The 461,373-nt window shown below is 71.2% G+C and carries 393 protein-coding genes, 8 tRNA genes, 3 rRNA genes, 13 pseudogenes and 1 riboswitch (2 of these 418 only partly in view); of the genes and pseudogenes, 283 read left to right on the forward strand and 134 right to left on the reverse strand.

Annotation, left to right across the window (positions count from 1 at the left end):
• Positions 1-430: the end of an acyl-CoA dehydrogenase family protein gene (locus tag RLT59_RS31445; RefSeq protein WP_311306538.1), read on the forward strand. Its footprint begins 782 nt before the window's first position; the window shows 430 of its 1,212 coding nt (coding positions 783-1,212); its start codon lies beyond the left edge, outside the window; the stop codon is at positions 428-430.
• 9 nt (positions 431-439) lie between these two features.
• On the opposite strand, the gene RLT59_RS31450 is transcribed toward RLT59_RS31445, so the two are convergent.
• Positions 440-883, reverse strand: coding sequence for a cell division protein SepF (locus RLT59_RS31450; protein ID WP_123528040.1), 444 nt, complete (start codon positions 881-883; stop codon positions 440-442).
• A 307-nt stretch (positions 884-1,190) separates the two neighbouring features.
• On the opposite strand from RLT59_RS31450, the gene RLT59_RS31455 reads away from it, so the two are divergent.
• Positions 1,191-2,459, forward strand: a complete 1,269-nt coding sequence (locus RLT59_RS31455) for a DUF5685 family protein (protein ID WP_311307920.1) — start codon at positions 1,191-1,193, stop codon at positions 2,457-2,459.
• A gap of 69 nt (positions 2,460-2,528) precedes the next feature.
• Here the strand turns inward: RLT59_RS31455 and RLT59_RS31460 are convergent, their stop codons facing one another.
• Positions 2,529-3,470 (reverse strand): ABC transporter substrate-binding protein, encoded by a 942-nt coding sequence (locus tag RLT59_RS31460; protein WP_311306539.1) that lies wholly within the window; start codon positions 3,468-3,470, stop codon positions 2,529-2,531.
• 557 nt (positions 3,471-4,027) lie between these two features.
• Here RLT59_RS31460 and RLT59_RS31465 point away from each other — a divergent pair.
• From RLT59_RS31465 to RLT59_RS31500, 8 genes are all read left to right on the forward strand, one after another.
• Positions 4,028-4,897, forward strand: a complete 870-nt coding sequence (locus RLT59_RS31465) for an amino acid ABC transporter permease (RefSeq protein ID WP_311306540.1) — start codon at positions 4,028-4,030, stop codon at positions 4,895-4,897.
• The gene (locus tag RLT59_RS31470) at positions 4,894-6,735 is read left to right on the forward strand and encodes an FAD/NAD(P)-binding protein (RefSeq protein WP_311306541.1); all 1,842 of its coding nucleotides are present in this window, start codon (positions 4,894-4,896) and stop codon (positions 6,733-6,735) included. Before RLT59_RS31465 ends, RLT59_RS31470 begins: the two co-directional genes overlap by 4 nt.
• A 117-nt stretch (positions 6,736-6,852) precedes the next feature.
• Positions 6,853-7,605, forward strand: a complete 753-nt coding sequence (locus RLT59_RS31475) for an amino acid ABC transporter ATP-binding protein (protein WP_311307921.1) — start codon at positions 6,853-6,855, stop codon at positions 7,603-7,605.
• Positions 7,606-7,676: 71 nt separating this feature from the next.
• The gene (locus tag RLT59_RS31480; protein WP_311306542.1) at positions 7,677-8,756 is read left to right on the forward strand and encodes an LLM class flavin-dependent oxidoreductase; all 1,080 of its coding nucleotides are present in this window, start codon (positions 7,677-7,679) and stop codon (positions 8,754-8,756) included.
• Complete coding sequence (locus RLT59_RS31485; RefSeq protein WP_311306543.1) at positions 8,753-10,054, forward strand: NtaA/DmoA family FMN-dependent monooxygenase; 1,302 nt, start codon at positions 8,753-8,755, stop codon at positions 10,052-10,054. The genes RLT59_RS31480 and RLT59_RS31485 overlap by 4 nt, the downstream gene beginning before the upstream one ends.
• Before the next feature lie 4 nt (positions 10,055-10,058).
• Positions 10,059-10,859 carry a DUF1684 domain-containing protein gene (locus RLT59_RS31490; protein ID WP_311306544.1) on the forward strand — a complete coding sequence of 267 codons (801 nt, stop codon included), beginning with the start codon at positions 10,059-10,061 and terminating at the stop codon, positions 10,857-10,859.
• A gap of 267 nt (positions 10,860-11,126) precedes the next feature.
• The gene (locus RLT59_RS31495; protein WP_311306545.1) at positions 11,127-12,026 is read left to right on the forward strand and encodes a S1 family peptidase; all 900 of its coding nucleotides are present in this window, start codon (positions 11,127-11,129) and stop codon (positions 12,024-12,026) included.
• A 239-nt stretch (positions 12,027-12,265) separates the two neighbouring features.
• Entirely contained in the window at positions 12,266-12,745 is a 480-nt protein-coding gene (locus tag RLT59_RS31500) for a hypothetical protein (protein ID WP_311306546.1), read from the forward strand.
• 25 nt (positions 12,746-12,770) lie between these two features.
• On the opposite strand, the gene RLT59_RS31505 is transcribed toward RLT59_RS31500, so the two are convergent.
• Positions 12,771-13,697 carry a DUF4231 domain-containing protein gene (locus tag RLT59_RS31505; protein ID WP_311306547.1) on the reverse strand — a complete coding sequence of 309 codons (927 nt, stop codon included), beginning with the start codon at positions 13,695-13,697 and terminating at the stop codon, positions 12,771-12,773.
• A 226-nt stretch (positions 13,698-13,923) separates the two neighbouring features.
• Between RLT59_RS31505 and fxsA (RLT59_RS31510) the strand changes: the two genes are divergently transcribed.
• The 4 genes from fxsA (RLT59_RS31510) (at position 13,924) to fxsT (ending at position 21,888) form a co-directional block, all read left to right on the forward strand.
• Positions 13,924-14,091: an FxSxx-COOH cyclophane-containing RiPP peptide gene (gene fxsA, locus RLT59_RS31510; RefSeq protein ID WP_311306548.1), complete on the forward strand. Its 168-nt coding sequence runs from the start codon at positions 13,924-13,926 to the stop codon at positions 14,089-14,091.
• 86 nt (positions 14,092-14,177) lie between these two features.
• Positions 14,178-16,475 carry a radical SAM/SPASM protein FxsBH, inactivated beta-hydroxylase extension form gene (gene fxsBH / locus RLT59_RS31515; protein WP_311306549.1) on the forward strand — a complete coding sequence of 766 codons (2,298 nt, stop codon included), beginning with the start codon at positions 14,178-14,180 and terminating at the stop codon, positions 16,473-16,475.
• A 135-nt stretch (positions 16,476-16,610) separates the two neighbouring features.
• Positions 16,611-17,969 carry an FxsC protein gene (gene fsxC, locus RLT59_RS31520; protein WP_311307922.1) on the forward strand — a complete coding sequence of 453 codons (1,359 nt, stop codon included), beginning with the start codon at positions 16,611-16,613 and terminating at the stop codon, positions 17,967-17,969.
• Entirely contained in the window at positions 17,953-21,888 is a 3,936-nt protein-coding gene (gene fxsT / locus RLT59_RS31525) for an FxSxx-COOH system tetratricopeptide repeat protein (protein ID WP_311306550.1), read from the forward strand. Before fsxC ends, fxsT begins: the two co-directional genes overlap by 17 nt.
• A gap of 51 nt (positions 21,889-21,939) precedes the next feature.
• Here the strand turns inward: fxsT and RLT59_RS31530 are convergent, their stop codons facing one another.
• Positions 21,940-22,815: an alpha/beta fold hydrolase gene (locus RLT59_RS31530; protein ID WP_311306551.1), complete on the reverse strand. Its 876-nt coding sequence runs from the start codon at positions 22,813-22,815 to the stop codon at positions 21,940-21,942.
• Positions 22,816-23,174: 359 nt separating this feature from the next.
• Between RLT59_RS31530 and RLT59_RS31535 the strand changes: the two genes are divergently transcribed.
• The gene (locus RLT59_RS31535) at positions 23,175-24,260 is read left to right on the forward strand and encodes a S1 family peptidase (RefSeq protein ID WP_311306552.1); all 1,086 of its coding nucleotides are present in this window, start codon (positions 23,175-23,177) and stop codon (positions 24,258-24,260) included.
• A 79-nt stretch (positions 24,261-24,339) separates the two neighbouring features.
• Here RLT59_RS31535 and RLT59_RS31540 read toward each other — a convergent pair whose 3' ends face one another.
• Entirely contained in the window at positions 24,340-25,809 is a 1,470-nt protein-coding gene (locus RLT59_RS31540) for a transposase (RefSeq protein WP_311307923.1), read from the reverse strand.
• 138 nt (positions 25,810-25,947) lie between these two features.
• Positions 25,948-26,448: a phospholipase gene (locus RLT59_RS31545; protein ID WP_311306553.1), complete on the reverse strand. Its 501-nt coding sequence runs from the start codon at positions 26,446-26,448 to the stop codon at positions 25,948-25,950.
• A 107-nt stretch (positions 26,449-26,555) separates the two neighbouring features.
• On the opposite strand from RLT59_RS31545, the pseudogene RLT59_RS31550 reads away from it, so the two are divergent.
• From RLT59_RS31550 to RLT59_RS31560, 3 genes and pseudogenes are all read left to right on the forward strand, one after another.
• Positions 26,556-26,690, forward strand: a pseudogene (locus RLT59_RS31550) (helix-turn-helix domain-containing protein); the annotation flags it as partial.
• Positions 26,691-26,873: 183 nt separating this feature from the next.
• A pseudogene (locus RLT59_RS31555) lies at positions 26,874-27,715 on the forward strand (oxaloacetate decarboxylase).
• Between the two features lie 112 nt (positions 27,716-27,827).
• A complete protein-coding gene (locus RLT59_RS31560) occupies positions 27,828-28,238 on the forward strand; it encodes a hypothetical protein (protein ID WP_311306554.1) in 411 nt (136 codons plus the stop codon).
• On the opposite strand, the gene RLT59_RS31565 is transcribed toward RLT59_RS31560, so the two are convergent.
• Positions 28,171-29,250 (reverse strand): ABC-2 transporter permease, encoded by a 1,080-nt coding sequence (locus RLT59_RS31565; protein WP_311306555.1) that lies wholly within the window; start codon positions 29,248-29,250, stop codon positions 28,171-28,173. The two genes, RLT59_RS31560 and RLT59_RS31565, sit on opposite strands and share 68 nt — an antisense overlap.
• Before the next feature lie 196 nt (positions 29,251-29,446).
• Between RLT59_RS31565 and dnaE the strand changes: the two genes are divergently transcribed.
• The 4 genes from dnaE (at position 29,447) to RLT59_RS31585 (ending at position 36,641) form a co-directional block, all read left to right on the forward strand.
• Entirely contained in the window at positions 29,447-32,929 is a 3,483-nt protein-coding gene (dnaE, locus tag RLT59_RS31570; protein WP_311306556.1) for a DNA polymerase III subunit alpha, read from the forward strand.
• A 5-nt stretch (positions 32,930-32,934) separates the two neighbouring features.
• On the forward strand, positions 32,935-33,918 hold the full coding sequence (locus tag RLT59_RS31575; RefSeq protein ID WP_311307924.1) for a DNA polymerase Y family protein: 984 nt from the start codon (positions 32,935-32,937) through the stop codon (positions 33,916-33,918).
• A gap of 218 nt (positions 33,919-34,136) precedes the next feature.
• Entirely contained in the window at positions 34,137-35,030 is an 894-nt protein-coding gene (locus tag RLT59_RS31580; protein ID WP_311306557.1) for an esterase/lipase family protein, read from the forward strand.
• A 132-nt stretch (positions 35,031-35,162) separates the two neighbouring features.
• Positions 35,163-36,641 carry a trifunctional class I SAM-dependent methyltransferase/NUDIX hydrolase/VOC family protein gene (locus RLT59_RS31585; protein ID WP_311306558.1) on the forward strand — a complete coding sequence of 493 codons (1,479 nt, stop codon included), beginning with the start codon at positions 35,163-35,165 and terminating at the stop codon, positions 36,639-36,641.
• A 60-nt stretch (positions 36,642-36,701) separates the two neighbouring features.
• On the opposite strand, the gene RLT59_RS31590 is transcribed toward RLT59_RS31585, so the two are convergent.
• Positions 36,702-37,235 carry a ribonuclease FAU-1 family protein gene (locus RLT59_RS31590; protein ID WP_311306559.1) on the reverse strand — a complete coding sequence of 178 codons (534 nt, stop codon included), beginning with the start codon at positions 37,233-37,235 and terminating at the stop codon, positions 36,702-36,704.
• The gene (locus RLT59_RS31595; RefSeq protein WP_311306560.1) at positions 37,216-38,136 is read right to left on the reverse strand and encodes a GNAT family N-acetyltransferase; all 921 of its coding nucleotides are present in this window, start codon (positions 38,134-38,136) and stop codon (positions 37,216-37,218) included. The genes RLT59_RS31590 and RLT59_RS31595 overlap by 20 nt, the downstream gene beginning before the upstream one ends.
• Before the next feature lie 99 nt (positions 38,137-38,235).
• Here RLT59_RS31595 and RLT59_RS31600 point away from each other — a divergent pair, with 99 nt between their 5' ends.
• Positions 38,236-38,610, forward strand: coding sequence for a GntR family transcriptional regulator (locus RLT59_RS31600; RefSeq protein ID WP_311306561.1), 375 nt, complete (start codon positions 38,236-38,238; stop codon positions 38,608-38,610).
• A 152-nt stretch (positions 38,611-38,762) separates the two neighbouring features.
• Here the strand turns inward: RLT59_RS31600 and RLT59_RS31605 are convergent, their stop codons facing one another.
• Positions 38,763-39,869, reverse strand: coding sequence for a DUF5925 domain-containing protein (locus RLT59_RS31605; protein WP_399126439.1), 1,107 nt, complete (start codon positions 39,867-39,869; stop codon positions 38,763-38,765).
• Positions 39,870-40,120: 251 nt separating this feature from the next.
• On the opposite strand from RLT59_RS31605, the gene RLT59_RS31610 reads away from it, so the two are divergent.
• The 3 genes from RLT59_RS31610 (at position 40,121) to RLT59_RS31620 (ending at position 42,248) form a co-directional block, all read left to right on the forward strand.
• A complete protein-coding gene (locus RLT59_RS31610; protein ID WP_311306563.1) occupies positions 40,121-40,930 on the forward strand; it encodes an SGNH/GDSL hydrolase family protein in 810 nt (269 codons plus the stop codon).
• Between the two features lie 270 nt (positions 40,931-41,200).
• On the forward strand, positions 41,201-41,464 hold the full coding sequence (locus tag RLT59_RS31615; RefSeq protein WP_073739333.1) for a hypothetical protein: 264 nt from the start codon (positions 41,201-41,203) through the stop codon (positions 41,462-41,464).
• Positions 41,465-41,639: 175 nt separating this feature from the next.
• The gene (locus RLT59_RS31620) at positions 41,640-42,248 is read left to right on the forward strand and encodes a TetR/AcrR family transcriptional regulator (RefSeq protein WP_311306564.1); all 609 of its coding nucleotides are present in this window, start codon (positions 41,640-41,642) and stop codon (positions 42,246-42,248) included.
• Between the two features lie 77 nt (positions 42,249-42,325).
• On the opposite strand, the gene RLT59_RS31625 is transcribed toward RLT59_RS31620, so the two are convergent.
• The 3 genes from RLT59_RS31625 to hmgA all read right to left on the reverse strand — a co-directional run bounded on the left by RLT59_RS31625 (position 42,326) and on the right by hmgA (position 45,865).
• Positions 42,326-43,549: a type ISP restriction/modification enzyme gene (locus RLT59_RS31625; RefSeq protein WP_311306565.1), complete on the reverse strand. Its 1,224-nt coding sequence runs from the start codon at positions 43,547-43,549 to the stop codon at positions 42,326-42,328.
• A gap of 105 nt (positions 43,550-43,654) precedes the next feature.
• Positions 43,655-44,440 carry a GntR family transcriptional regulator gene (locus tag RLT59_RS31630; RefSeq protein WP_311306566.1) on the reverse strand — a complete coding sequence of 262 codons (786 nt, stop codon included), beginning with the start codon at positions 44,438-44,440 and terminating at the stop codon, positions 43,655-43,657.
• Positions 44,441-44,536: 96 nt separating this feature from the next.
• Positions 44,537-45,865 (reverse strand): homogentisate 1,2-dioxygenase, encoded by a 1,329-nt coding sequence (hmgA, locus tag RLT59_RS31635; RefSeq protein ID WP_311306567.1) that lies wholly within the window; start codon positions 45,863-45,865, stop codon positions 44,537-44,539.
• A 122-nt stretch (positions 45,866-45,987) separates the two neighbouring features.
• Here hmgA and RLT59_RS31640 point away from each other — a divergent pair, with 122 nt between their 5' ends.
• The 8 genes from RLT59_RS31640 to RLT59_RS31675 all read left to right on the forward strand — a co-directional run bounded on the left by RLT59_RS31640 (position 45,988) and on the right by RLT59_RS31675 (position 56,069).
• The gene (locus RLT59_RS31640) at positions 45,988-48,102 is read left to right on the forward strand and encodes a right-handed parallel beta-helix repeat-containing protein (RefSeq protein ID WP_311306568.1); all 2,115 of its coding nucleotides are present in this window, start codon (positions 45,988-45,990) and stop codon (positions 48,100-48,102) included.
• 101 nt (positions 48,103-48,203) lie between these two features.
• The gene (locus RLT59_RS31645; RefSeq protein ID WP_311307925.1) at positions 48,204-49,007 is read left to right on the forward strand and encodes a hypothetical protein; all 804 of its coding nucleotides are present in this window, start codon (positions 48,204-48,206) and stop codon (positions 49,005-49,007) included.
• A gap of 59 nt (positions 49,008-49,066) precedes the next feature.
• Positions 49,067-50,350 (forward strand): hypothetical protein, encoded by a 1,284-nt coding sequence (locus tag RLT59_RS31650; protein WP_311307926.1) that lies wholly within the window; start codon positions 49,067-49,069, stop codon positions 50,348-50,350.
• Positions 50,351-50,464: 114 nt separating this feature from the next.
• Positions 50,465-51,154, forward strand: a complete 690-nt coding sequence (locus RLT59_RS31655; protein WP_311306569.1) for an SDR family NAD(P)-dependent oxidoreductase — start codon at positions 50,465-50,467, stop codon at positions 51,152-51,154.
• A gap of 166 nt (positions 51,155-51,320) precedes the next feature.
• Positions 51,321-51,941, forward strand: coding sequence for a TetR/AcrR family transcriptional regulator (locus RLT59_RS31660; protein ID WP_311306570.1), 621 nt, complete (start codon positions 51,321-51,323; stop codon positions 51,939-51,941).
• Positions 51,942-52,125: 184 nt separating this feature from the next.
• Positions 52,126-53,481: an ABC transporter ATP-binding protein gene (locus RLT59_RS31665; RefSeq protein ID WP_311306571.1), complete on the forward strand. Its 1,356-nt coding sequence runs from the start codon at positions 52,126-52,128 to the stop codon at positions 53,479-53,481.
• A 116-nt stretch (positions 53,482-53,597) separates the two neighbouring features.
• Positions 53,598-54,992 (forward strand): aldehyde dehydrogenase family protein, encoded by a 1,395-nt coding sequence (locus tag RLT59_RS31670; RefSeq protein ID WP_311306572.1) that lies wholly within the window; start codon positions 53,598-53,600, stop codon positions 54,990-54,992.
• Between the two features lie 60 nt (positions 54,993-55,052).
• The gene (locus RLT59_RS31675) at positions 55,053-56,069 is read left to right on the forward strand and encodes an alcohol dehydrogenase catalytic domain-containing protein (protein WP_311306573.1); all 1,017 of its coding nucleotides are present in this window, start codon (positions 55,053-55,055) and stop codon (positions 56,067-56,069) included.
• 7 nt (positions 56,070-56,076) lie between these two features.
• Here the strand turns inward: RLT59_RS31675 and RLT59_RS31680 are convergent, their stop codons facing one another.
• Genes RLT59_RS31680 through RLT59_RS31690 form a run of 3 tightly spaced genes read right to left on the reverse strand, consistent with a single transcriptional unit; the run spans position 56,077 to position 58,452 of the window.
• Entirely contained in the window at positions 56,077-57,018 is a 942-nt protein-coding gene (locus tag RLT59_RS31680; RefSeq protein ID WP_311306574.1) for a DMT family transporter, read from the reverse strand.
• A gap of 33 nt (positions 57,019-57,051) precedes the next feature.
• The gene (locus tag RLT59_RS31685) at positions 57,052-57,762 is read right to left on the reverse strand and encodes an ArsR/SmtB family transcription factor (RefSeq protein WP_311306575.1); all 711 of its coding nucleotides are present in this window, start codon (positions 57,760-57,762) and stop codon (positions 57,052-57,054) included.
• A 15-nt stretch (positions 57,763-57,777) separates the two neighbouring features.
• A complete protein-coding gene (locus RLT59_RS31690) occupies positions 57,778-58,452 on the reverse strand; it encodes a TetR/AcrR family transcriptional regulator (RefSeq protein WP_311306576.1) in 675 nt (224 codons plus the stop codon).
• A 64-nt stretch (positions 58,453-58,516) separates the two neighbouring features.
• Between RLT59_RS31690 and RLT59_RS31695 the strand changes: the two genes are divergently transcribed.
• The 3 genes from RLT59_RS31695 (at position 58,517) to RLT59_RS31705 (ending at position 60,784) form a co-directional block, all read left to right on the forward strand.
• Entirely contained in the window at positions 58,517-59,668 is a 1,152-nt protein-coding gene (locus RLT59_RS31695; RefSeq protein WP_311306577.1) for an acyl-CoA dehydrogenase family protein, read from the forward strand.
• A 117-nt stretch (positions 59,669-59,785) separates the two neighbouring features.
• Positions 59,786-60,076, forward strand: a complete 291-nt coding sequence (locus RLT59_RS31700) for a YiaA/YiaB family inner membrane protein (protein WP_311306578.1) — start codon at positions 59,786-59,788, stop codon at positions 60,074-60,076.
• 84 nt (positions 60,077-60,160) lie between these two features.
• Complete coding sequence (locus tag RLT59_RS31705; protein WP_311306579.1) at positions 60,161-60,784, forward strand: TetR/AcrR family transcriptional regulator; 624 nt, start codon at positions 60,161-60,163, stop codon at positions 60,782-60,784.
• A 22-nt stretch (positions 60,785-60,806) separates the two neighbouring features.
• Here RLT59_RS31705 and RLT59_RS31710 read toward each other — a convergent pair whose 3' ends face one another.
• A complete protein-coding gene (locus RLT59_RS31710) occupies positions 60,807-61,268 on the reverse strand; it encodes a MaoC family dehydratase (protein ID WP_311306580.1) in 462 nt (153 codons plus the stop codon).
• A 132-nt stretch (positions 61,269-61,400) separates the two neighbouring features.
• Between RLT59_RS31710 and soxR the strand changes: the two genes are divergently transcribed.
• Positions 61,401-61,883, forward strand: a complete 483-nt coding sequence (gene soxR / locus RLT59_RS31715; protein ID WP_311306581.1) for a redox-sensitive transcriptional activator SoxR — start codon at positions 61,401-61,403, stop codon at positions 61,881-61,883.
• 84 nt (positions 61,884-61,967) lie between these two features.
• Here soxR and RLT59_RS31720 read toward each other — a convergent pair whose 3' ends face one another.
• Entirely contained in the window at positions 61,968-62,582 is a 615-nt protein-coding gene (locus RLT59_RS31720) for a hypothetical protein (RefSeq protein ID WP_311306582.1), read from the reverse strand.
• A 231-nt stretch (positions 62,583-62,813) separates the two neighbouring features.
• Between RLT59_RS31720 and RLT59_RS31725 the strand changes: the two genes are divergently transcribed.
• Positions 62,814-65,654, forward strand: a complete 2,841-nt coding sequence (locus tag RLT59_RS31725; protein ID WP_311306583.1) for a penicillin acylase family protein — start codon at positions 62,814-62,816, stop codon at positions 65,652-65,654.
• A 102-nt stretch (positions 65,655-65,756) separates the two neighbouring features.
• On the opposite strand, the gene RLT59_RS31730 is transcribed toward RLT59_RS31725, so the two are convergent.
• Positions 65,757-67,043 carry an exo-beta-N-acetylmuramidase NamZ family protein gene (locus RLT59_RS31730; protein WP_311306584.1) on the reverse strand — a complete coding sequence of 429 codons (1,287 nt, stop codon included), beginning with the start codon at positions 67,041-67,043 and terminating at the stop codon, positions 65,757-65,759.
• Positions 67,044-67,227: 184 nt separating this feature from the next.
• On the opposite strand from RLT59_RS31730, the gene RLT59_RS31735 reads away from it, so the two are divergent.
• Genes RLT59_RS31735 through RLT59_RS31745 form a run of 3 tightly spaced genes read left to right on the forward strand, consistent with a single transcriptional unit; the run spans position 67,228 to position 70,282 of the window.
• Complete coding sequence (locus RLT59_RS31735) at positions 67,228-67,992, forward strand: SDR family oxidoreductase (RefSeq protein WP_311306585.1); 765 nt, start codon at positions 67,228-67,230, stop codon at positions 67,990-67,992.
• Positions 67,989-69,647 (forward strand): AMP-binding protein, encoded by a 1,659-nt coding sequence (locus RLT59_RS31740; protein ID WP_311306586.1) that lies wholly within the window; start codon positions 67,989-67,991, stop codon positions 69,645-69,647. The genes RLT59_RS31735 and RLT59_RS31740 overlap by 4 nt, the downstream gene beginning before the upstream one ends.
• A gap of 41 nt (positions 69,648-69,688) precedes the next feature.
• A complete protein-coding gene (locus RLT59_RS31745; RefSeq protein WP_311306587.1) occupies positions 69,689-70,282 on the forward strand; it encodes a TetR/AcrR family transcriptional regulator in 594 nt (197 codons plus the stop codon).
• Between the two features lie 8 nt (positions 70,283-70,290).
• Here the strand turns inward: RLT59_RS31745 and RLT59_RS31750 are convergent, their stop codons facing one another.
• Positions 70,291-70,548: a helix-turn-helix domain-containing protein gene (locus RLT59_RS31750; RefSeq protein WP_399126448.1), complete on the reverse strand. Its 258-nt coding sequence runs from the start codon at positions 70,546-70,548 to the stop codon at positions 70,291-70,293.
• Between the two features lie 74 nt (positions 70,549-70,622).
• On the opposite strand from RLT59_RS31750, the gene RLT59_RS31755 reads away from it, so the two are divergent.
• Positions 70,623-70,787, forward strand: a complete 165-nt coding sequence (locus tag RLT59_RS31755) for a hypothetical protein (RefSeq protein WP_311306588.1) — start codon at positions 70,623-70,625, stop codon at positions 70,785-70,787.
• A 24-nt stretch (positions 70,788-70,811) separates the two neighbouring features.
• A complete protein-coding gene (locus RLT59_RS31760; protein WP_311306589.1) occupies positions 70,812-75,434 on the forward strand; it encodes a HEAT repeat domain-containing protein in 4,623 nt (1,540 codons plus the stop codon).
• A 27-nt stretch (positions 75,435-75,461) separates the two neighbouring features.
• Here the strand turns inward: RLT59_RS31760 and RLT59_RS31765 are convergent, their stop codons facing one another.
• Both RLT59_RS31765 and RLT59_RS31770 read right to left on the reverse strand, forming a co-directional pair.
• Positions 75,462-76,676, reverse strand: coding sequence for an acyl-CoA dehydrogenase family protein (locus RLT59_RS31765; protein ID WP_311306590.1), 1,215 nt, complete (start codon positions 76,674-76,676; stop codon positions 75,462-75,464).
• A gap of 8 nt (positions 76,677-76,684) precedes the next feature.
• Complete coding sequence (locus RLT59_RS31770) at positions 76,685-77,713, reverse strand: phosphotransferase family protein (protein WP_311306591.1); 1,029 nt, start codon at positions 77,711-77,713, stop codon at positions 76,685-76,687.
• A 156-nt stretch (positions 77,714-77,869) separates the two neighbouring features.
• Here RLT59_RS31770 and RLT59_RS31775 point away from each other — a divergent pair, with 156 nt between their 5' ends.
• Positions 77,870-79,159 (forward strand): glucarate dehydratase family protein, encoded by a 1,290-nt coding sequence (locus tag RLT59_RS31775; protein WP_311306592.1) that lies wholly within the window; start codon positions 77,870-77,872, stop codon positions 79,157-79,159.
• A 75-nt stretch (positions 79,160-79,234) separates the two neighbouring features.
• Entirely contained in the window at positions 79,235-80,170 is a 936-nt protein-coding gene (locus RLT59_RS31780; RefSeq protein WP_311306593.1) for an NADP-dependent oxidoreductase, read from the forward strand.
• Between the two features lie 52 nt (positions 80,171-80,222).
• On the opposite strand, the gene RLT59_RS31785 is transcribed toward RLT59_RS31780, so the two are convergent.
• The 6 genes from RLT59_RS31785 to RLT59_RS31810 form a co-directional block, all read right to left on the reverse strand.
• On the reverse strand, positions 80,223-80,534 hold the full coding sequence (locus RLT59_RS31785) for a DUF202 domain-containing protein (protein ID WP_311306594.1): 312 nt from the start codon (positions 80,532-80,534) through the stop codon (positions 80,223-80,225).
• Positions 80,531-80,926, reverse strand: coding sequence for a YidH family protein (locus tag RLT59_RS31790; RefSeq protein WP_311306595.1), 396 nt, complete (start codon positions 80,924-80,926; stop codon positions 80,531-80,533). Before RLT59_RS31790 ends, RLT59_RS31785 begins: the two co-directional genes overlap by 4 nt.
• 43 nt (positions 80,927-80,969) lie before the next feature.
• Positions 80,970-81,482 (reverse strand): NUDIX hydrolase, encoded by a 513-nt coding sequence (locus tag RLT59_RS31795; RefSeq protein WP_311306596.1) that lies wholly within the window; start codon positions 81,480-81,482, stop codon positions 80,970-80,972.
• A 34-nt stretch (positions 81,483-81,516) separates the two neighbouring features.
• Positions 81,517-82,290, reverse strand: coding sequence for a glucose 1-dehydrogenase (locus tag RLT59_RS31800; protein WP_311306597.1), 774 nt, complete (start codon positions 82,288-82,290; stop codon positions 81,517-81,519).
• Positions 82,291-82,335: 45 nt separating this feature from the next.
• On the reverse strand, positions 82,336-82,965 hold the full coding sequence (locus tag RLT59_RS31805; protein WP_311306598.1) for a TetR/AcrR family transcriptional regulator: 630 nt from the start codon (positions 82,963-82,965) through the stop codon (positions 82,336-82,338).
• A 96-nt stretch (positions 82,966-83,061) separates the two neighbouring features.
• On the reverse strand, positions 83,062-83,955 hold the full coding sequence (locus tag RLT59_RS31810) for a DMT family transporter (protein ID WP_311306599.1): 894 nt from the start codon (positions 83,953-83,955) through the stop codon (positions 83,062-83,064).
• Between the two features lie 216 nt (positions 83,956-84,171).
• Between RLT59_RS31810 and RLT59_RS31815 the strand changes: the two genes are divergently transcribed.
• Together RLT59_RS31815 and RLT59_RS31820 are read left to right on the forward strand one after the other, a co-directional pair.
• Entirely contained in the window at positions 84,172-85,827 is a 1,656-nt protein-coding gene (locus RLT59_RS31815) for an FAD-binding dehydrogenase (RefSeq protein ID WP_311306600.1), read from the forward strand.
• 102 nt (positions 85,828-85,929) lie between these two features.
• Positions 85,930-87,174, forward strand: coding sequence for an FUSC family protein (locus RLT59_RS31820; RefSeq protein ID WP_311306601.1), 1,245 nt, complete (start codon positions 85,930-85,932; stop codon positions 87,172-87,174).
• Between the two features lie 6 nt (positions 87,175-87,180).
• On the opposite strand, the gene RLT59_RS31825 is transcribed toward RLT59_RS31820, so the two are convergent.
• Positions 87,181-87,624, reverse strand: a complete 444-nt coding sequence (locus RLT59_RS31825; RefSeq protein ID WP_311306602.1) for an ASCH domain-containing protein — start codon at positions 87,622-87,624, stop codon at positions 87,181-87,183.
• 111 nt (positions 87,625-87,735) lie between these two features.
• On the opposite strand from RLT59_RS31825, the gene RLT59_RS31830 reads away from it, so the two are divergent.
• Complete coding sequence (locus tag RLT59_RS31830) at positions 87,736-88,500, forward strand: molybdopterin-dependent oxidoreductase (protein WP_311306603.1); 765 nt, start codon at positions 87,736-87,738, stop codon at positions 88,498-88,500.
• Positions 88,442-89,146: a cytochrome b/b6 domain-containing protein gene (locus tag RLT59_RS31835; protein ID WP_311306604.1), complete on the forward strand. Its 705-nt coding sequence runs from the start codon at positions 88,442-88,444 to the stop codon at positions 89,144-89,146. Before RLT59_RS31830 ends, RLT59_RS31835 begins: the two co-directional genes overlap by 59 nt.
• On the opposite strand, the gene RLT59_RS31840 is transcribed toward RLT59_RS31835, so the two are convergent.
• Together RLT59_RS31840 and RLT59_RS31845 are read right to left on the reverse strand one after the other, a co-directional pair.
• Positions 89,108-90,505: a GntP family permease gene (locus tag RLT59_RS31840; protein WP_311306605.1), complete on the reverse strand. Its 1,398-nt coding sequence runs from the start codon at positions 90,503-90,505 to the stop codon at positions 89,108-89,110. The genes RLT59_RS31835 and RLT59_RS31840 overlap by 39 nt on opposite strands.
• An 11-nt stretch (positions 90,506-90,516) precedes the next feature.
• Positions 90,517-91,026, reverse strand: a complete 510-nt coding sequence (locus RLT59_RS31845) for a gluconokinase (protein WP_311306606.1) — start codon at positions 91,024-91,026, stop codon at positions 90,517-90,519.
• 143 nt (positions 91,027-91,169) lie between these two features.
• Between RLT59_RS31845 and RLT59_RS31850 the strand changes: the two genes are divergently transcribed.
• From RLT59_RS31850 to RLT59_RS31860, 3 genes are all read left to right on the forward strand, one after another.
• Complete coding sequence (locus RLT59_RS31850; RefSeq protein ID WP_311306607.1) at positions 91,170-91,871, forward strand: FadR/GntR family transcriptional regulator; 702 nt, start codon at positions 91,170-91,172, stop codon at positions 91,869-91,871.
• Between the two features lie 128 nt (positions 91,872-91,999).
• Positions 92,000-93,085: an S-(hydroxymethyl)mycothiol dehydrogenase gene (locus RLT59_RS31855; protein WP_311306608.1), complete on the forward strand. Its 1,086-nt coding sequence runs from the start codon at positions 92,000-92,002 to the stop codon at positions 93,083-93,085.
• Positions 93,085-93,714 (forward strand): MBL fold metallo-hydrolase, encoded by a 630-nt coding sequence (locus RLT59_RS31860; RefSeq protein WP_311306609.1) that lies wholly within the window; start codon positions 93,085-93,087, stop codon positions 93,712-93,714. Before RLT59_RS31855 ends, RLT59_RS31860 begins: the two co-directional genes overlap by 1 nt.
• Before the next feature lie 9 nt (positions 93,715-93,723).
• On the opposite strand, the gene RLT59_RS31865 is transcribed toward RLT59_RS31860, so the two are convergent.
• The 4 genes and pseudogenes from RLT59_RS31865 to RLT59_RS31880 form a co-directional block, all read right to left on the reverse strand.
• The gene (locus RLT59_RS31865) at positions 93,724-94,659 is read right to left on the reverse strand and encodes a pseudouridine synthase (protein ID WP_311306610.1); all 936 of its coding nucleotides are present in this window, start codon (positions 94,657-94,659) and stop codon (positions 93,724-93,726) included.
• A 103-nt stretch (positions 94,660-94,762) separates the two neighbouring features.
• Positions 94,763-95,995 carry a hypothetical protein gene (locus RLT59_RS31870; RefSeq protein WP_311306611.1) on the reverse strand — a complete coding sequence of 411 codons (1,233 nt, stop codon included), beginning with the start codon at positions 95,993-95,995 and terminating at the stop codon, positions 94,763-94,765.
• Positions 95,992-97,059: a hypothetical protein gene (locus RLT59_RS31875; protein ID WP_311306612.1), complete on the reverse strand. Its 1,068-nt coding sequence runs from the start codon at positions 97,057-97,059 to the stop codon at positions 95,992-95,994. The genes RLT59_RS31870 and RLT59_RS31875 overlap by 4 nt, the downstream gene beginning before the upstream one ends.
• Before the next feature lie 171 nt (positions 97,060-97,230).
• A pseudogene (locus RLT59_RS31880) lies at positions 97,231-97,560 on the reverse strand (beta-galactosidase); the annotation flags it as partial.
• Positions 97,561-97,814: 254 nt separating this feature from the next.
• Between RLT59_RS31880 and RLT59_RS31885 the strand changes: the two are divergent.
• Both RLT59_RS31885 and RLT59_RS31890 read left to right on the forward strand, forming a co-directional pair.
• On the forward strand, positions 97,815-98,549 hold the full coding sequence (locus tag RLT59_RS31885) for a dienelactone hydrolase family protein (protein WP_311306613.1): 735 nt from the start codon (positions 97,815-97,817) through the stop codon (positions 98,547-98,549).
• A gap of 124 nt (positions 98,550-98,673) precedes the next feature.
• Positions 98,674-102,642 carry an AAA domain-containing protein gene (locus tag RLT59_RS31890; RefSeq protein WP_311306614.1) on the forward strand — a complete coding sequence of 1,323 codons (3,969 nt, stop codon included), beginning with the start codon at positions 98,674-98,676 and terminating at the stop codon, positions 102,640-102,642.
• Positions 102,643-102,752: 110 nt separating this feature from the next.
• Here the strand turns inward: RLT59_RS31890 and RLT59_RS31895 are convergent.
• A tRNA-Leu gene (locus RLT59_RS31895) sits at positions 102,753-102,840 on the reverse strand.
• A 183-nt stretch (positions 102,841-103,023) separates the two neighbouring features.
• Here RLT59_RS31895 and RLT59_RS31900 point away from each other — a divergent pair.
• From RLT59_RS31900 to RLT59_RS31910, 3 genes are all read left to right on the forward strand, one after another.
• On the forward strand, positions 103,024-104,358 hold the full coding sequence (locus tag RLT59_RS31900) for a M20/M25/M40 family metallo-hydrolase (RefSeq protein WP_311306615.1): 1,335 nt from the start codon (positions 103,024-103,026) through the stop codon (positions 104,356-104,358).
• Between the two features lie 142 nt (positions 104,359-104,500).
• Positions 104,501-104,734 carry a chaplin gene (locus RLT59_RS31905; RefSeq protein ID WP_311306616.1) on the forward strand — a complete coding sequence of 78 codons (234 nt, stop codon included), beginning with the start codon at positions 104,501-104,503 and terminating at the stop codon, positions 104,732-104,734.
• Positions 104,735-104,872: 138 nt separating this feature from the next.
• Positions 104,873-105,679 carry a chaplin gene (locus tag RLT59_RS31910; protein ID WP_311306617.1) on the forward strand — a complete coding sequence of 269 codons (807 nt, stop codon included), beginning with the start codon at positions 104,873-104,875 and terminating at the stop codon, positions 105,677-105,679.
• Between the two features lie 75 nt (positions 105,680-105,754).
• Here RLT59_RS31910 and RLT59_RS31915 read toward each other — a convergent pair whose 3' ends face one another.
• Entirely contained in the window at positions 105,755-105,943 is a 189-nt protein-coding gene (locus RLT59_RS31915; protein ID WP_024493806.1) for a DUF5703 family protein, read from the reverse strand.
• A 47-nt stretch (positions 105,944-105,990) separates the two neighbouring features.
• On the opposite strand from RLT59_RS31915, the gene RLT59_RS31920 reads away from it, so the two are divergent.
• The gene (locus tag RLT59_RS31920) at positions 105,991-106,668 is read left to right on the forward strand and encodes a hypothetical protein (RefSeq protein ID WP_311306618.1); all 678 of its coding nucleotides are present in this window, start codon (positions 105,991-105,993) and stop codon (positions 106,666-106,668) included.
• A gap of 71 nt (positions 106,669-106,739) precedes the next feature.
• Here RLT59_RS31920 and RLT59_RS31925 read toward each other — a convergent pair whose 3' ends face one another.
• The gene (locus RLT59_RS31925) at positions 106,740-108,941 is read right to left on the reverse strand and encodes a helix-hairpin-helix domain-containing protein (RefSeq protein ID WP_311306619.1); all 2,202 of its coding nucleotides are present in this window, start codon (positions 108,939-108,941) and stop codon (positions 106,740-106,742) included.
• Entirely contained in the window at positions 108,938-109,921 is a 984-nt protein-coding gene (locus tag RLT59_RS31930; protein WP_311306620.1) for an aldo/keto reductase, read from the reverse strand. The genes RLT59_RS31925 and RLT59_RS31930 overlap by 4 nt, the downstream gene beginning before the upstream one ends.
• Positions 109,922-110,061: 140 nt before the next feature.
• Between RLT59_RS31930 and RLT59_RS31935 the strand changes: the two genes are divergently transcribed.
• On the forward strand, positions 110,062-111,111 hold the full coding sequence (locus RLT59_RS31935; RefSeq protein WP_311306621.1) for an LLM class F420-dependent oxidoreductase: 1,050 nt from the start codon (positions 110,062-110,064) through the stop codon (positions 111,109-111,111).
• A gap of 238 nt (positions 111,112-111,349) precedes the next feature.
• On the forward strand, positions 111,350-112,138 hold the full coding sequence (locus tag RLT59_RS31940; protein ID WP_311306622.1) for a ferritin-like domain-containing protein: 789 nt from the start codon (positions 111,350-111,352) through the stop codon (positions 112,136-112,138).
• A 15-nt stretch (positions 112,139-112,153) separates the two neighbouring features.
• On the opposite strand, the gene corA is transcribed toward RLT59_RS31940, so the two are convergent.
• Positions 112,154-113,149, reverse strand: coding sequence for a magnesium/cobalt transporter CorA (corA, locus tag RLT59_RS31945; RefSeq protein WP_311307927.1), 996 nt, complete (start codon positions 113,147-113,149; stop codon positions 112,154-112,156).
• A gap of 59 nt (positions 113,150-113,208) precedes the next feature.
• Between corA and RLT59_RS31950 the strand changes: the two genes are divergently transcribed.
• From RLT59_RS31950 to RLT59_RS31970, 5 genes are all read left to right on the forward strand, one after another.
• Entirely contained in the window at positions 113,209-113,919 is a 711-nt protein-coding gene (locus RLT59_RS31950) for a histidine phosphatase family protein (RefSeq protein ID WP_311306623.1), read from the forward strand.
• 108 nt (positions 113,920-114,027) lie between these two features.
• Positions 114,028-114,618 (forward strand): Rv2134c family protein, encoded by a 591-nt coding sequence (locus tag RLT59_RS31955; RefSeq protein WP_123528141.1) that lies wholly within the window; start codon positions 114,028-114,030, stop codon positions 114,616-114,618.
• A complete protein-coding gene (locus RLT59_RS31960; protein ID WP_311306624.1) occupies positions 114,582-115,421 on the forward strand; it encodes an Rv2133c family protein in 840 nt (279 codons plus the stop codon). Before RLT59_RS31955 ends, RLT59_RS31960 begins: the two co-directional genes overlap by 37 nt.
• A gap of 247 nt (positions 115,422-115,668) precedes the next feature.
• Entirely contained in the window at positions 115,669-116,898 is a 1,230-nt protein-coding gene (mshC, locus tag RLT59_RS31965; protein ID WP_311306625.1) for a cysteine--1-D-myo-inosityl 2-amino-2-deoxy-alpha-D-glucopyranoside ligase, read from the forward strand.
• A gap of 109 nt (positions 116,899-117,007) precedes the next feature.
• Entirely contained in the window at positions 117,008-120,049 is a 3,042-nt protein-coding gene (locus RLT59_RS31970) for an NPCBM/NEW2 domain-containing protein (protein WP_311306626.1), read from the forward strand.
• Positions 120,050-120,112: 63 nt separating this feature from the next.
• Here RLT59_RS31970 and RLT59_RS31975 read toward each other — a convergent pair whose 3' ends face one another.
• The gene (locus tag RLT59_RS31975) at positions 120,113-121,234 is read right to left on the reverse strand and encodes a PAC2 family protein (RefSeq protein ID WP_311306627.1); all 1,122 of its coding nucleotides are present in this window, start codon (positions 121,232-121,234) and stop codon (positions 120,113-120,115) included.
• Positions 121,235-121,492: 258 nt separating this feature from the next.
• Here RLT59_RS31975 and RLT59_RS31980 point away from each other — a divergent pair, with 258 nt between their 5' ends.
• From RLT59_RS31980 to RLT59_RS32000, 5 genes are all read left to right on the forward strand, one after another.
• Positions 121,493-122,830 (forward strand): L-fuconate dehydratase, encoded by a 1,338-nt coding sequence (locus RLT59_RS31980; protein WP_311306628.1) that lies wholly within the window; start codon positions 121,493-121,495, stop codon positions 122,828-122,830.
• Positions 122,827-123,606 (forward strand): SDR family NAD(P)-dependent oxidoreductase, encoded by a 780-nt coding sequence (locus RLT59_RS31985; RefSeq protein ID WP_311306629.1) that lies wholly within the window; start codon positions 122,827-122,829, stop codon positions 123,604-123,606. The genes RLT59_RS31980 and RLT59_RS31985 overlap by 4 nt, the downstream gene beginning before the upstream one ends.
• Before the next feature lie 103 nt (positions 123,607-123,709).
• Positions 123,710-124,750: a sugar ABC transporter substrate-binding protein gene (locus tag RLT59_RS31990; RefSeq protein WP_311306630.1), complete on the forward strand. Its 1,041-nt coding sequence runs from the start codon at positions 123,710-123,712 to the stop codon at positions 124,748-124,750.
• Between the two features lie 2 nt (positions 124,751-124,752).
• Positions 124,753-126,273, forward strand: a complete 1,521-nt coding sequence (locus RLT59_RS31995; RefSeq protein ID WP_311306631.1) for a sugar ABC transporter ATP-binding protein — start codon at positions 124,753-124,755, stop codon at positions 126,271-126,273.
• Positions 126,270-127,322 (forward strand): ABC transporter permease, encoded by a 1,053-nt coding sequence (locus tag RLT59_RS32000; protein ID WP_311306632.1) that lies wholly within the window; start codon positions 126,270-126,272, stop codon positions 127,320-127,322. The genes RLT59_RS31995 and RLT59_RS32000 overlap by 4 nt, the downstream gene beginning before the upstream one ends.
• 93 nt (positions 127,323-127,415) lie before the next feature.
• On the opposite strand, the gene RLT59_RS32005 is transcribed toward RLT59_RS32000, so the two are convergent.
• From RLT59_RS32005 to RLT59_RS32025, 5 genes are all read right to left on the reverse strand, one after another.
• The gene (locus tag RLT59_RS32005) at positions 127,416-128,087 is read right to left on the reverse strand and encodes a FadR/GntR family transcriptional regulator (protein ID WP_123468707.1); all 672 of its coding nucleotides are present in this window, start codon (positions 128,085-128,087) and stop codon (positions 127,416-127,418) included.
• 148 nt (positions 128,088-128,235) lie between these two features.
• Positions 128,236-129,849: a glycerol-3-phosphate dehydrogenase/oxidase gene (locus tag RLT59_RS32010; protein ID WP_311306633.1), complete on the reverse strand. Its 1,614-nt coding sequence runs from the start codon at positions 129,847-129,849 to the stop codon at positions 128,236-128,238.
• A 6-nt stretch (positions 129,850-129,855) separates the two neighbouring features.
• Positions 129,856-131,397: a glycerol kinase GlpK gene (gene glpK / locus RLT59_RS32015; protein WP_311306634.1), complete on the reverse strand. Its 1,542-nt coding sequence runs from the start codon at positions 131,395-131,397 to the stop codon at positions 129,856-129,858.
• Between the two features lie 56 nt (positions 131,398-131,453).
• Entirely contained in the window at positions 131,454-132,245 is a 792-nt protein-coding gene (locus RLT59_RS32020; RefSeq protein WP_311306635.1) for an MIP/aquaporin family protein, read from the reverse strand.
• 238 nt (positions 132,246-132,483) lie between these two features.
• Positions 132,484-133,248, reverse strand: coding sequence for an IclR family transcriptional regulator (locus RLT59_RS32025; protein ID WP_311306636.1), 765 nt, complete (start codon positions 133,246-133,248; stop codon positions 132,484-132,486).
• Between the two features lie 240 nt (positions 133,249-133,488).
• On the opposite strand from RLT59_RS32025, the gene metH reads away from it, so the two are divergent.
• From metH to RLT59_RS32040, 3 genes are all read left to right on the forward strand, one after another.
• Positions 133,489-137,001, forward strand: a complete 3,513-nt coding sequence (gene metH, locus RLT59_RS32030; RefSeq protein ID WP_311306637.1) for a methionine synthase — start codon at positions 133,489-133,491, stop codon at positions 136,999-137,001.
• Between the two features lie 120 nt (positions 137,002-137,121).
• Positions 137,122-137,823, forward strand: coding sequence for an HAD family hydrolase (locus RLT59_RS32035; protein WP_311306638.1), 702 nt, complete (start codon positions 137,122-137,124; stop codon positions 137,821-137,823).
• A 375-nt stretch (positions 137,824-138,198) separates the two neighbouring features.
• Positions 138,199-139,800 carry an ABC transporter substrate-binding protein gene (locus RLT59_RS32040; RefSeq protein WP_311306639.1) on the forward strand — a complete coding sequence of 534 codons (1,602 nt, stop codon included), beginning with the start codon at positions 138,199-138,201 and terminating at the stop codon, positions 139,798-139,800.
• 48 nt (positions 139,801-139,848) lie between these two features.
• On the opposite strand, the gene RLT59_RS32045 is transcribed toward RLT59_RS32040, so the two are convergent.
• Both RLT59_RS32045 and RLT59_RS32050 read right to left on the reverse strand, forming a co-directional pair.
• The gene (locus tag RLT59_RS32045; protein ID WP_311306640.1) at positions 139,849-140,520 is read right to left on the reverse strand and encodes a response regulator; all 672 of its coding nucleotides are present in this window, start codon (positions 140,518-140,520) and stop codon (positions 139,849-139,851) included.
• 9 nt (positions 140,521-140,529) lie between these two features.
• Positions 140,530-141,375: a RecB family exonuclease gene (locus RLT59_RS32050; protein WP_311307928.1), complete on the reverse strand. Its 846-nt coding sequence runs from the start codon at positions 141,373-141,375 to the stop codon at positions 140,530-140,532.
• A gap of 171 nt (positions 141,376-141,546) precedes the next feature.
• Between RLT59_RS32050 and RLT59_RS32055 the strand changes: the two genes are divergently transcribed.
• The 3 genes from RLT59_RS32055 to RLT59_RS32065 all read left to right on the forward strand — a co-directional run bounded on the left by RLT59_RS32055 (position 141,547) and on the right by RLT59_RS32065 (position 144,605).
• Positions 141,547-142,797, forward strand: a complete 1,251-nt coding sequence (locus RLT59_RS32055) for a site-2 protease family protein (RefSeq protein ID WP_311307929.1) — start codon at positions 141,547-141,549, stop codon at positions 142,795-142,797.
• Between the two features lie 60 nt (positions 142,798-142,857).
• A complete protein-coding gene (locus RLT59_RS32060) occupies positions 142,858-143,763 on the forward strand; it encodes a tRNA (adenine-N1)-methyltransferase (RefSeq protein WP_311306641.1) in 906 nt (301 codons plus the stop codon).
• Between the two features lie 242 nt (positions 143,764-144,005).
• Positions 144,006-144,605 (forward strand): hypothetical protein, encoded by a 600-nt coding sequence (locus tag RLT59_RS32065; protein WP_311306642.1) that lies wholly within the window; start codon positions 144,006-144,008, stop codon positions 144,603-144,605.
• 39 nt (positions 144,606-144,644) lie between these two features.
• Here RLT59_RS32065 and RLT59_RS32070 read toward each other — a convergent pair whose 3' ends face one another.
• Positions 144,645-144,956, reverse strand: a complete 312-nt coding sequence (locus tag RLT59_RS32070; RefSeq protein ID WP_024490916.1) for a ferredoxin — start codon at positions 144,954-144,956, stop codon at positions 144,645-144,647.
• Positions 144,957-145,197: 241 nt separating this feature from the next.
• On the opposite strand from RLT59_RS32070, the gene arc reads away from it, so the two are divergent.
• The 6 genes from arc (at position 145,198) to prcA (ending at position 151,367) form a co-directional block, all read left to right on the forward strand.
• A complete protein-coding gene (gene arc, locus RLT59_RS32075) occupies positions 145,198-146,964 on the forward strand; it encodes a proteasome ATPase (RefSeq protein WP_073737389.1) in 1,767 nt (588 codons plus the stop codon).
• A 238-nt stretch (positions 146,965-147,202) separates the two neighbouring features.
• The gene (gene dop / locus RLT59_RS32080; RefSeq protein WP_311306643.1) at positions 147,203-148,714 is read left to right on the forward strand and encodes a depupylase/deamidase Dop; all 1,512 of its coding nucleotides are present in this window, start codon (positions 147,203-147,205) and stop codon (positions 148,712-148,714) included.
• A 120-nt stretch (positions 148,715-148,834) separates the two neighbouring features.
• On the forward strand, positions 148,835-149,053 hold the full coding sequence (locus tag RLT59_RS32085; protein ID WP_311306644.1) for a ubiquitin-like protein Pup: 219 nt from the start codon (positions 148,835-148,837) through the stop codon (positions 149,051-149,053).
• Positions 149,054-149,140: 87 nt separating this feature from the next.
• Entirely contained in the window at positions 149,141-149,653 is a 513-nt protein-coding gene (locus tag RLT59_RS32090; protein WP_311306645.1) for an endonuclease domain-containing protein, read from the forward strand.
• Positions 149,605-150,450, forward strand: coding sequence for a proteasome subunit beta (gene prcB, locus RLT59_RS32095; protein WP_311306646.1), 846 nt, complete (start codon positions 149,605-149,607; stop codon positions 150,448-150,450). Before RLT59_RS32090 ends, prcB begins: the two co-directional genes overlap by 49 nt.
• A gap of 59 nt (positions 150,451-150,509) precedes the next feature.
• Positions 150,510-151,367 carry a proteasome subunit alpha gene (gene prcA / locus RLT59_RS32100; protein WP_311306647.1) on the forward strand — a complete coding sequence of 286 codons (858 nt, stop codon included), beginning with the start codon at positions 150,510-150,512 and terminating at the stop codon, positions 151,365-151,367.
• A gap of 57 nt (positions 151,368-151,424) precedes the next feature.
• On the opposite strand, the gene RLT59_RS32105 is transcribed toward prcA, so the two are convergent.
• Positions 151,425-152,462 (reverse strand): LacI family DNA-binding transcriptional regulator, encoded by a 1,038-nt coding sequence (locus tag RLT59_RS32105; protein ID WP_311306648.1) that lies wholly within the window; start codon positions 152,460-152,462, stop codon positions 151,425-151,427.
• Positions 152,463-152,594: 132 nt separating this feature from the next.
• Between RLT59_RS32105 and RLT59_RS32110 the strand changes: the two genes are divergently transcribed.
• The 12 genes from RLT59_RS32110 to RLT59_RS32165 all read left to right on the forward strand — a co-directional run bounded on the left by RLT59_RS32110 (position 152,595) and on the right by RLT59_RS32165 (position 164,704).
• Entirely contained in the window at positions 152,595-153,854 is a 1,260-nt protein-coding gene (locus RLT59_RS32110) for an MFS transporter (RefSeq protein ID WP_311306649.1), read from the forward strand.
• Positions 153,855-153,863: 9 nt separating this feature from the next.
• Positions 153,864-155,225 (forward strand): Pup--protein ligase, encoded by a 1,362-nt coding sequence (pafA, locus tag RLT59_RS32115; RefSeq protein WP_024493415.1) that lies wholly within the window; start codon positions 153,864-153,866, stop codon positions 155,223-155,225.
• A 127-nt stretch (positions 155,226-155,352) separates the two neighbouring features.
• Entirely contained in the window at positions 155,353-156,309 is a 957-nt protein-coding gene (locus RLT59_RS32120; RefSeq protein ID WP_311306650.1) for an FKBP-type peptidyl-prolyl cis-trans isomerase, read from the forward strand.
• Between the two features lie 44 nt (positions 156,310-156,353).
• A complete protein-coding gene (locus tag RLT59_RS32125) occupies positions 156,354-156,728 on the forward strand; it encodes an FKBP-type peptidyl-prolyl cis-trans isomerase (RefSeq protein WP_311306651.1) in 375 nt (124 codons plus the stop codon).
• Between the two features lie 115 nt (positions 156,729-156,843).
• A complete protein-coding gene (locus RLT59_RS32130; RefSeq protein WP_311306652.1) occupies positions 156,844-157,797 on the forward strand; it encodes a helix-turn-helix transcriptional regulator in 954 nt (317 codons plus the stop codon).
• Positions 157,798-157,812: 15 nt separating this feature from the next.
• On the forward strand, positions 157,813-158,769 hold the full coding sequence (locus RLT59_RS32135) for a helix-turn-helix transcriptional regulator (RefSeq protein ID WP_311306653.1): 957 nt from the start codon (positions 157,813-157,815) through the stop codon (positions 158,767-158,769).
• Between the two features lie 18 nt (positions 158,770-158,787).
• On the forward strand, positions 158,788-159,066 hold the full coding sequence (locus tag RLT59_RS32140; protein WP_311306654.1) for a hypothetical protein: 279 nt from the start codon (positions 158,788-158,790) through the stop codon (positions 159,064-159,066).
• Between the two features lie 83 nt (positions 159,067-159,149).
• Positions 159,150-159,347, forward strand: coding sequence for a hypothetical protein (locus tag RLT59_RS32145; RefSeq protein WP_311306655.1), 198 nt, complete (start codon positions 159,150-159,152; stop codon positions 159,345-159,347).
• 244 nt (positions 159,348-159,591) lie between these two features.
• On the forward strand, positions 159,592-159,885 hold the full coding sequence (gene tatA, locus RLT59_RS32150) for a Sec-independent protein translocase subunit TatA (RefSeq protein WP_311307930.1): 294 nt from the start codon (positions 159,592-159,594) through the stop codon (positions 159,883-159,885).
• Positions 159,886-159,932: 47 nt separating this feature from the next.
• Complete coding sequence (gene tatC, locus RLT59_RS32155; RefSeq protein ID WP_311306656.1) at positions 159,933-160,898, forward strand: twin-arginine translocase subunit TatC; 966 nt, start codon at positions 159,933-159,935, stop codon at positions 160,896-160,898.
• 18 nt (positions 160,899-160,916) lie between these two features.
• Complete coding sequence (locus RLT59_RS32160) at positions 160,917-161,825, forward strand: diacylglycerol kinase (RefSeq protein ID WP_311306657.1); 909 nt, start codon at positions 160,917-160,919, stop codon at positions 161,823-161,825.
• 44 nt (positions 161,826-161,869) lie between these two features.
• The gene (locus tag RLT59_RS32165) at positions 161,870-164,704 is read left to right on the forward strand and encodes a DEAD/DEAH box helicase (RefSeq protein WP_311307931.1); all 2,835 of its coding nucleotides are present in this window, start codon (positions 161,870-161,872) and stop codon (positions 164,702-164,704) included.
• A gap of 21 nt (positions 164,705-164,725) precedes the next feature.
• Here the strand turns inward: RLT59_RS32165 and RLT59_RS32170 are convergent, their stop codons facing one another.
• From RLT59_RS32170 to RLT59_RS32190, 5 genes and pseudogenes are all read right to left on the reverse strand, one after another.
• Positions 164,726-165,844 (reverse strand): FG-GAP and VCBS repeat-containing protein, encoded by a 1,119-nt coding sequence (locus RLT59_RS32170; RefSeq protein WP_311306658.1) that lies wholly within the window; start codon positions 165,842-165,844, stop codon positions 164,726-164,728.
• The gene (locus RLT59_RS32175; protein WP_311306659.1) at positions 165,799-166,188 is read right to left on the reverse strand and encodes a hypothetical protein; all 390 of its coding nucleotides are present in this window, start codon (positions 166,186-166,188) and stop codon (positions 165,799-165,801) included. The genes RLT59_RS32170 and RLT59_RS32175 overlap by 46 nt, the downstream gene beginning before the upstream one ends.
• 223 nt (positions 166,189-166,411) lie before the next feature.
• Positions 166,412-166,855 carry an SPW repeat protein gene (locus tag RLT59_RS32180; protein WP_185092542.1) on the reverse strand — a complete coding sequence of 148 codons (444 nt, stop codon included), beginning with the start codon at positions 166,853-166,855 and terminating at the stop codon, positions 166,412-166,414.
• A gap of 119 nt (positions 166,856-166,974) precedes the next feature.
• Positions 166,975-167,469 (reverse strand): annotated as a pseudogene (locus tag RLT59_RS32185) (fasciclin domain-containing protein); the annotation flags it as partial.
• Positions 167,470-167,587: 118 nt separating this feature from the next.
• Positions 167,588-169,126, reverse strand: a complete 1,539-nt coding sequence (locus RLT59_RS32190; protein ID WP_311307932.1) for a molybdopterin-dependent oxidoreductase — start codon at positions 169,124-169,126, stop codon at positions 167,588-167,590.
• A 262-nt stretch (positions 169,127-169,388) separates the two neighbouring features.
• Between RLT59_RS32190 and RLT59_RS32195 the strand changes: the two are divergent.
• The 5 genes and pseudogenes from RLT59_RS32195 (at position 169,389) to RLT59_RS32215 (ending at position 174,912) form a co-directional block, all read left to right on the forward strand.
• A pseudogene (locus RLT59_RS32195) lies at positions 169,389-170,662 on the forward strand (NAD(P)/FAD-dependent oxidoreductase).
• Entirely contained in the window at positions 170,656-171,381 is a 726-nt protein-coding gene (locus tag RLT59_RS32200) for a DUF1365 domain-containing protein (RefSeq protein WP_311307933.1), read from the forward strand. The pseudogene RLT59_RS32195 and the gene RLT59_RS32200 overlap by 7 nt, the downstream one beginning before the upstream one ends.
• 116 nt (positions 171,382-171,497) lie before the next feature.
• On the forward strand, positions 171,498-172,745 hold the full coding sequence (locus tag RLT59_RS32205) for a class I SAM-dependent methyltransferase (RefSeq protein ID WP_399127013.1): 1,248 nt from the start codon (positions 171,498-171,500) through the stop codon (positions 172,743-172,745).
• Complete coding sequence (locus RLT59_RS32210) at positions 172,745-174,112, forward strand: class I SAM-dependent methyltransferase (protein WP_311307935.1); 1,368 nt, start codon at positions 172,745-172,747, stop codon at positions 174,110-174,112. Before RLT59_RS32205 ends, RLT59_RS32210 begins: the two co-directional genes overlap by 1 nt.
• Entirely contained in the window at positions 174,109-174,912 is an 804-nt protein-coding gene (locus RLT59_RS32215; protein ID WP_311306660.1) for a DUF1295 domain-containing protein, read from the forward strand. Before RLT59_RS32210 ends, RLT59_RS32215 begins: the two co-directional genes overlap by 4 nt.
• Before the next feature lie 259 nt (positions 174,913-175,171).
• Here RLT59_RS32215 and RLT59_RS32220 read toward each other — a convergent pair whose 3' ends face one another.
• Complete coding sequence (locus RLT59_RS32220; protein WP_311306661.1) at positions 175,172-175,948, reverse strand: anti-sigma factor; 777 nt, start codon at positions 175,946-175,948, stop codon at positions 175,172-175,174.
• Positions 175,945-176,529, reverse strand: a complete 585-nt coding sequence (locus RLT59_RS32225; RefSeq protein ID WP_311306662.1) for a sigma-70 family RNA polymerase sigma factor — start codon at positions 176,527-176,529, stop codon at positions 175,945-175,947. Before RLT59_RS32225 ends, RLT59_RS32220 begins: the two co-directional genes overlap by 4 nt.
• A gap of 214 nt (positions 176,530-176,743) precedes the next feature.
• Between RLT59_RS32225 and RLT59_RS32230 the strand changes: the two genes are divergently transcribed.
• The 3 genes from RLT59_RS32230 (at position 176,744) to RLT59_RS32240 (ending at position 179,402) form a co-directional block, all read left to right on the forward strand.
• The gene (locus RLT59_RS32230; protein WP_311306663.1) at positions 176,744-177,406 is read left to right on the forward strand and encodes a PadR family transcriptional regulator; all 663 of its coding nucleotides are present in this window, start codon (positions 176,744-176,746) and stop codon (positions 177,404-177,406) included.
• A gap of 218 nt (positions 177,407-177,624) precedes the next feature.
• Positions 177,625-178,626 carry an efflux ABC transporter ATPase subunit, DrrA-related gene (locus RLT59_RS32235; protein WP_311306664.1) on the forward strand — a complete coding sequence of 334 codons (1,002 nt, stop codon included), beginning with the start codon at positions 177,625-177,627 and terminating at the stop codon, positions 178,624-178,626.
• The gene (locus RLT59_RS32240) at positions 178,623-179,402 is read left to right on the forward strand and encodes an ABC transporter permease (RefSeq protein WP_311306665.1); all 780 of its coding nucleotides are present in this window, start codon (positions 178,623-178,625) and stop codon (positions 179,400-179,402) included. The genes RLT59_RS32235 and RLT59_RS32240 overlap by 4 nt, the downstream gene beginning before the upstream one ends.
• Before the next feature lie 86 nt (positions 179,403-179,488).
• On the opposite strand, the gene RLT59_RS32245 is transcribed toward RLT59_RS32240, so the two are convergent.
• Entirely contained in the window at positions 179,489-180,328 is an 840-nt protein-coding gene (locus tag RLT59_RS32245) for a siderophore-interacting protein (RefSeq protein ID WP_311306666.1), read from the reverse strand.
• A gap of 65 nt (positions 180,329-180,393) precedes the next feature.
• Positions 180,394-181,302, reverse strand: coding sequence for a 5'-3' exonuclease (locus tag RLT59_RS32250; protein ID WP_311307936.1), 909 nt, complete (start codon positions 181,300-181,302; stop codon positions 180,394-180,396).
• Between the two features lie 259 nt (positions 181,303-181,561).
• On the opposite strand from RLT59_RS32250, the gene RLT59_RS32255 reads away from it, so the two are divergent.
• The 4 genes from RLT59_RS32255 (at position 181,562) to RLT59_RS32270 (ending at position 186,786) form a co-directional block, all read left to right on the forward strand.
• Positions 181,562-182,686, forward strand: coding sequence for a quaternary amine ABC transporter ATP-binding protein (locus RLT59_RS32255; protein ID WP_399126474.1), 1,125 nt, complete (start codon positions 181,562-181,564; stop codon positions 182,684-182,686).
• Positions 182,679-185,318, forward strand: a complete 2,640-nt coding sequence (locus RLT59_RS32260; RefSeq protein ID WP_311306668.1) for an ABC transporter permease/substrate binding protein — start codon at positions 182,679-182,681, stop codon at positions 185,316-185,318. The genes RLT59_RS32255 and RLT59_RS32260 overlap by 8 nt, the downstream gene beginning before the upstream one ends.
• A 167-nt stretch (positions 185,319-185,485) precedes the next feature.
• A complete protein-coding gene (locus tag RLT59_RS32265) occupies positions 185,486-186,037 on the forward strand; it encodes a helix-turn-helix domain-containing protein (RefSeq protein WP_311306669.1) in 552 nt (183 codons plus the stop codon).
• 41 nt (positions 186,038-186,078) lie between these two features.
• On the forward strand, positions 186,079-186,786 hold the full coding sequence (locus tag RLT59_RS32270; RefSeq protein WP_311306670.1) for a helical backbone metal receptor: 708 nt from the start codon (positions 186,079-186,081) through the stop codon (positions 186,784-186,786).
• Between the two features lie 79 nt (positions 186,787-186,865).
• Here the strand turns inward: RLT59_RS32270 and RLT59_RS32275 are convergent, their stop codons facing one another.
• The gene (locus RLT59_RS32275; RefSeq protein WP_311306671.1) at positions 186,866-187,579 is read right to left on the reverse strand and encodes a gamma-glutamyl-gamma-aminobutyrate hydrolase family protein; all 714 of its coding nucleotides are present in this window, start codon (positions 187,577-187,579) and stop codon (positions 186,866-186,868) included.
• A 130-nt stretch (positions 187,580-187,709) separates the two neighbouring features.
• On the opposite strand from RLT59_RS32275, the gene RLT59_RS32280 reads away from it, so the two are divergent.
• Genes RLT59_RS32280 through RLT59_RS32295 form a run of 4 tightly spaced genes read left to right on the forward strand, consistent with a single transcriptional unit; the run spans position 187,710 to position 192,216 of the window.
• Positions 187,710-189,077: a glutamine synthetase family protein gene (locus RLT59_RS32280; RefSeq protein WP_311306672.1), complete on the forward strand. Its 1,368-nt coding sequence runs from the start codon at positions 187,710-187,712 to the stop codon at positions 189,075-189,077.
• Between the two features lie 8 nt (positions 189,078-189,085).
• On the forward strand, positions 189,086-190,450 hold the full coding sequence (locus tag RLT59_RS32285; protein ID WP_311306673.1) for an aldehyde dehydrogenase family protein: 1,365 nt from the start codon (positions 189,086-189,088) through the stop codon (positions 190,448-190,450).
• A gap of 6 nt (positions 190,451-190,456) precedes the next feature.
• Entirely contained in the window at positions 190,457-191,245 is a 789-nt protein-coding gene (locus RLT59_RS32290) for a 3-oxoacyl-ACP reductase (RefSeq protein ID WP_311306674.1), read from the forward strand.
• A 35-nt stretch (positions 191,246-191,280) separates the two neighbouring features.
• On the forward strand, positions 191,281-192,216 hold the full coding sequence (locus RLT59_RS32295; protein ID WP_311306675.1) for a DUF2510 domain-containing protein: 936 nt from the start codon (positions 191,281-191,283) through the stop codon (positions 192,214-192,216).
• A 13-nt stretch (positions 192,217-192,229) separates the two neighbouring features.
• On the opposite strand, the gene RLT59_RS32300 is transcribed toward RLT59_RS32295, so the two are convergent.
• On the reverse strand, positions 192,230-193,432 hold the full coding sequence (locus RLT59_RS32300; RefSeq protein ID WP_311306676.1) for an amino acid deaminase/aldolase: 1,203 nt from the start codon (positions 193,430-193,432) through the stop codon (positions 192,230-192,232).
• Positions 193,433-193,963: 531 nt separating this feature from the next.
• Between RLT59_RS32300 and RLT59_RS32305 the strand changes: the two genes are divergently transcribed.
• The 4 genes from RLT59_RS32305 (at position 193,964) to RLT59_RS32320 (ending at position 197,597) form a co-directional block, all read left to right on the forward strand.
• A complete protein-coding gene (locus RLT59_RS32305; RefSeq protein WP_311307937.1) occupies positions 193,964-194,785 on the forward strand; it encodes a hypothetical protein in 822 nt (273 codons plus the stop codon).
• Between the two features lie 5 nt (positions 194,786-194,790).
• Positions 194,791-195,996 carry a type VII secretion-associated serine protease mycosin gene (gene mycP, locus RLT59_RS32310; RefSeq protein WP_311306677.1) on the forward strand — a complete coding sequence of 402 codons (1,206 nt, stop codon included), beginning with the start codon at positions 194,791-194,793 and terminating at the stop codon, positions 195,994-195,996.
• Positions 195,997-196,068: 72 nt separating this feature from the next.
• Positions 196,069-196,797, forward strand: a complete 729-nt coding sequence (locus RLT59_RS32315; protein ID WP_311306678.1) for an SseB family protein — start codon at positions 196,069-196,071, stop codon at positions 196,795-196,797.
• 83 nt (positions 196,798-196,880) lie between these two features.
• On the forward strand, positions 196,881-197,597 hold the full coding sequence (locus RLT59_RS32320) for an MIP family channel protein (protein ID WP_311306679.1): 717 nt from the start codon (positions 196,881-196,883) through the stop codon (positions 197,595-197,597).
• Positions 197,598-197,664: 67 nt separating this feature from the next.
• On the opposite strand, the pseudogene RLT59_RS32325 reads toward RLT59_RS32320, so the two are convergent.
• Together RLT59_RS32325 and RLT59_RS32330 are read right to left on the reverse strand one after the other, a co-directional pair.
• Positions 197,665-199,135: pseudogene (locus RLT59_RS32325) on the reverse strand (transposase).
• Positions 199,136-199,285: 150 nt separating this feature from the next.
• Positions 199,286-199,648, reverse strand: coding sequence for a DUF1844 domain-containing protein (locus tag RLT59_RS32330; RefSeq protein WP_073737426.1), 363 nt, complete (start codon positions 199,646-199,648; stop codon positions 199,286-199,288).
• A gap of 341 nt (positions 199,649-199,989) precedes the next feature.
• Here RLT59_RS32330 and infC point away from each other — a divergent pair, with 341 nt between their 5' ends.
• From infC to RLT59_RS32380, 10 genes are all read left to right on the forward strand, one after another.
• A complete protein-coding gene (gene infC, locus RLT59_RS32335) occupies positions 199,990-200,703 on the forward strand; it encodes a translation initiation factor IF-3 (RefSeq protein ID WP_311306680.1) in 714 nt (237 codons plus the stop codon).
• Between the two features lie 123 nt (positions 200,704-200,826).
• Positions 200,827-201,021: a 50S ribosomal protein L35 gene (gene rpmI, locus RLT59_RS32340; RefSeq protein ID WP_003970213.1), complete on the forward strand. Its 195-nt coding sequence runs from the start codon at positions 200,827-200,829 to the stop codon at positions 201,019-201,021.
• 108 nt (positions 201,022-201,129) lie between these two features.
• Positions 201,130-201,513, forward strand: coding sequence for a 50S ribosomal protein L20 (gene rplT, locus RLT59_RS32345; RefSeq protein ID WP_073737428.1), 384 nt, complete (start codon positions 201,130-201,132; stop codon positions 201,511-201,513).
• A gap of 131 nt (positions 201,514-201,644) precedes the next feature.
• A complete protein-coding gene (locus tag RLT59_RS32350) occupies positions 201,645-202,487 on the forward strand; it encodes a TrmH family RNA methyltransferase (RefSeq protein ID WP_311306681.1) in 843 nt (280 codons plus the stop codon).
• Between the two features lie 112 nt (positions 202,488-202,599).
• Positions 202,600-203,724: a sensor histidine kinase gene (locus RLT59_RS32355; RefSeq protein WP_311306682.1), complete on the forward strand. Its 1,125-nt coding sequence runs from the start codon at positions 202,600-202,602 to the stop codon at positions 203,722-203,724.
• A 123-nt stretch (positions 203,725-203,847) separates the two neighbouring features.
• A complete protein-coding gene (gene pheS, locus RLT59_RS32360) occupies positions 203,848-204,975 on the forward strand; it encodes a phenylalanine--tRNA ligase subunit alpha (RefSeq protein WP_073737431.1) in 1,128 nt (375 codons plus the stop codon).
• Positions 204,975-207,485 (forward strand): phenylalanine--tRNA ligase subunit beta, encoded by a 2,511-nt coding sequence (gene pheT / locus RLT59_RS32365; RefSeq protein ID WP_311306683.1) that lies wholly within the window; start codon positions 204,975-204,977, stop codon positions 207,483-207,485. Before pheS ends, pheT begins: the two co-directional genes overlap by 1 nt.
• 428 nt (positions 207,486-207,913) lie before the next feature.
• On the forward strand, positions 207,914-209,254 hold the full coding sequence (locus RLT59_RS32370) for an NsdA family TPR-like regulatory protein (RefSeq protein WP_311306684.1): 1,341 nt from the start codon (positions 207,914-207,916) through the stop codon (positions 209,252-209,254).
• A 51-nt stretch (positions 209,255-209,305) separates the two neighbouring features.
• Positions 209,306-209,833: an NUDIX domain-containing protein gene (locus tag RLT59_RS32375; protein WP_311306685.1), complete on the forward strand. Its 528-nt coding sequence runs from the start codon at positions 209,306-209,308 to the stop codon at positions 209,831-209,833.
• 792 nt (positions 209,834-210,625) lie between these two features.
• Entirely contained in the window at positions 210,626-213,373 is a 2,748-nt protein-coding gene (locus RLT59_RS32380; RefSeq protein ID WP_311306686.1) for a CDP-glycerol glycerophosphotransferase family protein, read from the forward strand.
• 78 nt (positions 213,374-213,451) lie between these two features.
• Here the strand turns inward: RLT59_RS32380 and RLT59_RS32385 are convergent, their stop codons facing one another.
• Entirely contained in the window at positions 213,452-214,309 is an 858-nt protein-coding gene (locus RLT59_RS32385) for a 3-hydroxybutyryl-CoA dehydrogenase (protein WP_073737446.1), read from the reverse strand.
• Between the two features lie 187 nt (positions 214,310-214,496).
• Between RLT59_RS32385 and RLT59_RS32390 the strand changes: the two genes are divergently transcribed.
• Positions 214,497-215,762: a glycoside hydrolase family 10-like protein gene (locus RLT59_RS32390; RefSeq protein ID WP_311306687.1), complete on the forward strand. Its 1,266-nt coding sequence runs from the start codon at positions 214,497-214,499 to the stop codon at positions 215,760-215,762.
• 1 nt (position 215,763) lies between these two features.
• Here RLT59_RS32390 and RLT59_RS32395 read toward each other — a convergent pair whose 3' ends face one another.
• The gene (locus RLT59_RS32395) at positions 215,764-215,979 is read right to left on the reverse strand and encodes a DUF1918 domain-containing protein (RefSeq protein WP_311306688.1); all 216 of its coding nucleotides are present in this window, start codon (positions 215,977-215,979) and stop codon (positions 215,764-215,766) included.
• 84 nt (positions 215,980-216,063) lie between these two features.
• Positions 216,064-217,053, reverse strand: a complete 990-nt coding sequence (locus RLT59_RS32400; RefSeq protein ID WP_311306689.1) for a DMT family transporter — start codon at positions 217,051-217,053, stop codon at positions 216,064-216,066.
• Between RLT59_RS32400 and RLT59_RS32405 the strand changes: the two genes are divergently transcribed.
• The 4 genes from RLT59_RS32405 (at position 217,052) to RLT59_RS32420 (ending at position 220,858) form a co-directional block, all read left to right on the forward strand.
• On the forward strand, positions 217,052-218,521 hold the full coding sequence (locus tag RLT59_RS32405; protein WP_311306690.1) for an aminotransferase-like domain-containing protein: 1,470 nt from the start codon (positions 217,052-217,054) through the stop codon (positions 218,519-218,521). The two genes, RLT59_RS32400 and RLT59_RS32405, sit on opposite strands and share 2 nt — an antisense overlap.
• Positions 218,518-218,949 carry a GNAT family N-acetyltransferase gene (locus RLT59_RS32410; protein ID WP_311306691.1) on the forward strand — a complete coding sequence of 144 codons (432 nt, stop codon included), beginning with the start codon at positions 218,518-218,520 and terminating at the stop codon, positions 218,947-218,949. Before RLT59_RS32405 ends, RLT59_RS32410 begins: the two co-directional genes overlap by 4 nt.
• 61 nt (positions 218,950-219,010) lie before the next feature.
• On the forward strand, positions 219,011-219,586 hold the full coding sequence (locus RLT59_RS32415; protein ID WP_311306692.1) for a histidine phosphatase family protein: 576 nt from the start codon (positions 219,011-219,013) through the stop codon (positions 219,584-219,586).
• A 120-nt stretch (positions 219,587-219,706) separates the two neighbouring features.
• Positions 219,707-220,858, forward strand: coding sequence for a serine hydrolase domain-containing protein (locus tag RLT59_RS32420; RefSeq protein WP_311306693.1), 1,152 nt, complete (start codon positions 219,707-219,709; stop codon positions 220,856-220,858).
• Between the two features lie 103 nt (positions 220,859-220,961).
• Here RLT59_RS32420 and RLT59_RS32425 read toward each other — a convergent pair whose 3' ends face one another.
• The 4 genes from RLT59_RS32425 to RLT59_RS32440 all read right to left on the reverse strand — a co-directional run bounded on the left by RLT59_RS32425 (position 220,962) and on the right by RLT59_RS32440 (position 223,855).
• On the reverse strand, positions 220,962-221,705 hold the full coding sequence (locus RLT59_RS32425; RefSeq protein ID WP_311306694.1) for a Clp protease N-terminal domain-containing protein: 744 nt from the start codon (positions 221,703-221,705) through the stop codon (positions 220,962-220,964).
• 157 nt (positions 221,706-221,862) lie between these two features.
• Positions 221,863-222,360, reverse strand: a complete 498-nt coding sequence (locus RLT59_RS32430) for a peptidylprolyl isomerase (RefSeq protein ID WP_311306695.1) — start codon at positions 222,358-222,360, stop codon at positions 221,863-221,865.
• A gap of 138 nt (positions 222,361-222,498) precedes the next feature.
• Positions 222,499-223,011 (reverse strand): DinB family protein, encoded by a 513-nt coding sequence (locus RLT59_RS32435; protein ID WP_311306696.1) that lies wholly within the window; start codon positions 223,009-223,011, stop codon positions 222,499-222,501.
• Positions 223,012-223,051: 40 nt separating this feature from the next.
• Entirely contained in the window at positions 223,052-223,855 is an 804-nt protein-coding gene (locus tag RLT59_RS32440; RefSeq protein WP_311306697.1) for a LysR family substrate-binding domain-containing protein, read from the reverse strand.
• Positions 223,856-223,913: 58 nt separating this feature from the next.
• On the opposite strand from RLT59_RS32440, the gene RLT59_RS32445 reads away from it, so the two are divergent.
• A complete protein-coding gene (locus RLT59_RS32445) occupies positions 223,914-224,315 on the forward strand; it encodes a DUF5997 family protein (protein WP_311306698.1) in 402 nt (133 codons plus the stop codon).
• A gap of 72 nt (positions 224,316-224,387) precedes the next feature.
• Here RLT59_RS32445 and gap read toward each other — a convergent pair whose 3' ends face one another.
• The 3 genes from gap to RLT59_RS32460 all read right to left on the reverse strand — a co-directional run bounded on the left by gap (position 224,388) and on the right by RLT59_RS32460 (position 227,399).
• Entirely contained in the window at positions 224,388-225,386 is a 999-nt protein-coding gene (gene gap, locus RLT59_RS32450) for a type I glyceraldehyde-3-phosphate dehydrogenase (RefSeq protein ID WP_311306699.1), read from the reverse strand.
• A 118-nt stretch (positions 225,387-225,504) separates the two neighbouring features.
• Positions 225,505-226,461: a GlxA family transcriptional regulator gene (locus RLT59_RS32455; protein WP_311306700.1), complete on the reverse strand. Its 957-nt coding sequence runs from the start codon at positions 226,459-226,461 to the stop codon at positions 225,505-225,507.
• Between the two features lie 47 nt (positions 226,462-226,508).
• Positions 226,509-227,399, reverse strand: coding sequence for an alpha/beta fold hydrolase (locus RLT59_RS32460; protein WP_311306701.1), 891 nt, complete (start codon positions 227,397-227,399; stop codon positions 226,509-226,511).
• Between the two features lie 133 nt (positions 227,400-227,532).
• Here RLT59_RS32460 and RLT59_RS32465 point away from each other — a divergent pair, with 133 nt between their 5' ends.
• The 3 genes from RLT59_RS32465 (at position 227,533) to RLT59_RS32475 (ending at position 230,110) form a co-directional block, all read left to right on the forward strand.
• Positions 227,533-227,934 carry a winged helix-turn-helix transcriptional regulator gene (locus tag RLT59_RS32465; RefSeq protein ID WP_311306702.1) on the forward strand — a complete coding sequence of 134 codons (402 nt, stop codon included), beginning with the start codon at positions 227,533-227,535 and terminating at the stop codon, positions 227,932-227,934.
• Between the two features lie 105 nt (positions 227,935-228,039).
• Complete coding sequence (locus RLT59_RS32470) at positions 228,040-229,122, forward strand: pyridoxal-phosphate dependent enzyme (protein ID WP_311306703.1); 1,083 nt, start codon at positions 228,040-228,042, stop codon at positions 229,120-229,122.
• 73 nt (positions 229,123-229,195) lie between these two features.
• Positions 229,196-230,110, forward strand: a complete 915-nt coding sequence (locus RLT59_RS32475; RefSeq protein WP_311306704.1) for a GNAT family N-acetyltransferase — start codon at positions 229,196-229,198, stop codon at positions 230,108-230,110.
• Between the two features lie 57 nt (positions 230,111-230,167).
• Here the strand turns inward: RLT59_RS32475 and RLT59_RS32480 are convergent.
• A pseudogene (locus RLT59_RS32480) lies at positions 230,168-231,028 on the reverse strand (SDR family NAD(P)-dependent oxidoreductase); the annotation flags it as partial.
• Positions 231,029-231,215: 187 nt separating this feature from the next.
• Between RLT59_RS32480 and RLT59_RS32485 the strand changes: the two are divergent.
• From RLT59_RS32485 to RLT59_RS32515, 7 genes are all read left to right on the forward strand, one after another.
• Positions 231,216-231,944, forward strand: a complete 729-nt coding sequence (locus RLT59_RS32485) for a helix-turn-helix transcriptional regulator (RefSeq protein WP_311307938.1) — start codon at positions 231,216-231,218, stop codon at positions 231,942-231,944.
• Positions 231,945-232,004: 60 nt separating this feature from the next.
• Positions 232,005-232,925 carry a hypothetical protein gene (locus tag RLT59_RS32490; RefSeq protein WP_311306705.1) on the forward strand — a complete coding sequence of 307 codons (921 nt, stop codon included), beginning with the start codon at positions 232,005-232,007 and terminating at the stop codon, positions 232,923-232,925.
• A 117-nt stretch (positions 232,926-233,042) separates the two neighbouring features.
• Positions 233,043-234,071 (forward strand): N-acetyl-gamma-glutamyl-phosphate reductase, encoded by a 1,029-nt coding sequence (gene argC / locus RLT59_RS32495; protein WP_311306706.1) that lies wholly within the window; start codon positions 233,043-233,045, stop codon positions 234,069-234,071.
• Complete coding sequence (argJ, locus tag RLT59_RS32500) at positions 234,068-235,222, forward strand: bifunctional glutamate N-acetyltransferase/amino-acid acetyltransferase ArgJ (RefSeq protein WP_311306707.1); 1,155 nt, start codon at positions 234,068-234,070, stop codon at positions 235,220-235,222. The genes argC and argJ overlap by 4 nt, the downstream gene beginning before the upstream one ends.
• Complete coding sequence (gene argB, locus RLT59_RS32505) at positions 235,219-236,121, forward strand: acetylglutamate kinase (RefSeq protein ID WP_311306708.1); 903 nt, start codon at positions 235,219-235,221, stop codon at positions 236,119-236,121. The genes argJ and argB overlap by 4 nt, the downstream gene beginning before the upstream one ends.
• Positions 236,118-237,308, forward strand: a complete 1,191-nt coding sequence (locus RLT59_RS32510; protein ID WP_311306709.1) for an acetylornithine transaminase — start codon at positions 236,118-236,120, stop codon at positions 237,306-237,308. Before argB ends, RLT59_RS32510 begins: the two co-directional genes overlap by 4 nt.
• Positions 237,309-237,333: 25 nt before the next feature.
• Entirely contained in the window at positions 237,334-237,870 is a 537-nt protein-coding gene (locus RLT59_RS32515; RefSeq protein WP_311306710.1) for an arginine repressor, read from the forward strand.
• A gap of 3 nt (positions 237,871-237,873) precedes the next feature.
• Here RLT59_RS32515 and RLT59_RS32520 read toward each other — a convergent pair whose 3' ends face one another.
• The 3 genes from RLT59_RS32520 to RLT59_RS32530 all read right to left on the reverse strand — a co-directional run bounded on the left by RLT59_RS32520 (position 237,874) and on the right by RLT59_RS32530 (position 240,518).
• Positions 237,874-238,575: a L,D-transpeptidase family protein gene (locus tag RLT59_RS32520; RefSeq protein WP_311306711.1), complete on the reverse strand. Its 702-nt coding sequence runs from the start codon at positions 238,573-238,575 to the stop codon at positions 237,874-237,876.
• A 64-nt stretch (positions 238,576-238,639) separates the two neighbouring features.
• The gene (locus RLT59_RS32525) at positions 238,640-239,233 is read right to left on the reverse strand and encodes a pyridoxamine 5'-phosphate oxidase family protein (RefSeq protein ID WP_311306712.1); all 594 of its coding nucleotides are present in this window, start codon (positions 239,231-239,233) and stop codon (positions 238,640-238,642) included.
• Between the two features lie 43 nt (positions 239,234-239,276).
• Positions 239,277-240,518: a hypothetical protein gene (locus RLT59_RS32530; protein WP_311306713.1), complete on the reverse strand. Its 1,242-nt coding sequence runs from the start codon at positions 240,516-240,518 to the stop codon at positions 239,277-239,279.
• Between the two features lie 360 nt (positions 240,519-240,878).
• Here RLT59_RS32530 and argH point away from each other — a divergent pair, with 360 nt between their 5' ends.
• The 3 genes from argH (at position 240,879) to RLT59_RS32545 (ending at position 244,280) form a co-directional block, all read left to right on the forward strand.
• Positions 240,879-242,312: an argininosuccinate lyase gene (argH, locus tag RLT59_RS32535; protein ID WP_311306714.1), complete on the forward strand. Its 1,434-nt coding sequence runs from the start codon at positions 240,879-240,881 to the stop codon at positions 242,310-242,312.
• A gap of 141 nt (positions 242,313-242,453) precedes the next feature.
• Complete coding sequence (locus RLT59_RS32540; protein ID WP_311306715.1) at positions 242,454-243,425, forward strand: aldo/keto reductase; 972 nt, start codon at positions 242,454-242,456, stop codon at positions 243,423-243,425.
• Positions 243,426-243,593: 168 nt separating this feature from the next.
• Complete coding sequence (locus RLT59_RS32545; protein ID WP_311306716.1) at positions 243,594-244,280, forward strand: sigma factor-like helix-turn-helix DNA-binding protein; 687 nt, start codon at positions 243,594-243,596, stop codon at positions 244,278-244,280.
• Positions 244,281-244,302: 22 nt separating this feature from the next.
• On the opposite strand, the gene helR is transcribed toward RLT59_RS32545, so the two are convergent.
• On the reverse strand, positions 244,303-246,450 hold the full coding sequence (helR, locus tag RLT59_RS32550) for an RNA polymerase recycling motor ATPase HelR (protein ID WP_311306717.1): 2,148 nt from the start codon (positions 246,448-246,450) through the stop codon (positions 244,303-244,305).
• Between the two features lie 435 nt (positions 246,451-246,885).
• Between helR and RLT59_RS32555 the strand changes: the two genes are divergently transcribed.
• Both RLT59_RS32555 and RLT59_RS32560 read left to right on the forward strand, forming a co-directional pair.
• Positions 246,886-247,437 carry a TetR/AcrR family transcriptional regulator gene (locus RLT59_RS32555; RefSeq protein WP_311306718.1) on the forward strand — a complete coding sequence of 184 codons (552 nt, stop codon included), beginning with the start codon at positions 246,886-246,888 and terminating at the stop codon, positions 247,435-247,437.
• Positions 247,434-248,978 (forward strand): MFS transporter, encoded by a 1,545-nt coding sequence (locus RLT59_RS32560; RefSeq protein ID WP_311306719.1) that lies wholly within the window; start codon positions 247,434-247,436, stop codon positions 248,976-248,978. The genes RLT59_RS32555 and RLT59_RS32560 overlap by 4 nt, the downstream gene beginning before the upstream one ends.
• 116 nt (positions 248,979-249,094) lie before the next feature.
• On the opposite strand, the gene RLT59_RS32565 is transcribed toward RLT59_RS32560, so the two are convergent.
• Positions 249,095-249,766 carry a lysophospholipid acyltransferase family protein gene (locus RLT59_RS32565; RefSeq protein ID WP_311306720.1) on the reverse strand — a complete coding sequence of 224 codons (672 nt, stop codon included), beginning with the start codon at positions 249,764-249,766 and terminating at the stop codon, positions 249,095-249,097.
• A 232-nt stretch (positions 249,767-249,998) separates the two neighbouring features.
• Between RLT59_RS32565 and RLT59_RS32570 the strand changes: the two genes are divergently transcribed.
• From RLT59_RS32570 to RLT59_RS32580, 3 genes are all read left to right on the forward strand, one after another.
• Entirely contained in the window at positions 249,999-251,171 is a 1,173-nt protein-coding gene (locus tag RLT59_RS32570) for a glycerophosphodiester phosphodiesterase (protein WP_311306721.1), read from the forward strand.
• 120 nt (positions 251,172-251,291) lie between these two features.
• Positions 251,292-251,858, forward strand: a complete 567-nt coding sequence (locus RLT59_RS32575; RefSeq protein WP_311306722.1) for a sigma-70 family RNA polymerase sigma factor — start codon at positions 251,292-251,294, stop codon at positions 251,856-251,858.
• A gap of 37 nt (positions 251,859-251,895) precedes the next feature.
• Complete coding sequence (locus RLT59_RS32580; protein ID WP_311307939.1) at positions 251,896-252,399, forward strand: GNAT family N-acetyltransferase; 504 nt, start codon at positions 251,896-251,898, stop codon at positions 252,397-252,399.
• A gap of 34 nt (positions 252,400-252,433) precedes the next feature.
• On the opposite strand, the gene RLT59_RS32585 is transcribed toward RLT59_RS32580, so the two are convergent.
• Positions 252,434-252,871: a hypothetical protein gene (locus RLT59_RS32585; RefSeq protein WP_024488852.1), complete on the reverse strand. Its 438-nt coding sequence runs from the start codon at positions 252,869-252,871 to the stop codon at positions 252,434-252,436.
• A gap of 2 nt (positions 252,872-252,873) precedes the next feature.
• Positions 252,874-253,233: a hypothetical protein gene (locus tag RLT59_RS32590; RefSeq protein ID WP_073737483.1), complete on the reverse strand. Its 360-nt coding sequence runs from the start codon at positions 253,231-253,233 to the stop codon at positions 252,874-252,876.
• 572 nt (positions 253,234-253,805) lie between these two features.
• Between RLT59_RS32590 and RLT59_RS32595 the strand changes: the two genes are divergently transcribed.
• The 8 genes from RLT59_RS32595 (at position 253,806) to RLT59_RS32630 (ending at position 264,693) form a co-directional block, all read left to right on the forward strand.
• A complete protein-coding gene (locus RLT59_RS32595; RefSeq protein WP_311306723.1) occupies positions 253,806-254,864 on the forward strand; it encodes a methionine ABC transporter ATP-binding protein in 1,059 nt (352 codons plus the stop codon).
• Entirely contained in the window at positions 254,861-255,532 is a 672-nt protein-coding gene (locus RLT59_RS32600; RefSeq protein WP_311306724.1) for a methionine ABC transporter permease, read from the forward strand. The genes RLT59_RS32595 and RLT59_RS32600 overlap by 4 nt, the downstream gene beginning before the upstream one ends.
• Before the next feature lie 71 nt (positions 255,533-255,603).
• The gene (locus tag RLT59_RS32605) at positions 255,604-256,470 is read left to right on the forward strand and encodes a MetQ/NlpA family ABC transporter substrate-binding protein (RefSeq protein WP_311306725.1); all 867 of its coding nucleotides are present in this window, start codon (positions 255,604-255,606) and stop codon (positions 256,468-256,470) included.
• A 101-nt stretch (positions 256,471-256,571) separates the two neighbouring features.
• Positions 256,572-257,249 carry a GNAT family N-acetyltransferase gene (locus RLT59_RS32610; RefSeq protein WP_024488847.1) on the forward strand — a complete coding sequence of 226 codons (678 nt, stop codon included), beginning with the start codon at positions 256,572-256,574 and terminating at the stop codon, positions 257,247-257,249.
• A gap of 105 nt (positions 257,250-257,354) precedes the next feature.
• The gene (gene cbiE / locus RLT59_RS32615; RefSeq protein ID WP_311306726.1) at positions 257,355-258,593 is read left to right on the forward strand and encodes a precorrin-6y C5,15-methyltransferase (decarboxylating) subunit CbiE; all 1,239 of its coding nucleotides are present in this window, start codon (positions 257,355-257,357) and stop codon (positions 258,591-258,593) included.
• Between the two features lie 333 nt (positions 258,594-258,926).
• Entirely contained in the window at positions 258,927-262,313 is a 3,387-nt protein-coding gene (gene cobT, locus RLT59_RS32620; RefSeq protein WP_311306727.1) for a nicotinate-nucleotide--dimethylbenzimidazole phosphoribosyltransferase, read from the forward strand.
• A gap of 240 nt (positions 262,314-262,553) precedes the next feature.
• A complete protein-coding gene (gene cobA, locus RLT59_RS32625) occupies positions 262,554-263,810 on the forward strand; it encodes a uroporphyrinogen-III C-methyltransferase (RefSeq protein ID WP_311306728.1) in 1,257 nt (418 codons plus the stop codon).
• Between the two features lie 64 nt (positions 263,811-263,874).
• Positions 263,875-264,693: a TrmH family RNA methyltransferase gene (locus tag RLT59_RS32630; RefSeq protein ID WP_311306729.1), complete on the forward strand. Its 819-nt coding sequence runs from the start codon at positions 263,875-263,877 to the stop codon at positions 264,691-264,693.
• Positions 264,694-264,710: 17 nt separating this feature from the next.
• Here RLT59_RS32630 and RLT59_RS32635 read toward each other — a convergent pair whose 3' ends face one another.
• Complete coding sequence (locus tag RLT59_RS32635) at positions 264,711-265,997, reverse strand: serine/threonine-protein kinase (protein ID WP_311306730.1); 1,287 nt, start codon at positions 265,995-265,997, stop codon at positions 264,711-264,713.
• A gap of 205 nt (positions 265,998-266,202) precedes the next feature.
• Between RLT59_RS32635 and RLT59_RS32640 the strand changes: the two genes are divergently transcribed.
• From RLT59_RS32640 to RLT59_RS32655, 4 genes are all read left to right on the forward strand, one after another.
• Positions 266,203-266,487 (forward strand): DUF8836 family protein, encoded by a 285-nt coding sequence (locus tag RLT59_RS32640; RefSeq protein WP_311306731.1) that lies wholly within the window; start codon positions 266,203-266,205, stop codon positions 266,485-266,487.
• 161 nt (positions 266,488-266,648) lie between these two features.
• On the forward strand, positions 266,649-266,858 hold the full coding sequence (locus RLT59_RS32645; RefSeq protein ID WP_073737491.1) for a hypothetical protein: 210 nt from the start codon (positions 266,649-266,651) through the stop codon (positions 266,856-266,858).
• Positions 266,859-267,138: 280 nt separating this feature from the next.
• Entirely contained in the window at positions 267,139-268,209 is a 1,071-nt protein-coding gene (locus RLT59_RS32650) for a phosphotransferase family protein (RefSeq protein WP_311306732.1), read from the forward strand.
• Between the two features lie 68 nt (positions 268,210-268,277).
• The gene (locus RLT59_RS32655; RefSeq protein WP_311306733.1) at positions 268,278-268,565 is read left to right on the forward strand and encodes a TFIIB-type zinc ribbon-containing protein; all 288 of its coding nucleotides are present in this window, start codon (positions 268,278-268,280) and stop codon (positions 268,563-268,565) included.
• Between the two features lie 109 nt (positions 268,566-268,674).
• Here the strand turns inward: RLT59_RS32655 and RLT59_RS32660 are convergent.
• From RLT59_RS32660 to RLT59_RS32680, 5 genes are all read right to left on the reverse strand, one after another.
• A tRNA-Val gene (locus RLT59_RS32660) sits at positions 268,675-268,746 on the reverse strand.
• A 23-nt stretch (positions 268,747-268,769) separates the two neighbouring features.
• Positions 268,770-268,841: transfer RNA gene (locus RLT59_RS32665), tRNA-Val, on the reverse strand.
• Positions 268,842-268,860: 19 nt separating this feature from the next.
• Positions 268,861-268,932 (reverse strand) — tRNA-Val (locus RLT59_RS32670).
• Between the two features lies 1 nt (position 268,933).
• A tRNA-Cys gene (locus RLT59_RS32675) sits at positions 268,934-269,007 on the reverse strand.
• A gap of 37 nt (positions 269,008-269,044) precedes the next feature.
• Positions 269,045-269,117, reverse strand: a tRNA-Gly gene (locus RLT59_RS32680).
• A 163-nt stretch (positions 269,118-269,280) separates the two neighbouring features.
• Here RLT59_RS32680 and RLT59_RS32685 point away from each other — a divergent pair.
• The 3 genes from RLT59_RS32685 to RLT59_RS32695 all read left to right on the forward strand — a co-directional run bounded on the left by RLT59_RS32685 (position 269,281) and on the right by RLT59_RS32695 (position 272,084).
• Positions 269,281-270,318: a chorismate-binding protein gene (locus RLT59_RS32685; protein ID WP_311307940.1), complete on the forward strand. Its 1,038-nt coding sequence runs from the start codon at positions 269,281-269,283 to the stop codon at positions 270,316-270,318.
• Positions 270,315-271,136 (forward strand): aminotransferase class IV, encoded by an 822-nt coding sequence (locus RLT59_RS32690; protein ID WP_311306734.1) that lies wholly within the window; start codon positions 270,315-270,317, stop codon positions 271,134-271,136. The genes RLT59_RS32685 and RLT59_RS32690 overlap by 4 nt, the downstream gene beginning before the upstream one ends.
• A 111-nt stretch (positions 271,137-271,247) precedes the next feature.
• On the forward strand, positions 271,248-272,084 hold the full coding sequence (locus RLT59_RS32695; RefSeq protein ID WP_311306735.1) for a GNAT family N-acetyltransferase: 837 nt from the start codon (positions 271,248-271,250) through the stop codon (positions 272,082-272,084).
• A gap of 33 nt (positions 272,085-272,117) precedes the next feature.
• Here the strand turns inward: RLT59_RS32695 and RLT59_RS32700 are convergent, their stop codons facing one another.
• A complete protein-coding gene (locus tag RLT59_RS32700; protein WP_311306736.1) occupies positions 272,118-272,633 on the reverse strand; it encodes a DsbA family protein in 516 nt (171 codons plus the stop codon).
• A 204-nt stretch (positions 272,634-272,837) separates the two neighbouring features.
• Here RLT59_RS32700 and RLT59_RS32705 point away from each other — a divergent pair, with 204 nt between their 5' ends.
• The 4 genes from RLT59_RS32705 to RLT59_RS32720 all read left to right on the forward strand — a co-directional run bounded on the left by RLT59_RS32705 (position 272,838) and on the right by RLT59_RS32720 (position 275,914).
• Positions 272,838-273,293 carry a hypothetical protein gene (locus RLT59_RS32705; RefSeq protein WP_311306737.1) on the forward strand — a complete coding sequence of 152 codons (456 nt, stop codon included), beginning with the start codon at positions 272,838-272,840 and terminating at the stop codon, positions 273,291-273,293.
• Between the two features lie 207 nt (positions 273,294-273,500).
• Positions 273,501-274,517 carry a LacI family DNA-binding transcriptional regulator gene (locus RLT59_RS32710; protein WP_311306738.1) on the forward strand — a complete coding sequence of 339 codons (1,017 nt, stop codon included), beginning with the start codon at positions 273,501-273,503 and terminating at the stop codon, positions 274,515-274,517.
• Between the two features lie 115 nt (positions 274,518-274,632).
• On the forward strand, positions 274,633-275,604 hold the full coding sequence (locus RLT59_RS32715; RefSeq protein WP_311306739.1) for an acetylxylan esterase: 972 nt from the start codon (positions 274,633-274,635) through the stop codon (positions 275,602-275,604).
• Between the two features lie 154 nt (positions 275,605-275,758).
• On the forward strand, positions 275,759-275,914 hold the full coding sequence (locus tag RLT59_RS32720; RefSeq protein WP_311306740.1) for a hypothetical protein: 156 nt from the start codon (positions 275,759-275,761) through the stop codon (positions 275,912-275,914).
• A gap of 4 nt (positions 275,915-275,918) precedes the next feature.
• Here the strand turns inward: RLT59_RS32720 and RLT59_RS32725 are convergent, their stop codons facing one another.
• Together RLT59_RS32725 and RLT59_RS32730 are read right to left on the reverse strand one after the other, a co-directional pair.
• Positions 275,919-276,494, reverse strand: a complete 576-nt coding sequence (locus RLT59_RS32725; protein ID WP_311306741.1) for a CGNR zinc finger domain-containing protein — start codon at positions 276,492-276,494, stop codon at positions 275,919-275,921.
• 211 nt (positions 276,495-276,705) lie between these two features.
• Positions 276,706-277,119 (reverse strand): SsgA family sporulation/cell division regulator, encoded by a 414-nt coding sequence (locus RLT59_RS32730; protein WP_003959770.1) that lies wholly within the window; start codon positions 277,117-277,119, stop codon positions 276,706-276,708.
• A gap of 190 nt (positions 277,120-277,309) precedes the next feature.
• On the opposite strand from RLT59_RS32730, the gene RLT59_RS32735 reads away from it, so the two are divergent.
• A complete protein-coding gene (locus tag RLT59_RS32735) occupies positions 277,310-277,801 on the forward strand; it encodes a TIGR02611 family protein (protein WP_311306742.1) in 492 nt (163 codons plus the stop codon).
• 55 nt (positions 277,802-277,856) lie between these two features.
• A tRNA-Val gene (locus RLT59_RS32740) sits at positions 277,857-277,928 on the forward strand.
• Positions 277,929-278,026: 98 nt separating this feature from the next.
• Here RLT59_RS32740 and RLT59_RS32745 read toward each other — a convergent pair.
• On the reverse strand, positions 278,027-278,707 hold the full coding sequence (locus RLT59_RS32745; protein ID WP_311306743.1) for a TetR/AcrR family transcriptional regulator: 681 nt from the start codon (positions 278,705-278,707) through the stop codon (positions 278,027-278,029).
• A 92-nt stretch (positions 278,708-278,799) separates the two neighbouring features.
• Here RLT59_RS32745 and RLT59_RS32750 point away from each other — a divergent pair.
• Positions 278,800-279,826: pseudogene (locus tag RLT59_RS32750) on the forward strand (hypothetical protein).
• 74 nt (positions 279,827-279,900) lie between these two features.
• On the opposite strand, the gene RLT59_RS32755 reads toward RLT59_RS32750, so the two are convergent.
• Positions 279,901-282,414, reverse strand: a complete 2,514-nt coding sequence (locus RLT59_RS32755) for an SCO7613 C-terminal domain-containing membrane protein (RefSeq protein ID WP_311306744.1) — start codon at positions 282,412-282,414, stop codon at positions 279,901-279,903.
• Between the two features lie 59 nt (positions 282,415-282,473).
• On the opposite strand from RLT59_RS32755, the gene RLT59_RS32760 reads away from it, so the two are divergent.
• Together RLT59_RS32760 and RLT59_RS32765 are read left to right on the forward strand one after the other, a co-directional pair.
• Positions 282,474-282,920, forward strand: a complete 447-nt coding sequence (locus tag RLT59_RS32760; protein ID WP_311306745.1) for an SRPBCC family protein — start codon at positions 282,474-282,476, stop codon at positions 282,918-282,920.
• Positions 282,921-282,959: 39 nt separating this feature from the next.
• Positions 282,960-283,031: transfer RNA gene (locus tag RLT59_RS32765), tRNA-Val, on the forward strand.
• A gap of 67 nt (positions 283,032-283,098) precedes the next feature.
• On the opposite strand, the gene RLT59_RS32770 is transcribed toward RLT59_RS32765, so the two are convergent.
• Positions 283,099-283,824, reverse strand: coding sequence for a 3'-5' exonuclease (locus tag RLT59_RS32770; RefSeq protein ID WP_311306746.1), 726 nt, complete (start codon positions 283,822-283,824; stop codon positions 283,099-283,101).
• Between the two features lie 192 nt (positions 283,825-284,016).
• Between RLT59_RS32770 and RLT59_RS32775 the strand changes: the two are divergent.
• The 3 genes and pseudogenes from RLT59_RS32775 to thrS all read left to right on the forward strand — a co-directional run bounded on the left by RLT59_RS32775 (position 284,017) and on the right by thrS (position 287,907).
• Positions 284,017-284,576: pseudogene (locus RLT59_RS32775) on the forward strand (DUF4365 domain-containing protein).
• Positions 284,576-285,826: pseudogene (locus tag RLT59_RS32780) on the forward strand (hypothetical protein). Before RLT59_RS32775 ends, RLT59_RS32780 begins: the two co-directional pseudogenes overlap by 1 nt.
• 104 nt (positions 285,827-285,930) lie before the next feature.
• Positions 285,931-287,907, forward strand: a complete 1,977-nt coding sequence (thrS, locus tag RLT59_RS32785) for a threonine--tRNA ligase (RefSeq protein ID WP_311306747.1) — start codon at positions 285,931-285,933, stop codon at positions 287,905-287,907.
• Positions 287,908-287,934: 27 nt separating this feature from the next.
• On the opposite strand, the pseudogene RLT59_RS32790 reads toward thrS, so the two are convergent.
• A pseudogene (locus RLT59_RS32790) lies at positions 287,935-288,611 on the reverse strand (potassium channel family protein).
• A gap of 66 nt (positions 288,612-288,677) precedes the next feature.
• On the opposite strand from RLT59_RS32790, the gene RLT59_RS32795 reads away from it, so the two are divergent.
• Entirely contained in the window at positions 288,678-289,235 is a 558-nt protein-coding gene (locus RLT59_RS32795; RefSeq protein ID WP_311306748.1) for an HIT family protein, read from the forward strand.
• A 63-nt stretch (positions 289,236-289,298) separates the two neighbouring features.
• Here the strand turns inward: RLT59_RS32795 and RLT59_RS32800 are convergent, their stop codons facing one another.
• Both RLT59_RS32800 and RLT59_RS32805 read right to left on the reverse strand, forming a co-directional pair.
• A complete protein-coding gene (locus tag RLT59_RS32800) occupies positions 289,299-290,969 on the reverse strand; it encodes an AbeC-like domain-containing protein (RefSeq protein ID WP_311306749.1) in 1,671 nt (556 codons plus the stop codon).
• Between the two features lie 146 nt (positions 290,970-291,115).
• A pseudogene (locus RLT59_RS32805) lies at positions 291,116-293,340 on the reverse strand (elongation factor G-like protein EF-G2).
• Positions 293,341-293,631: 291 nt separating this feature from the next.
• On the opposite strand from RLT59_RS32805, the gene pgsA reads away from it, so the two are divergent.
• The 15 genes from pgsA to RLT59_RS32880 all read left to right on the forward strand — a co-directional run bounded on the left by pgsA (position 293,632) and on the right by RLT59_RS32880 (position 308,906).
• A complete protein-coding gene (gene pgsA, locus RLT59_RS32810; protein WP_311306750.1) occupies positions 293,632-294,282 on the forward strand; it encodes a phosphatidylinositol phosphate synthase in 651 nt (216 codons plus the stop codon).
• The gene (locus RLT59_RS32815) at positions 294,282-295,211 is read left to right on the forward strand and encodes a phosphatidylinositol mannoside acyltransferase (protein ID WP_311306751.1); all 930 of its coding nucleotides are present in this window, start codon (positions 294,282-294,284) and stop codon (positions 295,209-295,211) included. Before pgsA ends, RLT59_RS32815 begins: the two co-directional genes overlap by 1 nt.
• A 4-nt stretch (positions 295,212-295,215) precedes the next feature.
• Positions 295,216-296,379 carry a glycosyltransferase family 4 protein gene (locus tag RLT59_RS32820; protein ID WP_311306752.1) on the forward strand — a complete coding sequence of 388 codons (1,164 nt, stop codon included), beginning with the start codon at positions 295,216-295,218 and terminating at the stop codon, positions 296,377-296,379.
• 71 nt (positions 296,380-296,450) lie between these two features.
• Positions 296,451-296,996, forward strand: a complete 546-nt coding sequence (locus tag RLT59_RS32825; protein WP_311306753.1) for a hypothetical protein — start codon at positions 296,451-296,453, stop codon at positions 296,994-296,996.
• 165 nt (positions 296,997-297,161) lie between these two features.
• Positions 297,162-298,082 carry a pyridoxal 5'-phosphate synthase lyase subunit PdxS gene (gene pdxS, locus RLT59_RS32830; RefSeq protein WP_311306754.1) on the forward strand — a complete coding sequence of 307 codons (921 nt, stop codon included), beginning with the start codon at positions 297,162-297,164 and terminating at the stop codon, positions 298,080-298,082.
• Positions 298,083-298,088: 6 nt separating this feature from the next.
• Positions 298,089-298,682, forward strand: a complete 594-nt coding sequence (gene pdxT, locus RLT59_RS32835; protein ID WP_311306755.1) for a pyridoxal 5'-phosphate synthase glutaminase subunit PdxT — start codon at positions 298,089-298,091, stop codon at positions 298,680-298,682.
• Positions 298,683-298,743: 61 nt separating this feature from the next.
• Positions 298,744-299,496 (forward strand): YebC/PmpR family DNA-binding transcriptional regulator, encoded by a 753-nt coding sequence (locus RLT59_RS32840; RefSeq protein ID WP_024492903.1) that lies wholly within the window; start codon positions 298,744-298,746, stop codon positions 299,494-299,496.
• Between the two features lie 117 nt (positions 299,497-299,613).
• A complete protein-coding gene (gene ruvC / locus RLT59_RS32845; RefSeq protein WP_311306756.1) occupies positions 299,614-300,186 on the forward strand; it encodes a crossover junction endodeoxyribonuclease RuvC in 573 nt (190 codons plus the stop codon).
• Positions 300,183-300,809, forward strand: a complete 627-nt coding sequence (gene ruvA, locus RLT59_RS32850; RefSeq protein WP_311306757.1) for a Holliday junction branch migration protein RuvA — start codon at positions 300,183-300,185, stop codon at positions 300,807-300,809. The genes ruvC and ruvA overlap by 4 nt, the downstream gene beginning before the upstream one ends.
• Before the next feature lie 82 nt (positions 300,810-300,891).
• Complete coding sequence (gene ruvB / locus RLT59_RS32855; RefSeq protein ID WP_311306758.1) at positions 300,892-301,965, forward strand: Holliday junction branch migration DNA helicase RuvB; 1,074 nt, start codon at positions 300,892-300,894, stop codon at positions 301,963-301,965.
• Between the two features lie 164 nt (positions 301,966-302,129).
• Positions 302,130-302,618, forward strand: a complete 489-nt coding sequence (gene yajC, locus RLT59_RS32860; protein ID WP_311306759.1) for a preprotein translocase subunit YajC — start codon at positions 302,130-302,132, stop codon at positions 302,616-302,618.
• 144 nt (positions 302,619-302,762) lie between these two features.
• Positions 302,763-304,499 (forward strand): protein translocase subunit SecD, encoded by a 1,737-nt coding sequence (gene secD, locus RLT59_RS32865; RefSeq protein ID WP_311306760.1) that lies wholly within the window; start codon positions 302,763-302,765, stop codon positions 304,497-304,499.
• A gap of 1 nt (position 304,500) precedes the next feature.
• On the forward strand, positions 304,501-305,625 hold the full coding sequence (secF, locus tag RLT59_RS32870) for a protein translocase subunit SecF (protein ID WP_311306761.1): 1,125 nt from the start codon (positions 304,501-304,503) through the stop codon (positions 305,623-305,625).
• A complete protein-coding gene (locus RLT59_RS32875) occupies positions 305,622-306,176 on the forward strand; it encodes an adenine phosphoribosyltransferase (protein WP_311306762.1) in 555 nt (184 codons plus the stop codon). Before secF ends, RLT59_RS32875 begins: the two co-directional genes overlap by 4 nt.
• Positions 306,177-306,347: 171 nt before the next feature.
• Entirely contained in the window at positions 306,348-308,906 is a 2,559-nt protein-coding gene (locus RLT59_RS32880) for a RelA/SpoT family protein (protein WP_311306763.1), read from the forward strand.
• 100 nt (positions 308,907-309,006) lie between these two features.
• Here the strand turns inward: RLT59_RS32880 and RLT59_RS32885 are convergent, their stop codons facing one another.
• From RLT59_RS32885 to RLT59_RS32895, 3 genes are all read right to left on the reverse strand, one after another.
• The gene (locus RLT59_RS32885) at positions 309,007-310,143 is read right to left on the reverse strand and encodes an IS30 family transposase (RefSeq protein ID WP_399127017.1); all 1,137 of its coding nucleotides are present in this window, start codon (positions 310,141-310,143) and stop codon (positions 309,007-309,009) included.
• Positions 310,144-310,311: 168 nt separating this feature from the next.
• Positions 310,312-311,541, reverse strand: a complete 1,230-nt coding sequence (locus RLT59_RS32890; RefSeq protein WP_311306765.1) for a DUF349 domain-containing protein — start codon at positions 311,539-311,541, stop codon at positions 310,312-310,314.
• Between the two features lie 196 nt (positions 311,542-311,737).
• Positions 311,738-312,538, reverse strand: coding sequence for a peptidylprolyl isomerase (locus RLT59_RS32895; RefSeq protein WP_311306766.1), 801 nt, complete (start codon positions 312,536-312,538; stop codon positions 311,738-311,740).
• A 148-nt stretch (positions 312,539-312,686) separates the two neighbouring features.
• On the opposite strand from RLT59_RS32895, the gene RLT59_RS32900 reads away from it, so the two are divergent.
• From RLT59_RS32900 to RLT59_RS32915, 4 genes are all read left to right on the forward strand, one after another.
• Positions 312,687-313,373: an MBL fold metallo-hydrolase gene (locus RLT59_RS32900; RefSeq protein WP_311306767.1), complete on the forward strand. Its 687-nt coding sequence runs from the start codon at positions 312,687-312,689 to the stop codon at positions 313,371-313,373.
• Positions 313,374-313,386: 13 nt separating this feature from the next.
• Entirely contained in the window at positions 313,387-314,649 is a 1,263-nt protein-coding gene (hisS, locus tag RLT59_RS32905) for a histidine--tRNA ligase (protein WP_311306768.1), read from the forward strand.
• A 317-nt stretch (positions 314,650-314,966) separates the two neighbouring features.
• Entirely contained in the window at positions 314,967-315,602 is a 636-nt protein-coding gene (locus RLT59_RS32910) for a vitamin K epoxide reductase family protein (RefSeq protein ID WP_311306769.1), read from the forward strand.
• A gap of 73 nt (positions 315,603-315,675) precedes the next feature.
• Positions 315,676-317,058, forward strand: coding sequence for a replication-associated recombination protein A (locus tag RLT59_RS32915; RefSeq protein ID WP_311306770.1), 1,383 nt, complete (start codon positions 315,676-315,678; stop codon positions 317,056-317,058).
• Between the two features lie 25 nt (positions 317,059-317,083).
• Here RLT59_RS32915 and RLT59_RS32920 read toward each other — a convergent pair whose 3' ends face one another.
• Positions 317,084-317,785, reverse strand: coding sequence for a DUF2470 domain-containing protein (locus RLT59_RS32920; RefSeq protein ID WP_311306771.1), 702 nt, complete (start codon positions 317,783-317,785; stop codon positions 317,084-317,086).
• A 188-nt stretch (positions 317,786-317,973) separates the two neighbouring features.
• Here RLT59_RS32920 and rpsD point away from each other — a divergent pair, with 188 nt between their 5' ends.
• The gene (rpsD, locus tag RLT59_RS32925; protein WP_311306772.1) at positions 317,974-318,588 is read left to right on the forward strand and encodes a 30S ribosomal protein S4; all 615 of its coding nucleotides are present in this window, start codon (positions 317,974-317,976) and stop codon (positions 318,586-318,588) included.
• 18 nt (positions 318,589-318,606) lie between these two features.
• On the opposite strand, the gene RLT59_RS32930 is transcribed toward rpsD, so the two are convergent.
• Positions 318,607-320,847 carry an ATP-binding protein gene (locus RLT59_RS32930; protein ID WP_311306773.1) on the reverse strand — a complete coding sequence of 747 codons (2,241 nt, stop codon included), beginning with the start codon at positions 320,845-320,847 and terminating at the stop codon, positions 318,607-318,609.
• Between the two features lie 247 nt (positions 320,848-321,094).
• Between RLT59_RS32930 and RLT59_RS32935 the strand changes: the two genes are divergently transcribed.
• The 13 genes from RLT59_RS32935 to nusB all read left to right on the forward strand — a co-directional run bounded on the left by RLT59_RS32935 (position 321,095) and on the right by nusB (position 334,429).
• The gene (locus tag RLT59_RS32935) at positions 321,095-321,535 is read left to right on the forward strand and encodes a DUF948 domain-containing protein (protein ID WP_073737538.1); all 441 of its coding nucleotides are present in this window, start codon (positions 321,095-321,097) and stop codon (positions 321,533-321,535) included.
• A gap of 7 nt (positions 321,536-321,542) precedes the next feature.
• A complete protein-coding gene (locus RLT59_RS32940) occupies positions 321,543-321,896 on the forward strand; it encodes a DUF6167 family protein (RefSeq protein ID WP_311306774.1) in 354 nt (117 codons plus the stop codon).
• On the forward strand, positions 321,896-324,565 hold the full coding sequence (gene alaS / locus RLT59_RS32945) for an alanine--tRNA ligase (protein WP_311306775.1): 2,670 nt from the start codon (positions 321,896-321,898) through the stop codon (positions 324,563-324,565). Before RLT59_RS32940 ends, alaS begins: the two co-directional genes overlap by 1 nt.
• An 8-nt stretch (positions 324,566-324,573) precedes the next feature.
• Positions 324,574-325,047 carry a Holliday junction resolvase RuvX gene (gene ruvX / locus RLT59_RS32950; protein WP_311307941.1) on the forward strand — a complete coding sequence of 158 codons (474 nt, stop codon included), beginning with the start codon at positions 324,574-324,576 and terminating at the stop codon, positions 325,045-325,047.
• Between the two features lie 95 nt (positions 325,048-325,142).
• Complete coding sequence (gene mltG, locus RLT59_RS32955; RefSeq protein ID WP_311306776.1) at positions 325,143-326,915, forward strand: endolytic transglycosylase MltG; 1,773 nt, start codon at positions 325,143-325,145, stop codon at positions 326,913-326,915.
• Positions 326,902-327,738, forward strand: coding sequence for a shikimate dehydrogenase (locus tag RLT59_RS32960; RefSeq protein ID WP_311306777.1), 837 nt, complete (start codon positions 326,902-326,904; stop codon positions 327,736-327,738). The genes mltG and RLT59_RS32960 overlap by 14 nt, the downstream gene beginning before the upstream one ends.
• A gap of 145 nt (positions 327,739-327,883) precedes the next feature.
• Positions 327,884-329,068, forward strand: coding sequence for a chorismate synthase (gene aroC, locus RLT59_RS32965; protein ID WP_311306778.1), 1,185 nt, complete (start codon positions 327,884-327,886; stop codon positions 329,066-329,068).
• On the forward strand, positions 329,065-330,699 hold the full coding sequence (gene aroB, locus RLT59_RS32970; RefSeq protein WP_311306779.1) for a 3-dehydroquinate synthase: 1,635 nt from the start codon (positions 329,065-329,067) through the stop codon (positions 330,697-330,699). The genes aroC and aroB overlap by 4 nt, the downstream gene beginning before the upstream one ends.
• On the forward strand, positions 330,696-331,136 hold the full coding sequence (gene aroQ, locus RLT59_RS32975) for a type II 3-dehydroquinate dehydratase (protein WP_024491791.1): 441 nt from the start codon (positions 330,696-330,698) through the stop codon (positions 331,134-331,136). The genes aroB and aroQ overlap by 4 nt, the downstream gene beginning before the upstream one ends.
• Positions 331,137-331,283: 147 nt before the next feature.
• Entirely contained in the window at positions 331,284-332,192 is a 909-nt protein-coding gene (locus RLT59_RS32980) for a Pro-rich N-terminal domain-containing protein (RefSeq protein ID WP_311306780.1), read from the forward strand.
• Positions 332,193-332,271: 79 nt separating this feature from the next.
• Positions 332,272-333,378 (forward strand): aminopeptidase P family protein, encoded by a 1,107-nt coding sequence (locus tag RLT59_RS32985; protein ID WP_311306781.1) that lies wholly within the window; start codon positions 332,272-332,274, stop codon positions 333,376-333,378.
• Positions 333,379-333,428: 50 nt separating this feature from the next.
• Complete coding sequence (efp, locus tag RLT59_RS32990; protein ID WP_024490947.1) at positions 333,429-333,995, forward strand: elongation factor P; 567 nt, start codon at positions 333,429-333,431, stop codon at positions 333,993-333,995.
• A 2-nt stretch (positions 333,996-333,997) separates the two neighbouring features.
• Positions 333,998-334,429, forward strand: coding sequence for a transcription antitermination factor NusB (nusB, locus tag RLT59_RS32995; protein ID WP_024490948.1), 432 nt, complete (start codon positions 333,998-334,000; stop codon positions 334,427-334,429).
• Between the two features lie 169 nt (positions 334,430-334,598).
• On the opposite strand, the gene bldD is transcribed toward nusB, so the two are convergent.
• On the reverse strand, positions 334,599-335,099 hold the full coding sequence (gene bldD / locus RLT59_RS33000; protein WP_014157378.1) for a transcriptional regulator BldD: 501 nt from the start codon (positions 335,097-335,099) through the stop codon (positions 334,599-334,601).
• 221 nt (positions 335,100-335,320) lie between these two features.
• Here bldD and pyrR point away from each other — a divergent pair, with 221 nt between their 5' ends.
• The 14 genes from pyrR to RLT59_RS33070 all read left to right on the forward strand — a co-directional run bounded on the left by pyrR (position 335,321) and on the right by RLT59_RS33070 (position 351,965).
• On the forward strand, positions 335,321-335,905 hold the full coding sequence (gene pyrR, locus RLT59_RS33005; RefSeq protein WP_073737550.1) for a bifunctional pyr operon transcriptional regulator/uracil phosphoribosyltransferase PyrR: 585 nt from the start codon (positions 335,321-335,323) through the stop codon (positions 335,903-335,905).
• 87 nt (positions 335,906-335,992) lie between these two features.
• Positions 335,993-336,988, forward strand: a complete 996-nt coding sequence (locus RLT59_RS33010) for an aspartate carbamoyltransferase catalytic subunit (protein ID WP_311306782.1) — start codon at positions 335,993-335,995, stop codon at positions 336,986-336,988.
• A 2-nt stretch (positions 336,989-336,990) separates the two neighbouring features.
• The gene (locus RLT59_RS33015; protein WP_311306783.1) at positions 336,991-338,277 is read left to right on the forward strand and encodes a dihydroorotase; all 1,287 of its coding nucleotides are present in this window, start codon (positions 336,991-336,993) and stop codon (positions 338,275-338,277) included.
• Positions 338,274-338,861, forward strand: coding sequence for a PH-like domain-containing protein (locus tag RLT59_RS33020; RefSeq protein ID WP_311306784.1), 588 nt, complete (start codon positions 338,274-338,276; stop codon positions 338,859-338,861). The genes RLT59_RS33015 and RLT59_RS33020 overlap by 4 nt, the downstream gene beginning before the upstream one ends.
• The gene (gene carA / locus RLT59_RS33025; protein WP_311306785.1) at positions 338,858-340,000 is read left to right on the forward strand and encodes a glutamine-hydrolyzing carbamoyl-phosphate synthase small subunit; all 1,143 of its coding nucleotides are present in this window, start codon (positions 338,858-338,860) and stop codon (positions 339,998-340,000) included. The genes RLT59_RS33020 and carA overlap by 4 nt, the downstream gene beginning before the upstream one ends.
• Positions 339,993-343,301 (forward strand): carbamoyl-phosphate synthase large subunit, encoded by a 3,309-nt coding sequence (gene carB, locus RLT59_RS33030; protein WP_311306786.1) that lies wholly within the window; start codon positions 339,993-339,995, stop codon positions 343,299-343,301. Before carA ends, carB begins: the two co-directional genes overlap by 8 nt.
• A 65-nt stretch (positions 343,302-343,366) precedes the next feature.
• Positions 343,367-344,476, forward strand: a complete 1,110-nt coding sequence (locus tag RLT59_RS33035) for a quinone-dependent dihydroorotate dehydrogenase (protein WP_311306787.1) — start codon at positions 343,367-343,369, stop codon at positions 344,474-344,476.
• Positions 344,473-345,312, forward strand: coding sequence for an orotidine-5'-phosphate decarboxylase (gene pyrF / locus RLT59_RS33040; protein ID WP_311306788.1), 840 nt, complete (start codon positions 344,473-344,475; stop codon positions 345,310-345,312). Before RLT59_RS33035 ends, pyrF begins: the two co-directional genes overlap by 4 nt.
• A gap of 244 nt (positions 345,313-345,556) precedes the next feature.
• Complete coding sequence (locus RLT59_RS33045; protein WP_024490957.1) at positions 345,557-345,880, forward strand: integration host factor; 324 nt, start codon at positions 345,557-345,559, stop codon at positions 345,878-345,880.
• Positions 345,881-345,918: 38 nt separating this feature from the next.
• The gene (gene gmk, locus RLT59_RS33050; RefSeq protein WP_073737558.1) at positions 345,919-346,536 is read left to right on the forward strand and encodes a guanylate kinase; all 618 of its coding nucleotides are present in this window, start codon (positions 345,919-345,921) and stop codon (positions 346,534-346,536) included.
• 90 nt (positions 346,537-346,626) lie between these two features.
• Positions 346,627-346,899: a DNA-directed RNA polymerase subunit omega gene (gene rpoZ / locus RLT59_RS33055; RefSeq protein WP_003970369.1), complete on the forward strand. Its 273-nt coding sequence runs from the start codon at positions 346,627-346,629 to the stop codon at positions 346,897-346,899.
• Between the two features lie 144 nt (positions 346,900-347,043).
• Complete coding sequence (coaBC, locus tag RLT59_RS33060) at positions 347,044-348,246, forward strand: bifunctional phosphopantothenoylcysteine decarboxylase/phosphopantothenate--cysteine ligase CoaBC (protein WP_311306789.1); 1,203 nt, start codon at positions 347,044-347,046, stop codon at positions 348,244-348,246.
• Positions 348,247-348,488: 242 nt separating this feature from the next.
• On the forward strand, positions 348,489-349,697 hold the full coding sequence (gene metK, locus RLT59_RS33065) for a methionine adenosyltransferase (protein WP_311306790.1): 1,209 nt from the start codon (positions 348,489-348,491) through the stop codon (positions 349,695-349,697).
• Between the two features lie 132 nt (positions 349,698-349,829).
• Complete coding sequence (locus RLT59_RS33070) at positions 349,830-351,965, forward strand: primosomal protein N' (RefSeq protein ID WP_311306791.1); 2,136 nt, start codon at positions 349,830-349,832, stop codon at positions 351,963-351,965.
• Positions 351,966-352,446: 481 nt separating this feature from the next.
• On the opposite strand, the gene RLT59_RS33075 is transcribed toward RLT59_RS33070, so the two are convergent.
• The gene (locus RLT59_RS33075) at positions 352,447-353,010 is read right to left on the reverse strand and encodes a hypothetical protein (RefSeq protein WP_311306792.1); all 564 of its coding nucleotides are present in this window, start codon (positions 353,008-353,010) and stop codon (positions 352,447-352,449) included.
• 241 nt (positions 353,011-353,251) lie between these two features.
• On the opposite strand from RLT59_RS33075, the gene fmt reads away from it, so the two are divergent.
• The 4 genes from fmt (at position 353,252) to RLT59_RS33095 (ending at position 357,667) form a co-directional block, all read left to right on the forward strand.
• Positions 353,252-354,184: a methionyl-tRNA formyltransferase gene (gene fmt, locus RLT59_RS33080; RefSeq protein WP_311306793.1), complete on the forward strand. Its 933-nt coding sequence runs from the start codon at positions 353,252-353,254 to the stop codon at positions 354,182-354,184.
• A gap of 73 nt (positions 354,185-354,257) precedes the next feature.
• Positions 354,258-355,691, forward strand: coding sequence for an RsmB/NOP family class I SAM-dependent RNA methyltransferase (locus tag RLT59_RS33085; RefSeq protein ID WP_311306794.1), 1,434 nt, complete (start codon positions 354,258-354,260; stop codon positions 355,689-355,691).
• A 111-nt stretch (positions 355,692-355,802) separates the two neighbouring features.
• Entirely contained in the window at positions 355,803-356,486 is a 684-nt protein-coding gene (gene rpe / locus RLT59_RS33090; protein ID WP_311306795.1) for a ribulose-phosphate 3-epimerase, read from the forward strand.
• 164 nt (positions 356,487-356,650) lie between these two features.
• A complete protein-coding gene (locus RLT59_RS33095) occupies positions 356,651-357,667 on the forward strand; it encodes a sugar-binding transcriptional regulator (protein WP_024488660.1) in 1,017 nt (338 codons plus the stop codon).
• A gap of 72 nt (positions 357,668-357,739) precedes the next feature.
• Here the strand turns inward: RLT59_RS33095 and RLT59_RS33100 are convergent, their stop codons facing one another.
• Complete coding sequence (locus tag RLT59_RS33100) at positions 357,740-358,756, reverse strand: terpene synthase family protein (RefSeq protein ID WP_311307942.1); 1,017 nt, start codon at positions 358,754-358,756, stop codon at positions 357,740-357,742.
• 307 nt (positions 358,757-359,063) lie between these two features.
• Between RLT59_RS33100 and RLT59_RS33105 the strand changes: the two genes are divergently transcribed.
• From RLT59_RS33105 to RLT59_RS33125, 5 genes are all read left to right on the forward strand, one after another.
• Positions 359,064-360,530, forward strand: coding sequence for a GuaB1 family IMP dehydrogenase-related protein (locus RLT59_RS33105; RefSeq protein ID WP_311306796.1), 1,467 nt, complete (start codon positions 359,064-359,066; stop codon positions 360,528-360,530).
• 218 nt (positions 360,531-360,748) lie between these two features.
• Positions 360,749-362,206 (forward strand): aldehyde dehydrogenase family protein, encoded by a 1,458-nt coding sequence (locus RLT59_RS33110; RefSeq protein WP_311306797.1) that lies wholly within the window; start codon positions 360,749-360,751, stop codon positions 362,204-362,206.
• 137 nt (positions 362,207-362,343) lie between these two features.
• A complete protein-coding gene (locus RLT59_RS33115; protein ID WP_311307943.1) occupies positions 362,344-362,799 on the forward strand; it encodes an Lrp/AsnC family transcriptional regulator in 456 nt (151 codons plus the stop codon).
• A 182-nt stretch (positions 362,800-362,981) separates the two neighbouring features.
• Positions 362,982-363,779: a carbon-nitrogen hydrolase family protein gene (locus RLT59_RS33120; RefSeq protein WP_311306798.1), complete on the forward strand. Its 798-nt coding sequence runs from the start codon at positions 362,982-362,984 to the stop codon at positions 363,777-363,779.
• Positions 363,780-363,834: 55 nt separating this feature from the next.
• Positions 363,835-365,535, forward strand: coding sequence for a flavin monoamine oxidase family protein (locus RLT59_RS33125; protein WP_311306799.1), 1,701 nt, complete (start codon positions 363,835-363,837; stop codon positions 365,533-365,535).
• A gap of 6 nt (positions 365,536-365,541) precedes the next feature.
• On the opposite strand, the gene RLT59_RS33130 is transcribed toward RLT59_RS33125, so the two are convergent.
• The 10 genes from RLT59_RS33130 to RLT59_RS33175 all read right to left on the reverse strand — a co-directional run bounded on the left by RLT59_RS33130 (position 365,542) and on the right by RLT59_RS33175 (position 377,360).
• On the reverse strand, positions 365,542-366,390 hold the full coding sequence (locus RLT59_RS33130; RefSeq protein WP_311306800.1) for a fumarylacetoacetate hydrolase family protein: 849 nt from the start codon (positions 366,388-366,390) through the stop codon (positions 365,542-365,544).
• 70 nt (positions 366,391-366,460) lie between these two features.
• Entirely contained in the window at positions 366,461-367,486 is a 1,026-nt protein-coding gene (locus tag RLT59_RS33135) for a hydroxyacid dehydrogenase (RefSeq protein ID WP_311306801.1), read from the reverse strand.
• Positions 367,470-368,549, reverse strand: coding sequence for a dihydrodipicolinate synthase family protein (locus RLT59_RS33140; protein ID WP_311306802.1), 1,080 nt, complete (start codon positions 368,547-368,549; stop codon positions 367,470-367,472). The genes RLT59_RS33135 and RLT59_RS33140 overlap by 17 nt, the downstream gene beginning before the upstream one ends.
• A gap of 8 nt (positions 368,550-368,557) precedes the next feature.
• On the reverse strand, positions 368,558-369,586 hold the full coding sequence (locus tag RLT59_RS33145) for an NAD-dependent epimerase/dehydratase family protein (RefSeq protein ID WP_311306803.1): 1,029 nt from the start codon (positions 369,584-369,586) through the stop codon (positions 368,558-368,560).
• 6 nt (positions 369,587-369,592) lie between these two features.
• On the reverse strand, positions 369,593-370,543 hold the full coding sequence (locus RLT59_RS33150) for a carbohydrate ABC transporter permease (protein WP_399126520.1): 951 nt from the start codon (positions 370,541-370,543) through the stop codon (positions 369,593-369,595).
• A 2-nt stretch (positions 370,544-370,545) separates the two neighbouring features.
• On the reverse strand, positions 370,546-371,451 hold the full coding sequence (locus RLT59_RS33155) for a carbohydrate ABC transporter permease (RefSeq protein WP_073739466.1): 906 nt from the start codon (positions 371,449-371,451) through the stop codon (positions 370,546-370,548).
• Between the two features lie 98 nt (positions 371,452-371,549).
• Positions 371,550-372,806 (reverse strand): ABC transporter substrate-binding protein, encoded by a 1,257-nt coding sequence (locus RLT59_RS33160; RefSeq protein WP_311306804.1) that lies wholly within the window; start codon positions 372,804-372,806, stop codon positions 371,550-371,552.
• A 41-nt stretch (positions 372,807-372,847) separates the two neighbouring features.
• Positions 372,848-374,104, reverse strand: coding sequence for a Gfo/Idh/MocA family protein (locus tag RLT59_RS33165; RefSeq protein ID WP_311306805.1), 1,257 nt, complete (start codon positions 374,102-374,104; stop codon positions 372,848-372,850).
• Between the two features lie 42 nt (positions 374,105-374,146).
• Positions 374,147-376,294 carry a putative phage tail protein gene (locus RLT59_RS33170; protein ID WP_311306806.1) on the reverse strand — a complete coding sequence of 716 codons (2,148 nt, stop codon included), beginning with the start codon at positions 376,292-376,294 and terminating at the stop codon, positions 374,147-374,149.
• Positions 376,295-376,502: 208 nt separating this feature from the next.
• The gene (locus tag RLT59_RS33175) at positions 376,503-377,360 is read right to left on the reverse strand and encodes an IclR family transcriptional regulator (protein ID WP_311306807.1); all 858 of its coding nucleotides are present in this window, start codon (positions 377,358-377,360) and stop codon (positions 376,503-376,505) included.
• A 288-nt stretch (positions 377,361-377,648) separates the two neighbouring features.
• Between RLT59_RS33175 and RLT59_RS33180 the strand changes: the two genes are divergently transcribed.
• From RLT59_RS33180 to RLT59_RS33205, 6 genes are all read left to right on the forward strand, one after another.
• On the forward strand, positions 377,649-379,019 hold the full coding sequence (locus RLT59_RS33180; RefSeq protein ID WP_311306808.1) for an aspartate aminotransferase family protein: 1,371 nt from the start codon (positions 377,649-377,651) through the stop codon (positions 379,017-379,019).
• The gene (locus tag RLT59_RS33185; RefSeq protein ID WP_311306809.1) at positions 379,019-380,206 is read left to right on the forward strand and encodes a mandelate racemase/muconate lactonizing enzyme family protein; all 1,188 of its coding nucleotides are present in this window, start codon (positions 379,019-379,021) and stop codon (positions 380,204-380,206) included. Before RLT59_RS33180 ends, RLT59_RS33185 begins: the two co-directional genes overlap by 1 nt.
• The gene (locus tag RLT59_RS33190; protein WP_073739454.1) at positions 380,203-381,048 is read left to right on the forward strand and encodes an amidohydrolase family protein; all 846 of its coding nucleotides are present in this window, start codon (positions 380,203-380,205) and stop codon (positions 381,046-381,048) included. Before RLT59_RS33185 ends, RLT59_RS33190 begins: the two co-directional genes overlap by 4 nt.
• A gap of 188 nt (positions 381,049-381,236) precedes the next feature.
• The gene (locus tag RLT59_RS33195; protein ID WP_311306810.1) at positions 381,237-382,076 is read left to right on the forward strand and encodes an SDR family NAD(P)-dependent oxidoreductase; all 840 of its coding nucleotides are present in this window, start codon (positions 381,237-381,239) and stop codon (positions 382,074-382,076) included.
• A 96-nt stretch (positions 382,077-382,172) separates the two neighbouring features.
• Positions 382,173-384,308: a putative phage tail protein gene (locus RLT59_RS33200; protein WP_311306811.1), complete on the forward strand. Its 2,136-nt coding sequence runs from the start codon at positions 382,173-382,175 to the stop codon at positions 384,306-384,308.
• Complete coding sequence (locus tag RLT59_RS33205; protein ID WP_311306812.1) at positions 384,305-385,237, forward strand: GNAT family N-acetyltransferase; 933 nt, start codon at positions 384,305-384,307, stop codon at positions 385,235-385,237. Before RLT59_RS33200 ends, RLT59_RS33205 begins: the two co-directional genes overlap by 4 nt.
• 52 nt (positions 385,238-385,289) lie before the next feature.
• Here the strand turns inward: RLT59_RS33205 and RLT59_RS33210 are convergent, their stop codons facing one another.
• Positions 385,290-386,684, reverse strand: coding sequence for a uracil-xanthine permease family protein (locus tag RLT59_RS33210; protein WP_311307945.1), 1,395 nt, complete (start codon positions 386,682-386,684; stop codon positions 385,290-385,292).
• Between the two features lie 168 nt (positions 386,685-386,852).
• Positions 386,853-388,082: an MFS transporter gene (locus RLT59_RS33215; protein ID WP_311306813.1), complete on the reverse strand. Its 1,230-nt coding sequence runs from the start codon at positions 388,080-388,082 to the stop codon at positions 386,853-386,855.
• A gap of 155 nt (positions 388,083-388,237) precedes the next feature.
• Between RLT59_RS33215 and RLT59_RS33220 the strand changes: the two genes are divergently transcribed.
• The 11 genes from RLT59_RS33220 (at position 388,238) to RLT59_RS33270 (ending at position 398,509) form a co-directional block, all read left to right on the forward strand.
• Entirely contained in the window at positions 388,238-389,455 is a 1,218-nt protein-coding gene (locus tag RLT59_RS33220) for an ROK family transcriptional regulator (protein WP_311306814.1), read from the forward strand.
• Between the two features lie 234 nt (positions 389,456-389,689).
• Positions 389,690-389,820: riboswitch (FMN riboswitch) on the forward strand.
• Between the two features lie 155 nt (positions 389,821-389,975).
• Positions 389,976-391,076 (forward strand): bifunctional diaminohydroxyphosphoribosylaminopyrimidine deaminase/5-amino-6-(5-phosphoribosylamino)uracil reductase RibD, encoded by a 1,101-nt coding sequence (gene ribD, locus RLT59_RS33225; RefSeq protein WP_311306815.1) that lies wholly within the window; start codon positions 389,976-389,978, stop codon positions 391,074-391,076.
• Positions 391,077-391,694 (forward strand): riboflavin synthase, encoded by a 618-nt coding sequence (locus RLT59_RS33230; RefSeq protein ID WP_311306816.1) that lies wholly within the window; start codon positions 391,077-391,079, stop codon positions 391,692-391,694.
• Positions 391,691-392,335 carry a nicotinamide mononucleotide transporter family protein gene (locus RLT59_RS33235; protein WP_311306817.1) on the forward strand — a complete coding sequence of 215 codons (645 nt, stop codon included), beginning with the start codon at positions 391,691-391,693 and terminating at the stop codon, positions 392,333-392,335. The genes RLT59_RS33230 and RLT59_RS33235 overlap by 4 nt, the downstream gene beginning before the upstream one ends.
• Positions 392,332-393,630, forward strand: a complete 1,299-nt coding sequence (locus RLT59_RS33240; RefSeq protein WP_311306818.1) for a bifunctional 3,4-dihydroxy-2-butanone-4-phosphate synthase/GTP cyclohydrolase II — start codon at positions 392,332-392,334, stop codon at positions 393,628-393,630. The genes RLT59_RS33235 and RLT59_RS33240 overlap by 4 nt, the downstream gene beginning before the upstream one ends.
• A gap of 53 nt (positions 393,631-393,683) precedes the next feature.
• On the forward strand, positions 393,684-394,169 hold the full coding sequence (gene ribH / locus RLT59_RS33245; protein WP_024493156.1) for a 6,7-dimethyl-8-ribityllumazine synthase: 486 nt from the start codon (positions 393,684-393,686) through the stop codon (positions 394,167-394,169).
• Positions 394,170-394,203: 34 nt separating this feature from the next.
• On the forward strand, positions 394,204-394,476 hold the full coding sequence (locus RLT59_RS33250) for a phosphoribosyl-ATP diphosphatase (RefSeq protein WP_073739434.1): 273 nt from the start codon (positions 394,204-394,206) through the stop codon (positions 394,474-394,476).
• A 62-nt stretch (positions 394,477-394,538) separates the two neighbouring features.
• Positions 394,539-395,387 carry an ATP phosphoribosyltransferase gene (hisG, locus tag RLT59_RS33255; protein WP_311306819.1) on the forward strand — a complete coding sequence of 283 codons (849 nt, stop codon included), beginning with the start codon at positions 394,539-394,541 and terminating at the stop codon, positions 395,385-395,387.
• Positions 395,388-395,410: 23 nt separating this feature from the next.
• A complete protein-coding gene (locus RLT59_RS33260; protein WP_311306820.1) occupies positions 395,411-395,860 on the forward strand; it encodes a PH domain-containing protein in 450 nt (149 codons plus the stop codon).
• A gap of 184 nt (positions 395,861-396,044) precedes the next feature.
• Positions 396,045-397,415: a hemolysin family protein gene (locus RLT59_RS33265; RefSeq protein ID WP_311306821.1), complete on the forward strand. Its 1,371-nt coding sequence runs from the start codon at positions 396,045-396,047 to the stop codon at positions 397,413-397,415.
• A complete protein-coding gene (locus tag RLT59_RS33270) occupies positions 397,412-398,509 on the forward strand; it encodes a hemolysin family protein (protein WP_311306822.1) in 1,098 nt (365 codons plus the stop codon). The genes RLT59_RS33265 and RLT59_RS33270 overlap by 4 nt, the downstream gene beginning before the upstream one ends.
• 49 nt (positions 398,510-398,558) lie before the next feature.
• Here the strand turns inward: RLT59_RS33270 and RLT59_RS33275 are convergent, their stop codons facing one another.
• Together RLT59_RS33275 and RLT59_RS33280 are read right to left on the reverse strand one after the other, a co-directional pair.
• Complete coding sequence (locus tag RLT59_RS33275; protein WP_311306823.1) at positions 398,559-400,463, reverse strand: AAA family ATPase; 1,905 nt, start codon at positions 400,461-400,463, stop codon at positions 398,559-398,561.
• Between the two features lie 376 nt (positions 400,464-400,839).
• Positions 400,840-401,451 (reverse strand): uridine kinase family protein, encoded by a 612-nt coding sequence (locus tag RLT59_RS33280; RefSeq protein WP_311306824.1) that lies wholly within the window; start codon positions 401,449-401,451, stop codon positions 400,840-400,842.
• Positions 401,452-401,660: 209 nt separating this feature from the next.
• Here RLT59_RS33280 and RLT59_RS33285 point away from each other — a divergent pair, with 209 nt between their 5' ends.
• Both RLT59_RS33285 and RLT59_RS33290 read left to right on the forward strand, forming a co-directional pair.
• A complete protein-coding gene (locus tag RLT59_RS33285; protein ID WP_311306825.1) occupies positions 401,661-403,031 on the forward strand; it encodes a C39 family peptidase in 1,371 nt (456 codons plus the stop codon).
• Positions 403,032-403,147: 116 nt separating this feature from the next.
• Entirely contained in the window at positions 403,148-403,300 is a 153-nt protein-coding gene (locus RLT59_RS33290) for an SCO1431 family membrane protein (protein ID WP_311306826.1), read from the forward strand.
• A 74-nt stretch (positions 403,301-403,374) separates the two neighbouring features.
• Here the strand turns inward: RLT59_RS33290 and RLT59_RS33295 are convergent, their stop codons facing one another.
• Positions 403,375-404,649, reverse strand: coding sequence for a glycoside hydrolase family 18 protein (locus tag RLT59_RS33295; RefSeq protein ID WP_311306827.1), 1,275 nt, complete (start codon positions 404,647-404,649; stop codon positions 403,375-403,377).
• 393 nt (positions 404,650-405,042) lie between these two features.
• On the opposite strand from RLT59_RS33295, the gene RLT59_RS33300 reads away from it, so the two are divergent.
• On the forward strand, positions 405,043-406,215 hold the full coding sequence (locus RLT59_RS33300; RefSeq protein ID WP_311306828.1) for an acyl-CoA dehydrogenase family protein: 1,173 nt from the start codon (positions 405,043-405,045) through the stop codon (positions 406,213-406,215).
• Positions 406,216-406,671: 456 nt separating this feature from the next.
• Here the strand turns inward: RLT59_RS33300 and RLT59_RS33305 are convergent, their stop codons facing one another.
• Positions 406,672-407,073, reverse strand: a complete 402-nt coding sequence (locus RLT59_RS33305; protein WP_311306829.1) for a hypothetical protein — start codon at positions 407,071-407,073, stop codon at positions 406,672-406,674.
• A gap of 203 nt (positions 407,074-407,276) precedes the next feature.
• On the opposite strand from RLT59_RS33305, the gene RLT59_RS33310 reads away from it, so the two are divergent.
• The 4 genes from RLT59_RS33310 to fxsA (RLT59_RS33325) all read left to right on the forward strand — a co-directional run bounded on the left by RLT59_RS33310 (position 407,277) and on the right by fxsA (RLT59_RS33325) (position 411,340).
• On the forward strand, positions 407,277-407,717 hold the full coding sequence (locus RLT59_RS33310; protein WP_024493538.1) for an Lrp/AsnC family transcriptional regulator: 441 nt from the start codon (positions 407,277-407,279) through the stop codon (positions 407,715-407,717).
• Between the two features lie 46 nt (positions 407,718-407,763).
• On the forward strand, positions 407,764-409,404 hold the full coding sequence (locus RLT59_RS33315; RefSeq protein WP_311306830.1) for an amidohydrolase: 1,641 nt from the start codon (positions 407,764-407,766) through the stop codon (positions 409,402-409,404).
• A gap of 527 nt (positions 409,405-409,931) precedes the next feature.
• Complete coding sequence (locus RLT59_RS33320) at positions 409,932-410,699, forward strand: polyprenol monophosphomannose synthase (RefSeq protein ID WP_311306831.1); 768 nt, start codon at positions 409,932-409,934, stop codon at positions 410,697-410,699.
• Between the two features lie 65 nt (positions 410,700-410,764).
• Entirely contained in the window at positions 410,765-411,340 is a 576-nt protein-coding gene (gene fxsA / locus RLT59_RS33325; RefSeq protein ID WP_311306832.1) for an FxsA family membrane protein, read from the forward strand.
• Positions 411,341-411,446: 106 nt separating this feature from the next.
• Here fxsA (RLT59_RS33325) and RLT59_RS33330 read toward each other — a convergent pair whose 3' ends face one another.
• From RLT59_RS33330 to RLT59_RS33345, 4 genes are all read right to left on the reverse strand, one after another.
• Positions 411,447-411,821, reverse strand: coding sequence for an RNA polymerase-binding protein RbpA (locus RLT59_RS33330; protein ID WP_003959706.1), 375 nt, complete (start codon positions 411,819-411,821; stop codon positions 411,447-411,449).
• 275 nt (positions 411,822-412,096) lie between these two features.
• The gene (locus RLT59_RS33335) at positions 412,097-413,467 is read right to left on the reverse strand and encodes an MFS transporter (RefSeq protein ID WP_311306833.1); all 1,371 of its coding nucleotides are present in this window, start codon (positions 413,465-413,467) and stop codon (positions 412,097-412,099) included.
• A 45-nt stretch (positions 413,468-413,512) separates the two neighbouring features.
• Complete coding sequence (locus RLT59_RS33340) at positions 413,513-414,277, reverse strand: glycerophosphodiester phosphodiesterase family protein (RefSeq protein ID WP_311306834.1); 765 nt, start codon at positions 414,275-414,277, stop codon at positions 413,513-413,515.
• The gene (locus RLT59_RS33345; RefSeq protein WP_311306835.1) at positions 414,274-414,939 is read right to left on the reverse strand and encodes a membrane protein YczE; all 666 of its coding nucleotides are present in this window, start codon (positions 414,937-414,939) and stop codon (positions 414,274-414,276) included. The genes RLT59_RS33340 and RLT59_RS33345 overlap by 4 nt, the downstream gene beginning before the upstream one ends.
• A gap of 101 nt (positions 414,940-415,040) precedes the next feature.
• Between RLT59_RS33345 and RLT59_RS33350 the strand changes: the two genes are divergently transcribed.
• Positions 415,041-416,540 (forward strand): SCO1417 family PLP biosynthesis transcription factor, encoded by a 1,500-nt coding sequence (locus RLT59_RS33350; protein ID WP_311306836.1) that lies wholly within the window; start codon positions 415,041-415,043, stop codon positions 416,538-416,540.
• A gap of 38 nt (positions 416,541-416,578) precedes the next feature.
• Here the strand turns inward: RLT59_RS33350 and RLT59_RS33355 are convergent, their stop codons facing one another.
• Positions 416,579-418,171 carry a hypothetical protein gene (locus RLT59_RS33355; protein ID WP_311306837.1) on the reverse strand — a complete coding sequence of 531 codons (1,593 nt, stop codon included), beginning with the start codon at positions 418,169-418,171 and terminating at the stop codon, positions 416,579-416,581.
• 38 nt (positions 418,172-418,209) lie between these two features.
• Positions 418,210-418,404, reverse strand: a complete 195-nt coding sequence (locus tag RLT59_RS33360; protein WP_018103962.1) for a hypothetical protein — start codon at positions 418,402-418,404, stop codon at positions 418,210-418,212.
• A 313-nt stretch (positions 418,405-418,717) separates the two neighbouring features.
• Between RLT59_RS33360 and RLT59_RS33365 the strand changes: the two genes are divergently transcribed.
• From RLT59_RS33365 to RLT59_RS33385, 5 genes are all read left to right on the forward strand, one after another.
• Positions 418,718-419,110, forward strand: a complete 393-nt coding sequence (locus RLT59_RS33365) for an ankyrin repeat domain-containing protein (RefSeq protein ID WP_024493529.1) — start codon at positions 418,718-418,720, stop codon at positions 419,108-419,110.
• A gap of 230 nt (positions 419,111-419,340) precedes the next feature.
• Positions 419,341-420,759 (forward strand): HEAT repeat domain-containing protein, encoded by a 1,419-nt coding sequence (locus tag RLT59_RS33370; protein WP_311306838.1) that lies wholly within the window; start codon positions 419,341-419,343, stop codon positions 420,757-420,759.
• 317 nt (positions 420,760-421,076) lie between these two features.
• Positions 421,077-422,603 carry a hypothetical protein gene (locus RLT59_RS33375; RefSeq protein WP_311306839.1) on the forward strand — a complete coding sequence of 509 codons (1,527 nt, stop codon included), beginning with the start codon at positions 421,077-421,079 and terminating at the stop codon, positions 422,601-422,603.
• Between the two features lie 161 nt (positions 422,604-422,764).
• Positions 422,765-423,685: a hypothetical protein gene (locus RLT59_RS33380; protein ID WP_311306840.1), complete on the forward strand. Its 921-nt coding sequence runs from the start codon at positions 422,765-422,767 to the stop codon at positions 423,683-423,685.
• Between the two features lie 98 nt (positions 423,686-423,783).
• Positions 423,784-428,616, forward strand: coding sequence for a hypothetical protein (locus tag RLT59_RS33385; RefSeq protein ID WP_311306841.1), 4,833 nt, complete (start codon positions 423,784-423,786; stop codon positions 428,614-428,616).
• Between the two features lie 61 nt (positions 428,617-428,677).
• Here the strand turns inward: RLT59_RS33385 and RLT59_RS33390 are convergent, their stop codons facing one another.
• Positions 428,678-429,106: a hypothetical protein gene (locus tag RLT59_RS33390; protein WP_311306842.1), complete on the reverse strand. Its 429-nt coding sequence runs from the start codon at positions 429,104-429,106 to the stop codon at positions 428,678-428,680.
• Between the two features lie 422 nt (positions 429,107-429,528).
• Between RLT59_RS33390 and RLT59_RS33395 the strand changes: the two genes are divergently transcribed.
• From RLT59_RS33395 to RLT59_RS33410, 4 genes are read left to right on the forward strand one after another with little or no spacing between them, the layout of a single operon-like run.
• Positions 429,529-432,417 (forward strand): sensor histidine kinase, encoded by a 2,889-nt coding sequence (locus RLT59_RS33395; RefSeq protein ID WP_311306843.1) that lies wholly within the window; start codon positions 429,529-429,531, stop codon positions 432,415-432,417.
• Positions 432,414-432,857, forward strand: a complete 444-nt coding sequence (locus tag RLT59_RS33400; RefSeq protein ID WP_024488818.1) for a roadblock/LC7 domain-containing protein — start codon at positions 432,414-432,416, stop codon at positions 432,855-432,857. The genes RLT59_RS33395 and RLT59_RS33400 overlap by 4 nt, the downstream gene beginning before the upstream one ends.
• Before the next feature lie 9 nt (positions 432,858-432,866).
• Positions 432,867-433,289 (forward strand): DUF742 domain-containing protein, encoded by a 423-nt coding sequence (locus RLT59_RS33405; protein WP_311306844.1) that lies wholly within the window; start codon positions 432,867-432,869, stop codon positions 433,287-433,289.
• Entirely contained in the window at positions 433,270-433,875 is a 606-nt protein-coding gene (locus tag RLT59_RS33410; protein ID WP_311306845.1) for a GTP-binding protein, read from the forward strand. Before RLT59_RS33405 ends, RLT59_RS33410 begins: the two co-directional genes overlap by 20 nt.
• A gap of 82 nt (positions 433,876-433,957) precedes the next feature.
• Here the strand turns inward: RLT59_RS33410 and RLT59_RS33415 are convergent, their stop codons facing one another.
• The 4 genes from RLT59_RS33415 to RLT59_RS33430 form a co-directional block, all read right to left on the reverse strand.
• Positions 433,958-435,148: a lipid-transfer protein gene (locus tag RLT59_RS33415; protein WP_311306846.1), complete on the reverse strand. Its 1,191-nt coding sequence runs from the start codon at positions 435,146-435,148 to the stop codon at positions 433,958-433,960.
• The gene (locus RLT59_RS33420) at positions 435,145-435,633 is read right to left on the reverse strand and encodes a Zn-ribbon domain-containing OB-fold protein (RefSeq protein WP_311306847.1); all 489 of its coding nucleotides are present in this window, start codon (positions 435,631-435,633) and stop codon (positions 435,145-435,147) included. Before RLT59_RS33420 ends, RLT59_RS33415 begins: the two co-directional genes overlap by 4 nt.
• Positions 435,634-435,682: 49 nt before the next feature.
• Entirely contained in the window at positions 435,683-436,030 is a 348-nt protein-coding gene (locus RLT59_RS33425; protein ID WP_024488813.1) for an Mpo1-like protein, read from the reverse strand.
• A gap of 117 nt (positions 436,031-436,147) precedes the next feature.
• The gene (locus RLT59_RS33430; protein ID WP_311306848.1) at positions 436,148-436,954 is read right to left on the reverse strand and encodes a M15 family metallopeptidase; all 807 of its coding nucleotides are present in this window, start codon (positions 436,952-436,954) and stop codon (positions 436,148-436,150) included.
• 57 nt (positions 436,955-437,011) lie between these two features.
• On the opposite strand from RLT59_RS33430, the gene RLT59_RS33435 reads away from it, so the two are divergent.
• Positions 437,012-437,563 carry an NUDIX domain-containing protein gene (locus tag RLT59_RS33435; protein ID WP_311306849.1) on the forward strand — a complete coding sequence of 184 codons (552 nt, stop codon included), beginning with the start codon at positions 437,012-437,014 and terminating at the stop codon, positions 437,561-437,563.
• A gap of 225 nt (positions 437,564-437,788) precedes the next feature.
• Here the strand turns inward: RLT59_RS33435 and RLT59_RS33450 are convergent.
• Positions 437,789-440,128: pseudogene (locus RLT59_RS33450) on the reverse strand (glycoside hydrolase family 31 protein).
• A gap of 252 nt (positions 440,129-440,380) precedes the next feature.
• Here RLT59_RS33450 and RLT59_RS33455 point away from each other — a divergent pair.
• Together RLT59_RS33455 and RLT59_RS33460 are read left to right on the forward strand one after the other, a co-directional pair.
• Entirely contained in the window at positions 440,381-442,357 is a 1,977-nt protein-coding gene (locus tag RLT59_RS33455; RefSeq protein ID WP_311306852.1) for an acetoacetate--CoA ligase, read from the forward strand.
• Between the two features lie 67 nt (positions 442,358-442,424).
• Complete coding sequence (locus tag RLT59_RS33460; protein ID WP_399126537.1) at positions 442,425-443,375, forward strand: DUF8829 domain-containing protein; 951 nt, start codon at positions 442,425-442,427, stop codon at positions 443,373-443,375.
• A 77-nt stretch (positions 443,376-443,452) separates the two neighbouring features.
• Here RLT59_RS33460 and ptsP read toward each other — a convergent pair whose 3' ends face one another.
• Both ptsP and RLT59_RS33470 read right to left on the reverse strand, forming a co-directional pair.
• A complete protein-coding gene (gene ptsP, locus RLT59_RS33465) occupies positions 443,453-445,123 on the reverse strand; it encodes a phosphoenolpyruvate--protein phosphotransferase (protein ID WP_311306853.1) in 1,671 nt (556 codons plus the stop codon).
• A 76-nt stretch (positions 445,124-445,199) separates the two neighbouring features.
• The gene (locus RLT59_RS33470; protein WP_311306854.1) at positions 445,200-445,649 is read right to left on the reverse strand and encodes a PTS sugar transporter subunit IIA; all 450 of its coding nucleotides are present in this window, start codon (positions 445,647-445,649) and stop codon (positions 445,200-445,202) included.
• A gap of 692 nt (positions 445,650-446,341) precedes the next feature.
• On the opposite strand from RLT59_RS33470, the gene RLT59_RS33475 reads away from it, so the two are divergent.
• The 13 genes from RLT59_RS33475 to RLT59_RS33535 form a co-directional block, all read left to right on the forward strand.
• Positions 446,342-447,867, forward strand: a 16S ribosomal RNA gene (locus tag RLT59_RS33475).
• A gap of 307 nt (positions 447,868-448,174) precedes the next feature.
• Positions 448,175-451,301: ribosomal RNA gene (locus RLT59_RS33480) — 23S ribosomal RNA — on the forward strand.
• A 79-nt stretch (positions 451,302-451,380) separates the two neighbouring features.
• Positions 451,381-451,497: ribosomal RNA gene (gene rrf, locus RLT59_RS33485) — 5S ribosomal RNA — on the forward strand.
• The 16S, 23S and 5S rRNA genes sit together here, the layout of an rRNA operon.
• A 149-nt stretch (positions 451,498-451,646) precedes the next feature.
• Entirely contained in the window at positions 451,647-452,255 is a 609-nt protein-coding gene (locus RLT59_RS33490; RefSeq protein WP_311306855.1) for a cardiolipin synthase ClsA, read from the forward strand.
• Positions 452,256-452,368: 113 nt separating this feature from the next.
• A complete protein-coding gene (locus tag RLT59_RS33495) occupies positions 452,369-454,864 on the forward strand; it encodes a sugar phosphate nucleotidyltransferase (protein ID WP_311306856.1) in 2,496 nt (831 codons plus the stop codon).
• Between the two features lie 148 nt (positions 454,865-455,012).
• Complete coding sequence (locus RLT59_RS33500; protein WP_311306857.1) at positions 455,013-455,936, forward strand: DUF881 domain-containing protein; 924 nt, start codon at positions 455,013-455,015, stop codon at positions 455,934-455,936.
• Positions 455,933-456,265 (forward strand): small basic family protein, encoded by a 333-nt coding sequence (locus RLT59_RS33505; protein WP_003970459.1) that lies wholly within the window; start codon positions 455,933-455,935, stop codon positions 456,263-456,265. Before RLT59_RS33500 ends, RLT59_RS33505 begins: the two co-directional genes overlap by 4 nt.
• Positions 456,266-456,270: 5 nt before the next feature.
• On the forward strand, positions 456,271-457,062 hold the full coding sequence (locus tag RLT59_RS33510) for a DUF881 domain-containing protein (RefSeq protein ID WP_311306858.1): 792 nt from the start codon (positions 456,271-456,273) through the stop codon (positions 457,060-457,062).
• Positions 457,063-457,123: 61 nt separating this feature from the next.
• Entirely contained in the window at positions 457,124-458,032 is a 909-nt protein-coding gene (locus tag RLT59_RS33515; RefSeq protein WP_311307947.1) for an FHA domain-containing protein, read from the forward strand.
• Positions 458,033-458,072: 40 nt separating this feature from the next.
• Positions 458,073-458,816: a transcriptional regulator FtsR gene (locus RLT59_RS33520; protein ID WP_311306859.1), complete on the forward strand. Its 744-nt coding sequence runs from the start codon at positions 458,073-458,075 to the stop codon at positions 458,814-458,816.
• A gap of 53 nt (positions 458,817-458,869) precedes the next feature.
• Positions 458,870-459,343 (forward strand): bifunctional nuclease family protein, encoded by a 474-nt coding sequence (locus RLT59_RS33525; protein ID WP_006123076.1) that lies wholly within the window; start codon positions 458,870-458,872, stop codon positions 459,341-459,343.
• 168 nt (positions 459,344-459,511) lie between these two features.
• Positions 459,512-460,129 (forward strand): MerR family transcriptional regulator, encoded by a 618-nt coding sequence (locus tag RLT59_RS33530; protein ID WP_399126541.1) that lies wholly within the window; start codon positions 459,512-459,514, stop codon positions 460,127-460,129.
• 92 nt (positions 460,130-460,221) lie between these two features.
• A protein-coding gene (locus RLT59_RS33535) for a DNA polymerase IV (RefSeq protein ID WP_311306860.1) crosses the window boundary here: on the forward strand, positions 460,222-461,373 show its 5' portion. It continues 333 nt past the right edge of the window; 1,152 of the gene's 1,485 nt are visible here — the first part of the coding sequence; its start codon is at positions 460,222-460,224; its stop codon lies off the right edge, out of view.

The raw sequence follows: 461,373 nt of genomic DNA on the forward strand, positions 1-461,373 counted from the left end.
CCGCTACGGCATCGTCTGGGGAGCCATGGGCGCGGCACGGGCCAGCTTCGAGGCGGCCGTCGACTACGCCCGGACCCGGGAGCAGTTCGGCAAGCCGATCGGCGGCTTCCAGCTCACCCAGGCCAAGCTCGCGGACATGGCCGTCGAGCTGCACAAGGGCATCCTGCTCGCCCACCACCTGGGCCACCGGATGGACGCGGGCAGGCTCCGCCCGGAGCAGGTCAGCTTCGGCAAGCTGAACAACGTGCGGGAGGCCATCGAGATCTGCCGCACCTCGCGCACGATCCTCGGCGCCAACGGGATCTCGCTGGAGTACCCGGTGATGCGGCACGCGACGAATCTGGAATCGGTGCTCACCTACGAGGGAACCGTGGAGATGCACCAGCTGGTGCTGGGCAAGGCGCTCACCGGTCTCGACGCGTTCCGGTGAGCACCCTGCTCAGCTCTGGTTGAAGAAGCCGTCGGCCGGCCGGCCGGCGGCTTCGCCGTTGACGACCTGGGTGTCGGCGGGGGTCAGCAGGAAGACCCGGGTGGCGACGCGGTCGATGGAGCCGCGCAGTCCGAAGATCAGCCCTGCGGCGAAATCCACCACGCGCTTGGCGTCGGCGGAGTCCATGGAAGTGAGGTTCATGATCACCGGGACGCCGTCCCGGAAGAGCTCACCGATGCTCCGGGCGTCCCGGAAGCTGTCCGGGGTCACGGTGGCGATCCGGCGGCCCGTCTCCTCGGCCGCCTCGGACGCCACCCGCACCCGCGGATCGGTCACCCAGGCCTGTCCGGTCCCGGTCCGTGCACCCTCGGAGTACTCGTCGTCGTCGTAGTACCGCTCGTCGTTGTCCTCTACGAGGCCCAGCCAGGCACTCGCCTTGCGCACCGATCCCATGGACGCCTCCTCTCACCGCGGTTCCTTGGCGTTCCGCATCTCTTTCGTATCCCTATGGTCGTCCATCATGCGGATCGTGCGCCAAGGGGATAGGCGGCGCGCAGGCCATTCGTGACGGTACTGGTGCAGAGGATGTGGCGATTCGTCAAGGTTCCTCCTGCTAAAGGACCCTGGAGAAAGAAAATATGATGCTCCGGGCCGTACGGGTGACATGGGGGACGTACGGGTGAACGGGGCGCTCGATACGATGCACGGCGCGCCCTTGCCCGAGCGCGGCGCACAGCTGAACGAGACCCGGGGGATCGTCGTGTTCGGAATAGTCAGGCCCTCCGTCCACCGGCTGTCGGACGGACTCAGGGCCGAGTGGATGGCTCATCTCTGCGGGCTCTGTCTGGCACTTCGGTCCGATCACGGACAGTTCGCCCGGATCGTCACGAACTATGACGGCCTGATCGTCTCGGTCCTGACGGAGGCTCAGTCCGAACGCACCGCCGCACAGCGCCGCACGGCGGGCCCCTGCCCGCTGCGCGCCATGCGGACCGCCCCGGTGGCGCGGGGCGAGGGGGCCAGGCTGGCGGCCGCGGTCTCGCTGGTGCTGGCGTCGGCCAAGGTGCGGGACCACGTCGCGGACCGGGACGGGCTGTTGAAGCGGCGCCCGGTGGCGGCGGCGGCGCGCAGGGTGGCAGCGGGCTGGGACCGCGCGGGCGCGCGGACCGGCGCACAGCTCGGCTTCGATACGGCGTTGCTCGTCGACGCGGTCGACCGGCAGACCGGCATCGAGCTGCTCGCGGGCCCCGGCACCCCGCTGCTGACGGTCACCGAGCCCACCGAGACGGCCACCGCGGCGGCCTTCGCGCACACCGCCGTCCTCGCCGGCAAGCCGCGGAACGCCGAGCCGCTGGCCGAGGCCGGCCGCCTCTTCGGACGCCTCGCGCATCTGCTGGACGCCGTGGAGGACCAGGAAGCTGACGCCGCGTCGGGTGCCTGGAACCCGCTCACGGCGACCGGTACCTCGCGCGCCGAGGCCCGCCGGCTGTGCGACGACGCGCTGCGCGGCGTACGGCTGGCGCTGCGCGACGCGGAGTTCACCGACGGCAAGCTGGTGCATGTGCTCCTGGCGCACGAACTGCGGCGCTCGGTGGACCGGGCCTTCGCCACGGACGTCTGCTCCCATCAGTCGGGAGGCCTGCTGACCGAGGGTCCCACCGGCCCGGCCGGAGCCAGCCACTCCCCGGCCGATCACCCGTCAGGAGCCGGTCACACGGCGTCGTTCGGGCCGCCGCCGGGCAATCCGTACGCGCCCTCGGGCCCCGGCGCCCCCTTCGGCCCGCCGCAGCCGCCGCCGGAGCCGCCCCGCGACCGGCGCGGGCTTGTCATGGGGTGCCTGGTGTGGGCCGGGCTTGCCTGCACCTGCCAGATGTGCTGCGGCACCTTCGACGATCCGTGGACCCGGCAGCGCCGCGAGGGGCTGTGCAACGACTGCGATTGCGGCGACTGCTGCGATGTCTGCGACTGCTGCAGCAACTGCGGCGACTGCTGTGACGGGTGCGACTGCGGCTGTGACTGCAGCTGCTGATGTGGCGTCATACGGGGTACTCGCGCACGCCCTCGTCCCACCTGATGGCTCGTCACCCGTGATCCCGCGTCACTTGATCTCGGGCGGCGAGATCCGCGAGGTCTCGATCGCCGACTCGTCGATGCCCCACTTCTTCAGGATCCGGTCGTAGGTGCCGTCCGCCTTGAGGGCGCTGACCGCGGCCTGGAACGCGGGCGCCAGCGGAGTGCCCTTCTTGAACGCGAAGCCGACGTCGAGACGCGCGAACTCATTGAGGAAGCGGACCCCCTCCTGCTGCTTCACCGCGTACCGCAGCCCGTTGATGGTCGACATCACGATGTCGGTCCGTCCCTGCTGGAGCGAGCTCCAGACCGCGGCCAGGTCCGAGTACGTCTTCACGTCGTACGGCTTCTTGCCGGCGTCGGCGCACCGGTGCTTGTTCTCCTCCAGCGTCACCTCGAACGTGGTGCCCGCCGCGGTGCCCACCGTCAGACCGCAGAGCTGGGTCAGATCGGTGACCTTGGCCAGCTTGCTGTCGTCGCGGACCGCGAAGCCCTGGCCGTCGTTGAGGTAGGTGACGAAGTCGATCGTCTTCCGGCGCTCGTCGGTGACCCCGAAGTTTCCGGTGCCCACGTCGTACTTCCCGCTGCCGAGCGCGGGCAGGATCGCCTCGAACGCGGCGACCTCCCGCTTCGGCTTCAGGCCGAGCACCCTGGCGACGGCGTCCGCGATGTCGATGTCGGTGCCGGCCAGGGTCTTGCCGTCGGCCAGATAGGTGGCTCCGGGCGGGGTGCCGACGCTGGAGGCGATGTTCAGGGTCCCGGCGGAGCGGACGGCGGCCGGCAGCAGTCCGGCCGCCGCCTTGTTCCGCTTCACCCCCGACACGACGTCGGCCGTGGGGATCGCGCTCTCGGCGGCGGGTCCGGCCGCACCGGCGGGGGCGGCCGCCGGATCGCCGGAGCCGCACGCGGTGAGAGCCAGCATGGCCGCGGTGATCAGCGCGAAGGCAGCGGTGTGCCGGGTACGGGGCATCAGGGAAGGTCTCCAGTTTTCGGCGGCCGAGGACGGGTGCGGGTGCGGGTACGGTGAGCCGGCAGGCTCTGCCGGTCACCGCACCCGGGCAGCGCGAGGCAGCCCGCGGCCGGGACGGAGGAAGACGTGCCGAGGCGTCGCAGGGCACGGTGTGGTGACGAGGGGAGGGTGGAGCGCTGTCGCGTGCACGAGGGCACACAGAGGGAAAGGGTTCAGGCGCCGCTCACGGCGCGAGAAGGGCAGGAACGCAGCGGGGTCAGCTCAACAGGAACAGGACCACACGCGACCGAAGTCGATGTGGGAGCGCTTGACCAGCCATTTCTGCGAATGCATGGCCCAAGTGGAACAGGCATCCGGTAGTCCGTCAACTGGCCCTGTGGGTACGGCTCACAGTGTGGACAGGCTTGACATCCCGTTGCGTTGAGCGCTTACCTCGGAGGCGGATCGCGCTGAGGGGCCCGGTCCATGCCGTTCCGCGAGCTGTCGCGTTCCCAGCTGTCGTATTCCGTGCCGAGGGCACGCCCCGTGTTCGATCACCGCATCCACGGAGCCCTCGCATGTCCGCACAGACAGACATCCTCCCGCCGGCCAGTCCGGCCCCACCGCTCAAGGACGACGACGCCGCCGACCGGCTGCGCATCGTCCCGGCCCGCCGGACCGGCCAGTGGACCGCCGCCGTCGCCGTACTCGTCCTGCTGGCCCTCGCGCTGAACTCGGTCATCCGCAACGACGCCTTCCAGTGGGACGTCGTGGGCGACTACTTCCTGACCACCGCCGTGCTGCGCGGTCTCTGGCTCACCCTCTGGCTCACCGCGCTCGTCATGGTGCTCGGCTTCGCGCTCGGGACCCTGCTCGCCGTCCTGAGGCTCTCCGCCAACCGCGTTCTCCAGGCCGTCGGCTGGGGGTACGTCTGGCTCTTCAGGTCCACCCCGATCCTGGTCCAGCTGCTGTTCTGGTTCAACATCGGCGCCCTCTACCCGGAGATCCTCGGCGTCCGCACGGTGAACCTCCTCGGCCCCGTCACCGTCGCCGTCATCGGACTGACGCTCCACGAGGCCGCCTACGCCGCGGAGGTCGTACGCGGCGGCATCCTCTCGGTGGAACGCGGACAGCTGGAGGCCGCCCAGTCGCTGGGCCTCGGCCCGTGGCGGCGGCTGCGCCGGATCGTGCTGCCCCAGGCGATGCGCTCCATCGTGCCGCCCGCCGGGAACATGCTGATCGGCACCCTCAAGGGCACCTCGATCGTCAGCATCATCGCCGTGCAGGACCTGCTGTACTCCGTCCAGCTCGTCTACCACCGCACCTACCAGGTCATCCCGCTGCTGCTGGTCGCCACCCTCTGGTACGTCGTGGTGACCTCGGTGCTCAGCATCGGCCAGCACTACGTCGAACGGCACTACGCCCGCGGCTCGGCGGACCCCCGGTGAACGGCCGCCCCTCGCTGGTCGTCATAGGCGCCGGACCGCGCGGCACCGGCCTGATCGAGCGCCTCGCCGCCAACGCCCCCGAGCTGTACGGACACCGGCCGCTGGACCTGCACCTCGTCGACCCGTACCCGCCGGGCGCCGGGCGGATCTGGCGCCACGACCAGTCGCCGCTGCTGTGGATGAACTCCATGGCGGAGGACGTCACCATGTTCACCGACGACACCGTCCGCCAGGACGGGCCCATAAGACCGGGGCCCGCGCTGGACGCCTGGGCGGCGGACGTGCGCGAGGGCCGGATCCAGCCACCCGACGAAGCGGCCGAGCCCGGACTCCGCGCCGAGATCGAGGCGCTGCGAGGACAGGACTTCCCGAGCCGGCGGCTCCAGGGCGCCTATCTGCGCTGGGTGTACGAGCAGTCCGTGGCGGCCCTCCCGCCCTCGGTCACCGTCCACGAACACCGGGGCCGGGCGCTGGACGTCACCGGCCCGCCCGGCGGACCCCAGCGCGTCCGGCTGGAGGGCCGCGCCGAACCACTGCTCGCGGACCTGGTGGTCCTCACCATCGGCCACCTGGACGCCGAACCGGACGCCGGACAGCGAGCCCTCTCCGCCTTCGCCGGCCGGCACGGTCTCGTCCATCTGCCGCCCGACTTCACCGCCGACAGCGATCTCACCGCCCTGCGCGCGGGCGAATCCGTCATCGTCCGGGGCTTCGGGCTCGCCTTCATCGACCTGATGGTGCTGCTCACGGAGGGGCGCGGCGGACGGTACGAGAACGGCGCCTACCTGCCCTCCGGCCGGGAGCCCGTCCTGTACGTCGGATCGCGGCGCGGCGTCCCGTACCGCTCCAAGATCGGCTACGGCTGGCAGGGCGAACGGCCACCGCTGCCCCGGTTCCTCGGGCCCGAGCGCACCGAGGAACTGCTCGGCCGGACCGAACCGCCCGACTTCCACCGCGACATCTGGCCACATGTCGACAAAGAGCTCGGGTACGCCCACTACCACCGGCTCTTCACCGCCCACCCCGAACGCACCACCGCGGACCGGACCGCCTTCGAGGAGAAGTACGCGGCCGCGGAGCCGGGCAGCGACGACCTGCGGGCCCTGATCGACGCGGCCGTCCCCGACCCGGCCGACCGGCTCGACATCCAGGCGCTCGACCGCCCGCTGGACGGCGTACGGCACTCCTCGTACGACGCCCTCCAGGAGGCGACCCGCGACCACATCGCGGCCGACCTCGACCGCCGGCACGACCCCGGGCACAGCGAGGACCTCGCCGTCTTCCTCGGACTGCTCTCCGCCTACGGCCAGCTGATCCGGTTCGGTGACATCGGGGAGTGGTGGCACGGCTTCTTCAGCTACCTCGCCTCCGGCCCGCCCGGTCCCCGGCTGCGGCAGCTGCTGGCGCTCTCCCGGGCCGGCGTCGTCCGCTTCCTCGGTGCCGGGATGACCGTCGAGACCGACGAACGGCGCGGCGTCTTCCGGGCCGGCAGCGCCACCGTGCCCGGCGAACGGATCGAGGCCCGCGCCCTCGTCGAGGCCCGGCTGCCCGACCCCTCACCGGAACGCACCCGCTCCACCCTGCTGCGGACCCTGCACCGGGACGGGGCCGCCGCCACCGCCACCGGACTGCTCGCCGTCGACCCCGACGACGGCCGGATCCTGGACCGCGAAGGCCGCCCGCACCCGCGCCGCTTCGCACTCGGCCCGCACACCGCCGCCCGCAGCAGCGGCGCGTTCACCCGGCCGCGCACCGGCGGCCCGGCCTTCCGGCAGAACGACGCCACCGCGCGCGCCGCCCTCACCCTCCTGCGCGAACTCACCGGCGGCGACGGCTGAACCGGTGACCGACAGGTCCGCGCACCTCCGCCACGAACCGAGGAACCCATGACGACGACCAGCCGCCCGCCGAAGACCGAACCGGCCGCCGACCGCGCCCGGGGCCCCGCCGAAGCCATGGTGGAGATCCGGGGCGTGCACAAGAGCTTCGGCCCCCTGCACGTCCTGCGCGGGATCGACCTGTCGGTGCGCCCCGGCGAGGTCACCATGATCCTCGGCCCCTCCGGCTCCGGGAAGTCCACCCTGCTGCGCACCGTCAACCACCTGGAGAAGGCGGACCGCGGCTCGATCACCGTGGACGGCGACCACGTCGGCTACCGCCGCAAGGGCGACAAGCTGTACGAACTGCCCGAGCGCGAGGTGCTGCGCCGCCGCACCCGGATCGGCTTCGTCTTCCAGAACTTCCACCTCTTCCCGCACCTCACCGTCCTGGAGAACATCACAGAGGCCCCGGTCGCCGCGCTCGGCCGCCCCAAGGAGCGGGCCGCCGCCACCGCGCACGAACTCCTGGACCGGGTCGGCCTCGCAGACAAGGCGCACACCTACCCCCGGCAGCTCTCCGGCGGCCAGCAGCAGCGCGTCGCCATCGCCCGCGCGCTCGCCCTGGAACCGAAGCTGCTGCTCTTCGACGAGCCCACCTCCGCGCTCGACCCGGAACTGGTCGGTGAGGTCCTCGACGTCATCAAGGACCTGGCGGACCGGGGTACCACGATGATCGTCGTCACCCACGAGATCGGGTTCGCGCGCGAGGCCGCGGACACCGTGGTCTTCATGGACGAGGGACGCATCGTCGAACAGGGCCCGCCCGCCGAGGTGCTCGACCGCCCCCGCCACGAGCGCACCCGCGCCTTCCTCTCCAAGGTCCTGTGACCCGGGACCCGGCCGGTGCCGTGTCAGCCGGCTCCGGAACCTGACCCGAACCGTGCCGAAAGGGCCCGTACATGCCTCCGATCCGCCCCCTCCACCTCGCCGCCGAGATCGGTGGTCCACCCCGTTACGAGCCGGAGCACTACACAGCCCTGGCCCGGCTCGCGGAGCAGGGCGCCCTCGACTTCGTCACCCTCGGCGACTCCTTCGCCCGGCCCGGCCCCGACGCCCTCGCCGTGCTGTCCCGGGTGGCGCCGGCCACCCGCCGGATCGGGCTCGTGCCGACGGTCACCACCACGCACACCGAGCCGTTCCACGTGTCGTCCGCCGTGGCCACCCTGGACTGGGTGAGCCGGGGCCGGGCGGGCTGGCAGGCGGACGTGTCGACGACCGGCGCGGAGGCCCGGCTGTTCGGCCGCCGCCCGGCCGCACCCGCCGCCGAACTCTGGCGCGAGGCCGGTGAGGTGGCGGACGTGGGCGCGCGGCTCTGGGACAGCTGGGAGGACGACGCCGAGATCAGGGACACCGCCACCGGGCGGTTCATCGACCGGGACAAGCTGCACTACGTCGACTTCGAGGGCGCCACGTTCGGCGTCCGCGGACCGGCCATCGTGCCCAGGCCTCCGCAGGGCCACCCGGTCGTCGTCATCGACGGCACGGCGGAACCGGCCAGGGAGACCGCGGCGCGCCACGCCGATGTCGTACTCGTCCGGGCCACCACGCCCGAGCGGACCGCCAGGATCCGCGACGACGTGCGCCGCCGCGCCGAGGCCCACGGCCGTCACCCCGACACCCTCCGGGTGCTCGCCGCGCTCACCGTGGACCTCGGGGACGCCGAATCCGCCCCGGAACCCGGACTGGCGAGCGGCCCGCCACTCGCCGCGCACGGCACGTACTACCGGGGCGGCCCGGTGGACCTCGCCGATCTGATCGGCCGGTGGCACCGCGCCGGGGCGGTGGACGGCTTCCACCTCACCCCGATCACGCCCGGCCGCGATCTCGAACGGATCGTCAACGGCACGGTGGCCCTGCTCCAGCACCGCAGCCTCTTCCGCACCTTCCACCCCGGCGGAACCCTCCGCGAGCACCTGGGCCTGGCCCGCCCCGCCAACCGGTACGCCGGGGACCGCGTCCTCCGAGGAGAACGGGCATGACGACCGCACCGAAACAGCTGCACCTCGCCGCACACTTCCCGGGGGTGAACAACACCACCGTCTGGGCGGACCCCCGCTCCGGCAGCCAGATCGACTTCTCCTCCTTCGAACATCTGGCGCGCACGGCGGAACGCGGACTGTTCGACTTCTTCTTCCTCGCCGAGGGGCTCCGGCTGCGCGAGCACAACGGGCTGATCCACGACCTGGACGTGGTCGGCCGCCCCGAGTCCCTGACCGTGCTGAACGCGCTGGCCGCCGTCACAGACCGGCTCGGCCTCGCCGCCACCGTCAACTCCACCTTCAACGAGCCCTTCGAGCTGGCCCGCAGGCTCGCCACCCTCGACCACCTCAGCGAGGGCCGGGCCGGATGGAACGTCGTCACCTCGTCGGACGCCTTCACAGGCGAGAACTTCCGCCGCGGCGGCTATCTGGACCGGGCCGAGAGATACACCCGCGCCGCCGAGTTCGTCGCCACCGCCCGCGAGCTGTGGGACTCCTGGACCCCGGACGGGACCCCGCGCCCCTTCGCCCACCACGGCGAGCACTTCTCCATCGAGGGCGAGTTCACCCTGCCGCGCCCCCCGCAGGGCCATCCCGTGGTCATCCAGGCCGGGGACTCCCCCGAGGGCCGCGAGTTCGCCGCCTCCGCCGCCGACGTCATCTTCACCCGGCACGGCACCCTGGAGGCGGGCCGCGCCTTCTACGCGGACGTCAAGGGACGGCTGGCGAAGTACGACCGGGGGCCCGACGAGCTGAAGATCATGCCCGGCGTCGGCTTCGTGCTCGGGGACACCGACGCCGAAGCGCGGGAGAAGGCCGCCGTGATCCGGCTCCAGCAGGTCTCCCCGCAGAACGCGATGCTCGCCCTGGAGCAGGTCTGGGGCCGTGACCTCTCCTCCTACGACCCGGACGGGCCGCTCCCCGAGATCGACCCCGTCCCTGATTCGGAGCTGGTCCAGGGCCGGGTGCGGCTCGGTGACCCGCTCGCCGTCGCGGCCCGCTGGCGCGCCCTGTCCCGGCAGAAGGGGCTCTCCATCCGGCAGACGGTCATCGAAGCGACCACCCGGCAGTCGTTCGTCGGCAGCCCGGGGACCGTCGCGGCGGAGCTGGCCGGATTCGTCGCCGCCGGAGCGGCCGACGGCTTCATCCTCGTCCCGCATCTGACCCCGGGCGGACTCGACGACTTCGTCGGCCGGGTGGTCCCGCTCCTCCAGGAACGCGGGGTCTTCCGCTCGGCGTACACCGGTTCCACACTCCGGTCGCACCTCGGGCTCGCGGAGCCCGTATGGAAAGGTTGAGCCCATGAGCACGGACGCACGACAGCAGGCAGCGCAGGACTGGGACCGCTGGCACGAGGAGCGCACCGGCACGGTCTCGGCACCGTACGGACCGCTCTCCCTCACCGGCACGCACTGGCTCTCCGACTACCCGGAAGGCCGAATTCCGGCCATTCCCGGGCAGTGGCGGGAGGACGGTGACGAGCTGGAGCTCACCGCAGGGCCGGAGGACGGGCTGACCGTCGACGGCAAGCCGTTCACCGGGCAGGTCCGGCTCGGCGCCGACCGGGGCCCGATCGACGGGTCACGGGTCGCGCACGGGGAGCGGCGGCTGTTCGTGCTGAGCCGCGAAGGGCTCTGGGCCGTGCGCGACTTCGACCCGGACTCGGCGGCGCGGCGGGCCTTCCGCGCGATCGAGGCCACGCCGTACGAGCCGCGCTGGTCGCTGCCCGGCACCTTCCGCCCGTACGACACCTCCCGCACGGTCCGGGTCGAGAACGCCGACGGGGTCGAGCGCGGGCTCGGCCTCGGCGGGGAGATCGCCTTCGAGCTGGACGGTGCCGAGCACACGCTCCAGGTCGCCGTGGAGCAGGACGGCTCGCTCTGGGCGGTCTTCGCCGACGCCACCAGCGGGCACAGCAGCTACCGTTTCCGGTTCCTGCGGCCCGCCGCCCCGGCCGCCGACGGCAGCGTGACGGTCGACCTGAACCGTGCGCTGCTGCCGCCTTGCGCCTTCGCGGACCACTTCATCTGCCCCTTCCCGCCGCCCGGCAACACCCTCCCGTTCGCCGTCGAGGCGGGGGAGCGCAACCGGATCGACGGCTGAACCGTCCCCTCCGTTCGTACCCGTTCCGGCCCCGGCACTCGTCATCCGCCGGGGCCGGACGCATGGGCGCGGCGGGTGGCCCGGGGCGAAGCTCAGGCCAAGAGGCCCTCTTGCGCCGGAAGTTGACGCCTTGAATACTCCCGAACAGCGCTTGTCAGGAGCACGGCAGGTTCGAAATGCGGACACCCCTGCCGTGCGGCTGACTGCGCCTCACGGGTCCGACCACCCCACGGGCGGACCCTCAACCCCCCTCGGGAGGAATGACACGTGAGGATCAAGCGCACCACCCCCCTCAGCGGTACCGCGAGACGCAGCAGGGCCGTCGCCATCGCCGCAGGACTCGTAGCGGTCGCCGCGCTCGCCGCCCCCAGCGCGCAGGCCAGCTCCACCGGAACGTACAGCGCGAACCAGCTCTCCGCCGCGAGCGACGCCGTTCTCGCCGCCGACGTGGCCGGCACCGCCTGGACCGTCGACCCCGCGAACAAGAACGTCGTGGTCACGGCGGACAGCACGGTCTCCGCCGCGCAGATCCAGCAGATCAAGGACTCCGCCGGCGCCAACGCGGGCGCCCTGAAGATCGAACGCACCTCCGGACAGATCCGCAAGCTGATCTCCGGTGGTGACGCCGTCTACGGGCCCGGCTTCCGCTGCTCCCTGGGCTTCAACGTCCGCAGCGGCAGCACGTACTACTTCCTGACGGCAGGCCACTGCACCGAAGGCAGCCCGCCGTTCTACAGCAACTCGTCGAACTCGACGAGCATCGGACCCACGGTCGGAACCAGCTTCCCGACCAACGACTACGGCCTGGTGCGGTACGACAACGCCTCGATCTCCCATGAGGGCACCGTGGGCAGCGTCGACATCACCGGTGCGGCCGATGCCACGGTCGGCATGTCCGTCACCCGCCGGGGCTCCACCACCGGCATCCACAGCGGCACCGTCTCCGCGCTCAACGCCACGGTCAACTACGGCAACGGCGACGTGGTGTACGGCATGATCCAGACCAATGTGTGCGCGGAGCCCGGCGACTCGGGCGGTCCGCTCTACTCCGGCTCCAAGGCGATCGGCCTCACCTCCGGCGGCAGCGGCAACTGCTCCTCGGGCGGTACGACGTTCTTCCAGCCGGTCACCGAAGCGCTCAGCGCGTACGGCGTCAGCGTCTACTGACGGCCGGGCGGCCGGTTCCGTACGCCGGGACAGGCCGCCGCCTCGAAAGGCCAACTCGAACACACGACGACACGCCCTGCCCCCGCCCGAATTCCGGGCGGGGGCTCCCGCTGACCCCGCGGCTTTTGAGAGGATGTGGCACAGGACGGTCGCGCAGGAACAACGGGGGCGGACGCTGTGCCTCCTGGAGGGACGCCCTCCGGGAACCCCCGGCTCAGACCCCAGGGGGATCCAGGTCCGTGAATCGCATCGGAGTGACCGGCCACCGCAGCATTCCGCAGGAGGCGCACGCCCATGTGCTGGCCGCGATGGGTGCGGCGCTCAGCGCGTTCGACGGCTCGGTGGAGGCGCTGTCCAGCCTGGCCGTGGGGGCGGACCAGCTCTTCGCGGACCTCGCGCTCGCCCATGGCGCGGAACTCACCGCGGTCATCCCCAGCGGCGACTACGAGGCCTGCTTCGCGGACGGCGCCGAACTGGCCCGCTACCGGCGGCTCAAGGCCCGTGCCGTGCGGGAGGTCCGGCTGGACTACCCGCACTCCACCGACGAGGCCTACTACGCGGCGGGCGCCTACATCGCGGACCACTGCGACCGGCTGCTCGCCGTCTGGGACGGGCTGCCCGCCCGAGGGCTCGGCGGCACGGGCGACATCGTCACCTACGCCCGACGGCTCGGCCGCCCGGTCACGGTGATCTGGCGCGACGGGGTCGTACGCGCCTGACCGCGCCCGGCGGCCGTCCGGACCGTCACATCTGGTGCCGGGCCAGCCAGTCGGTGTGCTGCGGGGAGACGATGCGTTCGGTCTCGAACACCGCCCTCGGCCACTGCCGCTCGTTCAGGGTGGTCTCCATCGCTATCTGCATCGACTCAAGGTCCTTCTCCACCAGGGAGTGGGCCGAGATCAGCGGGTGGTGGCGGCGCATCTCGGCCCAGGCCAGACAGGCGGCCGCGGCGGCGGACAGGACTCCGGTCAGTGCGAAGGACTGGCCCACGGAGAACGCCCTGAACAGGGCGAGGGCCAGGGCGAACGCCGTCAGCGTGGCGATGGTGGTCGACCAGATCACGGTGGCCCGGCGCGATACCTCCTGACGCCTGCGGTACCAGCTGCGCTGTTCGATCAGCCGGTCCCGTACATATGTCTCCTTGCGTACGGTAAATGCCTTGTCCCGTAACGCGTGCATGGAATCGGTGATGAGTCCGCCGGAATCCGCGGTCAGGTCACGGGGGTCCGCCCAGCCGACTTTGCGGAGCTCCTGCAGCCCTTCTTCGAGGCGATTGGCGAACACCGCCTCGGGGTGCTGGGTACCGGTGTCGAAAGGTGAGCCGTGCACGGAGTAACGCCAGCACATCGATTTGATGAACTCCGCCGCGGAGCGATTGAGTTGCCAATGCGACTTTGCTTTCCGCCGGGAGGTGAGGTACGTCGCGATCAGGACGCCCAGGTACGCCAACGCCGCCGCGCAGTCCGAGAGTCGGAGCGTGCCGGCGACCTCCGCGTGCCAGGGCAGTGCGGCCGGTACAGTGCCTCCCACCAGCAGTATCAGCTGCCATCGGGTGGTATTCACGGCCTCCCGCTGGCGCGCGACCGCGATGGCGTCCGTGTGGTGAAAGAGTTCGGGCAGATCAGCGTTCCTGAAGACTATGCTCTGCAGTGGTCCGGGAATCGCCGTCATGTTCACTCCCGTCTGCGGTTATGTTGTCACCCTGATGGCGGAATCTGTAGTTCCGCTCGATCCGGGCAGGTCCCGTGCGACCCACTGTCGCCAAGTAGCCTGCCTCGGTTGCCAACCGAGGCCATGAGAGTAAAGTCGTGCCGCCGGACACTGCAATGGTGCAGGTACCAACGCTGGTTTCCTGTCCGGAACCATTCCATTGGAACGAATCCCCTCAAGGACGGCCGTGAAGACCTCTGAATCCTCCCTCTCCTTCGCCGTCGCGAAGAAGAGCCGTGTGCCGCTCACCGCGATCGACGCGCGTGGCGGCGAAGCTGCCAGGAAGCTCGGCCGGGTGCAGGTCGCGACCGCCGGCCGCACCGTCCAGGCAGCCACCTTCAACTCCTCCCTCTGAAATCCCTCCGACGCACTGAAACGGAACACTCCACGGGCGCGGCCGGACTGCCGGGATCACCCTTCCGGGCTGGCTAGACTGGTGGAATGACAGGACCCCTGGTCCCTTTCCGTGAAGTAGTCCTCAAGGTTCACAGCAGGTGTGATCTCGCCTGTGACCATTGCTATGTCTACGAACATGCCGATCAGAGCTGGCGAACCCGTCCGAAGACAATCTCTGATGAAGTCATTTTCCGGACTGCTCAGCGCCTGGCTGAGCATGCCAAGACACACGCACTGCCCTCCGTGTCAGTAATCCTGCACGGAGGGGAGCCTCTGCTCGCCGGCCCCGCACGGCTGCGCCGCATCTGCGAAGAGCTGACGTCCGCCTTCGACGGCATCGCCGCGCTCGATCTCCGGATCCACACCAACGGTCTCCAGCTCAGCCCGCGCTATCTCGACCTCTTCAGCGAGTACGGCGTCAAGGTGGGCATCTCCCTGGACGGCGACCGCGCGGCCAACGACCGGCACCGCCGCTTCGCCGACGGACGCAGCAGCCACCCCCTGGTGCTCAAGGCCGTCGAGCTGCTCCGCGAGGAGCGCTACCGCCATCTCAACCTCGGTCTCCTGTGCACCATCGACATCGAGAACGACCCGCGCGCGGTCCTCGACGCCCTCACCGAGCTGGAACCGCCGCACATCGACTTCCTGCTTCCTCATGCGACCTGGGACGACCCGCCGCCGCGTCCGGACGGTTCGCCCACCGCCTACGCCGACTGGCTCCTCGCGGTCTTCGACCGCTGGCAGGAGCTCGGGCGGCCGGTGCCGGTGCGGATCTTCTCCTCCGTCCTGTCCACGCTGAACGGCGGGCCGAGCCTCACCGAGTCCCTGGGGCTGGCCCCCACGGATCTCGTCGTCGTCGAGACCGACGGAAGCCTGGAACAGGTCGACTCGCTCAAGAGCGCCTACGAAGGCGCGGCGGCCACCGGGTTCGACGTCTTCACGCACGCCTTCGACGAGGTCGCGGCGCACCCCGGGGTCCGGGCCAGGCAGCTGGGCCTGGAGGGCGTCAGCGAGACGTGCCGCCGTTGCCCCGTCGTACGTTCGTGCGGTGGCGGCCTGTACACCCACCGCTACAGCTCCGCCGGACCCGACGGGAGGGTGCCGGGCGAGGGGGCACCTGCGGAGGGGGCGCTCGCGGAGGGGGCGCCTGCGGAGGGGTTCGACAACCCGTCCGTGTACTGCCGGGATCTCGCCGCCCTGGTGCGCGGCATCGAGGCCCGTACGTCGGCGGACTCGGCGGCGCCCGCCGTGGCGGACCCCGCCGAACTGCTCGCGGCCCAGGAGGACCTGACCCGCACACTGCTCGCCCGGCTCCACGGGGACCTGGACGGCCGGGGCGGCGAGCGGTGGGCCGAGGCCTGGGAGCTGGCGGCCGCGCTGGACGGCTCCGAGCGGGGCGCGGGCGGCCTGGACCACGTGATCGCCCACCCGTACACCCGCACCTGGCTGCTCGACGCGCTGGACGCCCTGCACGAGGAGCGGCCTGGAGCGGTCCGGGACGCGGTGGACGGACTGCCGGCCCGGCTCGCGGCCGCCGTCGTACGCGCGGGGCTCGACACCTGGGTGCCGGTGCCCTTCCGGGACGGCGGCCTGGTCCTGCCCACCCTGGGCCGGCTGGCCCTCGGCGGCGCGGGGGAGCACGGCACGGCTCGGGTGCGCGCCGTCGAGGACGGTTTCCTGGTGGCCCGTGACGACGGATCGGGGGAGCGGCGGATCGCCTGGCCCGCCCCGGCGGTCCCCGGCTGGCTTCCGGTGCGCGGGTACGCCCTGCCCGGAGGCGGACCCGGCTTCCTGATCGACGGCCTCGACCCGTACCGGGACTGCTTCGCGGCGCCCGTCGCGGCCACGCTCGGCGGCCCCGCGGCGGACCGGCTGGCCGCCGCGCTCACCGAGGCCTGGGTGCTGATCGAGGAGCGGGCCCCCGAGTACGGGGCGCGCTCCGCCGGCACCGTGCTGACGCTCACACCGCTGACCGGCCTGGCACCGGGCGAGCCGTCCGTCGGGCGGCACGGGTACGGCGCGCTGGGCATCGGGGCGGACGACGGGGTGGAGGAGCTCGCGCTCGCGCTGCTGCGCGGAGTACGGCGGGCCGGATTCCGGGCACTTGTGGACGTCACGGATCTTTACGCGGCGGACGGCTCCTGGGAACATCGAATGCCCTGGCGGGAAGAATTGGTTCCGTTTTCCCGGCTGCTGGCCGGTACGTACGAACGGCTGGCGCTCGCGGCATTCGACCCCAGGTACCGGGACGGCGTAGCGCGGGCACTCGACACGCTGGAGGGAGCGGCCGAACTCACCATCGGCGGGAAACGACTGCTCGCTCTGATGCGAAAAGAATTCTGAATCTCGTATTCCGGTTAGAGGGCGGGGCATACATGACTGAAAAGTGGCGTTGAATGACCGAACGTCATGGGGGTGGAGCAAGGTCCGCTCCGGAATGATGAATTCGCTCGCATTCTTTTCACTCCTCGGGTGCGGGTGCTCACACAGGACGGGGGTCGTGTGCACGCGACGACGCAGCAGCGAGCGGCGGACCATCGGCCGTACTTCTTCTTGAGCTATGCCCACACACCGGGGTACGGCGGTGGAACGGACCCCGATATGTGGGTCGAACGGCTTTTCCAGGATCTCTGCGGCCATGTGATGGCCATGACCGATCTGCCGGCCGGCGCGCCGGCCGGGTTCATCGACCGGGAGATACGTTCCGGCGAGGGCTGGTCGGAACGGCTCGGTGAGGTGCTCGCCAGCTGCCGGGTGTTCGTCCCGCTGTTCTCTCCGCGCTACTTCGCCAGCGAGATGTGCGGCAAGGAGTGGTACGCCTTCGCCCAGCGCGCCATCCACTACCGGGCCCGCTCCAACCAGCCGGCTGAGGCGATCGTCCCGGCGCTCTGGGTCCCGGTACCGCCCAGCCAGCTTCCCGGCCCTGCCGAGCGATTACAGTTCAACCACCGTGATTTCGGAGACCGTTACGTCAGTGACGGGCTGTACGGGCTGATCAAGCTCAGGCTCTTCGCCGAGGAGTACGAGCGCGCGGTGTACGAGCTCGCCAAGCGCATCGTCAGCGTCGCCGACACGGTACGGATCGGCACCGGCCGGCCCGTCGACTACCGGCTGGCCCCCAGCGCCTTCGGCGCGCCCGGCGGTGGAACGGGCGGCCCCCGCCCGATGCGGGTCACCATCGCCGCCGCCACCCGCCACGACCTGCCCGAGGGGCGCGACGCCGACTACTACGGCGACAACCCGCAGGACTGGAACCCCTACCACCCGGACGCCGCCCGCCCGCTGGCCTATGTGGCGGAGGACCTGGTGCGCTCCCTCAACTACCAGGCCACCATCACCTCCTTCGACGAGGAACCCAGCCACCCCGGCGGCAAACAGCCCCCCACCACACCCGAGATCCTGCTCGTCGACCGCTGGGCGCTCCAGGACGAGGACCGGTGCCGACGGCTCGCCGCCTTCGACGCGGAGAACCGCCCCTGGGTGACGATGGTCGTGCCGTGGAACCGCGACGACCACCAGAGCAGGGCCGCGGAGGCCGAACTGACCGCGAAGCTGGAGCGGACCATGCCGACCAAGATGCGCCAGGGCCGGGCCTACTGCCGCGCCGCGGCCAAGGGCGTACCGAGCATGGAGGCCTTCGGTCAGATCCTGCCGCAGGTGGTCGAGGTGGCCGCCCAGCAGTACCTGAGACACGCGGCCGTCTACCTGCCCGCCACCGGCGGCGGAGGGCACAGCGAACGGACCCGGCTGATGGGACCCATGGCGCAGACCCAGTACATCCCCGAGACACATGACGCTGCGACGGACGCGGAGGACACGGATGACGGCCAGTCGTGACGGGCGCATCGTCACCTTCTACTCGTACAAGGGCGGCACCGGGCGCACCATGGCCCTGGCCAACACCGCCTGGATTCTCGCCGCCAACGGCAAACGGGTACTGGCCGTCGACTGGGACCTGGAGGCACCTGGCCTCCACCGGTTCTTCCACCCGTTCCTCGACCCCTCGACCCTCGGCGCCACCACCGGCGTCATCGACCTGATCACCGAGTACGCCTGGGCCGCCACCAGCCCGGTGCCGCGCGCCGACGACTGGCACCGGGACTACGCCCGGATCCAGCCGCACGCGGTCTCGCTCACTCCGGAGGCGCTCGGCTGGGAGTTCCCGCAGGGCGGAACGCTCGACTTCGTCTCCGCCGGACGGCAGAACCGCGAGTACTCCGCGACCGTCTCCACCTTCGACTGGGACAACTTCTACGACCGCCTCGGCGGCGGGCACTTCTTCGACGCCCTGCGGGACGACATGAAGGCCAACTACGACTACGTCCTCATCGACAGCCGCACCGGGCTCAGCGACATCGCGGACATCTGCACCGTCCACCTGCCCGACGCGCTCGTCGACTGCTTCACCCTCAGCGACCAGTCCATCGACGGCGCGGCCTCCGTCGCCCGGCAGATCTCCGAGCGGTACACCGGCCGCCCCATCTCCATCTTCCCCGTCCCGATGCGCATCGACGAGGGCGAGAAGGAGAAGGCGGACGCCGGACGGGCCCTGGCCCGGCTGAAGTTCGACCGGCTGCCGCGCGATCTCTCCGGGGACGAACTCACCGCCTACTGGGGCGCGGTGGAGATTCCGTACCGCCCCTTCTACGCGTACGAGGAGACCCTGGCGACCTTCGGGGACGAGGCGGGGCTCAGCAACTCCCTGCTCTCCGCCTTCGAACGGCTCACCTCGGTCATCACGGACCAGCAGGTCACCGCGATGCCCCCGGTCGGCGAGGAGGTACGGCTGCGCATCCGCGACGCCTTCACCCGGCGCCGTCCGGCCCTGCCCGCAGACCTCTTCCTCTGCTACGTGGCGGAGAACCGGATGTGGGCCGACTGGATCGAGTCCGCGCTCACCCGGGCCGGCTTCCGGGTCGTGCCGCGCGACGTGTCCGCCGAGCGGGGGCCCGACGAACCGTCGGCCGTCACCGCGGAGACCGCGGCCCGCACCGTGGTGCTGCTCTCCAGCGCCTACCTCAAGTCGAGCCGCGCGGTGGGCATCTGGGACCGGGCCGTCGCCGAGGACCCGGGCGGCGGGCGGCGTCATCTGGTGCCGCTCAGGGTCGGTGACGTACGGCTGTCCGCGCCCTACATCGACCGCAACCCCGTCGACCTCTTCCGGCTCGACGAGGTGCACGCCACCGCGGCCCTGTTACGGGCCCTGGACCGGCCCGTGCAGATCACCGACGGGGTCTCGCCCGGACCGCGCTTCCCCGGCACCGTCCCGCGGATCTGGAACGCGCCGCCGCGCAACCCCGGCTTCACCGGCCGCTCGCTGGTGCTGGAGCGGATGCGCGACCAGCTCGGCGGCGGGATGGCCGTCGTGCTGCCGCAGCCGCAGACCCTGTACGGTCTCGGCGGCGTCGGCAAGACCCAGGTCGCCCTGGAGTACGTCCACCGGTTCATGGCCGACTACGACCTGGTCTGGTGGATATCGTCGGAGCAGACCGACGACGTGGTCGCCGGTCTGGCCGAACTCGCCGTCCGGCTCGGTGCCCAGGGCGGCGACGACATGGCGGCCGCCTCCCAGGAGGCGGTCGACCTGCTGCGGCGCGGGGTGCCCTCTGACCGCTGGCTGCTGGTCTTCGACAACGCCGACGACCCCGAGCGGCTGCGGCGCTACTTCCCGCAGGGCGGCTCCGGGCACATCCTGGTCACCTCCCGCAACCAGGCCTGGTCGCAGCACGGTGACGCACTGCCCGTCGACGTCTTCCTGCGCGAGGAGTCCATCGAACACCTCCAGCGCCGGGCGCGGGGGCTGAGCGACGAGGACGCCGCCCAGGTGGCCACCGCCGTGGGCGATCTGCCGCTGGCCGTCGAACAGGCCGCGGCGTGGATCGCGGAGACCGCAACCCCGATCGACACCTATCTGGAACAGCTCGCCCAGCAGGCCCCGGAGGTCCTGGCGCTGAACCAGCCGGCCGGCTACCCCGAGCCGGTCGCCGCGACCTGGAACATCTCCATCCAGCGGCTCAAGGAGCGCTCGCCCGCCGCGGTGCGGCTGCTCCAGCTCTGCGCCTTCTTCGCCCCGGAGCCGATCTCGGGGAACCTGCTGTACAGCAAGGAGATGATCGAGGCGCTGAAGCCGTACGACGCCTCGCTCCAGGAGAAGCTGGTGCTGGGCCGGGTCATCCGGGAGATCGGCCGGTTCGCCCTCGCCAAGGTCGACCAGGTCTCCAACTCCATCCAGGTGCACCGGCTCGTCCAGGCCGTCATCCGGGCGCAGCTCACCGAGGAGGAGCAGCGGGACGCCCGGCACGCCGTCCACCGCATCCTGGCGGGCGCCCGCCCCGATGACGACGAGCCGATCGACAACCCGGCCAACTGGCCGCAGTTCTCGACCATATGGCCGCACCTCGGCCCGTCCGACGCGCGCAACTGCCAGGAGCCGGAGGCCCGCAGGCTGCTGATCGACCGGGTCCGCTACCTCTGGAAGCGCGGTGACTTCAGGACGGCCACCACGCTCTGCGAGGAGCTGCGCGACATCTGGCGCGAGACGCTGGGGGAGCGGGACATCCAGTACCTGTACCTCTGCTTCCACCTGTCCAACATCTACCGCTCGCGCGGCCGCTACGTGGAGGCCAGGGAGCTCGACGAGATCACCCTGGCGACCCAGCGGGAGGTGCTGGGCCCGGAGCATCCGCACACCTACATGAGCACCAGCAGCCTGGCGACCGACCTCGGGACGCTCGGGGAGTACACCCGGGCGATCGAACTGGCGACGGAGGCGACCGAGGGGTTCAACCAGATCTTCCACGACTCGCACCCCAGGGCCCTGGCCGCGGCCAACAACCTGGCGTTCACCCTGCGGTCCATCGGCCAGTACGCCAAGGCCCGCGAGATCGACCAGGACGTCTTCGACCGGCGCCGCGAGGTGCTCGGTGAGGAGCATCCGTACAGCCTCTCCTCCGCCATGAGTCTGGCCCGCGACCTGCGTGACGTGGGCCGGTACGAGGACTCGGTGGGCCTGCTGAGCCGTACGTACGACAGCTACAAGGCCACGCTCGGCCGGTCCTTCCCGGGCACCCTCAGCGCGGCGAAGGCGCTGGCCGTGTCGCTGCGGCGGGCCGGGCGGCTGGACGACGCCCGCCGGCTCACGGTGGCGACCAGGGCCCGGTACCGGGCCAAGTACACCTCAGCCAACCCGGAGTGGCTGGCCTGCGACCTCAATATGGCGGCCGACCTGTACGCGGCGGGCGAGGCGGACGAGGCCAGGGTCACCGCCCGGGAGGTCGTCGACCAGTACATGAAGGTGCCGGGCGAGAAGCATCCGTACACCCTGGCCGCCCTGAACAACCTGGGCGTCTACCTGCTGGGGTCCGGCGCCGCGGAGGAGTCGGAGCAGGTGCTGACCCGGGTGGTCGCCTCGATGCGCGAGGTGTACGGGCCGGAGCACCCCAACACGCTGTTCAGCGTGATGAACCTGGCCAACACCACCGCGGAGCGGGGCGATCTGGACCTGGTGCTGACGACCGAGCGGCGGCTGGCCGGGCAGTTCCGGCTGGCTCTGGGGGCGCATCACCCGGAGACGCTGGGCATGAAGTCGAACATGGCGGTGACGCTGGACGCCATGGGGCGCCCTGAAGAGGCGCTCCAGGTCAGGGCGGAGACGGTCGAGGAGCTGTCCCGGCAGCTCGGTGACGAACATCCGCTCACCCGGATCGCCCGGGACGAGCGCAGGTTCCAGCGCGAACTGGAACCGCTCGCGGTATGACGGAGTGGGAGCGTCCGGCCGTCGCCGGACGCTCCCGCCCCGCCGCTCGGCTCACCGCTCGGCCGTGTCCAGCAGCCAGGTGAGGATCCGGGGGAGCGCGTGCAGCGCGTCGAAATGCGCGGCCGCCGGTTCCACCACGACGGTGGCGCCCGGGATGCGGCTCGCCAGCCAGCGGGTGTGCCCGACCGGTGAGAAGACGTCCTTCTCGCCGTGCCACAGCAGGACCGGACCGGTGATGTCGGCCGGATCGAACCCCCAGGGGCGGCTGAACGCGAGCGCGTCGTCGATCCAGCCGTACGCCGAAGTGCGCAGCCCCTCGCGGTAGTTGCGCAGCAGCATGGTGCGGACACCGACGTCGTTGACCACCATCCGGTCGGAGTCGGTCAGCTCCCGGCGCAGATCGTCGATGAGCCGGACCGGGTCGCGTCTGATCACCGCGGACCGTGAGATGAAGGACTCCGCGAGACTGTCCGGATCGTCGGCCGCCGTGGTGTACGCCGCCACGTTGGAGGCGGCCATCCCCTCGAACCAGTCGAGGCCGGCGGCGTCCCAGGGGGCCAGGCCCACCAGGGCCGCGGTACGCGTGACCCGCTCGGGCATCAGCGCGGCGCAGGCCAGGGCGTGCGAGGCCCCGCCCGACCGCCCGACGACCGCGAACCGGTCGAGCCCGATGTGGTCCGCGATGGCCCGGACATCCTCCACCGCGTCGGCGACGCAGCGGCCCGGCTGCCGGTCGGAATCGCCGTATCCCGGCCGGTCGTAGGTGATCAGCTGGGTCTTGCGCTGGTACAGCACCATGCCGCGCGGAGCCGGACCGAGCCTGCTGCCGGGCATCCCGTGCAGCAGGAAGACCGGTCTGCCGCGGGGATCCCCCAGACGCTCCACCACCAGTTGCCGTCCGTCGGTTGCGCGCACGCGAATGCGCACTCCGCGCCTCCTTGTGTCCGTGCGGGCACGACGTGCCCGACTGCCCCGCTTTGATTCGATGATGGACCATCAAGGCGCGTATGGGGACTGCGCGTTGAACGAATACGGGGCGCGTGGAGGGGGCGCGCGGGCCGGGAGGCCGCCGGACGCGTCGAGAACCGGACGCGCGAGGGTGAGTACCGGACAGTAGGGGGGTGACCGCCGGTACGTGAACACGGTGAGACCGAAGGGGTGTTGTCGTGTGTGCGTCCTGAGGTCGGCCTTGTGTGCGACCGGCTCCGTCGGAATAGTGGGCGCCTCATCCTCCGTGTACGGGCGACCCCACATCACCCGTACGCGGCCCCCACAGGAGGTCGAAGTTGAAGCATCGACGCATATCCAGGAAGCGGGCAGTGCTGGCGGGTTCGGCGGTGGTCGCCCTGGTCGCAGCGGGAGCGACGTTCCAGAGCGCGAACGCCAGTGAAGGAACCCCCGAGGTCACCGCGCGGACGCTGACGGCCGACGCGGCAGGCAAGCTGGCGACCGGTCTGGGCAAGGATCTGGGCGCCGACGCGGCCGGCTCGTACTACGACGCCAAGTCGAAGAACCTCGTGATGAACGTGGTCGACCGGGCGGCCGCGGACCAGGTCGAGCAGGCGGGCGGCCGGGCCAGAGTCGTACCGAACTCGCTCGCGGAGCTGAAGTCGGCCCGGCAGACCCTGGCCGGCAAGGCGACGATCCCCGGCACCTCATGGGCCGTCGACCCGGTCAGCAACAAGGTCGTCGTCACGGCCGACCGTACGGTCAAGGGCGCGGCCCTGCAGAAGCTCAGCTCGGTGGTCGAGTCGCTGGGCGGCAAGGCCCAGCTCAAGAAGTCCGCCGGGGAGTTCAAGCCCCTCATCGCGGGCGGCGACGCGATCTGGGGCGACGGCGCCCGCTGCTCGCTCGGCTTCAACGTGGTCAAGGACGGCGAACCGTACTTCCTGACCGCCGGGCACTGCACCGAGGCGATCTCCAGCTGGTCGGACTCGCAGGGCGGCGGGGAGATCGGCACCAACGCGGCGTCGGAGTTCCCGGACAACGACTTCGGCCTGGTGAAGTACACCTCGGACACCGCGCACCCGAGCGAGGTCGACCTGTACAACGGCTCCACCCAGCCGATCACCAAGGCGGGCGAGGCGACCGTCGGGATGACGGTGTCGCGCAGCGGTTCCACCACCCAGGTGCACGACGGCGAGGTGACGGGGCTGGACGCCACCGTCAACTACGGCAACGGTGACATCGTCAACGGGCTGATCCAGACGACGGTCTGCGCCGAGCCCGGCGACAGCGGCGGCTCGCTCTTCGCCGGTGACACGGCGATCGGCCTGACCTCGGGCGGCAGCGGCGACTGCTCCTCGGGCGGCGAGACGTTCTTCCAGCCGGTGCCGGAGGCGCTGGCGGCCACCGGGGCGGAGATCGGCTGACCGTCCCGGCCGTCTCCGTGCGGTGACGAAGGGCCCCCGGCGCGTTTTGGGACGCTGTTGGTTAATTCGGGGGCTGGTCCTACTTCGCCCTGCCGAGCATGGGCTCGGCGGGGCGAAGTGCTGCGAAGTAGCTGGTGCGGGTGCGGGCCGGGGGTGTGTCGGTGAGGTGGGCATCGATGCGGGCGAGGTTGGTCGCGGCGCCGGTGAGCTGGTGCTGGAGGCTGGTTTTCGCGAGGCCACGGTAGCGGGATCTGCGCAGGCCGCAGCGCTGGACGCCCTGGGAGATGGTGCCCTCGACTCCTGCGCGGGTCTTGTAGCGGTCCTTCCAGGTGTCGGTGTCCTGTTCGGCGCGGGCCTGGCGGAGCGCTTGGTGTTCTTCGCGGGGCCGCAGGGTCAGGCGGCGGCTAGCGCTGGAGGTGGTGCACTGCTCGCGGACCGGGCAGGGACGGCACTGGCCGCCGTTGAAGCGGACGCGGATCACCGGGGTGCCCTCGGGCGAGCGGTCGGGGTTCCAACGGGTGGTGGTCTGACCGCTGGGGCAGGTGACCTGCTCGTGGTCCCAGTCGATCGAGATGTCGGGAACCGTCGCCACGGTGGTGGCCATGTTCGTGATCAGGTTCGGGATGTCCGGCTCGCAGGTCTCGGTGAGGTGGACCTTGTATCCGTCCCACATGGTGTCGCGTTTGACGCTGCCGCGTGCCTCGGTGTCATAGGGCGTGACCAGGCGCGTCGCGCCCGGCGGCCGGTCTTTTGGGCCCCACCGCCTCACCTCGCCCTCCACCTGCTGGAAGTGCTGGACCCAGACCTGGCGCAGGGTTTCCACCTGCTCCAGCGTGCGTAGTTCTCCGGGTGCCCCGGGTGAGAAGACGGCTTCGAGCAGTCGTGTCCCGTCCCGCCCGATCCGCAGGCCCATCTCGTCCCGTTTGGTGCGGGATCTGGGGAAACGTGAGTCCTCGGCCCGGGTGGCGTAGTGCTTGAACCAGTCCGGTTCCGCCATAGTCAGCAGCCAGCCGGGGGCGGCCTGGGCGATCTCGTTGAGCGCCGCCCTCAGGGTCTCGGCGACCTGTTCCAGCCAGCACAGCTGGCGGGCCGCGGATTGCACATGGGTGGAGTCGGTCCGTGCCCGGCCGGCGGTCTTCAGCAGCCCGCTTTCCCCGGCCGCGGCCAGGACGCCATCCAGCACCCGCCGCCCGGCCTCCGCTTCCACCAGGCGGTCCCGGAACTCCGACAGCACCGAGAAGTCGAAACCAGGATCGCCCAGTTCCAGCGCGAGCGCGTACTTGAAGTCGATCCGTGCCCTCACCGCCTCCGCCGCCTGCCGGTCGGTGAGCCCCTCCACGAACTGCAACACCAGCACGAGCGCCAACCTGCCCGGTGACCAAGCAGGCTTCCCCCGCGCAGGGAACAGATCCGCGAACTCCTCGTCACGAAACAGCGGCCCCAGCTCGTCCCGGACCCGGATCGCCAGACTCCCCTTCGGGAACGCGGCCCGCGCTACCCGCACCGTTTCCGCCGGAATCTCCCCCGACTCCCTCGGCTGCATCGACATCGACATCGACATCGACATCCACCCCACACAACAACGTCGGCCTTCAAGACCACAACCGAGTCTTCAAGGCCGACGTCACGCGAACCCCCGAATCAACCAACAGCGTCCGTTTTGGCGCCGGGGGCCCTTCGGTGCCGGTCAGGCGGCCTGAGCCAGTCTGCCGGTGCCCGCCTTCGCCGGGGCGATGCCGAGGATGTCCACCGCGTGGTAGTACGTCCAGGCCGTGGCGTTGCACGAGGTCAGCTTCGCGCCGGAGTAGGCGGCGCATACGCGCTTCAGGTCCTCGTAGAGGGCGGAGTCGATACGGGCCTTGTTGGCGGAGAACGTGCCGGCGGCCTTGTAGTTGCGGTAGCCGAAGTCGTGGCGGGCGCAGGCCGTCTGGAAGGGGAAACCGAACGGGTTGTCGGGCGAGGAGCTGCAGTAGTCCGTCGACCAGTCGAAGCCGTAGGCGGCCCATGTGCCCTGGTTGTTGCGGGCGGCGTTCCAGGAGTTGTAGCTGGAGGCGCTCGTCTGGGTCCAGGAGCTGAGGACCTGGGGCTTGTCCGAAGGGGCGGCCGAGGCGGATGCGGCGGGCAGCAGTGCGAGGGGGAGCGACAGGACGGCCGTGGCGAGCACTGTGGCGGCGAAGCGACGACGCATGAGTAACCTCTGTGTTTTTGGGGAGAGTTGTCGCGGTCATGTGTCTCGTGGGTCTCACGAGATCGCCCCAGGATGCCGTCGTGCCCTGACGGGCGGCTGACGGAGAGCATCCGGTACGGCTGCGATTGCTGCGCACCCTGGCCCGCGGGCCGCACACCACTGGTGAGCTGGCCCACGCCTGGGGGCTCTCGGCCCCGGAGGCCTCCCGCCACCTCGCTGTCCTGCGCCGCGCGGGCCTGCTCGCCCGAGCCGGTCCCACGCTTTCGGTTCATCACCATCGGGTGGCCCTTCAGGGCTCGGTGACAGGGCAGCGTGTCAGAAAGAAAAGAGTCGGTAAAGCCCGGTACATCTATGCGGGTACGCGCAAGGCGATCGACAACGGTCGGGAACGTCCTGCGTGTGCATGCCGTCGCCGTGCGCCGCTCCTGTCGGCCGAGTGCGAGGCCTTACGGATCCCCGTCACCGGCCGGTTCATGTACTCGGCGTCGGTGGCCGCCCGCCACTTCGACGGCTTCTTCGTGTCCGGGTTCGGCTTCGCCGCCTCCTACTACGGGCTGCCGGACATCGGCTTCATCGCGTGGCCGGACATGGTCGCGTTCGTCGAACGGCTCCGGCACGCCTTCCCGTCGCACCACCTGCTGGTCGATATCGACGACGGGTACGTCGACCCGGAAGTGGCGTGCCATGTGGTGCGGCAACTGGAGCGGAGCGGGGCGTCCGGAGTGATTCTGGAGGACCAGAAGCGCCCGCGCCGATGCGGCCACGCGGACGGCAAGACGGTGCTGCCCCTGGAGGAGTACCTGGAGAAGCTGAACCTCGTCCTGGAGAACCGGGGGACCTCGTGGTCGTGGCCCGCACGGACGCCACGGAGGAGGAGGACATCCTGCGCAGGGCCCAGGCGCTCGCGGAGACCGACGCCGATGTGGTGCTGGTCGACGGGGTGCGGGACGTCGAGTGGATCCGCCGGATCCGGAAGGTCATCAACGACAAGCCGCTGCTCTTCAACCAGATCGCGGGCGGCAAGTCGCCGAGGCTCTCGCTCTCCGAACTCACCGACCTGGAATGCCAGGTGGCCATCTACAGCACGCCGTGTCTGTTCGCCGCGCACACCGCCATCGACACCGCGCTCAGCGAGTTGAGGGAAGCCGACGGGCGGCTCCCGGAGTTCTCGCCGGGCTCATCGGTGGGTGTGCGGGCCTCCACCGAACTGCTGGAGAAGAACACCAGCCGGCACCACCCGGCCGCACCCCGGCTCGTCACCGCCTGAGACGGAGCCGGGAGCGGCGGGCCGGCCGGTGGGTGAGGCCGGACCGGCCGGCCCGCGTGGCAGGCGTCCAGCATGTCCAGCACGTCCAGTACATCCGGGGAGCGGGAACAGCATGACGGGATTCACCGTGCCCAGAGCACGAGCCACCCTGGCGGTCCTCGCGGGTGTGCTGTGCGCGGCGCAGTTCGCGGAAGGCACCGCGCGGGCCGACGCCCCCGGCGGAGGCATGGAGACGAGACACGGCCCCTCGTTGATCACCATCGACAACTCGAACGCCGACTCCTGGCTGGAGATCGACAGAACGCTCAACGTGCTCGGACCGCTGAGCAAGGGGACGGCGGGCAGTGACCACGACGGGGCGGCGGTGCCGTCGAACAGCACGTCACGGGCCCTTCGGACGCCCGGCTCCAGGCCGCCCCGGTGGAGCGGGGCGAGCAGGACGAACCGGACAGCCCTTAGGCAAGGCTCGATCCGCCGCTCGCCGGCCCCGTTTCCGGCCCCGTTCCCGTTCCCGTTCCCGTGAGCCGGGGGGCGTCCGCGGCCTCCGGCTTCTTCCGCATTGCCATCAGCAGGGTGATGACCGTGCCGGCCACCGCCCACGCGGACAGCACCAGCAGCGGTCCGGTCACCGCGTTGCCCCGGAAGTACGCGATCGAGCGCGCCACCCAGGTGCCGGCCCCCGGTGGCAGCGCGGGGCCGATCGCCCGCCAGAAGTCCGGGAGCATCGGGAGCGGGAAGGCGCCGCCCGCGCTCGGGTTGCCCGCGATCACCACGAGCAGCACGGCCAGGCCGATGCCGACGATGCCGGTGAGCGCCTCCAGAGCGAGCGTGATCATGCCGACCGCGAAGACGGTCAGCGCGCCCAGCCCGGACAGCCCCCAGAAGGAACCGGGCAGGGCTCCCAGGATCGGGCCGATGATGATCGCGCCGCCGATTCCGCCCGCGATCGAGTACAGCGCCATGACCCCGGTCCTGATCACCGCGCGCTGACGGTTGGCGGGCCGGGTGCCGGCGCTGATCGCCAGGATCGACGCGCAGAGGTAACCGCCGACGCACCAGCCCACCACCAGGTAGAAGGACGAGAGCCCGTCGAAGTCGTCTTCCGAGGCCGGGGCCACGTCCACCGAGCGGACCGTGCGACGCTGGGTGAGGTCGACCGTCGTGATGATCTTCGTCAGCGAGTCGGCCAGCACGGTGCCCCCGCCGGAGGCGACCAGCACGGTGTCGGTGGTGCCCCTGGGGCTGACGATCAGGGCGCCGTCGATGTCGCGGTCGAGGATCTGCCGGCGGGCGGTGGCCGCGTCGCTGACCGTGCGGGGATCCAGCGGGCCGCCTGGGAGGTCCTTCAGCTCGGTGAGGAGCCGGGCGGAGATCTGCTGGGGTGCGACGACCCCGAAGGGGACGTCCGTCGGCTTCGGCTTGTGCAGCGCTCCGACGTAGGACGCGATGAACAGCAGCTGCAGCGCCAGTACGCCGATGACGAGCAGCGCGGCCCGCGGAGTGATGGCGTTCTTCACCTCATCAGCGAAAGTCATGCCCCCACCTTCCTGTGTGCTCGTTGTCCACGCAGTCGGGGCCGGGCCGAATGGCTGACCTCGCGGTCTCCGGAGTTCCACCCGATATCGAATCGAATGAATGTGCGAACATTGAGTTAGGGTACTTCTCTCGATCGGGGTGAATCGGGATGACACGGACAACGCAAAGGGGGGCCATGAGTAGCAGGAGGTGTGTATGTCGTTTACGCACCTCCGTGCGGCGAGCGGTTACTCGCTGCGGTACGGAGCCAGCCACCCGCACGCACTCGCGGAGCGGGCTGCCGAGCGCGGTCTCGACGCCCTGGCGCTGACCGACCGGGACTCCCTGGCGGGCGCGGTGCGCTTCGCCAAGGCGTGCGCGGGAGCCGGGGTCCGGCCGCTGTTCGGTGTCGACCTGGCGGTGCCCGGCGTACCGGCGACCGGACCGGCGTCGGCGAAGAGGCAGCGGACCACCCCCTCCCGGGGCGGCGCGTTCGTCACGGAGGCGCCGCAGCGCGCGGTGTTCCTGGCCCGGACCGCACGCGGCTGGGCCGAGCTGTGCCGTCTGGTGTCGGCCGCGTCGGACCAGGGCGTCACCTGGGAGGACCTGTCCTGCCCGGACGACGAGCTGTTCGTCCTCCTCGGCGCGGACTCCGAGGTGGGGCAGGCGCTGGCGGCGGGGCGGCCGGACCGGGCCGCCGTACTGCTCGGCCCCTGGCGCGAACGGTTCGGCCGGTCGTTGCGCATCGAGGCGTCCTGGCACGGGCGGCCCGGCACCGGGCCGGGATCGCTGCGGCTGGCCTCGCGCATGGCGGGCTTCGCCGCCGAGCAGCAGGTGGTCCCCGTACTGAGCAACGCCGTGCGCTACGCCGACCCGGACCGGGGTGAGGTTGCCGACATCCTGGACTCCGCCCGCCTGCTGGTGCCGATCGACGCCCGCGACGCGTCCCGGCTCGACAGCGGGCAGCGGTGGCTGAAGGACGCCGGGGAGATGGAGCGGATCGCCGGGCGGATCGCGGAGGCCGCGGGCGGCCGGGGCGGGGACGCGCGGCGGCTGCTCGCCGCGACGGAGGAGACGGCCGAGGCGTGCGAGGTCGATCCCGGTGACGCGTTCGGGCTCGGCCGGCTGAACCTTCCGGAGCCCGGACTCGTGGGCGCGAGCGCCGAGTCGGCGGACCGGGTGCTCGCGGACCGGTGCGCGGCGGGCATGCTGAGCCGTGCCTACCACCGGGAAGGGGAGCGCTGGGACCGGCTGGAGAACGAGTTGCGGATCATCGCCGGGCACGGCTTCGCCGGGTACTTCCTGACCGTCGCGGAGGTCGCGGCGCAGGCCCGTCGGCTCGGCGTCCGGGTGGCCGCGCGCGGCTCCGGCGTGGGCTCGCTGGTCACGCATCTGCTGGGGATCAGCCCGGTCGACCCGGTGGCGCACGGCCTGGTGATGGAGCGCTTCCTGTCCGAGCACCGCTCGACCCTGCCCGATATCGACCTGGATGTCGAGTCCGCCCGCCGCCTGGAGGTCTACCAGGCGGTACGGGAACGGTTCGGGGGCGACCGGGTGGCGACGCTCGCCGTCTACAAGACGTACCGGGCGCGCGGGGCGATCGAGGTCGTGGCCCGCGCCCGAGGCATGGCCCCGGACCGGGCGGCCCGGCTGGGCAAGGCGTTCCCGCACATCCGGGTCAAGGACGTGCGGGCCGCGCTCGCCGAGCTGCCGGAGCTGCGCGAGGTCGCCGCGGAGGACCACGGCCGGCTCTGGGAGCTGGTGGAGGCGCTCGACGAGCTGCCGTTCGAGGCGGCGATGCACCCGTGCGGTCTGCTCGTCTCCGACGCGGCGCTGGTACGGCGCACCCCGCTGGCGCCGACCACCGTGGAGAACATCGCCATGTCCCAGTTCGACAAGGAGGACATCGAGGACACCGGGCACCCGAAGATCGACGTCATCGGCGTACGGATGCAGTCGGCGCTCGCGCACGCGGCCGCCGAGATCGAACGCGTCACCGGCGAACCCATCGACCTGGACGATCCCGCGCAGGTGCCGCCGGACGACTCCGCCACGTACGACCTGATCTCCTCCGGGGACACCCTGGGCACCTTCCAGCTGGAGAGTCCGGGCCAGCGGGAGCTGGTACGGAACCTGCGGCCGCGGTCGTTCGGGGACCTGGCGCTCGACATCAGCCTGTTCCGGCCCGGACCGGTCGCGGCGAACATGGTGGAGCCGCTGATCAGCGCCCGGGAGGGCCGGAACGTGACCCGCTACGCGCACCGCGACCTGGAGGCGATCCTGGCCGAGACCGAGGGGCAGGTGGTCTACCACGAGCAGGTCATCGCGATCATGGTGACGATGACCGGCTGCGACCGGGGCATGGCGGACGAGGCCCGCCGCGCCCTGTCCGTCCCCGAGCGGGCGGGCCGGGTCCGGGCCTGGTTCGCAGACCGGGCCCGAGGGCGCGGCTACTCGGTCCAGGCCGTACGGGACGTGTGGAAGACCCTGGAGAACTTCGGCAGTTTCGGCTTCGCCAAGGCGCACGCCGCGGCCTTCGCGCAGCCCGCCTACCAGTCGAGCTGGCTCAAGGCCCACCGGATGGCGGCCCTGCTCGCGGGGCTGCTCACGCACGACCCGGGGATGTACCACAAGCGGGTCCTGGCCGCCGACGCCCGGCGCCACGGGGTGCCGCTGCTGCTGCCCGACGTCAACCGGTCCCAGTCCGCACACATAATCGAACTGGTGTCTGGTAAGTGGGGGGTGCGGATCGGTCTCTCGCAGGTGCGGGGCATCACGGAGGCCGAGAGCGGACGCATCGCGGCCGGGCAGCCGTACACCTCGGTCGAGGACTTCTGGGAGCGTGCCCGGCCCAGCCGCCCGCTGGCCGAACGGCTGGCCCAGGTGGGCGCGTTGAGCGCGTTCGGGTCCCGCCGCGAGCTGCTGCTGACCCTCGCCGAACTGCACCGCTCGCGGCGCGGTACGGGTGGATCCGCCGCCGGTCAGCTCCCCATGGCGGACACGGGGAGCACGGAGGGTGCGAACGGCGGTGGAGCGGTTGCCGCTGCCGACGCCGCCACGGGCCTGCCCGCCATGAACGCGTCCGAACAGCTCGCCGCCGAACTCGACGTACTCGGCATGGACATCTCCCACCACCTCCTCGACGAGCACCGCTCCCTGCTCGCTGACATCGGCGCGACCCCCGCCGCCGATCTGGCGGGCCTCCGGCACGGCACCACCGTGCTCGTCGCCGGTGTCAAGGTCGCCACCCAGACCCCGCCGATCCGCTCCGGCAAGCGCGTCATCTTCGCCACCCTGGACGACCCCACCGGCCTGTCCGACCTGGCGTTCTTCGAGGACAGCCACGCACGCTGCGCCCACACGGTGTTCCACAGCGGTCTGCTGCTCGTACGCGGCACTCTCGCCCGCCGTCCGCCGCGCGCCTTCAGCATCACCGGCACCGCCGCCTGGAACCTGGCCGAGCTGATCGACCTGTACCGCGAGGGCGGCCCCGCCGCCGTCGCGGACCGCCTCACCCGTCCCGAGCCCGCCCCGCGCAGCGTCGGCCCGCGCCGTACCCTCACCCAGCCGAACGGCTACGCCCTGCACCCCTGGGCCGACCTCCAGCCGCCCGGCACCCCCGCCTCCGCCACCCTGCCCGCCCTCGACGCGCTCGACGGACGGTCCTTCCATCACGCGAGCCCCGGAAGCGCGGGGTGACCGGGATGATCCTCTACCTCCACTTCGGCGCCCCGCAGCCGGACCCCGTCTACCGCCGACTTCTCGACATGGTCGGTGAGTTCACCCCCGTCGCCCAGGCCCTGCCCCCGGACGCGGCCCTGGCCGACGTGACCGGGAGCACCCGCTACTTCGACCGCGACGCCGCCGGGCTCGCGGCCCTGATCCGGATGCGCGCGGCCGCGCTCCACGGCCTCGACATGACGGTCGGCATCGGCCCCAACCCGCTGCTCGCCCGGCTCGCCGCCCACCGGGGGGAGCCCGGCGCCATCCGTACGATCCCGGACGACCCCGAGGCCGTCACCCGGTTCCTCACAGGTCTCCCCGTCACCGCGCTGCCCGGCGTCGGCCCGGCCACCGCCCGCACCCTGGCCTCGTACGGACTGCGCACCGCCGACCGGATCGCCGCCACCCCGCTGCTCACCCTCCAGCGCATCCTCGGCGCGGCCTCCGGGCGCGAGCTGCGCGAACGCGCGGCCGGCATCGACTCCACCCGAGTCGCTCCCGGCGCCCCGCCACGCACGGTCGAGGCCGAACACCGTTTCGGCCGCGACGAGTCCGACGCCGCCCGCCAGCGGGCCGCCCTGACCCACCTGACCGAACAGCTCGGCGCCCGACTCCGCGACGAGCGGCAGACCTGCCGGTCGCTGACCCTGACCGTCCTGTACGCCGACCGCGCGGGGCACTCGACGATCACCCGCAGCCGCACCCTGTCAGAGGCCACCGCGCACAACCCCCGGCTCCGCGCGGTCGCCCACGCGCTGCACGGGTCCCTGGGGCTCCAGCGCGCCCGGGTCCGCTCGCTCGCCCTGCGCGCGGGCGAACTCGGTGACGCGGCGTCCGCCTCCCGGCAGTTGACCTTCGGCCCTGACGACGACCGGTCGCGCCGTATCGAGGCCGCGGCCGACCGTGCTCGCGCCCGCTTCGGGCCGGGCGCGGTACGGCCCGCCAGTACCGCGGGGATGCGATGAGCGGCTGAGCGGCGGTGCGCCGCTGCCGGGGGCTGTCCGGAAGTCGCGGTTACCGCCGGTCAGTTTTTACCGACGCGTAACTTCCCAGGAAACGCTACTCGTGCGTAAGTTGGCATGAGCACGCTTAATAAGACGTGCGCAACACCGTCAGAACTTGTGGTCCGGGCCGCAGGGTGCACAGACATCGCAACTCCCTTGAGCCGCAAGGAGAACACACGATGCTGCCCTGGACCCGTGCGCCGCGTACCCCACGAGCGCGCAGAACCCTCGCCGCACTGCTCCTCGCAGTCGCCGCGCTGGCCGCCCCCACGGCCACCGCGGCTGCCGCCGCCCCCACCGCCGCCACGGCCACCTCGCACGGCTGGAACGACTACTCCTGCAAACCCTCCGCAGCCCACCCCCGGCCCGTCGTCCTGGTCCACGGAACCTTCGGGAACTCGGTCGACAACTGGCTCGTCCTCGCCCCCTACCTGGTGAACCGGGGCTACTGCGTCTACTCGCTCGACTACGGGCAGCTCCCCGGTGTGCCGCTCTTCAACGGCCTGGGCCCGGTCGACGAATCGGCCGGGCAGCTCGCCACCTTCGTCGACAAGGTGCTCGCCTCCACCGGGGCACCCAAGGCGGACATCGTCGGCCACTCCCAGGGCGGCATGATGCCCAACTACTACCTGAAGTTCCTCGGCGGGGCGGCCAAGGTGAACGCCATGATCGGGCTCGCGCCCGACAACCACGGCACCACCCTCCTCGGACTGACGAAGCTGCTGCCGTACTTCCCCGGAGCCGCGTACCTGCTCAACGCCGGCACCCCGGGACTCGCGGACCAGGTGGCCGGCTCGCCCTTCGTCACCAAGCTCAACTCGCTGCCCGACACCGTGCCCGGCGTGCACTACACCGTCATCGCGACCAAGTACGACGAGGTCGTGACCCCGTACCGGACACAGTTCCTGGACGGGCCCGACGTGCACAACGTGCTGCTCCAGGACCTGTGCCCGGTCGACCTGTCCGAGCATGTGGCGATCGGGACCATCGACCGGGTCGCCTACCACGAGGTGGCCAACGCCCTGGACCCGGCGCACGCCACCCCGACCACCTGCGCCTCGGTCGTCGGCTAGGGCCTGTCTTCGAACTGCCGTCGCGCGGCAGACGGCAGTTCGAAGACAGGCCCTAGGCCCCCGGCCTCCCGTCCGGACGGCGGCGGTTTCCCGGAATCCGCCGCTGTCAGAGGCGGATGGCACGATCGGTGCATGACGACGATCGACTGGGACTCCGCCGCCGATTCCTTCGACGAGGAGCCGGACCACGGGCTGCTCGACCCCGTGGTCCGGCACGCCTGGGCGCGACGGCTGGAGAGCTGGCTGCCCCGGGAGCGTTCCGAGGTCCTCGACCTGGGATGCGGCACCGGAAGCCTGGCGCTGCTCGTCGCCGGGCAGGGGCACCGGGTCACCGCCGTGGACCGCTCGCCGCGCATGGTGGAGCAGGCGCGCGCCAAGCTGGCCGGCACGGGCACCGAGGTGTTCGTCGGGGACGCCGCCGCGCCGCCCGTCGGCAAACAGCGGTTCGACGTGATCCTGGCCCGGCACGTGGTGTGGCTGCTGCCCGACCCGGCGGCGGTCCTGCGGCACTGGTCCGGTCTGCTGCGGCCCGGCGGCAGGCTGGTGCTGATCGAAGGCGTGTGGAACGGGGTCGGGCTCTCCGCCGGGCAACTCACCTCACTGCTCGCCCCGTTCACCGAGCGCATCCACCACGAACGGCTCTCCGGCGACCGTGACCTCTGGGGCAAGGACGTCGACGACGAGCGCTACGCCCTGGTCGCCCGTGCCGAACCACCACGCCGGCACACCGAGGTGGTGGACGTCCACCTGATCCTGCGGCGCGGCTCCGACGTCCTGCTCGCCCGCCGGGCCGGTACGGGGTACGCGGACGGGCTGCTGCACGCCCCGTCCGGGCACCTGGAGGACGGTGAGGACGTCCGCGAGGGCATGATCCGCGAGGCGGCGGAGGAGACCGGGATCGCGCTGGCGCCGGAGGAGCTGCGGGTCGCCCTCGTCATGCACCACCGGGGGCCCGGCGGCGGTCCGCGGACCGGCTGGTTCTTCGAGGCGGAGTACGACCCGGCCCGGCCGCCGTACAACCGCGAGCCGGACAAGTGCTCGGAGCTGGCCTGGTTCCCGCTGGACGCCCTTCCGGACGACATGGTGGCGTACTGCCGGGCCGGGCTCGACGGCTACCGGGCGGGGGAGCGCTTCCTGGTCCACTGGCACGAGGACGGCGACACCGTCGCGTACGAACCGCGCGGGCCCCGCCGCGCGGTCCCGCTGCCGGCCGGCGGGGTCCGCACCGGCCGGGTCCACCACATCGAGCTGTGGGTGCCCGATCTTGCGGCGGCCGAGGCGGGATGGGGCTGGCTCCTCGGAGAGCTGGGCCATGAGCCGTACCAGCGCTGGGCGCACGGGCGCAGCTGGCGCCGGGGCGACAGCTACGTGGTCGTGGAGCAGTCGCCCGACCTGGTCCCCGGAGCGCACGAGCGGCGCCGTCCCGGCCTCAACCACCTGGCGTTCCACGTGGCGGACCGGGAGGGCCTCGACGCGCTGGTGGCCCGCGCTCCGGAACACGGCTGGCGGCTGCTCTTCCCGGACCGCCATCCGCACGCGGGCGGCGACGGGCACGTGGCCGCGTACCTGGAGGACGCGGCGGGGTACGAGGTCGAGCTGGTGGCCGGCTGAGGCGGACCGGGGTCGGCCGGGCGGTCGGTGCGGCCGGGTCGCGGGCCGGTGCGGGGGCGCTCAGTCCAGCAGGCCGGTGAGCCCCTCCGGTGCGCGGGCGAGGCGTTCCAGCTCGTCCAGCGCCGCGACGGCGGCCCGCGCCGCCGCCGGATCGCGTCCGGCCAGCCCGCTCTCCTCGAACTCGTCCTCGTCCAGGCGCAGTACGTCGCGGCGGTCCGCCGACACCCACAGATCGAGATCCAGGTCCTCGACGATCAGCTCACCGTCCCGTAGCACCGCCGGGCGGGTCACATCGCAGTACCAGCCCTTGAGTTGACCGCCGCCGGTGCGGACCTCCTTCACCGCGAACCAGGCGTCGCGCCAGTAGTGCTCGGTGAAGACGTCGCCCGGCTCGAAGCGTACGAAGCCGAAGTCACGGACCCCGGGGGCGGCCCAGGGCGCCCGCACCGTCACCCGGGTGCCGTCGTCGGCGACCAGGGCGGCGGGATATCTGATCTTGGTCTTTCCGGCCTTGACCAGCACGATCGTCAGTCCGGCGCCGAGTCCGGCATTCGGTCCGGCCTCCGGTCCGGCGTCAGCCGAGCTTGCGGACATGGCGTACCTCCGTGGCACAGATCTCGTAGCCGAACCAGCGGTTGACCGCCAGCATCGGACCGTTGGCGGCGTCATTGCCGGTGTAGGCGTCGGTGTACCCGGCGGCGCGCGCCCGGTGCAGCGAGTCGTTCTTGGCGAGCTTGGCCAGCCCGCGGCCTCGGTAGGCCCGCCGGGTGCCGGTCATCCCCGACCAGTAGCGGCCCGAACTGTCGCACCGCGCCGCGCTGAACGCCGCGACCTCACCGTCGACCACCGCCACCGAGGTGAGGCGGCGGTCGAGCCCGGGGCCGGCCCAGGTCCCGGTGAGCCACTCCTCGTAGTCCGACGGCTGGGCCGGGGTGTCGCTCGGCTCGTCCGCCGTCGTCTCGGCGTCCGCCTCGAAGAGCGGTCGCGGGTCGTCCTCGAAATCGGCGCCGGTCCGCAGCTCGACACCGGTCGGGAGTTCCTGACGGGGCGGCAGCGTGCCGCCGGCCAGATCCAGACGCATGAAGTGCGCCGGGCGGCTGGGTCCGTAGCCGTGCCGCTCCGCGAACGCCCGGTCGCGCGGGGTGTCCAGCACCCAGGCGTAGACCTCGCTCGCACCGGCCAGGGCCAGATACTCCTCGGCCGTGCGCAGCAGCAGGGAGCCCGCACCCCGGCCGGTCCGCTCCGGATGGACGTGCGGATTGCAGGAGGCCTGACCGGGCCTGGGGCTCTCATGGGCGAGACCGGCCTCGGCTGTCCCGATGATCTCGCCGTCCTCCTCCGCGACCAGCAGGCGGTACCGGCTGCCGGGATGGGCGTTCGCGAGGCTGAAGACGACCGCTTCCGGGGTGGTCACCAGGAACGGGAGCGCCGCGCGTCGCACCCGTACCCAGTCCTCGGCGTCGGAGGTGCGGAAGTCGCGGACGATGACAGTCATGCGCCGGACCGTACCCGCAGGCACCGCCGGAGCGCCCGTGATTTTCCCGGCGGCGGGGCGGGCACCGGCGGCTCCGCCCTGTGGGGGGAGAATCGGGCCGTGACTCTGAAGATCTCCGTTGACCCGGATTCCGGCGCCGCCCCGTACGAGCAGCTGCGCACCCAGATCTCCGAACTCGCCCGCTCCGGCGCACTGCCGGTGGGCTACCGGCTTCCGACCGTACGCGGCTTCGCCGAGGAACTGGGCCTCGCCGCCAACACGGTCGCCAAGGCGTACCGGGCGCTGGAGGCGGACGGGGTGATCGAGACGCGTGGGCGCAACGGCACGTTCATCGCCGCAGCGGGGGACGCGGCCGAGCGCAACGCGGCCTCCGCCGCCCAGGAGTACGCGGAGCAGGCCCGGCGCCTTGGCCTGTCCCGCGCGCGGGCGCTCGCGCTGGCGCAGGACGCGGTGCGGGCGGTGTACGAGGGGTGAGGCCGGTTGTGCGGGCGCCGGGACGACCGGCGGGCCGCTTCGTCCTCAAGCGCCGGACGGGCTGAGGAGATGTCCTCAATCGCGGACGGGCTGAGGAGATCTCCTCAAGCGCCGGGCGGGCTTGAATGCGAGCTCAGCGGGCTTGTGCCCGGTCAGAGGTACAGCCCCGCGTCCGCGCCCGAGTCCTGCTTCGGGACCGAGGCGGGGCCCGTGCCGCGATGCAGGGCGTACAGCTCCGCCAGGGTCGCGCCCTCGGGCGAACCGTCGCGGCCCAGGCCCTCGTCTGTGCCGAGCCAGGCCGCCGACTCCGCGCGGGTCAGCGGGCCCACCTCGATCCGGGCCAGGCAGCGGCCCGGCCGGACGACCGCCGGGTGCAGGCGTTCCAGGTCCTCGTTGGTGGTCACCCCGACGAGCACGTTGCGGCCCTGGCCCAGCAGTCCGTCCGTGAGGTTCAGCAGCCGGGACAGCGCCTGGCCTGCCGTGTGCTTGGCCTCGCCGCGGATCAGCTCGTCGCAGTCCTCCAGGAGCAGCAGCCGCCAGCGGCCCTTCGCCGTGCCGTCGTCCTCGCCGATCGCTATGTCCATCAGGTAGCCGACGTCGTTGAAGAGCCGTTCGGGATCGAGTACGCAGTCGACCTGGCACCAGTCCCGCCAGGACCGGGCCAGGGTGCGCAGGGCGGAGGTCTTGCCGGTGCCGGGCGGACCGTGCAGCAGGAGCAGCCGGCCGGCGATGTCATCCGGGGTGACCTTCATCAGGCCGTCCATGGCATCGGCCACCGGCGCGGTGTAGTTGGCGCGCACCTCGTCCCAGGCGCCGGCCGTGATCTGCCGGGTGGTGCGGCACGGGCCGCGGCGCGGCGACAGGTGCCAGAAGCCCATGGTCACGCTGTCGGGCTGCGGCTCCGGCTCGTCCTGGGCGCCGTTCGTGGCCTCGTCGAGCACCTTCTGCGCCAGCTCGGGGGAGGTCGCGGTGACCGTGACGTCGGCGCCCCGGTTCCAGCGTGAGACGAGCAGCGTCCAGCCCTCGCCCTCCGCGAGGAGGGCGCTGCGGTCGTCGTCACGGGCGGCGCGCAGCACCGTGGCGTCCGGGGGCAGCAGCGTGGCCCCGCTCCGGACCCGGTCGAGGGAGGTGCTGTGGGAGTACGACTGCTCGCCCGTCGCGAACCGGCCGAGAAACAGCGCGTCGACGATGTCGGACGGGGAGTCGCTGTCGTCGACGGTGAGCCGGATCGGCAGAGCTGACTCGGGGGTGGCAGACATGGCGCCCATGATCCGGCACCCGGGCACCCGGCGCACCCAGGTTTCCCCACTTCCCGCAGCGTGGGCCGGGGGCGCCGGACAATGCGGCCCGCCGCCCGCGCGATCCCGCGGTGCGCCGGGGTGACGCGCCCTCAGCGGACCGGCGCCAAAAGCTCATCCGATGGACTTGGCATGCACACTTCCGGAATGAGTCTCCCTGCTGCTACCACGTAGGTGGCAGAGATCCTGCTGGTCGGTCCAAGGGAGATTCCATGAAAATGTCCAGACTCGTGGCGTTCTCGTCCTCGCTCCTGTTCGGTGCCGTCATCGCCCTGACTGGGGCCGCCACCGCGAACGCCGCTCCGTCCGTCCAGGCCGTCGACTACGTCGCCCTCGGTGACTCCTATTCCTCGGGAGTCGGCTCCGGCAGCTATATCGGCTCCAGCGGGGACTGCAAGCGCAGCACCCTCGCCTACCCCTCGCTCTGGGCGGCCGCCCACTCGCCCGCCTCTTTCGCCTTCACCGCCTGTTCGGGGGCGCGCACCGGCGATGTGACGGCCGGCCAGCTGGGGCCGCTCAACTCCTCGACCGACCTCGTCTCGATCTCCATCGGCGGCAATGACGCGGGATTCTCCGACGTCATGACGACCTGTGTCCTCCAGTCGGAGGCCACCTGCCTCAACCGCATCGCCACCGCCCGCGGTTACGTGGACTCCACGCTCCCCGGGAAGCTCGACGCGGTCTACGACGCCATCCACGCCAAGGCCCCGTCCGCCCATGTCGTCGTCCTCGGCTACCCGCGCTTCTACAAGATCGGCGGCAGCTGTGTCGTCGGGCTCAGTGACAAGGTGCGCGCCGCCATCAACGGCGCGTCCGACTACCTGAACGCGGCCACCGCCAAGCGTGCCGCCGACCACGGCTTCACCTTCGGTGACGTCACGGGGAAGTTCACCGGGCACGAGATCTGCTCGGGAAGCGCCTGGCTGCACAGTCTCAACTGGCTCGACATCGGTGCGTCGTACCACCCCTTCGCCGCCGGGCAGTCCGGTGGCTATCTGCCGGTTCTCGACTCGGCCGCCTGACGCCGCGCCGAAACCCTTCCGCCCGGAGGGGGGTTCCGCGGGCCGGGGCCCTCTTCCGGGTGCGTTCCGGGCGCTGTCCGCAGATCGGTTCCGGGGTGCCCGGTCGTCGGTGCTCTGTCCAACTCGCCCTGGAATCGGTAATATTCGGTGAACCGTCGTCAACCTCCGTATGTGTGTGCTCAATCCTGTGCCCGGGATACACGAGTGTCGCCGCGGGGGGATAGGGTTAACCTGCCCGGGTCGGGTGCCCTCGTACGGGTGGGGAGTGACATGGAACAGATAACGGTGCGAAGCAGGCCGCGAGTGCCTGCTATTACCTGCGGGACAGGGGCGACGAGTTCGCGCCTCGACCGCCATCTCGCGGTGCTGGGCGGCCCTGTCGTCCCGCAGCGTGATTCCGCGGAGGCGACGCTGCTGATGCGCGAGCTGACCTCGCGCGACGCCGCGCACACGCGTCGGAGCAAGAGCGCGCGGGTCTCGCTCTTCGCGCCTCTGCGACGACTGCGACGCTCGCTCTTCGGCAGCCGCCGCTGATCCGACGGCCCCGGTCCAGGTATCGCGCCGCTGCCCGCTCTTCCGTCATCCCCGGAGTCGGCAGTGGCGCGTCGCCATGTCCGTGTGAGGCCCAGGGGTCGCTGTGCCGCCTGTCTGTCGGCGGCGGATTGGCCGTCGAGGTAATTCGGCGCCGAAATACTTCTACACTGGCGGCATGCCCGAGAAGCGAGCCGCGCGTCTGAGCCCCGACGAGCGAAGGGCGCAGTTGGTATCGATTGGCGTGGACATGCTCGCCGATTGTTCACTGGACGAGCTTTCCACCGATGACGTGGCGCGCCGCGCGGGTATATCCCGGGGGCTGCTCTTCCACTACTTCGACTCCAAACGCGACTTCTACCGTTGCGTGGTGCGGCGGGAGTGCGACGATTTCGCCGCGGCCACGGACCCGGACCCCTCGCTGGAGCCCGTCGCCTGGCTGCGGTCGTTCATCGCCGGATTCGCGGCGTACGTCACGGAGCACCGCAAGGTCTATCTCGCGCTGGTCCGAGGCGCGGCCGGCAGCCATCCTGCGGTGGAGGACATCGTCGAGTCCACCCGCGCCACCCTGGCCCGGCGGGTGGAGGAGGGGCAGCGGCGGCTCGGGATGCCGGATTCGCCGCGGCTGCTCGTCGCCGCACGGGCCTGGATGGCCTTCGCGGAGGAGGCCGTCACCAGCTGGCGGCTCGACGAACCGGACGCGCTCGCGGAGCTCGGCGCGTTCCTGGAGTCGAGCTTCATCTCGCTGCTGGGCGCACTGGACCGGCCGGCCGCACTGCCCGGCTGAACGGCTTGCCGCGTGACCCCGTGACCCCGTGACCCCGTGACCGCGTGACCGGCCGGGCGGTCGGGAGCGGCCCGCGCTCACAGCAGTGCGAACTGGCCGTCGGGCCCTTCCTCCTGGAGACCGAGTACGGAGGCGGGCCGCCGTGCCCCGGCCGGCACCGGCAGTACCCCCGCCGCCCACAGCTCCGCCGCGCCGATCCCCGCGCCGGGCGCCAGCGCGTCCTGCCGGGGCCGCAGCTCGGCCAGCAGGGCGAGCAGCGTGATCAGTTCCAGCAGCTCGGACGTCCACTCCTGCGGCCAGGCGGACGGCCGTACGGCCTCCAGTCCGTCCGTCTCCGCCCCGGTCACCGCCGCCCGCCGCCCGAACCAGAGCTCCAGCATCCGTACGCCGCCCACCCGGAACTCCCACGCCCCGGCGTCCACCGGCGAGATGCGGCCCGTACCGATCCGCAGCACCTGCTCCTCTGCGTCGTAGGACAGCTCCGGCGGGGCGGGCGGCACGGCGGCCCGCACATACGGGCGGCGTCCGCCGGGCAGCCGGGGCCGCTCCCCGCCACGGGCCCCGCGCAGCTGGAGCCGCAGCAGCTCCCGCCCCAGCTCCACCCCCGCCGTCCAGCGCGCGGTGTCCACGGGCAGCGGCACCACGCAGCCGGCCGGGGAGTGCCGGGCCGCCGCGAGGATCCACGCGAGCACGGACTCCGGGGAGACCTCGTCCCCGTGCCGGGCGCGCAGAAGGGCGAGCAGTCCGGGCGCCAGATTGGGTTCGAGGCCGCCGGGGCGCCGGTAGAGCGGCCGGATCCGGCCGGGGCGTCCCGCGGGGGAGTGCCCGTCGGGGAGCAGCGCCGTCACGGACAGTGCGGGCCCGGTGTCCTGCGGGATCCGGCCGTGCTCGACGACGAACAGCTGGCGCCCGTCGGCCACCCGCCACAGTTCGGGCCGGGCCGCGTCTATCAGCCGGTGGTCGGGGAGCAGCCACTGCTCGTCGTACGGGCCGTGCAGGATCCGTACCGGCTCCGGGCACGGGCCCGGCTCGCGGGCGAACCGGGCGGTGCCGGTGGTCTGTCCGGGCAGCGCGGCCACCGGAGTGTGCGGGGTACGGGAACGGGTGGAGCCGAAGAGCCGGTCGCGCTCGGCGTCCCGGGCCCGCGCGAGCCGTTCCCAGCGGGCCCTGAGCGAGGCCGCGTCCGGGGCCGTCACCCAGGCGCGTCCGGTCCTGAGCGGCCGTACGGACCAGGGCATGAGGTCGTCGAGGAGCGGGCCGTACGGGTCCTCGCCGGAGCCGGCCGCTGCCGGAGCTGCCACCGTGTCGTCCTCCCCGTCGCCACGCCTGCCGCCTTCCCCGGCATCGTAACGGCGCCGCCGGACCCGCGTCAGCGCGCCTCGGTGCGGGTACCGGGCGGCCGGGTGTCAGTGCGCCTCCACCGTGACCGAGAACGAGAACCGGTCGCCCCGGTAACGGATCTGCGCCACATCGACCACCCGGCCGCCCTCGTCGTACGTCACGCCCGTGTAGTACAGGATCGGGCTGAGCAGCGGGACCCGGAGCAGCTCTGCGGTGACCGGGTCGGCCAGTCTCGCCTCGACCGTGTCGGTGATCCGTGCGATCCGGACCCCGACCCGGTCGCGCAGCACCTTGGTCATCGGCCAGCGTTCCAGGTCCGCCGGGTCGAGTGCGGCCGCGACCTCCGGACGGAGCCAGTTCTGCGCCCAGTTCGTCGGCTCGCCGGACTCCTCCTCGGACCGCAGCCGCCGGTAGCCGACCACCTCCGGACAGCCTGGGAAGTGCTCCGCGACATCGCCCGGCACGGCGAGCGGGCCGTGGTCGAGCAGCGTCGTCAGCTCGCCCGACTGCTGGGCGACGATCGCGTCGATCGAGCCGAGCAGCCGGACCGGCGACACCCGGCGGGCGCGCGGCTCGATGAACGTGCCGCGCCGCCGGTGCCGGCTGATCAGCCCCTCCGTCTCCAGCTCCTTGAGCGCCTGCCGCATGGTGAGGACGCTGACGCCGTAGTGCGCGGCGAGCTGCTCCTCTGTCGGCAGCCGCAGCGTGGCGTCCGGCGTGCGGCCCAGTATCGAGGCCCGCAAGGACTGCGAGACCTGGTACCAGAGCGGCAGTTTGCGGTTCAGGACCAGTGAGTCGGGTGCGAAGGCGGCCCCCTGGGGCGCGGGGGGCTTCAGAGGGGTCTGCGACACCGGGTCACCTGTATTCGTCGTCACTGGCACGGGGGAGACACCGCCCCGTGGCACTGGTACGGGACACTGCCACGGGGACCGGCGCGAGGGGGCCCGCTACGGATGGAAGTTGCGGCTCAGACCCTGCCACACGTCGTCGTAGCCGTGCTGAAGATGGTCGGCGGTGGTGGCCTGGCCGGTCGCCGTGACCGGCCAGCGGGTCTCGAACATGAAGGCCAGACCGTCGTCGATCTTCTGTGGCTTCAGCTCCGCCGCGCTCGCCCGGTCGAAGGTCTCCCGGTCCGGGCCGTGCGCCGACATCATGTTGTGCAGCGAGCCGCCGCCGGGCACGAAGCCCCCCTTGCCGGCCGTCTTCGCGTCGTACGCGCCCTCGATCAGGCCCATGTACTCGCTCATCACGTTGCGGTGGAAGTACGGCGGCCGGAAGGTGTCCTCACCGACCAGCCAGCGCGGCGCGAACACCACGAAGTCGACCCCGGCCAGACCGGGGGTGTCCGAGGGGGAGGTCAGCACCGTGAAGATCGACGGGTCCGGATGGTCGTAGCTGACCGAGCCGATGACGTTGAACCGGTGCAGGTCGTAGACGTACGGGGTGTGGTTGCCGTGCCAGGCGACCACATCGAGCGGGGAGTGGTCGTACGTCGCGGACCAGAGGTTGCCGCAGAACTTGTTGACCACCTCGACCGGCCGCTCCACGATCTCGTACGCGGCGACCGGGGCGAGGAAGTCCCGTGCGTTGGCCAGGCCGTTGGCGCCGATCGGGCCGAGATCGGGGAGGGTGAAGGGCTGCCCGTAGTTCTCGCAGACGTAGCCCCGCGCGGTGGTGTCGAGCAGCTCGACCCGGAAGCGGACGCCGCGCGGGATCAGCGCGATGTGGCCCGGTTCTGCGCGCAGCAGGCCCAGTTCGGTGCGGATCAGGAGGCCGCCGTGCTCGGGGACGATCAGCAGCTCGCCGTCGCTGTCGCTGAACACCCGGTCCGTCATGGCTGTGTTGGCGTGGTAGAGGTGCACGGCCATGCCGCTGCGCTGCGCCGCGTCGCCGTTGCCCCCCAGCGTCCAGAGGCCGGCCAGGAAGTCGGTGCCGGGCGCGGGCTCCGGGAGCGGGTCCCAGCGCAGCCGGTTGGGGTCGGGGACGGTCTCGGTGAACGGGGCGGTGCGGACAGCCCCGTTGTCGATCCGGCGGAACGGCGGATGAGCCGCGGAGGGGCGGATCCGGTAGAGCCACGAGCGGCGGTTGTGGGCCCGCGGCTCGGTGAACGCCGAGCCGCTCAGCTGCTCCGCGTAGAGCCCGAGGGGCGCGCGCTGCGGCGAGTTGCGACCGTGCGGCAGCGCCCCCGGCGCCGCCTCCGAGCTGTGCTGATTGCCGAAACCGGCGGAGTGTTCCAGCCCTTCGGCCGTCTTCCTCGCCTGCTCGATGCCACTCATGTGCGCTCCCGGTGCCGAAGGAATCCTATGGGTAACCGTAGGAATCATAGGGAGGCGAGTCAACGGCATTCGTCGCGCACAGGGGGGTTCCAAAAGTTGAACAATGCTCTACTCTCCCGCACATGTCGTGGACACGTAGACTCCTGGCGATCCTGGCGGCGCTCGCCGCCGTCCTCCTCGCGGCCCCGGCCGCCCAGGCGCACGAGGAACGTCCGGTCACCCTGCCCGACGGAACGGGCAGCGTCCCGGTGCACCGCGCGGGCGAGCCCGACCTCCTGGTCTGCAAGAGCGACCGGGCCGACTTCGAGCACCGGATATCGGGCTTCCCCGACGCCCTGCGCTCCAGAAACCTCAAGCTCTTCGACCGGTGCCAGAAGTCCGGCTACCGCCACCTCCAGCAGGCCGTCGACGCGGTCACCGGCCCCGGGAAGAACATCGCGATCCTGCCGGGCCTCTACGAGGAGGAGCCCTCGCTCCCCGCGCCCACCGGGGAGTGCTCCCGGCTGAAGGCCCCCAACTCCCAGCTCGGCTACCAGATCCTGAGCTACGCCCAGCAGGCGAAGTGCCCGCACAACCAGAACCTGGTGGCGATCCTCGGCAAGAAGGACCTCCAGATCGAGGGCACCGGTGCCGAGCGCACGGACGTCGTCATCGACGCCAAGTACCGCAAGCTCAACGCGATCCGGGCGGACGGCTCCGACGGTGTCTACTTCAAGAACTTCACCGCCCAGCGCACCACCTTCAACTCGCTGTACATCCTGGCCCAGGACGGCTTCGTCATCGACGACGTGCTGACCCGCTGGAACGACGAGTACGGCTTCCTGACCTTCGCCAGCGACCACGGTCTCTACAAGAACTGCGAGTCGTACGGCAACGGCGACTCCGGCATCTACCCGGGCAGCGCGTCGGACATCAACGACGGTTACGGCTACCGGGTCCCGCGCTACTCGATCGAGATCACCGGCTGCCACAGCCATCACAACATGGTCGGCTACTCCGGCACCGCGGGCGACTCCGTCTACGTCCACGACAACGAGTTCGACCACAACATGGGCGGCGCCTCGATGGACAGCGCCTTCCCGGGCCACCCCGGGCTGCCGCAGAACCACGCTCGCTTCGAGCGCAACCTGATCCACGACAACAACGCCGACTACTACCCGTACGTCGCCGACGGCACCTGCGCCAAGCCGCCGGTCGAGCGCGGTTACGAGAACGGGGTGGTCTGCCCGCAGATCTCCATGCCACCGGGCACCGGCATCATCACCGCGGGCGGCAACTGGAACATCTACGAGAACAACTGGGTCTACGGGCAGCAGCGCGCCGCCTTCTTCCTGAGCGCCGTACCCGCCTTCATCCGGGGCGAGAGCGCGCTCGGCAAGCAGACCGACACCTCGCACCACAACCGGTACGCCAACAACCACCTCGGCACGGACAAGGCGGGCGACGCGCGGCCCAACCGCACCGACGTGTGGTGGGACGGCCAGGGCGACGGCAACTGCTGGCAGTCGGACGCGGGTCCCTCCACGCCCCGCTCACTGCCCGCCTGCGGCGACGAGCGCGGCGCGGTCACCGGCCGCACCGACCGGCTGATGGGCGAACCCGTCAAGCTCGCCCAGCTGCTGGTCTGCGCCGACTACAACGTGCAGGCGCGGCGGCTGCCGGCCGGCTGCGACTGGTACGGCGCGCGCGGGATCGAACGCATCGAGCTGCAGGCGGCCCTGGGCATCGCGCTGGTGCTCGTGCTGGTCGGCGGCGTCCTGTGGTGGCGCAGGCTCCGGTCGAGCCGGCTCGCCACGGCGGCCTCCGTCCTCGGGCTCATCGGCCTCGGTCTTGACGTGGCCGGGTCGACCATAGGGCTTGCCGCCGGCCATCTGCCTGCTGTCGCGCTGCTGCTGACCGGGCTGTGGTGGACGGGCATCGGCCTGGTGCTGCGGCGGGCAGGTAGGCCGGGGCTGGGCTGGACGACGGTGGTGCTGGGCGCGCTCACGCTGCTCGACGCGCTGGACAAGGGCGTGTTCATGATCCCGTGGATCCCGCTGAGCCCCGCCTGGGTGCGGGGACTCCTCGGCGTGGTCTGGGTGGTCTGGGCCGTGGTGGCCGCCGCCCGGCACGGCGAACGGTCGGAGCCGGACGGGGAGCCGACTTCGGCCGCCGCGCCGGACGCTGAACCGGTTTCGGCCCCCGCACCGGACGGTCAGCCCGTTTCGCGCCCCGCACCGGACGGAGAACCGTCGTGAACCGCACCCCGAACCGGCACTCGAACCGGCATCCGGACCGCACCCCGGACCGGCACCCCGACCGCACGCCGGACCGGCACCCGAACCGCGCGTCAGCCCCGGTGTGCAGGTCCGTCGCCGCCCTGATCGTCGCGGCCGCCCTCGTACTCGGCGCGGGTGCCTGCGGCGGGCGGGCCACCACCCATCACAAGCCGGGCACCAGCCACGAGCAGGCCACCGGTAGCGTCGGCCGGCTGCTGTCCTCGGACGACGGCTCCGGTCACCGGCTGCGCCAGGTCGACGCCGAGGGCGCGCCGGAGGTGACCGTCGCCGTGCGGCCCGACTCGGAGGACGGCTGGAACGTCCACCTCTCGGTGCGGAACTTCCGGTTCACCCCGGACAGCGTGGGCGGCGGCGCACTCCTGGGCCGGGGCCACGCCCGCCTCTTCCTCGACGGCCATCCGCTCGCCCGGGTCTACGGCACCTGGTTCCACCTGCCGGAGTCACTGCTCCGGGGCGCCGGGAGCGGCACCGAACTCACCGCCCGCCTCTACGCCGACGACCACACCGCCTGGGCCGTCGGCTCCAAGCCGGTCCAGGCCACCACCGCGCTCACCGCCACTCCGACGACCGCACCCGCCACCATCCCCGCCGCACCCGATCCCGGCATCACGCTGGAGATCTCCGTCAGAGACGGCAAGGTCAGCCCGGCGCCGGGGCGCGCCGAGATCAAGAAGGGCCGGACCGTCCGGCTGAAGGTCCGCAGCGACCACGACGACACCCTTCATGTGCACGGCTACGACAAGGAGGCGCGACTGCCCGCCGGCCGGACCGTCACCCTCACGTTCACCGCCGACCGCACCGGGCTCTTCGAGGTCGAGACACATGAGTCCGACCTGCTCCTGACCCAGCTCGTCGTACGGTGACGGCCGGTCCGGCCGGTGCGGCCGCTCCGACCGACGGCACCGGCCCGGCCACCGGCGCCGTGGACGTCCTCGCCCACGGCATCGGCGCCCAGCACGATCTGCCGCTCTCGCCGTTCTACGCGTTCGCGGGCGCCTTCGCCGCGCTGTTCGTCTCCTTCCTCGCGCTCGGCCTGCTCTGGTCCGCCTCCCGGTTCCGCGGCGAACTGGCGGGCCGCCCGCTGCCTGCCGCCGTCCAGCGCGTGGCCGACGCGCGTGCCACCCGCGTCGTGGCCCGCGCGCTCGGCCTGGCCGCCGCGCTCCTCGTCGTGCTGCACCTCCTCCTCGGCCCGGCCGACCCGGACCGCAACCCGGCCCCCGGCGCCGTCTACATACTCCTGTGGGTCGGGCTCGTCCCGGCCTCCCTCCTGTTCGGCCCCGTCTGGCGGCCGTTCAATCCGCTGCGCACCCTCCACCTCCTGGCCTGTCGCGCGCTGCGGCGCGATCCCGATGCCGGCCGGCCCCTCCCCGTACGCCTCGGGATGTGGCCGGCGGCGGCCGGGCTGCTCGCCTTCACCTGGCTCGAACTCGTCGCCCCAGACCCCGCGTCACCCACCGCGCTCCTCCTCTTCCTCGCCCTGTACAGCGCCGTCCACCTCGTGGGCGCCGCCCGCCACGGCGCCCACTGGTTCGACGACGCCGACGCATTCGAGGTCTACTCGGGGCTGCTGGCCAGGCTCTCCCCGCTCGGCCGCCGCCCCGCCGACCGCCGCCTCGTCCTGCGCTCCCCGTTCAACGGACTCGACGCCACACCCCAGCTCCCCGGGCTCGTCGCCACCGTCTGCGTCATGCTCGGCTCCACCGCCTACGACGGCTTCTCCGACGCACCCTCCTGGATCACCACCGTCCAGACCTCCCCCCTGGGCCGTACCACCGCGGCCACGCTCGGACTCCTGGGCGCCGTCGCCCTCGTGGCCTCCCTCTACGCGCTCTGCGCCGGTGCCACCCGGCTGCTCTCCGGCCGACTCCCGCACCCCCTCACGGCCTTCGCGCACTCGCTCGTCCCGATCGCGCTCGGCTATCTCGTCGCCCACTACTTCACACTCTTCGTCACCGAAGGTCCACGTACGGTCATGGTGGCACTCGGCACTGACAATCCCGCTCCGCCCGAGCCGCCCCTCGGTCCGGGGGGCGTCGCCGCCCTCCAGGTCCTCGCGATCGTCCTCGGCCACGTCCTGGGCGTCGTCGCGGCCCACGACCGTTCCGTACGGCTCTTCCCGCCCGGTCGCGCGATAGCCGGCCAACTCCCGCTGCTGATCCTGATGATCGCGTACACCGTCGGCGGACTGAGCCTGCTCATCGCCTGAGGCCGGTGCGCGGGAAGCGATCGCGCGACGTGTCCCGGCGTCCTGGCCGGACCGCTCCGCACCGCTCCGTAATTCATCGGTCGGCCGCGACATCCCGGAGGGAAGCTGGACCCCATGACGACAACCTTGATCACCGGGGCCAACAAGGGCCTCGGCCGCGAGACCGCCCGCCGCCTCATCGCCGCGGGGCACACCGTCTACGTAGGAGCGCGCAACCCCGAGCGCGGCAAGGCGGCCGCGACCGAGCTCGGTGCCCGGTTCGTGCGACTCGACGTCACCGACGACGCGTCGGTGGCCGCCGCGGCGGCCACCATCGAGGCCGACGGCGGCCTGGACGTCCTGGTCAACAACGCCGGAATCGAGGTGCGGTCACCGGGAGGCGACATCATCGGCGCCGCGGAGCTGACCGCCGACGTGATGCGTGAGGTGTTCGAGACCAACGTCTTCGGCCTGGTCCGGGTCACCCACGCCTTCCTGCCGCTGCTGGAGCGCTCCGCCGCCCCGGTCGTGGTCAACGTCAGCAGCAGACTGGCCTCGCCGGCCCAGGCCGGCAAGGGGTATCCGGGGGCCGCCTACCCAACCTCCAAGACCGCGGTCAACATGCTCACCGTGCAGTTCGCCATGGCGTTCCCGCAGACGCGGATCAACGCGGTGGAGCCCGGCTACACCTCGACCGACCTGAACCGGCACGAGGGAACGCAGACCGTCGAGCAGGGCGCCGAGATCATTGTCCGGATGGCTCAGCCGGGCCCGGACGGCCCGACCGGTGGCTACTTCGACGCGGAGGGCCCGCTGCCCTGGTGAGCGACGAGGCTCACGGCGGTGGCGGGCGACGGGGGCGGGCGACGGGGGCCGGGCCGAAGTACGGCCCGGCCCGCACCGGCCGTCCCGCCGGGCCCGCGCCTCCCGACCTCGGCCGCGGACCGGGTCCTCACGGTCCTTACGCCCGGTGAGGGAGGCCCACGGCATCATGGAGCCCGTGCCTCACGTGAACACGAACCTCCGCCGCGCCCCCGTACAGCAGCGCAGCGCCGAACGGCTCGCCCGGATACTCGACGCCTGCGCCGAACTCCTCGACGAGACCGGCTACGAACAGCTCTCGACCCGGGCCGTGGCCGTACGCGCCGAAGTCCCCATCGGCTCCGTCTACCGCTTCTTCTCCAACAAGCGGGCCCTCGCCGACGCCCTCGCCCTGCGCAACCTGGACAGCTACGCCGAGCGCATCACGTCCCGGCTGGCCGTCATCCCGGCCGACGACTGGCGCCGCGCCATCGACGCCGTGCTCGACGAGTACCTCGCGATGAAGCGTTCCGTACCCGGCTTCGCCCTGGTCGACTTCGGCGCCCCCGCGCCCGACGAGGACCCGGCCGACGACGCCAACCACCGGGTCGCGAGCCGGCTGGCCGACCTCCTCTGCGGGCACCTGGGCCGCACCTCGGACGAGGACCTGGTACGCACCGTCCTGGTCTGCGTGGAGGCCACCGACGCCCTGCTCAAACTCGCCTTCCGCATCGATCCCTCCGGCGACCGCGCGATCGTCACCGAGACCCGGGTCCTGATCCAGGCGTACCTGGCACGCGTACTGGACTGAGATGGCCCGGCCCGCTCCCGGGCATCCGGGCCTGAACCGGAACCCCACCCGGCACTCCGGCAGTCCACGCCCCGCAGGGCGCAACCTTTGCGCGAATCATTCCCTCGCCCCGCCCAGTGGGCTAATTTCAGGCCACTGCTGCCGCTCCCCACCGCTCCACCACCATCCTTCCGGGCGGAACCACATGACTCGCGCCATCACTCTGAACCACGTCAGCAAGGCGTACGGGCGGTCCTCGCGTGCCGTCGACCGTCTCTCGCTCTCCATCGACCCGGGCGAGTTCGTCGTCCTGCTGGGCCCCTCCGGCTGCGGCAAATCGACCGTGCTGCGCATGATCGCCGGTCTTGAGGACGTCTCCGAGGGCGAGGTGCTGCTCGACGGTGAACGGGCCAATCACCTCACGCCCCGCGAACGCGGAATGGCCATGGTCTTCCAGAACTTCGCGCTGTACCCGACCATGACCAACCGGGCCAACATCGGCTTTCCGCTGAAGCTGGAGAACCCGCGCCAGGACCACAACGAGCGCATCGAGAACACGGCCAGGATGCTCGGGATCGAGAGCGTCCTGGACCGGCTCCCCGGCCAGCTCTCCGGTGGGGAGCGCCAGCGGGTCGCGATGGGACGGGCCATTTCGCGCCGGCCCTCCGCCTTCCTGATGGACGAGCCGCTCTCCAACCTCGACGCGAAGCTCCGCAGTCATCTGCGCGCCGAGATATCCCTGCTCACCAAGGAACTCGGCGTCACCACCGTCTACGTGACCCACGACCAGGCGGAGGCGATGTCGCTGGGCCACCGGGTCGCCGTGATGCGCGGCGGGGTGCTCCAGCAGGTCAGCCCGCCGCGTGAGGTGTACGCGCTGCCGGAGAACGTGTTCGTCGCCGCGTTCATCGGCACCCCGAGGATCAACCTGCTCCAGGCCGTCGTGCACGCGCCGCTGGAGGGGCGAATGTCCATCGACCTCGGCCGCCAGCGGCTCCCGCTGCCCGAACCGCTCAGCCCCGACCACCAGTTGCTCCGCATCCAGCAGGGCCGCCGGATCATCGTCGGACTGCGTTCAGAAGCGGTCCGGATCGCCCCGTCGAGCCAGGCCCGCCCGGGGGAGGTCGCGCTCAGCGGCATCGTCGAGCATGTCGAGTACCAGGGGCACGAGGCGCTGGTCCACCTCAACACCGGCTCGCGGCCCGCCGTGGTGCCGGACCTTGAGTCGGCCCGCCCGGAGCACGGCGCCCCGCGCAGGCGCCGCGGCGCCGAGGGCGGAGCAGGGGTGCTGGGGCGGCTCAGGGAGCGCGCCGCCGGGCACCTCGGCGGCTCCGTCGCCGTCCTGGACGCACCCGGATCCGAGCCGCCGCCCGGGGTGCGCAGCCCCGACCGCCCCGCTGTCACGGCCGCCGACCTCGTGGTGCGCACCGGCCCGGACATGCGGCTGCGTACCGGAGGCCAGGTCCCGCTGCTGGTGGACCTGGCGCACCTGTACGTCTTCGATCACCAGGGGCGCCGGATCTGTCCGTTGCCGAGGGACGTGCCGGGGCTGGACATGTAACCGGGCGGAAGGACGGGCAGGGATGGGGTGACCTGTGTCTCTGGCGCCTGAAAACTAACGGCGCTAGTTTGGGGCGTGGACGACCCCGTCCGTCACCGTGCCCGGGAGGAACAGCCATGAAGGCCCACGACGGTATGTACATCGGCGGCGCCTGGCGGCCGGCTGCGGGAACGGACACGATCGCGGTCGTGAATCCGGCGGACGAGCAGGTCATCGCCCATGTCCCGGCCGGTACGGCGGCCGACGTCGATGACGCCGTACGGGCCGCGCGCGCCGCGTTCCCCGGCTGGGCCGCGACCCCGCCGGCCGAACGCGCCGCCCGGCTCGGCGCGCTGCGCGACGTCCTGGCGGCCCGCAAGGACGAGATCGCCGCGACGGTCACGGCGGAACTCGGCTCGCCGCTGCCGATGTCGCAGGCCGTGCACGCGGGGGTGCCGGTGCTGGTCGCCGGCTCGTACGCCGAACTGGCCGCGACGTACGCCTTCGAGGAGCGGCACGGCAACTCCACCGTGCTGCTGGAGCCGGTCGGTGTGGTCGGCGCGATCACCCCGTGGAACTACCCGCTGCACCAGATCGTCGCCAAGGTCGCCCCCGCGCTCGCCGCGGGCTGCACCGTTGTCCTCAAGCCCGCGGAGGACACCCCGCTCACCGCTCAGCTCTTCGCGGAGGCCACAGAGGAGGCCGGACTGCCGGCCGGGGTCTTCAACCTGGTCACCGGCCTCGGCCCGGTCGCCGGACAGGCGCTCGCCGGGCACCAGGACGTCGACCTGGTCTCCTTCACCGGCTCCACCGCCGTCGGGAAGCGGATCGGCGCGACGGCGGGCGGCGCGGTCAAGCGCGTCGCGCTGGAGCTGGGCGGGAAGTCCGCCAACGTCATCCTGCCCGGCGCCGATCTCGCCAAGGCGGTCAACGTCGGCGTCGCCAACGTGATGTCCAACTCCGGCCAGACGTGCAGCGCCTGGACCCGGATGCTGGTGGACGCGGACCGGTACGAGGAGGCCGTCGCCCTCGCCGCCTCGGCCGTCGCCAAGTACGTGCCCGGCGAGCGGGTCGGCCCGCTCGTCAACGCCAAGCAGCGGGCCCGGGTCCGCGGTTACATCGAGAAGGGTGTCGAGGAGGGCGCCCGGATCGTGGCCGGCGGCCCCGAGGCGCCGCTCCCGGCCGGGTACTACGTCAGCCCCACCGTGTTCGCCGACGTCACCCCCGAGATGACCATCGCCCAGGAGGAGATCTTCGGCCCGGTCGTCTCGATCCTGAAGTACGAGGACGAGGACGACGCGCTGCGGATCGCCAACGGCACCGTGTACGGGCTCGCCGGCGCCGTCTGGGCCGCCGGCGACGCGGAGGCCGTCGCGTTCGCCCGCCGGATGGACACCGGCCAGGTCGACATCAACGGCGGCCGGTTCAACCCGCTCGCCCCCTTCGGCGGCTACAAGCAGTCCGGCGTCGGCCGCGAGCTCGGCTCCCACGGCCTCGCGGAGTACCTGCAGACCAAGTCCCTCCAGTTCTGAACCGGTCCACCGTTTCCGCTGCCCGCAATCCGTCATCCCCCATCAGCAAGGAGCCAGTCCGTGGTCCGCGCCGCCGTACTGCCCGCCGTCGGAGCTCCGCTGGAGATCACCGGCATCGAACTCCCGGAGCCAGGAACCGGCCAGGTGCGCGTCCGGCTCGCCGCCGCCGGGGTCTGCCACTCCGACCTCTCGCTGTCCAACGGCACCATGCGGGTGCCGGTGCCCGCCGTCCTCGGCCACGAGGGAGCGGGCACCGTCGTCTCCGTGGGCGAGGGCGTCGGCCATGTCGCACCCGGCGACGGAGTGGTGCTCAACTGGGCGCCGTCCTGCGGAAACTGCCACCACTGCGGGATCGGCGAGGTCTGGCTCTGCGTCAACGCCCTGGCCGGCGCGGCGAACATCCACGCCCGCACCGCCGACGGCACCGAACTGCACCCCGGGCTGAACGTCGCCGCCTTCGCACAGGAGACCGTGGTCGCCGCGAACTGCGTGCTGCCCGCACCGGACGGCGTCCCGCTCACCGACGCCGCGCTGCTCGGCTGCGCGGTGCTCACCGGATACGGCGCGGTCCACCACAGCGCGCGGGTCCGCGCGGGGGAGTCCGTCGTGGTGTTCGGCATCGGCGGCGTCGGCCTCGCGGTGCTCCAGTCCGCCCGGATCGCGGGCGCCACCGACTACGTCATCGCCTCCGCCACCACGCCCCGTGAGATCCGCGGCCTCACCGGCGGCCAGGGCGCGGACGTCGCGATCGAGTGCGTCGGCCGGGCCGCCACCATCCGTACCGCCTGGGAGTCCACCCGCAGGGGCGGCCGCACCACGGTCGTCGGCATCGGCGGCAAGGACCAGGAGGTGACCTTCAACGCCCTGGAGATCTTCCACTGGGGCCGCTCCCTGACCGGCTGCGTGTACGGGAACAGCGACCCGGCCCGCGATCTGCCGGTGCTGGCCGGTCACATCGCGGCGGGCCGTTTCGACCTCTCCATGATGGTCACGGAGCGGATCGGCCTCGACGGCATCCCGGCCGCCTTCGACAACATGATCGTCGGCAAGGGCGGCCGGGCCCTGGTGGTGTTCTGAACGGGCCTCAGCTCCGGTTCGTGCTGACGGGCCGGGCGGGACGCGCCGGCGCCCGCCCGGCCCGCGGCCGCGTCCGGGACACCGCCACCCCGGCGAGGCAGAGCAGCCCGCCGCCGATGGTGAGCAGCGCGGGCACCTCGTCCAGCAGCAGCCAGGCCATCAGCACGACGAGCGCGGGCACCGCGTAGGTGGTGGCGCCCATCCGCCCGGCGGTGGTGCGGGCCAGCGCGTAGGCCCAGGTGGTGAAGGCCAGCGCGGTCGGGAACAGGCCGAGATAGACCATGTTCAGCGTCGCGGACAGGGGCGCGTCCGCGGCGTCCGAGATCAGCGCACCGGAGAACGGCAGGCACGCCACCGTGCCGACCAGGCAGCCGAACGTGGTGACCTGGAGCGCGGAGCCGTGCCCCAGCGCGGGCTTCTGGCCTACCACCCCGGCCGCGTACGTCACCGCCGCCAGCAGGCAGAGCAGCACACCCAGGACCGAGGAACTCCCCTTCCCCGACATGGAGAGCCCCACGACGACGGCGCCCGTGAAGGACACGCCCATGCCCAGGGCCAGCCGGCGCGGCAGGCCCTCGCCGAGCAGCCGCGAGCCGAGCAGCGCGATCAGCAGCGGCCCGATGTTCACGACCATGGCGGCCGTCCCCGCGTCCACCTGCTGCTCACCCCAGTTGAGCACCACCATGTACAGGCCGAACCACAGCAGTCCGGAGGCGATGATGCCCGGCCAGGCCGCCCTGGGCGGCAGGCCCTCGCGCCGTACGAGCAGGAGCGCGCCCAGCGCCAGTGAGCCGGTGAGCAGCCGTCCGAGGGCCAGTGCGCCGGGGGAGTAGGCCTCGCCCGCGCTGCGGATGGAGACGAAGGCGGAGGCCCACAGCACCACGGTGGTGCAGGCGGCGGCGGGGGCGCGCCAGTCGGAGCGTGGTGCGGGGGAGGGGATAGTCGTCATGGCTCTGACCGTAAGGGCGCGATCCTTCGGTGACTACCGAATAGTCGCCGGGTCGATGCCCAGCCGGGCGGCCAGGGCCTGTTCCCCGTCCGGGGTGGCCCGCACCGCGCGCCCCGACCCGATCCGTACGCACCAGCCGGACTCCAGCACATGGCGGCACAGGGCGGCGCCCGCGGCCCCCGCCAGATGCGGCCTGCGCTCGGTCCAGTCCAGGCAGCCGCGGACGAGCGGACGCCGCGACCGGGTCTCCAGGCCGATGCCCAGCGCGCCGAACCAGTCGAGCCCGGCGTCGGTGAGCGCGAAGCCGGTGTCCTGCCGCAGCAGTCCCCGTGCGGTCATGGCATCGGTGATCGCGAGTCCGATGCGGCCCGCGAGGTGGTCGTAGCAGGTGCGGCCGCGGGCCAGCGCGCTGTCCGCGCCCGACGCCCCCAGGGTGCGCGGCCGGGTGGCGGGGCCGGGCGCCTCTTGGCCCGCCAGCTCCTCGACCAGGTGCGCGACCTGTTCACCGGCGAGCCGGAGATAGCGGTGCCGGCCCTGCCGCTCCTCGGCCAGCAGCCCGCCCGCGACGAGCTTGCCCAGGTGCTCGCTGGCGGTCGACGGGGCCACCGAGGCGTGCCGGGCCAGTTCGCCCGCGGTCCAGGCCCGGCCGTCGAGCAGGGCCAGGCAGAAGACGGCGCGGGTCTCGTCCGCGAGGAGGGCGGCCAGGGCGGCGAGCCTGGGCGCGGCGGGGTCGGGGTATGCCATGTGTTCCAGGATGCGTCAGGAACGCTTCGGTACCGGCCGAACGGTTCCGGCGGCCGTGGGCGGCGCGTACTGCAGGGCGAGTCCGTCGATCAGCGCGCGCAGCCCGGTCTCGAAGGCCCCCTCGTCGACCTGCTGGCGGCGCTCGGCCAGCAGATGGGCCTGGCCGAGGTGGGGGTAGTCGGCGGGGTCGTACGCGGTCTCGTCGTCCACGAATCCCCGGGCGAAGGAGCCGAGCGCGGAGCCGGTGATGAAGTAGCGCATCAGCGCGCCGATGTACGTGGCCTGGGCGGGCGGCCAGCCCGCGCGGACCATGGCGCCGAACACCGCGTCGGCCACCCGCAGTCCGGCCGGGCGGCGGCCGGGGCCCTGGGCCAGCACCGGGACGATGTGCGGGTGCTCGGTGAGCGCCGCACGGTAGGAGACCGCCCAGTCGTGCAGGGCGGCCCGCCAGTCACGGCTGTCGGACTCGTCGAACATCGACAGGTCGACCTGTGCGGAGACGGCGTCGGCGACCGCGTCCAGGATCTCGTCCTTGTTGCGGAAGTGGTTGTAGAGCGACGGGCCGCTGACCCCGAGCTCGGCCGCCAGCCGGCGGGTCGAGACGGCGTCGAGCCCCTCGGCGTCCACCAGGGCACCCGCCGTCGCGACGATGCGGTCTCTGCTGAGGAGGGGCTTGCGCGGGCGGGCCATGCGGCACATAGTAGGCCCTGCGCATCTAAAACTAGCAGTGCTAATTAAGGTGGAGGGCCGACCGATGAACCTGGAGCTCAGCGAGGAGCAGGAGGCCGTCCGGCAGCTGGCCGAGGACTTCGTCGCCCGTGACATCGCGCCGCACGTCGTCGAATGGGACCGCGCCGAGAACGTCGACAAGTCGATCGTGAAGAAGCTGGGCTCCCTCGGCTTCCTGGGCCTGACCGTCCCGGAGGAGTACGGCGGCTCGGGCGGCGACCATCTCGCGTACTGCCTGGTGACGGAGGAGCTCGGCCGGGGCGACTCCTCGGTCCGGGGCATCGTCTCCGTCTCCCTCGGGCTGGTCGCGAAGACCATCGCCGCGTGGGGCGACGAGGAGCAGAAGCGGCAGTGGCTGCCGAGGCTGACCTCGGGCGACGCGGTGGGCTGCTTCGGCCTCACGGAGCCGGGCACCGGCTCGGATGCCGGGAACCTGGCGACCAGGGCCGTCCGGGACGGCGGGGACTACGTCATCAACGGCTCCAAGATGTTCATCACCAACGGCACCTGGGCCGATGTGGTGCTGCTCTTCGCCCGCACCAACGACACCCCCGGCCGCAAGGGCATATCCGCCTTCCTGGTCCCCGCCGACACCCCCGGCCTCACCCGCCGCACCATCCACGGCAAGCTCGGACTGCGCGGCCAGGCGACCGCGGAGGTGGTGCTGGAGGACGTCCGGGTCCCCGCCGCCACGCTCATCGGCCCCGAGGGCAAGGGCTTCTCGATCGCCATGTCCGCCCTGGCCAAGGGGCGGATGTCGGTGGCGGCCGGCTGCGTCGGTATCGCCCAGGCCGCCCTGGACGCGGCCGTCGGGTACGCCGGTGAACGCGAACAGTTCGGCAAGTCCATCGCGGGTTATCAGCTCGTCCAGGAGCTCATCAGCGATATCGCGGTGGACGTCGACGCCGCCCGCCTGCTCACCTGGCGGGTGGCCGACCTGATCGACCGGGGCGAGGAGTTCGCCACCGCCGCGTCCAAGGCCAAGCTCTTCGCCTCCGAGGCCGCCGTCCGTGCCGCCAACAACGCCCTCCAGGTGTTCGGCGGCTACGGCTACATCGATGAGTACCCGGTCGGCAAACTGCTGCGCGACGCCCGGGTGATGACGCTCTACGAGGGCACCAGCCAGATCCAGAAGCTGATCATCGGCCGGGCGCTGACGGGGGTCTCCGCGTTCTGAGACGGTCCGGCGCCGCGCGGCTCGCTCCGGCACCGCGCGGCTCGAACGGGCGTCTGAGTACCGGACTGAGTACCCGGACGGATGTGGTGTACGTCATGCCGCCGGGATGCTGGCGGCATGAGTGAGACGACATCGGTCAAGCAGCACAGCACCGCCGCCTTCTACGGTCAGGCCGTCGCGTCCTTCGGGGTGGCGATGGGCGCGGTGGCGCTCGGCATCTACTTCCTCGACGCGGACGCCTGGGTGCGCGGGTTCCTCGCCATCGGCGTCCTGTACCTCGTCACGTCCTGCTTCACCCTGGCCAAGGTCATCAGGGATCGGCAGGAGGCGGGCCAGCTGGTCAGCCGGGTCGACCAGGCCCGGCTGGAGAAGATCCTGGCCGAGCACGACCCCTTCCAGAAGCTCTGACGATCTCATCCGACGAACGACCCTAAGCGCTTGCTCAGGATCGGGGTATGGTGTTCGTCCTGCTGACCGAGAGGGGCCATGACGATGAGCACGGCGGAGGAGACCGACGGCGAGAGCGCGCCGTGGGCCGAAGTGACGCCCGAGGCCGCCAGGCGGCTTCTCGTCGCCGCCGTGGACGCCTTCGCCGAGCGCGGGTACCACGCGACCACCACCCGGGACATCGCGGGCCGCGCCGGAATGAGCCCCGCCGCGCTCTACATCCACTACAAGACGAAGGAAGAGCTGCTCCACCGGATCAGCCGGATCGGTCACGACCGCGCCCTGGCCGTCCTGGAGGCGGCGGCCGACGGTGAGGGCACGGCCGCCGAGCGGCTGGCCGCAGCGGTCCGCTCCTTCGTCCAGTGGCACGCCGAACGGCACACCACCGCACGCGTCGTGCAGTACGAGCTCGACGCCCTCGGTGCGGAGCACCGCGCCGAGATCGTCGAGCTGCGCCGCCGGAGCGACGCGGTGGTGCGCCGGATCATCGGGGAGGGCGTGGCGGCGGGGGAGTTCGACGTCCCCGATGTGCCGGGCACCACGCTCGCGGTGCTCTCGCTCTGCATCGACGTGGCGCGGTGGTTCAACGCCCAGGGCAGCCGGACGCCGGACGAGGTCGGTGACCTCTACGCCGGCCTCGTGCTGCGCATGGTCGCGGCGGGACGCTGACCCGGCCGCCCGAGGGCCGTCCTCAGAAGTAGTACCGCGACACCGACTCGGCCACGCAGGCCGGCTTGTCGCCGCCCTCGCGCTCCACCGTGACGACCGCGGTGACCTGCACGCCGCCGCCCGCCTCCTCGACGCTCTTCAGGACGGCGGTCGCCCGCAGCCGCGAGCCCACGGGCACCGTGGAGGGGAAACGGACCTTGTTGGTCCCGTAGTTGATGCCCATCTTCATCCCCTCGACCCGCATGACCTGCGGCACAAGGGCCGGCAGCAGCGAGAGCGTGAGGTAGCCGTGCGCGATCGTCGTGCCGAACGGCCCGGCCTTCGCCCGCTCCGGGTCCACGTGGATCCACTGGTGGTCGCCGGTGGCGTCCGCGAAGAGAGCGATCCGCTGCTGCTCGATCTCCAGCCAGTCGCTGTGCCCGAGCTGCTCGCCCACCCCGTCGCGCAGCTCCTGCGCGGACGTGAAGATCCTCGGCTCTGCCATGTCCCTGGTCCCTGCCTTCCCGCTCTCGGCCATCCGTGTCCGCGCCTGTCTAAGCGCTTGCTCAGCATGGTTCGCGGGTGCGTTCCTGTCAACGACGGACCGGCCGGGACGCGGCCACGTAGGGTTCGAGGGGTGCCCCAGATCCCACAGAGACTCCATGAACTCACGGTCGGCCAGCTCTCCGCGCGCAGCGGCGCCGCCGTTTCGGCCCTGCACTTCTACGAGGCCAAGGGCCTGATCAGCAGCCGCCGCACCAGCGGGAACCAGCGCCGCTACGACCGGGACGCGCTGCGCCGGGTCGCCTTCATCCGCGCGGCGCAGCGGGTCGGCATCCCGCTCGCCACCATCCGGGACGCGCTGGCCGAACTCCCGGAGGAGCGCACTCCCAACCGCGACGACTGGGCGCGGCTCTCCGAGGCGTGGCGCTCCGAGCTGGACGAGCGGATCGTGCAGCTGGCGCGGTTGCGCGACCACCTCACCGACTGCATCGGCTGCGGCTGCCTGTCGCTGGAGAACTGTGTGCTCTCCAACCCGGACGACGTCTTCGGTGAGCGGATGAGCGGCTCGCGCCTGATGCCGGGCAAGCCCGCGAAGGGCGCCGGGGAAGGGCACTGAGGCGCCTGCTCGTACGCATGTGTTGCCCGTCCGGCAGTCGCGCGTCCCCCGGACGCCGGGCGGGCCGCTCCGTTCCTCAGGTACTCAGGCCACCGACGCCAGGCCGCCGCGCAGCCGGGTCCGCCGGGCCTTCGCCAGCGCCGCCCGGGTGAGCACGGGCTGCGGCACCACGATTCCGCACCCGGTGCAGACCGGACCGGACCACGGTTCGCTGTCCAGGTCCTGCCGCCAGGCGATCCGGCCCTGCGCGCAGACCGGGCAGCCGTTGCCCGGCTCCGACTCCAGGGCGGAAATCAGCCGCGCCAGTACCTCCGCGAGCGGCGCCGCAGGATGGACGGCCGGGTCGTCGCACCGCGCGACGCCGTTCCCGCCCCAGGTGCGCCGGTGCCAGTCGTCGAACGCGCCGGGCCGGCGCAGTCCGTCGTGCTTCTCCCGCCGGCGGCGCTCGGCGAACCCCGCCTCGTAGTGCAGCCAGACCGCGCGGGCCGTCTCCAGTTCCTCCAGCGCGCGCGTCAGCCGCGCCGGATCGGGGGCCCGGTCCTCCGGCTCTATTCCGTGCCGGGCGCACAGATGATCCCAGGTCGCCCGGTGTCCGTAAGGGGCGAAGCGCTCCAGGCACTTGCGCAGCGAGTACCGCCGCAGTGCCAGATCGCTCCGCGGATCGCGGACCTGTCTCGCAAGACTCCGGAAACCGGCCATTGCGCTGCCACCTCCGTCGCTCGTACTCCGTCGCCCGAAAATCGGCGTCAACCCAATGGACGTACGACTGCCCGGATCGGCTCCATCCATGAGTGCGGTCGTCCATCCACTGAGATGACCGGTCGTCATGTGACCGCATGTGGTGATTCGGAAAAGGTGACTGATGCTCACCTTACCGACCGGTCATACCGCCGGTAACGTCCGGCGCATCGGCCTTTCCGAGGAGCACGCATGCCCCCACGCACCGGCACCACCGCCCGCACCGGCAAGTTCCGGGCCGCCACGATCGCGGCCGTACTCGCACTCGGTGCCTCTCTGCTGGCCACCGCGCCCCACGCGGGCGCCGCCGAGCCCGATCCCGTACCCGACTACTGCCAGGGACAGTGCGACGACATCCTGCCGCCCGGCGAGAACGGCAACGCCACCCTCGTCGACATCCTGGGCAACAAGGCGTTCGGCACCCATCCCGCGCACAGCGACGACCAGCTCGACCGCTACGACGGGCTGGTGGCCGGGCACACCGGCCTGACCGACCAGAAGCTCACCGACTTCTTCAACGACGCCTCCTTCGGCGTCCCGAAGGACCAGGTCGAGTCCGTCACCTCGCCCCGCGCCGACGTCACCATCACCCGCGACAAGGTGTCCGGCGTCCCGCACATCAAGGGCACCACCCGCTACGGCACCGAGTTCGGCGCCGGTTTCGCGGCCGGGCAGGACCGGCTCTGGCTGATGGACCTCTTCCGCCACATCGGGCGCGGGCAGCTGACCTCGTTCGCCGGCGGCGCACTGGCCAACCAGGGTCTGGAGCAGCAGTTCTGGCCGCAGGCCCCGTACACGGAGGACGATCTCAAGGCCCAGGTCGAGTACATACGGACCCACGAGGGCGCCCGCGGCGAGCAGGCCATGGCCGATGCCCAGGCCTACGTGGACGGCATCAACTCCTACCGCGAGAAGTCGAAGAAGGGCCGCTACTTCCCCGGCGAGTACGTCCTCACCGGCAAGATCGACGCCATCACCAACGTCGGTGAGATCCAGCCGTTCGAGCTGACCGACCTGATCTCGATCGCCTCCGTGGTCGGCGGCCAGTTCGGCGGCGGTGGCGGCGGCGAGGTCCAGGCGGCGCTCTCACTGCTCTCCGCCCAGCAGAAGTACGGAGTGGCCGAGGGCACCAAGGTCTGGGAGTCGTTCCGGCAGCGCAACGACCCCGAGGCGGTGCTCACCGTCCACGACGGCACCTCTTTCCCGTACGCGAACAAGCCCGACAAGGCCGTCGGCGCGGCGCTCCCGGACCCCGGCTCCGTCACCGCCGAACCCCTGATCCACGACCGCACCGGCTCCGCGGGCACCAACGCGAAGGCGCCGGTCAAGGCACCGGCCGAACTCAAGAAGGCGCAGGGCATCTACGACGACGGGGTCATCCCGGAGGGCTCGCTCCCCGGCTCCGGCTCCGGCGCCCAGAAACGCGGCATGTCCAACGCCCTGCTGGTCTCCGGCAAGAGCACCGCGAGCGGAAACCCGATCGCCGTGTTCGGCCCGCAGACCGGCTACTTCGCCCCGCAGCTGATGATGCTCCAGGAGATCCAGGGCCCCGGCATCAGCGCCCGAGGCGTCTCCTTCGCCGGCGTCGGCATGTACATCCAGATGGGCCGAGGCCAGGACTACGCCTGGAGCGCCACCTCGGCCGGCCAGGACATCACCGACACCTACACCGTCGAACTGTGCGAGCCCGACGGCTCCGCGCCCACCAAGAACTCCACGCACTACCTCTACCGCGGCGACTGCACCGCCATGGAGAAGCTGGAGCGCACCAACTCCTGGAGCCCCACCGTCGCGGACTCCACCGCGAAGGGCTCCTACCGGATGCAGGTGTGGCGCACCGGCTACGGAGTGGTCACCCACCGCGCCACCGTGGACGGCAAGCCGGTCGCGTACACCTCGCTGCGCACCACCTACCGGCACGAGGCCGACTCGATCATCGGCTTCCAGATGCTCAACGACCCGTCGTACGTGAAGGACGCCGCCTCCTTCCAGCAGGCGGCGAGCAACATCGACTACGCCTTCAACTGGTTCTACGCCGACTCGCGCACCGCCGCCTTCTACAACAGCGGCATGAACCCGGTGCGCGCCCCCGGCGTCGATCCGGCGCTGCCGATCAAGGCCGAGAAGGCGTACGAGTGGCAGGGGTACGACCGGGCGGCCAACACCGCCGACTACACCCCGTTCGCCGAGCACCCGCACTCCAGCGGCCAGGACTACTACGTGTCCTGGAACAACAAGCAGGCCGAGGGGTACGCCTCCGCGGGCTTCGGGCTCAGCGCGGTGCACCGGGCCGATCTGCTCGACGAGCGGGTGTCGAAGCTGGTGGAGGAGGGCGGCGTGACCCGCGCCTCTCTGACCCGGGCGATGGCGGACGCCGCACTCACCGATCTGCGCGGCGAGCAGCTGCTGCCCGAACTGCTGAAGGTGATCCGCTCCCAGCCGGTCACGGACCCGGATCTCAACGCCGTGGTCCAGCAGCTGGATTCCTGGCGGGCGGCGGGCGCCCAGCGCAAGGAGAGCAGCCCCGGTTCGCACGCGTACAGCTACGCCGACGCGGTACGGATCATGGACGCGTGGTGGCCGAAGCTGATCGACGCGGAGTTCAAGCCGGGGCTCGGTGACGACCTGTACGGGGCGCTGACCGCCAACCTCGCCACCGACGAGTCCCCGGCGGCCAGCCACGGACCGAGCGGTGCGCACAGCGGTTCGGCCTTCCAGTACGGCTGGTGGGGCTTCGCGGACAAGGATCTGCGCCAGGTGCTCGGGCAGCCGGTCAAGGGGCCGCTGGCCAGGACCTACTGCGGCAACGGCGATCTGAGCAGCTGCCGCGCGGCGCTGCTGTCCTCGCTGAAGCAGGCGGCGGCGGTCCCGGCGTCGGAGGTCTACCCGGCCGACGACAACTGCAAGGCCGGTGAGCAGTGGTGCACCGACTCGATCATCCACCGGGCACTGGGCGGGATCGCGCAGAAGGCGATCCACTGGCAGAACCGCCCGACGTACCAGCAGGTGGTGGAGTTCCCGGCACACCGCTGAGACCGACCCCGCCGGGCGGGCACATCAAGCCCGTCCGGCGTTTGAGGACGGAACCGGTTCGCCGGGCAGGCCCGCACACAACGGCCCGCCCGGCGACCGGGCTCACCGGTACTGCAGATACCGCTTCCGCACGGCCCGGAACGCGGCGAGATCCTTCGCCCACGCCCCCACGACCTCATCCGTGTCCGCACCCGCGTCGATCATCGTCCGGACCCGGGTGTTGCCGGTGAGCTTGTCGATCCAGTTGTCCTCCCGCCAGGCGAACCCGTTCCACGTCCGCTTCGCCGTCACCAGCAGCGCGATCCCGGTGCGTACCGGGTCGAAGACCTCCCGGTCCTGGACGTGCAGTTGGACGCCGCCCACCGTCTTGCCCTCGAACTTGGAGAACGTCGGCGCGAAGTACGCCTCGCGGAAGGCCACTCCGGGCAGGTCGAGCGCGTTGGCGGCGGCCGCCCAGGTGTGGTCGATGCCCTCCGCGCCCAGCAGTTCGAACGGGCGCGTCGTGCCGCGCCCCTCGGATAGGTTCGTGCCCTCGAACAGGCAGGTGCCCGAGTAGACGAGCGCCGTGTCCGGCGTGGGCATGTTGGGGCTCGGCGGCACCCACGGCAGACCGCTCGCATCGAAGAAGTCCGAGCGCGACCACCCCGACATCTTCACAATCTCCAAGTCGGCCGGACGGTCCGCGAGGAACTCCCCGTTGAACAGCAGGGCGAGTTCGGTGACCGTCATGCCGTGCGCCTGGGAGATCTCCCGGCGGCCCACGAAGGTGCCGAAGGCCGGATCGAGGACCGGTCCGAGGGCCGCCCGCCCGGACACCGGGTTCGGCCGGTCCAGGACGACGAACCTCTTGCCCGCGAGGGCCGCCGCCTCCATGCAGTCGTACAGCGTCCAGATGTACGTGTAGAAGCGGGCGCCCGCGTCCTGGATGTCGAAGACGATCGTGTCGACGCCGGACTCCGTGAACACGTCGGCCAGCGGCTGCCCGCTCTTGAGGTACGTGTCGTAGACCGGGTGCCCCGTCGCGGGGTCGTCGTACCGGCCCTCGGAGCCGCCCGCCTGCGCGGTGCCGCGGAAGCCGTGCTCCGGGCCGAAGACGGCCGTCAGGTCGACCCGCCCGTCAGCGTGCATCACATCGACGATGTGACGTACGTCGGAGGTGACCCCGGTCGGGTTGGTGACGATGCCGACCCGCTGCCCCTTCAGCAGCGCGTAGCCGTCCGCGGAGAGCCGGGCGAAGCCGGTACGGAGGCCGCCGTGCCCGCCTCCGTGTCCATCCCCGTGCCCGTGTCCCTTGCCGTGCGACGTACCGGCGGCTGCGGGGGCCGCCGTCGCCGCGAGGGCCCCCACGGCACCGCCTGCGGCCAGCAAACCACGCCTGGTCAGGCTCATTCGGCTACCTCCATGATCGCGACATCTGTCATGGTCACGCACGCTAGCGCGCACCCGGGCCGCAGGGAACGAGCCGGACGTGACCGATGTGGCGGGAGTGACGCATGAGAGGCGCCAGCCTCTTCCCTGACGACATACCGACTGGTTAGTCTGCCGGAGGAGTCGGCTGAGAGAGGCGGGACCGATGAGTACGGTGCAGGGCGCGGGCGTAGTGGTCACCGGGGCCGGAGGCGGCATCGGAGCCGCGCTGGCCCGCAGATTCGCAGCCGAGGGCGCACGGGTCGTGGTCAACGATCTCGACGTGAGCCGGATCGAGGCGCTGGCCGAGGAGATCGGCGGTACCGCCGTCGCCGGGGACGCCTCCCGGATAGTCGACGCCGCCCGGGACGCCCTGGACGGCACGGTGGACATCTACTGCGCCAACGCGGGACTCGCCTCGCCCGGTGACGTCTTCGCGGCAGAGGAGGTCTGGGCCGACGCCTGGGACGTCAACGTGATGGCCCACGTCCGCGCGGCCAGGGCACTGCTCCCGGACTGGCTGGAGCGCGGCAGCGGCAGGTTCGTCTCCACCGCCTCGGCCGCCGGACTGCTCACGATGATCGGCGCGGCGCCGTACAGCGTCACCAAGCACGGGGTGGTCGCCTTCGCGGAGTGGCTCGCCCTCACCTACGGCCACCGGGGCGTCAAGGTCCACGCGATCTGCCCGCAGGGCGTACGTACCGACATGCTGACCGCCGCCGGCTCTGCGGGGGAGCTCGTCCTCGCCCCCAGCGCCATCGAGCCCGAGGCCGTCGCGGACGCGCTCTTCGCGGCGATGGCCCAGGACCGCTTCCTCGTCCTGCCGCACCCCGAGGTCGCCACGTACTACCGGGCCAGGGCCAAGGACACCGACCAGTGGCTCGGCAGCATGAACCATCTCCAGCAGAAGTGGGAGGCGACCGGCGCATGACCGAGTCGATCTACGCGGCGAAGCCCTGGCTGCCGCTGCTCAGCGAGGCCCAGCGGGCGCCCGTCCACCCGGCCGCCACCCTGGTGCACGCCTTCCGGGACTCGGTGGCCCGCAGCCCGGACCACCCGGCGCTCGCCTACTTCGACGGGCGCCTCAGCTACCGCGAGACCGACGCCCTCTCCGACTCCGTGGCCGGTCACCTCGCCGCCCGGGGCCTGGAGCGCGGCGGCCGGGTCGCGATCATGCTGCAGAACTCGCCGCACTTCGTCATCGCCCTGCTCGGCGCCTGGAAGGCCGGGGCGACCGTCGTCCCGCTCAACCCGATGTACAAGTCCGGCGAGGTCGGCCATGTGCTGAAGGACGCCGAGGTCTCCGCGCTGATCTGCTCGGACCGGGCCTGGGAGTCGTATCTGCGGGACACGGCGGCCGCCGCCCCGGCCGTCCGGATCGCGCTCACGGCCTGCGAGCTGGACTTCCAGACGGGGAACGACGACCGGGTGCTGAACTTCGAGCGGCTGCCCGCCGCCGAGGACGCCGATGATCTGGTGACCGTCGCCCGGCAGCGCCTCGCGGCCCCGGCCGGCCGGGAGCTCACCGCCACCGACGTGGCGCTGATCAGCTACACCTCCGGAACCAGCGGCACCCCCAAGGGCGCCATGAACGCGCACGGCAACATCATGGTCAACGTCGAGCGCCAGCGCACCGGCCACCCCATCCCCGAGGGCTCCGCCTACTTCGCGCTCGCCCCGCTCTTCCACATCACCGGCATGGTCTGCCAGCTGGCCGTCTGCCTCGCCCACGCGGGCACCCTCGTCCTCGCGTACCGCTTCCACCCCGGCGTCGTCCTCGACGCCTTCGCAGAGCACCGCCCCGCCTACACCGTCGGCCCCTCGACCGCCTTCATGGCGCTCGCCGCGACCCCCGGCGTCACGCCCGAGCACTTCTCCTCGTTCCGGGTGATCTCCTCCGGCGGCGCACCGCTGCCGCCCGCGCTCGTGGAGAAGTTCCGGGCGGGCTTCGGCCCGTACATCCGCAACGGCTACGGCCTCACCGAGTGCACCGCGCCCTGCGCCTCCGTACCGCCCGAGCGGGAGGCCCCCGTGGACCCGGTCTCCGGCACCCTCTCGGTCGGCGTGCCGGGCCCGGACACGGTGGTGCGGATCATCGACGAGAACGGCGCGGAGGTGCCCTTCGGTGAACAGGGCGAGATCGCGGTGCGCGGACCGCAGGTCGTCTCCGGCTACTGGCGGCTGCCCGAGGCCACCGCGGCCGCCTTCCCGGACGGCGAGCTGCGCACCGGCGACATCGGCTTCATGGACCGCCAGGGCTGGCTCTATGTCGTCGACCGCAAGAAGGACATGATCAACGCCTCCGGCTTCAAGGTCTGGCCGCGCGAGGTGGAGGACGTCCTCTACACCCATCCGGCCGTCCGCGAGGCCGCCGTCGTGGGCGTCCCCGACGCCTACCGGGGCGAAACGGTCCGGGCCTATGTCAGTCTGCGGCCCGGCTCCTCTGTGGAACCGGACGAACTGGGCGCGTACTGCAAGGAACGGCTGGCCGCGTACAAGTACCCGCGCGAAGTCGAGATCCTGGCCGAACTCCCCAAGACGGCGAGTGGGAAGATCCTCAGGCGGGAACTGCGTTCACCCCGGTAGTACGCAGGTACGCACACACGCACGGAAGGAAGGCGGCGGCTATGGCCAAGGCGACGGACGGGAGCGGCACCCCCGTTCCCCAGCGGCTGCTCGCCGCCGCCACCCGGCTCTTCGCGGAACAGGGGTACGACCGCACCTCGGTCCAGGAGATCGTCGAGGCGGCCGGCGTCACCAAGGGCGCGCTCTACCACTACTTCGGCTCCAAGGAGGACCTCCTCCAGGAGGTCTACGCCCGGGTGCTGCGGCTCCAGCAGGAGCGCCTCGACGCCTTCGCGGACGCCGACGCCCCCGTGGAGCAGCGGCTGCGCGACGCCGCGGCCGACGTGGTCGTCACCACCATCGAGAACCTCGACGACGCCTCGATCTTCTTCCGCTCGATGCACCACCTGAGCCCCGAGAAGAACAAGCAGGTACGGCTGGAGCGGCGCCGCTACCACGAGCGCTTCCGGGACCTGGTGGAAGAGGGGCAGCGCAGCGGGGTGTTCTCCACCGCCACCCCGGCGGACCTGATCGTCGACTACCACTTCGGCTCGGTCCACCACCTGTCCACCTGGTACCGCCCCGACGGCCCGCTCACCCAGCAGGAGGTCGCCGACCACCTGGCCGATCTGCTGCTGCGCGCGCTGCGCCCCTGATCCGTCCGTCACCCCGGACCATCGGCACCGGTCAGCCGGTCCAGCAGCGCCACCGCCGCCGGGTTGCGCGGCCGGGGCGTCCGGCCCGCCTCGGTCAGCACCACCCGGCGGCCGGTGCGGGCGAACAGGTCTGCGCCCAGCTCCCGTTCGAGATTGCGCACGGACGTGCTCAGCGCGGACCGCACGATCAGTTCGGCGCGGGCGGCGGCGGTGAAGCTGCCGTGCGTGATGACCGCCATGAAGTGGCGGAGCCGGCGAATCTCCATCGATCTACGGTAGCGATCGCAGCCAGCGAATCCATCTGTTGGACCGAACCGGCGGACGGGGTCACGCTGGATACATGGCGCACATCCAGACAACGGCGCGGGTCCCCGCCCTGTGGGCCGTCGCTTACGGACCGCACCGGCCGCGCACCGTCCGGGCCCTCGCACGGTGCCTGCTGCGGGTGCGGGCCTTCGCCCGCGAACTGGCACTCGCAGACCACGTACCGTACGGCGGCTACTGAGCCGACATGTTCTAGCATCCGACGATGCGGACGCCGGCCGAAGAAGAGCTGCACATCCTGGGACGAGAGATCGGGCAGGAGGACCCCGGGCGACGTCACACGGCGCTGGTCCGGCTGGCCGGGCTCGTCGCCACGCCCCCCCCGTCCGACGGGGAGACGGACGTGCTCGCCGCACTGCTGCCGCAGTCCCTGACCGGACCGCCGGAGGCCGATCTCCTGCTGGCCCGGCTCTACGAGCGGCTCGGCCACCGGCTGAAGGGCCGCCCCCGGCCCCGGTGGCGCACGGCCGGGCACCTGCCGGTGACGGTACGCGTCGCCTGGCTGCGCGCCGATGTGCTCCACGATCCCCGCGTCCTCCGCGACGAGACCCCGGGCGAGCTCCTGTACCAGGCCGTGCGCGAGCTGGACATCAGCGGCACGCACCGACCGGGCCCGCTGGTGGACGAACTGGCGGACAGCGGCGATCCGGTGCTCCGCGCAGAGGCGCTGCGGCTGGCCCGCGAGGCACTGCGCACCGGAGCGCTGGCCCCGGCGGCGGTCCGGGAGAAGCTGATCGGGCTGCTGGCGGCGGCCGGCGCCCCGGTCGTCGCGGACACGCTGGGCGCCCTCGCGGAGCCATGGGCGGCGACGGCCCCGCTGCCGCCCGGCCTCCTCGCCCCGCTCCTGAACCCGGAACCGGCAGGGGAACGGCCCTCGGTGGCCGAAGCCGCCCTGGTGGCCGCCGCCCGCCACGGCCACCGCGACCTGCTGCTCCAGGTCGTCGAGGACCCCGCGCCGGCGCCCGGCCTGCGCCGGACCGCGATGGAGCTGCTCGGTGAACTGGCGGGCCGCGACGACATCGGCGCCCTGACGGCCACGGCCGCCCGCGATCCGCTGCTGCTCGGCGGCCCCGCCGTGACCTGCCTGCGCGGGCTCCACCGCCGGGGCCACTTCCCGGCCGACGCCCAGGTCCACACACTCCTCGGCCTCGCCCTGGCCGATCACTCGATCCCGGCCCGCGATGTGGCGACCGTCCTCTACACCTCCCGCAACGAAGCGCTCAAGGTACTGACCGACGCCCCGGCCGCGGATCCGGGCTGGCCGCGGCGGCTCGCCCTGCTCGTCGCACTGGCCGGCCAGGGGGCGGGCGACCTCCCGGCCGGGGACGCCGTCACCCGCGTACTGCCCTCGGCGCCCTCACCCGTGCCCTTCCTCGACGCGATCCGCGCCCTGCGCCACACGGACGCGGAAGAAGCCGTGATCGCCCTGCTTCCCGCCGCGCCGGCCGCCGCCCTGGACACCCTGGAGGCGATCGGCGGCGAACCGACGGTACGAGCCCTGCGCGAAGGACTGGGCATCGGCACCGGCAGCACGGCGCCCCACCTGCGCCCGGTACGAGGCCGCGCCCTCGGACTGCTCTGGCAGCTCAACCGGGATCCGGCCCTGCGCCGCGCCCTGCTCGCCCGGCTCGACCCCGTCGATCTGCCGCCGCGCGTCGCGGCCGGCCTCGGCGGACCGGACGCGGCCGAACTGGCGCTGCTGAGCTCCCATCTGGACCCGGACGCGCCGGAGGCGGCGCTGTGCCGGCTCGCCGCCCACGGCGACGCCACAACTCTCCCGGTCATCACGGACCTGCTGTCGCGCATCGTGGCGGGCCTGGCCGCTGCGAGGAGCCCGGACGCGGCGCCCCGGACCGGGGAGCACGGGCAGCCCGCCGGTGAGCCCGCGGTGCCGCAGGAGGTCCTGGACGCCATCAGCGCGCTCGGCCGTCGGCTCCACGAGCGGGGCGCGATCCGGCCCGTCTGCCTGCTCGACGCCACGGACGCGGAGGAGGCCGGGCACGCCCTGGTCGCGAGCACGGCACTGGACCTCCTCGACCGCCCCGCACGCACCGACGACGAGCAGGTGGTCCTGCTCGAACTGCTGCTCAGAGCCCCCTGGACGGGCACCCGCGCACGGGTCCACCGGCTGCTGCGCCACCGCGACCGGCACATACGCAAGCACGTCATCGCGCTGCTCGCCCACGACGCCACCGGGGAGGACGCCCAGGCACTCTCGGCGTCACTGACCGCCCTGACCAGGGCCCAGGACATCCAGACCGTCCGGCAGGCCCTGCTCGCCCTGGGCCAGGGCCGGGCCCACTGGGCGAGCGGCGCGATCTCCGCCTGCCTGGACCACCCGAACATGAACATCAGGAAGACCGCGGCCGACGCGCTGGTCGGGGCGGGCTCACCGGGGGCCGTCCCGAAGCTCCTGTCCATGCTCGGCCACCACGGCAACCCCGGTCTGCGCGAGTCCCTCGTCGAGGCCCTGCGCGCCGTCCTCGGCGACGCCTACCCGGCCACCCTGGTCGCCGCCGCCGAGCACAGCCAGGACGACGCCACCCGGCGGCGGCTGCTGGCGGGCCTGGACGGCGTGCTCACCGCACACTCGGTGCGCGCACTGGACGAGCAGGAGTCACCCGTGGCGGTCCCGCTGCTCACCTTGATCGCGTCCCGCCAGGTCGCTCTGGTCACCGGCTCCGTGGCGGAACTGGCGCCGGCCATGGCCGCGCACGGGATCACCGTGCGGCCCGCGACCCCCTGGGAGGTCTCCGGCGAGACGGACCGCGACGTCGAGGCCCTGGCGACCGGGCGCTGGGACCCCGTGACCGCACTGCGTCTCGTCGCGCGGGGCGAGCGGGTCGGCTTCGCCAACGAGGACCGGCTGCGGCCGAGGCTGTCCGACTGGCTCGCACTGGCGGCCTCCCAGTACACGGGCTCGGAGTACGAGGGGGCCCGGGACGAGGGGGCCCGGGACGAGCGGGGCCGGGACGAGCACTCCGCGTACCCGGCGGCCCGGGACAGGGCGCGGGGAGCCGAGGTGCTGCGGTTCGCGCTGGCACTGTGCTCCAGGCCTCGGAGCACCCCGGATCTCGCGGCACTCGCCCGGTCGTTCCCGCTCCTGCTGGACGCGCTGGCCGACGCCCGCGACGCCTACCGGAACCGGCTGATCGCCGTACTCGAAGAGGTGGCGCCGCTGCTGGCGGCCACCGCGAGACCGGCCGCCGTCACCGCGGTACGCGCCCTGGCCCCCGCACCGGCGGAGCCGGGCCGCTCCACGCTGACGCTGCTGCGCCGTCTCGGCGCGATACTCGTCCGCCCGGACCTCGACGGCGCCCTCGCGGAGGCCCGGCTCTGCGCGGACCCCTCGCGGGCCGCGACCGACGTGCTCCGGGAGGCCTTCGCCGTACCCGAGCAGAGGCCCGCCGCCGCACCCGGGTCACAGGCGGCGCGGGCCTGGCGGTCCGGGCTGGCCGACGCGGTCCGGGAGCCGGGCGCACTGGCGGAGTTCCGCCGCACGGACGACGGCAGCGTCTCCTCCCGGACCCGGCTGGCCGCCCTGACCGAGGCGTACGACGGCGCCGCCCCCGGTGTCCGTTCCGCCCTCGTCGACTGGATGACCCGGCTCCAGCCCCTGGACGCGCCGCCCTGGACCCTCGCGGAGACCGCCCGCGCACCGGAGCCGGCCCCGCGCCGGGTCCACGCAGACGACCTGGACCAGCCGCGCTCCGCCGCCCTGCGGGAGCGGCTGTTCACCATGCTCGGCTCGGCAGACGCGGGGCGCCGGCAGACCGCGGCACAGGAGCTGGCACGGTGGCCGGAACCGGAGGCCCGAGTGGCGGTGCTGCGCGCGTACCTGACCGGGCGGATCGCCCGGTCCGCCGCAGCCGGTGTCGGCGGCGCGCTCGGCGCCATCGGTGAGAGCGAACTCCGGGGCGACGCGATCCTGCGCGACCGGGTGGCGGAAGCGGCCGAGGGGCTCGATCCGCAGGAGCGGCAACAGCTCGTCCCGCTGCTGCTGGAGTGGTGGGAGCACACGCCGCCCGCCTCTGCGGCGGCCGTCACCGACGCGTTGCGCGCCCATCCCGCCGACGCGCTGGCCGAAGCGCTGGGCGACCGGCTCGACGCCGGGGCCTGGGGATTCCTGGACCTGCTCACCGGCCGCCCGCTCCTGCGCACCCCGGCGCTCACGCGGGTCCGCCACCGGCTGCGCGCCGATGGGCGTGACGAACTCGCGGACCGGATCGTCCTGGTGGACGGCCCGCTGCGGGGGCCGGACGCGGGACGGCAGGACGCGGCGGCGCTGGCCGCACTCCGCGACCGCGACGCGGCCCTCCCCGCCGCGACGCGGCGCCCCCGGCGTGAGCTGATGGACCTGGCCGTGACCGGCGCCCCGGAGCAGGTCTGCCGGGCGCTCACCGAGCTGGCCGAGGCGCACAACGGCCCAGAACCGGACCGGGACCCGCGCCTCCTCGGCCTGCTGGGTGAACTGCTGACGCACCCCAGGCCCCGGGTCCGGCTGCGGGCCCACCGCACCGCGCGCCTGATGCTCGACCGGACGGAGTACCTGCGCCACACCGTGCGGTTGCTGGACGACCCCCGGCCGGACGTGGTGCGCATGGCGCTGCGGACGCTCTGCCGGGCGGGCTGGGAGCCGGCGTTCCCCGCGGTCACCGGACTGCTCGGGCACCCGCACCCGACCGTGCGCGACGCGGCCGCCGAGGCGCTGGGCGGGCTGGGCGGGGCGGCGGTCCCGGCCCTCCGGCATGCCGCCGCCCGCGCCCGGCCCGACCGGCGCTCCCTGTACACGGACCTGCTGGACCGGATCGCGGCCGAAGAACGCTGACGCGGTACGCCGCCAACCGCTTCCCGGCTAGAGGTACTTCTTGATTTCCCGGCGGGCCAGCGACCGCTGGTGCACCTCGTCCGGGCCGTCCGCCAGCCGCAGCGTCCGCGCCGCCGTCCACAGTTCGGCCAGCGGGAAGTCCTGGCTGACGCCGCCCGCGCCGTACAGCTGGACCGCCTGGTCGAGGATGGAGACCACCGCACGCGGGGTGGCGATCTTGATGGACTGGATCTCGGTGTGCGCCCCCCGGTTGCCCACCGTGTCCATCAGCCAGGCCGTCTTCAGTACCAGCAGCCGCAACTGCTCCACCTGGACCCGGGCGTCCGCGATCCAGTTCTGCACCACACCCTGCTGGGCGAGCGGCTTGCCGAACGCGGTGCGGGAGACCGCGCGCCGGCACATCAGCTCGATGGCGCGCTCCGCCATACCGATCAGCCGCATGCAGTGGTGGATCCGGCCCGGCCCCAGCCGTGCCTGGGCGATGGCGAACCCGCCGCCCTCCTCGCCCACCAGGTTCGTCGCGGGCACCCGCACGTTGTCGAAGAGCACCTCCGCGTGGCCGCCGTGGTAGTGGTCCTCGTAGCCGTACACCTTCATGGCGCGCTTCACCGTCAGCCCCGGGGTGTCGCGCGGGACGAGGATCTGCGACTGCTGGCGGCGGATGTCGTCGCCGTCCGGATCGGTCTTGCCCATCACGATGAAGATCGCGCAGTCCGGGTTCATCGCCCCGGAGATGTACCACTTGCGCCCGTTGATGACGTAGTCCTCGCCGTCACGGGTGATCCGGGTCTCGATGTTGGTCGCGTCCGACGAGGCCACCTCCGGCTCCGTCATCGCGAACGCGGACCGGATCTCACCCGCCAGCAGCGGCTCCAGCCACTGCTTCTTCTGCGCGTCGGTGCCGAACTGGGCGAGCACCTCCATGTTCCCGGTGTCCGGCGCCGCGCAGTTCAGCGCGGTCGGCGCCAACTGCGGGGAGCGGCCCAGGATCTCGGCCAGCGGGGCGTACTGGAGGTTGGTCAGCCCGGCACCGTACTCGGCGTCCGGCAGGAAGAGGTTCCACAGCCCCTGCCTGCGCGCCTCCGCCTTGAGGTCCTCGACGACCTGCGGGGTGTCCCACGGCGACGCGAGCCGCTCCCGCTGCTCCTCCGCGATCCGCTCCGCCGGGTGGACGTGCTCCTCCATGAAGGTGAGCAGCTTGGCCCGCAGCTCTTCGGTACGGGCGTCGAATGCGAAGTCCATGGGGTTGATCAGCCTTCCTGGAGGGTGGTGAGGCCGTGCGCGATGAAGACGGGGACGAGGTCACCGATCCGGTCGAAGCCGCCGCCGACGGTCTGGCCCTGCGTGTAGCGGTAGTGGATGCCCTCCAGGATCACGGCGAGCTTGAACCAGGCGAACGCCGTGTACCAGGAGATGGCGGAGGTGTCCCGGCCGGAGCGGGCGGCGTAGCGCTCGATCAGTTCGGCGGGGGAGGGGTGGCCGGCCGCGCCGCTGGTGGTGGAGACCGGAGACTCCGGCAGTCCGAGGTCGGAGCTGTACATGACCAGCAGGCCGAGGTCGGTGAGCGGGTCACCGAGCGTGGACATCTCCCAGTCGAGCACGGCCTTGATCCGGTCGTCGGAGCCGATCAGGACGTTGTCCAGGCGGTAGTCGCCGTGCACCACCGTCGGTGCGGGGGAGGACGGCAGTGCGCGGCCGAGCGCCGCGTGCAGCTCGTCGATGCCCGCGAGTTCGCGGTTGCGGGAGGCGTCCAGCTGCTTGCCCCAGCGGCGCAGCTGCCGGTCCAGGAAGCCCTCGGGGCGCCCGAAGCCGGCGAGCCCGACCGCCTTCGGGTCCACGGCGTGCAGTTCGACCAGGGTGTCGACGAGCCCGAGCACGGCCGCCCGGGTGCGCTCCGCGCCGAGCGGGGCGAGCTGTTCCGCGGTGCGGTACGGGGTGCCCTCGACGTACTCCATGACGTAGAACGGCGAGCCGATGACGGAGTCGTCCTCGCAGAGCAGGACCGGTTCGGGGACCGGGACGGCCGTCGGGTGCAGTGCGCTGATCACCCGGTGCTCGCGCTTCATGTCGTGCGCGGTGGCCAGTACGTGACCCAGCGGCGGGCGCCGGACGACCCAGCGGCCGGTGCCGTCCGTGTCCGTGACGGTGTAGGTCAGGTTCGAACGGCCGCCCTCGATGAGCCGGGCGTCCAGCGGTCCGTTCACCAGGCCCGGCCGTTCGCGGTCGAGATGGCCGCGCAACCGGTCGAGGTCGAGGCCTGGCGGGTGGACTGGGCTCATCGTGCGCACCTCCGGGATGGATGAACGGTCGGTGCTCATGATGCCGACCAGTCGGTATGTCGTCCAGTGAACTCCCGGAACCGGAGGTGGCCGCTCCGGTTCCGATCAGCTGCCCAGCCTCTGGTATTCAGTCGTATCTCTGAATACAGTTCACGTATGGATACAGCGTTGTTGATCGAAGAAGTCCGGCTGACCCCGATCCTCATTGCCGACCCGCCGCTCCTCAACACCCAGGGCGTCCACCAGCCCTACACCCCGCGCCTCGTCGTGGAGGTCGTCACCCGCGGCGGAGTGACCGGCATCGGGGAGACGTACGGCGACGGCAAGTACCTCGAACCGGCCGAGCCGCTCGCCGCCGCCCTGCCGGGCCGCCCGGTCAGCGATGTGAACGGGCTCTTCGCCCTCGCCGACGAGGTGTGCGCGGATTCACGCGCCGCCGACGAGCGGGTCGACGCGGGCGGGCTGCGCGGCGTCCAGACCGCGGACAAGCTGCGGCTCTCGGTGGTCTCCGGCTTCGAGGTGGCCTGCCTGGACGCGCTGGGCAAGTCCCTCGGCCTGCCGGTGCACGCGCTGCTCGGCGGCAAGGTCCGCGACACCGTCGAGTACAGCGCGTACCTCTTCTACCGCTGGGCCGAGCACCCCGAGGGCGGCGAGCGGGACGACTGGGGCGCGGCCGTCGACCCGGCCGGAGTCGTCGCCCAGGCGCGCCGCTTCGCCCGCGACTACGGCTTCTCCTCCTTCAAGCTGAAGGGCGGCGTCTTCCCGCCGGAGCAGGAGATCGCCGCGGTCCGCGCGCTGGCCGAGGCGTTCCCCGGGCAGCCGCTGCGCCTCGACCCCAACGGCGCCTGGTCCGTCGAGACCTCGCTGTACGTCGCCGAGCAGCTCAAGGGCGTACTCGAATACCTGGAGGACCCGGCGGCCGGCACCGGGCTCATGGCCGCCGTCGCGGCCGGCACCGACGTACCGCTGGCCACCAACATGTGCGTCACCACCCTCGCGGAGGTCCCCGAGGCCTTCGCCAGGGACGCCGTGCAGGTCGTCCTCTCCGACCACCACTACTGGGGCGGGCTGCACCGCACCCGTGAACTGGCCGGGATCTGCAGCACCTTCGGCGTCGGACTCTCCATGCACTCCAACACCCACCTCGGGATAAGCCTCGCCGCCATGACGCACGTCGCGGCCACCGTCCCCAACCTCGACTACGCCTGCGACAGCCACTACCCCTGGCAGACCGAGGACGTCATCACGACCCGCCATGTCTTCGAGGACGGCCGGCTCACCGTCTCCGACGCGCCCGGCCTCGGCGTGAAGCTGGACCGGGAGCGGCTGACCGCGCTGCACCGCCGCTGGCTCGACGACGACGGCACGATGCGCGAGCGCGACGACGCCGCCGCGATGCGCAAGGCCGAGCCCGGCTGGCGGACGCCGTCGATCCCGCGCTGGTGAGCCCCGGCGCCCGGACGGTCCGATGTGCGCCGCGCCTGATTTGCGCTGTGCCTGACCTGCGCCGATGGTCGAAGGATGAAGGCGATCAGCTACAGCGGATACGGCGATGCCGACGTCCTGGAGTACGGCGAGCGGCCCGACCCCAAGGTCGGCCCTGACACCGTCCTGGTGAAGGTGCGGGCCGCCGCGGTCAACCCGGTGGACCGGCAGGCGCGGCAGGGGAATCTGGACGCGGCGCTGGACGCGGTCTTCCCGGTGATCCCCGGCTGGGACGTGTCCGGGGTCGTCGTGCAGCCCGGTGCGGCCGTGGACGAGTTCGCCGTCGGCGACGAGGTCATCGGGTACGTGCGGGAGGACTTCCTCAGCCGCGGCACCTTCGCGGAGTACGTCGCCGCCCCGGTGCGCACCCTCGCCCGCAAACCGCTGAGCCTGAGCTTCGAGGAGGCCGCCGGGCTGCCGCTGGCCGGTCTCACCGCCTACCAGGTGCTCCACCGGTCACTGCGGATCCGCGACGGCGACACCGTCCTGGTCCACGCGGCGGCGGGCGGTGTCGGCTCACTGGCCGTCCAGCTCGCCCGCCACGCGGGATGCCGGGTCATCGGGACCGCGAGCGCGCACAACCACGACCACCTGCGCCAGCTCGGCGCGGAACCCGTGGAGTACGGGGACGGGCTCGTGGACCGGCTGCGGGCACTGGCCCCGGACGGCATCGACGCCGCCTTCGACACGGTGGGCGGGGAGGCGCTGCGGGCCTCAGCTGAGACGCTCGCGCCGGACGGGCGGCTGGCGTCCATCGTGGACAGCGAGGTGTTCTCGTACGGCGGGAAGTACGCCTTCGTGCGGCCCGACGCCAAAAATCTCGCCCATCTGGCCGAACTGGCCGAGCGGGGCATTATCACGGTCCACGTCGACCGGGTCTTCCCGCTGGAGCGGACCGCGGAGGCGCACCGGCTCAACGCGGAGGGGCGCACCCGCGGAAAGATCGTCGTGACGGTGGACTGGGACAGCTGACGGGACCGGTGCGCCGCCCGGACCCGGACCCGCACCCGCCGCCGGACCGGGATCAGAAGAGCATGGCGGCCGCGAAGACGGCCAGCGCGACCGTGCACGCCGCCGCCGTCAGCGCGGCGCGCGCACCCAGCGGCCTCGGGCGCGCGGTTCCCATGCCCCGCACCCGGCGGTTGGCCACCCGCAGGAACCCGAGCCAGGCCAGCACGCTCAGCGACAGTGCGACGATCCCCGCCGGGCTCCCCCCGCCGTGCAGCGCCTGCTTGCCCGCCAGCAGCGCCACCACCGTGCAGGACAGCGTGGTGCGCCGCCAGGCCAGCCTGGTCCGCTCCGGCTGGAGCCCCGGATCGCGTCCGGCCGAGGTCACCGGCCCTCCCAGCCGAACAGGACCACCGCCACCATCGCCACGGCCACCACCGCGACCGCGAGACTCAGCAGCGTCGGGAACCGGGACACCGGCAGGTCCTCGCCGCGCCGCATCGCCCGCTCGCACCGCACCCAGTGGTTGACGGCCCGCAGCGCGCACAGCACCCCGGCCGCGAGCAGCGCCAGCGCCAGACCGGCGCGCACGCCCCAGGACAGCTCGGGCAGGAACTGGTCGACCGCGAAACCGCCGCCGATCAGCGCGAGAGCCGTCCGGATCCAGGCGAGGAAGGTCCGCTCGTTGGCGAGTGAGAAGCGGTAGTCGGGGGTGTCGCCCTCTTCGCGGATCCGCTGCGGCGCGAACCACAGCCGCAGGCTCTGTACGAATTCGTTCACGTCCGGACCTTGTCTGCCGCTTCGGTACGCGCCGAGGGGCGGTTCAGGGCGCCTCACGGAACGCCCGCAGCCGCCGGTAGGCATCGAGGCCGTCCGGCACCCACGGCCAGTCGCCGAGCCGCCGCTCCAGCTCCTCGTCGGTGAGGAAGGTGTGCCAGGCGACCTCTTCCGCCTGCGGCTGCACCGGCAGCTCGCACCGCACCCGGTACACGTACGACCACCAGCTGTGCCCGTCGCCCTCGTAGAGGAACTTGAAGAGCGGCTCGGGCCGGGGGAGCCCCGTGACCCCCAGCTCCTCCTCGGCCTCCCGAAGCGCCGCCTCCTCGTACGTCTCGCCCGCACCGACCACCCCGCCGACGAACATGTCGTAGTGGGACGGGAAGACCAGCTTGGTGGCGGTTCTGCGGTGCACGAAGATCCGGCCGTCGGCGTCCCGGGCCTCGATGAACGCGCAGCGGTGGCGCAGGCCGCGCGCGGTCGCCTCGCCGCGCGTGGCCTGCCCGACGACCTCGTCGTTCTCGTCGACGATGTCCAGGATCTCGTCAGAAGGTGTCATGCACCTCATCCAACAGCAGACCGCCCGGGGGTGATCACTGGCCCATGACGTACTTGACGGTCGGGCCGGTGGTCCAGCCGCCGTCCACGGCGAGTTCGGCGCCGGTGACGTAGGAGGCGGCGTCCGAGAGCAGGAAGACGACGGCCTCGGCGATCTCACCGGCCTCACCGACCCGGCCCATCGGGGTGTTGGGGTAGTTGCCGTCGCCCTGCTGGATGCCGACGGAGGCGGTCATCGGCGTGTAGACCATGCCGGGGTGCACCGAGTTCACCCGCACCTTCGCCGTGCCGAGCTCCACCGCGCCGACCTTCGTCAGCCCGCGCACACCCCACTTGGACGCGCCGTAGCTGGAGGTCAGGGCCAGGCCCATCAGCCCGGCGGCGGAGGAGATGTTGACGATCGAGCCGCCGCCGTTCTCCTTCATCAGCGGGATCACCGTCTTCATGCCGATGAAGACAGCCGTCAGGTTGATGTCGATGACCTTGCGGAAGTGCTCGACCGTCTCGCTCTCCAGCGGCTGCCCGGTGGAGACCCCGGCGTTGTTGACCAGGCCGTCGATCCGGCCGAACTCGGAGAGGACGAAGGCGGCGACGCGCTGCCAGTCCTCCTCCGAGGTCACGTCGTGGTGCAGGAAGCGGGCCTTCGGGCCGAGCTTCGCGGCGGTCGCCGCGCCCTCCTCGTCGAGCACATCGGTGATCACGACGTTCGCGCCGCCCGCCACGGCGAGGCGCGCGGCCTCCGCCCCGAGGCCGCGTGCGGCTCCGGTGATGACGACGGTCCGGTCGGTGAGGTTGTTCTTGTCGGTCATGACATGTCCTTCATGTGGTGCGGGTGGTTCATGTGGTGCGGTGGTTCACGCGCCGTGCGGCGCGGGGGCGTGCAGGAACGCGGTGGTGGTCCCGACGAGATCGGCCAGGAAGAGCCCCTGGCCGGTCAGCGGCTCCGTGCCGTCGAGCCCCTGGCGGGCGCGGTCGGCCAGCGCCGCGCCGATCAGGGTGAGCGAAAGATCGAGCCGCTCCAGCCGGACCGGCTCCGGCAGCGCGCCCAGCCGGTCCCCGATCCGGCCGATCAGTCGGCCGTAGGCGGTGCCGTCCAGGGCGGGGTGGAGGCGGCCGGTCCGCAGACCGGTCTCGTGGCTCAGCTGGGCCGAGATCCGCAGACAGCGCCGGCCCCGGTCGTCGGTGAGCAGGCTCGCCTCCGCCGTCACCAGCGCGGTGAGCAGCTCCCGTACCCCGCAGTCGGCGCCGAGCCCGTCGAGCAGCGGTGCCACCACCTGCTCGGTACGGGCCTGGCGGCCGGCCATCACGGCGTCGAGCAGCCCGGCACGGGAACCGAAGTGGTACTGGACCGCCGACGGATTGCTCTGGCCCGCCAGCCGGACGATGTCCCGCAGCTGGGCGCCGTCCGTGCCCTGAGCGGCGAAGATCTCCTCGGCCGCGCGGATCAGCTTGTCCCTGGTCTCTTGTCCTGACGTTCGCGCCATACCGACAACTGTAATGCTGGCCATTATTAATTGCCAGGACGGAGCGGCCGCACTCCTGTGAGAAAGAGGACACCGGACGCCGCGCGCGTACCGGCCTCAGCGCGGCTCAAGGGTCTTGGTGCGCCGCCCGCCCAGCGGCCCCTCCGGCATCGCCGGATGCAGCCCCAGCAGCACGATCCCGGTCACGATCGCCGCGAGCCCGGCCGCCTGCCAGGCCAGCGCGCCGGTATCGGTGCGCACCTGGTCACCGAGGAACCCGATGCCACAGGCGATCCCCGCCAGCGGCTGGGCTGCGGTCAGCGCGGGCAGCGACATCCGCAGCGGTCCGGTCTCGAACGCGCTCTGCACCAGGAGCAGCCCCGTCACCCCCAGGACCAGCACCGCGTACGGCTGCCAGCTCATCATCAGCGCCGCCCAGCCGTCGTCCCCGATCAGCTGGCCGCTCACCCGGGTGAGCGCGTCCTGAAGCCCGTACAGCAGTCCGGCCGCCACCGCGAGGAGGGCCGGGGCCGCCACGGAACGCGAGCGTGCCGCGTACATGGTGAGCGCCAGGGCGATGCCCGCCACCACACCGATCACCAGCCAGTGCCGCAGCGGGCTCGACACCGCCGAGCCGCCCTTCGGCTCGCCCGCCAGCAGGAACGCCGCGACCCCGCACGCGAGCAGCCAGAGCCCGGCCCAGCCCTGCCGGCCGAGGCGCTGGCCGGTGCGGTGGCGGGACAGGGTCATCGCGAAGAGCAGATTGGTGGCCAGCAGTGGCTCGACGACGGAGACCTCGCCCTTGCCCAGCGCCAGCGCGCCCAGCACCATGCCGCAGACCATCAGGCCGATACCGGCCAGCCAGCTGCGTACCCGCATCAGGTCGAGCAGCAGCCGGAACGACAGATAGTCGCTCTTCGGGGCGTGGCTGGCGGCGGCCTGCTGCAGCACGAAGCCGAAGCCCAGACAGCAGGCCGCGCTCACGGCGAGTACGAGAACCAGCACCGACACGCTTCTCTACCCCAAGTCAGGCCGGAAGAGAGTGAATTGTCTCGACGATAGCGCCTGGACGCCACCGGTGCGCCCGTAGCGCCGCCGACCGGGCGGTTGACGCCGGGGCGGCCTGTACCGAAGATCTGACGCACCAGTAACTTCGCGAGGAACCTCACGGGCAGGTGCGGCCTTCCGCCGGACCGTGTCCGGTTCGCCCCGACAAGGATGGAACCCATGGCGTACGACGCTGATGTGATCGTGATCGGGGCGGGACTCGCCGGGCTGGTCGCCGCCGCCGAGCTGGTCGACGCGGGCCGCTCGGTGATCCTGCTCGACCAGGAGCCCGAGCAGTCGCTCGGCGGTCAGGCGCACTGGGCCTTCGGCGGTCTCTTCCTCGTCGACTCACCCGAACAGCGTCGGATGCGGATCAAGGACAGCCGGGAACTGGCCCTCCAGGACTGGCTGGGCACGGCGGGCTTCGACCGCGAGGAGGACCACTGGCCGAGGAAGTGGGCCGAGGCGTACGTCGACTTCGCCGCCGGTGAGAAGCGTTCCTGGCTGCACCGGCAGGGCATGCGGTTCTTCCCGGTCGTCGGCTGGGCCGAGCGCGGCGGGTACGACGCGAACGGCCACGGCAACTCCGTCCCCCGCTTCCACATCACCTGGGGCACCGGGCCCGGTGTCGTCGCCCCGTTCGAGCGCCGGGTCCGCGAGGGCGTCGCCAGGGGCCTGGTCACCTTCCGCTTCCGCCACCGGGTCACCGGTCTCGGCCGCACCGGGGGCGCCGTCGACACCGTCAGCGGCGAGATCCTGGAGCCGAGCGCCGCGGCGCGCGGGACCGCGAGCAGCCGGGAGGCGACCGGCGCCTTCGAGCTGCGGGCCCAGGCGGTGATCGTCACCTCCGGCGGCATCGGCGGCAACCACGACCTCGTGCGCGAGCAGTGGCCCGAGCGGCTCGGCACCCCGCCGGAGAAGATGCTCTCCGGCGTCCCCGCCCACGTGGACGGCCTGATGCTCGGCGTCACGGAGGAGGCGGGCGCCCACCACATCAACCGCGACCGGATGTGGCACTACACCGAGGGCATCGAGAACTGGAACCCGATCTGGGCGAAGCACGCCATCCGCATCCTGCCCGGCCCGTCCTCGCTCTGGCTGGACGCCCGCGGCAAGCGGCTGCCCGTCCCGCTCTTCCCCGGCTTCGACACGCTGGGCACCCTCGAACACATCATGCGCACCGGCCACGACTACACCTGGTTCGTGCTGGACCAGAAGATCATCGGCAAGGAGTTCGCACTCTCCGGCTCCGAGCAGAACCCCGACCTGACCGGCAAGTCCGTCCGGGGCGTGATCGGCCGGGCGCGCGCGGACGTGCCCGGCCCGGTGAAGGCGTTCATGGACAACGGGGCGGACTTCGTCGTCGAGAACGACCTCGGCGCCCTGGTGCGCGGCATGAACGCCCTCACCGGAGACGGGCTCATCGACGAGGACGAGCTGCGCCGCGAGATCACCGCCCGCGACCGCGAGATCGCCAACCCCTTCACCAAGGACCTCCAGATCACCGCGATCCGGGGCGCCCGCGCCTACCTGGGCGACAAGCTGATCAGGACCGCCGCACCGCACCGCATCCTCGACCCCAAGGCCGGGCCGCTGATCGCCGTACGGCTGAACATCCTCACCCGCAAATCGCTCGGCGGCCTGGAGACGGACCTGTCCTCCCGGGTCCTCACCCCGGACGGCACCCCGCTGGCCGGGGTCTACGCGGCCGGCGAGGCGGCCGGCTTCGGCGGCGGCGGGGTGCACGGCTACCGGTCGCTGGAGGGCACCTTCCTCGGCGGCTGCATCTTCTCCGGCCGGGCCGCGGGCCGGGCCGCGGCGGAGGCGGTCGGCTGACGGCTGTCCCGCCGGGCTCCGCGCGCCCCGGGCGCGCGTCCGTCCGGTGGGGTTCGGCGCCCGGGACCGTGCGCGGGCACCGAATCCGGGCATGGGAAGAAGATGCCAGGAGTAGCCGAACCCGTCATCAACCTCGTCCGGCGCACCACAGAGCCCGTGGCCGCGCAGACCCTGCGCTCCACGGGCGCGGCGGTGATCGCCTATGCCGTGGCGACCGCGACGCTGGCCGAGCCCGCGCCCCTGACCGCACCGCTGACCGCGCTGCTCGTCGTCCAGGTCACCCTCTACGCCACCGTCAACATGTCGGTCAAACGTGTCGTGGCCGTCATCGTCGGAGTCCTCATCGCGAGCGGCTTCAGCGCCCTGGTCGGCATTTCCTGGTGGAGCCTGGGGCTGACCATCTTCACGGCGCTGATCATCGGCAGACTGGTCCGCGTGGACGAGTTCGTCCCAGAGGTGGCGATCAGCGCCATGCTCGTCCTCGGCGTCACGTCGCAGACCGCGCGGTCCAGCATGGCGTGGGAGCGCGTGTACGAGACACTGATCGGCGCGGGCGTCGGCCTGCTGTTCAACCTGCTGTTCGCCCCGCCCGTCTGGGTTGAGACCGCGGGCGCGTCCATCGACGGACTGGCCCGCGAGATGGGGCAGATGTTCCGCGACCTGGGAAGCGACCTGGCCCGTCCGGTCACCGTTCCGCAGGCGGCGGACCGGCTGCACCGGGCCCGCCGTCTCGACCACGACATCGTCGAGGTGGACGCCTCCCTGCGGCAGGCCGAGGAAAGCCTCATGTACAACCCGAGGGTGCGGCAGGGGCTGCTTCACCGCGTGGTGCTGCGTACCGGTCTGGACACACTGGAGATCTGCGCGGTCGTCGTGCGGGTGCTGTCCAGGACGCTGACCGACCTCGCCAAGGACCGGGGCGGCGAACCGCTGTTCCCCGCGGAGGTCGCCGCCCACATCACGGAACTGTTCGAACAGATGGCGGGGGCCATCGAGAGCTTCTCGGTGCTCATCACCACCCCGATGGCGGCCGGCGGCGAGGAGGCGGAGGAACGGCTCGCGGACGCGCTCACCACCAGCCGCGCGACCCGCGACCTGGTGGCGGACATGCTGCTGGCCGCCGTCCAGGAACACCCCAGGAAGTGGCAGCTGCACGGGGCCCTGCTGGCCGAGGTGGACCGCATCCTGGACGAGCTGGACATCGAGAAGCGCGCCGAGCGCCTGGGCCAGGAACTCGACCGACGTTCGGCCGACCTGCACGAGCGCCACCCCCGGCTGCTCACCGTCCGGCGCCGGCTGGGCCTCGTGAAGGGCGCGGGCCGGGAGAAGAGGGCCGAGGCGCGGTGACCCGGCTCAGCCGCGGGCGGCGTCGGGGCCGATGCGCTCGACGACCCGGAACCGTTCAGCGACGATCATCGTGTCGTCGTCCACGGTGAACTCCGGGTCTCCGAGCGCGTCCCGCATCTCCTCGCTGTGCCAGAACCGCTCGTGGCCCGCCCGCCACTCGGCGACGGACGCGTAGCCCTCGCCCTCGTCCAGCGCGTGCTGGAGGCCGACGTCGGCGAGCCGCAGCACCCGCACCTCGGTCACTTCGAGCACCGCGATCTCCCGGCCGTCCGAGTCGATGAGGGCGGACCGCTCACCGACCGGAGGCAGCTCCTCCTTCTCGGTCTCGTACTCCACGAGCAGGCCGGACGTCGACACCTTGCGCCCGTCCAGGACCGCGGCGACCAGCTGGTCGCGCAGCGGGCCGGGGAAGGCGAGCAGGAACGGCTTGAGTGCTTCGCGGTTCGGCATGGCGCAAGTCTGGCATCCGTCCCGCGCCCGCCGCGCGGAGATCCTGACGGGTCGGTGACGTCGGGCCGCGAGCCCCTGGCGTCCGGCGGCGCGGAGTGCTCGAATCGAGGAGTGAACAGTCCCCCTCCCGGCGCCGGACCCGGTCCCGCCGCGCCCGGACCCGATCCGGACGCCGTCGGCGCCCCCGTCGGCCGCCGCCTGGTCCTGACGATGCTCGGCCTCGGCGCCGCCGGTCTGGTCGCCGCCCCGGTCCTGCAACGGACCCTGGAATCGGGCCTCGGCGCGGTCGCGGACAAGGACCCCACCGGGCTGACCGGCCTGCTGCCCAACGGCGGCGGCTTCCGGTACTACTCGGTGGCCTCCTCCGTACCGTCGAAGGGCGCGGCCGACTACCGGCTGACCGTCGACGGGCTGGTCGACCACCCGGCCACGTACACCCTGGACGCCCTGAAGGCGCTGCCGCAGACCCGGATGGTGCGGGACGTCCAGTGCGTCACCGGCTGGCGGGTGCCGGAGACCCCCTTCGAGGGTGTACGGCTCTCCGCGCTGCTGGACGCGGCGGGCGTGCGGTCCGGGGCGAAGGCGGTCCGTTTCACCTGCTTCGACGGCACCTACAGCGAGAGCCTCACCCTCGCCCAGGCCCGCCGCGCCGACGTGCTGGTCGCTCTGCGCATGCAGGACCGGCCGGTGCCCCACTCCCACGGCGGCCCGGTCCGGCTGTACGTGGCCCCGATGTACTTCTACAAGTCGGCGAAATGGCTCTCGGGGATCACCGTCACGGACTCCGTACGCCCCGGATACTGGGAGGAGCTCGGCTATGACGTCGACGCCTGGGTCGGCCGGTCCAACGGCCGTGACGACGCCCCCACGGCCTGAGGCGTCCGGCCGGGTACGGCGGTTCGGCAGGCCGGTGCGCTGGGTGCACCGCAGCACCGCGGCCCTGATGCTGCTCTGCGTGGCGTCGGCCGCCTGCCTGTACGTGCCGCAGTTCGCCGAACTGGTCGGCCGCCGCCATCTGGTGGTCACCGTCCACGAATGGTCCGGGCTGCTCATTCCCGTACCGCTGCTGGCGGGGCTGCTGGCGCGGTCCCTGCGGGCCGATCTGGGCCGGCTCAACCGCTTCGGGCCGCACGACCGGCAGTGGCTGCGGGCGGTGCGGCGGCGGGACCGGCGGCCTCAGTCCCGGCCGGCCGGGAAGTTCAACGCGGGGCAGAAGCTGTACGTGGCCTGGATCGCGGGGGCGGTGCTGGTGATGGCCGGGACCGGGCTGCTGATGTGGTTCACCGGGCTGGCCCCGCTGATGTGGCGGACCGGCGCCACGTTCGTCCACGACTGGCTGGCGCTTGCGGTCGGCATCGTCCTGGCCGGTCACATCGCGATGGCGTACGCCGACCCGGAGGCACGCCGCGGCATGCGCTCCGGGTCGGTGGGGCGGGAGTGGGCCCGCCGTGAGCACCCGCTGTGGCAGGCGCCGGACGAGTCGCTACAGGATCAGCGACAGCAGCAGGATGAAGACCAGTGAGACCACGGAGATGATGGTCTCCATGACCGACCAGGTCTTCACGGTCTGGCCGACGTCCATCCCGAAGTACTCCTTCACCAGCCAGAACCCGGCGTCGTTGACATGGCTGAAGAAGAGCGAGCCCGCGCCCACGGCCAGCACCAGCAGCGCGACGTGGGAGGTCGACATGTCGGCCGCCAGCGGGGCGACCAGACCGGCCGCCGAGATGGTGGCGACGGTCGCGGAGCCGGTCGCGAGCCGGATCGCCACGGCGATCAGCCAGCCGAGCAGCAGCGCGGGGATCGACCAGCTCTCGGAGATGTCCAGGATCATCTGGCCCACACCGGCGTCGACCAGGGTCTGCTTGAACCCGCCGCCCGCGCCGACGATCAGCAGCACGCCCGCGATCGGCGCGAGGGACTTCTCGACGGTGGAGGAGAGCCGGCCCTTGGTGAAGCCGGCCGCCCGGCCCAGCGTGAACATGGCGACGATGACGGCCGCCAGCAGCGCGATCAGCGGCGAGCCGATCACGTCGGTCACCCGCTGGAGACCCTGCTCGGGGTCGTCCACGACGATGTCCACGAGCGCCTTGACCAGCATCAGGACGACGGGCAGCAGGATCGTCGCCAGCGTGGCGCCGAAGCTGGGCCGGCGGTCCAGCTCCTCGGAGGGGCGCTGCGGGATCATCTTCTCCGGCGCCTTGATGTCCACCCAGCGGGCGGCGTAGCGCGAGAAGACCGGCCCCGCGAGGATCACGGTCGGGATCGCGACCACCACACCGAGGGCCAGCGTGACGCCGAGGTTGGCGCCGAGGGCGTCGATCGCCACCAGCGGGCCGGGGTGCGGGGGGATGAGCCCGTGCATCACGGAGAGGCCGGCCAGGGCCGGGATGCCGATCCGCATCAGGGAGTAGTTGCCGCGCTTGGCGACGAGCAGCACCACCGGGATCATCAGCACGATCCCGACCTCGAAGAACAGCGGCAGGCCGACGATCGAGGCGATCAGGACCATCGCCCAGGGCATGGCCCGCTTGCTCGTCCGCGCGAGGATGGTGTCGACGATCTGGTCCGCGCCGCCGGAGTCCGCGAGCAGCTTGCCCAGGATCGCGCCGAGCGCGATGAGGACACCGACGCCCGCGACGGTCGAGCCGAGGCCCGCGGTGAAGCTCGCGATCGTCTTCTCCGGCGCGGCGCCGGCGAACGAACCGAGCGCCAGCGAGCCGATGGTGAGCGCGAGGAACGCGTGCATCTTGAACTTGGTGATGAGCAGGACGATGACGGCGATGCCCGCCAGAACGGCGATGCCCAACTGCGCGTTGCCGGCCGAGGTGATCGGTTCGACGGCGTCCGCTGCCAGCGTCTCGACGCTGAGACTGGTCACGGTGATGATCCTTAGTCTTCGAGCCGGCGCAACGCGGCGACGGCTCGCTGGGTGATTTCCTCCGGGGTGCCGGTCACATCCACGGCGACCCCGGCCTCGTCGTCCTCCAGGGGCTGGAGGGTGGCGAACTGCGAGTCGAGGAGCGCGGCCGGCATGAAGTGGCCCTTGCGGTCCGCCATCCGTTCCTCGATGAGGGACCGGTCGCCGGTCAGATGGAGGAACACGGCACCGGGGGCCTCCGCGCGCAGCCGGTCGCGGTAGGCCCGTTTCAGCGCAGAGCTGCTGACCACGCCGCCGAGCCCGGCCCGGCCGTGTGCCCACTGGCCGATCGCGTCGAGCCAGGGCCACCGGTCGGCGTCCTCCAGCGGAGTGCCGGCCGACATCTTGGCGATGTTCGCGGGCGGGTGGAAGTCGTCGCCCTCGGCGTACGGAACGCCCAGTGCGGCGGCGAGCAGGGGGCCGATCGTGGTCTTGCCGGTCCCTGACACGCCCATCACCACGACGACGTGGGGGGTGCTCATTACGGTGCCTCGCTGTTCTCTTCGACGTCTTCCTCGACATCGGGCCGTCGCGCTACTGAAACCCATACGTACGACTTATTCAAGATGGTGTGACATAAACGTCGTACTTAATGTTCCCGAGGAGTGCCCCGTACCCTTGATCCATGACCACACCTGCCCAGGGGCTGCATACACATGTGCTGGACACCCTGGGCCTGGAGATCGCCGCCGGAGAGCACCCGCCCGGCCAGGTGCTGCGCACCGACGAGCTGGCCCGGCGCTTCGACGTCTCCCGCACGGTCGTACGGGAGGTCGTCCGCGTCCTGGAATCCATGCACCTGGTCGAGTCCCGGCGCCGGGTCGGCGTCACCGTGCGGCCGACCGAGGAGTGGAACGTCTACGACCCGCAGGTCATCCGGTGGCGGCTGGCCGGCGCCGACCGGCCGCGCCAGCTGCGCTCACTGACGGTGCTGCGGTCCGCGATCGAGCCGGTCGCCGCCTCGCTCGCCGCCCGCCACGCCACCCCGGAGCAGTGCGCACAGCTCACCGAGCGGGCCCTCGGCATGGTCGCCACCTCGCGCGGCCAGCAGCTGGAGGGGTATCTCGAACACGACATCGCCTTCCACCGCATCGTCCTCAACGCCTCCGGCAACGAGATGTTCGCCCGCCTCGGGGACGTGGTCGCGGAGGTCCTGGCGGGACGCACCCACCACCAGGTGATGTTCGAGGACCCCGACCCGGCGGCCGTCACCCTCCACGTCCGGCTAGCGGAAGCGGTGCGCGAGAGCGACGCCGCGCAGGCGGAGCGGCTGACGAAGGAGATCGCGGTGGGCGCCCTGCACGAGCTGGACGTACTCGCGCCCTGAAGGCGGCCGCGCCCGGCCCCGCCGCACCCCGCACGGCGTACCGTTGTCCGTGATCGATCCCCGGGAACACATCGCTCCCAGGGGCGTGATTCGGTCTTCGGGAACGTCGGGAAAGGGAGTCCACGGGAATGGCGCAGCACGTACAAGGGGTCATCGCACCGGGAAAGAACGAGCCGGTACGGGTCGAGACGATCGTCATCCCGGACCCCGGCCCCGGCGAGGCCGTGGTCAAGATCCAGGCGTGCGGCGTGTGCCACACCGACCTGCACTACAAACAGGGCGGCATCAACGACGAGTTCCCCTTCCTCCTCGGCCATGAGGCCGCGGGTGTCGTGGAGTCCGTCGGCGAGGGCGTCACGGACGTCGAACCGGGCGACTTCGTCGTCCTCAACTGGCGTGCGGTGTGCGGACAGTGCCGCGCCTGTCTGCGCGGCCGCCCCTGGTACTGCTTCGACACCCACAACGCCAAGCAGAAGATGACCCTGCTGGACGGCACCGAGCTGTCGCCGGCACTCGGCATCGGCGCCTTCGCGGAGAAGACCCTGGTCGCCTCCGGCCAGTGCACCAAGGTCGACCCCGAGGTTGCCCCGGAGGTCGCCGGACTCCTCGGCTGCGGCGTGATGGCCGGCATCGGCGCCGCCATCAACACCGGTCAGGTCGGCCGGGGCGACTCGGTCGCCGTCATCGGCTGCGGTGGCGTCGGTGACGCGGCGATCGCCGGTGCCCGGCTCGCCGGAGCGGCGAAGATCATCGCGGTGGACATCGACGACCGCAAGCTGGAGACGGCGAAGAAGATGGGTGCCACGCACTCCGTCAACTCCCGCACCCAGGACCCGGTCGAGGCCATCCGCGCCCTCACCGACGGCAACGGCGCCGACGTCGTCATCGAGGCGGTCGGCCGCCCGGAGACGTACAAGCAGGCGTTCTACGCCCGCGACCTCGCCGGCACCGTCGTCCTGGTCGGCGTCCCCACCCCGGAGATGCAGCTCGAACTCCCGCTCCTGGACGTCTTCGGCCGGGGCGGCTCGCTCAAGTCCTCCTGGTACGGCGACTGCCTGCCCTCGCGCGACTTCCCGATGCTCATCGACCTCCACCAGCAGGGCCGGATCGACCTCGGCGCGTTCGTCACCGAGACCATCGGACTCGGAGACATCGAGCAGGCCTTCGGCCGGATGCACGACGGCGACGTCCTGCGCTCGGTGGTGGTCTTCTGATGACCGCCCGCATCGACCACCTCGTCACCTCCGGCACCTTCGCCCTCGACGGCGGCGAATGGGACGTCGACAACAACGTCTGGATCGTCGGTGACGACACGGAGGCGGTCGTCATCGACGCCGCCCACGACGCCACCGCCATCGAGGCCGCGCTGAACGGCCGTACGCTGCGCGCCATCATCTGCACCCACGCGCACAACGACCACATCGACGCGGCCCCGGCGCTCGCAGACGCCACCGGCGCACCGATCCTGCTGCACCCCGACGACCTGCCGCTGTGGAAGCAGACCCACCCGGACCGGGCCCCCGACGGCGAACTGGCCGACGGCCAGGAGCTGACGATCGCCGGTACGGCCCTCAAGGTGCTGCACACGCCGGGACACGCCCCCGGCGCCGTCTGCCTGTACGCCCCCGGACTGTCCACCGTCTTCACCGGTGACACGCTCTTCCAGGGCGGGCCCGGCGCCACCGGCCGGTCGTTCTCCCACTTCCCGACGATCGTCGCCTCGATCAGGGACCGGCTGCTCGCCCTGGACCCGGACACCGCCGTCCGCACCGGGCACGGCGACTCCACGACCATCGGCGCGGAGGCCCCGCACCTGGACGAATGGATCGCCCGCGGCCACTGAGGGCGGGACTCACTCCCGCGGCCACGCGGAGAGCCGCAGCCCGCTCTCGAAGCGGCGCGGCTCTCCCGTGACCGGGTCGGTGAACTCCAGCACCCGAGCCAGCAGTTGGAGGGGGCGCGACCAGTCGTCCGGCGCCCCCTCGGCCTCGGCCACGGGATAGACCGGGTCATGGACGAGCGGCAGCCCCAGGCTGTTCATATGGACCCGCAGCTGATGCGTCCGCCCGGTGGCGGGCAGCAGCCGGTAGCGGCCGAGGCCCGCCCGGTGCTCCAGCAGCTCGATCCGGCTCTCGCTGTTCGGCTCGCCCGGCTCCTCACGGGCGGCGATCACCCCGCGCTCCTTGACGATCAGGCTGCGCACGGTGCGCGGGAAGGCGAGCCGCGCGTCGTAGGGCGCCACCGCCTCGTACTCCTTGCGCACCAGGCGGTCCCGGAACAGCGTCTGGTAGGCGCCCCGCTCCCCGGGCCGGACGACGAACAGCACGAGCCCCGCCGTCAGCCGGTCGAGCCGGTGCGCCGGCTGGAGCAGGGGGAGGTCCAGCTCGCGGCGGAGCCGGGCCACCGCCGTCTGGGTGATGTGCCGGCCGCGCGGCGTTGTCGCCAGGAAGTGCGGCTTGTCCGCGACGACCAGGTGCTCGTCGCGGTGCACGACACCGACCGGGAACGGCACCGGCTCCTCCGGCGCGAAGTCGCGGTGGAACCAGAGGTACCGGCCCGCCGCGTACGGCTCCCGGCCCGCCACCGGGCCCCGCGCCGAGACGAACCGGCCGGCCGCGAGCATGGCGTCGAGCCGGTCCGCGCCGATCGCCCCGCCGAACCGCTCCAGCAGATGATCACGCACCGTGGGCCACCGCCCGCCGGGGTCCTCGGGGAGCCGCACCCGGACCGGATCGACCCCGTCGCGCTGCGGCAACGGCGACGGCGGCGGCTTCGCGCGCCCCCTCACCGGGGGCCGCCCGGCGCCCGGGTGCTGGTTCTCATGGTGCGGAGAATCCTTCCACAGCGGACGGGCCCCGCGCGCCGACGGGGCCCGTCCGTCATGCCGGCTCTCAGGCGGACGGGAGCGTCAGCTTCTGGGGGCCGCAGCCGATGCGCTCCGCCTCCGCCGCGACGTAGTCCGGCAGCAGCTCATCGGTGAGCGTGAAGCCGCCCTTCGCCGTCTGCCGCAGCTGCTCCACCACGAACACCACGTGCCCCGTCTGGCAGGACGCCCGGTACACCGCCCGGCCTCCGGTCGTCTTTCCGTAGCCCGTGGTGCCCTTGACGGAGGCGCCGGACCGCAGCGAGTCCGAGGAGAAGATCTCGGCCAGCGCCGGGTCCACCACCGTCGTCATCCGCACCACCTGCTCCCGGTCGTCGCTGCCGACCTCGCAGATCCGGGCGGGCCCGTCGCCGCCGGCACCGATCCTGGTGCGGGACAGCTCCTTGCGGTACGCCGCGGGCAGCGCGAACCCCTTGGTGCCGCAGAGCGCGGCCGGGTCGGTGTCCTGCCAGGTGTCGACGGACGGCAGCGCACGCGGTGACGGGTAGCGGCCCGAGCAGCCGAAGGACCGGATGACCCCGTTGGTGGCGTCCACCAGGGCATCGGTGAGGGCGTCGCGGTCCTCCGTCGCGAGATCCGACGAGAAGTCGAGGCCCGCCCGGCCCATGCCGATCTCCACCACGGTGGGCCCGGAGAAGTCGCCGCGCCCCGTGCAGCCCTGCGGCAGCGCCAGCCAGCCGCGCGACGCGGACACCATCCCGGGGAGTTCCTCGCCCAGTGACACCATGCCGGCCGCCAGGAACTCCTGGGGCCAGCGCGTCGAGTCGGTTCCCCGCAGTCCGTCCAGCTGGTGCACGTTGACGGTCACCTGACGCAGGGCCCGGTCGTCCTTGAAACTGGTGACGCGGCACTGCCCGTAGGACAGCCCGTCACCCTGCTGGGCGTTGCCCAGCGACTGTTCGTCGACCTCGATCTTGCGGTCTCCGAAGAGCCCGGACACACTGGCGTCCCCGAGCGAGTCCCAGCAGGGAGCGGGCCCGAGCAACGGCAGCGTATCGGTGCGCCAGGCGACCGCACCCGCGCCGAGCAGCGCGCCGACCAGTCCGGCGGCGGTGACCGCACGGGCGGTACGGCTCCTGAGGAGGCGGCGCACGAAGGACGGACGGCCGCTGCCGGTGCCCGGGGTGTCTCCGGCGCTCGCAGGGCTCTCAAGAGTCTCGGGGCTCTCCGGACTCGCAGGGCTCACGGGACGCGCAGAGCTCTCGGCGTCCTCGGCCGGGACGGGCTGGTTCTCGCTCACGCGCCCTCACCGTCCCCGCAGCCGACGCGCTTGCCGACGGACTCCGCGAAGCGGTCGAACACCCGCCGGTCGCTGGGCCTGCCCCGGCCCTGGAGACCGGTGTCGACGTGTCCGTAGAACACCGTCGGACGTCCACCGCAGGTGGTGCGGAGCAGACCGTGGGACGAGCCGGTGGGCAGACCGCCGAAGAGCGCGACCAGGCGTGGTTGGCGGGCCATCACATACTGGGCCGACGGCTCGTCGGGGGCTCGCCGTGTCTGCCACACCACCGAACAGGTCTGGAGCCGGCCGGTGACCGTGCCCACCTGCTGCTGGTAGCGCGAACCCTGACCGAAGTCGAAGGACATCCCGGGTATCCGGCACAGCGGATTCCCCGCCCGCTCGTCGTCCTCCGCCACCGTCACCAGCGGCGACGTCGTGCGCAGCGGCTTGCCCGGTGCGCAGCCGGCCTTCTTCATCGTGGTGTTGGCGGCGTCGAGCAGCATCCGCCCGACCTCGGCGGTATTACCGATCGCGAACGGCATGGCCGCCTTGCCGAGGTGGCCGTCGCCCGTGCTCTCGCTCCGGATCGTCACCGCCGACGGCCGTCCGTCCGCGTCGCACTCCGCGGGCAGCACCAGCATGGCCCGGTCGGCGGCGACCAGCCCGTCGAGCCCGTCCGGGAGCGGCGAGGCGGAGCCGTGGAAGTACTGGGCTATCCAGGCCCGGCGCTCCTTGGCGCCCGCGGGCACCGGCCCGTACTCCAGGGTGATCTGCTCCTTGAAGGTGAGCGGCTCGTCCGAGTCGCTGTCCTCGACCTCCGAGGTCACCGCCAGAGTGCAGGTGCCGTGCGGGCGGCCGGCCGAGGGCGGCGCGGACTCGGTGGCCCGCCGCTCGGAGCCGGACTTGCCGAGCGCCTCGTCGCCGAGGAACGACGCGCCGCTGTTCTGCTCCCACGCGCCCCAGCAGTAGGAAGCGCGGAACGGCCAACTGTCCGTCGCCCACAGCCCGATGCCGGACACCAGCACCGCGCCGGCGACGACGCCGGCCCAGACCGCGACCCGCCGTCTGCCCCCGCTGACCATGACAATTCCCCCTTGCGAACTACGAAGATCACCGCGAACGCCCGATGCTACGTCGTCACCGGCCCTGAAGGGCAGGGGGGGTTGGTGCGGACGGCGGCGAAGGCTCCGCCGGGCCTGCGGGGCGGTGACGCCGAGCGGGGCCGGGTGCCCGGGTCTGTTCCGCGCCGGGGATCAGCCCAGCGGCGAGAAGACGAACGAGAACTCCGCCGGGGCCGCGTGGAGCCGGTGTTCCGGCAGCACGCCCGGTCCGCACGACTGCGAGCCGATGCCCTGCACCGCGTGGTCCAGGCCGACCCAGACCCGCTCACCGGCCACCAGGTCCGGCAGATGCTCCGCGGCGTCCAGCTGCTCGTCCGTCCAGCGCCGCGCGGTGAACCAGAACGGCGTGCCGCCCTCGGCCCGGAGCCCCGCGCCGCTGCCGTCCGTCAGCTCCGCCCACCGGACGCCGGCCCGCGCGCCCTTCTCCTGCGGCCGGACGTACGGCGTCTGCATCGCGTCCACGTCCCGCTGCCCGTCTGACGGATGGACGTTAACGAGGCGTGAACCGTCTCGACAAGGGGCGTCCGCTAGTCTGCGCGACCATGACTACCGGGACGGCCTCGCGCCACACACGGATCGGTTACCCGGCGCTCCACTGAGCGCCGTACGGGCCGCCGCCGGCCCGCTGTCCGACCGGGGACCCGGCGCTGTCGCGCGGGCCCCGCCTCCTGTCGTGCCGCTCACCGCTCGACACGTCAACCACGACAGGAGAACTCATGCCCACCACCACGCTCCGGATCCCCGCCCCGGACGGCCCGACCGACGCCTTCGCCGCCTTCCCCGACAGCGGCCGGCGGCACCTCGGGGTGCTGATGTACCCGGACGGCTTCGGCATCAGGCCCGTGCTGCGGGACATGGCGGTCGAACTGGCCGGACACGGGTACTACGTGCTCGTCCCCAACGTCTTCTACCGGCACGGCCCCACACCGGTCATCGAACTTCCCGAGCACATCGGGGAAGCGGACCGGGCGGGGATCATGGCCCAGGTGATGCCCCTGATCGGGGCGCACACCGCCGAACGCGCCCGCCGCGACGCCGGCGCCTACCTGGGGTTCCTCACCGGCCGCCCCGAGGTGGGTGACGGCCCGGTCGCCGTGACCGGATACTGCATAGGCGGCCTGCTCGCGATGCGCACCGCCGCGGCCCACCCGGACGAGGTGGCCGCCGTCGCCGCTTTCCACGCCCCCGTGGGCGCCGACGGCCCGGGACTCTTCTCCACGGTCACCGCCCAGGTCCACCTCGGCCACGCAGAGGGCGACATCACGCCCGGGGAACTGGGCGAGCTGAACCGGTCCCTGGACGCCGCGGGAACCGGCTTCACCTCCGAGATCTACCCGGGCACCGTCCACGGATTCACCATGTCCGACACCGACGCGTTCAGCGCCTCCGGGCTGCGGCGCCACTGGGACCGCCTGCTGCTCCTCCTTGGCGGCTCCCTGAACGCCGGCTGAGCAGCTTCGGCTGTCCGCGCCACAGCGTGCCGGGACCCGCCCTGTCGGGGTCCGGTAGATTCGACCGGCAGCCGGTCAGCGAATGGGAGCGGCCGGGGACCGCGCGTGTGACGGGGGGCAGGGGGTGCGGAGCCGACAGGGACGGGACCACCGCCGGGAAGCACTGCTGGAGTGCTGGCGCGCCATCGAGCTGTTCGGTCCGCCGAGCATCCCGGCACTGCCCCGACGGGGCTCCGCCGCACGGTCCGGGCCGCGCGACGAGTACATCGTCGATCTGACACCGCTGCCCGGACAGGAACCGCCGCTCCTGCCGTGGGACGGCGACCATCCGGACACAGGCGCGCGCCGGGCGCCCCGCGGCCGGATGTGGCGTCACGAGATCTACTGCGGGGTCTTCGAACTGGAGCTGCTCCGGCAGGCCATGATCGCGGTACTGCCCGCGGGGACCGATCCGGATCCCGGTGTGCCGCAGTCCGAGCTGACGCTGTCGGGCGAGAGCGCCATGTTCGCCCTGATCCTGGACGATGAGGGGCGACCGGTCGAGGACACGTCCGTGATCTCCGCCTGCGCCTGGGCGACCGGCCGGCTCTTCGATCCCGGACCCTCCGCGCGGGGTTGGCTGGACGGCTTCGAGGACCTCGACGACGCGTTCGGCACGGCGATCGACGAACTGACAGCCACCACGATTCCCTACGGCTCCGCCGCCCCGCCCCCCGGCACGACGCGCGGGCAGCGGCCCGGCTCCGGCCGTGAGCCGGGAACCCCGGCCGGCTCCGGCCGCCCGAGCTGGCAGCGGCTGCTCGGCGAAATCCTCGGCGGCGCCGCCGTCGGAGCGGTCGAGGCCCTGTTCGGCGAGGTCGCCGGCGCCGCCTTGCAGGGCGCGGCTGAACCTCTGGTGAGTCGCGCCGCCGACTGGGCAGCGGCCCGTCGGCGCGTGGCGAACGAAGGGGAGCCCGGGGATCCGGAGAGCGCCGGAATCGCCCCCGGGTCGGCGCGGGCCGGCTCCGGGACCACGCCGGAGGCGCCCGAGGGCGGGTCCGGCCCCCGTGCCCTCGGGCTCGCCGATCTCGTTGCCCTCACCGCGCAGATCGCCGACCTGTGCGGGGTGCGGGACCGGCTGCGGCCCCGAGCGGTCCGGGTGCGCAGCAGGCTCGTCCACCGGCCCAAGGACCCGCAGACGAAGGTGTCCGCCGCGGCCCCCTTCCTGAACAGTCTGCTTCCGCCTGATCTCGACCGGGTGGCAGGGGCGGTCGGCAAGGGGATCGGCCCGGCTCTGGACGCGTATCTGACCGAGCACGATGCCCTTGCCGTGGGGACGCGGACGGATGTGCGCCAGGAGCGCGGAGCCGTGCTGGCCGGGGTGGCTCCGGAGCTGGTTCCGCCGGGGCGGTGGCCCGCGCCGGCGCGGTTCCCGCTCGCGCTGAGTCAGCAGTTCGCGGTCGGCCGGATGCTCGCGGACCGCGCGGGCACCGGGGGCGGGATGTTCTCCGTGAACGGCCCGCCCGGCACGGGCAAGACGACGATGCTGCGTGACCTGGTCGCCGCGCTGGTGGTCGAGCGGGCGGCGGTGCTGGCCACGTTCGACCGGCCCGGACAGGCCTTCGCCGGCCCGGCGTGGCGGGGCAAGGACCGCCAGGGCACGCACCAGCGGTTCGTGTCGCGGCTCGACCCCCGGCTGACCGGATTCGAGATCGTGGTCGCGTCCTCCAACAACGGCGCGGTCGAGAACATCACCGCTGAGCTGCCCGGCATCAGCGCGCTCGACGAGCACTGGCACGGCGGACCCGACCACTTCTCCGACCTCGCCTCTGCCCTCCTCGGCGGCCCCGCGTGGGGGCTGGTCGCGGCGGTGCTCGGGAACAAGACCAACCGCAAGGAGTTCGGCGACCGGTTCTGGTGGGGCAGGCTGCCCGAGCGGGAGGCCGCCGCCCGGTCCGAGGAAGGACGGCCGCCACTGCGCGGTATGCGGGCCGTTCTGAGCGACTGGATCCCGCCGAGGACTCCGCCCGGCGGCCGGCGCCCCGCCGCCTCGGCGGCGGGCGGCGCACCGGCCGGGCCCACCGTGCCCGTGCCCTCGTGGTCCGACGCCGTCACCGCGTTCCGCGACGCCCAGGACGAGGTCGAACGCCTGCGTGCCGAGCGTGCCCGCCTGGCTTCGGAACTGGCAGCCGTCGACTCCCCCTCGGCCGGGCAGCGGATCGCGGACCTGGAAGCCGCCGTACCCCGGGCGGACCGGCAGGTCACCGCCGCGACGGCCGCCGTGGAGCGGGCCGCCGCCGTCACCGAAGAAGCCCGGAGCGCCATCGAGGCCGCCGAGGCCCGGTACCGGGCGGCCACCGAGCACGTGCCACGAGCCCGGCAGGAGCTGGGCGCCGCCCGTGCGGATGTGTCGGCCGCCCGGGAACTGGCCCAGCACCACCGCGACTACGTCACCGCGCTCACCTCCCGCCAGGACGCACCACAAACCGTCGAGCCGGGCCTGCGAGGCACGCTGCGGCGCCTGTTGCAGAGCTCTGCCGACCGGCAGGCCGCCGAACGCCGGCAGGAGCGTACCCAGGCCGAGATCACGGAATTGCTCGTCCAGCACCGCGCCGCCCTCGACGACTCCGTGGCGCGGGTCGCCGCGGCCGTGCACGCCGAGTCCCTGGCCGTGGGCCGGATCTCGCAGTCCACCGCCGCGGCAGAGGAGGCGGCCGCCGCTCTCACCGCCGCCCGCGAGCAGGAACGGACCGCGCGCGCCCGGCAGACCTCGGCGGACACCGCCCTGCGGCAGGCCCGGCAGGCAGTCGAGACGGCCCTGCGCGACCTGCGGGCCGGCACGGCCGAGCTCAACCGGCGCCACAACGCGTTGCGACGGGCGGCTTCGGCCCTGCCCTCACTGCCGCTCGGCTGGCAGCATCAGGACGAGGCCGTCCAGGAACTGGGCTCCCCCTGGTCGGACGAGGCGTGGTCCACCGCGCGCAGCGACCTGTTCCTGCGCGCTCTCGACCTGCACCGCGCCTTTGTGGCCGGGGCCGCGCAGAAGGTCCGGGGCAATCTCCAGGTACTCATGGAGCTGATGGCGGGGACCAACGGGCCGCTGCCCGACGAAGAGGTCGAGCACGCCTGGCAGACACTCTTCCTCGTGGTGCCCGTAGTGTCCACCACGTTCTCCTCCGTCGGCAGCATGTTCGCGCGCCTCGGCCGGGAGTCGATCGGCTGGCTGCTCGTCGACGAGGCCGGGCAGGCCACGCCACAGGCCGCCGTGGGCGCGCTGTGGCGGGCCCGCCGTGCCGTGCTGGTCGGCGATCCGCTCCAGCTGGAGCCCGTCGTCACCATGCCCACCGCTCTGCAGCGCAGGCTGCTGCGCGCCTACGGCGTCGACGAGCGGTGGCTGCCCTCCGCCACCTCGGCCCAGGCCGTGGCCGACCGGACCAACCGCTACGGCACCTACCTGCCGGCACCGGACAGCGAAGAGGGCCACGTCTGGGTGGGTTCACCGCTGCGTGTCCACCGCCGTTGCGAGGAGCCGATGTTCACCGTCAGCAATGAGGTCGCGTACGGCGGCCTGATGGTCCACGGCACGGCGCGGCAGGCGTTCCCCGACAGCGAACGGGACGGGCTGCTGCCCAGCCGCTGGCTCAACACCGATGACCCCGCCCGCCCGGCCGACGCCCCGTGGGGCGGACGCGACCGCCGTGCGTTCGAGTTCGTCCTCGATCTCCTGGAGCGGAACGGCGTCGGCGTCGAGCGCATCCGCGTCATCGCCCCGTTCCGTGCCCTCGTCGCAGAGTGCAAGAAGGTCTGCCGGGGCCGCGAAGGCTGGACCGCTGAACTCCTGGAGGAACGCTGCGCCACTGTCCACCGGGCACAGGGCAAGGAAGCCGATGTCGTCGTCCTCGTGCTCGGCGGCGGCCGTCGCGGAGCACGCGAGTGGGCGGCCGGCAGCCCGCATCTGCTCAATGTGGCCGCGAGCCGCGCCAAGCGCCGCCTCTACGTCATCGGTGAGCGCAGCCTGTGGGCCCCGCTCACCCACTTCGACGTACTCGCTCGCGAGCTGGCGGAATTCGACTACGTCGGTGACCGGGCGACCTGGCCACCGGACGGCGAGTGACCGGCGCGGACCCTCATGAGCAAGAGGCGGATCACAGTCCGGTGCACACAACAGAGCCGGTCAAAGCGACATTGCGTCGCTTTGACCGGCTCTGTTCGGTCGATTGACCATGGTGTCCGAGGGGGGACTTGAACCCCCACGCCCGATAAAGGGCACTAGCACCTCAAGCTAGCGCGTCTGCCATTCCGCCACCCGGACAAGGTGTCTGTCTCGCGGGCCCGGCCCGTTCCGACGTGGAAAACCATAGCAAACATTGGGAGGTGCTCGATCACGCCCCGGTCTGTGTGAAGGGCGGATGACGAGGGGTGGGGGGCCTTGGGTGTGCGGGCCGGGCGCGGGAGGATGAGGGGGAGCACCACAGCGACAGTGGAAGGAACCAGCGTGAGCGAGACCAAAGCGGCCCGGACGGGCTCGGGTGAGACCGCCGAGAATGAGGTCGTGGACCTCTGTCGTGACCTGATCCGGATCGACACCAGCAACTACGGGGACCACTCGGGGCCGGGTGAGCGGCTGGCCGCCGAGTACGTCGCCGAGAAGCTCTCGGAGGTCGGGCTGGAGCCGCAGATCTTCGAGTCCCACAAGGGCCGTGCCTCCACGGTGGCGCGGATCGAGGGCGAGGACCCCTCCAAGCCGGCGCTGCTGATCCACGGCCACACCGACGTCGTGCCGGCGAACGCCCACGACTGGACGCACCACCCCTTCTCCGGGGAGATCGCGGACGGTTGTGTGTGGGGCCGGGGCGCGGTCGACATGAAGGACATGGACGCGATGACCCTCGCGGTCGTGCGCGAGCGGATGCGCAGCGGCCGCAAGCCCCCGCGGGACATCGTGCTCGCCTTCCTCGCGGACGAGGAGGCGGGCGGCACCTATGGGGCCCGGTATCTCGTCGACAAGCACCCCGGCCTGTTCGAGGGCGTCACCGAGGCCGTCGGTGAGGTCGGCGGCTTCTCCTTCACGGTCAACGAGAACCTGCGCCTCTACCTCGTGGAGACCGCGCAGAAGGGCATGCACTGGATGCGGCTGACCGTGGACGGCACGGCCGGTCACGGGTCCATGACCAACGACGACAACGCGATCACCGAGCTGTGCGAGGCGGTCGGGCGGCTCGGACGGCACAAGTGGCCGGTACGGGTGACCAAGACCGTGCGGTCCTTCCTGGACGAGCTGTCCGACGCGCTCGGCACTCCGCTGGACCCCGAGGACATGGACGCCACGCTGGCCAAGCTGGGCGGCATCGCCAAGATGGTGGGGGCCACCCTGCGCAACTCCGCCGCCCCCACCATGCTCGGCGCGGGCTACAAGGTGAACGTGATCCCGGGGCAGGCCACCGCGCACGTCGACGGCCGCTTCCTGCCGGGTTACGAGCAGGAGTTCCTGGCCGACCTCGACCGGATCCTCGGCCCGCGCGTCAAGCGCGAGGACGTGCACGGCGACAAGGCGCTGGAGACCGACTTCGACGGCTCCCTGGTGGACGCGATGCAGATCGCGCTCAAGGCGGAGGACCCGATCGCCCGCGCGGTCCCGTACATGCTCTCGGGCGGTACGGACGCCAAGTCCTTCGACGACCTGGGCATCCGCTGCTTCGGTTTCGCCCCGCTGAAGCTTCCCCCGGAGCTGGATTTCGCGGGCATGTTCCACGGCGTGGACGAGCGGGTGCCGGTCGACGGCCTGAAGTTCGGCGTCCGGGTCCTCGACCGTTTCATCGACAACAGCTGACCTCGCGCCCAGCAATTCGACAGCGTGTACGTACAGACCGGAACGAGTGAAAGGGGCTTTCTGCTCGTAGCCCGAATGCTTTCTCCTCGTTACAGGTGATGCGGTCCGCGGCTGGGACCGCATTTGCCAACTAGGAGGAACAATGATCAAGAAGATCGTCGCCGCTGCGGCTGTCACCAGTGGTCTGGTGCTCGCGGGCGCCGGCATGGCCGTCGCCGACTCGGGCGCCCAGGGTGCCGCTATCGGCAGCCCCGGCGTGCTCTCGGGCAACGTCGTCCAGGTTCCGGTCCACATCCCGGTCAACCTCTGCGGCAACACCGTTAACGTCATCGGTCTGCTGAACCCGTCCTTCGGCAACACCTGCGTCAACGCCTGACGTTGCACGTCAACCCGCAAGGGTTTGAGCCCGGTCGGCCTCGGAGCGCGTGCCATGTGCTCCGGGGCCGCCGGGTCCTTTGCCTCCGAACGCTCAAGTCCGGGGGTATTCCGGAAGGTAGAAGGCAGGAAACAACCTATGCGACAGGTCACGCGTAAAGGCCTGATCACCATGGCGGCCGCGGGCGGCGTACTCGCGCTCAGTGGCGGTTACGCGCACGCCGACGCGGGAGCGTCCGGCGGTGCGTCGAATTCCCCGGGGGTGCTTTCAGGGAATTCGGTACAGATCCCGGTCGAGGTTCCGGTGAACGTCTGCGGTAACTCCGTGAGCGTCGTCGGACTGATCAACCCGACCTTCGGGAACGCCTGCGGAAACGGTTCTGGGGGTGCGGCCGCAGGCCGGGCCGGATCGTCCGCAGGTACTGCGTCGGGCAGCCACGCTGCGGACAGCCGGGCCACCGGCAGCCGCGCGTCGCAGGACCGTGGCCAGGGGGCGCGGACGGGCACCGGCAAGCACCGTGCCGTCCCCACGGACAACGGGGGCGGGGCAACGGCACAGGGCTACGCGCAGGGCTCACCCGGTCTGCTCTCGGGCAACCAGATCCAGGCCCCCATCGACATCCCCGTGAACGTCTGCGGCAACAGCATCGACATCGTCGGGCTGCTGAACCCCAGCTTCGGCAACGACTGCGAGAACGAGAGCACGCCGCAGGTCACGCCGCCGGTCACTCCTCCGGTGACTCCGGTCACGCACCCCAAGGCGCCGCCGGCACCCGGCCCCCGCACCATCCCGAACGCGCCGGAGCCGCAGAGCATGCCCGAGGGCACTCCGCAGCTCGCACACACCGGATCGGGCGGGCTCGACCTGCTGATTCCGGCCAGCGCGGGCCTGCTGCTCGCAGGCGCGGGCACGGTGCTGTACCGCCGCGCCAAGGCCGCCGCCTAGGTTCTTCCGTCTGGAGCAGGCTGGATCAGGCTGGATCGGAGAGCGGGCCCCGCGAGCAGCGGGGCCCGCTCTGTTTCACCAGGTGGCCCGCAGTTGGCGGATGATCCGCCGCCGCAGCCGCACCCGGCGGCTGCCGTCCAGGCGCAGCGTCAGTCGGTCCAACTCCCAGTGCCCGTACTCGGCATGGTCGGTCAACAGGCGGGTCGTCTCCTTCCGGGACAGCCCGCGCGGCACGTACACGTCGACAAATTCGTATTCCGGCATCGCATCTATTGTGCGGGCAGACCCCCGGTACGGATAGCGTCTGCTCTATGTCTGATGCTGCGCAGCCATCCGCTGCCGAGGTACGCGCCGCCGCTGATGCGGTCAAGGTCGCGCTCGACCGTCACCTCGACGCGGTCGAACGCCGGTCCGGGGACGACGACCCCGCTGTCTATGACGCGTTCAACGCACTGGCCGCTGCGGCGGAGGTCTATGACGAACTCCTCTACGACCGCCACGACGAGGTCACCCCCTTCGAGATTCCGGGCGCGGGGGACTCCCTGCCGCCCTACAGCGGCCCCGAGGAGCCGAACGCGCTCAGCGTGCTGATCCGCCGCGACTACGCGGTGGTGGAGCCGCAGCGGTTGCTCGCCCAGGCACAGCGCCTCGCGGACCTGGACCCGGACGTCCGCGACAGCGACAGCGGGAGCGCGGCCGCGGCCGGCAGCAGCGTCCACGCGGCGCTCGGGGTGCTCTTCGGGGAGTACGAGGCGGACGAGATCGCGTCCCGGCACCTGGAATTCGGCCTTGAGGAGGGCGACTCGACCCTCTGGGTCGCGGCGGCGGAGGAACTGCCGGAGCCGGGGGAGTGGCTGGGCGCGCCCTTCGACGACGCGGATCCGGAACTGGTGGTCTGCCGGTTCGACGTCAGTGCTGTCTTCGACGAGGACGAGCTGGACGGCGAACTGGGCGGGGAACTCGACGGTCTGGCGAGGGACGGCTCCTGACCGGTCCCTCCTGTGCCCGTGCCGGGGGCCGGCCGGACGTGTGAAGCGTCCGCCCGGCCCCCGGCCGGGTCTCACCCCTCGGATGCCTCCAGTAGGGTGCGCAGCCGGGTGGTGCGGTCCTGCGCGGGGGACTGGGCGACCGCGCGCGGCAGCGCCTGATCCACCCCGTGCACCACGGACAGGTGCCGCTCGCCCCGGCCGAAGGCGGTGTAGACCCAGGGGCGGCTGAGCCCCTGCGCGGCGTCACCCGGCAGCACGACGACCACCGCGGGCCACCGCATACCGGCCGCCTGATGGGCGCTGAGCGCCCAGGCGTGGCGCACGGACGCCTCCACCCGCTCCTGCGGCACGACGACCGGGGTCCCCGCACAGTCCAGGTGCAGGCCCTCCGCGTCGGCCGAGACGACCACACCGGGCACCGTTCTGCCCGGTGCCGGGACATGGGCGATCCGGTCGCCGGGATCGAAGCCGCCGAACCGCCCCGGCCCGGGGTTGAGCCGCTGCTTGAGCGCCTCGTTCAGCGCCCGGGTGCCCGCGGAGCCGCCGTGGCCCACGGTGATCACCTGGGTCTCGTGCGACGGGACGCCGATAGCGCGCGGCACCGAGTCGGCCACCAGCTGCACCGTGCGGTGCACCGCCTCGCCCGCGTCACGCACGGGCACGATCACCACTTCCCGGCCCGGCGCCGCCACCTGGTTCAGCTCCCCGATGCCGATGCCGGAGACCAGCTCCCCGATCGGACCGGGATCCGGCGTACGGGAGACGACCTGCGGGCACGCGCGGGCGGCCAGCACATCGGCGAACACCCGGCCCGCACCCGCTGAGCCCAGCACGCCGGGATCGCCGCTGAGCACCAGCCGCGTCCCGTCCGCGAGTGCCTCCACCAGCATCGCGCCGGTCTCGACGTCGACCTGCGGGGCGTCCAGCACGACCAGCAGGTCGACGGCGAGGGCCCCCTCCTCGTCCCGTCCCGGGCCCTCGGCACCGGAGAGCAGCCCGGTCAGCGTGACGGCCGCGGAAGGGTCGCCCACCGCCTCGGCCAGCCGGCGTGCGCCGTCCGCGCTGTGGGTGGTGCCCAGGGCCCGCAGGCCGAGGCCGCTCGCCGCGGCGATCAGCGCGGCGGGCTCGGCCCTCGCCGCCTCGCCGCCGGTGTGCGCGACGAGCCCGTGGGCCGCGGCGGTACGGATCAGCTCCGAGGCCGAGGGGGAGGGCGCCGACTCGGCGGCCCCGGACCAGCCGGCGTCCTTCCCGACCGCGTTCACCAGCCGGGCCAGCCCGTCCGCGAGGCTCTCCTCCGCCAGGGCGTAGCGGTCGAGGCCCAGGAACACCCGCACCGGCTCCTGCGGGCCCGCTTCCCGGTCCTCGGCGGGCGCCTCTGCGGCTTCTGGCGCCTCCTCCCGCGCCTCCTCCTCCGTCCCGTCCTCCGCGCCCTCCTGGAAGACCAGGACGACGCCCTCGGCGACGGCGTGCTGTACGGCTGCTTCCGGGGCGCTCACCGCCCGTCCGGTGAGCGCGGCCCGCACCTCGGCGGAGTCCAGCGCGGTGTGGCCCTGCAGCGCCGCGCGCTCCAGCAGCCAGCCGATCAGGGCGTCGGTGCGCCGCTCGTCGTCCGGGCCGCACTCCGCGCCCAGCAGCGCCCGTGCGAATCCGTCGGCCTGCTCCGGGCCGACGCCGGGAAGGGCGAGCAGCTGCCAGGGGTCCTCGCGCAGGACGTCGTCCGCGTGCGCGCCGAGCGTTCCGGCGGCCGGGGCGGCCAGGCTCTCCGGGGCGCCGCCGGAGGCCAGCACGGCGGCCACGGCGGCGACCGCCTCCGGAGCGGCGCCCCGGTCCGCGTCGACGGGCTCAGGGGCCCGCTCCCGGACCGGGGCGGGGGCGGGCCGGCGGGGGGCGGCGGGGGCGGGGGCGGGGGCGTCGAAGAACGCGGCTCCCGGCTTCTCGCCGCTCTCCACGGCGCGTACGGCCGCCAGCAGGTCGGCGGCCGGTCCGCTCAGCTTCGTACCGGCGGGGATGGGCCCGTCCTTCTCGGCCTTGCGCTTCTCGATCCGCTCCAGCAGCTCGCGCTGGGCCGCCAACTCCGCCTCCGCCTCGGAGAGGATCGGGGCGGCCGCGGTGTCGCCGTCGGCGCTCGCGTCGTCAGCCGCCCCTTCGGTGGCCTCGTCGGTGGCTTCCCCGGCGTTCTCCTCTGCGGGGGAGGGCTCGGAGGCGTCCGCGGCGACGCTTTCGTCGTCGGTGGCCGGGGAGCCGGGGGTTTCCCCCCGGGGAAGCGCAGTCACAGCGTGCTCCAGTCCTGGTCGGGATAGCGGTGCACGGGCGCCGACACATCGTCGAGCGCGCGGCAGATCTCGTCAGGAAGACTAAGCGCCTCCACTGACAAAGCCTCAGTGAGCTGCTGCGCGTTGCGCGCGCCGACGATCGGGGCGACCACCCCCGGACGGTCCCGCACCCAGGCGAGCGCCACCTGCAGCGGCGTCGTGGCCAGTCCGTCGGCCGCGGTCGCCACGGCGTCCACGATGCGGCTCGCGGGGTCGTCGAGGTACGGCTCCACGAACGAGGCCAGCAGCTCGGAGGCGCCGCGCGAGTCCGCCGGGGTGCCGGTGCGGTACTTGGCGGTCAGCACGCCGCGGCCCAGCGGCGAGGACGGCAGCAGCCCCACCCCGAGGTCGAGTGCCGCCGGCAACACCTCGCGCTCCACGCCCCGTTGCAGCAGCGAGTACTCCATCTGCGTGCTGGCCAGCCGGGTCCGCAGACCGGGCGTGGCGAGCTGCCAGGTCGCGGCCTTGGCCAGCTGCCAGCCGCAGAAGTTCGACACTCCCGCGTAGCGGGCACGCCCGCTGGACACCGCCAGGTCCAGCGCCTGGAGCGTCTCGTCCAGCGGCGTCACCGGGTCGAAGGCGTGCACCTGCCACAGATCCACGTAGTCCGTGCCGAGCCGGGCCAGCGAGGCGTCGAGGGCGGCCAGCAGATGCCCGCGCGAACCGTCGAACCTGCGGTACGGGTCGGGCACGCTGCCGGCCTTGGTGGCGATGACCAGATCGCGCCTCGGTACCAGCCCCTCGACGAGCCGCCCGAGCAGGTACTCGGACTCGCCGCCGCCGTACACGTCCGCCGTGTCGACCAGGGTGCCGCCCACCTCCCAGAAGGCCTTGAGCTGCTCGGCAGCGTCGTGCTCGTCGGTGTCCCGGCCCCAGGTGAGGGTGCCGAGCCCGATCCGGGACACTCGAAGGCCGGTGCGGCCGAGATGCCTCTGCTCCATGGGCGCTGAGATTACTGGCCATGGCTCCACTCGGTGCGGGGCTGTGGACAACCGGGGCCAGGGTCACCCCTGCCGGATCGTGTTCCCGCGCGCTAGAGTCCGGAACACAGAGACGTTACTGATCAGTAAGGGGAGCGGCTATGCGGCTCGGCATCAATCTCGGTTACTGGGGCGCGGGTATGGACGGGGACAACCTCGCCGTCGCGCAGGAGGCCGACCGGCTCGGCTACGACGTCTGCTGGGCGGCCGAGGCCTACGGCTCCGACGCCCCGACCGTGCTGAGCTGGGTGGCCGCGCAGACCGAGTCCATCGACATCGGCTCCGCGATCATGCAGATCCCGGCCCGCCAGCCCGCCATGACGGCGATGACGGCCGCCACCCTCGACTCGCTCTCCGGCGGCCGCTTCCGGCTCGGCCTCGGGGTGTCGGGGCCGCAGGTCTCCGAGGGCTGGTACGGCGTCAAGTTCGACAAGCCGCTGGCCCGCACCCGCGAGTACGTCGAGATCGTCCGCAAGGCGATGACCCGCGAGCGGCTCTCGTACGAGGGGCAGCACTGGACGCTCCCGCTGCCGGACGGACCGGGCAAGCCGATCAAGCTGACCATCCACCCGGAGCGCGAGCACATCCCGGTGTACATCGCCGCGATCGGCCCGAAGAACCTGGAGCAGACCGGCGAGATCGGTGACGGGGCACTGCTGATCTTCCCCTCCGCCGAGCACCTGGAGGACACCGCGATCAGGCATCTGCGGGCCGGCCGGGAGAAGGCCGGCAAGACCATGGAGGGCTTCGACGTCTGCCCGACCCTGCCCCTCGCGGTCGGCGACGACGTCAACGGCCTCGCCGACACGTTCCGGCCGTACACCGCGCTGTACGTCGGCGGCATGGGCAGCCCCAAGCAGAACTTCTACAACCAGCTCGCCCAGCGCATGGGGTACGAGAAGGAAGCCGCCGAGATCCAGGAGAAGTACCTGTCCGGCGACAAGAGCGGTGCCGCTACCGCCGTTCCGCACCAGCTGATCGACCAGACCACGCTGCTCGGCCCGGTGGAGCGGATCTCCGACCGGATGCAGGCCTACGCGGCCGCGGGCGTCACCACCCTGACCCTGGCCCCGGCCGGCTTCACGCTCGACGAGCGGATCGCCGCGCTGCGCGCCGGCACGGACGCGCTGGAGCGCTCCGGACTCGCGTAGCGAACCCGTCCCCGGGGCAGCACTACGGCCGTGGTGGGGGCTCGGGGGCCTCCCCGCCACGGCCGTCACGCGGAACAACGCGGCCGGGGCGGTTGGGTTACGGGGCCTGTGCGGAAACGGTTCGCCGGGGCGCTGCGGGGCCCGCACGTTCGGCCCAGTGCGCAAGCCTTCCTGTTGCCCGCCGGGGCCGGGAGCATTTGACTGTCGCTCGGCGGATGCCGGCACGGAGGTGGCAGTGATGCTCTCGGCAAAGAACCTGTTCCAGGAGATTCTCGACGACGACGAGTCGTTCCGGCTGTTCTGCTCCATCGCCGCCGGCGGGGAGTCCCAGGGAGGCTGGGAGAACGGCCGCATCGCGGCCCTGGTCCCCGCGAGCCAGCGCGCCCTGGCCCCCAAGATCGCCCGGCACGGAACCGACGAGGACAAGCACGGCCGGATCTTCAACGCCCTCCTCAGGAAGCGCGGTCTGACACCCGTCGAGGTCCCCCGGGAGACCGACTACACGATGCTGCTGGAGCGGCACGGCATCGGCCTCGCCCATGAGCAACTCGGGCGCGAGGAGCCGCTCGCGGAGCGCGACATCATCACCTACCTCGCCCACAGCCGGGTCACGGAGCAGCGCGCCTCCGAGCAGATGCGGCTGCTGCGGAAGTACTTCGCGGACCACCCGGAGCTGGGCCGCGCGGTCAGGATGATCTCGAACGACGAGGACAACCACCTGGCGTACTGCCACGAGGAACTGCTGCGCTTCGCCCGGTCCGGACACGGCCGCACGATCCAGAGCGTCCTGCGCGAGTGCGCGCTCGGGGAGATCCGGGTCTACCGGGACGTCAGCCTCGCCGTGATGGACCACATGGGCCGCATCCTGGGCTGGCCGAGGGCCAAGGGCGCGCTCCTGGCGGCGGGAATCCACGCCGTCTACGCGTACGAGCGCCTGGTGGGCTGGCGGCGCATGGTCAGCCTGGCGCCGCCGGAGCGGCGCGACGCGCTGGGTGGTCCGGCCGTCCCGGCGCCCGAGTACGGCTGAGCGGAGAGACCCGGGTCAGAGCCAGCCGCGCCGCTTGAACTGGCGGTACAGGCCGAGGACGGCGCCCGCCATCAGCAGGATCACCGCCGGGTACGCCCACACCCACTTCAGCTCCGGCATGTGGTCGAAGTTCATGCCGTAGATCCCCGCGACCATGGTCGGTACCGCCGCCATCGCCGCCCAGGCCGAGATCTTGCGCATGTCGTCGTTCTGCCGCACCCCCATCTGCGCGAGATGCGCGGACAGGATGTCGGAGAGCAGCCGGTCCAGGCCCTCCACCTGCTCGTTGGCGCGGGTCAGATGGTCCTGGACGTCCCGGAAGAACGGCTGCGACTGTTCATGGACGAAGGGCATTCCCGCGCTCGCCAGCCGGGCCATCGGGGCGCCCAGCGGAACCGTCGCCCTGCGGAACTCCAGCACCTGGCGCTTGAACGTGTAGATGCGGGCCGCGGTGTTCTTCGAGTCGCCCGTCGCGGCCGGGGCGAAGACCTCGGTCTCCAGCTCCTCCAGGTCGACCTGGAGCTCGCCCGCGACATCGATGTAGTGGTCCACGATCGCGTCGCTGATCGCGTACAGCACCGCGGTGGGCCCGTGCTTGAGCACATCGGACTCTGCCTCCAGCCGGCGGCGCACGGCGGCCAGCGGAGCACCCTCGCCGTGCCGGACCGTCACGACGAACGAGTCGCCTATGAACACCATCAGCTCGTCCGCGGAGACCGTGTCGCTCTCGTGGTCGTACACGACCGGCTTGATGACCGCGAACAGCGAGTCGTCGTACACCTCCAGCTTCGGCCGCTGGTGCGCGGCCAGCGCGTCCTCCACCGCCAGCGGGTGCAGTCCGAACTCGCTGCTGACCAGCTCGAACTCCTTCTCCGTCGGCTCGTGCAGACCGATCCACAAGAAGGCGTCACCGGTGGACCGGGCCTCTTCGAGGGCATCGGAGAAGTCGGCGGGGCCGTCGGTGCGGCGTCCGTCCCGGTAGATGGCGCAGTCCACAATCACGGCGCGTATTGTGCCCTGCCCAGGTCCCGGGCGCACCTTTGCCGGATCGTCGGCCTACGCTGGCCGGTATGCCCACCCTGATCCTCGTACGCCACGGACGCTCCACCGCCAACACGGCTGGGGTGCTCGCGGGCCGGACCCCCGGCGTCGCGCTCGACGAGCGCGGCGCGGAGCAGGCCGCGGCGCTCCCCGCGCGGCTGGCCGCGCTGCCGCTCGTCGCGGCCGTCAGCAGCCCCCTGCAGCGGTGCCGCGAGACGCTGCGCCCCCTGCTCGACGCCCGGCCGGAACTGCCGCTGCACACCGAAGAGCGCATCAGCGAGTGCGACTACGGCGACTGGTCGGGCCGCAAGCTCGCCGAGCTCACCGACGAGCCGCTGATGACGGTCGTGCAGCAGCACCCGTCGGCGGCCGCCTTCCCCGGCGGCGAGTCCATGCGGGCGATGCAGGCGCGCGCCGTCGACGCGGTCCGGGAGTGGAACGCGCGGATCGAGGCGGAGCACGGTGAGAACGCCGTCTACGTGATGTGCTCGCACGGGGACATCATCAAGTCCCTCGTGGCCGACGCGCTCGGCATGCACCTGGACCTCTTCCAGCGGATCCACGCGGACCCGTGCTCGGTCACCGCGATCCGTTACACCAGGCTGCGGCCCTTCCTGCTGAGGCTGGGCGACACGGGCGATCTCGCCCCGCTGGCCCCGCGCGAACCGTCCCCCGACGAGACGAAGGCCGCCGGTACGGAGGCCGATGCCGCGGTCGGGGGCGGCGCTGGGGCGCCGTGATCGCTCCGCGCAGTAGGGTGGACGCGCCGTAGGCGCCGTTCCGGGAGGACTCTCTCCCGGGCCCCCGGCCGACCCCCCATCCGCGTCAAATCACAAGGGAGACAGGACGTGTCCCGTCAGGTGTTCCTCTACGACCCCCCGGACCGTTTCGTGGCCGGTACGGTCGGGCTGCCTGGACGTCGTACGTTCTTCCTGCAGGCATCCTCAGGCGGACGTGTCACCAGCGTGGCCCTGGAGAAGACCCAAGTCGCCGCCCTCGCAGAGCGGGTGGACGAACTGCTCGACGAAGTGGTCCGCCGCACCGGGGGCAACTCCCCGGTGCCGGCCGTGGCCCCGATGGACGTCACCGACACCGCTCCGCTCGACGTCCCCGTCGAGGAGGAGTTCCGGGTCGGCACGATGGCACTCGCCTGGGACGGCGAGGAACAGCGCATGATCGTCGAGGCGCAGGCCCTGGTCGAGCTGGACGCGGAATCCGTCGAGGATCTCGCGGAGGCCGAGGAGCGGCTGCTCCAGGACGAGGAGAACGGCCCGCCGATGCTCCGGGTCCGGCTCAGCGGCGCCCAGGCCCGCGCCTTCGCCAAACGCGCCCTGGACGTCGTGAACGCCGGCCGCCCGCCGTGCCCGCTGTGCAGCCTCCCGCTCGATCCGGAAGGACACGTATGCCCGCGCCAGAACGGATACCGCCGCGGGGCCTGACCGACGCCGGGCGGATGACCCTGCTCGGCAAGGGCGAGCTCACCGTCCTCGGACAGGTCCGGGGGGCCTCCAACGCGGTGCTGTACTGCTCGGTCGCCTACGAGGGCGAGGAAGCGCACTGCGTGTACAAGCCGGTCGCCGGCGAACAGCCCCTGTGGGACTTCCCCGACGGCACGCTCGCCCAGCGCGAGGTCGCCGCCTACGAGGTCTCCGAGGCGACCGGGTGGGGCCTGGTGCCGCCGACCGTGCTGCGGGACGGTCCGTACGGCCAGGGCATGTGCCAGCTCTGGATCGAGGCGGCGCCGCAGGGCGAGGACGATCCGGGACTCCTCGCGCTCGTCGAGGACGAGGAGCCGGGCGAGGGCTGGAAGGCCGTGGCCCTGGCCGAGGTGGCGGAGGGGAAGACCGCGCTGCTGGTGCACGCGGACGACCCCCGGCTGCGGCGGCTCGCCGTGCTCGACGCGGTGATCAACAACGGCGACCGCAAGGGCGGGCACCTGCTGCCCGCGCCCGACGGCCGGCTGTACGGCATCGACCACGGTGTGACCTTCAACGCAGAGGACAAGCTGCGCACCCTGCTCTGGGGCTGGGCGGGCGAGCCGCTGCCCGCGGAGGCCGTCGAGGTGCTGGACCGGCTGGCCGGCGAGCTGGAGCCGGGGGCGGCCCTGGTCACCCGGCTGGCGGAACTCATCACCGCGGCCGAGATCGAGGCGCTGAGGGCCCGGGTGGCGGGGCTGCGGTCCACCGGGCTGCACCGGGAGCCGAGCGGGGGCTGGCCGGCCATTCCGTGGCCGCCGGTCTAGGGTCTGTCTTCAAATTGCCGTCGTCGCCCGGCAGACGGCAGTTTGAAGACAGGCCCTAGGGCCTGCCCGGCGGGGCCCCGGTCCGGCCGCCCACCCGCCCGCCCGGCCGCACCCGCCCGGGTACGGGTCCGGTGCTCCGCGGCCGGGGGCCTGACGCACGCTCCGGGGCCGGGCGCAAGAGTGCCTCTTCGGACAGGATCCCCCCTCCGGTTCGTATCCGGAAGGCGCGTCCGGTTACGCTCGTCGCATGCATGCCTGGCCCGCTTCTGAGGTCCCCGCCCTTCCTGGCAAGGGCCGCGACCTTCGGATCCACGACACCGCGACCGGCGGACGGATCACCCTTGACCCCGGTCCCGTCGCCCGCATCTATGTCTGCGGCATCACGCCGTACGACGCGACCCATATGGGTCATGCGGCGACCTACAACGCGTTCGACCTCGTCCAGCGCGTGTGGCTCGACACCAAGCGGCAGGTTCACTATGTCCAGAACGTGACGGACGTGGACGACCCGCTGCTGGAGCGGGCCGTGCGCGACGGTCAGGACTGGACCGAGCTCGCCGAGCGCGAGACGGCCCTGTTCCGTGAGGACATGACCGCCCTGCGCATGCTCCCGCCGCAGCACTACATCGGAGCCGTCGAGGCGATACCCGGCATCGTGCCGCTCGTCGAACGCCTCCGGGACGCGGGCGCCGCCTACGACCTCGACGGCGATGTGTACTTCTCCGTCGACACCGACCCGCACTTCGGCCAGGTCTCCAACCTGGACGTGGAGGCGATGCGGCTGCTCTCCGCCGAGCGTGGCGGCGACCCGGAGCGTCCGGGCAAGAAGAACCCCCTCGACCCGATGCTCTGGATGGCCGCCCGCGAGGGCGAGCCGAGCTGGGACGGCGGCTCCCTCGGCGCCGGCCGGCCCGGCTGGCACATCGAGTGCGTCGCCATCGCCCTGGACCACCTCGGCATGGGCTTCGACGTCCAGGGAGGCGGCTCCGACCTCGCCTTCCCGCACCACGAGATGGGCGCCTCGCACGCCCAGGTGCTGACCGGCGAGCACCCGTTCGCCCAGGCGTACGTGCACGCCGGAATGGTCGGCCTGGACGGCGAGAAGATGTCCAAGTCCAAGGGGAACCTGGTCTTCGTCTCGGCGCTCCGCCGCGACGGCGTGGACCCGGCGGCGATCCGCCTTGCCCTGCTCTCGCACCACTACCGCTCCGACTGGGAGTGGACGGACCAGGTCCTCGCGGACGCGGTGGACCGGCTCGCCCGCTGGCGCGCCGCCGTCTCGCGGCCCGACGGGCTCGCGGCCGACGTGCTGGTCGAGGAGGTCCGCGAGGCCCTCGCCGACGATCTGGACACCCCGACGGCGCTGGCCGCCGTGGACCGCTGGGCCGAGCGGCAGACCGCCGGGGGCGGCTCCGACGAGCAGGCGCCGGGTCTCGTCTCGCGCACCGTCGACGCGCTGCTCGGTGTCGCGCTGTAACCGCCCGCCGTATTACGTCCGTTCACCGGCTCCGAACTTCTTGATGAAGTTCGGGGCCGGGTCCGTTTTGTCCATGGTCAAATGCTCGGTGCTGCGCTAAAAGCGCTCTATGCAATCATCAACACGCATCAGAACGGCAGTAGTTGCAGCGCTGCTGGGACTGTTCGCCGTCGTCTCGGGACCTGACGGTGCCCAGGCGGATTCGGCCGCCCCCACCGAGTCGACGGTCGGCGATCTCACCGGCTTCTCGGCCGACGGACCCGTCTACCACCTGCGGGCGGGCACCGCGCAGGCCCGCGTCAGCTTCGTGTCCGACGAGACCCTCCGGATCGAACTCGCCCCCGACGGCACGTTCACCGACCCGGCGGGCGACGCCATCGTGCTGCCCCAGGGGACCCCGCCCCGCACCCACTGGAAGGAGCGGAGCGACCGTTACGACCTCTCCACCGGCGATGTCACGCTCCGTGCCTACAAGTCGCCCCTGCGGTTCGCCCTGTACCGGGCCGAGGGCACCAAGGTGTGGTCGGAGGCGAAGGGGCTCAGCTGGGACGACGAGAAGACCACCCAGACCCTCGCGCGCGGCGGCGACGAGCAGTTCTACGGCGCCGGTATGCAGAACGGCCGGGGCAACACCTCGCACCGGGGACAGACCGTCGAGGTCGGCGTCGACTACAACTGGGACGACGGCGGGCACCCCAACTCGGTGCCCTTCTACCTCTCCTCGGCCGGCTACGGCGTGTTCCGCAACACCTTCGCGCCGAACACCTACGCCTTCAACGACCCGGTGGCCACCAGCGCCCAGGAACAGCGCTTCGACGCCTACTACTTCGCGGGTGACGCCAAGGACGTCATAGGCCAGTACACCAAGCTCACCGGAAAGCCGTTCCTGCCGCCGGTCTACGGCATGGAGATCGGTGACTCCGACTGCTACCTGCACAACGCCAACCGGGGCGAGCGCCGCACCAAGGACTCGCTGAAGATCGCCGACGGCTACGTCGAGAACGACATGCCGAACGGCTGGATGCTCGTCAACGACGGCTACGGCTGCGGCTACGAGGACCTCGCGGAGACCGCCAAGGGCCTCCAGGACCGCGACATGCAGCTCGGACTGTGGACCGAGGACGGCATCGACAAGCTCGGTGACCAGGTCAAGGCGGGCCAGCGCGTCGCCAAGCTGGACGTGGCCTGGGTCGGTGACGGCTACAAGTTCGCCCTGGACGGGTGCAAGGACGCCTACAAGGGCATCGAGGACAACAGTGACGCGCGGGGCTTCACCTACGCCCCCGAGAGCTGGTCGGGCGCCCAGCGCTGCGGAGTCCAGTGGTCCGGCGACCAGTCCGGCAGCTGGGAGTACATCCGCTGGCAGATCCCGACCTACGCGGGCGCCACGATGTCCGGCCTCGCCTACACCACGGGCGACGTCGACGGCATCTTCGGCGGCAGCGCCAAGACGTACACACGTGACCTCCAGTGGAAGATGTTCCTGGGGACCACGATGACCATGGACGGCTGGGCGGCCAGCGACAAGCAGCCCTTCCGTTACGGCGAGCCGTACACCTCCATCAACCGCGACTACCTCAAGCTCAAGGAGTCGCTGCTGCCCTACCAGTACTCCTACGCGCACGAGGCGACCAAGACCGGCGTCGGCATGGTCCGCCCGCTGGTGCTGGAGTACCCGGACGACCCGAAGGCCGCGACGGACGCGGCGAAGTACGAGTTCATGTCCGGCGAGGACTTCCTCGTCGCCCCGGTCTACCAGGACAGCACCGAGCGCGACGGCATCTACCTGCCGAAGGGCACCTGGACCGACTACTGGACCGGGCGCACCTACCAGGGCCCGACGACCGTCGACGACTACAGCGCCCCGCTCGACACCCTGCCGCTGTTCGTCAAGGGCGGCGCCAGTGTGCCGATGTGGCCGGGCATCCGCTCGTACAAGGACCGCACGGCCGGCTCCCCGCTGGCCTGGGACATCTATCCGCAGGGCACGTCGTCCTTCACCCTGTACGAGGACGACGGCGTGACCCGTGAGCACCGCGACGGCGCGTACGCGACCCAGAAGGCCGATGTCCGCGCACCGGCCAGGGGTGCGGGCGACGTCACCGTGAACATCGGTGCGAGCAAGGGGAAGTTCACCGGCAAGCAGAGCAGCCGCCCCTACGAGTTCAGTGTGCACACCGGCTCCGAGCCGAGTGCGGTGAAGCTCACCGGCAAGCTGCCCCGGCTCGGCTCGGCCGCCGCCTACGCGAAGGCGAAGCAGGGCTGGTGGTACGACCGCGACGACCGAGGCGGCGTGGTGAAGATCAAGACCGCCCCGCTGTCCACGGGCAAGAAGTTCTCCGTGAAGCTGGAGAACACCAGCGCGGTCGGCGGACGGAACGCGGCCGCCACCGCCGCCGTCTCCGCCCCCCGGGGCCAGGAGATCGGCGCGGGGGCCCCGGCCACCGTCTCCGTCGATGTCACCGCGGGCCGGAGCGACGTCACGGACGCAGCCGTCTCGCTGGACGTCCCCAAGGGCTGGAAGGCCACCCCGGCCGCCGTGCGCCGGATCCCGGCGGGCACCACCCGGCGGGTCGAGGTGTCGGTGACCCCGGCGAAGGACGCGACCGTGGGCGAGGCGCGGCTCACCGCGCTGGCCCGCTACCGCTCCGCGGGCGAATCCCGTACGGCGGTCCAGCGGATCGCCGTCTCCGTGATGCCGCCGCCGCCCGCCGGTGAGGCGTGGGCGAGCGATCTCAAGTGGCTGAGCTCGGTCAACGGCTACGGTCCGGCGGAGCGCGACCGCAGCAACGCAGAGTCGGGCGCGGAGGACGGCAAGACGCTCACGCTGGCCGGGAAGACGTACGAGAAGGGGATCGGCACCCACGCCGACTCCGACATCGAGTTCTACACCGGCGGGCAGTGCTCGAAGTTCACCGCGGACGCCGGGATCGATGACGAGATCGACGGGTACGGCGAGGTGGCGTTCTCCGTCGAGGCCGACGGCAAGGTGCTCTGGACCTCGCCGAAGGTGACCGGGGCGTCGGCGGCCGTACCGGTCGACGTGCCGCTGGGCGGTGCGCGCCATGTGCGGCTGAAGGTCACGGACACCAACGCGTCCAAGACCGGCGACCACGGCGACTGGGGCGCCGCGCGCTTCACCTGCTCCTGAGTGTCAGCGGCGCGAAAAGGGAGCCGGGCGGGTGTCCACCCGCCCGGCTCCCGGCTGTCCGGATCAGTCCTCCGACGAATCGCCCGGCGCGTCGTCCGGCGGATCCGGCGGCGTGTCCGCGGAGGCGTCCCCCGGAGCGTCCTTCGGCGCCTCGCCCGGCTTCGGAGCCGGGCCTGAGCCCGGACCCGTGCCGCGCGCGGGACCGCTTCCGGACCCGCTCACCTGACCCGGACCGGTGTCCGGCCGGGTCGGCTTCGGCGGTCTGGTCCGGCCGCTCGACGTATCGCGCAGGTACGAGCCGTCGCCGCTCTCCGTCGCGTGCCCGCCCGGCCCGGCGCCCGGACCGGGGTCCCGGCGCCGCAGATAGCGCTCGAACTCCCGGGCGATGGCCTCCCCGCTCGCCTCGGGGAGCTCCGCGGTGTCGCGGGCCTCCTCCAGCGTCTGCACGTACTCCGCGACCTCGCTGTCCTCTGCGGCCAGTTGGTCCACCCCGAGCTGCCAGGCGCGTGCGTCCTCCGCCAGTTCGCCCAGCGGGATGCGCAGCCCGATGAGGTCCTCCAGCCGGTTCAGCAGCGCCAGGGTGGCCTTCGGGTTGGGCGGCTGCGACACGTAGTGCGGCACCGCCGCCCAGAGGCTCACCGCGGGCACACCCGCGTGGGTGCACGCCTCCTGGAGGATGCCGACGATGCCGGTCGGCCCCTCGTACCTGGTCTCCTCCAGGTCCATCGTCCGCGCCAGATCCGGATCGGACGTCACACCGCTGACCGGTACCGGGCGGGTGTGCGGGGTGTCGCCGAGCAGCGCACCGAGCACCACCACCATCTCGACGCCCAGTTCATGGGCGAAGCCCAGGATCTCGTTGCAGAACGAGCGCCAGCGCATCGACGGCTCGATGCCCCGCACCAGGACGAGATCGCGTGGCTTGTCCCCGCCGACGCGGACCACGGAGAGCCGGGTCGTCGGCCAAGTGATCTTGCGCGCCCCGCCCTCCAGGAACACCGTCGGCCGGTTGACCTGGAAGTCGTAGTAGTCCTCGGCGTCCAGCGCCGCGAACACCTCTCCCTTCCACTCCCGGTCCAGGTGCGCGACCGCCGTGGAAGCCGCGTCACCTGCGTCGTTCCACCCCTCGAACGCGGCCACCATGACCGGGTCGACCAGCTCGGGAACCCCGTCGAGCTCGATCACCCAGGCCTCCTTCCGAAGTTCCCTTGCGTACGGAACAACCTTACGGCTTCCGGCCACTGTCGCCGCAGCCCCCGCGCATGGTCGGGGCGAACCCGGGCCACGGGGGTGCATCACCGGTCGAATCAGGGCATCAAGCCCGCCATACATCCGAGCTGTGTGGGGGTAATTTCGGCTCAACCCTGGACGTTGGCCCCTTCGGGGCGCTATACATCGGATGACCAGAGCAGAGGTCCGATGTTATTTCCCCTGGGGGCGCACATGAGTCAGACCGTCACGGACTTCGAGGTTCACGACATCCGTTTTCCGACCTCGGAGCAACTGGACGGCTCGGACGCCATGAACCCCGATCCCGACTACTCGGCTGCCTATGTCGTACTGCGTACCGACGCCGCGGGCAATGACGGTGGCGGCATCGAGGGACATGGTTTCTGTTTCACCATCGGGCGCGGCAACGAGGTGATGGCAGCCGCCATCCAGGCGTTGCGGTCCTATGTCGTGGGCCGTCCCGTGCCCCGCACCGCGGCGGACCTGGGCGCGCTGTACCGGGACCTCACCCAAGATTCCCAACTGCGCTGGCTGGGGCCCGAGAAGGGCGTGATGCACATGGCGGCCGGCGCGGTCGTCAACGCTGCCTGGGACCTGGCGGCGAAGCGGGCGGACAGACCCGTCTGGCAGTTCCTGGCCGAGATGACGCCGGAGGAGCTCGTCTCCCTCGTCGACTTCCGCTACCTCAGCGACGCCCTCACCCCCGAGGAGGCGCTCGCGATCCTGCGCGCCGCGGAACCGGGCCGGGCCGAGCGGACCGAGCGGCTCCGCGCCGAGGGCTACCCCGCCTACACCACCTCGCCCGGCTGGCTCGGCTACTCCGACGACAAGCTCGTCGGACTGGCGAAGGAGGCTGTCGCGGACGGCTTCACCCAGATCAAACTGAAGGTCGGCGGCGACCTCGCCGACGACGTCCGCAGGCTCGGGCTCGCCCGGCAGGCCGTCGGCGACGACGTGCGGATCGCGGTCGACGCCAACCAGCGCTGGGACGTCGCCGACGCGGTGGAGTGGATGAACGCCCTCGCACCGTACGACCCGCACTGGATCGAGGAGCCGACCAGCCCCGACGACATCCTCGGCCACGCCGCCGTGCGCGCCGGGCAGCCGGTCAAGGTGGCCACCGGCGAACACGTCGCCAACCGGGTCGTGTTCAAGCAGCTGCTCCAGGCCGGCGCGGTCGACTTCGTCCAGATCGACGCCGCACGGGTCGCGGGTGTCAACGAGAACCTGGCGATCCTGCTGCTCGCCGCCAAGTACGGCGTACCGGTCTGCCCGCACGCGGGCGGCGTCGGCCTGTGCGAGCTGGTGCAGCACCTCTCGATGTTCGACTATGTGGCGGTCTCCGGGACTTGGGAGGACCGGGTGATCGAGTACGTCGACCATCTGCACGAACACTTCGCGGACCCCGCCGTGATCGAATCGGGCCGCTACCGGGCCCCGGCCTCCCCGGGCTTCTCCGCCCGGATGCTCCCCGAGTCGATCGCCGCACACCGTTATCCGGAGGGCCCCGTATGGCAGGCCCGCCGCACCACTGAGGAGGACAGCCGATGACCGGCACACGCGACTTCGAGGGGATGAACGCTCTGGTGACGGGCGGCGCCTCCGGTATCGGGGCCGCCGTCGCGACCATGCTCCTGGAGCGGGGCGCCCAGGTGGCCGTCCTCGACCGGGAGACCGTCGGCGCCCCTGCGGGCACCCTCGCCGTCAAGGCGGACGTCACCGACGACGCGGCCGTGCGCGACGCGGTCGACCGGGCGGCGGCCGAACTGGGCTCCCTGCACACGCTCGTCTCGAACGCGGGCATCGGGTCCATCGGCTCCGTCGAGGACAACGACGACGACGAGTGGACCCGGGTCCTGGACATCAACGTCCTCGGCATGGTCCGCACCGCCCGGCACGCCCTGCCGCACCTGCGGCGCGCCGCCGCCGAGCGCCCCGGCGCCGTCTCGATCACCCAGACCTGTTCGATCGCCGCGACCGCAGGGCTGCCGCAGCGCGCCCTGTACAGCGCGAGTAAGGGCGCGGTCCTCTCGCTGACCCTCGCGATGGCCGCCGACCACGTCCGCGAGGGCATCCGCGTCAACTGCGTCAACCCCGGCACCGCGGACACCCCGTGGATCGGGCGGCTGCTCGGCCAGGCCGGGGACCCGGCCGCGGAGCGCGCGGCCCTCAACGCCCGGCAGCCGCTGGGCCGGCTGGTCTCCGCCGACGAGGTGGCCGCCGCGATCGTGTACCTCGCCAGCCCGGCCGCCGCCTCCGTGACGGGCACCGCGCTGGCCGTCGACGGCGGAATGCAGGGCCTGCGCCTGCGCCCCGCCGGCAGCTGACCGCGGGGCGGGCGGCCCGAGCCGGACCACCGGGGGCGCCCGCCCCGTACCACCTGCACCAACAGATCTCCGAGCCGGTACTCCACAAAGGAACGGGACACCAATGAGAGTGCGTACGACGAGTGCGGCAGCCTGCGCCGTACTGCTTGCCGTCACTGCCCTGGCGGGCTGCAACCGCGAATCATCGGACGACGGTGCGGGTGGCGGAAAGGTCGGCATCGACCTGCCGCGCAGCGACAGCGACTTCTGGAACTCCTACCAGAACTACGTCCAGAAGGGGGTCAAGGGCGGCGAGGTCAAGGCGCTGCCGCTGACCAACTCGCAGAACGACATCGGCAAGCTGGTCGCCAACGTCCAGACCTTCGCCGACCAGGGCGCCAAGGCCGTGGTGATGGCGCCGCAGGACACCGGCGCGATAGCCGAGTCGCTGAACACGCTGAACGAGAAGAAGATCCCGGTCATCAGCGTCGACACCCGCCCGGACAAGGGCGACATCTACATGGTGGTGCGCGCCGACAACAAGGCGTACGGGACGAACGCCTGCAAGTACCTCGGTGAGCAGCTGAAGGGCAAGGGCAAGGTCGTCGAGTTCCAGGGCGACCTGTCCTCGATCAACGGCCGCGACCGCTCGGAGGCCTTCAAGTCCTGCATGGACAAGGACTTCCCCGGCATCAAGGTGTTCGAGCTGGCCACCGACTGGAAGGGCGACGTCGCCTCCGCGAAGCTCCAGTCGACCCTGGCCGCGCACCCTGACATCAACGGCATCTACATGCAGGCCGGCGGTGTCTTCCTGCAGCCGACCCTCGCGCTCCTGGAGCAGAAGAAGCTGCTGAAGCCGGCCGGTTCGCCGGGCCACATCACCATCATCTCCAACGACGGCATCCCGGAGGAGTTCGACGCGATCAAGGCCGGGAAGATCGACGCGACGATCTCCCAGCCCGCCGACCTCTACGCGAAGTACGCGCTGTACTACGCGAAGGCGGCGCTGGACGGGAAGACCTTCAAGGAAGGGCCGACCGACCACGACTCCACCATCATCAAGATCCCGAACGGCTTCGAGGACCAGCTGCCCGCCCCGCTGGTGACCAAGGACAACGTCGACGACCCGAAGCTGTGGGCCAACCAGCTGGAGAAGAAGAGCTAGTCATGGACCAGGCACCACCACCTGCAGTACAGGCGGAAGGCGTCGTCAAGCGCTTCGGACCGACCGTCGCGCTCGACGGGGTGAAGCTCACCGTGCAGCCGGGCGAGTCGCACGCGCTCGTCGGCCGCAACGGCGCGGGCAAGTCGACCCTGGTCAGCGTGTTGACCGGACTCCACAAGGCGGACGCGGGCACGGTCACCTTCGGCGGGGAACCCGCGCCCGCCTTCGGGGACACCACGGCCTGGCAGTCGAAGGTCGCCTGCGTCTACCAGAAGTCCATGGTCGTCCCCGACCTGACCGTCGCGGAGAACCTCTTCCTCAACCGGTTCGACGACAACGCCCGCTGGATCAGCTGGGGACGGCTGCGCAAACGCGCGGAGCGGCTCCTGGCCGACTACGGCGTCCAGGTCGACCCGAACATCCGGGCTCGCGATCTCGCTGTCGAGCAGCGGCAGTTCGTCGAGATCGCCCGCGCGCTGTCCTTCGGCGCGCGGCTGATCATCCTCGACGAGCCGACCGCCCAGCTCGACGCCCGCGGCATCGGGCGGCTCTTCGACAAGCTGCGGGAACTGCAGAGCCAGGGAGTGGCGTTCCTCTTCATCTCCCACCACCTCCAGGAGGTGTACGAGCTCTGCACGGCCGTCACCGTCTACCGCGACGCCCGGCACGTACTGACCGCCCCGGTGGCGGACGTGGTGAAGACGGAGCTGGTGGCGGCGATGACGGGCGAGAAGTCCGGCGGCGCCGTCGCCTGGCACGCGGCCGGCACCACCACCCCGCCCGACGCCGCCGCGGCGCCCGTCCTCAGCGTCGAGGGGCTCACCCTGGAGGACCGGTTCGAACCGCTGGACCTCCAGGTGCGCCCCGGCGAGGTGCTCGGCCTGGCCGGCTCCGCGGCCAGCGGCAACACCGCGCTGGGCGAGGTGCTCGCGGGGATGCGCAAACAGGGCGGCGGCACGGTCCGGGTGCACGGGGAGACCGTGCGCCCGGGAAGCGTGCCGCACGCGCTGGCCGCCGGGATCGGCTACATCCCGGAGGACCGGCACGACCAGGGCCTGGTCCTGCAGCGCAGCGTCGCGGAGAACGCCACCCTCACGGTCGCCGACCAACTCGGACCGTGGGGGACCGTACTGCCCTCCCGTACGCGGGAGTTCGCCCGGGGCATGATCGACTCACTGGACATCAAGACCCAGGGCCCGGAGCAGCCCGTCGCCGGGCTCTCCGGCGGCAACCAGCAGAAGGTGGTGGTCGCCCGCGCGCTGGCCCGCAGGCCCAGCGTGCTGGTGGCGGTCCGGCCCACCGCGGGCGTGGACGTCAAGTCCAAGGACTCGCTCCTCGGGGTCGTCCGGCGGGTGGCCGACGAGGGCAACGCCGCGGTCGTCGTCTCCGACGAGCTGGACGATCTGCGGGTCTGCGACCGGGTGCTGGCCCTGTTCCACGGGCGAGTGGTCGCCACGTTCGCAAGCGGGTGGACCGACGGGGATCTCGTCGCCGCCATGGAAGGTGTGGGGGAAAGGGAATGACCGGCACGATACGGCCGTCCACGGCCGACGACATCGAGGCGGGACCGAAGGGCGGGCCCGGGGACGACAGTCCGCTGAGCCGGCTCAAGCTGATCCGGTGGAGCGACTTCTCGCTGGTGCCGGTGATCCTGGTGCTGATGGTGATCGGCTTCATCGTGTCGCCGGTCTTCCTCACCTCGGACAACCTGATCAGCGTCGTCCAGCAGTCCTCCGAGCTCAGTCTGCTGGTCCTGGGTCAGGCCCTGATCCTGATCTGCGGCCGGATGGACCTGTCGCTGGAGTCGACGATCGGCATCGCGCCGGTCGTCGCCATGTGGCTGGTGCTGCCCGGGGACGACGGCCGCTTCGCAGGCCTGGGGATCCTCCCCACCTGGATGGCGATTCCGCTCTGCCTGCTGGTGGGTCTCCTCATCGGCGCGATCAACGGCTTCCTGATGCTGAAACTGCGGGTCAACGGCTTCATCGCCACGCTCGGCATGCTGACCATGCTGCGCGGACTCCACATCGGCATCACCGAGGGCAAGTCCATCACCGACGTCCCGGAGTCCTTCCGCTACCTCGGCAAGACCTCATGGCTCGGCGCACCGGCCGCGGTCTGGATCTGCCTGTTCCTCTTCGCGGTCGGCGGCGCGGCGCTGGCCTGGCTGCGCCACGGACGCTCGCTGTACGCGATCGGCGGCAACCCGGAAGCGGCGCGCGCCGCCGGTATCCGGGTCGACCGGGTCACCTGGATCGTCCTGGCCATCGGCGGCCTGCTGGCCGCCTTCGCGGGCATCCTCTACACCGGCCACTACGGCGCGGTCGCCGCGACGCAGGGCAACGGCTGGATCTTCCAGGTGTTCGCGGCCGCGGTGATCGGCGGTATCAGCCTCAAGGGCGGCCGAGGCACCCTGTTCGGTGCGCTGACCGGCGTGCTGACGCTCCAGCTGGTGGTCAACGTGATGACCCTCGGCGGCGTCCCGGCCCTCTGGAACCAGTTCCTCAACGGCGCGATCATCATCGTCGCCCTGGTCATCTCCCGCTTCGCGAGCGGTGAGAAGCAGGACTGAGAGCAGTGGTCCTCAAACGCCGGACGGGCACAACCAGCCCGTCCGGCGTTTGAGGACCAGGGTCCGGGGCGGAGCCCCGAACCCGCGCCCCGGCTAAAGCGTCGACCGCAGCCACTGCTCCACGCTCGCCACATGCACCGTCGCCCACGACCGCGCCGCCTCCGCGTCGCGGTCCCGCAGCGCCGAGACGATCGCCCGGTGCTCATGCAGCGTGCGGCTCACCGCGTCCTCCTGGGTCAGACCGCGCCAGACCCGGGCCCGGGTCGTCGGCCCCGAGAGTCCGTCGAGCAGTGAGCAGAGCACCGAGTTGCCGGACGACTGCACGATGCCCCGGTGGAACTCCAGATCGCAGGCCACGAGCTCCTCGACCGAGGGGCGGCTGCCCAGGGCGTCCAGCTGGGAGCTCAGCAGGTCCAGTTGCTCCTCGGTGATCCGGCTCGCCGCCATCGCGGTCGCGGCCGGCTCCAGGATCCGGCGGACCGCCAGGAACTCCAGCACCGTGTCGTCGCGGTGGAAGTCCACCACGAAGCTCAGCGCCTCCAGCAGCAGTTGCGGATCCAGACTGGTGACGTAGGTGCCGTCGCCCTGGCGCACGTCGAGAATGCGGATGAGCGACAGGGCGCGCACCGCCTCCCGCAGTGAGTTGCGGGACAGGCCGAGCTCCGCGGCGAGTTCGCTCTCCTTGGGGAGACGATCGCCGGGCCGTAGCGCACCCGAGACGATCATTCCCTTGATCTTCTCGATGGCCTCGTCAGTGACAGCCATGGGCGACCTCCAGACATCCGATGTATCGCTCCATTATGCGTCCCCGGAGACCGGAGGTGAGGCCTTCGGAGCAACCCGGGCGGTGAATCCACACACATACGAGCGGGGGCGGCGTCCACCGGACGCCGCCCCCGCTCGATTCCCCGGCTCAGCTCCTGCGGTCGCCGAGCACGGACTCGACGCCGGCCCGGATCTCGTCGGTGGCCAGACCCCGGATGGTCAGCGTCGTGCGGCGCCGCAGCACGTCGTCCGCCGTCTCGGCCCACTCGTGGTCGCGCGCGTAGGCGACCTGCGCCCAGATCTCCGGCGCGTCCGGGTGGATGCGCTCGGCGAGCACCGGGTCCTCGTTGGCCAGCCGGGCGATGTCGAAGGCCAGCGAACCGTAGTGCGTGGCCAGGTGCCGTGCCGTGTCGGCCGACATCCGGGGCCCCGGCGTGCCGCCGTCGACCAGCAGCCGGTGCGCCACCGCGTTCGGGTTGGCGATCCCCGGCAGCGGGAGCTTCTTCGGCAGCCGGGCCATCGGCTCCATGTCCTCGGCCAGGGGGTGCCCGGGGAGCGCGGCCAGCTTGTTCATCACCGTCCGGCCGATGTGGCGGAACGTCGTCCACTTGCCGCCCGCGACCGACAGCATCCCGCCCCGGCCCTCCGTCACGACGGTCTCGCGCTTGGCCTTGGCCGTGCCGCCGGGACCGCCCGGCAGCACCCGCAGACCCGCGAAGGAGTACGTGATCAGATCCCGCGACAGCTGCTGGTCCCGGACCGAGAACGCGGCCTCGTCCAGGATCTGAGCGGTGTCCTTCTCGGTGACCGCGACATCCGCCGGGTCGCCCTCGTACTCCTCGTCCGTCGTGCCGAGCAGCAGCATGTCCTCCCACGGCAGGGCGAACGTGATGCGGTACTTGTCGATCGGGGTGGCGAGCGCGGCCTTCCAGGGACGGGTGCGCTTGAGCACCAGGTGCGCCCCCTTGGACAGGCGTATGGAAGGCGCCGCGTCCGGGTTCTCCATCTTGCGCAGGTGGTCGACCCACGGCCCGGTGGCGTTCAGCACCAGACGGGCGTTGATGCCGAACTCCGTACCGTCCACGGCGTCCCGCAGATCGGCACCGGTCACCCGGCCCTTGGTGAAGCGGAGCCCGGTGACGGCGGCGTGGTTGAGCACGGCGGCGCCCGCCTCGACGGCCGCGCGGACCGTCATCAGCGCCATCCGCGCGTCGTTCATCTGGTCGTCGCCGTAGACCGCGACGGCCTTCAGATTGTCCGTACGCAGCTCCGGAACATCGCGCTGCGCCTTCGCCGGGCTGATCACGTGGCCGACGCCGTCGCCGAAGGCGGAGAGCGCCGAGTACGCGAACACGCCCGCGCCCAGCTTGGCGGCGCCGTGCGGCCCGCCCTTGTAGACCGGCAGGTAGAAGGTGAGCGGGTTGGCGAGGTGCGGGGCCACCTGACGGGAGACCGCACGCCGCTCGAAGTGGTTCTCCGCGACCAGCTTCACCGCGCCGGTCTGCAGGTAGCGCAGACCGCCGTGGAGCAGCTTGGAGGAGGCGGAGGAGGTGGCGCCGGCGAAGTCACCGGCGTCCACCAGAGCCACCCGCAGTCCGGACTGCGCGGCGTGCCAGGCGGTGGAGATGCCCAGGATGCCGCCGCCGATCACCAGGAGGTCGTACGTCGCCTTGGAAAGCTGCTCCCGGGTCTCGGCGCGGCTCGGAAGGGAGCCGGAGGCCGGATGCGTCCCGAGGGCGGGGACGCTCTGCAGGGTGGTCATGTATCTCTACTCCTCGTCTTCGAGCCAGTCCATGGTCCGCTGTACGGCCTTGAGCCAGCTCTTGTACTCGTGGTCGCGGGTGTCCGCGTCCATGCGGGGGGTCCACTCGGCGGCCCGGCGCCAGTTGGCGCGCAGCGCGTCGGTGTCCGGCCAGAAGCCGACGGCGAGGCCGGCGGCGTAGGCGGCGCCGAGGCAGGTGGTCTCGGCGACCATGGGCCGCACCACGGGTGCGTCCAGGAAGTCGGCGAGGGTCTGCATCAGCAGGTTGTTGGAGGTCATTCCGCCGTCGACCTTGAGCGCGGTCAGCTCGACGCCGGAGTCCTTGGTCATGGCGTCGCTGATCTCACGGGTCTGCCAGGCGGTGGCCTCCAGTACGGCACGGGCGATGTGCGCCTTGGTGACGTAGCGGGTGAGACCGGCGATGACGCCGCGGGCGTCGGGGCGCCAGTACGGGGCGAACAGGCCGGAGAAGGCGGGTACGAAGTACGCGCCGCCGTTGTCCTCGACCGACGAGGCCAGGGTCTCGATCTCGGCCGCGGACTGGATCAGGCCCATCTGGTCGCGCATCCACTGCACCAGCGAACCGGTGACGGCGATCGACCCCTCCAGGGCGTAGACCGGCTTCTGGTCGCCGATCTGGTAGCCGACCGTGGTCAGCAGCCCGTTGTAGGAGTTGACGGGCGTCTCGCCGGTGTTCATCAGCATGAAGGTGCCGGTGCCGTACGTGGACTTGGCCTCGCCCTCGGCGAAACACGTCTGGCCGAACAGCGCGGCCTGCTGGTCACCGAGCGCGGAGGCGACCGGCACACCATCGAGGACGCCGCCCTTGGCACGGCCGTAGACCTCGGCGGAGGAGCGGATCTCGGGCAGCACCGCGGCCGGGATGCCGATGGAGGAGAGGATCTTCTCGTCCCACTCCATGCGGTGCAGGTTCATCAGGAGGGTGCGCGAGGCGTTGGTGACGTCGGTGACGTGCACACCGCCCTCGGTGCCGCCGGTCAGGTTCCAGATGACCCAGGAGTCCATGGTGCCGAAGAGGATGTCGCCGCGCTCGGCGCGCTCGCGCAGCCCCTCGACGTTGTCGAGCAGCCAGCGGACCTTGGGCCCGGCGAAGTACGAGGCGAGCGGCAGGCCCGTCTCGCGGCGGAAGCGGTCCTGGCCCACGTTGCGGCCGAGTTCCTTGCAGAGCGCGTCGGTGCGGGTGTCCTGCCAGACGAGGGCGTTGTGGACGGGTTCACCGGTGTTCTTGTCCCACATCAGGGTGGTCTCGCGCTGGTTGGTGATGCCGATCGCCTTCACGTCGGCGGCGGTGATGCCCGCCTTGACGATGGCGCTCGCCACGACCTCCTGCACGTTCTCCCAGATCTCGGTCGCGTTGTGCTCGACCCAGCCCGGCTTCGGGAAGATCTGCTCGTGCTCCTTCTGGTCGACCGAGACGATCCGGCCGTCCTTGTCGAAGACGATGCAGCGGCTGGAAGTGGTGCCCTGGTCGATGGCCGCGATGAACGGCCCGGTTCCGTGGGTGCCGGTGGTAGGTGCGTCGGTCACGGTGTGCTCCCGGAGGTCTGTGAGGGTCTTGGGGTTACGGCTCTGGGCCCGGTGTCTCACGCGAAGGCGAGGTTGTAGAGCCCGCCCGCGAGTGCGCCGCCGACGAGGGGGCCGACGACCGGGATCCATGCGTAGCCCCAGTCGGAACCGCCCTTGTTCGGCAGCGGAAGCAGCGCGTGCACGATACGCGGACCGAGGTCTCGGACCGGGTTGATCGCGTAACCCGTCGGCCCGCCGAGCGACAGGCCGATGCCGACGACGACCAGGGCGGTGATCAGTGCGCCGAGTGCGCCGAGGCCGTTGCCCTTGTCGTTGAGGCCCTGGGTGAGGATCGCCAGGACCAGCACGATGGTGGCGATGATCTCGGTGACGACGTTCTGTACGGCGTTGCGGATCTCAGGACCGGTCGAGAAGACACCGAGCACCGGTCCGGCCTTGGGGGCCGCGGCCGGGTCGACCATGCCCTCGTCACCCGTGTGGGCCTTGAGGATCTCGGGATCCGTGAGATGTGCCCGGAACTGTCCGTAGTAGACCAGCCAGGCCAGCACCGCGCCGATCATCGCGCCGAGGAGCTGCGAGGCGAGGTAGAGCGGTACGTCGCTCCACTTGGTTCCGCCCTCGATCGCCAGGCCGATGGTGACGGCGGGGTTGAGGTGTGCGCCGGACACGCCGCCCGCGATGTACGCGCCGGTCAGGACCGCGAAGCCCCAGCCGAAGCTGATCGCGACCCAGCCGGCGTTCTGTGCCTTCGAGTGCTTGAGGGTGACGGCGGCACAGACACCGGCGCCGAGCAGAATGAGTACGGCGGTACCGATGGTCTCGCCGATGAAGATGTCGGAGCTGGACACCCGCGACTCCTTTGTCCTTCGTCCAGGAAGCCGAACCCCGGGTCCCTCCGGTGGTCCGCGCCCTCATGTGAGGGCGTTTCCGGCCCTTTGCACTGTCACACCCTAACGCTTGTTTCCGTTAGGCGTTCGACAATGCCGACCGGTGCACGGCAGTGTTTCTCCCAGGTCAATGGGGCGTCAAGGGTCTGTGGCCTACAACTCGATCGTGAGACCCATATCCGATGATTCCTTACGGAGCTCAGAAGCGCCTGGCGCCCAGATCCCGGGAGACCGCGCGGGCGCAGTCGCGTACCGAGGCGACCAGGTCGGGCCTGAGCTCGCCGTCCACGCAGACCCGCTCCACCGCACCGGTCACGGCCACGGCGCCGACCGGCATCCGGCGCCGGTCGTGGATCGGGGCCGCCACCGCCGCCACGCCCTCCCAGGTCTCCTCCATGTCGGCCGCCCAGCCGCGCGCGCGGATCAGGTCGAGCATCGAGTCGAACTCCTGCGGATCGGTGACCGTGCGGGGCGTGAACGACTGCCGCTCGGCCTCCATGGCCTCCGTGTGCGCCACCGGGTCGTAGGCGGACAGCACCTTGCCCAGGGCCGTGGAGTGCAGCGGCTGCATGGCCCCGACCTCCAGTACCTGCCGGCTGTCGTCGGGCCGGAAGACGTGGTGGACGATGAGGACGCCACGCTGGTGCAGTACGCCCAAATGGGTGCTCTCGCCGCTGGAGCGGGCCAGGTCGTCCGTCCAGACCAGTGCGCGGGACCGCAGCTCGTGGACGTCCAGATAGCTGTTGCCCAGGCGCAGCAGCTCGGCGCCGAGCTGGTAGCGGCCGGAGGTGTCGTCCTGCTCGACGAAGCCCTCGTGCTGGAGCGTACGCAGGATGCCGTGGGCGGTGCCTTTGGCCAGGCCCAGCGAGGAGGCGATGTCGGAGAGTCCCAGTCGCCGCTCGCCGCCCGCCAGCAGTCGCAGCATCGCGGCCGCCCGCTCCAGCGACTGGATGTTCTTGGCCATCGCGCCGTACTCCTCCACTGTGGTTCGACAATGCTGAACACTATCGGTCGATGCCGACCAGTGCTCCATCGCAGGAGAAGTCTGCGGCACCCCGCAGGTCCGGACAGCCCCCCGGAACAGCATGCAGTCCGATTCGTGGGACAGAGTGACGGCTCAGGACGCCGCCCGGCTAGGCTGGCCAGGTGCGGCCTCCGCCGAAGCCGCAAAGCCGACAGCCGTCGCATCCCAGGGAGTACATCCATGGCCCCGTCGCCGACCCCTTCCGCCGACAGCAGGACCCGATCCGCAGCACTCCGTGAGGCACTCGCCACCCGGGTGGTGGTGGCCGATGGCGCGATGGGCACCATGCTCCAGGCGCAGGACCCGACGCTTGAGGATTTCGAGAACCTTGAGGGCTGCAACGAGATCCTGAACCTCACCCGGCCCGACATCGTGCGTTCGGTGCACGAGGAGTACTTCGCGGTCGGTGTGGACTGCGTGGAGACGAACACCTTCGGCGCGAACCACTCGGCGGCGAACGAGTACGAGATCGCCGACCGGATCCACGAACTGTCCGAGGCGGGTGCCCGCATCGCCCGCGAGGTCGCCGACGAGTTCGGGGCCAAGGACGGCCGCCAGCGCTGGGTCCTCGGCTCGGTGGGCCCCGGCACCAAGCTGCCCTCGCTCGGCCACATCGCGTACGACGTGCTGCGCGACGGCTACCAGCAGAACGCCGAGGGCCTGCTCGCCGGCGGCGCGGACGCCCTGATCGTGGAGACCACGCAGGACCTGCTGCAGACCAAGTCCAGCCTGATCGGCGCGCGCCGGGCGATGGACGCCCTCGGCGTCGACGTGCCGCTGATCTGCTCGCTCGCCTTCGAGACGACCGGCGTGATGCTGCTCGGCTCCGAGATCGGCGCCGCCCTGACGGCTCTGGAGCCGCTGGGTATCGACCTGATCGGCCTGAACTGCTCGACCGGCCCGGCCGAGATGAGCGAGCACCTGCGCTATCTGGCCCGGCACTCGCGCACCCCGCTGATGTGCATGCCGAACGCGGGTCTGCCGGTGCTGACCAAGGACGGGGCGCACTTCCCGCTCGGCCCCGAGGGGCTGGCGGACGCGCAGGAAGCCTTCGTGACCGACTACGGTCTGTCGCTGATCGGCGGGTGCTGCGGTACGACCCCCGAGCATCTGCGCCAGGTCGTCGACCGGGCCCGTGACCTCACCCCCGCCGCCCGGGACCCGCGCCCCGAGCCGGGTGCCGCCTCGCTCTACCAGACCGTCCCGTTCCGGCAGGACACCTCGTACCTGGCGATCGGTGAGCGGACGAATGCCAACGGGTCGAAGAAGTTCCGTGAGGCGATGCTGGAGGCGCGCTGGGACGACTGTGTGGAGATGGCCCGCGACCAGATCCGTGAGGGCGCGCACATGCTCGACCTCTGTGTCGACTACGTGGGCCGTGACGGGGTCGCGGACATGGAGGAGCTGGCGGGGCGTTTCGCGACCGCTTCCACCCTGCCGATCGTGCTGGACTCCACGGAGCTGCCGGTGCTGCGGGCGGGGCTGGAGAAGCTCGGCGGGCGTGCGGTGCTGAACTCGGTGAACTACGAGGACGGTGACGGGCCGGAGTCACGCTTCGTGAAGGTCACGCGGCTGGCCGCCGAGCACGGTGCCGCGCTGATCGCGCTGACCATCGACGAGGAGGGCCAGGCCCGCACCGTCGAGCACAAGGTCGCCATCGCGGAACGGCTGATCGCGGACCTGACCGGGAACTGGGGCATCCAGGAGTCGGACATCCTCATCGACTGCCTCACCTTCACGATCTGTACCGGGCAGGAGGAGTCCCGCAAGGACGGCATCGCCACCATCGAGGCGATCCGCGAGCTGAAGAAGCGCCACCCCGAGGTCCAGACCACGCTGGGTCTTTCCAACATCTCCTTCGGTCTCAATCCGGCCGCCCGTGTCGTGCTGAACTCGGTCTTCCTCGACGAGTGTGTGAAGGCGGGGCTGGACTCCGCGATCGTGCACGCGTCGAAGATCCTGCCGATCGCCCGGCTGGACGAGGAGCAGGTCAAGGCCGCCCACGACCTGATCTACGACCGCCGCGCCGAGGGCTACGACCCGCTGCAGAAGCTCATGGAGCTCTTCGAGGGCGTCAACATGAAGTCGATGAAGGCGGGCAAGGCCGAGGAACTCCTCGCCCTGCCGCTCGACGAGCGCCTCCAGCGCCGCATCATCGACGGCGAGAAGAAGGGCCTGGAAGCAGACCTCGACGAGGCGTTGCAGAACCGTCCCGCTCTCGACATCGTCAACGACACCCTGCTGGAGGGCATGAAGGTCGTCGGTGAGCTGTTCGGTTCCGGGCAGATGCAGCTGCCGTTCGTGCTCCAGTCCGCCGAGGTGATGAAGAGCGCGGTGGCCCATCTGGAGCCGCACATGGAGAAGTCGGACGCCGAGGGCAAGGGCACCATCGTGCTGGCCACGGTCCGGGGCGACGTCCACGACATCGGCAAGAACCTCGTCGACATCATCCTGTCCAACAACGGCTACAACGTCGTGAACATCGGCATCAAGCAGCCCGTCTCCGCGATCCTGGAAGCCGCAGAGGAGAACCGCGCCGACGTCATCGGCATGTCCGGTCTCCTGGTCAAGTCCACCGTGATCATGAAGGAGAACCTCCAGGAGCTCAACCAGCGCAAGCTGGCCGCCGACTACCCCGTGATCCTCGGCGGCGCCGCCCTCACCCGCGCCTACGTCGAACAGGACCTCCACGAGATCTACGAGGGCGAGGTCCGCTACGCCCGCGACGCCTTCGAGGGCCTGCGCCTGATGGACGCGCTCATCGGGGTCAAGCGCGGCGTCCCCGGCGCCGTCCTCCCCGAGCTGAAGCAGCGCCGTGTCCCCAAGCGGGAGATTGCTGTCCTGGAGGTCGAGGAGCCGGAGGAGGGTGTCCGCTCGGACGTCGCCGTCGACAACCCGGTGCCCACCCCGCCGTTCTGGGGCACCCGGGTCATCAAGGGCATCCAGCTCAAGGAGTACGCGTCCTGGCTCGACGAAGGCGCCCTCTTCAAGGGCCAATGGGGTCTCAAGCAGGCCCGCGCGGGTGACGGACCGACGTACGAGGAACTGGTCGAGAGCGAGGGCCGCCCGCATCTGCGCGGCTGGCTCGACAAGCTGCACACCGAGAACCTGCTGGAAGCGGCCGTCGTCTACGGCTACTTCCCCTGCGTCTCCAAGGGCGACGACCTGATCCTTCTGCACGAGGACGGCTCGGAGCGCACCCGCTTCACGTTCCCGCGTCAGCGCCGCGGGCGCCGCCTCTGCCTGGCGGACTTCTTCCGCCCGGAGGAGTCGGGCGAGACGGACGTGATCGGTCTCCAGGTCGTCACCGTCGGATCGCGGATCGGCGGCGAGACCGCCAAGCTCTTCGAGGCCAACGCCTACCGCGACTACCTGGAGCTGCACGGGCTCTCCGTCCAGCTGGCCGAGGCACTCGCGGAGTACTGGCACGCCCGGGTCCGCTCCGAGCTGGGCTTCGCCGGGGAGGACCCGGCCGACGTCGAGGACATGTTCGCCCTGAAGTACCGGGGCGCGCGTTTCTCACTCGGCTACGGGGCCTGCCCCGACCTGGCGGACCGGGCGAAGATCGCGGACCTGCTCCAGCCCGAGCGGATTGGCGTGCACCTCTCCGAGGAGTTCCAGCTCCACCCGGAGCAGTCCACCGACGCGATCGTCATCCACCACCCGGAGGCGAAGTACTTCAACGCGCGGTAGGGCTCCGTTCAACGCGTGGTAGCCGGACGAGTCGTACACTGGTCGGTCCAGTGCAGGCCGGTCACCGTCCCTCCGGGGAACGGTGGCCGGCCTTCTCGCCCCTCACGAAAGGTGTGCCGGATGACCAGTACGATCCCCGCGTCCTTGAGCCGTACGGCGGAGGGTGCGGCCCTGCAGGCCGTGCTCCTCGACATGGACGGCACCCTGGTCGACACCGAGGGCTTCTGGTGGGACGTCGAGAAGGAGGTCTTCGCCGACCTCGGGCACACGCTGGACGAGGCATGGCGTGAGGTGGTCGTCGGCGGCCCGATGACCCGCAGCGCCGGGTACCTGATCGAGTCCACCTGCGCCGACATCACGCTTCCCGAGCTGACCGTGCTGCTCAACGACCGCTTCGAGAAGCGTATCGGCCTCGGGGTGCCCCTGATGCCCGGAGCGGCCCGGCTGCTGGCCGAGCTGGGCAGGCACAGGATCCCCACCGCCCTGGTCTCGGCCTCCCACCGGCGGATCATCGACCGGGTGCTGGACTCCGTGGGCCACCACCACTTCGCGCTGACCGTCGCGGGCGACGAGGTCACCCGGACGAAGCCGCACCCGGAGCCGTATCTCGCCGCCGCGCACGGCTTCGGGGCCGACCCCCGGCTCTGCGCGGTCATCGAGGACACCGCGACCGGGGTGGCCGCGGCCGAGGCCGCCGGGTGCCGGGTGGTCGCCGTACCGTCGGTGTCACCGATCGCCCCCGCCCCCGGCCGGGTCGTCGTGAGTTCTCTCGAAGAAGTCGATCTGGCATTCCTCAGGGACCTGGTCACGGGAATGCGCTGAGTCGCACACCGAGAGTATTTCTGTGAATGAATGGAAAATCTCTCGGCACCGGACGTGCAGTTCCTGTCGCGCTGACGTGTAAGCAAGTCGGGTGCATGTCAATACCCCGAACCGCTCACTCTGTTTCTGGTGAAGTGACCTTCCTCACCTGAATGGCCGATAGCGTGTTCGGGAGATTCGCCACGCTGTCCGTTTTGACGTACCCAAGTGTCCCGGTTCATGAATCCCTGTACGAATCATTCCGGCATCCGGGAAACCATGGTCCGCGCATTCCCGTCACCACTCGATTATGCACCGGACGGCTCCGGTCCGGCATTGCCGATGACGCCTACTAATGTCGTTTTCTCCATGACCGGATGAGGGAGAACGTCCAAGATGAACCGCAAGACTCTGGTGCTGCCGGCCGTCGTCGGCCTGCTCGCGCCCGTACTCGCCGCCTGCGGCGCGTCGGACGGTGGGAGCGATGGCAGCGGCGCCATCGTTGTCGGCACCACGGACCGGTTCGTCGGCTCGAAGGACGCCCCCGCACCGCTCGACCCCGCCATCGGCTACGAGGCGGGCGTCTGGAACGTGCTGCGGCAGACCGTGCAGACGCTGATGCACGTCCCGCGCGGCGGCGGCGAGCCGGTGCCAGAGGCCGCCGAGAGCTGCTCCTTCACCGACACGGAGAACGAGAGCTACCGCTGCAAGCTGCGCAGCGGCCTCGAATTCGCCGACGGCGGCGCGGTCACCGCGGAGGACGTCAAATACTCCATCGATCGTGTCATCCGCATCAAGTCCACCAACGGACCCGTCGCGCTCCTCGACAACATCGACACCGTCGAGACCAAGGGGGAGCGCGAGGTCATATTCCACCTCCGGACCTCGGACGCGACCTTCCCCTACAAGCTCGCCACCCCGCCCGCCGGAATAGTCCAGCCCGCCAAATACCCGGCGGGCTCCCCGCGTGACGGATTCCAGGTGGACGGCTCCGGGCCGTACACGATGAAGCCCGAAGTGAAGAATGATCAGGTCGTGAAAGTCGTCTTCACGAAGAATCCCCATTACAAGGGGGATCTCAAGGTGCTGAACGACAAGGTGGAACTCGATCTCTTCCCCGACGCCACCGCCATGGGCAAGGCGCTCGACGACAAGAAGATCGACATGATGACCCGCACCATGTCGCCCAAGCAGTCGCAGAAGATGCTGGAGCACCCCCAGGACGGCATCAAGCTCACCGAGATGCCCGGCCTCGCCATCAGCTATCTCGGATTCGACACCGACGACCCCGCCGTGAAGAACAAGGCGGTCCGCCAGGCCATGGCCCAGATCATCGACCGGGGCCAGATCGCGAGCGAGGTGTACGGCACCACGGCCGAACCGCTGTACTCGCTGATCCCGTCCAGCATCGCCGGGCACACCAACTCGTTCTTCAACAAGTACGGTGAGCCCAGCACGGCCAAGGCCGCCGCGATCCTGCGCGATGCCGGGATCCACACTCCGGTGAAGTTCACCCTGCACTACACGACCGACCACTACGGCGACGCCACCGCGGCCGAGTTCAGGACCCTGCGCAAGCAGCTGAACGACACGGGCCTGTTCGACGTGACCGTCGAGGGCACCCCGTGGGAGAAGTACCGCCCGGCCGAACTGCGCGGCGACTACGCCGCCTACGGCATGGGCTGGTTCCCCGACTTCCCGGACCCGGACAACTACACGGCCCCGTTCCTCGACAGGAACAACTTCCTCAACTCGCCCTACAAGTCGGCCCTCGCGCAGAAGACGCTCATCCCGCAGTCCCGCCGCGAGGCCGACCGCAGCATCGCCGCCAAGACCTTCAAGCAGCTCCAGGACATCGTCGCGGAGGACGTGCCGGTCCTCCCCGTCTGGCAGGGCAAGCAGTACGTCGCCTCCCTCGACGGCCTCACCGGCGTGGAGTGGGCGGTCAACTCCTCCGCCGACCTCCAGCTCTGGGAACTGGGCCGCGGCACCGACTGAGCCCCGGACCGCGCCCCGGATCCAACCCCCGGCGGCCGCCCGGCGGGGTCACTGGGCGCCGGGGCGCACCAGCCCGCTCTCGTAGGCGTACACCGCCGCCTGCACCCGGTCGCGCAGTCCGAGCTTCGTCAGCACATGGCCCACATGCGTCTTCACCGTCGTCTCACTGACGAAGAGGTCGGCGGCGATCTCGGCGTTCGACAGGCCGCGCGCCACCAGCTTCAGGACCTCCACCTCGCGGTCCGTCAACGTGTTGAGCGTGTCCGGAACCGGCTCCTCGCCGGACGGCAGATGGTCCGCGTACTTGTCCAGCAGCCGGCGCGTGATACTCGGGGCGAGCATCGCCTCGCCGCCCGCGACCACCCGGATCGCCTGCACCAGCTCATTGGCCGGGGCGTCCTTCAGCAGGAACCCACTGGCACCCGCGCGCAGCGCCTCCACCACGTACTCGTCGAGATCGAACGTCGTGAGCACCAGCACCTTCGCCGGACCGTCCTTGCCGGGACCGCTGATCTGGCGCGTCGCCTCCACGCCGTCCATCCTCGGCATCCGGATGTCCATCAGCACCACATCGGGCTGCAGCGCCCGCACCTGGTCGAGAGCCTGGAGACCGTCGCCGGCCTCACCCACCACCGCGAGATCACCCTCCGCCTCCAGAATCATCCGGAAGCCGGTGCGCAGCAGCGGTTGGTCATCGACCAGTAGGACGCGGATCGCCACGGAGTCTCCTTAAGGTCCTTCGAGGGCCACAGGCCGGCCGGCCTCAGCACGGACCGGGTCCATTCTGCCCTGGGCGTCCTGCCCCGGCTCCGCCGGGCGTACCGACAGCGGATAGACCGGGGGAGTACCGCCGAATTCGGGACAGAGCGCCTGGTGGTCGCACCAGCCGCACAGCTTCGTCGGCCGGGGCCGCCACTCGCCGGTCTCCGTGGCCAGCGAGATCGCCTCCCAGAGGGCCAGCAGCTTGCGCTCCACCCGCTCCAGATCCGCCACCACCGGGTCGTACGTCAGCACGTCCCCACTGCCGAGGTACACCAGCTGCAGACGGCGCGGCACCACACCCTTCAGCCGCCAGACGACCAGCGCGTAGAACTTCATCTGGAAGAGAGCGCCCTCCGCGTACTCCGGACGCGGCGCCTTCCCCGTCTTGTAGTCGACGATCCGGACATCACCGGTCGGTGTCACGTCGATCCGGTCGATCACCCCGCGCAGCCGCAGCCCCGACTCCAGCTCCGTCTCGACGAAAAGCTCCCGCTCGGCCGGCTCCAGCCGCGTCGGATCCTCCAGCGAGAACCAGCGCTCCACGAGCCGCTCCGCCTCCGACAGCCACCGCGACAGCCGCTCACCCGCCGGATCCTCCGCGAACAGCTCCGACAGCTCCGGCTTCGACTCCAGCAGCCGGTCCCACTGCCCGGGGATCAGCGCCGTGGCCCGGCCGGCCGTCCGCTCCGTCGCCGGATTGTCGAACAGCCGCTCCAGCACCGCATGGACCAGCGTCCCCCGGGTAGCCGCCTCACTGGGCTTCTGCGGCAGCTTGTCGATGACCCGGAAGCGGTACAACAGGGGGCACTGCATGAAGTCGCTCGCCCGCGACGGCGAAAGGGACGAGGGCGGCTGAGGCGGCCGCGGCACTGAGGTCATGACGAAGACCCTACGACCCGCCACTGACAACAACCGGCATACCATCGACCACAGACCCCCGAACACTGCATGATCGTGCCGGACGGCACCGACCGAAGGGACCTCGTGGACGAGAGCGGCAACAGCGGGCGGCCGCAGCCCGGCGCAGGGGGACCGGACCCCGCCGTCGGCCCCGGCAAGGGCAAACCGCCGCGCCGCGAAGAGCCCGGAGGCGGCATCCTGATGGGCCGCCCCTTCGGAGTACCCGTCTACGTCGCACCGAGCTGGTTCCTCGTCGCGGCCCTGATCACCTGGGTCTTCGGCGGCCAGCTCGACCGGGTCCTGCCCGGCTTGGGCGCGGCCCGCTACCTGGTCGCGCTCTTCTTCGCCATCGCCTTCTACGCCTCCGTGCTCGTCCACGAACTCGCGCACACCGTGGTCGCACTGCGTTACAAACTGCCGGTACGTCGCATCCAGCTCCAGTTCTTCGGCGGCGTCTCCGAGATCGAGAAGGAGTCGGAGACGCCTGGCCGCGAGTTCGTCCTCGCCTTCGTCGGCCCGCTGCTCTCCCTCGTCCTGGGCGGTCTCTTCTACATCCCGCTGAACTACGTCGAGCGCGGCACCGTCCCCGGAGTGCTCCTGGGCGGACTGATGATCTCCAACCTCATCGTCGCCGCCTTCAACCTGCTGCCCGGCCTCCCGCTCGACGGCGGCCGGATGCTCCGCGCCGTCGTCTGGAAGATCACCGGCCGCCCGATGAGCGGCACCGTCGCCGCCGCCTGGGTCGGCCGCGCCCTGGCCGTCGTCACCCTCATCGGCCTCCCCCTCCTCACCCGCACCGGGTCCTTCGGCAACGACACCGACAGCCTCAGCGGCATGGACACGGTCATCGACGCCCTGCTCGCCGCGGTCCTCGCCGCCATCATCTGGACCGGGGCGGGCAACAGCCTGCGCATGGCCCGGCTCCGCGAGCACCTGCCCGACCTGCGGGCCCGCGCCCTCACCAGGCGCGCGGTACCGGTCGAGGCCGCCACCCCGCTCTCCGAGGCGCTCCGGCGCGCCAACGAGGCGGGCGCCCGCGCCCTCGTCGTCGTCGACGGAAGCGGCGAACCCAAGGCCGTCGTCCGGGAGGCCGCCATCGTCGCCGTCCCCGAACACCGCCGCCCCTGGGTCGCCGTCAGCGGCCTCGCCCAGGACCTCACCGACGGCATGAAGGTCTCCGCCGAACTCGCCGGCGAAGCCCTCCTGGACCGGCTCAAGGCCAGCCCCGCCACCGAGTACCTCGTCGTCGAGGACACCGGCGAGATCTACGGCGTGCTCTCCACGGCAGACGTGGAACGGGCGTTCGTCGCCGCCATGGCCCGCCCCGCCGCCTGACCCGGCGCCCGCACCAGGACGCGCGGTCGGAGCCCACGGAAACACCGGTACGCTGGTCACATGTCTGAACCGACCGGTGCCGCCCGCCGACGTGGGCCCTTCAAGGTCGGGGACCAGGTCCAGCTCACCGATCCCAAGGGACGCCACTACACCTTCACGCTCGAAGCCGGAAAGAACTTCCACACCCACAAGGGTTCTTTCTCGCACGACGAGCTGATCGGTGCTCCCGAAGGCAGTGTTGTCCGCACCACGGGGAACGTCGTCTACCTCGCGCTGCGCCCCCTGCTCCCCGACTACGTCCTGTCCATGCCCCGCGGCGCCGCCGTGGTCTACCCCAAGGACGCGGGGCAGATCCTGGCCTTCGGCGACATCTTCCCCGGCGCCCGCGTCGTGGAGGCCGGCGTGGGATCCGGCGCTCTCTCCACCTTCCTGCTCCGCGCCATCGGTGAGCAGGGCATGCTGCACTCCTACGAGCGCCGCGAGGACTTCGCCGAGATCGCCCAGCAGAACGTCGAGCGCTACTTCGGCAGCCCGCACCCCGCCTGGCAGCTCACCGTCGGAGACCTCCAGGACAACCTGACGGAGACCGAGGTCGACCGCGTCGTCCTGGACATGCTGGCGCCCTGGGAGTGCCTGGACGCCGTCTCCAAGGCGCTCGTCCCGGGCGGCATCCTCTGCGCGTACGTGGCGACCACCACCCAGCTCTCCCGCACGGTCGAGTCCATCCGTGAGATCGGCTGCTTCGCGGAACCGCAGCCCTGGGAATCGATGATCCGCAACTGGCACGTCGAGGGCCTCGCCGTCCGCCCGGACCACCGGATGATCGGCCACACCGGCTTCCTCGTCACCGCCCGCCGGCTGGCCGACGGGGTCCAGGCCCCGCCGCGCCGCCGCCGCCCCTCCAAGGGCGCCTACGGCGACGACTACAGCGGACCCGGCAGCCAGAGCGGCACCGCCGCCGACTGACCCGGCAACGCGTTCGCGCCGCCGCCGAGTTCCCGGGCCTGTCCGGGAACTCGGCGGCGGCGCCTTTTCGTTGTGCCCGGTACCGGCGCACCGGAGGCGGGCAATCCCCAGGGACCCCACCGTTCCGCTGATGTGTGAGGTGTGGCACGATGCTGGCCACTCGCCACCCGGCCGCCGACACCCTGCCGACGGCACTGCCTCTCAGGCATTCCGCACCACAGGAACCACAGGAGACATCCCGCGTGCAGACCTCCGCGCTCCCGGACCTCGCGCACACCGACAGCACGACGCTGCACTGGCTCGCCACCGCGGCGGCCATGGCCGCCGTCGTCGCGGCAGCCGGCCTGCTCCAGCCCGACACGGCCGCCTCGGCCTCCACCACACCCCACCGCACCGCGGCGCAGCACGGCACGGCCCCCGTGGCCCCGCCCGACCCCGCCCGTGCGGCGTTCCCCCTGAAGTGCGGCGACGGCGGCAACACGGTTGCCAAGGAGGCCCCCGGAGACCTCGACGGCGACGGCCGCCCGGAAACCGTCGCGGTGGTCCACTGCACGGCCGGACTGGGTACCCCGCCCAGCGGCGTCTACGTCCTCACACAGCAGAGCGGGGCCGCTCCCAGGATCGTCGCGACCCTGGTCGACCCCGCCCAGAAGATGAGCGTCGGTGACTTCACCGTGCGTGAGGGCGTCGTCTCCGCGACACTCCTCGGCTACTCCTCGCCCTCGGTCCCGTCCTGCTGCCCCGACGAGCAGGAGAAGGTCACCTGGCAGTGGCAGAACGGTGCCTTCGTACGCAACAGCCTCTCCGAGGACTCCGACGGCTCCGTCGGCGGCAACGCCTGACGGTCGCCCCGAGCAGCTACCGGCCGCCCGGCCGGCGGTTCAGGCCGCCTCGGGGCCGAAGACCTCGACCCTGTCCGAAACGCGTCGTACATGAATACAGTCGCCCGGACATTCCTTGGCCGAATCGACCACGTCCTGGAGAAGCGGCAACGGCACCGGGGTGGTCGCCCCCTTGTCCTGCAGCAGCTCGTCCCCGTCGCTCTTCACATAGGCGAGTCCGTCGATGTCCAGCTCGAAGACCTCGGGCGCGTACTGCACACAGATGCCGTCCCCCGTGCAGAGGTCCTGATCGATCCAGACCTCCAGGTCCTGCGTGTCGCCACCGGTGGGAGCGTCTTGCTGCGCGGTCATTTCGCCTGCCGTTTCCTGCGTATCCGAACCAAAAAAAGCCAGCCCTGACGGGTGTTGAACACTTCGACGATACAACCGGCCGCTTTCCGATGTTGAAGGGTGGGTATTCCCCTGACACGAGGGAGAGCGCAAGGGTGAAGATCGGACACGCCTCACAGTCTTTGTGATCTAGGGGTTTCAATCATCACCCACCCAGGTAGGGTCAGGAAGCGTCCAGCTCCCCTTGGAGGAGGTGAGGACCGTGGCAGCCCACGACGACGACACCAACCGCGGCATCCGGCCCGGACGGGGGTCCGATGACCCAGCCGGCCAGGTCGCCTATCTTGAGCAGGAAATCGCCGTCCTGCGACGTAAGCTCGCCGACTCTCCGCGGCATACGAGGATTCTCGAAGAGCGGATCGTCGAGTTCCAGACCAACCTCGCAGGCGTGTCCGCTCAGAACGAGCGGCTCGCCAGCACACTCCGCGAGGCCCGCGACCAGATCGTGGCCCTCAAGGAAGAGGTCGACCGGCTGGCACAGCCACCGGCCGGCTTCGGTGTGTTCCTGCAGGCCAACGAGGACGGCACCTGCGACATCTTCACCGGGGGCCGCAAGCTCCGGGTGAACGTCAGCCCCAGCGTTGAGCTCGAAGACCTCCGGCGCGGCCAGGAAGTCATGCTCAACGAAGCGCTCAACGTGGTCGACGCCATGGAATTCGAGCGGGCCGGGGACATCGTCACCCTCAAGGAGATCCTTGAGGACGGCGAACGAGCCCTGGTGGTCGGGCACACCGACGAGGAACGGGTGGTGCGGCTCGCCGAGCCGTTGCTGGACATCACCATCCGGCCCGGCGACGCTCTGCTGCTCGAACCCAGGTCCGGCTACGTCTACGAAGTCGTTCCCAAGAGCGAGGTCGAAGAACTCGTCCTCGAAGAAGTCCCGGACATCGACTACAACAAGATCGGCGGCCTGGGTGACCAGATCGAGCTCATCCGCGACGCGGTAGAGCTCCCCTATCTGCACCCCGACCTCTTCAAGGAGCACGAACTGCGGCCACCGAAGGGCATCCTGCTCTACGGCCCGCCCGGCTGCGGCAAGACGCTCATCGCCAAGGCCGTCGCCAACTCCCTCGCGAAGAAGGTCGCCGAAGTAACCGGCCAGCCCGCCGGCAAGAGCTACTTCCTCAACATCAAGGGCCCCGAACTCCTCAACAAGTACGTCGGTGAGACCGAGCGCCACATCCGCCTGGTCTTCCAGCGTGCCCGCGAGAAGGCGAGTGAGGGCACCCCCGTCATCGTCTTCTTCGACGAGATGGAGTCGCTCTTCCGCACCCGGGGATCCGGCGTCAGCTCGGACGTGGAGAACACCATCGTCCCCCAGCTGCTCGCCGAGATCGATGGTGTCGAGGGCCTGGAGAACGTCATCGTGATCGGCGCCTCCAACCGCGAGGACATGATCGACCCCGCGATCCTGCGGCCCGGCCGCCTCGATGTGAAGATCAAGATCGAGCGTCCGGACGCGGAGGCCGCGAAGGACATCTTCGCGAAGTACCTCACGCCTTCGCTGCCCCTGCACGCCGACGACCTCGCGGAGCACACCGGCTCCAAGGAGGCCGCCGCGCACGCCATGATCCAGTCGGTCGTCGAACGGATGTACACCGAGTCCGAGGAGAACCGCTTCCTTGAGGTGACGTACGCCAACGGCGACAAGGAGGTCCTGTACTTCAAGGACTTCAACTCCGGCGCGATGATCCAGAACATCGTCGACCGGGCCAAGAAGATGGCCATCAAGGCCTTCCTCGACCAGGGCCAGAAGGGCCTTCGCGTCTCCCATCTCCTCCAGGCATGTGTGGACGAGTTCAAGGAGAACGAGGACCTGCCGAACACCACCAACCCGGACGACTGGGCCAGGATCTCCGGCAAGAAGGGTGAGCGGATCGTCTTCATCCGCACACTCGTCACCGGAAAGCAGGGCGCGGACACCGGGCGGTCCATCGACACGGTGGCGAACACCGGGCAGTACCTGTAGAACGCAGACCGGCTGCGGATGCCCGGCCGGGCATCCGCAGCCGGTTGCTTTCCGGACAGCCGCGCCGACACCGCAGCAATGACGTAATTGATCTCCCCACCAGCACAGAGGCGCTCTAGGCTCATGCATACCGCCCGGTCGCGCAGTGCGGGTACGGGCAAACCGCGCACGCACCGGACAAGCAGCGGTACTTGAGCGCCGTTTCCGGAAGGGAGCGCCGCCGGGCAAGGAGGGCCGCATGACCGTACGGCGAGTAATGGGCATCGAGACCGAGTACGGGATCTCCGTGCCCGGCCATCCCAACGCCAATGCCATGCTCACCTCGTCCCAGATCGTCAACGCCTACGCGGCGGCGATGCACCGGGCGCGCCGCGCCCGCTGGGACTTCGAGGAGGAGAACCCGCTGCGAGACGCGCGAGGCTTCGACCTCGCCCGCGAGACCGCCGACTCCAGCCAGCTCACGGACGAGGACATCGGCCTGGCCAATGTCATCCTCACCAACGGGGCCCGGCTCTACGTCGACCACGCGCACCCCGAGTACAGCTCCCCGGAGATCACCAACCCCAGGGACGCCGTCCTCTGGGACAAGGCCGGCGAGCGCATCATGGCCGAGGCCGCCGAACGCGCGGCCCAGCTGCCCGGCGCCCTGCCGATCCACCTCTACAAGAACAACACCGACAACAAGGGCGCCTCGTACGGCACGCACGAGAACTACCTGATGAAGCGGGAGACCCCGTTCTCGGACATCGTGCGCCACCTGACCCCGTTCTTCGTCTCGCGCCAGGTCGTCACCGGGGCGGGACGGGTCGGAATCGGCCAGGACGGCCACGAGCACGGCTTCCAGATCAGCCAGCGCGCCGACTACTTCGAGGTCGAGGTCGGCCTGGAGACCACACTCAAGCGGCCGATCATCAACACCCGCGACGAACCCCACTCGGACGCGGAGAAGTACCGCCGGCTGCATGTGATCATCGGCGACGCGAATCTCTCGGAGATCTCCACCTACCTCAAGCTGGGCACCACCTCACTGGTCCTCTCCATGATCGAGGACGGCTTCATCAACGTCGACCTGGCCGTCGACCAGCCGGTGCGCACGCTGCACCAGGTGTCCCACGACCCGGATCTCCAGCAGCTGGTCACTCTGCGCAGCGGCCGGACACTCACCGCTGTACAGCTCCAGATGGAGTACTTCGAGCTCGCCCGCAAGTACGTCGAGGAGCGGTACGGGGCGGACGCCGACGAGCAGACCAAGGACATCCTGATCCGCTGGGAGGACACGCTCAACCGGCTGGAGAACGATCCGATGAGCCTCTCCCGCGAGCTGGACTGGATCGCCAAGCGGGAGCTGATGGAGGGCTACCGCCGCCGCGACAGCCTCGACTGGGACGCGCCCCGCCTGCACCTGGTGGACCTCCAGTACGCCGACGTACGGCCCGACAAGGGCCTGTACAACCGTCTGGCGGCCCGGGGCAGGATGAACCGCCTGCTGGACGAGAACGAGGTCGAGCAGGCCCGTACGGCGCCTCCGGAGGACACCAGGGCGTATTTCCGCGGCCGCTGCCTGGAGCAGTACGCGGACGACGTCGCGGCGGCCTCCTGGGATTCGGTCATCTTCGACCTTCCGGGCCACGACTCCCTGCAGCGGGTGCCCACCATGGAACCGCTCCGGGGCACCCGTGAGCACGTCAAGGACCTCCTGGACCGCTGTCGTACCGCGGAAGAGCTGGTCCGGGTGCTCGCGGGCGGCTGAAAGGGCCGTCGGCTGGGAATCATTCCGATGACCTCCGGACGTTGAGACAAGTACCGGGCCAATGTCGGACCCCGTAGGTAGGGTCTGATCAAGTGCTTCGAACCGAGCGGGGTGAGCTATATGGCGACCAAGGACACCGGCGGCGGACAGCAGAAGGCGACGCGCTCCACCGAGGGGACAGAGGAGCAGGCGCAGGACGCGCAGGCCTCCGAGGATCTTCAGGAGCGACAGGACAAGCTGAGCGACGACGTCGACGACGTTCTGGACGAGATCGACGACGTCCTCGAAGCCAATGCCGAGGATTTCGTGCGGTCATTTGTTCAGAAAGGCGGGGAATAGGACTTAATGTCCGATATTCCTGCAGAGAAAGAATGCTCCCGATGTCGAAGGGCTCTGCCGACAGAGTCCTTCGCCAGTAACAGGGCAATGCTGGATGGTCTCCAGGCGTACTGCCGGGAGTGCTCTGCCGAGTACTACCGGCAGCGCCAGGAGGCCAGGGGCAAGTCCGTTCGAGTCCAGGTGCCGGTCCCGCGGGGGTATAAGCGCTGCCCGCAGTGCGGTGAGGTGAAGCCGCACGACCAGTGGGAACGGAACAGGGCGTCCTCCGATGGCTGGGCGAGCTACTGTCGTCCGTGCCGCGCGGAGCGCAATCGCGTCGCCTATTTCCAGCGCAAGTACGGTCTGAGTCCGGCGGAGTTGGACGAGTTGATCGCATCTCAGCAGGGCGTGTGCTGTATCTGTCTGGCCGCTCCGGCGGAACATGTGGATCACTGTCATGAGACGGGTAGGGTCCGTGGCGTACTTTGCTTCAGCTGCAACGCAGCCCTGGGGCAGCTCAAGGACCGGCCGGATGCCATAAGGCGTGCAGCCGCATACGTGGAGGGAAACGCGTGGAAGCCAACACTCGTAGCACCGGGCGTCTACCAGCTGCCTTCCTGACGCCGGGATCGTCCTCCTTCATGGACTTCCTGACCGACCAGTCGCCCGCGATGCTGCCGGGCAACCGGCAGCTGCCGCCCATGAAGGGGGCCATCGAGGCCCCGCACGGGACGACGATCGTCGCGGCCTCGTTCCCCGGCGGCGTGGTGCTGGCCGGTGACCGGCGGGCGACCATGGGCAGCATGATCGCGCAGCGCGACATCCAGAAGGTGTTCCCGGCCGACGAGTACTCGGCGGTGGGTATCGCCGGTACGGCCGGGCTGGCCGTGGAGATGGTCAAGCTCTTCCAGCTGGAGCTGGAGCACTTCGAGAAGGTCGAGGGTGCCCAGCTCTCACTGGAGGGCAAGGCGAACCGGCTCTCCACGATGATCCGGAGCAATCTGGCGATGGCCATGCAGGGGCTCGCCGTGGTGCCGCTCTTCGCCGGCTACGACGTCGACCGCGAGCGGGGCCGGATCTTCTCGTACGACGTCACCGGAGGCCGCTCCGAGGAGCAGGGCTACGCCTCCACGGGCTCCGGGTCGATCTTCGCCCGCACCTCCATGAAGAAGCTCTACCGCGAGGACCTGACGCAGGAGCAGACGCTCACTCTGGTCGTGCAGGCGCTGTACGACGCGGCGGACGACGACTCGGCGACCGGTGGCCCCGATGTCGCCCGGCGCATCTATCCGATCATCACCGTCATCACCGACGAGGGTTTCCGGAAGCTGACCGAGACGGAATCCGCCGACATCGCCCGCTCGGTTCTGGAACGAAGGCTGGAGCAGCCCGACGGCCCGCGCGCCGAGCTGCTCTGACCCCCCGTTCCCAGGCTTCTTCGATGCTCTTGTCACTGACAGAAAGGGACGGATAGCCGGTGTCGACGCCGTTCTATGTCTCACCTCAGCAGGCCATGGCCGACCGGGCGGAATACGCCCGGAAGGGCATCGCCCGTGGTCGCAGCCTGGTTGTGCTGCAGTACACCGACGGCATTGTGTTCGTCGGCGAGAACCCGTCCCGTGCGCTGCACAAGTTCAGCGAGATCTATGACCGGATCGGTTTCGCCGCCGCCGGTAAGTACAACGAGTACGAGAATCTCCGCATCGGCGGTGTCCGCTATGCCGATCTGCGCGGATATACCTATGACCGTGACGATGTGACGGCCCGTGGACTGGCGAATGTCTACGCGCAGACGCTCGGCACCATCTTCTCCAGTGCGGCCGAGAAGCCGTACGAGGTGGAGCTGGTCGTCGCCGAGGTGGGCGCGGCGGCGGACGGTGACCAGATCTACCGGCTGCCGCACGACGGCTCGATCGTGGACGAGCACGGCTCGGTCGCCGTCGGTGGCAACGCGGAGCAGATCAGTACCTTCCTGGACCAGCGGCACCGTGACGGGATGTCACTGGCGGAGGCGCTGAAGCTGGCGGTGCAGGCGCTGTCCCGCGACCCCAACGGCAGTGAGCGGGAGATCCCCGCCGACCGGCTGGAGGTCGCGGTCCTGGACCGTACGAGGCCGCAGCAGCGCAAGTTCAAGCGGATCGTCGGCCGGCAGCTGGCGCGGCTGCTGGAGGCCGACGGTGCCGGCTCGACGCCGACGGACGCCCCCTCGGACACGGAGGACGGCGACGACGCCACCACGGCGACGGCCACCGGCAAGTCGAGCGGCAAGTCCACCGGCAAGAAGGCCGTGACCGACTCCGGCGACTCCACCGATTCCGGTGGGGACGTGGAGTAGCCCGTTCCGCCCGTATGACAGAGCCCCGGTCCGCCTTCCCGGAGGGCCGGGGCTCTGTCATACGGGCCGGTCCGTGGGCGGGGGAGCGGACGAGCCGCGGACGACCAGGTGGACCGGCAGGCTGCCGGTCTCGGCCGGGCGGCCGTCCAGAACGGCCAGCAGGGCGCTCATGCCGCGCTCACCGACCTGTTCGGCGGGCAGCCGCACCGTGGTGAGTTCGGGCTCCACGGCCGTGGCCAGGGCCAGATCGTCGAAGCCGGTCACGGAGAGGTCGTCCGGTACCCGCAGCCCGAGTCGGCGTGCCGCCTTGCAGGCGCCCGCGGCCAGGATGTCGTCGTCGCAGATGATGGCGGTGGGCCGGGGGCCGGGCAGGGCCAGCGCGCGTTCCGCGGCCGCGTGGCCGGCCCGTACGTCCAGCGCGGCCGGCACGGTGCGTACGTCGGTGCCGGGCACGCCGCGCAGGGCGTCCCGGACGGCTTCGGCGCGGACCGCGAACGTCCAGGTGTCGACGGCCGAGGCGAGGTGGACGAAGCGGCGGTGGCCAAGGGCGAGCAGATGCTCCGTCACCTGACGCATGCCGTCAGCGACATCGAGGTTGACGCGGGCCGCCGGGCCCGGGGCCGAGGGGTCGCTGTCGAGCATGACCAGCGGCAGGTCGGCCCCGTGCAGGGCGCTCAGCGCGTCGGCGGCCATCGATGAGGCGATGACCCCGTCGAGCGCGGCGCGGGCCGAGGCGAAGGGGTCCCGGGCCGGGCCGGTGCCGTCGGGCGAGGGGTACAGGACGACGCCGAAGCCGTGTTCCGCGGCGACGGCGGCGGCCCCGGTGTACACCCGGGCGAAGAACTCGTTGGTGAGGGCCGGCACGACGAGCAGGGCGGTCCTGGTGTGGCCCAGGCGCAGATTCCGGGCGGCGAGATTCGGCCGGTACCCGAGCTCGTGGGCGGCCTCCCGCACCCGGTCCGCGGTGGCGGAGGAGACCCGGCCGCGCCATTTGCCGCCGAGGACCAGGGAGACGGTGGCCTGCGAGACGCCGACGGCCCGCGCCACGTCACGGCTGGTGGGCCGGGAGGGGGCGGGCTGTGCTGGGCTGGTCACTCGGGCCTCCGGGCCGGTCGGCGCAGGCGCCGTGAGGTGGACCAGCGCACTGGTCACATGGTACGTATGAACCAGGAAGTTATACGTAAAACCTAGGGTGGCCGCAAGGCGTCCCGGGGAGAGGGGCGGGACATGGCCGCGGGATATCTGGACATCCTCCGGGCGCGGCATGCCGCCCGGCTGCTGACCGGCACCCTCGTGGGGCGGCTGCCGAACGGCACCGCCCCCATCGCGATCGTCCTGTTCACCCGTGCGGAGGGTGGCGGCTACGGCCTCGCAGGCGCGCTCGCCGCCGTGTACGGACTGGGCACCGCCGTCGGACAGCCGCTGCTGGGCCGCGCCGTGGACCTGTACGGCCAGCCGCGCGTCCAACTGCCCGCCGCCGTCCTGTCCGCCATCGGAATGACCCTGCTCGCCGTGGTGGGCCTCGGTCCGCTGCCGCTCGCCTACGGGGCCGTCGCCCTTGCGGGCGTGACCACCCCTCCTCTGGAGGGCGGCCTGCGCGCCCTGTGGCCGAGCGTCCTCGGCAGTGAGGACCGGGTGCACCGGGCGTACGCCATGGACGCGGTCGCGCAGGAGGTCATGTTCACGGTGGGGCCGCTGCTGGTGACCCTGCTGGTCTCCCTCTGGTCGCCCGCAGCCGCACTCCTCGTGATCAACGCGATAGGGGTCCTGGGGGCGCTGTCCGTCGTCCTGTCCGAGCCGTCCAGGACCTGGCGCTCCGCGCCGCGCGAGGCGCACTGGCTCGGCGCGCTCCGTTCGCCGGGGCTGCTGGCGCTGCTCGGCTCGTTCTTCTTCGTCGGTCTGGCGCTGGGCTCCATCACGGTGGCGGGCGTCGCCTATGCCGACGACCAGGGCCAGGAGTCCGTCTACGGCTGGCTGATGGCCGCCCTGGGGCTCGGCGCGCTGATCGGCGGCGCGGCGTACGGCGCGCGGCAGTGGTCGGGGCCGCCCGAGCGCCGGCTGCGGGTGATCGTGGCGCTGCTCGCGCTGGGCTACCTGCCGCTGACGCTGACCCCTGGTGTGGTGGCGATGACCGTGCTGGCCGGGGTCGCGGGAGTGTTCCTGGCGCCCGCGATCGCCTGCTCGTTCATCGTCGTCGACCGGCACGCTCCGAGGGGCACGGTGACGGAGGCCTTTTCGTGGCTGGTGACGACCTTCGGGGTGGGCGCGGCGGCCGGGACGGCGGTGGCGGGACCGGCCGTGGAACTGGGCGGGACGGCGTGGAGCTTCGCGGTGGCGGGGGCCGGTGGAGTGGCGGCGCTGCTGGTTCTGCTGGCCACCGGAAGGGTGCTCGCAGCTCCCGGGCGTAGTGCTGTCGCGGTGCGAGGATCGGAAAATGATCGAAACGGTGCCGTCGAACCCGGTTTCAGCTCGGGCCATCAGGCGTAATGTTCAGTCATGGACCGCCGCATTTTCGGGCTGGAGAACGAGTACGGCGTCACGTGCACGTTCAGGGGACAGCGCCGACTGTCTCCTGATGAAGTGGCGCGCTACCTCTTCCGCCGTGTTGTGTCATGGGGCCGCAGCAGCAATGTCTTTCTGCGGAACGGCGCCCGCCTCTACCTCGACGTGGGATCGCATCCGGAATATGCAACCCCCGAATGCGACAACCTGACCGAGTTGGTCACTCACGACAAGGCCGGCGAGCGCATTCTCGAAGGCCTGCTTGTCGACGCCGAACGCCGTCTGCACGAGGAGGGAATCGCGGGCGACGTCTATCTCTTCAAGAACAACACCGATTCGGCCGGAAACTCCTACGGATGCCATGAGAACTACCTCGTGGCCCGGCACGGAGAATTCTCCCGGCTGGCGGACATCCTCATTCCCTTCCTCGTCACGAGGCAGCTGATCTGCGGCGCCGGCAAGGTGCTGCAGACCCCGCGGGGCGCCGTCTACTGCGTCAGCCAGCGTGCCGAGCACATCTGGGAGGGCGTCAGCTCCGCGACGACACGCTCCCGTCCGATCATCAACACCCGGGACGAACCGCACGCGGACGCGGAGCGGTACCGCCGTCTCCACGTCATCGTCGGTGACTCCAACATGTCCGAGACGACCATGCTGCTCAAGGTCGGCGCCACCGATCTGGTGCTCCGCATGATCGAGGCGGGCACGGTGATGCGGGATCTGACGCTGGAGAACCCCATCCGGGCGATCCGGGAGGTCAGTCACGACATCACGGGACAGCGCAAGGTGCGCCTGGCCAGCGGCCGCGAGGCATCCGCCATCGAGGTGCAGCGCGAGTACTACGAGAAGGCCGTGGACTTCGTCGACCGCCGAGGCATCCGCACGGGCAACGTCGAGAAGGTCCTCGAACTGTGGGGCCGCACGCTGGACGCGATCGAGGCCGAGGACCTCGACCGGATCGATACCGAGATCGACTGGGTCATGAAGTACAAGCTCATCGAGCGGTACCGGGGCAAGCACAACATGACCATGTCGAATCCGCGGGTCGCCCAGATAGACCTCGCCTACCACGACATCCATCGCCGCCGAGGTCTGTACTACCTGCTGGAGCGCAAGGGGCAGGCCGCCCGCATCTGCAACGACCTGAAGATCTTCGAGGGCAAGTCGGTGCCCCCGCAGACCACCAGGGCCCGGCTGCGCGGCGACTTCATCCGGCGGGCCCAGGAGCAGCGCCGGGACTTCACCGTCGACTGGGTCCACCTCAAGCTCAACGACCAGGCGCAGCGCACGGTGTTGTGCAAGGACCCGTTCCGTTCCGTGGACGACCGAGTGGAGAAGCTGATCGCGGGTATGTGAGCCGGCGCAGGACGCGCCTCGGCCCTCGTGCGACTCGGGCCCCGTACGTTCCTCGTACGGGGCCCTGCGCACGCCCTAGAGTGTCCGGGACCCCCTACACATGTGTCGTCTGAGATCTGAGGAACCAGTGCGCCGACTTGCCGGCCTTCTAGTCGTCCCCCTGCTGCTGCTGTCAGCCGCCTGCGGTAGCGACGACAAGGGCTCCGACTCCGCTTCCGCCTCCGCGTCCGCCCCCTCCAAGAGCGGATTCCCCGCCATCACCGCGGGCGCGAAGTTCGGCGAGAAGCCCACCCTGGCCAAGGGCTCGGGAACACCGCCCAAGGAGCTCAAGACCAACGTTGTCAGTGAGGGCGACGGCGCGAAGCTGAAGAACGGCGACGCGATCCAGGTCAACTACCTCGGGCAGGCCTGGGACTCCACCAAGCCGTTCGACAACAGCTACGACCGCAAGCAGCCGTTCGACCTGACGCTCGGCGCGGGCATGGTCATCCAGGGCTGGGACAAGGGCCTCGTCGGCCAGAAGGTCGGCAGCAGGGTCGAGCTGGTCATCCCGCCGGACCTCGGTTACGGCGAGAACGGCCAGGGCGACATCAAGGCGAACGCCACCCTCGTCTTCGTCGTCGACATCCTGAAGGCGAAGCAGATCCCCGCGTCCGCCAAGGGCAGCGAGGTCGCCCAGGACAACGTCGACCTGCCGAAGGTGGGCACCGACACGGACGGCAAGGCGCCGAGCGTCAAGATTCCCAGCAAGTCCACCCCGCCCAAGAAGCTGGTCTCCAACTACGTCCTGGAGTCCAAGGGCGAGGTCGTCAAGGGGACCGACAGCGTCGTCGTGAACTACGTGGGGCTGCTGTGGAAGGACGGAAAGACGTTCGACAGCACCTACGCGACGGGCAAGACGCAGACCTTCCCGCTGGCCCAGGTGACCCTCAAGGGGCTCAAGAACGGCCTGATCGGGAAGAAGATCGGCAGCCGCGTGCTGCTCGTCGTCCCGCCGGACCAGGCCTTCGGCAGCAAGGCGCAGCAGTCCATCCCGGCGAACTCGACGCTGGTCTTCGCCGTGGACATCCTGGCGAAGATGTAAGACTGTCCCGGTTGCCCAGTTCATCTTTTAGAGGAGCAAAGTCAGTGAGCATCGAGAAGCCCGAGGTCGACTTCCCGGGTGGCGAGCCGCCGGCCGACCTGGAGATCAAGGACATCTGGGAAGGCGACGGCCCGGTGGCCCAGGCCGGCCAGACCGTCTCCGTCCACTACGTGGGCGTGGCCTTCTCCACCGGCGAGGAGTTCGACGCCTCCTGGAACCGTGGCACTCCGCTCCAGTTCCAGCTCGGCGGCGGTCAGGTCATCAAGGGCTGGGACCAGGGCGTGCAGGGCATGAAGGTCGGCGGCCGTCGCCAGCTGACCATCCCCGCGCACCTCGCGTACGGTGACCGCGGCGCCGGCGGCGGCGCCATCGCCCCGGGCGAGACGCTGATCTTCGTCTGCGACCTGGTCGCTGTCTGATCCGCACCTGTGTGTGATGCGAGGGCCCGTGCCGCAAGGCACGGGCCCTCGCTTTCTTCCGGAGCCCCCGGAGCGGTACGGTCGAGGGTCGTAGCGCAAAACAGAGAGGGCGTCGATGGCGATTGCCAAGGCCGAGCGGCTGATGAACCTGGCACTGTGTCTGCTGGGGACCCGGCGCCCGCTCAGCAAGCGCGAGCTGCGCGGTTCCATCGAGGCCTACCTGGAAGCGGGCTCCGACGACGCCTTCAACCGGATGTTCGAGCGCGACAAGGACGATCTGCGGGAGCTCGGTCTGGTCATCGAGACCGTGGAGAACCTGGACGGCGACACCGGCTATCTCGCCCGTCGCGACAGCAACCGGCTGCCCCCGATCACGCTGGACGCCGAGGAGGCCGCCGCGCTCGGGCTGGCCGCCAAGGTCTGGCAGCAGGCCCGGCTGGCCGGTGCGGCCAGCGGCGCCCTGCAGAAGCTGCGGGCCGCCGGCATGCCGGAGGCCGAGGACGCGTACGAGGTGCACAGTGCCCTCGAACCCCGTATCCCGGTGCACGAGGCCGCGTTCGAACCGCTGATGCTGGCCTGCCGGGACCGCCGCGCCGTGACCTTCGACTACCGCAAGGCCAATGCCGCCCGCCCCGAGCAGCGCCAGGTCGAGCCCTGGACGCTGGAGTGCTGGCGCGGGCACTGGTATCTGGCCGGCTGGGACCGGGGCAGGGGCGCCGAGCGGGTGTTCCGGCTCTCCCGGATCGCCGGCAAGGTGCGCTCCAGGGCCGGCGCGTTCACCGCGCAGGTGCCCGACGTCGTCACCGTCCGCGAGACCGTCGAGAGCTGGGCGGGGGAGACGGCTACCCGTACCGCGCTGATCAGGCTGCGGACGGGTTCCGGCTACCCGCTGCGGGCACGCGCGATATCGGTCCGGGAACTCGGTGACGGGTGGGAGGAGTTGGAGATCCCGTACGGACACGGTCTGGACGCCTGGCTCGTCGAGTTCGGTCCGGACGTGGTCGTGAGGGAACCCGCGGATCTGCGGGCCGATGTGGTGGACCGGCTGCGCGCCGTGGCCAAGGACTGAGGGGGACCCGTACTCATGGCCACGAACGCCATCGACCAGACCCGCCGGATGCTCTCGCTGGTGACGTATCTGCGTGAGCGCCCCGGCGCCCACGTCCAGGACGTCGCACGGGCCTTCGGGATCACCGAGGACGAGCTCATCTCCGACCTCGACGTCCTGCCCATGTGCGGGACGAGCTTCCGCGGCGGCGATCTGCTGGACATCGACACCGACGGCGACCGGATCTGGTGGCACAACCCGGACGATGTCGCGGAGCCGCTCCGGCTCGCCGCCGACGAGGCGACGGCCCTGCTGGTCGCCGCCCGCGCCGTCGCGACGCTGCCCGGACTGCGGGAGAGCGACCGGCAGGCGCTGTTGCGCGCCACCGCCAAGCTGGAGGCCGCGGCCGGTGAGGTGGGGGCGGCCAGCTCCCGGCTCTCGGTCACCTTCGAGTCGGAGGGCGGCGTCTTCGCGGATGTGGACCGGGCGATCTCCGAGCGGCGCCGGCTCTGGCTGCGCTACTACTCGCCCGCCCGCGACGAGCTCACCGAGCGCGAGGTGGACCCGATCCGGCTGTTCGCCGTCGGGCACACCTATATGGAGGCCTGGTGCCGGTCCTCGGAGGACCGGCGCACCTTCCGCCTCGACCGGGTCGCCGAGATCCGGTTGCTCGACGAGCCGGCCGCGCCCCCCGAGCTGGAGCTGCGGGACCTGTCGGAGGGGCTGGTCCAGCCCGCCGCAGAGGATCCGGAGGTCGTCGTGGAGGTGGGTCCCGGCGGACGCTGGGTCGCGGAGTACTACCCGCACGACAGCGCCCACGAGCTGCCCGACGGCGGCATGCGGATCACCCTGCGGACGCCTGATCCGGCCTCGCTGCGCCGCCTGGCGCTCCGGCTCGGCCGGGAGGGGCGGATCGTCTCACCACCGGAGCTGGCGGAGAGCGCGCGGCGGGCGGCGCGGGCGGCACTCACCGCCTACGACGGCCCGGCCTGAGGGGCCGGCGGAGGAGACATGAGCAACCTGTCCGTGGTGTCGGATGTTTCATCCGTTCCGACCGTCGTCGTTCCCGAGTCCGTACGGTTCAGGGCCGCCTGCCCGGACTGCCGCGCACGGTTCGAGCTGACGGCGGGCGCCATCCGGCTCGCGATCGGTGCCACCAGCCGGACGACGTTCTACTCCTTCACCTGCCCCGAGTGCGACGCGGCGGTCCGCAGGACCGCGGGGGAGCGGATAGTGGAGCTGCTCACCGACGGCGGCGTACGGACACTGCGCCTGCACACCGGCCGGTAGAAGACGGACGCCGGCGGGCTCCCCTCAGACAGATCACATCGGTCCCTCCGGACCCGGACACGAGAAACATCGAGGCTCTGCGGATGTTCTGGCCCATGCTCGCCATCGCCCTGGGGTTCCTCGGCATCGCCGTCCTGGGCGTGCTGGCCATCAGGGTGTTCATCGAGGCCCAGCGCCTCGGTCACCAGGTGACGCGTACCACGGAGCGGATCAACCGGGCCGCGGAGGATCTGGAGCGAGCGGCCACCGATCTCGCGGCCACGGGTGAAACCCTGAGGTAGGCGGCCTGTTCGATCAGGGCGGGCGCGGCCTCCTGTTTCTCAGTTCCGGGGGGTACGCTGCTGGTGGCGGCCTGGGCAGGGAGGTGCTGGCCGCTGGCCAAAGTATGCACGGGCATTGCCTCGCGTTTACTCCTGCGGGTTACGATCGCTCCCAGCGAATAGGTCGGACGAGTGTCCGAACCAAGGGAAGTCCGACCCAAGGGCAGCGAGCCCACCTCCAGCCGTCTCAGCGAGAAGGAAGCACATCATGGGCAATCTGAAGCCTCTAGAGATCGTTCTGATCATTGCTGTCGTTCTCCTGTTGTTCGGTGCCAAGAAGCTTCCTGACATGGCCCGTTCGCTCGGCAAGTCGGCCCGCATCCTCAAGAGCGAGGCCAAGGCCATGAAGAAGGACGACGAGCCGGCGACCACCGCGGACGCGGCCGCCGCGGACCAGGCGGCCCAGCAGCCCGCCGCCGCGCGCACCATCCAGGCCTCCCCCGGCGATGTGACGAGCTCCCGCCCCGTGAGTGAAGCGAAGCCCACCACCCAGAGCTGACAGCTGACGAATCCCCCGCAGCTGCCGCACGAGACGAGGGAAGTGGGTTGCTCAAGTCTGCCCGCAAGCAGGAGAAGGACGGCGAGGGGCGGATGCCTCTCGCTGATCACCTGCGTGAGTTGCGTAACCGACTGCTGATCGCGGTCCTGGCGGTCATCGTCATCACCTCGGTCACGGCCTTTTTCTACAAGGACCTGATCGACTTCCTGATCCGTCCGATCCTGGAGTCGGTCGGCTGCACCAACGGCAGGAAGGTCCAGGAGAACGGCCACCCGTGCGCCGAGATGACGGTGAACGGTCTGGTCGCGCCGTTCTCCATCGCGCTCAAGGTCTCCCTCATGGCGGGCGTGGTGCTCTCCACTCCCGTCTGGCTCTACCAGCTCTGGGCGTTCCTCGCACCGGGTCTGCACAAGCACGAGAAGAAGTACGCGCTGAGCTTCGTCGGCGCGGGTGTGCCGCTGTTCCTGGTGGGCGCCGCGCTCGCCTACAAGCTGATGCCGCAGACGGCCGCGGTCCTGCTCGAATTCACCCCGGACAACACGACGAACCTGCTGCCCGTCGACGACTACCTCAACATCGTCACGCGCATGGTGGTCGTCTTCGGTCTCGCCTTCGAGCTCCCGCTCCTGCTCGTCCTGCTGAACTTCACCGGGGTGCTCACGGCCAAGCGGCTCGCGGGCTGGTGGCGCGGCATGGTCATGGGCATCACGATCTTCGCCGCGGTCGCCACGCCCACGGGTGACCCGCTGACGATGATCACGCTGGCGGCTCCGATCGTGCTGCTCTACTTCCTGGCACTCGGCATCTGCCTGGCCAACGACCGGCGCAGGCGGCGGAACAACCCCGACACCGAGCTGGACGACGACGAGGCGTCGGATCTGGACCTCACCCCCGAGGACATCGGTGACATGGAGAATGTCTCGGCGTCGCGGCCCTCCTTGCCCGAACAGGCCGACGGGGAACGGGACGGCGGACGATCGCCCCGGTCGAACGGTTACGACGACATCACCTGACCTTGTAGGGTCCCCCGGGTGACCAGCGAGATCACCCTCTTCGTCAATCCCACCGCAGGACGCGGCCGGGGCGCGCACGCCGCGCAGCCGGCCGCTTCCGCGTTGCGGGACGCCGGATTCTCCGTCCGTACGGTCCTCGGTGAGGATGCCGACGACGCGTTGCGGCGGGCCCGGGACGCCGTGGCCGGGGGGACCGGCGCGCTCGTGGCCGTCGGCGGGGACGGGATGATGTCGCTCGCCCTGCAGGCCGTCGCCGGCACCCGGACGCCGCTCGGTGTCGTGGCCGTCGGCACCGGCAACGACTTCGCCCGCGCCCTCGGCCTGCCGGTACGGGATCCGGCCGCGGCCGGCCGGCTGGCGGCGGAGGCGCTCAAGGGAAGCCTCGTCCGCGAGATCGACCTCGGCCGGGCCGGGGACCGGTGGTTCGGGTCCGTGCTCGCCTCCGGCTTCGACTCCCGGGTCAACGACCGGGGCAACCGGATGCGCTGGCCGGGCGGACGGTTCAAGTACGACCTGGCGGTCCTCGCCGAACTCGCCGCGTTCCGGCCCATCGCCTACCGCGTCGGCCTCGACGGCGGCCCGGTCCAGGAGATCGCGGCGACCCTGATAGCCGTCGGCAACGGATCGACGTACGGCGGCGGCATGCGGATCTGCGCGGACGCCGTCATGGACGACGGGCTGTTCGACGTGACCGTGGTCGGCGACTGCAGCCGCGCCACGCTGCTCAAGGTGTTTCCCAAGGTCTACAAGGGCACCCATCTCGGCCACCCGGTCGTCACCGTGCACCGGGTCTCCTCGATCGCGCTCGAAGCCGTCGGCGTCACCGCGTACGCGGACGGTGAACCGCTCGGCGCGCTGCCACTGGCCGCGACCTGCGTCAGGGGCGCCGTCAGAGTGCTCGGGGCGGGTTCTGCCACGGTGAATTAAAGATCGCGTCACTGTCGGACCCGGCGGGTAGGCTCGTGGACAAGATGACAGAGGACCTCTCACCAGCTGAGCGATACCAGGCTTCCCGGATCCGAGCCGCCGAGCAGGCGACCGCGCTCGGGCCGTTCCGCGAGATGTACGAATTCGATCTGGACCCCTATCAGATCGAGGCCTGTACGGCGCTGGAGACCGGCAAGGGCGTCCTCGTCGCGGCGCCGACGGGCTCGGGCAAGACGATCGTCGGCGAGTTCGCCGTGCACCTCGCCCTGGAGCAGGGCCGCAAGTGCTTCTACACCACACCCATCAAGGCCCTGTCCAACCAGAAGTTCGCCGACCTCGTCAAGCGCTACGGCGCGGACAAGGTGGGCCTGCTCACCGGCGACAACAGCGTCAACGCCGATGCCCCGGTGGTCGTCATGACCACAGAGGTGCTGCGGAACATGCTGTACGCGGGATCCCAGGCGCTGAGCGGGCTCGGCTATGTGGTGATGGACGAGGTGCACTACCTCTCCGACCGCTTCCGCGGCGCGGTGTGGGAGGAAGTGATCATCCACCTCCCCGAATCCGTGACGCTGGTGTCACTGTCGGCGACCGTGTCCAACGCCGAGGAGTTCGGTGACTGGCTGGACACCGTCCGCGGCGACACCGCCGTGATCGTCTCCGAGCACCGTCCCGTACCGCTCTGGCAGCACGTGCTGGCCGGGCGCCGGATGTACGACCTCTTCGAGGAGGAGAGCGACCACGGCGGCCGTGGCGTCGGCCGCCGTGAGGTCAACCCCGACCTCGTCCGGCTCGCCCGCATGGAGAACCAGCGCGGATACAACCCGCGCGAGCGCCGGCGCGGAAAGATGGTGCGCGAGGCGGACCGCGAGCGTGAGCGGCGCCAGCGCAGCCGGATCTGGACCCCGTCGAGGCCAGAGGTCATCGACCGGCTGGACGCGGAGGGGCTGCTGCCCGCCATCACGTTCATCTTCAGCAGGGCGGGCTGCGAGGCCTCCGTGCAGCAGTGCCTGCAGGCCGGACTCCGGCTCAACAACGAGGACAAGCGCCGGCTCGTACGGGAGATCGTCGAGGCCCGCACGGCGTCCATCCCGGCGGAGGACCTCCATGTCCTCGGCTACTACGAATGGCTCGAAGGCCTGGAGCGGGGCATCGCCGCGCACCACGCGGGGATGCTGCCGACCTTCAAGGAGGTCGTCGAGGAGCTCTTCGTGCGCGGGCTCGTCAAGGCGGTCTTCGCGACCGAGACGCTGGCCCTCGGCATCAACATGCCCGCACGCTCCGTGGTCCTGGAGAAGCTCGTCAAGTGGAACGGCGAGCAGCACGCCGACATCACCCCCGGCGAGTACACCCAGCTGACCGGCCGGGCCGGACGGCGCGGGATCGACGTCGAGGGTCACGCGGTGGTGCTCTGGCAGCGTGGCATGGACCCCGGAGCGCTCGCCGGACTCGCGGGCACGCGTACGTATCCGCTGCGCTCCAGCTTCCGGCCGTCCTACAACATGGCCGTCAATCTGGTGCAGCAGTTCGGCAGGCACCGCTCGCGCGAACTGCTGGAGACCTCGTTCGCACAGTTCCAGGCGGACCGGTCGGTGGTCGGGATCTCCCGCCAGGTCCAGAAGAACGAGGAGGGACTGGAGGGCTACAAGGAGGGAATGACCTGCCACCTCGGTGACTTCGAGGAGTACGCGCGGCTCCGCCGCGACCTCAAGGACCGGGAGACGGAGCTCGCCAAGCACGGCGCGTCGCAGCGGCGGGCAGCCGCCGCGGCCTCCCTGGAGAAGCTCAAGCCCGGCGATGTCATCCATGTCCCGACCGGGAAGTTCGCCGGACTGGCACTCGTCCTGGACCCCGGACTGCCCGCAGGCCGGACCAACGGGCACGGCCACCGCGGCATGGAGTACCACGACGGTCCGCGACCCCTGGTGCTGACGGCCGAACGGCAGGTCAAGCGGCTCGCCTCGATCGACTTCCCGGTGCCGGTGGAGGCGCTGGAGCGGATGCGCGTCCCGAAGTCGTTCAACGCGCGCTCACCGCAGTCGCGCCGCGATCTGGCCTCCGCGCTGCGCACCAAGGCCGGGCACATCGTGCCGGAGCGGCACCGCAAGCAGCGCTCCGGCGCCGCCGACGACCGCGAGATCGCCCGCTACCGGGCCGAGTTGCGCGCGCACCCCTGCCACGGCTGCGACGAGCGCGAGGACCACGCGCGGTGGGCCGAGCGCTACCACCGGCTGCAGCGGGACACCCAGCAGCTGGAGCGCCGCATCGAGGGGCGCACCAACACCATCGCCCGCACCTTCGACCGGATCGTCGCGCTGCTGACCGAGCTCGACTACCTGCGCGGCAGTGAGGTCACCGAGCACGGCAAGCGGCTCGCCCGCCTCTACGGCGAGCTGGACCTGCTGGCGAGCGAGTGCCTGCGCGCCGGTGTGTGGGAGGGGCTCAACCCCGCCGAACTCGCCGCGTGCGTCTCGGCGCTGGTGTACGAGGCCCGGCAGTCCGACGACGCGGTGGCGCCCAAGCTGCCGTCCGGACCGGCGAAGACGGCGATGGGCGAGATGGTCCGGATCTGGGGGCGGCTCGATGCCCTGGAGGAAGACTTCAAGATCAACCAGGCGGAGGGGGTCGGACAGCGCGAACCCGATCTCGGCTTCGCCTGGGCGGTCTACATGTGGGCGTCCGGCCGGACGCTGGACGAGGTGCTGCGTGAGGCGGAGATGCCCGCGGGCGACTTCGTGCGCTGGTGCAAGCAGGTGATCGATGTGCTGGGGCAGGTGGCCGCCGCGGCGCCGCGCGAGGGGAGTTCGGTGGGGCGCAACGCACGGAAGGCCGTTGACGAGGTGCTGCGGGGAGTAGTGGCCTACAGCTCGGTGGGGTGAGCCGGCGGGGGCCGGTGGTCCTCAGTCGGCGGTCCGGGCGCCGACGGCTGAGCCGAAGCGGGCCTTCGCGACCGGGTGGCCCAGCGACTCCGGGGTGAAGAGGATCGAGCCTGTCCCGGTCGGCCCCGTCCTCGAACCGGGGATGACGCTCACCGCTCCCGTCGCCAGGTACTTCCCCGGCGCGCCGACCGCCAGGTCCGCGCGCCCGTCCGCGTCGAAGTCCCCGGCCGTCACGGAGCGGCCGAACTGGTCGTTGCCCTCCATCACGCCCATCACGCCCATCACGCCCATCACCCCCGGGGAGTCCAGGGTCAGCTTCCGGGCGCGGGACGCGTCCAGCCCGGTCGTCGCCCCTGGTACGACGGTCAGCGCGCCCGCGTTCTGGATGCCGTCGGAGTCCGGCTCACCGACCACGGCGGTCACCAGGTCGGCGTGCCCGTCGCCGTCGGTGTCCGCCAGGACGCCCGCGGTGCCCGGTTCCACCGCGCCGCCGTAGGGCACCCCCGCGCCCAGCCCGGCGGCGGTGCCCGCAAACATGCGCAGCAGGAACTCGTCGGGGCCGTCGGAACCGTCGGTGTCCACGACCACGTCGTCCCGGCCGTCGCCCGTGATGTCACCGGTCACGACGCTGTAGCCGGTGAAGGGCAGCCCGGTCCTGCCGATCGGCTGCGTCTTGAGGCCCTGCGCAGAGCCCGGCAGCACGCCCAGGGTTCCTTCGTCAGCCCCGTCGTCGAAGTAGGCCTGTGTGACCAGGTCCGTGAAGCCGTCGCCGTTGATGTCGCCGGAGGAGATCGGTCCCGTTCCGGCGCCGCCGCCGGGCGGGGCGTACGCGGTCATCGCCGGTTCGTCGATGTCCCGCAGATCGCTCGCCCCGCGTACGACGTCGACCTTCGTGCCGGTGGCGACCGCGATGTCGTCCCGGCCGTCGTGGTTGAAGTCCCCGACCGTCAGGTTGTCGCCGAAGCCCTCACGTGCGGAGGGCTTCGGGTTGTGGAAGGCGATGGCGTCGCTGCCCAGTCCGCCCCTGGCGCCGAAGACGACGGTGACGGCGCCCGCGCCGGCCACTGTCCCGATGGCCTCGCCGCCGGAACCGATCACCAGGTCGGTGTACCCGTCGCCGTCCACGTCGCCCGTGGCCACGGAGGAGCCGAACCGGTCACCGGCCTCCGGTTGCCGGGAATTCCGGCCGTGTCCTGAGTGATGCCCTTGTGCCGGGTGACCCGTACGCCCTGGTCCGTACCCTGGACCAGGGAGACGTAACCCGCCTTCGCATAACCCTTGATGGTGCCCTCCGGGGCGCCTGCGGCGAGGTCGCCGAAGCCGTCGCCGTCCACGTCGCCCGGCGCGGGAGCGGCCGCCTTCTGCTGGGTTCTCGACGCCGCCGTCGCCCCGTGGACCGGCGTCGCGAAGGCGGCCGGTGCCACCAGAGCCTCCGCCGCCACCGCTGTCGCCAGAGCCGTACACGCCATCAGATGCCGTGCCATGTGCCCACTCCCGTCCCGGTACTTCGCGCATGCCGCCACCGGCTGCCCGAGGGGCCGCCGGTAGCCGCCGTCAACCCACAAGACCCGTGAGGGCGATGAATAGTTGCGGTCGTCGTGACGAACGGCGGAAGAGGGTGGGGGCCGCGCGTCACACTCCGGGCACGCGGACGCCCGCACCGTGGGGCGATCCGCGCTGCGGGCCGTCACAACCCGGGGGCGCGTTCTACGACCGGCCCCGGCTGCTCCTCAGCGACGCCCCCGCGCAGACCAGCCCGAGCAGGACCGTCAGGCCGCCGATGATGACGTTGTTGAGTACGACGCCCATGTCCGGGCTGCTGCCCACCACCCATGGCGAGATGATCATCCATGCGCCCATGGCGCAGATGGCCCAGCTCAGGCCATACATCCTTTGCGGCATCACGGTGAACCCGAGACCCAGCACGGCGATCGCGATTCCCATGATCAGGTTGTGGTTCACCAGGGTGGTCTGGCTCGTCGTGAAGTGCAGCACCCAGGGCGAGATGGCGCAGTACAGGCCGACCAGGAACACCGGTCCGTCCACGAGTGCCACATCGCGACCACCCATCACCCGGGCGTAACGATCGCGCATTTCGGAGGCGTCGGGGTGTCCGGCCAGGTCATGGCCGGCGTGCGAGACGTTTGACATGAGGTTCGTCTCCTTCGCTCCCGCAGGCCAGTGAGCGCCTTGTGCGATGAGCGGCCTGCTATGCCATTCTGCTCTTATTTGTTCCTTATATGTAGTTTCCAGGCAGCCGAATTTCGTCGGGAATCGCGACGGCGCGCGTCGTTCGGCGCCAGCTTCTCGCCCACCACGTGGTAGGTGAGCACCTTGGTCAGCTCGGCCTTGTCGGCCAGCAGCTTGTCCAGGTCGGCCTTCGGGACCTTGGCGAAGGCGTCGTTGGTCGGGGCGAACACCGTGATGTTCTGTGCGTTGTTCAGGGTGTCGACCAGCCCGGCCTTCTTCACGGCGGTGACGAGGGTGGAGAGTGCCGGGTTGTGGGAGGCGGCCGTGGCGACCGGGTCCTTCGCCATGCCGTCGAAGGAGCCCGAGCCGCTCTTCGGCACGGAGGCGCAGCCGGGACCGAAGGGCTTGTCCATGTCCATCGAGTCGCCGGCGGAGGCGGGGGCCGAGGCCTTCGCGGAGCTGGCGGTGGAGCCGGAGGCGCTGTCCTTGGAGTCGCTGGAACAGGCGGTCAGGGCGAGCGGGAGTACCGCTGCCGCGGACACGGCGGCGGCGCGGCGGATGTGGAGGGCGTTCATGATGTTCTCCTGGGTCGGTTCTGGTAACTGGTTGATTACGTCTAGTGAGTAAGGGGGAGTGTGTGAGCCCATGGCCGTGCTCCGCGCGGAAGACGGGCGATGGGGCGGGGGCGTCCGCTCAGGACACGTCGACCACCACCGAGTGCCAGCCGGTCGCCCCGTTGGGCACCGTGCCGACCCGCTTGTCGGTCTGGGTGACGCCGGTACGGTCCGTCGCGCGGACTTCGAGGGTGTGGTTGCCGGAGGTGGCCGGCCACTCCCACACCCACTGGCGCCAGGTGTCCCGGCTGTCCTCCGCGGCCAGCCGCGCGGAGTGCCACGGCCCGCCGTCCACCCGGACCTCGACCCGCGAGATCCCGCGGTGCTGAGCCCAGGCGACTCCGGCCACCGGGATCGTGCCGGGCTTCGGGGAGGCGAACGGGCGGGGGGTGTCGATCCGGGACTCGGTCTTGATGGGGGCCTGCTGGGACCAGGTCCGCTTGACCCAGTAGGCGTCGTAGTCGTCGAACGTGGTGAGTTCGATGTCCTTCATCCACTTGCAGGCCGACACATATCCGTACAGGCCGGGAACGACCATCCGGACCGGGAAGCCGTGCTCGAAGGGCAGCGGCTCACCGTTCATACCGAGGGCGAGCATCGCGTCGCGGCCGTCCATCACCGTCTCGACCGGGGTGCCGATGGTCATGCCGTCCACCGAGCGCGTGATGATCTGGTCGGCGGGGCCGCCCCGGGACGGCGGCTTCACCCCCGCCTCGCACAACAGATCGGCCAGCCGCACCCCGATCCAGCGGGCGTTGCCGACATACGGTCCGCCGACCTCGTTGGACACGCAGGTCATGGTGATGTCGCGCTCGATGATCTCGCGGCGCAGCAGGTCCTTGAAGGTGAGCTCCACCGGGCGCTTCACGCCCTTGCCGTGGATCCTCAGCTTCCAGTCGTTCGCGTCGATGCGCGGGACGACCAGGGCCGTGTCCACCCGGTAGAAGTCCTTGTTCGGCGTGATGAACGAGCCCAGCCCCCGGATCCGCAGATCGGCGCCTGCCGGTACCGCCGGCGCCGCGGAGGCGGGCACGGGCAGCACCAGGTCGTGACGTGAGGCGGTCGCCCCGGCCTGAACGGCGGAGGTGAGCCGGCGGCCCAGCACCCCGGCGCCCGCGGAGGCCGCCGCCGCGGCGCTCGCCGCGATGACGAAGCCCCGCCGGTCGAAGGTGCGAGGCGCCGGCCCCCCGCCCCTCCCGCCAGCCGCGGGGGAGGGACCGGGAACCAGGGCGAGCCGTCCGACCAGGAGGTACAGCACCCCCGCGGCCAGTACGGCACCCACCACAGAGGGCAGTGCGTCGGCCGGCTGCCCCTCGGGCCGCCCCACCGCCGCGACTGTCCCGACCACACCGAAGACCAGGACGGCAGCCGAGCCGGTGAGCCGGTGCCGCAGCGCCAGCACTCCGACCACCACGGCGAAGCCCGCCAGCAGAACCAGGATTCCCAGCTCCAGGACCAGCTTGTCGTTGGTGCCGAAATTCCGGACGGCGAAGTCCTTCAGGGCCGGGGGAGTGCGGTCGATGACCGCCCCGCCCACCGCCGTGACCGGCCCCGCCTCCGGACGGACCGCCGCCGCTGCCAGCTCGGCGACGGCCAGGGCGCTGAACCCGGCGATCAGACCGCTGAGCGCGGCGAGAGCGGCTCGCGCCCAGCGGGATCGCCGGGACCCACGGGCCCCGTCCTGCGCATCGTTCTGATCTTCGCTCACACCGGGGATTCGGTGCCGGTCGCCCGGCGGATTGGTCCCTCACCCGAATGGATGAGAGCGGATCACCGCCAATCCGTGGTGCCACCTGCAACGAATCACACGCGAGAGGCATCCGCCGCTGCCCCGGAAACAGAAGGAGGGACGAGTGGCGCCGGTGCTCGCAGGGAGCGGTATGACAGGGATGCGGCGACGGACAGCCGTGGTGGGCAGCGGGGTGGCCGGACTGATGGCCGCCCACATCCTGCGCACGGCCCACGACGTGACGCTGTTCGAGGCGGACGGCCGGGTGGGCGGCCACGCGCACACCCATGAACTGCCCGCGTCGGACGGCCGCGTTCACCGGGTGGACTCCGGGTTCATCGTGCACAACCGGCGCACCTACCCGCACCTCCTGCGGCTCTTCGCGGAACTCGGCGTCGCCACGCAGGAGTCGGAGATGAGCATGTCCGTGCGGTGCGAGGGCTGCGCACTGGAGTACGCGGGCGCCCGGGGCGCGGCGGGCCTCTTCGCCCGGCCGGGGGCGGCCCGCGATCCGGTGTATCTGCGGATGCTGGCGGCGGTGCCCCGCTTCCACCGGTCCGCCCGGCGCCTGCTGGCGGACGGCGGACCCGGCGCGGACACCATGACGCTGGGCGAGTTCGCCGCCCTCGGCCGCTTCTCGCCGTACTTCACGGCCCACTTCCTGACCCCGCTCGTCTCCGCCGTCTGGTCCTGCGACCCGGTGACCGCGATGCGGTACCCGGCCCGCTACCTCTTCCGCTTCCTCGACCACCACGGGCTGCTCTCGGTGACCGGCTCCCCGGTGTGGCGGACCGTGACCGGCGGATCGGGCGCCTACGTCGAACGGGTCGCCAAGGAGCTCGGCACCGTCCGCACCTCGACCCCGGTCCGTGCGGTGCGCCGGCACCCCGACGGCGTGGAGATCACCACCGCCGACGACACCACGGAGCGGTTCGACTCCGTCGTCATCGCCACCCACCCCGACCAGGCGCTGCGCCTGCTCGCAGACCCCACGGACGAGGAGCGCGGCACCCTCGGCGCGTTCCGCTGCTCCCGCAACCCGACCCTCCTGCACACCGATACCCGGCTGCTGCCGAGCGCCAGAGGGGCCCGTGCCTCCTGGAACTACCTGATGCCGTCCTGTACCGCGAGCCCCGACCACGTCACCGTCAGCTACGACATGAACCGGCTCCAGCGGCTCGACGCCCCCGAGACCTTCGTCGTCACGCTGAACGGCGCGGACCGGGTCGCCCCCGGACTGGTCCGCGCCCGCATGGTGTACGAACACCCCGTCTACACCCCGGAGTCGGTCGCGGCGCAGGCCCGGCTGCCGCCCTGTCAGGACCGCGCACCGCCTACGCGGGGGCGTACCACGGCTGGGGATTCCACGAGGACGGCTGCCGCTCGGGGGCGGACGCGGCCCGAGCCCTGGGGGTGGACTGGTGAACGCCCTCTACCCGTGCACCATCGCCCATGCGCGGTCCGCGCCCGTCACCTACGCGTTCCGCCACCGCACCTACCTGTGGCTGATCGACCCGGACGGACCGCCGCCGCTGCCCGCCGCCCTGCGCGTCCTGGCCCGCTTCGACCCGCGCGACCACTTCGGCGGCACGGCCCCCACCATCCGGGCCGGCCTGAGCCGGTTCCTGGCCGCGAACGGCATCGACCTCGCCGACGGAACCGTGCGGATGCTCACCCAGGCCCGGGTGTTCGGCCATGTCTTCAACCCGCTGACCGTCTACTGGTGCCGCCGCGCCGACGGCACCCCGCTCTGCACGGTCGCGGAGGTGCACAACACCTACGGCGAACGGCACTGCTACCTGCTGCGCCCCGACGCCGCCGGACGGGCCTCCACCGAGAAGGAGTTCTACGTCTCGCCGTTCTTCGGCGTCGACGGCGCCTACCGGATGCGGCTCCCGGAGCCCGGACCCCGGCTCGAACTGGCGGTGCATCTGGAACGGGCCAGGATGCGGCCCTTCACCGCCACCGTGCGCGGCGTACGACGCCCGGTGACCCCGCGCGTACTGCTCCGCCTGGCACTGCGCCACCCCTGGTCCACGGCGGTCGTCTCGATCGCCATCCGGCTGCACGGAATCCGCCTCCTGCTGCGCGGACTGCCCGTGCGGGCCCGTCCCCGCCACACCGTTCAGGAAGGAATGCAGTGAGCGTGTCCACGTCCCACTCCCCGTCGCCCCACTCCGCGTCGCCCCCGGCCACCTCGCCCCCGGCGGACGCCCCGGCACCGGTTCTGCCGTCCCAGGCGACCGCCCCGTCACCCGTGGTGCCGTCCCCGGCGCACGTCCCGGACGCCGACCCGGAGCGCTGGCCGGACGTCGCCCGGCCGCCGCACGCGTCCCGGCCGCGGACCGCCGTCGCGCGGTGGCTCGTACGCCACGCACTGGCCCGGCTCCCGCTCCGCGCCCGGCTCGCCGGACAGGAGGACATCGGCCTCGGCGGCCCCCTCATGGACATCCGCGACCCCGACGCCTTCTTCCGCAGGATCGGCGTGAACGGCCTGATCGGCTTCGGGGAGTCGTACATGGCGGGCGAGTGGGACTCGCCCGACCCGGTGAGTGTTCTCACGGTCCTCGCCGGGCACGTCTCCACCCTGATCCCGCAGCCCCTCCAGAAACTGCGCGGACTCTGGACAGGGCGCCGGCCCGCCGAACAGCTCGGCACCCCGGAAGGCGCCCGGGACAAGATCAGCCACCACTACGACCTGTCCAACGAGCTCTTCGCGCTCTTCCTCGACGAGACCCTCAGCTACTCGTCCGCCGTCTTCCGCAGCTTCCCCGCGGACGCGGAGGCGCTGCCCGCCGCACAGCACCGCAAGATCGACCGGCTGCTCGACCTGGCCGGGGTCGGACCCGGCACCGAACTCCTCGAAATCGGCACCGGCTGGGGAGAACTGGCGATCCGGGCCGCCGCCCGCGGAGCCCGCGTCCTCTCCGTCACGCTCTCCGCCGAACAGCGGGACCTGGCCCGCCGCAGGATCAGCGAGGCCGGGTACGCGGACCGGGCCGAGGTCAGGCTCTGCGACTACCGCAGCGTCGAGGGCAGTTACGACGCGGTGGTCAGCGTCGAGATGATCGAGGCGGTCGGCGCGGAGTACTGGCCGGTCTACTTCCGGACCCTGGAGGAGCGGCTGGCCCCCGGCGGCCGCATCGCCCTCCAGGCCATCACCATGCCGGACGACCGGATGCGCGCCTCCCGGACCACCTTCACCTGGATCCACAAGTACATCTTCCCCGGCGGACTCCTGCCGTCCGTCGAGGCCGTGACGGAGGTCACGGCCGAACACACCGGCCTGAGCATCGACCGGTGCGACGACTTCGGCACCCACTACGCCGAGACGCTGCGGCTGTGGCGCGAACGGTTCACCGAACGGGCCGCGGACGTCGACGCACTCGGCTTCGACGCGACCTTCCGCCGCATGTGGACCTTCTGTCTGGCCTACTCCGAGGCGGGATTCCGCTCCGGCTACCTCCATGTGCGGCAACTGCTGCTGACCCGTCAGGAAACGGCGTGATGACTTTTACCGGCAAACGGGAAACGACCGGCGCCGCCCAGTGCCTCGAACCCCTCGTCGAGCAGCTGCTCGGCGGCGCCCTCCCGGTCAGGGTGCGGATGTGGGACGGCAGCGAGACCGGCGCCGCCGACGGGCCCCTGGTCCACGTCCGGTCCCGGCGGGCGCTGCACCGGCTTCTCTGGGAACCGGGCGAACTCGGCCTGGCCGAGGCCTACATCACCGGTGACGTCGAGGTCGAGGGAGACCTGGCCGAGGGGCTGTGGGCGATGCGCCATGCCGTACGCGAGCGCGGACTGCGCCCGCCGCGTCCCGGTATCGGGGACCGGCTGCGGGCCGCCGGCACCGCGCTGCGGCTCGGCGCGGTGGGGCCCCGGCCGCCGGTCCCCGCCGCCCGCGCGGGACTCCACGGCGTCCTGCACAGCAAGTCCCGGGACCGGGCCGCGATCAGCCACCACTACGACCTCTCCAACGACTTCTACGCCCTGCTCCTCGACGAGACGATGGCCTACTCCTGCGGCTACTGGACCAGTGACGCACCCGGCTACGAACCCGTCGACGCCCAGCACGACAAGCTCGAACTCATCTGCCGGAAGCTGGACCTGCGCCCCGGGACGCGGCTGCTCGACATCGGTTGCGGCTGGGGATCGCTGACCCTGTACGCGGCCCAGCGGCACGGCGTCCGTGTCACCGCCGTCACCCTGGCCAAGGAACAGGCCGCCCACGTCCGCGCGCAGGTGGCGGCGCGGGGCCTGGAGGACCTGGTCGAGGTCCGCTGCTGCGACTACCGGGACATCGGCCGGGCACCGGGCCACGAGGGCGGATACGACGCGGTGTCCACGATCGAGATGGGCGAGCACGTCGGTGACGCCGAGTACCCTGCCTTCACCGCCATGCTGCACGCCATGGTCCGCCCGCGCGGCCGGGTGCTGGTCCAGCAGATGTCCCGGGGCCGCGACGCCGCGGGCGGCGGCGCGTTCATCGAGTCGTACATCGCGCCCGACATGCACATGCGCCCGCTCGGTGAGACGGTCGCGCTGCTGGAGGGCGCCGGACTCGAAGTACGGGACGTCGAGGGGCTGCGCGAGCACTACGTACGGACCGTCGACGCGTGGCGGGAGACCCTGGAGCGGAAGCGGAAGGAGTTCACGGACCTGGTCGGTGAGGAGACCGTACGGGTGTGGCGGCTCTACCTGGCCGGTGGCTCCCTCGTCTTCGAGGAACGGCGGATGGGCGTCGACCAGATCCTCTCCGTACGGCCGGAGGAGACCGGAACGGCCGGGATGCCCGCCACCCGGCGGGGCTGGTACGCGGATCCGGCGGCGGTACCGTCCGCCCGCGACGGCATGACGGTCGGGGCCACCGGATGAACGGCTTCGGATGGGCGGCGTTCGCGCAGGGCCTCGCGCCCGCCGCGGGCGCCGCCCTCGCCGTCATGCTCGCCACCTTCGCCGTCGCGCTGCGCAAGGGCGTGCACCGTGTCGTGGACATCGCGTGGGGCCTGGGCTTCACCGCCGTCGCGCTGGTCTCGTACGCCATGTCGGCGGGCGGCGGCGGGGACGGCACCCGGCGGCTGCTGGTCACCGCGGCGACGGCGGTCTGGGGGCTGCGGCTCGCCTGGCACATCGCCCGCCGGGGGCGCGGCCACGGGGAGGACCCGCGCTACGAGAAGATGCTGGCCAGAGCGCCGGGCAGCCCGGCGCTCTACGCCCTGCGGAAGGTGTATCTGCTCCAGGGGGCGCTGGTCTGGCTGATCTCGCTGCCGGTGCAGGCGGCCGGGTACGTGCGGGGGCCGGCCGGTGTCCTGGTCTGGGCGGGGACCGCGCTCTGGGCGGTCGGGCTCGGCTTCGAGGCGGTGGGGGACCACCAGCTGGCCCGGTTCAAGGCGGATCCGGCCAACCGGGGGCGGATCATGGACCGGGGGCTGTGGTCGTGGACGCGGCATCCGAACTACTTCGGTGACTTCTGCGTGTGGTGGGGGCTGTTCCTGATGGTCTGTGAGGCGCCTGCCGCGGCCGCGGCCACCGTCGTGGCGCCCGTGCTGATGAGCTTCCTGCTCATCGGCGGCAGCGGAAAGGCCCTGCTGGAACGGCATATGGCCGAGCGCCCCGGCTTCGCCGAGTACACCGCCAGGACCAGCGGCTTCTTCCCCCGGCCGCCACGCGGGTAGGCCACCTGGTGCGGTGCAGTGGGCCCCGTACCTCCATCGCCTCCCAACGGCGGAGGTACGGGGTGAGCACCGCGAAGTGGCCACGGCCCGCCGGGACGACCCGACCCGGGCGAGTACGGAGACCACCACGTCCGGGAGCGGGACCCGCGCCGCGTGGCGGTTGGCGGTCCCGCTCACGACATGTTCCCGTCGTGGCGCGGCTCATGCGGCCCGCAGCCGGCCGGAACGCTCTGTTCCGGCCGGCCGCCGGGCCACCGTCTCAGGCCGGCAGCTTCATCAGCGCCAGCGGGGTGGAGGTCGGCTGCTCCGAGCCGCCCGCGGGCTCGACCGTGACGCCCATCCCGGTCGCGCCGTCCACCGGCCCGTCGAGCAGCGTCGCGTACGTCGTCGAGGAGGGGCCGGTCGCCTGCATCAGCCCCGCCGAGCGCATCGTGCCGTGGTCCTCGAACCAGAGCTGGTAGACCTTGCCGCCGGGAGCCTCCGCCAGCCCCGAGGCCAGGAACACGGCCCGGTCCTGGCTCCTGGAGACGACCACGGCGCCCTTCGCGCCGTCGCTCAGCGTGACCGAATCGGTCCGGGCGTCGGGCGCCGAGATGATCTCGGCAACCCGCGCGCTCCGCTGCTCGCCGGCACGGGCTTCGGACCGGGCGTCCTGTGCCTCCTGGTTCTGCCAGACGGCGACGCCGCCGAGGCCCGCCGCCGCGGCCAGGCACGCGGCCAGCGCGAACTTCGACCACCGCCCGGCCATGGCTGCGCCGTTCCGCCCCGCCGTACTGCCGGAGCGGGCGCGGTGACGGCTGGACGGCGGCTCCTGCCGTACGGTCGTGATCTCCCGCAGTACGCGCTCGCGCAGATCCCGCGAGGGCGTGGCCGACACGGCGAGGCCGAGCCGGGTGGCGGTCTCCGAGAGCTCCCGCACTTCCACGGAGCAGGCCTCGCAGTCGCCCAGGTGGCGTTCGAACTCCCGGCGCTCGGTCTCCGGGAGCGCGTGCAGGGCGTAGGCCCCGGTCAGTGTGTGAAGTCCGGCGTTGCTCATGAGGTCACCCCGAGGCAGTCGCGCAGCCGGATCAGCCCGTCGCGCAGTCGAGTCTTGATCGTTCCGAGCGGTACCGCCAGCAACTCCCCGACCTCGCGATAGGTCAGTCCCCGGTAGTACGCCAGCGTGACGGATTCCCGTTGCAGCTCCGAGAGCGTCCGCATGCAGCGGCGGACCTGCTCCCGCTCCAGCCGGCTCTCGACCTGTTCGGTGACGTCGTCGAAGGCGGGGGTGCGGTCGAGCAGCGCCGCCTTGTGCTCACGGGCCGTCGTCGCCTCCACCGAGCGCACCCGGTCCACCGCGCGGTGATGGGCCAGCGTCAGCACCCAGTTCATCGCGCTGCCGCGGGCCGCCTGGAAGCGGGGCGCGGTGCGCCACACCTCCACCAGCACCTCCTGCGCGACCTCCTCCGACTGGGCGGGGTCGCGCAGGACGCTTCTCACCAGCCCGAGTACCGGGCCGCAGATGGCTTCGTACACCTGGGCGAAAGAGTCCTGATCTCCTCTGGCGACCATCCCCAGGAGTTCCTGGAGGTCGGGTCCGGCCGAGGCCAGTCCGCTGATGTGCACGGCTTCTTTCACGCGGGCTTCCTCCCGGGACGGTCATCGGTCTCCACGACTGATTCGGAGCCGGTGGCGGTGCGGATTGGTCGGCGGACGGGAAAGATGCGAATCCTTCCACGCCCTGCCCTCCCTACCTTCTCGGTTTCGCGATACATCGCGGTTGACGGGTTCAGGGAACTCACGATATATTCGGTGACGAGTATTCGACGGCGAGCGAACGGCGGTGAGGGCGGTGGCCAAGCGGCGCAACCTCAGCAATCCTTTGGCACTCACGGTGATGGTGCTGCTCGCCGAGCGGTCGATGCACCCGTACGAGATCGCCCAGACCCTGCGCCGCCGGGGCAAGCAGCACAGCGTCAAGATCAATTTCGGCTCGCTCTACACCGTGGTCCAGAACCTGGAGAAGCACGGTTACGTGGAGGTCGCGGGCGTACAGCGGGAGGGCAACCGCCCCGAGCGCACGCTCTACGGCATCACGGAGGCCGGGCGGATCGAGATGCTGGACTGGCTGTCCGATCTGATCGCGGTCCCGGCTGCGGAGTTCCCCGCCTTCGACACGGCCCTGTCACTGCTTCCCGTCCTGCCGCCGGACGAGGTGACCGAGCTGCTGGCGGACCGGGAGCAGGCCCAGGCGATGCAGGCCGCCGCGCTCCGGGGGGTCCTCGCCCAACTGGGCGGCAGACTCCCGCGGGTCTTCGTCGTGGAGACCGAATACCAGGTCCACATGATCGAGGCGCAGCTCGAATGGATCAGGAATTTCCGCAGGGAACTCGATGACGCCACGATCAGCGGCATCGAGGAATGGAAGTCGTTTCACGAGACGGGCGAGGTGCCCCAGGACTGGAAGGACATGGACCAGCAGGACATCGTCCTCGACCCCGCGCGCGAGGCGTGACGGGGGAGGACGGGCAGCACAGAGAGAAGACCCCGGCAGGCGCTGTTGGCGCAGCGCCTGCCGGGGTCTCGAACCCCGGACCGGACATGCCGTGAAGGCGGGCCAGGCCATCGAGGTGCGGCACACCCAGGATAGTCCGGCACTCCTCACGCGGAACGGACCGGCGTACCGGGCACCCGGAGAACCGGGTGCCCCGCCGACCACAGGAGGGCTCTGTCATGAGCACCCGTGCGCCTGCCGTAGCTGCGCGACAGCTGATCAAGACCTACCCGGGTGATGTCACCGCGCTGAACGGCATGGACCTCACCGTCCCGTCCGGCGCCGTCTTCGGGCTCCTCGGGCCCAACGGCGCGGGGAAGTCCACCACCGTCAAGATCCTCACCACACTCGCCCGCCCCGACTCGGGCCACGCCTCGGTCGCCGGGCACGACGTGCTGCGCCACCCCGACCGGGTCCGCCGGGCCATCGGCGCGGTCGCCCAGAAGTCCGGCGCCGACCCGGTCGCCACCGGCCGCGAGAACCTGCTGCTCCAGGGCCGGCTGTACGGGATGCGGGGCGCCGCCGTCCAGCGGCGGGCCGACGAACTGCTGGACCGCTTCGGCCTCGCGGACGCCGCCGGGCGCCAGGTCAAGGGGTACTCGGGCGGGATGCAGCGCCGCCTCGACTTGGCGCTCGGCCTGGTCCACCGTCCCGAGGTGCTCTTCCTCGACGAGCCGACGACCGGCCTCGACCCCGAGGCCCGCACGGCGATGTGGGACGAGATCTCCCGGCTGGCCGGCGAGGAGGGCCTGACCATCGTGCTCACCACGCACTACCTGGAGGAGGCCGACCGGCTCGCGGAACGCGTCGCGATCGTCGACCGGGGCCGGATCGTCGTGGAGGGCACCCCCGATGAGCTCAAGGGCGAACTGCGCGGCGACGCCGTCCACCTGGAGCTGCGCGCCGAGACGGACCGCGACGCCGTCGATGCCGCGCTCGCCGGCCTGCCCGGCGGGTACGAGGGGCGCCGGGTGAGCGTCCGCGCCGAGGACGGAGCGGCGGCCGTCCCGTTGCTGCTCAGGGCCCTGGAGCGGGCCGGTTCCGCCGTCGCCGCGGCCACCGTCGCCCGGCCCTCCCTCGACGATGTCTATCTGCGCCACGCCGGGCGCCGCTTCTCCGAGGCGGAGTCCGCCGGTTCACCCGGCGCCCACGCCCCGGTTGCCGCGGGAGGCGCCCGATGAGCGGTCAGACCCACTCCCAGACCTGGTACATGACCCAGCGCCAGCTGACCGCGATCCTGCGGCAGCCGGTCTTCCTGGTGATCTCGCTGATCCAGCCGGTGATCTGGCTGTTCCTCTTCGGCAACCTCTTCAAGAAGGTCGTCGAACTGGGCGGCTTCGGCACCACGTCGTACCTGGACTACCTGATCCCCGGCATCGTCGTGATGAGCGCCCTGGGGTCGAGCATGTGGGCCGGCATGGGCACCCTGGAGGCGATCGAGCGCGGCACGCTCAACCGCTTCCTCACGACACCGGTCAGCCGCAACGCCCTGATGAACGCCAACGTCGTGCAGAACGGCATCGGTACGGCCGTGCAGTCCGTGGTCATCGTGCTGCTCGGCCTGGCGGCGGGCGCCGACTATCCGGGCGGGGTGGGCGGACTGCTGGTCCTGGTCGTCGCCTCGATCATGCTCGGCACGGTCTTCGGCGCGCTCTCCAACGCCCTGGGCATGCTGGTGCGCCAGCGGGAGTCGATCATCGGCATCAACACGTTCCTGCTGCTGCCGCTGACCTTCCTGTCCTCCTCCTTCATGGCCCCGAGCCAGATGCCGTCGTGGATGCGCCACATCGCTGACTTCAACCCGGTCAACTGGGCGATGGTGGCGGGCCGCTCGGCGCTGAGCGCGGAGCCGGACCGGTGGCTGGTGCTCAGCCGAGGGGGAGCGCTGCTGGTGCTCGCCGCGGTCGCGGTGTGGCTGTCGACCCGGACCTTCCGCTCGTACCAGAAGTCGGTCTGACCCGGCGGCCCCGCTCATGGCTGTGCCCCGGTCCACGGACCGGGGCACAGCCATTCTCAAGAGCCGGGAGTCGGCGCGGAGGCCACCTACGCGGCGCTCTCCTCGCGTTCCACCTGTGCGTTCCACTCGCGCTTGACCGAGCGCCAGGCATCGTCGTTCTGCCCCAGCCGCCAGTAGCCGGAGATCGACAGCTGGGGCAGCGGGATGCCCCGGTCCAGCCGCAGGTGGCGGCGGATGTCCTTGACGAAGCCGGCCTCGCCGTGGACGAACGCCTGTACCTCGCCCGCCGGGAACTCCAGCTCCCTCACGGCGGCGGTGAGCGCCTCACCGACCGGGCGGTCGCCCCGGTGCAGCCAGGTCACCTCGGCGCCGTCGGGTGCGGTGATCTTCTGCTCCTCCGCGGCGTCCGCGACCTCGATGAAGGCGCGCACCACGGCGTCCGCGGGCATCTGCTCCAGCGCCGCGGCGATCGCCGGCAGCGCGCTCTCGTCGCCCGCCAGGAGGTGCCAGCCGGCCGAGGCGTCCGGGCCGTAACCGCCGCCCGGCCCCAGGAACGTCACCTGGTCACCGGCCTTGGCGCGGGCCGCCCACGGGCCCGCCAGGCCCTCGTCGCCGTGCACCACGAAGTCGATGGCCAGTTCCCGGGCGGCCGGGTCCCAGGAGCGCACCGTGTACGTACGGGTGGTGGGCCACAGCTCGCGCGGGAACTCCTCGCGGATGCGGGCGATGTCGAAGGGGTGCGCGTAGTCGGCGCCCTCGGGGGCGAAGCAGAGCTTGACGTAGTGATCGCTGTAACCGGAGAGCGCGAAGTCCGCGAGACCGTCACCGCCGAGCACCACCCGGATCATGTGCGGGGTGATCTGCTCGGTGCGCAGGACCTGCGCACCCTGCGCCGTGGGGGCCTGCCGCGCCGGTCGTTCTGCCACAGAAATTCTCCCTGTTAGGTCTGCCAGGACCATCGATTTAGGGTTACCTAACTTAACCTAACATCTCAGTTCCGGAGCGAGAAGAGCAGCCGTTGCAGGGCGCCGCCCAGCCCCCACCGCTCCGCGAGCGCTTCGAGGGCCGCCGGGTCGAGCGGCTCCGCGGGCAGCGCGGGGTCGAACTCCGGGAGCGGGACATCGCCGGCGACCCGTACCACCGTCGGCGCGACGGCCAGGTAGTCGCGGGCCTCGTCGAGCCGCTTGCGCTGCGAGGGCGTCAGCTTCGCGGCCGGGTCGTCGACCGCCGCCATGATTCCGGCGAGGTCACCGAAGGCGTCCAGCAGCTTGGCGGCCGTCTTCTCGCCGATGCCGGGCACGCCGGGCAGCCCGTCGCTCGGGTCGCCGCGCAGCAGCGCCAGATCCACGTAGCCGGAGCCGTCCACCCCGTACCTCTCGCGCAGCCAGCTCTCGTCCGTCACCTGGAGCGAGCCGACGCCCTTCAGCGGGTAGAGCACCCGCACCCCGCGGGCGTCGTCCACCAGCTGGTAGAGGTCCCGGTCGCCCGTGACGATGTCCACCGGGCCGGCCGCCAGGCCGGTCAGCGTGCCGATCACATCGTCCGCCTCGTACCCCGCTGCGCCGACCCGGGCGATCCCCAGGGCGTCGAGCACGTCCTCGATGACCGGCACCTGCGGGGCCAGCGTGTCGGGCGTCTCCTCCTCGTCGGGCAGCCCCGTGCCGGTCTCCACCGCGACGCGGTGCGCCTTGTACGACGGGATGAGGTCGACCCGCCACTGGGGCCGCCAGTCCGCGTCCCAGCAGGCGACCAGATCGTCCGGCCGGTGGTCCTGCACGAGCCGGCCGATGAAATCGAGCAGTCCGCGCACGGCGTTCACCGGGGTGCCGTCCGGTGCGCGCACCGAGTCGGGGACCCCGAAGTAGGCGCGGTAGTAGAGGGAAGCGGTGTCGAGGAGCATCAGGCGTCGCGTCACCCCCCTGATGATGCCGCACCCCGCTGACAGTGGCCGCGGAGGACGCGGTTCCCGATCCCGAGCCGCTTCTGTGTGAGCTGGGTCACTCTCGTGTTTGGCTTGTGTAAGCGGGGGCAGGCGCGGCATTGGAGCGGACTACGTCGCATTTTCAACTAGTGCACGTGCCATGCGGACCGAATCCGCGCGCTCCACGGTCTGCCGGAGGGGGTGGCAGACCGTTTCCGGTTCAACGCGTGAGGTGTATGTGTCAAGGCTGCAAGCCGAACACTTGTACAAGGTCTTCGGCAGACGACCCGATCAAGCCGTGCAGAGACTCGAAGGCGGCTCCAGCCGTGAAGAGCTGCGCGCCGAGGGAACGACCGCAGCGGTGATCGACGCATCGTTCACCGTGGAGCCGGGACAGATCTTCGTCGTGATGGGTCTGTCCGGGTCCGGCAAGTCCACCTTGCTGCGGATGCTCAACGGGCTGCTGGAGCCCACCGCGGGGAAGGTGCTGTTCGACGGCCAGGACCTGACCGCCCTGACCCCCGCCGAACTGCGCCACGTCCGGTCCACCAAGATCAGCATGGTGTTCCAGCACTTCGCCCTCTTCCCCCACCGCAGCGTGCTGGAGAACGCCGGCTACGGCCTGGAGGTACAGGGCGTCCCGCGTGACGAGCGCAACCGGCGCGCGGCCGAGGCCCTGGAGATGACCGGCCTGGCGGGCTGGGAGAACTCCTGGCCCGACGAGCTGTCCGGCGGTATGCAGCAGCGCGTCGGCCTGGCCCGCGCGCTGGCCACCGACGCCGACCTGCTCCTCATGGACGAGTCCTTCAGCGCACTCGACCCGCTGATCCGCCGCGATATGCAGGACCAGCTCCTGGAACTGCAGAAGCGGCTGAAGAAGACCATCGTCTTCATCACCCACGACCTCAACGAGGCCATGCGCCTCGGTGACCGTATCGCCGTGATGCGCGACGGGGAGATAGTCCAGCTCGGCAGCGCCGAGGACATCCTCGTCACCCCGGCCAACGACTACGTCGCCTCCTTCACCCAGGACGTGGACCGCTCCCGGGTGCTGACCGCGGGCGCGATCATGGCGGAGCCGGACACCGTCATCGGCACCAAGACCGACGCGGGCAAGGAACTGCGCACCCCCGAGGATGTCCTGCGGGAGGCCCCGGCCACCGTCACGGAGTCCACCCCGATCATCGAGCTGTTCACGCCCTGTTCGCAGAGCGCCGTCGCGGTCGCCGTGACCGACGACAAGGGCAAGCTCGTCGGCGTCGTGCCCCGTGCCCGGCTGCTCGCCGTACTCGGTGAGCCGATGACCCCTGCCGAGGCTCCCCAGGACGCCGCGGCCTCGCTGAAGAAGGTGGCCAGTGTTTAGGCTCCACCTCGGCGACTGGGTCGACTCCGCCGTCGACTGGCTCCAGACCCATCTGGCCTGGCTCTTCGACGCCATCAGCTCCATAGTCAGCGGCATGTTCGACGGCATAGCCGCCGTGCTCTCCGCCCCCGCACCCCTGCTCTTCGCGGGCATCGTCGCCGTCATCGCCTGGTGGCTGCGCGGTCTGCTCGCCGGTGTGCTCGCGTTCGTCGGCTTCGCCCTCATCGACTCGGTCGAGTTGTGGGACGAGGCGATGGACACGCTCACCCTGGTACTCGTCGCGACCATCGTGACGCTGGTGCTGGCCGTTCCGCTCGGTATCTGGGCGTCCCGCTCCAAGACCGTCAGCGCGGTGACCCGGCCGGTCCTCGACTTCATGCAGACCATGCCCGCCATGGTCTACCTGATCCCCGGCGTCATCTTCTTCGGCGTCGGTGTCGTCCCCGGCATCATCGCCACCATCATCTTCGCGCTGCCCCCGGGCGTCCGGATGACCGAGCTGGGCATCCGGCAGGTCGACGGTGAGCTCGTCGAGGCGGCGGAGGCCTTCGGCACCACCTCGCGCAACACCCTGCTGCGGGTGCAGCTGCCGCTCGCACTGCCCACGATCATGGCGGGCATCAACCAGGTCATCATGCTGGGCCTGTCCATGGTGGTCATCGCCGGCATGGTCGGCGGCGGCGGCCTCGGTGGCTCCGTCTACCGCGCCATCGGCAACGTCGACGTCGGCCTCGGCTTCGAGGCCGGTATCTCCATCGTCATCCTGGCGATGTACCTGGACCGGATGACCAGCGCCCTGGGCCGCGAGGTCTCCCCGCTGGCCCGCCGCGCGCTCGCCAAGGCGCAGGCCGCGGCCGGCGGACTGAAGGTGTGGAACTACCGTCCGCAGCCCGTCGTCGCCGTGGCCGGCATCGTCGTCCTCGCGCTCGTCGCCGGAAGCATGAGCCTGTTCGGCGGCTCCTCGGACTCGGACAACACCGCGAAGTCCGACCCGAAGAACGTCGGCGCCGGCAAGACGGTCAGCATGGGTTACATCCCGTGGGACGAGGGCATCGCCTCCACCTTCCTCTGGAAGGAGCTGCTGGAGCAGCGCGGCTTCAAGGTCGACGCCAAGCAGTACGAGGCCGGCGCGCTGTACACCGGTATGGCCAACGGTCAGATCGACTTCGAGACCGACTCCTGGCTGCCGGTCACCCACGCCGCGTACTGGAAGAAGTACAAGGACCGCCTGGACGACATGGGCTCCTGGTTCGGACCCACCACGCTGGAACTGGCCGTCCCTTCGTACGTGAAGGACGTCAAGACCCTGGACGACCTCAAGGGCAAGGGCTCGAAGTTCAAGGGCCGCGTCGTGGGCATCGAGCCGAGCGCCGGTGAGACGGGCCTGCTCAAGGACAAGATCCTGCCGGGCTACGGCCTGGACAAGGAGTACAAGGTCGTCGACGGCTCCACGCCGTCCATGCTGGCCGAGCTGAAGCGCGCGTACGCCAAGAAGGAGCCCATCGTGGTTCCGCTCTGGTCGCCGCACTGGGCGTACAACCAGTACGACCTGACCAAGCTCAAGGACACCAAGAACCTCTGGGGCAAGGGCGACGGCATCCACACGCTGAGCCGCAAGGGCTTCTCCGACGAGAACCCCGAGGTCGGCAAGTGGCTGAAGAACTTCAAGATGACCGAGGACCAGCTCACCAGTCTTGAGGCGCAGATCCAGAAGAGCGGATCCGGCAAGGAGCAGGAGGCCGTCCGCACCTGGCTCAAGGCCAACCCGGGCTTCGTCGACAAGGCGGCCCCGGTCGCCGCGGCCAAGACCTCCAAGGGCGCCAACGGCAAGGACGAGCGCGAGCGCGCCGTCGAGATGGCCTGGTTCCCGTGGGAGGAGGACATCGCCGCCACGTACCTGTGGAAGGCCGTCCTGGAGGACCGCGGTTACAAGATCAACCTGAAGCAGTTCGAGGTCGGCCCGATGTACACCGCGATGTCCCGCGGCCAGCTCGACGTGCAGTTCGACGGCTGGCTGCCGTACACCCAGAAGAACTACTGGGACAAGTACGGCTCCAAGCTGACGGACGTCGGCTCGTGGTACGGCCCCACCTCGATCGAGGTCGCGGTGCCCAGCTACGTCAAGGACGTCAAGACCCTGGCGGACCTCAAGGGCAAGAGCGACGAGTTCAAGGGCCGGATCGTCGGCATCGAGCCGGGCACGGCCACGATGGAGAACCTCAAGAAGAACGTGCTGCCGAAGTACGGCCTCGACAAGGAGTACGAGGTCGTCGACTCCTCGACGCCCGGCATGCTCGCCGAGCTGAAGCGCGCGTACGCCAAGAAGGAGCCCATCGCCGTACTCCTGTGGACCCCGCACTGGGCCTACAACGAGTACAAGATGACCAAGCTCCAGGACCCGAAGAAGGCCTTCGGTGAGGGCGACCGGTTGCACACCATCGCATCCAAGGACTTCCCGAAGAACTACCCGCAGCTCACCAAGTGGTTCAAGAACTTCAAGCTGAGCGAGGACCAGCTCGGCGGCCTGGAGAACGAGATCCAGAAGCGCGGTACGGGACACGAGGAAGAAGCCGTGCAGGCCTGGATGGACGATAATCCGGGCATCGCGGACAAGATGGCACCTCAGCAGTAACCCCGTCGTGCCCCGCCAGGGGCCCGGCACAGAAAGGGGTGGTCACCGCCGACGGCGGTGACCACCCCTTTCGGGCTGTCCGGACGTCTCAATTACCGGCCGTCCTCGCGTAACGGTGTGCGTAAGGTGCTGGCAGCCGGAAGGATGGGGTCGGGAGGGAGCCGGACATGGACGAGAAGGAAACACTCCGGGTGGGCGCGGCGGTCCGACGGCAGCGCAGGTCCCTGGGGCTCACGCTGGCCGCGGTCGCGACGCGCAGTGGCCTGTCCGTACCGTTCCTCAGCCAGATCGAGAACGAACGGGCCAGACCCAGCGCCCGGTCCCTGGACCGGGTCGCGGACGCGCTGGAGACCACCACCGCGCGGCTGCGGGCCGCCGCCGACTCGGCGCGCGCCGTCGACGTCGTGCGCGGTACGCCACAGGACGGGGACGGGGTACGCCGGGTGGTGCGCGGACGCCACCAGCTCAGCGCCCTCGAATTCACCGGTGAGCTGGACCTCGGGCGCGAGTTCCAGCACCGCAACGACGAGGTGCTGTACGTGGCGGAGGGCGCCGCGGAGGTGGAGGCGGAGGGCCAGGCGTACCGGCTGGAGCGCGGCGACACGCTGTTCCTGTCCGGGGGAGTGCGCCACCGCTGGCGGGCCACGGTCCCCGGCACCCGGCTGCTGTTCGTCGCGGTGGCCGAGCACATCGACGCGACGTTCGACCCGCGCCGCTGAGGCGCGGGACCCAAAGGGCCGGCCGTGAGGAGGTAACAGCCGTGCGGGTCGTCTCCCTCGTCCCCTCGCTCACCGAGGCCGTCGCCGAGAGCGGCCCCGGGCTGCTCGTCGGCGCCACCGACTGGTGCACCCACCCCGCCGGACTGGCCGCCGCCCGCATCGGGGGCACCAAGACCCCCGACGTGGCCGCGATCCTCGCCCTGCGCCCCGATCTCGTCGTGGCCAACGAGGAGGAGAACCGGGAACCCGACCTGGCCGCGCTGCGGGACGCCGGGACCGAGGTGCTCCTCACCACCGTCCGCACGCTCGACGACGCGTTCGCGGAGCTGGACCGGCTGCTGACCGGGGCCTGTGGACTGCCGAGACCCCGCTGGCTGGACGAGGCCGAGGCCGCCTGGGCGGCACTGGAACCGCCGTCCGCCCCGCGCCGCGCCGTCGTCCCCGTCTGGCGCAGGCCCTGGATGGTCCTGGGCCGCGACACCTTCGCCGGTGACCTGCTGGCCCGGCTCGGCGTGCGCAACGTCTACACGGACCACGCCGAGCGCTACCCCCGGATCCCGCTCGACGAGCTGAACGCGGCCGGCGCGGACCTGGTGGTGCTGCCCGACGAGCCGTACCGGTTCACCGCCGCCGACGGGCCAGAGGCCTTCCCCGCGCTGCCCGCCGCACTCGTCGACGGGCGGTACCTCACCTGGTACGGACCGTCACTGGTCCGGGCGCCCGCGGCGCTGCGGGCGGCGCTGGGCTGAACGGCCGGGAAGGATACGCGGATGATCTTCACCGCACCGCCCGCCTCCGGTGTCCTCGGCTAGGGCCTGTATCGGGTTGTCAGGCCGGGGCAGGAAGCGGGGTCCGCCGCGCCGCCGCCACCAGCGCCGCCATCACCCGTACGTCGTCGCCCATCTCCGGATGCCACTGCACCCCGAGCACCCAGCCTGGGCCCGGCCGTTCGACCGCCTCCACCGTGCCGTCCGCCGCGTGCGCGCAGGCCACCAGGCCCGCGCCGAGCCGGTCCACCGCCTGGTGGTGGTAGGTGGGCACGGCGCAGTCGCCGGGCACCACGGAGGCGTACCTGGTCCCCGGCACCGGCGTCACCGTATGGGAGCCGAACACGCCGGTCGTCCCCTCGGGGCCCGCGTGGCCGTCCAGATGCTGCGTCAGCGTCCCGCCGAGGGCGACGTTGAGGAGCTGCATCCCCCGGCAGATGCCGAGCAGCGGGGTACCGGACTCCAGCGCCGCCCCGATCAGCGCCGCCTCCCAGCCGTCCCGCTCCGGCGCGGGCGGACCGGTCCGCGGATCACGCCCGGCCCCGTACCGCGCCGGGTCCACGTCCGGACCGCCCGCGACCACCACCGCGTCCAGCCGCGCCACCACCGACGCGGCCGCCTCCGGGGAGTCCGGCGGCAGCAGCACGGCCAGGCCGCCCGCCTCCCGGACCAGCCGGCTGTAACCGGTGGGCAGCAGGGTGGCGGGCAGGTCCCAGAGACCCCAGCGTGCCGAGTCCACCAGATATGTACTGACCCCGATCAGCGGGCTGTTCATCGGATCTCCCTCTCGCACGGCACGCGGAACGCATCGGCACCGTATCCAAATCCCTTGCTCTGCCCATAGATTTGGATCAGCTGTCCAAAGATCCGGATCATCTGTCGGCCCGCGAGGAGAGGATCCATCCGTGTCCGACCGAACAGCCCCGCTCGCCGTCGAGGAACTCCGCGTCTTCGTCGACAGCGGCGAGATCGACACCGTGGTCCTGGCCTTCCCCGACATGCAGGGACGGCTCCAGGGAAAGCGCTTCGCCGCCGGCTTCTTCCTCGAAGAGGTGGTGCCGCACGGCACGGAGGGCTGCGACTACCTGCTCGCCGTCGACACCGACATGAACACCGTGGCCGGCTACGCCATGTCGTCCTGGGAACGCGGCTACGGCGACTTCGCCATGCTCCCCGACCTCACCACGCTGCGCCGGGTGCCCTGGAACGAGAGCACCGCGATGGTCACCGCCGACCTCGCGTGGAGCGACGGCGCCCCCGTCGCCGCCGCGCCCCGCCAGATCCTGCGCCGCCAGCTGGACCGCCTCGCCGGGCACGGCTACACCGCCCACGTGGGCACCGAACTCGAATTCATCGTCTTCAAGGACACCTACGAACAGGCCTGGGACCGCGGCTACCGCGACCTGACCCCGGTCAACCAGTACAACGTCGACTACTCCGTCCTCGGCACCGGCCGCGTCGAACCCCTGCTGCGCCGCATCCGCAACGAGATGGCGGGCGCCGGCCTCACCGTCGAATCCGCCAAGGGCGAGTGCAACCCCGGCCAGCACGAGATCGTGTTCCGTTACGACGAGGCCCTGGTCACCTGCGACCAGCACGCCGTCTACAAGACCGGCGCCAAGGAGATCGCCGCCCAGGAGGGCGTCGCGCTCACCTTCATGGCCAAGTTCAACGAGCGCGAGGGCAACTCCTGCCACATCCACCTCTCGCTCCGCTCCACAGAGGAGCCCGGCCGCAGCGTCATGGCGGACGGGGACGGCGCCATGTCCCCGGTGATGCGGCACTTCCTCGCCGGGCAGCTCGCGGCGCTGCGCGACTTCTCGCTCCTCTACGCACCGAACATCAACTCCTACAAGCGGTTCCAGCCCGGCTCCTTCGCCCCGACCGCCGTCGCCTGGGGCGCCGACAACCGCACCTGTGCGCTGCGGGTCGTCGGGCACGGCCGGTCGCTGCGCTTCGAGAACCGGCTCCCCGGCGGCGACGTCAACCCCTACCTCGCCGTCGCCGGACTCGTCGCCGCCGGCCTGTACGGGATCGAGCACGGGCTCGAACTCCCCGAGCCCTGCGCCGGAAACGCCTACACCGCCGAATACGACCACGTCCCCACCAGCCTGCGCGAGGCCGCCGGGCGCTGGGAGCACAGCGAGATCGCCGAAGCCGCCTTCGGCGCCGAGGTCGTCGCGCACTACGCCAACATGGCCCGCGTCGAGCTCGAAGCCTTCGACGCGGCGGTGACCGACTGGGAGATCAAGCGCTCCTTCGAACGTCTGTGAGGACTTCCTTGACCCGTGAGCACCAGGTACTGAACCCGGCGACGGAGGAGATCGTCGCCACCGTACCGGCCATTACCGCGGCCGGGGTGGACGCCGCCGTCACCCGCGCCGCGGCCGCCCAGCGGACCTGGGCCGCGCTCGCCCCCGCCGACCGGGCCCGGCTGCTGCGCCGGTTCGCCGCCGCCGTGGACGGCCGGACCGAGGAGCTGGCCCGGCTGGAGGTCCGCGAGGCGGGCCACACCATCGGCAACGCCCGCTGGGAGGCCGGCAACGTCCGCGATCTCCTCGACTACGCCGCCGGGGGAGTGGAACGGCTCAACGGCCATCAGATCCCCGTACCCGGCGGCATCGACATCACCCTGCTCGAACCCCTCGGCGTCATCGGCGTGATCGCACCCTGGAACTTCCCCATGCCGATCGCCGCCTGGGGCCTGGCCCCCGCCCTCGCGGCGGGCAACGCCGTCGTCCTCAAACCCGCCGAGACCACCCCGCTGACCGCGCTCCGGCTCGCCGCTCTCGCCCTGGAGGCCGGACTGCCGGAACACCTCTTCCAGGTGCTGCCCGGCGCGGGCGACGAAGCGGGCAACGCCCTGGTCGAGCACCCGGACGTCGCGAAGATCGTCTTCACCGGCTCCACCCGGGTCGGCAAGCGGATCATGGCCAAGTGCGCCGAGCACGTGAAGCGGATCACCCTCGAACTCGGCGGCAAGAGCGCCAACATCGTCTTCGCCGACGCCGACCTCGAAGCCGCCGCGGCCGCCGCCCCCATGTCCTTCCTGGACAACGCGGGCCAGGACTGCTGCGCCCGCACCCGGATCCTGGTCCAGCGCTCCGCGTACGACCGGTTCCTGGAGCTGCTCGCCCCGGCCGTCGCCGCCGTCGTCGTGGGCGACCCGTCCGACGAGAAGACGCAGATGGGCCCGCTCATCTCACGCACCCAGCTGGACCGGGTGCGCGGCTTCGTCCCCGAGGGCGCGGCCGCCATCCGGGGCAGCGCGCCCGGGGGCGCCGGCTTCTGGTTCCCGCCGACCGTCCTCACCGACGCGTCCGCCGACTCGCCCGTCGCCACGGAGGAGGTGTTCGGTCCGGTCGCGGTCGTGCTGCCCTTCGACGACGAGGCGGACGCCGTCCGGCTCGCCAACGCGACGCGCTACGGCCTCGCGGGCTCCCTCTGGACGCGGGACGTGGGGCGCGCGCTGCGCGTCTCGCAGGCCGTCCGGGCGGGGAACCTCTCCGTCAACTCCCACTCCGCGGTCCGCTACTGGACCCCGTTCGGCGGGTTCAAGCAGTCCGGCCTCGGCCGTGAACTCGGGCCCGACGCCCTCACCGCCTTCACCGAAACCAAGAACGTCTTCCTCAGCACGGAGGCCTGAACCGGTATGACCACGGACAACGGGAACATCTGCCGCCGCCTCGTCGGCCGCACCGCCGTCATCACCGGCGCCGGCAGCGGCATCGGCCTCGCCACCGCCCACCGGCTCGCCTCCGAGGGCGCGCACGTGGTCTGCGGCGACATCGACGAGAGCGCGGGCAAGGCGGCCGCCGAAGCGGTCGGCGGCACCTTCGTAAGGGTCGACGTCACAGACCCCGGACAGGTCGAGGCGCTGTTCGCGGCGGCCGACGACACCTACGGCTCCGTCGACATCGCCTTCAACAACGCCGGCATCTCGCCGCCCGACGACGACTCCATCCTCACCACGGGCCTGGAGGCCTGGAAACGCGTCCAGGACGTCAACCTCACCTCCGTCTACCTCTGCTGCAAGGCGGCCCTGCCCTACATGCGGCGCCAGGGGCGGGGCTCGATCATCAACACCGCCTCGTTCGTCGCCAGGATGGGCGCCGCCACCTCGCAGATCTCCTACACCGCGTCCAAGGGCGGGGTGCTCGCGATGTCCCGTGAACTGGGCGTCCAGTTCGCCCGCGAGGGCATCCGGGTCAACGCGCTGTGCCCGGGACCGGTCAACACCCCGCTGCTCCGGGAACTGTTCGCCAAGGACCCGGAGCGCGCCGCCCGCCGACTGGTGCACATCCCGCTCGGCCGGTTCGCGGAGGCGACCGAGATCGCGGCCGCCGTCGCCTTCCTGGCGAGCGACGACTCCTCCTTCGTCAACGCCACGGACTTCCTCGTCGACGGCGGCATCTCCGGCGCCTACGTCACGCCTCTCTAGGGTCGCCTGTCACATCCGGAACCTAGAGTGGGGCGATGAGCAACGCGACACCGCCCGGCTGGTATCCGGACACGGCCGCACCGGGCCACGAGCGGTGGTGGGACGGTGCGGCGTGGACCGCCCACACCCGCCCGTACGCCGCCGCGCCGCAGCCGTACGTCCCCGCGCAGCCCGCTTCCCCCGCCGGGCCAGGCCGGGGGAGCGGCGGCGGAAGCGGCCGGATCGTCGCCATGGTGGTGGCCGGTGCGGTCGTCGTCGGCGCGGCCGTGACCGGAGCGGTGCTGCTCGGCAGGGACGACGCCGGAACGCCGCCGGTGGCCCGGCCGAGCAGCACCCCGCCCGCGGACACCGCCACTCACGACGGCCCCGGCGACAGCCCCTCGCCGGACGCCCCGGCCGACACCGGCGACCCGGCCGTGCTCGTGGACCAGCTCAACGGCATCACCCTGCCGATCCCCGACGGCTGGGAGAAGCCGGAAAGCGCCTTGGATGAGGTGCTCACGATGCGCACCGCCCGCTCCTACAGCTGCCCCGGCAGCTCCGGGGACTTCTGCTACCACGGCACGGTGACCACGCGGACGCCCAACGCCGGCGACACCGCGGAGAAGCTCGCCAGGGACGACATAGCCGACGCGGCGGATGCCGCGTACCAGGAGAACGCCGTCGGCACCCGTGTCCACGGCGGCATCACGTCCCACAAGCAGCTCGCCGCCGCCTCGGTGAGCGTGGCGGGACGCACCGGCTACGAGGTGCGCTGGAAGGTCGTCACCAGGAAGGGCCCCGGCGGCTACGTGCAGTCGCTCGTCTTCCCGTCGAGCGTCGGCAGCGAGTCGCTCGTCGTCGTGCGCTACGCCTTCGACGCCGGCCCCGACGGGCCCCCGCTCTCCCTCATGGACACCCTGACCAAGGGCATCCGGCCGATCGGTGACAGCGCGACGAACGGCGGCGTCGGCAGCTCCGTGGCCCCCTGACGCCGCCCCGGGCTCAGAGGAAGGTGCGGCCCTCGCCCCGGTACGTCGGCACGGTCGCCGTGATCCGGTCCTCCTCGATCAGCTGCAACTCGTCGAACCGCTCGCACAGTTCACCGGCCTTGGCATGCCGGAACCACACCTTGTCACCGATCAGCAGATCGTCGGCCGGGGCGCCGAGCAGCGGGGTCTGCACCTCGCCCGGCCCCTCCTGCGGGTCGTAACGCAGCCCCTCCGGCAGGTACGGGACCGGCAGCCGGTCCGGACCGGCCGCACCCGACGCCGGGTAACCGCCACCGAGCACCGTCACCACGCCCACCCCGGGCCTGCGCACCACCGGCTGGGCGAACAGGGCCGCCGGACGGGCCGTGAACGAGGTGTAGTTGTCGAACAGCCGAGGCACGTAAAGCCCGGAACCGGCCGCGATCTCCGTCACCGCGTGCTCCGCGGCGGTGTGCTGCACACTGCCGGTGCCGCCGCCGTTCACGAACTCCAGGTCCGGCGCGACGGCCCGTACCGCCCGCACCACCTCGGCCCGCCTGACCGCCAGCTCCCGGCGGGCGGAGGCCTGCATCAGCCGGATCGCCCGGGACCGCAGCGGCCGACCCGCGACCGAGTCACCGACCCCGGCGATATGGCCCTCGTACGCCATCAGCCCCACCAGCCGGAAACCGGGCCTGCGGGCCACGGACCGGGCCAGCTCGGCCAGTTGGGCGGGGGAGCGCAGGGGTGAGCGGAGCGCCCCGATCCTGACCCGGCCGCCGAGCATCCGCAGCGAGGTGTCCAGCTCCAGACAGACCCGGATCTCCTCGCCGCCCCCGGCACGCGCCGCGTCGATCAGCTCCAGCTGAGCGTGGTCGTCCACCATCACCGTCACGGCCGCGGCCAGCTTCGGGTCGGAGGCGAGCTCCGCGAACGCCGGCCGGTCGGCCGACGGATAGGCCAGCAGCACGTCCTCGAACCCGGCACGGGCCAGCCACAGCGACTCGGCCAGCGTGAACGACATGATCCCGGCGAAGCCGGGCCGCGCGAGCACCCGCTCCAGCAGGGCACGGCAGCGCACCGACTTGCTCGCCACCCGGACCGGCTTCCCGGCCGCACGGCGTACCAGGTCGTCGGCGTTGGCGTCGAAGGCCTCCAGATCGACAACGGCGATCGGGGCATCGAGATGGGCGGTGGCCCGGTTGTAGCGGGTCCGGTCAGCGGCGCGGGCAGTCATGGCCGCAGCTTGCCAGACACCTGTACCGCTGGGTAGGGGGATGATCTGCGCAGATCGGTCCGGCGCCCGGCGGCCCGCTCCCATCAGGGGTGCCGCAGCCCGTAGAGTGACGGTCACGCGGCGCGCAACGAGCCTGCCTGTGGCGGAGATCCGCGTGCGGTACGGAACGGACCAAGGGGGCTGATGAGTACCGAGGCGCAGCGCGCTCCCGTCCCGCCACGCCCGGCCACCCCGCCGGCCGGCCGGGCGCCCACGCCCCCGGGATTTGCCGCACCCGCACCGTCCGCCACGTCTGCACCGTCCACGGCACCCGCACCCGCACCGCCCGCCGTGGAGTCGACCGCCCGGCTCCGGCCCGTGCCACCGGCACCGCCGCGTCCCGTCACGCCCCCCGCCGCTCCGGCTGCCTTCCCGCCGCGCCCCGCGGCGCCGCCCGCGGCGACCCGGCGCCGCCCGGTGGGCGCCGTGGAGCTCGGCGCACCGCCCTGGTGGCCCGACGGCCCCGCCCACCGGCCGCCGCACAACGACTTCCTGCCGCACGCCTTCCCGGCGGAGACGCCCGCCGAGACCACCACCAGGCTCCGGCCCGTCCGGACCCGGAGCCCCTTCAGGACCGCGGCAGCGGCCGTCTGCGTCGTGCTCGGGCTCGGCCTGATCGGCGGCGCGGCCACCGGCAGCTGGCTGATCAGCGACTCCTCGGCCGATCCGGCGGCCCACAGCACCTACACCGTGGGCCGCGCCGCCTGGCACAGCGTGCCCGTGGACACCCTCTTCCCGCGCACCCTCAAGGGCGACGGCGCGGGGCCCGGCGGCTCCGACCGGGTCTGGACCAGGCTCGCCGTCGCCCCGGACAGCGGCTGCGCGACGGCTCTGGACCCGCTGCTCCTCAAGACGGTGCGCCCGGCCGGCTGCGCCAGGCTGCTGCGCGCCACGTACACGGACGCGACGTCCAGCAGCGTCACCACCGTCGGGCTGCTCTTCACCGAGGGCGACACCGAGGCCATGCGGGCGCTCAGCACCCGGTTCACCGGTCAGCACCTGGACGCGCGCACCGACCTGATGCCCCGCGCGTATCCCGTCGAGGGCACCCCGGCCGCCGGATTCGGCGACAAGCAGCGCGCCAGCTGGAGCGTGCACGTCCTGACCGAGGTACCCGTCGTGGTGTTCGCGGTCTCCGGTTTCGCCGACGGGCGTAAGGTCACCGCCCCGCAGCCCGCCGCCGAGGCCATGGCCAGGAACGCCACGACCGCCGCCGCCCAGGCCGGGCTCGGCCACGAGGCCAAGGGGCTGGCCGACCTGGTCGAACGCGGTCTGCGCAAGGCCGTCACAGAGCGCACGGAGAAGCCGGAGTGACCCAAGTGCCCGGAGTAACCCGCCGTGCCCGCCGCCACCGCGCCCTCGGCGCGCTCTGCGCCGCCACCGCGCTCGCGCTGCTGCCCGCGTCACCGGCGCGAGCGGACACCATACGGGCCCAGCAGTGGGGCCTGGACGCCCTCCACACCGACGAGGCCTGGCGGACCAGCCGGGGCAAGGGCATCACCGTCGCCGTCGTCGACACCGGGGTGGACAGCAGCCTGCTTGACCTCGCGGGCCGGGTACTGCCCGGCAAGGACATGATCGGCTTCGGCGCCGGACGGGGCGACCGGTCCTGGGCACGGCACGGCACCGCGATGGCCGCGATCATCGCGGGCCGGGGCCACGGGGTCTCGGACGACGACGGGGTCCTCGGCATCGCGCCCCAGGCGAAGATCCTTCCCGTCCGGGTCATCCTGGAGGCGAGCGACCCGGACCGGGCCAAGGCCCGCAAGTCCCGTGGCACGGCCCTCGCGGACGGCATCCGCTGGGCCGCCGACCACGGCGCCGACGTCATCAACCTCTCGCTGGGCGACGACAGCGAGTCCGCCCATCCGGAACCGGGCGAGGACGCGGCCGTCCAGTACGCGCTGAAGAAGGGCGCGGTCGTCGTCGCGTCGGCCGGCAACAGCGGCGAGAAGGGTGACCACATCTCGTACCCCGCCGCCTACCCCGGAGTGATCGCGGTCGCCGCCGTCGACCGCTACGGCACCCACGCCTCGTTCTCCACCCGCCGCTGGTACGCCGCCGTGAGCGCCCCCGGGGACGACATCGTCGTCCCTGCACCGGACCGGCAGTACTACGTGGAGTGGGGCACCTCGGCCGCGTCCGCCTTCGTCTCCGGCGCGGTCGCCCTGGTCAGGGCCGCCCACCCCGGCCTCACGCCCGCCCAGATCAAGAAGCTCCTCACGGACACCGCGCGCGATTCCCCCGCGGGCGGCCGGGACGACTCCCGGGGCTACGGCATGGTCGACCCGGCCGCGGCCATCAAGGCGGGTGCCAAGCTCCGTCCGGCCGGTCTGCGCCCGGACTCCACCGCGGCGGGCTACCGCGAGAAGTACTTCGGCTCCGGCCCCACCCCGTCCCGCGTGGACGAGGGGCCCGCGGGCCGGCTGGCCCCGGTCGCGGGCGGCCTCGGCGCACTCCTGCTCGCACTGGCCGTAGTGCTGTGGCGCGGCCGCGACGGGCGGCCGGTCTTCGCGCGCCGCTGACGGGCACACCCCAGGGACGCCCGTACCCGACCTGTCGGCGGGACGGCCACGGCCAGGCACTACGCTCGCCGTGTGGCGCAGAAGAACATTCCGGACCCCGGATACTCCGACGACGACGGCACGGCCGACCCCGCCCTGACCTCGGCACTGTCCGCCTGGGCCGAGAACCGCGAGGCCGTCGGCCCGGTGCTCGAAGCCCTCAGGGGGGCCAGGCTGCTGGTCCCCGTGGTGGCGGTCCTCGGCGAGGTGGAGGAGGACGAGAAGGGGCTGCGCCGGGAGAAGACCAGCGACATGGCCGTCCCCACCCTCCAGGCCGGTGACCGCCGCGCCCTGCCCGCCTTCACCTCCACCGCCTCGCTGGCCCGCTGGGACCCGCAGGCCCGGCCCGTCGCCGTACCCCTGCACCAGGCGCTCCAGGCTGCCGTGCACGAGAAGGCGGACACCCTGGTGCTCGACCTCGCGGGCCCGGTAACCTTCGAGGTGACCGGCTCCGCGCTGCTGGCCCTCGCGGAGGGCCGGACCAGCGCCGACCCGCTGGACGACCCCGCGGTGATCTCCGCGGTACGCGACGCCGTCGCCGCCGAACCCGCGGTGCTCCGCGCCCACCTCGGTCCGGGGCGCGCCGACGGCACCCTCGCCCTGGTGCTCGCGGCGGACGCCGACCCCGCGGAGGCGGCGGGCCGGGTCGCGCGGTCGCTGGCCGCCAGCGAGGTGCTGCGGGCCCGGCTGGTGCGCGGCCTGGACCTCGCGCTTCTCCCGGCCGACGCGAACGCACCGGGTGACGCCCTGTTCACTCGCTGATCATCCCCTCGGCTCAACGCGCGCAATAGGGCGCGGAGTCGGAGAATTGCGAAGAAAGCGGACGATCTTCGTGAGGTGGTTGTATGCAGACGCGAATGGCGGCATCGGAGTTCCTGGGCACCCTCCTGCTGGTCTTCTTCGCCGTCGGATCAGCGGTGCTCGGTGTCCAGTACATCGGGACCGTCGGCATCGCGCTGGCCTTCGGCTTCGTACTTCTCGCCCTGGCCTACGCGCTCGGCCCGATCTCCGGCTGTCATCTCAATCCGGCGGTCACCCTGGGAATGCTGACGGCCCGGCGGATCGACGTACGCACCGCGGTGACGTACTGGATCGCGCAGCTCCTCGGTGGTATCGCCGGTGCCGCCCTGCTGTTCCTGCTGGTCAAGCAGGTGCCCGGACTGAAGACGAGCGGCAAGTTCGGCAGCAACGGCTACGGAGACCGGTCGGATGTGCACATCAGCATGGGCGGCGCGTTCCTGGCCGAGGTGGTGCTCACCTTCCTGCTGGTGTTCGTCGTGCTCGCGGTGACCCACAAGCTCGCCGTCGTCGGATTCGACGGGCTGCCCATCGGCCTCTCCCTCGCGGTGATCCACCTGGTCGGCATCCCGCTCACCGGTACGTCGGTCAACCCGGCGCGCAGTCTGGGCCCGGCGATCTTCGCCGGAGGCGCGGCGCTCTCCCAGCTCTGGCTGTTCCTGGTGGCGCCACTGGTCGGCGGTGTCATCGCGGCGCTCGCCCACCGGGTGACCCACCCCGTCGCCGGACGCGACGAGCGGACCACGGAGACCGCGGAGGCCTGATCCCGGCCCCGGCACGCAGTGAGCCCCCGCCCACGAAAGACGCTGTTGGTTAATTCGGGGGCTGGTCCTACTTCGCCCTGCCGAGCATGGGCTCGGCGGGGCGAAGTGCTGCGAAGTAGCTGGTGCGGGTGCGGGCCGGGGGTGTGTCGGTGAGGTGGGCATCGATGCGGGCGAGGTTGGTCGCGGCGCCGGTGAGCTGGTGCTGGAGGCTGGTTTTCGCGAGGCCACGGTAGCGGGATCTGCGCAGGCCGCAGCGCTGGACGCCCTGGGAGATGGTGCCCTCGACTCCTGCGCGGGTCTTGTAGCGGTCCTTCCAGGTGTCGGTGTCCTGTTCGGCGCGGGCCTGGCGGAGCGCTTGGTGTTCTTCGCGGGGCCGCAGGGTCAGGCGGCGGCCGGCGCTGGAGGTGGTGCACTGCTCGCGGACCGGGCAGGGACGGCACTGGCCGCCGTTGAAGCGGACGCGGATCACCGGGGTGCCCTCGGGCGAGCGGTCGGGGTTCCAACGGGTGGTGGTCTGACCGCTGGGGCAGGTGACCTGCTCGTGGTCCCAGTCGATCGAGATGTCGGGAACCGTCGCCACGGTGGTGGCCATGTTCGTGATCAGGTTCGGGATGTCCGGCTCGCAGGTCTCGGTGAGGTGGACCTTGTATCCGTCCCACATGGTGTCGCGTTTGACGCTGCCGCGTGCCTCGGTGTCATAGGGCGTGACCAGGCGCGTCGCGCCCGGCGGCCGGTCTTTTGGGCCCCACCGCCTCACCTCGCCCTCCACCTGCTGGAAGTGCTGGACCCAGACCTGGCGCAGGGTTTCCACCTGCTCCAGCGTGCGTAGTTCTCCGGGTGCCCCGGGTGAGAAGACGGCTTCGAGCAGTCGTGTCCCGTCCCGCCCGATCCGCAGGCCCATCTCGTCCCGTTTGGTGCGGGATCTGGGGAAACGTGAGTCCTCGGCCCGGGTGGCGTAGTGCTTGAACCAGTCCGGTTCCGCCATAGTCAGCAGCCAGCCGGGGGCGGCCTGGGCGATCTCGTTGAGCGCCGCCCTCAGGGTCTCGGCGACCTGTTCCAGCCAGCACAGCTGGCGGGCCGCGGATTGCACATGGGTGGAGTCGGTCCGTGCCCGGCCGCACGGTCTTCAGCAGCCCGCTTTCCCCGGCCGCGGCCAGGACGCCATCCAGCACCCGCCGCCCGGCCTCCGCTTCCACCAGGCGGTCCCGGAACTCCGACAGCACCGAGAAGTCGAAACCAGGATCGCCCAGTTCCAGCGCGAGCGCGTACTTGAAGTCGATCCGTGCCCTCACCGCCTCCGCCGCCTGCCGGTCGGTGAGCCCCTCCACGAACTGCAACACCAGCACGAGCGCCAACCTGCCCGGTGACCAAGCAGGCTTCCCCCGCGCAGGGAACAGATCCGCGAACTCCTCGTCACGAAACAGCGGCCCCAGCTCGTCCCGGACCCGGATCGCCAGACTCCCCTTCGGGAACGCGGCCCGCGCTACCCGCACCGTTTCCACCGGAATCTCCCCCGACTCCCTCGGCTGCATCGACATCGACATCCACCCCACACAACAACGTCGGCCTTCAAGACCACAACCGAGTCTTCAAGGCCGACGTCACGCGAACCCCCGAATCAACCAACAGCGTCACGAAAGGGCGGGGGCTCACGTTCGCCGGAGAGGGGAGCGGAGGGGCGTGCCGACTCAGCCGAAGACCGGTCCGGTGTACTTCTCGCCGGGGCCCTTGCCCGGCTCGTCCGGTACGAGCGAGGCCTCGCGGAACGCGAGCTGGAGCGACTTCAGGCCGTCGCGCAGCGGAGCCGCGTGGAAGGAGCTGATCTCGGTGGTGCTCGCGTCCAGCAGGCCGGCCAGCGCGTGGACCAGCTTGCGGGCCTCGTCGAGGTCCTTGTGCTCGTCGCCGTCCTCGGTCAGTCCGAGTTTCACGGCGGCGGCGCTCATCAGGTTGACCGCGACCGTCACGATGACCTCGACCGCCGGCACCTCCGCGATGTCGCGGGCCATCTCGTCGAAGCCGGGGGAATCAGTGGTGGGGGTCGCGTCGCTCATGCCTCATACGATAGGCCCACGCCGGGCCCGGTCCCGCTGCGGGAGTGCGCGCGACGACCGGTTAGCGCACGTGCGGCCGAGCTGCTAACCTTGTGTAACGACCGGCTGGGCATCTATGTGCCCGGCCCACAAGTGGAGGCTCCGATCTCCCACCTGACCGTCCTCAGGACGGCGGGTCACCGGTCAGGTGGCGCCCATCGTTCCGTACGGACGATGGAGCCGCCCGATGCGCCCCGCGGTTGACCGCGACGGTGCTCCGGTTTTCCAGGAGCCCCGCCTGTGTCCCGTCCGGGGCATTTTTCTTGCCTCCGCAACGGTTGGTCTGTCGAAACAGACGTTACGTGGCTGTCCGCCAGGCGGCCGCGTGGTGCTACCGAGGAGGATCCATCAGCGCCGAGCCCCGCATCAACGACCGGATTCGCGTACCCGAGGTGCGACTTGTCGGTCCCAGTGGCGAGCAGGTCGGGATTGTCCCGCTTGCCAAGGCCCTGGAACTTGCACAGGAGTACGACCTCGACCTGGTCGAGGTGGCGGCTACCGCCCGTCCGCCCGTGTGCAAGCTCATGGACTACGGGAAGTTCAAGTACGAGTCGGCCATGAAGGCCCGTGAGGCGCGCAAGAACCAGGCGCACACGGTCATCAAGGAGATGAAGCTCCGGCCGAAGATCGACCCGCACGACTATGACACCAAGAAGGGTCACGTCGTCCGGTTCCTCAAGCAGGGTGACAAGGTCAAGATCACGATCATGTTCCGTGGTCGTGAGCAGTCCCGCCCCGAGCTGGGCTTCCGACTGCTCCAGCGTCTCGCTTCGGACGTGGAGGAACTCGGCTTCATCGAGTCCAACCCGAAGCAGGACGGCCGGAACATGATCATGGTTCTTGGCCCGCACAAGAAGAAGACCGAAGCCATGGCCGAGGCCCGCGAGGCCCAGGCCGCCCGCAAGGCGGAGCGCCAGGGGTACGCCCCCGACGACGCCGAGTCCGCGGACGAGGCTGCCGAGGCTCCGGCCGAGGCATCCTCAGAGGCTCCGGCCGAGACACCTTCCGAAGCGTGACCTTCGGGGGCCGCCATCCAGGCGCTCCCGGGTCCCCCCCCCGGAATCCCATCAAGATCTGACGCCCCTGTGGCCCGGTGCCCGCACCGGGAGGGGCGCCACTGACGAGGAGAGAACGGCGCGATGCCGAAGAACAAGACGCACAGCGGTGCCAGCAAGCGCTTCAAGATCACCGGCTCCGGCAAGGTGCTCCGCGAGAGGGCCGGCAAGCGCCACCTTCTTGAGCACAAGTCGTCCAAGAAGACCCGCTCGCTGACCGGCACGGTCGTCGTGGCTCCGGCCGACGCCAAGAAGATCAAGAAGCTTCTCGGCAAGTGAGGCCGTCGCCCCCGGTGAAATCCGGGGGCGCGCCCTCGATCAGACCGGGACCAATTCGTTTCCGGGCCGTGTGAGTACGACCACGGCCCCGCTACAAGGAGTTAACAAGTGGCACGCGTCAAGCGGGCAGTCAACGCCCACAAGAAGCGCCGGGCAATTCTCGAAGCCGCCAGCGGCTACCGCGGTCAGCGCTCGCGCCTGTACCGCAAGGCCAAGGAGCAGGTCACCCACTCCCTGGTCTACAACTACAACGACCGCAAGAAGCGCAAGGGCGACTTCCGTCAGCTGTGGATCCAGCGCATCAACGCCGCTGCCCGCCAGAACGGCATGACGTACAACCGCCTCATCCAGGGTCTGAAGGCCGCCAACATCGAGGTGGACCGCAAGATCCTGGCCGAGCTCGCGGTGAACGACGCCAACGCGTTCGCGACCCTCGTCGAGGTGGCCCAGAAGGCCCTCCCGAGCGACGTCAACGCCCCGAAGGCCGCCTGATTCAGGGCCGCACTTCCTGGTATTGAGCCGGACCCGCAGGCGCTCGCCGTCTGCGGGTCCGGTGCGTTGCACCCCCCGTCACCACCTGTCACGACCCGCACCTTCGTACGCAGAGAGGCTCGCCGCCGATCATGGGCATCCCTGAACTGATCTCCCCGCGATCGCCACGGGTCGCCGCCGCCCGGCGGCTGGCCAGGCGCAACTTCCGCGGCAAGGAGCGCAGGTTCATCGCCGAGGGACCGCAGGCCGTGCGCGAGGCCGCGGGCCACCGGGGCGGCGACGGCGAGGCGACGCTGGTGGAGCTGTTCGCCACCGTCGAGGCCGCCGAACGGTACGAGGCCATCATCGACGCGGCCCTCGCGGCGGGCGCCCGGGTGCACCTGGCCGACAGCGAGGTGCTCGCCGACGTGTCGCAGACCGTGACCCCGCAGGGCCTGATCGGCGTCTGCCGCTTCCTCGACTCGCCGTTCGAGTCGGTTCTCGCCGCGCGGCCGAAGCTCGTCGCCGTCCTGGCGAACGTCCGGGATCCCGGTAACGCCGGTACGGTGCTGCGCTGCGCCGACGCGGCGGGCGCCGACGCGGTGATCCTCACCGACGCCTCGGTCGACCTCTACAACCCCAAGTCGGTGCGCGCGTCCGTCGGTTCGCTCTTCCACCTGCCGGTCGCCGTCGGGGTGCCCGTCGAGCAGGCCGTACGGGGACTGCGGGACGCGGGCTCGCGGATCCTGGCCGCCGACGGCGCGGGCGAGGACGACCTCGACGACGAACTCGACGCGGGCATCATGGGCGGCCCCACCGCCTGGGTCTTCGGCAACGAGGCCTGGGGCCTGCCGGAGGAGACCCGCGCGCTGGCCGACGCCGTGGTGCGGGTGCCGATCCACGGCAAGGCGGAGAGCCTCAACCTCGCCACCGCCGCCGCCGTCTGCCTGTACGCCTCGGCGCGCGCCCAGCGCCCGCCCCGCAGCGCGGGCTGACCCGGCCGGTCGTCTCTCGGAGCGACGCAGGGTGTCGCTCCGTCACCGACGACTAGTAGGGTGACGAACTCGGGGGCCCACTGCACTGGTTCGAGAGGTGGGGTACGGGAATATGGCTGTCGGCATGAGCGGACCGCAGGCGACGGACGCGGGCGTCGTACGCGTGGACGCGGACCCGGACGCCGGTCAGGCGCTGGATCCCGACGACCTTCCCGACGGGCTCGTCGTCGCGGACGAGACCGGCCGGGTGATCTGCTTCAACGCCGCCGCCGCACGGATCACCGCCATGCCCCGGGCCGCCGCCCTCGGCCGCCCGCTGGAGCACGCGCTCCCGCTGGAGGACCTCAAGGGCCGCCGCTGGTGGGAGCTGACCGACCCCTACGGCGGCCTCGCCACCCGGGTCGGCCAGCCGGAGCGGAATCTGCTGCTGCCCGGCGGCCGCGAGGTCCTCGTCTCCGCACGCTACGTACGCGAGAGCCCCACCGGGCCCGTCCGCAGGCTGGTGATCAGCCTGCGCGGCACCGAGGCCCGCCGCCGTACCGAGCGCAGCCACGCCGAGCTGATCGCCACCGTCGCACACGAGCTGCGCTCGCCGCTGACCTCCGTCAAGGGCTTCACCGCCACGCTGCTGGCGAAGTGGGAGCGGTTCACCGACGACCAGAAGCGGCTGATGCTGGAGACGGTCTACGCCGACGCCAACCGCGTCACCCGGCTCATCACGGAGCTGCTCGACATCTCCCGGATCGACTCGGGACGGCTGGAGCTGCGCCGCCAGCCCGTGGACCTCTCGGCGGCCGTGGAGCGCCACATCCAGGCGCTCACCGCGAACGGCCAGGCGCCGGACCGTTTCCTCGTCCGCACCTGCCAGCCGCTGCCCGCCGTCTGGGCCGACCCGGACAAGGTCGACCAGGTGCTGGGCAACCTGCTGGAAAACGCGGTGCGCCACGGCGAGGGAACCGTCACCATCGAGGTGGCACCCGCACCGGCCAAGAGCGACGAGAAGGGAACGGCCGTCACCGTGAGCGACGAAGGCACCGGCATCCCCGAGGAGTCGATGGGCCGCGTCTTCACCCGCTTCTGGCGGGGCAGCAAGCGCGGTGGCACGGGCCTGGGCCTCTACATCGTCAAGGGCATCGTCGAGGCGCACGGCGGCACGATCACCGTCGGCCGCGGCCCCGGCGGCGGCGCCGAATTCCGATTTATCCTGCCCGTGAGCACGCCGGCCTACATGAAGTAGCGGCCGAGCGGCCCACGGGCGCCTCGCACACCTTGTGGCCCTTAGACTCGACCATTGGCACCTTTGCGTCCTCCAGTCGTCGAGCGGGGTCGCGCCACCAGCCAATCGGAAGTACGGGAAGAGATGTCGGCACCGAACAAGTCGTACGACCCAGTCGAGGTCGAGGCACTGAAACCGGAAGAGATCGAGCGCATCCGGGACGAGGCGCTCGCCGCCTTCGCCGCCGCGGGCGACCTCGACGCGCTCGCCCAGGCGAAGACCGCGCACACCGGTGGTACCTCGCCCCTGTCCCTCGCCAACCGCGAGATCGGCGCGCTGCCGCCGCAGGCCAAGGCCGAGGCGGGCAAGCGCGTGGGCCAGGCCCGCGCCGCCGTGGGCAGGGCGCTCGCCGCCCGCCAGGCGGAGCTGGAGGCCGAGCGGGACGCCCGGGTCCTGGTCGAGGAGGCGGTGGACGTCACGCTGCCCTACGACCGCACCCCGGCCGGCGCCCGCCACCCGCTGACGACGATCATGGAGCGCGTCGCCGACGTCTTCGTGGCCATGGGCTACGAGGTCGCGGAGGGTCCCGAGGCCGAGGCCGAGTGGTTCAACTTCGACGCCCTGAACTTCGTGCCCGACCACCCGGCCCGGCAGATGCAGGACACCTTCTTCGTCGAGGGCGCCGACGGCGCGAAGAACGACGAGTCCGGTGTCGTCCTGCGCACCCACACCTCGCCGGTCCAGGCCCGCACGCTGCTCGACCGCGAGCCCCCCGTCTACGTCGTCTGCCCCGGCCGGGTCTACCGGACCGACGAGCTGGACGCGACGCACACCCCGGTCTTCCACCAGATCGAGCTGCTCGCCGTCGACGAGGGCCTCACCATGGCCGATCTGAAGGGCACCCTCGACCACATGGTCCAGGCGCTCTTCGGCCCGGACATGAAGACCCGGCTGCGGCCGAACTTCTTCCCGTTCACCGAGCCGTCCGCCGAGATGGACATGGTCTGCTACGTCTGCCGCGGCGAGTCCGTCGGCAACCCGGACCGCCCCTGCCGCACCTGCGGCAGCGAGGGCTGGATCGAGCTCGGCGGCTGCGGCATGGTCAACCCCAAGGTGCTCATCGCCTGCGGCGTCGACCCCCAGAAGTACAGCGGATTCGCCTTCGGGTTCGGCATCGAGCGGATGCTGATGTTCCGCCACAACGTAGAAGACATGCGAGACATGGTCGAAGGCGACGTCCGGTTCACCCGGCCCTTCGGGATGGAGATCTGATGCGCGTCCCGCTTTCCTGGCTGCGGGAGTACGTCGACCTGCCTGCCACCGAGACCGGCCGTGATGTACAGGCCGAGCTCGTCGCCGTCGGCCTTGAGGTCGAGACGGTCGAGCAGACCGGCGCCGGCCTCAAGGGCCCGCTGGTCGTCGGAAAGGTGCTCACCATCGAGGAGCTGGAGGGCTTCAAGAAGCCCATCCGCTTCTGCACGGTGGACGTCGGCACCGCGAACGGCACCGGCGAGCCGCAGGAGATCGTCTGCGGCGCCCGTAACTTCGCCGTCGGCGACAAGGTCGTCGTGGTCCTCCCCGGCGCGGTCCTGCCCGGCGACTTCGCGATCGCCTCGCGCAAGACGTACGGCAAGACCTCGCACGGCATGATCTGCTCCGGCGACGAGCTGGGCATGGGCGACGACGGCAGTGGCGGCATCATCGTGCTGCCCCCGGAGCACGAGGTCGGCACCGACGCCATCGAGCTGCTCCAGCTCGTCGACGAGGTCCTCGACATCGCCGTCACCCCCGACCGGGGCTACTGCCTCTCGATGCGCGGCGTCGCCCGAGAGACCGCCATCGCCTACGGTCTGCCGCTGCGCGACCCGGCCCTCCTGGACGTGCCCGCGCCGAACGCGTACGGCTACCCGGTCCAGGTCGCGGACCCGATCGGCTGCTCCCGCTTCACCGCGCGCACCGTGGTCGGCCTGCAGCCGGAGGCCCGTTCCCCGATCTGGCTCCAGCGCCGCCTCCAGAAGGCCGGGATGCGGCCGATCTCGCTCGCGGTCGACGTCACCAACTACGTGATGCTCGAACTGGGCCAGCCGCTGCACGCCTACGACCGGACCCGGATCGACGGCCCGATCGGGGTGCGCCGCGCGGAGCGGGGCGAGAAGCTCACCACCCTCGACGGCGCCGTCCGGGTCCTGGACCCGGCCGACCTCGTCATCACCGACAACCGGGGACCGATCGGCCTGGCCGGCGTCATGGGCGGGGCCAACACGGAGATCGCGGACGCCGCGAAGGACGCCCACACCACCGAGGTCGTCATCGAGGCCGCGCACTTCGACGCGATCTCGATCGCCCGCACCGCGCGCCGCAACAAGCTCGCCTCAGAGGCGTCCAAGCGCTTCGAGCGCGGCGTCGACCCGCAGGCCGCCGCCGCTGCCGCGCAGCGCACGGTGGATCTGCTGGTGCTGCTCGCCGGCGGCACGGCGGAGGCGGGGGTCACCGAGGTGACCGCCCCGTCCGGCCCGCGCACCATCACGATGGCGGCCGACCACCCGGACAGGGTGGCCGGTGTCGCCTACGGCCGCGAGACCGTCGTACGCCGCCTCCAGGAGGTCGGCTGCGACGTCTACGGACAGGACGAGCTGCTCGTCACCGCCCCGTCCTGGCGGCCCGACCTGAACGAGCCGAACGACCTGGCGGAAGAGGTCATCCGGCTGGAGGGTTACGAGAACCTCCCGTCCACCCTGCCGACCCCGCCCTCCGGCCGAGGGCTCACCGACCGCCAGCGGCTGCACCGCCGCGTCGGCCGGGCCCTCGCGGGCGCGGGCTACGTCGAGGCGCTGAACTACCCGTTCACCGGCGAAGCGGTCCTGGACCAGCTGGGCCTCGCGGCGGACGACGACCGCCGCCGCACCGTCCGGCTCGTCAACCCGCTCTCCGACGAGGAGCCGTCGCTGCGCACCACGCTGCTGCCGGGCCTCCTCGGCGCACTGCGGCGCAACGACGGCCGGGGCAGCCACGACCTCGCGCTCTTCGAGACCGGTCTCGTCTTCCGGCCCACCGGCCAGGAGACCAAGCCCGTCCGGCTCCCCGTCGACCGGCGCCCCACCGACGAGGAGATCGCCTCGCTCAACGCGGCGCTCCCGCGTCAGCCGCGCCGCGCCGCCGTCGTCCTCGCGGGCGCCCGCGAGCAGGCCGGCTGGTGGGGCAAGGGCCGCCCGGCCGACTGGGCGGACTCCGTCGAGGCAGCCCGCACCATCGCCCGTGAGGCCGGTGTCGAGCTCACGGTCCGCGCCGGGCAGCACGCGCCGTGGCACCCGGGCCGCTGCGCCGCGCTGTACGTGACGGTCAACGGCGAGGAGACCCTGTTCGGGCACGCCGGTGAGCTGCACCCGCGCGTCATCAAGGAGCTCCACCTGCCCGAGCGCACCTGCGCCATGGAGGTCGAGCTCGACGTCCTGGAGCAGGCCGTGGACGGCGCGCTCCAGGCACCCAGGATCTCCACCTTCCCGGTGGCGACCCAGGACGTCGCGCTGGTCGTGGAGCAGAACGTGCCTGCGGCCGAGGTCGAGCGGGCGCTGCGCGAAGGCGCCGGCGAACTCCTCGAATCGCTGCGGCTGTTCGACGTCTTCACGGGTGAGCAGATCGGCGGGGGCCGCAAGTCCCTGGCGTACGCGCTGCGGTTCCGTGCCGCGGACCGCACGCTGACCGTCGATGAGGCCACCGCCGCCCGGGACGCCGCGGTGGCGCTGGCCGCCGAGCGTACGGGCGCGGTGCTGCGCGGCGCGTAACGGCTCAGGCGCACAGCGAGGAGGGGCGTGTCCGGCCACCGGACACGCCCCTCCCGTGTGCTCGCCCGGAGGCGGGGACCGCACACGGGCCCCGGCCGGGTCCGGGGGAACCCGGCGCCCGGCCGACCCCGCGGCCACCCTCCGATCAGTGGGCAGTGGGTCGTGCGATCCGGCGCCGTCCGCCCTGCCGCGGAGTGTCGGGCAGGTCGGCGGAGCGGACGGCGCGGGAGTGGGTCGTCGTGCTGTACGAGGGGGAGCAGACGACCCGGCCGCCTCTTGCGAGGGATTCAGTCAAGCCATTCGCCGGTCCGCGCAACAGCGTGCGCAGCGGGACGGTTCGGGCATTCCGTTCACACCCCGTGTGAATCGTGCTCCACTGGGGCGACACGTCCTGGCGTGCCGAACCACCGAAGGGGGCAATGGGGGCAATGGAGCCCAACACTCTGCTAGAGGCTCTGATCGACGAGGCGGGTGTCTCCCGGGCCGGGCTCGCCGCGCACGTCAACCAGGCCGGCCGCGCCCGGGGCCTGTGCCTGCGGTACGAACACACCGCCGTCGCCCGCTGGCTGAAGGGCCAGCGCCCGCGCGGCCAGGTGCCCGACCTGATCTGCGAAGTGCTCGGCGGCCGCCTGCACAGGGCCGTCTCGCTCGACGACATCGGCATGGCGGCCCAAGGCGGGCGCGCTCCCGGGCAGGGGTCCTCGCTCACCGGATTCGTCGAACGGGCCACCGCGCTGTGGCGCTCCGACGAACAGCAGCGCCCGCACGTCGTCGCCGCCCCGGCCGTCACCGGGACCACCGCGGTGATGCCCGTGTGGGAGTGGGAGAACCCGCCGGAGGACGCGGACGTCTCCCGTGCCGGTACGAGCCGGGTCAGCCTGGCCGACATAGCGACACTGCGGGCCGCCCGCGCCCACTACGAACTCATGTACCGCAGGGCGGGCGGTATCGCGACGCGCTCGCGCATCGTCGGCTTCCTCAACACCGAGACCGCCCCGCTGCTGCGCGGCGGCTACAGCGACGCAATGGGCCGTCAGCTGCACCGGGCGACGGGCGGGCTGGTGGCCGTCGCGGGCATCTGCGCCTACGACTCCGACGCGCACGGGCTCGCCCAGCGCTACTTCCACCAGGCGCTGCGGCTGGCCAAGGCGAGCGGGGACCGGGGGCTTGGCGGCTATGTGATCGCGCTGCTGGTCAACCAGTCGCTGTTCCTGGCCGACTACCGGCAGTCCGTCGCGTTCGCGGAGGCGGCGCTGCGGGCCGCCGGACGCGACATCACCCCCGCGCTCGCCGCCGATCTGCACGCGATGCAGGCCAAGGCGTACGCCCATCTCGGCGACGGCGGCAGCGCCCTGAAGTCCGTCCGGCGCGCCGAGTCGGAGGCCGAGCGCATCCGGCCGGGCCAGGAGCCGGACGAGACGGGGTACGTCCAGCCGGGGCTGGTCAACGTCCAGGTGGCGGAGGCGCTGCTGAGCCTTGGAGACCTGCCCGCCGCCAGGGAGCACGCGGTGGCAGCGGTGCGCACGCCCGCGCACGACCGGGGCCGGGTGCACCGGCTGGCCATGCTGACCACCATCGAGCTGCGGCAGGGCGAGGCCGACCGGGCGGCGGTCACGGCCGCGGAGATGGCGGACCGTGCCAGGGGCATGGAGTCGCAGCGGCTGCGCGACCGGCTGCGCTCCGTGCGCGAGCACCTGGTGGTGAACGGCAGCGCGGAGGCGGAACGGGCCGCGGAGCTGATCGACGGATCGCTGCGCGTACCACTGTGAGCGCAGGTCTGCTGCGATATGGCCACCTACTAGTCAGAAGGTGGCAGAACTATGCAGTGGACGAACCTGAACGAACAAACTGTCTACGAGAATCGCTGGTTCCGGGTCAATCTGGCTGATGTAGTCCTCCCGGACGGCGACCATCTCGACCACTACGTCATCCGGCTCCGCCCCGTCGCCGCGGCCACCGTCGTCAACGAGGCGAACGAGGTGCTGCTCCTGTGGCGGCACCGGTTCATCACCGACAGTTGGGGCTGGGAACTCGCCGCGGGCGTCGTCGAGGACGGTGAGGGCCTCGCGGCGGCCGCGCGGGAGATGGAGGAGGAGACGGGCTGGCGCCCCGGACCGCTGCGCCCGCTGCTGACCGTGGAGCCGTCGAACGGTCTCACCGACGCCCGGCGCCACTTCTACTGGGGCGAGCGGGCCGAATGGACCGGCGAGCCCTGCGACGCCTTCGAGTCCTCGCGCCGCGAGTGGATACCGCTCAAGCTGGTGCCCGACATGATCGCCCGCGGTGAGGTGCCGGCCGCGGGCATGGCGGCCGGGCTGATGATGCTGCACCACTTACGGCTGGGCTGATCGCGGCTGGGCCGAGCCGGCCCGCTCCGGTGCGGGGGATCGGCGGGCCCCTCGCGCCGGAGCGGTGTGGCGGTGGGGGAGCGGCGTACCGGCTTTCCCTTGTGCGTGTAATCGGCTGGGGTCAGGAAGGATGCGTCAGTCTTTACCCCGAAACGCTATTGGCGTGGGTCGCTATTGCTGCGCAGCCAGCAAATGTTCCTGCTGGCGCATTGATGACAACGGATGCGCCAGAGGCCTTTATGGGAGTCGCTTCCGACGGATCTCCTGTGGTCCGGATGCCATACGCCTTGAGGATTTCCATTGCCAGGAATCCCGACTTGGCAGCGCGTCAATGTTGGACATACCGCGTCTTTCGAGAAGAAAGCCTGATACTGGATGCGTGACGGGCAGGCCAAGGGGGAGTGAATCGCGCCTTAAATCGCCCCTTCGGTTCAGAAGGGTGTCATTTACATCACAGAAATTTTTACAAGATCTGTACAACTATCCCTAGCCGGGGGTGTATGTGCGCCTGGTGAATGCCCGCTCTGCCGCGATCCGCTCGGCCGAATTCCGGTGAAAAACTCCCAAAGTGTCCATGATTCGCAATTGCGACAATGGGTTTGATGTCGACGGTACGGGGCTTTACGTCTCCCGAGCTGCGGATACCCTCGCCCCCGGGCCCGGCCGTCGGCGCGCGACTCCGTCAAGTGCCTCTCATCGGTTGCGTACGATAAATCCGCATCAATCGCAGGCAGACTCGGTTAACGCGTGACGACTTGACGTCAACTGCCACATTGAAGAAGGGCGTTATTCATGGCGCAGTCTCTCGCCGATCTCGCATCGGAAAGAGTGCAGAGGATCTTGCGCTTCTTCCCCGAGAGCTCGCGGGCCGAGCGCGAAGAGTTGAGCGCCACTGCGCGGGAACTGCTCGACGTCCACGGCGAGGGGGCGCTCACCGCCCTCCGTCCTGCCGCGCGCGTCATTTGGTACCTCGCTGCCGAGGGGCGTGCCGAGGACCTTGTCAAGGTGGTCCTGGGCCAGCGCAGGGACCCGGGCGGCTTTCTCGTGGCAGGCGTCCGGCGCCCGCGCCTGGTGCTGCCGGGGATGCGGAGCCTTGCGCTGCCCGAACGGATAACCGAGCTCAAGCCCCGCGATCTGCCGGTGACGGCGCAGCTCACCTCGGTCGAGTGGCGCGGCGACGATCTGGTGTGGGGAGGGTACGCGTCTGTCGCGAACCTGCCGCGCGCATCGAGTCGCGTCATCGGCCGGTTCGCGGTGCTGGAGCACGGCGAGACCGGCCGCCGCATCAAACTGCGCATGCGCCGCACCACGAACGAGCAGGCCACCGTCGCCTCCGGACAGGCGCTGCACTGCTACGACCAGTCGGGCTTCGAAGTCGTCGTCCCCGCCCGTCGGCTGCACGAGCTCGCCGGGCTCGGTGCCGGCCAGTGGTTCCTCTACATCGGGATACCTGGACCGGGCGGGACCTACGGCGCCCGGGTGCGCCAGCGCGACGCGGGCACGGCCGGGCACAACCAGGTCCGTCATCTGGCGGACGGCTCACGTCTCGTGGTCGGCTTCATCAAGAACGCCGTGACCATCACGGTCCAGCAGCCCGCTGCCGAGGTCGAGTCCTGCACCGTCGAGGACGGCGAACTGCGAATCGTCACCAGGGCGCGGAGCGGCGCCAAGGCCCCCACCACCGTGAGCATCGTCGACGGCGACAACAGAATCGACAGCCCGCTCACTCCCCTGTCCGGTTCCCCTGACGCCTTCCGGCGCTGCCAAGCGGTCTTCAGCCTTGCCCGGCTGGCCGAGAACGACCTCCCGGGTATCAAGACCCGCCAATTCAAGGTGACCTTCCGCGGAGACGACGGCAGTGGCCAGGAGACCCCTCTCGCCGAGGGCTTCACGACCGGGAGGCACGGGCTCGGCCCCGGCCGCGAGCTGGCCATCCACCGCGACGGTCCCGGCAGGCTGATGCTGGCAACGCGAGCCGTACGGCCCGTCGTCGACGCGATGACCGTGGCGGGTCCGGGGGAGCTGGTGCTTGAGGGCACGTATCCGGGTGAGTGGGCGGCCGGGAAGAAGTTCATCCTGCGGCACGGCGTCCGCTTCGAGGAGAAGGAGCTGCCGGTCGAGTTCGTCGACGGGCGGTTCACCCTTCGGATCAAGCCGGAGGAGGCCCCCCAGACGCACGGTCCCGAGCTTCCCCTGTGCCCCGGTCGCTGGTACCTGTTCTTCCGCGACGCGGACGCCTGGGACAAGTCCGGAGACGTCCCGGTGACCTTGCGCCCGGAACAGGTGCAGGACCTGCCCATGTCCTTGAGCGGCCCGCGGCGCGCCTACACCGTGGACCGCCGCTACTTCGACCGCATCTTCATCGAGCCGGAACGGCTGCTCGGCCCCGATGAACACGGCGCCTACCGGCAGCGCATCCTGCGCGAGACGTACTTCCACGAGCAGCGCGAGCTCCCCCTGCGCGACGCGGTCCTCTACATCAGCTTCGGGGGCAAGCAGTTCTCGGATTCCCCGCGGGCGGTCTACGAGGAGCTGGTGCGCCGAGGGGCCGAGGTCGAGCACATCTGGACCCAGGACACGGGGCTCCCCGAGATGCCGCCGGAAGCGACCGTGGTGGGCTGGGGCAGCCGCGAGTGGTACGCGGCACTGGCGCGCAGCCGCTACGTCGTCGTCAACACCGCGGTGGGCGACTGGTTCGTCACCCGCCCCGGGCAGCGGGTCGTGCAGACCTGGCACGGCACGCCGCTCAAGAAGATCGGCAAGGACCTGCTCGGCTCTCCCCAGTCGAGCCCCTCCTACATCGCCGGCCTGCCGCACAGCTATCGGCAGTTCGACTTCGTGGTGTCCCCGAACGCGTACACCACGGAGATCATGCGCAGGGCGTACTCCATCGAAGGCGACCTGCTGGAGAGCGGCTATCCCCGCAACGACGTCTTCCACGCCCCCGACCGTGAGGCGCGGGCCGCGCGGGTCAGGGAGCGGCTCGGCCTGCCCGAGGGCAAGAAGGTGGTGCTCTACGCGCCTACCTGGCGGGAGGACCAGAAGCACGCGAGCAAGCTGTACAAACTCGATCTGCGGATCGACCTGGCCGCGGCCCAGGCCGAACTCGGCCACGACCACGTGCTGCTCTTCCGCAAGCACCCCAGGGTCCACGACAACGTACCGGGTGCCGGCCGGGGCTTCGTGTGGGATGTCACCCGCTACCCGGACATCGCGGATCTGTACCTCGTCGCCGATGTCCTGATCACCGACTACTCCTCCGCGCTCTTCGACTTCGCGCACTCGGGTAAGCCGATGCTGTTCTTCACGTACGACCTGGAGCACTACCGGGACTCGCTGCGCGGCCTGTACTTCGACTTCACCACCCGGGCGCCCGGCCCGCTGCTGAAGACCTCCGAAGAGCTGGTCAAGGCCCTGCGCGACGTCGATGCCGTCGGAGCGGAGTACGAGGAGAAGTACGCGCAGTTCAGGGCGGACTTCTGCGAGCCCGGCGACGGTCTCGCGACGGCGCGGGTCGTGGACCGCATGCTCGTGGACTGAAGGCGCAGCGGGCGCGCGTGAGGACAACGTGCCCCGTCGGGCCCGGCGGCGTAACCGCCGGGCCCGTCGGCGTGACGGTCAGTAGGCGTAGAAACCCGACCCCGTCTTCCGGCCGAGCCGGCCCGCGTCCACCATCCGCTGGAGCAGCGGGGGAGCGGCGTACAGCGGCTCCTTGTACTCGTCGTACATCGAGTCCGCGACCGAGGCCACGGTGTCCAGGCCGATCAGGTCAGCGAGCTTGAGCGGGCCCATCGGGTGGGCGCAGCCCATCTCCATGCCGTTGTCGATGTCCTCGCGGCTGGCGATACCCGACTCGAACATCCGGATCGCGGAGAGCAGGTACGGGATCAGCAGTGCGTTGACGACGAAGCCGGAGCGGTCCTGGGCGCGGATCGGGTGCTTGCCCAGTATGTCCTGCACCACGGCCTCGGCACGCTTGACCGTCTCGTCGGACGTGGTCAGCGCGGGGATCAGCTCGACGAGCTTCTGCACCGGGGCCGGGTTGAAGAAGTGGATGCCGATGACCCGGTCGGGGCGGGAGGTCGCGACAGCTAGCTTCACCAGCGGGATCGAGGAGGTGTTGGAGGCGAGGATCGCGTCCTGCCGGGTCACCACCTGGTCCAGCACCTGGAAGATCTCGGTCTTCACCTGCTCGTTCTCCACCACGGCCTCGATGACGAGATCGCGGTCCGCGAACTCTCCGAGGTCGGTGGTGAAGCTGAGGCGGCCGAGGGTCTCGTCGCGCTCCTCCTCGGTGATCTTGCCGCGTTCGGCGGCCTTCGAGAGGGAGTTGTAGAGCCGGGTACGGCCGATCTCCAGCGCCTCGCCGGTGGTCTCGGCCACTCTGACATCGAGGCCGCTGCGGGCGCACACCTCCGCGATGCCTGCGCCCATCTGGCCGCAGCCGACCACTCCGACGCGTGCGATGTCCGCCATAGAGTCCGTCACCTCGTGCCTTTCACTGTTCTCCGTGCGGCGGCTTCCGTTCGGTTCCGGGCTCCGCCTCGACCCCACGACGTTACTCCGCGCCCCGCGCGGGATCGCAGGCCGGGGCGTGCATGCGCGGCCCTGGCCTGCGATTCCGGGGGCCGGATGAGGACAGAGAAACGGCAGATGCGAAGAAATGCGGCAAATCGGTAGAAGAGGCTTTGTGGCCGGTGCGGCCGGGACGGTGGCCTCGGTGGTGGTCCCGGGCGCCGTAGCCGCGCAGCCCGTTGCGGAGGCCGCCGCGGAGCGGCCGGTCGTGCCCCGTGACGCGGTGCGGCGTGAGCTCAGAGGCATGTGGGTGGGGACGATCGACAACCTCGACTGGCCGTCGAAGCCGGGGCTCTCCGCCGCAGCCCAGGAGACGGAGCTGATCGGCTACCTCGACGAGGCCGTCGACCGGCGGCTCAACGCGGTGATCCTCCAGGTCCGCCCGTCCGCCGACGCGCTGTGGCCCTCCCCGTACGAGCCATGGGCCAAGTGCCTCACCGGCGTACAGGGCAAGGATCCCGGCTGGGACCCGCTGGGGACGGCGGTGCGGGAGGCGCACAGCCGGGGCCTGGAGCTGCACGCCTGGTTCAACCCCTACCGGGTCGCGAACCACTCCGACCGCTCCCGGCTCGCCGCCACCCATCCCGCCAGGGTGCACCCCGACTGGGCACTGCCGTACGGCGGGAAGCTCTACTACAACCCGGGCCTGCCCGAGGTCCGGAGCTTCGTCCAGGACGCGGTGCTGGACGCGGTGCGCCGCTACGAGATCGACGCGGTCCACTGGGACGACTACTTCTATCCCTACCCGGTGGCCGGGCAGTCCTTCGCGGACGGGGCCGCGTACGAGAAGTACGGTGCGGGCTTCGCGAGCAAGGCGGCCTGGCGGCGTTCCAACACCGACAAGCTGGTCCAGGAGACCGCCCGGCGGATCAAGGCGGTCCGGCCGGGCGTCCGGTTCGGCATCAGCCCGTTCGGGGTGTGGCGCAACGCCTCGACCGACCCGCTCGGCTCGAAGAGCGCCGCCGGGGTGCAGACCTACGACGATCTGTACGCCGACACCCGCGGCTGGATCAAGAAGGGCTGGATCGACTACATCTGCCCCCAGCTCTACTGGAACATCGGTCTCGCCGCCGCCGACTACGCCGTGCTGGTGCCCTGGTGGAACGAGGTGGTACGCGGCACGGGCGTCGACCTCTTCATCGGTGAGGCGCTCTACAAGGCCGGCGATCCGGCCCAGCCGGCGGCCTGGCGGGACCCGGCGGAACTGTCCCGGCACATCGAACTGGCCGCCGGGTACGACCAGGTCCGCGGCCACGCCTACTTCTCGGGGCGGGCCGTGGTCGCGGACCGGATCGGCGCGTTGGAGCGGGTGGTGGCCGACCACTACCGCTCGCGGGTGCGCCCGCCCGGCTGACTCACGGCGCTCCGCCGTCCCGGGGCCGGGGGGTGTCGTCGTGCTGGAAGACGCTGTCGGGGCCGGGCGCCAGGAGATGTTCGTGTCCGTCGTCGAAGCGGACGCGGTACGGGGGAGTGCCCCCGTCGCCGAGCACCTCGACGATCTCTGCGACCCGGTCCTGCTGCCCCACGGTCCTGCCGTACGTCACCAGCCGGTCGCCCGTGTGTGCCTCCATCGGGAGTGACCTCCTCACGGGTGGCGGTCCATGTCGACAGGTCTATGTCCGGACGGTCCCGGCGGGACGATTCACCGGGCGCGGTCACCGGCCGCGCCCGGCGCCACCCGCGCGCTGGGTCGCCGCGATGCAGAGGAGCACCGCGACGGCGGCCACCGGCGCGGCCGCCGAGACCTCCTCGTCGAGCAGGAAGTACGACCAGACCAGCGTCAGCAGCGGCTGCGCGAGCTGGAGCTGGCTGGCCCGCGCCACCCCGATCTCCGCCATGCCCCGGTACCAGACGTACAGCCCGAGGAAGGTCGAGCAGGCCGCGACCCAGACCACGCCGATCACCCCGTGCGCGGTCAGCCGCACCGGCTCGTACGGCAGCGCGAGCGCGGTGCCCGCCACGGCGAGCGGCAGCGTGAGGATCAGCGCCCAGCCGATCACCTGCCAGCCCGGCATCACCTTCGCCAGCCTGCCGCCCTCCGTGTACCCGGCCGCGCACACCAGCAGGGCGCCGAACAGGAAGACGTCCCCGGCCGAGAGCGTGCCGCCGCTCTGCAGCACGGTGAAGACGATCACCACCCCGGCGCCGGCCACCGCCGCGCTCCAGAACGTACGGGAGGGCTGTGATCCGGTCCGCAGCGAGGAGAACACCGCCGTCGTCAGCGGCAGCAGCCCCACCACCACGGCCGCGTGCGAGGTCGTCGAGGTCTCCAGTGCCAGCGTGGTCAGCAGCGGGAACCCGACCACCACGCCACCCGCCACGACGGCGAGCCCCGCCCGGTGCCGGCGCTCCGGCACCCGCACCCGGGCCGCGAGGAGCACGCCGCCCGCGATCGCGGCGGCCAGCAGACTGCGCAACGCCACCAGGGACCAGGGCCCGAAGCTCTCCAGTCCCCACGCGGTGGAGGGGAAGGTCAGGGAGAAGGCGAGCACCCCGAGCCCGGCGAGCAGCGTGCCGTTCAGCCCCGCCCGCCGGGCCCCGGGGCCGCTGCCCGGTACGTCCGGTGCGTGGGCGCGGCCCGTGCCGCCCGCCGTCGGCCCGACCGCTATCGTGCTGCTGTGAGTAGCGCTATCCTCTGCTGTCATGCATGAGCGTAGCAGTGTGGCCGATCTGGCGAGTTCTCTGCGGAGAGAGCTGAACCGCTACTCGCCCGGCGAGAAGCTGCCGTCCAGCCGTGCCCTGGTGGAGCGCTTCCGGGCGAGTCCGGTGACCGTCTCGCGGGCCATCGCGCAGCTCGCCGCGGAAGGGCTCGTCGTCACCCGCCCCGGCTCGGGCGCGTTCCGGGCGGAGCCCCGCGGCGCGGCGCCGTCGGCCGGCGACACCTCGTGGCAGGAGGTGTCGCTCAGCGGCGACGGCGGCCCCGAGGCCGTACCCCGCAGCGTCGACGCGTCCGGCGTGCTGGCCACCCTGGCGGCCCCGGCCACCGGCGTCGTCGAGTTCAACGGCGGCTATCTGCACAGCTCGCTCCAGCCGGAACGCGCCCTCGCCGCCGCCCTCGCGCGGGCCGGCCGGCGCCCCGGTGCCTGGGGCCGCCCGCCCACCGACGGGCTGACCGAACTGCGCGCCTGGTTCGCCCACGAGATCGGGCCCGCGCTCACCGCCGCCGACGTGCTGATCACCGCCGGGGGCCAGAGCGCGCTGGCCACCGCGCTGCGGGCGCTGGCCCCGCCCGGCGCCCCGGTGCTCGTCGAATCGCCCACCTACCCGGGGATGCTGGCGGTGGCGCGGGCTGCCGGGCTGCGGCCCGTGCCGGTCCCGGCCGACACCGACGGGGTGCGGCCCGAGCTGCTCGCCGCCGCGTTCCGGGCCACCGGCGCCCGGGTCTTCGTCTGCCAGCCGCTGTTCCAGAACCCGACCGGCGCCGTCCTTGCCCCTGCCAGGCGGGCCGAGGCCGTCCGGATCGCCAGGGAGGCGGGGGCGTTCGTCATCGAGGACGACTTCGCCCGCCGGCTCGTCCATGACGACGCCGGGCCGCTGCCGCCGCCGCTGGCCGTGGACGACCCCGACGGGGTCGTCGTCCACGTCTGCTCCCTCACCAAGGTGACCTCACCCAGCCTCAGGGTGGGAGCCCTCGCCGCGCGCGGCCCGGTGCTCGAACGGCTGCGCGCGATCCAGGTCGTCGACAGCTTCTTCGTCCCCCGGCCGATCCAGGAAGCCGCGCTCGAACTCGTCGGCACCCCGACCTGGAGCCGCCATCTGCGGTCCCTCTCCACCGAGCTGCGGGCCCGCCGCACCGCGATGGCGGCGGCGCTGCGCGGTGAGCTGCCCGCGCTCGCCGTCCCGCACATCCCGGCGGGCGGCGGCAGCCTCTGGGTGGGGCTGCCCGGCACCGGGGCCGGCGCCGACGAGTCCGCCATGGTCTCGGCCGCCCTGCGGGCCGGCGTCGCCATCGCGCCGGGACGGCCGTACTTCTGCGCCGAACCACCCGCGCCCCACGTCCGGTTGAGCTACGCGGCCGTCGCCGGGACGGCCGAGATCGCGGAGGGCGTGCGACGGCTGCGCACCGCCTGGGAGGGCGCCCTCGAAGCGCCGGAGGCTACGCTCGGAGGATGACGGAAACTCCCCAGCAGCGTTACGAGATATCGTCCGAACCGTCCCGGCTGGACGCGGCCAGGATTCACAACTGGCTCTCCACGGACGCCTATTGGGCGCTCGGCCGGACCCGTGAGCGCCAGGATCTGGCCATCGTCGGCTCACTCAACTTCGGCGCCTACGACCTCGCCTCCGGCGAACAGGTGGGCTACGCCAGGGTGGTGACCGACCACGCCACCTTCGGCTGGGTCTGCGATGTGTACGTCGACCGCGCAGCCCGCGGCCATGGACTCGGCGCGAGCATGGCCACGGCGGCGCGCGATCACCTCGCGGAGGCCGGCGTCCGGACGATCGTGCTCGCCACGGACGACGCCCACGGCGTGTACGAGAAGGTCGGTTTCAAGCCGCTGGACAGCCCGGAGAAGTGGATGTCCCTGAAGCTCGGCTGATCCGGAAGCGCTTCCGGCCGCACTCTTGACCTGCGGGGCGAACGGCTCCACGATCGCCGCCATGAGTGTTCGAGTCTCACTCGTCGCCGCGGCGCGCAACTCCTCCCTGCTCGGTGAGCGCTTCGAGGACGACCGGCCGCTCGATGAGACCGGCTGGCACGAGGTGCAGTTCGCCGCCCCCGCCCTGTTGCCCCTGGGGGCGGCCGAGCTGCGCTACTGCTCACCGACCGCCCGCAGCCGTGCCACCGGCCAGGCACTCGGCTTCGCCCCGATGGTCCAGCCCGCCCTGCGCGACTGCGACATGGGCCGGTGGCGCGGACTCACCCTCGCGGACGTCACCGCGCGCGAGCCCGCGGCCGTGGACGCCTGGCTCGCGGATCCGCGCTCCGCGCCGCACGGCGGAGAGACGCTGCTCGCGTTCATCTCCCGGATAGGCGGCTGGCTCGACACCCGTCCCGCCTGCGACGGGCTGATCGTCGCCGTCGCAGAACCGGCCGTCGTCCGGGCCGCCCTGGTCTACGCGTTGCGGGCGCCGCCCTCGACGTACTGGAACGTCGACGTCCGCCCGCTCTCCACCGTCACGCTGACCGGCCTGCCCCGCCGCTGGAGCCTCTGCCTCGAAACCGGGGCCCGCTGACGGGCGTCGGGCCGGTCCGCCGGGATCGCCGCGCACCATGTCTTCCCGCCGGTCCGACCAGTCGGTACGTTGTCCGGGGGCCGGGTCCGTCCGGTCACGCCCCAGTCGAGGGAGGCCATCGTGCCGCCGGTCCACGGTCACTGCGACGAGCGCTTCCTCGCGGTGCGCGGCGCGTTCGAGGCGAACTTCCGCGAGCGGGGCGAACTCGGTGCCGCGGTCACCGTCCTGGTCGACGGGCAGCCGGTGGCCGACCTCTGGGGCGGCTGGGCGGACGGCGCCCGCACCCGGCCCTGGGAGCGGGACACCCTCGTCAACGTCTGGTCCACCGGCAAGGGACCGACCGCGCTCTGCGCCCATATCCTCGCCGACCGGCGCCTGCTCGACCTCGACGCCCCGGTCGCCGCCTACTGGCCCGAGTTCGCCGCGGCGGGCAAGGAGGGCGTGCTCGTCACACACCTGCTCTCCCACCGCGCGGGCCTGGCGGGGCTCCGCGAGCCGCACACCCTGGCCGAGCTCTACGACTGGGAGCTGACCTGCGCCCGGCTGGCCGCGACCGAACCGTGGTGGGAGCCCGGCACCCGGTCCGGCTACCACGCGCTCACCCACGGGTTCCTGGTCGGTGAGGTGGTCCGGCGGGTCAGCGGGCTGCTGCCGGGGGAGTTCCTCCGGCGGGAGATGACCGGCCCGCTCGGCATCGACTTCACCATCGGGCTCCCAGCGGCCGACGCGGGACGCGCGGCCGAACTCGTCGCCCCGAAAGCGGACCGCGCCCGGCAGGCGGCCGTCTTCGCGCGGATGGAGCCGGTCGCCGTCGCCTCCCTGCCCAACCCGCCCACCGGCGCGGCCGCCGCCAACACCCCCGGCTGGCGGGCCGCCGAGATCCCCGCGGCCAACGGCCACGGCACCGCCCGCGCGGTCGCCGCGCTGTACGGCATCCTCGCGGGCGGCGCGGCCGCCGACGGACGGCGCGTCCTCTCGGAGAAGGCCGCCGAGCGGGTCCGCGAGAGTCAGGGGGGCTGCCGCGACCTGGTGCTGGGCGCCGGCCTCGACCACGAGACGGAGATCGCGCTCGGGCCCTGGCTGAGCGGCCCCAACCGCTCGTACGGCCCCAACCCGCGGGCCCTCGGGCACGACGGCGCGGGCGGCTCCTGCGGACTGGCCGACCCGGAGGCCGGGATCGCCCTGGGCTACGTCATGAACCGGATGGGCCCGCTCATCGCCGACGACCCGCGCAAGAAGGCGCTGATCGAGGCCGTGTACGCCTCGCTGTGACCCGCTCCGGTGGCGGCGCGGCGGGTACGGGCCGCCCGGCCCGGCGGGTCAGTCGGGTCCGGCGGGTCCCGCCCGGTCAGCCCGCCTGGTCAGCCCTGGCCGGTCAGTCCTTATCCTGTGCGGCGACGATGAGCGTGAGTGCTTCGACGACTGCCGCCTCCGTGGTCGCCTTGTCGATACCGAGGCCGGTCAGCAGTCCCGCGCCGTCCTCGTGCTCCAGCAGGGCGAGCAGGATGTGCTCGGTCCCGATGTAGTTGTGCCCCAGCCGCAGCGCCTCGCGGAAGGTGAGTTCGAGTGCCTTGCGGGCGTCGGCGTTGTAGGGGAGGAGCTCGGGCAGCTCCTCCTCCGAGGCCGCCGGGAGCGCCGCCGTGGCGGCCTGGCGGACGGTGTCCAGGGTGACCACCTGGGCCTTGATGAATGCCGCCGCGAGCGCTTCCGGCTCGCTGAGCAGCCCGAGTACGAGGTGCTCGGTGCCGATCTCGCTGTTGCCCGCGGCGCGCGCCTCGTTCTGGGAGGCCATCACGACGTTCTTGGCGCGCGCGGTGAAGCGGCCGAAGCCCTGGCTGGGGTTGAGGTCGGTCGATTCGCCGGGGTTCTTGGCGACGAACCGCTTCTGCGCCGCCTGCCGGGTGACCCCCATGCTCTTGCCGATCTCCGTCCAGGAGGCGCCGGTGCGCCTGGCCTGGTCCACGAAGTGGCCGATCAGGTGATCTGCGACGTCGCCGAGGTGGTCGGCGGCGATGACGGCGTCCTGGAGCTGGTCCAGGGCGTCGGGGTGGACCTTCTTGATGGCTTCGATGAGGTCGTCGAGGCGGACCGGATGCGTGGAGCCGACTGGATTCGTCATGTGTCAACCTTAGGTTGACAGTAGAGAGGGTGTCAACCTTCCGTTGACAGTACGCGTGGAGGCTCCGGATACAAGAGCCCCGGATGTGACTAACGCGCCGGCCGACGGTGTTCGTCGGCCGGCGCGTCCGGTCAGCTGTTCAGCCGGCGGGCCGGGATCAGAGAACCCCGGAGTCCGCGATGGTGACCTTCGCCTTGGTCCGGCCGCTCTGCGTGCCGAGACCCTCGATCTTGGTGACCAGGTCCATGCTCTCCTGGTCGGCGACCTCGCCGAACACCACGTGCTTGCCGTCCAGCCACGAGGTCACGATGGTCGTGATGAAGAACTGCGAACCGTTCGAGTTCGGGCCGCTGTTCGCCATGGAGAGCAGACCCGGCTTGGTGTGCGCCAGCTTGAAGTTCTCGTCGTCGAACTTCGCGCCGTAGATGCTCTTGCCGCCGGTGCCGTCGCCCCGGGTGAAGTCGCCGCCCTGGAGCATGAACTCCGGGATGACCCGGTGGAAGGACGAACCCTTGTAGCCGAAGCCGTGCTCGCCGGTCGCCAGCTGGCGGAAGTTCTCCGCGGTCTTGGGAACGACCTCGTCGTACAGGTTGAAGACGATCCGCCCGGCGGGCTCGTCGTTGATGGTGATGTCGAAGTAAACCTTGCTCGTCATGCAACCATCCTGACATCCGGCCGCGCGGCCCCGACGGGCGGGCGCGGCCAAAGGACGCTCACGGGTGACGGACCGGGCGCATGTGGTCCACGCGTACGGCGCACGCGACGGCGGTCCCGGACCCGCCACTCCTGGCCGTCACACTCCGGTACTGCCGTCGATCCGCTCACGCAGCAGGTCGGCGTGGCCGCTGTGGCGGGCGTACTCACCGATCATGTGCGTGTAGATCCACCGCAGGCTCACCTCGCCGCCCATGAAGGGAACGGTGTCCTCCAGCGCCCGCACGGCACAGTTGGCGCGGGACAGGGCGACCTCTTCCCGCCACGCCGCGAGGGTCTGCGTGAAGGAGGCGCCGGCGGAGACCTCGAAACCGCCGGCGTGCCCACCGGAACCGGCCCGTGCGGGGTGCGTGGGCGGGGCGTCCTCCGCGGCGAGCACCCGGCGGAACCAGTTCCGCTCGACCTCGGTCAGGTGCTGGACCAGCCCCAGCAGCGTCAGCGACGGCGGCGGGACACAGCTCTCCCGGACCTGCTCGTCGGCCAGGCCCTCGCATTTCAGTGCCACGGTGGCCCGGTAGAAGCCGAGCCAGCTCTTTAGGTTGGTGCGCTCGTCGGCGTTGAGGGGCGGCATCGCGCGTTCGGTGTGCGTCATGATCACCGATCGTGCCGGCCGGGTCTGACAACCGGGGGTGTTACGGCCGCTTGCGGGGCTTTCCGCGCTTGGCGCCCGCAGCGCCCTTCGCGCCCCGGGAGCCGCCCTTGGCCCCCTTCGCGCCACCGGAACCGCCCCGGGCGCCCCTCCCCGCTCCCGCACCGGCCGCGGGCTTGCGCCGGGCGCCACCGGTCTCCGGAGCCTTGCGCTTCGGCTTCTCCGCGGGCGGCGTACCGCGGCCCCTGGTGCTGTTCACCGTCCGGCCCCGGACGATCCCGATGAAGTCGTCCACCAGATCGGTGGTCCGGTCCTCCGGCCACGACAGCGCGATGCGCGACTCGGGGGCGCCGGAGAGCGGCCGGTACGTCAGGTCCTTGCGGTGGTGCAGCCGGGCGAGCGACTGCGGGACGGCGAGGACGCCCACCCCGGCCGCCACCAGCTCGATCGCGTCCGCCGTCGTGGCGGGACGCTCGATCGCGGGCTGTCCGGGCAGCCGCTCCCAGTCGAGGACGTCGTCCAGCGGGTGCAGCACGATCTCGTCAACCAGGTCCTCGACGGAGATCTCGTCCACCGCCGCCACCACGTGGTCCTTGGGGATCACGACCACGGTCGCCTCGGTGTAGAGGGGGATCGCGCTGAGGTCCGCCCGGTCCACCGGCAGCCGTACGAAACCCGCGTCGGCGCCGCCGTCGAGCAGCAGGGCCGACGCCTCCGCGGCGGGCACCGCGACGAGGGAGAGGGGGACGTCGGGCAGGCGCTCGTTCCAGATCCGCACCCACTTGGTGGGGGTCACCCCGGGGACGTACGCGAGCCGGAACGAAGGGGTTGCTTCCGAGCCTGTCACCCCGCCAGGTTACCGGTCGTGGTCAGCGGTGGCGCACACGCTCGATACTCTTGACCCCATGACGTCGCACCAGACCACCCAGACAATGAAGCCCGCGACCGCGGCGAAGAAACTGGGTGTGTACCTCGAAGCCACACCCGCCGAGTTCCAGGAGGGTGTCGTCTCGCGCGCCGAGCTGGCGGCCCTCCAGTCAGAGCCGCCCGAGTGGCTGCAGGAACTGCGACGCAACGGCCCGCATCCCCGGCCGGTGGTCGCCGCCAAGCTAGGCGTCTCCATCTCCGGTCTCGCGCGCGGTGGCGTCACGGAGGCGCTCACCACGGAGCAGATCGAAGCCCTGAAGCAGGACGACCCCGGGTGGCTGCGCAAGGAGCGTGCCACCCAGGCCGAGGTCCGCAAGGAGACGGTGCGCATCAAGGAGCGGAACGCGGAGCGCGCCGGCAAGGAGCAGGACCGGTCCTGACACCGGCCGCCGCAGTCGCGAGGCACTGACGGGGGCGGCCGAAAACGCCCCCGTTCCCGCCCCCGCTTCCGCTCAGCGAGTGGCGAGCAGCGTCAGCGTGTCGATCACGCGGTTCGAGAAGCCCCACTCGTTGTCGTACCAGGCGGACACCTTGATGTGGCGGCCCTCCACCCGGGTGAGGGCCGAGTCGAAGATCGACGAGGCCGGGTTGCCCGTGATGTCGGACGACACGAGCGCGTCCTCCGAGTATTCGAGCACCCCTGCCAGCGGTCCCCGCGCGGCGGTCCGGTACGCCTCCAGCACCTCCTCGCGCGTCACATCGCGGGCCACGGTGGTGTTCAGCTCGACGATCGAGCCCACCGGAACCGGTACGCGGATGGAGTCGCCCGACAGCTTGCCGTCGAGGTTGGGCAGCACCAGGCCGATCGCCTTGGCGGCGCCCGTCGTCGTCGGCACGATGTTGATCCCGGCGGCGCGGGCGCGGCGGGCGTCGCGGTGCGGGCCGTCCTGGAGGTTCTGCTCCTGCGTGTAGGCGTGCACCGTCGTCATGAAGGCGTGCTCGATGCCCGCGAGGTCGTCGAGCACGGCGGCCAGCGGCGCGAGGGCGTTGGTGGTGCACGAGGCGTTCGAGACGACGGTGTGCAGGGCCGGGTCGTACGCGTCGGTGTTCACGCCGTAGGCGAGCGTGACGTCCGCGCCGTCCGACGGCGCCGCGACCAGCACCCGCTTCGCGCCCGCGTCGAGGTGCGCGCGGGCGGCCTTGGCGGAGGTGAAGCGGCCGGTAGCCTCCAGCGCGATGTCGACGCCCAGCTCGGTCCACGGCAGCTGTCCCGGTTCGCGCTCGGCGAGCACCTTGATGCGGCGGCCGTCGACGACGAGGGTGTCCCCGTCCACGCTCACCGGACGTCCGAGCCGGCCGGCGGTGCTGTCGAACGCGAGCAGCCGGGCCAGTGCGGCGGGCTCCGCGAGGTCGTTGACGGCGACGATTTCGAGGTCGCTTTCGCGTTCCAGCAGCGCGCGCAGCACGTTGCGTCCGATGCGGCCGAATCCGTTGATGGCGATGCGAGTCATGTGAGAGTCCCTTTCTCCTCGCTTCCAGCATCGCGCTCGCCGGAACCCTCTGACAGCGGCGTGATCGCCATGGTCCGTAAGGATCCCGCCACGCTCCGCGCGGGCTGTTCGCCGCTGGCTATTCGCCCTGGGCGAAGGTGCGCCGGTACTCGCTCGGAGTGGTGCCGAGGATGCGCTGGAAGTGCAGCCGCAGATTCGCTCCGGTGCCGAGCCCGACGTCGGCGGCGATCTGCTCGACGCCTCGTTCCGAACGCTCCAGCAGCTCGCGGGCCACATCGATCCGGGCGCGCATGACCCACTGCATCGGGGTGTATCCGGTGTCCTCGGTGAACCGCCGCGAGAACGTCCGGGGCGACACTGCCGCGTGCCGGGCCAGCGTGTCGAGGGTGAGGGGCTCGCCCAGCCGGTGCAGCGCCCACTCACGGGTGGCGGCGAACCGCTCCCCGAGCGGCTCGGGCACGCTGCGCGGCACGTACTGGGCCTGGCCGCCGCTGCGGTAGGGCGCCGCGACCAGGCGCCGGGCCGCGTGGTTGGACGCGGCCACCCCGAGGTCGCCGCGCAGCACGTGCAGGCAGAGGTCGATGCCGGAGGCGGCGCCCGCGGAGGTCAGCACCCCGCCCTCGTCGACGAACAGGACGTTCTCGTCGACCCGGACGAGCGGGTACTTCGCGGCGAGCGCCCGCGTGTAGTGCCAGTGCGTCGTGGCGCGCCGGCCGTCGAGGAGACCGGTGGCGGCGAGCGCGAACGCCCCGGTCGAGATGGCGGCGAGGCGCGCGCCCCGGTCGTGGGCGGCGATCAGCGCGTCGATGACCGGCTGCGGCGGGTCGTCACGGTCGGGGAGCCGGTAGCCGGGCACGAAGACTATGTCGGCCCAGTCGAGCGCGTCGAGCCCGTGGGTGACGTAGTACGAGAGGCCGTCGCCGCCGGCCACGAGACCGGGCGCCGCACCGCATACCCGTACCTCGTACGGCATGCTCGCGCGGGTCGTGAACACCTGGGCGGGAATGCCGACATCGAGCGGCTTCGCGCCGTCGAGGACGAGCACCGCGACGTGGTGCAGGCGAGGGGCTGGCATGGGAGACGAGGGTACGCGGCGGGACCCCACGGGGACGCGGCCACGGCTCAGCGACGCGTCGTGTCCACGGGCGCCCCGGCCGAGTCGCTGAGGAACGGATCCAGAAGGCGCAGCAGCTCGTCCGGCCGGTGCAGCGGGATGATGTGCCCGCAGTCCTCGACGAGTCGGCCGGCCAGGCGGTCGGTCACCGGCCGCAGTTGCTGTTCGAGCGCCCTGCCGACGGGCCGGGCGCCGATGGCCAGGGTGGGCACGGTCAGCCGGCTCCTGTGGGTGGCGTCCAGGATCTGCCCGGCGCTCGACGGCAGCGCGCGGTAGTAGGAGAAGGCGCACCGCAGGGCCTCGCTTCCGCTGAACGCGTCGAGGAAGTCCGCGCGCAGGGCGGGCTCCACGCCCTGCCCGAGCGTGCCCTCGTCGAGGAACCAGTCGATGTACCGGTCCTCGTTCCCGACGAGCACGGATTCCGCGAGGCCGGGCTCGCGGTGGAAGTTGAACCACCAGGGCGGCCCCTGGGCGAGGAATTTCTCGGCGCCCGGAAGCGGGCCCAGCAGTGACTCCATGACCACCAGCTGCCGGACGAGACCGGGGCGGCGCATGGCCAGCAGAAAGGCCGGCGGCACGCCCGCGTCGATGGCGACGACCGCGGCGGAACTCTCCCCAAGCGCGCGGAGCAGCGCCTCGGCGTCCGCCGCGAGCGTGCCCGCGTCGTAGCCGTCCACGGCCCGGGTGCTCGCGCCGAACCCCCGCAGATCCGGTGTGATGACCCGGAACCGGTCCGACAGTCCGTCCATGACGTGGGTCCACAGCCGCCAGGTGTGCGGGAAGCCGTGCAGCAGCAGGACGGCCGGTCCTTCACCCGCCACGGCCACGTTGATCTCGATGCCGTTGGCCGTGATCTGCCGGAGCACGGGGCGGTCGGGGGGACTTGACGGGACGGGCATGGTGGGCTCCGGATCGGTTCGGGCGATGCGGCTCGTGGCCGCGCGCTGTGGTTACCATTGGTGACTACAAAACGATAGGTAACTACTAAGGGAGTGCCAAGACGGCACTTCCGCCTCAGGTGGTGAGCTCCAGGTGACCCCTACGGCGCGACGGCCCCCGCAGGGCGGTCGCGGAGACCTGTTCGACCCGGAGTGCCCGACCCGCGGCCTGCTCGACCGGATCGGCACGAAGTGGATGTCGATGGCCGTCAAAGTGCTGGCGGAGGCGTCCCCGGAAGAGGTGCGCTTCGCGGAACTGCGGCGCCGGATGCCCGGTATCTCGCAGAAGATGCTGTCCACCACCCTCCAGGGGCTGACCCGCGACGGCCTGGCCGAGCGCCGGGTGGAGCCGACGGTGCCGCCGCGCGTCCACTACCGGCTCACCCCGCTCGGCCTGTCTCTGGAAGAGCCGCTGGCCATGGTGCGGGCCTGGGCGGAGGAGCACATGGCCGAGATCGACCGCGCCAACCGGGAGAGCGCCGACAGTGCCCCGTAGCCGGAACGGCCGGCAGTTCCCGGCACAGTCGCGCGGCACGGTGGCGACATGGACGCGGACGGCGGGAGCGTTCCGGCCGTCCGCCGGACGTCGTAGGGTTCCGTCATGACCGAGCCGCACCCCAACGCCTGGGCCGCACAAGCGATCCGGCGGGTGCGGGAGGACGGTTCGCACCTGCTGCCGACGCCTCTGCGCACACTCTCGCTGCCCGGTGTCCCGGGCGTCGACATCTACCTGAAGGACGAGTCCGCGCAGCCCACCGGGAGCATGAAGTACCGCCTGGTGCGCGCCATGTTCTGCGAGGCGGTCGCCCATGGTGCCCTCACGGCGGACACGCCGGTGATCGCGGCCACGAGCGGGGCGGTCGCGGTCGCCGGTGCCCGGTTCGCGAGGCTGCTGGGGCTGGAGTTCACCACCGTCGTACCGGCGAAAACCGCTCCGGAGCTCCTCGCCGCCATCGAGGCGGAGGGCGGCCGCTGGCAGCGCGGTGAACAGCCGCCGGCCGCCGCCCAGGCGGAGGCGCGGGCGCTGGCCGAGCTGCTCGGAGGTCACTTCCTGGACCACTTCACCGACGCGGAACGGGCGGTCGCCGGATGCGGTTTGCCGACGGCCGCCGACGAGATCTTCGACCGGCTGGGCGGGGAGCCGCACCCGGTCCCGGAGTGGATCGTCACCGGCGCCGGTACGGGGGCGACCTCGGCGGCGATCGGACGCCACCTGCGGCGCAACGGGCATCCGACCCGGCTGGCCGTGGTGGACCCGGAGAACTCCGCCTACTTCCCCGCGTGGGCGAGCGGGTGCGCCGACTACGCCACGGGGATGCCCTCCCGGATACCGGGCATCGGCCGCCCCCGTACCGAGCCCGGTTTCCGGCCGGCTCTGATCGATCTGATGATCCCGGTCCCGGACGCGGCGTCCCTGGCGGCGGTCCGCTGGCTGAGCACGGCCGCCGGGATCGAGGCCGGACCGGCGACGGGCACCAACTTCTGGGGGACCTGCCACCTCGTGGCCCGGATGCGCGAGGCGGGCGTACGGGGGAGCGTCGTCACCTTCATCGGGGACGGCCCCGGACCCTACCGGAGCACCCACCTCGACATGGCGTGGGCGCGGCAGCGCGGACTCGACCCGACGCCGTACGAGGCCGCCATCGAGCGGTTCGCCCGCACCGGGGAATGGGCGGACGGATGACGGCTGCGGGCGGCCCGAATAAACCACCCCGCTCCCTCGCCGGAGACCGACTGCCATCCCGTAATGTGACCGGGTGACAGAATTCAACGCCCTTGGCGACAAAGGGGATTGGCAGAACGACTTCGAGCGGCGGCTGACCGCCTCGCTGCTGGCGGCCGGCCTCGGCGACGCCGCGACGCGGCGCACGGTCGAGGAGACCCGCGGCAGGCTCGGCGGCTGGACCGTCGCCGGGATCACCGACGCCGGGACCCGGGTGGGCTACGTCGCGGTGTCCGTGAAGGACGAGAACGGGGTGCCCACGGGGCACATAGGCGACCTCCGCGTCGAGGCGGACCACGCAGGCCGGGGGTACGAGGAAGCCGCCCGGGACTGGGCCGAGGAGTGGTGCGCGGAGCGCGGCGCGGGCCGGGTGGACATACGGATCAGCGAACCGGCCGGTGCGCTGTTCGACGGGTACGGAGTCCGGGGCCAGCTCAGGGCGCGGCGCGTCGACTCCCCGCCGGAACCGGTCGACGGCGTCACCGCACGGCCGATGACGCCGGCCGAGTACCCCGAGTGGCTGGCGGCGGAGAAGCTCGCCTACGTCGAGGACATCGTCCGGTCGGGGGCCAAGAGCCCCGAGGAAGCCGCACGCAAGTCCGACGACGACTTCGCGAAGCTGATCCCCGAGGGCCTGGCGACCCCCGCGACCACCCTCCTGGTCCTTGAGGCGGCGGGGGAGCCGATCGGCACCGGCTGGCTGAAGCACGGGCACCTCCCCGGAGTCACGTACGGCTACTCGCTCCACATCGACGAGCGGTACCGGGGCAAGGGGTACGGCCGGGCCGCGATGGCGGCCGGCGAACAGGCGACGCTCGCGGCCGGTGACTCGGTGCTGATGTTCACCGTGTGGGGCGGCAACGAGGTGGCGATGAACCTGTATACGAGCGTCGGCTACCGGATCGTGGAGGAGTACCGGTCCACCGGCCTCCCGCGCGCCTCGGCCTGACGGGGCCCGGCGGCCGCCGGGGAGACGGATCAGCTCCAGGCCCTGGGCGGAGTGGAACTCGGTGGCGACGACACCGGGGCAGACCACCTGGGCCCTGACCCCCGTGCCCGCCAGCTCGGCGCTGAGCGCCTGGGTCATGGCCACGAGGTGGGCGAGAGTACCGGCGTACACGGCGCGGCGCGGCATGACCGACGGGTCGGCGGGTCCGGAGAAGGCGATCATTCCGGCGACGTTGATGAGGGTGCCGGTGCCGCGCCGCTGCATTCCGCCGACGGCGGCGCGCATCAGCAGGGTGGGGGCGAGAACCTTGACGTTGATCAGTTCGCGGGCCTTGTCGGCGGGCAGCTCGGCCAGCGGCATGTAGTGGGAGACACCGGCGTTGGTGACCAGCACGTCCAGCGGCTCATCCGCGCAGTACCGTGCGACGGAGTCGATGCCCTCCTCCGTGGACAGGTCCGCGGCGACCGTGCGCACGTTCACCCCGGGATGGCCGGAGGCGAACTCCGCGAGACGGTCCCGGCGCCGGCCGACGACGATCAGGTCGTAGCCGTCGGCGGCGAAGCGCTCGGCGAACGCCCTGCCGATGCCGGAGGTCGCGCCGGTGACGAGAGCGAGCTTGCTCATGGGGGTGTTCCTTTCGGTCTGCGGCCGCCGGCTCAGGGTTCGCTCTCCCGCCGCCGGCCTTTCCGCCGTGCTGCCACCAGCCTGGGGCATTTTCCGGCTGTCAGACAGCGGACGCGTTTTCCTGGGAATCGCGGTACCAGGAAAGTGCCGGCCCGGATTTGCCACAATGGCCGGCATGGCTCGTACAGAACTGGGCGGAGCCCTGCGCGCCTGGCGCGACCGTGTCACCCCGCAAACGGTCGGCCTGCCCGCCACGAGCCGCAGACGCGCCGTAGGGCCTGTCCGGCGGATCATGGCCGGGGTCACGGTGCCTGGCACGGCACCTCGCCGCGTTGCCGAAACGCCCGAATCGCTCCTTCCCCAAGCTCTCAGCTTCGTTCGAGCAGGGGAGACCCCACCTGAGGGCGCTCCGGCGCCTTGCGATGCGCCGCACCAGACACCGCGCCCTTTCCGACCCTGATCCGTCGGACAGGCCCTCGGCCTGCGCCGGGAAGAGCTCTCCCAGCTCGCCGGTATCTCCGCCGACTACATCGTCCGCCTCGAACAGGGACGAGCCACCCACCCCTCCTCCCAGGTGGTCGAGGCCCTCGCCCGCGCCCTCCGCCTCGCGCCGGGGGAGCGGGAGCACCTGTTCCGCCTGGCAGGACTGGCGCCGCCGGGCGCCGGCCTCATCCCCCGCCACCTCACACCCGGCATCCACCGCATCCTCGACCGGCTCGTCACCACCCCCGTCGCCGTCTACGACGCGGCCTGGACCCAGCTCCTCGCCAACCCCCTCTACACGGCCCTCATGGGCGAATGGCACGGCGAGGACCTGAATGCCGCCTGGCGTGCATTCGTCAGTTCCAGAACCCGCGTGCGACATACTCCGCGGTCGAACGGAGAACTCCGGGAACTCCTGGCCGCCGACCTGAAACGCACCAGTGGCCAATACCCCCACGATCCCGAGCTGAAATCGCTGGTTCGGAAACTCCGCACGCGCAGCGCCCAATTCGCCGGACTCTGGGAAAGCGGCACGGCAGCGGAACACGAAGCCGGCCGCAAAACCATCGATCACCCCCACGTCGGGGCCCTCACCCTCGACTGCGACGTCCTCAACGTCGCGGGCAGCAGCCTGCGCGTCATGGTCTACACCGCACAGCCCGGGACCCGTGACGCGGAGCGCCTCGACTTCCTGTCCGTCGTGGGAACACAGCGCCTCACCGAGTAGCGGAGCCGCTGAGTACGCGAACTCATGTCCGATGGGGGACCACCTGTCAGAATCCGCGGCATGACGAGTGACAGACGCGGGCTGACGGCCCTTCACCTCCTCCTGGTCTGGGCGGCGATGGCCGTCACGGTGCCGGCGCTCGGGTTCACGCTGCTGGCGTCGGCGTGGGGCGGCGGGTTCGCCGGGACGGTCCCGGTCCTCGTCCTGGGAGTCCCGGTGACCGTCGGCCTGCTGTCCGTGACGGGCATCCCGGTGCGGGGCGTGGTGCCGCTGTGCGACACCGCGTCACGGCGGTTCGGCTGGGCGGTCGCGGTCTTCGTCCTCGGCACGCTCGGAGTCCTGGCGGGGCTGGCCGCCTACGGCAGTGATGTCGATCTCGGGAGCGCCGGCGCCGGCTTCGCGCTGTCGGGCGTGCCCTACGCGGCGGCCGCGGCGCTCTTCGTGCCGAGCCGGTGGGTGCGGCTGGGGGCGCTGGCCGCGCCGGCGGCGGCTGTGGCCTACGGGGGTTTCGTCGGCCCCGCACAGTCGCGGGAGCGGCAGCGCGAGGCGGAGATCGCGCGCTACCGGGAACACGCGGAACTGCTCTACGTGGCCGCCGCCCCGGCCGGCATGGAGCTGACCCGCACCGAGGCCGGTCCCGGCTACTTCAGGGTCGAGTACCGCCCCGAGGGACGGAACAGCATGGGGTACGTGGACATCAACCTGCGAACGGCACTCACCCCCGCGGCCCAGTGCCCCGAGCCGGTGAGCAAGGGCGATTCCTGCACGGTGGACGCGCATGGCGGGATGCGCATGGTCCGCACCTTCCCCGGCGGCAGGACGGTCACCCTCACCCGTCGCCTCCCGGGCGCGGAGGCAGAGGCCAGCAGCCAGACCCTGGACGAACCCGGGCTGCGCCGTCTCCTGGACACGCTGCACCCGCTGTCCGACCCGGAGCTGCGGGAGCTGATGCGGGAGAAGAAGATCGACCGCAGAAACTGAGACCGGCTCTGCGCCAACTGGAGCGCCAACTCTCACCGGTAATCCGCCACCCAGACCATTTCTTTGCATAAAAGTGCGACGCTGCGTATAGTCATGCCATCGACGAGGAGGATTTCGATGGTGGTACGTGCAGCGGTGGCAGGGGCGAGCGGATACGCCGGCGGGGAGCTGCTGCGTCTTCTCCTGGTCCACCCAGAGGTCGAGATCGGGGCCCTCACCGCGAACTCCAACGCGGGACAGCCGCTCGGAGCGCTGCAGCCGCACCTGCGGCCGCTCGCCGGGCGGGTGCTTCAGCCGACCACGCCCGAGGTGCTCGCCGGGCACGACGTGGTCTTTCTCGCGCTGCCGCACGGGCAGTCCGCCGCCGTGGCGGAGCAGCTCGGTGACGATGTGCTCGTGGTGGACATGGGGGCCGACTTCCGGCTCAAGGACGCCGCGGACTGGGAGAGGTTCTACGCCTCGCCGCACGCCGGGACCTGGCCGTACGGCCTGCCCGAGCTGCCCGGTGGGCGGGCCGGGCTGGCGGGGACCAAGCGTATCGCGGTGCCCGGCTGCTACCCCACCGCCGTGTCGCTCGCGCTGTTCCCGGCGTACGCGGCCCAGCTCGCCGAGCCCGAGGCCGTGATCGTCGCCGCTTCCGGCACCTCCGGCGCGGGCAAGGCGGCCAAGCCGCATCTGCTCGGGTCCGAGGTGATGGGCAACATGTCGCCGTACGGGGTCGGCGGTGTCCACCGGCACACGCCCGAGATGATCCAGAACCTCAGCGCGGCGGCCGGTGAGCCGGTCACCGTGTCGTTCACGCCGACCCTCGCGCCGATGCCCCGCGGCATCCTCGCCACGTGCAGCGCGAAGGCGAAGCCGGGCGTGAGCGCCGAGTCCCTGCGCGCCGCGTACGAGAAGGCCTTCGCGGACGAGCCGTTCGTCGATCTGCTGCCCGAGGGGCAGTGGCCCGCGACCGCCGCCGTGTACGGCTCCAACGCCGTCCAGGTCCAGGTCGCGTACGACGAGGCGGCGGGCCGCGTCATCGTGATCAGCGCCATCGACAACCTCGCCAAGGGCACCGCGGGCGGCGCCCTGCAGAGCATGAACATCGCCCTCGGACTCCCCGAAAACACAGGTCTTTCCACGATCGGAGTCGCACCGTGAGCGTCACGGCAGCACAGGGATTCACGGCGGCGGGCATCGCCGCCGGAATCAAGGACAGCGGTAACCCGGACCTGGCCCTCGTGGTCAACAACGGTCCGCGTCGCGCCGCCGCGGGCGTCTTCACCTCCAACCGTGTCAAGGCCGCCCCCGTCCGCTGGTCGGAGCAGGTCCTCAAGGGCGGCGCGGTGACCGCCGTCGTCCTCAACTCGGGCGGCGCCAACGCCTGTACGGGCCCGCAGGGCTTCCAGGACACCCACACCACCGCCGAGAGGGCCGCCGAGGTCCTGGGCGGCCACAGCGCCGGCGAGATCGCCGTCGCCTCGACCGGGCTCATCGGTCTGCTGCTCCCGATGGACAAGCTCCTGCCGGGCATCGAGAAGGCCGCGGCGGTTCTGAGCGAGCACGGCGGCGAGAAGGCCGCCATCGCCATCAAGACCACCGACACCGTGCACAAGACCGCCGTCGCGGGCGGCGAGGGCTGGACCGTCGGCGGAATGGCCAAGGGTGCCGGCATGCTGGCCCCCGGCCTCGCCACCATGCTCGTCGTGCTCACCACCGACGCCGACGTGGACACCGCCGGGCTGGACGCCGCGCTGCGCGACGCGACCCGCACCACCTTCGACCGGGTCGACTCCGACGGCTGCATGTCCACCAACGACACCGTGCTGCTGCTGGCCTCCGGTGCCTCCGGAATCACCCCGGAGCAGGGGGAGTTCGCCGAGGCCGTACGGACCGTCTGCGACGACCTGGCCCGGCAGCTGATCGGGGACGCCGAGGGTGCGTCCAAGGACATCCGGATCGAGGTCGTCAACGCCGCGACCGAGGACGACGCCGTCGAGGTGGGCCGTTCCATCGCCCGTAACAACCTCCTCAAGTGCGCCATCCACGGCGAGGACCCCAACTGGGGCCGGGTGCTGTCCGCCATCGGTACGACGAAGGCCGCCTTCGAGCCGGACGAGCTGAACGTCGCCATCAACGACGTCTGGGTCTGCAAGAACGGCGGGGTGGGCGAGGACCGCGACCTCGTCGACATGCGCTACCGGGAGGTCAGGATCACCGCCGACCTCGCCGCGGGCACCGAGTCGGCCGTCATCTGGGCCAACGACCTCACCGCGGACTACGTCCACGAGAACAGCGCGTACAGCTCATGACAACGGCGCGGAAGCACACCGCACTCCCGAAGGCGCAGATCCTCATCGAGGCGCTGCCCTGGCTGACCCGGCACAACGGCAAGACCGTCGTCATCAAGTTCGGCGGCAACGCCATGATCGACGAGGAGCTGAAGGCCGCCTTCGCGCAGGACGTCGTCTTCCTGCGGCACGCGGGCCTCAAGCCCGTCGTCGTGCACGGCGGCGGCCCGCAGATCAGCGCCCAGCTCGACAAGCAGGGCCTGGTCAGCGAGTTCAAGGCCGGACTGCGCGTCACCACGCCGGAGGCGATGGACGTCGTACGGATGGTGCTCGCCGGACAGGTCCAGCGCGAGCTGGTGGGCCTGCTCAACCAGCACGGGCCGCTCGCCGTCGGCATGACCGGCGAGGACGCCCACACCATCACCGCCACCCAGCACCGGCCCGTCATCGACGGCGAGGCCGTCGACATCGGCCGGGTCGGGGAGATCACCGCGATCGACACCGGGGCCATCCAGGCGCTCCTGGACGACGGCCGCATCCCGGTCATCTCCTCCATCGCCCGCTCGGCGGAGGACAACCACGTCTACAACGTCAACGCCGACACCGCGGCCGCCGCGCTCGCCGCCGCGCTCAACGCCGAGACGCTGATGGTCCTCACCGACGTCGAGGGCCTGTACGAGGACTGGCCGAACAGCGACGACGTGATCAGCCGCCTCACCGCCTCCGAACTGGAGAAGCTCCTGCCGGAACTCTCCAGCGGAATGGTGCCCAAGATGCAGGGCTGCCTGCACGCCGTGCGCAACGGCGTGGAGACCGCCCGGGTCATCGACGGCCGGGTCCAGCACTCGATCCTGCTGGAGATCTTCACCGACGAGGGAATCGGCACGATGGTCGTGCCCGACGCACAGGGGGAAGCATGACCAACGCCGAGCTCTCGCAGCGCTGGAAGGCCGCGCTGATGGACAACTACGGCACCCCGAAGCTGTCCCTCGTCCGCGGCGAGGGCGCCCGGGTGTGGGACGCCGACGGCACCGAGTACCTCGACTTCGTCGGCGGCATCGCGGTCAACGCCCTGGGCCACGCCCACCCGGCCGTCGTCGAGGCGGTCTCCGCGCAGATCGCCTCCCTCGGCCATGTCTCCAACCTCTTCATCGCCGAACCGCCCGTCGCGCTCGCCGAACGGCTCCTCCAGCTCTTCGGCCGCACTGGCAGGGTCTACTTCTCCAACTCCGGCGCCGAGGCCAACGAGGCCGCGTTCAAGATCGGCCGGCTGACCGGGCGCACCCACATGGTCGCCACCGACGGCGGCTTCCACGGCCGGACGATGGGCGCCCTCGCGCTCACCGGCCAGCCCAAGAAGCGCGAGCCGTTCGTCCCGCTGCCCGGCGACGTCACGCACGTCCCGTACGGGGACGCGGAGGCGCTGCGGGCCGCGGTGACCACCGAGACCGCGCTGCTGATCATCGAGCCGATGCAGGGCGAGAACGGCGTCGTCGTCCCGCCCAAGGGCTACCTGGAGGCGGCCAGGGAGATCACCCGGGCCACCGGCACCCTGCTGGTCCTGGACGAGGTGCAGACGGGCATCGGCCGGTGCGGCACCTGGTTCGAGCACCAGCAGCACCAGGGCGTGGAGCCCGACCTCGTCACGCTCGCCAAGGGGCTCGGCGGCGGACTGCCGATCGGCGCCACCGTGGCGTTCGGCGCGGCCGCGGAACTGCTGGCGCCCGGCCAGCACGGCACGACGTTCGGCGGCAACCCGGTCGCCTGCGCCGCCGGACTCGCGGTCCTGGACACCCTGGCCGCCGACGGCGCGCTGGACAACGTGAAGCGGCTCGGCGAGCGGATCCGGGAGGGCGTGGAGGGCCTGGGACACCCCCTGGTCTCCCATGTCCGGGGCTCTGGGCTGCTGCTGGGTATCGTGCTCACCGAGCCCCTCGCACCCCAGGCGCAGCAGGCGGCTCAGGGAGCCGGACTCCTGGTGAACGCACCCGCACCCGATGTCGTACGGCTCATGCCGCCCCTGATCATCGGTGACGCGGAGGTGGACACGTTCCTCCAAGCACTTCCCGGCGTACTCGACGCGGCATACGGACGATCCGGAGAATGACGTTCCGGAGAATGAGGCGACGACGATGACCGAGGCGCAGGAATCCGAGCACGGCGGGCCGTCCGTGCCGCAGACCCGCACGGCACGCCACCGTCGGATCGTGGACATCCTGAACCGGCTGCCGGTGCGCTCGCAGAGCCAGCTGGCCAAGCTCCTCAGCGACGACGGACTGAGCGTCACCCAGGCGACGCTGTCCCGGGACCTGGACGAACTGGGCGCGGTGAAGATCCGCAACACCGGCGGCGAGCTGATCTACGCGGTGCCGAGCGAGGGCGGTTTCCGCACCCCGCACGCACCGCTGGGCGGCTCCGCGAAGGAGGAGCGGATGCGCCGCCTCTCCGCCGAACTGCTCATCTCGGCGGAGGCCTCCGCCAACCTCGTGGTGCTGCGCACGCCCCCGGGCGCCGCCCAGTTCCTCGCCTCCTCCATCGACCAGGCCGAACTGCACGACATCCTCGGCACCATCGCCGGGGACGACACGCTGATGCTGATCAGCCGCGACCCGGCGGGCGGACAGGCGCTGGCCGACCACCTGCTGCGGCTCGCGCAGAACGACCGCTGAGGCTCAGTAGCGGGTGATCGCGGTCGGGCCCGAACGGGTCCCGATCGCGAGGTGCGGACGACGGGACGGATCGGCCCAGGCCAGGATCCGGTCCATCGCGGCCGCCGGTACGGAGACGCAACCGGCGGTCGCACCGCGCCCGTTGACGTGCAGAAAGATTCCGGCTCCGCGCCCGCGCACCGGACGTCCGTAGTTGAAGCCGACGAGCAGCGCACGGGCGTACTGCGCCGGATACGTGATCAGGTGCTCCGCCTCGGACGCGCGGCAGTCGGCCGGCCGCGGCTCCACCCACCGGTTGTACGCCCGCGCCGCGTTGTCCTGGCACCACCAGGACCCGTTGTGGACCCGGCGGTAGGGGTAGCGGGTACCGGGCGGGGCCGCCGCCACCCCGAAGGCGTACGGCAGGTCGTAGAGCCCGGTGGGCGTGGTGTCCGTGCCCTGCTCGCGCGTGGTGCCCTCGGTCAGCCCGTTGGCCCCGAAGCGGGCGGGCGCGGATCCGGCCGCCACCCACTGCCCGGAGCGCCTGCTCCACCAGGTGACCGTGCCCGTGGTGGCCCCGGTGGCGGAGGCCTCCGCGGTGATCAGCTGGGAGCCGCCGCCCGTGTCGGCCAGCCGCTGCGGCAACGGCGGGTCCGCCGGGGGCCGGGCCCCGGTCAGGGCGGTGACAGCGAGCAGGACCGAACAGGCCACCAAACATCTGCGCATGTCCCGGACCGTAGACCGGCCGCCGCGCCACCACCCGCGCGCCTGCTCCGTACGGCCCAACCGCTCACTGCGCGGGCGGCATGGCGGGCAGCGGGAGCGGCAGCCCCGGCAGCCCGTCGATGCTGGTGGCGATGTGGTCCTTCTTGGCGAAGTAGGCGCTGAGCGAGGCGTCGTCGTCCCGCGAGAAGCGCTTGCCGTGCAGCGGCCGGTCCCCGTCGTACGACATGAAGGGGACCGCGTATCCGCAGCTGTCCCGGATCAGCTCTGCGGTCACCACGATGATCGCCCGCAGCCCGTGCCGGGAGGGGTCCACCCCGTCGAACCTCCCGAGCAGACCCGGGAAGCGGTCGTCGTCGCGGAAGACCGGCTCCCCTCTGCCGTGCACCCGCACGATGGTCGGCGGCCCCTGGAAGGCGCACCACATCAGGGTGATCCGGCCGTTCTCCCGCAGATGGGCCACCGTCTCCGCGTTGCTCCCGGCGAAGTCCAGGTACGCCACGCGCTGTTCGTCCAGCACCACGAAGGAGCCGCTGACCCCCTTGGGGGAGAGGTTGACCGTGCCGTCACCGTCCAGCGGCGCGGACGCCGTGAAGAAGATGTGCTGCTCCTCGATAAAGGTCCGCAGCCGCCCGTCGATGCGTTCGTATGTCTTTCCCATGCGTTCGAGTATCTTCCCCGGACCCCGCGTGGGCAGGCGGATTTCAGCCGGTGGGACCGGAGTGGCCGGCCGCACGCAGCAGCCGGCGCGCCGCCACCCGCACCGGACGCGGCCGGTCCGCCGCCGCCCGGTCGCGCAGCCACTCCCGGGAGAAGCCGGACGCGTCCGGCAACAGCGCCCGGGTGGCCGCGCGGACGACCGCGGATGACGGGTCGTCGAGCAGGGGCGTCAGCCGCTCGCGGGTCACGGCGTCGAGGGCCCGCAGACCGACGACGGTGTGGAGGCGGACGGCGGGCAGCGGGTGCCCCAGCAGCGGCCACAGCGTCTCGGCGTCACCGGGCACCCCGCATTCGCCCAGCCCCGCGCAGGCCCCGGGGTGGCCGGCCGGAGCCGCGCACAGTGCGCGGTACATGGGCAGCGGGTCCACCCCGCCCTGCCGGAGCACATAGCGGGCACAGGCTCGGACGGGGCCCGACCGGTCCGCGAGGAAGCCGCGGGCCTCGCCGTGCCGCCCGGTGCGGCGCAGCGCGGTGACGCCCGCGGCGCGCACCCGCGGCGCCCTGGCCGCCAGGAGCGTGTTCACCACGGTGTCCTGGTCCTCCTCACCCATCGAGGCGATCGCCTCGTCCGCGCACAGGTCCTGGAGGGGCGTGTCGTCGGTGCTCGCCGCGATGCGGGCCAGCCTCTCCGGTGCGAGGAGCCCGCGGCCGAGCGCGACGCGGTGGGCGAACCGGCGGGTGGCGCGGTCATCGCCGCCGAGCAGCTCCTCCACCGGCGCGGCGGGCCCGTCGCTCAGCGCCCGTTCCAGCAGGTCCAGCGCGAATCGGCCCTGGACGCGCCGGGACAGCAGCAGCACCAGCCCGGCCCACGGCGGGAGGGCGGTCGCGGGCTCCCGTGACAGCAGGGCCCTGGCCCGCTCGCGTACCGGTTCCGCCCAGTCCGCGCACCGGACGATCATCAGCGGCAGCAGGGCCGCCGACCCGGCGGCCCTGCCGAGGGCGGCCTCCCGGATCCTGCCGTCCGGGTGGCACAGGGCGAGGGCCAGCTCGCTCTCCGACGGGGGACGGTCGCGCAGGCGTACGGACGGTAGGGGCGCGTCCCGGTCCCACCGCGGCCGCCGCCCGTCCGCCCAGGCGTGCGCCGGAAGCAGGTGCGGCGACTCCCACGCCAGGACGCGCACCCCGAGGTCGAGGCCCACCCACGACCGCGCGCAGGAGATGTCCAGAGCCTCCCGCAGCGGAAGTCCCCGAGCCAGTCGTTTCGCCGCCGCCCAGTCCGTGGTCATCGCCGCCCCCTGTGTGTGCCGGGTGCCGATGCTAAGCGGGAGGGCGGCGGCCGACCAGCGAATATCGATGCCAGGAGGGCCGGTGTACCGCCCCTCACCTGCGACTTTGGCAAACCATACGGAGGGACGTATAGTTATACGTGTCAGTTGGCGCACCGTGAGGAGAAACCCGTGACCGAGCGCGTCGTACTCGCCCACTCGGGCGGCCCGGACGCCTCCGTCGCCATCGGCCGGACCGCGGAGGAGACGCCGCCCCACGTGACCTGACCTGATCCCACCCCGTTACGTCACCGCCTCCCCGGCCGCCCGCGCGGGGAGGCGGTCGCACATCCACCCCCTTGTTCTTCCGAGGAGCACGCAGTGAGCAACGGCAACGGCAACAGCGACGTACGCCTCTGGGGCGCCCGGTTCGCGGACGGCCCGGCCGAGGCGCTGGCCAGGCTGTCCGCGTCCGTCCACTTCGACTGGCGCCTCGCGCCGTACGACATCGCCGGTTCCCGCGCCCACGCGCGGGTCCTCAACAAGGCGGGGCTGCTCACAGAGGACGAGCTGAAGCGGATGACCGCAGGGCTCGACCAGTTGGAGGCGGACGTCGCGGACGGCTCGTTCACCGGCACCATCGCGGACGAGGACGTCCACACCGCCCTGGAGCGCGGCCTGCTGGAGCGGCTCGGAGCGGAGCTCGGCGGCAAGCTGCGGGCCGGACGCTCCCGCAACGACCAGATCGCCACGCTCTTCCGGATGTACCTGCGCGACCACGCCCGGATCATCGGCGGCCTCCTCGCCGAGCTCCAGGACGCCCTGGTCGGCCTCGCGGAGGCCCACCCGGACGTCGCCATGCCCGGCCGCACGCACCTCCAGCACGCCCAGCCGGTGCTCTTCGCCCACCACATCCTGGCCCATGTGCAGCCCCTGTCCCGGGACGCCGAGCGGCTGCGCCAGTGGGACGAGCGGACCGCCGTCTCCCCGTACGGCTCGGGCGCGCTCGCCGGCTCCTCGCTCGGCCTGGACCCGGAGGCGGTCGCGGCCGACCTCGGCTTCGAGCGCGGTTCGGTGGCCAACTCCATCGACGGCACGGCCTCGCGGGACTTCGTCGCGGAGTTCGCGTTCATCACCGCGATGATCGGCATCAATCTCTCCCGGATCGCGGAGGAGATCATCATCTGGAACACGAAGGAGTTCTCCTTCGTCACCCTGCACGACGCCTTCTCCACCGGCTCGTCGATCATGCCGCAGAAGAAGAACCCCGACATCGCGGAACTGGCCCGGGGCAAGTCGGGACGGCTCATCGGCAACCTCACCGGGCTGATGGCCACGCTGAAAGCCCTGCCGCTCGCGTACAACCGCGACCTCCAGGAGGACAAGGAGCCGGTCTTCGACTCCTGCGACCAGCTCGAAGTCCTGCTGCCCGCCTTCACCGGCATGATGGCCACGCTCACCGTCAACCGCGAGCGCATGGAGGAGCTGGCCCCGGCCGGCTTCTCGCTCGCCACCGACATCGCGGAGTGGCTGGTCAAGCAGGGGGTGCCGTTCCGCGTCGCCCACGAGGTCGCCGGCAGTTGCGTCAAGGAGTGCGAGCGGCACGGCATCGAGCTCGACGAGCTGACCGACGAACAGTTCGCGAAGATCTCCGAGCACCTCACCCCCGAGGTCCGCACCGTCCTCGACGTGGCCGGTGCGCTGGCCTCCCGCGACGGCCGGGGCGGCACGGCGCCCTCCGCGGTCGCCGTCCAGCTGGCCGAGGTCAAGGAGGACCTCGCGACACAGCACGCCTGGGCCGCGGCCCGCAAGTAGCCGGAAGGGTATCGCGGGCTACGTTGGTCGGGTGGGGCCTGTCCGGGCCGGGTCCGGGCAGGTGAACACCCATGACCTGTGCGGCAGGCCGGGGCAGGACGGCCCCGGCCGCGTTGCCCCACCGAACACGAGGAGCCCGCGATGCCCTTCGCCCGACTGGCCAGTACCACCACCCCGACCGCCCACATCGGGCTCGGCCTGGCAGCGGTCGGCAGGCCCGGCTACATCAATCTCCACCGTGACCGCGACCTGCCGGACGAGCGCACCGCCGACGCGCTGCGCGCCCGCACCCACGAACTGCTCGACGCCGCCTACGCCCAGGGTGTCCGCTACTTCGACGCGGCCCGCTCCTACGGCCGCTCGGAGGAGTTCCTCGGCGAGTGGCTGACGGCCCGGCCCGAGGTGCGCGACGTCGTCATCGGCAGCAAGTGGGGCTACACCTACACCGCCGACTGGACCGTCGACGCAGAGGCGCACGAGGTCAAGGACCACAGCCTGGCCACGTTCGAGCGTCAGCGCGCCGAGACCGCGGAGCTGCTCGGTGACCGGCTGGACCTCTACCAGATCCACTCCGTCACCGCGGACAGCCCGGCCCTGACGGACAAGGAACTGCACGCCCGCCTCGCCGCGCTCGCCGCGGAAGGCGTCAGCCTCGGCCTTTCCACCAGCGGGCCCGCGCAGGCCGAGGCCATCCGGGCCGCCCTCGCCGTCACGGTCGATGGCGAGCCCCTCTTCCGTACGGTCCAGGCCACCTACAACGCACTGGAGACCTCGGCCGGACCGGCGCTGGCCGACGCGCACGCCGCCGGACTCACCGTGATCGTCAAGGAGGCCATGGCCAACGGCCGGCTGGCGGGCACGGAGGCCCCGGCCGTGGTGCGGGAGATCGCGGCGGAGGAGGGGCTGGGCAGCGACGCGGTGGCCCTGGCGCTGGTGCTGCACCAGCCGTGGGCCGGGGTCGTGCTCTCCGGCGCCGCGACCGTCACCCAGCTCGCCGGCAACCTGCACGCCGCCGTCCTCGACCTCGACGAGGAGCGGCGCGCCCGGCTGGACGCGCTGGTGGAGGAGCCGGAGGCCTACTGGCGCCATCGTGCGTCGCTGCCCTGGAGCTGAGCCGTCCGCCCCGCACGACGGCTTCCCGCAGGGATCCGGGCACGGTGGTCACATCCGGCGGGTCTGCCGCGTCAGAGTGCCTGGATCCGGCTCTCCCGGTCGGACAGCGCGGCCATCGAGAACCTGGGCGGCTGGCTGACGACCGTGGTGGGACGGGTCTGCCTGGACATGCTCCGCTCGCGCCGCGTCCGCCGCGAGGAACCCCTGGAGACCGGGGTGCCCGAGGCGCCCGAGCCCGGTCCGGGGTCGGTCCCCGAGCCCGGCGGGGACCCGGAGCAGCAGGCGCTGACCGCCGACTCGGTGGGTCTCGCGCTGCTGGTGGTCCTCGAAACGCTCGACCCGGCCGAGCGGCTCGCGTTCGTGCTGCACGACATGTTCGCGGTGCCGTTCGACGAGATCGCCCGCATCGTGGACCGCACGCCGGCCGCCGCCCGGCAGCTCGCCAGCAGGGCCCGCCGCCGGGTGCGGGGCGTCGCCCCAGAGCCAGGCCCCGGGGTGGTCCGCCGCGAGGTGGTGGACGCCTTCCTGGCGGCCGCCAGAGGCGGGGACTTCGAGGCGCTCGTCGCCGTGCTCGACCCCGATGTCGTGTCCCGGTCCGGTGGCGGTGCCGACGAGGCCCCCGCGGTGGTGCGCGGCGCGGCGAACGTGGCGCGGCGGGCGATCATGTTCGCGCCGTACGCCAGGTCGGTGCGGTTCGCGCTGCTCGACGGCGCCCCCGCGGTCATCGCGGCGCGCGAGGGAGAGAGCTTGTCCGTCATGCGGTTCACGATCGAGCGCGGGAAGATCGTCGAACTGTCCGTCATCACCGACTCGGCCGGGCTGGCCGGCCGCGATCTGGTCCTCCTCGAAGAGTGAGGCGGCGCGGCCGGCCCCGGTGTCAGGGGCTCGTGAGGATGACGAGCTGCCGGGTCGCCCTGGTCATTGCGACATAGCGGTCGACGGCTCCCTCGATGCCCTCACCGAACGTCTGCGGGTCGATGAGGACGACCAGGTCGAATTCGAGTCCCTTGGTCAGCTCCGGGGCCAGCGACCGGACGCGGGCGGTCGGCTCGAACCCGGGATCGCCGACGACGCAGGCGATCCCGTCGGCATTGGCGGCGAGCCAGGTGTCGAGGACCTGGTCCAGGTCCGCCGTGGGGCCGTGTGTGACGGGGAGCCCGCTGCTGCGGACGGAGGCCGGCACGTTGGCGTCCGGGAGCACGGCCCGGATGACCGGCTCGGCCTCCGCCATGATCTCCTCCGGCGTCCGGTAGTTGATGCTCAGGGAAGCCAGGTTGATCCGGTCCAGCCCGACCCGCTTCAGCCGTTCCTGCCACGACTCGGTGAACCCGTGGCGGGCCTGGGCGCGGTCCCCGACGATGGTGAAGCTCCCGGACGGGCACCGGAGCAGCAGCATCTGCCACTCCGCGTCGGTCAGTTCCTGGGCCTCGTCCACGACGACGTGTGCGAACGGCCCGGCGAGCTGGTCAGGTTCGGTGCCGGGTGCGCCGCTGTCGTCGACCAGGGCCTCCTGGAGGTCCTTCCCGTGCAGCATCGTCACGGCGCCCTCACCGTCGTCGTCCGCCTGGAGCAGGGTGTCGATGACCTTGTCCATGTGCTCGCGGTCGGCGGCGAGCGCCGCTTGATGCCGGCGGCTGCGGCGGGACGCCTCGGGGTCGCCGAGGCGCTGCCGGGCCGCGTCCAGGAACGGCAGGTCGGAGACCGTCCACGCCTGGGCGTCCGCCCGCTGGAGCCGGGCGACCTCGTCGCGGCTGAGCCAGGGAGCGCATCTGCGCAGGTAGGCGGGGACCGACCAGAGGTCCCCGACGACGTCGGCCGCCTCCAGCAGCGGCCAGGCGCGGTCGAAGGTGGTGAGCAGTTCCCGGTTCTTCAGCAGCGACTTGCGCAGTACGGCGTCCGAGATGTCGCCCTCGTGCTTCTCGACCAGGATCGTGAGCAGCTCGTCGCGGACCTGGTCGCGCGCCTCGTTGTGCGGAGTGCCGGGTTCCGCCGCGTCGAACGCCACGGCCCAGTCGGCGGCGGTCAGCTGGATGTCCGACCAGTGGGTGGTGACCGTCATCCCCTTGGCGGGCGGCTCCTCGTAGAACCTGGCGGCCGCGTCGACCGCCGCCACCAGCTGCCCCGAGGACTTCAGGCGGGCCACCTCCGGATCGGCCTCCGGCCCTGCGGCCGCCCCCTCGGTCACCAGGTCCCGCAGGGTGCACGTCTGCACGCCCTCCTCACCGAGGCTGGGCAGCACGTCGGCGACGTAGCCCAGGTAGGGCTGGTGCGGGCCGACGAAGAGCACGCCGCCCCGGCGGTGACCGAGCCGGGGGTCGGAGTAGAGGAGGTAGGCGGAACGGTGCAGGGCGACCACCGTCTTGCCCGTACCGGGGCCCCCGTCGACGACGAGCGCGCCGCGCGAGCCCGCGCGGATGATGGCGTCCTGGTCGGCCTGGATGGTGCCCAGCACGTCCCGCATCCGGGCCGAGCGGTTGCTGCCCAGGCTGGCGATGAACGCGGACTGGTCGTCGAGCGCGGCGTGCCCGGCGAACCCCTCGGAGGTGAACACCTCGTCCCAGTAGTCGCTGATCCGGCCGCGGGTCCAGCGGTACCTGCGGCGGCTCGCCAGTCCCATCGGGTTGGCGTGGGTGGCGCCGAAGAACGGCTCGGCCGCGGGGGAGCGCCAGTCGATGAGCAGCCGGCGGCCCGAGCTGTCGGTGAGGCCGAGCCGTCCGACGAACAGCGGCTCGCCGTCGTCCGCCGCGACCATGTGCCCCAGGCAGAGGTCGAGGCCGAAGCGGCGCAGCGCGCGCAGGCGGGCGGTCAGCCGGTGGATCTCCACGTCCCGGTCCATCGCCTGCCGGCCCGCACCGCCGGGCGTCCTGCGCTCGGCGGCGAGGCGCTCGGTGAGTTCGGAGATCGACTCGTCGAGACACTCGGCGATGGCGGCGAAGTGCTCCTCGTCGCCGGCGATCAGGGCCGGATCGGCCTTGGTGGAGAGGCGGTCGGGAAGGTCGAACGCGCTGGTGGTCAGGGGGTTCACGTCATCAGCTCCGAACTGGGCCGCTCGCAGTCGACGCGCGCGGCAGGGCGCCTGGACCGGCGCGGTGTACCTGATTCTGCGCCATGACCGGGGCCTTGTGGCAAGCCCCCCCATGCGCTATAAGTAAAAGTGGCAAGGAGTGGGTTCGTGCTCACGAACCCCCTGCCGGAGCCCGGCACCTCCAGGGCCGATCACCACGATACGGGCCTGTGACCCGCTCCCCTCACCGCCCGGCGCGATGGCCGGATGACGGACAACGGGATCCCGACGCCGTACGGCACCTCCTGCGGTCCCTTGTGGCCCTTTAACTCCTGAGACTCCTGTACCGGCTGTTGCGTGTCAGCTGTTGCCTGTCGGTGGTTGCGTACCGGCTGTTGCGTGCCGCGTGACACCCCCGGTGAGACATCGTCGTCTCATACGGGTTAATCTCGTCTCATGACTTTCGATCGTGAGCAGGTGCTGCGCAGTGCCGCCGCCCTACTGACCCGTAAATCGACCGCCACCATGGATGAGGTCGCCAAGGCCGCCGGTATCGGACGCGCCACCCTGCACCGGCACTTCGCCGGGCGGGACGCCCTGGTCAGGGCCTTGGAGGAGCTGGGCATCCAGGAGTTCGGGGCGGCGCTCGACCGGGCCGGGCTCGACGAGGGCACCTCGGAGGAGGCGCTGCGGCGGTTCGTCGCGGCCGTCGAGCCGAGTGCCGGACTGCTCTCCTTCCTCGTCACCGAGAACCAGCTCTTCGAGGGCGGCGAGGTGAACGAGGGCTGGGACCGGCTGGACGCACGGGTCTCCGCCTTCTTCCGGCGCGGCCAGGAGCGCGGCGAGATCCGCATCGACCTGACCCCCGCCTGGCTGACCGAGGCCCTCTACGGGCTCATCGGCACCGGTGCCTGGGCCGTCCAGGTGGGACGGGTGGCCGGGCAGGACTTCCAGTACATGATCGTCGAGTTGCTGCTCGGCGGCGCACGCCGGAGCGTGGAGCAATGAGCAGCATGGAACAGCACCCGGAGCCCCCGACCGAGCTGCGCCGCCCCGGGCGGTGGATCGCGCTGTCCGTGCTCGTACTCGCCGTGCTGCTCGTCGCCGTCGACGCGACCGTGCTCGGACTGGCGACCCCGTTCCTCAGCGAGGACCTGGAGCCCACCGGCACCCAGCTGCTCTGGATCGGTGACGTCTACTCCTTCGTCATCGCCGGACTCCTGGTCTCCATGGGCAGCCTCGGTGACCGCATCGGCCGCAAGAAGCTGCTGCTCTGCGGGGCCACTGCCTTCGGCGCGGTCTCGGTGCTCAACGCCTACGCGATGACGCCGGAGATGATGATTCTGGCGCGTGCCCTGCTCGGCGTCGCCGGCGCCACCCTGATGCCGTCCACCCTCGCCCTGATCCGCAACATCTTCCACGACGCGCGCGAACGCAGCCTCGCCATCGGCATCTGGGGCGCGATGGCCTCGGCCGGTGCGGCGGTCGGGCCGGTCGTCGGCGGGTTCCTCCTGGAGCACTTCTGGTGGGGCTCGGTCTTCCTCATCAACCTGCCGGTCATGGCGGTGCTCGTCGTCGTCGGGATCAAGCTCATCCCCGAGTCGAAGAACCCCGCGCCCGGACCGTGGGACATGATCAGCGTCGGCCTCTCGCTGGTCGGTATGATCGGAGTCGTGTACGCCATCAAGGAGCTGGCGGCACACGGCGCCAGCTGGCCGGTCGCGCTCGCGGGCGTCGGCGGTGCGGCCGCGCTCGTCTGGTTCGTACGCCGGCAGTTCCGCCTCCCCGCGCCACTCCTGGACATGCGGCTCTTCCACCACCGGGGCTTCTCCGGGGCCGTGCTCGCGGATCTGCTGACCATCCTCGGCCTGTCCGGGCTGGTCTTCTTCCTCTCCCAGTTCCTGCAACTGGTCCAGGGCCGGGGGCCGCTGGAGGCGGGGCTGGCCGAACTGCCCGCGGCCGTCGGCGCGGTCACCGCGGGCCTGCTGGCCGGGACCACCGCCCGCCGCTTCTCTGTGCGGTCCGTGGTGTCCGGGGGCCTCGGGGCCATCGGCCTGTCGCTGGCCGCGGTCGCCGCGATCCACAAGGAGACCGCGTACCCGCTGATCGGCGCGCTGCTGCTGGTCGTGGGCGTGGGTGCGGGTTTCGCCTTCACGGTGACCTCCGACGTGATCCTCTCCAGCGTCCCCAAGGAGCACGCGGGCTCCGCGTCCGCGGTCTCCGAGACGGCGTACGAGCTCGGCGCGGCGCTCGGCATCGCCCTGCTCGGCTCCGTCGTCACCGGGGTCTACCAGGGCTTCGCCACTCCGGCGGGGGTACCGGCCGCCACCTCGTCCGCCGCCCACGAATCACTGGGCGGCGCCGTCGAGGCGGCCCAGACACTCACGGGGCAGCAGGGGGCGGACCTGGTCTCCGCGGCCCAGGACGCGTTCGTCGACGGGCTGCGGCTCGCCTCCGCCGTGGGCGCCGCCGTCCTGCTGGCGACGGCGGTCGCGGCCTGGTTCCTGCTGCGCGGCCAGGAGCTGGAGGAAGGCATCGTCCACGACTGACGGCCGCCCGGTGGGCCCCCGGCCCGAACGGCCCTGGGCCGGGCGGGTGGAACCGGTATGCGGAAGGGTCCGTACCCCCGACCGGGGTACGGACCCTTCCGCAGGACCGAGCCGGCTCAGGCGGCCTTGGCCTTCGTCGCGTAGATGTCGACGTACTCCTGACCGGACAGCCGCATCACCTCGGCCATCACCGAGTCCGTCACCGCCCGCAGCACATAGCGGTCGCGGTCCATGCCCTCGTAGCGGGAGAACTCCATCGGCTCACCGAAGCGCACCGTGACCTTGCCCGGCCGGGGCAGACCGGAGCCGCCCGGCTGGAGCTTGTCCGTGCCGATCATCGCGAACGGCACGACCGGAGCACCCGTCATCAGCGTCAGCCGCGCGATGCCCGTCCGGCCTCGGTAGAGGCGGCCGTCGGGGGAGCGGGTCCCCTCCGGGTAGATCGCGAAGGCCTTGCCCTCGTCCAGCACCCGGCGCCCGGTCATCAGCGCCGCGACACCGCCGCGGCCGCCGTCCCGGTCGACCGGGATCATGCCGACGCCCGTGAAGAACCAGGCCATCAGTCGGCCCTTGAGGCCCTTGCCCGTGACGTACTCGTCCTTGCCGATGAAGTACACCGGCCGTTCGCAGCAGATCGGCATGATCATCGAGTCGATGAACGTGAGGTGGTTTCCCGCCAGGATCACCGGCCCGGTTCCCGGAATGTTCTCGATGCCTTCCACCCGCGGCCGGAACATCAGGCGCAGGATCGGTCCGAGCACTGCCTTGATGAGTGCGAGTCGGGACAACGGTTCCTCCGGTGTAGTGGCCGGGCCGGCCGAGCGACGGATTGAGCGGTCCATGCAGGTGAGGACGATACTCGCGGGTACTCGCTGATCGCACATCGGGTTCACGCAGTGGATACGCAGTGTTGACGTGTGTTTGCGCCACGTTGGCCCGGGTGCCGCCGTCAGGACGACCCAGCTGCCTACGCTCGGGCCCCGCTCGACAGGTGCCGGACATCATATGCGAGGAGCATTCATGACAGAGCGTGCGCACGCCACACCCGGACGACGGACCGTCATGGGCGTGGGAGCCGCCGTACTCGGGACCGCGGCCGTCGGCCTGTCCGGGACGGCGCGGGCCGCCGGGAACCCCGCGGAGCGCCCCGGCGGCCACGGCGGCTCCGGACACCGCCTCGACCTGCCGGTGCCGACCGTCATCGGACACCGGGGCACCAGCGGATACCGCCCGGAACACACCCTCGGCTCGTACCAGCTGGCCCTCGACATGGGCGCCCACGTCATCGAGCAGGATCTGGTGCCGACCCGGGACGGGCACCTCGTCTGCCGCCACGAGAACGACATCACCGCCACCACCGACGTCTCCGCGCACCCCGAGTTCGCCAGCCGCAAGACCACCAAGACCGTCGACGGCATCCCGCTCACCGGATGGTTCACCGAGGACTTCACCCTCGCCGAACTGAAGACACTGCGGGCCAAGGAACGCATCCCGGGCAACCGCCAGAAGAACACGCTGTACGACGGCCGCTGGGAGATCCCCACCTTCGAGGAGGTCCTGCGCTGGGCCGACCGCGAGGGCCGCAAGCGCGGGAAGCCGGTCTGGCTGTACGTCGAGACCAAGCACCCCACCTACTTCCGAGGCCTCGGCCTCGGCCTTGAGGAACGACTCGTCAAACTGCTGCGCCGCTACGACCGCCACCGCGCCCGGTCGCCGCTCATCCTCCAGTCCTTCGAGCCGAGCAGCATCCAGCGCCTGTCGAAGCTCGTCGCCACTCCGCGCGTCGTCCTCCTCTCCGGCACCGGCACCCAGCCCTGGGACTTCACGGCGACCGGCGACCCGCGCACCACCGACGACCTGGTGAAGCCCGCGGGCCTGAAGTGGATGGCGTCCTTCGCCCAGGGCATCGGGCCGACGCTGGACCTGATCATCCCCAAGGACGCGTCCGGCAGGCTCGCGCAGCCCACCACCCTGGTGCGCGACGCGCACGCCCACGGGCTGATCCTGCACCCCTACACGATGCGCAACGAGAACACCTTCCTGCCCGCGGACTTCCGGCGCGGCAGCGACCCCAACGCGTACGGCGACGCGTTCGGCGCCTTCGCCGCGTACCTCGCGACGGGCATCGACGGGATCTTCTCCGACAACCCGGACACGGCACTGCTCGCGGCGGCCGACTTCACGGGGAAGTAGCGCCTTTCGTCGGGCTCGGGCGGGGTACGGGCCCGTCAGCACCCGGCCGGGTGCACCCCGGTCGGGTGGTGCGGGGCCGGTTCCGCAACCTGCCGCCGCAGACCCGCGTCGGGTGGGTGCATGACGCTTCTCGATCTTTCCGCCGCGCCGTCCCGGCCCGCTCCGGCAGCCGTGGTCCGCACCCTGTACCCACTGGTCAGCGCCGAGGCCAGGGCCGAGGCGGCGGCCTCGGCCACCGGCGCCGCCGTCGACCGCGCCGACCTCGAACAGGCCGTCTGGCTGCGGCTGCTGGAACGGCTGCCCGAGCAGGGACCGCCGAAGGACGCCGCCCGCTGGGTCCGGGACACCGTGCGCGGGGAGGCGCGCCGGGCCCGCCGCACGGTCCGCAACGAACGGCCCTACCGTGACGAGACCGCCCCCGATCCGGCCGGCTGCCCGGAACGGGCTTTCGCAGGCGCCGAACAGCGCCGGTTACTGCGCGCGGCGGTCGACCGGCTCCCGGCCCGCTGCGCCCGCCTGCTGAGTGCGCTGCTGGCCCCGAACGATCCCACCTACCGCGAGATCGCAGGGGAGTTGGCTATGTCACAGGGGAGTTTGGGTCCGATCCGTTCCCGATGCCTTGGATGTCTGCGCAGAATGCTGGCGGCGGAGGTTGTAGCTCCTGAACCGCGGGGAAAGGAGCGGTAGACAACCGGCGGATCAGATGAGCGGGAGGCATGCGCGGATGGGCATGAGCGTGATCATCTCGGCGGCGGGCACACAGGACGCCGAACAGATCTTGAAGCTCCAGTACCTCAGCTTTCAGAGCGAGGCGGAGCTGTACGGGAACTACCGGATCGCCCCCCTCGTCCAGACCCTCGACTCACTGCGCGCCGAAATCGCCACGGACCTGGTGTTCGTGGCCCGGCTCGGTGAGGAAGTCGTCGGTGCGGTACGCGGCTCCGCGGACCAGGGCGGCGTCGGACTGATCGGGCGGCTCTGCGTCCACCCCAGGCTCCAGGGACACGGCCTCGGCGCCCGGCTGCTGTGGGCCGCGGAATCCGGCCTCGCGGACCAGCGCGCGGCCACCCGCTTCCAGCTGCACACCGGGCACCTCAGCGAGAGCAACCTGCGGCTCTACCGCCGGGCCGGTTACGCCCCCGTGGGCAACGCCACCGGCCAGGACGGCGTCCGGATGATCCTGCTGGAGAAGAAGGCCTCGGCCGCCGAGTACGTGACCAGCGCCTGACCCGTCCGGCGGTTACGCGGCCCTCGCGTAACGCCTACGCGGTCCTCGCGCGGCGCAGCCAGATCATCCCGGTGACCGGCAGGATCACCGGGATGAGCAGGTAGCCCGCTCCGAAGTCCGACCAGACGGTGGCATCCGCGAACGCGGACGGCTCCGCCAGCGTCCACGTACCCACGATCAGGACCCCGGCGAGCTCGGCGGCGCAGCACACCAGCGCCGTCCTGCGCGCCCGCTCCCCGCCGCGCACCAGCGAATACGTGATGAAGCCGTAGACGAGCGCGGCGACCGCCGACAGCACATAGGCCAGCGGGGCCTTGCCGAAGTCCAGGATCATCTGGACGATCGAACGGGACGCCGCCGCCACGGTGAACACGCCGTAGAACCAGACCAGTACCCGGCCAGGACCGGTGCCCAGGTCGAAGGGCTTCTTCTCGCCGGTGTCCGCCGCGGGGGTGCTATCGGTGTCGGTCACGGTCAGTTTCCCCAGATGTCGTAGAGCCGTACTTCGAGAACGGCCAGTACGACCGCGCCCGCCGCCACCGTCACCGAACCCCACCGGGTCCGCTCGCTCAGCGACAGGAACCCCGCCGCCGGTACGGCGAGGAAGGCCCCGACCAGATACGCGATGAAGATGGTCATGCCCTGCTCCGGCCGCTCACCGCGGGCCAGCTGCACGATCCCCACCACCAGCTGGGCCAGCGCGAGCACCGAGACCACGGCCATCCCGATGAAGTGCCAGTCCTTGGTCGGCTGGTCCCGGTAGGCGGCGAATCCGCACCAGGCGGCGAGGGCGAGGGCGGCCACGCCGACCGCGATCGTCAGGGCGTCAAGCATGAGCCGAGGGTATTACGGGCGGGGCCGCCCGCCGCGTGCGCCCCCGTACCCGCACCAGGATCGTGGCCTTGGCCACAGGAGGGCACCGGGCCGTCCCGGGGACCGATCGCGTCACCGACCACCCGCTCCCCGTATAACCGCAGGTCAGGGCGGTACGGCGAAAAAACGAGACGGCCGACGCGGCGCGGCCTGTGGGCCATCCATGACCGTCCGCTGTTCGGATATCCGGTCGGGGTGGACCGATACGTCTGTTTTACTTGGGACATGACCACGACGAGCAGCCGCACCCTTGCGACCGAGGCGATCATGACGCCCGGTGCTCGTTGTATGTGTCGAATGCGCGCCTTCTGAGGGCCCCCGCCTGAGCCTCGCGCCCCGAAGCGAGACCGAGCCCGAGCCGTCCGCACCCAGCGGAACGAGCCTGCTCCGGCACGCCGCCCCGCGGTCACCACCGCGCCGGGCCGTGCCGAGACCCCGCTCGAAACGTTTGATCGAAGTCCGAAGCCCCACCGGACGAATGCCCCGTGCCCGGCGGACACCGCGCCGCGCACTCGACAGTGACGGAAACCCCTGTGATCACCACTACGGGCCTCACGAAGGTCTACCAGTCGCGCGACCGTGAGGTCACCGCTCTGGACGGCGTCGACCTCCATGTCCGCGAGGGCGAGGTGTACGGCGTCATCGGACAGAGCGGCGCCGGAAAATCGTCCCTCATCCGCTGCGTCAACCTGCTGGAGCGCCCCACCTCCGGCACCGTGACCGTCGCCGGCCAGGACCTGACCGCCCTCGCGGGACGGGGCCGCCGGGCGGGCAGGGAACTGCGCGAGGCCCGCAGCCGCATCGGGATGGTCTTCCAGCACTTCAACCTGCTGGCCTCCCGCACCGTGCGGGACAACGTCGAACTCCCGTTGGAGATCCTCGGCGTCACCGGCCGCGAACGCACCCGCAAGGCCCTCGAACTCCTCGACCTGGTCGGCCTCTCCGACAAGGCCAAGGCCTACCCCGGCCAGCTCTCCGGCGGCCAGAAGCAGCGCGTCGGCATCGCCCGCGCACTCGCCGGCGACCCCAAGGTGCTGCTCTCCGACGAGGCGACCTCGGCCCTCGACCCCGAGACCACCCGCTCCATCCTCCAGCTGCTGCGCGACCTCAACCAGCAGCTCGGCCTCACCGTCCTGCTCATCACGCACGAGATGGACGTCGTCAAGACCGTCTGCGACTCGGCGGCGCTGATGCGCGGCGGCCGCATCGTCGAGTCCGGCACCGTGGGCGAACTGCTCGCCACCCCAGGCTCCGAACTCGCCCACGAGCTGTTCCCGGTCGGCGGCAGCGCCTCCGGCCCAGGCAGCACGGTCGTCGACGTCACCTTCCACGGCGATGCCGCCGCCCGGCCGGTGATCTCGCAGCTCTCCCGCACGTACAACATCGACATATCGATCCTGGGCGCCGCGATGGACACTGTCGGCGGCAGGCAGGTCGGCCGGATGCGCATCGAGCTGCCCGGCCGGTTCGAGGAGAACGTCGTGCCCATCGGCTTCCTGCGCGAGCAGGGCCTCCAGGCGGAGGTCGTCGAGAACACCGACGCCGAACCCGCAACGATTCCCGCACCGCTCACCAAGGAGGTGGCGAAGTGACCTGGTCCGAAATGCAGCCGCTGCTGACGCAGGGCACCGTCGACACCCTCTACATGGTTCTGTGGTCGGCGGTCGTCACCGTCCTGGTCGGACTGCCGCTCGGCGTCCTGCTCGTCCTCACCGACAAGGGCGGACTGCTGCGGAACATCCCGGTGAACAAGGTCATCGGCGTGATCGTGAACATCGGCCGCTCGCTGCCGTTCATCATCCTGCTGATCGCCCTGATCCCCTTCACCACCTGGGTCGTCGGCACCTTCATCGGCCCGACCGCGATGATCGTTCCGCTGGCCGTCGGCGCCATCCCGTTCTTCGCGCGGCTCGTCGAGACGGCGGTCCGCGAGGTCGACCACGGGCTCGTCGAGGCCGTCCAGTCCATGGGCGGATCGATCCCGACGATCGTCCGCAAGGTCCTGCTGCCGCAGGCCCTGCCCTCCCTCGTCTCCGGCGTCACCACCACCGTCATCGTGCTCATCGGCTACTCCGCGATGGCCGGCGCGGTCGGCGGAGAAGGACTCGGCTCCAAGGCCGTCACCTACGGATTCCAGCGCTTCGACAACCAGTTCATGCTCATCACCGTCGCGCTCCTGATCGTCATCGTGACCGTGATCCAGCTGATCGGCGACACCGCCGTGCGCCTGCTGGCCCGCCGGGGCCGCGCCACCTCCTGAGACTTCTCTCCTCCGAGCCCGCACTCCTTGTCCGGGCGCACCACCATCACCACCTGAAAGAGGCACTCTTCGTGCGCAAGAACATCAAGATCACCGCAGCTGCCGCCGCCACCGCCGCCCTCGCCTTCGGCCTCACCGCCTGCGGCACGGACTCCGACCCGGCGTCCAAGAGCGAGACCGGCGCCAAGGCTGACACCTCCAAGGCCCTCGTCGTCGCCGCGTCCCCGACGCCGCACGCCGACATCCTGGACTTCGTCAAGAAGAACCTGGCGGCCAAGGCCGGCCTCAAGCTGGAGGTCAAGGAGTTCACGGACTACGTCCTGCCGAACACCGCCACCGAGACCGGCCAGGTCGACGCCAACTTCTTCCAGCACCAGCCCTACCTCGACGACTTCAACAAGAAGAACAACACCCACCTGGTCTCCGTCGGCACCGTCCACCTGGAGCCCCTCGGCCTCTACTCCAAGAAGGTCAAGGGCCTGGGTGACATCAAGTCCGGCCGGACCATCGCCGTACCGAACGACACCACCAACGAGGGCCGCGCGCTCCAGCTGCTCGCGGAGAACGGCCTGATCACCCTCAAGGACGGCGTCGGCACCAGCGCCAAGCTGAGCGACATCACCGACAAGAAGGGCCTCAAGTTCAAGGAGCTGGAGGCCGCGACCGTCCCCCGCGCCCTGAACGACGTGGACGCCGCCGTCATCAACGGCAACTACGCCATCGAGGCCAAGCTCAAGCCCGCCACCGACGCCCTCGCGATCGAGAAGGCCGACGGCAACCCGTACGCCAACATCGTCGCCGTGAAGAAGGGCAACGAGAAGGACGCCCGCGTCCAGAAGCTCGTGAAGCTCCTGCACTCCGACGAGGTCAAGAAGTTCATCGAGGACAGCTACCAGGGCTCGGTCATCCCGGCCTTCGGGTCCGCGGCCAAGTCCTGACCCCCACGCGGCATTTGCCCGACGAGCCCCGCACACCCCGCCCGGGTGTGCGGGGCTCCGCCGTGCGGACCCGCCCATGCACGGGCCCGGCCCGATGCTGCATGCTGTGCCTTTACACGGTCTTCGGCATGGAGCTGCGCATGACTTCCACCTTTCCGGACATCTCCATCAGCACGGATCGGTTGGTGCTGCGCCCCTTCGACATGGCTGACGTCCCCGCGTACATCGAGATGATGAACGACGAACTCGTCACGGCCTGGACCGAGGCACCCCACCCCTACACCCAGGTCGACGCGGAGCGCTGGGTCCGCAGGATCGCCCCCGCCCAGCGCACCAAGGGCGACGGCATCGTCTTCGCCGTCACCGAGTTCCTCACCCAGCGCCTCGTCGGCTCGGTCCGGCTGCACAACACCGACTGGCGGACCCTGGCCACGGAGGCCGCCTACATCACCGCCCCCTGGGCACGAGGCGAGGGGTACGCCACCGAGTCCGTGCTGGCCCTCGCCCAGTGGCTCTTCCGCGACCAGGGCTTCGAGCGGATAGAGCTGCGCACCGCCGCCGACAACACCGCCTCCCAGCAGGTCGCCCAGAAGCTCGGCTGCATCAGTGAGGGGATCCTGCGCAACGCCCGGATCGCCCGCTCACAGACCGAGGACGGCGGATGGGCCGACATCAGGACCGACCTGATCGTCTGGGGGCTGCTCCCCGAGGACCTGGAGGGAGTCGCCGAGCAGCTCGCGGACGCCGGTGGATACGGTACGTACAACGACTGGAACTGATCCCTCCCCGGCTCCGCACCGCACCGGCACGGACCCGGTGATCCCGCCGTGCCCGCCTCCGGGCGACCATCCCCGCCTGCACCGACTCCAGGAGACTGACGACAGATGGCCGACCGGGTCACAGTGATCGGCTGGGACGGCTCACCGATCAACCGAGCGGCCACCGCCGCGCTCTCGGCCGCCACGCTCGTCGCCGGAGCCGCCCACCACCTCGCACTGCCCGAAGTACCGCACGGCGCGGAACGGATCCGGCTCGGCTCGATCGACCTGGCCGCCCGCCGGATCGCCGGCCACCGGGGCAGCGCCGTGGTCCTCGCCGACGGCGATCCGGGATTCTTCGGCGTCGTACGCTCCCTGCGCGCGCCCGAACACGGCCTCGAAGTCGAGGTGGTGCCCGCCGTCTCCGCCGTCGCCACCGCGTTCGCCCGCGCCGGCATGCCGTGGGAGGACGCTCAGACCGTCGTCGCCCACCCCCGCACCCTGCGCCGCGCGGTGAACGTGTGCCGCGCCCACCACAAGGTCGCCGTCCTCACCTCGCCCGGCGCGGGCCCCGCCGAACTGGCCCTGCTGCTCGAAGGCGTCCACCGCACGTTCGTCATCTGCGAGGAGCTCGGCACCACCCGCGAACAGGTCACCGTCGTCACCTCGGAGAAGGCCGCCGACCACGTCTGGCGCGACCCCAACGTCGTCATCGTCATCGGCGGCGGCCCCGAACAGCGGGCCGACGGAGCGTGGATCGCCGGCCGCCACCCCGCCTACCCCCGGGGCGTACGCGGCTGGGCGCTGCCCGCAGGCGCCTACCGGGGCGAGGGAGCGGAACCCGTGGGGGAGAGCGGCGAGGGCGAGACCCCCGGGCTGCGCGCCGCCCAGCTCGCCCACCTCGGGCCCCGGACCGGCGACCTGGTCTGGGACATCGGCTCCGGCAGCGGCGCACTGGCGGTGGAGGCGGCCCGGTTCGGCGCCGCGGTCCTCGCCGTGGACAGCGACCGGGACGCCTGCGACCGCACCGCGGCGGCGGCGCGGGCCTTCGGAGTCCAGCTCCAGGTGGTCGAGGGCCGCGCCCCGCACGTGCTGGAAAGGCTGCCCGAGCCCGATGTCGTACGGATCGGAGGCGGCGGCGTCCCCGTCGTCACCGCTGTCGCGGACCGCAGGCCGGAACGGATCGTCACCCATGCCTCGACCCGGGACGAGGCCGAGGCACTGGGCGCCGCCCTCACCGAGAACGGATACACGGTCGCCTGCTCGCTCCTGCAGTCCGTCGAACTCGACACGTCCGCATGGTCGGAGCGCGAACGCTCGGTCGTCTTCCTGCTGTCCGCACTGCGTTCGGATCTCGCCCCCTGACCCTGTCGGCACACGGCGGGAGGTAGGCTGGCCGATCGTTGCACCGCGCCCGGATCATCGTCGCTTCGTTCGTCAATGTCCGGAAAAGGGGACCGTTTTGGCCCCCGTTGTGGTATGGCGAAACCGGGGGACGCGCAACGTGGCGCAGTCCACAGCGAGCCGTGGCGAAATGAGCTGCCGCGGCGGCGAACGACCGCGAGAATGCAGTATGTCCGCGACCGTTTCGTGCCGCGCGGCGCGCCGGCTCGTTCCACTGGACGAGCGCCTGTGTGCCGTGTTCGGGCGACCCGGGCGAAGGGCCGAAGGAGCACTGACGATGGGCGAGGGGTACGCATGAGTGACACCGGCCAGATCCCGGGCGAGGGACTGCCGGAGAACGCAGGCATGGTGGAGCAGCCGGGCGTCCCCGCCCCGGACGGCTACACCTTCCTCGATCCCTCCGAGCAAGCACCAGAGGACGACGACCTTCTGCTGATGCCCAGCCCCCAGGGCGCCTGGAGCGAGCCGCAGGCCGCCCTGCCCGAGCAGGGCGGTTACCCCTCGCGGCCGCCGGGCGACGACCATCCGGCGCAGAACCAGAGCACCGTGCGGACCCAGACCCAGGGCCCCGTGCAGTTCCAGGAGCAGGCGCAGGTCCAGGTGCCCGAGTACGCGATGCACGCTCCCGCCGAGTCGCTGCCGCGGACCGGCCAGGGGACCCACGAGTCCGGCGGCCGCGATTCGGGCTCCGTCGACCTCAGCGGCGTCCGCATCCCTTCGCCCGTTCCCGCGCCGGCACAGGCCCAGGTGCCGGTGGCCCAGGCTCAGACCCAGACGCCCGTGCGCCGGCCGCTGCACCGCGGACCGGCCTCGCCCGAGCCGGGCTACGGCGGCACGTCGGGCGGCGGCGTGGTCCGTTCGCTCGCGGACCGGGGCCCGGCGGGCGCGCCGCAGGCCCAGGCGCCTGCTCCGGCTCCCGCGCCCGCACGGCACGCGGGACCGGTCACGGCCGAACCCGAGTACTTCGAGATGACGGCCGAGGAATCGGCCGCGCTGCCGGGCCCGCAGCTCGGCGAGATCCCGCCGCAGGGGAACCAGTGGGCGGCCCAGGCGCCGCAGCAGGCCGCCGCGCCGGTCGCCGTGGAAGCCGAGCCGGCGGTGGCTCAGGATCCGCGGCCGGAAGCAGAAACGGTCGTCCCGGAGGCAGCCGCGGAGCCCGTGCCGGCCGCCCTGCCCGTCGAGCCCGCACCGGAACCCGCGCCGGTCGTGGCCGAGGAGCCCGTCGCCGTTCCGGTGGTGGCAGAGGCTCCCCCGGAGCTTCCGGCCGAGGCCCAGCCCGTACCGGCACCGGTTGAGGCTGTGGCCGACGCGCCGCCCGCTGAGGTGGCACCGGTTGAGGCAGCGTCCCTGGACGCGGCTCCCGTGGACGCGGCTCCCGCAGACGTAGCGCCCAACGACGTGGCTCCGGCAGATGCGGCTCCGGTCGACGTGGCTCCGGTCCAGGCGGCTCCGGCCGACGTGCCGCCGGTGGAGCCCGTGCCGGACGGTGCCTCGCTGGGCCGGTTCGTCACGGTGGGCTCGCTGCCGACCGCCCCGCACCCGGCCCCGACGCCCGTCGCCGAACAGCCGGCCGAGCCCGAGCCCGAGGCGGTCGTGGAGGCCGCGTCCGAGGTCCGGACGTTCGCCATGGAGCCCGTGCCGGTCGAGGCGGCGGAGGCACCGGAGGCCGAGACGGGCCCCGAGGTCATCGAGACCCCGGACCTGACGGACAGCACGGAATCCGCGCCGGTACAGGTGGCCGAGCCCGTCGCCGGACAGCCCGAGCCGGTCGTACCGCAGAACGCCCCGGAGCCGGTACGGCTGGAGCCCGTTCAGCCGGAGCCGGTGGACGACATCCAGGCCGCGGACGCGCCTGAAGCACCCGTTGAGGCACGCGAGGTTCTCCCGGAGGCCGAGGCCGAGGCCGGGACGGAAATCGAGGCGGAGGCCGAGGAGGCGCCCGCCGCCTCGCCCCCCGCGCCCGGTTACGACGACGCAGAGCGCGAGGCCGTCCTGCGCGTCATGCGCGAGCGCCGCGACATCCGCAACGGATTCCGCAACGACCCGGTCCCGCATGAGGTCCTGCTGCGGGTCCTGGAGGCGGCGCACACCGCGCCCAGCGTCGGGCACTCGCAGCCCTGGGACTTCGTCGTCATCCGTTCCGCGGAGACCCGCCGCTCCATGCACGAACTGGCGCAGCGCCAGCGCGACGCGTACGCCAAGTCGCTCCCCAAGGCCAGGGCCAAGCAGTTCAAGGAACTGAAGATCGAGGCGATCCTCGACACCCCGGTCAACATCGTCGTCACCGCCGACCCCACCCGTGGCGGCCGCCATACCCTGGGCCGGCACACCCAGCCGCAGATGGCCCCCTACTCCTCGGCGCTCGCCGTCGAGAACCTGTGGCTCGCCGCACGGGCCGAGGGGCTCGGCGTCGGCTGGGTCAGCTTCTTCGACGAGCGCGAGATGGTCCGTTCCCTCGGCCTGCCCGAGCACCTCGAAGTCGTCGCGTACCTCTGTGTCGGTTACGTGGACGAGTTCCCGGAGGAGCCCGAGCTGATGCAGGCGGGCTGGTCCAAGCGCCGCCCGCTGTCGTGGGTCGTCCACGAGGAGACGTACGGCCGCCGCGCCCTGCCCGGCGAGGAGCCGCACGACCTGCTGCAGGAGACCATCTCCAACATCCGGCCGCTGGACGCCAAGGCGCTCGGCGAGGCCTGGGAACGCCAGAAGCGGATGACCAAGCCGGCCGGTGCGCTCGGCATGCTGGAGATCATCTCGGCGCAGTTGTCCGGGCTCTCCCGGATGTGCCCGCCGCCGATCCCGGAGCCCGCCGCCGTCGCGATCTTCGCCGGCGACCACGGGGTGCACGCCCAGGGCGTCACGGCGTGGCCCCAGGAGGTGACCGGCCAGATGGTCGCCAACTTCCTCGGCGGCGGCGCCGTCTGCAACGCCTTCGCGGCCCAGGTCGGCGCCGAGGTGTGCGTGGTCGACGTCGGGGTGGCCGCAGAGCTGCCCGCGACGCCCGGCCTGCTGCCCCGCAAGGTGCGCGCCGGGACGGCCGACTTCACCACCGGCCCCGCACTCACCCGCGAGGAGGTCCTCGCGGCGATCGAGGTCGGCATCGAGACCGCCCGCGATCTGGTTGCGGCCGGCAACAAGGGCCTGCTCACCGGTGAGATGGGCATCGCCAACACGACGGCGTCGGCCGCCCTGATCTGCGTGTACACCGGGATGGACGCGGCAGAGGTGACCGGTCGCGGCACCGGCATCAACGACGAGATGCACGCCCGCAAGGTCGATGTGGTCCGCCGCGCCCTCGAACTGCACCGGCCGGACCCGGCCGATCCGATCGGTGTGCTCGCGGCCGTCGGCGGCCTGGAGCACGCGGCGATGGCCGGGTTCCTCCTCGGCGGGGCCTCGCTCCGTACGCCGGTCATCCTCGACGGCGTCAGCGCGGGCGCCGCGGCGCTGGTGGCCCGTGCCATCGCGCCGGAAGCCCTGGCCGCCTGCATCGCGGGCCATCGCAGCGCAGAGCCCGGCCACGTCGCCGCGCTCAACAAGCTGGGCCTGCGTCCGCTGGTCGACCTCGACCTCCGCCTCGGCGAGGGAACGGGCGCACTGCTGGCACTGCCGATCGTGCAGAGCGCGGCCCGCGCGATGCACGAGGTGGCGACGTTCGACTCGGCGGGCGTCACGGAGAAGTAGGACGCCGTCCGCGGGGGTTTCGGGGGCGCTGCCCCCGGACCCCCGCTCCTCGATCGCCGGAGGGGCTTTCATACCCAGCCTCGCCGGCGTTTGAGGCGCGGGGTCCGGGGCGGAGCCCCGTGGGCGGACCCGATGCCCGCCCACCTCCGCACCCCACCCCGTATCGTGAACCCGCACGTCACAGCCGCTCCACCGCCGCAGCGGCCCGCACACCGCACCGCACGAGGAGCCCGCACCGCCATGGCCGAGCACGCCGTTCACCCCGCGTACCCCGTCGGACTGCGCCTGAGCGGGCGCCGCGTAGTCGTCGTCGGTGGCGGCCAGGTCGCTCAGCGCCGCCTCCCCGCCCTCATCGCGGCCGGCGCGGACATCGTCCTCGTGTCGCCCTCCGCCACCGCGTCCGTCGAGGCGATGGCGGACGCGGGCGAGATCCGCTGGGAGCGCCGGGTGTACGCCGACGGGGACCTGACGGACACCTGGTACGTGCTCATCGCGTCCGACGACACCGCGGCCAACGACGCCGCCTCCGCCGAGGCCGAGCGCACCCGCACCTGGTGCGTCCGCAGCGACGACGCGGACGCCGCCACTGCCTGGACCCCCGCCACCGGCCGCAGCGAGGACATCACCGTCGCCGTGCTCACCACCGACGGGCAGGGCGGCCGCGACCCGCGCCACTCCGCCGCCGTCCGCGACGCCATCGTCGAGGGCCTGCGCGACGGCACCCTCGCCGCACCCCACCACCGCACCAGGACCCCCGGCGTCGCCCTGGTCGGCGGCGGCCCCGGCGACCCCGACCTGATCACCGTCAGAGGCCGCCGGCTCCTGGCCGAGGCCGACGTCGTCATCGCGGACCGGCTCGGCCCGCGCGACCTGCTGGACGAACTCCCCCCGCACGTCCAGGTGATCGACGCCGCGAAGATCCCGTACGGCCGCTACATGGCGCAGGAAGCCATCAACAACGCGCTGATCGAGCACGCGAAGGCCGGCAAGGCCGTCGTCCGGCTCAAGGGCGGCGACCCCTTCGTCTTCGGGCGCGGCATGGAGGAGGCCCAGGCGCTCGCCGCCGAGGGCATCGCCTGCACCGTCGTCCCCGGCATCTCCAGCTCGATCTCGGTGCCGGGCGCGGCCGGTATCCCGGTCACGCACCGAGGGGTCGCCCATGAGTTCACCGTGGTCAGCGGCCACGTCGCCCCCGAAGACGAGCGTTCGCTGGTCGACTGGTCGGCCGTCGCCCGGCTGCGCGGCACCCTGGTCCTCCTGATGGCCGTCGACAAGATCGGCGCCATCGCCCGCGCGCTCATCGCCCACGGCAAGGACCCCGAGACCCCGGTCGCCCTGGTCCAGGAAGGGACCACGGCCGCCCAGCGCCGCGTCGACGCGACGCTCGCGACCGTCGGTGAGCGGGCCGAGGCGGAGGACGTGCGCCCGCCCGCCGTCATCGTCATCGGTGACGTCGTCGCGGTCGGGACGACCAGCACCGGAAATTCCGCCGAGTAACCATCGGTAACGGATCTTCCTCCAGACCGTTGGCACCACACACCGGACAAGGCAGTATCAACCTGTGGCTGATCTCATCACCGTCGATGACCCCGACGACCCCCGACTGCGCGACTACACCGGCCTGACAGACGTCGAGCTCCGGCGCAGGCGAGAGCCCGCGGAGGGCCTCTTCATCGCCGAGGGCGAGAAGGTGATCAGACGCGCCAGGCAGGCCGGGTACGAGATGCGGTCCATGCTGCTCTCGGCGAAGTGGGTCGACCTGATGCGCGACGTCATCGACGAGGTACCGGCCCCCGTGTACGCGGTCAGCCCGGAGCTGGCCGAGCGCGTCACCGGCTACCACGTGCACCGGGGCGCCCTGGCCTCCATGCAGCGCAAACCACTGTCGGCCGCCGACGAACTGCTGCGCACCACCCGCCGCGTGGTCGTCATGGAGGCCGTCAACGACCACACGAACATCGGGGCGATCTTCCGCAGCGCCGCCGCTCTCGGCATGGACGCCGTCCTGCTCTCACCGGACTGCGCCGACCCGCTGTACCGGCGCTCGGTCAAGGTCTCGATGGGCGCGGTCTTCTCCGTCCCGTACGCCCGGCTCGACACCTGGCCCAAGGCGCTGGAGACCGTACGGGAGGCGGGCTTCAAGCTGCTCGCCCTGACGCCCGACGAGAAGGCCAGCAGCATCGAGGAGGCGGCGCCGCACCGGATGGACCAGGTGGCCCTGATGCTCGGGGCCGAGGGGGACGGACTGTCCACCCAGGCCCTCGTCGCCGCCGACGAATGGGTACGGATCCCGATGGCCCACGGCGTCGATTCGCTGAACGTGGGCGCGGCGGCCGCCGTCGCCTTCTACGCGGTGGCCACCGGCCGCCCGGAGAACTGACGCCCGCAGGGGTACGGCTACTGCTCGCCCAGGCCCAGGCCCAGGCTCTGGCCCGGGTTCTGGCTCTGGCCCGCGCCGAGGCCGCGCGCCGGCCCCTGACAGCCCTGGGCCGCCGCGATGCCCAGCGCCACCAGCAGCGTCACCACGACGAAGACCACGAGCCGCTGCCGCAGCAGCCGGGGATTGGCCGGACGCCGTCCGGTCGAGGTCGAACGCGTCCCTGGCCGGGTGCCCTGCCTGCCCTTCGTCCCGTTCGCGCCCTGCGACCGCTTGCCGGTACCCGTCGTGCCGCGCGGCTGCCGCTCCGGGCGCGAACCCCCGGTGCGCGGCGGCGCGCTCTGCCGGTTCTGCGGACGCGACAACGGAGCGGGGCCGGGGGCGCGGCGGGTCTGCTGCTCGGTGTACGGGCCGTCGAGCCGGCCGGTCGGCCGGTCCGCCTCCTGGGCGGAGCGCTGGGCCGGGGGCCGGCTCTCGTGCAGACCCTGCGCCTCCCGGGCGGCGATCTCCTTGAGCCGCATGGAGAGTTGGAGCGTGCTCGGCCGCTCCTCCGGGTCCTTCGCCAGACAGGCGCTCACCAGCGGGGCGAGCGCGTCGTGCACGTCGTGCAACTGCGGTTCCTCGTGCACCACGCGGTAGAGCATCACCTCGGAACTGCCGTGCCCGAACGGTGAGTCGGCCATCGCCGCGTACGCCAGCGTGGCGCCGAGCGAGAAGACGTCCGTCGCGGGCGTCACCGCCGCGCCCCGCACCTGCTCGGGGGCGAGGAAGCCGGGCGATCCGACCGCCGTACCGACGTGCGTGAGGGTGGACGCGCCGGTCGCCCAGGCGATCCCGAAGTCGATGATCCGAGGGCCCTTGGGGGAGAGGAGGATGTTCGACGGCTTCAGGTCACGGTGGACGACCCCCGCCTCGTGCACGGCCACCAGCCCCTCGGAGAGCGCCGCCCCGATCGAGGCCACCTCCGCGGCCGACAAGGGGCCCTCCTCGGCCACCTTGTCGTGCAGCGAGGGCCCCGGCACGTACTGCGTGGCGAACCACGGGCGCTCCGCCTCCAGATCGGCGGCCACCAGCCGGGCCGTACAGCCGCCGCGGATCCGCCGGGCCGCGGACACCTCGCGGGCGAACCGCGAGCGGAACTCCTGGTCCTCCGCCAGATCCGGGCGGATCACCTTCAGCGCCACCCGCTGCCCGCGCCGGTCGGAACCGAGGTAGACGACACCCATGCCGCCCGCCCCGAGCCGCCGGTGCAGCCTGAACGAACCGACGACACGCGGGTCCTCGCGCCGGAGCCGCATCATCGCCATGTCTGCCCATCCCCGCTGCCTGGTCCGCCTGACGAGGCACAGCTTACGTACCCGCCGCCCGGGGTGCTCAGAGGCCGCGCCCTCGCCGTCGAATCGATTGTCAGTGCCGGGTGGGAAACTTGAGGAGTGGTCAGGGAGCCGCGGATCCAGGCTGCCCGGCCCGTGCGAGATCTCAAAGGTCCGTCGCAGAAGGGGGATTGGATCAGTGAAGGGCGATCGAGTCGAGATAGTCGTGGACGCGGGGGACACCACCCGTACCTACGAAGTAGTGGCCTCCAGAGCGGGCCGGCGGGTGGAGACAGCGGTCCGTCGGGGGGTGGTCGAAGTGAGTGAAGTCACCAGGAGCGGGTCAGTGGTGCGCACCGCCCGCTTCATGGCGACCAGGGTGCTCGCCCTGGTCGAACAACCGGTACCCAGGGAGGACGCTTCCGAGCGTCCCCTCGGGGATGACCCCAAGGTCAGCCCGGCCGGTCTCCACCCAGGGGAGTAGCCGACCACCGCCGGCTCATCCTCCGGGAGGCCCGGCATTCGGTACGCGGGCATGACGCCGCCCGTCGGCCGAATCCCTAATGTTGAAGTTGTGCGGCGGGCGTCGCACTCGTCCCCCGAGGCCAGACGCCCGCCGCTCCACATCAGGTCAGGAGAGGAACCATGGCGGACACGGCAGCGCGGACCATGATCCGCACGCAGGGACGCAAGGCGTACGCCTCGTTCGGCAGCCGTCCGTCGTCCGGCAAGCGCCACCCGCTGGTGGCGACGGCCATGGTTCTTCCTCTGGCGGCCCTGCTCGTAGTCGTCTTCGGCGGCTGGGATGCGGTGGTCACACAGGCGTCGTCCGTGGGCGTGATGCTGGGGCGCTGAGCGGCGCCCCGGGTCCGGAAGAGCGGTTCGGACCGGGACATCCGGCCAACAACCCCGTGGGGACGGGGGTGCGGCGGACGGCAGCGTTTGTCCGGTCAGCTGGGGAGCTGACCGGACATCGCGCTGTCCGGGGCCGTTCAGGGGCCGCGCCGTCTTCGAGCCATCGGGTTCCTCACACGGGGCGGAGCCCGGGGCGCGACCGGTCCGGGCGGCCCGCGTAGGCTCCTCTGCGGGTACGGTGCCGGCCGGGCCCGCAGATCCTGCGCCACCGGGGGAGACCGTGACCACCGCAGTCGTACGTGCGCTGGGCGCCCTCGCCCACGACGCGGCCCACGCCCACACGCCCGCCCCGGCCGGCTGCGACTGCCCGCCGCCCCTCGTGCTCGCGGACCGGGCGGACGGCACCGTGGTCCGCAGCGGCGCGGTCGTCGCCAAGGCCCATGCTCCCGGCACGGACACCGCCGCCCTGGCCGCACGCCTGCGGCTGTCCGCCCGCCCCGCCCTGGCGGACGTCCTGCTCGCGCCCCTTCCCGTGCCCGCACATCCGCCGGTGACCCCCGTGACGGCCGCAGAGCGTCCCGCCCAGCCGTCGCCGTACCTCACCGAGCTGCACGGCCGCCCGATCACGCTGTGGCCCTACGCAGAGCCCGTGGACCCGGGTGACCCGGACGCGGCACCGTGGGAGGAGGCCGCCGCGCTCCTGGCCCGCCTCCACAGCACCCCGCTTCCGGCTTCGGGGATCCCGGGCCCGGGGATTACGGCTCCCGGTCTCGCGGCTCCCGTGCTCCCGGTCATGCGGGGGCCCGCGAAGGCGGCGCTCGCCGTGGACCGGATGCGGGCGGCGCGTCCCGGTGACCCGTCCACCGGGCCGGTGCTCGCGGCCTGGGAGCGGCTGCCCGGCTGGGCGCGTGACGAGACCCCCGCCCCCGAGGACGGCGCCCGCTTCCTCTGCCACGGCGATCTGCACCTGGGCCAGCTCGTACGGCATCCCGCCGCCCCGCGCGGCCGCTGGCTGCTGATCGACGTCGACGACGCGGGCATCGGTGACGCGACCTGGGACCTGGCCAGGCCCGCAGCCTGGTACGCGGCCGGGCTGCTGCCGCCCGAGGTCTGGTTCCGCTTCCTGGGCGCCTACCGGGCCGCCGGCGGGCCCGCGCTGCCCGCGGACGGCGACCCCTGGCCGGAGTTGGACGTCGCCGCCCGCGCCCTGACCGTTCAGACCGCCGCACTGGCCCTCGCCAAGTCGGCGGCGGAGGGCCGGGATCCGGATGAGGTGGAACAGATGATGATCGGGAGCTGTGCCCGAATTGCTACTCTCCCACCCGAGTTGGCCACCGGAAACGCGTCGTAGGGTGAACCGACCGTCGGCGGGCACGCATTCCGGCGACGGCTAACCGACGGCGAGGAGTGAGCCCGAACATGCAGTGTCCCAAGTGCCACGCACCGATGCACACGTACAACCGCAACGGCATTCAGATCGAGCAGTGCAGCGGCTGCCGGGGAATATTCCTGGACTATGGCGAGCTGGAGTCCCTGACCCGCATGGAAGCGCAGTGGACGCAGCAGGCTCCGCCCCCGCCGCCCGCACCGCAGGCCTACCCGGCCGCCCCCGCACCCGCCTGGGGCGCCCCGCACCAGCAGCACCACGGCGGCCACCACGGGCACTACCGGCAGAAGAGCTTCGGCCGGATGCTCTTCTCGTCCTGACCCGGCTCGCCCCGTGCCGTGGCCCGGACAGCATCCGTCCGGGCCACGGCACGGCCGCGTACGGCAACGACGAAGCCCCGGTCGTCGAGACGACCGGGGCTTCGGACTGTGCGCGATACTGGGATTGAACCAGTGACCTCTTCCGTGTCAGGGAAGCGCTCTCCCGCTGAGCTAATCGCGCAGGGTGACCCTGCGTGTACTGCGTGCGCGATACTGGGATTGAACCAGTGACCTCTTCCGTGTCAGGGAAGCGCTCTCCCGCTGAGCTAATCGCGCGGGGGTCCTTGCGGACCGGTGGACGATACTGGGATTGAACCAGTGACCCCTTCCGTGTCAGGGAAGTGCTCTCCCGCTGAGCTAATCGTCCTTGGAGGTGGAGACGGGATTTGAACCCGTGTAGACGGCTTTGCAGGCCGTTGCCTCGCCTCTCGGCCACTCCACCAGGGATGGGGGTTCGGGAAGATCCCCCACCTTCTGCGAGCGGACGACCAGGTTCGAACTGGCGACCTCAACCTTGGCAAGGTTGCGCTCTACCAACTGAGCTACGTCCGCTTGTCGGTTCCGGTTCACTTGCGCGTCCCGGCGACGTGATGAACTCTAGCGGATTCCGGGGCCAGTACAAAAACGCGTTTGTGCAGCGTGCTGAGGTGCACTCGCCCCGGCGCAGGTCACCGCGGGCCGTCCTAGACTCACCGACGTGCACGACCTTGCCCCAATGGCCCGCTTCGGCGGCCTCGTCGCCTCCGATCTGCGGGATGTGACCAGCGACCCAGCAGCCCTCGACTCGTCCGGGTTCTGGGCCGTGTCCGCCGATTTCGAGGGACGGCTCATCTGCGCCCGCTTCGCCACCGTACGCACCGCCGCCGTGCCCGCCCCGGTGCCGGGACGGTGGCACGGGCCCGCCGCCGGTGACTGGAGCTCGTCGCTGGACCGCGCCGCGTACATCGCCGCCGTGCGCCGGATCCGCGCGTACATCGCGGCGGGCGAGGTCTACCAGGCCAACCTCTGCCGGGTGATGACGGCCCGGCTGCCGGACCCGTCCGCGGCCGACGTGGACGCCCTCACCGCGTTGCTGGCGCGCGGCAACCCCGCCCCGTACGCGGGGACGATCCGGCTGCCCGCGCACGGCGTGGAGATCGCGACCGCCTCCCCCGAACTGTTCCTCCGCAGGGACGGCCGCACCGTGGAGTCCGGACCGATCAAGGGCACCGGCCGCACGGAGGACGATCTGCTGGAGAAGGACCACGCGGAGAACGTGATGATCGTCGATCTGGTCCGCAACGACCTCGGACGGGTCTGCGCCACCGGGTCGGTCACCGTTCCCGCTCTGTGCGCGGTCGAGAAGCACCCGGGCCTCGTCCACCTGGTCTCCACGGTGCGCGGACTGCTGGCGGAGGGAACCGGCTGGCCGGACATCCTCGCCGCGGCCTTCCCGCCCGGTTCGGTTACCGGCGCCCCGAAGACCAGTGCGCTGAGGATCATCGGCGAGTTGGAGACCGCCCCGCGCGGCCCGTACTGCGGTGGCATCGGCTGGGTGGACGCCGACCGCGCCACCGCCTCGCTCGCCGTGGGCATCCGCACCTTCTGGACCGACCGCACCGGGGCCGCCCCCCTCCTGCGCTTCGGCACCGGCGCCGGCATCACCTGGGGATCGGATCCGGAACGGGAATGGGACGAGACCGAACTCAAGGCGTCCAGGCTGCTCGCGGTAGCGTCGGGCGCACACGAAGCAACCGGAAGGACCGCACCATGAGGATCTGGGTCAACGGCGAACTGTGCGACGCCGATGACGCACGGGTGTCCGTGCTCGACCACGGGCTCACCGTGGGCGACGGCATCTTCGAGACGGTCAGGACGACCGGCGGCAGGCCCTTCGCACTCACCCGGCACCTCGACAGGCTGGCCCGCTCCGCCCGCGGACTCGGCCTGCCGGCGCCCGACCAGGACGAGGTGCGCCGGGCCTGCGCCGCCGTCATCGAGGCCAACCCCGCCGCCCTCGGCCGGCTCCGGATCACGTACACCGGAGGCATCTCGCCGCTCGGCTCCGACCGGGGCACCGCCGGACCCGGTCTGGTCGTCGCGCTCGGGGAGGTGAAGCGCCGCCCGGACACCACGGCGGTCATCACCGTCCCCTGGACGCGTAACGAACGCGGCGCGCTCACCGGGCTCAAGACCACCTCGTACGCCGAGAACGTCGTCGCGCTCGCCCGCGCCCACGAGCGCGGCGCCACCGAGGCGCTCTTCGCCAACACCGTCGGACAGCTCTGCGAGGGCACCGGATCCAACGTCTTCGTCGTCCTCGACGGGCAGTTGCACACCCCGCCGGTCGCCTCGGGCTGCCTGGCCGGGATCACCCGGGCCCTGGCGGTGGAGTGGACGGGGGCGCAGGAGACCGAACTGCCCTTCGACGTACTGGAACGGGCCGAGGAGGTCTTCCTCACCTCCACGCTCCGCGACATCCAGGCCGTCCACCGGGTCGACGGCAGGGAGCTGCCCGGAGCTCCCGGGCCGGTGACCGCCAAGGCCATGAGCGTCTTCGACGAGCGGGCCGGCGACGACCTGGACCCGTAGCCGGTTCCGGCGTGTTTCACGGCTGCCGGCCGTGAGAACACCCGGGATGTCCATAAGGGATGTCCGTAAAAGCGGATGACGGCGTCGCGGGCGGGGGATAGAAATCCCCTGATGACCACGACACTCCGGCCTTCCGGGCCGATACGGCAAGGCGCCGACGGCGCACGGGACCGCGCGTACGACGTGTGCGACAACGGGCGCCCCGTCGGCGCCGTCGAGATCGCCGTCGAGCCGGGTTCGGCCGGCGGGGCCGGAGTGCTGCGATCCCTGCGGATCGACGAACCCGTCCGCAGGCGTGGCCGCGGGACCATCGCCGCGCTGGCGGCCGAGGAGGTGCTGCGCGGCTGGGGCTGCACTCAGGTGCGCACGGAGGCCGGCGCCGCCGACACCGCGGCGCGGCGGCTCACCGCCGCACTCGGGTACACCGAGCGCAGCAGGAACATGATCAAGTCACTGCCACCGGTTCCTCCGGCCCTGCCGGACGGGCTGACCGCGCGCCCGATGGCGCCCGGCGAGTACGCCCGGTGGGAGGAGGGGGCCATCGCGGGTTACGCGGAAAGCCTGGTCACCCGGGGAATCCCGGAGGAGGCCGCGCTGCGGGCCGCCCGTGCCTCCCACGCCGGGCACCTTCCGCACGGTCTGGAGACCGAGGGCGCCCAGCTGCACCTCCTGATCCACGAGGGCGGGACCGTGGGGTGCGTCTGGGTGGCCCCGTTCGAGATGCACCCCGGCGTGCTCGTCGGCTACGTGTTCGACGTGGAGGTGCAGGCAAAATTCCGGGGCCGGGGGTACGGACGGGCGCTGATGCTTCAGGCGGAGCGGATCGCTCTCGCGGCGGGGCACGAGCGACTGGGCCTGCACGTGGTCACGGCCAACATCCCGGCGGTCCGGCTGTACGAGTCGCTGGGCTACGAGCCGACCATGTACAACCTGGCCAAGCAGTTGTAGCCCCCGCCGAGGCCCGCAGGGAGCGCGGAGGGCTCAGCCCTGTCCGGAGAGCAGCCGGTCGGCGATCTCCTCGATCCGCTCGCGCAGCCCCTCCTGGCTCTTGCCGCCGTCCAGCCGCTCTCCGCCGATCACATAGGTCGGGGTGCCGGTGACCCCGATCGCCTTGCCCTCCGCCTGGTCGGCGTCGACGATCAGCAGGTGCCGGCCGTCGATCAGGGCGGTGTCGAACTCCTCCGCGTCCAGCCCGAGTTCCTCCGCCACCTCGATCAGCAGCGGCTCGCCGGTCCGGCCGAGGTCTGCGGTGCGGGCGAGGACCGCCTCGATGTACGGCCAGTCCTTGCCCTGCGCCGCGGCTTCCTCCGCGGCCTGTGCGGCGGCGTAGGCGTGCTTGTGCTTCTCCAGCGGGAAGTGCCGCAGCCGCACCTCGATCCGGTCGCCGTACCGGGCCCGCAGGGCGTGCACATCGGTGAGGGCGTGGTGGCAGTCGGGGCACTGGAGCTCGCACCAGATGTCGAGAACGACCGGCGCTGCGGGGGTGGAATCACTCATGGGACCAGTCTCCCAGGGTGCGGAGGAGAGTCCCGACCGGCACCGGGACAGGCACGGGCGCGTACGGCCCCGGTCGACCGTCCGCACGGCACCTGCGGAGGATCCCGGCCCTGATATGTCCCTGAAGTGGGCTCCGGGCGTGGCCCCGGGCCCATGGACAGGTGCAGGATGGAAGGGACGTTTCCCCTGCGCCTGGAGGCACCGATGCTTGCCGAGACCATTTGTTCCGCGGCGTCCGCGGCGGGCCTGGGCATCGCCGCCGTCACCGCGTACCGGAAGCGCTTCCTCGCGGCGACCAGGATCGCGGCCTACTCTTTGGTCCCGGTCGGTCTGGTGCTGACCGGTGTCGTCGAGTGGGTCACGGACATCGCCTTCAAGCCGAGCGTCTGGCTGGGCTTCGGCCTGCTGGGGGTTGCCTGGCTGCTGTTCATCACGACCCGCGCGGTCGAACGGCGCACTGGCGGTACCCGCAAGGAACGCAAGGCGGCGGCCCGTGCCGCGCGGGAGGGCGCGGTGGAGCCGGCCGCCTCGGCGCCTTCGCTGGGAGCGGGCGCCCCGGCGGCCCAGCAGCGGGAGAGGCCGGAGAAGCAGGCCGCCGCGAGCGGATCGGGCGAGGACTTCAGCGACATCGAGGCGATCCTGAAGAAGCACGGCATCTGAGGCACGTCACGTCCGCCCCCGCCGCTCCGGTGTTCCGAGCCTGGTGTTCTGCGCTCCCTGAATCGATTCACGCATGATTCTTGACGGTATTCAGGGATCAGGGCTAGCGTCCCGACCGGATTGAATCAATTCACTCACGCCGTCCGTACGATGGGGTGACGCCGCTGGATCAGTGCGGCCAAAGGGCACCAGTGGGGCAGGACACAAGTGGCGCGTGTGGCAGGGATCAAGGATGTGGCCCGGCAGGCCGGGGTCTCCGTGGGCACGGTCTCCAATGTGATCAACCGGCCGGAGACGGTACTCCCGGAGACGCGAGCGCGGGTGCTGGCGGCCATCGAGGACCTCGGCTACGTCCGCAGCGAGTCCGCCCGCCAGCTCAGGGCGGGACGCAGCCGGATCATGGCTCTCCTCGTCCTGGACATGGGCAACCCCTTCTTCGTCGACATCGCCCGCGGGGCCGAGCGCGCCGCCCGGCAGGCGGGCCTCGGCGTGATGGTCTGCAACAGCGGCCAGAGCCCCGCGGAAGAGGCCGAATACCTCGGCCTCTTCGCGGAACAGCGGGTCTGCGGCGTCCTGGTCACACCGGCCGACGCGACCGGCCGCAACCTCGAATCCTTCAGCCGCCACCGGATTCCCTACGTCTTGGTGGACCGGGTCGCATCCGGCACCGGGACCTGCGCGGTCTCCGTCGACGACGTGCGGGGCGGCGCCCTGGCCGTCGGGCACCTGATCTCGGCCGGGCACCGCTCGGTGGCCTACGTCAGCGGACCGGGCGACCTGCACCAGATCAGGGACCGCCGCACCGGCGCGCTGTCCGCCCTGGCCGAGGCCGGACTGGAGCCCGAGGCCCTGGTGGAGATCCCCTCCGACCGGCTCGACGTGGCGGCGGGACGCGACGCCGGAGCCCGGCTGCTCGGCCTGGTGCCGCGCCCCACCGCCGTGTTCTGCGCCAACGACCTGCTCGCCCTCGGCGTGCTGCAGGCCCTCTACGCGGCCGGTGTGCGGGTCCCGCAGGACGTCGCCATCGTCGGATACGACGACATCGAGTTCGCCGCCGCCGCTGCCGTGCCGCTCACCTCGGTCCGCCAGCCCGCCGTGGTGATGGGCCGGATGGCCGCCGAACTCCTGCTGGAGGAGGCGGACGACGACGGCCGCCACGAGCACCGCAGCGTGGTGCTCCAGCCGGAACTCGTCGTACGCGCGTCGAGCTCCACCCCGCGCTGAGCCCCCCGCGCGACCCGTCGCGCCCGGTGCTGTTTCCTTGATCCGTTCACTCGTGTCATTCACCTGTGTCCTACACCTGTGCCGTTTTCCTCAGCCTGCCCGAAACGGAGACGCCGTGCCCCTGTTCGACCTGCCCCTGGACCAACTCCGCTCCTACCGCCCGGAGGTCGCTGAACCCGACGACTTCGACGCCTTCTGGCAGCGCACCCTCGAAGAGGCGTCCGCCCACCCGCTGGACGCCGAATTCGCCGTGTACGACGCGGCGTTGAGCAATGTCGTTTCCCACGACGTGTCATTCGCCGGCTGGGGCGGACACCGTATACGCGCCTGGCTGAACGTGCCCGCCGGTGCCGAGGGCCCGCTGCCCACCGTCGTCCACTACCTGGGATACGGCGGCGGGCGCGGGCTGCCGCACGACCACCTGGTGTGGCCCGCCGCCGGCTGGGCGACCCTGCTCGTGGACACCCGGGGGCAGGGCGCCGTCAACAACAGCTCGCCGGGCTCCACCGCGGACCCGCACGGCGGCGGCAACCCGCAGTCGCCCGGCTTCATGACCCGGGGCATCCTCGACCCCGACGAGTACTACTACCGCCGGGTGTTCACCGACGCGGTGCGCGCCGTGGAGGTGGCCCGTACCCACCCGGCCGTCGACGCGGACCGGATCGTCGTGCACGGCGGCAGCCAGGGCGGCGGCATCGCGCAGGCGGTGGCGGGGCTCAGCCCCCACGTCAAGGCGGCTCTCATCGACGTACCGTTCCTGACGCACTACCGGCGCGCCGTGGAGCTCACGGACCGGGACCCGTACCAGGAGATCGTCCGCTTCCTGTCCGCCCAGAACGGCTTCTCCGAGCAGGTGTTCCGGACCCTCTCGTACTTCGACGGCGTCAGCTTCGCCGCTCGGGCGGCGGTGCCCGCGCTGTACTCGGTGGCCCTGATGGACGCCGTGTGCCCGCCGTCCACCGTCTTCGCCGCCTACAACCACTGGGCCGGCCCCAAGCAGATCGAGGTCTACCCCTGGAACGGTCACGAGGGCGGCGGCTCGCCCCACCAGGCGGTGCAGCTGCGCATGCTGCGGGACCTGGACTGACGGCGACGCGGCGGGGGAGTGCGGGGCGGTCCCGAATGTGTGATGGGAGATCGGACGCCGGAGCGATTTCGGCCACCACGTGAGGGGTGAACTCCCGTCATAAAGACGAGTGTTGATCGCCAACGGGGCCGGCCTGCGTCATGATCGTCCCGAGATGGTGGACACCTCCCGGGGCGACGCCCCCGCACCCCCCGCCGAAGAGCCGCGTGGCTGCCTCTTCGCGCTTTCCCAGCCCCCTCTGATGATCTTCCTCACGGTGGTCGGGGGCCTGCTGCTGATGGCCGCGTTGCACGATCTCTTAGTGCTGTGAGGGGTCAGTCGGCCGTCTCCCGGCGGCGCGCCCGGTACGCGGCGACGTGCAGGCGGTTACCGCAGGTGCGGCTGGAGCAGTAGCGACGGGAACGGTTGCGGGAGAGGTCGACGAAGGCGTGCCGGCAGTCCGGCGCCTCGCAGCGCCGCAGCCGCTCCGTCTCGCCTGCCACGATGATGAACGCGAGGGCCATCCCGCAGTCGGCGGCCAGGTGGTCGGCGATCGAGGCGTCCGGCGCGAAGTAGTGCACGTGCCAGTCGTAGCCGTCGTGGTCGCTCAGCTGCGGCGTGGTGCCCGCGGCGGCGACCAGGGAGTTGACGAGCGAGGCGGCGGTCCGGGCGTCCGGCGCGGCGAAGACCGCCGCGAACCGGTCCCGTACGTCGTGCACGGCCCGCAGGTCCTTCTCGTCGAGCTCGGTCACCCCGCTCATGCGGTGGCGGGCGGCGAACGCGTGGAGCGCGGGGATGCCGGCGAGCCCGTCGGCCGGCGCTCCCTCCTGCGGCTGTGCGCTCTCGGGCGCGGTGTTCACCAGAGCGACCACCGTGTCGAGGGCGATCCGGGTGTCGTGTGGGATCAGCACGCATTCGCTCCCTGGCCTCCGGCGGGCGGGGCGCCCACCGATGCCGGATGACTCTACTGGCACGGCGGCGGTGTGCGGGGGCGTGTGCACGCGGACCGGCGCCGTCACCACGGTGGATTCCGTGGTGACGGCGCCGGTTTCCGCCGTATGAGGTTGTCCGCGCGACGCCGTCTCCCCGAGTCGGACGGCGTCGTGCAGTTCTCGGCCTGGCTCAGCTTTCCGCCAGGATGTGTGAGAGCTCCGTATCGAGATCGAAGTGACGATGCTCGGTACCCGGCGGGACCGCGGCGTCGGTCCTCTTCAGGAACGACTCCAGGGCCCGTGCCGGGGCCTCCAGCAGGGCTTCGCCCTCTGGGGAGCTCAGTGCGATACAGACGACGCCCTGGCCGTGACTACGGGATGGCCAGACGCGGACGTCTCCGGTGCCGGTGGGCCTGTGCAGCCCCTCGGCAAGGAGGTCACGGGCGAAAACCCACTCGACCGTCTCCTCCGCTCCGGTGTGGAAGGTGGCGTGCACGGCATACGGATCGGCCGTGTCATACCGCAGGCCCGCGGGTACAGGCAGTGAGGACTCGCTCGACACAACGAGGCGCAGGTGCAGCTCGCAGCTGACCGTGGTGTTCATAAGCGCCAGGGCCTTTCGCTCAGTGTGCGCTCGGGGATTCGCACGTCGGCGAAATCGACATGCCACCTACGGTGGCGTTGTAAACCCCTCTGACCGTTTTGTGATCCTTCAGGTAGCTCGTACAGCGCTGTGTAACTTTGGGTTATGCGGCCATTCCAGTGACGAGAGCCGTTCCGGTAGGTTGGCCCCCATGAATGCGGAGAGTGACGAGCGGGACGGGGTCGCCGCACCGGCGGATCCGGCGCCCGCGACGGGGGGCGTGGCTGGAGGCGCGGCGGGGGACGCCGCGCGGGATGTGATGGAGGAGGGTCCGGAGCTCGGCTCCAGGGCGCCGGGGTTCATCAAGGCGTCCAGGGCGCTGCACCTGAGCTGGCAGGTCGGCGTGTTCCTGGTCGGCCTCGCCGTGGTGGTGGCGGGCATCATCATGCTGCCGCTGCCCGGCCCCGGCTGGCTGGTGATCTTCGGCGGCATGGCGATCTGGGCGACCGAGTTCGTCTGGGCCCAGCTGGTGCTGCGCTGGACGCGGCGGAAGGTCGCGGAGGCCGCCAAGCGGGCCCTCGACCCCAAGGTCCGGCGGCGGAACATCGCGCTCACCGTGATCGGCCTGGTGATCGTCGCGGTGCTGGTGGGGGTCTATGTGTGGAAGTTCGGAATCGTCATGCCGTGGAAGATCCACGAGTGACCCGGAGCTGGTCGGGGGACGCCACTGACATGGGGTAATGTTTGGCGTGCGCCCGGGGCGATTAGCTCAGTGGGAGAGCGCTTCGTTCACACCGAAGAGGTCACTGGTTCGAACCCAGTATCGCCCACCCCGGACCGACGGCCCGGAAGCTTCTCGAAGCTTCCGGGCCGTCGGCGTTTTCGTATGCCCCCGCCGTGTGCCTCGCGGCTTGCGCGGGCTCTGCCGCTACGTCGAAGCCGCGTCATCGGAGGCACGGGCAGAAGAGTCCGCACGCCACTCCGCCTCTTCCTGCGCGGCGTCGAGTGCGGGTGCGAGTACGGCGAGTGCGGAGCGAAGTGGTTCGGCCAGGGGGCCGGACGGCACGACGAGCCCACCGGCCGCGAGGGGTGCCGCCGGGGGCTGGAGCCACTCCCGCAGCGCGATCCGGACAGCGGCGGCCACGCTCGCCGCGAGCACGCGGGCGGTGGGTGTGCCGGTGTCACCGAGGCGCCGGCCGATCGCGGTGGCGAGGGGGTGTTCGATCGCCGCGGTGGTGTCGAGGAAGGCGTCGCGCAGTGCGGGGCTGGCGATGATCAGCAGCAGCTCGTCGCGGTCACGTGGTTCGGTGTACTGCTCCAGGACCGCTTCGGTCAGGACGTCGGCGAGGCGGACGTGGGCGGGCGCGGCCGCCACCGCCGCGACGACCCGTGATTCCCGTTCGGCGGTGACGGCGGCGACGATCGCCTGTTCGCGACTGGAGAAGTAGTTGTTGTAGGTCCTCGGTGAGACTCCGGCCGCCTCCGCGATGTCGTCGACGCGGACGTTTCCGGGCCCATGCGTGAGCGCCAGCCGCAGTGCCGCCTCACGCAACGCCACCCGGGTGGCCTGCTTCTTCTGCTCGCGCAGTCCGCTCTGCCCTGTTGTCATCCCCGCACTGTCCCAGCCGAGATGCGCGTACGCAAACTTGCGTGCACGCAATATTTTCTTCTACTGTCAGGCCCCTATCGAGAGGCAGAGACATGCGAGCCAGAGGCATCTGTTACGACACCGGCTTCATCCGCGAGGGCAGCAGCTCCCGGGAGTGCTTCGACCGACCTGGTCAGGAAAGATCTGACCGTCATCCGCGACGATCTCCACTGCACCGCCGTCCACATCACCGGCGGCGACCCGGGCCGCCTGGACCTCGCCGCCCGTCTCGCCGCCGAACTCGGCCTGGGGATCTGGTTCTCGCCGTATCCGCTCGATCTGACGACCGATGAGATCCTCACGCTGCTCGCCGCCTGCGCGGAGCGGGCCGAGCGACTCCGGTCGAGGGGAGCCGAGGTCGTGTTCGTCACCGGCGCCGAGCTGAGCGTCATGAACCACGGCTTCCTCGAAGGCGACAGCACCGAGGAGCGGATCGGCCGGCTCCTGGGCGACCCGGCCCGAAGGTCCGAGCGAATCGCCGCGGTCGGCACCCGCCTCAACGCCTTCCTCCGTGAAGCCGTGGCACTGGTCCGCGAGCGCTTCCACGGCAAGGTCACGTACGCCGCCATCCAGTTCGAAGCCGTCGACTGGGACATGTTCGACTTCATGACCTTCGAACTCATCCGGTCGGCGCAGGTGGCAGACGGATTCCGGGACGCCGTGCGCAGCCTGGTCGCACAGCCCGAACCGGTCGCCATCACCGGCTTCGGCACCGCCACCTGGCGCGGCGCGGGCGACGTCGCGCCCCGCAGCATGGAGATCCTCGAAACCGACGGAGCCACCGGCGCTCCGCTCCGGCTGAACGGGGAGTACGAGCGGGACGAAGCCGGCCAAGCGGCTTACCTGAGCGAGCTGCTGGAGATCTTCGAGACCGAGGGCGTCGACAGCGCCTTCGTGTTCCTCTTCGCTCTCTACAACCTGCCGCACCGGCCTGACGGCGATCCCCGCGACGACCTCGACCTCGCCAGCCTCGGCATCGTCAAGATCCTCGAAGGCCGCCACGGCGATACGTACCCGGATCTGCCCTGGGAGCCCAAGGCGGCCTTCGCCGCGGTCGCCGACCACTACCGCGGCGGCTGACCCCCGTCGCGTCGGGAACCCGGGCCCGGTTCTCCGGATCCCCGTCCGCGGCCGGTTCGCACCCCGAGGTCACGTCACCGCATCCGGCCCAGGACGTTCCGCAGCCGCCGGGCATCGCGCAGCCGCTTCTCGTACGTCGCCCCGACCGCCAGCAGCACCACCCCGGCCAGCGCCGGAGCCATCCAGCGCGGCAGCGCGCCGACGACCTGGACCACGTACGGCGCGAGCTCGTGCACGGCGTCCAGCCCCAGCGCCGCACCGCCCAGCACCAGCAGCGCCTGGAGCCGCCACCGCGCCCCCGCCAGCGTGATCACGAGGGCCGCCGCCCCGAGCAGCAGCGGCCGCGGCCAGTGCGGATCGGCCCAGGCGGCGACGAGCGACGGCACCAGCGTCGCCGCCAGGCCCGCCCCGTACGCCGTCCACGACGACGCGGCCGGGTCGCGGCGACGGCGCAGCGCGCCGATCACCAGCGCCGCGACGGTCACCGGCAGGGTGTACGCCTCGGGGGAGGACACCCCGGACGCGGACAGCCGGACCCAGGCGGCCGCCAGGAACAGCGCCGTCGCCAGATATCCGGCCACCGGCCGCCGCTCCGGACGCAACGCCGTGCCCGCCGCCTGCACCGCGCACAGGGACAGCACCAGAGCGAGGAACGGCAGATCGCCCACCGCCATGCCAACGGCCGGTACCGCCGCCGCACCGCCGGCCAGCTCCACCGGCAGCGCGACCGCGTGCGCCTTCAGACGGGCGCCCAGCAGCACGGTCAGCGCGGGGACCACCAGCACCAGCGGAGCCGCCCGGTGCGCGGCCAGCCCCAGCGAGGCGCCGCCCGCGACCGTCAGCACCACGGCGCAGCCCACCGCCGCGCACGCCGTCACCGCCTGCACGGCCGCCACCACCCGGCCCTGTCGCGGCCCCCCCGCCACGTAGCCGTCCAGCGCGACCGCCGCGGCCGCGCACACCACCAGCAGCGCGCCGAACACCGCATAGGTGGCCGGCTCGGTGGCGAGCGAGAGCAGCGCCACGTCCAGCGCACCCGCCGCCCCGCACACCGAAGCCGTCAGCGCCACGCCCGTCGCCCCTCGCCGCAGACCGCCCACCGCCACCGCGAACACTCCCGCGACCAGGACCAGTTGTACGGCGACGGTCACCGCGTACGGGGCATCGAACGCCGCGGGCAGCACCGTGATCCCCGCCCAGCCGAGCACCGGAGCCACGGCCCCGACCGCACCCCGCGCCGAGGGGCCGGGGGAGAGCACGGGCCCGGCCCACCGCAGCACGGCCTCCCACCACCGGTACGCCGCCGCGAGCGCCCCGGCCACCACGAGCAGGATGACGGGTGCCGCGCCCATCTCCGTCCACGGCAGCCCCGTCGCACCCAGCGCACCCCGGGCACCGCCCCGCGGCGCACCGGCCCACACCCGGCCCAGCTGCGACACCGGACCCACCAGAGACACCGCGACCGGCGGCAGCGAGAACAGCACGGAGCCCGCCGTCACCGTCCCGGAAGCCCACACCAGCCCCTGCCCGGCCGGACGCCCCAGCGGAGCCCGTACACCCGCCAACAGCGCCCCGCCACACAGCAGATACACCGGCACCACCCAGCCACCGGGCACCCCGGAGGCCACCACGGAGGCGACGGCCGCCACCGCCGTCAGACCGGCCACCACGCCTCCGGCCACCGCAGCCGCCACCGGCGCCCGCCGGGCCCCGGACAGCGCGATCGCCGCCCCCGCCAGCAGCAGCGCCCCCGGCAGCACCGCGGCTGACGGCGCATCGGCCGCCAGTGACCTCCCCAGCGCGATCAGCAGCCCCGCGCCACCGGTCGCGCAGAGCGCGGCGCAGGCCGTCACGCGTACCGCGACTCCCTTGCCCCACACGGCGATCGCGCAGTCCAGCGCCGCCGTCGCCAGCAGCGCGGCGGAGAACACCAGGGCGTCCGCACGCTCCGCGCACGCCCACAGCAGCAACGGCAACTGCGCGCCGAACACCGAGGCGGGCAACGGCAGTCGCAGCCCTCCGAGCAGCAGCCCGTACGCCGCCCACAGCACGGACAGCACCGCGGAAGCGGTCGCGGCGAAGCCCAGTCCACCCGTCTCCGGTGCGGCCAGCTCATGCAGCGCGAAGGCGTCCAGCACCATCAGTACCGACGCCAGGGCGGCGAGCGCCTCGGCCGTCGAGGACAGTCCCCGCCGCAGCAGCGCTGCCGGGGCGGCCAGCGCCGCGAGCGTCAGGGTCGCCAGCACAGCCGTGCGCCCGCTGATCCCCATCTGACCCCAGCTGACCAGGGTGAACGCGATCGCCGCGACCGTCAGCAGCAGTCCGCCGAGGGTGAGCAGCACGTTCTGCGCGCCCGCGGTGCGGACCGCGGCGGGCGGCCGGACCGGCGCCGCGAACGGTGCCGGAAACGCGGGCGCGGGAGGCGCGGTCATCGGGCCGGGCGTCCGCAGGGCGTTCAGCAGCCAGGCGCGGCGTTGCAGCAGTTGGGACCGGCGCAGGTCAAGCCCGGCGAGCTCACGGTCGAGGAGCGCCAATTCCTCGGCGGGCGGCGGCAGATGTTCCATGAACGCGAGTGTGGTGGCGGTCATGTGTGGAGGCATGCGCACGGATACTCAGTTCTCCGGCTGAGTATGCGCATCCTGGACGCATGGACTGGAGTCACTACCGATTTGTCACCGTCTGGGACCTCGCCGCACCGGCCGGCGCCGTCTACCGGCTGCTGGAACAGGTGGAGCAGTACCCGCGATGGTGGCCGCAGGTCCGCCAGGTCACCTCCGCCGACGACACCTCCGCCGCCACCCGGATCCGCTCACTGCTCCCGTACGACCTGGTCATCACGGTCCGTGAACGACGGCGCGATCCAGGCGCCGGGGTCCTCGAAGTGGCCATCACCGGCGATCTCGAAGGCTGGGCCCGCTGGACCGTCACCCCGAACGGCACCGGGAGCCTGGCCACGTACGAGCAGGAGGTCGAGGTGCGCAAGAGGCTGCTGCGGGTGCTCGCGGTGCCGGGGCGCCCGCTGTTCCGGGCCAATCACGCCCTGATGATGCGGGCCGGGCGCCGCGGGTTCGCGGCGCGGCTCGAAGCGGTTTGAACCACACCCGCAGGGCCCTGTAAGGTTCAACCCGTTCCCGGGCGATTAGCTCAGTGGGAGAGCGCTTCGTTCACACCGAAGAGGTCACTGGTTCGAACCCAGTATCGCCCACCCCGGGAGAGGCCGGTCCGTCAGCAGCACCGACGGACCGGCCTCCGCGTGTCCGCGACCGGTCCGCTCACGCGGCCGTACGCAGCTCCGGACGCAACGGCCACGCCGGGTCCACCGTCTCCGGCGTGCCGCTCCTGGCGAACCAGGCCTGCAGGCCGCGCGCCTGGGCGGCGTGCCACGCGGCCTGAAGCGTGTGCAGCTCCGCCGGGGTCAGCCGCTCCAGCCGGGTGGCGAACCGTCGCCCGACCGCCCGGACCAGATCCAGTGACGCCGACGCGTCGGCCGCCGCGTCATGCGCCCCGTCCAGCACCACCCCGTACAGCTCGCACAGATCCGTGAGCGTGCGCCGGCCCTTGCGGTAGCGGTCCAGGTGTTTGTCGAGCACCCGGGGATCCAGCACGCACAACGACGCGTTCTCCAGATACCCGGCCAGCGACGACGCCCGGTGCCGCCTCAGCTCCCGGTCCAGCAGCGTCAGGTCGAACGGGGCGTTCATCACCACCAGCGGCCGCCCCGCCGCACTCTGCTCGGCCAGCGCCCTCGCTATCTCCTCCACCACCGGCGCGGGCCACCGCCCGTTGCGCTGGAGGTGGTCATCGGTCAGCCCGTGGACCTCCGTCGCCCCCGGGGGCACCGGCACCCCCGGATTCACCAGCCAGCAGGTGACGCGCATATGCCCGCCGGCGCTGTCCTGGACGACGAGGGCGGCCGACACGATCCGGTCCCCCTCCACGTCCACTCCCGTCGTCTCGGTGTCAAAAGCGGCCAGCGGCCCCTCGTACCAATGAGTCATCCCCGAACTCCTCGCGTCCGAGCGGCAGATGGCGTGATTCCCCTGCCCGGTTCGGTGATACCCGCGCCCTTTGCCTGATACGCCGTTTGCGGCCCGTCCTCTGCTGTGACAACACATGTGAAGGGGGCTGTAGTTGGCGGAATCCTCCGCGTCCCCGATCCCATTGGCACGGCCCGGAAGGCACACGGAGCCATGGCACTCGCGCAGCCCGAACCGAGTGGGCTGCTGCCCCGGCGGATCGCACCGCCGCGCGGCGACCTCGCCACCACCGCCTGCGTGGAGACCCTCCAGGTGGGCTACCTGCACGCGGTCGCGGCGGAGTGCTCCCTGTCGCAGCCCTCCCCCGACAACGGCATCGACCGGCACGTCAGCCACGGCGCCCCCGGTCACCTCGTCGACGACGAGGTGACCATCAAGGTCCAGCTGAAATGCACCTATCAGATACCGGCCCGCCCGCCCGGCGCGACGTTCGCCTTCACGCTCGACAACGCACACCTCGTGAAGCTCGCCCGGACACCCGTCTCCGTGCACAAGATCCTGATCGTGATGATCGTGCCCAGCAGCCAGGACGACTGGCTGCTGGCCGGACCCGACCGCCTCGACCTGCGGCACTGCTGTTACTGGACCAACCTGGCCGGCCACCCGGTGACCGGCCGGCACCGGACCACCGTGCGGATCCCGACTCCCGCGTCTTCGACGACCGGGCGCTCTGCGAGATCATGACCCGAGCCGGAGCAGGAGGGAGACCCTGATGCACCGACCGATGGACGAGCCCGCCGACGGAGCCAACCCGTCAGCCGTACGACCCCACCCCGACGAACCACCCGGACTCCGGCCCGGCGGCCCCGCGGAGGCCACCGGAACCCTGCCCGACCCCGCCCGGGTGGACCCCGCGGTGCTCGCCGTGCTGCTCGCCCGGCCCGGCTGGCGGCGGCGCGGCGGGCCCGCCGGACGCTACAGCCGCTGGACCCCGCCCGGAGCTTCCGCCGCTGCCGGTGGCACCACCAGCCTGCTCGTACCCGGCACCGGCGCCTTTCCGGACAGCGAGGACCTGCTGGGCGAGGCGCAGACCGCGCCGGCCTGTAGCGCGGCCCCTCCGCCCGCGAGATCCTGGTGTCCCTCGCCGCCACCAGCGACGAGATCCGCTGGTGGCGCGAGGCCCCCCAACCCACCGCCGGCGTCGGCGCGGCCAGCTGGACCGGGGCGGAGCGACTGCACGGCGCGGCCCGGCAGATCCTGCTCGCCGGCGCCCTCGCGGTCCGGGGCCGGGCCGGCTACCACGGTGCCCGGCACCGGCGGCGGGCCCTCGCAGCCCTCGACGGCGTCCTGATCAGGCCCGCGCCCGGCGACCGCGACCTCACCGCGTCCGTCCCCGTCAAGACCGGCAGGCCCGTCGCCGTACGGCTCCACCACGCCCTGCACGCCACCCGGGAGGCCGTGGACTACCAGCGGGCCACCGGCGGGATGGAGGTGTTCGACAATGCCGTCGCGGCGGGCGTCAGCCGTGAGCTGACCGAGGCCGTCGTCGCGCTCGTCCGCGGCTCGGAGGGTGCCGGGATCGCGCTGGAGTGGGCGCCCGCCGCGGGCACCCCCGACGGCTGCCCGACGCGTCCGGAGCCGCTGGAGTTCTCCCCGGGCGGGCGCCCGCTACCTCCGCGACGAGCACGCGGTGCCGGTACGGATCACCGGGGCGGTCGTCCGCATGCGCCGCTCGGGGCCGCGCGGCGCCGGGATCGTACGGCTGCGGGTGCTGGCGGGCGTCGGGGTGCCGCACGTTCGGCTGGAACTGGACGAGGAGGCGTACCGGATCGCGGGCCACGCCCACCTGGTGGGCCTGCCCGTCCGGGTGGAGGGGCGGCTGGAGAGACGGGGCGGATTCCGACGGCTGACCAGGACCTCACAGGTGGTTCCGGTGCAGGTCGACGACGCGGAACGGGACCGCCTGATGAAGTCGCTCCAGGAGAACGTCGACCATTTCGAGGAGGCGTGCACGGGGGAGTAGCGGGGCGCGGGCGGCCCATTTCGCTATGGGGGCCGTCGGCTCGGTACGATTGCCCTTGCGTCCGCCATGGAAATGCGGCGCACCCCCTGAGTCAGGAGAGACCGGTGTCAGACGTCCGTGTGGCCATCCAACGCGATTCCGAGCGGGAAGAGCGCGTGGTGACGACGGGCACTACGGCAGCCGAGCTCTTCCCCGGCGAGCGCACCGTCGTCGCCGCCCGCATCGCCGGGGAACTGAAGGACCTCGCGTACGAGCTCAAGGACGGCGAGACCGTCGAGCCCGTCCTGATCTCGTCCGAGGACGGCCTGAACATCCTCCGGCACTCCACCGCGCACGTCATGGCGCAGGCCGTGCAGGAGCTGCACCCCGAGGCCAAGCTCGGCATCGGCCCGCCGGTCAAGGACGGCTTCTACTACGACTTCGACGTCGAGAAGCCGTTCACGCCCGAGGACCTCAAGGCCATCGAGAAGCGGATGCAGGAGATCCAGAAGCGGGGCCAGAAGTTCTCCCGCCGGGTCGTGACGGACGAGGCGGCCCGCGAGGAGCTCGCCGACGAGCCGTACAAGCTGGAGCTCATCGGCATCAAGGGTTCCGCCTCCACGGACGACGGCGCGGACGTCGAGGTGGGCGGCGGCGAGCTGACCATCTACGACAACCTCGACCCGAAGACCGGGGACCTCTGCTGGAAGGACCTCTGCCGGGGCCCGCACCTGCCGACCACCCGGTTCATCCCGGCCTTCAAGCTGATGCGCAACGCGGCCGCGTACTGGCGGGGCAGCGAGAAGAACCCGATGCTCCAGCGCATCTACGGCACCGCCTGGCCCACCAAGGACGAGCTGAAGGCGCACCTGGAGTTCCTGGAGGAGGCCGCCAAGCGCGACCACCGCCGCCTGGGTACGGAGCTGGATCTCTTCTCCTTCCCGGACGAGATCGGCCCCGGCCTCGCCGTCTTCCACCCCAAGGGCGGCGTCATCCGCCGGGCCATGGAGGACTACTCGCGCCGCCGCCACGAGGAGGAGGGCTACGAGTTCGTCTACTCGCCGCACGCCACCAAGGGCAAGCTCTTCGAGAAGTCCGGCCACCTGGACTGGTACGCCGACGCCATGTACCCGCCCATGCAGCTCGACGACGGGGTGGACTACTACCTCAAGCCGATGAACTGCCCGATGCACAACCTGATCTTCGACGCGCGCGGCCGCTCCTACCGTGAACTGCCGCTGCGCCTCTTCGAGTTCGGCACGGTGTACCGGTACGAGAAGTCGGGCGTCGTGCACGGCCTGACCCGCTCGCGCGGCTTCACGCAGGACGACGCGCACATCTACTGCACCAAGGAGCAGATGGCCGAGGAGCTGGACCGGACGCTGACCTTCGTCCTGAACCTGCTCCGCGACTACGGACTGACCGACTTCTACCTGGAGCTGTCCACCAAGGACGAGAACAAGTCCGTCGGTTCGGACGAGGCATGGGAAGAGGCCACGGCGACGCTGCAGCAGGTCTCGGAGAAGCAGGGCCTGCCGCTGGTCCCGGACCCGGGCGGCGCAGCCTTCTACGGCCCGAAGATCTCGGTGCAGGCGCGGGACGCCATCGGCCGGACCTGGCAGATGTCGACCGTGCAGCTCGACTTCAACCTGCCGGAGCGCTTCGACCTGGAGTACACCGGCCCCGACGGCACCAAGCAGCGCCCGGTGATGATCCACCGCGCCCTGTTCGGCTCCATCGAGCGCTTCTTCGCGGTGCTGCTGGAGCACTACGCGGGTGCCTTCCCGGTGTGGCTGGCGCCCGTCCAGGCGGTCGGCATCCCGATCGGTGACGCGCACATCCCGTACCTCCAGGAGTTCGCCGCCAAGGCCCGTAAGCAGGGGCTGCGGGTCGACGTGGACGCCTCTTCCGACCGGATGCAGAAGAAGATCCGCAACCAGCAGAAGGCCAAGGTGCCCTTCATGATCATCGCGGGCGACGAGGACATGGCCAACGGCGCCGTCTCCTTCCGCTACCGCGACGGTTCGCAGGAGAACGGCATCCCGGTCGAGGACGCCATCGCCAAGATCGCGAAGGCCGTCGAGGACCGCGTCCAGGTCTGACCGGTCGGAGGAAGGGCCCCCGGCGAGCTATCCGCTCGCCGGGGGCCCCTTCTCGTCCTCCCGGCGGAACACCTGGATCAGCCACGACGAGAACGAACCCGTCACCGCACCCAGCAGGGCCAGTCCGCAAGCCATCAGGCCCGCCGCCACGACCCGGCCGGTCGGCGTGACCGGTGCGGCGTCCCCGTACCCCACTGCCGTGAGCGTGGCGCACGCCCACCACACCGCGTCCCCGAAGGTCCGGATCGAGGCGCCCGGCGCGTCGCGTTCCACCCGGCAGACGGCGAGCGATGCCGAGAAGCCCAGCAGCAGTGACGTGAGGCCCGCATAGGTCATCACGCGCGCGTACAGACCCAGCTTGGGTTCGTCGTGGCGCTGCTGGACGGCCGAGTAGACCTTCACCATGCGCAGCGGCCGCAGCAGCGGCAGCAGGAGCACGATCGTGTCGAGCCAGCGCACCCGGACGAAGCGGTGGCCGAGGCCGCTCAGCCGGACGCGGACGGCGTAGTCGACGGCGAAGACCAGCCAGGTGGCGCCCACCAGGATCAGGGAGATGTCGTGCCACGGCTGGGCGTCGTGCGGGGCGAGACGCGGACCGCGTAGCCGAGCAGGAACAGCAGGGACGCGGCGAAGAGCGGTACCTCGGTGCGCTGCTCCCACCGGGTCAGGGCGGGCGGGACCTGGGCCCGGGTGCGGTCGCTCATCGGCCAAGCATCGCGGTGTGGGAACCGGTCCGGCCCCGGCGACACGCGCCGCGCGGGGTAAGCAATATGCTGATCGGCATGACGAGTGAGCCGGAGCAGCAGATCGGAGTGGGGACGCCCGACGCGTTCCAGCGCCTGTGGACGCCCCACCGGATGGCGTATATCCAGGGTGAGAACAAGCCGACCGGTCCGGAGGCCGGCGACGGCTGTCCGTTCTGCGCGATCCCGCCGATGTCGGACGAGGACGGGCTCGTCGTCGCCCGTGGCGAGCAGGTCTACGCCGTACTGAACCTTTACCCGTACACCGGCGGGCACCTGATGGTGGTGCCGTACCGGCACGTCGCGGACTACACCGAGCTGGACGGTCCGGAGACGGCCGAGCTCGCTGATTTCACCAAGCGTGCGATGACCGCGCTGCGTGCCGCCTCCGGCGCGCACGGCTTCAACATCGGGATGAACCAGGGCGCGGTGGCCGGTGCCGGTATCGCCGCGCATCTGCACCAGCATCTGGTGCCCCGCTGGGGTGGTGACACCAACTTCATGCCGGTGGTGGGCCACACCAAGGTGCTGCCGCAGCTGCTGGCGGACACCCGGAAGATGCTGGCCGACGCCTGGCCGGTCTGATCTGCCTGACCGGGCTGATCCGGGTGGGGCGCTCCGGGGGAACCGGGGCGCCCCACCCGTGTGCTAAGCGTCGTACAGGTCGGCCTTGCGCGGCGAGGGGTCCTGGACCATTCCGCTCAGTATCGACGAGCGGTTGCCGAAGCGTTCGGTGTCGACGCCGTTCTCGTCGAGCACCTTGATGACGGCGCTGTGCACCACGCGCAGGACGGGGGTGGCCGCGCGCATCGCGTCGTCCGCCATGAAGCGGTGGCGCCACGGCTTCTCGGCCCAGGCGTGCCGCAGTCCGAAGGGTTCCGGCAGTGCGATCTTGCCGCCGAGGTAGTCGAGCAGCGGCGGGTACCAGGTGAACGGGGCGCGCAGGGCGAGCCGGACCACCTCGCTGGACTCGACCAGCGCCAGCGTGATGTCGCGGGTCTCCCAGAACTTGACGGTCTTGTTGACCGTCTTCTTCTTGGCGGCGGGCTTGCTGGTGAAGAGCGAGTGGACCGGGCCGAGGGCGTGCCCGGTGACCTCGATGCGCAGGGTCTCGAAGAGCACGGTGACGGTGATCATCATGGTGATGACCAGCTGGCCGTCCCAGAGGGTGAACTGGACGCCCAGATAGTGGCGGTCGCCGCCGCCGAACTGCTGGTGGTTGCAGATCCGCTGTATCTCGTGGGGCTTCACCTGGAAGGTGGCGACGTCCTCGCCCTCGGGGCGGGAGACCGAGTCGGCGTTCTCACCGACGGGCGACACGATCCAGTGGGTGACCGAGGGCTTGGGGAAGCCGCCGGTGTTCAGCGGGCCGCGCTCCAGCATCTTGAGCTGGTCGTGGATGACGCGGATCAGGTCCCAGCTGCGGAACTGGTGGAACTCCTTGCCGGGATCCTTGGCGACCAGATCCTCGGCGAGCTGCCAGCTGCCCCAGCGGGTGCCCATGCCGAGGATGCCCTTGGGGCCCGCGTAGAAGACGGAGTTGGACTGCTGCTCGGCCGAGAGCTTCTCCAGGCCCTGGCGGAGTGCCTCCCGGGCGGTCTCGCTCGGGTTCTTCGGCACGGCCTCGGGGATCTTGGCGATGACGCCGCCGCCGGAGAGGAGCCCTTCCCAGCGGACGCGCAGATCCTGGGCGGAGGTCTCCGCGATCCGCTTGGCGATCAGCCATCCGATGACGGGGGCGATGGCCGCCGCCCGTAGGTAGAGCCCCAGGAATCCGGTGAGGGGCATCTTGATCAGGAAGTACACGGCGGCGATCCCGATGACCGGCAACAGGATCATGCCCAGGGCGGAGAGCGCCTTGTCCTTGGTCTTGGCGAGGATGTCGCGCAGCCGGAAGGCGATGATCCACAGCAGCATTCCGGGCAGGAAGAGGAAGCCGAAGAGGGCGGTGACGGCGGTGAGTTTGGTGTCGCGCGCCTTGCGGAGCCGCGAGGCGGACAGGCAGTGCTCGACGACGGTCTGGGGATCGCTGCCGAAGGACTGGATGAGTGCTTTGCGGGCGCCGCCCAGCGTGCGTTCCTGAACGGCGCGGGAGAAGGCCTCGCCGAAGTTGGGCTTGAAGTAGTCGGACTTGAAGAACTTGGACCGGCCGGCCTTCACCTCTGACTTGTGCCACTCGCTGTTGGCTTTGAGGATCTCGTCCACCGGGGTGTCGCGGTACGCCGCGGAGGCGAGGGCGTTGGTCGCCACCGCCGCTCCCGCCGATCCCTGGAGTGGAATCTGCGCTCCGGGAGAGAAATCGAATCCGTCGTTGGCCACTGTCGCCCCCACTCGCCTGCCGAGAAACCGCTCCTGCGGCTGTTTCCCAACTGCCGTGCCCGGCACACTTTCTGAGCTGGAACCACAGGGTATCGTCCGGATCGATACGGTGTCCGGCCCTGTGGACAACCGTGGGGCGGGGGGAGCTACGTACCGTTCACGGTGTCGTCCCGCTGCCCGCGCATCCGGTCCGACAGGTGTGCGGGCATGGCCTCGTGGCGGGCGTACACACGGTCGAAGCGGCCGGTGCCGTGGGACAGGGAGCGCAGGTCGACCGTGTACCGGCCGATCTCCAGCTCCGGTACCTCCGCCCGGACGAGGGTGCGTCCGGGTCCGGACTGCTCGGTGCCGACCACCCGGCCGCGGCGGCCCGACAGATCGCTCATCACCGGGCCGACGCAGTCGTCGGGGACCAGGACGCTGATCTCCGCGACGGGTTCCAGCAGCTGGATGCGGGTGTCGGAGGCCGCCTCGCGCAGGGCCAGGCCGCCTGCGGTCTGGAAGGCGGCGTCGGAGGAGTCCACGGAGTGGGACTTGCCGTCGCGCAGGGTGACCCGCAGATCGACGAGTGGGTGCCCGGTGGCGATGCCCCGTGCGGCCTGTGCGCGGACGCCCTTCTCGACGGACGGGATGAACTGGCGCGGTACGGAGCCGCCGACCACCTTGTCGACGAACTCGATGCCGGACCCCGGCGGCAGGGGTTCCACGTCGATCTCGCAGATGGCGTACTGGCCGTGGCCGCCGGACTGCTTGACGTGCCGGCCGCGTCCGGTGGAGGGCCCCGCGAACGTCTCGCGCAGGGCGACGCGGTACGGGACGGCGTCGACCTGGACCGCGTACCGGCTGCGCAGCCGGTCCAGCGCCACGTCCAGCTGGGCTTCCCCGAGGCACCACAGGACCATCTGGTGGGTGTCCGGGTTCTGCTCCAGGAGCATCGTGGGGTCCTCGGCGACGAGCCGGGCCAGGCCCTCGGAGAGCTTGTCCTCGTCCACCTTGCCATGTGCCTCGATCGCGAGCGGCAGCAGCGGATCGGGCATCGTCCAGGGCTCCATCAGCAGGGGGCGGTCCGGGTCCGACAGCGTGTCGCCGGTCTCCGCGGTACCCAGCCGGGCGACGCAGGCGAGGTCTCCCGCGATGGCCTCGGTGAGAGGGCGCTGCTGCTTCCCGAACGGTGCGGAGAGCGCCCCGACGCGGGTCTCGGCCTCGTGGAAGGGGCGGTCCTCGCGGCCGGGGCCGGTGAGTCCGTGACCGAACACGTGCACGGTGGCGTCGGCGCGCAGGGTGCCGGAGAACACGCGCACCAGGGAGAGCCGCCCGACATAGGGGTCGGAGGACGTCTTCACAACCTCGGCCAGCAGCGGGCCCCCGGCGTCGCAGCCGAGGGCGGGCAGCGGGGCGCCGTGCAGCGTGGTGACGGCGGGCAGCGGGTGTTCGAGCGGGGTCGGGAAGCCGCCGGTGATCAGGTCGAGGAGTTCGACGGTGCCGATGCCCTGGCGGGCGCCCTCGGCGGCGGGGGCGGCGGCCAGGACGGGGTGGAAGGTGCCGCGTGCGACGGCGCGCTCCAGGTCGTCGACGAGTGTCCTGATGCCGATGTCCGCGCCGGCGAGGTAGCGGTCCATCAGGGTCTCGTCCTCGCCTTCGGCGATGATCCCTTCGATGAGCCGGTTGCGGGCGTCGGTGAGCGCGGCCCGCTGGTCCTCCTCCGGCGGGTTCTCCGCGCGTTCGCCGCCGGAGTAGTCGAGGACCCGCTGGGAGAGCAGCCCGGTCAGTCCGGTCAGCGGCGCGTGCCCGTCGGAGCCCTCGGGCCCCTGGACGGGCAGGTAGAGCGGGAGCACGGCGTCCGGGTCGTCTCCGCCGAACGTCTCGCCGCAGATCCGCGTCATGGCGTCGAACGGGGTGCGGGCCGTGTCGAGGTGGGTGACGACGATGGCGCGCGGCATGCCGACGGCGGCGCACCCTCCCGGACGGCGCGGGTGGCGCCGGCCACCGCGTCGGCCTCCTGGGCCGCGGAGACGACGAAGAGGGCCGCGTCCGCCGCCCGCAGACCGGCCCTCAGCTCCCCGACGAAATCCGCGTATCCCGGGGTGTCCAGCAGATTGATCTTGACCCCGTCCCATGTGACGGGGACCAGGGAGAGCTGTACGGAGCGTTGCGAACGGTGCTCGATTCCGTCGTGGTCGGAGACCGTACTGCCGTCCTCGACCCGGCCCGCCCGGTTGACCGCGCCCGCGGTCTGTGCGAGGGCCTCGACGAGGGTGGTCTTGCCGGAGCCGCTGTGGCCGACCAGTACCACGTTCCGGATGGAGGAGGGGTGGCCGGCCGTAGGTACTCCTCCGGCGGCCCCGGTGTGTGCGTGTGCCTTGTCGCCCATGGTGCGTGCCTCCCAGGTGATGGCGCGGGGCGGGAGAGCCGCCGAGCGCGGGATGGGGAGTGTGCACGGGCAGAGGGGAGCCGCCGCGGCGGCTTCGGCGACGCCCGCGGTACTTCCGAGCTTTCCACTGTGTCCCGGTCCCGTCCATACGTCGGATGCCGCTCCGCGACCGGGGCGGCCCGCGGGCGGGAGGCCGGGGGTGCGGGGGCGGTGGAGTGCGGCGGTCGTGACTACGATGGGTCAGCCGGTGGCCGATGGGGCCGCTCGGCCCACCGAACCCTCGGGAAGGCCATGCTGAACAAGTACGCGCGTGCATTCTTCACGCGTGTCCTCACACCGTTCGCCGCACTGCTGCTCCGTCTCGGCGTGAGCCCTGACGCGGTCACTCTGATCGGCACGGCCGGGGTGATGGCAGGTGCGCTGGTCTTCTTCCCGATGGGGGAGTTCTTCTGGGGCACGATCGTCATCACGATCTTCGTCTTCTCCGACCTCGTCGACGGGAACATGGCGCGGCAGGCCGGCATCTCCAGCCGGTGGGGCGCGTTCCTCGACTCGACGCTCGACCGGGTGGCCGACGGCGCGATCTTCGCCGGCTTCGCCCTCTGGTACGCGGGCAGCGGCGACGACAACGTCCTGTGCGCCGTCGCGATCTTCTGTCTCGCGAGCGGTCAGGTCGTCTCGTACACCAAGGCGCGCGGTGAGTCGATCGGTCTGCCGGTCGCGGTCAACGGGCTCGTGGAACGTGCGGAGCGGCTGGTGATCTCGCTGGTGGCGGCCGGTCTGGCGGGTCTGCACAACTTCGGGGTGCCCGGCATCCAGGTGCTCCTGCCGATCGCGCTGTGGATCGTCGCGGCGGGCAGCCTGGTGACGCTGGTGCAGCGCGTGGTGACGGTGCGCCGCGAGTCCGCGGCCGCCGACGCGGCCGGGAGCGAGGCCGCCTAGTGAGCCGCGCAACCGGGGAACCGAAGCCCGGCGCCGGGGAACGGATCAGCGACGCCCTGTACGGACTCGGCTGGACCGCGGTCAAGACGCTTCCGGAACCGGCCGCACGAGCCCTCTTCCGCACCATCGCCGACCAGGTCTGGAAGCGTCGCGGCAAGAGCGTGCTGCGGCTGGAGTCGAACCTGGCGCGGGTCGTGCCGGACGCGAGCCCCGCCCGCCTCGCCGCGCTGTCCAAGGCCGGGATGCGCTCGTACATGCGGTACTGGATGGAGTCGTTCCGGCTGCCCACCTGGAGCGCGCGGCGGATCAAGGACTCCATCGACGTGACGGACGCCCACCGGCTGACCGAGGGTCTCGACGCCGGCCGCGGCGTGATCCTCGCCCTGCCGCACCTGGGGAACTGGGACCTGGCGGGCGCCTGGGTCACCACGGATCTGAAGGTCCCGTTCACCACGGTCGCGGAACGGCTGAAGCCGGAGTCGCTGTACGACCGGTTCGTCGCGTACCGCGAAGGGCTGGGCATGGAGGTCCTGGCGCACAACGGCGGGACCGCCTTCGGCACGCTGGCCCAGCGGCTGCGGGCGGGCGGCCTCGTCTGCCTGGTCGCGGACCGCGATCTGTCGGCCTCCGGCGTCGAGGTCTCGTTCTTCGGTGACACGGCCCGGATGCCGGCCGGCCCGGCGCTGCTCGCCCAGCAGACCGGGGCGCTGCTGCTGCCGGTCACGCTCCACTACGACGACACGCCGGTGATGAAGGCGCGGATCCATCCGCCCGTCGAGGTTCCCGGCTCAGGCAACCGCGCGGAGAAGACGTCTGTGATGACACAGGCCCTGGCCGACGCGTTCGCCCTGGGCATCGCCGAGCACCCGGAGGACTGGCACATGCTGCAACGACTCTGGCTCGCCGACCTCGAACCCGTGGGAGACTAGGGCCTTGAAAATCGGCATCGTCTGCCCGTACTCCTGGGACGTACCGGGCGGCGTGCAGTTCCACATCCGCGATCTGGCCGAGCATCTGATCCGGCTCGGCCACCAGGTGTCCGTCCTCGCCCCGGCGGACGACGAGACGCCGCTTCCTCCGTACGTGGTCTCCGCGGGCCGGGCCGTGCCCGTCCGGTACAACGGCTCGGTGGCCCGGCTGAACTTCGGGTTCCTGTCCGCGGCGCGGGTGCGGCGCTGGCTGCACGACGGCACCTTCGACGTGATCCACATCCACGAGCCGACCTCGCCGTCGCTCGGCCTGCTGACCTGCTGGGCGGCGCAGGGGCCGATCGTCGCCACCTTCCACACGTCCAATCCGCGCTCCCGGGCGATGATCGCCGCGTACCCGATCCTGCAGCCGGCGCTGGAGAAGATCAGCGCACGCATCGCGGTCAGCGAGTACGCGCGCCGCACCCTGGTCGAACACCTGGGCGGCGACGCGGTGGTCATCCCCAACGGTGTCGACGTGGACGTCTTCGCCTCGGCCGAGCCCAGGCCCGAGTGGCAGGGCGGCACGATCGGCTTCATCGGGCGCATCGACGAGCCCCGCAAGGGCCTGCCCGTTCTGATGCGGGCGCTGCCCGCGATCCTTGAGGCGTGCCCGGACACCAGGCTGCTGGTGGCCGGTCGGGGCGACGAGGAGGAGGCCGTCGCCTCGCTGCCGAAGGAGATGCGCGAGCGCGTCGAGTTCCTCGGCATGGTCAGCGACGAGGACAAGGCGAGGCTGCTGCGCAGCGTCGACGTGTACGTCGCGCCCAACACCGGCGGCGAGAGCTTCGGCATCATCCTGGTGGAGGCCATGTCGGCGGGCGCACCGGTCCTGGCCAGCGACCTGGACGCGTTCGCACAGGTCCTGGACCTGGGAGCGGCCGGTGAACTGTTCGCCAACGAGGACGCCGACGCGCTGGCGGCCGCGGCGGTCCGGCTGCTGGGCGACCCGGAGCGGCGCGCGGAGCTGCGGGAGCGCGGCAGCGCACATGTGCGGCGCTTCGACTGGTCGACGGTGGGCGCGGACATCCTCGCGGTCTACGAGACGGTGGCGGACGGCGCGGCATCGGTGGACACGGACGAACGCACGGGGCTGCGGGCCAGGTTCGGGCTGGCGCGGGACCAGTGACCGACCCGCGGGATTGCCGGCCCGGCTGATCGCGGGCCGGACGGTGCCCGGTCACCGGTAGCCTTCGGCCCGTGACCGAATCCCTCATCTGGACCGTCGTCGTGCTCGTCGCGATCGGCCTCTACCTCAGCTGGACCGCCGGCCGGCTCGACCGCCTGCACACCCGTATCGACGCGGCCCGCGCCGCGCTCGACGCGCAACTGCTGCGCCGGGCCTCTGTCACCCAGGAACTCGCCACGTCCGGAGTCCTCGACCCGGCCGCGTCCATCGTCCTGTACGAGGCCGCGCACGCCGCCCGTCAGGCGGAGGAGGAGCACCGTGAGGTCGCCGAGAGCGAACTGAGCACCGCCCTGCGCGCGGTGTTCGGTGAGCCGGCGCAGGTGGCGGCGGTGAAGGAGATCCCGGGCGGCGAGGAGGCCGCGTCCGAACTGGCCGCCGCCGTCCGCCGGGTCCCGATGGCGCGCCGGTTCCACAACGACGCGGTGCGGGCCGCCCGCGCGCTGCGCCGCCACCGTACGGTGCGCTGGTTCCGGCTGGCCGGTCACGCCCCCTTTCCGCTCGCCTTCGAGATGGACGACGAGCCACCGGTCGCCCTCGCCGCCCGCCCGGTCAGCTGACACCCACTCAGGCCCCGCGCCTCGGCCGTCGGCGTGACCGTCGGCGGGGCCAAAACGATCCACCGGCCTGCTATTGGCCCTTGCTGTGGACCGGCTCCGGAGAGTTTGCTCAGCAGTGCGTCACCCCAGCACGCTCAGCACCCCTTCTCCCAGTGAGGTCGATCCGTGTCCACGCTTCCCACCACCCCGCAGTCCGCTGACTCCCCGGCGACCGGCACCGCCCGCGTCAAGCGCGGCATGGCCGAGCAGCTCAAGGGCGGCGTGATCATGGACGTCGTCAACGCCGAGCAGGCGAAGATCGCAGAGGACGCGGGCGCCGTGGCCGTCATGGCCCTGGAGCGGGTGCCGGCCGACATCCGCAAGGACGGCGGCGTGGCCCGGATGTCCGACCCGAACATGATCGAGGAGATCATCGAGGCCGTCTCCATCCCGGTCATGGCGAAGTCCCGCATCGGACACTTCGTCGAGGCCCAGGTGCTGCAGTCCCTCGGCGTCGACTACATCGACGAGTCCGAGGTGCTCACCCCGGCCGACGAGGTCAACCACAGCGACAAGTTCGCCTTCACCACCCCGTTCGTCTGCGGCGCCACCAACCTGGGCGAGGCCCTGCGCCGTATCGCGGAGGGCGCGGCGATGATCCGCTCCAAGGGCGAGGCCGGCACCGGCAACGTCGTCGAGGCGGTGCGCCACCTGCGCCAGATCAAGAACGAGATCGCCCGGCTGCGCGGCTACGACAACAACGAGCTGTACGCCGCCGCCAAGGACCTCCGCGCCCCGTACGAGCTGGTCAAGGAGGTCGCGGAGCTCGGCAAGCTGCCCGTCGTCCTGTTCTCCGCGGGCGGCGTCGCCACCCCCGCCGACGCCGCGCTGATGCGCCAGCTGGGCGCCGAGGGCGTCTTCGTCGGCTCCGGCATCTTCAAGTCCGGCGACCCGGCCAGGCGCGCCGCCGCCATCGTGAAGGCCACCACGTTCTTCGACGACCCGAAGATCATCGCAGATGCCTCCCGCAACCTGGGGGAGGCCATGGTCGGCATCAACTGCGACACGCTGCCCGAGACCGAGCGCTACGCCAACCGCGGCTGGTAGTCACTGATGAGCGACACCCCTGTGATCGGAGTCCTGGCTCTCCAGGGCGACGTACGGGAACACCTGATCGCCCTGGCCTCGGCGGACGCCCTGGCCAGGCCGGTCCGGCGGCCCGAGGAACTCGCCGAGGTCGACGGACTGGTCGTCCCCGGCGGCGAGTCCACCACGATGTCCAAACTGGCCGCCCTGTTCGGGATGCTGGAACCACTGCGCGAGCGGGTCGCCGCGGGGATGCCGGTCTACGGCACCTGCGCCGGAATGATCCTGCTCGCGGACAAGATCCTCGATCCGCGCTCCGGCCAGGAGACCATCGGCGGCATCGACATGATCGTGCGCCGTAACGCTTTCGGGCGGCAGAACGAGTCTTTCGAGGCGGCCGTGGATGTCGCCGGGATCGACGGCGGACCGGTCGAGGGCGTCTTCATCCGGGCCCCCTGGGTCGAGTCCGTAGGGGCGCGGGCCCAGGTCGTCGCGGAGCACGGCGGCCATATCGTGGGGGTACGGCAGGGAAACGCCCTCGCCACGTCATTCCATCCGGAACTGACCGGTGACCACCGGCTCCACGCGTACTTCGTCGACATGGTGCGCGCATCGGGCTGACTCGATCCCGGTAGGATCTCTCGGGTTCGTACGGAATTTGGTGACGCGAAGGAGAAGGCAGATGTCCGGCCACTCTAAATGGGCTACGACGAAGCACAAGAAGGCCGTGATTGACGCCAAGCGCGGCAAGCTCTTCGCGAAGCTGATCAAGAACATCGAGGTCGCGGCCCGCACCGGCGGTGTGGACCCCGAGGGCAACCCGACCCTTGTGGACGCGATCCAGAAGGCGAAGAAGAGCTCGGTCCCGAACAAGAACATCGACTCCGCGGTCAAGCGCGGTGGCGGTCTCGAAGCGGGCGGCGTCGACTATCAGACGATCATGTACGAGGGTTACGGTCCGAACGGCGTCGCGGTGCTCATCGAGTGCCTCACCGACAACCGCAACCGTGCCGCCTCCGACGTGCGCGTCGCCATGACGCGCAACGGCGGCTCGATGGCCGACCCGGGCTCTGTCTCGTACCTGTTCAATCGCAAGGGCGTCGTGATCGTCCCCAAGGGCGAGCTGTCCGAGGACGACGTGCTGGGCGCGGTCCTCGACGCGGGCGCCGAGGAGGTCAACGACCTCGGTGAGACGTACGAGGTCGTCAGCGAGGCCACCGACATGGTCGCGGTCCGCACCGCGCTCCAGGAGGCGGGCATCGACTACGACTCGGCCGAGGCCAACTTCCTGCCCACCATGCAGGTCGACCTCGACGAGGAGGGCGCCCGCAAGATCTTCAAGCTGATCGACGCGCTGGAGGACAGCGACGACGTGCAGAACGTCTTCGCCAACTTCGACGTCTCGGACGAGGTCATGGAGAAGGTCGACGCCTGACCGGCGCGGCTTCGCGGACGGGCCGACGGGGGACACACCCCGTCGGCCCGTCGCATTGTCAGTGCGAGCCGATAGCCTGCCAGAACAGTTGACCGATCGGCAGGGAGGGGGCGACCCGTGCGGGTACTCGGTGTGGACCCCGGGCTGACCCGGTGCGGTGTCGGAGTCGTCGAAGGAGTCGCGGGCCGTCCGCTGACCATGCTCGGTGTCGGAGTCGTGCGCACCGCGGCCGACGCGGAGCTCGGACACCGGCTGGTGGCCATCGAGCGCGGCATCGAGGAGTGGCTCGACGAGCACCGCCCCGAATACGTCGCCGTCGAGCGGGTGTTCGCCCAGCACAACGTCCGTACGGTGATGGGCACGGCCCAGGCCAGCGCGGTCGCGATGCTCTGCGCGTCCCGTCGGGGCATCCCGGTGGCCCTGCACACGCCGAGCGAGGTCAAGGCCGCCGTCACCGGCGGCGGCCGCGCGGACAAGGCCCAGGTCGGGGCCATGGTCACCCGGCTCCTGCGGCTGGACGCCCCGCCGAAACCGGCCGACGCGGCCGACGCGCTGGCCCTCGCCATCTGCCACATCTGGCGCGCCCCGGCCGTCAACCGCCTCCAGCAGGCGCACGCGGCAGCGGCCGTGGCCCGTATCCCGCGCGTTCCGCGCACCGCAGCAGCTCCCGTCCGGAAGGTCCCCCGATGATCGCCTTCATCACCGGCCCCGTGGCCGCGATCGCCCCCACCACGGCCGTGATCGAGGTCGGCGGCATCGGCATGGCCGTCCAGTGCGCACCGAACACCCTCGCCGCTCTCCGGATCGGCAAGGAGGCCAGGCTCGCCACCTCCCTCGTCGTACGGGAGGACTCACTGACGCTCTACGGCTTCGCCGACGACGACGAGCGCCAGACCTTCGAGCTGCTCCAGACCGCCAGTGGAGTCGGCCCCCGGCTCGCCCAGGCCATGCTCGCCACGCACAGCCCGGACGCCCTGCGCATCGCCGTGTCCACCGGTGACGAGAAGGCGCTCACCGCGGTCTCCGGCATCGGCAAGAAGGGCGCGCAGAAGCTCCTGCTCGAACTCAAGGACAGACTCGGGGAGCCGGTCGGCGCCCACATCGGCCAGCAGGGCATCGGCACCGCGGTCTCCTCCTCCTGGCGGGACCAGCTGCAGGCCGCCCTGATCGGCCTCGGCTACGCCACCCGCGAGGCCGGCGAAGCGGTCTCCGCCGTGGCCCCGCAGGCGGAGGCGGCTCTCGCGGAGGGCGCCCAGCCGCCGGTGCCGCAGCTGCTGCGCGCCGCCCTGCAGACCCTCAACCGCACGCGCTGAGCGGACCCCGAGGGCACCTTCGCCACCCCGGCCCGTGCACCGCGCGGCCCAGCACAGAGACACCCGAGGCGGGACTGACGAGATGAACTGGGACGAGACCGGACCCGACACCGACGAGCTGCTCGACGAGCGCCTCGTCGACGCCGGAGCGGACGGCGAGGACACCGCCGTGGAGGCGGCACTGCGCCCCAAGGACCTCGACGAGTTCGTCGGCCAGGAGACGGTGCGCGAACAGCTCGACCTGGTCCTCAAGGCGGCCCGCGCCCGCGGCGCCACCGCCGACCACGTACTGCTCTCCGGCGCCCCCGGCCTGGGCAAGACCACCCTCTCCATGATCATCGCCGCCGAGATGGGCGCACCGATCCGGATCACCTCGGGGCCCGCCATCCAGCACGCGGGCGACCTCGCGGCGATCCTGTCCTCCCTCCAGGAGGGCGAGGTCCTCTTCCTCGACGAGATCCACCGCATGTCCCGGCCCGCCGAGGAGATGCTCTACATGGCGATGGAGGACTTCCGGGTCGACGTGATCGTCGGCAAGGGGCCGGGTGCCACCGCCATCCCGCTGGAGCTGCCGCCCTTCACCCTGGTCGGCGCCACCACCAGGGCCGGACTCCTGCCGCCCCCGCTGCGCGACCGCTTCGGCTTCACCGGGCACATGGAGTTCTACACGCCGGTCGAACTGGAAAGGGTGATTCATCGCTCGGCCCGGCTCCTCGACGTCGAGATGGACGCCGAGGGGGCCGCGGAGATCGCCGGCCGCTCCCGGGGCACGCCCCGGATCGCCAACCGGCTGCTGCGCCGCGTCCGGGACTACGCCCAGGTCAAGGCCGACGGCCGGATCGACCGGGACATCGCCGGAGCCGCCCTCCAGGTGTACGAGGTCGACGCCCGCGGGCTCGACCGGCTGGACCGGGCGGTGCTCGGCGCCCTGATGAAGCTCTTCGGCGGCGGTCCCGTCGGCCTTTCCACGCTCGCGGTCGCCGTGGGGGAGGAGCGCGAGACGGTCGAGGAGGTCGCCGAGCCCTTCCTGGTGCGCGAGGGACTGCTGGCCAGGACGCCGCGGGGCCGGGTCGCCACACCGGCTGCCTGGGCCCACCTCGGGCTGGTTCCGCCGCAGCAGGGCGGAAAGGGACAACAGGGCCTGTTCGGGGCGTGATGAGTCACAGGTTGGCCCGCAGCGGAACCCGGGTGCCATGCTGGGCGTTGTTCCATCGATGCGGACTCGCTTAGACTCCGCCGATGCCGCCCTTAAAGGTCGGTGTACCCACCCCCGTAGACCAGGCCGCTTTCCAGTGCGGTCGTGCGAAGGAAACTCGTCCCGTGAATCCCGTGACTCTCCTCCCCTTCATCGTGCTCATCGGGGCCATGTTCCTGATGACGCGGTCCGCCAAGAAGAAGCAGGCGGCGGCTGCGAACATGCGCAATGAAATGCAGCCCGGTACCGGCGTCCGGACGATCGGGGGCATGTACGCCACCGTCAAGGAGCTTCACGACGACTCGGTCCTCCTTGAGATCGCTCCCGGCGTCCACGCCGTCTACGCCAAGAACGCCATCGGTGCCGTCCTCGACGATGCGGAGTACAACCGCATCGTCCACGGTGACGAGGAGGAGGAGCTCGACGTCGACGGCGCGGTCGTTCCCGACGACGCCTCCTCGCTGACCGAGCTCGACGCCGCCGACACGGACGCCGACGACGACGCGAAGATCGACCTCGGCAAGAAGGCCGAGGCGGACGACGCGGAGCCGGCCGACAAGAAGTCCGACGGCAAGTCCGACGGCAAGTCCGACGGCGAGGCCGACGCGAAGTAGCACACGACCCGGGGATGCCGTGAGCCCACAGGCATCCGGCTGTCCCCGGACCGTGCGGTCTTCTGCGGGGCGGGTCCCCACTACACTTCGTGGCCGCTTGGGCGCGTACCGGCGCGGGGCGGTTGGACAGGGAGAAACGAGAAGGTGGCAGCACCGAAGAAGGGCCGACGGCCGGCCGGCGGTCAGGGCAGGCCGGGGCGATCCCTGGCTCTGATCCTGATCGCCATGGTCGCGCTCACCGGCGGGATGTTCCTGGCCGATCAGCCGACGCCGCGACTCGGCATCGACCTGGCGGGTGGCACGTCCATCACGCTTGAGGCGAAGGCCGAGCCCGGCCAGGAGTCGGCGATCAACAAGACCAACATGGACACGGCGGTCCAGATCATGGAACGCCGCGTCAACGGTCTTGGCGTCTCCGAGGCAGAGGTCCAGACGCAGGGCAAGAGCAACATCATCGTCAACATCCCCAAGGGCACGAACTCCGCCCAGGCCCGGCAGCAGGTCGGTACGACGGCCAAGCTGTACTTCCGGCCGGTGCTGACCGCCGCCGCGGGAACGCCCACCCCTGAGCCCAGCGCCTCGCCCTCCGGCAAGGGCAGCCCGTCCCCGTCGCCTAGCTCCTCCGACAAGGCGACGAGCCCGTCCACGAAGCCGAGCGCGAGTGCCACCACCCAGGGCCGTGCGGTCACCGGCGCCCTGAAGGCCGACTCCACGCCCACCCCGAAGGCCAGCGAGACCCCGAAGGCCGACGGCACGCCGACGCCCTCCGCCGAGGAGCAGGCGGCCGCCGCCAAGCTGCAGAAGCAGTTCGAGGCGCTCGACTGCTCCACCAAGGCCGGCCGGTCCAAGGCGGCCCAGGGCACCAAGGCCACCGACACGGTGGTCGCGTGCGAGCAGGACGGCTCCGCCAAGTACGTCCTCGGCCCGGCCGAGGTCGACGGCACGGACGTCGACAGCGCGAAGGCCGCGATCAACCAGCAGTCCGGCGCGTGGATCGTCCAGATGGAGTTCACCGGCGGCGGCGCCAAGAAGTTCCAGAAGACCACCGGCAAGCTGGCCCAGCAGCAGTCGCCGCAGAACCAGTTCGCCATCGCGCTCGACGGCGAAGTGGTCTCGGCACCCTCCGTGAAGGAGGCGCTGAGCGCCAACGCCGAGATCTCCGGCAGCTTCACCCAGCAGTCCGCGGAGGACCTGGCCAACGTGCTCTCCTACGGTGCGCTGCCGCTCTCCTTCCAGGAGCAGAGCGTCACCACGGTCACCGCCGCACTCGGCGGTGAGCAGCTCAAGGCGGGCCTGATCGCCGGTGCCATCGGCCTGGCCCTGGTCGTCATCTACCTGGTGGCCTACTACCGCGGACTGGCGCTCATCGCGCTCCTCAGCCTGCTGGTCTCCGGCATCCTCACGTACACGATCATGTCGCTGCTCGGCCCGGCCATCGGATTCGCGCTGAACCTGCCCGCTGTCTGCGGCGCCATCGTGGCGATCGGAATCACCGCGGACTCGTTCATCGTGTACTTCGAACGCATCCGTGACGAGATCCGCGAGGGCCGCACGCTGCGTCCCGCCGTCGAGCGGGCCTGGCCGCGCGCCCGGCGCACCATCCTGGTCTCCGACTTCGTGTCGTTCCTGGCCGCGGCGGTGCTGTTCGTCGTCACCGTCGGAAAGGTCCAGGGCTTCGCGTTCACGCTGGGTCTCACCACCCTGCTCGACGTGGTCGTGGTGTTCCTCTTCACCAAGCCCGTCATGACGCTGATGGCCCGCAAGAAGTTCTTCGCGAGCGGTCACCCGTGGTCCGGTCTGGACCCGAAGCGGCTCGGCGCCAAGCCGCCGCTGCGCCGTTCACGCCGTGTCAACGCCCCCACCGACCCGAAGGAGGCGTGAGATGTCGCGACTCGGCAATCTCGGCGCCCGTCTCTACCGCGGCGAGGTCGGCTACGACTTCATCGGCAACCGCAAGATCTGGTACGGCATCTCGATCCTGATCACCATCACGGCCATTGTCGGCCTGGCGGTCAGCGGCCTGAACATGGGCATCGAGTTCAAGGGCGGCGCCGTCTTCACCACACCGAAGACGAGCGTCTCCGTCGAGAAGGCGGAAGACCTGGCGTCGACGTCCTCCGGCCACCAGGCCATCGTCCAGAAGCTGGGCAACGGCGGCCTGCGCATCCAGATCACCGAGGTGGACACCTCGAAGTCGGACGCGATCAAGGGTGACCTCTCCAAGGGCCTCAGCGTCCCGGAGGAGAAGATCGCCGCCGACCTGGTCGGCCCCAGCTGGGGTGAGCAGATCGCCAACAAGGCGTGGACCGGCCTCGGCGTCTTCATGGTCCTCGTCGTGATCTATCTGGCCATCGCCTTCGAATGGCGCATGGCCATCGCGGCCCTGGTCGCGCTGATCCACGACATCACCATCACGGTCGGCATCTACGCCCTGGTCGGCTTCGAGGTCACCCCGGGCACCGTGATCGGTCTGCTGACGATCCTCGGTTACTCCCTCTACGACACGGTCGTCGTCTTCGACAGCCTCAAGGAGGGCACGAAGGGGATCACCAAGCAGACCCGGTGGACGTACAGCGAGATCGCCAACCGCTCGATCAACGGCACGCTGGTCCGCTCGATCAACACCACGGTCGTCGCCCTGCTGCCGGTCGCCGGTCTGCTGTTCATCGGTGGCGGTGTCCTCGGCGCCGGCATGCTGAACGACATCTCCCTGGCACTCTTCGTCGGCCTCGCCGCCGGTGCGTACTCCTCGATCTTCATCGCCACTCCGCTCGTCGCCGACCTCAAGGAACGCGAACCGCAGATGAAGGCCCTGAAGAAGCGGGTCCTCGCCAAGCGCGCGGCGGCCGCCGCCAAGGGCGAGCTCTCCGAGGCCGAGCAGTCCGACCGGGCCGAGCGGGGCATCACCCAGGACGCCGAAGAGGACGCCGCACCCGCCGGGGCCGTCGTCGGACAGCGCCAGGAGCCCCCCAGGGGCCACGGCCGCACCCCGGGGAAGCGCCGATGACCAGCGGCACCACCGCGAGCACGAGGGACCTCCTGCTCAGCCGGATCCGTGACGTGGCCGACTACCCGAAGCCGGGGGTGATGTTCAAGGACATCACCCCGCTGCTAGCGGACCCGGTGGCCTTCACCGCGCTCACCGAAGCGCTGGCGGAGCTGTGCGTACGGCACGGCGCCACGAAGATCGTCGGTCTGGAGGCCCGCGGCTTCATCCTGGCCGCACCGGTCGCGGTACGGGCCGGCCTCGGCTTCGTCCCGGTCCGCAAGGCCGGCAAGCTGCCCGGTGCCACGCTCGCCCAGACGTACGAGCTGGAGTACGGCAGCGCGGAGATCGAGATCCACGCGGAGGACCTGTCCGCAGAGGACCGGGTCATGGTCATCGACGACGTGCTGGCCACCGGTGGCACCGCCGCCGCCTCGCTGGAGCTCATCCGGCGGGCCGGGGCCGGCGTCGCGGGCGTCGCCGTCCTCATGGAGCTGGGATTCCTGGCCGGCCGGGCGCGCGTCGAGGAGAGCCTGCAGGGCGCTCCGCTGGACGCCCTGATCACGGTCTGAACCCCCTGCGGGCCGCACGCGGCACCGCATGACAGGTACCGAAGCGGGCACCCGGGAACAACCGGGTGCCCGCTTCGCGTTGTGCGGGCTCTCACGGTCCCCGGGGGAGGAGCGGCCGCAGGGTCGTTACGATGGCCTTTCCGGGTGTCCGGATCCGCACGAGGAGCGCTCTTGCCAGACGAGGCCCAGCCAGTCGCCGCCCCGCAGCCCGACCAGCCCGCGGCGGCCCCAGCCACGCCCGCGAAGCAGCCCGCGGAGAAGCCGAAGCCTCCGGCGCCCGAGCCCGGCACGGGCCCGGCCCCCGCAGAGGCCAACGGGCCCGCGCCCGCTTCCCCCGCCCAGCCGGCCGCACCCGCCTCGCCGCCCCCGACGGCGCCGAAGCCCCCGGCAAAGCCCGCGCCGGCGCCCGCAGGTCCGGTGGCCCGTACCGGCGGCGGCTCCTCCAACCGGGTCCGGGCCAGGCTGGCCCGGCTCGGCGTCCAGCGCTCCAGCCCGTACAACCCGGTGCTCGAACCGCTGCTGCGTACCGTCCGGAGCAACGACTCCAAGATCGAGGCCTCCACGCTGCGCCAGATCGAGCGCGCCTACCAGGTCGCGGAGCGCTGGCACCGCGGCCAGAAGCGCAAGAGCGGCGACCCTTACATCACCCACCCCCTCGCCGTGACCACGATCCTGGCCGAGCTGGGTATGGATCCGGCCACCCTGATGGCCGGGCTGCTGCACGACACCGTCGAGGACACCGAGTACGGCCTGGACACCCTGCGCCGCGACTTCGGCGACCAGGTCGCCCTGCTGGTCGACGGCGTCACCAAGCTGGACAAGGTCAAGTTCGGCGAGGCCGCGCAGGCCGAGACCGTACGCAAGATGGTCGTCGCGATGGCCAAGGACCCGCGCGTCCTGGTCATCAAGCTCGCCGACCGGCTGCACAACATGCGCACCATGCGGTACCTCAAGCGGGAGAAGCAGGAGAAGAAGGCCCGCGAGACGCTGGAGATCTACGCCCCGCTGGCCCACCGCCTGGGCATGAACACCATCAAGTGGGAGCTGGAGGACCTCGCCTTCGCGATCCTCTACCCGAAGATGTACGACGAGATCGTCCGGCTCGTCGCGGAGCGGGCGCCCAAGCGCGACGAATACCTCGCCATAGTGACCGACGAGGTGCAGTCCGACCTGCGCGCCGCCCGCATCAAGGCCACCGTCACCGGCCGGCCGAAGCACTACTACAGCGTCTACCAGAAGATGATCGTGCGAGGCCGGGACTTCGCGGAGATCTACGACCTGGTGGGCATCCGCGTCCTCGTCGACACGGTCCGCGACTGCTACGCGGCGCTCGGCACCGTCCACGCGCGGTGGAATCCGGTCCCCGGCCGGTTCAAGGACTACATCGCGATGCCCAAGTTCAACATGTACCAGTCGCTGCACACCACGGTGATCGGGCCCAGCGGCAAGCCCGTCGAGCTCCAGATCCGTACGTTCGACATGCACCGCCGCGCCGAGTACGGCATCGCCGCGCACTGGAAGTACAAGCAGGAGGCCGTCGCGGGCGCCTCCAAGGTGCGCACCGACGTCCCCCGGAACACCGGCCGGGGCCAGGACACCGTCAACGACATGGCGTGGCTGCGCCAGCTCCTGGACTGGCAGAAGGAGACCGAGGACCCCAGCGAGTTCCTGGAGTCCCTGCGCTTCGACCTCTCGCGCAACGAGGTCTTCGTCTTCACGCCCAAGGGCGACGTCATAGCGCTCCCGGCAGGGGCGACACCGGTCGACTTCGCCTACGCCGTCCATACGGAGGTGGGTCACCGGACGATAGGGGCCCGGGTCAACGGACGGCTCGTACCGCTTGAGTCCACGCTCGACAACGGCGACCTGGTGGAGGTCTTCACCTCCAAGGCGGCCGGAGCGGGCCCCTCGCGCGACTGGCTCGGCTTCGTCAAGTCGCCCCGGGCACGCAACAAGATCCGCGCCTGGTTCTCCAAGGAGCGCCGCGACGAGGCGATCGAGCAGGGCAAGGACTCCATCGCGCGGGCCATGCGCAAGCAGAACCTGCCGATCCAGCGGATCCTGACCGGCGACTCCCTGGTCACGCTCGCCCACGAGATGCGCTACCCCGACATCTCGTCCCTGTACGCCGCGATCGGTGAGGGACATGTCGCGGCGGCCGGTGTCGTGCAGAAGCTGGTCCAGGCGCTCGGCGGCCAGGACGAGGCCAACGAGGACCTCGCGGAGAGCTCGCCGCCCTCGCACGGCCGCAACAAGCGCCGGGCCAACGCCGACCCGGGCGTCGTCGTCAAGGGCGTCGAGGACGTCTGGGTCAAGCTGGCCCGCTGCTGCACGCCCGTTCCCGGTGACCCGATCATCGGCTTCGTGACCAGGGGCAGCGGAGTCTCCGTCCACCGTGCGGACTGCGTGAACGTCGACTCGCTCTCGCAGGAGCCGGAGCGGATTCTTGAGGTCGAATGGGCGCCCACCCAGTCCTCCGTGTTCCTCGTCGCCATCCAGGTCGAGGCACTGGACCGCTCCAGGCTGCTCTCCGACGTCACCCGGATCCTGTCCGACCAGCACGTCAACATCCTGTCCGCGGCCGTGCAGACCTCCCGCGACAGGGTGGCCACCTCACGCTTCACCTTCGAGATGGGCGACCCGAAACACCTCGGCCACGTCCTGAAGGCCGTACGCGGCGTCGAGGGCGTCTACGACGTCTACCGGGTCACCTCGGCCCGCCGGCCCTGAGCCGGGCCGTCCGGCGGGCCGTGCGGCCCCTCGTACGACGTGAAGGGCCCCTCCGCCACCGGGCGAATTCGAGGGGTCGTTGCAACACGTGGTCGGTTGTTCAGGCCGCGGGTAGTTTATGCAGGTGCTCGGCTGGGGTTTCCCAGCCGAGCGTTTTGTGTGGGCGGCTGTTGAGTTCGGCGGCGGCGGCGTCGAGGTGGTCGCGGCTGTGGGTGGCGAGGTTGGTGCCTTTGGGGAAGTACTGGCGGAGCAGGCCGTTGGTGTTCTCGTTCGAGCCGCGTTGCCAGGGGCTGGCGGGGTTGCAGAAGTAGACCGGGATGTTGGTGGCGATGCTGAAGGCGTGGTGGGCGGCCATCTCGGAGCCCTGGTCCCAGGTGAGGGACCGCAGCAGGTGGGGCGGCGGTGTTTTCACGGTGTCGGTCAGGGCGTCGCGCATACTTTCGGCGCTGTGGTCGCCGGGCAGGTGGACCGGCATCAGGTAGCGGGTGCTGCGTTCGACGAGGGTGCCGATCGCCGATCCGCTGTTCTTGCCGATGATGAGGTCCCCTTCCCGGTGGCCTGGGACGGCCCGGTCTTCGGCCTCTGCCGGGCGGTCGCTGATCATGACCATCGGGGTCGTGAAGCGGGGCTGGCGTTTGGCTGCCTGGCGGTGGGGGCGGCGGCGGGCGCGGCCGGTCCGCAGGGCCCGGGTGAGTTCGCGCCGTAGTTCGCCGCGTCCTTGGACGTAGAGGGCTTGGTAGACCGTCTCGTGGGTCACGTGCGTCTCCGGCCGGTCGGGGAACCGTCTGTGGAGAGCGTGGCAGATCTGCTCGGGGCTCCAGCGCAGGGTCAGGTGGTCCTGGATGAAGTCCCGCAGTTCGGGGTTCTGGCCGATCTTCCCCGCCTTGGGGCGGGGCCGGCGGGTATCGGCGCGGGCCTGGGCGGCGTGCGGCCGGTACTGACCGTTGCCGGGGTGCCGGTTGCGGCGTATCTCACGGCTGACTGTCGACGGGCTGCGGCCCAGCTCGGCGGCGATCGCGCGGACCGTGGCCTTCTCCCGCAGCCGGTCGGCTATGTGGATACGGTCGGCCTCACGCAGGTAGCGGGACGGGCCAGAAGACGGCGCATCCTGGTGGACCGGAGGCGCCGCCTTCTTCTTGCCGATGTGCGCGTGTGACCCGTCGCGCCACTTCCTGCCGGTCCGCAGGTTGATACCGACGATCCGGCAGGCTTCCCTGCTGCTGCAGCCCTGCTGCATGAGCTGGAAGCATGCCGCCCGCTCACGGGTCAGCTTCCGTGGCCCCTGCGGCCCCCGGTCCTTGCGTCTCTCGAAGTCCATCGCATCCCCTGAGCTGGAGTGTTGCAACGACCACTAGAACTCAAGCCGGCGGAGGGGCCCTTCACACGCGGACCGGCGGACCTGGTCTCAGCCGCCGAACTCCTCAAGGCCCTTGAGAGCCTGATCCAGGAGCGCCTGCCGCCCCTCCAGCTCGCGGGCGAGCTTGTCCGCACGGGCGTTGTTGCCCGAGGCACGCGCCGTGTCGATCTGGGTGCGCAGCTTGTCCACGGCGGACTGGAGCTGACCGGTCAGACCCGCGGCACGGGCACGTGCCTCCGGGTTCGTCCGGCGCCACTCCGACTCCTCGGCCTCCTGGAGCGCCCGCTCCACCGTGTGCATCCGCGCCTCGATCCTGGGGCGGGCGTCACGCGGTACGTGGCCGACGGCCTCCCAGCGCTCGTTGATGGCCCGGAACGCCGCCCTGGAGGCCTTCAGGTCCTTCACCGGCAGCAGCTTCTCGGCCTCGGCCGCGAGCTCCTCCTTGACCTTGAGGTTCTCGCCCTGCTCCGCGTCACGCTCCGCGAACACCTCACTGCGGGCGGCGAAGAAGACGTCCTGGGCACCGCGGAAGCGGTTCCACAGATCGTCCTCGGCCTCGCGCTGGGCGCGGCCGGCGGCCTTCCACTCCGTCATCAGGTCGCGGTAGCGGGCGGCCGTCGTGCCCCAGTCCGAGGAACGGGACAGCGACTCGGCCTCGACGACCAGCTTCTCCTTGGCCTTGCGGGCCTCCTCGCGCTGGGCGTCCAGCGAGGCGAAGTGGGCCTTGCGGCGCTTGGAGAACGCCGAGCGCGCATGAGAGAAGCGGTGCCACAGCTCGTCGTCCGACTTGCGGTCGAGCCTCGGCAGGCCCTTCCACGTGTCGACGAGCGCACGGAGCCGCTCGCCCGCGGAGCGCCACTGCTCGCTCTGCGCCAGCTCCTCGGCCTCGACGACAAGCGCCTCCTTGGCGTGCTTCGCCTCGTCGGTCTGCTTCGCCTTCTGGGCCTTGCGCTCCTCCCGCCGCGAGTCGACCGTCGCCACCAGGGCGTCCAGCCGCTTGCGCAGCGCGTCCAGGTCCCCGACGGCGTGATGCTCGTCGACCTGCGCAGCCAGATGCTCGATGGCGGTCGTCGCGTCCTTCGCGGACAGATCGGTGGTCTTCACCCGCCGCTCCAGGAGGCCGATCTCGACCACAATGCCCTCGTACTTGCGCTCGAAGTAGGCCAGGGCCTCCGCCGGAGAACCGGCCTGCCACGATCCGACGACCTGCTCGCCGTCGGCGGTACGCACGTACACGGTGCCTGTCTCATCGACACGGCCCCACGGGTCGCTGCTCACAGCGCCTCCTCCACCTGATGCCCCCGAGGGGGTTCACCCCCCTGGCATCGTCCACGGTTTCCTGGGGCGGGCAGCGCCCGCCCTGCACAACGCCAATCTAGGCGACGGGCCACCCGGCTGTCCGCACTCCGCGCGGCCGAAATTCTCCGGCGCGCGCCCGGCGCCGCCGCGCGGATCATGCCGGGGCCCGCCGTGCTCACGCCTTGTCGACGGCCGCCTTCGAGATGTTCACGGCCTTCTTCGGCGCACCGTCGGCGGCGCCGCCGGTGACCCCTGCCTTGCCGATGGCCTCGACGGCCTTCAGCGACGCCTTGTCCATCGTGCCGAACGGCGTGTAGCTGGGCGGCAGTTTGGTGTCCTTGTAGACCAGGAAGAACTGGCTGCCGCCGGTGTGCGGCTGGCCCGTGTTGGCCATCGCCACCGTGCCCGCCGGGTAGGTCACCGTGCCGTCCTTGCCCGACTTGCCCAGCGCGGTGAGGTTCTCGTCCGGGATCGTGTAGCCCGGACCGCCGGTGCCGTCGCCCTTGGGGTCACCGCACTGCAGGACGAAAATACCCTTCGTGGTCAGTCGGTGGCACTTGGTGCCGTCGAAGAAGCCCTTGTCCGCGAGCGACTTGAAGGAGTTCGTGGTGTGCGGGGTCTTCGCCGCGTCCATCGTGAACGCGATGTCGCCCTGGCCCGTCTTGAGCGACAGGGTGTACTTCGCCTTCTTGTCGATCTTCATCGCCGGCTCGGGCGCGCTCTTCTCGCTCGCCGAGGGAGATGCGGAGGGGGACGCCGACGAGTTGGCGCTCGCTGCCGCGTCGGCCTTGTCCTTCTTGCCGTCGTCGCCGGTGGCGAAGTACGTGATACCGCCTATGACGGCCACCGCGGCCACCGCGGAGGTGATGATGACCGTCAGCCGACGGGTCCGGCGACGGGCCTCCTCCCGGCGCTGCTGCTGCCGCTCGAACTTCTCCCTGGCGAGCTGCCGCCGCCGCTGATCGCTGCTGACCACCGGGTGATCTCCTTGTGCGTCGTGTGTTCGGGCCTGAGTTGCCCCGTACCGTATATGGGTTAGCTGTGGAATGAGGAGCGCCGGTAGGCTCTGAACTGCTGCGACCGCGCAGCCGCGACCCCTCGTCGGACGACCATTAAGGACGATCGTGCTCATTGCCGGGTTCCCCGCCGGGGCCTGGGGGACCAACTGTTACCTGGTCGCCCCCGCCGCGGGTGAGGAGTGCGTGATCATCGACCCGGGCCACCAGGCCGCCTCCGGGGTCGAGGAAGCACTGCGCAAGCATCGGCTGAAGCCCGTCGCCGTCGTGCTCACCCACGGCCACATCGACCACGTCGCCTCGGTCGTCCCGGTGTGCGGCGCCCACGATGTCCCCGCCTGGATCCACCCGGAGGACCGCTACATGATGAGCGACCCGGAGAAGGCCCTCGGCCGCTCCATCGGGATGCCGCTCATGGGCGAGCTGACGGTGGGGGAGCCGGACGACGTCAAGGAGCTCAGCGACGGTGCCCGGCTCACGCTGGCCGGTCTGGAGTTCGGTGTCTCGCATGCGCCCGGCCATACCAAGGGGTCGGTGACGTTCAGGATGCCCGAGGCCGCGGATGTTCCGCAGGTCCTCTTCTCGGGCGACCTGCTCTTCGCCGGCTCCGTCGGACGCACCGACCTGCCCGGTGGCGACCACGCCGAGCTGCTTGAGTCGCTGGCCCGTGTGTGCCTGCCGCTCGACGACTCGACCGTGGTGCTGTCCGGCCACGGCCCCCAGACGACCATCGGCCGCGAGCGCGCCACCAACCCGTATCTGAGCGGTATGGACGCGCCCCGACGAGGAATGTGACGAGAGCGAAATCGTGAGCACCTTCAAGGCCCCCAAGGGCACGTACGACCTGACCCCGCCCGACTCCGCGAAGTACCTCGCGGTGCGTGAGGCCATCTCCGCACCCCTGAAGAACTCCGGCTACGGCTACATCGAGACCCCCGGCTTCGAGGACGTGGCCCTCTTCTCCCGAGGCGTCGGTGAGTCCACCGACATCGTGAGCAAGGAGATGTACACCCTCACCACCAAGGGCGGCTCCCAGCTGGCGCTGCGCCCCGAAGGCACCGCGTCCGTACTGCGCGCCGCGCTGGAGGCCAACCTCCACAAGCTCGGCAACCTGCCGGTCAAGCTCTGGTACTCCGGCTCGTACTACCGCTACGAGCGCCCGCAGAAGGGCCGTTACCGCCACTTCTCGCAGGTCGGGGCCGAGGCGATCGGCGCGGAGGACCCGGCGCTGGACGCCGAGCTGATCATCCTGGCCGACCAGGCGTACCGCACGCTGGGTCTGCGCGAGTTCCGCATTCTGCTGAACTCGCTGGGCGACAAGGAGTGCCGGCCCGTCTACCGCGACGCGCTCCAGGGCTTCCTGCGCGAACTCGACCTGGACGAGGAGACCCGCCGCCGCATCGAGATCAACCCGCTCCGGGTCCTCGACGACAAGCGCCCCGAGGTCCAGAAGCAGCTGACCGGCGCCCCGGTGCTGCGCGACTACCTCTGCGACGCCTGCAAGGCGTACCACGAGGAGGTCCGCGACCTGCTCAACGAGGCGGGCGTGGTGTACGAGGACGACGAGAAGCTCGTCCGCGGCCTCGATTACTACACCCGCACCACCTTCGAGTTCGTCCACGACGGACTGGGCTCGCAGTCCGCGGTGGGCGGCGGCGGCCGGTACGACGGCCTCTCCGAGATGATCGGCGGACCGGCGCTCCCGTCGGTCGGCTGGGCGCTCGGCGTGGACCGCACCGTGCTCGCCCTGGAGGCGGAGGGCATCGAGCTCGAACTGCCCTCGACCACCAGCGTCTTCGCCGTACCGCTCGGCGAGGAGGCCCGGCGCAAGCTGTTCGCCGTCGTGACGCGGCTGCGCCGCGAGGGGGTGGCCGCGGACTTCGCGTTCGGGGGCCGCGGTCTCAAGGGCGCGATGAAGAGCGCCAACCGCTCGGGCGCGCGGTTCACCGTCGTGGCCGGTGAGCGCGATCTGGCCGAGGGTGTCGTGCAGCTCAAGGACATGGAGTCCGGTGAGCAGACGGCCGTTCCGCTGGCCGAGGTGACCGAGGCGATCAAGGCGCGCCTGGCGTAGGTCCCGCACGGGTCGCGGGCGGGCGGTGTCCCCGTCCGTCCGCGACCGGGGACACCGGGTCCCGCCGGCACGTCAACTCGGCGCAGCCGGATTCACGCTGCCGGGGGGTTCCGGTCCGGGAGGGCCGGTGCCGGTACGTGGCAGCCGGCAGCCCGGCCGGACCCAGGAGCGCCTGCCCGCAGTGGCGTCGGCGCCTTCCGTACCCGGAACCGCACGCTGATTCCGCGCGCATCTTTATGTTCATCGAACGGAGGACCGGCGCGGCGGTACGGCACAATGACCGTGCCCAGCAGGCTACTCAGTGACGGAATGGCGATATGACGACTGCAGCGGTTGACCATCCCTCCTCCGACCAGGACGAGGACGGCGGGAAGAGGACCATCGGCGGCAGTCGTGCGTTCGCACTGCTGCTGGTGATCACGGGCGCTGCCGGACTCCTCGCCGCGTGGGTCATCACGCTCGACAAGCTCAAGCTGATGGAGGACCCCAGCTTCGTCCCGGGCTGCAGTCTCAACCCGGTGGTGTCCTGCGGCAACATCATGAAGAGCGAGCAGGCGGCCGCCTTCGGCTTCCCGAACCCGTGGCTCGGGCTCGCCACCTACCCCGTGATCATGGGCATCGGCCTGGCGCTCCTCGCCGGAGCGCGCTTCAGGGGCTGGTACTGGCTGGGGATGAACGCGGGCACCCTGTTCGGCGTCGGCTTCTGCACCTGGCTTCAGTACCAGTCGCTGTACAACATCAACTCCCTGTGCCTGTGGTGCTGCCTGGCCTGGGTCGCCACGATCTTCATGTTCTGCTACGTCACCACGCACAACATCAAGCACCGGATCATTCCGGCGCCCAGCTGGCTGCGCAACGGACTGACCGAGTTCCACTGGGTGCCGCCGGTCCTGTGGGTCGGCATCATCGGCATGCTCATCCTGACCCGCTGGTGGGACTTCTGGACCAGCTGAGCGGCCCGTACGCACCGAGGCTCCGGCCCGGGGCCCGGCAGGGTTGTCAGTGCGGTGACATAGGCTTCAAAACGTGGAGCCCGACCTCTTTACCGCAGCAGCCGAAGACCGCCAGGAGAAGGACCCGTCCAGCAGCCCCCTCGCTGTCCGGATGCGTCCGCGTACCCTCGACGAGGTCGTCGGCCAGCAGCATCTGCTCAAACCGGGCTCACCGCTGCGCCGCCTCGTCGGAGAGGGGAGCGGGGGACCGGCCGGCCCCTCCTCCGTGATCCTCTGGGGCCCGCCCGGCATCGGCAAGACGACCCTGGCGTACGTGGTCAGCAAGGCCACCAACAAGCGCTTCGTCGAGCTCTCCGCGATCACCGCGGGCGTCAAGGAAGTACGGGCGGTCATCGAGGGCGCCCGGCGCGCCACAGGCGGCTACGGCAAGGAGACCGTCCTCTTCCTGGACGAGATCCACCGCTTCTCCAAGGCACAGCAGGACTCACTGCTCCCGGCCGTCGAGAACCGCTGGGTGACGCTGATCGCGGCCACCACCGAGAATCCCTACTTCTCGATCATCTCGCCGCTGCTCTCGCGCTCCCTGCTGCTGACCCTGGAATCGCTGACCGACGACGACCTGCGCGATCTGCTGCACCGCGCCCTGGCCGACGAGCGCGGACTCGGCGGCGCGGTGACGCTGCCGGAGGACGCGGAGGAGCACCTGCTGCGCATCGCGGGCGGTGACGCACGCCGGGCGCTGACGGCGCTGGAGGCGGCGGCCGGCGCGGCGCTGTCCAAGGGGGAGCCGGAGATCACCCTGCTGACCCTGGAGGAGACGGTCGACCGCGCCGCGGTGAAGTACGACCGGGACGGCGACCAGCACTACGACGTGGCGAGCGCCCTGATCAAGTCGATCCGAGGCTCTGACGTCGATGCCGCGCTGCACTATCTGGCCCGGATGATCGAGGCGGGGGAGGACCCCCGGTTCATCGCCCGGCGGCTGATGATCTCGGCCAGCGAGGACATCGGTCTCGCGGACCCCACGGCGCTGCCCACCGCGGTCGCCGCAGCCCAGGCCGTCGCGATGATCGGCTTCCCGGAGGCGGCGCTCACCCTCAGCCACGCCACGATCGCCCTGGCCCTCGCCCCCAAGTCCAACGCGGCGACGCTGGCGATCTCAGCCGCCCGGGAGGACGTGCGCAAGGGCCTGGCCGGCCCCGTCCCGGCCCATCTGCGCGACGGCCACTACAAGGGGGCCGCCAAGCTGGGGCACGCGCAGGGCTATGTCTATCCGCACGACGTCCCCGGCGGTATCGCCGCCCAGCAGTACGCACCGGACGCCGTGCGCGACAAGCGCTACTACCAGCCCACCCGGTACGGCGCGGAGGCGCGTTACGCGGACGTGGCGGACCGGGTCCGCGAGCGGCTCGGCCGTACCGGCGGCGACGGCGAAGCGGACCGGTCCGGGACATAGCCCGGGGCCCGGGGGTCTCGGTCCCTCAGTGCGCCGCCGCCTCGAAGAGGGTGTGCATGGCGTGCCGCAGCTCGTTCACATCACGCACCGGTTCGGGGAACTCGAAGCGTGCGTCGAAGCACCTGCCGTCCCGCTCGCACACCCGTACCCGCAGCCCCAGCCGGTCCAGCGCGAGCGGCACGACGGCCGGGCGGTGCGCGGAGCAGCCGGCCGTGGCCCGCTCGCCGAGCAGCCCGGACAGCGTGCCGAGCTGTTCGCCGTGCGCCGCGTGCAGATGCTGCAGCAGCTCCGCCTCGTGGATGACGAGCGGGTCGGCGGAGGCGTCGCGGAACTCCTCCGGCTCGACGCTCTGCGCGCCCCAGAGGTCGTCGACGTACGCCTCGCCCGTCTCCAGCCGCAGGAGCATCCGGCCGGGTCCCGCCATGCCCGGGACGGTGGTGAGCCAGCCGGAGACCCGGGCCCGGCCTCGGATGCGGTGCGGTACGGAGACCGGGGCCACGTCGGTGATCTCCAGCACAGCTGTCAGCTCGTCGTCCTGGGCGTGCGTCGCGGCCCGTACCGCCGGGGATTCCGCGGGGAATTCGAGGAAGAGATCCCCGTCCGGACCCACGCTGCGGGAGAGCGGCATCAGCTGGTCCGAGCCCGCGGAGTCGAGGCCGGGGATGAGCAGTACCGAGGAGCAGGTACTCTGTACGAGAGTTCGTGTGCGCTCGGCTGCTGACGGCATCCGTGTGTTTTCAAGCCCGCTGGGACGCGGCTGACCACGATCAGATCGGCCTTCCGTCGTAGCAGCACCTTCAGGTGTGCTGCCGCTGTCTGTGCTGTCCGTGACGTGTGTGGTGTTCCCAGGGCGAGACATGCGATCTCCTTGAGTAAGGTGAGCCTAACCTAACCTACAACGGAGGTCTGGAGAACGTGCCTAATCAGTCGCGTCCCAAGGTCAAGAAGAGCCGCGCGCTCGGCATTGCGCTGACGCCGAAGGCCGTCAAGTACTTCGAGGCCCGCCCCTACCCGCCGGGCGAGCACGGCCGCGGCCGCAAGCAGAACTCGGACTACAAGGTCCGTCTGCTGGAGAAGCAGCGTCTGCGTGCCCAGTACGACATCAGCGAGCGCCAGATGGCCCGCGCCTACGACCGCGCCAAGAAGGCCGAAGGCAAGACGGGCGAGGCTCTCGTCGTCGAGCTGGAGCGCCGCCTCGACGCGCTGGTCCTGCGTTCCGGTATCGCCAAGACGATCTACCAGGCGCGCCAGATGGTCGTGCACGGTCACATCGAGGTCGACGGCCAGAAGGTCGACAAGCCGTCCTTCCGTGTCCGTCCCGACAACATCGTGATGGTCCGCGAGCGCAGCCGCGACAAGCACCCCTTCCAGGTTGCCCGCGAGGGTGGTTACGACACCGACGGTGAGACCCCGCGCTACCTGCAGGTGAACCTGAAGGCCCTGGCCTTCCGCCTTGACCGGGACCCGAACCGCAAGGAAATCCCCGTGATCTGCGACGAGCAGCTCGTCGTCGAGTACTACGCCCGTTGATCCAGGCGTAGCCGCTCTTCACCAGCGCTCAGGCCCGCCCCTTCCCGAAGCCGGGGAGGCGGCGGGCTTTCGCGTCTTCCCGGTCTCGGGAAGCGGCCCCGGCGCCTCCGGTGCGCCGGTCTCCGCGTCGCCCCGCCGCTCCCCGGGGCGCCCGGCCAGTGCCCTGGCCACCACCGCGTCGGTGCCCAGCACCGCGCCGGCCCGCCGCTGCGAGGCGTACCGCTCCTCGCCCAGCTCCTGGCGGGCCAGCTTTTCGCACCGGGCCCTGGGCGCCCCGTAGTGCTCGGAGCCGAACAGCGGCAGCCCCACCGATGGCCAGATCTGTTCGGCGGCCCCCTGCAGCAGCGCCGCCTCGTCCGCGTCGCCCTCGACCACCGTGATCAGCGCCAGCAGTTCCAGCGAGAGCACGGTGCCGAGCAGGTCGTGGAAGGCGTGGCTGATGGACAGCGACTCCCCGAGGAGCTCCCTGGCCCGTGCCGGACGGCCCCGCTCCAGGGCGGCGAAGGCCAGGACCAACAGTGCGTAGCTGAGGGCCCACCGCTCCCCGTGGTCCTCGCAGATCTCCCGGACCTCCTCGCAGATCGTGACCGCGCGGTCCAGCTCGCCGCGGAACCCGACCGACATCGCCAGTTCGACCTGGGCCATCAGCACATTGCTGTTCAGCTCCCCGAGCTCCCGGTAGCGGCCGAGCGCCTCGTGCAGCAGCTCCTGCGCCCGCGCCGTGTCGTCCGTGACGAGGGCCAGGCAGCCGGTGCGGTGCAGCGCGTACGCCGAGGCCGTGGCGTCACCGGCCAGCTCCGCCTCCTCCCGGCACTCGGTCAGCGCCGAGATCGCTCCCACCGGGTCTCCCTGCAGCACCGCGACATAGCCGAGCACCCACAGCGCCTTCAGCCGCGAGGAGTCGTACGGGGTCTCCTCCTCCAGCACGTGGTCCAGCCAGTGCCGCCCCTCCGAGAGCAGCCCGCAGCCGACCCACAGGAACCAGAGCGTGCCCGCCAGGTACTGGGCGAGATGCGCCTCCTCCGGGCACTCCAGCGAACACTCCATGGCCCGCCGCAGATTGGGCAGTTCGCTCTCCACCCGGGCCGCCACCTCGCTCTGCCTCGGGCTGAACCAGTCCAGCTCGCACCAGGTCGCCAGCCCCAGGAACCAGTCGCGGTGACGCCGCCGCAGCCGCTCCGTCTCCCCGGTGGCCGCCAGCCACTCGGCGCCGTACTCGCGCACCGTGTCGAGCATCCGGTAGCGGGTCCCGGCCGCCGAGTCCTCCCGCAGCACGATGGACTGCGCGAGCAGCCCGGAGAGCACGTCGAGCACCGAGTCGGCCGGCAGTTCGGAGCCGCTGCAGATGTACTCGACCGCCTCCAGGTCGAACTGCCCGGCGAAGACCGAGAGCCGTGACCACAGCAGCCGCTGCTCCGGGGCGCAGAGCTCATGGCTCCAGCCGATGGCCGTACGGAGCGTCTGATGCCGGGCCAGCGCGCTGCGGCTGCCGCCGGTCAGCAGCCGGAAGCGGTCGTCGAGGCGCTCCAGCACCTGCTCGGCCGAGAGCGCCCGCAGCCGCCCGGCCGCCAGCTCCAGCGCGAGCGGAATCCTGTCCAGCCGCCGGCAGAGCTCCTGGACCGCGCCCCGGGTGTCCTCGGTCAGCCGGAACTCCGGCTGCACCGCGGTGGCCCGCTCCGCGAAGAGCCGGAGCGCGTCCCGGCCGGTCATGGTCGCGAGCGGATAGGTGACCTCGCCGTCGAGTTCCAGCGGCAGCCGGCCGGCCGCCAGCACCCGCAGCCGGGGGGCCCGGCGCAGCAGGTCCCGTACCAACTCCGCACAGGCGTCCACGAGATGTTCGAATCCGTCGATCACCAGCAGGAGCCGGCGTCCGGCGCAGTGTTCCAGGAGTGTGGTGTGCGGCGGCCTGTTGGTGTGGTCGGTCAGGCCCAGCGCGTCGACGAGTGCGTGTTCCAGCAGCTCCGGATCGTGGACGTCCGACAGCTCCAGCAGCCAGACCCCGTCGCAGTACCGTTTTTTCAGAAGGGTCGCGACCTTGGTGACCAGCCGGGACTTGCCGACGCCTCCCACTCCCACGACGGTGACCAGCCGGGACTCCTCCAGGAGTCCGGCGAGCTCGGCCAGCTCGTCGTCACGTCCCACGAACCCGTTCAGTTCCGCCGGGAGATTGCCCGGGAGGCCGTGTGCGGGCCCGCCAGGGGCGGTGGGCGGTGTATCCGGACCGTCGGGAGAGGGGAAGGGGCGCTGAGGGCGTCGCATGAAACACGCAGAGTACTGGCCCGAAAGCGCTCCGTACAATCTCGTCGCGGGAACTCCCGCCGTGCCGGGCGGTAATGCGGTACAGGGCGCGAGCCCCGGCGCGATAGGCTCGGAGGCGGTGACCGGCCGCTGCGCGGGCCGCCGCCGAACAAGCGGAGAACAGCGCGGAAACAGCGTCTGTCTCTGCTGAACAACGCAGAGACAGACGACAAGCCAGAGAGAGCGGTGCACTGTGTCCGGTGGTGAGGTGGCCGGGATCCTGGTGGCCGTCTTCTGGGCGATCCTGGTTTCGTTCCTCGCCGTCGTGCTGGTGAGGCTCGCGCAGACGCTCAGGGCGACCACCAGACTCGTGGCGGACGTGACCGAACAGGCCGTCCCGCTGCTCGCTGACGCCTCCGCGACCGTACGTTCCGCGCAGACCCAGCTCGACAAGGTCGACGCGATCGCGACGGACGTCCAGGAGGTCACCTCCAACGCCTCGGCGCTCTCCACCACCGTCGCTTCCACGTTCGGCGGCCCGCTGGTCAAGGTCGCCGCGTTCGGCTACGGGGTCCGGCAGGCCATCGGCCGCAAGACCGCCCCCGAACCGGAAGCGCGTTCCCGGCGATCGGTGATCGTCGGCCGGACCGTGCCGTCCGCGCGTGGCAGGAAGCGCAACGGCAGAAACTCCCGCGGATCGAAGGACTGACGCAGCGATGTTCCGCCGTACGTTCTGGTTCACCGCCGGCGCAGCCGCCGGGGTCTGGGCCACCGCCAAGGTCAACCGCAAGATCAAGCAGCTGACCCCCGAGAGCCTCGCGGCGCAGGCCGCCGACAAGGCGGTCGTGGCCGGTCACCGGCTCAAGGACTTCGCGCTGGACGTCCGCGAGGGCATGGTCAGGCGCGAGGCCGAGCTGGGCGAGGCGCTGGGGCTCGAAGCCCCGGTCGACCCGGACCTCCCGGTACGGCCGCACTTCGCCGTCGAGGCGGCGCCGCCCGGCAGACGCGGGGCGCCCGCCCGCAACCGCACGCTCCCCTACAACTCGTACAACCGGAATGAGGACCACTGATGGAGTCGGCTGAAATTCGCCGCCGCTGGCTGAGCTTCTACGAGGAGCGCGGTCACACCGTCGTCCCTTCGGCGTCGCTCATCGCGGACGACCCGACTCTGCTGCTGGTCCCGGCCGGCATGGTGCCCTTCAAGCCGTACTTCCTCGGTGAGGTCAAGCCGCCCGCCCCGCGCGTCACCAGCGTGCAGAAGTGCGTCCGTACGCCGGACATCGAAGAGGTCGGCAAGACCACCCGGCACGGCACCTTCTTCCAGATGTGCGGAAACTTCTCCTTCGGTGACTACTTCAAGGAAGGCGCCATCGAGTACGCCTGGGAGCTGCTCACCGGCTCCGTGGCGGACGGCGGCTTCGGCCTGGACCCCGAGCGGCTGTGGATCACGGTCTACCTCGACGACGACGAGGCCGAGGCCATCTGGCGCGACAAGATCGGCGTCCCGGCCGAGCGGATCCAGCGCCTGGGCAAGAAGGACAACTTCTGGTCCATGGGCGTCCCCGGACCCTGCGGCCCCTGTTCCGAGATCAACTACGACCGCGGCCCCGAGTTCGGCGTCGAGGGCGGCCCGGCCGTCAACGACGAGCGTTACGTGGAGATCTGGAACCTGGTCTTCATGCAGTACGAGCGCGGCGCCGGCGACGGCAAGGAGGACTTCCCGATCCTCGGGGACCTGCCCTCCAAGAACATCGACACCGGCCTCGGCCTGGAACGCCTCGCGATGATCCTGCAGGGCGTGCAGAACATGTACGAGACCGACACCCTGCGCGTCGTCATGGACCGGGCCACCGAGCTGACCGGCGTGCGCTACGGCGCCGCCGAGGGCACGGACGTCTCGCTCCGGGTGGTCGCGGACCACATCCGCACCTCCGTCATGCTCATCGGTGACGGTGTCACCCCCGGCAACGAGGGCCGCGGCTACGTGCTGCGCCGCATCATGCGCCGCGCCATCCGCAACATGCGGCTGATGGGCTCCACCGGCTCCGTCGTCAACGAGCTGGTCGGCGTCGTGATCGAGACGATGGGCCTGCAGTACCCCGAGCTGATCACCGACCGCAAGCGCATCGAGACCGTCGCCCTCGCGGAGGAGGCCGCCTTCCTCAAGGCCCTCAAGGGCGGCACCAACATCCTTGAGACCGCCGTCACCGAGACCAAGGCCGCCGGCGGCCGGGTCATCGCCGGGGACAAGGCGTTCCTGCTCCACGACACCTGGGGCTTCCCGATCGACCTCACCCTGGAGATGGCCGCGGAGCAGGGCCTGTCCGTGGACGAGGACGGGTTCCGCCGCCTGATGCAGGAGCAGCGGGACAAGGCCAAGGCCGATGCCCGCGCCAAGAAGACCGGTCACGCCGACCTGTCCGCCTACCGCGAGGTCGCGGACAACTCCGGCGCCACCGAGTTCACCGGCTACACCATGACCGAGGGCGAGTCGACGATCGTCGGCCTCCTCGTCGACGGTGTCCCCTCGCCCGCCGCCCTGGAGGGCGACGAGGTCGAGGTCGTCCTGGACCGCACCCCGTTCTACGCCGAGGGCGGCGGCCAGCTCGCCGACACCGGGCGGATCCGGCTCGACACCGGCGCGGTGATCGAGGTCCGCGACGTCCAGAAGCCGGTCCCCGGCGTCCACGTCCACAAGGGTGTCGTCCAGGTCGGTGAGGTCACGGTCGGTGCCGCCGCCCTCGCCTCCATCGACGACACCCGGCGCCGGGCCATCGCCCGCGCCCACAGCGCCACCCACCTCACTCACCAGGCGCTGCGCGACGCGCTGGGCCCGACGGCCGCCCAGGCCGGCTCCGAGAACTCCCCGGGCCGGTTCCGCTTCGACTTCGGCTCGCCCGCCGCCGTACCCGGCACGGTCCTCACCGACGTCGAGCAGAAGATCAACACCGTGCTCTCCCGCGAGCTCGACGTCCAGGCCGAGGTCATGTCCATCGACGAGGCCAAGAAGCAGGGCGCCATCGCGGAGTTCGGTGAGAAGTACGGCGAGCGGGTCCGGGTCGTCACCATCGGGGACTTCTCCAAGGAGCTGTGCGGCGGCACGCACGTCCACAACACCGCCCAGCTCGGTCTGGTCAAGCTGCTCGGGGAGTCGTCCATCGGCTCCGGCGTACGCCGCATCGAGGCTCTCGTCGGCGTCGACGCGTACAACTTCCTCGCCAGGGAGCACACGGTCGTCGCCCAGCTCCAGGAGCTCGTCAAGGGCCGTCCGGAGGAGCTTCCGGAGAAGATCGCCGGAATGCTCGGCAAGCTGAAGGACGCCGAGAAGGAGATCGAGAAGTTCCGCGCGGAGAAGGTGCTCCAGGCCGCCGCCGGGCTCGTCGACTCCGCCCAGGACGTCCGGGGCGTCGCCCTGGTCACCGGCCAGGTCCCGGACGGCACCTCGGCCGACGACCTGCGCCGGCTCGTCCTCGACGTCCGCGGGCGCGTCCAGGGCGGCCGCCCGGCCGTCGTGGCCCTGTTCACCACGGCCAACGGCCGCCCGCTGACCGTCATCGCCACCAACGAGGCCGCTCGCGAGCGCGGTCTCAAGGCCGGTGACCTGGTCCGCACCGCTGCCAAGACGCTCGGCGGCGGAGGCGGCGGCAAGCCGGACGTCGCCCAGGGCGGCGGCACGAACCCGGACGCCATCGGTGACGCCGTCGCCGCTGTCGAACGCCTCGTCACCGAGACGGCGTGACGCCGGACATGACGGGGATGCGCCGCGGTCGCCGGCTGGCGATCGACGTCGGGGACGCCCGGATCGGGGTCGCCTCGTGCGACCCCGACGGGATCCTCGCCACGCCGGTGGAGACCGTGCCGGGACGCGATGTCCCGGCCGCCCACCGGCGGCTCGGCCAGATCGTCGCGGAGTACGAGCCGATCGAGGTCATCGTCGGCCTGCCCCGCTCCCTCGGTGGGGGGGAGGGGCCGGCCGCGGCCAAGGTCCGCGCCTTCGCGGATGTGTTCGCCCGCGCGGTCGCACCCATTCCGGTGCGATTGCTGGACGAGAGGATGTCCACAGTGACGGCGAGTCAGGGCCTGCGCGCCTCGGGCGTGAAGTCCAAAAAGGGCCGTTCCGTCATTGATCAGGCTGCCGCTGTGGTGATCCTTCAGAACGCTTTGGAGTCCGAACGGGCTTCGGGCAATCCTCCCGGCGAGGGCGTCGAAGTGGTTGTCTGATCGCGATACGGTAACGTTCCGCGCGATGCGGCGGTGTTCGAACAAACACCGCACAGCAAAGAGACGGGACCTCGTCTCGCGGCTCAAGGGGATCGATGACTGAGTATGGCCGGGGCCCCGGCTCCGAACCGTGGCATCCCGAGGACCCCTTGTACGGGGACCAGGGATGGGGAGGCCAGCAGCCTGCCCACGGCCAGGGCCAGTACGGCGGCCAGCAGCAGCCCTACCCGCAGGACCCGTACGCCGCCCAGCAGCAGCCGCAGGATCCTTACGCGCAGCAGCAGCAACAGCACGACCCGTACGCCCAGCCGCAGCAGCACGACCCGTACGCGCAGCAGCCGCAGCACCAGCAGCAGCCTCAGGATCCGTACGCGCAGCAGCAGTACCAGCAGCCCCAGTACGGCGCCCAGCAGGACCCGTACGCCCAGCAGCCTCCCTATAACGGCGGCTGGGACACCGGGCAGCAGCCGGCCGCGATGCCGTACGACGGCCAGCCCGCCGCCGGGTACGGCTACGGCGAGACGAACGACTACTACGGCACCCCCGAGGCCTACCCGCCGCCGCAGCCCCCCGGCCGCCGCCAGGCGGCGCCCGAGCAAGTAGCCGAACAAGCACCCGAACAGGCGCCTGCGCAGAACCCCGACTGGGACCCCGAGGTCCAGCCGGAGGAGACCCACCCCTTCTTCACGGGTGTGGACGACGGCGGCGCCAAGGACGACGACTACGACGACGATGACTCCCGCGACTCCCGCCGCGGAGGCGGGGACGAGCGCCGGGGCAAGGGCAAGAAGAAGGGCCGCAGCGGCTGCGCCTGCCTCGTCATCTCTCTTGTCCTGGTCGGCGGCGTAGGCGGAGTGGGCTACTTCGGCTACTCGTACTACCAGGACAAATTCGGCCCGGCGGAGGACTACGCGGGCAGCGGCTCCGGGACCGTCGAGATCGAGATCCCCAAGGGTTCGTACGGGTACGACATCGCCAACATCCTGAAGAAGCAGGGTGTGGTCAAGAGCGTCGACGCCTTCGTCTCGGCGCAGAGCGAGAACCCCAAGGGGAAGTCGATCCAGGCCGGCGTCTATCTGCTGCACGAGAAGATGGCCGCGTCAGAGGCCCTCAAGATGATGCTCGACCCGAAGAGCCAGAACCTGCTGGTGATCCCCGAGGGTTCCCGCAACGTCGCCGTCTACGCGATGATCGACAAGAAGCTGAGCCTGAAGAAGGGCACGACCAAGGGCATCGCCACGTCCAAGAAGGCCGATCTGGGCCTGCCCGGCTGGGCGAGCAAGAACAAGGACATCAAGGACCCGCTGGAAGGCTTCCTCTACCCGGCCGCGTATTCGGTCACGAAGGAAACCAAGCCGGAGACGATCCTCGAAAAGATGGTCTCGCGGTCCAACGACGAGTACAAGAAGCTCGACCTCGAAGGAACCGCCAAGAAGTACAAGCTGGACGGTCCGTGGCAGGTACTCACCGTGGCCAGCCTGGTCCAGGCGGAAGGTCTCACGCATGACGACTTCCGCAAGATGGCCGAAGTCGTCTACAACCGCCTGAAGCCGGATAACACGGTCACGAACCGCAAGCTCGAATTCGACTCCGCGTACAACTACCTCACGAATCAGAGTGAGATCAAGATCAGGTCGAAGGATATCCGGAGCAATCCGGATCCCTACAACACCTATTACCACGCCGGTCTTCCGCCCGGCCCCGTCAGCAACCCCGGGGGCGAGGCACTGCGCGCGACGCTGAGTCCGACCGGCGACGGATGGATGTTCTTCATCTCGCTCGACGGCAAGAAGACCCAGTTCACCAAGACGGCCGCAGAGCACGAGAAGCTCAACCAGAAGTTCAAGGAACAGCATGGTCTCGACTGACAGGCGGCACCGGGCGGCCGTCCTCGGTTCGCCCATCGCCCACTCGCTCTCCCCGGTCCTGCACCGGGCCGCGTACTGCGCACTCGGCCTGGACGACTGGTCCTACGACCGGTACGAGATCGACGAGCAGGCGCTGCCGGGCTTCGTCGAGGACCTGGACGGAACCTGGGCCGGGCTCTCACTGACCATGCCGCTCAAGCGGGCGGTGATCCCGCTGCTGGACGAGATCAGCGAGACCGCCGCCTCGGTCGAGGCCGTCAACACCGTTGTCCTCACCGAGGACGGCCGGCGGGCCGGCGACAACACCGACATCCCCGGCATGATCGCCGCCCTGCGTGAGCGCGGCGTCGAGAAGACGGAGTCCGCGGCCGTCCTCGGCGCCGGAGCCACCGCCTCCTCCGCCCTCGCCGCCCTCTCCGCGATCTGCGCGGGACCGGTCACGGCCTACGTCCGCAGCCGGGAACGTGGTGACGAGATGCGCGGCTGGGGCGAACGGCTCGGCGTCGACGTCCGGATCGCGGACTGGGCGGAGGCCGAGCAGGCACTGCGGGCCCCGCTGGTCATCGCGACCACCCCGGCCGGGGCCACGGACGCGCTGGCGGGAGCGCTGCCCAAGACTCCGGGCACACTCTTCGACGTGCTGTACGAGCCCTGGCCCACCGGACTCGCGGCCGCCTGGGCGGCCCGCAATGGCGCAGTCATCGGAGGTCTCGATCTCCTGGTGCATCAGGCGGTCCTCCAGGTCGAGCAGATGACGGGCCGTACCCCGGCGCCGCTGGCCGCCATGAGGCAGGCCGGCGAGATGGCACTGGCCGCTCGCTGACCGCGTTCCTCGCCGCTTGATCCGTCCGTCTGCTGGACCGGCGGCGGGCCGGCCGTCCGGTCCGTGGGAGGATCGGGGGCGGCGGGCCAGGGCCGCGCACCCGGTCGCGCCGTTCGGATTTCAGGCGCGAGCATGAGGAGCACCGTTGAGCAGGTTGCGCTGGCTGACCGCGGGGGAGTCGCACGGCCCCGCACTGGTGGCGACGCTGGAGGGTCTTCCCGCCGGTGTCCCGGTCACCACGGAGATGGTGGCGGACGCGCTCGCCCGGCGACGGCTCGGATACGGCCGCGGCGCCCGGATGAAGTTCGAGCAGGACGAGGTCACCTTCCTGGGCGGGGTCCGGCACGGCCTGACCATGGGTTCGCCCGTCGCCGTGATGGTGGGTAACACCGAGTGGCCCAAGTGGGAGCAGGTCATGTCGGCCGACCCGGTCGACCCCGACGTGCTGGCCGCACAGGCCCGTAACGCCCCGCTGACCCGCCCCCGCCCCGGCCACGCCGACCTCGCCGGCATGCAGAAGTACGGCTTCGACGAGGCCCGGCCGATCCTGGAGCGCGCCAGCGCCCGGGAGACCGCGGCGCGCGTCGTCCTCGGAGCGGTCGCCCGGTCGTACCTCAAGGAGACGGCCGGCATCGAGATCGTCAGCCATGTCGTCGAGCTGGCCGCCGCCAAGGCGCCGTACGGGGTCTACCCGACGCCGGCCGATGTCGACAGGCTCGACGCCGACCCGGTGCGCTGCCTCGACCAGGACGCGAGCAAGCAGATGGTCGCAGAGATCGACCAGGCCCACAAGGACGGCGACACACTCGGCGGTGTGGTCGAGGTGCTGGCGTACGGGGTGCCGGTCGGCCTCGGTTCGCACGTGCACTGGGACCGCCGGCTCGACGCCCGCCTCGCCGCCGCGCTCATGGGCATCCAGGCCATCAAGGGCGTCGAGGTCGGGGACGGCTTCGACCTGGCCCGGGTGCCGGGATCGCAGGCGCACGACGAGATCCTGGTGACCGACGACGGCATCAAGCGCGCCTCCGGCCGCTCCGGCGGCACCGAGGGCGGTCTCACCACCGGCGAGCTGCTGCGCGTCCGCGCCGCGATGAAGCCCATCGCGACCGTGCCGCGCGCCCTGGCCACCGTGGACGTGGTGACCGGCGAGCCCGCCAAGGCCCACCACCAGCGCTCCGATGTCTGCGCCGTCCCGGCCGCAGGGATCGTCGCGGAGGCGATGGTCGCGCTGGTGCTCGCCGACGCGGTCGCGGAGAAGTTCGGCGGCGACAGCGTCCCCGAGACCCACCGCAACGTGCAGTCGTACCTCGACCACCTGCAGATCCGATGAGCGCCCCGCTGATCGTCCTGGTCGGCCCGATGGGAGTCGGCAAGTCCACCGTCGGTGAGCTGCTCGCCGGACGGCTCGGCACCACCTACCGGGACACCGACGCGGATGTCGTCGCCACGGCCGGGAAGCCGATCGCGGAGATCTTCTACGACGAGGGCGAGGAGCGGTTCCGCGAGCTGGAGCGCCGGGCCGTGCACGACGCGGTCGCGGAGCACACGGGCGTCCTCTCGCTCGGCGGCGGCGCCGTCCTCGACGAGGCGACCCGCGCCCTGCTGGCCGGCCACGCCGTCGTCTACCTCTCGATGGACGTCGACGAAGCGGTCAAGCGGGTCGGGCTGAACACCGCGCGCCCGCTGCTCGCCGTGAATCCGCGCCGGCAGTGGCGCGAGCTCATGGAGGCCCGCCGCCACCTCTACACGGAGGTGGCCCGCGCGGTCGTCGCGACCGACGAGCGCACACCGCAAGAGGTCGCCCAGGCGGTCCTCGAAGCACTGGAACTGCCGGACGCGCCGTCGTCCGGCCAGGAGAACGCAACGATGACAGAGCAGGGCCCCACCCGAATCCAGATCGCCGGCAGCGCGGGCACCGACCCGTACGAGGTGGTGATCGGCCGGCAACTGCTGGGCGAGCTGCCCACGTTCATCGGTGGCCGCGCCAAGCGCGTAGCGGTCCTGCACCCCGAGGCGCTCGCGGAGACCGGCGAGGCCGTCCGCCAGGACCTCGCGGACCAGGGCTACGAGGCCATCGCGATCCAGCTGCCGAACGCGGAGGAGGCCAAGACCGTCGAGGTCGCGGCCTACTGCTGGAAGGCGCTCGGCCAGACCGGCTTCACCCGCACCGACGTCATCGTCGGCGTGGGCGGCGGCGCGACCACGGACGTCGCGGGCTTCGTCGCCGCGACCTGGCTGCGCGGAGTGCGCTGGATCGCCGTACCCACCACCGTGCTCGCCATGGTGGACGCGGCCGTCGGAGGCAAGACCGGCATCAACACCGCGGAGGGCAAGAACCTCGTCGGCGCCTTCCACCCGCCCGCCGGAGTGCTCTGTGACCTCGCCGCCCTGGACTCACTGCCGGTCAACGACTACGTCAGCGGCATGGCCGAGATCATCAAGGCCGGCTTCATCGCGGACCCGGCCATCCTCGACCTCGTCGAGGCCGACCCCCAGGGCGCGCGCACACCGGCCGGACCGCACACCTCCGAGCTGATCGAACGCGCCATCCGGGTCAAGGCGGAGGTCGTCTCCAGCGACCTCAAGGAGTCCGGGCTGCGCGAGATCCTCAACTACGGCCACACCCTGGCGCACGCGATCGAGAAGAACGAGCGCTACAAGTGGCGGCACGGCGCGGCCGTCTCGGTCGGCATGGTCTTCGCCGCCGAACTGGGCCGCCTGGCCGGGCGCCTGGACGACGCGACCGCCGACCGGCACCGCGCGGTCCTGGAGTCCGTCGGGCTGCCGCTCACCTACCGGGGCGACCAGTGGCCCAAGCTGCTGGAGAACATGAAGGTCGACAAGAAGTCCCGCGGCGACCTGCTGCGCTTCATCGTCCTGGACGGCCTCGGCAAGCCGACCGTCCTGGAGGGCCCCGACCCGGCCGTGCTGCTCGCCGCCTACGGGGAGGTGTCGGCGTGACCCGAAGGGTCCTCGTCCTCAACGGGCCCAACCTCGGCCGGCTCGGCTCCCGCGAGCCCGACGTCTACGGGGCCACCTCGTACGCCGGGCTCGTCGAGGCCTGCCGCACGCTCGGTAAGGAGCTCGGCTTCGACGTCGACGTCCGGGAGACCAACGACGAGGGGGAGCTGATCCGCTGGCTCCACGAGGCCGCGGACGGTTCGATTCCGGTCGTTCTCAACCCGGGCGCCTTCACGCACTATTCGTACGGAATGCGGGACGCGGCCGCCCAGCGCACCGCCCCGCTGATCGAGGTGCACATCTCGAACCCGTACGCGCGCGAGGAATTCCGCCACAACTCCGTGGTCGCACCGGTCGCCACCGGGACCGTGGCGGGGTTCGGCATCGGCTCCTACCGGCTCGCGCTGCGGGCCCTCGCGGACGAACTGACGGACTGACGGACGTCGCACCGCACGGCCGGCGTGGCCGACTTGGCCGTCGGGGCACTTCGTGCGGTCCCCGGCCGTTCCCTGTGTGGCGGCCGGGGACTGTACGGTTGCCGTTCCACCAGCGTCAGTTGCCTGTACGAGACGGAGTGCCACCGGATGCAGCACGCAGTGGGGGCACCGCTGCCGCCGCCCCACGGACCCGGGACCGGGCCTGTCGGATGGTCGCAGCAGGCCCAGCACCCCGGCCACCCCGGCCCGCCGGTCCCGCCGCCGGCCGGTCCCCCCGGCCCGCCCCCGTCGAGCCGCCCCGTCCCCCCGCCGCCGGCCGGTCGGCCCGCCACGCCGCCGCAGGCCCCGCCCGCCCAGCAGGCGCAGGGCCGGGGCTGGAGCGGACCGGCACCGCACCAGGCACCGGCGCCGGTCTCCCGGGAGAGCACCGGGCACATCCAGCTGCCGCCCGGCGGGCCCGTACCGCTGCCCGCGCCGCCCGCGGAGCCCGGCACCGGCACCGCTACCCTCGCCGTGCTCCTGATCGGCCCCGCGGGCGCCGGGAAGACCACCGTGGCCAAGCTCTGGGCCAGCCGCCGCCGGGTCCCCACCGCCCACGTCAGCCTCGACGACGTCCGGGAGTGGGTCTGCTCCGGCTTCGCGGACCCGCAGGCGGGGTGGAACGACCAGTCGGAGGCCCAGTACCGGCTGGCGCGCCGCACCTGCGGCTTCGCCGCCCGTAACTTCCTGGCCAACGGCATCTCCTGCATCCTCGACGACGCGGTCTTCCCGGACCGCCCCGTGGTCGGCCTCGGCGGCTGGAAGCGCCACGTGGGCCCCGGACTGCTGCCCGTCGTCCTGCTGCCGGGCCTGGAGGTCGTCCTGGAGCGCAACGCCGCCCGCAGCGGCAACCGCCGCCTCTCGGACGAGGAGGTCGCCCGCATCCACGGCCGGATGGCCGGCTGGTACGGCTCCGGGCTGCCGATCATCGACAACTCCACGTACGACGTGGAGACCACCGCCCGCGTCCTGGACGACATACTCGCCCGCTCCATAGCCAGCCCCCCGGCCTGGTAGCCGGGCCCGGCCGGTGCGGCGCCCCCCGGTCGGGTGCGCTGACCGAGCGGGCCCGGGGCCGCGCTCGTACGCTCGACGCATGTCAGAGGTGTACGCCGTCCGACGCGGGCTGCTCCGCGACCGGTGCGCCGCCGTCGGATCCGCGGCCGCCCTGGTCTCCCGCCCCGCCAATGTCCGCTATCTGGCGGGGGGAGCGCCGCCGGGCGCCGTGCTGCTGCTCGGCCCCCAAGAGGACGTTCTGCTCTGCCCCCGACCACCGACCGGTGACCCGGCCGACGGCCGTACCGACGAACAGCTCCGGGTGGACCTGCTGTCGGTCACCGGCGGCGATCCGGTGGTCGCCGCCGCCGGTCTGGCCACCTCCGCGGGCGCGGAGTCGCTGGCCGTCGAGGAACACGATCTGACCGTGTCCCGGCACCGGGCGATGGGCGCGGTCGCCCCGAAGCTCCGGCTGGCCGACCTCGGGGTCACCGTCGAGCAGCTGCGCATCGTCAAGGACGAGGAGGAGATCGGCTGTCTGCGGATCGCCGCCGAGATCACCGACCAGGCGCTCGGTGAACTCCTCGAATCGATCCTGGTCGGCCGCACCGAGCGGCACCTCGCGCTGGAACTGGAACGCCGGATGGTGGACCACGGCGCCGACGGTCCCGCCTTCACCACGTCCGTCGCGACCGGTCCCAACTCCGGCCGGGGCCGTCACCGGCCCTCGGACCGAAGGGTGGAGGAAGGAGATTTCCTCTCCGTCTGCCTCGGCGCGAACTACCGCGGCTACCGCTGCGAGATCGGCCGCACCTTCGTCATCGGCACCGCTCCGGCCGACTGGCAGATCGAGCTCTACGACCTGGTTTTCGCCGCTCAGAGGGCTGGACGGGAGGCACTTGTGCCCGGCGCCGCCTACCGCGACGTGGACCGCGCGGCCCGCCACCTCCTGGACTCCGCGGGCCACGGAGAGGGCCTTGTGACCCGGACCGGGCACGGGGTCGGGCTCGAAATCGACGAGGACCCGCAACTGGCACCTGCGGCCATGGGTAAACTGGACGCTTGTGTGCCGGTCACCGTCGAACCGGGGGTCCACCTCCCGGGCCGGGGCGGGGTCCGGATCGATGACACGCTCGTCGTGCGCCCCGAGGCGGACGGCGGACCCGAGCTACTCACCATTACGACCAAGGAGCTGCTCGCGCTCTAGCGCGCATCCTCGGTCGTTCCACCAGCTTCAGTCCAGGAGATTCCGCAACCGTGGCTTCCACGAACGACCTCAAGAACGGCCTGGTGCTCAAGCTCGACGGAGGCCAGCTCTGGTCCGTCGTCGAGTTCCAGCACGTCAAGCCCGGCAAGGGCCCCGCCTTCGTGCGCACCAAGCTCAAGAACGTGCTCTCCGGCAAGGTCGTCGACAAGACGTTCAACGCCGGTGTGAAGGTCGAAACGGCCACCATTGACCGGCGTGACATGCAGTTCTCGTACATGGACGGCGAGTACTTCGTCTTCATGGACATGGACACGTACGACCAGCTGATGGTCGACCGCAAGTCCGTCGGCGACGCCGCCAACTTCCTGATCGAGGGCTTCACCGCCTCCGTCGCGCAGCACGAGGGCGAGGTGCTCTACGTCGAGCTGCCGGCCGCCGTCGAGCTCGTCATCCAGCACACGGACCCGGGCGTCCAGGGCGACCGCTCCACCGGCGGCACCAAGCCCGCCACGCTGGAGACCGGTTACGAGATCGGTGTCCCGCTCTTCATCACGACCGGCGAGAAGATCAAGGTCGACACCCGCTCGGGCGATTACCTCGGCCGGGTGAACAGCTAACCGTGGCTGCCCGGAACACGGCCCGCAAGCGCGCCTTCCAGATCCTCTTCGAGGCCGACCAGCGCGGTGAGTCCGTGCAGACGGTCCTCGCGGACTGGGTACGGCACTCGCGGTCCGACACCCGTCAGCCGCCGGTCACCGAGTACACGATGGAGCTCGTCGAGGGGTACGCGCAGTACGCGGACCGCATCGACGACCTCATCGTCACCTACGCCGTGGACTGGGAGATCGACCGGATGCCGGTCGTCGACCGGAACATCCTGCGGCTCGGTGCGTACGAGCTGATCTGGGTGGACGCGACACCGGACGCGGTGGTGATCGACGAGGCGGTCCAGATCGCCAAGGAGTTCTCCACCGACGACTCCCCGTCCTTCGTGAACGGCCTGCTGGCCCGCTTCAAGGACCTCAAGCCGAACCTCCGCCGGGAGCAGTAGCCTCCGGCGCCGCTCAGCCGACGAAGGGCCCACGGTCAGCAGACCGCGGGCCCTTCGTCGTGGAGCGGCCGCCCGCGGGGGCGGACTGCCGGGGAAACAGGAACGCCGGAGCGGCGGGGCGTCCGGGAAAGGGCCCCGCCGATCCGGCGGTACGTTTCTGCTGGGGCGCTCAGCCCTCGTCGTGAGCGACGGCGCGGCGCGCGTCCGCGTCCAGCACACCCCAGCTGATCAGCTGTTCCGTGAGCACGGACGGGGACTGGTCGTAGATCACGGCGAGCGTGCGCAGGTCGTCCTGGCGGATCGAGAGCACCTTGCCGTTGTAGTCACCGCGCTGGCTCTGGATCGTTGCCGCGTAGCGCTGCAGCGGTCCGGCCTTCTCCGGCGGGACGTGGGCGAGGCGCTCCAGGTCCAGGACGAGCTTCGGCGGCGGCTCGGCAGCGCCGCCGGGCGTCGTACCGGGCAGGAGCTCCTGCACGGGGACACCGTAGAAGTCGGCCAGCTCGGCGAGGCGCTGCACGGTCACGGCACGGTCACCGCGCTCGTACGACCCCACGACGACGGCCTTCCAGCGGCCCTGGGACTTCTCCTCGACGCCGTGGAGGGAGAGGCCCTGCTGGGTCCGGATGGCACGGAGCTTGGCCCCGAGCTGCTTTGCGTATTCGCTGGACATAAGGCTCCCGGGACGCTGGAACATTTCGCGGCTCCGCCGCGTGGCTGGTAACTCACTGTGAGGTTACGCAGCGTTACTTGGGTGCGTCAAGCTGAAAGGTTCGGGCCGGTACCTCCCGGGGGTGCGTCGAGGGCCCTGCACAAGCCCTGGTAACGTGGATGACGCAATTTCGACGTCCTTTAAGATCCGTCCAGTGAGGCGGAGAAGGAGGTCCGTTTCTTATGGACGCACAGCACGACGCCACCGGCAATGCGGCACGCCCCGTTCTTGAGGCTCCCGACATCGCCCGAGTACTGACCCGTATCGCCCACGAGATCGTCGAACGCGCCAAGGGCGCCGACGACGTGGTGCTCCTCGGCATCCCGACCCGGGGCGTCTACCTCGCCCGCCGGCTCGCCGACAAGCTCGAAGAGATCACCGGCCGGAAGATGCCGGTCGGCTCCCTCGACATCACCATGTACCGCGACGACCTGCGGATGCACCCGGCACGGGCGCTGGCCCGCACCGAGATCCCCGGCGAGGGCATCGAGGGCCGCCTGGTCGTCCTCGTCGACGACGTCCTCTTTTCCGGCCGTACGATCCGTGCCGCGCTCGACGCCCTCGGTGACATCGGCCGCCCCCGCGCGGTACAGCTCGCGGTCCTCGTCGACCGCGGCCACCGCGAACTCCCGATCCGCGCCGACTACGTCGGCAAGAACCTCCCCACGTCGCTGCGGGAGACGGTCAAGGTCCAGCTCGACGAGGAGGACGGCCGCGACGCCGTCCTGCTCGGTGCCGGGCGGACCGCCCCGTCGGGCGAGCGGTAACCGCACCTCTCGTACGGCTCACCCGCCGTACGGCGGTTTCCGCACGCCCGCACGCCTGAACCCTCCAGCCACCCGGAGAACACCCAGATGAAGCGTCACCTCATCTCGGCCGCCGACCTCACCCGCGACGACGCCGTCCTGATCCTCGACACCGCAGAGGAAATGGCCAGGGTCGCGGACCGGCCGATCAAGAAGCTCCCCACCCTGCGCGGCCGCACCGTCGTCAACCTCTTCTTCGAGGACTCGACGCGCACCCGCATCTCCTTCGAGGCGGCCGCCAAGCGGCTGTCCGCCGACGTCATCAACTTCTCCGCCAAGGGCTCGTCCGTCTCCAAGGGCGAGTCGCTCAAGGACACCGCCCTGACCCTGGAGGCGATGGGCGCGGACGCCGTCGTCATCCGGCACGGCGCCTCCGGCGCCCCCTACCGCCTGGCCACCTCCGGCTGGATCGACGGTGCGGTCGTCAACGCCGGGGACGGCACCCACGAGCACCCCACGCAGGCCCTGCTGGACGCCTTCACGATGCGCCGCAGGCTCGTCGGGGCGGAGGCCGGACTCGGCGAGGACCTCGCCGGACGCCGGATCACGATCGTCGGTGACATCCTGCACAGCCGGGTCGCCCGCTCCAACGTCCACCTGCTGACCACTCTCGGCGCCCACGTCACCCTGGTGGCCCCGCCGACCCTGGTCCCGGTCGGCGTCGAGCAGTGGCCCTGCGACGTCAGCTACAGCCTCGACAAGGTGCTGCCGGAGTCGGACGCGGTGATGATGCTGCGTGTGCAGCGTGAGCGGATGAACGCCGCGTACTTCCCGACCGAGCGGGAGTACTCCCGCCGCTACGGCCTGGACGGCGAGCGGATGGCGAAGATGCCCGGGGACGCCATCGTCATGCACCCCGGCCCGATGGTCCGCGGCATGGAGATCACCGCCGAGGTCGCGGACTCCGACCGCTGCACGGTCGTCGAGCAGGTCGCCAACGGGGTCTCCATCCGGATGGCCGTGCTCTACCTGCTGCTGGGCGGCTCCGGACCCGCCGCCCCGTCCCAAACGTCGCCCGCCGCCCGTACCGAGGAGAACAAGTAACCATGAGCAAGATCCTTATCCGCGGCGCGAAGGTCCTCGGCGGCGAGCCGCAGGACATCCTGATCGACGGCGAGACCGTCGCGGCGGTCGGCACCGGCCTCGACGCCGCCGGCGCCACCGTCATCGAGGCGGCGGGCCAGGTCCTGCTGCCCGGCCTGGTCGACCTCCACACCCACCTGCGCGAGCCCGGCCGCGAGGACTCCGAGACCGTCCTGACCGGCACCAGGGCCGCGGCCGTCGGCGGCTTCACCGCCGTGCACGCCATGGCCAACACCTTCCCGGTCGCGGACACCGCCGGAGTCGTCGAGCAGGTCTGGCGGCTCGGCAAGGAGTCCGGCTACTGCGACGTGCAGCCCATCGGCGCCGTCACCGTCGGCCTGGAGGGCAAGCAGCTCGCGGAACTCGGCGCCATGCACGATTCGGCCGCCGGAGTGAAGGTCTTCTCCGACGACGGCAAGTGCGTGGACGACGCGGTGATCATGCGCCGCGCCCTGGAGTACGTGAAGGCGTTCGACGGAGTCGTCGCCCAGCACGCCCAGGAGCCCCGCCTCACCGAGGGCGCCCAGATGAACGAGGGCGTCGTCTCCGCCGAGCTCGGCCTCGGCGGCTGGCCCGCCGTCGCGGAGGAGTCGATCATCGCCCGCGATGTGCTGCTCGCCGCCCACGTGGACTCCCGGGTGCACATCTGCCACCTCTCGACCGCCGGATCCGTCGAGATCGTCCGCTGGGCCAAGTCCAAGGGCTGGAACGTCACCGCCGAGGTCACCCCGCACCACCTCCTCCTCACCGACGAGCTCGTGCGGTCCTACGACCCGGTCTACAAGGTGAACCCGCCGCTGCGCACCGAGGCCGATGTCATGGCCCTGCGCGAGGCGCTCGCCGACGGCACCATCGACTGCGTCGCCACCGACCACGCCCCGCACCCGCACGAGGACAAGGACTGCGAGTGGGCCGCGGCCGCCATGGGGATGGTGGGCCTGGAGACCGCGCTCTCCGTCGTCCAGCAGACGATGGTCGAGACCGGTCTGCTCGACTGGGCGGGCGTCGCGGACCGGATGTCACTGCGCCCGGCCGCCATCGGCCGCCTCGAAGGCCACGGCCGCCCCGTCGCCGCCGGCGAACCCGCCAACCTCACCCTGGTCGATCCGTCATACCGTGGAGCGGTGGACCCCGCGGGCTTCGCCTCCCGCAGCCGCAACACTCCGTACGAGGGACGCGAGCTGCCGGGCCGAGTGACCCACACATTCCTGCGGGGCCGTGCCACGGTCGTCGACGGGAAGCTCGCGTGACAACACTCAGCCCCAATTTCCAGCTGTACCAACTGGCCGCCGAGCGGAAGTCGGCGGAGGTGACCGACTGGTCCGCCCGGATCAGCTGGGTGATCGGACTGGCCGTCCTCGTCGCCTTCGTCTACTGGCTGATGCGCCAGGGATGGAAATGGCGCGGCAGCCTCCAGTCCGGACTGCCGGACCTCGCGACCCGCCCGGACGGCTTCGCGGACGGTGAGCGGCTGCTCACCCTGACCGGGCGCTACCACGCCTCGACGACGGCCGGGCAGTGGCTCGACCGCATCGTCGCCCACGGCCTCGGTACCCGCAGCCGCGTCGAGCTCACCCTCACCGAGCAGGGCCTCGACGTCGTACGGCCCGGCGCGGCGGACTTCTTCGTCCCCGCCGCCGACCTGCGCGAGGCCCGCATCGACAAGGCACTCGCCGGCAAGGTCCTCCCCGAGGGCGGCCTGCTGATCATCACCTGGGCGCTCGGCGACCAGCTGATCGACTCCGGATTCCGGTCCGACCACTCGGCCGAACACCCTGCCTGGGCCGAAGCCGTCAACCACCTCACCAGCTCTACGGAAGGCACCGCACGATGACGATCTCCACCCGGGGAGCCGGCAAAGCTCCCGCCGTACTCGTCCTGGAGGACGGCCGCGCCTTCCGCGGCCGCGCCTACGGGGCTGTGGGGGAGACCTTCGGCGAGGCGGTTTTCTCCACCGGCATGACCGGCTACCAGGAGACGCTGACCGACCCCTCGTACCACCGCCAGGTCGTCGTGATGACCGCCCCGCACGTCGGGAACACCGGTGTGAACGACGAGGACCCCGAGTCCAAGCGCATCTGGGTCTCCGGCTACGTCGTGCGCGACCCCGCCCGCAAGCCCTCCAACTGGCGCTCGCGGCGCTCGCTCGACGAGGAGCTCGCGGCCCAGGGCGTCGTCGGGATCAGCGGCATCGACACCCGCGCCCTCACCCGCCACCTGCGCGAGCGCGGCGCGATGCGCGTCGGCATCTTCTCCGGCAACACGCTCGCCGACGAGGGCACCCTCCTCGCCAAGGTGCGCCAGGCACCCGAGATGACCGGCGCCGACCTCTCCGCGGAGGTCGCCACCAAGGAGACGTACGTCGTCCCCGCGATCGGCACCAAGAAGTTCACCGTCGCCGCGATCGACCTCGGCATCAAGGGCATGACCCCGCACCGGATGGCCGAACGCGGCATCGAGGTGCACGTCCTGCCCGCCACCGCCACCCTCGACGAGGTGTACGCGGTCGCGCCCGACGGCGTCTTCTTCTCCAACGGCCCCGGCGACCCGTCCACCGCAGACCACCCGGTCGCCCTCATGCAAGGCGTCCTGGAGCGGCAGACCCCGCTCTTCGGCATCTGCTTCGGCAACCAGATCCTGGGCCGCGCGCTCGGCTTCGGCACCTACAAGCTGAAGTACGGCCACCGGGGCATCAACCAGCCCGTGCAGGACCGCTCGACCGGCAAGGTCGAGGTCACCGCGCACAACCACGGCTTCGCCGTCGACGCCCCGATCGACAAGGTCTCCGACACCGCCTACGGGCGGGCCGAGGTCTCCCACGTCTGCCTGAACGACCAGGTCGTCGAGGGCCTCCAGCTCCTGGACCGGCCCGCCTTCAGCGTCCAGTACCACCCCGAGGCGGCCGCCGGCCCGCACGACGCCGCGTACCTCTTCGACCGCTTCGTATCCCTGATGGAGGGCCAGCGTGCCTAAGCGCTCCGATATCCAGTCCGTCCTGGTCATCGGCTCCGGTCCGATCGTCATCGGCCAGGCCGCCGAGTTCGACTACTCCGGCACCCAGGCCTGCCGCGTCCTCAAGGCCGAGGGCCTGCGCGTCATCCTGGTGAACTCCAACCCGGCGACGATCATGACCGACCCGGAGATCGCCGACGCCACCTACGTCGAGCCGATCACCCCCGAGTTCGTCGAGAAGATCATCGCCAAGGAGCGCCCCGACGCGCTCCTGCCCACCCTGGGCGGCCAGACCGCGCTGAACACCGCGATCTCCATGCACGAGAACGGTGTCCTGGAGAAGTACGGCGTCGAGCTCATCGGCGCCGACGTCGAGGCCATCAACAAGGGCGAGGACCGTGAGCTCTTCAAGGGCGTCGTCGAGGCAGTCAAGGCGAAGATCGGCTACGGCGAGTCCGCCCGCTCGGTCATCTGCCACTCCATGGACGACATCATCAAGGGCGTCGACACGCTCGGCGGCTACCCCGTCGTCGTCCGCCCCTCCTTCACCATGGGCGGCGCCGGCTCCGGCTTCGCCCACGACGAGGAGGAGCTGCGCCGCATCGCCGGACAGGGCCTCACGCTCTCCCCGACCACCGAGGTGCTCCTGGAGGAGTCCATCCTCGGCTGGAAGGAGTACGAGCTGGAGCTGATGCGCGACCGGAACGACAACGTCGTGGTCGTCTGCTCCATCGAGAACTTCGACCCGATGGGCGTCCACACCGGTGACTCGATCACCGTGGCCCCTTCGATGACCCTCACAGACCGCGAGTACCAGCGGCTGCGCGACATCGGCATCGCGATCATCCGCGAGGTCGGCGTCGACACAGGCGGCTGCAACATCCAGTTCGCCATCGACCCGGTCGACGGCCGGGTCATCGTGATCGAGATGAACCCGCGCGTCTCCCGCTCCTCCGCGCTGGCGTCGAAGGCCACCGGCTTCCCGATCGCCAAGATCGCCGCCAAGCTGGCCGTCGGCTACACGCTCGACGAGATCCCCAACGACATCACCGAGAAGACCCCGGCCTCCTTCGAGCCGACCCTCGACTACGTCGTCGTCAAGGCCCCGCGCTTCGCCTTCGAGAAGTTCCCCTCCGCCGATTCCACCCTCACCACCACCATGAAGTCGGTGGGCGAGGCCATGGCGATCGGCCGGAACTTCACCGAGGCCCTGCAGAAGGCGCTGCGCTCCCTGGAGAAGAAGGGCTCGCAGTTCACCTTCACCGGAGACCCCGGCGACAAGGCCGAGCTGTTGGCCGAGGCGGTCCGCCCGACCGACGGCCGCATCAACACCGTCATGCAGGCGATCCGGGCCGGCGCCACCCAGGAGGAGGTCTTCGACTCGACGAAGATCGACCCCTGGTTCGTCGACCAGCTCTTCCTCATCAAGGAGATCGCCGACGAGCTGGCCGCCGCCGACAAGCTGCTGCCCGAACTGCTGGCCGACGCCAAGCGGCACGGCTTCTCCGACGCCCAGATCGCCGGGATCCGCGGCCTGCGCGAGGACGTCGTCCGCGAGGTCCGGCACGCGCTCGGCATCCGCCCGGTCTACAAGACGGTCGACACCTGCGCCGCCGAGTTCGCCGCGAAGACGCCGTACTTCTACTCCTCCTACGACGAGGAGAGCGAGGTCGCGCCCCGCACCAAGCCCGCGGTGATCATCCTCGGCTCCGGCCCCAACCGCATCGGCCAGGGCATCGAGTTCGACTACTCCTGCGTACACGCCTCCTTCGCCCTGAGCGACGCCGGCTACGAGACCGTGATGGTCAACTGCAACCCCGAGACCGTCTCCACGGACTACGACACCTCCGACCGCCTGTACTTCGAGCCGCTGACGCTTGAGGACGTGCTGGAGATCGTGCACGCGGAGTCCCTCGCGGGCCCGATCGCGGGCGTCATCGTCCAGCTCGGCGGCCAGACCCCGCTGGGCCTCGCGCAGGCCCTCAAGGACAACGGTGTGCCCGTCGTCGGCACCCCGCCGGAGGCCATCCACGCCGCCGAGGACCGCGGCGCCTTCGGCCGGGTCCTGGCCGAGGCCGGACTGCCCGCCCCCAAGCACGGCACCGCCACCACCTTCTCCGGGGCCAAGGCCATCGCCGACGAGATCGGCTACCCCGTCCTCGTACGCCCCTCGTACGTGCTCGGCGGCCGAGGCATGGAGATCGTGTACGACGAGACCCGCCTCGCCTCGTACATCTCCGAGTCCACCGAGATCAGCCCCACCCGGCCCGTCCTGGTCGACCGCTTCCTCGACGACGCCATCGAGATCGACGTGGACGCGCTCTACGACGGCACCGAGCTCTACCTCGGCGGCGTCATGGAGCACATCGAGGAGGCTGGTATCCACTCCGGCGACTCCGCCTGCGCACTGCCCCCGATCACCCTCGGCGGCTACGACATCAAGCGGCTGCGCGCCTCCACGGAGGGCATCGCCAAGGGCGTCGGCGTACGCGGGCTGATCAACATCCAGTTCGCGCTCTCCGGAGACATCCTCTACGTCCTGGAGGCCAACCCGCGCGCCTCCCGGACCGTCCCCTTCACCTCCAAGGCGACCGCGGTGCCGCTCGCCAAGGCCGCCGCCCGCATCTCGCTGGGCGCGACCGTGGCCGAGCTGCGCGCGGAGGGCCTGCTGCCGAAGCACGGCGACGGCGGCACGCTGCCGCTGGACGCGCCGATCTCCGTCAAGGAGGCCGTCATGCCGTGGTCGCGGTTCCGCGACATCCACGGCCGCGGCGTCGACACGGTCCTCGGCCCGGAGATGCGCTCCACCGGCGAGGTCATGGGCATCGACTCGGTCTTCGGCACGGCGTACGCCAAGTCGCAGGCCGGCGCGTACGGCCCGCTGCCCACCTCGGGCCGCGCGTTCATCTCCGTCGCCAACCGCGACAAGCGCTCGATGATCTTCCCGGCCCGCGAGCTGGTCGCCCACGGCTTCGAGCTGATGGCCACCTCCGGCACCGCGGAGGTCCTCAAGCGCAACGGCATCAACGCCACCGTGGTCCGCAAGCAGTCCGAGGGCGAGGGCCCCAACGGCGAGAAGACCATCGTCCAGCTGATCCACGACGGCGACGTCGACCTCATCGTCAACACGCCGTACGGAACCGGCGGCCGGCTCGACGGCTACGAGATCCGCACCGCCGCCGTCGCCCGGTCCGTACCGTGCCTCACCACGGTCCAGGCGCTCGCCGCGGCGGTCCAGGGCATCGACGCACTCAACCACGGCGACGTGGGCGTCCGATCGCTCCAGGAACACGCGGAACATCTGATCGCGGCCCGCGACTAGCCCGCTCCCAGGGGGACACCGGAAACGGTGTCCCCCTCTTCGTGAGAACACCGAGGACACCCCCGATGTACAAACTCTTCTTCCAGCTGGTCTTCAAACGGATGGACCCGGAGCGGGCCCACTACGCCGCCTTCCGGTCGATCCGCCTCGCCACCCGTATCCCCCTCCTGCGCACCTTCGTCGCCGCCGCGCTCGCCCCCCGCTACCGGGAGCTGCGCACAGAGGCCCTCGGCCTGCGGATGCACGGCCCCTTCGGACTCGCCGCCGGCTTCGACAAGAACGCGGTCGCGATCGACGGCATGTCGATGCTCGGCTTCGACCACATCGAGATCGGCACGGTCACCGGCGAACCGCAGCCGGGCAACCCGAAGAAGCGGCTGTTCCGCCTCGTCGCGGACCGCGCGCTGATCAACCGCATGGGCTTCAACAACGAGGGCTCCGCCGTCGTGGCCGAGCGCCTGGCCGCCCGCAACCCGGTCTTCCGGACCACGGTCGGCGTCAACATCGGCAAGACCAAGGTCGTCCCGGAGGCGGAGGCCGCCGCCGACTACGTGAAGTCCACCGAGCGGCTCGCCGCCCACGCCGACTACCTCGTCGTCAACGTCTCCTCGCCCAACACGCCCGGACTGCGCAACCTCCAGGCCACCGAGTTGCTGCGCCCGCTGCTGTCCGCCGTGCGCGAGGCAGCCGACCGGACCGTCACCGGGCGCCGGGTCCCGCTGCTCGTCAAGATCGCCCCCGACCTCGCGGACGAGGACATCGACGCGGTCGCGGACCTCGCGGTCGAACTGGGCCTGGACGGCATCATCGCCACCAACACCACCATCGCCCGCGACACGCTGGGCCTGAAGTCCTCGCCGTCCCTGACCGGGGAGACCGGCGGGCTGTCCGGCGCACCCCTCAAGGAACGCTCCCTGGCGGTCGTCAGCCGCCTCTACGCACGCGTGGGGGACCGGATCACCCTGGTGGGCGTCGGAGGCATCGAGAACGCGGAGGACGCCTGGCAGCGCATCCTGGCCGGCGCCACGCTCGTACAGGGTTACAGCGCCTTCATCTACGAGGGCCCGTTCTACGCCCGGTCGATCCACAAGGGCCTGGCCGCACGCCTGGCGGCCTCCCCGTACGCCACCCTCGCCGAAGCGGTCGGCGCGGAAACCCGGAAGGCCGTGAAATGACCCCGGAACCCTTCGGCGCACGCCTGCGCCGCGCCATGGACACCCGTGGGCCGCTCTGCGTCGGCATCGACCCGCACGCCTCCCTGCTAACCTCCTGGGGGCTGAACGACGATGTCGCGGGCCTGGAGCGGTTCACCCGTACGGTCGTCGAGGCGCTGGCGGACCGGGTCGCCGTACTCAAGCCGCAGTCGGCGTTCTTCGAGCGCTTCGGCTCGCGCGGCATCGCCGTCCTGGAGAAGGCCGTCGAGGAGGCACGGGCGGCGGGCGCGCTGGTCCTGATGGACGCCAAGCGCGGCGACATCGGCTCCACCATGGGCGCCTACGCCGCCACCTACCTGGACAAGGACTCGCCGCTGTTCTCCGACGCGGTCACCGTCTCGCCGTACCTCGGCTTCGGCTCGTTGCGGCCGGCGCTGGACGCGGCGGCGGTCTCCGGCTCCGGGGTCTTCGTGCTCGCCCTCACCTCCAACCCGGAGGGCGCCGAGGTGCAGCGCGCCACCGCGGCCGACGGCCGCTCGCTGGCCCAGCTGATGCTCGACCACATGGCCGCCGAGAACGAGGGGGCCACCCCGCTCGGCTCGGTCGGCGCGGTCGTCGGCGCCACCCTCGGGGACGCGGGCGTGAACCTCGCCGTCAACGGCCCGCTGCTCGCGCCCGGCATCGGCGCGCAGGGCGCGACCCCCGCGGATCTGCCGGGGGTCTTCGGGGACGCGGTACGCAATGTGCTGCCCAGCGTGAGCCGGGGCGTGCTGCGCCAGGGTCCGGACGCGGCAGGGCTGCGCGAAGCCGCCGAGCGGTTCGCGGACGAGGTCCGCGCGGCCGTCCCGGAAGGCTGACCATCCCACGTAACAGCGTGTCGACGTAATCCTGACCAAAATCTCGGTTGTTATGCCAGGAATGTCCTGGTCGGCAAAGGCTGACCAGGACTTTTCGTCTGTTCTCGCTGACTCCGGCGGCCCTGGCCGCTAGTCTCCGTCGAGAGCCAACGCACACAGGTTGTTCGTTGCTCACCAGGTGAGGGGCGATCCCGCTGCCTCACCGGTCCGTATCCGACAGATCGACATCCGAGGTGACGTAGGCGTGGCTCTTCCGCCCCTTACCCCTGAACAGCGCGCAGCCGCGCTCGAAAAGGCCGCCGCGGCTCGCCGGGAGCGGGCCGAGGTCAAGAATCGACTCAAGCACTCCGGCGCCTCCCTCCACGAGGTCATCAAGTCGGGCCAGGAGAACGACGTCATCGGCAAGATGAAGGTCTCCGCCCTGCTGGAGTCCCTGCCCGGCGTGGGCAAGGTCCGCGCCAAGCAGATCATGGAACGGCTCGGCATCTCCGAGAGCCGCCGGGTGCGGGGTCTCGGCTCCAACCAGATCGCATCCCTGGAGCGTGAGTTCGGCGGCAGCCCCGCCTGACGTTCTCAGGCACTCCTGAGAACCTGGATAATCGCTTCATGGCTGCAACATCTCGGGGGACGTCCCCCGTACCCCCGGACGCACGTCCGCGGCTGACCGTGCTCTCCGGCCCCTCGGGGGTCGGCAAGAGCACGGTCGTCGCGCATATGCGCAAGGTCCACCCCGAGGTCTGGCTCTCCGTGTCGGCGACGACCCGTAAGCCCCGCCCCGGCGAACGCAACGGCGTCCACTACTTCTTCGTGGACAACGAGGAGTTCGACAAGCTGATCGCCAACGGCGAGCTGCTGGAGTGGGCCGAGTTCGCCGGCAACCGCTACGGCACGCCGCGCCGCGCCGTGCAGGAGCGTCTTGAGGCGGGCGAGCCGGTGCTCCTGGAGATCGATCTCCAGGGCGCCCGGCTGGTCAGGCAGTCGATGGCCGACGCCCAGCTGGTCTTCCTGGCGCCGCCGAGCTGGGACGAGCTGGTGCGCCGGCTCACCGGCCGGGGCACCGAGGCACCCGCCGTGATCGACCGACGGCTCGCCGCGGCCAGGATCGAACTGGCCGCCGAATCCGAGTTCGATACGACGCTTGTCAATACCTCCGTCGAGGATGTGGCACGTGAGCTGCTAGCCTTGATGCTGGAGGCTTCCGGCCACCGTGCCGCCGGCGACTGAACGAACGGGTCGCACCGGAACGGGACCGCACCACACAGCCCCTGACTGTCAAAGATTTCTTTGATCTTCACCCCCTTCGGAAGGCAGAGAGTGTCCTCTTCCATCACCACGCCCGAGGGCATCATCAACCCGCCGATTGATGAGCTCCTCGAAGCAACCGACTCGAAGTACAGCCTCGTGATCTACGCCGCCAAGCGCGCGCGCCAGATCAACGCGTACTACTCGCAGCTCGGTGAGGGACTCCTTGAGTACGTCGGTCCGCTCGTCGACACCCACGTGCACGAGAAGCCGCTCTCGATCGCGCTCCGCGAGATCAACGCGGGCCTGCTCACCTCCGAGGCCATCGAGGGCCCCGCGCAGTAGCAGGAAAACGCACCTTCACCACGGGCCCGGCGGTCACCACCGCCGGGCCCGCGGTGTGTCCGGGGCGGCAGACCGGCGTCCGCGGCGGTGAGGCAGCATGGGGGCGTACGTATCCGAGTACGTACCCGAGTGCGGGGAGACGCAGTGGAGAAGCCGAAGGTCGTTCTGGGCGTCAGCGGCGGCATCGCCGCGTACAAGGCGTGTGAGCTGCTGCGGCGGCTGACCGAGTCCGGCCACGACGTACGGGTCGTGCCGACCGAGGCATCGCTCCACTTCGTCGGCGCGGCCACCTGGTCGGCGCTCTCCGGCCACCCGGTGTCGACCGAGGTCTGGAACGACGTCCACGAGGTCCCGCACGTACGCATCGGGCAGCACGCCGACCTCGTCGTCATCGCCCCCGCCACCGCCGACCTGCTGGCCAAGGCCGCCCACGGGCTCGCCGACGACCTGCTCACCAACACACTGCTCACCGCACGCTGTCCGGTCGTCTTCGCGCCCGCCATGCACACCGAGATGTGGGAGCACCCCGCCACCCGGGAGAACGTCGCCACGCTGCGCCGCCGGGGCGCCGTCGTCATCGAGCCCGCCGTGGGCCGGCTCACCGGCGTCGACACCGGCAAGGGCAGGCTGCCGGACCCGGCGGAGATCTTCGAGGTCTGCCGCCGCGTCCTGGCCCGCGGGCCCGTCGCCCCCGACCTGGCGGGCCGCCACGTGGTGATCAGCGCGGGCGGCACCCGCGAACCGCTCGACCCGGTCCGCTACCTCGGCAACCGCTCCTCGGGGAAGCAGGGGTACGCGCTCGCCCGCACCGCCGTCGCCCGCGGCGCGCGGGTCACCCTCATCGAGGCCAACACCGGCCTGCCCGACCCGTCCGGGGCCGACATCGTCCGGGTCGGCACCGCGACGCAGCTGCGCGAGGCAGTGCTGAAGGCGGCGGCGGACGCGGACGTCGTGGTGATGGTGGCGGCGGTGGCCGACTTCCGCCCGGCCGAGTACGCCGCCGGGAAGATCAAGAAGAAGGACGGCCAGGAGCCCGCGCCGATCGCACTCGTCCGCAACCCGGACATCCTCGCGGAGGTCGCCGGGCGGCGCGCCCGGCCGGAACAGATCGTCGTCGGATTCGCCGCCGAGACCGACAACGTCCTGGCCAACGGGCGGGAGAAGCTCCGCCGCAAGGGTTGCGACCTGCTGGTGGTCAACGAGGTGGGGGAGCGCAGGACCTTCGGCGCGGAGGAGAACGAAGCGGTGGTGCTGGCGGCCGACGGCGGCGAGACCCCGGTGCCGTTCGGCCCCAAGGAGGCACTCGCCGACACGGTCTGGGACCTCGTGTCGCCACGATTTGCGTGAATTTCTCGTGTCGTGGCCCCGGCGGTCCGGTCCCCCGTGAACACGGCGCCGGACGGCCTCCACGGAGGCCGCCGAGGGGCCTTCGGAGGGCCGTGCCACATGTCACAGAACTCCCAAAGGGCGAGACACGTTGTCCAGGGGCCGAAGCCGACCGATAAACTGGTCCAGGACCGTACCGGGCGCAGCTCCCGGGCCCGTCCGCCAATGATCAGCCAGCAGCCGCTGCAACCCCAGGGAGCGATGTGTCCCGCCGTCTCTTCACCTCGGAGTCCGTTACCGAGGGTCACCCCGACAAGATCGCTGACCAGATCAGCGACACCATTCTCGATGCACTCCTCCGAGAGGACCCGACGTCGCGTGTCGCCGTCGAGACCTTGATCACCACAGGTCAGGTGCATGTTGCGGGTGAGGTCACGACCAAGGCCTACGCCCCGATCGCCCAGCTGGTGCGCGACAAGATCCTGGAGATCGGCTACGACTCCTCCAAGAAGGGCTTCGACGGCGCCTCCTGCGGCGTCTCGGTGTCCATCGGCGCCCAGTCGCCCGACATCGCCCAGGGCGTCGACACCGCGTACGAGAAGCGGGTCGAGGGCGATGAGGACGAACTCGACAAGCAGGGCGCCGGCGACCAGGGCCTGATGTTCGGGTACGCCTGCGACGAGACGCCCGAGCTGATGCCGCTGCCGATCCACCTCGCGCACCGGCTGTCTCGCCGGCTGTCCGAGGTCCGCAAGAACGGGACCATCCCGTACCTGCGCCCCGACGGCAAGACCCAGGTCACCATCGAGTACGACGGCGACAAGGCCGTCCGCCTCGACACGGTCGTCGTCTCCTCGCAGCACGCCAGCGACATCGACCTCGACTCGCTCCTCGCACCGGACATCCGCGAGTTCGTCGTCGAGCACGTGCTGTCGCAGCTGATCGAGGACGGCATCAAGCTGGACACCGAGGGCTACCGCCTGCTGGTCAACCCGACCGGCCGCTTCGAGATCGGCGGTCCGATGGGCGACGCCGGTCTGACCGGCCGCAAGATCATCATCGACACCTACGGCGGCATGGCCCGCCACGGCGGCGGCGCCTTCTCCGGCAAGGACCCGTCCAAGGTGGACCGTTCGGCCGCCTACGCGATGCGCTGGGTCGCCAAGAACGTCGTCGCCGCCGGGCTCGCCGCCCGCTGCGAGGTCCAGGTCGCGTACGCGATCGGCAAGGCCGAGCCGGTGGGCCTCTTCGTCGAGACCTTCGGCACCGCCGTGATCGAGACCGAGAAGATCGAGCACGCCATCGGCGAGGTCTTCGACCTCCGCCCGGCCGCGATCATCCGCGACCTCGACCTGCTCCGCCCGATCTACGCCCAGACCGCCGCGTACGGCCACTTCGGCCGTGCGCTCCCCGACTTCACCTGGGAGCGCACGGACCGGGTGGCCGCACTGCGCGCGGCCGCGGGCCTGTAGGTCCCAGGCCGGCCCCGCCCAGCGGGCACCCCTTCGCCGGAGCCCGGATGCCCCATCGGTGTCCGGGCTCCGGCGTTGCGTCCGGGCTCCGAGCCGGCCGGAATGTCAGTGGCGTCTGGTAGGGATTTGGCTGTGAGCAGCGACAACGAGCGGTCCGACGAGCCCGGCACCGGGGCTCCGGAGCAGCTTGCGCTGATTCGGGAGACGGTGCGCCAGGCCAAGGTGCCCCGCGCCAAACCGAGGACCTGGCGCGGCGCCGCCCTCGCCCGTGAGCTGCCCGTGGCCCGCGTCCTGGTGAACAAGGGCGCGCTCCACCTCGACCAGTACTTCGACTACGCGGTCCCCGAGGAGCTCGACGCCGTCGCGCGGCCCGGGGTGCGGGTGCGGGTGCGCTTCGGCGCGGGCGGCCGCAACGTCCGGGGCGGGCGGCGCGAGGGCGGCGGCCTGATCGACGGATTCCTGGTCGAGCGGCTGGCCGAATCCGACTACAGCGGGGCGCTGGCCGCCCTCGCCTCCGTCGTGTCACCCGAACCGGTCCTCGGGCCCGAGCTGCTCGGCCTCGCCCGAGCCGTGGCCGACCGGTACGCGGGCAGCCTCGCGGACGTCCTGCAGCTCGCGGTGCCGCCGAGGAACGCCCGCGCCGAGTCCAAGCCCTCTCCCGAGCCCCTGCCGCCGCCCCCGGTGCCCGCTCCCGGGAGCTGGGCGCGCTACGGGCAGGGCGCGGCGTTCCTGGACGCGCTGGCCTCCGGCGGCGCGCCCAGGGCCGTGTGGACCGCCCTGCCGGGACCGCACTGGCCGGAGGAGATCGCCAGGGCCGTCGCCGCGACCCTCGCCTCCGGACGCGGCGCACTGGTCGTGGTCCCCGACGGACGCACCGCGGCGCGGGTCGACGCCGCGCTCACCGGGATCCTCGGGGAGGGCCGCCACGCCCTGCTCACCGCCGGCTCCGGCCCCGAGAAGCGGTACCGGGAGTGGCTCGCCGTGCGGCGCGGCTCCGTCCGGGCGGTAGTCGGGACGCGGGCCGCGATGTTCGCCCCGGTCGCCGGCCTCGGCCTGGTCGCCGTCTGGGACGACGGGGACTCCAGCCACAGCGATGACAACGCCCCCTTCCCGCACGTCCGCGAGGTCCTCGAACTGCGGGCCGCGCACAGCGGGTGCGGCTTCCTGCTCGGCGGCACGAACTGCACCGTGGAAGCCGCACAGCTGGTCGAGAGCGGCTGGGCGCTGCCGCTGCGCGCCGACCGGGAGCAGACCAGGATCGCGGCGCCCCTGGTGCGTACCGTCGGGGACGGCGAGCTCGCGCGGGACGGTGCCGCACGGGCCGCGAGGCTGCCGAGCCTCGCCTGGCAGACCGTCCGGGACGGACTGCGCAGCGGCCCGGTGCTCGTGCAGGTGCCGCGTCGCGGGTACGCCCCTCGGCTGGCCTGCGAGCGCTGCCGGGAGCCCGCGCGCTGCCGCCACTGCGCGGGACCGCTGGAGGCGCCCGACCAGCGGGATCTGAACTGCGCCTGGTGCGGCCTGCCGGAGACGTCCTGGCACTGTGTGGCCTGCGGGGGCCGCCGGCTGCGCGCGCAGATCGTCGGTGCCCGCCGCACGGCGGAGGAGCTCGGCCGGGCGTTCCCCGCCGTGCCGGTACGGACCTCGGGACGCGACCACGTGCTGGACTCGGTGCCGGACCAGCCCGCGCTCGTGGTCAGCACCCCGGGCGCCGAACCCGTCGCGGAGGGCGGATACGCGGCCGCGCTGCTGCTGGACGGCTGGGCGATGGTCGGCCGCCCCGACCTGCGGGCCGGGGAGGAGGCGCTGCGCCGCTGGACGGCGGCTGCCGCGCTGGTACGGGGGCAGCCGGAGGGCGGCACGGTGGTGATCGTCGCGGAGCCGACGCTGCGTCCCGTGCAGGCCTTGGTGCGCTGGGACCCGGTCGGTCACGCCCGCCGTGAGCTGGCGGAACGGGCCGAGCTGGGCTTTCCGCCGGTGTCCCGGATGGCTTCGGTGACGGGGGAGCCGCAGGCGCTCGCCGCGTTCCTGGCCGCCGCGGAGCTGCCGCCGGACGCGGAGGTGCTCGGTCCGGTGCCGGTCCCCTCAGCCGAGCCCGGACGGCTCCGCAGGCCGTTCGACGCGCCGCCGGGGGAGACCTGGGAGCGGGCCCTGATCCGGGTCCCCCCCGGCAGCGGGGCGGCGCTGGCGGTCGCGCTGAAGGCGGCGCGGCTGTCGCGCGGCGGCGGAGGCGCGGTGCGGATGCGGGTGGACCCGCCGGACATCGGGTGACGGGGTGCGGGGTTCCGTCCTCAATCGCCGGACGGGCTTGATTGTGCGGGTGCGGGTGCTCCGCCGGGTGCGGGGTGTGCCCTGGCCCGGTGGGTGGGAATTCGGGGTCCCTCCGGGGAGACTCCTCGAACGACGAACGTGCGGCGGGTCCGCGTTGCGTACCCGGGTCTGTGTTCGTCGTCCTGCGGGGACTCCCCTGCACGCCAACGAACCCAGAGCCGTCGCGCGTCTGCGGCAGCAGTTCCACAGGCGTGCAGACGCGACTGGGCCTGGGGTGGGGACGTGCAGGGGAGTCCCCGCAGGGAATGGCGTACGACCCGAGTCCCTTACGGTCCCGGGTGAACACGCCATTCCCGAAGAGTTTCCCCGGAGGGGCACCGCCCCCACCCACCGGACAGGCGCACCCCGCACAGGCGGAGCACCCGCACACCAAGCCCGTCCGGCGTTTGAGGACGGAACCCCGCACCAAGGACCGGGAGCGTCAGCCGTTGCGCGGTCCTGGGAAGGCGCTAGGGCGCAGATCCTCGCGCGACGGCGGACGCTCCGGCGACGGCTGCGACGGCTGCGACGGCTGCGGCGGCATCGATCGTGCGGCAGGCACGGAGGGCAGTGCCGGAGCGGCGGGGGACCCGGGCACGGACGGTACCGCCCGCTGGGCCACGGGCTCCGCGGCCTCGGCCGCCAGCGGCTGGGGGGCGGCGCGCCGGGTGCCGTAGCGGCGGTGGACCGCCTGCTTGGTGACTCCGAGCGCGGAGCCCACCGCGTCCCAGGAGAAGCCCAGTGAACGGTCGAAGTCCACTGCCGCCGTCACCAGGGTCTCGACACTGTCCCGCAGTTCCTGCGCCAGCCTGACGGTGGGGGCCGGGGCCCTGCCGTAGACGACGAAGCCGGCGGACGGGCCGGAGCGGCGCGGACGGTAGACGTTGCCCAGTTGGGCGGTGAGCGTGCGCAGCGCGTCCACCTGCCGCCGGACCCGCTCGATGTCCCGCACCAGAAGATGCAGGCTGGCCCGCGCTTGGGCGTCGTGGGTTGCGTGGTCGGCCATGAAGAAGCCTCTCGAACCGGCGTTGAAAGGGATCGGGCCGCACCGTGGCGGCTCGCTTCGGTCAATCTCACTTGACCAACGCCTCAGCCGGGGATCTGGTCACGCTACGGGGGCGTATACGCACCTGCGAGGGGCGCGCAACCGTGCGTACGCCCCCTGGGAGGGCACCGGCCGCCGGGCCCATAGACTTGTGCGTTGCTCGTCACCGTAACGTTTCGGCCTGAGAGGCAGTCAGCCACCCATGAAGCTCGTCTTCGCAGGCACCCCCGAGGTAGCCGTACCCGCACTGGACGCACTGATCGCCTCCGGCCGGCACGAGGTCGCCGCTGTCGTCACCCGGCCCGACGCCCCCGCCGGACGCGGCCGCAGGCTGGTGGCCAGTCCCGTCGCGGAGCGGGCCGAGGAGGCTGGGATCGAGGTGCTCAAGCCGGCCAGACCGCGCGACGAGGACTTCCTGGCACGGCTGCGGGAGATCGCGCCGGACTGCTGCCCGGTCGTCGCCTACGGGGCGCTGCTGCCGAAGACGGCGCTGGACGTGCCCGCCCGGGGCTGGGTCAACCTGCACTTCTCGCTGCTGCCGGCCTGGCGCGGCGCCGCACCCGTGCAGCACTCCGTCATGGCGGGCGACGAGGTGACGGGCGCCTCCACCTTCCTGATCGAGGAGGGGCTCGACTCCGGGCCCGTGTACGGCGTACTCACCGAGGAGGTCCGGCCCACCGACACCAGCGGTGACCTGCTGACCCGGCTGGCCTTCGCCGGGGCCGGGCTGCTCGCCGCGACCATGGACGGCATCGAGGACGGCACCCTGCACGCCGTGCCGCAGCCCGCGGAGGGAGTCACCCTCGCGCCGAAGATCAGCGTGGAGGACGCCCGGATCGAGTGGTCGGCGCCCGCCCTGCGGGTCGACCGGGTGGTCAGGGGCTGCACCCCCGCACCCGGCGCCTGGACGCTCTTCCGCGGCGAGCGCCTCAAGCTGGTGCAGGCCGTGCCCGTCGTGGACCGGGCCGATCTGGCGCCCGGCGAGCTGTCGGTGGCGAAGAACAACGTGTACGTGGGCACCGGGTCGCACGCGGTCGAGCTGCTCTGGGTACAGCCGCAGGGCAAGAAGCCGATGCGCGCCGCGGACTGGGCGCGCGGCGTGCGGATCGTCCACGGCGAGCTCGTCGGCAGCTGACGGACCGGCGGGCCGGGGCGGGGACGTAGGCTGGGACGGTTCGCCCTCTCACCATCAGCGGAGCACCTTTCACGTGAACGACCAGCCGCGTCGCCGTCCCGCCACACCGCACCGCCGACCGAAGAAGGACCCGGTCCGGTTCCTCGCCTTCGAGGCCCTGAGGGCCGTCGACGAACGCGACGCGTACGCCAACCTCGTCCTTCCCCCGCTGTTGAAGAAGGCCCGTGCGGCGGGCGACTTCGACAGCAGGGACGCGGCGCTGGCCACCGAGCTGGTCTACGGGACGCTGCGCCGCCAGGGCACCTACGACGCGATCGTCGCCGCCTGCATCGACCGGCCGCTGCGCGAGGTCGACCCGCCGGTCCTGGACGTGCTCAACATGGGCGTGCACCAGCTTCTCGGCACCCGCATCCCGACCCACGCCGCCGTCTCCGCCAGTGTGGAGCTGGCCAGGGTGGTGCTCGGTGAGGGGCGGGCCAAATTCGTCAACGCCGTCCTGCGCAAGGTCACCGCCGACGACTTCGACGGCTGGGTGGCGCGGGTCGCCCCTTCGTACGAGGACGACGCGGAGGACCACCTCGCCCTCGTGCACTCGCACCCGCGCTGGATCGTCTCCGCGCTGTGGGACGCCCTCGGCGGCGGCCGGGCCGGCATCGAGGACCTGCTGGAGGCCGACAACGAACGGCCCGAGGTCACGCTCGTCGCCCGCCCCGGCCGCTCCACCACCGATGAGCTGCTGGACGCGCTCGGCGAGGACAACGGGCTCCCCGGCCGCTGGTCGCCCTACGCCGTACGGATGGCCGAGGGCGGCGAGCCCGGCGCCCTGACCGCCGTGCGGGAGAGCCGGGCCGGTGTCCAGGACGAGGGCAGCCAGCTCGTCGCCGCGGCCCTCGCCAACGCACCGCTGGAGGGCAGCGACACCCGCTGGCTCGACGGCTGCGCCGGACCGGGCGGAAAGGCCGCCCTGCTGGCCGCCCTCGCCGCCGGCCGGGGCGCCGCCCTGCTGGCGGCCGAGAAGCAGCCGCACCGGGCCCGCCTCGTGGAACGCTCACTGGCAGGCAACCCCGGCCCGTACCAGGTGATCACCGCCGACGGCACCCGCCCGCCGTGGCGGCCCGGCACCTTCGACCGGATCCTGATGGACGTCCCGTGCTCGGGCCTCGGCGCCCTGCGCCGCCGGCCGGAGTCCCGCTGGCGGCGCCGCAAGGAGGACCTGGAGAGCTTCGCGCCGCTCCAGCGCGGTCTGCTGCGCGAGGCGCTGAAGGCCGTACGGGTCGGCGGCGTCGTCGGGTACGCGACCTGCTCCCCGCACCTGGCGGAGACCCGGGTGGTCGTCGAGGACGTGCTCAAGGGCCGCGGCGGCGCGCCGGTCGAGGCCGAGTGGGTCGACGCCCGTCCGCTGATGCCCGGGGTGCCCGCCCTCGGTGACGGACCGGACGTCCAGCTCTGGCCGCATCTGCACGGCACGGACGCGATGTACCTCGCCGTGCTGCGGCGTACCGGCTGACCGGCCCGCACCGGGGGGGAAAGGCCGGGAATGTGCGAACCGTAATGATCCCGTGAGGCTTTGGAGCGCACCGAAGCGGGGAAGTGCCGCAGAACATGGCAGGCTTGGCCCATGGCCCAGATCAACCCCAGCATTCTCTCCGCCGACTTCGCACGCCTCGCCGAGGAGGCACAGGCCGTCGAAGGCGCCGACTGGCTCCATGTCGACGTCATGGACAACCACTTCGTGCCCAATCTGACCCTCGGTGTGCCGATCGTGGAATCGCTCAGCAGGGCCACGGACACCCCGCTTGACTGCCATCTGATGATCGAGGACGCGGACCGCTGGGCCCCTCAGTACGTCGAGGCGGGCGCGGGTTCCGTCACCTTCCACGTGGAGGCCGCGGCCGCCCCCGTACGGCTGGCACGGGAGATCCGGGTTAAGGGTGCCCGCGCCTCCATGGCGCTCAAGCCGGCGACGCCCATCGAACCGTACGAGGACCTGCTCCCCGAGCTGGACATGCTGCTGATCATGACGGTGGAGCCGGGCTTCGGGGGGCAGTCCTTCCTGGACATCATGCTGCCGAAGATCCGCCGCACCCGTGAGCTGATCTCCCGGCACGGCCTCGAACTGTGGCTCCAGGTCGACGGCGGGGTCTCGGAGTCCACCATCGAGCGGTGCGCGGACGCCGGGGCCGACGTCTTCGTCGCGGGCTCCGCCGTGTACGGCGCCAAGGACCCGGCAGAGGCGGTGCGGGCGCTGCGCGCCAAGGCCGACGGGGCCACCGCCTCCGCGCAGTGGGCGTGCGGCCACTGACCGGGGCGACGGAGCAGGCAGCCGCTCCGGCCCCCGATTGCCGGTCGGTCCGGCCAAGGGCAGATGAACGCGGTCCGACGGGACCGATCAAGGATCGCCGTATCTGACAGGATGAACGGCGTATCGAGAGCGTGAACAGCAGTGAGGAGAACGCGGTGTCTGCAATGTCGGCGGGCCGGTCCGCCCTGCGGATGGGGCCCGCGGAGCTGGTGCAGGCGGCGGCCATGGCCCGCCGCTTCTACCTTGAGGGCAAATCCAAGATCCAGATCGCGGAGGAGTTCGGCGTCAGCCGCTTCAAAGTCGCCAGGGTCCTGGAGACGGCGCTGGAGCGTGACCTCGTACGGATCGAGATCCGGGTCCCCGCGGAGCTGGACGCCGAGCGTTCCGACGCGCTCCGCGCGCGTTACGGGCTGCGCCACGCGGTCGTGGTCGAGTCCCCCGCCGAGGAGCAGGACGACGCCGCCGATCCGGAGAACCTGGGCGAGGTCGCGGCCGATCTGCTCGGTGAACTGGTGAACGAGGGCGATGTGCTCGGGCTGGCCTGGGGCCGGTCCACCATCCACATGGCCGCCGCTCTGGACCGGCTCCCGCCGTGCACGGTCGTGCAGCTCACCGGGGTGTATGACGCGGGCACCGCCGAGCGCGGCTCGGTCGAGGCGGTCCGGCGGGCCGCCCAGGTCTCCGGCGGCGAGGCCCACCCGATCTACGCGCCGATGCTGCTGCCCGACCCGGCCACGGCCGCCGCGCTGCGCCACCAGACGGGCATCGCCCGCGCCTTCGAGTACTTCGACAAGGTGACGGTCGCGGCGGTGTCCATCGGCTCCTGGGAGCCCGGCATCTCGACGGTCCACGACATGCTGTCCGACGAGGAGCGCGAGCACTACGCCTCGCTCGGCGTCGCCGCCGAGATGTCGGCGCACCTCTTCGACTCGGAGGGCCGGCGGGTCGGCCGGGACCTCGGTGAGCGCTGCATCACGGTCGAGGCGGACCGGCTGCGCCGGATCCCCGAGGTGGTGGCGATCGCGGGCGGCCAGCGCAAGGCCGCGGCGATCGGCGCGGTGCTGCGGTCCGGGCTGGTCACCAGCCTGGTGACGGACACCGCGGCGGCCGACTACCTGCTGACCGACTCGGCCGCGCCGCGCCGGCCGGCGCTGGAGCGGCGCGACCCGGACGGGGAGTGAGCGAAAAACGCGGGGGGTGCGGGCGGTGACACCGTCCGCATCCCCCGCGTCCTTGACGCCCCTCGGCTCCGGTCAGTCCTGCGGGACGCCCAGGACCGTCGCCTCCAGATACTGCTCCGGCTCCTTGTACTGGCTGACGTCGGCCGGGTTGTAGCGCGGTGTCTGCCGGGACCAGTCGAGGTTGCCGCGCATCCAGCTCCGCATGCCGTCCAGATACGGCTCCAGCATCCAGTCGAGTTGCGGATACGCGGCGAGCAGCTCGGCCTCCGCGGTGAGGAAGCGCTCGGTCTCGGTGGCGATCTCCGCGCAGACGTGGTCGAGCGACTCCTGCTTGCCGTACCCCCGGTGGTGCCGGACCAGGTGGACGAGATTGTGGATCTCGCCCAGCACCTGCTCCTTCTCGTACGAGTACACGTCATTGGCCCAGCACACGACGTTGCACGAGGCCTCCAGCGCGGTGATGAACCGGGGATCGTTGTGGATCGACTCGGGCGCCTCGATGCCGGCCACGATCTCTATCAGGTCCATGCAGACATGTATCGCACCAGTGTGCCGGCGCTTCTCGATGTACGTCGCCTCGGCCGGGACCACGCCGGCCGCACGGTTCCCGGCCTCCCAGGTGGTGGCGGTCGTGAGATAGGTCATCAGGTGATACGTGAACCGGCGCCGCCACCGGGGCGCGGCGGCCGGCACCGTACGTTCCCACAGGTCGACGAGGGCGACGACGGCGGCCGGCAGCCCCTCGGCCGCGGGCCTGGCGCCGCCCTCGACCACGGAACGCATCACCTCCACGACGCTGCGCACCCGGTCCGGGCTGCGGCCGAGGTGTCCGTCGTCCAGCTGGTCGTCGACGAGGAACAGCCAGACGAACCAGTCGGCGACGAGATCCAGGTTCTCGCTGTCGGCGGTCGGGTAGACCATGCCGACGAAGGCCCCGAAGTCGGCCTGCTCGAAGCGGTCCCTGGCTGAATCCCGGTGCACCAGGCCGGTGTTGCGGGTCCAGCTGTCGAGGTGTTCCCGTACGTGCGCGACGTGCGGGTTCATGCGCTGGGGGAACGGGCAGTAGATGTCCGGCAGTTCGCTCTCCACGGGCGGGTCGTGATCCTCTCCGGTCGTACCTGCGACGGAAGTTGTGAGCATTCCGCCTGTTCCTCCGGGGTGTCTGGCTGACCCGCCGGACCTGCGGATTTGAAGCTACCTGACCCCTTGTCACCAGGTCCAGGGATGATGATCCCCAATGATCCGGAAGCGGTGAGGGTAGGGTCTGTGGGTAAGGCAGGTTCCACTTGCCCGGGACTCCCGGCCGTGTTCCTCGGAGGAACATACGAAGGCGGGAGTCGTTTGTTGTGTCTTCGTGGAAACGACCTGCGCCATTTCGTATGAAAAAATGAGTGTTATGCGTTTTCTTGAGCCCGGCACCGGTCGATACACAGAGTCCCCCTCGGTCCCGTACGACCTCACGTACGACGACGTCTTCATGGTCCCGGGCAGGTCGGCGGTCGGATCCCGCCAGGGCGTGGACCTGTCCTCGCCCGACGGCACCGGCACCACCATCCCGCTCGTCGTCGCGAACATGACGGCCATCGCGGGCCGCCGGATGGCCGAGACGATCGCCCGTCGCGGTGGTCTCGTCGTCATTCCGCAGGACATCCCGATCGAGGTCGTCACCGAGGTCATCAGCTGGGTCAAGACGCGCCACCTGGTGCTCGACACCCCCATCGAGCTGGCCCCCGGCCAGACCGTCGCCGACGCCCTGTCCCTGCTGCCCAAGCGCGCCCACGGCGCCGGTGTCGTCGTCGACAGCGACCGGCGGCCCGTCGGCGTGGTCACCGACCACGACCTGACCGGCGTCGACCGCTTCACCCAGCTCTCCGAGGTCATGTCCAGGGACCTGGTGCTGCTCGACGCGGACATCGACCCGCGCGACGCGTTCAACAAGCTCGACGGCGCCAACCGCAAGCTCGCCCCCGCGGTCGACGCCGAGGGCCGTCTCGTCGGCATACTCACCCGGAAGGCCGCACTGCGCGCCACTCTCTACACCCCCGCCACCGACGCGAACGGCAGGCTGCGGATCGCCGCCGCCGTCGGGATCAACGGTGACGTGGCGGGCAAGGCCAAGCAGCTCCTCGACGCCGGAGCCGACACCCTGGTCGTCGACACCGCGCACGGTCACCAGGAGTCCATGATCAACGCGGTCCGCGCGGTGCGGGCGCTGGACCCGCAGGTGCCGATCGTCGCGGGCAACATCGTCGCCGCCGAGGGTGTGCGCGACCTCATCGAGGCCGGCGCCGACGTCATCAAGGTCGGTGTCGGACCCGGCGCCATGTGCACCACCCGGATGATGACCGGAGTGGGCCGGCCGCAGTTCTCCGCCGTCCTGGAGTGCGCCGCCGAGGCGAAGAAGTACGGCAAGCACGTCTGGGCGGACGGTGGCGTCCGCCACCCGCGCGATGTCGCCATGGCGCTCGCCGCGGGCGCGTCCAACGTGATGATCGGCTCCTGGTTCGCCGGGACGTACGAGTCGCCCGGCGACCTCCAGCAGTCCGCCGACGGCCGCTTCTACAAGGAGTCCTTCGGCATGGCGTCCGCGCGCGCCGTGAAGAACCGGACCTCCGACGAGTCGGCGTACGACCGGGCCCGCAAGGCGCTCTTCGAGGAGGGCATCTCCACCTCGCGGATGTTCCTGGACCCGGCCCGTCCCGGCGTCGAGGACCTGGTCGACTCGATCATCGCGGGCGTCCGCTCCTCCTGCACCTACGCCGGTGCCGGCTCCCTCGCGGAGTTCGCGGAGAAGGCCGTCGTCGGAGTGCAGAGCGCCTCCGGATACGCGGAGGGCAAGCCGCTGCACTCCAGCTGGAGCTGACCCGGGCCACCGCATCACCCGTGCCCCTTCCGGCCGTTCGCGCCGGAGGGGGCACCGGTGTGTCCGGGGAGCTCACGGGCTTGCGAAGGGGGTTCGCGGGGGGCGCCGCGGTGTCCGGATCCCGGTGCCGGCGAGTGCCTTCGCGCTTTCCAACTCAGTTGAAAATTAAGTAACATGAACCCCAATCAGCTGCCCGCCTCTCTGCGGTAAGGGATCTCATGTCCTTCTTCACTGACCTGGCCCATCAGTACATCGACGGCGAGTGGAGGCCGGGCAAGGGCTCGTGGGACATCATCGACTTCAACCCCTTCGACGGGGAGAAGCTCGCCTCGATCACGGTCGCCACGGCCGACGAGGTGGACCAGGCCTACCGGGCGGCCGAGACGGCTCAGCAGGCGTGGGGCGACACCAACGCCTACGCCCGGCGGGCCGTACTGGAGAAGGCGCTGCGGATCGTCGAGGACCGCGAGGCCGAGATAGGTGACGCGATCGTCGCGGAGCTGGGCGGCACCCGCCTCAAGGCCGCTTTCGAGCTGCACCTGGCCAAGGAGTTCCTCCGCGAGTCGATCCAGCTCGCGCTGCGGTCCACCGGACAGATACTGCCCTCACCGACCGAGGGCAAGGAGAACCGGGTCTACCGGGTGCCCGCAGGCGTCGTCGGTGTCATCAGCCCGTTCAACTTCCCCTTCCTGCTGTCGCTGAAGTCGGTCGCCCCCGCCCTCGCACTCGGCAACGCCGTGGTCCTCAAGCCGCACCAGAACACGCCGATCTGCGGCGGCACCCTGGTGGCCAAGGTGTTCGAGGACGCCGGGCTGCCCGCCGGACTCCTCAACGTGGTGGTCACCGACATCGCGGAGATCGGTGACGCGCTGCTGGAGCACCCCGTCCCGCAGGTCATCTCCTTCACCGGCTCCGACAAGGTCGGGCGGCACGTCGCGACCGTGTGCGCCGCCAACCTCAAGCGTTCCGTGCTCGAACTCGGCGGCAACAGCGCGCTCATCGTCCTCGACGACGCCGATGTGGACTACGCGGTCGACGCCGCGGTCTTCAGCCGCTACGTGCACCAGGGCCAGGTCTGCATGGCCGCCAACCGGATTCTCGTCGACCGCTCGGTGGAGCCGGAGTTCACCGAGAAGTTCGTGGCCAAGGTCGCCTCGCTGCGCGTCGGTGACCCGGCCGACCCGGCGACCCAGATCGGCCCGCTGATCAACTCCACCCAGGCCGAGGCGATCACCGCCCTCGTCGACCAGACCGTGGCGGCCGGCGCGACCGCACTCCTGCGCGGACAGGCCGTCGGCAACCTCGTCAGCCCCTCCGTACTGACCGGCCTGGCCGCCGACTCCCCGGTGCTCTCGCAGGAGATCTTCGGCCCGGTCGCGCTCCTCGTACCGTTCGACGGCGAGGACGAGGCCGTCCGGATCGCCAACGACACCCCGTACGGACTGACCGGCGCGGTACACACCGGCAACATCGAGCGCGGCGTCCGGATCGGGCAGCGGATCCGCACCGGCATGATCCACATCAACGACGGCACCGTCCACGACGAGCCGATCGTCCCCTTCGGCGGCGAGAAGAACTCCGGACTCGGGCGGTTGAACGGCGACTCGATGCTCGACGCCTTCACCACCCTGAAGTGGATCTCCGTGCAGCACGGGCGCTCCCGGTTCCCGTTCTGACCTCGCCCCACCTGCGGTGAGCGCGCCCGCACGGCGCGCCCGTGGTCTACTTCGGGGGCGGCACCGCCGCCCCCGAAGCAGTCCTGACCGTGGCCCGTCACCCGGCCACGCCATCGCAGAGAAGTGACCCGTACGACGTGCGACTGAACGACCTCGACGAACGCATCGTCCACGCCCTCGCCGAAGACGCCCGCCGCTCCTACGCCGACATCGGCTCCATCATCGGCCTGTCCGCGCCCGCCGTGAAGCGCCGGGTGGACCGGCTGCGCGCCGAGGGCGCGATCACGGGGTTCACCGTGCGGGTGGACCCGGCGGCGCTCGGCTGGGAGACCGAGGGGTTCATCGAGATCTACTGCAGCCGCAACACCTCCCCGGACTCGATCAAGCGGGGGCTCGCCCGCTACCCCGAGGTCGCCTCCGCGTCCACGGTCACCGGTGACGCGGACGCGCTCGTCCAGGTCTTCGCGGCGGACATGCGCCACTTCGAGCAGGTGCTTGAGCGGATCGCGGGCGAGCCGTACGTGGAACGGACGAAGTCCGTGCTCGTGCTCTCACCGCTGCTGCGGCGGTATTCGTCGGGGTCGCCGGGGTAGCAGGGTCCCCGCGCGGCGGCGTACGTGAGGTGGGCCCGGGTTCGCGCAATGAATCTTCGTGTCCCGCGTGATCCGCGCAACGGATCGGTCGTTGGTGCGCAACAGTCGCTGCTTGTTCGGGGTGTCGGGCGGAACGTACCGTTTCTACGTCCCCGCCCCGCCCGCACCGCCCGAGGTCAGCCATGCCGCCGTTGCGCACCGCCCTGCTCCAGAGCTCCGGAATTCCCGGCTCGGTGGCCCGGAACACCGAGGTGCTCGACGACGCCGCCCGGCGCGCCGCAGCAGACGGGGCCCGGCTGCTCGTCTGCCCCGAGATGTTCCTGACCGGGTACGCGATCGGGGACGACGTGCCCCGGCTGGCCGAGGCCGCCGACGGGCCCGCCGCGCAGGCCGTCGCCGAGATCGCCGCACGGCACCGGATCGCCGTCCACTACGGCTACCCGGAGCGGGACGGCGACACCCTGTACAACGCCGCCCAGCTCATCGGCCCGGACGGCACCCCGCTCGCGAACTACCGCAAGACCCATCTCTTCGGCGGCTTCGAGCAGCACTGGTTCACCCCCGGTGAGCAGCCGGTCGTCCAGGCCGAGCTGGACGGCGTCCGAATCGGGCTCATGATCTGCTACGACGTCGAGTTCCCGGAGAACGTCCGGGCGCACGCGCTGGCCGGCACCGATCTGCTGCTGGTGCCGACCGCCCAGATGCACCCCTTCCAGTTCGTCGCCGAGTCCCTCGTCCCCGTCCGCGCCTTCGAGAACCAGCTGTACGTCGCCTACGTCAACCGGACCGGCCCGGAAGGCGAGTTCGAGTTCGTCGGGCTGAGCTGCCTGGCCGGCCCCGATGGCACGGTCCGCACCCGTGCCGGACGCGGCGAGGAGCTCGTACTCGGGGACGTCGACCCGGACCTGCTGGCCGCCTCCCGCGCCGGCAACCCGTATCTGCTCGACCGGCGTCCCGGCCTGTACGGCTCCCTCGTCTGAGCTCCGAGACCGGCACACCGCTCACCCCCTTTTTCCCGCAAGGAGTCCGTACCCCATGACGTCCACGGTGCCCACCGCCGTCCCGCACACCGAGGCGGCCCCGCCGATCACCATGTTCGGGCCGGACTTCCCGTACGCGTACGACGACTTCCTCGCACACCCCGCGGGGCTCGGCCAGATACCGGCGACCGAGCACGGCGCGGAGGTGGCCGTCATCGGCGGCGGGCTCTCCGGGATCATCACAGCCTACGAGCTGATGAAGATGGGGCTGCGGCCCGTCCTGTACGAGGCCGACCGGATCGGCGGCCGGCTGCGCACCGTCGAGTTCGACGGCTGCACCACGGACGGCGAGCCGCTCACCGCCGAGATGGGCGCGATGCGCTTCCCGCCGTCCTCGACCGCGCTCCAGCACTACATCGACCTGGTCGGACTGGAGACGAAGCCGTTCCCCAACCCGCTCTCCCCGGTCACGCCCTCGACCGTCGTCGACCTGAAGGGCGAGTCGCACTACGCCGCCACCATCGACGACCTCCCGCAGGTCTACCGGGACGTGATGGACGCCTGGAACGCCTGCCTGGAGGAGGGCGCCGACTTCTCCGACATGAACCGGGCGCTGCGCGAGCGCGACGTGCCGAGGATCCGGGAGATCTGGGCCCGGCTCGTCGAGAAGCTCGACAACCAGACCTTCTACGGCTTCCTCTGCGACTCCGACGCCTTCAAGTCGTTCCGGCACCGCGAGATCTTCGGCCAGGTCGGCTTCGGTACCGGCGGCTGGGACACCGACTTCCCCAACTCCATCCTGGAGATCCTGCGCGTCGTCTACACCGAGGCGGACGATCACCACCGCTCCATCGTCGGCGGCAGCCAGCAGCTTCCGCTGCGCCTCTGGGAACGCGAACCGCAGAAGATCATGCACTGGCCGCTCGGCACCTCGCTGGCCTCGCTGCACGACGGCGAGCCGCGCCCCGCGGTGACCCGGCTGAACCGCACCGCCGGGAACCGGATCACCGTCACCGACGCCTCCGGCGACATCCGCACCTTCCGGGCGGCCGTCTTCACCGGTCAGTCCTGGCTGCTGCTCTCCAAGATCGCCTGCGACGACGCGCTCTTCCCGATCGACCACTGGACGGCGATGGAGCGCACCCACTACATGGAGTCGTCCAAGCTGTTCGTCCCCGTCGACCGGCCGTTCTGGCTGGACAAGGACGAGACCACCGGTCGCGACACCATGTCGATGACGCTGACCGACCGGATGACGCGCGGCACGTACCTGCTCGACGACGGCCCGGACAAGCCCGCCAGCATCTGTCTCTCGTACACCTGGTGCGACGACAGCCTGAAGTGGCTGCCGCTCTCCGCGACCGAGCGCATGGACGTCATGCTGAAGTCGCTCGGCGAGATCTATCCCGGCATCGACATCAGGAAGCACATCACCGGAAACCCGGTGACGGTGTCCTGGGAGAACGAGCCGTACTTCATGGGCGCGTTCAAGGCCAACCTGCCGGGCCACTACCGCTACCAGCGGCGGCTGTTCACCCACTTCATGCAGGACCGGCTGCCCGCCGACAAGCGGGGCCTGTTCCTGGCGGGCGACGACATCTCCTGGACGGCCGGCTGGGCCGAGGGGGCCGTGCAGACCGCGCTGAACGCCGTCTGGGGCGTGATGACCCAGTTCGGCGGCGCGACCGACGCGGCCAACCCCGGCCCCGGTGACCTGTTCGACGAGCTCGCCCCGGTCGAACTCCCCGAGGACTGAGGCCGGTTACGCGGGCCGGCAGACGCTTCGCTGCCGGCCCAGGCCGGAGATCTCGACCTCCATCACATCATCCGGGCCCAGGTAGGGGAAGCGGCCGGACAGCGCCACGCCCTGCGGCGTACCCGTGTTGATGATGTCTCCGGGCTCCAGCACCAGGTACTGCGACAGGTGGTGCACCAGGTGCGCCACGCTGAAGATCATGTCCGCGGTGGAGGAGTCCTGCCTGGGCTCCCCGTTGACGAAGCTGCGCAGCCGCACCTGCTGCGGGTCACCGGCCTCGTCGGCCGTCACGAGCACCGGGCCCAGCGGGTTGAACGTGGCGCAGCTCTTGCCCTTGGACCACTGGCCGCCCGACTCCTCCAGCTGGAAGGCGCGCTCCGAGACGTCGTTGCTGACCGCGTAGCCCGCGATGTGCGCGGCCGCGTCGGCGGGGGAGCCCAGGTAGGAGGCGCGGCGGCCGATGACGACGGCCAGCTCCACCTCCCAGTCAGTCTTCTTCGAGCCACGCGGGATGAGGACGTCGTCGTACGGGCCGACGACCGTGTTCGGGGACTTGTAGAACAGGATCGGCTGCTCGGGCGGCTCTGCGCCGGACTCCGCCGCGTGGGCCGCGTAGTTCTGGCCGATGCACAGGAGCGCGGAGGGCCGGGCGACCGGGGCGCCGATCCGCTGCCCGGTGATGTCGGTCTCAGGGAGTTTCGGCTCTGCGGGGATCAGGTGCGGGTTGTCGGCCAGCGCGGCGAGGAACGCGCCGTCGATGTCGTCGGTGATGCCCGACAGGTCGTAGTGGCGTCCCTCGGGGCAGACGACGACCGGGCGTTCGTGGCCCGGCTCGCCTATGCGCATCAGTCGCATGACGGGTGGATCTCCTGACAGATACAGATACAGATACAGATACGGGTACGGGTTTCGGTACGGGTGGCGGTCAGCGCAGCCGGACGAGCGCCTCGGCGGTGACGGCGTGGACCGGCGGGCGTCCGGCGAGCAGCCGCAGCACCTCGTTGACGGCGCTGGTGCCCAGCCGCTGCCGGCACTCGACGCTGCCGGCCGCCTGGTGCGGGGTGAGCAGCACGTTCGGCAGGGCGCGGAAGGGGTGGCCGACGGGCAGCGGCTCGGCGTCGTAGACGTCGATCGCCGCGTCGAGCCGGCCGGTGGTCAGCTCGGCCAGCAGCGCGTCCTCGTCGACCAGCCACGAGCGGGCGGTGTTCACCAGGCCCGCCCTGTCCGGCATCAGCGCCAGCTGTTCGGCGCCGATCATCCGGTGGGTCTCCTCGGTGACCGGTGCGTGCACGGCCACGATCCGGCTGCCGGAGAGGAGTGTCTCCAGCGGTACGGACCTCACGCCGAGCGCCTCCGCGTCGGCCTCGGAGAGGAACGGGTCCGTGACGCTGACCCGTGCGCCCATGGCCCGCACCATCCGGATGTAGGCCCGTCCGGTGCGGGAGGCGCCGATCACCCCGATGTCGCTGCCGTGGATCTCGTGGCGCGGCGGTGCCGTGCTCGCCGTCGCCCAGTCCTGCCCGCCGCGCAGGGCGTGGTCGAAGCGCTGGATGCGGTGGAGCAGCGAGAGGGTGAAGGCGAGGGCCACCTCTGCGACCGGGCGGGCCATCTCGTCGCCGGCCTGGGTGACCAGGATGCCCCGCCGGAACACGTCCTCTGTGACATAGGGCGCGACCGCGGAGCCGGTGTGCGCCACCAGCTCCAGCCGGTCCGCGTGGGCGAGGAGTCCGGCGTCCACCTTGGGCGCCCGCCAGGACAGGATCAGCGCGCGGGCGCCGGGCAGCGCCGCCTTGAGCGCTTCCCGGTCGCTGTGCTCGTCGAGGACAGTGAGTGCGGCGGCCCGCTCCAGCTCCTGCCACACCTCCGCGGTGAAGAACTGCTCGCGCAGGTGCGGGGGTACGGCGACGACCACCCGGGAGGAGCGGTCGGCGGTTTCAGGAGAGCCAGGCATCGAGGTGCTCCGCAACGAAGGCGTCATCGGTCAGCCAAGGGTAGGCCGAGGCCACCCGAGTGATCTCCTCGGCCTGTCCGGGGGAGAGCGTCTCGGCCGGGTCCAGGCAGCGGATGTTCGCCAACAGGCCCTGGCGGCGCAGCACTTCGGACACTCCGGCGATGCAGCCGCGGAACGCGTTGCGTACGTCGAAGACCGCGCTGTTCGCGTCGGTCAGCTCGGAGCGGCGGGCCAGGCAGCGGACCATCGCTCCGTGGTCCCCGGCGCGGGCCAGCCGGACGTCTTCGAGGAGGGTGACCGCGGAGCTCGTCCACACCGCCCACTGGCCGAGCAGCCCGCCCGCGAACCAGCGCCGGGGCCCGTCCGCCGTGCCGTACGGGGTGAGCAGGTCACCGATGATGTCGTCGTCGTTGCCGGTGTACAGCGCCACCTCGCCGGCCCGGTCGGCGGCGGACACCGCCCGTACGACGTCGGCGGTGCGGTACCGGTCGAAGGGGGCGATCTTGACGGCGGCGGTGTTCGGCAGGTCGGTGAACGCGGACCAGAAGCCGGGCGACAAGTACCGTCCGCCGACCGCCTCCTGGAGGTAGAACCCGATCACCGGCAGCACCTCGCCGACCGCCCGCGCCCGTTCCAGCAGCCCCTTCTCGTCGGCGCCGGGCACGGCGGGGCTGAGCAGCACCGCGTCGTAGCCGAGTTCGGCGGCGGTGGTGGCCTCCGAGACGGCCTGCGCGGTGTAGCCGCAGGCGCCGGCGACCTTGACGAACGGGCGGCCGGCCTCGGCGTCGATCGTCTCGGCCGCGAGCTCCAGGACGGGCCGGAGGAGACCGACGCCGGGCTCGCGGATCTCGAACTGCGTGGTGTGTACGGCCACGGCGGCGCCGCCCGCCCCGGACGCCAGGTAGTAGCGGGTCAGCGCGCGCTGGCGGCGCTCGTCGAACGTGCCGTCCGCGTGCAGCGCCAGCGGGTGGGCGGGTATCGCCGCACCCCGGGCGAGCAGATCCAGGGCGGGGGTGGACGGGCGGGGGGAGGCTGGGGTGGACGGGCGGGGGGAAGCGGACATGGAGTGGATCAGAACCTTCCGTCACGTACCTGGAACTTGGTGGGCTTGCCGGACAGTGGGAGCCCGCGCCGCAGCCAGTCGGCCTGCCACTCGACGAGGGTGCGCAGCGCCACGTCCGGGTAGCCGAAGAGGGCGTGGCAGCGGCTCGCGTCGGAGAGCAGCGCGGTGGGCGCCTCGGTCCCGGCGAGGACCGGCTCCTTGCCGAACTCCTCCCCGAACCACTGCGCGATGCGGCGCACCGAGGCGGTCTCTGGGCCGGTGAGGTTGAGGGTGAACGGATCGCCGTCGGTGGCGTGCGGCAGCGAGCGCAGCGCGACCTCGTTGGCGTACCCCTGCCAGACGACGTTGGCGTGACCGGTCGTCACATTGACGGGCTCGCCCGCCTGGACCCGGTACGCGATGTCGGCGAGGACGCCGTAGCGCAGGTCGACCGCGTAGTTGAGGCGGATGTTGGCGACCCTGGTGCCGAGGGTCAGCGCGGCGTGGCCGAAGATCCGCTCCCGGCCGAGGCACGACATGGCGTACTCCCCGACCGGGCCGACCGGGTCGGTCTCGGTGCAGCCGCCGGAGGAGACCGGCACCAGCGGGTACACGTTGCCGGTGGAGAACGCGGCGATCCGCGCTCCGGACCAGCGCCGTGCCACCCGGTCCGGCATCGCGGCGTTCACCGCCCAGGCGAGCGAGGGCGCCCCGGCGGAGCCGAACTTGGCGCCGACCATGAAGACGACGTTCCCGGCGTCGGGCAGTTCGGCCAGGTCCGCGGCCGGGTCCATCAGGTCGAAGGCGACCGTGCGGACCCCGGCGGCCTCCAGCTCGTCCGCGGCGGCCTTGTCCGACCAGCGGGAGACCGCGTACACGGTCACATCAGTGCGGCCCGAGGCGTTCAGCGCCCGGCGGGCCAGTCGGCACAGGCTGGGGCCCATCTTGCCGCCCGCGCCGAGGACCAGCAGATCGCCTTCGAGGCGGGCAAGGTCGGCGACGAGCGCGGGGGAGGGGGTGGCGAGCCGCTCTTCGAGTGCGGCCTCATCGGTGAACATACCTGGCTATCCCTTGATTCCGGACGCGGTGACGCCCTCGGTGAAGTAGCGCTGGCCCACCATGTACGCGGCGAAGATGGGCACGAACGCGATGACGGAGCCGGACAGCACCACGTTGAGCGGCACGTTCTGCTGCTGGAGCGAGGCGATGCCGACGGTGAGGGTGCGCATGTCGGTGGACTGGCCGATGACCAGCGGCCACAGGAAGTCGTTCCAGTGCCACAGGAAGACGAAGACCCCGAGCGTGGCGAGGATCGGCTTCAGCAGCGGCAGCACGATCCGGTAGAAGATCTGCCACTCGCTGCACCCGTCGAGCCGGGCCGCCTCGAAGAGCTCGTCGGGCAGTCCCTGGATGAACTGCCGCATCAGGAAAACCGCCTGGGCGTTGGCCAGGGTCGGCACGATCAGTCCCCAGTACGTGTCGACGCCGCCGAGCTTCGCGATCATCGCGAACGTCGGGATCATCGTGACGTGGTACGGGACCATCACCATCGACAGGAACGACCAGAACATGGCCTCCCGCCCGGGGAAGCGCTTCTTGGCGAACGCGTATCCGGCGAGCGAGGCGAGCAGCAGCACGCCGACGACCGAGACGACCGAGTACATCAGCGTGTTCAGCAGCCACCGCGGCACGTCCTGGGCGCCCATGACGGTGTCGTACGCCTCGCCGGTCAGCGGCCAGGGCAGCAGACTGCCGGGGAAGTCGACCGCCGCGGACGGCTTCAGCGAGAGCACGACCATCGCGTAGAACGGGAAGACCGTCACGAGCGCGGCCACCGTCAGCAGCGCGCCGCGCGCGATCCGGCCGGCCCTGGTCGGACGCATGCCGTACGGGACGGTGTCCTGCTCGGAGAGCTTGCGCAGCCTGCGTTCGGCCCGGCGCGCGGCCCGGCCGGTGGGAACCGGGGCCGCCTTGCGGACGGGCGGGGCCTTCGTCTCTTCGGGTGCGGTTGTCATGGTCACTGGTCCTTCCCGATCACGAGCCGCTGGATCACCGCGACGACCACGGTCAGCACGAAGAGCGCGACACCGATGGCGGAGGCGTAACCCAGGTCGAAGTACTTGAAGCCCGCGTCGTAGAGCTGGAAGACGAGCGTGTAACTGGCGTTGGCGGGTCCGCCGCCCGTCATGGTGTAGACGGCGTCGAACACCTGGAAAGAGGCCGTCGTCTCGATCACGGCGAGGAAGAACAGGGCGGGCTTGAGCTGCGGCAGCACGATGTACCGGAACCGCTGCCAGGGCCCGGCCCCGTCGGTGAGCGCGGCCTCCTCCAGCTCGCGCGGGATGTCCTGCATCCGGGCGAGCAGGATGAGCATCCCGTAGCCGAAGCGGGACCAGATGCCGACGATCGCGAGTGCGGGCAGCACCAGCACGTCGTCGGAGAGCCAGGAGCCCTCGGACAGCCCGAACCAGCCCATCAGGGTGGACCACGGGCCGCCGGTCGAGAAGATCCAGACGAAGACGGTGGCGGCCAGCACCAGGGAGGTGACGACCGGCAGGAAGAACACCGAGCGGAAGAACTTGGCGCCGCGGAACGCGCGGCGGGTGATCAGCGCCAGGCACACGGAGGCGGCGAGCGTGCCGGGTACGGCGATCACGGTGTACAGGACGGTGACCTTCAGGGCCTGCCAGAACAGCGGATCGGCCCAGAGGCGGGTGAAGTTGTCGAGCCCGATGAAGCTGCCGCCGCCGGTGAGGGAGTAGTCGGTGAAGCTCATCAGCACACCGGCGACGCCCGGACCGAACCGGAAGGCGAGGAACAGCAGGAAACACGGGAGGACGAAGAGCAGGCCGATCCGGGCCTCGCGGCGCGCCTGCGGCCCGCTGCGACGGCCCCGGCGGGTGGGTTCCGCGACGACTGCCACGGGGATCTCCTTGCGGTACGGGGGAATTGCGGGGGGTTCCGGGGTGCCATCCCCGGGTGGGACCGTGGGGGCCGGAGACCGGCCCCCACGACCGTTGATCAGCGGCCGAGCATCGCCTGCGCGGCCTTCTGCGCGGTGTCCAGCGCGTCCTGCGGGCTCTTCTTGCCGAGCAGCGCGGCCTGGATCTCCGGGGCGAGCACGCCCTGGACCTCACGCGCCTTGTCCTGGAGCGGGCCCACGTCCATGCTCGGCAGCGTGGCGCCGACGGCGGTCTGGAGCTTGTCGTCCGGGTACAGGTCGCCGCCGGACTTGCGGGCCGGGAAGTAGCCGGCGGCCTTCTGGAGTCCGGCCGAGTTCTTCGACTCCGCGACGAAGTTCAGCCAGTCGCCGGTGTTCTTCTTGTCGGCGCCCTTCAGCATGGCGAGCGCGCCCACGGTGCCGTATCCGACCGACGCGGTGTCCTTCAGCGGCGGCTGGACGACGATGTTCTCCTTGCCCCAGAACGGTTCGACGTCCGCCGGGGTGTTCTGCCAGGTGCAGGCCACCTTGCCCTTGGCAGTCGGGGTCTGCTCCAGCTTGGGCGTGGTCGTGACCAGGTCCTTGTCGGTGTAGCCGCCGTCGACCAGCTTCTTGAGGTACGTCAGGGCCCTGACGCCGGCCGCGTCGTTGAAGGTCACGTGTCTGCCGTCCTCGGAGAAGACGTCGCCGCCGGCCTGCCAGAGCAGCGGGTAGAAGGTCATGTTCAGGGTCTGCTGGGTGTCACCGCTGTAGCTGGTGGCGTAGTAGCCCTTCTTCTTCAGCTTCGGGGCCAGCGCGTCGAGGTCGGCCCAGCTCGACGGGTAGCTCTTCTCGCCGATCGCGTCGAACACCCGCTTGTCGCAGATCAGCGGGTTGGCGCTGGTCAGGATCGGGGTGGCGAGCGGCTTGCCGTCCACGGTGACGGACTTCAGCGCGAAGTCGGTGTAGTCCGACTTCGCGGAGGCCGGCATGTAGTCGTCGGCCGGGATGATGCTCTTGGTGTACTTCGGCAGCTGGTCCGGGATCAGGTAGACCGCGTCGGGGCCTTTGCCGGAGGCGATCGCGGTGGCCAGGGCGGTGTCGCGGTTGGCCCAGGGGAAGGTCTCCACCTTCACCTTGACGCCTTCGTGCTTCTTCTCGAACGCCTTTACCAGGCCGTCCCAGTACGCCTTGTTCTTGGCCTCGTCGAAGATGACCGGGTAGGTCCACATGGTCACGGTGTTGCCGTCGTCGCCGCTGCCGGAACAGCCGGCCAGCACTCCGGCGGCGAGCGCGGTGGCCAGGACGGGCGCGGCGAGGGCGCGGACTCTTGAACGGCGGGTGAGGAGACGGGACATGAGGTGGTCCTCCGGGAACCTGAGGGCGGGAAGAGGGGAGGTCACTGCGCCGGGACCGTCTGGACGGTGCCGGTGTGCCGGGCGCGCTCGGCGGCGAACGCCGCGAGGTGGCTGCCGAGCGAGGTGGCGGGACCGGAGCGGACGGCCCCGGAGTCGCCGGTGGCGACGGCGGTGACGAACGCCTCGACGAGTGCGGCGTCCCCGCCGCCGTGCCCGTCGGCCGCGTTCGAACCGGACGCGCCGAGTTCGTGGACGGTGGACTCGCCGGTCCGGAAGTCCTGCACCGTGACCCGCTCACCGTCACCGACGAGCCAGCCGTGCGAGCCGAAGATCCGGGTCTGGCGGTGGGTCTGCTCGGTGAACGCGACCATCTGGAACGTCGCGGTCACCCCGTCCGTCAACTGCATGGCGAGGACCTGGTGGTCCACCACGTCGTTGTCGCTCCGGTACGCGCAGACCCCGTACGGGCCCTCGCGCAGGGCCGTCAGGAGACCGGCCTCGTCGGTCGCCTCCGTGACATGGGTGACCGGCCAGACCGCGCCCTTCTCGCGCAGCGTCGGCATGTACAGCTTCAGCGCGCTGTACGGGCAGTCCGCCTCGACCGCGCAGTCGAGGCAGCGCTCCGCGGAGCCGGCCGGGGCATTCTCCGGCCGGAAGTGCTTCAGCCCGCCGAAGCCGGTGACCTGCTCGATCCGGCCGCCCATGATGTACGTGATCCAGTCCAGGTCGTGGCAGGACTTGGCCAGCAGCATCGGGGAGGAGTCCTTCTCGCTGCGCCACGGACCGCGTACGTAGCTGTGGGCGTAGTGCCACCAGCCGACCGGCTCCAGATGGTCGAGCGAGACGAGCTGACCGAGCACCCCGGAGTCCACGACCTCCTTCACCAGGTCGGTGTACGGGGTGTACCGCATGACGTGGCACACCGCGAACAGCACCCCGGCCCGCTCCACCCCCTCGACGATCCGCCGGGTCTCCTCCTCTGTCGGGGCGAGCGGCTTCTCCGCGAGGATCGCGTAACCGGCCTCGGCGAGCGCCAGCACCGGCTCCACGTGGAAGCGGTCCTGGGTGGCGACGATGACGGCGTCCGCGATGCGGTTCTCCACCAGCGGCCGCCAGTCGTCGAACCCGACGGGCGCGCCCGCCGCCGTCCGCGCCGCGGGGCGCGGATCCGCGACGGCGACGAGTTCGGCGCGCTCCGGGTGCGCCTTGATCCACTCGGCGTACGTCAGACCGCGGTTGCCGGCGCCGACGAGTGCGACGCGTACGGGCCGGCCGGTGATCGGGGTATGCGTGGACACGGGGAATCCCTGGTGCTCGATGGGCCGTGAGGGCCCAGATGGTCAGAAGCGCAGCGTGGCCGAGGTGTGGGCGACGCGGTCGCCCTCGTCCGGGAGCGCGGTGCGCTCGGTGCCGTCCTCGACGCAGCCGGTGTGCAGCAGATGGCTGGAGCCGCCGAACGCCGCGGGCCGCAGTTCGAGCCGGCCACCGGTGAAGGTGGAGCCGGTGGCCCGGTAGCGGTTGGGCCCCTCGGTGAGCAGCACATGGGCGGTGTCCCCGGGCGCGGACGAGTCGAGGCCGCCGAGCTGCCAGTCGACGGTGCGCCCGGCGCCGGTACGGGCGAGCAGGGCGCCGTCCTTGTTGGTGCCGGAGAGCCGCGTGCCGTCGATGCGCAGGCGCTGGTCCTTCGCCGAGGTCAGCTTCAGCCCGGTGTCGCGCAGTTCGCCGCCCAGGACGGTGATGTCGGCGTGGGCGAGCGAGACCGGGGCGGTGTCCTTGGATCCGGTCAGGGCGCACTGGTCGAGGACGAGCGGCCCGGTGCCGTTGAACAGCGCGCCGTCGACGCCCTTCAGAGTGGTGCGCTGGAGGGTGAGCGGCGCGGTGACACTGGCCTGGGTGATCTCGGCGCCCGCCGCGAAGGCGAAGGAGGAGTCCGCGATGACGTTGGGGCGGGCGGACAGGTCGGAGGCCCGGGAGACGATCAGCGGGCCCGTCGCCGTACAGCCCCGCATCTGTACGCCGTCCGCGTTGACCCAGAGCATTCCGGAGCCGTCCAGCGACTTCTTGCCGACGACCAGGACGTCCTCAAGGGTCAGATCGGTGATCTTGACGCGGGCCACGAACCACGAGCAGGCGTGCCTGCGCACGGTGATCCGCTTGGCCCGGCCGCCCCAGGCCGTGCCCGAGTTGGCGAAGGTCATCAGCCCCGAGTTGCCGGTGTACGTGAGGTCGTGCTCGAACTGGCCGTGCGTCACGAACGGGCCCTCGTCGTCACCGTCGCCGTGGCAGTTGGTGACGTAACAGTAGGCCGAGGCCGTGAAGTCGTTCAGATGGCGGGCGTTGGAGGTGTGGCAGTCCTCCACGTGCCCGTACAGGCAGTAGATCTGCTGGGTGAGGTAGCCCGCGCCGCCGTAGGTGACGGACTTCGGGTTGGTCAGCGAGCACTGCTCCGTGCGGTAGTACGTGCACCAGCGGCGCATCACCACCGGCCAGAACGTGCCGATGGCCTCGATGCCGGAGACGTCGCAGCGCACCGCGTACTCGTAGGCGACCGGGTGCGAGCCGGTCATCTCGTCCTCGCCCCAGCCCTCGAAGACCATGTTGCGCACGTGGGCGCGGTCCACGGGCTCGATCCGGGTCCAGCTCAGGGTGCGTCCGGCGGCCAGGTCCCAGCCGATCTGGTAGTTGACCCGGATGTGCGTGGCGTCGACTACATCCGTGACCTGGACGAGCCGCTGGATCTCCTTCTCGTACGTGCCCGCCAGCGCGTTGATCTCCACGGCCCACCACTGGCCGACCGCGAACTCCGAGGCGTCACCGACCTCGAAGAGGTCCGAGAGATCCGGCATCGCCGCGCCCAGTGTGTGTTTGACGGTGGTGTCGGTGACGGTGCCGTGGAAGGAGAGGACGGCGCCGAAGGGGTTGTCGTGGGTGTTCTTCTCGATGCCGGTGGTGTGGATGTGGTGTCCGCCGAAGTCGAGTTCGATGTTCGAGCGGTGGAAGAGGTGGCGTTTGGTGAACAGGAGGTCGGTGTGGGCTTCGACGCGGTGGACGCTCTTGTCGTTGACCATGGCGTCGAGTGCGGCGTCGGCGGGGGTTGTGGCGTCGAAGTGGCCGAAGGTGCGGAAGTCGAGCGTTCCGGTGTGGAGCTGGTGCCAGCGTCCGGTCTTCGCGTGGGTGGGGGCGATGACGGTGCCGCCGTTGTGGGCGGCGGTGGACTTCTTGTTCCAGCGCAGGGCCATGGCGCCGCCGTCGCCGGGGGTGCGGTAGCCGGCCAGCAGGATCTGGGTGCCGTCGGCCAGCGGCTTGGTGTTCAGGGCCCGCAGCGCGGCGACCGAGTCCAGGTTCAGGACATCGCCGGTATGGGCGGGGGCGGCCTGCGCGGACCCGGTGGCCACGGCCGAACCGGCGATGACCAGACCGGCCAGACCCGAAGCCCGCAGCACGTTGCGACGGGACGAGGCAGGGGTGGAGTGGTGCGGAACGCTCATGCGGACTTCGCCTTCCAAGAAGTGCGACAAGTGAGGGAGCGTTCCTGCGGTGGACTGCCATGAGGCGGATGGCTGAAAAGGGTCCGGTCGTCGGATGTTCACGACGCGTTGGGCAGGCGTCGGAATCGGACCGGGAGGGGTAAATCGGCGGTGGCGGGTGAGCGTCACCGGGGTTGGCAGGGAACCTACGGCGGGTTGCGCCGATCGGTCAAGACCCGATTTCGTCGGAATGCGGCATCGCGGTGTCCGAAACACCGTCCTCCGGGTCGTCGACCCAGCCCAGCGAGACGCTGATCCGGCGCGCCGAATCCCGCACCTGGCCGCCCAGCTCCTGGTACCGCCAGGCCGGCAGCCCGGTCTTCAGCCCGGTGATGGAGACGGCCCCGGCGCACACCGAACGGTCGTCGAAGACCGGTGCGCCGATGCAGATGATGCCCTCGGCGTCCTCCTCGTCGTCCAGGGCGTAGCCAACCCTGGCGATGTCGCGGAGGTGGGACAAAAAGGTCGCCGGGTCGGTGATCGTGCGGGACGTGCGCCGGGGCAGCCCGAACCGTTCGACGATTGAGGCGGCCTCGCCCTGCGGCACCGCGGAGAGCAGCGCCTTGCCCAGGCCCGTGCAGTGCGGCAGCTCGCGCTGGCCCATCCGCAGATCGAGCCGGACGCGCTGGTCGAGCTCGACCTGGTCCACCACGACCGCGTGGCCGTCCTCGGGGACGGCGAGCCTGGAGGCCATGCCGGTGGCGCGGTTGAGCTCGCGCAGGACGGGGTGGGCGACCCCGCGCAGCGAGACCTGGGACCTGGCCCGGTCACCGAGCCTGGCCAGGCTCATGCCGAGCCGGTAGCGGCGGTTCATGCCCTCGCCGTCGTCCGAGACCAGTCCGTAGGCGCGCAGGGTCTGGAGCATGCCGAACGCCGCGCTCTTGGAGATGGAGCAGACCTGGCCGACCTCGGTGACGCTCAGCCCGTTCCCCTGGGAGGGGGCGGCGAGAGCTTCGAGGATGTCGGCTGCCCTGGCCACGCTCTTGACCCAGTATTTCGGTTCCTCAGGGGCAGCACTGTTCGTCATAGCAGAACAGCCTAGTGCCTATGGGGTCCTGCGGCGTACGGGCGAACCAAGAAAACCCGGAAAACAGGGCCTTGGGTGGCTGGAAGGGGGTTGACCGACCTCAGAGGCGGACGTAATATCCAGGCACTGTTCTGCTCTACAGAACAGTGTTCTGAAAAAGCGAAACGCAGTACCGAGCACCACGGATCACCTCTTCCTGCGGCGACTGCCGGGCGGATGGCGCCAGGGACTCACGGGCCGGGCAGGGCCCGCGAAAACCGACGACTCTCGACGCAAGGAGCAAGCACCATGAGTTCAGGCCCGGTAGGCAACGAATCCGGAGCCCGACTCGCCGAACGCGCCCGCCAGGTCGTACCCGGCGGCGTGAACAGCGGTCAGCGCAGCGTTCCCGGACTGACCGACCTGGTCGTCACCGGGACCGACGGCGCACGGTTCCGTACCGCCGACGGACGCGAGTACACCGACTTCCACTCGGCGTTCGGCCCGCCGCTGCTCGGCCACAACGACCCCGACGTGGCCGCCGCGACCGCCGAGGCCGGCGCCACCCTCGGCCACATGGGCGTCGGCGTCACCGAGGGCGAGGTCCTCCTCGCCGAGCAGCTCACCGAGCTGATCCCCTCGATCGAGAAGGTGCTGCTCACCAGCACCGGCAGCGAGGCCACGTTCCACGCGCTGCGCGTCTCCCGCGCCGCGACCGGCCGCCGACTCGTCGTCAAGTTCCAGGGCTGCTACCACGGCTGGCACGACTCGGTCAGCCTCAACGTCATCTCCGCGCCCGAGAAGGTCGGCGGCCACGACCCGATCTCGACCGGCATCCTGCCCGAGGTCCTCGAAGCCACTCTCGTCCTGCCGTTCAACGACAGCGAGGCCGTCCGTCGCACCTTCGCGGAGCACGGCTCCGACATCGCGGCCGTCATCGTCGAACCGGTCCCGCACAACGTCGGCGCGCTCCTGCCCTACCAGGAGTTCCTGACCACGCTGCGCGAGGAGACCACGAAGGCCGGCAGCGTCCTGATCTTCGACGAGGTCATCACCGGCTTCCGCCACGCGCTGGGCGGCTGGCAGCAGATCTCCGGCGTCACCCCCGACCTCACCACCCTCGGCAAGGCCATCGCCAACGGCGCCCCTGTCGGCGCGATCGGCGGCCGCGCGGAGCTGATGGACCTCTTCTCCACCCGCCCCGGCGCCCCGGCCTTCTTCGCCGGCACGTACAACGGCCACCCGTCCGTCGTCGCCGCGGCCCTCGCCACCCTGCGCAAACTCCGCGAGGAGCCGGTCCACGACCACGTCTTCCGGCTCGGCGGCCGCGTCCGCACCGAACTCACCGGACTGTACGAGCGCCTCGGCGTCCCCGCCGTCGTCACCGGCTACGGCTCCGTCTTCGTCAGCTACTTCATGCCCGGCGAGGCCCCCCGCACCTATGCGGACCTGCTGAACAACGACGCCTCGCTGTTCGTCGGCTACCGCCGCAAGCTCCTGGAGCACGGCCTGTTCGAGCTGCCGCTCAACCTCAAGCGCAGCCACATCAGCTACGCGCACACCGACGCCGACGTGGACCGCCTGATCGAGGGCACGGAGGCCGCGGTCAAGGCCGTCCTCGCGGACGGCGGCGCCCGAGACCTGGAGAACACCTCGACCATGGGTGGAGCGACCCGCTGATGCTGACCGTCAACCGCACCCGCCCCGTCGGCCCCGCCGGACGGATCACCCGCGTCGAGACCCTGATGCTCGGCACCTCCTGGCGCGACTTCGGCTATGTCCGGGTCCACACCGACGAGGGCCTGTCCGGGATCGGAGAGATCACCCACCCCTACCGGGTCGGTGAGGTCTGCGCGCTCACCGAGGCCATCGCCGGGCGCCACCTGATCGGCGCCGACCCCTTCGACGTCGAGGAACTCTGGCTCCGCGTCTACCAGGGCGACTTCCTGCGCGGCGGCGACATGGGCGGCGTCGCCCTGTCCGGCCTCGACCAGGCGATGTACGACCTGATGGGCAAGGCGCTCGGCGTCCCCGCCTACCGGCTGACCGGCGGCGCCTGCCGCGACGACGTACGCGTCTACGCCAACGGCTGGTACACCGGGGAACGTGAGCCCGAGACCTTCGCGGCCAAGGCGAAGGAGACCGTGGCCAAGGGCTTCACCGCCCTCAAGTTCGACCCCTTCGGCCCCGGCCTGCACGAGCTGGAGCGCGCCGAACTGCGCCGCTCCATCGACCTCGTCGCCGCCGTGCGCGAGGCCATCGGACCGGACATCGACCTCTTCATCGAGGGCCACGCCCGCTTCGCCATGCCGACCGCCGCCCGCCTCGTGCGCGAGCTGGAACCGTTCGACATCGGCTGGTTCGAGGAGCCGATGCCCTGGACCCACATCGAGCGGTACGCGGAACTGCGCCAGCGCGCCGCCTTCCCGATCTCCGGCGGTGAGCACTTCCACAACCGCTACGAGTACAAGCAGCTCTTCGCCACCAACGCGGTCGACATCATCCAGCCCGACCTGTCCATGGCCGGCGGCTTCACCGAGGTCAGGAAGCTGGCCGCCATCGCCGACACCCACGGCATGCTCGTCGCCCCGCACAACTCCAACTCCCCGCTCTGCACCACCGTCTCGGTGCACGCGGCGCTCGGAATCCCCAACTTCAAGATTCTCGAAACCTTCGACGGGCTCCTGGAGCCGTTCGTCTTCGACGCCCTCAAGGGCACCCTCCCGATGACGGACGGCCGCATCGGACTGCCGACCGCCCCCGGGCTCGGCGTCGAACTCGTCGACGAGGTCTTCGAGGAACACCCGCCCAGCCACCGCTTCTGGAACATGTTCGCGGACGGCTGGGAGAAGCGGAACCGCACATGATCACCGACGTCCACTCCCATCTCTTCCGGCACAGCCACGACTTCACCGACCCGTTCAGCTCCGACTCCGCCCGCGCCCACGCGGGCGAGGTCGACCTCACGGTGAAGTGGGAGGAGTACGCCGCCACGGCGCCCGACTCCACCCGCACGATCGTCGTCGGCGGCAAGGCCAGGCGCAGCGGCCTCTGGGTCGACGACGCCGCCGTCGCCGCGTACGTCGGGAAACACCCTGACCGGCTGATCGGCTACCTGGCGCTCGACCCCACCCAGCCCGGCTGGCAGGAGGAACTGCGCTACGGCCACCAGGAGCTGGGCCTGCGCGGCATCAAGCTGATGCCGATGTACGCGGGCTTCGACCCGGCCGCGGAGGAGTACGACGAGCTGTACACGTACGCCGAACGGCACGGCCTGCCGCTCCTGGTGCACACCGGCACGACGTTCGTCTCCAGCGCGCCGCTGGAGTGGGCGATGCCCCGCCACCTGGACGCGGTCGCCATCCGCCATCCCGAGCTGCGGATGGTACTGGCCCACCTGGGCCACCCCTTCGAGGGCGAGTGCATCGCGGTCATCCGCAAGCACCCGCACGTGTACGCCGACCTCAGCGCCCTGCACTACCGGCCCTTCCAGCTCTGGCACAGCCTCCGGCTGGTCCAGGACTACGGGGTCTTCCACAAGGTGCTGTTCGGCAGCGACTACCCGTTCACGACGGTCGACGACTCGGTGAAGGGGCTCCGGGAGATCGCCCGCATCCCCGGCATCCCCGGGCTGCCGCCGCTGGACGCGGACGCGATCGAGGAGATCATCCACCGGCCCTCGCTCGATCTGCTGGGCCTGAACGGCTGACCCGCCGTTCCCCCGAACTACCGGTACGGCGCCCCGGTTCATCCCCCTGTCCCGGGGGTGCCGGCCGGTAGCAGGGCCGCCGCGCACTCACCCATGTGTCCCCCGCGCGGCGGCCCGACCCGGCCCGGCCCGAAGGCAAGGCCCTGTTCCGTATCTCTCAGCATCTCTCCGCATGGAGGAGCCCCGCCATGACCGCAGCCGTCCCGCCCCGCGGCACCGACCGCTTCGATCTGACCGGCCGCACCGCGCTCGTGACCGGGGCCGCCCGGGGCCTCGGCCGCTCCTTCGCCGTGGGACTGGCGGAGGCGGGCGCCGACCTGGTGCTCGTCGACCTGCCGGGCGCCGAGGGCATCGAGTGGACCCGGGCGGAGGTCGAGGCGCTCGGGCGGCGCTGCCGGGTGTACGGGCAGGACCTCGGGGACATCGAGGCGCTGGCAGACTTCGCCGACACGGTGCGCGCCGACAGCGGCCCGCTGCACATCCTGGTCAACAACGCGGGCACGGCGGCGCTGGAACGCTTCAACGAGATCACCCCGGCCAGCTGGTCGCACATCATGCGGGTCAATGTGGACGCGGTGTTCTTCCTCAGCCAGCGCATCGCCGAACACATGACGGCGGACTCCGTGGCCGGCCGCATCATCACCATCACCTCGAAGAACGCCCTGGTGGCCGAAGCGGGCCTGGCCCACTACAACGCCTCCAAGGCCGCCGCCCAACTGCTCACCGAGACCCTGGCGGTCGAGCTCGCCCCGCACGGCATCACCGCCAACACGCTTGCGCCCGGCATGGTCGAGACGCCCATCGACGGCGAGTTCCCCTTCGACCGGGAGGCCTTCGAGTCCGCGTACCGCGAGCGCATCCCGCTCGGCCGGTACGCGCGGCCCGACGAGTGTGTGGGCGCCCTGCTGCTGCTCGCCTCGGACGCGGGTGCCTACCTCACCGGGGCGCGGATCGTGGTGGACGGCGGGGTGCTGGCCGACCAGATGCCGCGGATGCGCTTCATGCCGCCGTACCGCAACACGATCTGACCGCCGCGCCGCCCTGCGACCCGCGGAGCACGCACAGATCACGCACGCACCGAGCACGCATCGACAAGCACTGACAACGCGAGGAGCACCTCCGTCATGTCCGCCAACGCTTCGTCCCGCCGGAATCTGCTGCGGGCTTCGGGTCTGGCCGGTCTGGTCATCGCCGGTTCGGCCGTGGCCACCGGGTCCGCGCAGGCCGCCCCCGCCCATACCGGCGATGTCCTGAACCTGGACTCGGTCGCCGCGCTGCGGGCCCTGAACACCAAGCCGCTGGCCGACGGCACCCAGATCCTGCTGGCCGGCTACCGCACCCCCGGCGACGGCGGCGCCATGGCCCTGCGCTGGAACAAGAAGTCCACCGCCGCCCACAACGGCGGCACCGTCATCGCCCCCGACGGGGCCAAGACCGGACGCTGGCACCAGCTCCACACCGGAACGCTCGACTTCCGCACCTTCGGCCACTTCGACGCCACAACCCCCGCCGACGCCGCACTCGACGCCATGGTCAACGACAAGAGCGTCCACCGCGTCGAAGCCCACACCGACCTCCTGTTCACCAAACGCCACCTCTTCCACCGCTCGAACATCGAACTCGACTTCGGCGGACACCACATCCACACCACCGGCATTGAGAAGAACACCCACGACAACCCCTTCGGCGCCGTCCTCTCCTTCCACGGCACCGTCACCGACACCACCGTCAAACACACACTCTCCGGCAAGGTCATCGAACTCACCGACACCTTCCCGGTTCCCGACGCGAAGGCCTTCGCGGTCGGCCAGTGGTGGTCGGTGCGGGTCGACCCGGTCGAGGGCGGCGGCGGTGACGAGCGGGAACTGCAGAAGCTCGTCGAGATCACCGAGATCGTCGACGCGGGCCACATCCGGATCGGCTACCTCAACGGCTGGGAACTCGCCGCCGGCCGCACCCTCACCTGGACCCGGATCGAACCGGTCCGCGACACCCACATCCGCGACATGCTCTTCGAGGGGGCGGGGCCCGACGAGTACACCGGCTCCCACCCCGTCAGCTTCGAGTACGCCGTCGGCTGCGACGTCTCCGGCATCCACGCCACCGGCACCTTCTGGCCGGTCGTCATGCGCCGCTGGTGCACCCGCTTCCGTACCGAGAACTGCTCGCTGAAGAACCCGCCCACCGTCGAGTACGGCGGCGCGGGCTACCTCACCCAGCAGATCTACTGCCTGTACGGGCGGGTGGCCGACTGCACCACCAGCAACGTGCGCCACCTCAACGACCTCACCGCCTCCGCCTACTGCACCGTCGTGAACTGCCACGGCGACGGCGACGACGCGGGCGGCAACCCCTTCACCACCCATGGCCAGTACGAGCACGACCTGCTCTTCGACGGCAACTCCGGGCTCATGGACATCGCCAACTCGGGTGCCCAGTGGGGTATTTCCGCCAAGCGGATCACCGTACGCAGACACGTCTGCTCCTGGTTCACCGCCAACACGAAGATCACCGATCTGACCCTTGAGGACATCACGGTGATCGCCCGCCCCACCTTCGACCAGGCCGGCACCCTCACGGTGAACGCCGACGGGGCCCAGGTGCGCGGCTGCACCGCGAAGACCTTCGCCGTCGCCCAGCGCTCGGAGCGCTCCACCCGGCCGACCACCGTCAGCGACTGTTCCTTCGAACCGCCCGCCGGAGCCGTCCTCGTCCAGACCCCCGTCACCGCACCCGTCCACTTCGTGCGCTGCACGTTCAAGGGCGTCGACGGCGTCGTCCTGCGCGGTGCGGGCCCCGTCCACCTCACCGACTGCACCGTCACCGGCGCCGACGACGCGGCCCCCCTCTCGGTGGGCTCGGCCGAGCTGCGGCTGGACGGCGGTACGTTCCACAACACCGGCATCGAGCTCAGCGGCGTGCGCGACCAGCGGATCACCGTGACCGGCGGCGCCAGGATCACCGGCGCCAACAAGGCGGGGGCGCTGCTCGGCCGGGCGGCCGGTTCCGGGAGCACGACCTGGGACCTCACCGGTCTCAGCAGCACCGCCGCCGGAGCGGACACCGCGCACATCCGTATCGCCTACGGCGTGAACCACTACGCGGCGACCGGCAGCCGCTTCACCGGCGGGGTCCTCCATCTCGCCCCGGAAGCCATGGACTCGGTCCTGCACACGGGGTGCGTGGAGGACGGCACCCGGCGCGGCGCGATGCCGGAGGACGGCGATCGGGTCCGCACGGGCGGGAACCTGATCCTGTGAGCGCCACCGTCCGCACCGCCACCCCGGCCGACGATCCGGCTCTGGCCGCCCTGTGGAAGCGGTGCTTCGAGTCCCCGCACCTCACCGCCCTCCACGCGCTCGACCCGGACCGCCACCGGCACACCTTCGTCGCGCAGAACGACGCGGGGGAGGGGATCGACGCGGTCGTCGTCTACGTACCGAGGCTGATCCGGGACGCGGACGGCACCCCGCGCAGGGTCGGCGGCATCGGCAGCGTGGCGACCCGCCCCGAAGCCAGGGGACAGGGGCTGGTGCGACGGCTGCTGGCGGCGGCGGAGCGCACCATGACGGCCGAACGGTGCGCCTGGTCCCTGCTGTTCACCGGGACGCCCGGGGTCTACCGGAGCTCGGGGTGGCAGGAGTTCGCGAGCGGTTACACCGAGGGGACGCTCGCCGCCTCGTCCGCTCCGGAGCCCTACCCGGTCCGGGCTGCCACGGCCCGTGACGCCGTGGAGGTGGCCGCTCTGCACCACGCGTACAACGCGCGGCGGCCGCTCAGCTCGCTGCGCGCGCCGGAGGACTGGGCGGTGCGCGTGCCCGCCTGGTACGGCGCGCTCGAACAGTCGCTCGTGGCGCGGGACCCGGTCTCCGGCGCGCTCACCGGCTGGATCGTGGCGCGGCACGCGGGGGACTGCGTGGAGGTGCGCGAGTTCGCGGGTACGGAGGCGTGTCTGGGGGCGCTGTTCGCCGCCGTCGGCTCACGGGCCGCTGCGGCGTGGCTGACCCGGGTCCGGGTCCGGATTCCCGTCACCGCCGGGGTGCGGGCCGCGCTGCCGGTCCTGCTGGCGGACGCCGGGCAGGTCACGGAGCACGTGGGGATGGCACGGCCGCTGCATGCCACGGCCGAGTCGGTGCGCGCCACGGTCACGGCGCCCGGCGCGGTCCACTGGTACGGCGACTGCTTCTGACCGCGCCGCCTGTCGGCGGCCCCGGCCCTGCGTGGCCGGGGCCGCAGAGCGGTCAGGCTTCGTCGGCCGGCGGCTTCCCGTCGTAGCCGGACGTCCCGGAGTCGAGCAGCGGCTCCTGGGTCTTGAGGTGGGCCGGGGCGAAGGCCCGCAGCACGTGGTAGCCGGTGATCACGACGATGGTGCCGAGCGCGATCCCGCTCAGCTCGAAGTTGTCGGTGACCTTCAGACTGACCCCGCCGACGCCGATGATGATGCCCGCCGCGGCCGGCACCAGGTTCAGCGGGTTGCGCAGATCGACCTTGGCGTTCAGCCAGATCTGGGCACCGAGGAGACCGATCATGCCGTAGAGGATCACCGTGATGCCGCCGAGGACCCCGCCCGGAATGGCCGCCACGACCGCGCCGAACTTGGGGCACAGTCCGAACAGCAGGGCGAAGCAGGCGGCCGCCCAGTACGCCGCGGTGGAGTACACCCGGGTCGCGGCCATCACGCCGATGTTCTCGGAGTACGTCGTGTTCGGCGGACCGCCGAACACGGTCGACAGCATCGAGGCGGCGCCGTCCGCGGCGATCGCGGTGCCGAGCTTGCCGTCCAGCGAGCGGCCCGTCATCTCGCCGACCGCCTTCACATGCCCGGCGTTCTCCGCGATGAGCGCGATGACGACGGGCAGCGCGACCAGGATCGCGGACCACTCGAAGCTCGGGGCGTGGAACGACGGCAGCCCGACCCAGTCGGCCTTCCCCACCCCCGACAGGTCCAGCCGCCAGTGGTCCACGGCCTCGGCGCCCCCGGCGGGGGAGTGGATCTTCCCGAACACCCGGTCCAGGACCCAGGACAGCACGTAGCCGAAGACCAGACCGAGGAAGATCGCGATCCTGGACAGGAAACCGCGCAGACAGACCACGGCCAGTCCGGTGAACAGCATCACCAGCAGGGCCGTCCACTGGTCCTGCGGCCAGTACGTGGACGCGGTGACCGGCGCCAGGTTGAAGCCGATCAGCATCACGACCGAGCCCGTCACCACCGGCGGCATCGCCGCGTGGATGATCCGGGCGCCGAACCGCTGCACCGCGAGGCCGGCGAGGAAGAGCGCCGCCCCCACCACGAAGACCGCGCCCGTGACCACGGCACTGCTGCCGCCGCTGGCCCGGATGGTCGCGGCAACCCCGACGAACGAGAGTGAACAGCCCAGATAGCTGGGCACCTGCCCTCGTGTGGCCAGCAGGAAGATGGCCGTCGCGACACCCGACATCATGATCGCCAGGTTCGGGTCGAGACCCATGAGCACCGGGGCGACGAACGACGCGCCGAACATCGCGACCACGTGCTGGGCGCCCAGCCCGAACGTCCGCGGCCAGGAGAGCCGCTCATCGGGGCGGACGACCGCTCCCGGTGCGGGCGTCTTCCCGTCGCCGTGCAAGGTCCAGCGCACGCCGAGGCCGCCCATGGTTGCTCCCTGTGTGTAGGTGCGGCGGGCCGGTGCCTCACGGGGCACGGCGCGGACCGCGGAAAAGATCAGCGCCATGTTAATGCCGGTTCGTCAACCGCCCCCCGGCGGGATCCGGGCGCGGGGTGCGCGGAACCACCACCCGCCGCGCCCGGTGACCCGAACGGCTCAGGGACGCGGCTCGGCCGGCGCCGCTCCCGGTACCCCGGCGTCCGAGGAGGACACCTTGCGATCGCCCGCCCGCAGCACACCGGCCCCGAGCACCAGCCCGAAGGCCAGCACCGAGACCAGGCCGAAGGAGACGACCAGCGAGGTCGCCTCGGCCAGCGAGCCGATCGCCGAAGGGGCGATCAGCCCCGAGGTGTACGTGATCGTCGCGACACCCGCGATCGCCCGGCTCGGGTTCGACCCGCTGCGCCCGGCCGCCGCGAAGGCGAGCGGCACGACCACGGCGATGCCGAGGCCCATCAGGCCGAAGCCGCACAACGCCAGGACGACATTGGGCGCGGTGACCACCAGGACCCCGCCGACCGTGGCGAGCACGCCGCCAGTCCGTACGGTCCGCACCGCGCCGAAGCGGTCGACGACCCGGTCACCGGCGATCCGGGCGACCGCCATCGTCAGCGCGAACGCGGTCGTCGACGCGGCGGCCAGACCTGCGGAACTGTCCAGGACATCGCGGAGGTAGACCGCCGACCAGTCCAGGCTGGCGCCCTCCGCGAACACCGCGCAGAAGCCCACCGCGCCGATGATCAGGGCCGACCTGGGCGGCAGGGTGAAGCGCGGCGGAGCCTCCGTGTCCGGCTCGCTGCGCAGATCCAGCACCTGCCTGCAGGCGATCAGCCCGAGCGTGGTGAGGACGAGCGCGGCGACGACGTGGTGCAGTCGCGCGTCGGCCCCCAGATGGGCGGCCACCGTGCCCGCCGCCGAACCGACCAGGGCGCCCACGCTCCACATCCCGTGCAGCCCGGACATGATCGACTTGTCGAGGCGGTTCTCCACCTCGACCCCGAGCGCGTTCATCGCCACGTCCGACATGCCCGCCGACGCCCCGTACACCAGGAGGGCCGCGCACAGCGTCAGCAGGCTGGGGGCTATGGAAGGCAGGATCAGTGCCAGGGTCCACAGCGTCAGCAGCCCGCGCAGCGCGCTCCGGGCGCCGAAGCGGTGGCTGATCGCGCCGGCCAGCGGCATCGCGAGCGAGGCGCCGATCGCCGGAAAGGCCAGGGCTATGCCGAGCTGTCCGGCACTGAGCCCCGCGTGGTCCTGGATCCACGGCACCCGGGTGGCGAAACTGCCGGTCACCGCTCCGTGTACCGAGAAGACCGCGGCGATGGCGTACCTGGCGCGCCTCACCTGCTCCGTGCTGAAGACCGCTGCCGTGGAATCCGTCGTCATGCCGCCGTGCCCTCCCCTGGGAATTCTCCGATGCCGCGGTTCCGACGCTCCCCGGCGTCCTTCTCCACGATGCGGGCAGTAAACTATCAGGAACCCTGCCTGATAAATAGGCCGTGCCGGCACCGACCGCGGCGACGGTCTGGAAGGATTCCGGCATGCCCGCATCACCGAGCACCGCCAGGGCCATCAACGACCGGCTCGCCCTGCGGCACCTCCAGCAGGACGGCCCGCTGACGGCCACGCAGCTGAAGGCCCTGACGGGACTCTCCCGGCCCACCGTCGCCGACCTGGTCGAACGGCTCCAGGGGGCGGGCCTGATCCGGGTGGTCGGAGAGGCCGGGGCCGAGCGCCGCGGCCCCAACGCCCGGCTCTACGGGATCGTCGCGGACCGCGCCCATCTGGCCGCCCTCGACGTCCGCACCGACAGCCTCGCGGTGGTCGTCGCCGACCTCCTGGGCGCGACCCTGGCCGAGGCCACCCTGCCGATCGGCAGCGAGACCGCCACCGACGAGGCCGTCGAACAGGCCGTGGCCCTCCTCGAACGCACCGCGCGCCGCGCCGGCACCGCGCCGCTGCACAGCGTCGGCATCGGCGCTCCCGGCCTGATCGACCCGGTCACCGGGGAACTCCGCGACACCACAGGACTGCCGGCCTGGCACCGCCGACTGGTCCGGGCACTCCAGCAGCGACTGCCTGCCGGCGTGCTCGTCGAGAACGAGACGAACCTGGCGGCCGTGGCCGAGCACCGGCTCGGAGCCGCCCGCGACCACGACACGTTCGTCCTGCTCTGGCTCGGGCACGGCGTGGGGGCGGCCGTCATGCTGGACGGGAAGGTGCGCCGCGGTGCCTCCGGCGGCGCGGGCGAGATCGGCTTCCTGCCGGTGCCCGGCACCGACGGCACCCCGTCCGCCGTCAGCTGCGACGGCGGCTTTCACTCCCTGGGGGGCTCGGCAGCCCTGTGCGAACTGGCCTCCGCCCACGGCATCGCCGTCCCGACCGGAGGCCGGGAGCCGGGCGCGGCGGTCGCCGTCCGCGCGGCCCTCGCGGGGGAGGGCGACGGCGAGGCCTTCCTCGACGCGCTCGCCGACCGGCTGGCGCTCGGCGCGGCCGCCGTCGTCTCCGTCCTGGACCCGGGGTGCGTGCTGCTGTCGGGCGAGGTCGGTCTCGCGGGCGGCGACGCGCTGGCCGCACGGGTCGAGGAGCGGCTCGCCCTGATGTCCCCCCTGCGCACCGAGGTCAGGGCCGGCCTGCTCGGCGGCACGGCGGTCCTGCGCGGCGCGCTGCTCGCGGCGCGGGAGGCGGCACAGGACGCGCTGTTCGGTGCGGGGTCTCCGGGGCGGGGGGTTCCGTCCTCAATCGCCGGACGGGCTTGAGCGGTGCGGGTGCCCCTCCGGCGAGACTCCTCGGAAATGGCGTACGACCCGGGTCCCCACCCACCGGGAAGGGCGCACCCCGCGGGGGACCCGCACATCAAGCCCGTCCGGCGATTGAGGACGGAACCCCGCGCCCCGGAAAGGCGCGACGTCACGGGCTGTCTGTGAGCCACTCCACAGCGTTCACCCGCATGGCCCACGGTCAGTCGTGGCACACTGATTCTGTACCAGCAGCAGCGCACTCCGGGGTCGGTGCAATTCCGAACCGGCGGTTATAGTCCGCGACCCGTCCGCATCCAGCGGCCGGTTGACCAGGTGGGATTCCTGGACCGACGGTTAAAGTCCGGATGGGAGGCAGTGCGCGGCGGGCCGTTTCGCGGGTACGCCGCCGTCGGCGGATGGTTTTCGGGCGACCGATCCATCCGTTTTTCCGGCATTCGGCGTCCCCGTTCCACGTTCCGCTTCATCTGTCGTCATCGACAGGCCCCGGAGTCCGTGCCCGAAGAGGCAGGAGGACCCGGTGGACACCGCAGCCGACACCACCGCAATGCGCCGAGCCATCGCGCTCGCAGCCCGCGGTCTCGGTTCCACCAGCCCCAATCCGGTCGTCGGATGCGTCGTCCTCGACGCGAAGGGCCGGCCGGCCGGTGAGGGATTCCACCAGCGCGCCGGAGGGCCGCACGCCGAGATCCACGCCCTGCGCGCGGCCGGCGAGAAGGCGCGGGGCGGCACCGCCTACGTCACCCTCGAACCCTGTAACCACACCGGACGCACCGGCCCCTGCGCCCAGGCGCTCATAGACGCCGGGATCGCCCGTGTCGTGTACGCGGTCGGTGACCCGAACCCGCAGGCCACCGGGGGTGCCGACACCCTGCGGGCGGCCGGGGTCAAGGCCGAGCAGGGACTCCTCGCCGAGGAGGCCGAGCAGGGCAACGCCGCCTGGCTGACCTCCGTGCGGCTGGGCCGCCCCCATGTCACCTGGAAGTACGCGGCCACCCTGGACGGCCGGATCGCGGCCGCCGACGCCACCAGCCGCTGGATCACCTCCACGGAGTCCCGCGCCGACGTGCACCGGCTGCGCGCCGAGGCGGACGCCGTCGTGGTCGGCTCCGGAACCGCCCGCACCGACGACCCCCAGCTCGGGGTCAGGGGCATCGACGGCGCGGTCCAGCCGCTGCGGGTCGTCGTGGACACCGCCGCCACCGCCGTCCGGCCCGGAGCCCGGGTCCTCGACGCGGGCGCCCCCACCCTGATCGCCGTGGCCGACGACGCGGACGTCCGCCACCTGCCGGAAGAGACCGTACTGAGGCTGCCGCGCGCCGCGCCCGGCCCCGGGCTGGACCTTTCCGCGCTGCTCGCCGCCCTCCATGAGCGCGGCATCCGCTCCGTACTCCTCGAAGGCGGCCCGACCCTGGCCGGGGCCTTCGTCGCGGCGGGAGCAGTCGACCGGATCGTCGGCTACCTCGCCCCCGTGCTCCTCGGCGCGGGCCCCGCGGCCCTGGCCGACGCCGGAATCCCCACCATCTCCAAGGCGTTGCGCCTCCAGATGACCGAGACCGTGCGTATCGGCCCCGATCTGCGCATCACCGCCGTCCCCGGCCCCGCTCCGAAGGGAAACTGAGTGTTCACCGGAATTGTCGAAGAACTGGGTGAGGTCACCGCCGTCGAGAACCTCGGCGACTCCTCCCGATTCCGTCTGCGCGGACCCGTGGTCACCGAGGGCGCCAAGCACGGCGACTCGATCGCCGTCAACGGCGTGTGCCTGACCGTCGTCGACCACGGCGGCCAGGAGTTCACCGCCGATGTGATGGCCGAGACGCTGAACAGGTCCAGCCTGGGCGCACTGCGGGCCGGCTCCCGGGTCAACCTGGAGCGGCCCATGGCGGTCGGCGGGAGGCTCGGCGGGCACATCGTGCAGGGTCACGTGGACGGCACGGGCCGCATCGTCGAGCGCAAGCCTTCCGAGAACTGGGAGATCGTGAAGGTCTCGCTCCCCGCCGAGCTCACCCGGTACGTGGTGGAGAAGGGCTCGATCACCGTCGACGGAGTGAGCCTGACCGTCGTGGACGCCGGACCCGACTACTTCACCATCAGCCTCATCCCCACCACCCTCGCCCTGACCACGCTCGGCCACAAGGAGCCCGGCGACCCGGTCAACCTTGAGGTGGACGTCATCGCGAAGTACGTCGAGCGGCTGCTCGGCCACCGCGCGCAGGAGCCAGAGGAGCCGGCGAAGTGAGTGCCCTGCACTGGCTGAACTCGGAGGCGTTCAGCGTCTTCGGTCAGCACATCATCTGGTCCGACATGATCGGCAACACGATCGGCCTGATCGCCCTCACCCTGGGCTGGCTGCGCTCGATCTGGACCTGGCCGGCGCAGCTGCTGTCCGGTGTCGTCCTGGTCGCCGCCAACGTCTCGGTGCACCAGGCGGGCAGCGTCGGCAAGCAGGTCATCGTCATCGCGGTGGCCGTCTGGGGCTGGCAGCAGTGGACCAGGGGCAGGCAGCAGGCCCAGGACGGCTCCATCGCCGTACGGTTCGCCAGCTGGCGCGAACGCGGCTACCTGCTCGGCGGGGCGGCGGTCGGCACCCTCGCGGTCGGCGGCCTGTTCACCGCGTTCCCCTCGCTCTCGTGGAGCCCTTGGGCGGACGCGTACATATTCGCCGGCACGCTCGTGGCGATGCTCGCCCAGGCTCGCGGCATGGTCGAGTTCTGGTTCGCCTGGCTCCTCGTCGACCTGGTCGGCGTACCGCTCAACTTCCACAGCGGTCTCGCCTTCTCCGGTCTCATCTACGTCGTCTACGGGGCCCTCGTCCTGTGGGGCATGCGCGACTGGTGGCTGCGTACGCGGACACCAGCTCTGGAAGGAGCCACGGCATGACTGCCCAGCCCACCTGGTTGCACCGGGAACACCACGCGCCCGCGGAGGACCTCACCCTGGACCCCGTCGAGCAGGCCATCCGCGACATCGCGGCGGGCCGTCCCGTCGTGGTCGTGGACGACGAGGACCGGGAGAACGAGGGCGACCTCGTCATCGCGGCCGAGAAGGCCACCCCCGAGATCGTCGCCTTCATGATGAGCGAGTGCCGCGGACTGATCTGCGCGCCCATGGAGAACGCCGAGCTGGAACGGCTCGAACTCCCGCAGATGGTCGACCACAACACCGAGTCGATGAAGACGGCCTTCACCGTCTCCGTCGACGCCTCGGGCGCGCACGGCGTCACCACCGGTATCTCCGCCGCCGACCGGGCCACCACGCTCCGGCTGCTCGCGGGCGGCGTCGCGGGCCCCGGTGACTTCGTACGGCCCGGCCACATCTTCCCGCTCCGGGCCCGTACCGGCGGGGTGCTCGTGCGCAACGGGCACACCGAGGCGGCTGTCGACCTCGCCCGGCTCGCCGGACTGCGGCCCGCCGGGGCGATCGTCGAGATCGCGGGCGAGGACGGCGTCATGCTGCGCCTTCCCCAGCTGGTCCCGTTCGCCCGCAAGCACGGCCTCACGATCATCTCCATCGAGGACCTGATCGCCTACCGCCGCACCTCCGAGCCGGCCGTCCGCCGCGAGGCGGAGGTCCGGCTGCCGACGGACTTCGGCGCGTTCACCGCGTACGGCTACCGCTCCACCGTGGACGGGGTCGAGCACGTCGCGCTGGTCCACGGCGACATCGGGGACGGCGACGACGTCCTGGTCCGGGTCCACTCCGAGTGCCTGACCGGCGACATCTTCCAGTCCGAGCGCTGCGACTGCGGACCCCAGCTGCACGCCTCGATGCGGCGCATCACGGACGAGGGCCGCGGCGTCGTCGTCTATCTGCGCGGCCACGAGGGACGCGGCATCGGCCTGGTCTCCAAGCTGCGCGCGTACGAGCTCCAGGAGCGCGGCGTCGACACCCTCGACGCCAACCTTGAGCTCGGACTGCCCGCCGACGCCCGCGACTACGCGGCCGGTGCCCAGATCCTCAAGGACCTCGGCGTCCGCAGCCTGCGCCTGATGACGAACAACCCCGACAAGACCGCCGCGATCCTGCGGCACGGCCTGGCCGTCACCGGACGGGAACCGATGCCCGTCCAGGCAGGCGAGCACAATCTGCGCTACCTGCGCACCAAGCGGGACCGGATGGGCCACGACCTGCCCTGGCTCGACGCCGCCACGGTGTCGACCTGCGGCAACCAGTAGCCGCAGCACCAGCACTTCCAGCAGCCATCAAGGAAACGAGCGGTAGGAGAGACATGAGCGGCAAGGGCGCACCCGAACTGTCCGTACGCAACTGCGGCGACCTGCGCGTGGCGGTCATCGCCGCGCAGTGGCACGAGAAGGTCATGGACGGACTCGTCGACGGCGCGCTGCGTGCCCTGCACGAGCTGGGCATCGACGAGCCGACCCTGCTGAGGGTCCCCGGCAGCTTCGAGCTGCCGGTGGTCGCCAAGGTGCTGGCCGGGCGCGGGTACGACGCGATCGTCGCACTCGGCGTGATCATCCGGGGCGGCACCCCGCACTTCGAATACGTGTCGCACGGCGTCACCAACGGCCTCACCCAGGTCGCGGTCGACACCGGTGTACCGGTCGGCTTCGGCGTCCTCACCTGTGACACCGAGGAACAGGCGCTCGACCGGGCGGGCATCGAGGGGTCCAACGAGGACAAGGGGCACGAAGCGGTCACCGCCGCCGTCGCCACCGCCACCACACTGCGCTCGGTCAGCGAACCCTGGCGCTGAGTGCGGGTCCGGGACCCCGTATTCTAAGGACATCATGGCGAACAAAACCTTCGAAGAGCTCTTCGCCGAGCTCCAGCTCAAGGCCGCCGACGGCGACCCCTCCACCTCCCGTACCGCCGAACTGGTGGACAAGGGTGTGCATGCCATCGGCAAGAAGGTCGTGGAGGAGGCCGCCGAAGTCTGGATGGCCGCCGAGCACGAGAGCAAGGACGCGGCAGCCGAGGAGATCTCCCAGCTGCTCTACCACGTCCAGGTGATGATGGTCGCGCGCGGAATCTCGCTCGACGACGTCTACGCCCATCTCTGAGCACGCCCTCCGCACCCGTCCGAACGCTCCGCACACCCCTTTCGCAAAGGAAACCCGACCTCATGCTGCGCATCGCCGTCCCCAACAAGGGTGCTATCTCCGGGCCTGCGATGGCGATGCTCCATGAGGCCGGCTACAAGCAGCGCAAGGAGTCCAAGGAGCTCGTCCTCGTCGACCCCGAGAACCAGGTGGAGTTCTTCTACCTGCGCCCGCGCGACATCGCGATCTACGTCAGCTCGGGTCGGCTCGACATCGGCATCACCGGCCGTGACCTGCTCCTGGACTCCGGCGCCGAGGCCGAGGAGATCCTCCAGCTCGGCTTCGCCCGCTCCACCTTCCGCTACGCCACCAAGCCCGGCACGGCCGCCGGCCCGCAGGACTTCGACGGGCTGACGATCGCCACCTCCTACGAGGGCATCGTCGCCAAGCACCTGGCCGAGACCGGGGTCAACGCCTCCGTCGTCCACCTGGACGGCGCCGTCGAGACCGCGATCGAGCTCGGTGTCGCACAGATCATCGCGGACGTCGTCGAGACCGGCACCAGCCTGCGTAACGCGGGACTCGAAGTCATCGGCGAACCGATCATGAAGTCGGAGGCGGTCGTCATCCGCCGCACCGGCGCCCCGGTCGACGAGCCCAAGGTGCAGCAGTTCCTGCGCCGCCTCCAGGGCGTCCTGGTCGCCCGCAGCTACGTGATGATGGACTACGACTGCCGCGTCGAGCACCTGGAGCGCGCGGTCGCCCTCACCCCGGGCCTGGAGTCGCCCACCATCTCCCCGCTGCACCACGAGGGCTGGGTCGCCGTCCGCTCCATGGTCGCCTCCAAGGAAGCGCAGCGGATCATGGACGACCTGTACGACCTCGGCGCCCGCGCCATCCTCACCACGGCCATCCACGCCTGCCGGCTCTGACGGGCGGGACACGGAAGAAGACCATGTCAGCCCCCGCACCCTCCCTCCCGGTCACCTTCCGGCCGACCCGCACCCGCGTGGTCCTGCTGAGCGTCGGCGTGATGATGTTCGCCGTCATCACCGTCGTCGCCTTCACCCTGGAGCAGCTCAGCAACGGGGAGCGGGCCAGCTTCGTCTTCACCGCGCTGGTCTTCCTCGGCGTGCTGGCGCTGCTCAGTCGCCCCAAGGTCGTCGCGGACGACAGCGGGGTGACCGTGGTTAATCTCACCCGTACCCGGCGGCTGTCCTGGGCCGAGATCGTGCGCGTCAACCTGCGCGTCGGTGACCCCTGGGTCTTCCTCGACCTCAGCGACGGGACGAGCATGCCCGCCCTCGGCATCCAGCCCGGAATCGCCAAGGAGCAGGCCATTCGCGACGCCCGCGCGCTCCGCGCCCTCGCCGAGAACCACGGCACGGGTACGGACAACGGCTGAGCCCCCTGCCCCGCAGGGCCTCTTGTTGATTACTCTGGGGGGCGGCGGCGCCCTGTGGCGCCCCGCCCCCACCAGAGGTCTCCGAGACCCGCGGGGCTTTCCTGCGACCCAAGGAGTGACTCCCTCCAGCAATGGACGGATCTTCCGGTAGTACCTGCGCCGCCCCTTCTGTGGAGGCGGCGGCATGACCACCCCCCTGCTGCTTCTCAGCGCGGCATTCCTTCTCATCCTCGCCAACGGATTCTTCGTGGCAGCCGAATTCGGGCTCGTCACCGTGGAACGGGCGGACGCCGAGCGCGCCGCCACCGAGGGCGACCGGCGAGCCCGTACCGTCGTCGACGCCCTGCGCGAACTCTCATTCCAGCTCTCCGGCACCCAGCTCGGCATCACCATCACCTCACTGGTGGTCGGCATGCTCGCCGAGCCGGCCCTCGCCCAGCTGCTGGAGGGCCCACTCACCCTGACCGGTCTCCCCGACGGTGCCGTCCCCGGCATCAGCGTGGTGATCGGCATGCTCCTCGCGGCCGCCGTCCAGATGGTGATCGGTGAACTCGTACCGAAGAACTGGGCGGTCTCCAAGCCGCTCCAGGTGGCCCGGTTCGTCGCCGGACCCCAGCACCGGTTCACCATGGTCTTCCGGCCCGTGATCGGGCTGCTGAACACCGTCGCCAACCGGCTGGTGCGGCTGCTGGGCGTGGAGCCGACCGACGAACTGGCCTCCGCCCGCACCCCGGGCGAGCTCGTCTCGCTGGCCAGGCACTCCGCCGAGGCCGGCACCCTCGAACAGGACACCGCCGACCTCTTCGTACGGACCCTGTCACTCGCCGGCCTCACCGCCCAGCACGTCATGACCCCGAGGGTGAAGGTCAGCGCCCTCCAGACGTCCGCCACCGCGGCCGACGTCCTCAACCTCACCCGCGCCACCGGCCTCTCCCGCTTCCCCGTCTACCGGGAGCGCATCGACGAGGTCGTCGGCATGATCCACCTCAAGGACGCGCTCGCCGTTCCCTCCCGGGACCGGCTGCGCACCACGGCCGGCCGGATCGCGGTGCCCCCGCTGCTGGTCCCGGAGACGCTACCCGTCGAGCAGCTCCTCCAGCGGCTCCGCAAGGAGCAGCCGATCGCCGTGGTGGTCGACGAGTACGGCGGCACCGCCGGGGTCGTCACCCTTGAGGACATCATCGAGGAACTGGTGGGGGAGGTCAGGGACGAGCACGACGCCGAAGGCGCCGACCGCCCGGAACTGGCCCCCGCCGCCCCCGAGGACGGCAGGCCGGCCTGGGACGCCGAGGGCAGCTGCCGAGTACTCACCCTGCGCCGGATAGGGCTCGACGTACCCGACGGCCCGTACGAGACCGTGGCCGGTCTCGTCGCGGACCTGCTGGGCCGGATCCCCGCCCCCGGGGACCGGGCCGAACTGCCCGGCTGGCGGATCTCGGTCCGCCAGGTCGGCCACTACCGGGCCGAGAAGGTCCGCTTCGTACGGCTGGCCGGGGTCAACGAGCACGTCACCGCGGAACCGGCGGCCCACGGCGTCCTGGAGGCGGCGCGATGAGCCTGGTCCAACTGCTCTTCGCCGGACTCCTGGTCCTCGCGAACGGCTTCTTCGTCGGTGCCGAGTTCGCCCTCGTCTCGGTGCGCCGCAGCCAGATCGAACCGCTCGCGGCAACCGGGTCCAGCCGGGCCCGGCAGGTGCTGTACGGCCTGGAGAACCTGCCGCAGATGATGGCGGCCGCCCAGTTCGGCATCACCATCTGCTCGCTGACCCTCGGCGCCGTCGCGGAACCGACCGTCGCCCAGCTGCTGGAGCCGGTCTTCCACGCGGTCCACCTGCCCGAGGGCCTGATCCATCCGCTCGGCTATGTGCTGGCGCTGGTCTTCGTCGTCTTCCTCCATCTCGTCATCGGTGAGATGGTCCCGAAGAACCTGGCGATGGCCGCCCCGGAGAAGACCTCGCTGTGGCTCAGCCCCGGCCTGGTCGGCTTCGCCCGCCTCTGCCGCCCGGTCACCTCCGCGCTGGGCGCCTGCGCCCGGGTGGTGCTCCGGCTCTTCGGCGTCGAGCCGAAGGACGAGGTGGAGGCCGTCTTCACCAGCGAGCAGCTCAACCGGCTGGTCGAGGACTCCGGACAGGCCGGGCTCCTGGGGCCGGACGCGCAGGAGCGGCTGGAGGACGCGCTGGAGCTGGGCAGCAGGCCCGTCACCGATGTGCTGCTGAGCCGGGCGAACCTGGTGACGGTCGACCCCTCCGTCACCCCGCACCGGATCGAGGCGCTCACGGTGCGGACCGGCTACTCGCGGTTCCCCGTCTGCGCGGAGGGCGGCGGCCCGTTCATGGGCTACCTGCACGTGAAGGACGTCCTCGACCTGGAGGACGGCGAGCGGGCGGTCCCGCAGCACGTGTGGCGCCCGATGGCCACGGTACGGGCCGAACTCCCGCTGGACGACGCCCTGACGGTGATGCGCCGCGCCGCGACGCACCTCGCTCAGGTCGCGGACGCCTCCGGCCGGGTACTCGGCCTGGTCGCCATGGAGGACGTCCTGGAGATGCTGGTCGGTGAGGTGCGGGACCCGGCCCACCGGGTCTCCGAGCCGCGCCGCACCGGGGAGCGGCAGACCGGCTCGGACGAACTCACCGCCCTGGTCGGCTGAGGCTCCCGGGCCGTCGGACGGGTCAGCTGGCCCGCCCGACAGCCCGGGATCACACCGCCGGCCGCTCCGGGGGCCGGCGCCCGGACAGCACCTCGCCGTACGCCTGCATCAGATCCGGCAGCCGCAGCGTCGCCAGATCGTCCCGCGTCGGCACCGTCGCATAGCCGGAGAGCCGCAGATCGCGGTAGGCGCAGCTCTTCTCGTACAGCGTGCGCAGGAACCGGCCGTTGCCCAGCTCGTCGAGCCAGCCCTGGTCGACGACATGGCCGCTGATCGCCCGTAGCTCGTCCAGCGACTCCTCGTCCCACGCGTCGCCGTTCTCCTCGGCCAGGACCTCACCGATCGAGGTGAGCTCCAGCGGGCGGTAGCTGGGGAAGTCCACCCGGGTGGTGAACCGCGAGGACAGTCCCGGGTTGGTGGCGAGCAGCCGGTCCATGCCCTCCGGGTATCCCGCCAGGATGACGACGAGATGGTCCCGATTGTCCTCCGCCCGCTTGAGGAGGACCTGCAGGGCCTCGTCCCCGTACGCGTCGCCCTTGCTGTAGCCCGTGTTGGAGAGGCTGTACGCCTCGTCGACGAACAGCACCCCGCCCAGTGCGGAGTCGATCAGCTCATTGGCCTTGACCGCCGTCTGGCCCAGGAACTCACCGACCAGGTCCGCCCGCTGGGCCTCGACCAGATGGTCCCCGCCGAGCAGGCCCAGCGCGTAGAACACCCGGCCCAGAATGCGGGCCACCGTGGTCTTCCCGGTGCCGGACGGTCCGGAGAAGACGAAATGCCGCTTCGGCGGCTGTACGGGGAGCCCCTGGCCGGCCCGCAGCCGTGCCATGTTCAGCTGCGCGGACAAGGCCTTGACCTGACGTTTCACCGGCTCAAGCCCGACCATTCGCTCCAGCTCGGCCAAGGCCTCTGCCAGCAGCACCGGATCGCTCGGCCCTGCCGGGAACAGTGACGGCGCCGACTGGCCCGGCACCGAGGTCTTCTCCCGCGCCCCGCCGGGCGGAGGCGACACCCCGACCCCCGGCAGATCCTGCGGATCAGCGCCGCCGGGGCGCGGATCCCGGCCGTCCACCAGATCGGTGCCCAGGATCGAATCGCCGTCCGGCTGGGCCTCCACGTACGCGCCGTCGCCGCCCAGACCGGTCAGCGACACCGCGGCCAGCCCGGAGAACTCGTCGGAGCCGTCGAGCCCGTCGTAGTCCGCGATCGCGGCCAGCCGCGCCGAGGTGTCCATGAACGCCGGGTCGATCCGGTGCACGGCCCGGTACAGCGGCAGCGCGGCGGCGCTGCGGCCGGTCCCCTCGTGCGCGCGGGCCAGCCAGTAGCGCAGCTCCTTGCGCTGCGGCTGCTCGCTGCGGCAGCGCATCAGCGCGGTGGAGAGCAGCGGTTCGGCCTGTCCGTACATCTCCAGCCGTACCCGGGCCATACCGCCGAACAGTCCCGCCTCGATGCCCAGCAGCGGGTCCTCGATCAGCTGCTCCGTATGGCGTACGAGCTGCTCCCAGTCCTTGACCAGGTAGGAGCGGCAGGCGTGCAGGAAGCGGACCTGCGCGTCGGCGTCCACCGGCGGCAGTCCGGCCAACGCCCGGTCGAGCTCGGGCACATGGCGTCCGTCCAGCCAGTGCGAGGCGTGCGCAAGCAGCAGATCGCGCGGGCTCTCCAGCACCGGCTGCACCCACCAGCCCAGCCAGTACCAGGAGTTCAGCGTGCGGCGGTGGCGGCCGCGCTGTTCCCCGAAGCGGTCACGGTGGCTGTACATATGCAGCAGCGCCGATGTGGTGTCGACCCGCAGCGCGTGGAGGCCCAGCCAGGCGTCCGCCATGCCGGGATCGAGCTGTACCGCGGCTCTGAATTCCTCCTCCGCCTGCGGGTAGGCGCCCATCGTGTAGGCGTCCACGCCGCGCAGCCAGGCGAGGTCGGCCGGGGCCTGTGCGCCCTGCGTGCCGATGTCCATCTGGTCCCCCACAAACCGTGCCCCCAGGATGTCCCGCCGCACGGCTGCCCGCCGAGGCGTGCCGAACCGCTGTGCCGCGAACGGGAATTGACCGCACCGAGAGGCATCGTACCTGCGCAGGGAGTGTCCGACTAAGGGCGCCGCAGGCTGAAGAGGGGACGTGACCCAGGGTGAGCGCGATGGGATGAAAGGCGGCCGGGAACGGGCGCCGGGCACAGAACGAAGCCCCCGATCACGGGGGAACAACCGGGGGCTTCGCGTCTGCGGGGGCTCCGAAAAGCCGCACATTGAGAACGTAAGACCTGTACCGCCCCGGGTCAAGCAGAGCCGGGGCACTTCCGGACCGATTTCCGACTGCTCGGTATGGCGGCGCCGATTAATCACTTTGGGTGATGGAGCGACTCGCTTTTGCTGTCGCACCGGATCCCATCAACCACTCGTACCCCACAGGCAACTGACGCACCAACGTTTCGGCCGAGGGGCGCGAGGGATCGGCCGAGAAATGAGCCGATTCAGCGACGGTCCAGTCGTCCCAGAACGCCATCAGGGCCGGACCGTCCCGCCGCCGGCCCCGTTCCCATGACTCGGCGGCGGGCAGATCCATCCACAACAGGTGTGCGAGGAAGGGGCGCAGCGCCCGCCGTCCGGCGCCGACCCCCTCGATCAGGACCACCGGGGCCGGTTCCAGGGTGCGAGGCGGGCCGAAGCGCCGGGTGGGCCAGTCGTACGGCTCGTAGCGCGCGGGCTCCCCCTGCGACAGCGGCCCGATGACCTGGCTCCGGAGCCGGTCCGTCCAGTCGAACGTCTCCTCGTGGCTGGCCAGATCGTCCAGGTGGAGTACGGGCGCGCCGTCGAGCGCCGCCGCGAGCCGGGCGGCGAAGGTGCTCTTACCCGATCCCGCGTGGCCGTCGACGGCGATCAGCCGGACCGGTCCGCAGGAAGGTGGCAGGGTGCGCAGCCGTAGGGCGTGCTGCGAGAGGTCGCTCATCCGTCCAGCCTACGCGTCCGTCCGGCCGATGATTCCGTCCGGACTGTGCGCCCGGTGCGGAGCCGCCGCAGGTCACGCCAGTGGTCGAGACCAATATTGGTCCGGCGGCGCGAGCCGAATCGCTGGTCGAACCGGGGGAGGAGCCGCAATAGTTGGCGCACTGTCGTGCACCTGAAGCCCCATTCCGCTTACGACCGGGGGTCTCGCCCATGCCCAGTCCGACCTCACGCCGAACCGTGCTCGCCGCCGCCATCGCGGCCGCGGCCGGAGCCGGAGCGGTGTCGTCCACCGCTTCCGCGGCCGCCGCCGTCCCCTCCTCCGCCCCGCACCACGCACCCTCGACGGCGGCAGCTTCCGTGGACAACCACTCCTGGAGTACGTACACCGACTGGCGCTGCGGTTCCGGCGCCGGGACCCGAGCGGTCGCGGGCCGCCGGGCGGGCCTGGTGATCGGCCACCCGCTGGGACGTACCGACTACACCGACCCGCACACGGGTACGACAGCGGCCTGGGAGTACGCGACCTGGACCTCACCCGTCCACCGCTCCGCCGTCCCGGCCACCGAGGCGATCGCCTCCTGGAACGCGCACACGCCCGCCGGCACCTGGATCCAGATCGAGCTCAGGGGCACCTACTCGGACGGTACCGAGTCCCCCTGGTACGTCATGGGGCGCTGGGCGGCCGGCGACGGCGACATCCGCCGCACCTCCGTCGACGACCAGAGCGACGGCAAGAGCTCCATCTGGACCGACACCTTCTCGGTGGACGACGCGGCGAGCGGCCTGCGGCTCGCCTCCTACCGGCTGCGGCTGACCCTGTACCGCACCCCCGGCAGCCGGCTCACCCCCACGGTGTGGCGCCTGGGCGCGATGGCCTCTGACGTCCCCGACCGCTTCACCGTGCCCGCCTCCGTCCCCGGGCTGGTCCGGGAGCTGCCGGTGCCGCGCTACTCGCAGAACGTGCACGCGGGCCAGTACCCCGAGTACGACAACGGCGGCGAGGCGTGGTGCAGCCCCACCTCCTCGCAGATGATCATCGAGTACTGGGGCCGCCACCCCAGCGCGGCGGACCTCGCCTGGGTCAAGCCGGGGCTGGCGGACCCGCAGGTCTGCCACGCGGCGCGGTTCACCTACGACAACCAGTACGAGGGCTGCGGCAACTGGCCGTTCAACGCCGCCTACGCCGCCACGTACGAGGACATGAGCGCCGTGGTGACCCGGCTGGGCTCGCTGAAGGACCTGGAGACCCTGATCCGGGCGGGGATTCCGGCCATAACGTCGCAGTCGTTCCTGAAGGAGGAGCTGACGGGTGCGGGCTACGGCACCTCCGGCCATCTGATGACGGTGATCGGCTTCACCGCGGACGGCGACGTGATCGCCAACGACCCCGCGTCCCCGGACGACGAGGCGGTGCGCCGCGTCTACAAGCGGCACGAGTGGGAGACGATCTGGCTCCGCACCAAGCGCTACAACGCGAGCGGCAGTGTGGTGTCCGGCACAGGCGGCGTCTGCTACCTGTACTTCCCCGCGCACCCGACGCCCGCCCAGCGCCGGGCTCTGGCGGCTGTCGGCATCCGCTGACGCGCTCCGGCGTCCCCGGGGCAGTGACGCAGGTCTCTACCCCGGGGGCCGGTCCGGCTGGCACTGTGGTGGGGTCCTCGGGGGACACCGACTGCCGGCCGACCGAACGAGATGCCATGACCGCGACTGCCGCCGCAACCACCACCACCACCCGCCGCCGTACGCGGACCGGCGGGCCCGGGGACCGCTCCAAGCTGCTGGAGAACGTCCTCGGCTGGACGCTCGTCGTCGTCATCGCCATGTTCGTCACGCAGACCGGTCTGATGTGAGCGGCGGGCGGACGTGACGGTGGGCGGGGAGCCCGCCCGACTCCCCGCCCACCGTCATGCCCGCCGTACCGAGGTCAGCTGATGGCCTTGATCAGCTCGCCGTCGGTGGTGTCACCGCTGAGCTCCCAGAAGAACGTGCCGCCGAGGCCCTGCTCGTTCTTGTAGTCCATCTTGGTGCCGATGGTGGCCGGGGTGTCGTAGCTCCACCAGTTGGTGCCGCAGAGCGCGTAGGCCGTGCCGCCGACGGTGTCGGTGGCGGGGCAGCTGTTCTTGAGGACCTTGTAGTCCTCGATGCCCGCCTCATACGTACCCGGGGCGGCGCCGGTCGCCGTGCCGCCCGGCTCGGCCTGGGTGACGCCGGTCCAGCCGCGGCCGTAGAAGCCGATGCCGAGCAGCAGCTTCGACGCGGGGACGCCCTCGGCCTTCAGCTTGGCGATGGTCGCCTCGCTGTTGAAGCCGTCCTTGGGGATGCCCGAGTAGGAGTTCAGCGGGGAGTGCGGGGCTGTCGGGCCCTTGGCGTCCCAGGCGCCGAAGTAGTCGTACGTCATCGGGTTGTACCAGTCGACGTACTGTGCGGCGCCGCCGTAGTCGACGGAGTCGAGCTTGCCGCCGTCGGAGGCGTCCGCGCTGATCGCCGAGGTGACCAGGTTGTCGCTGCCGAACTTGGAGCGCAGGGCTGACAGCAGGTTGCCGTACGCGTCGGGGCCGCTGGTGTCGCACGTCAGGCCGCAGTCGTTGGGGTACTCCCAGTCGATGTCGATGCCGTCGAAGACATCGGCCCAGCGCGGGTCCTCCACCAGGCTGTAGCAGGAGTCCGCGAACGCCGCCGGGTTCTTCGCGGCCTCACCGAAGCCGCCGGACCAGGTCCAGCCGCCGAACGACCAGAGGACCTTGAGGTCCGGGTGCAGCTTCTTCAGCTTGCGCAGCTGGTTGAAGCTGCCGGCCAGGTCCTGGTCCCAGGTGTCCGCGACCCCGTCGACCGACTGGTCGGCCGTGTAGGTCTTCTCGTAGTCGGCGTAGGAGTCACCGACCGTGCACTTGCCGCCCTGGACGTTGCCGAAGGCGTAGTTGATGTGCGTGAGCTTGTCGGCCGAGCCCGACGTCTCGATGTTCTTGACGTGGTAATTGCGGTCGTAGACGCCCCAGTCGGTGAAGTAGCCGACCACTTTGCTGCCGGCCGCGGTGGGGGCGGCGGGCGCTGCCGCCGGGGCGGCGGCCTTCACGTCTGCGGGGGCCGCTCCGGCGGACCCGGTGCCCGCGACGCCCAGCAGGGCGGCGCCCAGGGCGGTGGTACAGGCGGCAGCGGCGAGCGCCCGGAGGCGGGCTCCCGGGCGGTGCAGTCCGATCATCGTTGCTCCTCGTGGGGGAGGGGACTTGCCGGTGGACGACCGGCTCTCCGCGCTCGCACGTAATTGGCATGAACGCGGAAAGCTGGTTCGCGGTGAACCGTAGATGGACTAGACCAGTTGGGTCAATGGTTCGGACCAATTCCGCTGACCGTCCGCCAGGACGGCCCGCACCCGCCCGACGTGGCCGAAGTGCCCTGTCACCCAGTGACGGATACCGTCCTATCGGGCATACTCAAGCCGCCACGGCCGCTGACCGGCACCTCTCGCAATCCGGGAGGGCAACATCGGCTGGACCGCAGTCTTTTCGGGCCCCGCCCGTAGATCCCCCGGCGGCGCCGCACACACCCCGCGCGCGCGACCGCCGCAACGCCCGACAGGGAGGAGAGCGCCGTCATGCCCGACCATGCCCCGCAGTCAGTGGAACGCCGTCTGCCCACCGAGGAGTCCAGGCAGCTCATCGCGCTCGTCCGCGACATCGCCCAGCGGGAGATCGTGCCCCGGGCGGCCGAGGAGGAGGACGCCGGCCGGTTCCCGCGCGAGGTCTTCACGCTGCTCTCCGGCTCCGGACTGCTCGGACTGCCGTACGACTCCGCCCATGGCGGCGGCGACCAGCCGTACGAGGTGTACCTCCAGGTCCTCGAAGAACTCAGCTCCGCCCGCCTCACCGTCGGGCTCGGCGTGAGCGTCCACTCCCTGGCCTGCCACGCGGTCGCCGGATACGGCACCAAGGAGCAGCAGGCCGAACACCTCCCGGCCGTGCTCGCGGGCGGCCTGCTGGGCGCCTACTGCCTCTCGGAGCCCGCCTCCGGCTCGGACGCCGCCTCGCTGCGGACGAAGGCCGTACGGGACGGGGACAGCTGGGTCATCACCGGTACCAAGGCGTGGATCACCCATGGCGGCGTCGCGGACTTCTACACCGTGCTGGCCCGTACCGGCGCCGACGGCGCCCGAGGGATCACCGCCTTCCTCGTTCCCGGCGACGCCGAAGGACTGAGCGCGGCCGTCCCCGAGAAGAAGATGGGCATGAAGGGCTCGCCCACCGCCCAGCTCCACTTCGACGGTGTCCGGGTCCCGGACGCGCGCCGGATCGGCGAGGAGGGGCAGGGCTTCGCGATCGCGCTGTCCGCACTCGACTCGGGGCGGCTCGGCATCGCCGCGTGCGCCATCGGCGTGGCCCAGGCGGCGCTGGACGAGGCCGTCGCCTACGCCACCGGGCGCAAGCAGTTCGGCCGCCCCATCGCGGACTTCCAGGGGCTGCGGTTCATGCTCGCGGACATGGCCACCCAGATCGAGGCGGGCCGGGCGCTCTATCTGGAGGCGGCCAGGCTGCGCGACGCGGGCAGTCCGTTCTCGCGGCAGGCGGCCATGGCCAAGCTGTTCTGCACGGACGCCGCGATGCGGGTCACCATCGACGCCGTCCAGGTCCTCGGCGGGTACGGCTACACGCTGGACTTCCCCGTCGAGCGGCTCATGCGCGAGGCCAAGGTGCTGCAGATCGTCGAGGGCACCAACCAGATCCAGCGCATGGTCATCGCCCGCCACCTCGCGGGCCCTGAGACGCACTGACCCGCAGCGGCCGGTCCGACCACACGGGCGTCGTCATGATCCGGTTCCACTCCTGGTCATGGCGGCCCGGCATGGTCCTGCCGGTGCCCTCCCAGTGCCGGAGCATCGCCCGGTAGATAGGCGGATCGGTCGAGTGGGGCACCTGGCGCGGCGGCTCCGACTGCGGCGCAGGCGAGGATCCGGGCTGCGGAACCGATTCTTCGGAGGCCGGAACGGCGAGACGGCGTCGGCCGGGGCCGGCCGTGGAATGCAGCAGGGTCATGCCAGGCCAACGCCGGGGGGCCGGGCCAGGTCACTGTCCGGCCGATTCGGGCGCCCGTTCGCCAGGTCCCCGGGCGGCTCGGGCGCCGGAACGCGCCCTTTCGCCGGCCGCACCACGCCGGCCGGGCCGTCATGATGCGGGCGCGGTCGCGTCGCGTCAGCCGGTTCGCCGTCCCGCGGAGGCGGCGGCCGGGATCAGGCGGCCTCGCGCCGGACCTGGTGCGGCATCCGGAACGGGCGGGAGGCGCTGCCCCCGGCGTGCGAGAACGGCTGCATCCTCCAGTCGAGCCCCTGAGGGAGCGTCAACAGCAGGGCCGTCTCCTGCTCCTGGGCTTCGGGCGACTCGTCGGCGGGCCGCGCCTTCGAAGCCGGACGGCCGGTACCGGCGCACACCGTGAGGACGAACGGGTTCCACGGAGACGGGCACAGCGCGTGCTCCGGCAGCGAGGTCTCGTCCGCCAGGAGCGCGATCGGCTGTGCGCAGTCCGGGCAGGTGACCCGGTACATCTCAAGCGTGTCGTACGCGTCGGGCGCGGTGTCCTCGAACGGATCAACGGGCTCCGGTTCGGTACGTCCGGTGACCTTCAGGCTCTGCATGGAAATTCCCCCCTCGGGTGGGCCGACAAGGCGCCGTGGCCTCGGCCAAAGCAAGCACTTCCCGTCGTGGATCGGCCGCAACCGCGAGGTGCTCGGCTACCGACCCGTAAACCTGTGGCATTCATCACATGACCACCACGGGGTGCCCCTCGGCGGCTCCCGCGGCTGTGCCTGAAGGGGCCCGGGGCCATAGATTGATCCATATGGAGGAGCTGGACCGTCAAATCGTGGAGTTGCTCGTCAAGGACGGGCGGATGAGCTACACCGACCTGGGCAAGGCCACCGGCCTGTCCACCTCGGCCGTTCATCAGCGGGTCCGCAGGCTGGAGCAGCGCGGGGTGATCCGGGGCTATGCCGCGGTCGTCGACCCCGAGGCCGTCGGCCTGCCGCTGACCGCGTTCATCTCGGTCAAGCCCTTCGACCCGAGCGCCCCGGACGACATCGCGGAGCGGCTCGCCGGAGTCCCGGAGCTGGAGGCGTGCCACAGCGTGGCGGGTGACGAGAACTACATCCTGAAGGTGCGCGTAGCGACCCCGCTGGAGCTCGAACACCTGCTGACGCGCATCCGCTCGCTCGCCGGTGTCTCCACCCGCACCACGGTCGTCCTCTCCACTCCGTACGAGGCACGGCCACCGCAGATCTGAGGGGCCGGGAACGGGGCGGCACCCGGCAGGCGGGAGACTGGTCACCATGACCGAGAGCACCGCCCCCCAGAGCGAACACCGCACCGTGCTGCTGCGCGGTGGAGACGTCCACAGTCCCGCCGACCCCTTCGCCACCGCCATGGTGGTCGAACGGGGCCATGTCGCCTGGGTGGGCTCGGAAGGGGCCGCCGACGCCTTCGCGGGCGGCGTCGACGAGGTGATCGACCTCGACGGGGCGCTCGTCACCCCCGCGTTCACCGACGCCCACGTCCACACCACCTCGACCGGCCTGGCCCTCACCGGCCTTGACCTCTCCGGCGCCCGCACCCTGGACGAGGCCCTCGCTCTCGTACGTACGTATGTGGCGGCGCACCCCGCGGAGCGGGTGGTCCTCGGACACGGCTGGGACGCCACGCGCTGGCCGGAGGGGCGTCCGCCCTCGCGCGCGGAGCTGGACGCGGCGGCCGGCGGCCGGGCGGTCTACCTGCCCCGGATCGACGTGCACTCGGCGGTCGCCAGCACCGCGCTGCTGGACCTGGTCCCCACGATCGCCTCGATGGCCGGCTACCACCCGCGGGAGCCGCTGACCGCCGCCGCGCACCACGCGGTGCGCGCGGCCGCCCACGGCGCCGTCTCGCCGCTCCAGCGGGCCGAAGCCCAGCGTGCCGCGCTGGACCGCGCGGCGTCCCTGGGCATCGGCACGGTCCACGAGTGCGGCGGCCCCGACATCTCCGACGAGGAGGACTTCACCGCGCTGCTGAAGCTCGCCGCCGGACATCGCGGACCGCGGGTCTTCGGCTACTGGGCCGAGCGGGTCGCCGACGAGAAGGACGCCCGGCGCGTCCGGGAGCTGGGCGCGGTCGGCGCCGCCGGGGACCTCTTCGTCGACGGCTCGCTCGGCTCGCACACCGCCTGCCTGCACGAGCCGTACGCCGACGCCCCGCTGACCGGCACCGCCCACCTGGACGCCGCGCAGATCGCGGCCCATGTCGCAGCCTGCACGGAGGCCGGGCTGCAGGCGGGCTTCCACGCCATCGGGGACGCCGCGCTGAGCGCCGTCGTCGAGGGCGTCAGGGCAGCCTCGGAGAAGGTGGGCCTGAGCCGGGTGCGGGCCGCCAGGCACCGGATCGAGCACGCCGAGATGCTTACCCCCGAGACCGTCGCCGCTTTCGCGGAGCTGGGACTCACCGCCTCCGTCCAGCCCGCGTTCGATGCCGCCTGGGGCGGTGAGGAGGGCATGTACGCCCAGCGGCTGGGTGCCGGGCGGGCGAGGACCCTCAACCCGTACGCGGCCCTCCTGCGGGCCGGTGTGCCCCTCGCGTTCGGCTCCGACAGCCCGGTGACCCCGCTCGACCCGTGGGGGACCGTGCGGGCCGCCGCGTTCCACCGGACGCCCGAGCACCGGATCTCCGTACGGGCCGGCTTCACCGCCCACACCAGGGGCGGCTGGCGGGCGGTCGGCCGCGACGACGCGGGCACCCTGGTGCCGGGCGCCCCGGCCGACTACGCGGTCTGGCGCACCGAGGAGCTGGTGGTCCAGGCCCCGGACGACCGGGTCGCGCGCTGGTCGACCGACCCCAGGTCGGGGACGCCGGGACTGCCGGACCTCAGCCCGGGGGCCGCGCTCCCGGTCTGCCTGCGCACGGTCGTGTTCGGACAAACTGTCTACGTACGGCCGAACGAGTGATGTGCGGACATTTCGTACCGCCGATCGAAGGTGTCCCGGTTCTCCCGCGACCTGGGGATCTCCGGTACTGACCAGGCAAGTTCGGTAAAGGGCGCAGGTCAGGCAACTATTGACAGAATGCGCCCACCGGCCGGTAGGTTCGGCCGAGTCCACCACAGGACGTCCGACCGGTTAAACCTCCACGCAGTCGTCGAACGCCGCTGGGTCGTGGGGTGGTGTGCCGCACCGGCGCACCACCACTCACAGCCAGGTTCAGCGCCCGCGCCTCGGGGGCGAGGGAAGGTTTCAGCCGGACGGAGGGTGCGACCCGGGTGGGGCCCGGACGTTCAGTAGACAACGGCTCTAGGTCGATCCGCAGCCGGCGGGTCCCAGGTCGGCCCGAAGGACGCCGGGCCCCGATCCGCAGTTCTGTCCGCACTTCCGCACTTCTGTCCGCCGCCACCGCCGAACCGCCCCGACCGGGTCGGTCTGCGGTCCCGCCACGCTGGATATGGTGTGTGTCTGCGTACGGACTTAAGGGGCAGTTAGTGAACGACGGCGGTCAGAGGCGATACGGCCCGCTCGGCAGAACCTTGGTGATCATTCCGACCTACAACGAGGCCGAGAACATCAAGCCGATCGTCAGCCGGGTGCGCGCCGCCGTACCGGAGGCGGACATCCTGGTCGCCGACGACAACAGCCCCGACGGCACCGGCAAGCTGGCCGATGACCTGGCCGCCGCCGACGACCAGGTCCATGTGCTGCACCGCAAGGGCAAGGAAGGGCTCGGCGCGGCCTATCTCGCCGGCTTCCACTGGGGGATGGAGCACGACTACGGCGTGCTCGTCGAGATGGACGCGGACGGCTCCCACCAGCCCGAGGAGCTGCCCCGGCTGCTCACCGCCCTCAAGAGCGCCGACCTGGTGCTGGGCTCCCGCTGGGTCCCGGGCGGGCGCGTGGTCAACTGGCCCAAGTCCCGCGAGATGATCTCCCGCGGCGGCAGCACCTACTCGCGGCTGATGCTCGGGCTCCGGACCAGGGACGTCACGGGCGGATACCGGGCCTTCCGTACGGAGACCCTGAAGGGGATCGGCCTCGACGAGGTCGCCTCACAGGGCTACTGCTTCCAGGTCGACCTGGCACGCCGCTCGATCGAGGCCGGTTACCACGTCGTCGAGGTCCCGATCACCTTCGTGGACCGGGAGGTCGGTGACTCCAAGATGAGCCGGGACATCCTCGTCGAGGCGCTCTGGCGGGTGACCGCCTGGGGCGTCACCACCCGCACGAACCGGGTGCTCGGACGCCGGACGCCCTGATGCGTCGGGCCGGATGATCTTCACCCCTTACCGCGCCCGGACGCGCTGCCAGGCACACTGGGGGTATGACGACCGGCACACCGCCCCCGACCGCCCGGCGGCGCTCACGCGCCCGGACCTTCGTACCTCTCGCCATCGCCGCCTGGGCGGTGCTGGAGATCTGGCTGCTCATCGTGGTGGGGGAGGCGGCGGGCGGGTTCACCGTCCTGCTGCTCCTGGCGGCGGGCGTCGTGCTCGGAGCCGTGGTGATGAAGGCGGCCGGCCGCCGGGCCTTCCGCAATCTCACCGAGACGCTCCAGCAGATGCCGGGGCAGCCGGGTGCGAGCGGCTCCTCGCCCGCACCTTCGAGCAGCAGGGGCAACGGCTTCCTCATGCTCGGCGGGCTGCTGATCATGATCCCGGGGATGATCTCGGACGTCGCCGGGCTCCTGCTCGCGGTGCCGCCGGTCCGCTCCGCGCTCAGCAGGTACGCGGAGCGCTCGCTGGACCGGCGGATGCGCAGGGCGGCCCCCGGTGGCCTCTCGGACGCCTTCCAGCAGGCCCGGATGCACCGGCCGGACGGAAAGGTCGTTCAGGGCGAGGTGATCCGCGAGGACCCCTCGCGTCCGGACGAGAACCCCCGCCCACCCCTGACGCCGTAACCCCTCGCACGCCTTGACGCCCGTCAAGGCGTGCGAGACAGAGCTGCGGGCCGCGACACACGAGGTGTCGCGGCCCGCAGCTCTGTCTCGGTGCTGTGCTACGCGGTCAAGCAGACTTCCTGCTGTCCCGCGGATGCACGGCGATATTCATGGCTCCGGAGCGCAGAACCGCCAGCCTCTCGGCCAGCACCTCCTCCAGCTCCTCGCGTGTGCGCCGCTCCATGAGCATGTCCCAGTGCGTACGCGCAGGCTTGCCCTTCTTCTCCTCGGGGCCATCCCCGTCAACCAGGAGTGCCTGGGCGCCACACGCCTTGCACTCCCACTCCGGCGGAATTTCCGCCTCTACCGAGAACGGCATCTCAAATCGATGTCCGTTCTGGCATGCGTACTCCACCGCCTGGCGCGGGGCCAGATCGATGCCGCGGTCCGTCTCGTAGCTGGTAACCACAAGTCGCGTGCCGCGGAGAGCTCGCTCACTCATGAATCGTGCCTCCCGGGCTTGTCGCCCACAGGACAAATGTCGCTGTCGTCGTCATCCGGCTCAACGTCCGGTCGGCGGCAAAGATTCCCGTTGCCGGTCATGCGTCGCCCGTCGTGCCGCTGAGTATTCAGGTTTGCCAGGGTTCAAGTACCCGCCAATGCCCGGTTTGTCACATCTGGCAGAAGTTGTCACCCAACGGTTTGGATTCTTCCACTGGCAGTGACGGTCCTCCGGGCAGGCCAAAGGCGTACACTACCGGCCTTTTGCTTCAACGTCTAAATCCGTTCGGGAACGGGATTCCCCGCCGCCGTCACGGCCCGCCGGACCTGCACCCTCGCGAGCAGTACCGAACCGGCCACGAAGAAGATCACCAACGAGATGATCGCGTCCCGGTAACTGCCGGTCAGCTGGTAGGCGAGACCGAACACGAGTGGCCCCAGCCAGCTCAGTCCGCGGTCGCTCATCTCGTACGCCGAGAAGTACTCGGCCTCCTTGCCGCGCGGCACCAGATGCGAGTAGAGCGAGCGCGACAGGGCCTGGCTGCCGCCGAGGACCAGACCGATCGCCGCGGCCAGCGCGTAGAAGAACACCGGCGCGTCGGCCGGCAGGAAGTATCCGGCGACCAGGATCAGGGTCCAGACGACCAGGGACGCGAGGATCGTGCGCTTCGCGCCGTACACCCGGGCCAGCCGGCCCATGCCCAGCGCTCCGGCCACCGCGAGGATCTGGACCAGCAGGACGGCGGTGATCAGCGTCGTCTGGTCGAGGCCCAGCTCCTCGGAGCCGTACACCGAGGCCTGGGAGATCACCGTCTGCACGCCGTCGTTGTAGACGAGGTACGCCAGCAGGAAGGAGAGGGTGAGCGGGTGGCGGCGCATGTCGCGCAGGGTCGCCATCAGCTGCCCCCACCCGGACCCGACCGCCCCGTGCCCCGGCGCCACCTGCCGGTCGCGCAGCCGGCGCAGCGGTACGACGGTGAAGGCGCCCCACCAGACACCGGCCGATGCCAGGCAGATCCGGACGGCGTCCGACTCGGACAGGCCGAAGGAGTCGTGGCCCGTGTAGAGGACCAGGTTGAGGACCAGGACCAGCGCCCCGGAGGTGTAGCCGAAGGCCCAGCCGCGTGAGGAGACCGCGTCGCGTTCGTCGGGCTCCGAGATCTGCGGCAGATAGGCGTTGTAGAGGACCATCGACACGGATATCGCGGCATTCGCCACGATGAGCAGGAACGCGCCGAGCAGGTAGCGGGTGCCGTCCAGGAAGAACATCGCGGCGGTGGCGGTGGCGCCCACATAGGCGGCCGCCGCCAGCAGCGGCTTCTTGCGGCCCGTACGGTCGGCGGCCGCGCCCACGATCGGCATCAGGATCACCGCGACGACGAGGGATGCCGAGATCGTGTACGCGAACAGCGACCCGGCACGGATCGGGATGCCGAGCGGCCGGACGTAGCCGTCGGCGTCGGCGGCGGCCTTGGCGACCGAGGTCAGATACGGACCCAGGAACACCGTGACGACGCTCGTCGAGTAGACGGAACAGGCGAAGTCGTAGAAGTACCAGCCCCGCTGCTGGCGCCGGCGTTCAGCGGGGTCGGCCGCCCCGGGCGTGTCCCGGGCCGGTTCGGCGGCGTCCGTCGTCTCGGCACTCATCGCGCACCCCTCGTCTCTCCCCGTGGAGACGTCACCGGGCCGGCGTCAGGCCCAGGCCCCCCGCTCGCTCAGCACCGTGCGCAGCGTCTCGATGTGATCGGTCATGATGCCATCCACGCCGAGGTCCAGGAGCGCTGCCATCCGCTCCGGTTCGTTGACCGTCCAGACGTGCACCTGGAGTCCCCGCGCGTGCGCCTCCCGTACGAAGCGCCGATCCACGACCCGGATGCCGCCCTGGCTCTCCGGTACCTGGGCGCACACCGCGCCGGCGCGCAGCGCCGCCGGAATCCCGTATGAGCGCAGCCGCAGACCCAGTACCCCGCGCACTCCGTAGGAGGTGGCCAGCCGGGGCCCCGCCAGTCGGTGCGCCCTGGCGACCCTGGCCTCGGAGAACGAGCCGACGCACACGCGGTCCCAGGCGTCCGCCCGGCGGATCAGGTCCACCAGCGGCTCAAGGGCGGGCCCGGCCTTGATGTCCACGTTCCAGTGCGCCTGCGGGAACGCCTCCAGCAGTTCCTCGAACAGCGGCAGCGGTTCCCGGCCCGCCACCCGGGCCCGCCGTATCTCGCTCCACGGCAGTTCCGATATCCGGCCCCCGGCATCCGTCACCCGGTCCAGGGTGGCGTCGTGGAAGGCCACCAGGCGGCCGTCCGCCGAGGCGTGCACATCGGTCTCGAAGTAGCGGTACCCGGCCTCTTCGGCCCGGCGGAACGCCGCCGCGGTGTTCTCGATCCCGTCCGCCGAACCGCCCCGGTGGGCGAACGCGAGCGGGGCGGGGTGGTCCAGGTAGGGATGGCGTACGGAAGTCACCGCCGCAGTATCGCCTGCCCGGACGGCGGGGTGGCGGCCGTGGGGCGGCCGTTGTCCGGGATCGCGAAGAAGCGCAGGAAGAACTGGGCGAGCGGGCCGATCGCCAGGGCGTAGAGGACCGTCCCGATGCCGAGGGAGCCGCCGAGCAGGAACCCGGTCGCCACGACGGCCGCCTCGATCGCCGTGCGGACGAGTCGGATGGAGCGGCCGGTGCGCCGGTGCAGCCCGGTCATGAGCCCGTCGCGCGGCCCGGGGCCGAACCGGGCGGCGATGTACAGCCCCGTCGCCACACCGTTCAGGACGATGCCCGCCACCATCACCCCGGCCCGCGCGGCGAGCCCGTGCACATCGGGGACGAGGGCCAGCGTGCCGTCCATCGCGATCCCGACGGCGAAGACGTTCGAGACGGTGCCCAGTCCCGGCCGCTGCCGGAGCGGGATCCACAGCAGCAGCACGATCGCGCCGATGATGATCGAGACGACCCCGATGGTGATCCCGGTGCGCTCGGCGAGTCCCTGGTGCAGCACTCCCCACGGCTCCAGACCGAGACCGGCGACGACCAACAGCGCTGAGCTCGCCCCGTACAGCGCCAGCCCCGCGTACAGCTGGATCAGCCGGCGGGTGAGGTGCGTTCGCTGCCGGACGGCGGTGGTGGTGGACAAGTGGGCCCCCTGGTGTAGTGATAGTGGACTGCCGCGTGTCACTCTGTGGCAGCGGATTGGCCGCCAACCATGGCCAATCGGAGGAAGGTGGACTGATTCTCATGGCCCAGTGGACATCGGCGGTCGGTGCCGCTCAGCTCGCCCGGCAGCTCCACGCCCAGCAGCCCAGGCCGACGGGCCCCGGCAACCGCAGGCCACCGGCCTACCGCGCGCTCGCCGACGGCATCCGGCTGCTCGTCCTGGAGGGCCGGGTCCCGGTCGCCGCCCGGCTGCCCGCGGAACGGGAACTGGCGCTCGCCCTGGCCGTCAGCCGTACGACGGTCGCCGCGGCCTACGAGGCGCTGCGGGCCGAAGGGTTCCTGGAGTCCCGGCGCGGGGCCGGCAGCTGGACGGCGGTACCGGCCGGCAACCCGCTGCCCGCCCGGGGCCTGGAGCCGCTGCCCCCGGAGGCGCTCGGCTCGATGATCGACCTGGGCTGCGCCTCGCTGCCCGCCCCCGAACCGTGGCTCACCAGGGCCGTCCAGGGCGCCCTGGAGGAGCTGGCCCCGTACGCGCACACACACGGCGACTACCCGGCCGGGCTGCCCGCGCTGCGGCAGATGATCGCCGACCGGTACACCGCCGACGGCATCCCCACGATGCCCGAGCAGATCATGGTCACCACCGGTGCGATGGGCGCTATCGATGCCATCTGCCACCTCTTCGCGGGCCGCGGGGAACGGATCGCGGTGGAGTCCCCGAGCTACGCCAACATCCTCCAGCTGATGCGGGAGGCGGGCGCCCGGCTGGTGCCGGTGGCCATGGAGGAGGGGCTCGGCGGCTGGGACATGAACCGCTGGCGCCAGGTGCTGCGGGACGCGGCCCCCCGGCTCGCGTACGTCGTCGCGGACTTCCACAACCCCACCGGGGCGCTGGCCGACGAGGACCGGCGGCGCGCGCTGGTGGACGCCGCCCGCTCGGCCGGAACGGTCCTGGTCGTCGACGAGACGATGAACGAGCTGCACCTGGACGAGGACGTGCGGATGCCGCGCCGGGTCTGCGCCTTCGACCCGGCGGGCAGCACCGTGCTCACCGTCGGTTCGGCCAGCAAGGCGTTCTGGGCGGGCATGCGGATCGGCTGGGTACGCGCCGCGCCGGACGTCATCCGCAGCCTGGTGGCGGCCCGCGCCTACGCCGATATGGGTACTCCGGTCCTGGAGCAGCTGGCCGTCAACTGGCTGATGCGCACCGGAGGCTGGGAAGAGGCCGTGCGGATCCGCCGGGAGCAGGCGCGGGGCAACCGGGACGCGCTGGTCACAGCCGTGCGGCGGGAGCTGCCCGACTGGGAGTTCGTCGTACCGCGCGGCGGCCTGACGCTCTGGGTGCGCACCGGCGGCCTCTCCGGTTCGCGGCTCGCGGTGGCCGGGGAGCGGGTCGGGGTGCGGGTGCCGTCCGGGCCCCGGTTCGGGGTCGACGGCGCCTTCGAGGGGTACGTACGGCTGCCGTTCACGGTCGGGGGGCCGGTCGCGGACGAGGCGGCCCTGCGGCTCGCGGCCGCCGCCAAGCTCGTTGGTTCGGGGGCGGGAGCGGGCGCGGAGGCGCCCCGGACGTTCGTCGCCTGATCCGCGGGCCCTCCCGTACGTCTCGCCCGAGGGGAGCCTCAGTCGCTGACGGCAACGGACTCCATGGCGACGGGAACCGCCGTGGTCCGCGCCGGTTCCGGGGCGGGGGCGGTCGCCTCGATCGCGGTCCGCCGTTCGGGCAGCAGGCCCAGCACCGTCTGCCGCTGCGCCTCGCCGGTCGCGTCGTCGTAGGGATCGGGCGTGGCCGGCACCTGGACGCGCAGCACCGGGCCGGTGCCGAGCCGGGCGTACCCGCGGCCGGGCGGGACGTCCAGGGTCGGTGTGGTGTGCGGCTCGATTCCCAGCACGGATTCGATCTGGGCGGGTGAGCAGTGGCCGAGGACCACCCTGGCCCGGGTGTGGTTGCGCACGGTGTCGCTCAGGCCGTCCAGGCTGTCGAACTGCTCGGCCATCACCACGGTGACGTTGGCGGCCCTGCCGTGCCGCAGCGGGACCTGGAGCAGTTCCTGCGGGTCGGGCCCGCCGCCGGCGGCGGCCAGGTGGCCGAGCACGCTGGGCCGGTCAAGCAGGATCCAGAGCGGGCGCCTGGTGTCCTCGGGGACGGCGTCGCCGGACTGCCGGGCCCGGTTGGCCTCGAACAGCCGGCGCTCCGTCTCCTGCGCCGCCCATTCCAGGGTGGCCAGCGCCCCGGCGGCCCCGCACTCCACGGCCAGCACGCCTTCGCGGCCGTTGAAGCAGGCGTACTCGCCGATGCCGCTGCCCTCGATGATCAGGATGTCGCCCTGCTGGAGTGCCTGGAGGGCGATGGAGCGCATCAGTGTTGTGGTGCCGCTGCCTGGCTGGCCGACCGCCAGCAGATGCGGCTCCGTGGTGCGTGCGCCGGTCCGCCAGACGACGCCCGGCGCGTCCCGGGTCTCCTCGCCGTCGGTCACCGGGACGGTACGCCGCACCGCGTCCTCGTCCGTGAAGCCGAGGACGGTCTCGCCGGGGGCGGTGACGAAGCGCTGGGCGGTGATCGAGGTGGGCAGGGCGTCGAGCACGCTCATGACGAGCCGGTTGCCCTCCTCGTCCCAGCTGAAGCGGTACTCGCGGCCCCGGCCCGACTTGGCGTGCAGCAGCTGCTCGATCCGGGCGCGGGAGGCGGCCTCGCTGTCGGTGAAGTACGCCGGGTAGGCCACCGTGAGCCGGGAGATCCGCCCGTCGGCGTCGAACGTGTAGTCGCTGAAGACCTGGTCCCAGTCGCCGCCGTGGGCGAACAGCGGACTGGGGTCCTCGGCCGTCGAGAAGTACGGCACGAGCGCCTCGTACAGGGACCGCAGGCGTCCGGTCTCCGCCTCGTCCGGGCCGGTTCTGACGGGAGTGCGCTGACGTCCCTTCCACGCGGCGGCGCCCATCACCGTGACCAGGGCCATGACGGACCCGTAGGGGACGAGCGCGACCACGAGTACGCAGGCCGCGACGAGGAACAGGGTGGGACCACGCCGTTCCTTGGGCGTCGCGGCCCACTTCTGCCGTCCTGCACCCGCCAGCAGCCGCAGACCACGAGTGATCATGATCAGCGGATGGAGGACATCGGTGGCGCTGTCGGCGGCCGTGCGCGCGAACTCGCGACTGCGAGTGATCGAAGCGCTGCCGCTGCTCAGAATGCGGGGGAGTGGTCGCCGGGCCACGTCTGTCTCCTGAAGGGGGTGGGAGCGGGAGCGGAACGTCAGAACTTGATCCCGCCGAGGAGTCCGGCGAGGCTCGCGCCGCCCGCGGTGATGCTCGGTGCGATGGCGGTGCCGGCCAGGTAGAAGCCGAACAGGGCGGTGACGAGGGCGTGCGAAGCCTTGAGGCCGTCCTTCCTGAAGAACAGGAAGACGATGATGCCGAGGATGACGACGCCTGACATGGAAAGGATCATGAGTGGTTCTCCTGGTTGGGGGGACAGTCACCATGAGTCCTTCCAGGCTCACCGGAAGTATCTATAGGATAAAAGGTGCAAGGGGGTGAAAAGTGGGATTTTTCACTGGACTGGCGGACAGTGAAGTGCAGGCCAGGGCGGTTTTCGGTGCCGCGCATCGCTCCGTCGTCACTCGACGCGATCTTCTGCCATGGGTGACCCGGGCCGGGTACGCGTCCGGGCAGTACCCTGTCGATTCACTCGTACGGCCTCAAGACGCATCCCCCCGCAGCCCGGCGGCGGAGCGAACGGTTAAAGGAAGGACGGCCCCCCGATGAGCGAAACCCCTGATCCCGAGGTGGTTGAGCTGGCCACCAAGGTCTTCGACCTGGCGCGCCACGGCGACACCGACGCGCTCGCGGCCTACGTCGACGCCGGAGTTCCGGTGAACCTCACCAACGACCGGGGCGACTCGCTGCTGATGCTCGCCGCCTATCACGGACACGCCCCCGCGGTCACGGCACTGACCGGACGCGGCGCGGATCCGGACCGGGCCAACGACCGGGGGCAGACACCGCTCGCCGGAGCCGTCTTCAAGGGTGAGGACGCGGTGATCGCGGCGCTGCTCGCCGCAGGGGCCGATCCAGCGGCCGGAACACCCTCCGCCCTGGACACCGCACGCATGTTCGGCAAGGCCGACCTGCTGGAACTCTTCGGTTCCCGCTGACCGGGTCCGCCGTAAATGTGGTCGCGGTGGCGAAATGGGTGGGTCATCATGACGTCGCGGGCCCGATTCGGGCCACCGACGAGAGGCGGGAAGATGGTCTGCACCAGGCAGAAGACGGCGGTCGGCCGATCATGTTGCTGCGCGATGTAGTGCCCCCCCATGGCACGGCACCTGCACATGGAACTGCACAGTCCCCGGTTGCGTCGACAGCTTGATGTGAGGCTCTCCCCATGTTTGATCCGTTCATAGCGCCGAGCGGCACCCTGCTCGGCCTGCTGCAGAGGGGCCGCGGCGACGGCACGCTCCACGCGCTCGCCGCACCGCGCCCCGAGGCCCTGGCGGCTCTCAACCACTGCGTCCTGAGCGATCCGCGTCACGACTGGCAGGTGGAGAACCGCTCCCTCTACTACGCCCGTCTCTATCTCGACCTCGACGGCGGCATCGAGGAGATCGAGCGCCACCTCGGTGATCCCGACGACCATCTGGATACCGACGAGTCACGGACCGGCCTCGCCCTGGCCGTACTCGGCCACCTCGCCTCCTACGGACGCGACGACGCCCTCGCCCTGCTCCGGCGCTACGCCGCGACCGGCTCCAACTGGGCCTGGGCCCTGGACGAGCTGGCGCTGCGCGACGACGACGCCGGTCTGCGGTCCCTCGCCGTGCCCGTGCTCGCCCGCTTCGGCACCGACGCGGAGGGCTCCGCCGAGCTGGCCGCCGCCGTGCGCGACGCCTTCGAGCCCCGGCCCTGGCGGCTCTGGGCCGACGATCCGCGCGAAGCGGTCGGCGCCCGGGTCAGGGCCGCCTCGGAACAGGGCTCGTTCGACCGCTGGCAGCGGCAGATGCGGCCCGGAGGACCCCGCCCCGGCTGGAGCGTCCAGGCCGTCTTCGACTGGGCCCAAGAGGGGCTCGACCGAGGCAGCGAACTCCATGTACCGGCCGCCCGCTGCCTCTCCGCCGTCGCGGGACCGGAGGACCGGCCCGAGATCGTCGAGGCCGCCCGCAGTGGCCCCGACGGTGCCCGTTGCGCCGCCCTGCACTATCTGGCCGAGGCGCAGGACCCGGTCGTGCTCGACCTGATCGAGGCCGCGGCGGTCAGCTCCTCGCGCACCGTCGCCGACGCGGCCGTCGCCGCCTTCGAGCGGATGTGCGGCGAAGCGGCCGTCGACCGCGCGCGGCGCTGGGCCCGCAGGCCGGACGCCCTCGGTGCCTCGGCAGCCGGGGTGCTGGCCGGCCGGGGCGGCGCACAGGACGCCTCACTGGTCCTCGGCGCCCTGCGCGAAGCCGTGCGCGGCGACGGGCCGGACGCGCTGCGCCTGTGGACCCTGGTCGACGGCACCGGACGGCTGGGTATCGCCTGCGCCGCCCCTGTCCTGCGCCACGTCTACCGGGAGACGTCCTCCTCCCACCTGCGGGGCAGGGCCGCCCGCGCACTGGCCGCCACCGATCCCTCCTTCGCCACCGGCTTCGCCGTCGAGTGCCTGTGGGACTGCGAGGAGACGACCCGGGAGGTCGCCGCACGCCATGCGGAGACCGGCGACATCAGGGTGGCCGAGCGGCTGCGCCGGCTGGCCGCCGACCCGGCGGAGGAGGCCGAGGTGCAGACCGCGGTACGCAGCAGGATCGGTCCGGACGCCTCCGCCGTCTGACCGGGTACGAACAGCTGGGCGTTGCGCGTCGGGGGCGCGCGGCGCGACACCTCCGGGGTCCCGTGAAGCCGTCCGCCGGTTTCCGCAGAGGCATTCCGGCCCTGTGAGCCGTCCGGGGCCCGTGCGGCCGTCCGGGCCCTGTGAGCCGCCCTGGTCCTGTGAGCAGCCGGGTTCTGTGAGCCGCCTCCGTTCTGTGAGCAGCCGGGTTCTGCGAGCCGTCCGGCAGGCGTGACCGACTCCCGTGACCGACTCCGGGGCAACCAGCCGCTTCTGCGCCGTTTCGACCGTTGTCAGTGCGAGGACCTAATCTGTGCAGCGTGACTTCGCCTGCCTATACGGAAAACGCTGCGCCGCAGCTCAGCGCGGGGCCCCGGCCCGCACCGGGCCCGGCCGCCGACGAGGGGCTCTCGCGGCGGCTGCGCGCCCTCGCCTGCACGGCGCCGCTGCACGACCTCGACGTGCGCAAGGCGAACCTGGCCGGTGAGTACACGGTCTACGCGATGGCCGAGGTCGCGCTCGCCGCGATCGACCACGTCACGCTCAACATGGACTTCGACACCGGCGCGGACCACGACCAGATAGTGGCCAGACTCCTCCCGCGCGTCGCCGCGCAGGCTCCGTACCGCCCAACCGCCGAGCACGAACGCGTCGCGCGCTGGGTGCTGGAGAACCTGATCAACGTCGGCAGCGTGGACCGGGGCTTCCGGGCCGTCTACGGCACCTTCGGGCCGGACGGCACATACGTCCGCCGGGACTACGACTTCAAGCTGATCGAGGAGGTCCCCGGCTACGGCGGCAGCGTCTATCTGCGGGCCACCGACGAGGCCGTCAACGTCCTGGTCGGCGCCCTCGACACGGACGTCACCAGCGCGCAGATCGCCGCGGAGGTGAAGCTGGAGGTCCTGATCAGCCGGGGCCGCCTCGCCGACGCCCAACTCGCCGCCGAGCAGGCCCGCTACCGGACCGTGCAGTACGCGGAGACCCTCCGCAAGACGCTCGACGCGACCCGGCGCAACGTCCGCGCGGTCGACTGGCTGAACGCCGTGCCCGACATGATCGCGGAGGCGCTGGACCACGTAGCCGACCGCTACCGCCACGAGAACGCCATCCTCACCAACATCCGCAAGGCCCGTGACGAGGCGGAGGAGCCCGAGCACAAGCGCCGTGCCGCCGAGCTCGTCGACATCGTCAAGGACTGCATTCGCCGCCACACCCAGCTGCAGTCCCGGCTGCTGGAGGCCGGACCGCTGTTCCGCGCCGAGCAGGACCGGCAGGCGTTCGCCGCACCGGCCGCCCGCACCGGCCTCGACCTCTACGGACAGCTGCTGGCGCCCCTGCTGCCGCTCCCCGTCGAGCAGTCGATCCGCGCCACCGACGCGTTCTTCGCCCACGGCACGGGACTGCGCACCCCCACCTCGGTACGGGTGGGCGACCTGGTCGACATGCTGCTCATTCCGTCCCTGGAGCGTGAACACCTGGGCGCCGAGATGCCGGAGCCCGACCTGATCGCCACCCCGGCCGACAGCCGGTTCAGTGAGGAGCAGTTGGCGAGCGCCATGGAACTGCTCGACCTGGAGCCCGACGCGCCGCGCCGCCTCTCCGGGCTGCTGGCCGAGGCCAGACGGCGCGACGCGGACCTGCCCTACCTGGTCGCCCTGCTCGCGGTGCACGCGGCTAGCCCGCCGGTCGGCACGGCGTACCGGCAGGGAGAGCGCCGCCTGCTCTTCTCCGTCGACGACGGGACCCAGCTGGAGGACCCCGAATTCGGCGGGGCCGACCTGATCGTCGGCACGGCCCTGCTGGACGCGGCGGGTGCGGCCGCGGACCGCACGGAGGCGGCGTGAGGGCGCCGGTCCCCGCCCCCCGTACCCAGGCCTGTCCACCCCGTGCCCGAGCCCGCGCGTCCCGCGCCGAGGCCCGTCCGTTCCGTATCGAAGTCCGTCCGTCCCGTAGCGAAGCCAGTCCGTCCCGTATCGAAGTCCGTCCGGAGCAAGGAGCGCCCGTCGTGAGCGACCACCGCGCAGAGCACGCCGACGCGTGGAGCGAGCAGAGCGCCGCGTACCCCGCGGACCGGGCCGCGTCCGCGCCGCAGTCCGCCCCCGCCCCGGTCACCCCGGCCGATGCCGCCGACGCCTCCCGGCTCGTGGCGTTCGGGCTCCAGCCCAAGCTGCTGCCCGCCCGCGACGCCGAGTACGCCGAACTGCTGCGCCGCTACCGGGAGGAGCCCGCCTTCGGCCGGCTCGCGGACGCCGTCGCGACCGGACTCGGCCTCATCGTGCTGGAGGTCTCGACCCGGGCGGGCATGGCCGTCACGGCGGGCGAGGAATCGGTCTTCGCGGTGCGCATGGGCGACTACGCCCGCCGGGCCTCGCCGGACTCCGCCGACCGCTTCCTGCACGGCCTCGCCCACCTGGCCGTCGCCGCGATGGCCTTCCCGCGCCCCGAGGACCTCGCGGACGACGCCCACATCGGCCGGATCACCGTCAACGGCGTCGACGCCTTCGTACGCCAGGCGTGCCACCGCCTGGAGGAGCGCGCCGAAGAGCACGGCGACAACACCGACCCGGCCAGTGACGCCCCCGGCCTGGAAGCCGGCTGGCGGATCTACGCCCGGCGCAGCTCCACCGGAGCGACCAAGGATGCCCGGCGGCTGGCCGGGTCCACCACCGGCATCGTCGGCAAGGCCGTCGCCTTCCTCACCGACTCCGGCTTCCTCCAGCGCACCGGGGACGACGCCGGGGGCGCCTTCCGCACCACCGCCCGCTACCAGCTCCAGGTCCGCGACATGGCGGGCGGCGCCGCCATGGCCGAACTGCTGGAACTGGGAGTGGTACCGGTCACCGACGGAGCGGCGACGCTGCTGCCGCCACCCGACCCGGACGACCTGGAGCTGGCGGCCGACGCCGGACTGCCCTTCCACGGCTGACCGCCGCCAGCGCCGACGCCGGCCACCGCACGGCCGGCCCCGCCACCGACGCCCCATTCCCGCCTTTCCCGCCGCCTGAACGACGAGAGTCCGCCGCCATGTACGAGCTGTCCCGGGTCCGCCTCTACTCCATCGGGCCTGCCGGTGCGCGCTACGCCGACACCGTGCTTGACCTGCGCGGGGTCGGAGAACCAGTGCCCCACCCCGCGCCGGCGCAGGCGGAGTTCTTCGAGGAGGAACCGGTCGGCCCGCCGCGCCGCCCCGCCCCCGCCGGAGTCCTCTTCCTGGAGAACGGCGGCGGCAAGTCCGTCCTGCTGAAGCTGATCTTCTCGGTGATGCTGCCCGGCCACCGCAACACCCTCGGCGGCGCCAGCTCCGGCGTACTGCGCAAGTTCCTGCTCGCGGAGGACTGCGGGCACGTCGCGCTGGAGTGGCAGCACACCCTGACCGGTGAATGCGTCGTCGTCGGCAAGGTCAGCGAGTGGCGCGGGCGCCAGGTCTCCAACGACCCCAGGAAGTTCGCCGAGGCCTGGTACTCCTTCCGGCCCGGCCCCGGACTCAGCCTCGACTCACTGCCGGTGGCCGAGGCGACCTCGGTGGGGCGCCCCGCCGAAGGCGTCTCCGGTGCCCGCGGCAGGCGCCGCACCATGAAGGGCTTCCGCGACGCGCTCACCGAGGCGGGAAAGTTCTACCAGCACCTCGACGTGCACTGGGAGGAGATCCACGACCGCTGGAACGAGCACCTCGGTGACCTCGGCCTGGACCCCGAACTCTTCCGCTACCAGCGCGAGATGAACGCCGACGAAGGAGAAGCCGCCGGACTCTTCGCCGTCAAGAAGGACTCCGACTTCACCGACCTCCTGCTGCGCGCCGTCACCGACACCCGCGACACCGACGGACTGGCCGACCTGGTCAGCGGCTTCGGCAACAAGCTGGGCCGCCGCGCCGAGCTCACCGCGGAGCGGGACTTCACCGCGGGCTCGGTCGATCTGCTCGGCCGCATCGTGGAGGCCGCCGGAACGCGTTCGCGGACCCGGGACATCCACGCGGGCGCCGAGCGCCGCACCCGCACCCTGGCCCGCAGGCTCTCCGCCCGCGCCGGCCTGGAGCGCGGCCGGACCGCCGAGCTGGCCCAGCAGCTCACCGGCGCCGCCCACGCCGTCACCGGCGCGGAGGAGACCCGCGGCCGGGCCGCCCTGATCGCCGCCGAACTCGCCTACCGCCACGCCTCCCTGGCGCTCACCGCCGCCGAGAAGAGCGCCGCGGCCCAGCGCAGGGAGCTGGGTGACGCCCGCACCCTGCACTCCGCCTGGCAGGCGGCAGAGGCCGTACTGCGCCACCGCGCCGCCGCCGACCGAGCCGCCCGCGTCGCCGTCGCGATCCGCGAGGCCGAGCGCGACGCCGCCCCGGCTTTGGCCGCACGTGCCACCGCCGCGGCCGATCTCGTACGGGCCCTGCACACCGCCGCGGAGGCGGGCGAGAGCGTGGCCAACGAGGAGGAGGAGCGCTCCGAGACCCTCCAGAACACGGGCGAGGCCGCACACCGTGACGCCACCACGGCCGCCACAGAGGCCCAGCGTGCCCGCAGCGAGGCCGGCCACCTCCGCCAGCGCCTCGCCGAGGTCGAGCAGGAGACCGCCGAAGCGGTACGTGCGGGCTGGCTCGACGACACCGCGCCGAACGCGGACCCCGCCCGCGCGGCCCTCGCGGCGAACGACGCGGAGCAGTCCGCCGTGGCCGCCTGGGACACCGCACGCGAGGCCGCCGGCTCTGCGGCGGACCGCTCCCGGCAGGCGGCGGCCACCGAGAGCCGCGCCGAACTCGCCGCAGCGCGGGCCGCCGACGGCGCGCGGGCCGCGGAGCAGGCCTACGAGGCCGAGCTCCGGGCCGTCGAGTCGATCGCCGCAGAGCACCGCCTCGCGGACCTGCTCGGCCTGCCCACGGCGCAGGGCAGCGGCGTACCCCGGCCCCGGCGGGGCGCGGCCGGGCCCGAAGCCGGCGCGGAGACCGGTGCGGGGGACCTGAGCCCCCGGCAGGAAGCGCCGGACGCCGAGGGGGCCGGCGCCCCCGGTGCCGACGGAACAGAACCGGCGGCGCACGGCACCCACACTGTCACCGCCGGACGGCCCCGCGCGGCGGAACAGCCGCTCACCGCCGCCGAGTTCGACCGCAACGCCGAAGACCTGCGCGAGCTCCTCGACCAGGCCGTCGGCTCCGCGGAACGGCGCCTGTTCGAGCTGCGCACCGCGGCGGCCGACGACTCCCGCATCCTGGGCGCGCTCGGTGATGGCGGGCTGCTGCCGCCCGGCCCCGACGTCCTCGCCACCGTCGAGTACCTCGGAGAGCACGGCATCCCCGCCCTGCCCGGCTGGCGCTACCTCGCCCAGGCCGTGGACCCGGCCGACCACGCGGCAGTGCTCGCGGCCCGGCCCGAGCTCGTCGACGGCGTCGTGATCACCGATCCGGACGCGCACGCCCGCGCCCGTGAGGTGCTCGGCGCCGCCGCCCTGCTGCCGCGCTCGGCCGTGGCCGTCGGCACCGCCGCCGCGCTGCTCGCCCCCGTCCCGGAACCCGGCACCGGCTCCGGCGCGAACGGCGGGGCGGCTTCGGGGGTGTTCCTCGTCCCGCCGAACCCGGCCATGCACGACGAGCACGCAGCCGACGAGGAGCGGCACGCGCTCCGGAGCCGTGCCGCGGCCCGCGACGAGGACATCCGCACCCTCGCCGCCCGGCTCACCGCGGACCGCTCGCTCGCCGCCCGGATCGGCTCCTGGCGGGTGGACTGCCCGCCCGGCACCCTCACCGAACTCGCGGAGGCGGCCGGCACCGCCCGTACCGCCGCGGAGACGGCGGAGGCCGCCCTCGCCGAGGCCCGCACCGTACGCGCGGAGGCCGACGAGGCCGCCGCCGACACCGCCCGGGTCCGCGACGAGCGCCAGGAGGCCGCCCAGCGCGCCCGCCGGGCCGCCGACGCACTCGCCGGACTCGCCTTCCGCCTCCGCGAACGGGCGGGCTGGCAGGCCAAGCTGCGCGAACTGGCCGAGGAGGCGGCGGAGTCCGAGGCCCGCGCCGCCGTCTGCCTGGACCGCGCCAAAGCCGCCGACGAGGACCGCAGGGCCGCCCAGCGCGCCGCCGACGACGCCCGCCGCACCGCCCGCGCCCTGCGCGCCGAACGGGCCGAGATCGCCGGTGCGCCCGAACACCTCCCGGAGCCCGGAGCGGACGCCCCGCGCCGCGCGCTGCCCGCCCTGCGCGAGGCGTACCGGGCGGCGTCCCAGCTCTACGAGAAGGTGGGGGTCGGCGCGGACCTGCGCGCCGAACAGGCCCGCGCGGAGAGCGACGAGAGTGCCGCACTGGCCGAGCTGGACCGGCTCACCAACAAGGTCCGCACCCGGGCCGCCCAGCTCCTGGAAGGGACGGACGGCGCCGACGGCCCGTCCCGGCAGGCGGCCGTAGCCCGCGCCGAGTCCCTGGTCCAGCTCCTGGAGACGCGTGCCTCCGCCGCCAGCGAGCAACTCGGCAGGCTGCGCGGCGAGGCCGAGCGCCTCGCTCCCGCCGACGGCGAGACCCTCCACACCGAACTCCCCGAAGCGCAGGTCCCCGCCGACGCCGAACAGGCCCAGACCCTCCTGCGCACCGCCACGGCCGAACTGGCCTCCGCCACCGCGTCCCTGGACACCGCCAGGGCCGCCCACGCCGAGCTGCTGCACGCCCACCGCACCGCAGAGGACTCGGCAGGCGGCTTCGACGAGACCGCCGCCCTGCTGAGCGACCTCCTCAGGGACCACGGCGACGACGAGCCCGAGACCCCCGAGCCGTACCCCGGCAGCCTCGAAGAGGCCCGGCAGTCCGCAGCGGAGGCCCGCCGCTCACTGCGCGGCTGCGCCGCCGACCTGTCCACCGCGGAAGCGGCCGTCCGGGAGGCGAGCGACGTACTGGTCCGGCACGCCAACTCCACCCGCTACGAACAGGTCCGCACCCCGGCCCGTCAGCAGATCCGTGAACTTCCGGCCGCCGCACTGCCCGAGCACGCGGAGAAGTGGGCCATCGCCTTCGCCCCCAGGCTGCGGGTCCTCACCGACGAACTGACCCAGCTGGAACGCAACCGGGACTCCATCGTCGACCGGCTGCGCGGCCTGGTGGATTCCGCGCTCACCACCCTCCGCTCCGCCCAGCGCCTCTCCCGGCTCCCCGAGGGACTGGGGGAGTGGTCCGGCCAGGAGTTCCTCCGGATCCGGTTCGAGGAACCGGACCAGGCCACCCTGACCGAACGGCTCGGCGAGGTCATCGACGAGGCCACCAAGGCGGCCCTGAAGAAGAACTCCGACCTGCGCCGGGACGGCATGTCCCTGCTGCTGCGAGGCGTGCAGGCGGCGCTGGAACCCAAGGGCATCGCCGTGGAGATCCTCAAGCCGGACGCGGTGCTGCGCGCTGAACGCGTACCCGTCGGGCAGATGGGCGACGTCTTCTCCGGCGGCCAGCTGCTGACCGCCGCCATCGCGCTGTACTGCACGATGGCCGCACTGCGCAGCAACGACCGGGGCCGCGACCGGCACCAGCACCACCACGCGGGCACGCTCTTCCTCGACAACCCCATCGGCCGCGCCAACGCCACCTACCTGCTGGAGCTCCAGCGAGCGGTTTCCGACGCGCTCGGTGTCCAGCTGCTGTACACCACCGGCCTGTTCGACACGACGGCACTCGCCGAGTTCCCGCTCGTGATCAGGCTGCGCAACGACGCGGACCTGCGGGCCGGGCTGAAGTACATCAGCGTCGAGGAGCATCTGCGCCCCGGACTGCCGCAGCAGGATCCCGCCGCGGAGACGGTGCACGGAGAGATCACCGCCACCCGCATGTTCAAGCGCGGCACGGCGGCGCCCGAAGCGCTCCCGGTCCCGGCCGGGGCGGAAGGCGGCGAAGACACCGACTGAGCCGCCCGGCACCGACCACCGGGACGGCGCCCGCACCCACTCGTAGGCCTTCCCGGCGCGTTCAGGCCCGGGAGAGGCCGCGGTCCGGGGAGCGGCGGCCTATCCGTGCGCCGTCCCGCTGCCCGGACCGGGCGGCCCGCCTCGCCCTGCGCCGCTCGCGACGCAGCCGCCGGGCGGAACTGCTCGGCATCGAAACCACGCCGTTGCGCTGATTCCACACCTGGCGCGTGACCCACACATCCAGCACCGACCAGGTAGCGGCCACCGTGCTGGCCACGCTGCTCAGCACCATCGGGAAGGCCAGCCAGGACCCTGTCAGCGTGGACAGGAAGGCCACCATCGCCTGGATGATCGTCAGCGACAGAATCAGAACGGCCCGTACGGCCGCCCTGCGTACCGGGTCGGGCATCCGCCGCCGCGGCGCCGGCTCCTCGACCCAGAGCTGCTGCTGCCGCGGAATCTCCGGCCGGCCCCGCGCCGATTCCGTCATGCCACGACGCTCTTGCGTGTCCAAGGACCTTCAACTCCCACCATCCGACTTCAGGGTTGCTGCCCGGCATGGGTGGTTTCTACGCGGACGAGCCGCCCTCACCTGCCGAATACGCCCCTGCGGTCCCCCTACCCCCGTACAGACAGACGAGTACCCGACGGTGAAGATTCCCCCGAACCGTCACGGAACGAAAAATTCCAGCCAACTGACAAGGGGAGGAATGTGGGGCTCTGGCTGGTCTCTTCTGTCGCTTTCACGAATTCCATCTCCTCGGATACCGGGACAACTCATGGTCAACTCCCAGTAAGGCGGCCGAAAATCGCCCGGACATGCCTTCGAGTTGTCTGGGTGTCGGTAGTAGGCTCGCGCCGTTTGTTGACGGAACACCATCACCGCCCTGCGGGGACGAGCTGGGGGAGGCCATGCGCTTTCGCGGGAAGTCCATCCGCAGGAAGATCGCAGCCTTGCTGCTGGTGCCGCTCGTCTCCCTCACCGCGCTGTGGGGCTTCGCCACCTATCTGACCGGTCGTGAGGCCGGCCAGCTGATGAGCGCGAGCACAGTGGTGGAGAAGATCGGCCACCCCCTGGAGGACACCGTCCGGGTCGTCCAGAACGAGCGCCGGCAGACCCTCGTCTACCTCGCGGACCCGCGCGCCTCCGACGCCCTGCCGGTCCTGCGCCGCCAGCGCGCCGCCACCGACCGGGTCGTGGACCAGGTCAACAGCAGCGCGCGGCAGAAGGACATCCGCGACGCGCTGCGCCCCGACGCCGAGACCCAGCTCAGCTCGATCCTGGGCGCCGTCGAGGGGCTGCGCTCGCTCCGCGACTCCGTCGACAAGCGCACCATCAGCCGGGCCAAGGCGATGGAGTACTACAACGGCCTCATCGACCCCTGCTACCGCTTCCTGACCGGCCTCCACGTGATGGAGAACGTGTCGATGGACAAGCAGGTACGCGCCCTGGCCGGAATCTCGCGGGCCCGGGAAATGCTCTCCCAGGAAGACGCGCTCGCGGCCTCCGGGCTCCTCGCCGGACGGCTGACGGCCCCCGAACTGCGCCAGATATCCGACCTCATCGCCAAGCGCGGCCTGCTGTACGAGGTCAACCTCGACGCGCTCCCCGCCTCCGAGCGCCGCCGCGTCGAGCAGTACTGGGCGAGCCCGGACAGCGAGCCCCTGCGCTCCGCGGAGGACAAGCTCATCGCCCAGGGCCCCACCCACGACCCCCGTGAGGTGGACGCCGCCCGCTGGCAGGAGGTGGCCCCGCCGGTCCTGGACCGGCTGGCCAACGGCTCGACCGAGATGAACAACCGCTTCCAGGACCGAGGCAGGCCTGAAGGCTACGGCGTCCTGATCAAGGCGGGCATCGCCGGCGTCCTGGGATTCCTGGCCCTGCTCGTCTCGGTCTTCGTCTCCGTGCGCATCGGCCGCGAACTCGTCCGCGACCTCTCCCGTCTGCGCAAGGACGCCCACGAGGTCTCCGGAGTGCGGCTGCCGAGTGTGATGCGCCGTCTCGCCGCGGGTGAGCACATCGACGTCGAGACCGAGTCCCCGCACCTCAACTACGAACGTGACGAGATCGGCCAGGTCGGCCAGGCGCTCAACATTCTGCAGCGTGCCGCCGTCGAGGCCGCCGTCCGGCAGGCGGACATGCGCCGCGGCGTGTCCGAGGTGTTCGTCAACCTCGCCCGCCGCAACCAGGTGCTGCTGCACCGTCAGCTGACGCTCCTGGACACGATGGAGCGCCGCACCGAGAACACCGAGGAACTCGCGGACCTGTTCCGCCTCGACCACCTCACCACGCGCATGCGGCGCCACGCCGAGGGCCTGGTGATCCTCTCCGGAGCCGCACCCTCACGGCAGTGGCGCAAGCCCATCCAGCTGATGGACGTGGTGCGCGCCGCGGTCGCGGAGGTGGAGGACTACGAACGGATCGAGGTCCGCAGGCTGCCGAGGATCGGAGTGGGCGGACCGGCCGTCGCCGACCTCACCCATCTGATCGCCGAACTCCTGGAGAACGCCACGGTGTTCTCGCCCCCGCACACGGCGGTCCAGGTGCACGGTGAGCGCGTCGCCAACGGCTTCACCCTCGAAATCCACGACCGGGGGCTCGGCATGCCCCCGGAACTGCTTCTGGACGCCAACCTCCGGCTCGCGGAGACCCCCGAGTTCGAGCTGTCCGACACCGACCGGCTCGGCCTCTTCGTGGTGAGCCGGCTGGCCCAGCGGCAGAACGTCCGCGTCTCGCTCCAGACCTCCCCCTATGGCGGTACCACCGCTGTCGTCTTCATCCCGGCCGCGCTGCTCACCGACGCACCGGAGGCGCACGGCACCGGATTCCGCCTCGACCGCAGGTCAGAGAAGGCCATCTCCAGCAGCAGACCGGGCGGCGACGCGGCAGGCAGCGGCGCGGGACGTGGCACGGGCGCCGGGGAGAACGGCGGCGACGCGTTCGACCGCCCCGACGGCGACCGTCCCAGGGGCGGCAGGACCGGCGGCCTCTCACCGGTGCCCACCGGACTGTCGGACCGGGCACCGCTGGACGGACCGGTCGAGCTCGAAGGCCCTCTCGGCCCGATCGACTTCAGCCGCGACCCGGTGCTCGAAGCCGTCGCCGGCCCCGGCCTCGACCCGCTGCTCGACGGGGTGTCCGACCTGGAGGACACCGAGAGCGAGCGCGGCGGCATCTTCCGGGCCCGCGAGCTCCGGCGCGAAGGCGACCGCGACCAGCACCAGCAGGCCGCCGACCAGATCGCGGACCCCGACGGGGTCAGGGAACTGCGCCCGGACGGTGTCAGGCCGCTTCCCCGCCGCAAACCGCCGACCCTGGTCACCGACCGGGGCCGCCGGATCGACGAGGCGGGCCGGGCCCACCCCACGGCCACCGACCCGGAGGCCACCGCGCGCCCGGCGTCCGGACCCGTCCGGTCCGCGGAGAGCCGGCTGAACAACGGCTTCCGCCCCCGCACCGAGCGCGCCACGCCTCCGGCAGCCGCGCCGCCGGTGCCGGCGCCCCGCTCACCGTCACCCGCCCGGACCGCAGAGCCCGGTGCCGGGACGGTCGGCGGGCTGCCCCGCAGGGTCCGTCAGGCCAGTCTCGCCCCGCAGCTCCGCGAGGGATCCACGGGGCGCACGGCGGAGCCGGACCCGGTGGAGAGCGTGGAGGACATCGAGCGCGACGCAGACGAGGTACGCAGCCGCATGGCGTCGCTCCAGCGCGGCTGGCAGCGCGGACGCCGGCAGAACGCCGAGGACGTGACCGGCCCCGGCGACACAGCACAAGGAACCACTCCGGGAGGGGACGGTCCATGACCGCACCGAACGCCGCAGCACTCAACTCAGCACCCCAGGGGTCCGGCGAACTCAACTGGCTCCTCGACGAACTCGTCGAACGGGTCGCCAGCATCCGCAAGGCGCTGGTGCTCTCCAGCGACGGACTTCCCACCGGCGCGTCCAAGGACCTGACCAGGGAGGACGGCGAACACCTGGCGGCCGTGGCCTCCGGGTTCCACAGCCTCGCCAAGGGAGTCGGGCGGCACTTCGACGCCGGCCGGGTCCGCCAGACCGTCGTCGAACTCGACGAGGCGTTCCTGTTCGTCACGGCGGCCGGCGACGGCAGCTGTCTGGCCGTGCTCGCGGACTCCGACTCGGACGTCGGACAGGTGGCGTACGAGATGACGCTGATGGTCAAGCGTGTCGGCGCCCACCTGGCCAACTCCCCTCGGACGACCGGTCTGACCTCTGGAGGGTGAGTGGATGGCATGAGCGCGGACTCCTCCCGTTCCCCGGCCGCCCCCGGCGGTCCGCAGTCCTCGCGTTGGTACGACGCGGAGGCGGGGCCGGTCGTCCGTCCGTACGCGATGACGCGGGGACGTACCAGCAGCGCGTCCCGTCATCGTCTCGACCTGATCGCGATCGTCGTCCCCGAACCGGCGGCCGACGATCCCGGCCGGGACCAGATGCTCTCCCCGGAACACGTGGAGATCGTCGAACTGTGCAGCGGCATGCCCCAGTCGATCGCCGAGCTCGCGGCCGGTCTGGATCTCCCCGTCGGGGTGGTCCGGGTCCTGGTCGGTGATCTCGTCGAGGACGAGCTGGTGCATGTGACCCGTCCCGTTCCGCCGGCCGAGCTGCCGGACGTGAACATTCTTCGCGAGGTGATCAATGGCCTTCGGGCGCTCTAGCCGCAGCAGGCGGCCCGTGGAGCCCGTTACCCTGAAAATCCTGGTGGCGGGCGGCTTCGGAGTGGGCAAGACGACCATGGTGGGAGCGGTCAGTGAGATCAGGCCGCTGCGTACGGAGGAGAGGCTGACCGAGGCGGGACGCCCGGTGGACGACCTGGCGGGGGTCGAGGCGAAGACCACCACGACGGTGGCGATGGACTTCGGGCGGATCACACTCCGCGAGGACCTGGTGCTGTACCTCTTCGGCACCCCGGGGCAGGACCGGTTCTGGTTCCTCTGGGACGAACTGGCCCAGGGCGCGCTGGGCGCGGTCGTCCTCGCGGACACCCGGCGCCTGGAGGACTCCTTCGCGGCGGTCGACTACTTCGAACGCCGGCAGATCCCCTTCGCCGTCGCCGTCAACTGCTTCGAGGGGGCGGACCGGTTCCCCGCGGAGACGGTACGGGCGGCGCTCGACCTGGATCCGGAGGTACCACTGCTCCAGTGCGACGCACGGGAGCGCTCGTCCGTCCGGGACGTGCTGGTGTCGGTCGTCGAACACGCGCTGGCCCGTGCCGGCGCGCCCCGCGAACCGGCCACGACGTAACGGTCCGCTCCCGCGGACAACGGAACGCGGCACGTGCCCCCGCCGACAGGGGGTACGTGCCGCGCGCCGTGCGTCCGGCCCGTCAGCGGACCGCGACGACCGCGGAGCCGTGGCCGAACAGCCCCTGGTTCGCGGTGATCCCGGCCCGTGCCCCCGGGATCTGGCGGTCTCCCGCCGTGCCGCGCAACTGCCAGGTCAGCTCGCAGACCTGGGCGATCGCCTGCGCGGGCACGGCCTCCCCGAAGGACGCCAGGCCGCCGCTCGGGTTCACCGGGACCCGCCCGCCGAGGGCCGTCGCCCCCGTACGCAGGAGCGCCGCGTCCTCACCCGGCGGGCACAGCCCGATGTCCTCGTACCACTCCAGCTCCAGCGCCGTGGACAGGTCGTACACCTCGGCCAGGGAGAGATCGGAGGGCCCGATCCCGGCCTCCTCGTACGCCGCACGTGCGATCGAGGCACGGAACCCCTCGGCCGCGGGCTCCACGGCGACCGCCGAATCCGTGGCGATGTCCGGCAGATCGAGCACCGCCTTCGGATACGTCGGCGTCACGGTCGAAACGGCACGGATACGGACCGGTGCCGAGGCCCCGTGCCGCCGGGCGAACTCCATGCTGGACAGCACGAGCGCCGCCGCCCCGTCGGAGGTGGCGCAGATGTCGAGCAGCCGCAGCGGATCCGCGACCACCCCGGACGCCGCGACCTGCTCGGCGGTCACGGGCGCCCGGTACCGGGCGTTACGGTTCAGCGCGCCGGCCGCCGCGTTCTTCACCTTGACCAGCGCGAAGTCCTCCGGGGTGTCCCCGTGCACCGCCATCCGGCGCCGGGCGTACAGGGCGAAGTACGCGGGGTTCGTGGCCCCGAGCACCCGGAACCGCAGCCAGTCGGGATCGTCCGGCCGCTCGCCGCCCGCCGGGGCGAAGAACCCCTTGGGCGCCGCGTCCGCCCCCACCACCAGCACCACATCGGCCATCCCGGCCAGGATCTGCGCCCTGGCGGTGTTCACCGCCAGGGCGCCGGACGCGCAGGCCGCGTACACGCTGGTGACCCGGGCGCCCTGCCAGCCCAGCGCCTGCGCGAACGTCGCCCCGGCCACGTACCCCGGATAGCCGCCGCGCACGGTCTCCGCGCCGACCACGGACCGCACGTCCGGCCAGTCGACACCCGCGTCCGCGAGAGCCGCGCGGGCGGCCACCCTGCCGTATTCGACGAAGCCGCGCCCCCACTTGCCCCAGGGATGCATCCCGGCCCCGAGGACGGCCACGTCCCCGCTCATCGCGCACCGTCCCCGGAGCCGGTGTCCACCGGCCGCCAGTGCCAGGTCGTCCACACCGTCCCGTCGTCGTCCCCGCCCGCGCCGGAATCCGGACCCAGCGTCCCCGGCACGACCTCGACCGTCATGCCGACCGCGAGATCCGCGACCCCGACCCCCGGCGCGGCCTGCCCGAGCACCACCATCCGCTCGGCGGCGAGCTCCACGGCCACCAGCGTGTACGGCTCCCAGGGCACGTCCGGGTCGGACAGGTAAGGGGGCGGGGGCCGGTAGCGGCCGTCGGTGTACGACCAGACCGTGCCGCGCCTGGACAGCGGGACCTCGACCGGCTCGCCGCCCGTACAGCCCGGATTGCGGCAGAAGCCGTCCTGGCGGGGGAAGAAGACCGACGCGCAGAGCGGGCAGCGGGTGCCCAGCAGCCGGAACTCCTCCTCTGCGCCGTCCTCGGTGAACCACCCGGCCACCACGGGTATGCGTTTGCGCAACAAAGGACCTCCCCAGCACTGGATCTGACGGGACGTCAGAAGTGTGTCGCGGTCAGCTGTTGTCGGCGAGCCACTTGGCGGCGGTCTCCGCGAGCTCCCGGTCCCGGCCGGCCAGCATCATCCGGATCATCTGCACGTCGCCTCGCAGCGACCAGGCGGGATGCCCGAAGGAGGCCGGGTTGTTCTTCTCGATCAGGAAATGGGCGGGCCAGGCGGTCCCGTACCCGATCAGCGGCAGCGCCGCCGCGTACCGCTTGCGGCCGCGTGCCAGTCCGTAGGCGGTGATCGCGAGGCCGGTCAGGGTGCCGGTCAGATGGACCCAGCGGGTCGCGGCCCTGGAGTGCATCGCGACGTAATAGGGCCAGAATTCCTCGTACGAATCGAACGTCTGCTGTGACATAGGGGCACGGTAGTGGCCGGCACGGCAACCGGATAAGGCCCGTTCGCGTCCGAGAAGAAGAACGGGCGGCTGGAACCCACGGGGGTGGTCCCAGCCGCCCGCTCATTCCACCCGCTCTCAGTGGCCGGCGGCGGACCGCCGGGCCACCGGGAAGTCGAAGTAGGTGTCAGGGAACAGCTCGGGCGTAAAGGTGTAGTGCCACCATTCCTCGGCCAGATTGACGAATCCGGCGTCGGTGAGCGTCTTCTTCAGGAACTGCCGGTTGGCGCGCTGGACTCCCTGGATCCTCGGGTCGTCCGTGTGCGAGAGCGTGTCGAAGCAGTCGAATCCGGTGCCCATGTCGATCGAGTTGTCTGGGAAGCGCTCGGACCGCGGCGCGTAACAGGGCACCAGCCGCTGACCCGGCCGGTACGGCGCGGTCGGCCGGGCCGGCAGCCTCACCAGCGTCAGGTCCACGGTGCTGCCCCGGCTGTGTCCGGACTTCTCCGCGATGTAACCGTCGGCGAACAGCCGGGTCTTGTCGACCCGAGGGTAGAACTCGCCCTTCATGGTCTCGTCGTCCAGATCCTTCGCCCACCGTACGAAGTGGTCGACGGCCCGCTGGGGCCGGTAGCAGTCGTACACCTTCAGCGAGTAGCCCTGGCGCAGCAGCCGGAGCTGGGCCCGGTGCAGCGCCTGGGCGGCGGGCCGGGTCAGGATGCAGAGGGGATCGCGGTAACCGTCCACCGGTTCGCCCATGAAGTCGTGACCGGTGGGGTAACGCATCTCCTGGATGATCGTGGGATCGACCGCGCGCAGCGAGACGAACTCCGCGGGAGCTTTCGGCTCGGGCTTCGCCTGCGCCACCGGCGCGGCGGCGGTGACGGCGAGCAGGGTGGCGGCAGTGGCTGCCAGGACACGGAAAGCGGAAGCAAGACCTGTCATGAGCACATCGTCCAACAGTCCGGCCGCGCCGGTCAGGAGATCGGATACAGTCCGCGCGTGTCCGCGACGACGAACAACCCCGGCCAGCCCGCGAAGCCCGTGAAGGACTCCCACTGCGGCAGCTGCGGAGCCCCGTACACTGCCCTCGCCTCCCCGGACGCCTGGCCCCGCACCTGCGCGGTCTGCGGCGCCACCGCCTACCGCAACCCCCTCCCGGTCGCCGTCGCCCTGCTCCCCGTCACCGACGCGGACGGCACCGGACTGGTCGTCATCACCCGCACCATCGAACCCCGCCTCGGCGGACGCGCCCTCCCCGGCGGCTTCATCGACCACGCCGAGGACTGGAAAGGCGCGGTCGTCCGCGAACTCCGCGAGGAGACCCGCATCGAGGCCCACCGCGACGACGTCCGCCTCGCCGACGCGCTCAGCTCACCGGACGGCCACCTCCTCCTGTTCGGCCTGCTCCCGACGCGGCCGGCCGCCGCCCTTCCCGCGTCCGCACCCACCGACGAGACCTCCGGATACGACATCCTGCGCGCCCCGGAAGAGCTCGCCTTCCCCCTCCATACGGAGGCCGTCCGTTCCTGGTTCGCCGGCCGGTACCGCTAGGGCCTGTCTTCAAACTGCCGTCTGCCGGGCGACGCCATGCACGCACTCTCGCCGCACCGGCCCCAGGCCCCAGTACGTCCAGTACAGGGGCCTGGGGCCGGCACGCCGAGAAATGGGGTCTCCCCTGCTCGAACGAAGCCGAGAGCTTGGGGAAGCACCTGACGCCGCCCGGCCGCCCTCCGGGCAACGACGGTAATTTGAAGACAGGCCCTAGGGCCTGTCCGCTCACAGCCCCCGCACCCGCACCGGGCAGTCCACCAGCCCCTCCGCACCGTCCCGCACCACCACGACCCGCCCGCCCACCAGCCGGCTCGTGTACCGCTCGACCACCGCCTCCTCCCAGCCGTCCCCCGGATCACGGACCACGGAGCCGCCACCGCCGCGCCCCTCCACCGGAGCCCACACCTCCAGCTCAAGACCGCCGTCCGCACCCCGCACCGGAATCACGGACCCGGCCCGCGCCAGCACCGGCACCCTCGACAACGGCGCCTCGACCACCACCTGACCCGGCCCCTCGTACACCGCACCGCTCACCGTGTCGTACCAGCGCCCCGGCGGCAGCCGCACCGCCCGCTCACAGAGCCCCGGCCCCAGCACCGGCGCCACCAGCAGCGCGTCCCCGAGCAGGAACGCGTCCTCGCACTCCCGCAGCGCCCGGTCGCCGGGCGAACCCCACCACAACGGACGCACATACGGCGCACCCGTCAGCCGGGCCAGCCGCGCCAGCGTCACCCAGTACGGACGCAGCCGCTCCCGCTCCACCAGCACATCCCGCGCCGCATCGAGCACCCTCGGCCCGAACTCCCACGGCTCCCTGCGCCCCGCGCCGCATGCTTACGGAACAACGGCAGATACGCCCCCAGCTGGAACCAGCGCAGATACAACTCCGGCGACGGCGACCCGTCGAAACCGCCGACATCCGGACCCGAGTACGGCACCCCCGCACAGCCCGAGACCCAGCACCAGCGACAGCGAGGCCCGCAACCCCGGCCAGCCCGTCGACACATCACCGGACCAGGTGCCCCCGTACCGCTGCATCCCCGCCCAGCCGGAACGCGAGAACAGGAACGGCCGCTCGTCCGGACGCAGCCGGGCCAGCCCCTCGTACCCGGCACGCGCCATCGCCAGGCCGTACACGTTGTGCGCCTCACGGTGATCACCGCCGCGCCCCTCCAGCGCGTGCCGCGCCGAACGGGGCAGCGTCGGGTCACCGAACGCCGCGAACGAGACCGGCTCGTTCATGTCGTGCCAGACACCGGAGAACCCCTGCGCCAGCCGCTCCGCGTACAGACCGCCCCACCACTCCCGCACCCGCGGATCGGTGAAGTCCGGATACACGCACTCACCCGGCCACACCTCACCCCGCACGATCCGCCCACCGGCGTCCCGCACGAACGCGCCCGAGTCACCCACAGCCCGGCCGGCGTCGAACACCGCGTCACCCGGCGCGGCCGGCACCGCCGGGTCCACGATCGACACCAGCCGCACCCCGTCCGCACGCAGCTCCCGCGCCAGCCCCGGCAGATCGGGGAACCGCTCCCGGTCCACCGTGAACACCCGGTGCCCGTCGTAGTGGTCGATGTCCAGATGCAGCACGGACAGCGGCAGCCCGCGCTCCCGGTACCCCGACACGATCCGCCGCACCTCCCGCCCGCTCCCGAAACCCCAGCGGGCGTGCTGCGGACCCAGCGCCCAGGACGGCGGCAGCGCCGGCGCACCCGTCAGCGCCGTCCAGCCCTGGAGCACCCGGGCCGGAGTGCCCGCCACCACCCAGCAGCGCAGCGGACCGCCCTCCATCCGCACCTCCGACATACCGGGACGGTCATGACCGGAACCGGCACCCTCCTCCCCCTCGCGCAGCGTCACCCGCCCCGCCCAGGAGTTGTCGTGGAACGCCAGATGCGTCCCCGCGTCAGAGACCACCAGCTGCACCGGCATCGTCACGTACAGCGGATCGTCGCCCGGCCCGAACCGGCCACCCGGATCGGTGTTCCACAGCCCGTACTCCCCGTCCCTCAGCCGAGGACCGGACGCCCGCCCGCCGAGCCCGAAGAACCGCGCGTCCGCCGGGACCTCGGACTGCTGCACCCACCGCGCGGACCCGCCCGCCACCGGCTCCCACCACCTCGGCGGCAGCTCACGACGGAGCACCACGCCACCGGGGGTCCGCAGCTCCACCGCCCCGTGCCGGGACACCGCGACGGTCAGCCGCTCCGACACCACCTGCCACCCGCCGTCCTTGTCCGGCTCCAGCACGGCCCGCGGATCGGCGTCCGGAGCGGGCCCCGGCAGCGCGTACGACGGCAGCGGCTCCGCCCCGTCCCACCCCCAGAAGACCGCACCCCCCACCGCGACCCGGACCCGCAACTCCGACCGCGCGAACCGCACCACGCCCCGGCCCGGCTCCGCCCCCACCACGAGCCCCGGCACCCGCGCCCGCTCCGGCCCGCGCGACGGCAGCGCCCGCGCGTCCAGCCGCGAGCGCCGCCACGCCGAGCGCACCGCACGCAGCCCCTGCTTCGAACCCACCGACTTCACCGAGCGCACCAGGTCACGACCGTTCATGCGGCACACCCTGCCACCCGCCGCGACGGCGGCGGGTTCTGTTCAACTTCCGTTCACTCACGGTCCGCCGCACGGCCCGGCACGGCGAAGCGTGCCCGGACCACATATCCGGACACGCGATCATGGGCGGGCGGCCCTGGTGCGAAGGACGATCACATGGCATCGTCCGTGAAAGCCGCCTCACGCGCACACCCCAGCACGTGCGCGCGACCCACGCCGACCCGCGCACCCGTACAGCCCAGGAGCCGACCCATGACCTCAGCAGCCGACGAAGCCCCCCTCTGGCAGCCCGGCCCGGACCGCATCGCGACCGCGGCCGTCACCCGCTTCCAGAACTGGGCGGCCGAGCGCCACGGAGCACCGGCCGGCGGCGGATACCCAGCGCTGCACCGCTGGTCGGTCGACGAGCTGGACACCTTCTGGCAGGCCGTCGCCGAATGGTTCGACGTACGGTTCTCCACCCCGTACGAGACCGTCATCGGCGACCGCGCCATGCCCGGCGCCCAGTGGTTCCCCGGCGCCACCCTCAACTACGCCGAACACGCGCTGCGCGCCGCGGAGGACCCTCTGCGCGCCGAGGCGCCCGCACTGCTCCACGTGGACGAGACCCACACCCAGACCCCCACCTCCTGGTCCGAGCTCCGCCGCCGGGTCGGCTCGCTCGCCGCCGAACTCCGCGCACTAGGCGTCAACCGGGGCGACCGCGTCAGCGGCTACCTCCCCAACATCCCAGAGGCCGTCGTCGCCTTCCTCGCCACCGCGGCCGTCGGAGCCGTCTGGACCTCCTGCGCCCCCGACTTCGGCGCCCGCAGCGTCCTCGACCGCTTCCAGCAGGTCGAACCCGTCGTCCTGTTCACCGTCGACGGCTACCGCTACGGCGGCAAGGAACACCACCGCGCAGACACCGTCGCGGAGCTGCGCCGCGAACTCCCCACCCTGCGCGCCGTCGTCCACATCCCGCTGCTGGGCACCGAAGCGCCGGACGGCGCCCTCGAATGGTCCGCCCTCACCGCCGCGGACACCGAACCCGTCTTCGAGCAGGTCCCCTTCGACCACCCGCTGTGGGTCCTCTACTCCTCCGGCACCACCGGCCTCCCCAAGGCCATCGTCCAGTCCCAGGGCGGCATCCTGCTCGAACACTTCAAGCAGATCGGCCTGCACTGCGACCTCGGCCCGGAGGACCGCTTCTTCTGGTACACCTCCACCGGCTGGATGATGTGGAACTTCCTCGTCTCCGGCCTCCTCACCGGCACCACCCTCGTGCTGTACGACGGAAGCCCCGGCTACCCGGACGTCAGCGCCCAGTGGCGGGTGGCCGAACGGACGGGCGCCACGCTCTTCGGCACTTCCGCCGCCTACGTCATGGCCTGCCGCAAGGCCGGCGTCCACCCGGGGCGCGACTTCGACCTCTCACGCGTCCAGTGCGTCGCCACCACCGGCTCCCCGCTCCCGCCCGACGGCTTCCGCTGGCTGCACGAGGAAGTGGCCGACGACCTGTGGATCGCGTCGGTCAGCGGCGGCACCGACGTCTGCAGCTGCTTCGCCGGAGCGGTCCCCACCCTCCCCGTCCACATCGGCGAGCTCCAGGCGCCCGGCCTCGGTACGGACCTCCAGTCCTGGGACGCGGCGGGCAAGCCGGTCATCGGTGAGGTCGGAGAGCTCGTCGCCACCCAGCCCATGCCGTCCATGCCGATCCACTTCTGGAACGACCCCGACGGCAGCCGCTACCACGACAGTTACTTCGACGTGTACCCCGGAGTCTGGCGCCACGGGGACTGGATCACGATCACCGAGCGCGGCTCCGTCGTCATCCACGGCCGCTCCGACTCCACCCTCAACCGGCAGGGCGTCCGCATGGGCTCCGCCGACATCTACGAAGCGGTCGAACGGCTCCCGCAGATCCACGAATCGCTCGTCATCGGCCTTGAGGAGCCGGACGGCGGGTACTGGATGCCGCTCTTCGTCCACCTCGCGCAGGGCGCCACCCTCGACGACGAACTGCGCGCCGCGATCAAGCACACCATCCGCGAGAACCTCTCGCCGCGCCACGTCCCGGACGAGGTCATCGAGGTCCCCGCCATCCCGCACACCCTCACCGGCAAGCGCATCGAGGTTCCGGTCAAACGCCTGCTCCAGGGAACGGCCCTGGCCAAGGCCGTCAACCCCGGCTCGATCGACAACCCGGAACTCCTCCACTTCTACGAGCGGCTGGCGCGCGAGCGCCGCTGACGAACGCCACTGTCAGTGCCAGTGATTACTCTGAGTGAGTAATGATCGACAGCGCACTGGGGGAATCATGGCGCAGACCGGAAACAAGCAGACCAGGAAAAAGCAGTCCGGGAACAGGCGGACCACGTCCGACGGCCGGACCGGCATCACCATGCGCCGCTCGCTGCGCCGCGAAGCACCGAGCACCATCGGCCTCCTGACCGATGAGCAGGACTTCGCGGCGATGCGGCGCTACGACACCTTCACCTTCGACGACCACTCCGTCTACCTCCAGCAGGTCGAAGGCCTGCTCAAAGCCCTTGCCGCGCAGGGCATGCACACAACGGTCGCCCTCTTCGACCCGGAGGAGTACGCGGAGTTCTGCGCCGAATCGGACATCACACCCGACTCCCCGGCCAGCCGCAGCCGCTTCACCGCCGAGATCGCGGCCATCGGAGCCACCGTCGCCTATACGGGACAGCCACTCGCCGCCCTGATCCCGCTCCTCGTCGACCGCTCGGTCCGCCGGGCCACCTGGGAGTACGCCACGATGCTCCTGGCCGGCCTGGGGGAGTGCGCCGACTGCGGCCAGGACATCGGTCGCGCGGCGTTCGACCGGGCATCCCATCTCCTGCTGCGCACCCTGGAGTCGGCGGGCCCCGGCACCCACCACCTGGTCTGCAGCACCCCCACGGAGAACGAGCAGCTGCTCGCGGCGCTGCACACGGAGTGCGAGGGGGCGGGACCGGAGGCCCGCCTCGACTCGGCGGAGGGAGCCGAGTTCGTGACCGTGCTCGCCGTCGGCATCGCCCTCGAACGCCGCGGGGGAGTCGTCCTGCGGACGAGCGCACCAGGCACCCCGGACCGGGTGCACGGCTGGCGGCTGACCCGGGGCTGCCTGGCCCCGCTGACGGCGGGCGAGGTCTTCAGCGCCTACTGCACCGATGCCGACACCGGGGAGCCGGTCTCCCCGGAATCCGGCGTGGAGTACTGCGCCGGATTCGACATCGGCGCCGACGAACCGGAGCCCCACCACTGACAGGCCGAAGGGGCTCCCCGCACCATCGGCGGGAAGCCCCTTCCCCTCATCGTCCGGACCGTCCGGGCGGCGCGGTCCTACTCGCCCGAGAGCACCGCCTGCGCGGCGACCCGCGCCTCCTCGGCGGAGTCCGCCGCACGCGCGGCGGAAGCGGCCCGCTCGCACTGCGCGAACGTGTACTTCGCCAACGTGGTGCGCACATAAGGAATGGACGCGGCGCCCATCGAGAGCGACGTCACTCCCAGACCGGTCAGAACGCAGGCGAGCAGCGGATCGGCGGCAGCCTCGCCACACACACCACAGCTCTTGCCCTCGGCCTTGGCCGCGTCGGCGGACATCGCCACCAGATCCAGCAGCGCGGGCTGCCACGGGTCCTGCAGCCGGGACACCGCACCCACCTGACGGTCGGCCGCGAAGGTGTACTGCGCCAGGTCGTTGGTGCCCAGCGACAGGAACTCCACCTCCTGAAGCACCGAACGGGCCCGCAGCGCGGCCGACGGAATCTCGACCATCGCGCCGAACTTCGCATTCAGCCCGGCCTCGCGGCACGCGTCGGCGAACGCCTTGGCGTCCGCACGGTCCGCGACCATCGGCGCCATGACCTCAAGGTAGACGGGCAGCCCCTCGGCGGCCTTGGACAGCGCGGTCAGCTGGGTCCGCAGCACATCGGGGTGGTCCAGCAGACTCCGCAGCCCGCGCACACCCAGTGCGGGGTTCGGCTCGTCCGCCGGAGTCAGGAAGTCCAGCGGCTTGTCCGCCCCGGCGTCCAGTACCCGCACCACGACACGCCCCTCGGGGAACGCCTCAAGCACCGCGCGGTAGGCCGCGATCTGCTTCTCCTCCGACGGTGCCTGCTTGCTGTCGTCCAGGAAGAGGAACTCGGTACGGAACAGGCCCACACCTTCGGCGCCCGCCTCGATGGCCGCCGGCACATCGCCGGGTCCGCCGACGTTGGCGAGCAGCGGCACCTTGTGACCGTCGGACGTCGCACCGGGACCGGTGGACTTGGACAGCGCTGCCTTCCGGGCGGCGGCGGCGCTCTCCATCTCCGAGCGCTTCTCCTCGCTCGGCTCGACGAAGATCTCGCCGGTGCTGCCGTCCACCGCGATGACGACGCCCTCGGCCAGCTCGCCGGCGCCGGGGAGCGCCACGACGGCGGGCACACCGAGCGCCCGCGCCAGGATGGCGCTGTGGCTGGTCGGCCCGCCCTCCTCGGTGACGAAACCGAGTACCAGGGCCGGGTCCAGGAGGGCCGTGTCGGCAGGAGCCAGGTCCCGCGCGATGAGCACGTACGGCTCGTCGCTGTCCGGCACACCCGGCATCGGCACACCGAGGAGCCGGGCCACGATCCGGTTGCGCACATCGTCGAGGTCGGCGACCCGGCCCGCCAGGTACTCCCCGGCACCGGCCAGCAGCGCGCGGTACGAGGCGAACGCATCGTACACGCCGCGCTCGGCGGTGCTGCCGACGGCGATGCGCCGGTCGACATCGGCCATGAGCTCGGGGTCCTGGGCCATCATGGCCTGGGCCTCCAGCACGTGCTGGGCCTCGCCACCGGCCAGGTTGCCGCGAGCGACGAGGTCGGCCGCCACCGCCTCCACTGCCTGCCGCGCCCGTCCCTGCTCGCGCTCCGCCTCTTCGGCCGGGATCTGCTTGGCCGGCGGTTCGAGCACGGCCGTGCCCATGTGCCGTACCTCGCCGATCGCCACACCGTGGCTCACGCCTACGCCCCGCAGCGTTGTCTCCATTTCACCTGTCTCCGATTGTGCGGCGGCCGAGGCCTCCGCGGTGGTTGTCCCGTCGGCTGTCACTGCGCCGAACGCGTTACTGCCAGCCGAACAGTGCGTCGCCGACCTTCACGTCGCCGTCCTCGACTACGGAGGAGAGCGAGTCGGGGGTTGCCTCCAGTGCCACGATGGGGCAGATGGGCGACTTGCCCGCCGTCTCGACGGCGGCAGGGTCCCAGCGAACGATGCTCTGGCCGCGAGTCACGGTGTCACCCTTGTTCACCAGGAGCTCGAAGCCCTCACCGTTCAGCTGGACGGTGTCGATGCCGAGGTGTGTGAGAACACCGTGCCCCTCGCCGTCCACGACGACGAAAGCGTGCGGGTGCAGGGAGACGACGATTCCGTCGACCGGCGACACGGCCTCCGACGGCTCGCGCACCGGGTCGATGGCGGTACCCGGACCGACCATCGCGCCGGAGAAGACCGGGTCGGGTACCGCGGCGAGCCCGATGGCACGTCCGGCAAGAGGGGACGTCACAGTGGTCATGGGTGCCTCCCAGAGTGGAGCTTCAGTGGTGGGCCGCCACGGCTTGTAGGAGGGCGGCGTACTGCTCAGCAGAGTAAGTCATATGAAGTCCCGGTTCCGCCTGAGTCCTGCCGGTTCGAGGACCTAGGGGTGCACCGGAAAGGATTTGCCTCGTCTCCCGGCAACCTGTACTGTCGTACTCCTGCCTGACCCCAACGCGACTTTGAGTCGGGGGTCGGCGGCGACTATTCAGCCCAAACCCTAACCCGATATCGGCACCGGCATGTCTGCTGGGGGCTGGTCAATCGGACAGGAAAGGCCTGATAGAGTTGGTCTCGCCGGAAAGGGAAACGCAAAAGCGAAGAACTGGAAAGCGAAATTGCGAGGCCTGCTTCGACCGGGAATCGGACACGAAAGAGTCTGATAGAGTCGGAAACGCAAGACCGAAGGGAAGCGCCCGGAGGAAAGCCCGATGAGGGTGAGTACAAAGGAAGTGTCCGTTCCTTGAGAACTCAACAGCGTGCCAAAAGTCAACGCCAGATACGTTGATACCCCGACCTGCTTCGGCAGGTTCGAGGTTCCTTTGAAAGTCCTGGCAGACCCACTTGTGGTTCTACCAGGCAATGCACATAGCGAGGACACAGTGAACGGTCGGTCTTATTCCGACTCGACTGTTCCGCTCTCGTGGTGTGATCCCCGATTACGGGAAAACATTCACGGAGAGTTTGATCCTGGCTCAGGACGAACGCTGGCGGCGTGCTTAACACATGCAAGTCGAACGATGAAGCCTTTCGGGGTGGATTAGTGGCGAACGGGTGAGTAACACGTGGGCAATCTGCCCTTCACTCTGGGACAAGCCCTGGAAACGGGGTCTAATACCGGATAATACTTTCTCTCTCATGGGGGAAGGTTAAAAGCTCCGGCGGTGAAGGATGAGCCCGCGGCCTATCAGCTAGTTGGTGGGGTAATGGCCTACCAAGGCGACGACGGGTAGCCGGCCTGAGAGGGCGACCGGCCACACTGGGACTGAGACACGGCCCAGACTCCTACGGGAGGCAGCAGTGGGGAATATTGCACAATGGGCGAAAGCCTGATGCAGCGACGCCGCGTGAGGGATGACGGCCTTCGGGTTGTAAACCTCTTTCAGCAGGGAAGAAGCGAAAGTGACGGTACCTGCAGAAGAAGCGCCGGCTAACTACGTGCCAGCAGCCGCGGTAATACGTAGGGCGCAAGCGTTGTCCGGAATTATTGGGCGTAAAGAGCTCGTAGGCGGCTTGTTGCGTCGGTTGTGAAAGCCCGGGGCTTAACCCCGGGTCTGCAGTCGATACGGGCAGGCTAGAGTGTGGTAGGGGAGATCGGAATTCCTGGTGTAGCGGTGAAATGCGCAGATATCAGGAGGAACACCGGTGGCGAAGGCGGATCTCTGGGCCATTACTGACGCTGAGGAGCGAAAGCGTGGGGAGCGAACAGGATTAGATACCCTGGTAGTCCACGCCGTAAACGTTGGGAACTAGGTGTTGGCGACATTCCACGTCGTCGGTGCCGCAGCTAACGCATTAAGTTCCCCGCCTGGGGAGTACGGCCGCAAGGCTAAAACTCAAAGGAATTGACGGGGGCCCGCACAAGCAGCGGAGCATGTGGCTTAATTCGACGCAACGCGAAGAACCTTACCAAGGCTTGACATACACCGGAAAGCATCAGAGATGGTGCCCCCCTTGTGGTCGGTGTACAGGTGGTGCATGGCTGTCGTCAGCTCGTGTCGTGAGATGTTGGGTTAAGTCCCGCAACGAGCGCAACCCTTGTTCTGTGTTGCCAGCATGCCCTTCGGGGTGATGGGGACTCACAGGAGACTGCCGGGGTCAACTCGGAGGAAGGTGGGGACGACGTCAAGTCATCATGCCCCTTATGTCTTGGGCTGCACACGTGCTACAATGGCCGGTACAATGAGCTGCGATGCCGCGAGGCGGAGCGAATCTCAAAAAGCCGGTCTCAGTTCGGATTGGGGTCTGCAACTCGACCCCATGAAGTCGGAGTTGCTAGTAATCGCAGATCAGCATTGCTGCGGTGAATACGTTCCCGGGCCTTGTACACACCGCCCGTCACGTCACGAAAGTCGGTAACACCCGAAGCCGGTGGCCCAACCCCTTGTGGGAGGGAGCTGTCGAAGGTGGGACTGGCGATTGGGACGAAGTCGTAACAAGGTAGCCGTACCGGAAGGTGCGGCTGGATCACCTCCTTTCTAAGGAGCATCTAGATTCCGTAAGGAATCCAGAGCCACTACGTCGGCAAATGTTCGGCGGTGGTCAGCTCATGGGTGGAACGTTGACTATTCAGTACCGGTGGTTCAACCGGTTCGTAAGTACTGCTCCTCGGAGCGTGGAAAACGAACCGACTGAATTACAGGTTCTGGGCACGCTGTTGGGTGTCTGAAGGTATGGCCGCAAGGTCGCCTTCAAACGCCGGCCCCAGTGAACTCATCCGGTAAGGATGGGGTGATGGGTGGCTGGTCGTTGCTTGAGAACTGCACAGTGGACGCGAGCATCTGTGGCCAAGTTTTTAAGGGCGCACGGTGGATGCCTTGGCACCAGGAACCGATGAAGGACGTGGGAGGCCACGATAGGCCCCGGGGAGCTGTCAACCAAGCTTTGATCCGGGGGTGTCCGAATGGGGAAACCCGGCAGTCGTCATGGGCTGTCACCCGCTGCTGAACACATAGGCAGTGTGGAGGGAACGCGGGGAAGTGAAACATCTCAGTACCCGCAGGAAGAGAAAACAACCGTGATTCCGGGAGTAGTGGCGAGCGAAACTGGATCAGGCCAAACCGTATGCGTGTGATACCCGGCAGGGGTTGCGCATGCGGGGTTGTGGGATCTCTTTTTCATAGTCTGCTTAGCTGTGAGACGAGTCAGAAACCGTTGATGTAGGCGAAGGACATGCGAAAGGTCCGGCGTAGAGGGTAAGACCCCCGTAGCTGAAACATTAACGGCTCGTTTGAGAGACACCCAAGTAGCACGGGGCCCGAGAAATCCCGTGTGAATCTGGCGGGACCACCCGTTAAGCCTAAATATTCCCTGGTGACCGATAGCGGATAGTACCGTGAGGGAATGGTGAAAAGTACCGCGGGAGCGGAGTGAAATAGTACCTGAAACCGTGTGCCTACAAGCCGTGGGAGCGTCGCGCGCCGAGTTTACTCGGTGCGTCGTGACTGCGTGCCTTTTGAAGAATGAGCCTGCGAGTTAGCGGTGTGTAGCGAGGTTAACCCGTGTGGGGAAGCCGTAGCGAAAGCGAGTCCGAATAGGGCGTTTGAGTTGCACGCTCTAGACCCGAAGCGGAGTGATCTAGCCATGGGCAGGTTGAAGCGGAGGTAAGACTTCGTGGAGGACCGAACCCACCAGGGTTGAAAACCTGGGGGATGACCTGTGGTTAGGGGTGAAAGGCCAATCAAACTCCGTGATAGCTGGTTCTCCCCGAAATGCATTTAGGTGCAGCGTCGTGTGTTTCTTGCCGGAGGTAGAGCACTGGATAGGCGATGGGCCCTACCGGGTTACTGACCTTAGCCAAACTCCGAATGCCGGTAAGTGAGAGCACGGCAGTGAGACTGTGGGGGATAAGCTCCATGGTCGAGAGGGAAACAGCCCAGAGCATCGACTAAGGCCCCTAAGCGTACGCTAAGTGGGAAAGGATGTGGAGTCGCAGAGACAACCAGGAGGTTGGCTTAGAAGCAGCCACCCTTGAAAGAGTGCGTAATAGCTCACTGGTCAAGTGATTCCGCGCCGACAATGTAGCGGGGCTCAAGCGTACCGCCGAAGTCGTGTCATTCACACATATAGGGCCAACGCCTGTGTGGATGGGTAGGGGAGCGTCGTGTGCCGGGTGAAGCAGCCGCGGAAGCGAGTTGTGGACGGTTCACGAGTGAGAATGCAGGCATGAGTAGCGATACACACGTGAGAAACGTGTGCGCCGATTGACTAAGGGTTCCTGGGTCAAGCTGATCTGCCCAGGGTAAGTCGGGACCTAAGGCGAGGCCGACAGGCGTAGTCGATGGACAACCGGTTGATATTCCGGTACCCGCTTTGAAACGCCCAGTACTGAATCAGGCGATGCTAAGTCCGTGAAGCCACCCGATCTCTTCGGAGTTGAGGGTAGTGGTGGAGCTAAGCGAACCAGACTTGTAGTAGGTAAGCGATGGGGTGACGCAGGAAGGTAGTCCAGCCCGGGCGGTGGTAGTCCCGGGGTAAGGGTGTAGGCCGTGTGGTAGGTAAATCCGTCACACGTTAAGGCTGAGACCTGATGCCGAGCCGATTGTGGTGAAGTGGATGATCCTATGCTGTCGAGAAAAGCCTCTAGCGAGTTTCATGGCGGCCCGTACCCTAAACCGACTCAGGTGGTCAGGTAGAGAATACCGAGGCGTTCGGGTGAACTATGGTTAAGGAACTCGGCAAAATGCCCCCGTAACTTCGGGAGAAGGGGGGCCATCACTGGTGATCGGATTTACTCCGTGAGCTGGGGGTGGCCGCAGAGACCAGCGAGAAGCGACTGTTTACTAAAAACACAGGTCCGTGCGAAGCCGTAAGGCGATGTATACGGACTGACGCCTGCCCGGTGCTGGAACGTTAAGGGGACCGGTTAGCTGACTTTCGGGTCGGCGAAGCTGAGAACTTAAGCGCCAGTAAACGGCGGTGGTAACTATAACCATCCTAAGGTAGCGAAATTCCTTGTCGGGTAAGTTCCGACCTGCACGAATGGCGTAACGACTTCTCGACTGTCTCAACCATAGGCCCGGTGAAATTGCACTACGAGTAAAGATGCTCGTTTCGCGCAGCAGGACGGAAAGACCCCGGGACCTTTACTATAGTTTGATATTGGTGTTCGGTTCGGCTTGTGTAGGATAGGTGGGAGACTTTGAAGCGGCCACGCCAGTGGTTGTGGAGTCGTCGTTGAAATACCACTCTGGTCGTGCTGGATGTCTAACCTGGGTCCGTGATCCGGATCAGGGACAGTGTCTGATGGGTAGTTTAACTGGGGCGGTTGCCTCCTAAAGAGTAACGGAGGCGCCCAAAGGTTCCCTCAGCCTGGTTGGCAATCAGGTGTTGAGTGTAAGTGCACAAGGGAGCTTGACTGTGAGACCGACGGGTCGAGCAGGGACGAAAGTCGGGACTAGTGATCCGGCAGTGGCTTGTGGAAGCGCTGTCGCTCAACGGATAAAAGGTACCCCGGGGATAACAGGCTGATCTTCCCCAAGAGTCCATATCGACGGGATGGTTTGGCACCTCGATGTCGGCTCGTCGCATCCTGGGGCTGGAGTCGGTCCCAAGGGTTGGGCTGTTCGCCCATTAAAGCGGTACGCGAGCTGGGTTTAGAACGTCGTGAGACAGTTCGGTCCCTATCCGCTGTGCGCGTAGGAATATTGAGAAGGGCTGTCCCTAGTACGAGAGGACCGGGACGGACGAACCTCTGGTGTGCCAGTTGTCCTGCCAAGGGCATGGCTGGTTGGCTACGTTCGGAAAGGATAACCGCTGAAAGCATCTAAGCGGGAAGCCTGCTTCGAGATGAGTATTCCCACCTCCTTTGAGGGGTTAAGGCTCCCAGTAGACGACTGGGTTGATAGGCCAGATGTGGAAGCCCGGTAACGGGTGGAGCTGACTGGTACTAATAGGCCGAGGGCTTGTCCTCAGTTGCTCGCGTCCACTGTGTTAGTTCTGAAATAACGAACGGCCGTGTTTTGTTCCGGTGTTGGTTAATTTCATAGTGTTTCGGTGGTCATTGCGTTAGGGAAACGCCCGGTTACATTCCGAACCCGGAAGCTAAGCCTTTCAGCGCCGATGGTACTGCAGGGGGGACCCTGTGGGAGAGTAGGACGCCGCCGAACTCCTTTTAATAGTTGAGCCCCGTGCCCTTGTGGCACGGGGCTTTTCTGCGTTCCCGACCAGGTTTCGGGTACCCCCGTGTACCCGCCGACCGCCCCTGAGGGTAGGGTCAGGAAGCATCATTGGCACGATCTTCACAGGAGGCCCCCGGGTGGAGGTCCAGGAGACTCGCGTTCAGACGAACCGGGTACTCACCATCCCCAACATCCTCAGCATGGCTCGCCTCGTCGGCGTACCTGTCTTCCTGTGGCTGATTCTCCGCCCCGAGTTCGGTGGGCCCAAGAGCGACAGCTGGGCGTTGCTCGTATTGATGTTCAGCGGTATCAGCGACTACCTGGACGGAAAGCTGGCGCGTCGCTGGAACCAGATCAGCAGCCTCGGGCGACTACTCGACCCGGCTGCCGACCGTCTCTACATTCTTTCGACCCTTGTCGGCCTGACCTGGCGGGAGATCCTCCCGCTCTGGCTCACCGCGGCGCTTCTCGCTCGCGAGCTGATGCTTCTCGTGATGGTGGGAATCCTGCGCCGGCACGGCTATCCGCCGCCCCAGGTGAACTTCCTGGGCAAGGCGGCTACGTTCAATCTGATGTACGCGTTTCCCTTGTTGCTGCTCAGCGACGGAGGTGGTTGGCTTGCATGGCTGGCCACTGTTTTCGGATGGGCGTTCGCAGGATGGGGTACAACGCTCTACTGGTGGGCAGGGATCCTCTATGTGGTTCAGGTCCGCCGGCTTGTCAAGGCGGATGCAGTAGCCGATTGAGCCTGTTGATGCGGTGCCGCGCAGCGTGGCCGGCCCGCGGCTGATGAAACAGATGCTGCCCCGACGGGCGAAGTCGGCTAGACCGTCGTCTCTTCGAGGAGGACGTTTCCGACATGAAGGCTGTCGTGATGGCTGGTGGTGAAGGCACTCGCCTTCGCCCCATGACCTCAAGCATGCCCAAGCCGCTCCTGCCCGTAGCCAATCGGCCGATCATGGAGCATGTGCTTCGGCTGCTGAAGAGGCACGGGCTCAATGAGACGGTTGTGACCGTCCAGTTTCTCGCGTCTCTGGTGAAGAACTACTTCGGGGACGGCGAAGAGCTCGGAATGGAGCTCACCTACGCCAACGAGGAGAAACCGCTCGGCACCGCGGGCAGCGTGAAGAATGCCGAAGAGGCATTGAAGGACGACACCTTCCTCGTCATCTCCGGCGACGCTCTCACCGACTTCGATCTGACCGACCTCATCGCCTTCCACAAGGAAAAGGGCGGACTGGTCACGGTCTGCCTCACCCGTGTACCGAATCCCCTGGAATTCGGGATCACTATCGTGGACGAAGCGGGCCAGGTCGAGCGGTTCCTGGAGAAGCCCACCTGGGGCCAGGTCTTCTCGGACACCGTCAACACGGGCATCTACGTGATGGAGCCCGAGGTCTTCAACTACGTCGAGGCCGATGTCTCCGTCGACTGGTCCGGAGACGTCTTCCCGCAGCTCATGAAGGAAGGCAAGCCCATCTACGGCTATGTCGCCGAGGGCTACTGGGAGGACGTCGGAACGCACGAGAGCTACGTGAAGGCCCAGGCCGACGTTCTTGAGCGCAAGGTCGACGTGGAGATCGACGGCTTCGAGATCTCGCCCGGAGTATGGGTGGCCGAAGGCGCGGAAGTACACCCTGACGCGGTACTCCGCGGACCCCTGTACATCGGTGACTACGCCAAGGTCGAGGCCGGAGTCGAGATCCGTGAACACACGGTCATCGGGTCGAACGTCGTCGTGAAGAGCGGGGCGTTCCTGCACAAGGCCGTGGTGCACGACAACGTGTACATCGGTGATCACAGCAATCTGCGTGGCTGTGTCATCGGCAAGAACACCGACATCATGCGTGCCGCCCGGATCGAGGACGGCGCCGTCATCGGCGACGAATGCCTCGTCGGTGAGGAATCGATCATTCAGGGCAACGTCCGCGTCTACCCGTTCAAGACCATCGAGGCAGGCGCATTCGTCAACACCTCGGTGATCTGGGAGTCGCGCGGACAGGCTCATCTGTTCGGAGCGCGCGGTGTCTCCGGAATCCTGAACGTCGAGATCACGCCGGAACTGGCTGTCAGGCTGGCCGGTGCGTACGCCACGACGCTGAAGAAGGGCTCGACGGTCACCACCGCGCGTGACCACTCCCGGGGCGCCCGAGCGCTGAAGCGCGCGGTGATCTCGGCACTTCAGGCCAGCGCCATCGACGTCCGCGACCTGGAGAACGTACCGCTGCCCGTGGCGCGGCAGCAGACCGCGCGCGGCAGCGCCGGCGGCATCATGATCCGCACGTCGCCGGGTGTCCCCGACTCCGTCGACATCATGTTCTTCGACGCGAGCGGTGCGGACCTCTCCCAGGCCCAGCAGCGGAAGCTGGACCGTGTCTACGCCCGGCAGGAGTACCGCCGCGCCTTCCCCGGCGAGATCGGTGACCTGCACTTCCCGTCCAGTGTCTTCGACTCGTACACCGGGTCCCTGCTGCGGAACGTGGACACCGCCGGGATCGCCGACGCCGGGCTCAAGGTCGTCGTCGACGCCTCCAACGGCAGCGCGGGGCTTGTTCTGCCCAGCCTGCTGGGTCGGCTCGGCGTGGACGCGCTGACCATCAATCCGGGGCTGGACGAGTCGCGTCCCACCGAGTCCGCCGAGACCCGGCGGTCCGGACTGGTGCGGCTCGGGGAGATCGTCTCCTCGGCCAGGGCAGCCTTCGGCGTCCGGTTCGACCCGGTGGGCGAACGGCTCTCCCTCGTCGACGAACGGGGCCGGATCATCGAGGACGACCGGGCCCTGCTCGTCATGCTCGACCTCGTCGCCGCCGAGCGGCGCAGCGGACGGGTGGCGCTGCCGGTGACCACCACCCGGATCGCAGAGCAGGTGGCCGCGTACCACGGCACCCAGGTCGAGTGGACGACGACATCGCCCGACGACCTGACCCGGGTCGGACGCGAGGAAGGCACCATCTTCGGTGGAGACGGCCGGGGCGGCTTCATCGTTCCGGAATTCAGCAGCGTCTTCGACGGCTCGGCCGCTTTCGTGCGGCTGATCGGGCTGGTGGCCAGGACGCAGCTCACGCTCAGCCAGATCGACGCGCGTATCCCGCGCGCCCATGTGCTCCGCCGTGACCTGGCGACTCCGTGGGCGGTGAAGGGGCTGGTGATGCGTCGGGTCGTCGAGGCCGCCGGAGACCGTGACGTCGACACGACGGACGGCGTGCGGGTCGTCGAGGCGGACGGTCGCTGGGTGATGGTGCTGCCGGACCGGGCGGAAGCGGTCACCCATCTGTGGGCCGAAGGCCCGGACGACGCGTCGGCGCAGGCACTCCTGGACGAGTGGTCGACGATCGTCGAGAGCGCGGGCGACTGAGCCGCCCGGCCGCGGCGGGCGAGGAACGCTTCGCCGCGGCCGGACGGTTCGCGTGCACACGGTCTGCCGGAGTGCGCCCGTCGGCGGCTCCCGGCGGACCGGTGGGGCCATTCGGCGGTAGCCGCTGCGACGTGCGACGATGTGCGGCATGTCGCAGCAGCCCCCCGATCGGAGTACGGCCTCGCCGCCCGCGCGCCCCGACGCGTCCATGTCGCTGCTGACCAACGTGATGGACCACAGCCTGGACGACGGATACGCCGAGGCATCGGCCCGTCGCAAGGCAGACGGCCGGGCCGGCCTGCCCCGTACGCTCAAGGCGAAGCTGGGCTTCGCGGCGTGCCTGGTGCTGGCCGCGCTCGTTGTCACTCTGGGTGCCGCGCAGGCACGGGTCTCCGCGCCGGTCCTCGCCAAGGAACGCGAAGAGCTGATCGACCGGATCGACGCGGAGACCGACGCGGCCGACACCCTTGAGGACCAGGTCGAGAAGGTCCGCGACGATGTCGGCAGACGCCAGCGCAAAGCTCTGGAAAAACACGGCGGCGACCAGGCGGAGCTGGTGGCGCTGCTCTCCGGCGCGACCGCGGTGCACGGGCCCGGCGTGAAGCTGGTCGTCGACGACGCGAAGGACACCGACCAGGGCGGCGGTGGGCCGCGTGAGACCAGCGGCTTCTCCGACACCGGACGGGTCCGGGACCGGGACATGCAGCGGGTCGTCAACGGGCTGTGGCAGTCCGGCGCCGAAGCGATCGCCATCAACGGGCAGCGCCTGACCGCCCTGTCGGCGATCCGGGCCGCGGGCGACGCCATACTGGTCGACAACAAACCGCTCGTGCCGCCGTACTCGGTGCTCGCGGTGGGGGACGGGAAGAAGCTCGGTGCCGCCTTCCGTGACAGCGCCGACGGCCAGTACCTGCAAGCGCTGAAGGACACCTTCGACATCAGGACGAGCCTCTCCGTCCAGGAGAAGGTGAGTCTCCCGGCAGCCCCGAGCCTGATCGTACGGACAGCAGAGCCTTATAAGGCCGCAGACACCGGCAGTGGTGCGGCAGACACAGGGAAGGGCACATCGTGATCGCCGTACTGGGCCTCGTCGTGGGAGTCGTGGTCGGACTGTTGGTCCGGCCCGAAGTGCCGGCGGTGGTCGAGCCCTACCTCCCGATCGCCGTCGTGGCCGCCCTCGATGCCGTCTTCGGCGGCCTGCGGGCGATGCTCGACGGAATCTTCGTCGACAAGGTCTTCGTGGTCTCGTTCCTCTCGAACGTGGTCGTGGCCGCCCTGATCGTCTTCCTCGGCGACAAGCTGGGCGTCGGCGCCCAGCTCTCTACCGGTGTGGTGGTCGTCCTGGGTATCCGGATCTTCTCCAACGCCGCCGCCATCCGCCGGCACGTCTTCCGGGCCTGAGGCCGATGAGCAACGACGAGGAATTCACCGGCGGTCGGGAACAGCCCGGCGAACGGCCCGTGGACGCGCCCAAGGAGCTCACCGGACGCCAGCGGCTGATCGCCGGCATCTGGCCGCCACGGGTCACCCGCGCCCAACTCATTGTCGCGGTACTGCTGTTCGTGCTCGGTCTCGGGCTCGCGATCCAGGTGCGGTCCAACAGCGACAACAGCGCCCTGCGTGGCGCGCGCCAGGAGGACCTGGTCCGCATCCTCGACGAGGTGGACGACCGTTCGCAGCGGCTGGAGGACGAGAAGCAGCGCCTGGAGGACCAGCGCACGGAGCTGGAGAACAGCTCCGACCAGGCGGAGGAGGCCCGTAAGCAGACGGTCGAGAAGGAACGTCAACTCGGCATCCTCGCGGGCACGGTGGCGGCGCACGGCCCGGGAATCACCCTCACCATCAACGATCCTGGTGACGCGGTCGAGGCGGACAAGCTGCTCGACGCGCTCCAGGAACTCCGGGCCGCCGGCGCCGAGGCCATCGAGGTCAACGGCGTGCGGGTGGTGGCCAATACGTACTTCTCCGGTGACGGCGGCGCCATCAAGGTCGACGGGCGGAAGATTACGGCTCCGTACGTCTTCAAGGTCATCGGCAAGCCGCAGGATCTGGAACCGGCGCTGAACATCCCGGGAGGCGTGGTGCAGACGCTGGAGAAGGAGCAGGCCACCGTGCATGTGGCGCAGGCCGAGGACATTGTCGTGAACGCCTTGCGACCGGCGGAGCGGCCTGACTACGCTCGGTCGTCGGCCCAGTGAAACCGGGACGCGTGGGCGTCGGGGGACACGGGCAGAAGGTTGCGGGGGGTCGCCGCATCGTATTCGTGGCGCGTGGTGGAAACTGTCGAGTAGATACGGACGTTGTGAAGGTGTCCGGGTCGGCAGGTGTGTTCATTCAGGGTTCGTCCTGCCCCACGGGCGGGTCTGTTTCGGTCAAGGGGAATCGCCCGTGAAGTTGTTTGGAAAGTTGTTCGGCAAGAGCGCACGCGATGAGGCTGCCCGCCATCGCGCGCCGCGCAATGGTCAAGCCGACGAGCAGGGCTCCGAGCGCCCGCTCTTCCGCGATCAGGTGGGAGGCCCGGGGGGTGACAATTCGGGCGCGTCGTCTGTTGACCCCGCCGGTCCCGGCCGCATAGGTTTCGGAGAACCGTCAACCTCAGGTACGGGTGGAGGGTTCACCCCGAGGCAGGAGGGTTCGTCCATGCCGGTCTGTACGAGGTGCGGCCACCGCAATGCCGAAGCGAGCCGTTTCTGCTCCAACTGCGGCGCGCCGCTGAGGGGCGGCGTTCCCGAGCGGGCCTCGGAGACGACGTCGACCATCTCCATCTCGGGCCTTGAGGCCTACGAGGCGGAGGCGACCGGGCAGACGTTGGCGCCGTCGCTCTCGCCCGAGGCCCAGGCCGCTGTGGACGCCCTGCCGCTCGGCTCGGCGCTCCTGGTGGTGCGCCGAGGTCCGAATTCGGGCAGCCGATTCCTGCTGGACGGTGAGCTGACCACGGCCGGCCGCCACCCGCAGAGCGATATCTTCCTCGACGACGTGACGGTCTCGCGCCGCCACGTGGAGTTCCGCCGGAGTCCCGACGGCAGCTTCACGGTCGGGGACGTGGGCAGCCTCAACGGCACCTACGTCAATCGCGAGCGCATCGACTCCGTCGCGATCTCCAACGGCGACGAAGTGCAGATCGGCAAGTACCGGCTGGTCTTCTACGCGAGCCAGCGGGCCATCTGACCCGCCCCTGACTGCGTCGGGGGGACCCCGAGGAAGGTCCATGCTGAGAACACCGACGGGCGGTGCCGGAAACGGCACCGCCACCGCCGACGACCGCCCGATGAGCATCGGCACGGTGCTCCTGCAGCTGCGGGACGAGTTTCCCGAAGTCACCATCTCCAAGATCCGGTTTCTGGAGGCGGAGGGACTCGTCGAGCCGCAGCGGACGCCCTCCGGCTACCGCAAGTTCCGCCACGACGACGTCGAGCGGCTCGCCCAGGTGCTGCGGATGCAGCGGGACCACTACCTTCCGCTCAAGGTCATCCGCGAGCACCTGGACGCCGTCGCCCGGGGCGAGCGTGCCCCCCTGCCGGCCCCGGACAGTGAGCGGGACTTCACCGACGGCAGCTGGACCGGCGGGACGGGCCGGGCCACCGCCGCCCGCATCGGCCGGGCAGAGCTGCTCGCTGCCGCGGAGGTCACCGAGAGCGACCTCGACGCGTGGGAGTCCTACGGACTGGTCGTGCCGTCGGCCGACGGCGGATACGACGCGGAGACGGTCACCGTCGCCAGGCTCGTGGCGGATCTGGGCCGATTCGGTCTGGAACCGCGGCATCTGCGCGCCATGCGGGCCGCCGCGGACCGGGAGGCCGGGCTGATCGAGCAGGTGGTCGCACCCCTGCGCCGGCACCGGAATCCGCAGACCAGAGCCCATGCCGAGGCCACCGCGAAGGAGCTGGCGGAGCTCTCCGTACGGCTGCATTCGGCCCTCGTACAGACCACGCTCCAGATCAGACTCCACTGATCCGCGTGGGCCCCGACTACCCAAACCTGCCGAGCACGTCCTAGGGTTGCTGTGTGAACGAGCTCGACGTTGTGGGTGTCCGGGTGGAAATGCCCTCCAACCAGCCGATCGTGCTCCTGCGTGAAGTGGGAGGCGACCGGTACCTCCCCATTTGGATCGGTCCTGGCGAGGCGACCGCGATCGCCTTCGCCCAGCAGGGCATGGCTCCGGCCAGGCCACTGACCCATGACCTCTTCAAGGATGTGCTTGAGGCCGTTGGCCAAGAGCTCACCGAGGTCCGGATCACGGATCTCAGGGAAGGGGTCTTCTACGCGGAGCTGGTCTTCGCGAGCGGAGTCGAGGTGAGTGCGCGGCCGTCCGACGCCATAGCGCTCGCCCTGCGCACCGGAACGCCGATCTACGGCAGTGACGGGGTGCTCGATGACGCGGGAATCGCGATTCCCGACGAGCAGGAGGACGAGGTGGAGAAGTTCCGCGAATTCCTCGACCAGATCTCGCCGGAGGACTTCGGCACGAACAGCCAGTGACGTCCCCGAAGGGGCGCCGTCAGTGCATCCGACAATCCTTTCCCGGTCGAGGGTCACGGGAAACCACCCTCAGGGTGATTATCACTCGGCGTGCCGAGTGTGGCGATCGTTGACGCACCCCGGGTGACTGCCTACCTTCGAGTGGGCAGGTCAAGGACGGAGGTCGGCGTGGGAAGCAGCGGCGACGGTGCGGCAGTGGGTGGGCCATATCCGCAGCAGGGGAGTACAGCCGACCAGACCATCAGGCAGCCGGCTGCGCCGGCTGCGGTGGCGGGGGGCGGCGTGGCATCGGCCAAGGACATCGGCTATCGGGGGCCGACGGCATGCGCGGCGGCGGGGATCACTTATCGACAGCTCGACTACTGGGCCCGTACGGGCCTGGTCGAGCCGAGCGTCCGTCCGGCCTACGGGTCGGGCACACAACGGCTCTACAGCTTCAGGGACGTCGTCCTGCTGAAGATCGTGAAGCGCTTCCTCGACACCGGGGTGGCCCTCCAGAACATCCGCACCACGGTCCAGCACCTGCGGGCCCGCGGGTTCCAGGACCTGGAGCGCATGACGCTGATGAGCGACGGAGCGACGGTCTACGAGTGCTCCTCGCCCGCCGAGGTCGTGCAGCTGCTCCAAGGGGGGCAGGGCGTCTTCGGTATCGCCGTGGGGGTGGTCTGGCGGGACGTCGACGCCGCGCTGTCACAGCTGCATGGCGAGCGGGTGGACACCGGCGAGACACTGATCGGGAACAATCCCGCAGATGAGCTCGCCCGACGGCGCAACCGGGCCGGCTGACCCGGTGACCCCCGGCCGGTTCCGGGCCGCCCGGGGCCGGCGGGGGAGCGCCGTCCGGCGATTGTCAGTGCCATGGGGCAGCATCGGTTGATGTGAGACCCGTGCCGACCATCCTGCATCTGGACATGGATGCCTTCTACGCCTCCGCCGAGCAGGCGTCGAAGCCGAGCCTGCGCGGCAAACCGGTCGTCGTGGGCGGGCTGGGGCCCCGCGGGGTCGTCGCCACCGCCTCGTACGAGGCCCGGCGTTTCGGGGTCCACTCGGCCATGCCGATGGCGCAGGCCAGACGTCTGGCGCCGAACGCCGCGTATCTGGTGCCGCGCTTCGCGCTCTACCGGGCGGTGAGCGACCAGGTCATGGAGCTGCTGGGCCGCCTGTCGCCGCTGGTGGAGCCACTGAGCCTGGACGAGGCCTTCGTCGACCTGGAGGCGGGCGGCACCGCGGACGACACGGCCTCCGCGCTGGCCATCGGCGAGCAGCTGCGCGAGGCGATCGAGGCGGTCACCGGACTCAGCGGATCCGTCGGTCTGGCCGGCTCCAAGATGCTGGCCAAGATCGCCTCGGAGGAGGCGAAGCCCGACGGGATCATGCTGATAGAGCCGGGTACCGAACGGGAGATGCTCGCGCCCATGCCGGTGCGCACCCTGCCCGGCGTCGGACCGGCCACCGCGGACCATCTGCGGCGTGCCGGGATGACCACGGTGGACGACCTGGCCGAGGCGGGCGAGGCGGAGCTCGTACGGCTGCTGGGCAAGGCGCACGGCAGCTCACTGCACCGGATGGCCTCCGGCCACGACGACCGGCCGGTCGTCGCCGAGCGCGACGCGAAATCGGTCTCGGTCGAGGACACCTTCGACACGGACCTGCACGACCGGGTCCGGGTCAGGAGCGAGGTCGAGCGCCTTGCCGACCGGTGTGTGCAGCGGCTGCGCGCGGCGGAGCGCTCGGGCAGGACCGTGGTGCTGAAGGTGCGCCGGTACGACTTCTCGACCCTGACCCGCTCCGAGACACTGCGCGGGCCCACCGACGACCCCACGGTCGTCCGGGAGGCCGCGGCGCGGCTGCTGGAGTCCGTGGACACCACCGGGGGAGTGCGGCTGCTGGGAGTGGGCGTCACCGGGTTGGCCGACTACACCCAGGAGGATCTGTTCGCGCAGGCGGCCGACGAGCGCGCCGCGGCGGGGCTCGCCGCGGCCCTCGCCGCCGGGCCGGCCGGTGGTGCGGAGGCCGTCGGGGAGGCCGGA

It is taken from the genome of Streptomyces sp. ITFR-6, assembly GCF_031844725.1.
Classification (GTDB): domain Bacteria; phylum Actinomycetota; class Actinomycetes; order Streptomycetales; family Streptomycetaceae; genus Streptomyces.

What these genes read in the sequence shown, in the direction of transcription:
- RLT59_RS32555 (WP_311306718.1), top strand. Translation starts at nt 246,886, where the DNA reads ATGACTTTCGATCGTGAGCAGGTGCTGCGCAGTGCCGCCGCCCTACTG.
- RLT59_RS33250 (WP_073739434.1), top strand. Translation starts at nt 394,204, where the DNA reads ATGGCGAACAAAACCTTCGAAGAGCTCTTCGCCGAGCTCCAGCTCAAG.
- RLT59_RS32235 (WP_311306664.1), top strand. Translation starts at nt 177,625, where the DNA reads ATGAGCACCCGTGCGCCTGCCGTAGCTGCGCGACAGCTGATCAAGACC.
- RLT59_RS33390 (WP_311306842.1), bottom strand. Translation starts at nt 429,106, where the DNA reads ATGACGGAATCGGCGCGGGGCCGGCCGGAGATTCCGCGGCAGCAGCAG.
- ruvA (WP_311306757.1), top strand. Translation starts at nt 300,183, where the DNA reads ATGATCGCCTTCATCACCGGCCCCGTGGCCGCGATCGCCCCCACCACG.
- ruvX (WP_311307941.1), top strand. Translation starts at nt 324,574, where the DNA reads ATGACGGGGATGCGCCGCGGTCGCCGGCTGGCGATCGACGTCGGGGAC.
- RLT59_RS32840 (WP_024492903.1), top strand. Translation starts at nt 298,744, where the DNA reads ATGTCCGGCCACTCTAAATGGGCTACGACGAAGCACAAGAAGGCCGTG.
- RLT59_RS33170 (WP_311306806.1), bottom strand. Translation starts at nt 376,294, where the DNA reads ATGAGCGTTCCGCACCACTCCACCCCTGCCTCGTCCCGTCGCAACGTG.
- RLT59_RS33285 (WP_311306825.1), top strand. Translation starts at nt 401,661, where the DNA reads ATGCCCAGTCCGACCTCACGCCGAACCGTGCTCGCCGCCGCCATCGCG.
- RLT59_RS32560 (WP_311306719.1), top strand. Translation starts at nt 247,434, where the DNA reads ATGAGCAGCATGGAACAGCACCCGGAGCCCCCGACCGAGCTGCGCCGC.
- RLT59_RS33265 (WP_311306821.1), top strand. Translation starts at nt 396,045, where the DNA reads ATGACCACCCCCCTGCTGCTTCTCAGCGCGGCATTCCTTCTCATCCTC.
- RLT59_RS31490 (WP_311306544.1), top strand. Translation starts at nt 10,059, where the DNA reads ATGAGCACGGACGCACGACAGCAGGCAGCGCAGGACTGGGACCGCTGG.
- RLT59_RS31605 (WP_399126439.1), bottom strand. Translation starts at nt 39,869, where the DNA reads ATGTCTGCCACCCCCGAGTCAGCTCTGCCGATCCGGCTCACCGTCGAC.
- RLT59_RS32720 (WP_311306740.1), top strand. Translation starts at nt 275,759, where the DNA reads ATGGTGGACACCTCCCGGGGCGACGCCCCCGCACCCCCCGCCGAAGAG.
- RLT59_RS31765 (WP_311306590.1), bottom strand. Translation starts at nt 76,676, where the DNA reads ATGGACTTCGCATTCGACGCCCGTACCGAAGAGCTGCGGGCCAAGCTG.
- RLT59_RS33215 (WP_311306813.1), bottom strand. Translation starts at nt 388,082, where the DNA reads ATGACGACGGATTCCACGGCAGCGGTCTTCAGCACGGAGCAGGTGAGG.
- argB (WP_311306708.1), top strand. Translation starts at nt 235,219, where the DNA reads ATGACAACGGCGCGGAAGCACACCGCACTCCCGAAGGCGCAGATCCTC.
- RLT59_RS31780 (WP_311306593.1), top strand. Translation starts at nt 79,235, where the DNA reads ATGAAGGCGATCAGCTACAGCGGATACGGCGATGCCGACGTCCTGGAG.
- rpmI (WP_003970213.1), top strand. Translation starts at nt 200,827, where the DNA reads ATGCCGAAGAACAAGACGCACAGCGGTGCCAGCAAGCGCTTCAAGATC.
- RLT59_RS33400 (WP_024488818.1), top strand. Translation starts at nt 432,414, where the DNA reads ATGACCGCACCGAACGCCGCAGCACTCAACTCAGCACCCCAGGGGTCC.
- RLT59_RS32130 (WP_311306652.1), top strand. Translation starts at nt 156,844, where the DNA reads ATGGCGATTGCCAAGGCCGAGCGGCTGATGAACCTGGCACTGTGTCTG.
- RLT59_RS31940 (WP_311306622.1), top strand. Translation starts at nt 111,350, where the DNA reads ATGCTCTCGGCAAAGAACCTGTTCCAGGAGATTCTCGACGACGACGAG.
- fxsA (WP_311306832.1), top strand. Translation starts at nt 410,765, where the DNA reads ATGACGACCGGCACACCGCCCCCGACCGCCCGGCGGCGCTCACGCGCC.
- RLT59_RS32040 (WP_311306639.1), top strand. Translation starts at nt 138,199, where the DNA reads ATGAACCGCAAGACTCTGGTGCTGCCGGCCGTCGTCGGCCTGCTCGCG.
- RLT59_RS32645 (WP_073737491.1), top strand. Translation starts at nt 266,649, where the DNA reads ATGGCGGACACGGCAGCGCGGACCATGATCCGCACGCAGGGACGCAAG.
- RLT59_RS33280 (WP_311306824.1), bottom strand. Translation starts at nt 401,451, where the DNA reads ATGAGCGACCTCTCGCAGCACGCCCTACGGCTGCGCACCCTGCCACCT.
- RLT59_RS31615 (WP_073739333.1), top strand. Translation starts at nt 41,201, where the DNA reads ATGGAACAGATAACGGTGCGAAGCAGGCCGCGAGTGCCTGCTATTACC.
- pdxT (WP_311306755.1), top strand. Translation starts at nt 298,089, where the DNA reads ATGAGCGACACCCCTGTGATCGGAGTCCTGGCTCTCCAGGGCGACGTA.
- RLT59_RS32175 (WP_311306659.1), bottom strand. Translation starts at nt 166,188, where the DNA reads ATGGCACGGCATCTGATGGCGTGTACGGCTCTGGCGACAGCGGTGGCG.
- RLT59_RS33180 (WP_311306808.1), top strand. Translation starts at nt 377,649, where the DNA reads ATGAGTTCAGGCCCGGTAGGCAACGAATCCGGAGCCCGACTCGCCGAA.
- RLT59_RS32755 (WP_311306744.1), bottom strand. Translation starts at nt 282,414, where the DNA reads ATGACCGCCACCACACTCGCGTTCATGGAACATCTGCCGCCGCCCGCC.
- RLT59_RS32655 (WP_311306733.1), top strand. Translation starts at nt 268,278, where the DNA reads ATGCAGTGTCCCAAGTGCCACGCACCGATGCACACGTACAACCGCAAC.
- RLT59_RS32930 (WP_311306773.1), bottom strand. Translation starts at nt 320,847, where the DNA reads ATGCGACGCCCTCAGCGCCCCTTCCCCTCTCCCGACGGTCCGGATACA.
- RLT59_RS33140 (WP_311306802.1), bottom strand. Translation starts at nt 368,549, where the DNA reads ATGTCCGCTTCCCCCCGCCCGTCCACCCCAGCCTCCCCCCGCCCGTCC.
- RLT59_RS32350 (WP_311306681.1), top strand. Translation starts at nt 201,645, where the DNA reads ATGGGCATCCCTGAACTGATCTCCCCGCGATCGCCACGGGTCGCCGCC.
- RLT59_RS32410 (WP_311306691.1), top strand. Translation starts at nt 218,518, where the DNA reads ATGACGGAAACTCCCCAGCAGCGTTACGAGATATCGTCCGAACCGTCC.
- RLT59_RS32425 (WP_311306694.1), bottom strand. Translation starts at nt 221,705, where the DNA reads ATGACGAATCCAGTCGGCTCCACGCATCCGGTCCGCCTCGACGACCTC.
- mltG (WP_311306776.1), top strand. Translation starts at nt 325,143, where the DNA reads ATGACTGAGTATGGCCGGGGCCCCGGCTCCGAACCGTGGCATCCCGAG.
- RLT59_RS31995 (WP_311306631.1), top strand. Translation starts at nt 124,753, where the DNA reads ATGGACCAGGCACCACCACCTGCAGTACAGGCGGAAGGCGTCGTCAAG.
- argC (WP_311306706.1), top strand. Translation starts at nt 233,043, where the DNA reads ATGGTGGTACGTGCAGCGGTGGCAGGGGCGAGCGGATACGCCGGCGGG.
- RLT59_RS33300 (WP_311306828.1), top strand. Translation starts at nt 405,043, where the DNA reads ATGCCCGACCATGCCCCGCAGTCAGTGGAACGCCGTCTGCCCACCGAG.
- RLT59_RS32180 (WP_185092542.1), bottom strand. Translation starts at nt 166,855, where the DNA reads ATGTCAAACGTCTCGCACGCCGGCCATGACCTGGCCGGACACCCCGAC.
- RLT59_RS31540 (WP_311307923.1), bottom strand. Translation starts at nt 25,809, where the DNA reads ATGTCGATGCAGCCGAGGGAGTCGGGGGAGATTCCGGCGGAAACGGTG.
- RLT59_RS32575 (WP_311306722.1), top strand. Translation starts at nt 251,292, where the DNA reads ATGACGCTTCTCGATCTTTCCGCCGCGCCGTCCCGGCCCGCTCCGGCA.
- aroB (WP_311306779.1), top strand. Translation starts at nt 329,065, where the DNA reads ATGAGCGCCCCGCTGATCGTCCTGGTCGGCCCGATGGGAGTCGGCAAG.
- fmt (WP_311306793.1), top strand. Translation starts at nt 353,252, where the DNA reads ATGAAGCTCGTCTTCGCAGGCACCCCCGAGGTAGCCGTACCCGCACTG.
- RLT59_RS32400 (WP_311306689.1), bottom strand. Translation starts at nt 217,053, where the DNA reads ATGACAGCAGAGGATAGCGCTACTCACAGCAGCACGATAGCGGTCGGG.
- RLT59_RS33075 (WP_311306792.1), bottom strand. Translation starts at nt 353,010, where the DNA reads ATGGCCGACCACGCAACCCACGACGCCCAAGCGCGGGCCAGCCTGCAT.
- RLT59_RS32700 (WP_311306736.1), bottom strand. Translation starts at nt 272,633, where the DNA reads ATGAGTGATTCCACCCCCGCAGCGCCGGTCGTTCTCGACATCTGGTGC.
- RLT59_RS33275 (WP_311306823.1), bottom strand. Translation starts at nt 400,463, where the DNA reads ATGGACATCGGCACGCAGGGCGCACAGGCCCCGGCCGACCTCGCCTGG.
- RLT59_RS32240 (WP_311306665.1), top strand. Translation starts at nt 178,623, where the DNA reads ATGAGCGGTCAGACCCACTCCCAGACCTGGTACATGACCCAGCGCCAG.
- RLT59_RS33335 (WP_311306833.1), bottom strand. Translation starts at nt 413,467, where the DNA reads ATGAGTGCCGAGACGACGGACGCCGCCGAACCGGCCCGGGACACGCCC.
- RLT59_RS32705 (WP_311306737.1), top strand. Translation starts at nt 272,838, where the DNA reads ATGCTTGCCGAGACCATTTGTTCCGCGGCGTCCGCGGCGGGCCTGGGC.
- RLT59_RS33150 (WP_399126520.1), bottom strand. Translation starts at nt 370,543, where the DNA reads ATGACAACCGCACCCGAAGAGACGAAGGCCCCGCCCGTCCGCAAGGCG.
- fxsT (WP_311306550.1), top strand. Translation starts at nt 17,953, where the DNA reads ATGACGGCCAGTCGTGACGGGCGCATCGTCACCTTCTACTCGTACAAG.
- RLT59_RS32690 (WP_311306734.1), top strand. Translation starts at nt 270,315, where the DNA reads ATGAGGATCTGGGTCAACGGCGAACTGTGCGACGCCGATGACGCACGG.
- RLT59_RS31690 (WP_311306576.1), bottom strand. Translation starts at nt 58,452, where the DNA reads ATGGCCCGCCCGCGCAAGCCCCTCCTCAGCAGAGACCGCATCGTCGCG.
- RLT59_RS31460 (WP_311306539.1), bottom strand. Translation starts at nt 3,470, where the DNA reads ATGCCCCGTACCCGGCACACCGCTGCCTTCGCGCTGATCACCGCGGCC.
- RLT59_RS32730 (WP_003959770.1), bottom strand. Translation starts at nt 277,119, where the DNA reads ATGAACACCACGGTCAGCTGCGAGCTGCACCTGCGCCTCGTTGTGTCG.
- RLT59_RS33395 (WP_311306843.1), top strand. Translation starts at nt 429,529, where the DNA reads ATGCGCTTTCGCGGGAAGTCCATCCGCAGGAAGATCGCAGCCTTGCTG.
- RLT59_RS32920 (WP_311306771.1), bottom strand. Translation starts at nt 317,785, where the DNA reads ATGCCGTCAGCAGCCGAGCGCACACGAACTCTCGTACAGAGTACCTGC.
- ptsP (WP_311306853.1), bottom strand. Translation starts at nt 445,123, where the DNA reads ATGGAGACAACGCTGCGGGGCGTAGGCGTGAGCCACGGTGTGGCGATC.
- RLT59_RS32090 (WP_311306645.1), top strand. Translation starts at nt 149,141, where the DNA reads ATGCTGGATGGTCTCCAGGCGTACTGCCGGGAGTGCTCTGCCGAGTAC.
- RLT59_RS32885 (WP_399127017.1), bottom strand. Translation starts at nt 310,143, where the DNA reads ATGCAGCAGGGCTGCAGCAGCAGGGAAGCCTGCCGGATCGTCGGTATC.
- RLT59_RS31505 (WP_311306547.1), bottom strand. Translation starts at nt 13,697, where the DNA reads ATGACGGCGATTCCCGGACCACTGCAGAGCATAGTCTTCAGGAACGCT.
- RLT59_RS31845 (WP_311306606.1), bottom strand. Translation starts at nt 91,026, where the DNA reads ATGAGCACCCCCCACGTCGTCGTGGTGATGGGCGTGTCAGGGACCGGC.
- pafA (WP_024493415.1), top strand. Translation starts at nt 153,864, where the DNA reads ATGGACCGCCGCATTTTCGGGCTGGAGAACGAGTACGGCGTCACGTGC.
- RLT59_RS31580 (WP_311306557.1), top strand. Translation starts at nt 34,137, where the DNA reads ATGCTGCCCTGGACCCGTGCGCCGCGTACCCCACGAGCGCGCAGAACC.
- gap (WP_311306699.1), bottom strand. Translation starts at nt 225,386, where the DNA reads ATGACTCGCATCGCCATCAACGGATTCGGCCGCATCGGACGCAACGTG.
- RLT59_RS31705 (WP_311306579.1), top strand. Translation starts at nt 60,161, where the DNA reads ATGAGCACGGCGGAGGAGACCGACGGCGAGAGCGCGCCGTGGGCCGAA.
- pyrR (WP_073737550.1), top strand. Translation starts at nt 335,321, where the DNA reads ATGGACGCACAGCACGACGCCACCGGCAATGCGGCACGCCCCGTTCTT.
- RLT59_RS33410 (WP_311306845.1), top strand. Translation starts at nt 433,270, where the DNA reads ATGGCCTTCGGGCGCTCTAGCCGCAGCAGGCGGCCCGTGGAGCCCGTT.
- RLT59_RS31835 (WP_311306604.1), top strand. Translation starts at nt 88,442, where the DNA reads ATGACGTCGACGCCTGGGTCGGCCGGTCCAACGGCCGTGACGACGCCC.
- RLT59_RS31710 (WP_311306580.1), bottom strand. Translation starts at nt 61,268, where the DNA reads ATGGCAGAGCCGAGGATCTTCACGTCCGCGCAGGAGCTGCGCGACGGG.
- RLT59_RS31560 (WP_311306554.1), top strand. Translation starts at nt 27,828, where the DNA reads ATGACGGGATTCACCGTGCCCAGAGCACGAGCCACCCTGGCGGTCCTC.
- RLT59_RS33365 (WP_024493529.1), top strand. Translation starts at nt 418,718, where the DNA reads ATGAGCGAAACCCCTGATCCCGAGGTGGTTGAGCTGGCCACCAAGGTC.
- RLT59_RS32085 (WP_311306644.1), top strand. Translation starts at nt 148,835, where the DNA reads ATGGCGACCAAGGACACCGGCGGCGGACAGCAGAAGGCGACGCGCTCC.
- RLT59_RS31800 (WP_311306597.1), bottom strand. Translation starts at nt 82,290, where the DNA reads ATGACCGACAAGAACAACCTCACCGACCGGACCGTCGTCATCACCGGA.
- RLT59_RS31805 (WP_311306598.1), bottom strand. Translation starts at nt 82,965, where the DNA reads ATGGCGCGAACGTCAGGACAAGAGACCAGGGACAAGCTGATCCGCGCG.
- cobA (WP_311306728.1), top strand. Translation starts at nt 262,554, where the DNA reads ATGGCCGAGCACGCCGTTCACCCCGCGTACCCCGTCGGACTGCGCCTG.
- RLT59_RS31910 (WP_311306617.1), top strand. Translation starts at nt 104,873, where the DNA reads ATGCGACAGGTCACGCGTAAAGGCCTGATCACCATGGCGGCCGCGGGC.
- RLT59_RS33120 (WP_311306798.1), top strand. Translation starts at nt 362,982, where the DNA reads ATGCCGCCGTTGCGCACCGCCCTGCTCCAGAGCTCCGGAATTCCCGGC.
- RLT59_RS31670 (WP_311306572.1), top strand. Translation starts at nt 53,598, where the DNA reads ATGAAGGCCCACGACGGTATGTACATCGGCGGCGCCTGGCGGCCGGCT.
- RLT59_RS32025 (WP_311306636.1), bottom strand. Translation starts at nt 133,248, where the DNA reads ATGGCCAAGAACATCCAGTCGCTGGAGCGGGCGGCCGCGATGCTGCGA.
- RLT59_RS33145 (WP_311306803.1), bottom strand. Translation starts at nt 369,586, where the DNA reads ATGTTCACCGATGAGGCCGCACTCGAAGAGCGGCTCGCCACCCCCTCC.
- RLT59_RS31960 (WP_311306624.1), top strand. Translation starts at nt 114,582, where the DNA reads ATGCCCGCGCCAGAACGGATACCGCCGCGGGGCCTGACCGACGCCGGG.
- RLT59_RS31990 (WP_311306630.1), top strand. Translation starts at nt 123,710, where the DNA reads ATGAGAGTGCGTACGACGAGTGCGGCAGCCTGCGCCGTACTGCTTGCC.
- RLT59_RS31815 (WP_311306600.1), top strand. Translation starts at nt 84,172, where the DNA reads ATGGCGTACGACGCTGATGTGATCGTGATCGGGGCGGGACTCGCCGGG.
- RLT59_RS33110 (WP_311306797.1), top strand. Translation starts at nt 360,749, where the DNA reads ATGTCCTTCTTCACTGACCTGGCCCATCAGTACATCGACGGCGAGTGG.
- cbiE (WP_311306726.1), top strand. Translation starts at nt 257,355, where the DNA reads ATGGCCGACCGGGTCACAGTGATCGGCTGGGACGGCTCACCGATCAAC.
- RLT59_RS33220 (WP_311306814.1), top strand. Translation starts at nt 388,238, where the DNA reads ATGCCCGCATCACCGAGCACCGCCAGGGCCATCAACGACCGGCTCGCC.
- RLT59_RS31920 (WP_311306618.1), top strand. Translation starts at nt 105,991, where the DNA reads ATGTCTGATGCTGCGCAGCCATCCGCTGCCGAGGTACGCGCCGCCGCT.
- RLT59_RS32265 (WP_311306669.1), top strand. Translation starts at nt 185,486, where the DNA reads ATGGACGAGAAGGAAACACTCCGGGTGGGCGCGGCGGTCCGACGGCAG.
- RLT59_RS32355 (WP_311306682.1), top strand. Translation starts at nt 202,600, where the DNA reads ATGGCTGTCGGCATGAGCGGACCGCAGGCGACGGACGCGGGCGTCGTA.
- RLT59_RS31980 (WP_311306628.1), top strand. Translation starts at nt 121,493, where the DNA reads ATGAGTCAGACCGTCACGGACTTCGAGGTTCACGACATCCGTTTTCCG.
- RLT59_RS31565 (WP_311306555.1), bottom strand. Translation starts at nt 29,250, where the DNA reads ATGACTTTCGCTGATGAGGTGAAGAACGCCATCACTCCGCGGGCCGCG.
- RLT59_RS31475 (WP_311307921.1), top strand. Translation starts at nt 6,853, where the DNA reads ATGGTGGAGATCCGGGGCGTGCACAAGAGCTTCGGCCCCCTGCACGTC.
- RLT59_RS32695 (WP_311306735.1), top strand. Translation starts at nt 271,248, where the DNA reads ATGACCACGACACTCCGGCCTTCCGGGCCGATACGGCAAGGCGCCGAC.
- RLT59_RS33195 (WP_311306810.1), top strand. Translation starts at nt 381,237, where the DNA reads ATGACCGCAGCCGTCCCGCCCCGCGGCACCGACCGCTTCGATCTGACC.
- fxsBH (WP_311306549.1), top strand. Translation starts at nt 14,178, where the DNA reads ATGACAGGACCCCTGGTCCCTTTCCGTGAAGTAGTCCTCAAGGTTCAC.
- RLT59_RS32455 (WP_311306700.1), bottom strand. Translation starts at nt 226,461, where the DNA reads ATGCCAGCCCCTCGCCTGCACCACGTCGCGGTGCTCGTCCTCGACGGC.
- RLT59_RS32035 (WP_311306638.1), top strand. Translation starts at nt 137,122, where the DNA reads ATGACCAGTACGATCCCCGCGTCCTTGAGCCGTACGGCGGAGGGTGCG.
- rpe (WP_311306795.1), top strand. Translation starts at nt 355,803, where the DNA reads ATGGCCCAGATCAACCCCAGCATTCTCTCCGCCGACTTCGCACGCCTC.
- RLT59_RS31775 (WP_311306592.1), top strand. Translation starts at nt 77,870, where the DNA reads ATGGATACAGCGTTGTTGATCGAAGAAGTCCGGCTGACCCCGATCCTC.
- RLT59_RS32590 (WP_073737483.1), bottom strand. Translation starts at nt 253,233, where the DNA reads ATGCTTGACGCCCTGACGATCGCGGTCGGCGTGGCCGCCCTCGCCCTC.
- pyrF (WP_311306788.1), top strand. Translation starts at nt 344,473, where the DNA reads ATGACCCCGGAACCCTTCGGCGCACGCCTGCGCCGCGCCATGGACACC.
- RLT59_RS33290 (WP_311306826.1), top strand. Translation starts at nt 403,148, where the DNA reads ATGACCGCGACTGCCGCCGCAACCACCACCACCACCCGCCGCCGTACG.
- RLT59_RS32460 (WP_311306701.1), bottom strand. Translation starts at nt 227,399, where the DNA reads ATGCCCGTCCCGTCAAGTCCCCCCGACCGCCCCGTGCTCCGGCAGATC.
- RLT59_RS31750 (WP_399126448.1), bottom strand. Translation starts at nt 70,548, where the DNA reads ATGGAGATTCGCCGGCTCCGCCACTTCATGGCGGTCATCACGCACGGC.
- RLT59_RS32220 (WP_311306661.1), bottom strand. Translation starts at nt 175,948, where the DNA reads ATGAGCAACGCCGGACTTCACACACTGACCGGGGCCTACGCCCTGCAC.
- RLT59_RS33520 (WP_311306859.1), top strand. Translation starts at nt 458,073, where the DNA reads ATGCTGAGAACACCGACGGGCGGTGCCGGAAACGGCACCGCCACCGCC.
- RLT59_RS33035 (WP_311306787.1), top strand. Translation starts at nt 343,367, where the DNA reads ATGTACAAACTCTTCTTCCAGCTGGTCTTCAAACGGATGGACCCGGAG.
- RLT59_RS31655 (WP_311306569.1), top strand. Translation starts at nt 50,465, where the DNA reads ATGACGACAACCTTGATCACCGGGGCCAACAAGGGCCTCGGCCGCGAG.
- RLT59_RS33125 (WP_311306799.1), top strand. Translation starts at nt 363,835, where the DNA reads ATGACGTCCACGGTGCCCACCGCCGTCCCGCACACCGAGGCGGCCCCG.
- RLT59_RS31915 (WP_024493806.1), bottom strand. Translation starts at nt 105,943, where the DNA reads ATGCCGGAATACGAATTTGTCGACGTGTACGTGCCGCGCGGGCTGTCC.
- RLT59_RS32510 (WP_311306709.1), top strand. Translation starts at nt 236,118, where the DNA reads ATGACCAACGCCGAGCTCTCGCAGCGCTGGAAGGCCGCGCTGATGGAC.
- RLT59_RS32545 (WP_311306716.1), top strand. Translation starts at nt 243,594, where the DNA reads ATGCTCCGCTCGCGCCGCGTCCGCCGCGAGGAACCCCTGGAGACCGGG.
- RLT59_RS31950 (WP_311306623.1), top strand. Translation starts at nt 113,209, where the DNA reads ATGCCCACCCTGATCCTCGTACGCCACGGACGCTCCACCGCCAACACG.
- dop (WP_311306643.1), top strand. Translation starts at nt 147,203, where the DNA reads ATGACCGTACGGCGAGTAATGGGCATCGAGACCGAGTACGGGATCTCC.
- RLT59_RS31935 (WP_311306621.1), top strand. Translation starts at nt 110,062, where the DNA reads ATGCGGCTCGGCATCAATCTCGGTTACTGGGGCGCGGGTATGGACGGG.
- RLT59_RS33405 (WP_311306844.1), top strand. Translation starts at nt 432,867, where the DNA reads ATGAGCGCGGACTCCTCCCGTTCCCCGGCCGCCCCCGGCGGTCCGCAG.
- RLT59_RS32050 (WP_311307928.1), bottom strand. Translation starts at nt 141,375, where the DNA reads ATGCAGTGCCCCCTGTTGTACCGCTTCCGGGTCATCGACAAGCTGCCG.
- RLT59_RS33350 (WP_311306836.1), top strand. Translation starts at nt 415,041, where the DNA reads ATGGCCCAGTGGACATCGGCGGTCGGTGCCGCTCAGCTCGCCCGGCAG.
- RLT59_RS33360 (WP_018103962.1), bottom strand. Translation starts at nt 418,404, where the DNA reads ATGATCCTTTCCATGTCAGGCGTCGTCATCCTCGGCATCATCGTCTTC.
- RLT59_RS32445 (WP_311306698.1), top strand. Translation starts at nt 223,914, where the DNA reads ATGACGTCGCACCAGACCACCCAGACAATGAAGCCCGCGACCGCGGCG.
- ribH (WP_024493156.1), top strand. Translation starts at nt 393,684, where the DNA reads ATGAGCGGCAAGGGCGCACCCGAACTGTCCGTACGCAACTGCGGCGAC.
- RLT59_RS33200 (WP_311306811.1), top strand. Translation starts at nt 382,173, where the DNA reads ATGTCCGCCAACGCTTCGTCCCGCCGGAATCTGCTGCGGGCTTCGGGT.
- gmk (WP_073737558.1), top strand. Translation starts at nt 345,919, where the DNA reads ATGGCTGCAACATCTCGGGGGACGTCCCCCGTACCCCCGGACGCACGT.
- hisG (WP_311306819.1), top strand. Translation starts at nt 394,539, where the DNA reads ATGCTGCGCATCGCCGTCCCCAACAAGGGTGCTATCTCCGGGCCTGCG.
- RLT59_RS32000 (WP_311306632.1), top strand. Translation starts at nt 126,270, where the DNA reads ATGACCGGCACGATACGGCCGTCCACGGCCGACGACATCGAGGCGGGA.
- RLT59_RS31590 (WP_311306559.1), bottom strand. Translation starts at nt 37,235, where the DNA reads ATGTCCGCAAGCTCGGCTGACGCCGGACCGGAGGCCGGACCGAATGCC.
- RLT59_RS33500 (WP_311306857.1), top strand. Translation starts at nt 455,013, where the DNA reads ATGTCGCAGCAGCCCCCCGATCGGAGTACGGCCTCGCCGCCCGCGCGC.
- hmgA (WP_311306567.1), bottom strand. Translation starts at nt 45,865, where the DNA reads ATGAGTGGCATCGAGCAGGCGAGGAAGACGGCCGAAGGGCTGGAACAC.
- RLT59_RS31640 (WP_311306568.1), top strand. Translation starts at nt 45,988, where the DNA reads ATGTCGTGGACACGTAGACTCCTGGCGATCCTGGCGGCGCTCGCCGCC.
- RLT59_RS33240 (WP_311306818.1), top strand. Translation starts at nt 392,332, where the DNA reads ATGACTGCCCAGCCCACCTGGTTGCACCGGGAACACCACGCGCCCGCG.
- RLT59_RS33305 (WP_311306829.1), bottom strand. Translation starts at nt 407,073, where the DNA reads ATGCAGAGCCTGAAGGTCACCGGACGTACCGAACCGGAGCCCGTTGAT.
- RLT59_RS33190 (WP_073739454.1), top strand. Translation starts at nt 380,203, where the DNA reads ATGATCACCGACGTCCACTCCCATCTCTTCCGGCACAGCCACGACTTC.
- cobT (WP_311306727.1), top strand. Translation starts at nt 258,927, where the DNA reads ATGAGTGACACCGGCCAGATCCCGGGCGAGGGACTGCCGGAGAACGCA.
- RLT59_RS32795 (WP_311306748.1), top strand. Translation starts at nt 288,678, where the DNA reads ATGCTGATCGGCATGACGAGTGAGCCGGAGCAGCAGATCGGAGTGGGG.
- RLT59_RS31695 (WP_311306577.1), top strand. Translation starts at nt 58,517, where the DNA reads ATGAACCTGGAGCTCAGCGAGGAGCAGGAGGCCGTCCGGCAGCTGGCC.
- RLT59_RS31585 (WP_311306558.1), top strand. Translation starts at nt 35,163, where the DNA reads ATGACGACGATCGACTGGGACTCCGCCGCCGATTCCTTCGACGAGGAG.
- RLT59_RS32330 (WP_073737426.1), bottom strand. Translation starts at nt 199,648, where the DNA reads ATGAGCGACGCGACCCCCACCACTGATTCCCCCGGCTTCGACGAGATG.
- RLT59_RS32430 (WP_311306695.1), bottom strand. Translation starts at nt 222,360, where the DNA reads ATGACGAGCAAGGTTTACTTCGACATCACCATCAACGACGAGCCCGCC.
- RLT59_RS32140 (WP_311306654.1), top strand. Translation starts at nt 158,788, where the DNA reads ATGAGCAACCTGTCCGTGGTGTCGGATGTTTCATCCGTTCCGACCGTC.
- RLT59_RS33175 (WP_311306807.1), bottom strand. Translation starts at nt 377,360, where the DNA reads ATGACGAACAGTGCTGCCCCTGAGGAACCGAAATACTGGGTCAAGAGC.
- RLT59_RS32745 (WP_311306743.1), bottom strand. Translation starts at nt 278,707, where the DNA reads ATGACAACAGGGCAGAGCGGACTGCGCGAGCAGAAGAAGCAGGCCACC.
- RLT59_RS31485 (WP_311306543.1), top strand. Translation starts at nt 8,753, where the DNA reads ATGACGACCGCACCGAAACAGCTGCACCTCGCCGCACACTTCCCGGGG.
- RLT59_RS32210 (WP_311307935.1), top strand. Translation starts at nt 172,745, where the DNA reads ATGACTTTTACCGGCAAACGGGAAACGACCGGCGCCGCCCAGTGCCTC.
- RLT59_RS33430 (WP_311306848.1), bottom strand. Translation starts at nt 436,954, where the DNA reads ATGACAGGTCTTGCTTCCGCTTTCCGTGTCCTGGCAGCCACTGCCGCC.
- RLT59_RS31875 (WP_311306612.1), bottom strand. Translation starts at nt 97,059, where the DNA reads ATGGTCAGCGGGGGCAGACGGCGGGTCGCGGTCTGGGCCGGCGTCGTC.
- carA (WP_311306785.1), top strand. Translation starts at nt 338,858, where the DNA reads ATGACGATCTCCACCCGGGGAGCCGGCAAAGCTCCCGCCGTACTCGTC.
- RLT59_RS32570 (WP_311306721.1), top strand. Translation starts at nt 249,999, where the DNA reads ATGACAGAGCGTGCGCACGCCACACCCGGACGACGGACCGTCATGGGC.
- RLT59_RS32070 (WP_024490916.1), bottom strand. Translation starts at nt 144,956, where the DNA reads ATGACCGCGCAGCAAGACGCTCCCACCGGTGGCGACACGCAGGACCTG.
- RLT59_RS32010 (WP_311306633.1), bottom strand. Translation starts at nt 129,849, where the DNA reads ATGACCACCCTGCAGAGCGTCCCCGCCCTCGGGACGCATCCGGCCTCC.
- RLT59_RS31885 (WP_311306613.1), top strand. Translation starts at nt 97,815, where the DNA reads ATGCCCACCACCACGCTCCGGATCCCCGCCCCGGACGGCCCGACCGAC.
- pheT (WP_311306683.1), top strand. Translation starts at nt 204,975, where the DNA reads ATGCGCGTCCCGCTTTCCTGGCTGCGGGAGTACGTCGACCTGCCTGCC.
- RLT59_RS31740 (WP_311306586.1), top strand. Translation starts at nt 67,989, where the DNA reads ATGACCGAGTCGATCTACGCGGCGAAGCCCTGGCTGCCGCTGCTCAGC.
- RLT59_RS33460 (WP_399126537.1), top strand. Translation starts at nt 442,425, where the DNA reads ATGGCGCAGACCGGAAACAAGCAGACCAGGAAAAAGCAGTCCGGGAAC.
- RLT59_RS32735 (WP_311306742.1), top strand. Translation starts at nt 277,310, where the DNA reads ATGAATGCGGAGAGTGACGAGCGGGACGGGGTCGCCGCACCGGCGGAT.
- RLT59_RS32525 (WP_311306712.1), bottom strand. Translation starts at nt 239,233, where the DNA reads ATGGGAAAGACATACGAACGCATCGACGGGCGGCTGCGGACCTTTATC.
- RLT59_RS32060 (WP_311306641.1), top strand. Translation starts at nt 142,858, where the DNA reads ATGTCTGAACCGACCGGTGCCGCCCGCCGACGTGGGCCCTTCAAGGTC.
- RLT59_RS31610 (WP_311306563.1), top strand. Translation starts at nt 40,121, where the DNA reads ATGAAAATGTCCAGACTCGTGGCGTTCTCGTCCTCGCTCCTGTTCGGT.
- RLT59_RS32940 (WP_311306774.1), top strand. Translation starts at nt 321,543, where the DNA reads ATGTTCCGCCGTACGTTCTGGTTCACCGCCGGCGCAGCCGCCGGGGTC.
- RLT59_RS32980 (WP_311306780.1), top strand. Translation starts at nt 331,284, where the DNA reads ATGCAGCACGCAGTGGGGGCACCGCTGCCGCCGCCCCACGGACCCGGG.
- RLT59_RS32320 (WP_311306679.1), top strand. Translation starts at nt 196,881, where the DNA reads ATGCAGACGCGAATGGCGGCATCGGAGTTCCTGGGCACCCTCCTGCTG.
- RLT59_RS32135 (WP_311306653.1), top strand. Translation starts at nt 157,813, where the DNA reads ATGGCCACGAACGCCATCGACCAGACCCGCCGGATGCTCTCGCTGGTG.
- RLT59_RS33185 (WP_311306809.1), top strand. Translation starts at nt 379,019, where the DNA reads ATGCTGACCGTCAACCGCACCCGCCCCGTCGGCCCCGCCGGACGGATC.
- RLT59_RS31985 (WP_311306629.1), top strand. Translation starts at nt 122,827, where the DNA reads ATGACCGGCACACGCGACTTCGAGGGGATGAACGCTCTGGTGACGGGC.
- dnaE (WP_311306556.1), top strand. Translation starts at nt 29,447, where the DNA reads ATGTCGTTTACGCACCTCCGTGCGGCGAGCGGTTACTCGCTGCGGTAC.
- RLT59_RS31680 (WP_311306574.1), bottom strand. Translation starts at nt 57,018, where the DNA reads ATGACGACTATCCCCTCCCCCGCACCACGCTCCGACTGGCGCGCCCCC.
- RLT59_RS32250 (WP_311307936.1), bottom strand. Translation starts at nt 181,302, where the DNA reads ATGCTCCTCGACACCGCTTCCCTCTACTACCGCGCCTACTTCGGGGTC.
- RLT59_RS31735 (WP_311306585.1), top strand. Translation starts at nt 67,228, where the DNA reads ATGAGTACGGTGCAGGGCGCGGGCGTAGTGGTCACCGGGGCCGGAGGC.
- RLT59_RS31575 (WP_311307924.1), top strand. Translation starts at nt 32,935, where the DNA reads ATGATCCTCTACCTCCACTTCGGCGCCCCGCAGCCGGACCCCGTCTAC.
- RLT59_RS32275 (WP_311306671.1), bottom strand. Translation starts at nt 187,579, where the DNA reads ATGAACAGCCCGCTGATCGGGGTCAGTACATATCTGGTGGACTCGGCA.
- RLT59_RS31795 (WP_311306596.1), bottom strand. Translation starts at nt 81,482, where the DNA reads ATGACACCTTCTGACGAGATCCTGGACATCGTCGACGAGAACGACGAG.
- RLT59_RS32985 (WP_311306781.1), top strand. Translation starts at nt 332,272, where the DNA reads ATGTCAGAGGTGTACGCCGTCCGACGCGGGCTGCTCCGCGACCGGTGC.
- RLT59_RS32380 (WP_311306686.1), top strand. Translation starts at nt 210,626, where the DNA reads ATGGCGCAGTCTCTCGCCGATCTCGCATCGGAAAGAGTGCAGAGGATC.
- RLT59_RS31755 (WP_311306588.1), top strand. Translation starts at nt 70,623, where the DNA reads ATGGCGCACATCCAGACAACGGCGCGGGTCCCCGCCCTGTGGGCCGTC.
- RLT59_RS33295 (WP_311306827.1), bottom strand. Translation starts at nt 404,649, where the DNA reads ATGATCGGACTGCACCGCCCGGGAGCCCGCCTCCGGGCGCTCGCCGCT.
- RLT59_RS32435 (WP_311306696.1), bottom strand. Translation starts at nt 223,011, where the DNA reads ATGACGCACACCGAACGCGCGATGCCGCCCCTCAACGCCGACGAGCGC.
- RLT59_RS31685 (WP_311306575.1), bottom strand. Translation starts at nt 57,762, where the DNA reads ATGGCATACCCCGACCCCGCCGCGCCCAGGCTCGCCGCCCTGGCCGCC.
- RLT59_RS31970 (WP_311306626.1), top strand. Translation starts at nt 117,008, where the DNA reads ATGCAATCATCAACACGCATCAGAACGGCAGTAGTTGCAGCGCTGCTG.
- RLT59_RS32385 (WP_073737446.1), bottom strand. Translation starts at nt 214,309, where the DNA reads ATGGCGGACATCGCACGCGTCGGAGTGGTCGGCTGCGGCCAGATGGGC.
- RLT59_RS32580 (WP_311307939.1), top strand. Translation starts at nt 251,896, where the DNA reads ATGGGCATGAGCGTGATCATCTCGGCGGCGGGCACACAGGACGCCGAA.
- RLT59_RS31665 (WP_311306571.1), top strand. Translation starts at nt 52,126, where the DNA reads ATGACTCGCGCCATCACTCTGAACCACGTCAGCAAGGCGTACGGGCGG.
- RLT59_RS31720 (WP_311306582.1), bottom strand. Translation starts at nt 62,582, where the DNA reads ATGGCCGGTTTCCGGAGTCTTGCGAGACAGGTCCGCGATCCGCGGAGC.
- RLT59_RS31620 (WP_311306564.1), top strand. Translation starts at nt 41,640, where the DNA reads ATGCCCGAGAAGCGAGCCGCGCGTCTGAGCCCCGACGAGCGAAGGGCG.
- RLT59_RS32110 (WP_311306649.1), top strand. Translation starts at nt 152,595, where the DNA reads ATGGCCGCGGGATATCTGGACATCCTCCGGGCGCGGCATGCCGCCCGG.
- RLT59_RS33260 (WP_311306820.1), top strand. Translation starts at nt 395,411, where the DNA reads ATGTCAGCCCCCGCACCCTCCCTCCCGGTCACCTTCCGGCCGACCCGC.
- RLT59_RS31820 (WP_311306601.1), top strand. Translation starts at nt 85,930, where the DNA reads ATGCCAGGAGTAGCCGAACCCGTCATCAACCTCGTCCGGCGCACCACA.
- RLT59_RS32515 (WP_311306710.1), top strand. Translation starts at nt 237,334, where the DNA reads ATGACCGAGGCGCAGGAATCCGAGCACGGCGGGCCGTCCGTGCCGCAG.
- RLT59_RS31850 (WP_311306607.1), top strand. Translation starts at nt 91,170, where the DNA reads ATGACCACACCTGCCCAGGGGCTGCATACACATGTGCTGGACACCCTG.
- RLT59_RS33135 (WP_311306801.1), bottom strand. Translation starts at nt 367,486, where the DNA reads ATGCCTGGCTCTCCTGAAACCGCCGACCGCTCCTCCCGGGTGGTCGTC.
- secF (WP_311306761.1), top strand. Translation starts at nt 304,501, where the DNA reads ATGTCGCGACTCGGCAATCTCGGCGCCCGTCTCTACCGCGGCGAGGTC.
- RLT59_RS33330 (WP_003959706.1), bottom strand. Translation starts at nt 411,821, where the DNA reads ATGAGTGAGCGAGCTCTCCGCGGCACGCGACTTGTGGTTACCAGCTAC.
- RLT59_RS33510 (WP_311306858.1), top strand. Translation starts at nt 456,271, where the DNA reads ATGAGCAACGACGAGGAATTCACCGGCGGTCGGGAACAGCCCGGCGAA.
- RLT59_RS32540 (WP_311306715.1), top strand. Translation starts at nt 242,454, where the DNA reads ATGCCCTTCGCCCGACTGGCCAGTACCACCACCCCGACCGCCCACATC.
- RLT59_RS32910 (WP_311306769.1), top strand. Translation starts at nt 314,967, where the DNA reads ATGACGACTGCAGCGGTTGACCATCCCTCCTCCGACCAGGACGAGGAC.
- RLT59_RS32490 (WP_311306705.1), top strand. Translation starts at nt 232,005, where the DNA reads ATGACGAGTGACAGACGCGGGCTGACGGCCCTTCACCTCCTCCTGGTC.
- RLT59_RS33130 (WP_311306800.1), bottom strand. Translation starts at nt 366,390, where the DNA reads ATGCGACTGATGCGCATAGGCGAGCCGGGCCACGAACGCCCGGTCGTC.
- RLT59_RS31930 (WP_311306620.1), bottom strand. Translation starts at nt 109,921, where the DNA reads ATGGAGCAGAGGCATCTCGGCCGCACCGGCCTTCGAGTGTCCCGGATC.
- ruvB (WP_311306758.1), top strand. Translation starts at nt 300,892, where the DNA reads ATGAACTGGGACGAGACCGGACCCGACACCGACGAGCTGCTCGACGAG.
- RLT59_RS31480 (WP_311306542.1), top strand. Translation starts at nt 7,677, where the DNA reads ATGCCTCCGATCCGCCCCCTCCACCTCGCCGCCGAGATCGGTGGTCCA.
- RLT59_RS32635 (WP_311306730.1), bottom strand. Translation starts at nt 265,997, where the DNA reads ATGGCGATGATGCGGCTCCGGCGCGAGGACCCGCGTGTCGTCGGTTCG.
- mshC (WP_311306625.1), top strand. Translation starts at nt 115,669, where the DNA reads ATGCATGCCTGGCCCGCTTCTGAGGTCCCCGCCCTTCCTGGCAAGGGC.
- RLT59_RS33370 (WP_311306838.1), top strand. Translation starts at nt 419,341, where the DNA reads ATGTTTGATCCGTTCATAGCGCCGAGCGGCACCCTGCTCGGCCTGCTG.
- RLT59_RS31545 (WP_311306553.1), bottom strand. Translation starts at nt 26,448, where the DNA reads ATGCGTCGTCGCTTCGCCGCCACAGTGCTCGCCACGGCCGTCCTGTCG.
- RLT59_RS33315 (WP_311306830.1), top strand. Translation starts at nt 407,764, where the DNA reads ATGACCGAGAGCACCGCCCCCCAGAGCGAACACCGCACCGTGCTGCTG.
- RLT59_RS32145 (WP_311306655.1), top strand. Translation starts at nt 159,150, where the DNA reads ATGTTCTGGCCCATGCTCGCCATCGCCCTGGGGTTCCTCGGCATCGCC.
- RLT59_RS33385 (WP_311306841.1), top strand. Translation starts at nt 423,784, where the DNA reads ATGTACGAGCTGTCCCGGGTCCGCCTCTACTCCATCGGGCCTGCCGGT.
- RLT59_RS33010 (WP_311306782.1), top strand. Translation starts at nt 335,993, where the DNA reads ATGAAGCGTCACCTCATCTCGGCCGCCGACCTCACCCGCGACGACGCC.
- RLT59_RS33160 (WP_311306804.1), bottom strand. Translation starts at nt 372,806, where the DNA reads ATGTCCCGTCTCCTCACCCGCCGTTCAAGAGTCCGCGCCCTCGCCGCG.
- RLT59_RS32530 (WP_311306713.1), bottom strand. Translation starts at nt 240,518, where the DNA reads ATGACCACGGACTGGGCGGCGGCGAAACGACTGGCTCGGGGACTTCCG.
- RLT59_RS31700 (WP_311306578.1), top strand. Translation starts at nt 59,786, where the DNA reads ATGAGTGAGACGACATCGGTCAAGCAGCACAGCACCGCCGCCTTCTAC.
- RLT59_RS32470 (WP_311306703.1), top strand. Translation starts at nt 228,040, where the DNA reads ATGACCGAGCCGCACCCCAACGCCTGGGCCGCACAAGCGATCCGGCGG.
- RLT59_RS32300 (WP_311306676.1), bottom strand. Translation starts at nt 193,432, where the DNA reads ATGACTGCCCGCGCCGCTGACCGGACCCGCTACAACCGGGCCACCGCC.
- RLT59_RS32960 (WP_311306777.1), top strand. Translation starts at nt 326,902, where the DNA reads ATGGTCTCGACTGACAGGCGGCACCGGGCGGCCGTCCTCGGTTCGCCC.
- RLT59_RS33270 (WP_311306822.1), top strand. Translation starts at nt 397,412, where the DNA reads ATGAGCCTGGTCCAACTGCTCTTCGCCGGACTCCTGGTCCTCGCGAAC.
- RLT59_RS32165 (WP_311307931.1), top strand. Translation starts at nt 161,870, where the DNA reads ATGACAGAGGACCTCTCACCAGCTGAGCGATACCAGGCTTCCCGGATC.
- RLT59_RS31595 (WP_311306560.1), bottom strand. Translation starts at nt 38,136, where the DNA reads ATGACTGTCATCGTCCGCGACTTCCGCACCTCCGACGCCGAGGACTGG.
- RLT59_RS32520 (WP_311306711.1), bottom strand. Translation starts at nt 238,575, where the DNA reads ATGCGCAGATGTTTGGTGGCCTGTTCGGTCCTGCTCGCTGTCACCGCC.
- RLT59_RS33415 (WP_311306846.1), bottom strand. Translation starts at nt 435,148, where the DNA reads ATGAGCGGGGACGTGGCCGTCCTCGGGGCCGGGATGCATCCCTGGGGC.
- RLT59_RS31760 (WP_311306589.1), top strand. Translation starts at nt 70,812, where the DNA reads ATGCGGACGCCGGCCGAAGAAGAGCTGCACATCCTGGGACGAGAGATC.
- RLT59_RS32395 (WP_311306688.1), bottom strand. Translation starts at nt 215,979, where the DNA reads ATGGAGGCACACACGGGCGACCGGCTGGTGACGTACGGCAGGACCGTG.
- alaS (WP_311306775.1), top strand. Translation starts at nt 321,896, where the DNA reads ATGGAGTCGGCTGAAATTCGCCGCCGCTGGCTGAGCTTCTACGAGGAG.
- RLT59_RS33105 (WP_311306796.1), top strand. Translation starts at nt 359,064, where the DNA reads ATGCGTTTTCTTGAGCCCGGCACCGGTCGATACACAGAGTCCCCCTCG.
- pheS (WP_073737431.1), top strand. Translation starts at nt 203,848, where the DNA reads ATGTCGGCACCGAACAAGTCGTACGACCCAGTCGAGGTCGAGGCACTG.
- RLT59_RS33495 (WP_311306856.1), top strand. Translation starts at nt 452,369, where the DNA reads ATGAAGGCTGTCGTGATGGCTGGTGGTGAAGGCACTCGCCTTCGCCCC.
- RLT59_RS31745 (WP_311306587.1), top strand. Translation starts at nt 69,689, where the DNA reads ATGGCCAAGGCGACGGACGGGAGCGGCACCCCCGTTCCCCAGCGGCTG.
- RLT59_RS32290 (WP_311306674.1), top strand. Translation starts at nt 190,457, where the DNA reads ATGACCACGGACAACGGGAACATCTGCCGCCGCCTCGTCGGCCGCACC.
- RLT59_RS33310 (WP_024493538.1), top strand. Translation starts at nt 407,277, where the DNA reads ATGGAGGAGCTGGACCGTCAAATCGTGGAGTTGCTCGTCAAGGACGGG.
- RLT59_RS33455 (WP_311306852.1), top strand. Translation starts at nt 440,381, where the DNA reads ATGACCTCAGCAGCCGACGAAGCCCCCCTCTGGCAGCCCGGCCCGGAC.
- RLT59_RS32375 (WP_311306685.1), top strand. Translation starts at nt 209,306, where the DNA reads ATGCAGTGGACGAACCTGAACGAACAAACTGTCTACGAGAATCGCTGG.
- RLT59_RS33425 (WP_024488813.1), bottom strand. Translation starts at nt 436,030, where the DNA reads ATGTCACAGCAGACGTTCGATTCGTACGAGGAATTCTGGCCCTATTAC.
- RLT59_RS31855 (WP_311306608.1), top strand. Translation starts at nt 92,000, where the DNA reads ATGGCGCAGCACGTACAAGGGGTCATCGCACCGGGAAAGAACGAGCCG.
- RLT59_RS33470 (WP_311306854.1), bottom strand. Translation starts at nt 445,649, where the DNA reads ATGACCACTGTGACGTCCCCTCTTGCCGGACGTGCCATCGGGCTCGCC.
- metH (WP_311306637.1), top strand. Translation starts at nt 133,489, where the DNA reads ATGGCCCCGTCGCCGACCCCTTCCGCCGACAGCAGGACCCGATCCGCA.
- RLT59_RS32215 (WP_311306660.1), top strand. Translation starts at nt 174,109, where the DNA reads ATGAACGGCTTCGGATGGGCGGCGTTCGCGCAGGGCCTCGCGCCCGCC.
- RLT59_RS32390 (WP_311306687.1), top strand. Translation starts at nt 214,497, where the DNA reads ATGCGGCAAATCGGTAGAAGAGGCTTTGTGGCCGGTGCGGCCGGGACG.
- RLT59_RS31860 (WP_311306609.1), top strand. Translation starts at nt 93,085, where the DNA reads ATGACCGCCCGCATCGACCACCTCGTCACCTCCGGCACCTTCGCCCTC.
- RLT59_RS31730 (WP_311306584.1), bottom strand. Translation starts at nt 67,043, where the DNA reads ATGAGCCTGACCAGGCGTGGTTTGCTGGCCGCAGGCGGTGCCGTGGGG.
- RLT59_RS32405 (WP_311306690.1), top strand. Translation starts at nt 217,052, where the DNA reads ATGCATGAGCGTAGCAGTGTGGCCGATCTGGCGAGTTCTCTGCGGAGA.
- pgsA (WP_311306750.1), top strand. Translation starts at nt 293,632, where the DNA reads ATGCTGAACAAGTACGCGCGTGCATTCTTCACGCGTGTCCTCACACCG.
- RLT59_RS32610 (WP_024488847.1), top strand. Translation starts at nt 256,572, where the DNA reads ATGCTGTGCCTTTACACGGTCTTCGGCATGGAGCTGCGCATGACTTCC.
- RLT59_RS32760 (WP_311306745.1), top strand. Translation starts at nt 282,474, where the DNA reads ATGGACTGGAGTCACTACCGATTTGTCACCGTCTGGGACCTCGCCGCA.
- RLT59_RS31465 (WP_311306540.1), top strand. Translation starts at nt 4,028, where the DNA reads ATGTCCGCACAGACAGACATCCTCCCGCCGGCCAGTCCGGCCCCACCG.
- RLT59_RS31450 (WP_123528040.1), bottom strand. Translation starts at nt 883, where the DNA reads ATGGGATCGGTGCGCAAGGCGAGTGCCTGGCTGGGCCTCGTAGAGGAC.
- RLT59_RS32295 (WP_311306675.1), top strand. Translation starts at nt 191,281, where the DNA reads ATGAGCAACGCGACACCGCCCGGCTGGTATCCGGACACGGCCGCACCG.
- RLT59_RS33210 (WP_311307945.1), bottom strand. Translation starts at nt 386,684, where the DNA reads ATGGGCGGCCTCGGCGTGCGCTGGACCTTGCACGGCGACGGGAAGACG.
- RLT59_RS32370 (WP_311306684.1), top strand. Translation starts at nt 207,914, where the DNA reads ATGGAGCCCAACACTCTGCTAGAGGCTCTGATCGACGAGGCGGGTGTC.
- RLT59_RS31825 (WP_311306602.1), bottom strand. Translation starts at nt 87,624, where the DNA reads ATGCCGAACCGCGAAGCACTCAAGCCGTTCCTGCTCGCCTTCCCCGGC.
- RLT59_RS32875 (WP_311306762.1), top strand. Translation starts at nt 305,622, where the DNA reads ATGACCAGCGGCACCACCGCGAGCACGAGGGACCTCCTGCTCAGCCGG.
- RLT59_RS33015 (WP_311306783.1), top strand. Translation starts at nt 336,991, where the DNA reads ATGAGCAAGATCCTTATCCGCGGCGCGAAGGTCCTCGGCGGCGAGCCG.
- RLT59_RS32415 (WP_311306692.1), top strand. Translation starts at nt 219,011, where the DNA reads ATGAGTGTTCGAGTCTCACTCGTCGCCGCGGCGCGCAACTCCTCCCTG.
- bldD (WP_014157378.1), bottom strand. Translation starts at nt 335,099, where the DNA reads ATGTCCAGCGAATACGCAAAGCAGCTCGGGGCCAAGCTCCGTGCCATC.
- RLT59_RS31905 (WP_311306616.1), top strand. Translation starts at nt 104,501, where the DNA reads ATGATCAAGAAGATCGTCGCCGCTGCGGCTGTCACCAGTGGTCTGGTG.
- RLT59_RS32685 (WP_311307940.1), top strand. Translation starts at nt 269,281, where the DNA reads ATGGCCCGCTTCGGCGGCCTCGTCGCCTCCGATCTGCGGGATGTGACC.
- RLT59_RS31660 (WP_311306570.1), top strand. Translation starts at nt 51,321, where the DNA reads ATGGAGCCCGTGCCTCACGTGAACACGAACCTCCGCCGCGCCCCCGTA.
- RLT59_RS32770 (WP_311306746.1), bottom strand. Translation starts at nt 283,824, where the DNA reads ATGACTCATTGGTACGAGGGGCCGCTGGCCGCTTTTGACACCGAGACG.
- RLT59_RS31725 (WP_311306583.1), top strand. Translation starts at nt 62,814, where the DNA reads ATGCCCCCACGCACCGGCACCACCGCCCGCACCGGCAAGTTCCGGGCC.
- RLT59_RS33095 (WP_024488660.1), top strand. Translation starts at nt 356,651, where the DNA reads ATGTCGGCGGGCCGGTCCGCCCTGCGGATGGGGCCCGCGGAGCTGGTG.
- RLT59_RS31770 (WP_311306591.1), bottom strand. Translation starts at nt 77,713, where the DNA reads ATGAGCCCAGTCCACCCGCCAGGCCTCGACCTCGACCGGTTGCGCGGC.
- RLT59_RS32005 (WP_123468707.1), bottom strand. Translation starts at nt 128,087, where the DNA reads ATGGCTGTCACTGACGAGGCCATCGAGAAGATCAAGGGAATGATCGTC.